Below are 461,373 nucleotides of genomic sequence, written 5' to 3' on the forward strand. Positions count from 1 at the left end.
GCCAGGTCGGTCGCTTTTACGCGGCTTAGCTCCGCCCAGCCCTCGGTCGCTACGAGCCCGTCTTTTGCGTCTATGCCCACGACGATACGGTAAAGCTTCGTCATTCTCCTTACGAAATCTCTATTTTTAAGCGCCGCCGAGCCCAGGATAAATCTATCGACGCCTAAGTTCAAATACTCCTTTATGCGCGCTTCGTCGCGAATGCCGCCGCCCACTTCGACGCGCAGGCGAGTGCTTTTTACGATCCGCTCGATCGCTTTAAAATTTACCGCCTCGCCCGCAAATGCGCCGTCGAGATCAACCAGATGCAGCCATTTAGCGCCGAGATCTTCAAATTTTTTGGCTAGCTCGCAGGGGTCTTTGGAATAAATTTTTGCGCTTTGCATCTCGCCCTTGCTAAGGCGCACGGCGCATCCTTGTTTCAGATCGATCGCAGGGAAAATCTCCATCACAGCTCCGTAAAATTTTTAATGATTTTTATGCCCGCATCGTGGCTTTTTTCAGGATGCGGCTGAAAGGCAAATACGTTTTCGCGCCAAATCGCGCTTGCAAACTCATAGCCGTAAAACGTGCTCGCAAGCGTGATCTCGCGCTCGCAAAGGACGTGGTAGGAGTGCACGAAATACAGATACTCAAACTCGCCTAGACCCACATTTATCGGCGAGTGCTTGATAAAATGCGCGCTGTTCCAGCCGACATGCGGGATCTTTAGGCTTTCGACGCAGGTAAAATTTTGCCCGCCATGCTCGCTAGGCTCTACCCCGTCCGATCTAAATTTCATATCCTCGGACCCAGATTCCGCCTCCCGATTATTAAATTTCGTTTTGTCAAATTTTACGACGCGACCGGGTAAAATTCCAAGCCCGCTGCGCGCGCCGAACTCCTCGCTTTGCTCAAACAGAAGCTGCATCCCCAGACAGATACCTAAAAAATATCTGCCGCTTGCGACGAACTCTTTAATCGCGGCGTCCATACCGCTTGCGCGAAGCCTGTCCATCGCTTCGCCGAATGCGCCAACGCCTGGAAGCAGGGCTTTATCGCAGCTCAAAAGCTCCTCCCCGCTGCGCGCGAGAGTAAATTTAGCGCCGCAGAAGCTAAGCGCGTTCATCACGCTTTGGATATTGCCCGCGCCGTAATCCACGATACCGATCAAGCCGTGCCCTTCATATCGTTCAATCGGTGCGAAAACTCGGGCACGATACGCTTTAGCTTATCCGCGACCTGCGCGTCTTCGCACTCCGAAAGCTCCTCGATCTGCGAGCTTAGCTCTTGCAGGTCGTATTTTGCAGAGTGGGTTACGAAGATGGATTGATACTTCGTGCTCTTGTCGTTTTCGTCGATCAAAAGCTCCTCGTAAAGCTTCTCTCCGGGGCGCAGACCTACAAATTTAATGCCAAGCTCCTCCTTGCCGGCAAGCTGCAGCATTCGCTTGGCAAGATCGGCGATCTTTACGGGCTCGCCCATATCCAGCACGAAAAGCTCGCCGCCCTGCGCGATGGAAGCCGCTTGAAGCACCAGCTGACACGCCTCGCTGACGAGCATAAAATATCTCGTAATCTCGGGGTGCGTAACGGTAAGCGGCTCGTTCGCTTCGATCTGGCGTTTAAATTTAGGAATGACACTACCGCTTGAGCCGAGCACGTTTCCGAAGCGCACCGCGACGATCTGCGTATCACTTGCCGCGTCGTTGGAATTTAGCGCGTAAAGCTCGCAGATACGCTTCGTCGTACCCATAATGTTCGTCGGTCGCACTGCCTTATCGGTCGAGATCAAAACAACCTTTTTCGCGCCGTATTTTTTAGACAGATCAATTACGTTTTTTGTGCCGATGACATTATTTTTGACCGCTAGATGCGGATTAAACTCGCATAGCGGCACATGCTTATACGCCGCTGCGTGCACGACCACCTCGGGATGAAATTCTGCAAAAACTTCCTCCAGCTCATGGCGATAAACGACGTTTATCATCTTTAACTCGTTGCGCGCGTCCGCGCCCGTAGCTTCATTAATCGAGTAGAGGTTAAGCTCGCTGTGCTCGACCATGATAAGACGCTTTGCGCCGAATTTTAAGCATTGCTTACAAATTTCGCTTCCTATCGTGCCGCCAGCGCCCGTTACCAGCACGATCTTGTCTTTGATAAAATTTTCAATCGCCTTGGTGTCGAGATCTTTAGGCTTGCGCGCGAGCAGATCCTCGATTGATACGTCGCGGATCTTTTTGCTCTCATCCTCCAAAAGCGAAAAGAGCTTGATATCCTTTAGCCCGTACGCAAACAGCTCGTCGTAGAGCTGCTTTAGCTCGTCCGGATACAGCGCCAGCGCGATGATCGCAGTTTTGGCGCCGCTATCTTTGATCATCTGCGGAATTTCGCTCTTGGCTCTGACGACGTAGTTTTCGCAATACGTCCCCACAAGCTCAGGCCGTCCGTCCACGACACCCACCGGATAGTAGTTGATATATTTTTGCCGCATCCCTTTTAGGACGTGAAAGGTCTTGCTCGTAGCGCCTACGACGATGCAGGGCTCGTTATTCGTGATATTTTTCTTCTCACTTAAAAACATCCGCTTTGAAATTCTAATCCCACCGATTAAAATAAACGAGATCGCCGCATCGATGATGATGACCGAACGCGGGAATGGGTTAAAAATTTTACTCGCTAGAAAGAATAGGATTAAAAAGGTAAGCGCTGCCATAACGTGCGCATAAAAGAGCTTTCTTGCTTCGTATAGCCCGAAAAATCTCCACGGAACTAAATAGATCCGCAAAAACCAAAAGTAGAAAATTTTAATCGCCGTAAGACTCGAGGCACTAAGCAGCGCGCCTTTATAGAATTCGTTCGGTATATCTCCGCTAAATCGCAGCAAAAACGCAATGTAAACGGAGAGGATCGAGATAAAAATATCTCCTAGCAAAAAAAACGCGAAGCGGCTAAATTTAGTGGGTTTTAACAGCATTAGATGTTTTCTTTTACGATTTTTACGACGCGCTCGATCGTCTCGTCGCTCATATCGGTACCGCTAGGAAGGCAGATGCCGCGACTGAACATATCCTCGCTCGTGCCGTCAACTACGCTAAGTGCGCCTGCGAAGATGCTTTGCAGATGCATCGGCTTCCAAAGCGGGCGAGATTCGATGTCGGCTTTATTTAGAGCGTCGACAACCTTTAGATGAGCGCCTTTTTGCTTAAACAGCAGAGTCGTAAGCCATCTATTGCCCTCGCCGCCTTCTACTTCGGGCATAAACTCCACGTCAGTGCCTCTAAACAGATCCTCGTAAATTTTAAAAATTTCGCGTTTTCTCTTTACGCGCTGCGGCAAGACCTCCATCTGACCTACGCCGATAGCGCCCAAGACGTTGCTTAAGCGGTAGTTGTAGCCGTAGTCCTTGTGCTCATAGTGAAGCAGCGGCTCGCGCGCCTGGGTGCTTAAAAATCTGGCCTTAGCCACTAGCTCCTCATCGTTTGAGATCAGCATTCCACCGCCAGAAGTAGTGATAATTTTATTGCCGTTGAAGCTTAGTGCGCCGCATTTTCCGATGCCGCCAAGTGTTTTACCCTTATAAAATCCGCCCAGCGCCTCTGCGGCATCCTCGATAACATCAATGCCTTCGTTCGCGCAAATTTCGCATATCTCGTCCATCTTCGCAGCCTGTCCATAAAGATGCGTAACGACGAGCACTTTTGGCTTTTTTGGAGATTTTTTGATCGCTTCTTTAAGCAGCTTCGGGCTTAAATTCCAACTCTCGTCGCTGTCTATCAGCACCGGCACGCAGCGCTCGTAAAATATCGGATTTAGCGATGCCATGAAGGTAAACGTAGAGCCCAACACCACGTCGCCGTCCTTTGCGTCGCTGCAGCGAAGCGCTAGATGAAGCGCCGCCGTGCCTGCGTTTAACGCCAGCGCGCCGCGCGTTTTGGTATAAGCTTTGATGCTGTTTTCAAACCTATCGACATATTCGCCCAAAGGCGCGATATAGTTGCTTTCAAATACCTTTTTTATATACTCAAGCTCATTGCCGCCCATATTCGGTGGGCTTAAAAATACTCTTGCCATCTTCATCCTTCCTTGATCTTTAAATTTAACCTCGCGCGTCGCAAGGCTAAATTTAGCTTTCGGCATAAAATTTAAATGCTCGGATTTTATCACTTTTAATGCTATAAATTTTAAATTCAGCTATTTTTTTTGATCACGCGAGCAGGCACGCCTACGGCTACGCTGTCGCTAGCTATGTCGCGCACCACCGCAGCGCCCGCGCCGATGATGCAGCGCTGCCCGATACTTAGCCTCTGAATGACGCTGGCACCGATTCCAATGTGCGAAAACGCCCCCACCTTCACACCGCCCGCAAGCGCCGCGTTTGGGCTAATGTGCGCGAACTCGCCGATCTCGCACTCATGCTCGATTACGACGCCAGAGTTGATTATCGCGCCGCGACCGATTTTAGCTCGCGCGTTTATCACGGCGCCGGGCATTACGACCGCGCCCTCGCCGATAGCGGCGCTTGGGCTAACGATGGCGCTTTGATGAATTAACGTCGCTATCTCAAAACCTGCGCGCGATACTCTCTCTTGGATCTTTGCACGAGTTTTATTATCGCCGATTGCGATTATTACGGGGTGCTTAGGCAGATCCTCGCTAAATTTCAGCCCCGCCGCGTCGTCTAAAAAAACGACCTCGTTAAATTTAGCCCCGCGCGCGGCTAGCGCGACGTCCGCGACTACCAGCCCGTGTCCGCTCGCGCCGTAAACGTAAATTTTAGTTGTGTCCATTAAATTTCTCCGTCGTCGCCATGCCCTCTTTATTCACGCCCTCTTTTGCAAGCACCTTTTTAATCGTTAAAAGCGCAATCTTAAGATCGAGCGCGAAGCTTAAATTTTGCGCGTAATACGTGTCGAACTCAAATTTTTTCTCCCAGCTGATCGCGTTGCGACCGTTTACCTGCGCAAGCCCCGTGATACCCGGACGCACGCTGTGCCGCAGACGCTGCTGCGGCGAATAAAGCGGCAAGTATTCGATCAGTAAAGGGCGCGGTCCGATGAAGCTCATATCGCCCTTTAGTACGTTGAAAAGCTGCGGCAGCTCATCCAGGCTTAGCGCGCGGATCTTTTTGCCGTAATCGTTCAGCCGCTCTTCGTCGGGCAGAAGCTCGCCGTCTGCGCCGCGCTCGTCGCTCATCGTTTTAAATTTGTAAATTTTAAAAATTTGCTCATCAAATCCAGGGCGAGATTGCGTAAAAATCGTGCTTTTGCTAATGTGCTTGCGGATCAAGAACCACGTAAGCGCCATCACGGGCGAAACCAAAATAATCAAAATCAAAGCCGCCGTAAAATCAAGCGCGCGTTTTAAAAAACCTCTATACATCGATAAATTTCCTATAAACCTCTAAATATTTTTCCGTGACGATCTTTTCGTCGTAATTTGCAAGCACCATCTCGCGCCCGTTTCGTCCAAGCCTTTCGCAAAGCGCGGTATCGTCTAATAAAATTTCGATCTTTCGCGCAAGACCCTCTGCGTCGCGAGTGCGGCAGATTAAGCCGTTTACCCCTTCTTGCACAGCTTCCACGCAGCCGCTGCAGTCGCTCACCACGCAGGCTCGCGCCATGCTCATCGCCTCTAAAACCGTGCGCGGAAAGCCCTCCTTGTAGCTAGGCAGTGCCAGCAAGTAACTAGCCTTCAAAAGCTCAGGCACATCGTTTCTGGCGCCTAGATAATACACCGCGCCGCTTCGCAAAAACGCAGGATCGGCGGTACTTTTATTGCCCGCAAAACCCTCGCCTACGAAGACAAATTTCGCATCCGATCGATCTTTTAAAATTTCTGCTGCTTCGTAGAATTCTCTCACGCCCTTATGCCACATCGCGCGAGCTATCATCAGTACGATCTTTTTGCCGTGCAAATCCTCGCCCAGATCCGCTGCACTAACGATTTCGGGGTTGAATCTTTCAGCATTTACGCCTACGCTTTTAATTCTTATGACCTTTTGCTTCGCAATAAGCCCGCGAGATAGCATATAATCAGGATCGGCATCGTTTACAAATACGCAAGCATCCGCCTGCGAAAATGAAAATTTATAAAGCTTCTCCAATACCGCTCGCACGAGCCTTGTTTTAATATCATCGTCGATATAAAAGCTGCCCAGCCCCTCGACTAAGTTTATCACATATTTTATACCTGCCTCTCGAGCCGCCAGTGTACCAAACACGTTTGATTTGTGCGCAGCTGTTTGCAGCAGGTCCAAATTTAACCTCTTTAGCTCACGCGCAAGGGCTTTGGTGTTACTAAATACGGTAAACGGATTTAAGCTCGCCCGATCAAGATCGTAGGTTACGGCATTAAAATCGCGTGCCAAATCCTGCGTATAAGCGCCGCGAGGAGCGATTGCGAAAACCTCGTGCCCGCGCTCTTTTAAAGCCTGCATTATCGGGCGGCGAAAGAAATGTAAGCTCATATCGGCATGGCTTAAAAATCCTATGCGAGCCATATGCTGCATTCCTTGCTTGTCGTTGCGAGATTAAATTTCATAAATTTCTCCTTGGCTTGCGGCAAAATTTTATCTAGCGCTTTAATTTATAAACTTTCACAGCAGGGCTTAAGATTACAGGCTCGAATAGCTCGGGCCTATATCTTTCAAATACAAAAAGCTGAATGTAGCTTGAGTTTAGCATCGTCTTATCTAGTAGCAAAAATCGCCCGTAATCGCGCATGAAAACCACGTAAAATTGCGCGCTGCTGTCCATATTAAGCTCCTTGACCGCCAACCTGCCGCTCGCGTCGTAGCTCGTTTCGTAAAAGGTATTGATCGCAAATTTTCTGCCGCTAAATTCCAGACTAAGCAAATTCGGCGAGATCGAAAAGCCGTTGTCCATATGCACGCCGCTTTGATCCTGAACAAACCTATCGCTCGTTATGAAAAACAGCTCGCCCAGCTGCTTGCCGTCGGTGATGTCGATGTTTGAAAACTGCGTGACGACGGGGAAGATATTCATCATGCGATCGGGCAGGATGTAGTAGATGTCGCGCGTAGGCTTCGGCGGCTTAAAATCGGCCAGTCCCAAGCCTAAGATAAAATCATTTACATCGGTCGCGTTGTAGTCTTTTAAAATTTGCTTTAGCTTGTTTGGAATTTTTTCGCTATATCCGCGCTCGGTGTATTCGACATCCAGGCGCGCCATATTTGCGGAGCTCATCTGATCTCTAAAAAGCGCGAAGCTAACGGGAAAATTATCGTTGCCGAGGTGTTTGCCGCCGTCGATGAGGGTCTTTACGTCGCTGTAATAGCGTATGCCGTAACCGTAGTCCCACCACGAAAGCGCGTAATCCTCGCGCTGCGCTTTATCTTTAAGCTCGTCAAACACCCGCACCTCGCTTTGATAAAAGACCGTATCGACCTTGTACGAGACGATGTGCTGCCACGCGGGATAGATCGCAAGCGCCGTCAAAATAAGCAGTATCGCGCGTCCCGCGATCTTTGGCAGATCCAAGCGCTTTACGCAAAAATATAAAATATATCCGAAACTTAACCCCATCACACCCACGGCATAGATCGTAAATCTAAGGCCCGCTTTGTTTGCCGCAAAGCCTAAAAGCAGAAGCGGGATCGAGAGTAAAAATTCTTTATGTCTAAAGCAAAGCACCAAATATCCGATTGCCGCGATCACGAAAACCGCGACGTGCGAGCTGATGCGCTCCATAAAGATCTTAGGTGGCACGATGCCAGATTCTTGGATCGTTTGATTGACGTTGAAAAAATGAAATGCCGTATCGGCGTTGTCCGCAAAGGAACGGAAGATATAAAATTTCGCCTGAAAGATTATCGGACTAAGACCTCCGTTTGCGACGAAAAAGACTACGGCAAGTGCGCCGATAATCGCTAAAATTTTAAAATTTAATAGCTTTCCTCTAAACGCAAAGAGCCAAAATAGCGCAAGCGAGATTAAAATTTTAGCTACCAAAGGCGTAGAGCAAAGCGCGATCAAAAAGATAATCATCGCTTCGTAATTTACCGCACTTTTTCGTTTAAAAATCAGCGTGTAGGCGAAAAATACGGCGAGCATCATGGAATTTAGCGAGAAGCTGGACGGATACCACCACATATAAAATATCACAAACACGCCCAGCCAAAACAGCGTGCTGCGCGAGCCGCGTGTGCAAATGCGGATGAGCGCCCACAAAATACACATCGCAAGCACGATATTTAGCATATCGGTGTCGTAATACCCAGCCATCGTGCGGTTGTAGTAGCTATTCGCCACGCTCGCGACAAGCGCACCGATGAAGCCTGCGCGCATGCAGCGAAACTCGCTTGAGATAAGCAAAATCGGCACTACGATGAGCGAGCTAAACAAAGCCGGCAGATAAACGAATATCGTCTCGATTTTAAAGGGCAAAATTTCAGCCAAAAACGCCGTTACGATCGAAAGCGGTGCACTAAAGTAGCTAAGATCGTTGGGCTGATGAAAGCCGGCGAGTCGGTCGCGCGCGCCCTCTGCAAAGGCGTAGCCGTCGTTTGTGTTTATCATCAGCTCGCCGTCCCAAAAGAAGTAATTCGGAAAGCCGCTCGCCCAGTGCACCCACCACATACGAAACGCCACGCTAAAGGCAAACGCGAGCAAAATCATCAGCAAAATATGCTTGGAGAACTCATAATTTTTTATGAAGCCAAAAATTCTGCGCCTAGCAGGAAGCGCGCCAGCTGACTGATTTTTAGAATTTTGGGAATTTTCTGCTGTGGAGTTTTTAGAATTATCAGAATTTATACCGTTTGTAGAATTTAAAGCACTTGCAGAATTCGCATTTTTAAATTTAGTCAAATTAGCGGCTTTTGCGGAATTTTTATTTGTAGAGTTCGCAGTGCCAGCGGAATTTTTATTTGTAGAATTTTTGCTCGTGGAATTTGCAGCGCCCTTTAAATTTGAGTTTGTAGAATTTGCGCCTGCGGAATTTTCAGAATTTACCGAGGCAGAATTTCGTCCGCTTGATTTTTTAGCCTTTTTGGATTTTTTTTGTGCTCGCATTTTTGCAGAAACAGCGCGCGCTTGATCGTCGCTTAAATTTTTAACGCCGACTTGCGCGGAATTTTTGCTCGCAGAATTTTTTGCATCAAGCGCAGAATTTTTATCGCTCTGAGGCACGGCGTCCTCGCCACCCTCAAGCTCGGCATTTTCGCCGCTAAAATTCTCTCCGCCGCCTGCGGAATGCCCTGCGTCAAAATTTCCCTCACTAGCGAAATTTTCGCTTAAGGCAGCTTTGTCGGCACCCATTGATTGCGCGTCTTTTTGATCGTCCGATCCTTCGTCGATCTCTCTGACGCTAAAAGCCTTTTTTTCTTCACCCACGCCTATTTTCCTTCGTCGATTTGTTCTATTTTTGCGATCAGCTCGCTTGCTATCCGTTTTTTATCGAAAAACGAGGCTCTAATTTTAGCCTTTTTCTCATAAAATTTTACATAATTTTCATCATCCAGCGCTTTTTGCATCGCCGCTTGGGTGCTTTCTAGATCGTTTACGCCTACTAGCACGCCCCATTCGCTCTGCCCCAAAAGCTCGCGCGCGCCGCTTTGATGATCGCTTGAAATCACGAGCTTGCCGCATGCAAGAGCTTCGATGAGCGCGTTTGAAAACCCCTCAAAAAGACTTACGAAGACAAACGCGTAGCATCTGGCCATATATTTATACGGGTTTGCGTCAAAGCCCAAAAGCTTCACGCGACCGCCCAAGCCTAGCTCCTCTATCAAGGCCTCAAGCTCGGCTCGCAGCACGCCGTCACCTAAGATCAGCAGGTCTTTGTCGTTATTTTTTAAATTTGCATACGCGCGGATCAAAAGCGCGTGATTTTTGCCCGCATCGAGCCTGCCGACGCTTAGGAAAAACGGCCGTTCCTGCGCGACCTGCTCGCTTGCCTTGCGACTGATCTCATCAAGATCGATCGCGTTGTATAGCACGCTCATCTTGCGCTCGTCAATCCCGAAATTATCCGCTAGATCGCGCAAATTTCCAAGCGAGTTCGGAAAGATAAAATCGGCCTTCGGATAGAGCTTGCGCAGCAGAAGCTTTGAAATTTTGGATTTGAAGCTCGGCTCTTTATACAGCACCGACGGCGTCGAGCATTCGTTAAAAATCATCGTTCCGCCCAATCCGTAAACTCGCGCCAGCGCCGCCACGTAACAAGGGCGGTTCATCCAAACGAAGTGGATGTCGATACCTAGGCGCTCGCATAACTTTTTGTACCTAAGCGCCAAAAACGGCAGCTTTGCGAGCTTCAGCAGTCCATTTTCAAAAGGGGCTGATTTTTCGATGAAATGTATCTGCACGCCGCTTGGAATTTCATAAAAAATCCTTTCGTTCATCAGCACCAGATGCACTTCGTAGCGTGCCGTAAGCTCTCCTAAGAGGTTGCTTACGACGCGCTCGGCGCCTCCTCCTGCCATCGAATATATAAAAACGCTTAATTTCTTCATCCCTTTACCTTTTAAATATCGCTGCTGCGCCCTAAATTTAAGCTTTGCTCACGCCTTTTTACGCGAGCATACGTCGCGCACTCCGTTTTAAATTTAGCGCATTTTGCGCTGCCCCAAGCGGCTAAATTTCATCGCGCGATGCGGCAAATTTAAACACGCCGTTTTGCTCGAGCACAAGACGCTATCTTAGCACATCGAAGTTTAAATTTATCTCCGCGCGCCGCTAGGGCATCGATAAACGGCTGCTATTTGCGCGCAAACCGATCAATCAAGCCCTGCCAGAGCTTAATGATGCGCTCTTGCGAAAACTCGTCTAAATTTTCATTTGCATTTTGCACGAGAGCGTCTCGCAGCTCCTCATCACGCATTAAATTTTCAAGCTTGCTCGTAAGTTCATTCGCATCGCCGCGTTTAAACAAAATGCCGCTAAAGCCGTCCTTTATGAGCTCTTTTGCGCCCGCTGTGTCGCTGCTAAGCCGTGCGCAACCGTAAAACGCAGACTCGATCAGCACGTTTGAAAGCCCTTCATTAAGCGAGCTTAGCACAAAAATTTTGGCTTCTTTATACAGCTCGCTCACGTCCTGCTTGTGCCCTAAAAATCGCACTTCAAGCCCGAGACGCGCCACAAGCTCGTGCAAGCTTTCGCGCAGCGAGCCATCGCCCGCGATTAAAATTTCCCACTTCGCAAGCAGGCTTTTATCTATCCTGCTTAGCGCGTCAAAGTAAATTTCATACCCCTTTACGGGCTCGAGCCTGCCGACGCTTAAGATCACGTTTCGCTTGGCGCCTTTGGCATCGCAGATCTCGCCGAAAAAGGGGTTGTACACGACGAAGCAGTTTTTGACAAATCGCGAATAGTACTCAAAGTCCGAGCGCGTAAGCACCGTAAGCGCATCTGCCTTTTTGTAGCACAGATCGCGCACGCGGCTAAAAAACCCGCTTCGCAGATAATCGTGCGCGTTGTGTTCGGTCGCGATGAGCGGGATGCCTAGCCCGAAGCTTGCGATCACGCACGCTACGTTCGTCCAGTCCATAAAGCTGATGATGACGCTTGGGCGCTCGCGCTTGAAACACTCGCGCAAAATTCTGTATTTATCGAACCTGCCGCCGTTTTTATAAACATCCAGATGCAAAAATTTTATCTTTTCGCTAAATTTATACCTACCCTCGTCGTTTTCCAAAATCGCGATCGTAACGTCGTTTGCGCGCGCAAAATGGTTTGCTAAAACCTGCAACACGCGCTCGGCGCCGCCGTTTCTAAGAGCCGCGATGACGAATAAAATTTTCATTTTAGCTTCCGATAAATTTTATAAAATAGCTGCAAAAGCGCGGGGCTAGCGTAAAACAAGACCATCATCAGCGTCTGCGTGCGGCTTGCATGCGTCGCGAAAAATCCAAAATCCAGCCGCTCGCGCACCAAAGCGTGCAGTGAGCGGATCTGATCCGCAGCTTCTGCAGCGCTTAAAGGAGAGCGGGGATCTGCGGTCTTTCTTTGCGACGCAGAATTTTGCTTAGAATTTCGCATATAATTTTGCCCGACGGAATTTTTAACTACGGAATTTTTACTGCATGCGCAAAATAAACTATCAGCACCGCGCAAATCCGCCTCGTTTGCCAAGCTGCACGTATTAGCCTCGGAAGGAGAAGTCGCATCCCCATCCGAGCCTGCGGCATCAAAGCTTGATTTAATGATTAAAAACGCCGTATTCAGCGCGGATTCGCAGCGAGTGAAATTAGCCTCGCGCGCCAAGCTCGGATAATTCGCAGCGATCGCCTCAGTATAGCGGCGCACCGCAGCGATTACCGCTAGATGCCTGCGCGCGAATGAGTTTACGGTCGAGCCCGCCCTTACGCGATAAAAATATAAAATTTCATCCGTGTACGCCGCAATAGAAGCGTTAAAAATATCAAAAAATATCGCTACATCCTCATAGATCTGCCCCGCAGGAAAGCGCAAAGCAGTGAAAATTTCGCGAGCAAACAGCGCGCGCCAAACCGCGGTGCTAAAATACGGATCCTGCGTGCAGCTGCGTCTAAAAAGCTCTTGCGGCGATATTTTATATTCGCCTGCATTGGCATTTGAATTTGCAACCCCTCCTGGATTGCTAATCTCTTTAGAATTTTGATTTTCTTTAGAATTCAAAGCCGCCTTGAAATTATTTATTTCGCTCTCGTCGCTAAATGCCGCGTAGCCGCACATAGCGATCTTGGTGCAAAATTTCTGCGTCAGGCGAAAAAGCGTCTCAATCAAATCAAGGCTTATCAAATCGTCGCTATCTACGAAACTGATAAACTCTCCGCGAGCGACATCTAAAGCGGCGTTTCGTGCGCTAGCCTGCCCGCCGTTTGATTTATGCAGCACTCGTACACGGAGATCGCGCGCGGCATATTCGTCGCAAATCGCCTCGCTGCCATCATTTGATCCATCATCTACGAGCAAAATTTCTAAGTTCGCATAGGTCTGTGCCGTGATACGCTCCACGCAAGCGCGCAGGAATTCTTTAACATTATAAACGGGGATGATGACCGAGATTAGGGGACCCACGCTCATTATTCCTCCCTGTGTATCGTAGCGGCTATGAAATCCAACCAGCGTCGCCCGATCGTTTCAATTTTAAAGCTCTCCTCGCGCTTGGAGGCGTTTTGCACGAGCCGCTCGCGCAGCTTTTCGTCGCTCATTAGAATTTCAAGCTTTTTAGCGATACTTGCGCTATCGCCTACAGGACACAAAAACCCATCTACGCCGTCGCTTATAAGCTCGCTAGGACCTGCGATGCAATCTGTAGAAATTCTAGCGGTACCAAAAAATATACTCTCCATCAAAATATTGCAAAAGCCCTCCATCTTGGAGGTTACGACTACGATTTTAGCGCGTTCATATAAGCTTTCGATATCGCGCACAAAACCGATGAACTGCACATTTAAGCGCAGCTTCGCAGCTAGGCTTTCAAGGCTCTTTCGCTCCTCTCCGTCGCCTGCGATCACCACCTTCCACTCTTTTAAAAGATTGAAATCTATAAGCGCAAGCGCCTTAAGAAGGACGTCAAAGCCCTTATAGACATTGAGCCGGCCAGCTGCTAGGATGATATTTTCTTTAGGCGGGCGGGCGTCTTTAGCATGGCTGATCTCAAACATCGGATTAGGCATAATCACGCGATTTTGTACATATGTGTAATGATCCAGATCGAATTTACTAAGCACGCTAAGACCTGCAGCTTGCGGATAAAAGATCCGCTTTAGCGCTCGCCAGATCGGACTTTTTAAAAAGCGATGATTGGTGTGTTCGGAGACGATGATTTTCTGCCCGACTCCTAGATTTGCGATCAGCGTAAGGACATTAGTATTATCTAAAAACGAGATTACGATGTCAAATTTACGACTTTTTAGAAGCCTGTGCAAGGCTAAAATTTTATCATAGCGCTTTTTTATATTTCCAAAAACTCCTAAATCGCCTACGCCCAAATCCAAGCTAATAAGCTCGATCTTAGGATCCAGCGCGTAAAACGGCTCATCTGCGTCAAATTTTATCACGCAGACTTCATTCTCGCGGCAGAAAAAATTTGCCAGCACGCTTAGCACGCGCTCGGCACCGCCCTTGCCTAAAGCAGAAATTACCATAGCTATTTTCATTTTATGAGCCTAAACTTATTTTTAAAAATTTCATCGAGTCCTCTCTTTTACGGTGCAACGCCTCATTTACGCCATCCCAATCGATAGTCGCGTCCAATCGTGCGTCTTTGGGATCTTGCAAAGCTCTATCTTCAAGCCCGAACGAGTCCAAAAGCGAACTAAAGCGCGACGCGCCGCGACTAGCGTTAACAAGCACAAAAAACGGCTTATTAAAGATTATAGAAAATACACAGCCGTGAAATGAGTCGGTTAACACGAACTCCGCGCCCGCAATAGCGCTTAGCCACGCTTTTATGCCGATGCGGTTGCCGCGGTCGTTTACCTCATCTATCTCTAGTCCGCTTTGCTTCTTTAATAGCTCTATCGCCGCTTCTGAGCGAGGCGATGGATCTAAGATATAGGCAAAGCCTTTGCGCTTTGGCGCATGGCTTAAAAATTTATCGTAAATCTCTTTGTTAGCCAAAAGCGTAGGATCTAGCACCCAGCTCGCATCTACGCCAAAGCATTCGCGCGCAAGCTTTACACCATCGCGCTCGCGCACAGAAATAGCTTTAAATTTAGCCAAATTTGCAGCGTGAGCTTTTAAATCCGCGGGATTTTTAAGCCCACAGAGCCTATCTCCGCCGAAGCTTGCAGCATAGGCGATCCGCGTGCAGTTAGGCGGCAAAAATCCAAGGCTAAAGCAATCTGCAAAATCCGCAAAATAGCTAGGGCGAAAAACCTGATCGCTTCCTAAAATCACCGCTTCAAAGCGTTCTTTCTCGCACAGCGCCTTTAAATCCGTAGGCGTGCAAACAGGCGCGGTTAAAGGGATATTTTCCGCCACAAACTCGCTAGTATCGCGCTCGTAAGAGGGATTAAATTTCGCTCCGCTAAGCTCCTTTTTTAGCGTGCGCGCCACTAAAAATTTAATATACGCAATCGATAGTTTACTTCTTTGCAGACGCAAGTTTATGAGACGTGGCTCATGCCCAAGCTCCACTAGCACGCGGCTTAGCGCGTAAGCTTGTAAAATTCCGCCGTAATTATTCACTAGCGGCAGGGTAAAAATCCCGATCTTCATGCAAACTTCCTATAAATTTTATATGCCGCAATCTTTGGTAGCGCCAAAAGCGCTAGCACTTTATTTGCCGCGGCAATTTTTTTAAGCCTAGCAGCGATGAAATCATCACAATCAAAATGCGTAGCGCTATATCGCTGGATCTGAAGCTTCTGGCGCAAGATGTAACGCTTAAGCGGGTTTTTCGCGCCGTAGAAAATTTCGTTTTTGCACTCCACCTGGCTTTTCTGCGAGCGATGCACCTCTGCTGCGGATATCCGCTCGCAAAAAATCGCCTCGCGCGCCTGCTTCGTAGGCTGCGAAAACAGTGCGTCGATCTGAGCTGCGCGCGTAATTACGAGCGATGTGCCGCGCCACTCGCTCATTTCGCTTTGCAGCCACGCATCCATCAGCACGACGTCGGCGCATTTGGCAAAAACGTCAGTGCAGGCGTTGCACGCAAGTGGCGTAAAAGCGCGCGAACTCCAGTACGCAAAGGCGCTACTGCTGCGATCGTCTATCGCCTCGCTACCATCTGTAGCGCGGAATTTAAAACCAAAGCTCATCGCACTTTTGCCCGCGATTTTATATCTGTAATTAACCGCCGCGAGCTGCTTACGCTCTTTAAACGCAAGATCTGCCAGCTTATGCGTAAAACCAGCACCCTTGCCCTGTCCGCAAACCAGCCCGATAATAAAGCTTATGCGGGATTTAAGGCGCGGATTTTTGCTCGCAGCAAGCCTTAAAGCTTTTGCAAAGCACGGCAGCGCGCTGATCGCATATCTGCCCTCGCGGCGCGACATCTCATTTAACACCGCTTCAAGCGTGAGCGGATAGTAAGCGGACGAGCGTGCGCGAGTAAGCTCACCAGCATTTTTTATCACGCTAAATTTAAATAGCGGCACGAAATTTTCGCCCGCATAATTTCGCGCGTTTTTGGAATTCTCGCAAGCAAAATCCTGCGTTGATACGGAATTTTCACAAGAAGCTTTAGACTTCTGCGCGGAATTTTCATTTGTAAAATTCTGCGCGGAATTCTGCGTAAAATTTTCGCAAAAAGAATTTTGTACACTCGTAAAATTTATATAATCATCGTCCGCCAAATTCTGCGTTAAATTCGGTATTACGGAATTCTGCTCGGAATTTTTAGTTGCGGAATTTTGTAAATTCTGAGCCACCACTAAATTTTCGCGGGCGGAAAAATCCCGCTTGGAATTTTGGGCTATGAAATCCCCTTCGTCCGCAGGCACGGCGCAAATCGCGTAATCAATGAGCCCGCGCGCAAAAAGCTCGCGAAAAATATAATCTCCCGCACCGCCGCTTGCACTGCTTAAGCGCTGCGCTTCATCTTTTTTGTAGAATTTGTAAGTGGCTAAAAACCTGCCAAAATCTGGGCTAAAGCTTTCCAACTCTGCGTATGATTTAGAATTTAGCTCGTTTTCAAGCGTGTCTTTTTTGTAAAACGGGCAGACTTTTAGGCAGATATCGCATTTGTCGCGACACCCTTCGCCCTCCTCGGGCGCGTAAAATCCATTGCCTCCAAGCCGCATTTTTAGCACGCCAAAAGGGCAGCTACTCGCGCAGACGCCGCAGCCGATACAGCGGTCTTTCGTAACCACTTCGCTAATTACATTGAAGCTCAAGCCCGCCTCCTTATCTTAGCCGCAATGCCGCCAAAAATCGCGCGTTCGTAGTCATTCATCGCCCAAAAATATGCGCTTAGCACAAACATAGCCGAATAAAGCCCGCCGCAAATTAGCAAAAAGCTCACTCCGCGCAAGTCTAGTGCGTAATTTATCGCTAGGCTTACTGCTATTGCGGGAGCAAATTTTACTACCATCGCGCCGATATTTCGCCAAAATTTAGCGATGTCAAGTCCGATTACACGAGAATAGTAGATGTTCATCACGCAGATATTTAGCAAGGTGATCGCAAAAGCCGTACCGCACGCAGCGCCCACGCCACCGTAAGCCTTAGCTAGCGGGATAGAAATAGCGATATTTACGAGCGTGACGCAAAACGCGGCGATTGAGCGAAATTTGACTTTGTTTTTTGCCTGAAGCACAGCTAGGCCTAAATTTTGAATCAACGGCACGCTTACTGGAAGCACCAAAATAAGCGCGATTGCGTATGAGATCTCGTAATTCGCGCCCGCCCATAGCACGATAAACTCTCGCCCAAAAATCACCAAAAGCGACGCGATAAAAAATATCACGTAAAATTGCAGCCTGCCTATTTTGATAAATTCCGCGCTAAGCTCGGAATCGGTGGAGTTTGCAGAGACCATTTTAGCGATTTTAGGAAGCATCACGCCGCTAATGGTGAGCGAAAGCGTGACGAAAGTGGCATTTATCGTGCTTGCTACGGCATACGTGGAGACCGCTGTAGCGCCTGCTACTGCGCCTAAGATAAAATTATCAACATTCCAGTTTACTTGATCGACTACGATGCCTAAAAATATAAAAAATGAGTAGCCAAAAATTTGCTTAAGCGTGGGGGCGTCGAAATTTCGCACGCTTATCACGGGCGAGACTTTGCGCTTGCAGTAGATGAAGTCCGCCGCGACGCAGATTAAATTTACCGCCGTAGCGATGATTACGATCGCGATAGCCTTATAGCCCAAAAGTAGCGCAGGTACCGCAGCTAGCGGCAGAGCGATCGTGCGAAAGATCCCAATTAGCTTGATAAATACGAAATTCTCATGCGCCGTAAGGATCGACGAATAGATGCTAAAAGGAAAGCTAATCGCCAAATTTGCAGTTAGCAGCATTAGCATAATGCGAATTTCGCCCATCTCGCTAGTGCTTAGCTTAGCGCCAAAAATCGCGTGCAGATTGGCTAGCAGCGCAGCTCCTGCAAGCACGATCACCGCGCTCATTACCAGATACACACTAAAGATCGTACCGTGCAGCTTATGCATGCGCTCCACTTCGCCGCTTGAAGCGTATTTGGCGGTATAGACCGTCACGGCGTTACCAAAGCCTAAATCCAAAATCGCCAAATAGCCGATAACGCTACTAGCCAAAGAATATAGCCCAAACTCGCTCTGCCCTAGCGCCCGCAGGAAAAACGGCGTATAAACCAAAGTAAGTATCGTAGAAACAAAGATATTCACATACGATAGCACGACGCCGAGCTTGCGCTGCGCGGCTTCGGGGGCGTTTAGAATTTTAAGCAAACAAGGCTTCCTTTTGCTCGCCGCTATTAAACGCGGCGGAGTAAAATTTTAAAATTTCAAATCGCACTTTCACGCTAGAACCTAGAGCTTCTTTTCCCAATTTAGCGCGCTTAGGATGATCTCATCCAAGCTCTCATGCTCAGGCTGCCAAGAGGTTTTGGTGCGAATTTTATCTGCATTTGAGATGAGGCAGGCAGGATCGCCCGCTCTGCGCGGAGCGATCTGCACTTTAAAATCCACGCCGCTTACTTTTTTAGCTTCATTAACGACCTCTTTTACGCTAAAGCCCGTGCCATATCCTACGTTAAAGACCGCGCTGTCGTTAGTCTGCAGATAATCAAGTACCGCCAGATGCGCGCTTGCGAGGTCCTCTACGTGGATGTAGTCGCGTATGCAGGTGCCGTCCTTGGTGTCGTAATCATCGCCGAAAATGCTCATCTTATCACGCTTGCCGACGATCGTTTGAGTCGCTACCTTAATTAGATGCGTCGCGTTCGGATAGTTCTGCCCGATCGTGCCGTCGCTAGCCGCACCCGCAACGTTGAAGTAGCGCAAAATTCCATATTTAAAATTCGGATTTGCCGCTGCCGCGTCTTTTAGCACCCACTCGACCATCAGCTTGCTTCTGCCGTACGGATTGATCGGATTTTGCGGAGTGTCCTCGCTTACTTGCGGGATGTCCGGCTCGCCATAGGTCGCCGCAGTGGAGCTAAATATGAAGTCTTTCACGCCGTATTTGTTCGCAAGCGCGATCAAATTCATCGCGTTGGCGGTGTTGTTTAGGTAGTATTTTAGCGGATTTTGCGTGCTTTCAAAAACCTCAATAAACGCCGCAAAATGAATAATCGCATCAAATTTCTCGCGTTTAAAAAGCTTCTCGATTGCGGGGGTATTTTCTAGGCTCTCTTGCACGAACTCAAACTCGCCTATTTTGCGAAGCGCCTCGATCGCTCGCATCGAGCCTTTGCAAAGATTATCCAGTATGACGACGTCGTGGCGGTTCGCTTCTAAAAGCGCCTTTGCGACGTGGCTACCGATGTATCCCGCGCCGCCTGTAATTAAAATTTTCATCTATTCTCCTTCGGATCAAATTTATCAAAATACACGATTATAGCCCCTTAGATTAAATCGCTGGTCGCACGCGCAAAAATACGGGGAAGCGCGGCTTTTTCTCGCGGGTTAGGTTTTGGTATTGATAGGTGATGATCGTGCCTACTTTAGGCGGATTTGCCCGCATCTCGTCGCTAAAGCCCGTGCCTACTTTAAATTTCACTCCGCTACGTAGATCCACGCAGCTTAAAGAGCCCATCTTGCCCTCGTTTTTGCTGTAACCCGGGTTGATTTTTACGACCTTGCAATCGCTATCATGCGTCTTTTTGTATTTTAAAATTTTATCGCTGCGGCCGCTTTCATAAAGCGCGTTTGGATCGCGCAGCACGACCCCCTCGCCGCCAGATGCGATGACGCGATCGAAATACACCTGCACGTCGGCGTGCGTGCTTACTGGGGTTTGCTGCACGATGAGTAAATTTTGCGCGCCACTTGAAGCGATAAAATTTCTTAAAATTTCCATCTTCGCGCTTAAATTTTTCTGCTCCTTCGGCAGGTCAAACGCGTAAAATTTCACCCTGCTCCAGCGCTCATCGGGCACGCTAGAAGAGACGATCGATACGAGCTGCTCAAACTCCCCGCGCGCCGTGTATAGCTCGCCGTCCACAAAAAACGGCGGAAAGCCCGCGCTCCAGCCCTCGGGAGCATTTATGATCTTGCCGCGTCTGGAGCGCAGATTTTTGCCGTCCCAGATCGCGCGCACGCCGTCCAGCTTCTCGCTAACGACCCAGCCCGTGATATTCATGCCCGGGACGTACTCTTTAAGCAGCATCGGTTTAAATTTAGCCTCATCCGCGATCGCGCCGCAGACCAAAAACAGCGCACCCAAAACCGCGCCTTTTAAAATTTTAAAAATTTCACTTCGCATATGCCGCTAGCTCCCTTTCTATAAAGTCGCAAAAAACGGGCGTATAGCTCATGCCCGCGCACTCTTTTTGCAAAAATTCTCCCATCACCGCGATGTAATTCAGATAGTCGTCCTTGGTGATCTTACCGCGCAAAAGCTCGTATTTCAAAAACAGCCAATAGGTGTTGAGCACGTCGGATCTGCAGTACTCGTCGATCTTGGCCTGCTCGCCGCTGTAATACAGCTGTAGGACCTGATCGCCATGCACGTCGTATTTGCCGGGAAGGCCCACGCTGGCGCAGACATGATCAAGCTTGAGCCCGCGCACAGCGCCAAAATCGCTGATGTGATCGAGCAGATCCAGATGAAACCGCCCGTCGTAGCGGCTGCGGTAGTTCTCCCATTTGCTCTTGTTATTATCGCGATCGTTCGTCTCAAAATACGCCGCGGCGCTTAGATCGTAACACATCGCGCGCGCCATAATCATCGGCAGATCGAACCCACGCCCGTTGAAGCTTACGAGCCGCGGATTAAAATCCTCGATGAAGGCTAGGAATTTTGCGATTTTATCGCGCTCGTTCTCGCCATCAAGCGTCGAGACGCGCAAAAATCTGCCGAATCCGTCCGCCATCACAGCGCTAATGCTAACGACGCGGTGGAAGCAAACGGGCAGGAATTCGCTACCGGTTTTTTCTTTGAAAATCTCCATCGCCCTAAGCGAGAGCAATTTGTGGTTTAAAATTTTGCTTTTATCCGCGTTAAAGATCGGCTGCTCGCCGTAAATTTTAAAATTTAGCGCGTTTGACGCGGGATCTTGCGCGGAATTTAAAGCGAGATTTTCGCTCTTTGAGCTTTGGGATGCGGAGCTTCGGGACGCAAAACTTTCCGCCGCGAAATTCTGAGGCGCAGAGCTTCGGAGCGTAGAATTTTCTACCGCAGCGCCCTGTGCCGCGGAGCTTTGAGGCGAGGTATCGTCGTAGGTTAAATTTAGCAACGCGGAATTTTTGGGCGCTGTATTTTGCGACATGGAATTTTCGCTCGTAAAATTTCCATGCGTTGGATTTTCAGCGGAATTTTCACTCGCGAAGCTTTGAAGCGCAACGTCTTGCTGCGTAAAGCTTTGCAGTGCGGAATTTTGCTCGGAATTTTCTATTTTAAAATTCTGCTCCGCCGAATTTACAGCAAAATTTAAAGACGCGTTTTGTTTCTCGCCGCCGATCTTTTGCGAGAGCTGCGCGTCAAGAAGCTTTGCGAAGCTTTTTTTATCGAAAGGCTCGAAGCAGTCCGCGATCGCATCCTCATCCAGTACCCGCACCAGCGCCGCTACGTCGGGGATCGTCTCGCAGTCGAATACGCAGATATAATCCTTTTTCATTAAGCTCCTTCCTGGCGGCTTTTACCGCTTTTTTCAAAAACGGCTCTGAAATAATCCTCTATCTTCATGCCGTTTTTATGTACGCACCTAATCGATCTCCTCGCTCATCCAAGGTTCTCATCGCCGCTTTCAATCTTAAAATTTTACGCTGCCGCATTTTCGCAACAAAAAGGGGCCTGCGCGGAGGCGCGGCAAATTTCACTATCGCTCGCCGCGGCGCAATTACCGCGCGCAAAAGCGTGCCGATCGTTAAATTTATCTTTCGATCAAGCGCTTAATACCCGGCAAAAGCTCGCCGGACGCCTTGCAAATCCTGCTTCGCAGCACGCTAAAATCGCCGCAGTAATCGCCCAGAAGCTGCAAAATGTCGTCTCTGATAGCTTGCGAGCGCTCGGTTAAAAGCAGCTCCTGCAAAAGGGCGAAAATTTCGCTCTCATGCGCCAGCGTGCAGCCGTAGTAGGGATCAAGGTAATAATCCAGGCAAAATAGAAGCGAGGCTTTTTCGACCTCGTCATCACCTCGCAAAACGGTAGCAATGCCCTCTACACCGCCCTCCGCTATGGCTTTGTGCCTAGCCTCGTAATACACCGTGCGCGTCAAATTTTCCCTTTTGCACGCCGCTTATTCGGCCTTAGCCGCATCCCACGCGAGAATCGTCTTACCCTCAGTGTCGGTAGCCACGTCGCCCATGCCCATGATGTTGTAGCCGCAGTCGACGTAGTGTACCTCGCCGGTCACGCCACTAGCAAGGTCGCTGAGCAGATACATCGCGCTTTTGCCGACGTCTTGCGTCGTGACGTTGCGTTTTAGCGGCGCGTTGATCTCGTTGTAGCGCAAAATCATCCTAAAGTCGCCGATTCCGCTTGCGGCAAGCGTTTTGATCGGGCCTGCGCTGATAGCATTTACGCGGATACCGCGCGCGCCAAGATCGTGAGCGAGATAGCGCACGGAACTTTCAAGAGCCGCTTTTGCAACACCCATAACGTTGTAGTGAGGCACGAATTTCGGCCCTCCGAGGTAGGTTAGCGTGAGCACCGAGCCACCCTCTTTTAGCACCGGTAGCACCGCGCGCGTGAGGCTTAGTAGCGAATACACGCTCGTGCCCATCGCGATATCAAAGGCTTCTTTTGTAGTATTCACAAACTCGCCCTCTAGCGCTTCTTTTGGCGCGTAGGCTACCGCGTGCACGACGAAATCAATCTCGCCAAGGTCTGCTTTGATACGATCCGCAAGACCGTCAAGGTGAGCTTGGTTATTTACGTCGAGCTCATAGACGAATTTGCTCCCAAACTCCTCAGCGATCGGCTCTACGCGTTTTTTCAGCGCGTCGTTTAGGTAGGTAAACGCCATCTGTGCACCCTGGGCGTGACAAGCTTCGGCGATGCCGTAAGCGATAGATTTGGCGTTAGCGACGCCGACGATGAGGCCTTTTTTGCCTTTTAAAATCATTATTTCTCCTTTAAAATTTGCTTGACTTTTGAGTGCTTTTTGGCGATTTTGTTAAAATTTTGCTCGGCAGACCATCCGTCTAGCCTACGCAAAATTTTAACTGCAAAACCCCAAAAATCATCTCAAAATCCTTCGCAATTTGACTTAAAATTCTATAAAATTAAAATTCGCAAAAGCTTGCGAAACGCCAAATTTTAAACGCAATTCGATAGCGGCAGTATCGCGAAGCTAGACTAGGCGACTTAAAATTTTGCGACGGGAGTTACCCTATTAGGTAATGACCGAGCAAAATTTTAAGGCAACGAAGTATAGCGATGCGAGACAACGCGTATAAGCTCCAAAAACTTCGACGCATCCCAGCTCGCCGTCCCCACTAATACTCCGGCACAGCTTGCTATGCCCGCTATCCCGCCGATATTTGCGACGTTTACGCTGCCTCCGTAAAGTAGCGGCGCAGAGCTTTTAGCGCGCAAGAAATTTAGCATCCTTTCGATCTGCTGGCACTGCGCGCTTCTGCCCGTGCCGATCGCCCAGACGGGCTCGTAGGCCAGTACTAAGCTCGGATATTTTAGATCGATACCCTCAAGCTGTGCCGCCACAAACTCCTCGCTACGATCTTGCGCAAATGCCGCCTCGTCTTCGCCGATACAAAAGACGATGCGCCAGCCACGTGCCGCAGCAAAACCGAATTTCTCTCTTATCAGCTCCGCGCTCTCGCCCAAAATAGCGCGCCGCTCGCTGTGTCCGATAAGAACGGTTTTGATGTCGAATTCCGCAAGCATATCGCCGCCGACCTCGCCCGTAAAGCTGCCGTGCGCGGCGGGATAGAAATTTTGTGCGCCTTGGGTGAAATTTTTCACCTTCGCGCAAAATGCGCTAGCAGGAGGAAAAACCAAAATTTCATCCTCGCGCGAAATTCCGCCCGCTAAGCCTTCATCTAAAGCTTTAGCATACCGCTCAAAGCTAGCGCGAGTATGGTTGCATTTAAGATTTGCTGCCAGTATCATCGCAGCTCCGTTTTAGCAGTAAGCACTCGCACGCCCGGCAGCTCCTTGCCTTCGATGAGTTCTAAGCTCGCGCCGCCTCCGGTAGAAATAAAAGTCATATCATCAGCGTTGCCCGCGCGTTCGACGACATCTGCAGTATCACCGCCGCCCACTACGGTTGTGGCGTCGCTATCTGCGATCGTGTGCGATATATGCAGACTACCGCGAGCGAATTTATCGATCTCAAAAACTCCCATCGGTCCGTTCCACCAGATCGTTTGCGCATCGTCTAGGGCTTCTTTAAAAAGCGCTACGGTTGCAGGTCCGATATCTAGCCCCATCCAATCGCTTGGAATTTCTTGGACGGTAACCTTTTTTGTAACGGCATCTTGCGAGCATTGCGGAGCTGCGACGGCATCGACGGGGATGTAAATTTTAACCCCAAGCTCGCGAGCATTGCGGAGAATATTTTTTGCTTCCTCGATTAGATCCTCTTCGAGCAAAGATTTGCCGATGTCATATCCGACGGCTTTTAAAAAGGTAAATGCCATGCCGCCTCCGATGATGAGCTTATCGACTTTAGGAAGTAAATTTTTAAGCGCCTGAAGCTTGCCGCTTACTTTGCTGCCGCCCGTTACGGCTACAAAAGGACGCGCAGGATCTTTAATAAGGTCTTTGGCAAATTTTATCTCTTTTAGCAGCAAAAATCCCGCCGCCTTGTGCGCCTCATCGTAGAATTTCGTAATCGCCTCTACCGAAGCATGCGCGCGGTGGCATACGCCAAAAGCGTCGTTGATATAAAATTCCGCGTAGCTTGCGAGCCTCTTAGCTAATGCTTCGTCGTTTTTGCTCTCGCCCTTTTCAAAGCGCAGATTATCTAGCAAAAGCACTTCGCCCTTTTTAAGCGAATTTACCGCAGCTCCTGCCTCCTCGCCCGCGACGTCGGAGACAAATTTTATCTCGCGCTCCAAAAGCCTAGATAGCCTCTTTACCACAGGCTTTAGGCTAAGTCTTTCTTCGTATCCGTTTTTCGGGCGTCCTAAGTGGCTGGCTAAAATTACCGCGCAGCCCTCGTCTAAGCAATATTTGATAGTAGGGATAGACGAACGGATGCGACGATCGTCCGTAATATTGCAAAACTCATCCATCGGCACGTTAAAATCACACCTGATAAAAACGCGCGCGCCGTCTTTAAATTTCAAATCTTTAATCGAAAGAATTTCGCCCATCTTATTTCCTTCTTTTTGCCGCATATAGGGCTAAATCGATGAGGCGCTCGCTATATCCCCACTCGTTGTCGTACCAGCTCATCACTTTTATCAGATTGCCGTCAATTACCTGCGTGCAGTCGCTAGCTACGATGCTGGAGTATTCTGAAGTACAAAAATCGCTGCTAACGCGACTATCGTCGTCTACGAGCAAAATTCCTTTCATCTCTTTAGAGGCATAGCGGCGGAAAATTTCATTTAGCTCCTCAGCACTCGTCTGTTTACGCGTTAGCACCGTTAGATCAACCATCGAAACGTTAGCCACCGGCACGCGCACCGATTGTCCGTGCATCTTACCGCTTAGCTGCGGAAGTACCTTACTAATCGCTTTTGCCGCACCCGTCGTGGTCGGAGCGATATTAAGAGCCGCGGCGCGTGAACGGCGAAAATCCTTGGCTTTTACATCGACTAGACTCTGTCCATGTGTATAGGCGTGAATCGTCGTCATCAGACCCTTTTCGATACCAAGCTCATCGTCTAAAATTTTTGCAATCGGAGCCAGGCCGTTAGTGGTGCAGCTAGCGTTTGAGATGACGCGCTGTCCTGCATAAGCGCCCTCATTAACGCCGATTACGAAAGTAGGCGTATCATCCTTGGCAGGCGCGCTCATTACGACTACGCCGATACCGTTATCTATGAACGGCTTACATTTTTCGCTCGTTAAAAACGCACCAGTACATTCAAGCACAGCTTCTGCACCATCGCCTGCAAAATCAAGCTCCGCAGGCTCTCTGGTGGAATAGACGCGGATCTTTTTGCCGTCTACGGCTATGCATTCGTCGCTTAGAATTTCTACTTTTTTACGAAATTCGCCGTGAACCGTGTCGTATTGAAGCAGGTATCTCGTAAGCTCGCGCTTAGCGGTATCGTTGATCGCCACAAGCTCCACATCGTCCCTGCTTAGCGCAATTCTAGCCGCGCACCTACCGATCCTTCCAAAGCCGTTAATTGCGATTTTTACTGCCATAAGGTTCTCCTTATTTGGGATGTTTTCAGCTGGAATTTTACTAAATTTGGGTTAATCTTTGATTAAATAAAAAGTCGCGAAATCTAGGATTTACTTTTTGGCTATATAATTCGCGAACTTTTTTTAAAGGAGAAAAAATGAGACGAATTGTATTATCGTCATTAGCGGCAATCGCGATTTTAAGCGGATGCAACCAACCTAAGGCCGATACGGCTCCGCAGCAAAAGCAAGAGTCCGTAGCGCACACGATCGTATTTCTACTCGGAGATACCGGAGATAAGCGCATCAGCCTTAGCTCGAACGATATGTTCGCAACGGGCGTGTTAACCGATGAAAAGGGTAAAAAGCATAATCTCAAACGCGCGGCTTCCGCAAGCGGTATAATGCTTACGAACGCCGAAGGCATCGAGCTTCTTTTCAAACGCGGAGAGGGAGTGTATACACCGGGAAAAGGCAAGAAGGATATTCCGGTAACCTATACCGAGCACGAGCACAAAAGCGGCGAAATGATGTAGCCGCGGCGGGGTTAAATTTAAGCGCCCGCAAAAGCGAATTAAATTTAACCCCTCGTTTCTAATTTCGACTTCTTTATCCATAGCAAAAATTTAGCCCTCGTTTCGACCTCTTTGATCTGCGCTTTACCAGCGATTTTTTGATCTTCAACCGAATTTCACTTCAAATTCGCTAAACTGCGACGAAATTTTAGCAGACCGGTGCAAATACGGTGTAAAACAGATTATTTAGCGAGATTGCCGCATGGATAGCATTAAATTTTACCTAAACGATTACGAAATTGAGGGCGAAAGCTTTACCGAAGTCGTCGTTGCGATAAACGGCGAGCCCCTGCTTGAACTGATTAAGAGGCGCGAGCAAAGCTTTGCGGCGAAAGAGGGGCAAGCTAGCATCGCGGGAGGCTACGCCTACTTAAGTTTGATCGATTTTGAGGAGTTATTTTTACGTGCGGCACTTGAGGCCGATCTGGCGCAAGATGAGCGGGATGTCGTGCTACTAGGCTGTCCGTGCGGGATCTGGGACTGCTGGTATCTCGCGCTTAAGATTAAATTTGAAACAGAGACGGTTAAGCTTTACGAGTTTAAAAACCTGCGCCGCAAAGATTGGCAGTATGGGCTTGAGTTTAAATTTGACCGCGTGAGCTTTGTGAGCGAAATTTCCAAAATCGCCTCTTTTAATAAGCTCTAAAATTCAGTAAATTTTAACGGCGCGCTCGAAACTGTGCCGAAACAAACCTATCTTTGCCTCGGCAAAATTTAGCTTTGAAACGACATGGCTGTCGCGCGAGCTCATAAGATTAAAATTTTCGCCTCGCCGCTGCGCAAAACATCCAGCAAAATATCATAAAATTTGCCCAGCCTTAGCTTTAAAATTCCGCCCCTTTTAATGACGACTAAGATCCGTCCGCCTCGCTCGCCCAGCGCGTCGTAGAGCGCGTCTAAATTTGCGACGTATTCGGGCTTAAAATCTAGCGCTACGGCAAACAGTGCGAAAATTTGATCTTTGCGCCTAATCTTTGCGCCGTCGATGATGATCTTTGCGGTGCTGCGCGTTTTAAAATTTAAACTCATTGCACGCGCTCGAAGCTTTCGTAATGATCGGCGGTGTAGAAGATCAGCCCGTCGTTTGAAAATATCAGCCGCTTTGCGCCGCGCGGGCCGCCGCGATACTCGATGTCGCATTCGCGCCAAATCCGCCCCTTTTTATCAGGTAGCCTGCGCTCGAAATTGCCGAAGCGATCGCCGCCGATGCTCTTGCCGCGCGCGTATCGCCACAGATCACCGCCCTGCCAGCCAAGCTCACCGGCCTGCTTTTTCGTGATAAAATTTTGCGGCAAAGTGCCAGTACGGCGGATATGAGCGCTCACGCACTCCCTGCTTATGCAGGGCTCATCCGCGAGCTGATTTTTAGAATTTGCGGCGGGATTTTGCGAGTTTGAAGCTTCATAATCTGCGCTGCGCCGCCTGTGAGCGTCCGCCTCATTTTTAGGATTTGTCACGGTAGGCTCGTTTTCTCGCGGATGAGATTTTAAATCTCCTAGGTCTACCCCGCCGTCTGCGCTTCCTGCGCCGCGCTCATCTTTTGCGTCGGCGCCGCTTGCAGGATTTTGTGAGCTTGAAATTTTACGATCGGTGCCGCTTTTTGAATTTTGCGCGCCGCTTTTACGAGAAGCGGTATCCAGGGTTTTGGAGGTAAAAACCCGCTCATCTTTAGACGCGGGGCTGCGCGAATTGGAGATAAAATTTAACGCCAAAAGAAGTGCTGCAAAAATTGCGAGCGGGATCAGCTTTTTTGCCACCGCTAGCCTCTTTTGCGGGTCGCGAAGCGAAAATAGAGCACGATCGCCGCTACTATCGCGCCTAAAGCCAGCGGAGCAATCCACGGCGCGTCCTTGACATGCGCATAGAGCTCACGCACGAAATCGCCCGCGTAGTAGCTCAGTAGCCCCACCACAAGCGCCCAAATGAGCGAGCTTACGGCATTGATGAGGCTAAATTTTAAAAACGAATATTTTGTAATGCCGATCGCGATCGGCACGAGGGTTTTGAGGCCATAGATAAATTTTTTGATTAAAATTATGCGGTCGCCGTATTTACGAAACAAAATCTGCGCCAGAGCGAGGTTGCGGCGCTGTTTGCGCAGATAGGGCATGATCTCTTTTTTATTGTAGCGGCTTACTAAAAATAGCCCCGAATCGCCTATAAAGTTCGATATGCAGGCGATTACGATGCATAAGACGATATTGAGCTCGCCGGCCGAGCTTAGCACGCCCGCTGCCGCAAGCGCCAAAAATCCTCCGCCCAGAGAATACAAAAACAGTATCAAATACCCCCACGTATGGAGGTTTGCAAACATCGATTCCATCGAATCCTTTCATTAGATCGTATAAAATTCTATAAATTTTAACTAAAGCAGCTTTAAAATTCGGCGCGAAAATTTCACTATAACGTCCCACGACGCTACTTGATTTTGCTGCGACATTAAATTTAAAATTCCCCGCAGCCGTCGCGAAATATAAAATTTTGCCGCAAAATATTAAGCAAAATTCTAAAATAAAATTTCTAGACATCAAGTAAAATCACCGCAAAATTTAGCGGTAAAATTTTGCAATTCTAAATTTAATTACAAAATTTCGACTTCTTTAGAATTCAAAGTAACTTGCGAATTACGAAGGATTTACGCGATATCCTCAAATGCCTCCCACCCCGCGAATTGCAATAAAATTACGCACCCAGGTCTATTATTCTGCAGAAATTACGCGAGCAAAATTCCAAGCCGCTAATAAAACGCTCATAAAGCAGGAATTTTTCGCTAATCTATGCGCCTTAGCATTTCTAGCTAAATTTTACTCATCTGCGCCGATTACTCGCATCAAAAGTGCATAGCCCTCGGTATTTGGATCAAAAGCACGGTCATTTTTGGTCTCCAGCACCGAGCCGCCCAGGCTCACGCCCGCAAACAGCCCGCCCTTGTTCGTAAAGACGTACATATCCTGATTTAACACGTCTATGGCGCCCGAGTCCGCGCTGTAATTGCCGGCGACCGCCGTCGCATCGCCCGAGAGCGTGATTTGGGAATTTCGCATTTTTTGGATCACATCATCATGCATTACGAAAATAACTAGATAATTATCCTCGTAGCCAATCTGAAGCCCCACGCTGGCGCTGCTGATCTCAGCGCCGCTTACGCTATGCGCGCCGTCGTTATTGTAGATGATGATCCCCTCGCCATACATTCCGCCTATGATGAAGCCTAGCTTCTTGACGCTCGGAAATATCACTATCGCGCGGGCTTGCTGCGCTAGGTATTTGTATTGCGCATTCGTGCGCATCACCGACGAATAAGCGCTCGCACTATCAATGATGAGCTCATCCTCGGCAAACGCCGCGCTAAAAAGCAAAAATAAAGCGATTATAAATTTTTTCATTTCATACTCCTTATTTGGCTATCTCGACCGCGCGAAGCTCGCGTATGACGTTAACCTTGATCTCGCCCGGGAATTGGACCTTATCTTGGATCTCCGAGGCGATCTCTTTAGCGACCAAAACCGCCTCATCGTCGTTCATAAGCTTAGCGTTTGCTATGACGCGGATCTCGCGGCCTGCGTTGATCGCATAGGCTTGTTTGACGCCCGTTTTACTCATCGCAATCGCTTCGATGTCGCTAACGCGCTTTAGATAGCTCTCTAGCACCTCTCGTCTAGCGCCCGGGCGCGCGGCGCTTAGCGCGTCCGCGGCACAGACTGCGGCGCTTTCTACGCTGGTAGCCTCCTCGTGGCCGTGGTGGGCGTAGATAGCGTTTATCACCACCGGATGCTCTTTGTAGCGGCGGCAAACCTCGGCGCCCAGATCCACGTGCGAACCCTCGTATTCGTGAGTTAGCGCCTTGCCGATATCGTGAAGTAGGCCCGCTCGCTTGGCTAGCTTTTGATCTCCGCCCGTTTCTGCGGCGATGATGCCCGCGAGATGTGCGACCTCAAGGCTATGCGCAAGGGCGTTCTGTCCGTAGCTGGCGCGAAATTTAAGCTTACCGATGAGTTTTAAAATTTCAGGATGAATTTTGCTAAGGCCTAGATCCATTACGATATTTTCGCCCTCTTCGGCGATGCTAGCTTCAAATTCATCACTTACTTTTTTGTAGATATCCTCGATGCGCGCAGGTTGAATTCTGCCGTCCTCGATAAGCGTTTCGATGACGCGAACGGCGATGGCACGGCGGTAGAGATTGTGAGAGCTTACGATAATCGCATTTGGGGTATCGTCGATGATGACGTCCACGCCCAGGGTCATCTCAAGCGCCTTTATGTTACGCCCCTCTTTACCGATGATGCGGCCTTTAAGCTCGTCATTTTTGATATTTACGACATTGATAAGTCGCTCTGCCGCAAATTCGCCCGCAAAGCGCGACGTAGCCTGTGCCAAAATATAATTCGCCTTTTTTCGCGCCTCTTTTTTGGCTTCCTCTTCATATTTTCGCACGATGTGAGCGATGTCGGTGCGGCTTTGCTCCTCAACCTTTTTAAGTACCTGCGCGCGCGCTTCATCCTGCGTAAAGCCCGCCACGCGCTCCAAAACTTTAAGCGCTTCGGCTAGCTTCTCTTCATAGCTTTTCTTTAAATTTGAGCCCTCTTCGTAGAGGAATTTCGCCTCTTTTTTGGCGCTTTCGAGCTCTTTTTTGCTGTCTTTTAAAATTTCTTGCTCGGTTAGAAGCGCGTGCTCCTTTTTGCCGAGCTCGTCAAATTTAACGTTAAATTCCTTCTGCAGTTTGCTTGCCTTATCTTCGTATTTTTTCTTAGCTTCAAACTCCGCTTCCTGCACCGAAATTTTAGAATTTCGCAAGATGCCCTCAGCTTCAAATTCTATCGCTTTGGCTTTAGCTTTGGCTTGTTCGACGAAGAAATCGTAATTGGCGTTATTAATCTTTCTAGCTACTAAGTATCCTATGCCAGCGCCCACCGCAAGAGCGCACAAGGCGATTAAAATCTCTATCATACTTTCCTCTTTTTAGGTAATTTTGGCTCGGAGTTATGTAAAAATCGCCCTTTACGTCGTGATCAAGCGATAAAATTTCGCTGCAAAAGCAGTCTTTTATACTCACGAACGCGATTGCGGGCTTAAGCTTCAGACCTGAAAAAAACATATCGTAAAATCCTTTCCCATGTCCTATTCTAGCCATTGCGCCATCCACTCCGATAGCTGGAACCACGGCTAGATCGACCTTTTTAAAATACCCGTTTTGCGGAAGCGTCTGTCGCAATCCAAAGCGCGAAATTTTAAAAGGCTGGCGCAATCTTACCATTTTTAAACTAATATCCACCATAAACGGAACGTAAAATTCGCAGCTTTTTGATAGCTTTTTTCTTAAAATCAAAACGTTCGGCTCGTAACTCATCGGCAAAAATATTAAAATTTTACGCGCTTTTAAAAATTTTATCAGCCGCTCAAGCCGCCATAAAAGTGCGTAATGCTCGCATCTAGCCGCTCGCGCGGTGTGAGATTTTAGACGCGATTTGCAAATTGCTCTAAATTCATTCTTTTGCATAGCTTAAGCCTTTTATAAAATTTTAACGCTTATTTTAGCTAGTTTTTGTATAATCTTGCGATTAAATTTTAAGGTTTATTATGAAATTTCGTTTTTTTCTAGCGCTTTTTACGGCTGTTTTATTTCTTACGGGTTGCGGCGATGATGAGGATAAAAAATCAAGCGATACCCCGACCGAGGCCAACACCACGCAGCCGCAGTCCGAAACCGAAGCCGTAATCCAGGTCGATTATACCGCTCCTTTTACACTTCAGCTAAGTAACGGCAAAATTTTAAATATGCAAAAGACAAAGCAGGGTTTTCGAATCGATAATAACTCCACCGTGACGCTATTTGCGTTTTTTACGCCGTGGTGCGACGCCTGCGCCGTGCAGGTAAGCGCACTAAATGCCGCCAAACAAGCCTACTCCGGCAAGCTTGACATAATCGGCGTAATGATCGGTGATGCGAGCTTAGACGATGCAAAAAATTACGCAAGCGCACACGAGGTAAATTATGCGATCGCTTACGGCGAAGGAACGGACTTTTTTACAAAGGCGCTAGGCGGCATAAACGAAGTGCCGTATATGGCGATATACGACGAAAAAGGCGAGTTTAGCGCGCAGTATTTCGGGCTGATGCCGGAAGAAATTTTAATGACCGAATTGGAGAAAATTTTCTGATGTTCGAATTTTTTAAAAAAGGGCTTAGCAAGACCATAGATGCGATGCGAGGGGCAAAGAGCGAAGATAAAATTTCAAAAGAAATTTTAGAAGAGATGCTGCTTGAAGCCGACGTAGGCTACGAGCTTGTAGAAGAGATTTTAGAAAAACTGCCCGCAAAAAAGCTAGTCGCAAAAGATGATCTCAAGGGCGTTTTGAAGAACTATTTCGATTACGAGATCGCTAAAGCCGCAGATGAGAAGCCGTTCGTAGAGCTCATCATCGGCGTAAACGGCGCAGGCAAAACTACGACGACCGCAAAGCTTGCAAATTTATATAAAAATAGCGGCCAGAGCGTGATTTTAGGCGCATGCGACACCTTTCGCGCAGGCGCGGTCGAACAATTAAAAAAATGGGCGCAAATTCTAAATTTGCCGATCGTAGCTACCGCGCAGGGGCACGATCCCGCTGCCGTGGCGTTTGACACCGTAAGCTCAGCAAGTGCAAAAAATATCGATCGCGTCCTGATCGACACCGCAGGACGCTTGCAAAACCAGAAAAATTTAGCCGCGGAGTTAGAGAAGATTGTGCGCATCTGCGACCGCGCAAAAAGCGGCGCACCGCACCGAAAGATCATCGTTCTAGACGCCACTCAGGGCAATCACAGCGTCGCGCAAGCTAGGGCATTCAACGAGATCGTAAGGCTCGATGGCATCATCATCACGAAGCTCGACGGCACGCCCAAAGGCGGCGCACTTTTCGCCATAGCGCGCGAGCTGCGGCTGCCGATACTTTTCGTCGGCGTGGGCGAGCGAATGGAGGATTTGGCGGAATTTAACTCGGATCAGTTCGTGGATACGCTAGCAGACGGAATTTACGCTTAGGGTTAGTTTTTAAGCCGTAAATTTTAAAATTTATAATTCCCGACTGCTCTACTTCGCAGCCGCTCGTAATTTCATTTATGTGATTTTAAAACGACCCTGCGCCCGCTTCCAGCGATAACCGCAGCATTTAAAGTGGCGGTTCTTCGATAGAAATTTTAAATTCTACGCGCTCTAGGTAATTTTAATAGTAGTATAAAATTTAAAACCATTCGCTTTGGCATTTTAGTGCTCGCCGTTTAGATAGAATTTTAAAGATCACGTTCATTCTTAGACAGCCTCTGAAATCGCCGTCGAATTAAAATTTTTAAATTTCGCGCCGTATTATTCTGCTACGCGCCCGCCTGAAACACCGCGTGATAAAATCTCATCTCTTAAAAATCCAATCGTATCGGATTAATCTTAAAAACCGGCAAAAATGTGTTTGCACACTAAAAAATCCCGCCTCCGAGTTACGCGCCGCACCAAACCGTAGCGTATGTAGAGACGGTCGCACGACGTATCTGCGATAAGAGACCTGCTGGCCGCGCATACGGCACAAAGCAGGTGCCTGAATTATAGAAATTCGGTAAAATTTCAAAAGCAAGGCTACGCAAACAAAGCTACATGAATAAATCGATGTAGAAAAAAAGGAAAGCAAAAGCCGAACCGCAAGGGATTCGGCAGAATTTTAAGCTGAAATTTAGAAGCTATCGTCTCGTTTTTCAAAGATCAGATGTAGCACATAGGCCACGGCGAAGGTCACGGTGCTAGGCACGATCCAGCCGAGCATCGAGTCGTAAAACGGCATTTTCTTTACGATAAACGTAACAAGCGGCGCCGAAATCCCCAAAATATCAAGCCCATTTATGACGCCCTCGACTACGCAGACATAGACGCAGGCGCGGTAAATCAGCTTGCTTGAATCGATCCACGGGTTGATCAGCGAGAGGATTATCAGCATGATCGAGATCGGATAGATGGCGACGAGGACCGGGATGGAACCTTTGATGATGGTCGTAAGGCCGAAATTTGCGACTCCAAAGCCAATCACGCACCAAGCGATCGCCCAGGTTTTGTATTTAATCTTGCCTTTCGTAAGCTCTTCAAAGTATTCGCTAGCTGAGCTTATAAGACCTAGAGTCGTGGTTAAGCACGCTAGGAAAAATGCGCTGCCTAGGATCACGACGCCAACTCTTCCGAAGTAATGATCGCTTACTCGCGACAGAAGCTCCGCTCCGTTGATATTCGGCGTATCTTTGAAAAGCTCCGCGGAGGTCGCGCCCAGATAGCCCAGCATAAAATATATCGTCATCAATATGACGCCCGACATCATTCCCGCTTTTATCGTAGAGGTGACGAGATGCTTCTCGTCGCTAACGCCGGTTGCTTTAATGGCGTTAATTACGATGATGCCGAATGCCAGCGACGCAAGCGCATCCATAGTCTGATAGCCCTCTACGAAGCCCTTTGCTGCGGCATGATCAACATACTCGCCGCTAGGAGCGACGAAACTTCCGATCGGAAACAAAAATCCCGCGCCGAAAAGCAGCAAAATAAGCGCTAAAAGTATCGGCGTAAGGTATTTTCCTAGTAGATCGACGAGCTTTGAAGGGTTCATACAGATGTAATAGTTCAGCGCAAAATATGCCGCAGAATAAACAAATAGCCAAATTTGAAGGCGCTCTTCCGCAATAAAAGGCTTAATCGCGATATCAAAAGGCATATTCGCCGCGCGCGGTATCGCAAAAAGAGGCCCGATAGTAAGATACAAAAGCGCGGTAAAAACGATCGCAAACACGGGATCTATGCGGCGTACCAGGCTCTGAAGCCCCTTGGCGCGCGCGATGGCTGCGACGCCGAGTACCGGCAGAAGCACTGCCGTAGCGCAAAAAAACATTATTGCGATATAAAAATTCTGCCCGGATTCCCTACCAAGACCCGGCGGAAAAATAAAATTTCCCGCACCGAAAAACATCGCAAATAGCGTAAGCGATATCGTCAAAAACTGGCTTCTACTAAGCTTGCCCTTCATCTTAAACCTTCTTTAAATAAAGTGAAATTTGTATTATAGTTATAAATGTTTAAAACATATTTAAATTTAGCTCAAATTTAGCTGCAAATCCTCCCTCTCGTGATTTTTGATCCCGCAAGAAGTGCACGAGGCGGCTAAAATTTTAAAAATTTTAAGTATAATTTCGCAAAGCTTGGGGCTAAATTTAAGCGAAAATGAGCGAGGATAAAAATGGCAAAAGTTAAAACCACGATTTTTGAGTGTCAGCACTGCGGTAATCAGCAAAGCAGATGGCTCGGCAGATGCCCCGACTGCGGCGCATTCGATAGCTTCGTCGAGCTCAAGCCCGCTCAGATCAAAGCGCTAAAAGAGATCGAGGGCGAGCTTGCCCGCGCCTCGTCCGCAAGCGCCAAAGCGATCAGCGAGATACAGATCGAGCAAATTTCGCGCATCGACACCAAAGATAGCGAGCTAAATTTAGTCCTCGGAGGCGGCGTCGTGGAGGGCTCGCTCGTACTAATCGGCGGCAGCCCAGGCATCGGAAAATCCACACTACTGCTTAAGATCGCGGCAAATTTAGCAAGCGGCGGCCGCGCCGTACTTTACGTAAGCGGCGAAGAGAGCGCAAGCCAGATCAAAATGCGCGCGCAGCGGCTTGGCGCGATAAGCGAGCAGCTGTTTTTGCTCACCGAGATAAATCTGGGCGCCGTGCTTGAAGAGGTGGAGCGCAGGGATTATAAGTTTATCGTCATCGACAGCATCCAGACGCTTTTTAGCGACAAGGCCCCCTCCGCGCCGGGCTCGATCACGCAGGTGCGCGAGATCACCTTCGAGCTGATGCGACTTGCCAAAGCGCGCGGGATTTCGATCTTCATCATCGGCCACATCACCAAAGAAGGCTCAATCGCAGGCCCGCGCATATTAGAGCATATGGTGGACGTGGTGCTGTATTTCGAGGGCGATGCGAGCAAGCAGCTTAGAATTTTACGCGGTTTTAAAAACCGCTTCGGGGCTACGAGCGAGGTGGGGATTTTCGAGATGGGGCCGCACGGGCTCGTCAGTGCCAAGGACGTCGCGAGTAAATTTTTCACGCGCGGCAAGGCGGTAAGCGGCTCGGCGATCACGATCACGATGGAGGGCACGCGCGCGCTCGTCGTGGAGATCCAAGCGCTCGTGTGCGAGAGTGGCTATCCGAAGCGCAGCGCCACGGGCTTTGATAAAAATCGCCTCGATATGCTTCTGGCGCTGCTTGATCGCAAGCTTGAGATCGGGCTTGGCGGATACGACGTCTTCGTAAACGTAAGCGGCGGCGTAAAGATCACTGAAACGGCGTGCGATCTCGCCGTCGTCGCAGCGATAGTAAGTAGCTTCAAAAACCGCCCGATCAGCAAAGAGAGCGTCTTCATCGGCGAGGTGAGCCTAAACGGCGAGATCAGAGAGATCTTCAACCTCGATGCGCGCCTGAAAGAAGCCGCGATGCAGAAATTTAAAAACGCGATCGTCCCGATGAAGCCGCAAAACGCGCAGGGGCTTAAAATTTTTCACGCTACCGAGATCGCGCAAATTTTAGATTGGATGTGAGGCGGCGCGCTTCTTAGCTTCGGTTTAGTAGGGGGTGCGAATGGGCGAAAATGAGTTTTGAGCGGCAAAGGGTGCGTTGCTTTTGCATGGGCGCGGCAAAGAGCGCAAGTGCGCCGCTTTTTGCATGGCTCGCAAGCAAGCGCAAATGAGCTTGATCGCTAAGGCACGATTTTTTGAATTTCACGTATCGTAGCGGCTCAAAAATTCGTTTAAGCTTTAAAACGGCTCGGCGACGGTGCGGTTAAAATTTAATCATTCGCGCCGCATCCTAGTAAGCAAAATAGGCGCTTTGCGGCGTAAATTTTAAAATTTTGCCGCAATGCGGCGCAAAGCCGAGCGCGGCAGGTCTTTGCGTCGCGCAAAATTCTATCGCGGCGCACAGGACGTATCGCATAGGGCTAAGAACCGGTAAAATTTTAGCGGCGCCAAGCTCTCATGCGCGGGCGCGACGCGGATACCGCAAGCAAAGTATCGCGCGCCGAGCCGAATGAGCGCCGCCGTAGCACGTCGCAACCCGAAAAGGCTTGCTAGCGAGACGCTATGCAAGCCAAAGCGCGCAGGTCTGCCTCACGTAGCCAAAAGACAGAGTCTGAGAGGTGCAAGATAGCAACGCAGCGAGAGCGCGATGAAATTTTAATGCAGGCCGCATAAGCCGTCGGCAAAGCCTAATTCTACGGACAGGCTCCGCGGATAAAATTTCGCAAATTTAGCGCGGATAAAATTTCATAAAATTTAAACGGAAAGGTGCGTATGAGCCCAAACGTAATCGTCAAATTCGTCATTTTGTTTTTCATCAGAGCGCAAAGCTTAAACGTCAAATTTAGCAGGCTTGATGCCGTCGTATCGCGCGCGTACGCCAAATACGGGGTGCTGTTTAAGCTCAGCGTGCCGCTACTTGCCGTAGCATCGGTATTTGCGCTGTTTAACCTATACGATTTTGCCAAATCCAACTACGCGCTGACGATCTTTTTGCTCGCTTTGGGCTCGCCTCTGCTTACGTATAGCTTTTTTAAGGCGATAAAATCAGCGATGACATTCGCGTTATTTGTGATCCCCTTTGCGGCGGTGTTTGCGATCATCGCAGTGACGGGCGCACAGAAGCTTGATAACTCGCTAAATTTTAACATCGTCTTTCCGCTGTTTTTCACCATCGTGTGGTTTGCGATGTCGGTGATCGCCGATGAGGACGTGGCGCAGATCATGAATAAGATCGTATCGAAGCTCTCCACACTTTTCGTGACGATTTTCATCCTTTACAACTACGAGGCGCTACATGGGATTTTAACCGCAAGCTCGGGAGGGTATCGAGCGAGCGAGGATGAGCTAAGCGCGCTTGATCTGGTGTTTATGACGATTAGATTTTTTACGCTGCCTTCGATTTTTACGCTGATGATTTTTGAGATCAAGGATTATCTTTTTGCCAGATACGACGCGTTCGTACAGGCTCAGCAGGAGCGCATGGAGGATTTAAAAAATTCCAAGGGCTCAGAGTAAAATTTTAAAGTTTAATTCAATCTAATTTTGCGCGCCGTAAATGGTCGCAAATACCAAAGATTGCGACCGCCGTGTGCACGCTGGCTTAGGCGCGGCGGCGGGACCAATAAAATTTGAAATGAAATTTTAGGACAAAATTTTGAGATGGAATTTTAATGACACACCGGTTATGCGTGGGTTAGGATTTAAAGCCGTAAAGCTTCAAATCCTAACCCACATCAAATTTAAATTTTAAAAGAAGCTGTATATGTCGTCTAAAAGGAAGTATTTTTTATCGACGGTGCCTTTGTAGAAAGGCTCGAAGGTATCGTTATACGCCTTTTTGAAAAAGCCCTCTTTGCTAAGCGAGATGAGCGCTTGATTGACGGCCTCTGCGAGATCTGCGTTGCCCTTTTGCATCGCGATGCCTAAAAATACGTTCTCGCCAAGGCTTTTGATGTTAACCTCGACGCTAGGATCTGCGACCGGATAGACCATCACAAATAGATTATCGTCGCACGCGCCATCGATCTCACCGCTTTTTAGCCGTTTGTAGCAATCGGAGGAATTTTTGCAATACACTAGATTGTAGCCGCCATCCTTTTGCATAAACGCTTCGCCCGTTGAGCCGCGGATGACGCCTACTTTTTTACCTCGTAGATCGCTCATTTTTTGGATATTGTCGCTTTTTCTGGTTAAAACTCCGGAATTTACCGAAAGATAGGGCATCGAAAACTCATAATTTTTCTTTCTCTCCTCAGTAACGCTTGCAGCCGCGATAAGCATATCCGCCTGATTATTTTGAATGGACGGAAAGCGCGCTTGCGCTGATACCGGTATGAGCTCGATCCTGCCGCCGGTATCGCCTAAAATTTTGCCTCCGATTGCATTAGCAAGCTCTACGTCAAAGCCCTCAAAGCCGTTATCTGTGACCCTACTAAACGGAGGTTCATTTTCATAAACGGCGATACGAATGACTTTACTCTGCTTTATTTGACTTAAAGAATTCGCAAGCGCAAAGATGCAAGATAAAAGAATTAAAAACAGTGATTTTTTCATTTTAAATTCCTTTTTTATTAAAAAAAGCTGTAAAGATCGTCGAGTAAGAAATATTTTTTATCGACAGTACCTTTATAGAAGGATTCGAAAGTATCCTCGTAAGCCTTTTTGAAAAAGCCCTCTTTGCTAAGCGCGATCAAGCCTTTATTGATCGCTTCTAGCAGCTCCGCGTTACCCTTTTGCACCGCGACGCCTAAGAATACATTATCGCCTAAATTTTTTATATTGACTTCGACTGCAGGATCTACGATCGGATAGACCATTACAAAAAGGTTGTTGTTACAATACCCGTCGATCTCGCCACTTTTTAATCTCCTATAGCAATCGACCGAATCGTTGCAATAAGAAACATTATAACCGCCGTCCTTTTTGATATACGCCTCACCGGTAGTCTTGCGGATGATACCGATCTTTTTGCCCATCAGATCGCCTATTTTGTGAATATTTGAGTCTTTTTTCGTTAAAATTCCCAAATTTACCGTAAAATACGGCATCGAAAAATCCACGCTGCCTTTACGCTCTTCAGTGATACTTGCAGCCGCGATTATCATATCGGCTTGATTATTTTGAAGCATCGGAAAGCGCACTTCGTTCGTTACCGGGATAAGCTCGATACGACCGCCGCTGTTGCCGAAAATTTTACCGGCTAGCGCATTGGCAAGCTCGACCTCAAATCCCTCAAAGCCTTTCTCGCTCGACTTACTAAAAGGCGGCTCATTTTCATAAACACCCACTCTGATAACCTTGCTTTGCTTTATTTCGCTTAAGGAATTCGCAAAAACAAAGATCGCCGACAATAGAATAAGAAAAAATGACTTTTTCATAATTTCCTCCTTGAATTTTAAATTTTTCGTAATTGTAATGTAAATTTTCTTAAAATTTCATTTTACCAAAACTGAAATTATTCCCTAAATTACGGGCTTAGCGATAAAATTTCGCAACTAAAATTTCTAAACATAATGATAGAGGCTTTTTAACTTTGCGCCAAGCTCCGCCTGCTTTCATTAAATTTTAGCGCTTCGCTATAAATTCTGTGCGTCTATTAGTGCCGCAAAAATAGCACGTCGCTGCGAAATTCTATGGAATTTTATAAATTCTGCAACGACGCGTTAGTAGAATTTTATAATCCAAACCCAAGCTCGCAAAGTCAGGCAAAATAGCAAGACTATGCGAGCCTTTTAAATTTTACCTGGCGAGAGCACACAGCTATGCTTACGAAAACAAACACAGGCGAGCTGTATCGCTATGCCCGCCTAAAATAAGCTATAGAGGTCATCTAGCAAGAAATATTTTTTCTCCGCAGTGCCCTTGTAATACGGCTCGATAGTCTCGTCGTAGGTCTTTTTCATAAAGCCGTTCTTGCTTAGCTTGACTAGCTCGCCATTTAAGAACTCAAGCAGATCCTTATTGCCCTTAGAAACCGCAATGCCTAAGAAATCCGAAACGCCTAAATTCTTGATATTTACCTCGGTGTCGCTGTCGATTACAGCATAAGCTAAAACTATCAGATTGTCTGTCGCATATCCGATGCCCTTACCGTCCTTTAGCATTTTATAGCATTCGTTTGCAGTGGCGCAATTTATGATTTCAAAACCCTCTTTTCTAAAATACGCTTCGCCCGTAGTTCCAGTTTCTGCGATAATCGGCTTGCCGTGCAGATCCGATACAGTTTTAATCCTATCGCCAGCGCGGGTTAGCACGCCGATATTTACTGCAAAATACGGCGTCGTAAAATCAACTAGCTGCTTACGCTCATTTGTGATCGTAAAGGTCGCAAGCACCATATCTACTTTATTTTCTTCCAACACTTTTAAACGCTCACTAGCCTTTACGGGTACGAATTCTACCTTGCCCGCTTTGCCACCGAATATATCTTTCGATAGCGCCTCGGCTAGGGTCACCTCAAATCCTTGAAATTTGCCGTCTTCAAATTTACTAAAAGGCGGTTGCGCCTCAAATACGCCTACGCGCACACTGCCCGATTGCCTAATCTCAGATAGGGTATTTGCCACTACACTACTTGTAAATAGCAATAAAATTCCCAAAATTATCTTTTTCATATCGTTCCTTTAATTACAATGATTAGCCTAGCCGCGCATTCGCGTCGCTTTGGCAAGCCGTTTTAAGCCGGTCGTATATTATTCGCTCACTTCTCCTTTCAATATTTTTTTAAAATTTCTTTGCCTTTGAAATTTTGCGGCGCATTTTACGCAAATTTCATTTAAAATACATTTAACCTGCGCCGTGATTTAGATCCCAATCGATCTCCCCCAGGCCGTGCGCGCGCAGATATTCGTTGCATCTGCTAAAATGCTTGCAGCCGAAAAACGCCCCTCCGGCAAGCGGGCTAGGATGCGCGGCGGTTAAAATGAGATGCTTCTGCGCGTCGATCAGCGCCGATTTTGCTTTGGCGAAATTTCCCCACAGCATAAAGACTAAGCTTTGCCGCCTCGCGCTTAAAATTTTAATCACGGCGTCGGTAAAAGCTTGCCACCCAAAGCCGCTGTGCGAGTTCGCGCGGTTCGCACCCACGCTAAGGCTCGCATTAAGTAGCAGCACGCCTTGCTTCGCCCAGTAGCTCAGATCGCCGCTTTCAGGCTCGCTGATACCCAGATCGCTCTTAATCTCTTTGTAGATATTTACGAGGCTAGGCGGAATTCGCACGCCGCGCGGTACCGAAAAGCTAAGCCCCATCGCCTGATGCGCGCCGTGGTAGGGATCCTGCCCCAAAATCACCGCGCGCACCCGCTCAAACGGAGTGAGATTGAAGGCATTAAAGATCAAATTTCCAGGCGGATAGACGATCTCGCGCTCCTTTGCGGCTAGCAGGTTTTCTTTGATCTTCACAAAATACTCGCTTAAAAATTCCTCCCTAAGCGCCTCTTTCCAGCCGCTCTCGATTCTCACGTCGTCTAAGTTTATCTGCATGCTAGCCCTTTAAGCTTTAATGAATTAACGCCCTAATTTTACAATAAATTTTAAAAATAGTATCGCTTGCACGCGCCGCTGCAATCAAAGGCGAATCTCCCGCGCCGCCAACCGATCCGCCGATTTATAGGCGCCGCTACACGATCACGATCAAAAGCGCCATAAACAGCAGCAGGGCGATCGTCTTTTTATTGTCGTTAAGCAAGCTCTGCGGATAAAAAGCAAACAAAATCGCATAGGCAAAAAGCGCGATTGCGAACTCCCACGGGTTATTATCTCTGAATTTTAACCTATAAATAATCGCCGCTACGAAAGATATATGCGAAAGCAGCGATAAAATTTGAGCCGGTTTCATTCTGTCTTTGTGATCTCCTATTTTATGTAAAACCCACTATATCGTTATTTTATCTACTTTGATAAACGTCCGTAAAACTAAAGTCTAATTTTTCAAATTTTTAAATTTTATCCCAAAGCTTTTAAATTTATTTTTCAACGACGATATCAATCGGCCGTAAATAAATTTAGCGCACACTATAATATCCTAAAGTATTTATTTGAACTATATTGAGTTCCGGATAAAAAATAACCTCGTGATCATAATCTATCGGCTGTCCCCATTCGTGCTCTTTTTTGTACCATATTCGCCTTTTATCGTTGACTATTGCCGTTATATTTAAATTTTTGATCGAACCATATATCAAATACTCCCGACTGCCGGCGTAATGATAGGACGGCATCGCCCACGATAGTTTAAATTCGTGCAAATTTGTAGTTTCAGCTATGCAATCGGACTTGGAAACAAACTCGTAGCCCTCTTGCAACATTTTTTGTTGCGTCAAAATAAAAGGCTTATCCGCCTTTATAAAATGCGCGTAACAGATGCAAGTCTGCAATTTGTCCCTACAATGATAAGGAATGGCTTTTTTGCGATAAATGAGCAAAGTTTCTCCCTTCGTATTTGTTAAGGCTTCAAATTTAGCCAAATCTCGATCTTTTACGTATGGAAATTTAGATAATGGCGAAATTTGAATAGCCAAATATATATACGCTATCAATAAGAAAAACAATATAGCAATTACAAGCATGGCGATCTTGATGACTTTCCACAATATTTTTAATATCTTTACTGCCTGCATTAAGATTTACCTCCTCTCTATTTTAAAATTTACTGCAGTATTCATAAACCGCGCCGCCGATCTTAGCGGCTTTAAAATTTCATCGTACGAGCTTGCTTCTAAGGCCGTAATAAGGATAATCCATCGCCGCAGCGGCAGCCTCTCGCGCCTGGACGCCTGCGAATTTTTCGATCACGCAAAGTCCAAGCTCGATGGAGCTGCTCACGCCGCCTGCGGTGATGATCTCGCCTCCTGCGGGCAGGCTCTCGCGAACGAGCCGCTCGTGCACCATGTCCGCGCAGTAAGGCGCCAGCAGATCGTAGCAAAGCGGATGCGTAGTCGCGCGCCTACCTCGCAAAAACCCCGCTGCGCCCAGAAGTAGCGAGCCGGTGCAAACGCTAAACTTATACTTCGCATCGCGCGCGGTCGCTAGCCACGAGATAAAGCCCGCATCGTCTTTAAGGCGGCGCGTCGCCATACCGCCTGGCACAAAAACCGCATCAAAGCCGCCCAGATCCGTCGTGATCTCGCCCGCATCGATCGTAAGGCCGCCGCTATCCGAAACCTGCCGCTCGCGCGAGCAAAACCTCATCTCAAGCTGCGGGTGGACGGCTTTGAGCCTTAGCATACAATCGTAAAATCCCACAAAATCGAGGTGCGTCTGTCCGCTAAACATCACAAGCGCTAGGTTTTTCATGATCCGTCCTTTAAATTTATCGCTCACCGTGGCAGTTTTTGGCTCGTCGCCGTTAAAATTTTCAGCGCTGTAGCCGCAACGAGCGTCTGTTTAAAACGCCCATTTAAATTTAGCGACCGAATGCCCGTTCGGCTAAAATTTTAAAATTTCATCCTGTCGGGCAGCAGAAATTTGACCGCCCGCGAATGAAATTTCAGAAGCGGTTAAAATTTTGCGCGCCTTTTATTCCGCTTTACTCAGACCTGCAAAAGCCCGCACGCCCGCATAATGCAGCCTTTTTGAAACATTCTCAAATTCCAAATTCCAAATTCCCTCGTCGTATTTCCATTCAAACGGCGTTTTGTAATTCGTCCAAATTTCATACGCGCGTTCGTTTAGCCGCTCAATCAACGCAGAAATCCCTAAATCGCCGCCCGCTATCTCCATCATCAAATGCCAGTTATCCAAATCGGCGGGGTCGTCGGTGTGGATAGATTTTTCGCGCGGCAGATAATACACAAAATCGCCCGTATCGAAGGGGAATAAAGTATGACACAGCGCAATGCCGTAAATTTTTTGAGCAAATACGGTCGGAAGCTGCTCGTCAGAATAGCCAAAAGTTGAAACATATAAAAAGCTGCGCAAAATGCTCGCTAAATTTCTACAAACGGGCGCAAAGGCATATCTGCATGCCTGCTGCGTTAAGGCGCCGTTTCTAATAAAACTTATGGCGCTATCGATCTCTTTTCTTCTTGCTTGCACGTATTTTATCTTTTTAAATCGCCAATGGGGCATCAATTCCAAAGAATTGTCGATAACTCGCAAATGCTTGTCTCTTTTTTCATCCGCCGTGCCGCTTAGCTCCGCGATCCTCGCAACAGCCTGCCTCCAAAACGGAATCAGGGTTTTTACCCATCCCAGGTAGCTAAGATAAAGCTCGTTCGGCTCCTCTTTTTCAAAAGCCGCTCTCATCTGCGTAAGTTTTATCATCGCAAGCCCCTTATATCAAAATTTTATCCCGCTCGCTACCCCTCGTCCTGCGTCTTCTCCCTGCTCGCCATGCAGCTTTGGAATATAAATTTATGCTCCTGCGGCAGCGCGTCATAAATTTTACTCGCAAGCTCGCGGATCTCCCAAAGCGCCGCCTTGCTAGAGCGCAGAGCGAGGAAGTTTTGCAAGCTGCGCGCGTTTATGCTCCAGCTAAGCTCGCTCTTGTAGCACTCGGGCAGGCAGTATTTAGCGATATCAAGGCTGATTGGAGTTTGTAAGATTACGCGCAGATTTTCAAGAGCCGCGACGCTTGCGTTATCGACCGCTTCGTTGCCGGTAAGCACGATGTATCGCGCGGCGTTTTCGAAATCGCCTTGCGCGAAGCTGTCCTCGCCGCGCAATTCTTTCAGAGTGTAGCGCGTGGATTTTACGCTAAGGCTTGCTAGGCGATGGCGCGCCAGCTCCTGAAGCAGCGCGCGCGAAATACCGCTGATGTAGAAGTTGTAGTAGAGGTGCTCCAGCGTGCTTGAGTGCTTGAGCTGGTTGCCGACGCGATCAATGAGCGCTAGGTCTTTGGCGCCGCCGCAATCGCCGCGCTCAAAGCTCTGCCAGCAGGTGCGGATGGCGTTTGAACAGACCCAAAGCGGAGTGAAATTTAGAAGCTTGACTTGCATGATTATCCTTTTGAAATTTTAAGCGCATTTTAACGCTATCGCACTTTTAAACCGATAAAATTTCGCAAAACGACGCTTTTAATAAACGAAGCTTGCGCCTAGCTTTGCGGGCAGAAGCGCCCCATTTTATCTTTTTTCACTGCCGCCGCGAGAGATTAAAATTTCATCCAGCTCGTAGCGCGTGTGCGGATATTTGCTAGGCTCACCATGTCCCAAAGCTACGACGATCGCAGGACGAAATTTCGCCTCTAAAGCGCATAATTTTTCCAAAGCTGCGGCGTCAAAGCCTGTCATTATGCACGAGCGCACGTCAAAGCCCTCGGCAATATTAGCGATATTTGCCGCTAAGATATAAAGCTGCTTGGTCGCGTAGTTCATCAGCGCTTCGTCGTCTAAGCCTGCAAATTTCGCGCGGAAATAATTCATCGCAGCTTCATATTTTTGCGGAGTATTTGCGCGGCGGCGGACGGTGCGCTCTAAATACGCTTCGCCCACGCGCAGATCGTTACGCGCGATTAAAATCACGGCGTGCGAGCACTCAGCTACTTGCGGCTGACTGTTACAGGCTACGGAAAGCTCTTTTAGCTCGCAAGGATCCGAGATTATCATCATCCTCCAAGGCTCCAATCCGCATGAGCTGGGACTTAAGCGCGCAAGATCAAGTATCTCGCGCACGAGCTCGCTATTTAGCTTGTCGCTGCAAAATTTACGGCAGCTGTGGCGAGAGAGCATCACTTCTTTTATCGATTTCATTTTATCTCCTTTAAAATTCGCGGCATTATAGCGGGTTTGCCTAAATTCCATCCGGTTAGCTTGGCGAGTTAAGCTAGATTTTGCTAATATTGCCCTTTAAAATTCTGCTACAAGGCATAATATGAATGATAAATTTAGCAAAATCGGCTTCATTCTCGCAGTCGCAGGCAGCGCCGTAGGGCTCGGTAATGCGTGGAAATTCCCCACTTTAGTAGGCACCAATGGCGGCAGCGCCTTTATCTTGCTATATCTTTTGCTGACGCTTTTGGTTAGCTTCGTGATTTTTTTGGCAGAGATCGTCATCGGCAGGCTAAGCGAAAGCGATCCGGTGCGCGCATTTGAAAAGCTCGCGCCCTCATACAAAGGCGCATGGAAATACGCAGGATTTTTTATGATTAGTGCGCTTTTGATCTATGCTTTTTACAGCGTCGTAATGGGCTGGATCCTAAAATACGTAGTCTCAAGCGCTTTGTATCTGCCAAAAAGTATAGATGAAAGCGGTGCAGCGTTTAATGCACTTTTGGGCAGCGATTTTTTAAGCGCGGCGATATGCTTTACCATAGCGTCGGCGTTTTGCTTTTTCATCGTATCTAAAGGTGTCAAAAGCGGCATCGAGCGGCTTAATGTCTGGATGATGCCCGCGCTATTTATTTTGCTGGTTTTGATGCTAATTTACGCCGCGAGTTTCGATGGATTCGGACGTAGCGCAAAATTCTTGCTAGTGCCTGATTTCTCCAAGCTTAATAAGGATAGCGTTCTTTCGGCGCTAGGACTTGCATTTTTTACGCTTTCGCTTGGCGTTACTACGATTATGACCTATGCCGCAAGCCTGCCTGCGCGCACCAATATCCTAACCTCAAGCATAAATATCGTCTGCATTAATGTCCTAATCGGCGTGATGATGGGACTTATCGTCTTTACTTTCATCTTTGAATTCGGCGGCGATCCCAAAGCGCAAGGTCCGGGGCTTGTGTTCGTCTCGCTGGTGGTGCTTTTTTCAAAGCTCGGTGCGATCGGAAATATCCTAGCCTTTTTATTTTTCACCTCGCTGTTGTTCGCGGCGATTACTTCTGCAATTTCGATGCTGGAGCCTGCGATTTATTATCTCGTAAACTCCCGCAAGCTAAGCCGCAAGTGCGCTTCACTTCTAGTTTTTGCCGTGACGTATGTTTTAGGGATATGCTGCATTTTGGGTTATTACGGGGGCACGAGCGAGTATTTTAGCCTAGGTGGCAAGAGCTTTTTTGACGTGCTTGATTACCTAACCTCAAATATCTTAATGCCTCTTAGCGGTATAATCGTGGCGATTTTCGTAGGGTTCGCGATCAAAAAACGAGCCGTCGAAATTCTACTGCGCCCATATATGGGACGAATGGGCTTTAAGCTGTGGTATTTCGTGCTACTGCGCTTCGTGGCGCCAGCCGCGATCGTAGTGATAGCGCTAAATCAGCTAAAAATTTTAAATTTTTAAATTTTGCAAAGCGGATGGATAGCATGGAAGTTAAAATTTGGCGCTGGAGCAGTCTAAAAGTAACGGGCAAAATTCTATAGCGAGCCTCGCGGCGATCCGTGAGCGGCCATGGCGGCTGTCAAAAATCGCGCTTGGAATTTTATGTCTAGATAGGAGCATACAACGACCGCAATCAGCCTTCGGCGCGACCGTGCTAACCCGCGCGGCAACCTGCGTAAGACCGCGGCAAAGACGCCGTAGCGTAGCCGCGTCTGATCACGCTGCGGAATTTTAAAATTCTAAACCTAGACGGTCGGTGCGCAGCCGCCACGATAGTTTATGACGCGGTCTATGCAATCTGCCGCAGAAGTGACGCGTAAAATTTTGTGGTGACCCGCGCGACATCGCGCTTGGAATTTTAAATTTAGCGCTAAAGCGGTCCAAAAGTAGCGCGCCAAATTTCATAGCGAACTTGCGGCGATAGTTTGGAATTTTAAAATTCCGTAGCTTTAAAATTTAAAAATCATCGGAGCGAAAATGAACGATAAATTTAGCAAAATCGGCTTCATACTTGCCGTCGCAGGCGGCGCGGTGGGGCTTGGCAACGCATGGAAATTCCCCACCCTCGTGGGTCAAAACGGCGGCAGCGCCTTCGTGCTTTTATACCTCGCGCTCACGCTGGGGGTGGGCTTTAGCATATTTTTAGCCGAGATGGCGCTAGGCAGGCTAAGCGGGCGGGATCTGCCGAGCGCATACGAGACGCTGGCGCCGCGCGGCGGACGCAAATGGCGCGCAGCAGGAGTTTTCATCGCGGGCGGCATGCTGGTGCTGTCCTTTTACCTCGTCATCCTCGGCTGGGTGATCCGCTATATCTTTTTGGGCTTTTCTCCGCTGCCCGCAACCGCCGAGGAAGCGGGCGCCGTCTTTGACGATCTCATCTCGCATTCGCTAGCCACGAGCCTAGGCTTTTACGCGCTTGCGCTCGTGCTGACGCTTTCCGTCGTCGCGCGCGGCATCAAAAGCGGTATCGAGCGGCTAAACGTCGTGATGATGCCTCTGCTTTTCGTGCTGCTGCTCGCGATGCTTGCGTATGCGTGCACGATGCAGGGCTTCGGCGCGGCGGCGAAATTTCTTTTCTACCCCGATTTCGGCAAAATCACCGTTAATTCCGTCCTATCCGCGCTCGGGCTAGCGCTCTTTACCCTGTGCGTGGGCGTCGGCTGTATCGCAGCATACGCGGCGTCGCTTAGCGAGGGGGTGCGGCTCGTGCGCAGCTCGGTAAACATCGTATTTATCAACATCGCGATCGGACTGATGATGGGACTCATCGTCTTTACCTTCATCTTCGAATTCCGCACCGATCCCGCGCAGGGTGCGGGGCTTGTGTTCGTCTCGCTCACTACGATGTTTGCAAAAATGGGGCTAGCGGGACAGGTACTTGAAGTCGCGTTTTTCGTCTCGCTCTTTTTCGCAGGGATCACGAGCGCGGTTTCGATGATCGAGCCCTTCGTCTTCTATCTCATCGGCAGGTTTAAAATTTCGCGCCTGCGCGCAGTTTGCATCTCGGGGTGCGTCATAGCGGTGCTAGGTGCATGCTCGCTGCTATCGATGCATGCGGATTATGCGAGCAGGTTTAAGCTTTTCGGCGCGAGCTTTTTTGACTGCTTGGACTTCGTAAGCTCAAACGTCATGCTGCCTCTAGGCGCGCTAACCTCGGCGATCTTCGTGGGCTTCGTGATGGATGCACAGCGCCTGCGCGGGCTTTTCGGCGCCGATATGGGCGAGCTCGGATTTAAAATTTGGTACTTTTCGCTGCGCTTCGTAGCGCCCGTCGCGATCGTGATCATAATGGCAAATCTGCTGTTTTTCAGCGGAAAATAAAAGCGAACGGAATAGATAGGAGCGAGCAAAATTTCACGCGATAAATCGCGCGGCAGATTTGCGCAGCGAAGCGGCACGCGGGGATCGCGAATTTGCGACGTTTAGGCGGCTCGGCTAAATCGCGTGCTGCGATCCGCGAAGCGCCCGAGCAAAGAGCTTTGCGCAATGAAATTTTATGCGGTAAATCTTGCGCAGTAAAATTAAAGCGTAAAATTTTACGCCGCGTTTCGTAACGAAAGAGCCCAAACGCGCCTGAATTTAAAATTTACGCGTTGAAATTTCACAATCCTCTCGGCAAAGCCTAAAAGCATTAAAATTTTACTACCCGCTAGCATAACGAGCGCCGAAATGCGCCGTAAAGCAGCGGGCTTGCTTTGCAGGAGCGATGAAGATTTTGTGGGTGCGGCCTAAACGGCTAGCGGCGCGCATTTGGGCCGAATGAACTCGTTTTAAAGCCGCACGGCTTAAACCGTCCCTAGCGCGCTAGCACTTACCTGCTTTTTTAAGCAGAGCGTTGCAGTTACCACTTTTGGAACCTCCAGTACCGCCTGCGCCAACAATTTTTGTGCAAAGCACGTCAGAATCAACTACTATAACGGATGAAAAATAGCAACGATATAAATCCCCGTTTTTGCTCCTGACCTTATAATGTACTGAGTCGATCTCACTTTTTACTGAATCGGGCACAACCGACAGATTTGATTTATCTATACCAGTTGCCATTTCAGCGCGATCTAAGAGTGTCGCCTCACTAGTCATTGGCTTTTTTATAAAACCACAACCACTTAAGACGGAAGCGACCGCAAAAGACGCAGCTAAAGCAAAAAGGCTTTTTGAAACCAGATATTTCATTGTTTTTCCTTTTAAATAAAATATAGATAAATTATAACGCCGTCCCAATTTAAATCTCCTTAAAATATAGATTAAACTGCTATTTTAAAATTTTAAAACGTGGCTAGTAAAATTTAAACGTAAATAGCAAGCTTAGATGTGAGATTCATAATGTTAATTTTGTCACAGCCGAAGTGCGCACATCTTAAAATGAGGGTTACGAGTAGGATGCGACATCCAAACAAAAAAGGCCACGACGCCACGATTGGATTGCGGACAAAATAAAATCAAAATTTCGTGAGTTATAAATTTAAAGCTAAGCTTTAGAATTTCATAGCTATTTGGAATTTTAAGTGAAAGTCTGATGCATTGCCGCGATATCAGCTCGCCACGCCTTTACGAAATTTTATACGTCGCAAATTACCCTTACCATCATAATTTGCGCTCCACTTTGAAAGCGCGAACGAAGCTACGTGGCGGTATTTGCGGCAAGCGGTGCGAACCATGCCGCTAAATTTGGAACAAAATTTCAGAATAAGGCTAAATTTAAAGAATTTAGCCGTTCATTATCGATAGCAGCTCGGTGTTGTCTTTGGTTTTTAGCATCTTGGCGTATAAAAATTTCAGCGCCTCGACGTCGTCCATCGTCGAGATAGCCGAGCGCAGCGCCCAGATCTTTTGCAGATTTTCGCTGCCTTGCAAAAGTTCCTCTTTGCGCGTGCCTGACTTGGTGATATTGATCGCGGGGTAAATTCTGCGGTCCGAGATGTTACGATCGAGGATGATCTCGCTGTTGCCGGTGCCTTTGAACTCCTCGAAGATCACGTCGTCCATTCGCGAGCCGGTCTCGATGAGCGCGGTAGCGACGATGGTAAGCGAGCCGCCGTTTTCGATATTCCGCGCCGCACCGAAGAAGCGCTTTGGCTTATGCAGGGCGTTTGCGTCCACGCCGCCGCTTAGGACTTTGCCGCTGCTAGGCGTGACGGTGTTGTAAGCACGCGCAAGGCGGGTGATGCTATCGAGCAGGATGACGACGTCCTTGCCGTTTTCAACGGCGCGTTTTGCCTTTTCGATGACGAGCTCGGCGACGCGGACGTGGTTGAACGCGGGCTGATCGAAGGTCGAGCTAAATACCTCGCCGCGCACGCTACGCTCCATATCGGTCACCTCCTCGGGGCGCTCGTCGACTAGCAGCACCAAAAGCTCGACCTCGGGGTGGTTGCGCGTAATGCCATTGGCAAGCTCCTTCATAAGCTCCGTCTTACCGCTACGCGGAGGCGCCGTGATGAGCCCACGCTGCCCCTTGCCGATCGGGGTGAAAAGATCGAGCACGCGACCGGTAAGGCGCATCGGGTCATATTCAAGCTTGAGTTTTTCGGTCGGGAAAAGCGGCGTGAGATTGTCAAATAGCGGGCGCTCTCTGGCCTCTTGGATCGATTTGTAATTGATCGCCTCGATCTTTAAAAGAGCGTAGTACTTCTCCTGATCCTTCGGCTCGCGCACTTGACCTGTGACGATGTCGCCGACGCGAAGGGCAAATTTACGGATCTGGCTGAGGCTCACGTAGGCGTCGTTGGCACTGTCGCTTAAATTTGAATCTATGCCACGCAAAAAGCCGTAACCCTCGGCGGTAACCTCCAAAATCCCCGTAAAAAGTATGAAGCCGCCCTGCTTCGTCTGCATGCGTAAAATTTCAAAAACGAGCGCTTGGCGGCGGAATTCGCGCGGGTTCTCGACGCCTAGCTCGTCTGCTATGGCGATGAGATTTTCAAGATCCATCGAGCGGAGCTCCTCGATCTGGTAGCCCTCGACGGGAACGTGCGTTTTAGCGTAAGTTTTTCTGCCGTTTTGATTAGAATTTGAAACGGCGGTCTGAGCGGAATTTTGATTTGTATTTTCCATTTATCCTCTTAGAGTGTGAAGTTATTAAATTTGGTTTTAAAAAAGTCGCGAAATTTGAAATTTAGTTTTCTTTATAAGCACCGAACCTTAAAATTTTTTGTTGCCTTCTACTGATGAGCTCGTCTATGCTAAGATCGTCTAGCTTGTGCAGCTCGGTTAAGACGTAGTTTCCAAGCGCTTTTATCGCGCCGTCTTTATCTCTGTGGGCGCCCGTTTTAGGCTCTTTGATCACGTCGTCTATCAAGCCCAGCTCTTTTAGCTCCTCGGCGGTGATCTTTAACGCTTTCGTAGCGGCCTCGCTCTTGCTTGGATCGTTCCACAAAATCGCGGCACAACCCTCGGGAGAGATAACCGAAAAAATTGAGTTTTGAAGCATCGCCAGCCGATCAGCCACGCCGATAGCCAAAGCTCCACCACTGCCGCCTTCCCCTATAACGACGGCAATCGTAGGGGTTTTAATATCACTAAACTCATATAGATTTCGCGCGATAGCCTCACTCTGACCGCGCTCCTCGGCACCAAGTCCCGGATATGCGCCCGGAGTGTCAATCAAAAATAGAATCGGAAGGTTAAATTTCTCGGCAAGTTTTGCTACGCGCAGTGCCTTGCGATAGCCCTCCGGATGCGGCATGCCGAAATTTCGCTTCAACTTATTTTTGGTGCCGCGACCCTTCTGCTCGGCGATCACGGCGATTTTGCGATTACCCATAATGCCCAGATAGCACACGATCGAAGGATCGTCCCTAAAGGCGCGGTCGCCGTGAAGCTCCCTGGCGTCTTGCAAAAGCGCGCGAATATAATCGATCGCGTAAGGGCGATCCGGGTGGCGCGCAAGCTGAAGTCTTTGGTATTCGTTTAAATTCTTATAAACTTTGGAAATTTCTTTTTCGAGGTTCTTATTTAAAATTTCGACCGCGTCCTCATCGCCGCGAATTTTTGCAGCGGTGATGTCCTCGTCGATCTGCTTTATAGACTTTTCAAAGTCCAAATAACTCGCCATTAATCTACTCTTTTGAAAATAAGCGACGCGTTTGTGCCGCCAAAACCGAAATTATTGCTCATAACGCAATCGAGTTTGGCTTTTCTAGCGACGTTTGGCACGTAATCCAAATCGCAATCGGGATCTTTTGAAATTTGATTTATCGTAGGCGGTATGATGCCGTTTTGCATCGCTAAAAGGCTGATCGCAGCCTCTACTGCTCCGGCAGCACCCAGGCAGTGCCCTAGCTGACCCTTGGTGGAGCTGACCGCAGGCACTTTGCCCTCGCCAAAAAGCTCTTTTAACGCCGCAGTTTCGTTTTTATCGTTTATCGCAGTCGATGTTCCGTGAGCGTTGATATAATCAATCTTCGGGCGTCCTGCCATTTCGTAGGCCTTTTTCATAGCGCGGATCGGGCCATCCAGGCTAGGCGAAGTGATATGATAAGCATCGCCGCTAGCGCCGAATCCTACGAGCTCGCCGTAAATTTTAGCACCGCGCGCTTTTGCGTCCTCTAGCTCCTCTAAAACTAAAGCCGCCGCGCCTTCGCCCATAACAAAGCCGTTTCGCTCCGCATCAAACGGACGTGAAGCGTGCGCAGGATCGTCATTTCTTGCACAAAGCGCCTTCATCGCAGCAAATCCACCGATACCTACGGGACAAACCGCAGCCTCGGCTCCCACTGCAAGCATCTTTTTCGCTTCACCGATCATGATAGCTCTCGCAGCGTCCATAATCGCATGCGCGGAAGCCGCACAAGCCGTAACGCTGGATAAATTCGGACCTTTTAGGTTATAGTATATTGAAACAAAGCCGCCGAGCATATTTACTAACGCAGAAGGGATAAAAAACGGCGAAATTCGCCTAGGGCCGCGCTGCAAGCAGGTATTGGCATTTATCTCGATATTCGGTAAACCGCCGATACCGCTAGCGGAGCTAACGCCGAATTCGTCGCTATCGAAACCGCTAAATTTAGCGTCATCTATGGCTTCGCCCGCGGCTTTAAGCCCGAGTTGGATAAATCTATCCATCTTTTTTATCTCTTTTCCATCCTCGATTATGCTCGAAGGATCGAAACCTTTTACTTCAGCTGCAATTTGAACCGGAAATTCGCTAGCGTCAAAGAGCGAAATTTTATCAACCCCGGTTTTTCCGTTACAGATATTTTCAAAACTGCTCTGTTTGTCAAGCCCGAGAGAGGTTATCATCCCGATGCCCGTTACTACGACTCGTTTCAAAACCGCTTCCTTAAAATTTTATTTCTTAGGCAAATTTTCTATATAATCTACTACGTCTTTAATGCTTACTAATTTTTCGGACTCGCTATCAGGGATCTCGATACCGAATTTCTCCTCTAAAGCCATTACTAGCTCAACTACGTCAAGAGAGTCCGCGCCCAAATCCTCGATAATTTTAGAGTCAAGTTTAACCTGATCCGGGCTAACGCTTAGTTGTTCTACAACTACGTCTCTTACATCTTCAAATACTGCCATTTTAGCACTCCTTTAAAAAAATACCGCGTAATTCTATAATATTTAACCTTAAATTCCGCTATTTAACGCTACATATAGAGCCCGCCGTTGATTTTAAGCGTCTCTCCGGTGATGTAGCCCGCGCCGTCGCTGAGTAAAAACGCAACTCCTTCGGCGACGTCGCTCGTGCTTCCGAGGCGCTTAAGCGGGATGCTCGCTTCGTAGCTTGCTTTTACGTCGTCGCTTAGCGCGTCCGTCATATCCGTAGCGATGAAGCCTGGAGTTATGCAGTTGAAGCGGATGCCGCGCGCTGCGCCCTCCTTTGCGAAACTCTTACTCATCGCGATCATTCCGCCCTTGCTCGCGCTGTAATTGACCTGCCCGGCGTTTCCCATTTCACCGACGATCGAGGCGATGTTTACGACCGCGCCGAAGCGCTTTTTACTCATTAGTTTTAGGGCTTCGCGGCAGCCGATGAAGGCGCTGCTTAAATTTGCTTCGATCACGCCCATGAAGTCTTCCAGCTTCATTCTAAGCGCGAGCTTGTCGTTCGTGATACCCGCGTTATTTACGAGATAGCTTAGTTCGCCGTCGCTTTGCGCGATCAAGCTTAGCGCCTCGCTAAATTCCGCCTCGTTCGTCGCGTCAAATTTTATCACCGCGCCCTCTCCGCCGTTTGCGCGGATCTCCTCTAGCAGCGCGTCGGCAGGCTCTGGTGCAGAGCGATAATTGATCCACACCTTAAGTCCGTAGCCGGCTAAAGTCCTTGCGATCTGTGCGCCGATACCGCGGCTTGCGCCCGTGATTAAAACGTTTTTCCCGCTAAATTTCATACTTATCCTTTTTGTTAAAATTTTAATCTCTAGCGTAAATTTATCCAAATTTACCTAAATTTTAGCAGTTTAAATCTACTCGCGACCCGCGCCGTTTAAATTTCAAAATAGCGCCTCGTCCATCTCCGTGGGCTTTGGCAGCCCCATTAGCTTTAGCACGGTCGCTGCGACGTTACTAAGCCCAAGTCCGCTCTTTAGTTCGCGCGCGCCGCGCCCCAGCACGAAGCAAAATACGTCAAAGGTCGTGTGGTTGGTTAAAATTTCGCCGTCGTCGCCCCGCATCGCCTCGCAGTTGCCGTGATCGCTAATCTGCACGTAGGCGTAATCGTGCGCCTTCGCCGCGCTTAAAATTTTACCGATGCACTCATCCACCGCTTCAACCGCCTTTATCGCGGCGTCGTAATTGCCCGTATGACCGACCATATCGCCGTTTGCGAAATTTACGACGATGAAATCGATCCCCGCTTCGATACCGCGGATTACCGCATCGCACACCGCAGGCGCGCTCATCTGCGGCTGCTCGTCGTAGGTTTTTACTTTGGGGCTTGGGATCAACACGCGAGTTTCGTTCGGCAGCGGCTCCTCGACGCCGCCGTTAAAGAAAAACGTCACGTGGGCGTATTTTTCGGTCTCGGCGGTGTGAAGCTGCGTAAGACCGGCTTCCGCGATCACTTCACAAAGCGTGTTTTTTAGCACGGGCTTCTCAAAAAGCAGTGGAAATTTAAAGCTCGCGTCGTATTCGCTCATCGTGATTAAATTTTGCACGACGAGCTTTCGCTTGAATTCGCTAAAGCTCTCATCGCCCAAAGCCGCGCAAAGCTCTCTAGCGCGGTCGTTTCTAAAATTTATAAAAATCACTCCATCATCCGCGCCGATACCGCTAAAGCCGTTAAAGCTCGCAGGCTCGATAAACTCGTCGCTCACGCCGTGCTCGTAGCTTTGCAGTATGTACTGGCTAGGCGAAATTTCAAGCGACGCCGTCTCACCCATAAGCACGTCGTAAGCGCGCCTTACGCGATCAAAGCGCTTGTCGCGGTCCATCGCGTAAAAGCGCCCACACACGCTCGCAACTTTAAATTTAGCCTGTAAATGCTTTAAAAATTCCGCTCCGCTGCTCGGCGAAACATCGCGTCCGTCGGTGATAGCGTGCGCCCATGTCTCGCAACCCGCATTCTGCGCTATCTCACAGATCGCGTCGAAATGGCGTAGATGCGAATGCACGCCGCCGTCGCTGTAAAGCCCTATGACGTGCACCCTGCGGCACTTTGAAAGCAGGCTTTGCAGCGCTTCGTTTTTCTCAAGCGAGCCCTCATCGATCGCGCGATCGATTTTGACTAGGTTTTGATATAAAATTCTACCACTTCCGATCGTCATGTGCCCCACTTCGCTGTTTCCCATCTGCCCCTGCGGCAAACCCACGGCAAGCCCGGAGGTGCGTAGCAGCGTATTGGGCACGTTTTTAAAAAGATAATCATAGGCGGGCTTTTTCGCATTTGCAAACGCATTAAATTTATCGCTAGCGTTAAAGCCGATGCCATCGGTGATAAGCAAAATCGTCTTTTGCCCCATTTTTGACTCCTAAATTTCGTCTAAATTTCGCCGCACAGGTCTTTTGAAGCAGGTCTGCGGCGCTGTTCTTACGAGCGGCATTATACTTTTTTTTGGCAAATGCGGCAAAATTTCATCCGCCCTAAAAGCTAAATTTTACCTCTTTTATACTAAAATGCGCGTTTTCGTATAAAATTTCATAAAATTTAAAAGGCAAACTTTGTTTTATTATCTTTACCATCTTACGAATATAAATTTCTTCCAATACATCACCGCTCGCGCAGGAATCGCGTTTTTTATCGCTTTTTGTTTTTCGGTATGGGCTATGCCGCGGTTTATCCGCTGGGCGCAAGCCAGACACGCCGCGCAGCCCATCTACGAGCTCGCGCCGCAAAACCATCAGAAAAAGAGCAAAACCCCAACGATGGGCGGACTCGTTTTCGTTACCGCCGCGGTGCTCGCAAGCCTGCTTTGCGCCAAGCTAAACAACGTCTTCGTGCTCTGCGGACTGCTTTGTTTGGTAGGCTTCGGCTACATAGGCTTTAAGGATGATATCTCTAAAATTTTAGGCCGCCAAAACCACGCAGGCCTTAGCGCGCGGGCTAAATTTGCACTGCAAAATTTCTTGGCGTTTCTGATCGGGGCGACGCTTTATGCTTTTAGCGATCTGGGCGGGGAATTTTTCGTGCCGTTTTTTAAATACCCTCTGCTAAATTTATGGATCTTCGCGCCGCTGTTTTGGACAATCGTGATAAGCGCTAGCTCAAACGCGGTAAATTTAACCGACGGCCTGGACGGATTAGCGACCATTCCGTCAGTATTTTCGCTCTGCAGCTTGGGCGTGTTCGCCTATCTTTGCGGGCACGCGATCTACTCGCAATATCTCTTGCTACCGCGCGTCGCAGGCGCAGGCGAAGTCTGCATCATCGTATCGGCGCTCATCGGCGCACTGCTTGGGTTTTTGTGGTTTAACTGCTACCCCGCCGAAGTCTTTATGGGCGATAGCGGCAGCCTCAGCGTGGGCGCGTTTTTAGGATACTGCGCGGTCATCACGAAAAATGAAATTTTACTCATAATGATCGGCTTCGTCTTCGTCATCGAGACGCTCAGCGTGATCTTACAGGTGGGCAGCTTTAAAATTTTTAAACGCAGAATTTTCCTGATGGCGCCGATACACCACCATTTCGAGCTTAAAGGCTGGGTCGAAAACAAAATCATCATCCGCTTTTGGATCATCGCGCTGATCGCAAATATCATAGCGCTGACGTCGCTGAAACTGAGATAAAATGCGAGCGCAAATTGAACCCGACTTCGAAACGACGCGCGAAAGATATGGCGAAATTTTAAAGCAAATTTTAGTTTACAAGGCTTACTGCGACGATAACGGCGATCCTGACGGCGCAAAATACCGCGAGCTAGAGGCGACGCTACACAAAATCACGGGCAAAGATATGAGTAAATTTGATCTTTGGGAGTGGTGGGAAGCGGACGGCGCGGAAAATTTGGCTTTCGATATCGCACTACCGGAGCCGCAATTGGTGCCGGATATTACGAAGGACGAACTGCGCGAGATCGTGGAGCGGATGAACACTTTTGAGCCGCGCGAGATGGGAGATGCTTTTTTAGACGCTTTTTACTACCGTCCTAATTTTGCCGCAAACGGCGGATATTTTACCGAGTTTTTAAAGTTAAATTTTAAGGATACTTACGATCCGCGGCTTTTTGAAAGATGCGAGAGAAGCGGCGAAATTGCCGGGCTTAGCGCCGATGAGATAACTCAAATTTCATGGGGCAAAAGGGGAGAAAAATGAAAAAATCGCTATTTGGCTACGGACTTACGACCAAAGCGATCGCCGAGCGCTATCGCGACGAAGGCGGCTGGGACATATACGACGATAAATTTGAAATTTCTTCTGGCGCGCCTAAGCTGGACGAGTTCGGCAACGCGCTTTTAAACCCGAGCGAGTTCGATCCCGCCGCAAGCGAGCTTGAAATCCCAAGTCCAGGCTTTCCGCCGCATCACGAGCTGGTGCGAAAGGCACGGAATTTAATCAGCGAATACGATTATTTTGACGATTACGAAGGTCTTAAAATTTGGATTAGCGGCACGAACGGCAAGACCACGACGACGAAGATGATGCAGCACCTACTCGAGCGATACGGCTCGCAAATGGGCGGCAACGTGGGCGTTCCGCTTGCAAAGCTTGATAAAAGCGCCAAAATTTGGGTGCTGGAGACGAGCTCGTTTACGCTGCACTACACCAAGCACGCGCGTCCCGACATCTACGTGCTGCTTGCGATCACGCCCGATCATCTCAGCTGGCACGGCGATTTCGCGGAATATGAGCGCGCCAAACTCTCGCCCCTGCTAGCGATGCGCGAAGGCTCAGTGGCGCTAATCCCGCGCGCCTACGAAAGCTCCGCCGCCGCGCAAAATAGCCTAGCCCGCGTGATCTGCTACGAGAACGAAGCGGATCTGGCGCAAAAATTCGGCATCGATTTAGGCGAGATAAAATTCCGCACGCCGTTTTTGATAGACGCGCTTTTGGCGCTGTGCGTGGAGAAAATTTTATTTGATAGGTGCGACGCCATGCGACTAAACGACTTCGTGATCGAGGGCAATAAACTCGAGGAGTTTACCGACGCGCATGGCAGGATCTGGGTCAATGACACGAAGGCGACCAACATCGATGCGTGCGCGCAGGCACTAAAGCGTTACGCGGGACGCAAAATACATCTGATCCTAGGAGGCGACGATAAAGGCGTGGATCTGCGCCCGCTTTTTGCGGAGTTTAAAAAATACGATCTGCAAATTTACGCGATCGGCTCAAATACCGATAAAATCGTGCTTTTGTGCGACGAATACAAACTTCCTTGCGTGCGCTGCGAAATTTTACAAACGGCGGTGAGCGAGATTTCAAAGCGCTACCGAGATGCGGACTTTAAAAAAAGCGGCGCAAGCGAATTGGAAGTACAAAATTTAAGCGCGAATAGCAGGTGTGACGGCGACAAGGCGAAAGAAAACGCAAAGATCGGCGAAAATACGCTGCAAGAAGGCGGCGGCTCATCTGCCGCAAGCGACGACGCCTTTTCGCCGAAACGCCGCACAAACGACGGTGAAACTCGGAATTCGCAGAATTCTAAAAATTTCGAAAATTTTAAAAATTCCATAAATTCTGCGAGCGAAATAGCGCTGTTAAGCCCTGCATGTGCCAGTTTGGATCAATTTAAAAGCTACGCCGAGCGCGGCGAGGAATTTAAAAAAGCGGTTTTAAATTTGTAAGTTTAGCCTCATTTGATAAAAGCATGTACCATTCTAAATTGCAATGCCCTATTATATTTTGATTAACGCCGATTCTACGGTCCATATCGGCTCAAAATCAAAATAATCTACGTTTAAAATAGCCAACTGCTCAAAGCTGCCAAGCTAGAATACGGTAAAATTTCGTGTGCCTATCATTCTTTAGTTTTGGTATTTTCGAAATATTCTTTAATTGCGCCGCTCGTTAAATTCCGGATAAGATCAAAATCGCCTTTGAAGATAAGCTCAAAATTATCGTTAAGATACGCCAAATAGGCATTCCCCATTAACTTAGTCGTGCTACTCGCAACCGCTGCACTGACGGCTCCGCCGAATACACTTCCAACAGCAGGGATTAATTTTAAAAAATTACCGACTGCGGCCCTAGCTACAAAACCGCCTGCCGCTACAGCGGCAAATGACACCGTAAGCTCGGCTATCTGTTTGCCGTCTAGATTAAAGCCGTAAATACTTGTAATGTGCGTTATCATCGCTATTTGCGTGGGTATCAGAAGCGCAATATCTGAAAACGGAATCGGAGTGACGGCTATCGCAGCGGCCATAGCCGAATATTTAGTCACGATGCCCGATGCCGCTTCAAATTTTATCTTTTTGCTTACCCTTTGCTCTCTCGCAAACGCCCTTCGTATCCCTTCGGGCAGCCCCGCATAAGTAGCCTCTACGAGCTCTTCCAGCCCCATAATCTTTTTTACGTAGCCCTCGTCATCCCGTATCGCCAAAGCCCTCACGCGAAAAACGGTATCCGCTCCTAGGCGCTCTTTTACGATGTCGGAAAATTTTTCGCCGTTTTCGTCTTTGTCCTGTTGGGCCTTAGTAATCACTGCTGCAATGGGATAACCAGAAGATTTAATAAGCTCAAAAAGTTTAATATCGCCCTCTTCCACTCTTCTACCGGATTCGCAAATGCAATACCATACGAAATTTATCTGCTCTTGCGCGCTTTTTTGCTCATTTTCCTTTAAAAAATTCTCAATATCGGCATAAGTCTGCTCAAAATCCTTCATCTCCAAGCCTTTTGAGTCATAGATGTAAAATTTATCGCTTATCTTTATTTCGTTTATCTCTTTGCTTACGGGTTCGCCCGAGCCCGTTTTTACGACGTTAGCGCCGAAAATTGCATTTATAAGCGTGCTCTTGCCGACACCCGTCTTACCGACTATTAGCACGTTAAGTCTTTGATTTATATCGCGTGAAATCTCTCCTGCGATCTCCTTGCCTTTACTTGCCAACTCTTGTATATCTAAATTTATAGCAGTGCCTTCTTGAGCTGCCTTGCTATTATTTTGCTCCATTGTAATCCCTTGTAAAATCTTTGAAAATATATGAAAATAATATCGTTTTTTTTTGCCAAGTCAAATTCATATTGATCTTAAATTTTGAGCAAGAAAAAATAGAAAAAAAGCGGTTTTTAACCGAGATTTAAGTATTGCATGGATAAAATTACTTTTCTTTTTTAGGTGGTTGGATAGCTCAGTCGGTAGAGCAGCAGACTGAAAATCTGCGTGTCGGCAGTTCGATTCTGCCTCTAACCACCATTGCCTATTTTTTACAATCTAACGCAATCCAATGAAACCCCTAAATACGGACTTTAAGAGATTCTAGCCCTCTAAAGCAGTCTAAAATAATCAGGCAAAGCTAGCAATTTAAAAACATTTTAAAAATATTTTTGGCAAAATTCCAAAAGTCAAGCGAAAAAATATTTTTAAAACTTACCAAATGCCCTATTTAACGGGCTTGCAAAGCACTTCAAAAAATGTTTTAAAACGCTTGAAACGCCTAAAATAGGGTTTTGTGAAGCTTAAAAAAACGCTGCAAAAGCAAAAAATATTTTAAACCTCATCAAATCCCCAATTTTAGGCACACACGGAGCAAAAAGGCGGCGATTTTAAAAATATTTTTGCGCGAGATTTTGAGCCAAAAACCGAAAAAATATTTTTAAATCGTCTCAAATAACGCATTTAAGGGAGTTAAAGCGCAATGGCTAGGATAGTAAAACCGCTTAGCGATAAGCAAATCAAAGAGGCAAAGCCGAAAGCCAAAGACTACAAGCTCACGGACGGCGACGGCTTAGGGCTGATAGTAAGCAAGACCGGGCGCAAGCGCTGGGTATTTGCTTTTATTAGCCCCGATACTGGCAAGCTGAATAACACGGGGCTAGGCAACTACCCCGTTTTATCGCTAGCCGAAGCGCGAGAGAAGCGAACCGAGCTTAAAAAGCTAGTGATGAGAGGTATCGACCCTATCACAGAAAAGAAGCGCGCTAGAGCTCAAAGGATAAGCGAGCATAACCGCAGTTTTGAAAAGGTCTTTAACGAGTGGCTAGAGTTTGAGGCTAAAAGCATACTGCCCCAAACGCTAAAGACCAAACGCGGGCGTATTGAAAATCACGTAATGCCGATACTAAAAGATAGAGGTATAAAGAGCATTACTCACGGCGAGATAGCGGACATCCTTAAAGAAACGTAAAGACCACGCCGCAAACCGCCGAGATAATCAACCAAATTTTAAACCGCGTATTTTTATTCGCCGTATCGAGCGGATACGCAGAGGTTAATATTATGGCGAATATCGACGCCAAAAGCCTAATCCCCAAAACCAAAGTCGAGCATTACGCTAAGCTAACCGAGCGCCAGGACTTAAAGGCATTTTTTAACGCCATTTATGATTATCCTCATTTTGAGACGATAAAAAACGCGATGAAGCTATGCCTACACCTGCCGCTAAGAGCCGCGCCGCTGTCGCGCCTAAAATGGGATTACGTAGATTTCGATAGGAGGCTTTTAACCATTCCGCGCGCCGAACAGAAAATCAAGCGCAGCGAGATAGGCGATTTCAAATTGCCGCTTAGCGATGAGGTTATGCGCATATTGCAAGATCAGGCGAAATTGAGCAGAGCATACGAATACGTCTTTATTAATTCTCACTTTACCGACCATATCCACAAAGACACCGCCACGAACGCGATTAAGGGCTTTGACTTTAGAGATAGGCAGACGGGGCGCGTCGTAACCCTGCATAGCCTGCGGGGCATATTTATGACGCAAGCATTTAACAATATGCAAAAGCACGGAGTAAGCAAAGAGGCTATCAAAAAGGCACTAGACCACCTACACGGCGACAAAGTAGATTTAAGCTATTCCGAAAAAGCCGATTTTTTGGACGAGCTTAAAATTTTGCTTGATTGGTGGAGCAGTTACATTCTCGAAATAAAAGACAACTAGGAGGCAATATGGCGAAGCTATCAGAGCCAAGAGATACGCAAAGTGCAAAAGACGAGAGAGAAAAACGAGAGACAGAGGCGATAGAACAAGTTCTAATTGATATCAGAAAAAGATTAAGAATTGCTGATAAAGCAAATCGTAATTTTGATTTGTTAATAGCCTTTAATGGGATGATGAACGAAACCATTGATGAGTCTTTTTGCATTACACACGACCCCAATTTATTCCCCGAGTTTAAAATTTTAACTCACTTTTATCAATCAGAGGAGGCAAAAGACGAAATTTTAACCGCTTTCGTAGATTTTTTTAAAAATATTATGGAGGCAAAAGCCAAGAAAAATGATATCATCATAAGATATGAAAACTACCTAGAAGCTATTGAGCTTTTAAATCACGCTTTTTATTTTAGCGAGTATTCAACTGGCGAGCCGTATATCCGTGACCCTTTTGGTCGCAATTGCGATTGTGACCCTTATCCAGAATACGAAAGATTTATGAGAGCAGCAACCGAATATTTTGCGCCGTTTAAAGAGCAAAAAGAAAGATACGATCTTTTAAACAACACTCAAAAGATAAGAGATAAATTTTCAGATACCTTGATTTTAAAAGCGAGAATGTATCAGATTGTCGGCGTGGATAAAAACAAAAAAGCTACGCTAGCAAATAAAATTTACAAATATTTTTACCCCAACGATAAAGACGCATAATCCGCCTAAAAATATTTTTAGCCACTATAAAAGTCCTATTTTTAGGGCTTTTAGGTTTTTCAAACCTCATCAAATGTCCGTAAATTTAATTCAAAACAACCACTTTTACCTACCTGGCTAAAAATATTTTTCGTTGATTAACTTTTTAACTCTCGCCATAATTCGCACAATCTTTGCAAAGATAATCTAAACAATAAAGGCTAAGCAATGAAAAAAAGCGAAGTTAAACCTAAGTATCTAAGAGCGGCGCAGATTGCTAGTATCTACGGCATAGGCTTAAGCACGGTGTGGTATTTTGCTAAACAAGGCTTTCTAAGACCGATAAAATTTAGCAAAAATATCACTTTTTTCAACCCCGCTGAGGTGGAGGCGTTTTTTATGAGAAAGGCGGCACAAGATGAAGCCGCTGTTTAAAAACGAAGCCGAGAAAAGGCGATATTTACGTTTTTACGCCCACTTATCGGCTTATCCCGATATTAAGGCGATATACGCGCAAAAACAAGATAGCCAGCTAAAAGAAGGCGTTATTAAAGCCCTAGGCGTAGCGTTTGACCTATTCGAGGAACGCGAGAACGAGATAAATCGAAAGGCTATCGCGGACTTTGCGAGTGAGTGCAAAGATTTAAAAGACGCGCCCGAGCTTTACGAAAAAATGCTAAAAGCGTGCTACCCCGATATTTATCTCAAATACTTACAGGACGAGCGAGACGGAAGCAAAACGGCGGATTTTAAGGACGTAGCCTTTGACTTATTCCTAGCGCTATCGGCTCAACGCGAGCAAATGCAGGAGCTACAAAGCGAGAACGAAAGGCTAGCCCTAACCTTTTTAACTACAGAGGGGGCGAGCAATGGGGCGAAGTAAGCTAAATTTTACCCCTAGCGCGTTTTGTTTCAGCGCGGGCGATAAGGATATGCTAAAGGCATTTAAAAGGCAGCTACATATCTACAAGGTGCAGAGCCTGGACGGAGCGTCGCAGGAGCTGTTAGACTGCGCTTATGACCTATTCCACATCACGCGGACGCAAGAGGAGAGTATTAAAGCCCTAGAGGTCAAAGCGGGCATAAGAAAGGAGCGGGAAAGATGAAATCTATCAATCATAAAAGAACGCTTTTAAAAATAATGCTCGAACAAGGGCGCGTGACGGCGGGGCGAGTATTCGGCATAAGCAACGCCAATCAGTATTTGGGCGAGCTTAAGCGCGAGGGCGCGATTAAAGACCGGTGGACGCAGGAAGACGGGCGCAGGTTTAAATGGTGGTATATCGTGGATTTCGATAAAGCCAAAAAGAAAATAGGGAATTGGGGTGACAAAGAGGCAAAAGCTAATAATACGCCCCGTGAGACGTAATCAAAATATTTAAGGGCGGCTAGTATCAAGCGAAACCGCCCTTTGGAAATTAAAACGTGGAAATATTACCTTACATTAACCAAATTTTGGCTGAAACGCCGAATATTCATATCGACACAATCCGCGCGAGCTTTTTTAAAAATAGGGTTACGAAAAAACATCACACTAAAATCGGGCTGCTTAAAAGCATAGCCAAAAATCACGGGCTGAAGTGGCGAAAAATGCAAGATACCAAAGAGATTAAAATCGCGGGGCGTTATGAGTTTCGCGGACTGAAAATAATAAATATCTACGAACTTGAGGATTTAAGCATATTCTACGCCACGACAAAAAGCCTGAATAGCTGCGATAAAAAAGCCATTATTGAGTTTTACGGGCTAAGGCAATATCATAAGCCCGCCCCGCCCCTCGATTTAATAGCGGAGTTGCTAGACGCCATAAATAACGTTTCAAGTATTGACCTTTGTTATGATAGCCACACGCCTTTTAACCTGGACGCATTTAAGATAATAAAATACGGAAGCACCGCCTACGTAAAAGCAGAGTTTGGCACGCTACAAAGGATTTATTTTTACGATAAGGCGTTAAAGAATGATTTGAGCTTTTCTTTGTATCGAGCCGAAGCGACCGCGCCGATAATCGATTTAAACAAGCCCGCCCTACTACCCAAGACCGAACGCCTAGAACTTCAACTACACCAAGCCGTAAGTGATTTCAAAGACATTTTAAAGCTAGCGACTTCATCGCCGAACAATCGATAAACTACAACCGCCCTATTCTATCCGTAACGCTATGGTAACGCCCGCCTCCATAAAAAAGGGAGCGGATTTAATCCTGCCCCTTAACGACAAAAACGCCTAAAATTTACCCCAAACCTTAAGCCAATTTTTACTTTTCTTGTTTACTTTAAGGTTTCATAAAATCGGTATAGGAAGCAAAACTAAAGCACATAGTAAACGAAAACACAAACGCCCATTTCACTTTTTTAAAAAAATGCCCGCCCACTCCTATGTTTTGGTGCTTTGCTCCGCCTCAAAATCAAAACCCAAAAATGCGATTTAAGTTTCAGACCCCTTAGTATACCCCCTTTCGTTTACTTTCCCTTTCTCACTTCCACCCCTTTTATGATAAAATAGAGCTCTCAACCTTAAACACTCTCGCGCATTTTTTCAAAAAAAAGGTGGCGCGCCTGAAAAAATAATAGGTGCATAGGATTAAAATAAAGGGGCTACAAGACAAAAAGAGGGCGCGCCTCATACCAAACATACCCAAACGGGTTAAAATCAATCAGAGGGCTTTATTTACGATAGACGCTAAGAGAAGCTAAAGGATATTAAGAAACATCACAAGAAAGCATAAAATAAAGCGAGATTTAAACAAAATACGATTAAAATCTAACTCGAAAGGATTAAAATGCAAATCGCGCTAAACATCAAAAACGCAAACCCTGCGCTATTTAAAGCGCTATCAGCGTTTTTAAAAACTCAACCGAACCTAGATTACGAGCTTACCGAAAAGACGATTAACGGCTATTCGCCTAAATATGAAGCTGAGGTTTTAAAAGACCTTGACGAGATAGAGCCAAAGACCTTTGATAGCGTTAAGGCATTTAGAAAAGCCATAGATAATGGCGAGATTTAAGCTCAATGCCCGCCCTTAGAATATCAAACCACTCAAACGCATTTTAACTCAGCTCAGCCCGTGCGCTTAATTTTCGGCTTACGTAGCAACGCCCCAAAATGCGAGCTTTATCCGACGCCTTAAAAGTAAGGAGTCGTAGAAATCCCCTAAAATAGCCTATCCGTCCGACGGCGCAATTTTGCGCTGACGCAGCAATGCCCTAAATATCGCCATTCGCTAAAAACGAATAATGCAATAGCAAAAAAGGTTATCGCTAAAAATGGGAAAACTAACGACCTTAAAATTTAGGTCGTTAAAGGTGTAGGTATCAAATACCCCCACCTTTTTAAACTCTGCATTCCTTGTTAAAGCTACCTACATTTAACGTAGGGAGCTAAGCGCGATTTACGTAAATGTCAAGGCAATTTAGATTTCTCAACGAACGCAATTTTGCGCCCGTTAAAGCTAGGTGAGTTTTATTCATAGAGCTAAACGAGATTTACGTAACTACCAAATTGTCATTTACGTAAAAGCTTTAGGCGGCGTAATACTATGTAACGGATATGTAACAGATAAAGGAGGGGATGAGGTTAGATGTCTTTAGTTAGCTCTTTGATTTTTTCAAAATTGCCTGCTTTGATGTAGTTAATAAGCCAGCTTTCAACCCAATACGGCACATTTTGAGAACCACCCCAATTATTAACAGAACTCGGTAAAACGCCAACCAATTCGGCAAACTCTTTTTTAGATAGATTGGCACGTTTAAGTAACTCATTAAAAGCTTTTTTATCCATTTAATAGCCTTTCATACTTGCTTAATTATGCAATTATATCAGAAACTATTTAAACAAGTAGTTAAAAGCTTGACAATATGTCTATTTAAGTGTATAATTTAGCTTATTAATACTTAAATAAGTAGTTTTACCATAAGGAGCCAAAATGCAACACAACCATTCAGTAAGGCAAGGATTTTCACAATTCCTAGCCACATACGAGAGCACGCAAGACTGCGCTTATGACCTATTCGCTAAGCTTACGGAGCTATCTAACGCTTATGACGCCCTAGAGGCGAAAGCGGACGAAGCCGCACAAAGCCTAGCAAGGATTGAGCGCATAGCTCACATCTACGAAAGCGGCGCGCTAGAGCAGGAGGCGCTTTACCGAGCGATAAAGCAAAGCACAAATCAGCAAGGAGCTTAAGATGATTTTAACCGGAACGGACAGACCCATAATTAAGAGCTTTCACGAGCTACTTAAACAAACGGCAGGCAGCGATGAGGTAAGCGAACAGGTGCTTTATGATGTGGGTTATTCGCTATTTTACCAGCGTAATCACATACAAAACGAGAACAAAAGAGTATTAAAAGGTAACGGCGTATTGCATAGACGCACCGCCGAAGCCGAGGAGCAAAACGCCGAGCTAAAGGAGGCTCACGAATATTTTTTAAGAATATTGGGCGAGGATAGGATTAAAATTCAGACCCTGCTAGCCGATAAGATAATCCTAGAGGATAGAAACAAGAAATTAAGCAAGCTCTACAACGAACTACATCTAAAATGGTGCGAAACCTGCGACGAGCTTTACGAAGTGCAGCAGGAGCGCGACGCACTTAAAAACAAACTAAGCGAAAGGGCGAGCAATGAATAAAAGAGACTTTAACATCGCTTTGAAGTATTTAGCTAAGGGCGCAGACGCGCCCAGCTACGAACAGCTAAAAGATTTCGCCTTTAGGCTATGGACTAGCCTGCATAAGCGCGAGCTAGAGCGAGCCGCAGACGATAAGCAAAGGGCTAAATTTAAAACCGAGATAGCTAAGCGAGCGCAGGATATGGACGAAGCGCAAGCAACATTTGAAGTAGGCTTACAAGCTTACCGCATATTCAACTACTACGCGAGCGAATGCGAAAAGCTAGAGGAGCGCATAAGCTATCTTTACGAGCAAGCGGGCGCGTTACAAGACGAAGCAGAGCCGAGAGGTAGCTACAAATGGCACACTCCGCTAAAGGGCGCGTGAGAGGGCTTAACCGCCCTTTTTACACGAAACCAAGCAATATTTAAAAACGCGTTAAAATACTTCAAAACGTCAAAAAAGGCAAACAATGGAGCTATTAACGCCAAAGCAGGTAGGCGAAATATTAAATTTATCCAGAAGCACGCTTTCTAAAATGAGAAGCGACAAATACAAAGGGCGCTTTAATATCGTTTTGCCCTTTATCAAGATAGGGCGCGCGGTAAGATACGAGCGCGAGGCGGTTAATCAAGCCATAAAAGAGTTAAAGGCGAGCAAATGAAAATATCACCCGAAATTAGAGCGCGTATCTTAGCAAAACATAAGGCGGGTACAACCCAAAGAGAGCTACAAAAGCTTTTTAACCTAAGCGCGGGCGCGGTCAATAAAATCACCAAAGGCATAACCAAAAATTTAAAAAGCACGATAGCCAAAGGCACGGAGTATCTAACGGAACTATCGGATTTAAACGAATACGAGCGCGAAGCCGTAACGCAAGCAGTAAGCGACAACGCGAGGGCGATAACCTTTTTTAAACAGACGGCGATTAAAAATCAAATAATGGCCAATAGGCTACTAAATGAAGCGAGCGACCTAAGCGATATCGAACTTCATAGCAGGATAACCGCGCGCAATAAAGAAACGATGCTCGGCAAAAACTACGAGCTACAAGAGCAAGGCTCGACGAGTGCCATAACCCAAATCGTAATAAGGCGTGATGATATTTGAAAACTTACGATATTGACCTATTTTACGAGCTATCGATATTTTTTAACGACGATTTGCGTCTAATGGCTCACGCCGTAGCATACGCGCTAAATTTAGACGCCAAAGTAATCTACAAGGATTTCACATTCGGACGCTACAAAGAGGAATATTTAAAAGCCTTGCAAGAAGCAAAGGACAACCCGCAAAAAGCTTATTTAAACCTACTGATAAAATTTAAAGACAAAAGCCCGATATTCGACCGCGACGATTTCGCTAACGCGGAAGCTTACAGTGTATTTAATCGAAGTTATGACAAAAAACGAACGCAGGCAGGGAGTGACGACGCTTAAAATTTCGCTTTTAGGCACAATTTCGCTAGCCGAGGCGAACGAAAAAACGAACGGGCTTATCAAACCCTAAGCAGTAAGAAGTTAAAATAAGGGTGGATTTTAAAACAAAGGCTAAGAAATGCAGACCCTAACCATACGAACGGACGAGACCATAATGCGCCAGCTCGTCGCCATAGGCAAGATTTTAGCTAGCAGCGCGAATGCAAGCTTTGAGACGCTTACGACCGAACTAACGGACGAATATGTTAAAGAGTTAAACGCTCGCGCGGACGAAGCCCTAAAAGGCAAAGGGCTAATAGACGAAGCGACTGCACGCGATACGATAGAGCGGATAAAAGCGGGCAAATATGCGCGTAAAATTTCATAGTCGCTTTTTTGATGAGCTTGACGCGATAAAAGACTTCATCGCTAAAGACAGCCCAAACAGAGCGGATAGTTTCGTCGATGAGGTTTTTCGAAAGTGCCTAGATTTAAAAAATATGCCCTTAGCGCATAGGCTTAGCCAAAAGGTTAAGAAAGACAACGCTAGGGATTTAATTTTAAAAGGCTACGTTATCCCGTATCTAATAGAGAGCGAGACGATTTATGTCTTAGGTATTTACGGCGCGAATGAGTGGCAAGAGTGAAACGATTAAAAACGGCTCTAGTTTCACGAAGAAACCTTAATTAAGTTTCGAGCTAAAAAAGCCGTAAAATTTTTCAATTCTTAAGAGAAATCTAGCCGTTTAAGCTAGCGAACCTTAAAAACTGAAAATTTCTAAAATGTAAAGTCCTATTTTAGGGCACTTACTCGCGTTTAATATTGAAAAGTAAACTTTTCATTATCGCATTTTTGAAGCTTAAAAACTTAATCGTCCAAAAAATATTTGAAAAATATTTTTGCCGTTTTTATCGTCGAAACAACGTATTATTGGGCCTATTAATGACATCGTCAAGTCGCCCCTAACCACCACTTAATCGATTATATCTTTTAACCTCTCCTTTTGCTTTCTTTTTGTTGATATGGCAGGACTTGTTATAAAGACCCTATAATTAAAACCTAATAAATCAAACACAAAATAAAACAAAATCAAAGCCGAAAAAAGTACAAAAGTTAAAATTTCAAAGCACACGGAATTTATAGAATTTATATAAGAGAGAAGGGGCTATAAAGTTTATAAAATTTGCAATAGAAATGATTAGAAAAGAATACAACTATAAAAAGTTTATTAAATTTCATAAACAAAGGGAGAAGCTCGATTTACGCTCCTCCCTTTATTTTATATATTCTTTCTTATTGTTCTTTCTTAGATTTTTTGACCTTCCTACCAGAAGCCTTAGACGATCCCTCTTCTTTAGCTTCGTCTTTCAACTTAGCCGTAGAGTTTTTTACTTTACCATCCTCATTCATAGCTTTATCCATGCTATCATCCATTTTCTCTTGCATCTTTTCCGATTTGGTATTTGCTTTAGCTTTAGCAGATTTGGCGGTATCTTTAGCTTTTTTACTTGCTTTTTGCTTTACGGATTTTAGATCACTTATATCAGTAGTGCCGCTTACGGCAAGATCATCTTTAATAAGCTCAAATCTCTTATCGCCTATGCCTTTAATGTTTTTGATATCCTCGATATCTTTAAATTTATTATCCTTGCGGTAATCTATAATAGCCTGAGCTTTTGCCTCTCCGATACCGGGAAGCGCCATAAGCTCCTCTTTGCTTGCGGTGTTTAAATTTACGGCTGCTAGCATAAATGCAGGAAGCGATAGAAATAATGCGGATTTAAATAGGTTTTTCATTAAAAGTCCTTTAAGATTGAGATATTTGTATTGCCAAATAAAACGTCTCTATTAGCATTGAGAGCTTTTACATACCTATCCCATGTCTATGCTTTAGAATGGATATACCGCCCATATAGCTATTACGCTATCTTGCAATACGGTAAGGATTATATTTGTAGCGGGCTTAAAGGGAGATAAAATTTAAGAGATATATTGAAATTTTATCTGCTCCGATCGTTTTATTAAATAAATACGTTAAATTTTAGCTTGATCTTAAAAAGCGGATAGGCGATAAAGCTAGATAGATTAAATTTAATACTGGGTTGCTTTTTGGCAGTCGCTCCACCGCTAACGGATAAAGCTAGATATATTAAATTTATACGACTCTATCGGTTTGAAGCATGCTTTTTATAGCTTGGATAAAGCTAGATATATTAAATTTATACTGCAAACATTGAAACGAGATTTGGATTTAAATCATGTAAAAAGCTAAGCGGCGGTATTTATGAAATTTAGTCCTACCTTACCGCACACGGAGGCTTTACGAGCGATGTTAGACGCATACGGCGAAGGGATGCTGGTGTTATGAGAGGCACGAATGCTTTACGTGCAAAGCTAGACGAACAATCTTCATAAAATTTAGCCGCATTCATAAGCTTCTTTTGTGTGGCATGCTTTTTACGGGCTTGATTTTTAATAGGGTTTTATCTGCTTATGGGACGTTTCATTATATTAATTAACAATGCTTGCCAAAGCTTTATTTGGCATCTAGTTTAAATCATACACAAAGCTTTATAAGTGCCGGCGGCTTCATAATTTAGATATAAAAGTGCAGCAATGTATTAAAAACGAACGAACGTATAAATCATAAATGAGGCTAAGAGAGGTTAGAATAAAGATCGCACCATAGAAGTTAAAAAGCAAACGCAACAGATAGTATTAAAAAACGATACGAACAAGCAAGTATTATAGAAAAATTTCAATCCGTATCATTTTTCACTCAATATAAGTCAAATTTAATGCAGAGTTTTGAGATTTTGTATTGATGGAGGGCTAGATTTAAAATTTGTATTTACAGAAGGTTCTAAAATCCTAAAGATATTATAGAATTTTAAATTTATCAAGCAATATTTATTGGCTAAAAGAAGCGATAAACTAAAGATGCCGGAATAGAATTTAAATTGAAAATTGTATGGAAAGTTATGGAATTTTAACAAAGCCTGCAGCGACCTACTTTCCCCGTCCGAGTAACGGATAGTATCATCAGCCAGGACGAGCTTAGCTTCTTGGTTCGAGATGGAGCAAGGCGTTTCCTCGTCTGTATAGCCACAGGCAGTGTTAAATAAGGGATTGTCTTATTGTTTGATAGTAAATATCTTGCGAATACGTTACGAGCTTTAGCCCTGTTGTATACGAGCCTTACTCGCTCCTGCCTGTTCGCCTCATATCAAAAATACTTCGTAATCTAACTTGGATTAATCGTAGATTACGGATATCTTTTATAATCTCTTATTTAACACTGCGTTCATCGTTAAAGTCAGATCTTGTTTTATAAAAACAAAGGTTGATAAGGCATAGTAAAAATTTACTATTTCGAATTGAGAACTAATTTTTTGCTAGGCGAGGCAAACGAGCAAAGACGAGGGAGCATACGTATGGTATGTGACCGAAGTCTGCAGCGAAGTTTAACGAAGCATAGTGAAAAATTAGGAATCAATTTTATCCTTAACAAGGAAGTAATGCTTAAAAGATAAGCAAACGAGCTATTAGTACCGGTCAGCTAAAGGACTTTCATCCATTACACATCCGGCCTATCAAACTAGTAGTCTACTAGAGCTCTTAAAAGAAGATTCATCTTGGAGTCGGCTTCGAGCTTAGATGCTTTCAGCTCTTATCGCATCCCGACTTAGCTACCCGGCGGTGCTCTTGGCAGAACAACCGGTACACCAGTGGTCGGTTCAACCCGGTCCTCTCGTACTAGGGTCAACTCTCCTCAATCTTCTTACGCCCACGGCAGATAGGGACCGAACTGTCTCACGACGTTCTGAACCCAGCTCGCGTACCGCTTTAAATGGCGAACAGCCATACCCTTGGGACCTGCTCCAGCCCCAGGATGCGATGAGCCGACATCGAGGTGCCAAACCTCCCCGTCGATGTGAGCTCTTGGGGGAGATCAGCCTGTTATCCCCGGGGTACCTTTTATCCTTTGAGCGATGGCCCTTCCACACAGAACCACCGGATCACTAAGACCGACTTTCGTCTCTGCTCGACGTGTATGTCTCGCAGTTAAGCTGGCTTTTGCCTTTATACTCTGCAAGCGATTTCCAACCGCTTTGAGCCAACCTTTGTAAGCCTCCGTTACATTTTGGGAGGCGACCGCCCCAGTCAAACTACCCACCAGACATTGTCCTACCTAAGGATAACTTAGGCTAGTTAGCTACCCGAATAAAGAAGAGTGGTATCTCAACAATGGCTCATCGTAAACCGAGATCTACGACTCAAAGCCTCCCACCTATCCTGCGCATCTTTATCCAAGTAGCAGTGTCAAGCTATAGTAAAGGTCCACGGGGTCTTTCCGTCTTGCCGCGGGTAGGAGGAATTTTCACCTCCACTACAATTTCACTGGATCCCTCTTTGAGACAGCTCCCATCTCGTTACGCCATTCATGCAGGTCGGTATTTAACCGACAAGGAATTTCGCTACCTTAGGACCGTTATAGTTACGGCCGCCGTTTACTCGGGCTTCGATCAGATGCTTTGCGTAAGCTAACATCATCAATTAACCTTCGAGCACCGGGCAGGCGTCACACCCTATACATCCTCTTACGAGTTAGCAGAGTGCTGTGTTTATGGTAAACAGTCGGGAGGGACTCTTTGTTGTAACCTTCTTCGCTTACGAAGTAAATTCTTAACGAAGCTAGGCACACCTTATACCGAAGATACGGTGCTATTTTGCAGAGTTCCTTAAAGAGAGTTCTTCCACGCGCCTTAGAATACTCATCCCACCCACCTGTGTCGGTTTACGGTACGGGCGATATCAGCTAAACTTAGAAACTTTTCTCGGCTCGATAGTATCATGGATTCTTCATCTACTCCGAAGAGCGTCAGAAGCCTTTCAGATCTCGGATAAAGAGTTACGGATTTGCCTATAACTCAACCTACTTCCTTAGACTAGCACTTCCATCCGCTAGCTCCACTAACTTTAAGCGTCCTTCCGTCGCACACTGATATCGGTATCGGAATATTAACCGATTTTCCATCGCATACCCCTTTCGGACTTTGCTTAGGACCCGACTAACCCTACGATGACGAGCATCGCGTAGGAAACCTTGGGTTTACGGCGAATACGATTCTCACGTATTTTATCGCTACTCATGCCTGCATGCTCACTTCCAACCGCTCCACCGCTCCTTACCGGTACGGCTTCGACGCTGATTGGAACGCTCTCCTACCACTTGCACTTAATGATTTATACTTTTCTTGCGGCTTTGTTCAAATTTAAAACTTAAGATATTTAAGAATTTATCCGATGTCTTAAAGTTGTGCTTATCTTTCTTCGCCTCTTGGTTGTTCAATTTTAAATATCAAAATTGGGATTTTAAAATTCTAAGAAATTTTAAAATCAACAAAGTTCGAAATCTTTAAAATTTGAATATAGAAAGCGAAGTATTTTGGACGAGAAATTAATGTTGTGAAGATTTTTTCGATTGAGATAAGGCTTTTAGCCTATCGATTGAGAAAAAATCGAACTCATTAATTTATCGCCAAAAGACGAGCTAGTATAAATGATTAAGTGCAAGTCTAAAGCTTCGGTACTCATTTTAGCCCCGTTATATTTTCCGCGCAAAATCACTAGACCAGTGAGCTATTACGCTATCTTTAAAGGATGGCTGCTTCTAAGCCAACCTCCTGGTTGTTTCAGTAACTTCACATCGTTTTCCACTTAAATGAGATTTGGGGACCTTAGCTGTTAGTCCGGGTTGTTTCCCTCTTGACGACGGATTTTATCACTCGCCGCCTGACTGCCGTGGTTACGCTATAAGTATTCGGAGTTTGATAGGGTTTGGTACATTGGTGTATGCCCTAGCCCATTCAGTGCTCTACCCCTTATAACTACTACACGACGCTATACCTCAATATATTTCGGAGAGAACCAGCTATCACGATGTTTGATTGGCCTTTCACCCCTATCCACAAGTCATCCGGAGCCTTTTCAACGGCCGTCGGTTGGGTCCTCCACCGGCTCTTACACCGGCTTCAACCTGCTCATGGATAGATCACATCGTTTCGGGTCTGCAGCATCTGACTAATCGCCCTATTAAGACTCGCTTTCGCTACGGCTCCGGGTTTCCTTAACCTCGCCAGACACCACAACTCGCAGGCTCATTATGCAAAAGGCAGTCCATCACACTGTGGATCTGTTTCAATACTAATCTTGGATCGCCTTATCTTGTTTGATTTAAATTTTAAATTTGATCTATTTAAATTTAATCTACGGTTTGAAATTTTGATTTTAAAAGTTCTATCTCTCTTTACTTTTAAAATTTCATCCGCATAGAATTTATAAAAACAAGATATACCCGCCCAAAGGCGCGGTATTTTGGATGAGAAATTAATGTTGTGAAGATTTTTTCGATTGAGATAAGGCTTTTAGCCTATCGATTGAGAAAAAATCGAACTCATTAATTTATCGCCAAAAGACAAGCCGTCTTTAATATTCAAACAGACCCACATAGTGCTCTGAATGATTGTAAGCAAACGGTTTCAGGTTCTATTTCACTCGGCTCACCGCCGTTCTTTTCACCTTTCCCTCACGGTACTTGTACGCTATCGGTCTAGTAGTAGTATTTAGGGTTGGATCGTGGTCGACCCGGCTTCAGACAGGATTTCACGTGTCCCGTCCTACTCAGGATACCGCTAAGTAAGGATGTGATTTCATATACGGGAGTATCACCCTCTATGCCCAACCTTTCCAGATTGTTCTATTATCAGATCCTAGTCTATGTTGCGGTCCTACAACCCCACTAGTAAACTAGTGGTTTGCCCTCTTACGCGTTCGCTCGCCGCTACTAGCGTAATCTCTATTGATTTCTCTTCCTGCGGGTACTTAGATGTTTCAGTTCCCCGCGTTGGCTCCATTAATGGTAACACATATCGCTATGTATTGGGTTGCCCCATTCAGAAATTCCCGGATCAAAGCCCCTTGACGGCTCCCCGAGACTTATCGCAGTCTGGCACGTCTTTCATCGCCTCTACTAGCCAAGGCATCCACCGTTCGCTCTTAGTAGCTTACCTTTTATATATTTTTTACTTCGCAGACCGGCAAAGCCGCTCTTTGCGACGGGGAGCTTCGCTCCCTCGACCCACCTAAAGCACAGCAACGCTTTCGGCGTTGCCGTAAAATTTCTATAAAAGAAATCATTTAGGATTAGATTCGTAAAAAATACTTAGACTATTTTTATTTATATATTCTAATTCGCATTACTTCCTTGCTAAAGATAAAACCGATCTAACTAGGCATTTAGTTTACGGATAAGAGCTTTTAAATATGCCCTATCTTTAAAGCCGAAGCGTTAAATTTATTCTATAGTATTTGATTAACTCGAATTAAGACGGAAAGAGATCAAACTCATAAAGTAAGTTAAGCTCTATAAGCGTGTATTGATCTTAGCTTTTAGCTTTGGATAACATAAAAAGCTAAAGGCTTGGCATCACTTCGAATAATCAAAGCTTTAACAAGTCCTGTAAAATTGTTTTATTAAAACTTGATTGTGACTTTAACAATGGTACTTTAAAGAACGTTTAGGCTAAACCTAAATAGAAAATTTTAAGTTATGGCGGCTTGATCAAATTTGTTAAATTTAACAAACCAAATCTGTTTGGATAAAACCGAGTTAAAATTCTCTATTTAGATCTAACGTCGAATTAAATATGGCGCAAATATCTTATGGTGGAGAATAGCGGGATCGAACCGCTGACCTCCTGCGTGCAAAGCAGGCGCTCTCCCAGCTGAGCTAATTCCCCATCTTCATTTATCTTTTTCCTTATACTTCGTTAGTTTTACAAAAATCGGCGTCGCGTATATCTAATACGCTGCTTGATTTTCTTAAAACTTCCTCGTCTAAGAAAAAAATCTAAACAAATCTATTTTAAAAATATAAAATAAATTGTATTAAGCAATTAATTCTTACTTCAATATATTAAGGAAAATAGCCTATAAAATACAAGACTAAAATTTTAATCTTGTCCGTCAATCTCTCAAACCTAAACAAGCTCGATTGAGCATGCTTAGAGCTAAGCATAAGCTAGCGCTAAGACTTTATGATAGATACCTTGTGAGAGGATATCTATTTGTACTCTAGAAAGGAGGTGATCCAACCGCAGGTTCTCCTACGGTTACCTTGTTACGACTTCACCCCAGTCGCTGATTCCACTGTGGAGGGTAGCGAATTTCGCATTCCCGCTTCGAGTGAAATCAACTCCCATGGTGTGACGGGCGGTGAGTACAAGACCCGGGAACGTATTCACCGTAGCATGGCTGATCTACGATTACTAGCGATTCCGGCTTCATGGAGTCGAGTTGCAGACTCCAATCCGAACTGGGACATATTTTTTAGATTTGCTCCATCTTACGATATTGCGTCTTATTGTATATGCCATTGTAGCACGTGTGTCGCCCCGGACATAAGGGCCATGATGACTTGACGTCGTCCACACCTTCCTCCTCCTTACGAAGGCAGTCTCATTAGAGTGCTCGGCCGAACCGTTAGCAACTAATGACGTGGGTTGCGCTCGTTGCGGGACTTAACCCAACATCTCACGACACGAGCTGACGACAGCCGTGCAGCACCTGTCTTAACATTTCTGCAAGCAGACACTCTTCCATCTCTGGATGATTTGTTAGATATCAAGTCCGGGTAAGGTTCTTCGCGTATCTTCGAATTAAACCACATGCTCCACCGCTTGTGCGGGTCCCCGTCTATTCCTTTGAGTTTTAATCTTGCGACCGTACTCCCCAGGCGGTATACTTAATCCGTTAGGTGGATTACTGCCGTGACTAGCACAGCAACAACCGGTATACATCGTTTAGGGCGTGGACTACCAGGGTATCTAATCCTGTTTGCTCCCCACGCTTTCACGCATTAGCGTCAGTTAAGTTCCAGCAGATCGCCTTCGCAATAGGTATTCTTCTTGATATCTACGGATTTTACCCCTACACCAAGAATTCCATCTGCCTCTCCCTTACTCTAGATTATCAGTTTCCCAAGCAGTTTAACGGTTAAGCCGTTAGATTTCACAAGAGACTTGATAATCCGCCTACGCGTCCTTTACGCCCAGTGATTCCGAGTAACGCTTGCACCCTCCGTATTACCGCGGCTGCTGGCACGGAGTTAGCCGGTGCTTATTCGTTAGGTACCGTCATTATTCTTCCCTAACAAAAGGAGTTTACGCTCCGAAAAGTGTCATCCTCCACGCGGCGTTGCTGCGTCAGGGTTTCCCCCATTGCGCAATATTCCCTACTGCTGCCTCCCGTAGGAGTTTGGACCGTGTCTCAGTTCCAATGTGACTGATCATCCTCTCAGACCAGTTACGCGTCATAGCCTCGGTAGGCCGTTACCCCACCGACTAGCTGATACGATATAGTCTCATCCCTTGCCGAAATTCTTTCCCGATTTATCTTATGGTAAAAAGGAGTATGGAGTATTAGCAGTCATTTCTAACTGTTGTCCTCCAGCAAGGGGCAGATTAGCTATATATTACTCACCCGTGCGCCACTAAATTTAAAAGAGCAAGCTCTCTTAAATTCCGTTCGACTTGCATGTATTAGGCACGCCGCCAGCGTTCACTCTGAGCCAGGATCAAACTCTCCATATTTATACTTCTCGCAACGGCAAAGCCGTTACTGCGAGCGGGAGCTTTCGCTCCCTGTACCCACCTAAAGCTACAAAGATTTGCAAAAAACAAGTTTTTCACAAATCATAAATTTCTAAGAATAGCATCAAAAACCAGAGTTTGGCTCAGGTTTTATTCTGCGTCTTAAATTTAATCTATGATTTAAACTCTTTATACTTATACAGGTAGATACGATTATGAAGTTTTTAATCTAAAAACATTATGTTTGTAACATTGTTTTTATGAACTTAAATCCTTTAATGGATCTAATCCATAGGCTCAATCGATCACTTGTTTAGATTTCAAAGATTGACTTAAAGATATTTGTTTTTAACAGTTAAAATTTTAAAAAACGCGTTCGCTAAAAGGCTAAAACTACTAGGACTTAAGAGTTAAGAAAGCAGGTTCGGCTCGGTGCGAAACAGAATTGTGATTATACAAGAGTGATGCTTAAAGGGGGCTGAATAAGCAAGAGAAATTTTAAAAAACGATTTTGGAAAATTTTATAATGAAATTTTATGCTTAACGCGCCTGGCACAAATTTCATCTCCAGCCTCCGTAAAAATTTTATAAATTTTGCAAACGACCGCATCCAAACTAAAATTTCATTATACCGCGATATGCCGTAATATCGCGACCGCCGACCGCGCCCATTTGTCCAAAAACCCACTTGCAAAACACTTAAGCGCACGATTATAAGATTTCGCTATAATCACGTCCGATTTAAAATTTATCAAAATTTAAAAGGATTTCTATGCGCGCAATTTTTTCTATCTATATCTTCATCATCGCAGCCCTTATCGGCATCGAGCTCTCGCTCGGCGCACTCGTCGCACCCGTGGTATTTTTCCCGCAGCAGATTATCGGAGAGGGCGTGCTATCGCACTTTCAAAGCGGCAAGCTAATGAGCGAGATCTTCGTAAAATACGGCGGTATCCTCATCGCAGTCTCGATCATCTGCCTCGTTTTTGAGATGATAAATTTCAACAACAACAAATCGCAATCCTTTCGCTTGCGCCTTTCTACCTTGATGCTGACGCTCGTAAATATCATACTTGCCCTGCTTTTCGTGCTTTACTTTACCGACTACGTCATAAATGCCCAAAAGATCGGTGCAGAAGCGACGATGACGCCGGAATTTGCCCAAATCCACGCGGCTAGCGAATGGTGCATGAAACTCATCATCGTATTTCAAACAGTGCTGTTTTTCGCAAAAATCCTCCCCGCCCTCGCCGCGAAAAAGGTAGCACCGGAGCAAAGCGCAGCCGATGCAGATTAAAATTTACTACGAAGATACCGACGCGCAGGGCATCGTGTATCACGCCAACTACATAAAATTTTGCGAGCGGGCGCGCAGCGAGGCGCTTATGCAGGCGGGAGTGGACTTCGCGCGCGCGGACGCACACTTCGTGGTTAGCGAGCTTTGCGCTAAATTTCTCCGCCCCGCGCGCCTCGGCGATACGCTTGAAATTAGTACGAGCCTAGCCGCGCTTAAAAACGCCAGCGCCCTTTTGCGGCAAGAAATTTATAAGATCAAAGATATTAAAAACATGGATTTCAGCGAGCTTTTATACGCGCAGGACGTAAAAATCGCCTTCGTAAAAGAGGGCAGGCCGATCAAATTTAGCGCCGAAATTTTAGAATTTTTCAAATCTTTGAGATAAATTTATTTCACGAGTTCAAATTTACCTAGTCGTGCGGTTCAAACATAGCTCAGACCGGCTTTTTGGCGTAAAATCCAAGAATACGCAGAGCTCTTAGGCAAAATAAAATTTGCAGGCTAGATAAAATTTTACGACACAAAATTTCGCTCGGCATTGAGGTTCAAATTTAACGCTACGCCACGACATTAACCCCTCACGCGCCCGAGATAGAAATCAAAATGAAATATCATAATTTTGCAATGGCGTTAAATTTTACCTTGCCCCGCTCCGCCGCTTTATGAAATTTCTCGCCTTTAAATTTAAACCCGCGCAGATCGAGTCTGTGTTTTGCCTCGCTAACCCCGCTCGTCCGTGAAATTTAAGCAGGCTAAATTCGCCCCGTCCGCTCGCACGCCGCAATGAAAATCGCGGCGTGCGCGCAAAAAGCTGCGCACAAAATCAAAATAGCACGCAAAGAAAGCGCCAAATGCGCCTCACAGCAGCCCTTTTATCTTTTGCAGATCCTCTTTGAAAAGCTCCGCCTTGCTCGGATTTTGCGCGATGAATGCGGGATCGAAGCTCGGCACGAAGCTAATGCCGCCCTCGTTAAAGACCGAGCCGTGCAGCACGTCCATGCCCGCTAGATCGCCATTTCGTAGCACGATTTTGCAGCAGAGTTCCCCTAGGCAGAGCACGATTTTGGGCTTTAAAATTTTGATTTCATCGGTCAGATAGGGCGCGCATTTTAAAATTATTTCCGAGCTTATGCGCCTATTTTGCGGCACCGCGCACCTTATCAGAAAGCTAAAATAAATTTCTTTTGGCGCGCAAATTTGATCTAGCGCCGCTGCCACTTCAGCCTCCAAACCGCAGCCAAAACCCTCGCTAGAGCTAGGCGCGAGAGCTACGATCATAAGTTTTACGTTCGCGGGAGTTTTAAAATTTTTGATAGTTTTGAAATTTTTAAAATTTTGCTCGCTAGAGCTCGTGCGCGTTTTAGCAAGCTCGCAGAGATTGCACTCGGCGGTAGCGGATTTTAGCGCGTCCAGCGCCTTGAAAAATCGCGCGCCGCCGCTTAAAATTTCGGCGCTTACGTAGCGGTAGCCGAACGCTTTGTAATAAAGCAGCCTGCGTAGTTGCGAGCTTTGCACGGCGCGCCTACGATCTGTTTAAATTTCGCGCGACGAATCCGCGATCAAACTGCGCCAAATCTTTGTAAAATTCCGCTCTAAAGCCCTGCTCGCGCAAAAACGCCGACAAGCTCTGCTTTTGATCGTAGCCCATCTCGCAGGCTAGAAATTTTGCGCGCCGTGCGGCGATCAGCACGATGCGTTTTAAAATTTCATCCCCCCTCTCGCCGCCAAATAGCGCCTGTTTCGGCTCCTGCAGCACGCGCGCGTCCAATGTGTAGGAGTTTGCGATGTAGGGCGGATTTGAGACGATGAGATCAAACTCGCCCGCTATCTCATCCGCGTAGGCGCAGTGCACAAACTCGACGTCCGCGCCTGAGCTTGCGGCATTTGCGCGCGCCACCTCAAGCGCATCCGCGCTGATATCGCTAGCCGCGATGCGGCAAGAAGGAAGGAGTTTTTTTAAGCAGATAGCGATTATGCCGCTGCCCGTGCCGATCTCGCAAATGCGCGGCTCGCCCAAGCTCTGCGCCAAAGCAAGCGTCTTTTTTACCAAAATTTCGGTCTCGCAGCGCGGTATCAGCACCCGCTCGTCGACGTAAAATTTAAAGCCCATAAACTCGCAGCTTTGCGTGATGTATTCAAGCGGGCGACCGTCTTTGAACTCGGCTATCTTGACGCGAAATTCCGCTTCATGCGCGAGCTCTTCCGAGCATCTTAGCACGAGCTGCTCGTCACTAAGTCGCTCACAGAATTTTAAAATTTCGCGCGCGACGTATTTCGAGCCGCACTGCCCCAACCCCCATCTTAGCGCCTCAGCGATCCTCATCAAGCTCTCTTATGCGCTCATACAGGCTCGGGTGCGAATGATACACCGCGGCGTAAATTTTATGAGCGATCGGAAACGCCTTATTTTCGCTGCCCAGTTTCTTTAGCGCGCCGATCATGCTCTTTTTATCCTGCATGCTCGCGCCATGTCGGTCCGCGCTAAATTCGTGCATGCGGCTAAGCTTGGAGATCACCGGCTCAAAAAACGCATGCAAAATCGGCGCAAACAAAATCATAAAAACCAGCGTCGCACCGCCGTCCGCGTTAAGTCCTAGCGCGCCGAACACGCCTGCGGGGAGGTTCCCAAATACCGCGAACGTCGCGCCCAAAAGCACGAAGCTAAGCGCTAAGCCTTTCAAAATGTCGCCGTGTTTGAAATGCCCGAGCTCATGCCCTAAAACGGCTAGAATTTCATCCTCGCTAAGCTTTTCGATGAGCGTGTCGAAAAGCACGACCTTTTTCGTCGCGCCGAAGCCGCCAAAATAGGCGTTTAGGCGCTTGTCGCGCTTGCTCGCGTCGATCGTGAAAACGCCGCTACTTTTAAAGCCGCAGCGCCGCAAAAGCTCCTCTATGCGCTCTTTTAGCTCGCCTTGCTCTAGCGGCTGCATCTTATTAAACAGCGGCGCGATAACGGTCGGATAGATCAGATTTATCAGTAAAACTATGCCGAAGCTTAGCAAAAAGCCCCAGACCCACCAGTGCGCACCCAGGCTATTTACGCAAAAAACGAGCGCAGAGGCTACCGCAAAGCCAAAAATTAGCGTGAGCGCGAGCGATTTTAGCGCGTCTTTTACGAAAACGGCGGGCGTTATCGTGGAAAAGCCTAAGCGCCTGTCTTTGACGAAGGTTTTGTAAATCTCAAGCGGAAGCGATATCGCGCCGCCGATGATTAAAAACGCCGTCACAAAGCAGCTCTGCGCAAAAATCCCGTCGCCCGTTAGATCATATATCGCGCGCTGTAACGCGCCCGCGCCCGCAAGTATCCAAATAAGCACCACCACAAAAGAGAAGCAGTGCGAAAATATATTAAATCTTAAATTTACCGCGCCGACCTCGCCCGCCTTGCGATAATCATCCTCGTTAAGCACCACCGCAGGCTCTTTTAGCTTGGCGCGGATGAAGCTTAGTTCGAGCAGATCAAGCGAAATTTTATAAATCGTGTAAAGCGCATATAAAAAGATCAAAAACCAAACCATCGCGCCTACTTTAGGCTCTCGGCAAGCGAAAGCACTTCGTAATATTCATTTTCCATACTGTTTAACGTTCCTCTTTTTTCTTCAAGTTCTTCAAAAAGCCCCTGCATACCGAGCTTTTGATAAATTTCAGGCGTCGAAAGCGCGTGATTTAGCTCCTTTATGCGCGCCTCGATAGCCTCGATTTTAGCGGGATACTCTTCTAAAATTTTATTCTGTTTGTAGCTAAGCTTCGCAGTGCTCGTTTTTTCCTTTTTGTTTTCGCGGCCGCCTTCGTCCGCGCTCGCGCTCGCGCCAGCGTCGGCTTCGATCTGATCAATCTCCGCCATCTCGTCTTCAAACTCCAGATACTGCGAATAGGGCATTTGAATTTGATCGATCGTGCCGTTTTTTTCAAAAACCCAAAGCTTATTCGTGATCTTATCGATGAAATAGCGATCGTGACTTACGATGATTACCGCGCCTTCAAAACTTAGCAGATAGTCCTCCAAAATATTGATCGTTGCGATATCAAGATCGTTCGTCGGCTCGTCCAAAATCAAGCAATCGTACTGCTCGGTAAAGAGCTTGGCAAGCGCCAGACGGTTCTTTTCGCCGCCGCTAAGAACGCCGACGGGCTTATCCAAAAACTCCTTCGGAAACAAGAAATTTTTCAAATACCCATATACGTGCATGTAGCTGCCGCGGACGCTTATGTGATCGCCGCCGTTGGGACAAAAAATTTCGATTATGCTTTTATCGTCCGTGATACCGCTTCGGGTCTGATCGAAGTAGCCGATCCTGATCTCGCCGCGTTTGATCTCGCCCGCATCGATCTTACTGCGACCGAGTAAAATTTTAAGCAGAGTGCTTTTACCCGCGCCGTTGACGCCTACGATGCCGATGCGCTCGCCCTGCAAAACCCGCGCCGAAAAGCCTTTAAAAAGCACCTTGCCGTTTAAAATTTTACCGATATTCGTGCATTCAAAAAGCATCTTTTTGCGATTGTCGCCGCCCGTGCCGTTAAAGCTCCTGCTCGCGCGCTCCAGCTCGAGCCGCACGCGACGGATCGCGCCCGGATTTTTCTTCGCATCCTGCCTCATCTGCATGATACGCGCCTTGCGCCCTTCGTTGCGCTTTAGGCGCGCCTTTACGCCGCGGTGCAGCCACTCCTCCTCGGCACGCAGCTGTTTAAGCAGCGTCTCGTGGGACTTTTCGAGCGAAGCAAGCATCTCCTGCTTGCGCCTCAGATAGTTCTCATATCCGCCGTCGAAATTTGAAATTTTACCCTCTTCGATCTCGATACTGCGCGTCGCCAAGCGGTCGATGAAGTAGCGATCGTGGCTGATAAAAACGATCGTCTGCTTCGAGCTAAGCAGCATGTCCTCTAGAAATTTCACCATATAGACGTCGAGGTGGTTCGTGGGCTCGTCCAGCAGCAGCACGTCGGGCTTTTTAAGCACCAGCGCACCCAGCGCCACGCGACGAATTTCGCCGCCGCTAAGCGTGCAGACGGAGCGGTTTTCGTAAATTTTAAGTCCGAAATTTTGCAGCACCTGCTCGATCTTATTATCGATCTGCCAGCCGTCCTTGGCCTCGATAAATTTTATCAGCTCGTCTTGGCGCGCTAAAAGCTCCTTGTTTTCGGGCTGGGCGGCGATTTCGCTCGAGATCGCGTCGTATTCGCTAAGGGCGGCGTAAATTTCAGCTAGCTCCCTTCGCAGCGCGTCTTTGACCGAGAGATTTTCGTCAAATTTAGGCGTTTGAGCGAGCATCTGGATGTTTAGCCCGTTTTGAGTGATCACGCGCCCCTCGTCGGTCTCGCACAGACCCGCAATTATCTTCATCAGCGTGGATTTGCCGCCGCCGTTTTTGCCGATCACGGCAACGCGCTCGTTAGCGTCCAGTGCGAAATTTACGCCGTCTAAAACGACATGAGAGCCGAATTTTTTCGTAACATCGATAAGCTCGATCAAAGCCAATTTTAAGTTCCTCTAGTGTTAAATTCGGTGATTTTACACAAAATTCTATTAAATTTTAATAACTTTTAAAGGTTTAGCGATGCAAAGTTTGGAATTTAACGGCCTGCGCATAGAAATTTTCGCCCCGCATGCGCCGTCTTTTGCGTCAGCTACGCGTGCGCAGCCTCTCAAATCCACGCCGGATATCCTGCTCGACGCCTCTGCATCCGCGCAATTTGTATCATCTGAGCTTCTACCGTCTCACACATCCGCACGGGATGATCCACCCGCCGTTTCGTTCGGTCTGTCCGCGCAAGCTACTTCACCTGAGCCTCCCGCGTCTGCAGTACCGAATACACCGCTCGTTACGCCCATCGCGCCCGCTTCGCCCTCCTCTCTAGCCGCGCCTAAGGCACAAGCCATTCAATCCGCTGCGTCGTCCGTGCTAGATATTAGACCAGAATTTACGGCGACTACCGACTCGATTTCGTCCGCGTCATCGATGCTGAATACAGTGTTCGCAACGTCCGCACGGGCCGCCGTGCCTGCGCCGCCCTCTGCCGAAGAGGCTACGTCCGTGCCGATCATCTACCTGCACGTCTTGGACTTTGGCGCGACCGGCACGGGCGAAATTTACGAGTTCGTCTCGCGACAAAGCGACGTGGATTTCGTGCTCACAGCGGTCTATCTAAACGAGGCGCAGTGGGGCGATAAGCTTAGCCCGTGGGCGGCAAAATCACCGTTTAAGGGGGTGTGCGATTTCGCAGGCGGCGGCGCGGAGCACTTAGAAAAATTTACGGACGAGCTGATCCCGCGTATCGAGCGGCAGGTATTCGGCGCAGGAAAGCCTGCGTGGCGAGCGTGCGCGGGATACTCGCTGGCGGGGCTTTTTAGCGCGTATGCGGCGTTTGCGAGTGATAAATTTCAAAAGATCGCCTGCGTCTCGGCATCGTTTTGGTTCAGCGGCTTTGATGCCTTCGTCGCCGCGCACTCGCCGCAAAGGGGGCTGGCGCACGTCTACGCGTCCTTAGGCGAGGCCGAGATGAACCGGAAAAATCCGCGCGGAGCACTCTGCGGCGAGACGGCGCTAAATTTCATCGCAAAATGCCGCGGCGCTGGCGCAAAAGCGGAGTTTGAGCAAAATCCGGGCGGGCATATGCAAGATGAGATCGCAAGAATTTCAAAGGCGATTTTAAGCCTCGTAAATTCCTAAAATTCGGGGGAAATTTAAAATTTCGCGGGGCGACTGTCAAGCGACAGTCGCGACAAAACAAGCGCTGCGAGAGATTGAAACAAATGAGCCGAAAGCGGCACGAAGCGTAAATTTAAAGCAAGCCGCCGCTAGAATTTCTCGCGCAACGGTTTCTCGCGCGATGCAATGAAATTTAAAACAAACCCGCATTAAAATTTTATAGCGCAAGCAGTGCAAAAAGAATGGTGTATCGCGATGCAGCGCGAATAGGACAACACGTAGTTGGTATTTTATCGGCTTTGATAAGTGAGATATCGTTTGAGCGTAAATCATACGATGCGGTATCAATGCGGCATAGGCGGCGCAGTGTATGCGGATTTCAGGCGGGATGTCGCTAAATTTTTGCAGGTTGCGCTAGCGGTTTGAAACTTAAAACGAGCCGTCGTTGTAAAATTTAAAGCAAATCGTGTCGCGGCTAGGATTTAGCGTGCCTGCAAGCTAAATTTAAACAGCAGCGCGCCGCGTATGATCTCGCCGTTTCATTTAGTGTAACTGCTAGCTAAATTAAATCACTGAAATTTCAAGATTTGCGCTGCGCCAAAGAGTGCTTTGATACTACGATACGTGCTGCTCGGTTTAAATTTTAATTTAGCGTCGGGCGGGCGGTTAAACGGCAGGCGCGATAAAAGGGGTGCTGCGAAATATTTTCAACAACCCTAAAATATTCGCAATAACAGCAAAAAATTCTCGCAAAATCTCCGTAATAAGGGTAAAAATTCCTACAAGAATTCCCGCTAAAATTTCATACGAAGCCGCTGTAAAATTTATTTGCGTTTGATGCCGTAGCCGTAACGGTCCACGCATATAAAGCCCGTAGTAGCGCCTCCGTCGCGCGCCATCACCACGCCGTCTACGGCAAATCTATCATCGCAGCCGATCTCGTAGTCTTTTTTCACCGCCTCGTCCGCTGGGTCACCAAAAATCTCGTAAAATTCCGAGACAAACCCGTCTTTGTAATAAATAGCGGTTTTGCCCTCGCCCTCCCAGATGCTTACACCCACGGCATTTGCGCTTTTTGCTTTGGCTTTGAGTTCATTAAAAGTCCCAAAATCCAAGCCTATGATTTTTAAAACAGCGCGCTCGTTCGTCTTTTCGTCTATACTATAAAAACTCGCACTTTGGTTTTTGTTTTTATTCACGGCTCTCATGCTTGAGACCTCGTCGCCATTAAAACGGATGTCAAAAGAAACTCCCTCGGGCTTTATCTCGCGCGCAAAATCGCGCAGGGCTAAAATTTGAACGCGGTTCCGTTCGTAATTTTCCGCTAAACCGGACTCCGCAAAGAATAATTTGTAAATTAAAAATCCCGCAGCTGGCACAAGCGCAATGCCTACGAGAAGCTTAAATAACCTAAAAATTTCCGAGAAAAAATATTTTATAAAATTCACGCCCGCTTCCTAAATTTCATCGAATTTCGCCGTCTACGCAAAGGGCAGAATTTTTTTGTAGTTACTCCACAGATCGCTCTGCTCGCCGAAATACGCAAGCAGTCCGCGCGCGTTGCGATCGAAAGGGTTGGGCTCTTTATGCAGCGCGATACGCTGCGACAGGCGCAGATCGTAGGTGTTGTATATCGCAGAATACGGCACCGGAAAGTCCGAAGCGTAAAGCAGGCGCGAGTGCACGTCCGTTTGGCTCGCCAGATGCGGCAGAGCCTTGGCGCGCACCGGCGTCATCAGCGCGGAAACGTCGGCGTAGAGGTTTTTGTGCGTGCGCAGAAGCGCCAGAAGCGCGAAATAATCGTGTCCGAAATTTCGCGGGCGGCGCGAGAGCGCACGAAAAATATGCGAATACTCGTAGTTAATCGCCATGTGTGCGCACACCGTCGTAACGCCCAGCTCAAGCGGCGCATAAATCATCTCCAGCGCCTCGCAGCGGCGAGTGCTCGGCACCGAGCTTTCGTTGCCGACGTGGATCACCAGTGGCAAGCCTAGCTTGGCGAGCTTTTCAAAATACGGCACGTAGCGAGGTAGCCTCGTATCCAGATCCCAATAGTTTTGTAAAAATTTCGCCCCCTTAAATCCTAGCTCGAAGCAGCGATCGATCTCATCTAGCGCGTCCGCTCGCTTTGGATTGATGCTAAAAAACGGCACGATGAGATCAGGGTTTTTTTGATAAATTTCAAACACGCTGTCGTTGTCCGCGCAGACAGTCTTATCGCGATGGATTAGCTCGCCCGCGTCGCTAAATTTAGCATCCACGCCGAAAAGCACCGCCTTTTTAACGTATTTCGAAGCTCTAAGCCCGCCTAGAAGAGCGTCCACATAGGCTTCATAGGGCTCTTTGATCGCGCGCGATACGTCTATGCCGAAGCGCCTGCCGAAAAGGCGCAGCGCGAGCCTGTCGTAAGGGCGATCGAAGCGCACCTCCTTGCTTAGCAGATGGACGTGAAAATCAAGCGTTTGCATCGGGGATCCTTGGGAAAATTTTGCCGAGTTTATATCAAATTGCGGTAAATGGTTAGAATTTTAAATTTGGGTTTAAATTTACGCACCGCGCCTTGCCTCGCCTTTAAATTTTAAAATTTAAACCTCGCCGCAAGAGCCGCTAATTGATATTTAATGCCGTTTTAAAGCTACGGCGATATACTTGCGATTTGAAAAGCTATTTCAATTAAGGAGCGAAGATGGAGTTTGAAATTTTAGAAAATTCCGCCGATTTTAAGCCTAGCGATCTGAATGAGATAATGGTATCGATCGGCTGGGATACGGAGCAAAACGCAGCCTCCGTGCCGCCGCACGAGACATACAGAGTGTGGCGCACCTATGATTACGTGGCGATCGCCAAAACGCAGGGCAAGACCGTGGGGGTGCTGGAGGCGTTTTGCGACCGCGACAACTTCGCTACGAGCTATCTTTACTGCGTGATAGTTCATAAGGATTATCAAAGGCGCGGTATCGGCACGGCGCTCGTGAATGCCTTTAATAAACGCTTTGCGCACACTACCACCTTTGTCGTTACCCCTCTGCACAAGGCTGAGGGCGCCGGAGAATTCCTACAAAAGTGCGGCTTTAAGGACGCGTCGGAGCACTTCACGGTTCATATGAGGAAGCGAAATTCGATCTAGCGGAAAGTGAAATTTACTCCAACCGGCATAAATTTAATAAAATTTCACGCGACTTTTAAATTTTAAATCGCGTGGAATTCTGCGCCGTCTTTTTACCCCTTTACTACAGATCGCTGCGCGAGATATGCGGCTACGTATGCTCTCGCTCCTCCGCGATAAATCGCCGCATATTTGCGCACGGCGCCGTAAATTCTAATTTTACGCATGTCGCGCGGCGCGCTAAAGAAACTCCGCTCGCCCCCTGCGCAAAAGCAAACCTAAAAGAATTTTCGGCTACAATTTCCCGCAAATAAAGGCAAAATATGAAAGAAATCTCGCTACTAAGGCTCTCGCTCGCAATCTACATCGATATGTTTTTGCGCCTAGTGACCACGTTTATCAACACCTACATGATCTCACGCGTGGACGTCTCGCTAGTAGGCGCGCTGGGGGCGGGCAACGAGATATTTTTGCTCTTCATCACCGTTTTTGGCTTCCTGGCCGTGGGCTGCTCGGTACTCGTAGCGCAGGCGCTCGGGGCGAAAAACAAAGTCCTAGCGATGCGCGCGATCCACACAAGCATCGCATTCAACGCGCTCGTGGGGCTTTGTAGCGGCGTTTTCGTCTTTAGCTGCGCGCCGTTTTTGCTGCACGCGCTGCAGGTGCCCGCCGAGCTTTTGAGCGAAAGCACGATCTATCTTAAAGTCATCAGCATCGTCTTTGCGATAGACGCCGTCGCGATCGTGCTTAGCGCCATCGTGCGCGTTTACGGATACGCAAATTTCATCATCGCGGTCTCCGTGGTGATGAATCTAGTAACTCTCGCGGGCAACTACGTCGTGCTATTTAGGCCGTTCGGACTGCCGTACTACGGGCTTGAGGGCATCGGCGTGAGCACGATCGCGGGGCGCATGATCGGCGTATTTTTATTCTTCCTCATCATCACGAAGGTGCTAAAGATAAAATTTTACCTAACGATGTTTTTAAAGATCAAGCTCGCCACGCTGCGTAAAATTTTATCCGTAGGGCTTCCGAGTGCGGGCGAAAACATGCTGTGGATCGTGCAGTATCTAGTCGCCTTCGCCTTCGTCGCGAGCATGGGTGAGGCGAGCCTTACCGTGCAGACGATCTATTTTCAAATTTCATCATTCATCTTCTTCGGCGGAAGCGCGATCAGTATGGCAAACGAAGTGATCGTAGGTCGCCTCGTAGGCGCCGCTAAGCCGCAGGAGGCGTACCGGCACACTTTTACCGCGCTGCGCTTTGGCCTTGGAGCGACGGCGCTTTTCGTCGCGATCGTGTTTTTAGCGCGCGAGCAGATCATGGAGCTACTGAGCCTAAGCGAGGCGCACAAGCAGGTCATGCGGCCGCTTTTTTACCTAACGCTGGGGCTTGAGTTCGGACGGACGCTTAATATCGTCTTCGTAAACGCCCTGCGTGCAAGCGGCGACGCGAGGTTTCCCTTTGCGATGGGCGTGATCTTTATGTGGGGCGTCTCGATCCCCGTGGGCTGGCTTTTGGGTATTCATCTGGGGTATGGAATTTTGGGCGTTTGGATCGGGTTTTTCTGCGACGAGTGGCTGCGCGGCAGCGCGAATACGGCGCGATGGATAAGTAAAAAATGGCAGAGCAAAAAGTTAGTCTAAATTTGCTAGGCTTACCGATCAGTCTGCGTTTTAAGCGGATGAAATACGCGCGCATCCGCATTAGCAAGGACTGCGAGATCAGCGTCAGCGTGCCGCGCTCCTACACCGCGGCGCAAGCGAAAGACTTCATCCTAAAGCACGAAAGCTGGATCCGCCAAACGCTAGAGCGGCTGCGAAGCAAGCTCTTAGCAAGCGATCAGGTTAGAATTTTAGGCAAAATTTACAAGCTAAAATTTAGCCGCGAGGTCGGGCTCGGCACAAACTGCGGCGCGAATGAAAGTTTAGGCGATAGCGGCGTGCGGGACTGCGTGGATGACGGTGCGAGTAGCGGCGCAGGCGGCGTAAATTCAGCTCATTTACAAAGCGGCGCAGGCATAAGCGGTAGCGGCGTCAATGGCGGCGATATGAGAGGCAGCGCAAATAACGGCACGGGTGGCATGAATGACGGTGCGGGCGGCGGCGCGGGAAGTGAAATTTCAAAATTTCACTCGGGTGGGCGCATCTCGCAAAGTGACACGGCAAGCGAGGATTTTAAATTTAACCTACCTGGCGATGCAGCGCAAGGGCTCGCGCAACAGAGCAAAATGCGGCAAAGCGGCGGGTTTATAGATACAGCGGCGCAAAATGGCGCAGCGGACGCAGATTTGGAATTTAATCTCGCGAGAGAGGACGCAAGCCTGGAAAGCAGCGAAAATTTAAAATTTAACCCAAATGCTTTGGGCGCGCGGGGGCAAAATTTAAATCGCGGCGGCGCACAAAATTTAGCGGGCGATGGGTTTTTCAAATCGAGCCGTATCCAGACAGAAGCGCTAGAGCAAAACGGCGACGGGCCTGTAGATACCGCGGCGCAAAATGTTTTCGAACAATCCCGCAACGAAATTCTAAAATTTCACTTGGGTGGGCGCGTTCCGCAAAGCAATGATGCGAGTAAATTTAACTCCACCTCAAGCGGCGAAATTTTAAAATTTAAACCTATCGCGGGTGAAGGAATTTCAAAATCCGCGAGCGAAAACGCGCCGCAAAATGTAGCACAAAGCGCGCAAGCGGCGGAGCGCGACGAGCCCGATTTTACGATCAAAAATTTTATCCGAAGCTCTAAATTTAAAGATAAAATTTTCATGTCACGAGACGTGATCTTGTGCGAGAGCGAGGGCGAGTTTGCGGCGTTTAAAAAGGCTTTTGCGCTTGAGATTTATCTGCGCTATATCGCGAAGCTTTCCCCGCAGATAGGCCGCAAGATCGCGCGAGTGCGGGTGCGCAAAATGCAGACGCGCTGGGGCAGCTGCAACCACGCAAAGGGCTATCTCAACTTCTCGCTAAGCCTGATAGAGCGGGATCCGCGCTTCGTCGAATACGTCGTGCTGCACGAGCTCGCGCACCTCATCCATGCAAACCACGGAGCGGATTTTTACGCGCTCATCGCGCAGATCATGCCCGATTTTAGGGCACGTATCAAGCTAGGCAAGGGCTAGTTCGCGGACGGAGCGCCTGTTTAAATTTCACGCCGCTGCGGCACAATCTTTGCAGTCGATAAATTTCAACCGATCTTTCACTCCTCTTTCGCCCCACGTCGTAGCAGGCCGCAGCCAGTCCGAACTCGCGCGGCACAGTCAGCGAAATTTCGCAAATTTTCGCGGGCCAAAACGCTAATCTAAAGCCACAAATTCCACGTATTTCTCCATCGCAACCAGCAGGAGCCAGCGCGCGGTAGAGCTGAAAAAATAGTGGTGTTCGGGGATCTGCTCCATTATAAATTTTAAAAAATCGTAAAAATATTCGGGCGCAAATTTAACCTCGGCACTCGTTAAGCTATCGCCCAGATAGCAGATTTCGCCGCCTAAAATCCTTGCTTTTACCGCAGGATTTGCGTCTATGAAGCTTCTGGCATCAGCAAAGCTCAGGCAGTCCGCGGTCGCATAATCTTTTAAATTCCGCAAGACGGGCTTGGAGCCGACGAAGGCGAAATTTTCCTCTATAAATTTCACTCCGCCCTCGCTCACCTGCCAGCGATCGCCCAAGCTCGATAAAAACGCAAACATCTCATCGTCTGCGGATCTGAAATTTGCAGGTCCGTTTTTGCGATCCATTTTCGTCCTTTTTAAATTTGTAGTCACTTGCTGTGCGCGAACCGCTCCGAGCCGTCGTTTAACGTCGCAGTAGCATTCAAAGACCGCTGCAGACGCGGATAAAATTCTACTCGCAAGCATTATCGCATAAAATCGCCGCGCAGTGTTCGCAGCGATCAAATAGACGGCGCTTAGCAAACGGCGGCTAAACGATAGGCGCCCTGCCGAACGACGGCCGACGAAGATAAAGCAAGCTACGATCAAATGAACGACGCCTAGCGAGCAAGCAAACAAGCAGCAGAGAGGCTAAACAGGCAGCGGTTAAATTTAAAATTCCTCAGCCCGCTAAACTAAAGCTTAAATAATAGCCGCGCAAGACAAATCAAGACAAATCAAGACAGTTTACTTGAAAAAATTCTTGATCTTATCGAGTATCCCCTCGTCGTCTCCGCCCTTGCTGCCGAAGTTTTCTTGAAGCTCGCGCAAAAGTGCCTCCTGCTTCTCGTTCAATTTTTTAGGCGTCTGGACGTTTACCTGCACGATCAGATCGCCGTTTTTCTTGGTGCGGATATTCGGCACGCCCTCGCCGTAGATCGTGAAGCGCTGCTTGTCCTTCGTGCCTACTTTGAGCTTCAGTTCCGCCTTGCCGCGCGGCGTCGGCACCTCGATGCTCTCGCCCAAGATCGCCTGCGTGAAAAACACTGGCACCTCGATATATAGGTCGTCTCCGTCGCGCAGGAAATGGCTGTCTTCCTTCACGCGCACTATCACGTACAGATCACCGATTTCGCCGGTTTTAGAGACGTTGCCCTTGCCGCTTAGGCGCACGCGCTGTCCGTCGTCGATACCTGCGGGGATGTCAAATTTAAGGCTAACGTCCTCTTCGGTAAAGCCCTTACCGCCGCAATCCTTGCATCTATCTTTTACGATCTCGCCCGTGCCGCCGCATTCGGAGCAGCTTTGGATGAAGCTCATATAGCCGCGTCTGACCGCGACGCGCCCCGTGCCGCCGCAAGCGGAGCAGGTATGTCTTTTTTTGTCCTTCGAGCCGGTGGCGTCGCAGGTGGAGCACGGCTTTTTGATTTTGTATTTTATCTCCTTGTGTACGCCCTCTAAGGCCTCTTTAAACTCCAGCGTTACGGCCAGCTCGGTATCTATGCCGTATGGATCGCTGGGACGAGTCGAGCGACCGCCGCCGCCGAATGCCTGCTCGAAAAAATCGCCGAAAATGGAGCCGAAGTCAAATCCTCCGCCGCCCGCGCCGCCATATGCGCCGCTGATGCCCTCTTTGCCGTAGCGATCATACATCCTGCGCTTTTGATCGTCGCTTAAAATTTGATACGCTTCGTTGATCTTTTTAAATTTCTCCTCCGACTCCTTGTCGCCCTGGTTGCGGTCGGGGTGGAATTGCAAAGCGAGCTTTCGAAACGCCTTTTTTATCGTCTCGGCGTCCGCGTCGCGCGCCACGCCTAAAATTTCATAATAATCTTCTTCCACGAAATTCTCCTTAAGCTATAACAAAAGGGGTAATTTTATCTAAATTTAATAAAACGCAAGTTAAGACTTAACTATTTTTATGTATAATGCAATATTTAAAATTTCAAATCAACGATGCAAAGGATAAAAAATGATAAATGTATTGATGATAGAAGACGACAGCGAGTTCGCACAGCTTCTAACCGAATATCTGGCTAAATTTAACATCCAAGTTACAAACTTCGAAGACCCGTATCTGGGCATTAGCGCTGGGATCAAAAACTACGATCTGCTGATTTTGGATCTTACGCTTCCTGGAATGGACGGACTTGAGGTTTGCAAAGAGATTCGCGAGAAATACGACATCCCGATCATCATCAGCTCGGCTAGAAGCGACGTGAGCGATCGCGTAGTGGGCCTTCAGATCGGAGCGGACGATTACCTACCGAAACCTTATGATCCAAAAGAGATGCACGCGCGCATCATGAGCCTCATCCGCCGCTATAAAAAAGCTAGCGAGAAGGAAGAAACCGCCACGGATAGCGTATTTCGTATCGACGACAAGCGCCATGAAATTTACTTCGGCGAGGAATCGCTCGTGCTAACGCCTGCGGAGTATGAAATTTTAGAATACCTCATCAAGCAGCACAGCTTTTCGGTATCCCGCGAGCAGCTCGTATACCATTGCAAGAGCCTAAAAGATAAGGATTCAAAGAGCTTAGATGTCATCATCGGGCGCCTACGCACCAAAATCGGCGACAGCTCCAAAGCGCCTAAGCATATCTTTTCGGTTCGCGGTATCGGCTACAAGCTCATCGGATGAAGCACTCCTTAATCACCAAAATTTCGGTTTTTTTTGTAATCGCGATCATCTTAGTCTGCGTGCTTTTCATCACGTTCGCACGGATGCAGATGAATAGAGCCCTAGGCAGCATGCAGGCTAATCAAATAAACGCGGTCAATAATCTACTTGAGCTATACAAACGTAATGCCCCTCCCAGCGATATTGAGCGCTACTTCTCCAGCTATGGCTTGGAGCTTGTAAAAGACAAAAATATCATCCAAAACATCATCACGAGCGGTAAAATTTTTTTCGTTCAAGACACTTCTATCGGCGAGTTTAGCTCGGTCGAGTATAATAATTCGCTGTTTTTAAATATAAAAAACAACTCTTTCGTCGTGGTTTTCGAAAGCCTTGGCACGAAGAATTTAAACGATCCGCTCTGGGTTGGATTTCTGCTTACGATGGCGGTTTTGATCTCGCTTTATTTATCGATCGTGCGAAGTTTTACGCCGCTAAAAAAACTAAGCAAAAATATCAAAAAATTCGCCCAGGGCAACTTGGACGTAAATTTAGCCGCCACGCATAGCGAGGACGAGATCGGGCAGGTCGCGCAGGAATTTAACAACGCAATCGCTAAAATTCAAGAGCTGATCCGCTCGCGCCAGCTATTTTTACGCACCATCATGCATGAGCTTAAAACCCCGATCGGCAAGGGCAGGCTAATCACCGAAATGCTCGATGACGAAACGCAAAAAGAGCGGCTCGTCAATGTCTTCGAACGGCTTGAAATTTTAATCAACGAGTTTGCCAAAATCGAGCAACTGCTCTCAAAAAGCTACTCGCTAAATTATCAGGATTATCATTTCAGCCTCATTTTAGAACAGGTCAAAGATATGTCGATGCTCGATAATTGGGATGAGCTCATTAGCTCGGATATCAAGTGCGATGCGGTGATAAACGTAGATTTTGGACTATTTGCGCTGGCGATTAAAAATTTAATCGACAATGCCCTAAAATACTCCAGCGATAAAAAAGTCCGCATCATCTGCGACGAAAATAAAGTAAGCGTCGCCAACCGCGGCGCAGCTCTTGCAAAATCATTCGAGCACTACAAGCAGGCCTTTATTAGAAATAAAGACGAGAAAGCCACCGGCATGGGGCTTGGGCTTTACATCATCGATAAAATTTGCGAGCTACACAAATTCCGCTTCGAGTACAATTACAGCGACGGCACGCACTACTTCTCGATCGTCTTTTCGCCGAAGGGCGCCATATGAGCGGCACAGATAGGTTTGAAGAGCTCGTCGCAAGCTTTGAAAAGCTTCCGGGCGTGGGCAAAAAATCCGCCCTGCGCTTTGCCTACTACGTAAGCGTGCAAAATTCCTTCCTAGGGCTAAATTTAGCACACAATATCGAAGAGGCGGTGCGCGGACTGCATAGATGCCGCATCTGCGGTGCGGTATGCGAGGGCGAGATCTGCGAATACTGCGCCGACGACGAGCGCGAGAGCGATAAAATTTGCATCGTCGAAAATCCAAAAGATATCTTTATTTTAGAGAGTAATAAAATTTACAACGGTCGCTACTTCGTGCTAGACGCCGCTGACGAAGATAAAATCGCGGCGCTACGCGAGATGGTGAGCCGAAACGGCGCGCGCGAGCTGATATTTGCGCTGACGCCGGGCATCAACTCAGACGGCATCATGCTTTACGTCGAGGACAAACTCGCGGATCTAAGCTTGAAATTTACCAAGCTCGCTCAGGGCGTGCCTACGGGCGTGAGTTTAGATAACGTCGATATGCTCTCGCTAATAAAGGCTATCAACGGGCGCACCGATATTTAAAATTTCGACGAAATTTTAAATTTAGCGGCTAAATTTAAAGCATAAAGCGGCAAATAGACTTTGCAGCGGAGCCCGAGCGGCAAAATTTCAGACGTTAAATTTAAATAATGGACGTGCGATGAACGCGATGAAATTTACCGAAATTTACGCGGCTTTGGTGCGCGATACGATGCGGCAGGCACGGCGGCGCCTCGCTCGCCGCAAGGCTTTAACGGCGGATTTGAGCCGTAGAATTTTAAGCGCTCCCGTTTCAAAGCGGAGTTTCGAGCGAGGAATTTAAAGCGCTCAAATTTTAAAAGGCGAAATTCTAAACGGCAAATTTCGAGCGCTAAATTTTAAAAGCGGATTTGGAAGTAGCGAGACGGGGCTGCACGACGCTGCGAGCTCGTAAAATTTAAAGGCGAATTTCAAGGCGCCGAATGGTTTAAATTTTTAAATTTCACAGACGCGAGATTTAAAAATTTAAACGTAATTTTCTATTATAATATTTAAGGACAAAGGTGAAAAAGGTTCATTTTATCGGCATCGGCGGCATAGGCATCTCCGCATTAGCGAGATTTTTACACGAGAAAAATTTTATCATTTCGGGTTCGGATATCAAAGAAAGCGAGACGACCTACAAGCTAAGAGCGGACGGCATGGAGATCATCACTCCGCACGACGCTTCGGCGATCAAGGATCAGGAGATCGTCATCTACTCCGCCGCGATCAAAGAGGACAATGTCGAGCTGCAAGCCGCGCGCAAAAAGGGTATCGTCTGTCTCTCGCGCAAGGAGGCCCTGCCCTTCGTGCTAAAAGACAAGCGCGTCTTCGCAGTCGCCGGCGCGCACGGCAAAAGTACCACGAGCGCGATAACCTCGGCGCTGATAAACGGCTCGGTCATCATCGGCGCGATCTCCAAGCAGTTCGGCTCGAACATGAAGTACGAAAACAGCGAAAATATCATCTTTGAAGCCGACGAGAGCGATTCAAGCTTTTTAAATTCCAACCCTTACGTTGCGGTCGTAACCAACGCCGAGCCCGAGCATATGGATCATTACGACAACGATTTGGATAAATTTCACGCGGCGTATCGCGGCTTTTTGGAGCGCGCCAAGATCCGCGTGATAAACGCCGAGGATGAGTTTTTAAGCTCGATAAAGCTCGGCTGTATCAAGCTCTTTCCTTCACGCGACATAACGGATCTGAAGGTGCTGCTGCGCGATCATCAGCCGTTTATGAGCTTTAATCTTAAAGAGCTCGGGCGCTTCGAGGTTTACGGGCTCGGAAGACACATCGCGATTGACGCGTCGCTAGCGATCCTAGCCGCGGCGTGCGAGACGGGACTAGAGCAGATCCGTAAAAATTTGCTAAATTACAAAGGCATAAAAAAGCGCTTCGACATCCTGTGCGCCACCCCAAACTTCGTGCTCATAGACGACTACGGCCATCACCCTACCGAGATCAGAGCGACGCTGCAAAGCGCGCGCGAATACGCTAGCCTGCTTGGGCTTAGCAAGATCACGGCGATCTTTCAGCCGCACCGCTTCAGCAGGCTTAAGGCGAATTTAAACGCTTTTAAGGAGTGCTTTGCGGGCGTGGAGGAGCTAGTTGTACTGCCCGTTTACGCTGCGGGCGAGCCGAGTAACGGCATCGATCTGAAAGAGGAGTTTAAGGGGCTCGGGGCACTTTTTACCGAGCGGGTCTTTAGAAACGGTGAGAAGATAGAATTTAGCGATATTTTCGGCGTCCGCCACATCATAAACGACGGGCTGGTGATCGGATTTGGCGCGGGCGACATCACCTATCAGCTGCGCGGAGAATTTTAAGCTTGAAAACTCTCGCCGAATTTACGAGCCAAACTCCGCCGCGGGCGGACAAGGATAAAATTTGAGATTTTTGGTGTTTATTTTCGCGTTTTTATTTATCGCGGCGATCTTTTTCGTGCGGGACGAAATTTTAAGCAAAAGAGCTAAAATCATCGCCACGGCACTGATCGTGCTGCTGTGCGCGGGGGCGTATCTTTACGAAAGCGTGAGCGAGCACTCCGCCAAGCTTGAGGAGGAGATGGTGTTTAAATTTAATGCAGGCGCCAGATTAAGATGCGGCGGCGCGATAAATTTCGCTTCTGAAGCTCGCGGCTCGGCAAATTCCTCTCCCGAAACACGCGACGCGGATGCGAAAAATTTGGGCGCGCAAGCCGGCGAAGCAAATTTAAACGCGCAGGACAAGGTCACTTCTACCGCACAAAGTTCAACCGCGCAAACGAACGAGCAGGCTTCCGCTGCACAAATAAACGGCGCCGCTTCGGGCGGACAAAATTCCGCACAAAGCCCTACTTTGCAGAATTCCGCAGAGCCTGGACAAAATTTTAAATCTCAAAATTCTACTAAAAATTTAGACGTAGCTTCGCAAAATTCTACGCAGCAGAACGATACGCAGAACCTCGCGCCGCAAAATTCCGCGAGCCAAGGAGGTATGCGAAGCTCTATCTCACAAAATTCCGCGCAACGAGACGACACGCAAATCTCCGATCCGCAAGGCTCCGCGCAGAATTTTAACGCAGCCGAGAAAAATTCTATGCAAGGCTCTACGGCGCAAAATTCTAAAGCTACGCAAAATTTTGCCGCAGACAAAGAGCAAGGCTCCGCGCAGATCGTAACGCGGGAGAGCTTCACCTACTCCTTTTCGCTAGGCGCTTTCATCGCCAAAAAAAGCGCAGGCGCGGAGTTTAGGGGCAAAACCTACAAGATAAAAGAGTGCGTTTATGATCAGTGACGAACTCTTTACGCGCCTCGATCTGAGCGAGTATCTAGCCAAATTTAAAAGCTTTTTGGCGCGCGAAAAGCCACTATTTTTAAGCGGCGATAGTAAGCTAAATTTTGAAAAAATTTCAGAGCTTACGAAATTCGATCTCGCGCAGTGCGAGAGCGTCGCAAACCTAGACGACGCGCTAATGCGTATTTCAAAGCACGGCGTGCTTCATATCAGCGAAATTTACGAGTTTAGCAAGATCGTCCGATATTTTTTGTATCTCAAAAAACAGCCTTTTGAGGGCAAACTCGCTGCTTGGCTTGCAAAGATCGAGATCCCGCAGCCCATCGCGCAACTAAAGGATTATTTCGACGATCAGGGCGGCTTTTGCGACGCGATAGACGAGCGCTTCGGCGCGCTAAACGAGGCGTTTAAGATAAAGCGTGATGAGATCGAGCAGACGCTAAAAAGGCTGATCTATTCCAAAGCCCTTTCGCCGTATCTTGCCGACACGCAGATCCACTACATAAGCGACACCGAGGCCCTGCTGGTGCGCGGCGGCTTTAATCACGTGCTAAAAGGCAGCGTCGTAGCGCGCTCAAGCGGAGGCTATTTTTACGTGCTGCCCGATGCGATCGCGGCTCTGAAGTCCGCTCAAAGCGCGATTTTGGATAAAAAAGAGCAGATCGTATTCGAGCACTGCAAGCAGATTAGCGCGGTTTTTAATAAAAACTTAGCCTTTCTGAAATTTATAAACGCCGCCTTTGATCAGATCGATGCGCTGATTGCGCGCGCCGCGATGGCAAGAGCGAGCGATTATGAGTTCATCTTGCCTGAGCCCTCGCGCGACATCGTCCTAGACAGCTTCGCCCACCCCGCGCTTAAAAATCCAAAGCGCGTGAGCGTGGAGTTTAGCGGCAAAATTCTGCTCATCACCGGCGTGAATGCGGGCGGAAAATCGATGCTTTTAAAAAGCATTCTAAGCGCGGCGCTGCTAGCTAAATACCTCCTTCCGATGCCTATTCGCGCAAGCGGCAGCCGCATCGGCACCTTTAAGGAGTTCGAGCTCATAATGGAGGATCCGCAAAACTCCAAAAACGACATCTCGACCTTTGCGGGCAGGATGGTTGCCTTTAGCAAGCTGTTCGGGCGCAAAGAAATTCTAATCGGCGTCGATGAGATCGAGCTGGGTACCGATTTTGAGGAGGCTGCGAGCCTATACGGCGCAATGATCGAGCAGCTGATAAGCGGCGACGTGAAGATGATCATCACCACGCATCACAAGCGCCTAGCGATGCTGCTGGCGAAAGATCCGCGCGTGGAGCTGCTGGCGGCGCTTTACGACGAGAAAAACAGCGCGCCGAAATATGAGTTTTTAAAGGGCACGATCGGCAAATCCTACGCCTTTGAAACCGCGCTGCGCTACGGCATAGCGCAAAATTTGATCGCTGCAGCGCGCAAAAACTACGGCGAAAACAAAGAAAACCTGAACGAAGCGATCTCAAAAGCGATAAATTTGGAGCTTGAGCTAAAACAAAAACTAGCCCAGACGCAGCAAAAAGAGGAGAAATTAGACGCGCTAAGCGAGGCTCTAAAAGATCAGCGCGAGCGCGCGCAAAGCGAGCTGAAGGCCGAGCTTTCAAGACTGCAAAACGAATACTACCGCGCGATTTCGGAGGCCAAACGTAGCGTGAGCCTAAGCGACGTGCGCGAAAAGCAGCGTGCCATAAACCGCGCAAACGAGCTCGCACGGGCCGTGCAGCAGCCTGAACTCAGCACGCCGGAGCCGCAAAGCTTTAAAGCGGGCGATCGCGTAAAATACGGCAAGATCAAGGGCGAAATTTTATCACTCAGCAAAACCCAGGCGCTGATGCTAAGCGACGGTATCAGGCTACGCGTGCCGCTTGGCGAGCTAAAGCGCAGCGGTGCGGCACCCGCGCCCGCAAAAAACATCAGCATTAAGGTGCAAAAGCCCACCTCCGCGTCGCTCGTGCTCGATCTGCATGGCTTGCGCGCCGAGGAAGCGATCAGCAGGCTTGATAAATTCATCAGCCAAAGCCTCGTGATGGGCTTTGATGAGATCATCGTAAAGCACGGCATCGGCACGGGCAAGCTCGCGTTCGCGGTAAAGGAGTTTTTAAAATCGCACCCGAGCGTCAAGGGCTTTCGCGACGGCACGCCCGCAGAAGGGGGCTTCGGCTCAAAGGTCGTATCGCTTTAGGCTTTGGCCCAAAGGCCTTTTCGCTTCAGACGCGGATGCGAGCAACGCGGAATTCGCTCATTTCATTTATGCTTTGCCGAGGTTTTGCAAAAGCACGGATGCTTTTAACGTAGAATTTCGCCGCGAGATTTTAAATTTTACGCCCGCGAAGCTATAAAGCTTTTAAATTTAAACTTAGGATTTTAAAAATTTAAAACGCAAGAGCTCAATTTGAAATTCTAAAATTTTATGCGGCGCAAGCCGCAATAAAAAGAATTTAACGCGAGCCGCGAGGCTCGCCCCTTGAGCGTGCCAGGGGTTGGGGGATTTTAAGGGGGAAGGGGAGCGCCTCGCAAGTAGCGCCCCTTCCCCCTTAAGAGAAAACGCCGCCACGCCCCAAATTCTAAAGGTAAATTCTACATAGAGAAATTTTAAATTTATTACAAAATGAAATTCCGTTTAAATTTTAGTCCGCGATATGTTTCTCTTGGGGCGGGAAGGGGGCTTGAATTGCGAGGTCACACCTCTCGCAGAGGGTGGCGCTGCCCCGCAGCACCGCATTGCTCTGCTCGCCCCCAAACCCCACCCATCCCCCTACGACGCTTTAAGCGGTGCGGACTACGTCCGCGTTAAATTAGAATTGCGACTGCGTCGCATAAAATTCCACCAATAATAAAATTCTTTCGTGCTTAAAATTTTAAAATTCCAAGCGTAAAAGAATTTTGAAATTCCAAATACGATAAAATTTAAGCGACGGCGGAATTTTAGAATTCCTATTAGCGGCGAAATTTCGGAATTCTTATAGGCAGCGGAATTCCAAAATTCCGTAAATTTGAGCGAAATTCTGAAATTCCGTAAATTTAAACAGATTGAATAAGGAGGCCTCATTGAACCCGATTACCGAAAAGCGCAGCGTTTCGGGCTACTACTACGCCGAAGATCGCGAGTATGTGTATTTCGTGACGGACGCGCCGCGCGAGCAAAACTACCGCTTTATCTTCGACGCGGGCGCGATCTATTTGCAGGAGGGTGCCGCCGAGCCGCGGCTTAGCAGCGAGGCGGAGTTTTTCGCGGTCGTCAAAAAGATCCTAGCACAGTACCGCGATAAAATTTTAGAGCACTCCGCAGAGCTTGAGAATTACGAAAAAATCTACACGCGCCACGGCGATTTTTCAAAATTTATGAAAAGGCATTCGATCCTAAAATACGAAATCCGCAAATTTCAAAACAAAATTTCGCATTTTTACGAGGCGCTGCTCATCTGCGGAAACGAGCAGCCGGCGCTTAAAAAGCGGCTGAAAAACTACGCCTACGAAGCGGGCGTTTTCAAGGGCGTGATGAGCGAATACGCCGTCAGGATCGAGGATATCTATCAATTCATCCAGGGCCTCAAAAATGACAAGATCAGCCGCAACATCTACATTCTCACGATCATCTCGTCGTTGCTGCTGCCGCTAAATTTCATCACGAGCTTTTTTGGGATGAACACGACGGGGCTGTTTTTAAGCGACTCGCAGCATGGCACGCTCATCGTGACGCTTGCGATGTGCGTGATTTTCGTAGTGATGGTCAGCTTTTTTATGCTTTACGTCAAAAAGCGAAACTAAAGCGGAGGGGTTAAATTTGAATAAAAACGAGCTAAAAAACATCCTAGGCGGATACTTCGGAAGGGAGATTGCGGGCGATTTTAGAGTGCTTAAAGAGCATGAGATCGCGCGCTGTAAGACGCGGCGAAATTTCCTTTTGAGGGCGATAGCGAGCTGCTGCGCGAGTTTTGTATCTTTGCAGATAGCGGCACCGGCGATCTGTGGCTCGTGAGCTTTAATAGCGGCAAAATCGCGTTTTACGACCATGATTTGGAGTTTTTGTCCGAGGCGAATTTGGAAAAATTCGATCTAAATCTTGAAGGCTGGCTAAAAATCGCGGAGCTTTTTTGCAAATTTGAAGCCATTAGCAACCCGAGCAGCGCGCAAAAGGCGGAATTTCGGCAAAGCGTAGCCAAAATCTGTCCGCAAATTTTAGAAATTTGGGAAATTTAGGCGCTATTTGCGGCGCCTAAATTTAATCGCAAAACAGGAGCAACGATGAAATTTATCGCATATTACGACTCGCCGCTTGGTAAAATCACGCTCGCGGGCGATGAGGCGGGGCTTTGCGGACTGTGGTTTGAGGGCGAGAAATACTACGCGCATGCTCTCGTGACAAGCAGCGCGAACGGCAAATTCTGCGCGCGCGATATTGCGGCAAAAACAGATGCCGCCGCGAGAAAGGGTTGCTACGAGAAAGGTCGTGCGCTAGAAACGAAAAGCAGCGCGGATAAAAAGCGGGGCGACGATGATCTGCTCGCAAAAGAGCAGCACGCCACGAGCAAAACACAGCGCGATTTTGCGGCGTTGAAAAAGAGCGAAAAGAGTGATATTGCTGCAAAAGCGGAGAGCAGCACGGACGTAAAATTCTACGCGCGCACACTTATAGAGAGCGAAAAATTCTTCACGCGCGATTTTGCGGCTTATGATGCGAGTAAAAAACCTCGCGCGACCAATCTTTCGGCGCAAAGCGCGAGCGAAAAATTCTGCGCAAAACGAGCAAAACGAGCAAAACGAGCAAAGCGGGTACTTTGAGGAGAAAAACCTGGCCGTTTTCGATCAAACTAGGCGCTGGCTCGATCTGTATTTTAGCGGACGCGAGCCGGGTTTTACGCCCGCTCTAAATCCCTCAGGCTCGGCGTTTAGGCGCACCGTGTGGGAAATTTTGCTTAAAATTCCATACGGCAAAACCACGACCTACGGGCAGATCGCACGCGAAATCGACGCGGCACGCGGGCTAGCGAAGATGTCCGCGCAAGCCGTGGGCGGCGCCGTAGGGCACAACGAAATCTCGATCATCATCCCCTGCCACCGCGTCATAGGCGCGCACGGCAACCTCACGGGCTATGCAGGCGGCATCGATAGAAAAATAAAGCTGCTGCAGCCAGGGGGCGTCGATATGCGAGGGCTTTTCACACCCCCAAATAGCACCGCGCCGTAAGAATGCAATTTAAGCGGCCGGTAGCGCGCGCAACGCCCAAAAATAGCTAGCCGGATAGCAAAGCTGCGCAAGATGGGGCCTGCCGCCAAAGGGACGATAAGCGTTGCGATCCGTATCGCTAAATAAGCCTAGCTACGCCGCCGAAACGGCGTCCCGTGGGAAGCTCGAATCGGCGCACCGCAAAAAGTCCCGCACCGATGCGCTCAAAGAGCGGATTGAGTAAATTTTAAAATTTCGCCGCTTTTTCTCCACCTCCCGCACAAGCCGCATCGATTTAAAATTTTAACGCGCCGAGGACGGATAGATCAGCCGCTGCAAAATTTACGATAGCCAAAATCTACAAGCGGCGCCGAAACTGGCGCAACAAAGCCCGCGGCGAAAAAACTAATAGGCGGCGTCGCGCCTGCTTCGTAAAACTGCGGCGGGCTGATTGCCGAGGAGCCTGCTTGAAGTAGCGTTTTAAACCGCCGCGCAAAAAAGATGAAATTCTATCTTTTCCGCATGATGATTTACGCCGCATCTACAAGCAAATAAAGCTCGTAGACTCTTGACAGTCGGTGGCGCTGCCGCTACGCCGCTTAAACCTGCGCGGATCTAAAATTTTATAAATTAAAATTCCATGTCGCGGACAATTTAAAATTTCGCGCTTCAAACGATCCGTAAATTCCGTGCTTCAGGCTGCGGCGATTAGACCTTAGCACTCCCAGCGGTGCTTTTTCATACGGACGCGCCTGCCTCTAAATTCCACGCCTTCGGCCTCTAGCAGTTCGCGCTGAGCCGCAAAGCTCGCCGCCAAGGCGCCCGCGTGATAAAGGGCGCGGTGGCACGGGTAGTCGCCGTAGAGCTCTGCTTGCGAGAGCACGCGCCCCACGAGCCGCGAGCAAGCGGGCAGCCCGATCAGGCGCGCGATCTGTCCGTAGCTAGCGACCCTGCCCGCGGGGATCTCCTCTACGACCGATAAAATTTCATAGATCAAATTTTGCGTCAAAACCATGGCGAGATTATACTCTTTCGCGTTTAAATTTGGGCGAAAATTCGCTAAATTTAACCTCGTGTCGGCACCATGAATTTCATTAAATTTAGCCGCGTTTTTAAATTTTACGACGCGGCGCCTCGCCGAATTTGAAATTTAGTAGTTTTAAAATTTTACCTTGCCGAGGCCTGCGTGCAAGCGAAATTTAAACCGAATATTCAGCCCCTCTTTATATGTAAAGGAATATAATTTCAAAACAGATATCAACTTTGATTTAAAGGAGAAAAGATGCAAAATCAAAGACGAAACCTACTAAAGGTAGCCGCTTTGGCGGCTGGCGCTGCGATGCTCAGCACGAGCGAACTAGCTGCGAGTGAAAAGGCGTTTAAGCTCTCTAAGCGCGATCATAGCAAGCAAAGAGCGCTGCTGCTCTCAAGCTCGGGCTACAAGGACACGAAGTATCTATCGCACGCGGTGTCGTGGATCGGTAAATTCGCGAAGGAAAACAACCTCGCGGGCAAAAAGATCGTTTTCATCCCTTACGCGAGCCTACGCAGGAGCTACGACGAATATGAAAAGCGCGTCAAAGAGGCGCTTGCGAGCTTAAACTTAAATATCGTCGGCGTTCACCACGCTAAAAACGCCGCGAAGGAAGTCGCGAGCGCGGATTGCATATTCGTAGGCGGCGGCAACACCTTCAAGCTCGTGCACGATATGTACGAAAACGAGCTCATCGCGCTAATCAGCAAAATGGTCGAGGACGGCACGCCGTATATCGGCTGGAGCGCGGGCTCGAATGTCGCGGGCGCTACAATGATGACGACGAACGATATGCCGATCATCGAGCCTGAGTCGTTTAATACCTTCAATATTTCCCCGCATCAGATCAATCCGCACTTCATCTCGGGCAAGCCTGCGGGGCACAACGGCGAGAGCAGAGAGGAGAGACTGGAGGAATTTTTGATCGCTAATCAAAAATCGACCGTTTATGCGATGCCGGAGGGTACGGCGTTTTGACTTGAAGGCGATAAGGCGACCGTGCTTGGACCTGCTGCGGTGCTAAAGATGAATTATAAACAAAAGGTTAAGTTGATCGAGCCGGGCAGCTCGTTTAAGTATTGATCGCACCCGCTCAAATTTAACCGAAAGGTGCGCCCTATGGCACTGCTCGTTTGAATGCGCGAATCGGCTAAATTTTAATTACGGCGCTCGGCTAAATTCGGGCGCCGCTTTTAAATTTACGCGGCAAAGCGCGCTTTGCTTATGCGGACGCGCGATCAAAATATAAGTATCTTTAAAGCGGCGCGCGATCACCCAAGCCATAAAGAGTAAAATTTAAAACGCAGATAAAATGCCCCACGTCCACCTTCTTATGCCGCTCGGCGATTTTATTCCGTATATCGCAGACATCCTTGCAGGCTGCGGCGGGACGGTATATTTGCAAAAAAGAAGCGGTAGCGCTTATGGCGCCGCCAAAATCTATTCGAGTAACCGCCGAAACTTAACCAATCAAGGCAAAGCTTAAAATTTTTTATCTCGCTGGAATCGCCGCAAGAGTCCGAACTGCCCGTAAGGATATTTTACGACGATATGTATCGAAGCATCATCGAAGGCGCGGGCGAGCAGAGACGCAAGAAGCTATAGAGATGACCGCGCTGCGGCTCGTCGCAAAAAATCCGGGCGCGGCTACTTGGGAAAATTTTCTACGCGATCAAAAATAAACTCAAAACGACGAAGCGATCGGTCGCGGGCTTAGCTGCGGCGCTTCTTTTTACAAAGATTATTTTTACGCGAAGCGCTGCGTGGACGGTAAAATTTTGAAATTTGATCTAAACAACGACAAACTGCCGAATATTACGACGCCGTAAACGGGCGACATCGCTAGCGCGAGCAAAAAGCGGCGTCTACGCAAAAACACTACATTCGAATCACGCGCGCTTTTAGAATTTAATCGTTTTCCCGTTTAAACGGCTTGATTATGCAAGAAAAGGTGGCATCGCTCGCACAAGGGCGTCCATATAAGCAAAAAATCACTCCGCCGCATCGTAAGCCGCACGATCTCAAAGCCGCCTTCGCCGCCGCTAGTTTGCGCCGCTTGCCGCAGACGGCTCGCAAAGGGCTATAAATTTCAAACGCCTGCAAATTTAAGCGTTTAGCCGCTATGAACGTATCCACTCAGACGCCACATTAGGCTTCATTGCAGGCATGGACAAGCCCACGCGCGCTGCATAAATTCGTAGCGCAGCGTGAAATTTCCGTCCGATTTGCAAAGCTCCGCTTGAACTTAAATTTAAAAATCCGCGTCGTCGTCGTAAGCTGAAATTTTGCGCGATTGTTTTAAAATGCGTTTAAAATTTTAAGGAGAGCTCGTGACGTTTTCAGATTTTTTCAAAAAAGGCGGTAAAAATAGCGCAAATGCCGCAAAGATCGGCAAGACCGCGCAAGAGCGCAAGGATATAAGCATCGAAATTTTAAAATCGCAGGGCGTGCCGTATACCCTCCATCTACCGCTGCGGTACGAGACGGACGAGGTCACTCCGCGCGAAAAGGACGAAGTCATCGCCCGCGCGATCTGCTCGTACGCGGCGATAATGTGCGCCTGCTCGATCAGAGACGAGGGCAAACTCGCGGATGAGGATAGGCAGGGCGTGCAGGGCTTTCTTACGAACCGCTACGGCTGCATAGACAAGCTCACGCGCATAGAGCGCCGCGTCACGCAGGGCGAGGCAAGCCGCGACGAGGCTGGAAATATGGGCTGGAAATACGAGTCGCTATGGGCGCTGATGTGGGCCATGGGGCTCGTGGAGAAGCTAAGATTTCCGAGCGAGATCTGCGACTGCGCCTTTGTGATGGACACCTTTAGCGGCGGCGATTTTTCGGCGCGCGTAAAGCTGCGGGGCACGGATGAAATCCTGCAGGCGCTCGATCTCATCTACCGCTACCACTGGGCGTGCGTCAATGCTCGCGTGCACGGCTCAGACAGCGCGGGGCTAGACGAAGAGGTCGTGATGGAGAGGCGCGGCGGGCTGGAGTGGCTGTGCTGCAAGGGGGCGGAGAACGATAATCTGACGGATGAATATAATGCGTGGGATTATCCGGACTTGAATACTTAGCAACCCCTTTTTCCTTTATACATCGTTAGAAATTTCGCCGAATTTTAATTGCGTATTAAACACTAGACTTATGACAAGCGGAGTTTTGCGACTTCATAAAATGAAAAAATTTTATGGTTCGGCGCCACTAATCTTTGTGTTTTTCTTGTGTTGACGGAACACAAAGGCGCAGGAGGGGGCAGATAAAAACTATGGCATTTCTAATTCTTGCCCAGAGCGCAGTTTTAAATCAAATAAATTTTTAATGATAATGGTGTAGAATTTGCAAACGGCAAAATAACGAGAAAAGACGATACGTATACAAAAAAATTTCCTAAACTCAGCAATTTAATTTGGTAAAAAAATTAGCTATAATATGCAAATAAAGGATATATAATGAAAATAAGCTTAAAAAATGTTGGGATGCTAGATGAAGCAAATTTTGAGGTAGGCGGACTAACTATAATATGCGGTGAAAATAATACCGGCAAAACTTATGCCACATATAGTCTGTATGGGTATTTGGATTTCATAAGAAATAATAGATATTTTTGGAATTTTTATAGAAATTTAGCTGAAAAGTATGTAAATGATATAGAAGTCGACGGTTTAGATATAAAAATATTTACTGATAAATTTATAGAGATTTTAACCGACTTCTCAAATTTTATATTTAAGCTTTACAGAGATGCATTGGTGGAAATTTTAGCTGGCAAAGATGGCGACTTTGATAAAGTAATTTTTGAAGATGATATTATAAGAAACCTTATAAACTTTCTAAAAAGCGAGAATTTTGAATATATAAAAGAATATTTTTCTTTATCTAATATATTTAGTCTATCGCAAATAGATGACGACATACTTTTATTTACACTAAAAAGAGATATTGGACATGATATAGAAATGGGTATTATATCCGCAATATTTAACTATATTTGCATATTATCTTATCCTAATTCTTTTATAATAAGTGCCGAAAGAACTGGCGCTTCCATGTTTCAAAAAGAGTTAGATGTAAATAAAAATGAGATTGTAGAACAAATTTCTATGGCAGATACTAAAGATATGACACATGCCGTAATAGAACTATTACAAAAAAGGTATTCGCGCTATCCAAAACCAGTTAAAGATAATATATATTTTATTAGAGATTTGGGGGAGGTTGCAAAAAAGAAAAGCTTTATTGTAGAAGATAAGAATGAATTGAACGCTGAAATTTTAGGACTTCTTTTTAAAATAGTAGGCGGAAAATATATAGTAAGTGATGAGGGAATAGAATTTGCACCAGGCGCTAAGCAAAGAATAACAAAAGGTAAATTTGCTATACAAAGGGCTTCAAGTTCTGTTAGATCACTTTTAATGCTTAATTATTATATTTTACACCGGGTGTCTAAAAATGATATTTTGATGATAGACGAACCAGAGCTAAATTTACATCCAAATAATCAAATTTTAATTGGACGCTTAATAGCCTTACTAGTAAATGCTGGAATAAAGGTATTTATTACAACTCATAGTGATTATATAGTGCGAGAGATAAGTAATTGTATAATATTAAATAATTTAGAAAATGAGAAAATTATAAAATTTAAGAAAAACGGCTACTCAAAGGAGTATAAATTAGATAGTAAAAAAGTAAGAGCATATTTGGCAAAAAATACAAAAGGTAAAAATACGCTAAATCCAGTAAAAATAAACGAACGCGGAATTTTTATGGAAACATTTGATGATCCAATAGATATACAAAATGAAAATCAGGAGTTGATTTTTACAGAGTTTTTAAATAGTAGTAAAAAATGACAAATAAAATTTTAAAAAATCTTAGAAATTCTATTGATAGTGATTTAAGAATTTTGCCTAGTAGAACTTTATTTTCTATCATTGAAGATAGAAGAGAGAGTCTTATTAAAAGGATTAATTTTAAATTTACCAATCAAGACGATATTTTAATAATAAGACAAAAGGAAAATATCCATACGATTAAGTTTTTTGAAGATAAAAATTTTGCCACCAATAAACATTGTGATTTTATAGTTTTAATTGTCGTAAGCAACGAACTAAAAATATATTTTTGTGAAATTAAATCAAGCGATAAAAAAATTGACGAAGCCAATATGCAAATAAAATCATCGAAATTATTTCTAAAATATCTTTTTAGCTGCTATGGAGAATATTTTAACAACGAGTATTTTGTCACTATAAATATAGATAATATTTCAAAAAAATACTATATCTACCCTAAAATAAATATATCAAGCAAGAAAAGAGTATGTGCTGATTTTTTGGATATGCTACCAAAACAAATTAAAATAGATAGTAACGGAACTACAGATACTATAGATGGCTATCAATTCTTTGAAGACTAACTGCGAAAAAGTTAATCAATAAACTATCCTAAATAAATTTAAGCAACTATTGCAAAAGAGCATACCGAATGTGATATAAATTTATAAATTGATTGGGGATGAAATTTTAAAATTCTATTGCGAACTGCGCAAGAAATATCGCAAACGCGATCCGCCGAAATTTCAGACGCTACCTGCTAAATTTCAAGGCGCCGTGGAATTTCAAAATTTAAAGTTGCGGGCGAGCAAGACGCCCGTCTGCGATCAGCACGCCGTATGCGCGCGCAAACTCCTTATCGCGAAAATCGCTTAGGGCGCGTAAATTTTTGATCCCCTCGGTCGAGCAAAATCTGCCCGCGGCAAACGGCAAGTCCATCGAGACCACGAAAACCTCGGTATTTTTTATACTCGCGGCGCGCTCGTTAAATTTGTGCGTCTCGGTCGCGCACACGTCCGTATCCAGGGACGGCACGGCGATGATGACCCGCGCCTTGCCCGTGCCGCCGCTGACTTTGACCTCGCTAAGATCGGCTGCGACCAGACTAACCTCTGGCGCCTTATTTCCAAGCTTAAGCTCGCCGCCAGACAGGCCGACGCTTACGCCTTGCAATTTGGTTTGTTGCATGATTTTCCTTTGTTTTAAAATGTCTGAAACGGGCGCATCATAGCCCGCGAAAGCAAACGCCTGCTAAATCCGAAAATGGGCAAGCTCGAGCGTTAGCTCGGCCGATATGAGTGGCGCGTAGATCGCTCTGCGAAGATGAAATTTTACGGCACAAAGCGGCGGCGCAATTAAAGTACCCGAGAATACCGCGACTTAGCATAAAGCACTGATGATCGCGACCCGATATAGGTCTATGATAGTTGCGCTCCGCCTTAAGGCTGTGCCGAAGATAAAATTTCGCCCCGTTTGCGGCGATTTTGTCCATGAATATAAATCAAAGCGATAACGCTGTATGCACGCTTTCTCTGTGAAAGAATAGATCTCTAGCAAAACGATAGGCGCGGCATCATGAGCGCATTTTAAGTTATGTTTTGAATTTTTAAATTTAATTGAAATTTTTTGATCTAAATTTACGATCGGCAAGAGTTAAACTTATTGGGTTGAAATTTTATTTGAAGCTAGAGTGTGAGTTAAAATTTCGGCTCGTGAAGTAGGTTAAATTTAAGTGCTGTTTTAAAATTTAAAAAAGCGCCGGGGTTGGCGATAAAGTTATCGCCGCACCCTAGCGCTCGTTAAGCTTAGCCGTTGCGCTTTTTGATGATCTCTTCGCCGACATTCTTAGGAACCTCGTCGTAGTGATCAAATTCCATCGAATAGGTCGCGCGACCCTGCGTCTGAGAGCGTAGATCGGTCGAGTAACCAAACATCTCCGAAAGTGGGCAAAATGCGTCGATGATCTTATTGCCGCCACGTTCGCTCATATTATTGACCTGTCCGCGGCGCTTGTTTAGATCGCCGATGACGTCGCCCATATACTCCTCGGGAGTTTCTACCTCGACTTTCATCATAGGCTCCAAGATCACGGCACCCGCTTTTCTAGCACCCTCTTTAAAGCCCATAGAAGCGGCGAGTTTGAACGCCATTTCGGAGCTATCGACTTCGTGGTAGCTTCCGTCATAGACCGTTACGCGCACATCCTCGACCGGATAGCCCGCCAAAACGCCATTTTGCATCGCCTCTTGGCAGCCTTTGTCGACTGCGGGGATGTATTCTTTCGGAATCGCGCCGCCTTTGATATCGTTTACGAACTCATATCCGGTGCCAGGCTCCAAAGGCTCTAGGCGCAAAAATACGTGACCGTATTGACCGCGACCGCCCGATTGTTTGGCGTATTTGTACTCTTGCTCGACCGTTTTGCGGATAGTCTCGCGATATGCGACCTGCGGCTGTCCAACCTCGGCCTCGACTTTAAATTCTCTAAGCATTCTATCTACGATGATCTCTAGGTGCAATTCGCCCATTCCCGAAATGATCGTCTGTCCGCTCTCTTCGTCGGTCGCAACCCTAAAGCTCGGATCTTCTTGCGCCAATTTTTGAAGCGCGATACCCATTTTTTCTTGATCGGCTTTGGTTTTAGGCTCCACTGCTACGCTAATAACCGGATCAGGAAATTCCATACGCTCTAAAATTACTTTATCTTTTTCGCTAGCTAGAGTATCGCCCGTAAGAGTGTCTTTAAGACCCACAACGGCGCCGATCTCGCCCGCATATAGCTCTTTGATCTCTTCGCGTTTATTCGAGTGCATCCTTAGCAAGCGTCCGATGCGCTCTTTCTTACCCTTGCCGGTATTTACGACGTAGCTGCCGCTTTCCAAAACACCGCGATATACGCGCACGAAGGTAAGCTGTCCTACGAACGGATCGGTCATAATCTTAAATCCAAGACCCGCGAACTCGCCCTCGTCGGTAGAGCTTACGTGAACCTCGCTACCGTCCTCATACTGGCCCTTAATCGCAGGCACTTCATCAGGCGCAGGTAGATAATCTACGACCGCATCTAGCAAAGGCTGCACGCCTTTATTTTTAAACGCGGTGCCGCATAGCATAGGAAAAAAGCTTAGGCTTAAGCAGCCTTTCTTGATGCCCTTTTTAATCTCTTCTACGCTTAGCTCTTCACCGTTAAAATATTTCTCCATCAAAGCTTCATCAGTCTCTGCTACCGCCTCAATCATCTTGTCGCGATACTCCTGCGCTTTTTCTCGTAATTCAGCAGGAATTTCAACGATCTCGGGAGCAGAAGGACCCTTGCTATCATCCCAAACGAGCGCTTTCATAGTGACTAAATCGATAACGCCTTTAAAATCGTCCTCAGCGCCAATCGGAATTTGAATCGGAACCGGATGAGCTTTGAGCCTATCTTTGACCTGCTGTTCGACATTATAAAAATTTGCGCCTACGCGGTCCATCTTATTTACGAAAATGATACGCGGAACATGGTATTTATTCGCTTGACGCCAAACGGTCTCGCTTTGAGGCTGAACGCCGCCTACAGAGCAAAATACTGCTACCGCACCATCTAAAACGCGCATCGAGCGCTCGACTTCGATAGTAAAGTCAACGTGGCCCGGGGTGTCGATCAAATTTATCTGATGATTATTCCAAAAGCATGTGGTAGCGGCAGATGTGATCGTGATGCCGCGCTCGCGCTCTTGCTCCATCCAGTCCATAGTAGCGGCGCCCTCGTGAACCTCGCCAATCTTATGGCTCATACCGGTAAAAAATAGAATTCTTTCGCTTGTAGTCGTCTTTCCGGCGTCGATGTGAGCGGCAATTCCGATATTTCTAACCATATGTAAAGGGGTTTTTCTTGCCATGACGCCCTCCTACCAACGATAATGCGCAAAAGCTTTGTTGGCTTCTGCCATCTTGTAGGTATCTTCTTTCTTTTTAAATGAAGAGCCTTTAGAATTTGCGGCGTCCATAAGCTCGTAAGCCAGGCGCTCTATCATCGTGCGCTCGCTTCTTTTTCTTGCAAAAGAGATGATCCAGCGAATAGCCAAAGCCTGCTGTCGAGCTGGCCTGACCTCGATCGGAACCTGATAAGTTGCACCGCCTACACGACGAGATTTTACCTCCATCAAGGGTTTAACATTATCGATGGCATCGTTAAAAACCTCGATACCTTTCTTCTCGCCGCCTTTATTGTCGATGAAATTTAAGGCGCCGTACATAATCTCGGTAGCGACGCTCTTTTTGCCGTCGAACATAAGCGAATTAATAAATTTTGTGATTACTTTGCTGTCATAAATCGGATCAGGCATAACTTCCCTAACGGGAGCTTTTCTTCTTCTCATTTTATTCCTTCAAATTTTAAAATTTTACTCAAACTCGGCAAAATCTAGTGCCGGTCTGTTTAGGCCAAACTATTTTTTAGGTCGTTTAGCACCGTATTTTGATCTTGCAACGGTTCGTTTCGCAACGCCTGCAGTATCGAGCGCACCGCGGACGATGTGATATTTAACGCCCGGTAGGTCCTTTACGCGACCGCCGCGAACTAGCACGATGGAGTGCTCTTGTAGATTGTGACCTTCACCGCCGATATAGCTGATGACTTCAAATCCACTAGTAAGCCTTACTTTGGCAACTTTACGAAGCGCAGAGTTTGGCTTTTTAGGGGTCGTGGTGTAGACCTTAGTGCAAACTCCTCTTCGTTGAGGGCAATTCTTTAGCGCCGGAGACTTCGATTTCTCGGTAATCTTCTTGCGCTCTTTTCTGACCAATTGATTTATGGTTGGCACATCTTTCCTTTCACAAAAATTTATTCAAAAAGATTTGGATTATACTTTGTTTAAACTTACAGAAACGTAAATTTAACTAAATTTTAATCTCTAATCAGTACAAACTCTCCGCCGCCGCAGATCACTAAGCAGATCGCAGCAGAAAGATACAGATATACGATTTCCAGCTCAAATCCGCCCACGCCGGTAAGCGCGCTCAACGGAGTGTGTAGGACATATATTATCATGAGCACATTTGCGATCACAAGCAGAGCGCCTATGCGGCAAAATACGCCTATGATTATCATCGCTGGCGCCAGCACCTCGCCTACGTATGCGCCGTAAGCCACTAAATCCGGAATTCCTCTGGCTACCAGCATCGATTTTACGCCGTCTATGCCGTGAGTAAGTTTAAAAATTCCGTGCATTAAAAGACAAACTCCAAGCCCCAACCTGATAAACAACAGACCGAAATTTATGTTGATCATATTCATGTTTCATCCTTTAAATTTAGGGCTTTTTGCCCTAAATTATTTTTTAAGTTTAACTTCCTTATCTTTATACAGACCGGTTCCGACCGGAATTATGCGACCTAGGATGACGTTTTCTTTTAAGTCCTCCAATCGGTCAAATTTACCCGCAATGCTAGCCTCCGTTAAAACCTTCGTAGTCTCTTGGAAAGACGCTGCCGAAATGACGCTATCGCTTCCTACTGCGGCGCGAGTTACGCCCAGCAGTACGGACTCAGCGATCGCAGGTTCACCACCAATTTTCATAATGCGCTCGTTTTCTTCTCTAAATCTGCGGCGGCTAATGAGATCACCGACGATTAGCTGAGTATCGCCGCTATCGACAATTCGGACCTGGCGGAGCATCTGAGATACGATAATCTCGATATGTTTGTCGCTAATGACGACGCCTTGAGAGCGATAAACCTGTTGAATTTCGCTTATCAGATAATAATGCAGCGCCTTTTCGCCTAAAATTCTAAGCACGTCGTGCGAGCTGATAACTCCGTCGGTAAGCTTCTCTCCCGCGTGGACGAACTCGCCGTTTCGCACCTGGATCTGGCGACTCTTATCGATTAGATACTCGGCACTCGTTCCGTCTTCGCCCTCGATTACAATGCGCTCTTTTGCACGTAGCGCCTTATCAAAGCGGACGGTTCCGTCGATGTCTGCGATAATCGCAGTATTTTTTGGACGGCGCGCCTCAAATAGCTCCGATACGCGCGGCAAACCGCCAGTGATATCTTTTGATTTCGCAGCAGCTTTCGGCGTCCTAGCCAAAATATCTGCAATCGCTACCTGATCGCCCTTGTCCGTAAAAATCGCAGTCTTCGGCCCTAGATTATATTTGATAGGCTCTCCCTTGCTAGGAGTTACGATGATAGCCGGTTTGACGCCCTGAGGTAGATACTCGTTGATAACTAAACGGCTTTGACCTGTAGTCTCGTCATATTGCTCCGTAGCGGTATATCCAGGCTCGATATCCTCAAAGCTGATCTTACCCTCACACTCTGCAGCTACCGGGATGGAATACGGATCCCACTCCGCAATGATCAATCGATCGTCTTTTTTAGGCTTAGCTATAAGATCATCGCTTTTTACGACGCTATTATCATCATAGGTAATGACAGATTCGCGCGGTATATAGTGGCGGATCGCCTCTCTGCCGTTTTCATCGGAGATGACTACGTACATACCTTTCTCACTTACGACGTGACCTTTTTTGATATCTCTTAACCTCTCTAAATAATCGCCCTTTAGGATGAAATACTTAAGCGTACCATTTGCTCCCGCTTTGATCTTTTGGGTTACCGGCTCGCCGTCTTTAACGCGAAGTTCGCTGGCAAACGGAATTCGAGTAGGGATATTCCAGTCTTCTTTTATAACTTCTACTAAACTATCATTTTCTCCAACGGTTTCGCCGTCTTTAAATACGATGTAGAATTTCCCCTCAACTTTACCACTTACGCCCGCAAGCTCGGTAGGCTTGGCTAGATCATGGCGGCGGATGGTATATTTAAATTCTTCCTTCTTGCCCTTTAGCGTGATATTCACATCATCGTGGGTTATATCGATGCTTACTTTGCCGGTAATTGGGGCTTTGATCTTAGGCTCGACCAAAAGCACCGCGGCATTTCTGCGGTTCATCACGATATTTTTGCCGCCGTTTTCGTAGGTCTTTACGTTGTAATATCTGATAAAGCCCTCTTTATCGGCGATTACTTGGCGATCTTGCTGCTCGGTAGATGCGGTACCGCCGGCGTGGAAGGTTCGTAGCGTAAGCTGCGTGCCCGGCTCGCCGATTGATTGCGCCGATATGATACCGACCGCTTCACCCGGTTTTACCAGCTTGCCCTCGCCTAAATTTACACCGTAGCACTTTGCACAAACCCCTTTTTCAGCCTTACACGTAATAGGCGTACGGATGCTTACGGATTTGATGCCGGCATCGACTATGGTGCGTACCTCATTAACGCCTAGAAGCATACCTTCGGTGAATAAAATTTCATTCGACACCGGATCAATTACATCCGAGCTTAGCACCCTACCCATAATCCTATCGGCTAGGCTTTCGATCTGAGTTCCGTTTTCTACGATCTCGGTAACCTCGATACCCTCGTGCGTACCGCAGTCATGCATCGTAATCCTGACATTTTGCGCAACATCGATCAGCTTTCGCGTTAGATATCCCGCATTTGCGGTCTTAAGCGCCGTATCGGCAAGACCTTTACGAGCGCCGTGGGTCGAGATGAAGTACTCGTTTACATTCAGACCCTCTCTAAAATTTGAAGTAATCGGCGTCTCGATGATCGAGCCGTCCGGCTTACTCATCAGGCCTCTCATACCCGCTAGCTGTTTGATCTGCTCCGCGCTACCTCGCGCGCCGCTATCCGCCATCATATAGATCGAGTTAAAGCCGTCCTTATCCTTCTCCATCATCTTCATCATCTCATCGGCTAGCTTCTTGCTGGTGCTGGTCCAGATGTCGATCGTTTTGTTATAGCGCTCGCCGTCGGTTAGCAAGCCTGCGCCGTATTGATTCTGAACCTCTCGCACCTGCTTTTTAGCCTCTTCGACAAGACCAGGCTTGGACTTTGGCACGATGATATCCGAAACGGAGATCGAAACGCCCGCTTTAGTCGCGGATTCAAAGCCTAAATTTTTAAGATTATCCAAAAATTCCGCGCTTATCTCAAGGCCGCCGTTTTTATAGACGTAATCGACAAGCTCGGCAATATCCTTCTTCTTCATGATCTTATTCCAAAGATGATCCGGAATAAAGCTAGGCAGGATCGATTTGATGATCAAGCGCCCCGCGGTCGTAAAGATAATGCGGCGATCGATCATCGTTTTGATTTTGGCGTGGATATCTAGCGCGTTTGCCTCTACGGCGAGCATTACTTCATCAACGTTTGCAAAAATTTTATTTGTTCCTTTTGCGCCCGGCTTTTCGAGGCTTAGATAATAAATTCCTAAAACCATATCCTGGCTAGGCACCGCGACTGGCTTTCCGCTCGCAGGAAGCAAGATGTTCATCGAGCTAAGCATTAAAATTTTACATTCCGCGATCGCCTCTTGGCTAAGCGGCACGTGCACCGCCATCTGATCGCCGTCGAAGTCCGCGTTAAACGCGGCGCAGACTAGCGGATGCAGTCTGATCGCCTTGCCCTCGACGAGCACCGGATGAAACGCTTGAATAGACATCTTATGAAGCGTCGGCGCGCGGTTTAGCATGACCGGGTGATCTTTAACGACCTCCTCCAAGCACTCCCAAACTTCATTGATCCTATTTTCAATCATCTTTTTAGCCTGCTTAACGGTCGTTGCATAGCCCTTCTCTTGCAGGCGAGCGATTAGATGCGGCTTGAATAACTCAAGCGCCATCGTCTTAGGCAGACCGCACTGATCCATGCGTAAATTTGGACCTACGACGATGACGGAGCGGCCCGAAAAATCCACGCGCTTGCCAAGTAAATTTTGACGGAAGCGACCTTGTTTACCCTTAATGATCTCGCTTAGGGATTTAAGCGGTCGCTTATTGGCGCCCTTTACGGCATTGGCACGACGTCCGTTGTCAAAAAGCGCATCCACCGCCTCTTGAAGCATTCGTTTTTCATTGCGGATGATGATCTCGGGCGCGTCGAGCTCCATCAGCCTTTTAAGTCTAGAATTTCGATTTATGACGCGGCGATATAGATCATTTACGTCAGAAACTGCGAATTTTCCGCCCTCAAGGCTTACAAGCGGACGCAGATCTGCAGGTAGCACGGGCAGATTTGTAATCATCATCCACTCGGGCTTATTGCCGGAATTTAAAAAGCTCTCGACAACCTTTAGGCGCTTGACGATAGTTTTTTTCTTCGCTTCGGAGTTTGTATTAGCCATCTCCTCTTTCAAAGAATTTAAAATTTCAACTAAATCAAGCTCGGCTAGCATATCGCGGATCACCTGACCGCCCATTTTGGCGACGAAGCCCGTCTGCGAAAAACGCTCTTTTAGGCTCTGATACTGCTCCTCATTTAAAACATCGTATTTCTCGACCTTTTTAGAATTTTCGTTATCGTAAAACGCCTCGCCTGCACTTTCTACGATATACGCCTCATAGTAAAGCACGCGCTCAAGATCTTTCATCTTGATATTTAGCAGCGTACCGATGCGGCTAGGCAAGGAATTTACGTACCAAATATGTGCTACCGGCGTTACTAGCTCAATATGCCCCATTCTAGTACGGCGAACCTTCGAGCTCGTGATCTCGACGCCGCACTTTTCGCATTTCCAGCCCTTATAACGCATCTTTTTATATTTACCGCAGATGCACTCATAATCTCTTACGGGGCCGAAAATTTTAGCGCAAAAAAGTCCGTCGCGCTCCGGCTTAAGCGTGCGGTAATTGATGGTTTCGGGCTTTTTGACCTCGCCGTGGCTCCAAGCCTTGATCTGCTCGGGACTAGCAAGCCTGATAGCAAACGCGTCGAAGTCGTGAACTCTGGCGTCCTCTTTTATTTCTATTCTTTCTAAATTTGAATTATCGCTCATTTATTCTCTCCATTCTCGTAAATTTCAACGTCTAGAGCAAGCGATTTAAGCTCGTTTGTTAAAACAAAAAATGTCTCAGGAATCCCTGTAGACGGAACGTTCTCGCCTTTTGTCAGCGCCTTATACGCAGCCAAGCGTCCGTCGACGTCGTCGGATTTGATCGTTAGCATTTCGCGAAGCGTGTATGCCGCGCCGTATGCCTCCAGAGCCCAAACTTCCATCTCTCCAAATCTTTGACCGCCGAATAGCGCCTTGCCGCCGACCGGCTGCTGCGTGACTAGGCTGTAAGGACCGGTACTTCTTGCGTGAACCTTCTCGTCGACTAGGTGGTGCAGCTTAAGATAATACATGCAGCCCACGTTTACGCGCTCTTTGATCTTTTCGCCGGTACGGCCGTCGTAAAGCTCGGTCTTGCCGTCCTGATCAATGCCCGCCATTTCAAATAGCTTTTTGAAATCCTCCGGCACGATGCCTTCAAATATCGGAGCGGAAAATCTCACTCCTTTCGCCCAATCTCTAGCGTATTTTAAAAGATCTTCGTCGCTGATCTTTTCAAGAGTTTTTTTAGCTTGCATTAGTTTGGAAACGCCTGCGATCTCAATCATTTTGGCGCGAAGGGTTTTTATCCATTCGCCCGTTTTCTCCTCTAAAATTTTAGCGATCTGCTCGCCCAAACGCCAGCCCACAAGACCTAAGTGGCTCTCCATTATCTGACCGATATTCATACGGCTTGGAACGCCGAGAGGATTTAGCACGATATCTACGCGCTGTCCGCTAGGTAGATACGGCATATCGACTTCAGGAACTATGTTTGAGACGATACCCTTGTTTCCGTGGCGACCCGCCATCTTATCGCCCACTTTTAGCTTGCGCTTGGTCGCGATATAGACCTTTACGAGCTTAACGACGCCGCTTGGCAAGATATCGTCTTTTTCTAAAATTTCTATCTTTTCGTCGTGCTCCTCTTTGAGCTTGCGCTTTTCGTTTTGGAAGTGGTTTTTTAGCTCTTCGTATTCCTTCTGAACAGCTTTAGAATAAGCCTTGACAAAGGAATTTAACGTAAAGCGGTTGGAGCTTTCAAGCTCCTCTTTTTTAACCTTATCGCCCTTTTTATAATCTTTTTTATTTAGGCTTTGATCGCTTTGCAAAGCGCTTTTTGAAAGAAGCGCCACTACCTTTAACATCTCTTCTCGATCGAGCATCAAAAGCCTATCGTGATGCTCCCTTTCGAGCTCGGTTTTTTCATCTTCATAGGCTTTGTTCGTGCGTGGATCCTTCTCGTAGCCCTTTTTGGTAAAAATTTTAACGTCGATCACCACGCCTTCCATAGAGGCGGTCGCGTAGAGAGATTTATTTACCACATGCCCCGCCTTCTCGCCAAAGATAGCGCGCAAAAGCCTCTCTTCGGGCGTCGGTTTGACCTCGCCCTTCGGAGTTACCTTGCCTACCAAGATCATGCCGGGCTTTACGTGAGTACCGATCTTTACGATACCGCTATCATCGAGGTGGGTAAGCTCCTCCTCTTTGATGTTAGGGATGTCGCGAGTGATCTCCTCCACGCCGTCTTTTAGCTCTCTGGCCTCGATCTCTTTTTCATAAACATGCACGCTGGTGTATTCGTCGGCACGAATCATCTTTTCGCTCATGACGACGGCATCCTCGTAATTGTAACCATGCCACGGCATGAAAGCTATGAGGGCATTTTTACCGATCGCAAGCTCGCCGCCGTCCATGCTAGGGCCGTCGGCTATGATTTGACCTGCCTTTATCACGTCGCCTTTTCGCACGATAGGGCGCTGTGAAAAGGTAGTGTTTTGGTTGGTGCGTAAATTTTTCTCCATCGAGTAGTGATCGATAAACGGTCCCTTCTCGTCCTCGCCCAAAATAAAGATATTTTTATTATCGACCTTTTCTACGACGCCGTCGCGATTAGCTTTGATCGCTTCCCACGAATCTCGTGCGATTATCGCTTCCATGCCCGTTCCAACGATAGGGGCGGTGGAGTGTAGAAGCGGCACGGCTTGGCGCTGCATGTTCGAGCCCATAAGCGCGCGGTTAGCATCGTCGTGTTCCAAAAACGGAATCAGCGATGCCGCTACGCCCGCGACCATACCAGAGCAAAGATCAATCAGCGAAATATCCTCGCGCTTAGCCATGATATTTTCGCCGTCTTTTCTAACCTCCAAAAGCTCTTCTACGATATTGCCCTCTTCGTCCAATTTAGCGGATGCTGGAGCGATTACGAGTCCCTCTTCCTGCGTAGCGGTAAGATAGACGATCTCGTCGGTGACCTTGCCGTTTACGACTTTTTTATAGGGAGCCTCGACGAAGCCCAGATCATTTACTTTCGCATAGGTCGCCAGAGTGTTGATCAGACCGATATTTTGGCCCTCCGGCGTCTCGATAGGGCAAATTCTACCGTAGTGCGTAGGATGGACATCGCGCACCTCAAAGCCGGCGCGCTCTTTAACTAAACCGCCCTCGCCCAGCGCAGATAGACGACGCTTATGCGTAACCTCGCTAAGCGGGTTGGTCTGATCCATAAACTGGCTTAGCTGACCGCCGGTGAAAAATTCCATAAGCGTAGTGGTGATGATTTTAGGGTTTACAAAATCATACGGCATAAGTTCGTCTAAATTTCCGCTAATGCCGGTAAATTTATCCTTGATCGCCTTTTGAACCTTGATAAAGCCAAGGTGCATCTCGTTTGCCAAAAGCTCGCCGATCGAGCGGATGCGGCGGTTACCGAGATTATCGCGATCGTCGATGAAACCGTCGCCGTTTTTGACCCTGATTAGGTATTTTGCGGTTTTGATAATATCCTCGCTGCTTAGTACGGTTACGTACTCCGGCGCCTCGATACCTAGCTTGTGGTTCATCTTCATACGACCCACTTTGGTTAGATCGTAGCGCTCTGGATTGAAAAACAGATCGTTTACGAAGCTCTTTGCCGCCTCTTTTACCACCGGCTCGCCTGGGCGCATTACTTTGTAAATTCTAATCGCAGCCAGATCGTTCTCGTCGTCTATGCCTTCGCTTTGCTGCAAGAGCTTAAGCGCGTCGGCGTCCTGGATGAAAGAATTTATGATCGAAGTATCTACGCCGCTAGCTAGGTCGTTGGCGATCGTAAATTTTTTCTCGGTGTTAGCGATCTTGGCTAACTTGCCCTCATCAAGCGCGGTTAGTGAATCAAAAAGCACTTCGCCGCTGTTTTTATCGACGATGGCGTCGGCTAGGTAGCGCTCGGCTAAAATTTCAGCCGGATACTCGATGAGTTTTAGTCCGTCCTCTGCTAGCTTCTCCGCTTTTTTGACTGTTAGGCGCTTGCTTGCTTGATGAAGCACTTCGCCCTTTTCGCTTATAATGTCGTAATCGAGCCTGCCCGCGTATTCTTTCGGATCAAAATCGGTTAGGAATTTTCCTTTTTTAATATAGATCGTCTTAATAGGATAAAATAATTTTATTATGTCTTGTTTTTTGTAACCGAGTGCGCGAAATAGGATCGTAATCGGAACCTTGCGCCTTTTATTTATGCGTACGTATAGTACGTCTTTTACGTCGTATTCGAAGTATAGCCAGCTGCCGCGATCAGGTATTATTTGAGCGGTGTAGATAAGTTTATTTAGCACGGTCGGGCTCTCTTCCTCTTTGAAGATTACGCCCGGGCTTCTGTGCAGCTGATTTACGACGACGCGCTCGACGCCGTTAATGATAAATGAAATTCTATCGGTCATTAGAGGAATGTCGCGAATGAATATATCTTGCTCTTTGATCTCTTTTACGCCGATTTTTTTGCCCGTCTTTTCATCGCGCTCATGCACTAGCAAGCGGAGCTTCATCTTTAAATTTACCGAATAAGTAAGACCTCTCTCCATGCATTCTCTAATCGAATACTTTGGCTTTGAAATTTCGCTACTTACGTATTCAATACTTAATCTATTCTGTGCGTCGTGGATAGGAAAAATGGCTTTGAAAACCTTCTCTATGCCGCTTTCTCCACCCGAGTTATCAAGATTTAAAAAATGATCAAAACTTTTCTTTTGTAGTTGTAATAAATTCGGAATTTCGATGTCTTTGGGAACCTTTGAAAAATCCACCCTAAGACGATTTCCTGAATATAGGCTGTTTAACATTCCACTACCTCGTAGTTGTATTTTAAAGAAAGAAGTGCCGATACGACGCACCGGCACACATTTGTATGCGAAATTTTAAAATTCCGCGATTTATTTGAGTTCGACTTTAGCGCCTGCTTCTTCAAGCTCTTTTTTAGCCTTCTCGGCGTCTTCTTTGTTAAGTCCTTCTTTAAGAACGGACGGAGTAGCTTCGGTAGCGTCTTTGGCTTCTTTTAGACCAAGACCTGTTAGGGCGCGAACAACTTTAATTACGTTGATTTTCTTATCGCCCGCATCAAGCAATACGACGTCGAATTCTGTTTTCTCTTCAGCCGCTGCCGCGCCTGCGCCGCCAGCGGCTGCGCCGCCGGCTACCATAACCGGAGCTGCGCTTACGCCGAATTTTTCTTCGAATTCTTTAACTAACTCGCTAAGCTCTAGCACCGAAAGATTAGAGATATACTCTAAAACATCTTCTTTTGAAATTGCCATTTTATTCTCCTAAATTTTAATTAAGCGCTAGCTTCTTTTTTCTGCTTAAGCGCATTGAGGCCGATCGTAAAATTTTGAATCGGCGCATTCCATACTTGAAGTAACATCGCGATAAGCTCGTCTCTCGAAGGCATCTTCGAAAGCGCTCTAACCTTATCTACGCCGGCTACTTCCCCATCGATATGAGCGATCTTAAGCTTAAAAATTTCATTTTTCTCTTCAAATTTAGCCGCTACTTTACATACAGAAAGCTGCTCGCCCCATAAGAAGATATTGGTATCTTTAAAGCTAAGTCCGTTTTTTTCGGCATTTTTTAAAGCGATATTGGCTAGGGTATTTTTGATAACCCGAACCTTTACGCCCGCTTCGCGCGCGCTATTTCTAAGATCTTCAAGCTGCTTAACGCTAAGGCCTTTAAAATCGGAAATTACTATAGCTTCGCTAGCTTTGAAAGCCTCGCCAAGCTCCGCTACTATCTTTGATTTTTCGTCTCTCGTCATTAGGTCTCCTTTCCGATCGGTGATTTCAAGCCAAGCGATCGAAATTTTAAAATTTCGATCAATTAAGTTAAAAACCTTGAGCTATCTCCAATCTAAGATAAAAATTTAAAATTTTATTTTAAATCGATTATTTCTTGATTATCCAGTGTAACTGCAGGGCTCATAGTAAGTGAAAGCGATGCATGAGTTACGTATCTGCCCTTCGCAGTCGCTGGCTTATGCTTATTTATGGTTTTAATAAACGTCGTAAGATTGTCTAAAAGCTGCTCTTTGCTAAAGCTAGCCTTGCCAAGGCCTGCGTGGATATTTCCCTGCTTATCGACGCGGAAGTTTACCTGTCCGCCCTTAGCATTTTTAACGGCTTGAGCGACATCCATAGTAACGGTACCGGTTTTAGGGTTCGGCATAACGCCTTTTGGACCGAGAATACGACCTACCTTACCGACTAGTCCCATTAAATTTGGAGTGGCGATAAGAACATCGAAATTTATATTTCCTTTTTGAATCTCTTCAATCAGATCATCGGCACCCACGATATCGGCACCCGCTTCGCTAGCCTCGCTAGCCTTTGCGTCTTTTGCAATCACGGCTACTCGAACGCTTTTGCCCGTACCGGCAGGTAAAACGACCGAGCCGCGCACCATCTGATCGGCATGTCTTGGATCTACGTTTAGTTTAAGAGCGATCTCCACCGTCTCATCAAATTTAGCAGAAGCTAGAGCTTTTACCGTGCTTACCGCTTCGTCTACGCTATAAATTTTATTTACGTCAACTTTTTTTAAAAGTTCGTTGAATCTTTTTGAATTTTTTGGCATATATTTCTCCGCAATTAAAGTGCTACCGCTTTTTTAAACCTTAGCGGTCAAAAGGTCTAGTCAGTGACCGTAATACCCATAGAACGAGCCGAACCCGCTATAATCCTAGCCGCCTGCTCTCTATCTTTGGTATTCAGATCGGCGATCTTTTTCTCGACGATCTCTAAAACTTGAGCCTTAGTTAAGGACGCTACCTTCTTTTTAAGAGGGTTATCCGAACCTTTATCTATCTTCGCCGCTTTTTTAATCAAATCCGTCGCAGGCGGTTGCTTAGTGATGAAAGTAAAGCTTTTATCGGCATAAACCGTGATGATAACAGGAATGTTAAAGCCCGCCATATCTTTAGTTCGCTCGTTAAACGCTTTGCAAAATTCCATAATGTTAACGCCCTTTTGACCTAGCGCAGGACCTACTGGCGGGCTTGGATTTGCTTTTGCGGCCGCTATTTGCAGCTTGATTTCGCCAACAACTTTCTTAGCCATAAATTTACTCCTTATAAAATTTAAATAATCTTTTCAACTTGCGAGTATGAAATTTCAATCGGCGTGCTTCGTCCAAAGATCGAAACATTGAGGCGAAGTTTGCCGTGGATCATATCATACTCTTCTACGATGCCGTTGAAATTAGCAAAAGGCCCGTCGATGATCCTAACCGTCTCGCCCTCATCGAAATTAATCTTGGGCTTAGGAGCCTCGCGATTATTGATCTTTTCTAGAATTATTTCGATATCTTTTTCCGGTAACGCAGAGGGCTTTTTCGCCTCGCCGATAAAGCGACTGACCTTCGGCAACATCTGAATTCTATGCCATAAAGTAGTATCCAGATCTAAATTTGCAAAACAATACCCTGGATATAAGCTACGCTCTTTAATGGTTTGCTTTGTATTTTTGACCTCTATAACATCTTCGGTAGGCACTAGCACTTCGCCGATCTTAGCCTCAAGCGCTTCATCTTGCTTTAGCGCTTCTATCGCACGCTTTACCGCCATCTCGCTGCCAGCGTAAGTTTGTATCGCATACCATTTATTTGCCATATTGCGATCCTTACTTAGGCCGTTATCAAAGCGGACATAATAAGATCCACTAACGCTAAAAACAGTGCGATAACTACGACTACGACCACCACAGAGATATATGCTGTTTTAGTCTGATCTTTAGTCGGGAAAATTACCTTATCTAACTCTACTTTTGCTTGTTTATAATACTCTTTTACTTTTTCCATACCCAATCCTCGTGGCAGGGCAAGAGGGATTCGAACCCCCAACCATCGGATTTGGAATCCGGCGCTCTACCGTTGGAGCTATTGCCCTATAACAATTAGCCTTTTAACTTGACTTCTTTATGAAGCGTGTGCTTTTTTAATCTAGGGCAATATTTTTTAAGTTCTAGTTTTTCGGTCGTAGTTTTGCTATTTTTATAAGTAGTATAGTTAATATCGCCACTTTCGGAGCATTTTAATCCGACCTTTACTCTACTTGAATTCTTTGCCATTTGGTTTCCTTGAATAAAAAAAGCAAGTGGAATTTTAAAATTCCACTTGCAAAAAATTAAGCGATGATTTTCGAAACGACGCCTGAACCTACGGTATGACCGCCTTCGCGAATCGCGAAGCGAGTACCTTGCTCAAGAGCGATCGGAGCGATTAGCTCAACGGTGATTTTAACGTTGTCGCCCGGCATAACCATCTCGGTTCCTTCAGGAAGAGTAATCGAACCGGTAACATCTGTCGTACGAACGTAAAACTGCGGTCTATAATTATTAAAGAATGGAGTATGGCGTCCGCCTTCTTCTTTAGTTAGGATATAAACCTCGCCCTCAAATTTAGTATGAGGAGTGATCGATTTTGGTTTGCATAAAACCATACCGCGCTCTACTTCCTCTTTCTTAGTACCGCGCAATAAAACACCTACATTATCGCCGGCTTCACCTTGATCCATCTCTTTTCTAAACATCTCAACGCCAGTGACGGTAGTAGTCTGAGTAGGTTTAATACCTACGATCTCGATAGTATCACCAACTTTAACGATACCTTTTTCGATTCTACCGGTTACAACGGTACCGCGACCGGAAATCGAGAAAATATCTTCGATCGGAAGAAGGAAATCTTTATCAGTATCGCGAACAGGAGTTGGAATATAGCTATCAACCGCGTCCATAAGCTCCATAATCTTTGCAGACCATTCGCCGTCTTGTCCGGCCTTAGCTTCCTCAAGAGCCTTAAGAGCAGAACCCTTAATGATTGGGGTTTCGTCGCCAGGGAATTTATACTCTTTTAAAAGATCTCTAACTTCCTCTTCAACTAACTCTAAAAGATCCGGATCATCGACCATATCGGTTTTGTTTAGGAAAACTACGATGTATGGAACGCCTACTTGACGAGAAAGCAAGATATGCTCGCGAGTTTGAGGCATAGGACCATCCGCAGCAGAAACAACTAAAATAGCGCCGTCCATCTGAGCCGCACCGGTAATCATATTTTTTACGTAGTCGGCGTGACCAGGGCAGTCAACGTGAGCATAGTGACGTTTCTCGGTCTCATATTCGATGTGAGACGTAGCGATAGTAATACCGCGCTCTTTTTCCTCTGGAGCGTTATCGATATTGTCGTAGTCTTTTAGCTCAGCTAGACCCTTTCTGGAAAGAACAGCAGAAATAGCAGCTGTCAAAGTAGTCTTACCATGGTCAACGTGACCGATGGTACCAATGTTTACGTGTGGCTTGTTACGATTAAATTTTTCTTTAGCCATCATATCCTCCGTTATTGATTTGTGGATTACACAACAAACTAAGCGACTCTATTTTATGGAGCTCATAGCGGGACTTGAACCCGCGACCTCTTCCTTACCAAGGAAGTGCTCTACCTCTGAGCCATATGAGCCTAAACTCAGGCAAAGAGAAATCGCTACCAATACCCAACAATGCAACCAAAATTTAGATTATGTAAGCATATAAAAGCAGTTAAGTTTTACAGCTCCCAGTAAACCTAAATGGTGGAGCGGGAAACGGGGCTCGAACCCGCGACCCTCAGCTTGGAAGGCTGATGCTCTAGCCAACTGAGCTAATCCCGCATCAAAAATTCATGGTGGTGAGACGTGGATTCGAACCACGGAAGGCAAAGCCAGCAGATTTACAGTCTGCCCTCGTTGGCCACTTGAGTATCTCACCCTTTGATGAAATCTGGTCAAACACTGTTACAAAAAATGGAGCTGGTGGACGGGATCGAACCGCCGACCCACTGCTTACAAGGCAGTAGCTCTACCAGCTGAGCTACACCAGCATTTTGAAATCGAAGTGGCAATTATAACCGAAAAATCCCCAATTGTCAAGGCTAAAACAGCCTATTTTAAAATTTCATAAAATTTCTGCTATAATGCGCCCGATTTTAAATTTTAAGGAATTTTATATGAAAATCGTACCTTGGATCATAATAGTTTTTATGATTTATTTGATTTATTATTTTATCTCCCGCTCCGAAAAGCGTCTAAATACCCTTGAAAAGCGCCTAAATAAGATAGAAGAAAACTTAAGCGAGCTAAAAAAGGCTACCGAAGCCAACAGACTCTTGATCGAAGAAGCAAAGCTGGACTCTGAAGATGACGCAAAAGAGCAAGAATAAAATTAAATTTAAATCCATGATCTTGCTAGCTTAGCCTTTTTGCCAAATATCTCGTGCTGAAAATTACGAATATATTTTATACGCACTTTGGCATTTTGAAAGAAATTTTGCCGCAATGTCGGAACCGAAAAGCACAAAAAACCCACGCGTAGCTAATCCTTAAATTTTGCGAAATTTAAAATTCGCGCTTTAAGCCTGCTGCGCCAAGCAAATCCACGTGAATTAATAAATCAAAATTCCAGCCATTAGCCGCAAATTCCATAGAATTTCAAATAATGCCACATAAAATTAAAATTTTGCCAAAATCCATCCCTCAATTCAACTTCTTAAAATTTTGCGCAAATCCCTCAGCTAAAATTATAAACTACAAAATTTTAGTATTTAAAATCATATTAATCAACCCCACCGCAGCAGCAAAGCTTATGGGTTCCACCGCACGCCACTTCAGGCTGATATATCAGAAAGCTCAAAAGTGTAGACCATAACCTCTGCAAGCTAATGATAAAATTTCATCATAATTTTTAAAAACCAAAATTTAAAAAGCACGGAATTTTGTCCCAGGATTTGAATTGAGTAAAAAGCCGGCGAAATGCAGGAATTTCACAAATGTTAAATTTTATCCATTGGAATTTTTCTCACTCATAAGCGCCTCAGCGATGAGCTCCAGCGGATTTACGCACCTAATCTGCGAGCCGCTTAAAGAAAGCGAATTATTTAGCTGCATCCTACACGCACTGCACTCGGCAGAAACTACGCGCACAGGCAGATCTGCCATTGCACGCGCCTTAGCTAATCCCACTGCGCGCGCGAGCTCGTAGCGCTCGGTTTGCATCGTTACGCCGCCAAATCCGCAGCATTTATTAGGCTCATCCATCTCGGTTATTTCGTAGTTTTGAGCGAGCAAGCCGCGCGGTTCTTTCCAAATACCCTGCATTTTGCGGGCATGGCACGGATCGTGATAAGTAATCGCTAAAGCCCTTTTGCCGCGGCGCATCAAAAGATCACTTAAGTTTGTAAATTTATAAAAGTATTCGCTGGCCATAAAAATTTTACTCGCAAGCTTTTGCGCACGGGCTTTCCATTGCGGCTCGTTTTCAAAAAAATGCGCGTAATCCACCCGCAGCATTGCAGAGCACGTAGCCTCGGGCACTATAATCGCATCAAGAGCAGGCAGAGCTTTTTCGAAATATGCTATATTAAATTTTGCCACGCGTTCAACCGCCGCAAAATCTCCCGTAAAATACGCAGGAGCGCCGCAACAGGCTTGTTCCTTCATCAAATTTACGTTTAGCTTTAGCGCTCGCGCGATATGTAAAACCGCCTCGCCTACGCCCGTGTAAGCGTAGTTTGCCATGCAGCCTATAAAAATTCCGATAGTTTTTTCGCCGCCGTTGTCGATAAATTCTGCGTGCGAGTTCATAAAGCTCTTTTTCGCAGGAGCAGGCAACAAGCGCTCTTTTTTAAGTATTGGTAAGCCAAATCTAGGCGACATAGAGCTTTGCGTATCTTTTCGCATCTTAAAGCCACAGCTAAAAAACACGTATCCAAGCGCTGCTGCTAGATCCAGCGCTTTGCGGTGCCCGAGCAGCCAAAACGCAGCTTTTTTGTACCACGCGATACCAAATTTCTCCGCAATGTGCGCGCGAATATTCTCGATTGCCGTATCTATGGGCAAAGATTCGCCGCAAATATCTACGCAGATGGTGCATAAAAAGCAGCTTTCAAAAATTTTCTTAGCGTTTTTATCAAGCTTTAGCTCATTCCTGCCGTAAGCGCCCAAAAGATCCACAAATCCGCGCGGGCTCGTTACTTCATCGCCGTTAATGCCATGAATCGTGCAGATTTGGATACATTTACCACATTTTACGCAACGCTCGCTAAGTGCCGCAAAATCGAACGCTCCAAGCTTTGCCCTACTCATAGCCGCGCCGCTTAAACGGTTTTAGAAAAGCGCTTCTCGCCCAAATTTTTAACCATATACTCATCAAAACACATCGCGATATTGCGAATCAAAAGCGTGCCGGTAGGCGTTACCGAAATTCTATGCGGCGAGACTTGCACGAAATCCTTTAGCGCCTCAAGCTGCTTTAAGCTCACATCAAAGTGCTCGAAAAATTTTATCTTAAATTTCTCCTCGATCGCCTCTATATCGACGCAAAAATTACTCATCAGCCCCATAATCACCTCTTTGCGCAGTAGATCCTCTTCATTTAGCAAAACGCCCCTGCAATACGGCAGCCTGCCTGCATCTATCGCGGCTTCATACGCGTCCATATCTTTGAAATTTTGCGCGTAGTGGCGCGCACCTTCGCCGATGCTAGTTAGCCCGATGCCGATCAGATCGGCGCCGCCCTTGGTCGTATAGCCCTGGAAATTGCGGTGTAGTGAGCCGTTTTTAAGCGCGGCATGAAGCTCGTCCGCGGGCTTTGAGTAGTGATCCATGCCAATCATCTCATATCCGTTTGCACTCAAAAAATCATGGGTAAATTTTAAAATTTCAAGCTTTACTTTGGGTTCTGGCAGTGTCGTCTCGTCAAATTTACGCATAGATTTTTTGATCCACGGCACGTGCGCGTAATTAAATATCGCAAAGCGGTCCGGATCAAGCGAAAGCGCAAGTTCCAGTGTGCGCTTAAAGCTAGCTAGGCTCTGATACGGAAGGCCGTAGATCAGATCCATATTTATCGATTTTATCCCCCTCTCTCGCGCCATGGCTATGACGTCCCTCGTAAGCTCGAAAGGCTGGATGCGATGGATCTCCTTTTGCACGCGCTCGTCGAAGTCCTGCACGCCGTAGCTTATGCGGTTAAAGCCGTTTGAAACGAGCACGTCAAGCTGCTCGGCGTTTAAAAACCGCGGATCGATCTCGCAGCTGATTTCGGCTTCAGAGCTAAAATTTGTAAAATATTTTTTGATATTTTTTATGTGGCGCGCGAGCTGTTCGGCGCTAAAATATGTAGGCGTGCCGCCGCCGAAGTGCATCTGCACGACCTGGCGCGAGCCGTCCACGACGCCGCTTAAAATTTGCATTTCGCGCTCGATATAGTCCAAATACCGATCCATCTTGTCGCGCTTGCCCGTGTAGATTACGTTGCAGCCGCAAAAATAACAGGCGGAGCGGCAAAACGGCATGTGAAAGTAAAGCGACAGCGGCGTGGAGCTTTTCTGATTTTTCAGCTCATTTAAATACCCGTCGTAGCTAAAGCTTTCGCTAAATTCCAAAGCAGTCGGATAGCTAGTATAGCGAGGCCCCGGGCGCGAAAATTTCGCGTAAGCGTCGAAGTCTATGCTATTCACGGCCGCCCGCCTTGGTTTTGATAAGCTCTTCGATATCAATGAAAAGGTTTGGATGCAAACTTTTTACGCGCGAGACGACGGCATCGACGTCTAAGCTTAATCTTTTCGCACTCGGATTTGCGCCCGTAAGCCTTCTGATCTCGTCCATACACACGATCCACGCGTCGCCGAAATCCACCGGCGTATGCTGCAAAATCGAGCGCTCAAGCTTGAGATTAAAATTTTCCTGCATCGCGTTTTTGGTCGCGGCAATGAGATTTGCAAGCGATTTTATCGAGATCATCGTGTGCACTTCGTTATTTTCGTCGATGCCGAACCACGGCTCCTCGTCGCTCCACGAGCCGCTTTTCAGAGTGAGTTTTTTCTCATTATCCTCGCCCTGCGAAATTTCAAAAACCGTCCTTTTCGAGCTATCCAGCCCGAAAAATTCGCTCGCTTTGTCGATCTTTTTTAGCGCCTTATCTTTTTCTTCCATGCGTTCTCCTAAATTTATCTTTTTCGATCCAGCCAGACCATAACGCCCTTTTGCGCGTGCAGGCGATTTTCCGCCTCTGCAAAAATTTCATCCGCGTGCGCTTCAAACACGGCCTCGCTCACCTCGTATCCGCGGTACGCCGGCAGGCAGTGCAAAAAGATCGCGCCGCTACCGGCTAGAGCCATTAAGCTTTCGTCCACGCAAAAACCCGCAAAGTCGCGAATTCTTTGCTCTTTTTCGGCTTCTTGCCCCATCGAAACCCAAGTATCGGTCGTCACGACGTTTGCGCCCGCTACGGCTTCTTTTATATCGTTCGTTATTAAAATTTTAGCGCCTGAAATTTTAGCATTTTCTTGCGCCTGCGCTAGTATTTGCGGATCAGCCTCGTAGCCTTTCGGCGTCGCTATTCGCAGCTCAAAGCCAAGCTTAGAGGCAAGCATCAGCCACGAGTGAGCCATATTGTTGCCGTCGCCCACGTACGCGGCTTTTATTTTTGGAGTTTCAATACCGCGCTCCACGATCGTCATCAGATCCGCCATTAGCTGCACGGGATGAAATTTATCGCTTAGCCCGTTTATCACCGGCACGCAGCTAAATTCCGCGAGCTGCATTAGCGTCTCGTGGCGATTTACGCGCGCCATGATTAGATCGCACATTCGCGAAATCACGCGCGCGGTGTCTTTGATCGGCTCGCCTCGCCCGAGCTGGATGTCGCGACTGCTCAAAAACAGCGCGTGTCCACCCAGCTCGTTCATCCCTACGTCAAAGCTAACGCGCGTCCTGGTCGAGCTTTTTTCAAATATCATCGCTAATTTTTGATCTTTTAAATACGGCTTGAAATTTCGCGCTTTGGCTTCTTTTTTAATCTCAAAGGCTAAATTTAAAATTTCGATTATCTCGTCTTTGCTAAAATCGTTTAACGTAAGAAAGTGCCTCATATCGCTCCTTTATCTTTTATAAATTTACTAAAAAATTCTTTTAAATCACCTTTCGTCATATCGCCCGCAGCCACCTTTACGACTATGTCCTCCATCGCCGCATAAAATTCCTCGTCGTCCAAAATTATAGAATTTGCCGACAAAAACATATCAGCTAGCAAAATCGCCGTCCTTTTATTGCCGTCGGTAAAAGGATGAAATTTTATGCACGAATGCGTCAAATGCGCGAGTTTATCCGCCATAGTAGGATAATACAGATCGTTTTTTATATTCTGCAACGCAGACGATAAATAGCTAAGCGAAGTTTTATTATAACCCTTGCTTCCGCCTATTTTTTCTAGCATTTTATCGTGGATAAAAATAGCCTGATGCAGCGTTAAATATTTCATTTGTCTTTTTTCATTTATCTTTTAAGCGCTCAAAAACGGCCCTATTGCTCGGCTTATCTAATTTCGCAATAATGGCGCTCGAAAGCTCGCCAAAATTCTCTATACACTCATCTTTATTTTCAGATAAAATTTTAGCTTCAAATTTCATCTTTTTTGCCAGCTTCATTACGGCATCCAAGACGGCCTCCATTTCATTGCTTTTAATTTCGAGTGCTATTTTATTCATCGCTAGCCCCTGTTTAAAATTTCCGCGATCTCTTTGGCGTGATAGGTGATGATCATATCGGCACCCGCGCGCCTTATGCCTATCATCGTCTCCATCATCACGCGTTCATAATCGATCACGCCCGCCTTCTTGCCCGCCTGCAAAAGCGAGTATTCGCCGCTTACGTTATACGCGCAAATCGGCAGCAGCGTGCGCTCTCGCAGATCTCTGATTAGATCCAGATACGCAAGCGCGGGCTTCATCATCAAGATATCCGCTCCCTGCGCCTCATCTTGCAGGCTTTCGTTGATCGCCTCAAATCTATTTGCGGGATCCATCTGGTAGCTGCTGCGATCGCCAAAACTCGGTGCGCTCTCCGCCACGTCGCGAAACGGCCCGTAGTAGCCGCTGGCAAACTTGCTCGAATACGCCATAATCGGTAAATTTTCAAATCCGCCGCGATCAAGCGTCTCTCGCAGAGTTGAGATAATACCGTCCATCATGCCGCTAGGCGCGATCATGTCTGCGCCCGCTTTGGCGTGGATGAGCGCTTGCTGCGCGGAAATTTCAAGCGTCGCGTCGTTATCCACCGTCTGATGCACATGATCGATGATGCCGCAGTGCCCGTGGTCGGTGTATTCGCAAAAGCACAGATCGGTGATTACTAATAAATTTGGAAATTTAGCCTTTATCGCGCGCAGAGAAGTCGCGATGATACCGTCCTCGCTTAGCGCGTCCGAGCCGATGCTGTCCTTTAGCGACGGAATTCCGAAAAGCAAAATTTTATCCAAACCGAGCGATATGAGGGCTTCGCACTCTTTTAAAATTTCATCCAAGCTCATCTGAAATACGCCGGGCATCGAGGCGATCTCCTTTTTGATGCCGCTCCCTTCTACTACAAAAAGCGGATAGATTAGAAAGCGGGTTTGCAGATCGGTTTGTCGCACCAGATCCCTGAGCACGGGGTTTATTCGTAGGCGTCTAAATCGTTTAAACATTATTTTTCCTTTTTTAGCTAGAATTGTGAGATTTATAATATCACAATCGGAGTAAATTTAAGCATGGATATAAAAATTTCAGAGGTCGCAAATCTCCCCTCTCGCTTCGGAAGCTTCCGCGTTCAGTCGTTTAAGCAAGGCGAGAAAGAGCATTTAGTGATATTTAAGCAACCTTTGGAGGGCATTGTAAACGTGAGGATCCACTCGGAGTGCCTTACCGGCGATGCGATCGGCAGCCTAAAGTGCGACTGCGGCGAACAGCTCGAAGCAAGCCTAAAATATATCGAAGCACGCGGCGGCATGGTGATCTATCTGCGTCAAGAGGGGCGCAATATCGGGCTTTTTAATAAAATCAACGCCTACGCACTGCAAGATCAGGGCCTCGATACGATCGAAGCAAATCATCAGCTCGGCTTCAAAGCAGACGAGCGTACCTACGAGATCGTGGATTTCATACTCGCTCATTTTGGAATTTCACGCATAAATCTGCTTACGAACAACCCGCAAAAGCTACACGATCTAAAAGTCGAAGTGGTCGCGCGCGTGCCGATAATCATCACGCCTAATAAATTTAACGAAAACTATCTGCGCGTCAAAAAAGAGCAGATGGGGCATCTGCTGTGAAGCTTGCGCCGGGCGAACATTTTAACGAGCAGGTAGCTAAATTTAAAGCCTGCCTGCAAAAATTTAACCGCGTCCATAGCCTAACGAATTACGACGATTTGGACGCGGTGGTGTGCGACAGCCTAAGCGGAGTGAATTTCATACCGCGCTATCCGCGCATCGCGTGCGACATCGGCTCGGGAGCCGGCTTTCCCGGGATATTTTTGGCGCTTGCGATGCCGCTGTGCGAGTGGCATCTGTTTGAGCCAAATCAAAAAAAAGCGGCGTTTCTAACCTATGCAAAGGTTAGCCTTGCTCTAACTAACGTAAAAATCCACGCCGAGCGCGTGCAAGACGGCGCAAAGCTACGCGCCGATCTGATAAGCTCGCGAGCGCTAATGAGCGCGCAAAGCTTAATTGAAATTTGCCGCGGCTTTTACAATCAAAACACTACGTTTTTGCTCTACAAAGGCTCGGGCGCAGAGGCGGAAGCGGCAGAATTCCGCAAGGAATTTACGAGCGCGCGCTGCGAAATTTTTAGCGGCGAAAACGCTTTGAAAAATAGAAAATTTTTAGTAATCAAAGGGGTGAAATAATGGGAAAAATTCTAGCCGTCGCCGTTATCGCGGCGCTCATATATTTTTTGATAGTGCCTAGATTTCGCATAAAGAAAAAGGACGATGCGACCGAGCTTTTGGCGTGCGACGAGTGCGGGACGTACTTTAGCAGCGACGAGCTTGCTCTGCGCGACAAAAAGCGCCTTTGCAAATCCTGCGAAGCCAAACTAAGGGGCGGCAAATGATCATCCTAGGCCACGCGCTCGTGCCCTACGAGCCGCTGTATCTCATCAAAAACGGCGACGAAGTTTTCAAATACGACAATCTGCTCTTTAAATTTAACGACAGGCTCATCGCCGCGGCGCAAAAGGCGCAGAAAAAATTTAGCGTTATTACGAACGATATAAATGAAATTTTGCTCGCAAATGGCGCAGGCGCGCGCTTCATCGTCGTGGATAAAAAATCTGCCGCGGTCGCACAAAAGCTAGCAAACGATTATCTTTTTGACGCCAAGATCGCGATGTTTATCGGTTCTGCGCGGGCGTTAAAAGCTCTAGCCGAGCTCGGAATCGATGCGGCGATCTTTAAAGACGCGATCGCAAACGCGCCTAAATCGCTACTTGCAAGCATCGGTGACAGCGTGGGTTCGAAATTTCACTTCGGGCTTCCGAAAAAAGATGAAATTTTCGGCGGCGCGCAAAAGCTCGCGGATAAAATTTCGGCTCTGGATAAAAAGCTAAGCGCGCCCGCAGCCGGCAAAAATGACGATATCTGGAAAAAATAGCAAAATCCTAAGCGAATTTATTCGCGGGCGTAAAATCCCTATGACTCACACAAATTAAAATTTCGCGTAAAATTTTGCCCAGTCACGCAACTTAGAATTTCACGCGAAATTTCGCCTCTTACGCAGATCGGAATTCTACGCGGAATTTTGCCCTCTTTCGTAAATTAGAATTCTGCGCGAAATCCCACGCGTCCTCTGCAAAATTTTCTCGCTTACTCAATTTAAAATTTTACCCGCTCGGATAGATTTAAATTTTACGTAGAATTTCGCCTGTCCTCGCGGCAAGAAATTTCAAATAAAATTTTATCCTCCCGCGCGATGCGAAATTTTACTAAATTTTCTACGCGCGATATAAAATCTACGTAAATTTTACTCGCGTAATTAGCGTAAATAAAATTCTGCCTCTGCCTACGCTTCATAGAATTTCGCGTAAAATTTACCCGCAGAGATGATATAAATTCTTAGCCATTATTTTAAAATTTACTCGCGTTTTAGCTACTTTTATATGCACGGTAAGGATTTTTTAAAGCTAAAATTTTATATAATTATGCGTTTCAAAAAGGCATATTTTGAGTACTAAATTCTTTCTAGCGATCCTTGCGATAGGCGTTATAATGGGGCTTTGCGCGGGGCTTTTAAACTTCGGTATCAACGAAATTGAAACTTTTGCTTTCGGACATAATGATGAGGAATTTCACATTGTCACGGAGCAAACAACCGAGCTTAGGCGCTTTCTTAGCGTCCTCGCAGCCGGCGCAATCGTAACTTTAATTAGAATTCTGCTAATAAGACTAAAACCTTTTTTAAACGTATCTTCAATGATGGAGGGGCGAAATCCGCCGTTTTGGCAAAATTTAATCCACTCGGTTTTGCAGCTTGCAGCCATCGCCATGGGCGCACCGGTAGGCAGTGAGGCTGCTCCGCGCGAGTTAGGTGGCTTGTTTGCGGCTAAAATTTGCCGCGCCTTAAATATCAGCGGAGATGAGCTTCGGCTATTTGTCGCATGCGGCGCGGGAGCGGGACTAGGTGCTGTATATAACGTCCCGCTAGCGGGCGCGCTTTTTAGCCTAGAAATTTTGCTTAAAAGCTTCGATACTCGAGCGATTTTGTGCGCCTTTGCCACAAGCGCGGTGGCTACAGCTACAGCGGAATTCGGAGCTTCAAAAGAAATTTATTACGCAGTTTCGAACTTCGCTCCTACCCCACAGAATTTAATCGCAGCGGCGATAATCGGGCTTGTCACGGGGGTCGCAGCAAAATACTTTCAAGACGGAGTGCGCCTGTGCGAAAAGTGGCGCATAAAAAGCCTCAAAATCGCGCTTACACTGCCATTTGCATTCTTGCTTACCGCAGCGATCGGCGCATACGTACCTGAAATTTTAGGTAACGGGCGCTCTGCAGCGCAGTTTGCTTTCAACTCCGCATCCTTTAGTCCATATTTGCTTGCGATCTTGCTTTGCAAAGCGTTTTGCATTCTGATGATCTTTCGCTGCGGCGGATACGGCGGCACGCTCACACCGAGTTTCGCGCTGGGCGCAGTTTTGGGGCTATGCGTGGGGTTTGCGATCGGCGAAATTCTGCCTATTAACCTAAGCGCAGCGGGCGTTTGCGGAGGGGCTGCCTTTTTAGCGATCAACTTAAACGCGCCGCTTTGTGCCTTTGCCCTAAGCGCAGGATTTTGCGGGCTAAATCTCAACTCATATTCGGTCGTCGTTTTTAGCATCGTATGCGCCGTGATCGCTAGAAATCTACTGACAAAAAATTTAGCGTAGTCTCGGCGCTGATAATTCATACGCTGCAAACATAAATCGATGGGCGCGACGATGATGGTCTGAGAACCTATCGTCGCGCATAGACTGAGCGCAGTAGGTTGCATCATTGGGCTAGGGCGGAGCCGTAAGGATATGCGTCTAAGCTGATCGTTGGTAAATTTAAGATAAAATTTCGCCACTTTAACCAAAGGAGAAAACATGGGTTTACTTTCATTCGTAGCCGAAGCAGGCAAGAAACTATTAGGTCTAGGCGATGACGCCAAATCCGTAAAAGACGAGATCGCCACCAATCTCAGCTCAACGCCGGTAGAGGGGCTAGAGGTCGAGGTGCAGGGCGACACCGTCAAAATCAGCGGCAACGCCAATAAGGAAACTCTCGAAAAAGCAGCCCTCATCGCGGGCAACACCGCAGGCATCAAAAACGTGCAGATCGAGGGCATTAGAGAGGATAGCGCCGAGAACTACTACACCATCGTAAAGGGCGATAACCTATCTAAAATCGCGAAGAAATTCTACGGCGACGCGAATAAATACAAGGTTATTTTCGACGCCAACCGCGAGGTTATCAAGGACGCGAACCTAATCTATCCGGGGCAGAAGATCAGAATTCCAAAAATTTAAAGCTTACCGCTTTTGAATGCTGCGGCTTGATTTTGCAAGCCGCGGATTTTACGTTTGCGCGTATTGCGCTGCGTTTTGTGCGAGCCGCGATTTATCAGCCCGCGGCGCAGCGCGATTTTATGAGACAGCCTACGGCGGATAACAGATTATCCGCCGCACTTGCGCGCTGTCATCCTATTTGGGAATATATAAAACGCTTTGAAATTCTATTTATAAAGAGCTAAATTTGGATAAATTTAAAATCAGCACTACGCTAGAAAAGGCCAATCCTAGGGATTACGACAAATATCCGATAATCATCAAAGATAACGCGATAGAAATGATAAAACTATATCTGCCGTTTCTATTTCTTTTAGATATCATTTCATACCTCTCTCCATATAGGCATCCCGGAGAGCTAACTAGGCGTCCAAAAGAGCTAGGAAGCTGCTATATTAAATTTAAAAATTCCGCCATAGAGTATTTTTCTACGAAGAAGAATTTGATCTTATTTAAGATAGAACTATCAAATATAGTGGAGATTAAACGAACCTTCGGACCTTCCGAATTTCAATCACCGATCGCTACAAAAAAGTTTGGGTTCTGTGTCGTTATGATCTACTTCGTTTTAATGTCCGCCGTTTTTTACTTTAAGGGCTATGCGATAGCCCCATTTATAGTGCCGATAGCATTTGGGCTCGGCATGTTTCCATTGCTGATTTTTAGGATAATAAACGGGCTAGGACTTGGACTAGATATGCTAAGCGGCGATAGTTTGATCATTTTTGATAAGCATTTTATTATCGACGCCTCGATTTTAACAAGCAGGGAATACCAGGAATTAAAGACCTATTTTTTTACTAAAAACGGGTAAAAATTTAGACAAAATTAGACCACAAATTTTTATATAAGCTAGGAGTAAAGAGCGGAATTTTAGACGTAAAGCAAAAATTTGATAAGCAGCTAAGCGATAAACATTTAGAAAATAGCCTCGTATGAAATCAAAATTTAATAAAGAGTTAGACGGACTAAATTATCTTTTAAGAGTTAAAAATTTTTAGCAGAAATACCGCTTAAATTTTATTAAATCCAAATCCTCACATTCAGTTTTAAAATTTTAACGATACTCAAAAAGCTTAGAATTTCGCTCTTTATCTCGCTTGCGGGATCGCGGCGCAGCACGCTTTCATAGACGCTAGGCTCGAAATTATCGCGCCCGGTGTGCACGAAAATATGGATCCGCCGCTCTCTGATGCTCGCCCAGATCTGCGCTCCGAGCGCATCGCCCACCGCCAAAAACCGCTCCATAAATGCAGGAGTTAGCACGTACATCGCGTTTTGCGGCTCATCGCTAAGCACTTTGTATCGCGCGGCGAACTCCACGTTATCCATCGCAACGGGCTTTAGACCTACGTGCTGTTTGTTTTGTATCTCGCGCGGATAGATGAAAACGGGCGCGATGATGTGTTTGTTAAATTCCGCTACGAAAAACGCCCCCACGAGCTCGTGCTGCAAATTTTGATGGAAAAAACTCACATCGCTAAACTCGAAGCTCACTCCCTGCCACGCGCCGCCCACGCGGTCGTTGCCGCGTAGATTTTCGATAAACTCGAACAGATCGCTCTGTACCACGCGCCAAAACGGCACGCTGCCGTAGGAGACGTATTCGTAGCCGAGCTCGCGCACGAAAGGCGCCAGATAGTGCTGCTTGTAGCTTTGACGGTACCGCCCCGTAAAAATCTCTTGCATGCTTTTTACGCCGAGCGCGTAAAGCTCCCTCGCCAGCCACGCCCCAAGCGTGAGCGCGGCTAAGCCTATCAACGCCTGCGGCAAGGCCGCGGAGTATTTGAAGATCAAAAACGAGATCGCGACCGCGCCGAACTTTAAGATATTTTCCGTGCCGATGAGATCCTTTTGCCAGCCGTTTAAGTGCACCTCTTTAAGGCTTACGGCGAGCGAGGCGACCGCCAGCAGCATAAGCATCGTCGCGCTAAGGCTCTGCGCGCCCCGCCTATCTGCAAAATACGCGATGACGCCGAATACCGCAAACAGGGCGATCGTACTTATGACGGCTACGAGCTTTAGCTGCTCCACGTGCTTTTTCGCGTCCAGTCTCAAGCGCTCCAAATCGTAAATAGTCAAAATTTCGCCCTTCTTTAAATTTGCTCGCAATTTTAGCAAAATTCCGGGAATTTTGGAATTTTAAAGCTCACTCGTCCGCCAATAAGTCGGATTTTTTATATAAATTTCGCACAGCGCCCCAAATTTAAGGATAAATTCAAAACTCTAAGCTTAAAATTCCGTTCGTAGCGGGGGCGGCGCGCGGAAGAGGATTTTCGCATAAAAGCGGCGCCGAATTTCGGCGCGCGGAAGTTAAATTTCAAGGTATAAATTTGCTACGTAGAGTTTTCAAGGCTCGATGCAAAGCGTTATTGGCGCGAGGCTTGAGATCGGTATAAACTTGCTACGTAAAATTTAAAAGCGGGATTTTCTAGCTAAATTTTTAAAAGCAAATTTCAGCAAAATTTCACGATGCAGAATTTCAAATTAAAATTTTGCAAATTAAATTCCGCAAAGTAAATTTCAAAGCGAAATCTCGCGCCAAAAACGCCGCTGCACATAAATCAAATCATGGAGCAAAAATGAGATATATTTTCGGACCCGTCGCCTCGCGTAGGTTCGGGCGCAGCCTCGGCATCGATCTGAGCCCGCAGCGCAAGCAGTGCAACTTCAACTGCGTCTATTGCGAGCTGGGCGCGGGCAAGCCGGTAAGCGCGATGAGCGAGCCCTGTGAGATCGGCCCAGTCATCGCCGAGCTGAAAACCGCGCTGCAAAGCCATGCGGGCATTGACGTCATCACGATCACGGCAAACGGCGAACCTACGCTACATCCGCGCTTTGCAGAACTCGTAGACGCGCTAAAGGCGCTAAATCTGCCGCAGAAGCTGCTCGTTTTGTCAAACGGTTCGCTCGTGCGCGAAAACAGCGCGGCGTTAGCGAAGATTGATATTTGCAAATTTTCGCTAGATAGCGTGCTTGCGAAAAGCTTTCGCAAGGTGGACGGCCCGCATGCAGGCATTAGCGCCGAGGATATCGTAAGCGCGATCGCGGATTTTGCGCGCGAGTTTCGCGGCGAGCTTGATATCGAAATCCTAGTCGTGCGCGGGCTAAACGACACGCAAGAGGATTTCGCAGCGCTGAATGTGGCTTTAGCTCGCATCAACCCGCACCGCGTCGATCTCGGTACTATCGATCGCCCGCCTGCATACCGCGCAGAGGGGGTGAGCGAGGCACAGCTACGCTATCTGGCCACTTTCATCGAAAATCAAAACGTAAATATCATCGCCGCGCCACATTATGCAAGTGAGCGGCTGAGTTTTAGCGAGGATGAGATATTGCATACTTTGGCACGTCGTCCTCAGCGCACGAGCGACGTGGAGGCGATGTTTGACGAAGCGAGCGCACAGCTTTTAAAGCGTCTTGCGGGTGCGGGTAAGGTTGTTTTTAAAGACGGCTACTATAAAATAGCTAAGAAATAGCGGTAGAATTGCGAGGTAGAATTTCGTTTCGTAATTTAATGGCAAAATTTTATCGAGATTTCGCAGGTGGAATTTTCGTCCAAATTTTTAATAGGTTAAATTTTATGTAAATAACTCGTGATGATGTGATGAAATAATAGGGCGCGTAATTTGGATTTAAAATTCTCCAAAAAATAAATTTAATTGGCGAAAATTCTAATGGCAAAAATGCGGGCGTAAATGCTTCGGCTACAGAAAATTCCGATATCAAAAAATATAATTCTAAAAATCCCGCCTCGCAAAGCTCTCGCGGCGAAGATCGGGGCGCTAAAAATTTAAGCGACGAAAATTCCGATGCCGAAAATTCGGACGCGCAGAATTCCGATGTGTAAAATTTAACTCGCATGACGAAAAATAAAGCTACGTCAAAATTTAAAAATTTCACCGCCCGCCCGCGCTTTTTTTGGGTTCGCTTGCAGTTTGCGCAAGCAGGTGCGCTCTTTGCTGCACGCGTCCCGCCGAAACCATTTGTCTCAAAAGATCAAGCGCCGATGCGACGCCGAGCGGAGTGGGTAAAAATTTAAAAAATCAAAATTTTAAAAGCCTAAATTTTAAAAACCAAAACGCTACGAGTACAAATTGCGAGGCAAGTCGTTACATAGACTTTAGCGCGGATTACGACACGGATCGCGACATACGCTTTATAGCATATTGCTGCAGCACATGCCAAAGCATAAACTTTAACGCAGATCAAGACTTAAATTTAAATATATGCCACGATATAAATTCTAGTGCGGAGTATGACATAAATCTCGTCAAGGGTCACGGCATTAACCTAAGTATGACTTGCTACGACATACGCCCTAGTGCAGATCGCGACATAATTTCTAACGCAGATTATGATATAAATTCCAATAGGCATTGCGCCGTGAATTTTAAAATTTCAAACGCAAATTTAAAAGCGAATTTAGCAGTTTTAAAAACAGATTTAAGGACGGATTTTAGATTATGAAATTTTTAAATTTAAAAGTTGCCGCCGCCGTGTTCGCGCTACTGCTCGTAGGCTGCGACGAATGGAAGCACCATCTAAGCAGCGACGGCACCTCGCTCGCCTCCAAGTTCGACCCCTCCGAGCGTACACTAAAGATCGAGGGCAACGACAAGCCGCTCGTACTGTTTTTTCTATACTAGCAGCCGAATTTAGAAATTCTGAAATTTTAAAATTTAGATAAAATTCTACGATTTGGAATTTTTATGAAATTTCCGTAGCTACCAGCTTCCGCTAGCACCGCCTCCGCCGAAGCTTCCGCCGCCCCCACTGAAACCGCCTCCGCTAAAACCGCCACTTCCTTTAAATCCGCCAAAATCCCCAGATGGGCTGCCTCTCATGCGCGATGAGCGCGCGATTTCGCTTATGATGTCCGCACTCGAGATTATATCCTCGTCGCTTACTCTGCGGCGCGTCACGCGGCGGCTTAGTATCGCAAAAAGCAAAACCGCAAAAAGCACCATGAAGATCGCAAAGTCCTTGTTGCTCGGATCCTGCTGCGCGTTGGCGTTAAGTGGATCAAATTTGATATCGCCGCCTTCGATCGTGCTAATGATCGCTGAAATCCCGCTAATGACGCCACTTTCGTAATCCCCCTGCCTAAAATAGGGCAGAATTTTATTGTTTATGATACGCTTGGCGCGCATATCGGTTAGCACGCCCTCTAGCCCATATCCGACCTCGATACGCACTTTATGCTCGTGTGGAGCGACAAGCAGTAATACGCCGTTGTCGCGCTCTTTTTGCCCGATACCAAGAGCGCGCGCCTGCTCTACGCCGATTTCCTCGATAGAGTAGCCGCCGAGCGATTTTAGGCTTATGAACATGATCTGGTTTGTGGAATTTTTATCGAAAGTCGTTAAAATTTCATTCAGACTCTCTCTCGCGGCTGGGCGTAAAATGCCAGCCTCATCGATTACGGCGGTGCCGTTTGGATGGGCTAGATACTCGCTAGGTGCGGCGACGCTTATTACAAATAGCGCCATTAGGGCAAAAGCAAATCTCCAAGCCACTCTCATCGCAGTTCTACCAAGGTCTCTTCTATCTCGTTATTTTCGCTATCTTTAGGCACTCGCATGGCTAGCTCGCACAGCGCGTCCATCGCCTTTAAAACGGCAGGCTCAAGGCCTTGCGTGCTGGGGTTAAATTCCGTCGTGATACGTTCAAACTCGCTCTTAGAGATAAACTCCGCCGCTCGCTCGCCGCAGATGATATGAGCGCAGCGCTCGCGGACGCAGACACAAAACATTATCGCTTCTTTTACGCTGCCGTAGCGCTCGTAAAATTTTAGCATCGCAAACTCGCCCGAGAGCCGAAGTCTGCGAGATTTAGGTGTGATTAGAGTTAAAAGCGCGGGGCATTTAGCTAGCAGGGCTTTAATCGTAATGAAGCTAAGCGCTACGATTTGCAGTAGCTCAGATTTGCTTATTTGCGGCACGAAGCACATAACGATGCCGATCGCAAACGCCGTCACTGCCGCTGCGCTATAGCTAGCTTCGCAGTCCTCGCTTGCTTCGCGCGCGACCACGCAGACGATCTGCGCACCGCTTGCGGCTTCGGCTTTCGTGATTAGCTCGTGGATTTCTTGCTTGCACTGCTCGCTTAGCATTTGCTGCCTTTAGCGTTATTTAAACGAGACGCTAGGGGCTTTTTGGCTTGAGCTATCAGCGCTAAAGCTAGGTTTGGCACCGCCTAGTCCTACAATGCGCGCGATGATGTTTGTAGGAAAGGTTCTAATTAGCTTGTTGTATTCCTGCACCGAAGCGATGTAGTCCTTTCGCGCTACAGCGATGCGGTTTTCCGTGCCTTCGAGCTGATTTTGCAAGTCGGCGAAATTCTGATTTGCCTTAAGATCCGGATAGCGCTCGACTACCAGCATCAAGCGCGATAGGGCCGAGCTAAGCTCGCCTTGAGCGCCGTTAAATTTCGCAAACGCTTCCGGATCTTGTGCTAAACTTTCTGCATTGATATTGACAGCAGTTGCCTTAGCTCGGGCATTTATAACGCCTTCTAAGGTATCTTTTTCATGGCTAGCGTAGCCCTTGACGGTTTCTACAAAATTTGGAATCAAATCGGCGCGGCGCTGATATTGGTTTTGCACCTGGCTCCACGCGGCCTTAACTTCTTCATCTTTGCTTACGAGTTTATTATAAACCGGCACTGCAAATATCGCAAACGCAATCGCCGCAATCACTAAGACGATTAGAGCTTTGATTAAGATATGAAGCCCTCCTTTTTGGCGCGGATACTCTCTTCCGCCAAAGTTCTCGCCTCGCGTGGATAAGCCTTTATCGTCGTAACCTATACGCTCGTTATTTTCTCCTTGCAGCTCTTTCATTGAAATCTCCTTGGGATGTTGGAATTTAATTTGACTAAAATTTCATATTCGATCGTGCCGAAGTGTTTTGCCCAGGCTCGCGCGTCGTCCAGCACGCAAACCTGCTCGCCACCGAATTCCGCGCAGAAACTATCCATCGACATTTTTCCGAGCATTTTTTGTCCGCTTGCAAGCGCTAGCTCGCCCTCGCCGTCGTAGCGAAATAGCCCGTCGGCATAGCCCAGATCATAGGTGCCGATCCTCATATCGTGCGGCGCTTCAAATTTCGCGCCATAGCCTACGCGCTCGCCTTTTTTCAGCACGCGCGAGCTGATCAGATCGGCATATAGCTTTAGCACGGGACGTAAATTTAGGCTCTCGTCAAATTGCGGATATCCAAATTGCGCCATGCCTACGCGCACATATTCGTCCTCAAAGCCCGCACTTCGTTCGATAGCTGCGGAGTTGCTCGAATGAAATTTTAAATTTCCAAAGCCCGCGGCGGCGGCTTTTTGCCTCGCAAGACGCTTAAATTCTATAAAATTTTGCCTCTGCGCGAAAAAATCGCCGCTTAGCTCGTCGCTTGCGCGAAAGTGTGTGAAAAAGCCACAAAGCTTAAATCCGCCCTGCTTGCATAGCCTAAGCGCCTCATCTAGCTCGCTCGCAGCGATGCCGTTTCTGTGCATAGCAGTATCTGCAGCGATATAAATTTTAAGCCCTCGTTTAAGACGCGCGAAGTAGCTCAGATCATTTACCGCGTAGCAAAACCGCTCATCCTCGTCCCCGCCCGGAATGTGCGAGAGCACTAAAATTTCATCAAATAAATCCGCTATCTGCGCAGCTTCCGTAGCACTTCGCGTTACGGCGCGTACGAAGCCTAGCTTTGCCGCTTCCTCACAGCAAAGCCTGCAGCCATGGCCGTATGAATTATCCTTGGCTACTAAAAATACTCGCTCCGCTCCACCTACTTTGGCGGCGATTTGCGCTAGATTGTGCGCATAAGCGGCGCGATCTAAGATGATCTCAGACATCGAAGTCTAGCCCGTAAGTGCGGTATAGGTATGGCAGCAGCTTGCGCGCGGCGTAGTCGTAGCCGTAGAATTTCGCATAAACTTCTTTCAAGCTAGCCGCGCCTGCACGCTCGAAATCAAATACGTCGGTATCCTCGATTTTTGGCACGCGCTCATCTAAGAATTTAAAAAATTCCGCTCTCGCAGCCAAAAGCTCTTTTATATTTTTCTCAACCTCTTGCTTTTCAGATTCGTTCATCTCTGGTCCTTTAAATTTTCTAGTTTGCCTAAAAATACGCGCTGCATCTCGTCGCGAAACTCGGGGCTAGAGGCCTCGAAGCGAGTTACGATCACAGGCGTGGTGTTGCTTGCCCGTACGAGCGCCCAGCCGTCATCAAACCGCACTCTGATGCCGTCGATCTCGATAATATCGCGGATGGGCGGCAGCTCCGCGATACCCGTGTGGATTTGAGCTTTAAGAGCCTCGATGATCTTAAATTTCGCCTCCTCGCTTGTATTAAATTTAATCTCGTCGGTGCTAAAAACTCGCGGCAGTTTGTCTAGCTCGGCGTCTAAATCATATCCTTTAGCTACGAGCTCAAGCACGCGCATCATCGCATATACGCCGTCATCGAAGCCGAAATATCGCTCTTTAAAGTAAATATGCCCGCTAACCTCGGCGGCAAGATCGATGCCAAGCTCCTTCATCGCCTTTTTAATATTGCTGTGGCCGGTCTTGCCCATGAAGCTTTTGCCGATCTTATCGATGGTATCATACATCGCCTGCGAGCATTTGACCTCGCCTAGGATGCGCGGGCGGTGCATGTTTAGAGCAAGCAAGCAGGCTAGCTCGTCGCCTTTGATATTGCGGCGCGGCGTAAGCACGGCGATCCTATCGGCATCCCCGTCAAAGCCGAACCCTAAAGCCACGCCGTCTTGCTTCATCGCAGCTTTAAGATCGGCTAAATTTTTCTCCTCGCTGGGGTCTGGGTGGTGGTTTGGGAAGTTGCCGTCCGGTTGCGGAAATAAAATTTTAGCGTTTAGCTCGAGCCTTTCGACAATTTTAGTAGTCGTAACGCCTGCCGCACCGTTTGCGCAGTCAATAATAAAAGGCGCGGCAAAGCCTTTAAGAGCCGCAAATTCCTTCTCAAAATATGCTAGATACTCGCTTAAGATGTCGTACCTCTGGGTGCTTGTATCGGTTGGAATTTCAAAATTTGAACTCATTAGCTCTCGCACCTGCGCGCCGAGGCGTTTCAAATCCGCGCCGAAGAAGCTGTCCGTGCCGATCGTTATTTTAAAGCCGTTGTAATTTTTGGGATTGTGCGAGCCGGTGATCATTACGTTTGCGTCAAATTTATGCGTAAATACGCTAAAATAACCCACCGGTGTCGGTAGCAAGCCGATATTATAAACCCGCAGAGCCGCAAAATTTAGCCCGCTTACGAAATAGCCGAAAAGCTCATCTGCGCTAAGACGGGCGTCGTATCCCACGCTAACGCGCTCAAGCCCGAGATTTGCTATATGTTTGCCAAGCGCGAAGCCAATGGCTTTTACGCTGCGCTCGTTTAGCTCCTCGCCCACGATACCGCGAATATCGTATTCTCTAAAGATATCTTCGATCATAAAATTCCTTTAAATTTAAATCGCGGTATTTTATAAAAACTTGCTTAATATTTATATTATAAATGATAAAATCGCCGCTAAAATTCCAAAGGATTATTATGAAAAAATTTATTCTAGCAGCGATTCTAGTGGCTTTTGCTTGCGCGGGCGATTACGAGCTAGTAGGTAGCGTAAATACTTCGTTTAGAATTTTTGGCAAAGACGATCGCATCGAAGTTATCGCGGTTAAAGATCCTAAGGTTGATGGAGTGACCTGCTACGTCTCTTACGCCAAAAAAGGCGGTGCCAAAGAGATCATTGGCGTGGAGGAGGATCGCTCCGAAGCCTCTGTTTCGTGCGTGCAGACAGCGCCTAAAATCATCATCAAAGAGGAGCTGAAAAAAGAGGATATTTTTGAAAAACGCAGCTCGTTGATCTTTAAAAAGACCCACGTAGTTAGGCTTTACGACGCGGTGCAGGGCTCGCTAATCTATTTGGTTTATTCGGATAAAGTGATCGACGGCTCGCCTAATAACTCGATCTCGGCGATCCCGTGCCACCAAGCCGTGGGCGACGTGTGCGAGCTCGCATATACTCAAGGCAAAAAACAATAAGAAGCAATTTCACAAAGATAGAATTTTATCGCAGCGGAATTCTAAATTAGAAATTATACGATGAGATGGCGCACGAAATTTAATAGAATTTCGCTAAATTCCGCAGCATTTTATAAAATTTATCCGCGCCGTTAAATTCCTGCGCGAATGCCTAAGATGAGAATTTTGCCGCTTTATCAAAGTATCTTAACGCATATTCGCGCTACGCTAGCAGGCGTGCGCTTGCAGGTCGTAAAATGAAAAATTAAGCAATTTTTGCTAAAATCTCGCGATTTTGAAAACCCTCGTAAATCTAAAGGAAATCAATGAAGACATTTTTTAGTATGGAGTGCGCGTCAGTGATGCTACTGATTTTGGCGCTAGCCTGTGCGATCGCCACTTTCGTAGAGACCGCTTACGGCACGGAAGTAGCTTGGGCGATGGTTTATTCGACTGCGTGGTTTGGCGCGCTGATGGTGCTTTTGGGAATAAATTTAACCTACAATATTTATCGCTACCGCATGATTAAGCTTCGCACTCTGCCTGCGCTAATCTTTCACGCGAGCTTTTTGTTTATGCTTGTTGGAGCGATTTTGACGAGATATTTCGGCTTTGAGGGCAATATACATATAAGAGAGGGCGGCGAGAGCTCGATCGTAACGACTAAAGACGAGGTTGTTCAGCTTCTTACTTTAGGCAGTGACGGCGAGTTTATATCTGCTGACGAGAGCAAATTTTTAAACGGCGCAGGACGGATGAACTTCGATCTCAATCTAGACGTAGAGGGCAGGATCGCAAATTTAAAATTTAAAGAGCTCGTAGAACACGGCGAGCTAAAATGGGTGCAAGATCCGACCGGACAGGCTCCTGCGCGCGTGGAGCTATTATTTTCAAATAACGTTGGTAGCCAAAACGTCTCCTTGCAATCAGGCGAGAGCATGGATATAGGCGAGCTTAGTATCACTTTTAATGCAGAGCCTAAAAGTAAGAATTTCATCTACATAAAATCCAAAGACGGCAAATTTTATCTAAACTCAAGCCTTGATATAAACGCCACTAAAATGGCTGATATGAGCACTTCGCCGCTTAAGAGAAACGAGGATAATCCTCTAGGCAATCTCTTGCTTTACAGCTTCGACGGGATAAATTTCGCCCCCGTTAGCCTACTTAGCTCTGCGGTCGAGAAATTCGTCCCGGTCGATGCGAATTTACCGGGTGAGCCCGGCGTAGTAGCTACGCTAAGCTTTGCGGGGCAGAATCGCGAAATCTACGTGCCTAGGGATTCGCATGGTGCTAGCTACAAGGTGGGCGATAAGAATTTCATCGTAGCCTTGGCGCCAAAGATGCTTCATCTGCCTTTTAAAATCGCGCTTCGCGACTTTGTGATGGATCGCTATCCAGGTACCAATTCGCCCTCCGGATATAAAAGCGAAATCACGCTAAAAGACGGCAATACGAGCTTTGATTATGATATTTTTATGAATCACGTGCTCGATTACGGCGGATACCGATTTTTCCAAAGCTCATACGATACGGATGAGCGCGGCACCGTGCTTTCGGTCAATAAAGACCCCGGCAAAGTTCCAACTTACATCGGCTATTTTTTGCTTTGCGTGGGGATGTTTTTTAACTTTTTTAACCGAGGCTCGCGCTTTTTCAAGCTCTCGCGCTTAATCAGCGAAAATACGCATCTTGCTCAAGAAAAAGATGTAAATTCTAAAAATTCCGCATCTAGCTTGGCGCCTGCGAGCCCAGTAGAAAGCTCTGCATCAAAACGCATCAAAAAATCGCGACGCGGTACCAAAGGTGCGGCATTGGCATTAGTAGGCGCGTTGGCTTTGAGTTTGGCCGCATTGTATCCTAGCACAGCAAATGCCGAACAAAACTCTACGACTCAAAATTCTACTTCGCAAAGTTCTGCCTCAAATACAGCCGCAGAAAATTCCGCGTCGCAAAACCCGGCTAGCGTGCAAGATCCGGCTTCGCAAAATTCTGCGCAAAATTCCGCGCAGAATTCCGCCGTTGAAAATTCCAAGCAGGGCTCCGCTTCGCAAGAATCTGCGGCGGAGCAAGACTCCATCCCGCCGCATAATTTTTCTACTATGGGAGGCGAGCTAGCTGTGCCGAAATTTGATCCTAAATTTAGTGAGGATCTAGCAAGCCTCGTAATTCAGGGATTTGATGGGCGAATGGAGCCTTTCGATACCGTTTCTAGGGAGCTTTTAAATAAAATTTACCGCGCCGACAACTACAAGGCGCCAAATGGCGAAATTTTAAATCATAACGCCGCTGCGCTTTCGTTTATGCTAAATCAAAGCTACTGGAGACGTGCGCCAATCATCAAGGTTAGCGAGCCGGAGCTTAAGAAAATTCTAGGTATGGATGAGAAGCAAAGCCACGCCAGTATGATGGATTTTTTTGAATTTAAAGGCGGCGAGAGCTACTACAAACTCGATAAAATGGTCGAGGAGATCAACCGCAAGCCTTTGGGCAATCGCGGCGTGCTAGATAAAGAGATCATCAAGGTAAATGAGCGCGTAAACGTCTTTTACTCGGCGTTTATGGGGGATTATTTTAGAATTATTCCGGTTAAGAACGCTAAAAATAACGAGTGGCTTTCGCCGCTATATCTAGGCGATACGCTGGATCAAAACGAATCTGCTGAAGTTAAAAAGATGATGGGAATATTCGTTTCGTCCGTAGTTTATGCTCAAGAAAGCGGGGATTGGAGCGGCGCAGAAAAGATGCTAAGCTACGTCAAAAAATACCAATCGCAAAACGGCGCAAACCTAATGCCTAGCGAGAGCGCGATAAAATATGAAATTTTATTTAATAAGGCTAAAATTTTTTCTCGCCTCTTTCCGATCTACACTATCTCGGGATTTTTGCTTCTGATCTTTATCTTTTTGCGAATGATGAAGCCCGCGCTCCGCTTAGGCGGCGCGTTTAAGCTCGTTTATATCGTAAATATCGTCGCTTTCATCGCGCATACCGCGGGCCTTGCGCTACGCGGCTACGTCTCGGGGCACGCACCGTGGAGCAACTCGTATGAATCGCTCATCTACATCGCGTGGGCGCTGTCGCTAAGCGGAATATTTTTCTCGCGCAAATCCGCTATTTCGCTGGCGCTTACTTCGATAATGGCGGGCATAACGCTGATGGTGGCGCATCTTAGCGACATCGATCCGCAGATCACCAACCTCCAGCCCGTATTGAAGTCGCACTGGCTTACGATCCACGTCTCGGTAATCACCGCGAGCTATGGATTTTTAGGCCTTTGCATGCTGCTTGGAATTTTCACTCTCGTGATGTTTTTATTTGATAAGAAAAGCCCCGAGATCGCGCGCAATATCACGGAAGCCACACATATCAACGAAATGTCGATGATCCTAGGTCTTTGTTTGCTGACGGTGGGTAACTTCCTAGGCGGCGTGTGGGCTAACGAAAGCTGGGGGCGCTACTGGGGCTGGGATCCAAAGGAGACCTGGGCGCTCATTACGATTTTCATCTACGCGGTGGTCGTGCATTTTAGATTCATGCCTAAGCTCAATAATCAGTTCGCCTTTGCCGTAGCCTCGATGTTTGCGTATTTTAGCGTCATAATGACCTATTTTGGTGTAAATTTCTACCTAAGCGGCATGCACTCATATGCTAGCGGCGAGCGCATTCCAGTGCCCGGCTGGGCGTACGTGATGATCGCTTCGATGGTGGCTCTTGCGATCGCGGCGTATTTTCGCTCGGGCAAATCGGCTAGGCTTTAGATAGGTGGGGCCCAAATTTCAGAATAATAATTTTGAAATTTCGCCCGGATTTCGCAGCTTGCCGAAGCTTTAGGGATTTATGGAATTTATCTTTAAATTTCAGCTAGACTTTAAAATCCCGCAGAATTTTATAGAATTTTACGGTTCGCGATTGCGCTAAATTTTAAAATTTTGCATCGCGACAGGGCTTTGATGCTTGAAATTTTAAGGCGTCGTAAAATTTTAATGATTTAGAATTTGCGTCGCTATGGGGTTTTAATGTTTTAAATTTTACTTCTAGTGGAATTTTTTCATGCGACGGAAGCGCGACGTAATTTAGAATTTTAAAATTTCAGCTAGCGCGCTAGTGTAAAATCCGCCCCGCCGCTGCCATAACCAAGCAGTGAAATTTTAAAATTTGATTTTATAAATTCTATGCTCTTCTTTAAATTTAAAATCTCGCGCTTTATAAAATTTTATTATGATGTCGAAATTTTAAAATTTCGCACGCCATTGTCGCAGCAACTTTTGCGCGATAAAATTTTAAATTCCGCGCCATGATGAAACATGACAGAATTTGAAAATTTATAAAATTTTAAGCCACGAAAACGCCTCGCTAGGCATTAAAATTATCTTAAAATATAATTTAGCTTGCAAGGTTAAGCTAAATTTCTGCTTATAATCATATTGATTTAATCTTTATTTGGCTAAAATTGACGCTTATCAATTTCTTAATTTGAAAGGATAAAGATGTCTGATCTAAAACAGGATAGACGAGGCTTTATCGGGCTTACTTTCGGCGCAGTTGCCGCTGTGGGTGGCGTTTTCGCACTCGTGGGGATGAAGAAATCGTGGGATCCGTTACCTAGCGTGCGCGCTGCCGGCGTCACTACGGTAGATCTAAGTCCGATCAAAGAGGGCGAGCTGTATCAAACACAGTGGCGCAAAAAGCCGATTTTCGTGCTTAAAAAGACTGCCGATATGCCTAAAAACGATGCCCGCGACGTCGTCGTGGGAGATGCTAGATATACGCTTTGCATCGGGCTTTGTACGCATTTGGGCTGTATTCCCAGCTACAAGCCATCGACGCAACAATTCATTTGTGCATGTCACGGCGGGATTTTCGATGCAAGCGGGCTTAACGTATTCGGTCCGCCGCCGCGTCCTATGGATATACCGCCCTTTAAAATCGACGGAACGAAACTCGTTTTAGGCGAAGAGGGCCCAGAATACCAAGCCCTAAAGCAGAAAGCATAGGAGGCACAGATGGCACATATAAGAAAAGCTACGGGAGTTTGGGATTGGTTCGACCAAAGGCTTGCCGTAACGAAATTTTTCAAGGTGATGGTAAGCGAGTATTGGATTCCTAAAAATATCAGCTTCCTTTGGGCGATGGGCGTTATTTTGATGACGCTATTTATAGTTTTATTCGTAAGCGGACTAATGCTCGTGATGTATTACAAACCGGATGTAAATCTCGCATTTGATAGCGTAAATTTCACGATTATGAAGGAGGTCGAATACGGCTGGCTATGGCGACATATCCACGCAGTATCGGCATCGGTCGTATTTTTGATCCTATACATTCATACTTTAGTAGCTATATATTACCGCTCGTATAAGCAAGGGCGAGAGATGATTTGGGTAAGCGGGATGCTGCTTTTCATCATCTTTTCGGCGGAGGCTTTTAGCGGCTATATGCTTCCGTGGGGGCAGATGAGCTACTGGGCGGCTATGGTTATTACTAATCTTTTTGGAGGAATTCCAGTAGTTGGCGATGCAATAGTCGAATGGATTCGCGGCGATTACGCTGTTAGTGATCCGACGCTGACGCGATTTTTTATGCTTCACGTCTGTTTGCTGCCTCTTGTAGTGGTTGCGGTGCTGGCGGTGCATTTTTATTCGCTTAGATTTCCGCATGTAAATAACCTAGATGGCGAGGAGATTGACTTTGAGCTCGAGGGTGAGAAGTATCTGCAGGGCAAAACTAGCGAAAGCAAGGTAATTCCGTTTTGGCCGGGCTTTTTGGCGAAGGATTTTTTCTACGTCAGTATCTTTATGATATTTTTCTTTTATCTAGTGGGCTTTCATTTCGATTTTGCGATGGATCCGATAAATTTCGAGCCGGCAAACAGCCTCAAAACCCCGACGCATATCTATCCGGAGTGGTACTTCCTTTGGGAGTATGAAATTTTGCGCGGATTTTACTTCGACGTAGGGCCGCTTAAGGCTGCCGACATCGGGCTTATCGCCTTTGCCTTCGCCGGGATTTCGCTATTTTTTATCCCACTATTTGATCGCAGCAGCGTAGTAGCGCCTGCGTACAAAAACAAAGCGTTTTTCATTTGGTTTTGGGTTTTGGTAATCGACATGATCCTGCTTAGCCTTTTCGGCAAGCTCCCTGCAGACGGCGCGGAGCTTGGTATCGAAAATAAATACTGGGGCTTTGCCTTATCGATCATTTATATCGGATTGCTCGTCGTAGTGCTTCCGCTAATTACAATTGCAGAAAGAAAGAGGGTCTAGCCATGAAAGAGATAAGAACCCTAATCTTAGTGCTTTTTTGTGTGGGAATTTTATACTGGTTTATCGAGCCTTATGCTCATACTAAGCTTAGTCCGCACACTGATCCGGTAAATTACGACTTTGCAGCAGGCGATACGGCTTTAGCTGCGCATAACGTAGCCGCAGCAGAAAGCGCTTTGGCCGCAGCTGAAAAAGGCGGAGATGAGACGATGATAAAAAATTCTAAAAAAGCCCTTGTCGGCGCGAAAGAGCAACAAGACAAAACGGTGCTTTTTTGGGACGAGATAAATAAAATCGATCTTAGTAAAGGCGATGCCGTACGAGGCGCCGAGACCTTTACAAATGCAGGCTGCACCGCATGTCATGGAGTAAAAAGTGCAAATATCCCCGCTCCTATGGACGCGGCAAGCGCTAGTGCCGCATACGGCGTCAATCCTCCGGATCTTAGCAGCGCAGGCTATCTATACACCGATCAATTCTTAGCTGCACTCATCAAAGATCCGATCATGGCTCTTAAGCTAGATCAGAAATTTGGCGACGAAAAGCCTTTTCCGATGCCTGGATTTTTCGGTGCGGGCGGTGATCTAAATCAAGAGATCGCCGATATCGTAGCCTATCTAAAATCGCTCGCTCCTAGCGAGGATAAACTAATCGCCTCTGAGGTTGCTGCTAGTGGCATCAAACAAGGCACTGAACTAAATGAAGCGCAGAAAAAATTCCTTTTAAGCAAGGCGGTTTTTGAGGATGCTTGTCTAAGATGTCACGATGTCAAATATGATAAGCTCTTTGCATCCAGCGACAAGGCTAGCTTGGCTGCGTATATGGGCTCGACGCCTCCTGATCTTTCGATGATGATCCGTTCTAAGGGCGCCAACTATCTGCACGAGTTTATCAATGATACGCAAAAGAAGCTTCCAGGCACTTCGATGCCGCGCGTAGGCTTGAACGAAAACGCTGAAGCCAAGGTCGTGGAGTATCTAGCTGACGTAGGCGATAGCAAAAAAGCCGAGCGTGAAGCTACAACCATAAATATTATGATTTATTTCTTGATCCTTTCTGTTTTTGCAGGTCTTTGGAAAAGCAAAATTTGGTCGAAACTTCATTAAAATTTTAGCAGTCGGATTAAAATCCGACTGCCGTTTAAAATTCCGTCATATCCTAAATTCTATTAAATTCCATCTATCAAAAAGCTCTTGCAATTGAGAATTTAGCCGCTTTCGTGCTTTATGATAACCGCTTTTTTTATTACTTTTTAAGATTTTTCTACATATAATTGCCGCTCGATTTTGAAATTTAATGTATGAATTCAACTCAAGAAGGTTCAGATGAAATTTTTTAAATTTGCGGTTTTAGCTCTAGTTTTTCCGCTTGCTATGCTTTTTGCGGATACGGATTATCGCGCCGAAGCAGCGACGATAAAAGAGAAATTTGCTCAAGCGATCAAGCTTTATGTTGATGGTAACAATTCTGAAGCTAGAAAAATAACCCAAGAGGCGTATTTTGGGCATTTTGAAAATCTAGAAGCTGGCATCCGCATAAATTTGGGACAGAAAAAATCCTACGATATGGAGAAGCAATTCGGCGATATCCGTAAAGCGATCAAGGCGGAAAAGCCGCTAAATGAGATCCAAGCGATGATCGATAATCTAAATCGTGAGATTGATGAGGTTCTGCCTGCGATCGAATCTGGTCATCGTCTCGTAGCCGAGTATCAAGACGGAGGCGACGGCAGCACTTCTGCGCCAGCCTCAGGCGGGAATTCTGCAGCATCCAGTACAACTTCGCCTTGGATGAGCGTCTATACGGAATTTAAAACTGAGCTGGATAACGCTAAAGCTGCGTTTGATAAAAAAGACACTGCTGCACTAAAAGCTGCGCTAAATCGCGCGAAATTCGATATCTACCGCAACGAACGCCTAGAAGAGGCGGTACGAAAATATGTCTCGTCTCAGACCGATCAATCAATCCAGCAGATCATCGGAAATCTATTGCGCGAGGATTCAGATACGGACAAATCAAAATTTGACGAAGCGATAAACGCCCTAGATAATCTAGCATTAAAAGCCGTAAATGATTTACCGCAAGAAAGCTACTCCATAGCGCCGCAGACTGCGTTAGCACAAAGCGATACTAGTGAGGATGAGGGCAAGGATTTTACGCCGATTGTGCAAAATATCAAAGACAAAATGGCTAAGGTTTTGCAGCTTTACGAGAGCGGCAAGGTTGATGATGCGATCGACGAGAGCGGCAATATCTACTTCGACGAATACGAAGAGAGCGGTATGGAAAATATCGTCGGTGCTAAAAATACTCAGCTCAAGCTAGATACCGAAGCAAGCTTTAATAAAATTTCGGCTCTTATGCGCGCGGGCGCTTCCAAAGAGCAGATCGTAGCGGCGCAAAATATTTTATTTGATCAGCTCACCCAAAGCCTAGAGCTAACGAAGAAATCAAGCAATTGGGATCTATTCTTATACGCGTTTATCATTATCTTGCGTGAAGGATTTGAAGCGCTCATCATCGTAGCCGCAGTCATCGCTCTACTTATAAAATCCGGCAACTCAAAGCACCTAAATATCGTTTACAGCGCTCTTGGCGTCGCGGTTGTGCTAAGTATCGCTACAGCTTACGGGCTAAATTATATCTTTGGTAGCGAAAATGCAGGACAAACGCGCGAAGTGATGGAGGGCGCGGTGATGTTAATCGCCGTAGTTCTGCTATTTTACGTGGGCTTTTGGCTTCTTTCAAATGCAAGCTCCAAAAAGTGGAGCGCCTATATCCAAGGTCAAATTTCAAACAGCCTAAGCTCAGGCGATAGCAAGATGCTTTGGTGGACGGTATTTTTAGCGGTTTATCGCGAGGGCGCAGAGACGGTGCTATTTTATCTGGCACTACTTTTCGATGCTAAAAGTCCGGCAGCTACTAGCATGGTAGCAGCAGGCTTTGTAGCTGGTCTAGCGGCTCTTATTATAGTTTATATCGTCATCAAAAAATTCTCGCTTAAAATCGCTATCAAGCCATTTTTCATCGCTACATCAGTCATCATATTTTATATGTCCGTCGTATTCGTGGGCAAGGGCGTGATGGAGCTAGTCGAGGGCAAGGTATTCGTGCCTACCGTAATAGACGGGCTTCCAACGATTACGTGGATCGGATTTTATCCTTACGTCCAGAGCCTCGTGCCGCAGGCGGTGATGATCGTGCTTTTGATCGTAGGAATTTTAATCTTAAAAAATAAGCAAAAAAACAAATCTTAATAAGGAGAGAAAAGATGAAAAAGATTTTTTCAGGTATGTTGGCGCTAAGCCTAGCCTCTGTTATAGCAATGGCGGGAGAGCATCCGATCGGCGAGCCGATTGAGCAAAATGGAATGGAGATCGCTGCTGTGTATCTTCAGCCTATCGATATGGAGCCTAAAGGCATTGATCTAGCTCCTAGCAAGGCGGACATCCACCTTGAGGCGGATATCCACGCTATCAAAGGCAACGCAAACGGATTTGGCGAGGGCGAGTGGATCCCTTACCTAAAGATCGCTTACGTGCTTAAAAACCTAGACACAGGTAAGATTCAAAAGGGAAATTTCATGCCGATGGTAGCTAGCGACGGCCCTCACTACGGCGCCAATATCAAGATGGTAAACGGCGTAGGCAACTACGAGTTAACCTACAACATCGAAAATCCAAGCGCCAACGGATTCGGCCGCCACGCGGACAAAGCGACCGGCGTAGGCAAATGGTGGGAGCCGTTCTCGGTTAAATACACCTTCCAATACACAGGCGCTCCTAAAGAGTAATCATAGCTGGCTCCGCCGAGTCCGTTTTCGGCGGAGCTCTAGCGGTATTGGGTTTAGCCGCACGCTTTAAATTTAAGGCGGTTAAATTTAGCCCATTTAAAATTTAATCGCTACGCCGCAGCCAAAGCGCATCGTTTTTGCTTTAATGCGTTTAAGCTTACGAATGTTTTAAGCACAAAGTGGCAAAATTTTAAAATTTCAAGAGGCTTGGAATTTTAAAATTTTAAATTTAGCTCGCCGCAAGGGTGAGACAAAACCAAAGCAAGAGCGAGGCGAAATTTTTCTTTGCGGGCGGCTCTTATTGCTGCGAACTTTTTGCAAGCGGATTTGAAATTTTAAAATTTACAAAACGGCGTAGGTTTTAAAATTTTAAAATTTAAGCAATTATAGGCGATTTACGCGCATTAGGCTCAATGAGGATTTTTGATGACGATATTTTTTTATCACGTTAGCTTGGCTCTATTTCCGCTCGCGTTTTTAAGCGCGTATCTGGGCGGCAGGCGCTTTATCAGCGTATCATTTTTGCCCGCGCTTTTGGGGGCTACGTTCGGGGTGCTGTGCTTTAGCGCGTTTGCGCGCTCGGCAAGCACCGATACGGGCAAGATTATATTTGACGCGCTCGCGCTTTTAGCGATGCTCGCGCTACTGCTTGCATTTAAGCTTAAGCGTTTTTATCTCACCGCCGCAGTTATTTTTGCTCTTGGTTGCGCGTATGGATTTGAATACCGCTTCATAGGGATGAATTTTAAAATTTTCTCCGGCGAGCTGCTGGACAGCTTCAGCCTAACCAACCTCTTCATGGCGGTTTTAGGTGCGCTGGCGCTAATTTTATTCTATTTTATTTATCGCTCAGCTCTAGCGCGCGCGAGCAGAGGCGCAAGGCTGGCGTCATTCGTCATCGTGTGGGCGTTTGCCTTTATCGCTAAAATCGGCTTTTTAGGCCTTGATCTGCGCCAGGCGGATGCACCGAAAGCGCTAGCTGCGAAGGGTTTTGAAGGGCTTTCAAACGCGATCGGCTCGTCCGAATTTCTAAGCGTCATCGCTAAAATCATCCACTACAATAACTCCTATCTGACGCTAGCTCTTTGCCTTATAGCCGCGTTAATTGCGCTGCTTACGGCATTTCGTGCGCCAAGCCGAGTACCTCGCGAAGCGGGCATTATAAAATTTAGAGAGGTTAAGGCGGGCAGATTCGCTATTTTTAGAGATTTTAGCCTGATCTTATCGCTTGGGATTTTAATCAGCTTTTTGGGGCTTTATTATATCTTGGTTGCTTCAAAACCGCCTACGATCGATGAGCCTAAGATTATCGAGCCGCAAGGCGCGGAATTCGTAATCGATGCAAACATCGTAAAGGACGGCAAGCTGCACCGCTTTGCCTACGTTACCGACGACGGGCATAAGGTCAGGTTTTTTATATTAAACCGCTTCACGGACAAATTTGCCCCGGTCGCGGTTTTTGACGCGTGCTCGATCTGCGGCGATATGGGCTACATTAAAAAAGGCGACGAGCTCATCTGCATCGCTTGCAACGTGCGGATATTTTTGCCGAGCGTCGGCAAGCTGGGCGGCTGCAACCCGATCCCGCTGGATTATAAGCTAGAGGGGCAAAATATCGTTATCGCGCTTAAGACGATTGAGGATGGCGCGTCCTATTTCTCGGAGATCGTGGATAAAAAGGTGATCGATCCGGTCAGTAGAAAAGAAATTTTAAACACCTCTAAATTTAGCTATCTTTACTACGGACGCACATACTTTTTCGAAAGTGAAGCGAATGCAAACGCCTTCACCGCGCACCCCGAGCGTTATGTAGATGAAAACGGCACGCTAAAGGAGCTTAAATAATGTTTTTACGCATCATCAAATCCTCCATTTTAAACTCCAGGGATAGCAAAATTTTAGCGTTTTTGACCATATTTTTATCGGTCTCGCTAATCGCTTGCATGCTAAATATCACGCTAAAAATCGGCGATCAGGTCGCTAAGGAGCTACGCAGCTACGGCTCGAATATCGTCGTGCTGCCGCGCTCGCAAAGCCTAAGTATCGAGATCGGCGGGCGCGAATACTCTCCGCTTAAAAACGACGATTTCTTAAAAGAGAGCGATCTGCATAAGATCAAAGAAATTTTTTGGCGCAACAATATCACCGCCTTTGCGCCCTTTTTGACTACCCGCACGGGAGATTACGACGTCGTGGGAACCTACTTCGAAAAGGACGTAGGCGTTAGCGATGAGCCTGATTTCAGATCGGGCGTGCGCTCGCTCTATCCGTTTTGGAGCGTAGAGGGGCAGTGGGTAAAAGACGGCGCCGAGAATGAGGTGCTTGCAGGCGACGGGCTTGGGCTAAAGATCGGCGATACGGTTAAGCTTGGAGATTATGAGGTTAAAGTCGTTGGGATTTTGCACGGCGCGGAGGATGAAGCTAAAAAGCTAATCGCAAATTTATCGCTAGTGCAAAAGCTAACGCACAAAGAGGGTCTCATCGCCAAGGCAGAAGTTAGCGCCATGACGATCCCCGAAGACGATCTGTCCGTAAAGGCAAGAAGGAGCCTCGATAATCTAGACGCCACAGAATACGACACCTGGTATTGCTCGGCATACGTAAGCTCCATCGCATATCAGATCACCGAGGAGTATCCAAACGCAAGCGCCAAGGCGGTGCTTAGCGTCAGCGAAGCTCAAAGCGGCATCACGAAGAAGATTCAAAATTTAATGGGCGTCGTAAGCATTCTGTCGCTGCTAATCTCAAGCATCTGCATCACGAGCCTGCTAAGCAGCGAAATTTACAAGCGTAAAAAGGAGATCGGCTTGCTTAAGGCGCTGGGAGCGAGCAATTTTATGATCTATATCCAGTTCGCCGCTGAAATTTTCGTCATCTGTATAGCAAGCTCACTCGTGGGTGCAGTCGTGGGCTACGCGCTTAGCTGGGCGATCGCGTATCAAATTTTTGGCTCATTCATCGGCGTGTCGCTGATGGTCTTTCCGCTTAGCATCGTCTTTGGACTTCTTATTTGCATTATCGGCTCGATCTTACCGCTACGCGGAGTGATCAAGCTACTGCCTGCGGAGGTGCTTTATGGTAGGAAATAACGGAGCGTTTTTCAGAGGCGCGATCTTTAAAAGTATCATCAACAGCGGTATCCGCAGCTTCGTGATTTTCGTCGCGATAATGCTAGGCAGCGCAGTTTGCGCGGCGTTCGTAAATATCTACGCCGACATCGATAAAAAGGTCGCCAGCGAGTTAAACAGCTATGGCGCAAATTTAATCGTAAGCCCTGCGAATTTAGAAAATTCCCATATGGACGAAGCGGCACTCGATGCAAAATTTGCCAAAATTCCAGCTCTAAAAAGCGCGAATAAATACCTTTTCGGCAGCGCAAATTTAGGCGTAAACTCAGGCATCATCATGGGGGTAAATTTCTCCTCTCTGCGTGATACGATGCCGTTTTTGGATCTCAAAGAGGGCTCGTTTATAGGCGTGGATTTCGACGATAAAAACGCGCTCATCGGGCAGGATCTCGCCAAACTTTTGGGCGCGAAGCTCGGCGATAGTATCGAGATCACGCCGATCGGCTCAAACGAAACGAGCAAGGTAAAGATAAAAGGCATCGTCTATGACGGGCAGAAAGAGGACGGCATGCTGCTAATCTCGCTGCCGCTGGCGCAAAAAATTTTAAATCAGCCTGCGCAGGTAAATTACGCCGAAGCGATCGTAAGCGGCGATTTTAAGCAGCTTAGCGAAATTTCAAAAAGCCTGAGCGATGCGCAGATGAGCTTTGCGCCGATCGGCAAGGTATCCAAGACCCAAGGCATCATCTTAAATAAAATCAAGCTTTTGATGCTTCTTATCGGCATTACGATCCTTCTGATCACTTCGGTCTGCATCAACACGAGCCTTAGCTCGATCTTGCTTTCGCGGATCAAAGAGTTCGCGCTCATCCGCGCAATCGGCGCGAGCAAGCAAAATTTGCTTCACCTGATCCTGAGTGAAATTTTAACCGTCTGCGTTGCAGGCTCGCTAGCTGGAGTATTCGTGGGATACCTGCTCGCGATCTTGCTCGGGCATCTGATATTTTCAAGCAGCGTGGATTTTAGGCTAATCAGCCTCTTTGCGGCGGTCGCGCTGAGCCTGATTTTTGCGCTCGCGGCAAGCTATTATCCGATCAAAAAGGCGCTGAATCCAAATTTAGCGAATCTATTAAGGGAATGACATGGAAATTTTAAAATTTGAAGGTATCTGCAAATACTTCGGCGAGGTCAAGGCTCTCGATAATATCAGCTTCGACGTTTTAAGCGGCGAGTGGGTCAGCATAATGGGCCCAAGCGGCAGCGGCAAAAGCACGCTCGTAAATATCCTAAGCCTGATGGACACCCCCACTGCGGGCAGATATATCCTAGGCGGAGCCGACGCGAGCGCGCTAAACGACGAGCAAATTTTAGAATTTCGCCGCAAAAAGATCGGCCTCGTGTTTCAGCAGTTTCACCTAATCCCTTACCTAACGGCCGTTGAAAACGTCATGTTAAATCAATACTACCACAGCTGCGTGGACGAGGGCAGTGCCAAGGCAGCACTTGAGAAAGTAGGGCTCGGACACCGCATCACGCACCGCCCTAGCGAGCTTAGTGGCGGCGAGCAGCAGCGTGTCTGCATCGCGCGCGCACTCATCAATGATCCCGACATCATCATCGCGGATGAACCTACGGGCAACCTCGACGAGGCCAACGAGCGCGTGGTTTTGCAGCTCTTTCAGACGCTTCGTAGCGAGGGCAAGACGCTGCTTTTGGTCACGCACAACGAAGAGCTCGGCAAATTTGCCGACAAAGTGGTGCGCCTAAGACACGGCAAGCTCGATCGAATAGAACTTTTGGATCAAAGCACGATGAAGCACAATCTCGGCTCGCAGGATAAAATTTCAGATCGCAATCCAAACGAAAGCGCTTCGCAAAGCTCTAGCGCCGAAAATTTAAAAGCGAAGAACGGCGATAAAAATTCGAGCACGAATGAGAAAAATTCCGCTTCGCAAAATTTAGGTGGCGAAGATCAGAGTGCCGAAAATTCTAACGGCGAAAATCAAGGTGCTAAAAATTCAGACGCGCAGAATTCCGGTGCGTAAAATTTAACTCGCATGATGAAAAATAAAGCTACGTTAAAATTTAAAAATTTCACCGCCCGCTCGCGCTTTTTTTGGGTTCGCACAAAGCTCGCGCGAGCAGGTGAGATTCTTTGCTGCGCATGTCCCGCCGAAGCTGTTTGTCTCGAAAGATCAAACGCCGTCGCAAAACCGAGCGGAGTGGGTAAAAATTTAAAAAGTCAAAATTTTAAAAACCGAAACGCTGCGAGTACGAATTGCGAGGCAGGTCGCTACATAGATTTTAGCGCGGATTGCTACACGGATCGAGACATAAATTTCAACGCATACCGCGATATAAATTCTAGCGCAGATCGCGGCATGTGTCACGGCATAAATTCTAATACGGATCGCGATATAAATTCCGGCAGAGATCGCGCCGTAAATTTTAAAATTTCAAACGCAAATTTAAAGGCCGATTTAGCGCGCCCGAAGGCGAGTTTTAGATGATAAAATTTTTAAATCTAAAAGTTACTGCCGCTGTGCTCGCGCTGCTACTCGCAGGCTGCGACGGATGGAAGCACCATCTAAGCAGCGACGGTACCTCGCTCGCCTCCAAGTTCGACCCCTCCGAGCGCACACTAAAGATCGAGGGCAACGACAAGCCGTTTGTGCTGTTTTTCTATACTAGCGGCTGCGGCGCGTGCAAAGCCCAAGTGCCCGCGCTAAACGAGCTGCAAGCTAACGGCGACGCGCTGATTATCGGCATTCTAGGCGATGGTAAAGGCTTAGAAGCCGACGCCGCGATCGCTCGTGAAAAGGGGATAAAATTCCCAAGCGTCAGCGGCGCAAACTCCGTAAAATACTTTGAAACCATCGTAGGCGGCATTTTCGGCACCCCCACGTCGGTGATCTACGATAAGAACGGCAAAGCGGTCAAAAAACTCATCGGCCTCTACCCCAAATCCGCCTTCGAAACGCAGCTCAAGCTTATGAATTAACGAGCAGAATTTGATGCAGCCAGCTTTTGCGGCGGCGGATTGCAAATACCCACTAAAATTAACACTTCGAGTTTAAAATTTCTTTCAACTTGCAGATGCCTTTGCATTTAAATTTCAAAATTTAGGCGCGTAGAGGTTTTAAGTATTCGCCGAGTTTTGCTAAAATTAGCTTTGTCATTAAGCTGCTTAAAGGACTAAAAAGCGGCAATATTAAAACAGAAAGGATACTTCAGTGAGTAAAAAATCCCTTGCTTTAGGCGCTGCCGCGATACTTTGCGGCGCGCTAAGCCTAAACGCCGAGGTTGCGGCGACGCAGGACGCACAAGCGAGTTTGAAATTTAACGCCGCAAATTTTACGCAAGAAAGCGTGATCGTAGGCGGCAAAAAGATAAAATTTCGCGCCTATAAAAACATAATCTACGTCGCAAAACCCGTAAGCGCGCACTATCAGAGCATGAATATCTTCATCCCGCAGCAGTATTTTGATGGTGGCAAGAGCGGCAAATTTGACGCCGCGAGCGCTCCGATATTTTTGCCAAACGGCGTGGGCGGCTACATGCCCGGCGAAGCGGGCGAGGTCAAAATAGACGAAAGCGGCAAACCAAACGCGATCGCTACGGCGCTTTCGCGCGGTTACGTCGTAGCCGCTCCCGCAGCGCGCGGACGCACGCTAAAGGGCGCAAACGGCGATTATATCGGTAAGGCGCCCGCAGCGATCGTCGATCTAAAGGCAGCCGTGCGGTATCTAAAATTTAACGACGCGGCGATGCCCGGGGACGCGAACAAGATCGTCTCAAACGGCACGAGCGCGGGCGGAGCGCTCTCGGCACTTTTGGGCACGAGCGGAGACGAGGCCGCGTACGAGCCGTATCTGCAAGAGCTGGGCGCTGCGAAGGCTAGCGATAAAATTTACGCGGCGTCCGCATACTGCCCGATCGCAAATCTGAAGCACGCGGACGCGGCGTATGAGTGGATGTTCGGCGCGCAGAGCGAATATGAAAAGATGGATTTTAGCGGCCTTGATGCGGCGGGATTTAACGAGCGTGACGAAAATTCTAGCGGCGCTGAAAAAAATTCCAAAAAAGGCGCGGATCAAAGCGCCGCAAAGCCCGCGCGCAAGATGCTAAGCGGCAAACTAAGCGCAGCGCAGATTAAAATTTCAGACGAGCTAAAGGCGCAATTCCCTGCCTATCTGAACTCGCTAAGCTTAAAGGATGGGGGCGGCCGCGCGCTAAGCCTGGATAAAAACGGCGACGGCAGCTTCAAAGATTACATAAACGGGCTCATATCGGCCTCGTTTGCTAATTTTACGGCGAAAAATCCGCGCGCGAAGGCGCCCCTATACCTAGCCGCCAAGATCAAGGACGACGCATCGCAATCGCATATGCTTTTTTGGGGCTACGCGACTGCCAAGCCGCGCGCCAAGACTCCGCCCGCATTCGACGGCTTTGCGCTTGAAAATCCCGAAAACGAGCTGTTCGGCGGCGCCAAATTTAACGCGGCGCATTTTACGGATTTTGGCGCGATGAATGACCCCGCCAAAGGGGTGCTGATCGCAGATGCGCGGATCGTAGAGATGATGGATGCGATGAGCTTCGTGCATAGCGGAAACGGCGCGAAATTTTACCGTATCCGACACGGCGCGAGCGATCGCGATACTGCGCTTGCGATCCCCGCTATTTTGGCGCTTAGCTTGCAAAATGCGGGCAAAAACGTCGATTTCGCGGTGCCTTGGGGGCAAGGACACGGCGGCGATTACGATCTGGATGAGCTTTTTAACTGGATCGACGAAATAGTCGCGCGCTAGACTTAACGGGCAAAATTTCATCTTAGAATTTAAAATTTTGCCCGCAGCTCTGCCCTAAAATTTTATCGCCTAAAGCTCGCTCTAGCGGATACGCCGAGCGGCGTAAAATTCCGCCGCGAAATTCTATCGCGGCAGAATTTTAGCATCGCCGCAAGGCGCACAACGGCTTGAAATTTTGCAGCCACTATTCAAAAAATTCCATAGAATTTTCTCGCGGCAAAACGACGCGAATTAAATTTTATCGGCCGCGACGATTTGTGGCGCGGGCTTTTAGCGCGATCCGCGCCAAAATTTCAGCGCAATCAAATTCTGCGAGCTAAATTTTAAATTTAAAAACCGAAGTATGCGATAAAATTTCACGGCGTTTATGCGCTAGCCGATCGCAGGTATTGAAGCACGCAGGTATCGTGCATGAGCGCGCATTCGACACGCGGACGATTAAAATCCGCCAAAATGAATGCAAAAAAACCCAAGCAAGCACGGTAAGCAGACTAAATTTAAAGGCGCACATTTCACGATTTCCAGCAAGTCCAAACCCGCTTTTGCTATCCATTAGGCCTACTTCAATAATCTATCGGTACCCAAAAGCGCCGTTTGGGGTCTGTATCTTTGCTCCGTGTGTATAAATTTCATAATTTAACGGCGCTTTTAAGCACCGCTTAGCCTATTAAAGACCAACGCACGCCGCGGCAGCATCGTTTCCTAAAACCGGGCGTGCTAGCATCTTTGCGGCAGCGGCGCAACTAGGCGCTAAATTTAACGCTAGCCTTCTTGCACCGCCTCCCTAGCTCGGCGCGCGGCGGGCACCGCCTGCAACGACGCCTTCATGCAAGCCGCTTTTTACCTCGCCGCGCCGTAAAAAAGCTTTTAAAATTTAATGCCTTAGCCTTTTGCAATCTCGTAAAAACCGTCTTTAAAAACAACCTTACCCGCACCCGCAAGACGCTTTAAAAGCTGTGCGCTCGCTTCGTCAAACATCGCCTCCACGTCGCTCGTGCGCTGAGGACGACGTGCCAAAGTATGCAATATCTCATCCTCGCTAAAACTCAGCCGCTCACTTGCATAATGTGGCGCGGCGATGATATTTACGTTTTGATTTTCGATGAAAGTGGCCAGATAGCGTAGCTGTGCCTCGCTCACCCCCTCTGCGCGGTATGCAGGCGGGCGATCGATAGTACCGAGATCGACGCGGTGCGGGTTGATGCGAGCTAAAGCCACATTCAGCGCTGCGAAATCCTCTTGCGTGTCGTTTAGCCCGCGCACGACTAGGATTTCGATATCAAGCTCGCCGCGAAACTCGCGCGCAAAATCCGCGATCGCGCTTACGATATCCTCGGCGCTAATGCCTGCATGCGGGCCGTCCACCTTGCGAAAGCTTTTCGCAAGCACGCTATCTAGCGAAAATTTGCAAATATCAATCTTCGCTAACGCCGCGCTGTTTTCGCGCACGAGCGAACCGTTTGACAAAACGAGCAGCTTCTGCGGCAGATTTAGCGCCTTTAGCGCGTCTACGAGTTCTGCAAAGCGCGGATGTAGCGTAGGTTCGCCGTTTGCCGTGATCGTGATGACGTCAATGCCCGCATGGCTTTGCAGCGCGGTTTTCAGCTCGGCGATGACTGGGCCGATCTCACAGGGCTCGCTCATCGCGCTTACCGGCTTGCCCGCGCCCAGCTCGCAATAGACGCAGTTGAAGTTGCACTGCTTGCGCTGCGGGCTCAGATCGATGCCGAGGCTGCGCCCGAACCTACGCGAGGCGACGGGTCCGAAAATATATCTCATTTTTGCTCCATGATTTGATTTATGTGCAGCGGCGTTTTTGGCGCGAGATTTCGCTTTGAAATTTACTTTGCGGAATTTAATTTGCAAAATTTTAATTTGAAATTCTGCATCGTGAAATTTTGCTGAAATTTGCTTTTAAAAATTTAGCTAGAAAATCCCGCTTTTAAATTTTACGTAGCAAGTTTATACCGATCTCAAGCCTCGCGCCAATAACGCTTTGCATCGAGCCTTGAAAACTCTACGTAGCAAATTTATACCTTGAAATTTAACTTCCGCGCGCCGAAATTCGGCGCCGCTTTTATGCGAAAATCCTCTTCCGCGCGCCGCCCCCGCTACGAACGGAATTTTAAGCTTAGAGTTTTGAATTTATCCTTAAATTTGGGGCGCGAGAGCTATAAATTTAAAGCGCGGGCTAAATTTAAAATCGCAAGCTCGCGGTATTTTTACGCCGCCGCATACATAGCGCGTAAAATTTTAAGCCTCGCTCGGCGTAAAAGCAGCATAAAATTTCAAATTTAGACTAAATTTTAAAATTTAGCGATACCGCCGCGCAAAACGGCGCAGAATTTTAAAATTTAAAGCTTTGCGTTCCGCAGCTGTTTTGGCAGCGTGAAAGCGGTGCAAAATTTAAAATTTATGGGTAGCAGAAAAGATCGCGCGGAAGCAAAGCAAGCGACACAAGCGAGCAAAATTTTAAACTACGCTCTATGAAATTTCACAGCGGTGCGCTGCAAGCGAGTTCTCGCAAAGTCCATTTTTAGCGCGCGCTTAGCTCGTGCACCAGATCCACCAGATATTTGGCGTTTTGCACGCTTACGTCGGGCAAAATTCCATGGCCTAGATTAAAGATATGCGCAGCACCCTTCATCGCTACTAAAATCTCGCGCACGCCCGATTCTATCGCGCCGCGGTCGTATAGCCGCATCGGTTCCAGGTTGCCCTGAAGCGCAAATTTGCCCCCGAGCTGCTCGCGCGCAAGCTCAATCGGAGTACTCCAATCCACGCCCCATACGTCAAAGCTCGCCTCGCCTCGCCGCGCCGCAATACTGCTCAGCCGCGACATCTGCGCGCCCGTACCCTTGGCAAAGACGATGAGCGGGATATGCGGGAATTTCGCCTTTAAAAATTCCGTGATTTCTAGGATGTATCGCCAGCCGAACTCCTCGTACGCGCTCGGCTCCAGCGCGCCCGCCCAGCTGTCGAAAATCTGCACCGCATCGACGCCCGAGCCGATCTGGTGCGCCAGATAAAGCTTCGTCGCCTCCGTAACGAGGCGCAAAATTTCATGCAGAAGCTGCGGATTTTCGTAGAGCATCCTTTTGCAAACGGCGTAATTTTTACTGCCGCCGCCCTCGATCATATAGGTAGCGATCGTCCACGGCGCGCCGCAAAAGCCGATGAGAGCTTTGTCCGCGGCAAGGCGAGAGCGAGTAAGCGAGATCGTATCATAAACGTATCCGAGCTCTGCCGCGGCCTTTTGCGGATCTAGGCGCGCCAGATCGCTCTGAGAGCGGATCGGATCACTAAAGCGCGGCCCCTCGCCCGCTTCGAAGCGCAGATCCATCCCCATCTGCATCGGCACGACCAAAATATCGCTAAATAAAATCGCCGCATCGACGCCTAAAATCTCCACGGGCTGGATCGTTACCTCGCTAGCAGCGCGATAGTCGCGGCACAGGCTCAAAAAATCGCCCGCCCTTTCGCGAACCACCATGTATTGCGGCAGGTAGCGCCCCGCCTGGCGCATCATCCAAATGGGCGTGTATGGGGTCTCTTTGCCGAAGCATGCGTCGATGAAAACCATTTTTATCCTTTAAATTTACTCAAAATATACAAAGCCAAACAAACCGCGAAGATAGCCCCTGCGAGCAAAAGCATATCCAAAGGGGTAGTAAAATCGGTGCGCAAAATTCGCTTGAAAAAATCCACTACAAGCACCATTATGATGACGCTACCGAGTTTGTGCTTCAGCTCCTCGAGAGAGGCGATCTTTAAAACTTGCAAATTTAGATCCACAAACTCGTCGATAAACAGCTCGTAAATTCCAAATACGAAGATTAGCAGCACTATAGCGACCAGATACAGATCGATCGCCGTTATTATCTCGCTTAAAATATCGACGTAAAGCGCTCCCTCGCTCTGCGGGGCTAGGAAAAATTCTACGATTTTATAGAGCGCCGAGCAGATTTCGTAGCTTGCCATCACAAATATCGCCGCGCCTGCCGCGATGCAAAAAAGCACGGGCAGGAGGGTTAAAAATTTGCTGCAAAGCAAAAATTTTTCAAATATAGCTTTCATTTTTTCCTTAAATTTTAATTCGAGTAGCGCGCTCCGCAAACGAACGTATAAATTTAAAAACCGCTCCATGCCGAAGTGTTCGTTTAAATTTACGCTCGTTTACAACCGCATAAATTTATCTCTTTTGATCGCGTCCATTTGAGTCTATTTAAATTTTGCGCCTTTAATCGGGCGCAAAATTTCAGCTCGCGGTCTTAAATTTTAACTAAGTTGATTTGCAAATTTTATTCGCCAGACCTCGGCGCCGAAATCACGCGCGCGACTGTATCTGCGTGCAAAAACTCGGCAGCCTTGCTAAATTATCCTACTTGTCTTGCTGCATATCGATCCAGCGAAGCGCGATGCGCACGGCGTTTGTAGCCGCTCCGACGCGGATCTGATCGGCGCTGCACCAAAGGTGCAAAATTTTATCGTCGAAATTGTCCCTGCGAAGCCTGCCGACGTAGGTTTCGTTCGTATCGCTAGAAAGCAACGGCATCGGGTACTCGTTTTTGCTCGGATCGTCTGCAAGCACGATGCTAGGCGCGTTTCTTAAAATTTCGCGCACGTGGCTAATCTCAAAATCTTTTTTAAATTTTATCGTGATCGCCTCGCTGTGGCTGCGAAGCACCGGCACGCGCACGCAGGTAGCCGAAACGGCGAAGTTTTTATGCAAAATTTTCTGCGTTTCGTTCACCATCTTCATCTCTTCTTTGGTGTAGTCGTTGTCCAAAAAGACGTCGATGTGCGGAATGACGTTAAATGCTAGCTGGTGCGCGAAAACTTTAGGTTTGCACTCATCAAGCTTAAATTCAAAAAATTTCTGCAGCTGAAACACGAGCTCTTCCATGCCCTCTTTGCCTGCGCCGCTGGCGGCTTGGTAGGTGCTTACGTCCACGCGCTCGATATCAAACGCATCATCAAGCGGCTTAAGAATTTGAACCATCTGGATAGTTGAGCAGTTCGGATTAGCGATGATACCTGTCTCTTCCCATAGCTTTATATCCTGCGGGTTGCACTCGGGCACTACGAGCGGGACGTTTTCTTGCATGCGAAAGTGGCTCGTGTTGTCGATCACCACCGCGCCGCTTGCCGCCGCAAATGGCACGTAATGCGCCGAAATGGAGCCGCCCGCGCTAAAAAACGCGATGTCGATCTCGTTTTCGTCGAAGGTGCTGTCGGTAAGCTCCCTCACGACGTATTCTTTGCCGCGGAATTCCACCTTCTCGCCCGCGCTCTTTGCGCTTGCAAGCGGCAGTATGTCCTTTACGGGGAAGTTCATCTCGTCTAAGACGCGCAAAATCTCCTCGCCTACGGCGCCGGTAGCGCCTACGATGGCGATATTATAACTACTCATCCTCTCCTCCTTTTAAAATTTCATCGCTAGGGCCGTCGCTCTGCGAATCTTTGCTATCCAAATTTGAATTTAATAAATTTTCATCCTGCGCAAGCTCGTCCGCTTCGCCCTCGTCGCCCTCCTCGGCCTTCGGGCAAGTCGCGATGCTCACGACGTCGTCGCCCTCGACATTTACGACGATGACGCCGCTGGTATTGCGGCCTGCTTTGCGGATGCTTTGCATATCGACGCGGATCATCTTGCCGCTGGTGGTTAGCGCCATGAGATCCATCTCCTCATCGACCATCACGACGCCGATGAGCTCGCCCGTGCGGTTGGTGAGCTTCATGCAGATGACGCCCTTGCCGCCGCGGTTTGTGAGGCGATACTCGCTCGCAGTGGTGCGCTTGCCGATACCCTTTTGGCTCACGCTTAAAATTTCTTGCATGTCGCTTAGAATAAACGCGGCACCGATGACTTCATCGCCTTTTTCTTTAAATTTAATCCCCTTTACGCCGCGAGCGATGCGCCCCATCTGGCGAATTTTATTTAGATTAAATTTAAGGCACATTCCCTTTTTCGTAGCGATGAATAGCATATTTTCGTTAGTGCTTTGCGGCTCGCCATCTTGAGCGCCCTCGTCTTGCGAAATTTCATCTGAAATTTCATCCTCGCTGCCCTCTAAAATATCCTGCTCGGTCTGCTCTAGAATTTCCTCAGCCTCGCCGCCGTCCAGATCGTCGCCGCTTAGGGCGCCTCCTTTGTAGTTTTGCATCTCCTCGGCGCTGTTTGGAGCGATGAGAGCGGTTACTAGCGTATCGTCCTCATCTAGGCTGATAGCGCGAATGCCGAGCGAACGGATATTTTTAAACTCGCTTAAATTCGTGCGTTTTACGATGCCGTTGCGAGTGAAAAATACGAGCGACTTACTCGGATCAAAATCGGTCGTAGGGATGATCGCCATGATCTTTTCGTCCGCGCCCAGCTGGATTAAATTTACTACCGCCTTGCCCTTTGCGGTGCGCGAGCCCTCCGGGATTTTATAGACCTTGAGCCAGTAAAGCTGCCCGCGGTCGGTAATAAACATAAGCGTATCGTGGGTGTTACTCGTAAAAAAGCTCTCGATGAAATCATCGTCATACGTCGTAACCGCCACGCGCCCTTTGCCACCGCGCTTTTGCTTCTCGTAAGTCTTGCTAGGCACGCGCTTGATGTAGCCGCGATGAGTGATCGTAACGACCATATTTTCATTCGCGATTAAATCTTCAATGTCGATATCCTCGTAGTCATCGACGATTTCGGTGATGCGCGGACATTTAAATTTATCCTTGATCTCCAAAAGCTCATCTTTGATGATACCTTCAATTAGCTCCTCGCTCTTTAGGATCGCGTCAAGCCGCTTTATCTCGGCTAAAATTTCTTTTAGCTCCTCCTCGATCTTTTCGCGCTCAAGTCCCGTTAGGCGGCTTAGCCTCATATCTAAAATCGCGCCCGATTGCGCCTCGCTAAGGTCGAATCTGCTCATTAAATTTTCACGCGCGACGTTGGTGTCGGCGGAATTTCTAATCACGTCAATCACTTCGTCAATATTATCTAACGCGATCTTTAAGCCCTCTAAGATATGCGCTCTAGCGCGCGCTTTTTGAAGCTCAAAAATTGTGCGGCGGATGATGACGGTTTTTCTGTGGTTCAAAAACAGCTTCAAAAGTTCTATCAGCGTGAAAATCTTCGGCTCCTTGCCGTCGATTGCGAGCATTATCACGCCGAAGGTCGCCTCCATCGTGGTTTGCTTAAATAGATTATTCAGCACGATCTCGCTCATCGCGTCGCGCTTAAGCTCGATTACTACGCGAATTCCGTCGCGATCGCTCTCGTCGCGCACCTCGGAGATTCCTTCGATCTGCTTTTCCTTTACGAGATCCGCGATCTGCTCAATGAGGCGCGCCTTATTGGTCTGATACGGCAGCTCATCGATTACGATGACGTCTTTACTAGCTTTTTTTTCGATATGGGTTTTAGCACGAATTTTAACGCGCCCTCTGCCCGTTTTATACGCCTCGATGATCCCTTTTTTGCCGTAAATTATGCCGCCGGTCGGAAAATCCGGACCCTTGATCTCGCCCATGATCTCCTCTAGGCTTGCGTTTTTATTCTCAAGCAGTATCAAAAGACCGCCCACAAGCTCATCTAAGCTATGCGGCGGGATATTCGTCGCCATTCCAACGGCGATTCCGCTCGAGCCGTTAAGCAGCAAATTCGGCACGCGCGCAGGCAATACGTCGGGCTCGTTTAGGCTCTCATCGTAGTTCGGCACGAAATCGACCGTCTCTTTATCCAGGTCTTTTAGCAGCTCCTCGGCTAGCGGCGTCATACGCGCTTCGGTGTACCTCATCGCCGCCGCTCCGTCGCCGTCGATCGATCCGAAGTTACCTTGACCGTCCACGGAAGGAATTCTCATCGAAAAGCTCTGCGCCATTCGCACGAGCGCATCGTAAACGGCGGTATCGCCGTGCGGATGGTATTTACCGATGACGTCGCCTACGATACGGGCGGATTTTTTGTATGGCTGGCGAGAACCCACGCCAAGATCGTTCATCGCATATAAAATTCGCCTATGCACGGGCTTTAGGCCGTCTCTGGCGTCGGGTAGCGCGCGACCGATGATAACGCTCATCGAGTAATCAAGATAACTCGTCTTGATCGATTCCTCGACGTCGATATCAATGATCTCCTGATTTTCAAACATATTTGATTGCATAAATATCCTTTTAAATTTTAAAGCGCGATTATAGCGAATTATTCTTTTGCATTAGCTAAAACCAAGCCGCACACGGGCATAAAGCCGCCATCGATCAAAGTCTCGCGCGCTTGCAGCATGCTAAGGCCCGAGGTAATGATGTCGTCTACTAGGATCACGGGGAATTGCGGCGGGGTTAAAATTTTAAAATTCCGCTTGTGTTTTAGGCGAAATTCTAAACTCTGCCCGGTGTATTTGACGCGGTTTTGCGCGCGCAGGCAGCGAAATTTTGGCTCAATTAGCTCGCTTTTTAGCGCGCGGGCTAGGATCGCCGTGTGCGAATATCCGCTGCGAGCGTCATCATCCAGCGGCACGGCATTAAATTTAAAAATCCCTCCTGTTTTAAACGCTTCGTAATTTTGCGGATTTGCAGAAATTTCGCGCTGCAGATGAAGCGGGAATTTCGCTAGGCTTAAAGAGGCTATGCGCGCAAGCACCGCAGCGCCGTATTCGTGATGTTTAGAAAGTATAAGCTCTCGAATTTCGGAGTAGCCGTAGTAATAAAACACGCTAAAGCCCTCCACCTGCCGCATACTTAGGCGGCATTCGGCTAAATTTGCGGCGCAGGCGGCGCAGATCGTGCGCAGGCTAAACGCGCCGCAATTTACGCAGCGCATCTAAAGCGTCAAGATGATTTGATCGGCGGATTTTTTGACGATGTCGCCAAGCAAGCTTTGCACAAAAGGATTAAGCGATCTAGCCGTACGAAGCGCGGTAAATTGGCTCTGATCCTGCGAAACGCGCTTAGTAGTGGTTTTGTTGCCCTGCACGATAGAGATCGCGATCTCGCCTCTTGCGCTCATATTTTCCTTCGAGTAGCCGTTGATCGCCGCCGAGATACTTCTAATATTTACGGTTACGATATTCGGGCTTGCTGGATCGATCCTTACGCCGCGAGCCTCAAGCTCCGCGCGCAAAGCCTTATCGAACCACGCCGAGAGATTGTTTTTTAAAAGCACTTCATCGACGAGTTTGCCGTCGTTGTCATTTATAACGGCGATTACCATCTGATTTTCGCGCTGATCGTTGATCGCGTTGATATTTACCGACTTGCCGCTTACGGTCTGATCGGCCTTAGAAAGATACGGATTTAGGCTGATGACGCTGCTAGTTTGCGAGCAGGCGACAAAAAATAGCGCAAAGACGCCGAGTAAAAATTTTTTCATTTCGATCCTTTTTCTGAAATTCGGGCGCATTGTAGCACTAAATTTAAAATTTATAGATTTTTTTGTATCATTGTAAGATCAAAGGAGAAATTTTGCAAGCACTCGCTTTAAAATACAGACCCAAAAGCTTCGAGCAGCTCATCGGTCAAGATGCCGTCGCCAAAAGCCTCGCGCACGCGCTGGATTCGGGTAGGCTGAGCCACGCATATCTTTTCAGCGGACTTCGCGGCAGCGGTAAAACCTCGACGGCTAGGATTTTTGCCAAAGCGCTTTTATGCGATAAAGGCCCTACCGGCAAGCCGTGCGAGGTCTGCGATAACTGCGTAATGGCAAACGAGGGGCGCCACATCGACATCATCGAGATGGATGCCGCCAGCCACCGCAAGATCGACGATATCCGCGAGCTCATCGAGCAGACGAAGTATCATCCCGCAAGCGCGCGCTTTAAAATTTTCATCATCGACGAGGTGCATATGCTCACCAAAGAGGCCTCCAACGCGCTTTTAAAGACGCTTGAGGAGCCGCCTGCTTACGTAAAATTTATCCTTGCGACTACCGATCCGCTCAAGCTTCCCGTCACGGTTCTATCGCGCACGCAGCACTTTCGCTTTAAACCTATCGCCAAAAGCGCCGTCGTAGCGCACCTTGCGCAAATTTTAAAAACCGAAAACATCGCTTACGAAGATGGCGCGCTTGAAATTTTAGCTCGCAGCGGCTCGGGCTCGCTACGAGACACGCTCACGCTCCTCGATCAGGCGATCATCTTTAGCCGTGAAGGAATCACGCAGCGCGCGATCGCCGATATGCTGGGCTTGCTCGATCCTGCCAAAATTGGCGAAATTTTAGACATCGTGCTGCGCCAGGATCGCGCGGGCGCGATCGAGATCATCAAAGAGGTCGAAAACTACAATGCCGAGACGATAATCGACGAGATGATCGCAAATTTAAAGGATAAATTTCTGCGCCGAGACGCGAAATTTAGCCTGCTGATGTACGAGAGGTTTTTCCGCATTTTAGCGGGCGCCAAGAGCATGCTCGCCATCAGCCCGGACAATACCTACGCGATTTCTATGATGATTTTTATGATGATGGAGGCGGTAAATCTGCGCGAGATCGACGAGCTCATAGAGGTCGGAAGATCGCTGGATCAAGGCGAGGACTATGCTTCCGCTTCGGCGCCTAATTTAAACGCGCAAAGCTCCGCACCGAATTTCAGGTCAAATTCCAATCAAAGTGCGGCTTTTACATCAAATAACGAGCCGGGCGGCGCGGCTTTTGCGTCAAGCGACCGGGGTAGCGCGATAAGCGGCGTGCCGAGCTTTACTGCGAGCGCAAAACGTCCCGTAAACACGGCGCAAAACTCCGGTGCGGGCGGTGCAGCAAAACAGAGCCATGACGCAAACGGCGAGATCAAACCGGGCGCGGCGGCGCAGGCGCAAAATTCTAGCTCTTCCGTCAAAACGGGCGCTCAAAATGAAATTTACGAGAATTTTTTAGCCAAAATTTACGACCGCGATTACGATATGGGCGAGAAATTTAGCAAGTGCGTGGAATTTTTAAAGTTCGAGCGCGGCACGCTGTATCTGCTCTCGCGCGCGCAGGGGCAGGACAGAGAGTACCTGCGCAAGGGTTCGCGAGCGATAAATAGCGTGCTAAAATCGCTTTTCGGCGAGGGCGCAAAAATCAAAATCGAGCAAAGCGCGCCGCAAAACGGCGATGTTCCCGCCCAAAGCGAGCGCGATCAGAATTCCGCACGCGGCGCAACCGCTACGCAAAGCAAAAATTCTACGCAAGACGCGGCTTCCGAATCCGGCGTCGATACTACACGCCCTGCAAATTCGGCCTCGCAAAGCCCTGTAAATTCCGCGGCACAAAATTTTACTGAAAGCCCCACTTCTAGCAGCGTGCAAGAAAATCACGCAGCTACGCAAGCAGGCAAGCAATATCATAAGAATTTAACCGGCGAGCAAGAGAGCGAGCAGAGCTGTGCGCCGCAAATAAATTCCACCGCAAATGAAGCGCAAGCCGCAAAATTGCAAACGGATGCGGCAAGAAATTCCGAGCAACAAAATTTGAAAAATTCTGCGACGCAAAATTCTGCGCAGCGAAATTCCACGACGAATTCCAATTCGCAAAATTCCGCTTCAAATTCCAAGCTGCAAAATTCCGAAATTTCTGTAGGAGATGACGACGGGGAGAAGGACGATCTGTTAAGATCCACCGATCCGCAAAACTACGCCGCAAAACCCCGCGATACGAGCAAGAGCGTGCGCGCCGCCAAGGCAGGTCTTGCCGAGCTCGCAAACGGCGCGCAGGACGGCAAGGAAATTTTGATCTCCGAGATAAATAGGCTATTCGGCGAGCCCACCAAAATCACAGAATAGCGCTTTATGCGGATTAAATTTACCTCCGTGCGATTTTAAAATTTAAACGTGCAAAAGCAATTCCGAAATTTACACGGCGAAGCAAGCCTGCACGATTTTAAAATTTAAGCGGTAAAGGCAATATATAAATTTACGCGACGAATGGAGCTTGCACGATAAATTTTAAAATTTCGCGGCACACGATCAAGCTCTAGATAGCGAGCTTTAAATTTTCGCCAAAGCAAAACGCATTTTAAATTTAACCGCCCAAGAAATATAAAATTTATGCGCCGCGGTAGTCGAAATTTAACATATCGCAAAGTATTCGCGCAGTCGTCCCGCACAGGCTTAAATCTAAATTTATGCACAATCTCCGCAGCTTTAAAGATAAATTCTACCCGTCTGTATCGCAAATATAAAATTTCGCACTCATCGGCACCATGCCCTCCGCGATACGATTTTGACCGCACCACTTGTTTGATGCGCTCCATCAGACTTTCATAAAACTTTTCAATACGGTTTTAGTCGCATCCGCGCAGATACTAGCGAGAAAACGCGGGCTCCGATGACCTGCGCGCGTATCGGTTACAATCCAAAGCCAAATTTCACCCTAGTAAGACCGCGGCAAGCCGAGCCGCCCTGAAATTTTAAAGAATTTATCTCGCAAACGGGCAGCGGTCCGCGATGCTTGCTTATGAATTTTACGCAAGCGCGGCGGGCGAATTAGCTAAAATTTAGCGCTTTTGATGTAGAATTCGAGCAAATTTCAATCCAAAGGTCATCAAAATGCGCGGATATAAAATTTTCTCCGGCACCGCAAATCCCGAATTTGCCAAAAAAATCTCCAAATATCTCTCGCTACCTCTTAGCGAATGCGCGATCAAAACCTTCAGCGACGGCGAAATCAGCGTCCAGATCGGCGAGAGCGTGCGCGGTAAGGATGTCTTCGTCATCCAGCCGACCTGCGCGCCCGCAAACTCCAATCTGATGGAGCTTTTGATTCTAACCGACGCGCTGAAGCGCTCCAGCGCGAACTCAATCACGGCGGTCGTGCCCTACTTCGGCTACGCTCGCCAAGACCGCAAGGCAGCCCCGCGCGTACCGATCAGCGCAAAGCTCGTGGCGAATATGATGCAGACGGCAGGGATCGACCGCGTCGTCACGATGGATCTGCACGCGGGGCAGATACAGGGCTTTTTCGACGTGCCCGTCGATAACCTCTACGGCTCGCTGATATTTTTGGACTACCTGAAAGAGAAAAATTTAAAAAATCCGATCATCGCTAGCCCCGACGTGGGCGGCGTCGCGCGCGCCAGAAGCTTCGCCAAAAAGCTCTCACTCGATCTCGTCATCGTCGATAAGCGCCGCGAGGAGGCGAACAAAAGCGAGGTGATGAACATCATCGGCGACGTCGCGGGCAAGGACGTGATCCTAATCGACGATATGATCGATACCGCGGGCACCATCGTCAAGGCTGCGGGCGCGTTTAAGGAACAGGGCGCGAAGAGCGTCAGCGCGTTTTGTACGCACGCCGTGCTAAGCGGCCCGGCATATGAGCGCATCGAAAGCGGCGCGCTGGACGGCCTAGTCGTGACCGACACGATCCCGCTAAAACAGGAAAGCGACCGCATCAAGGTAATCAGCGTCGCTCCGCTTTTCGGCGAGGTCATCAGACGCGTATATCACGACGAGAGCGTAAATAGCTTATTCAAATAAAATTTCAAAATTTAAAGCGCGGCGCGGTTTGTTTTAGACAGCCGCAGGAATGCGAACAATAGGCATCTTATAATAAAAGATCGCGGCTCAGCCTAAGTCAAGCGCTTACGGCGGTGGGCTCTAAATTTATAGCATTTGAGCTTGCCGCGATTTAAACTATTGTCGATTTAACTGCAACGCAAAATTTAGCTTCTACGCGGCGAATTCAATTTATGCGCGGCATTTACTCCGCGCGGCGGAAAATTTAACTGCAACCACAGAGCAAATTTACCGCATTAGCCGCTGCAAGCCGCATTTTAATCCGCCATGTTAACTCCAAAAAACTGCGTTTTAAATTTGCCGTAAAATTTTCTGCATATTTGATGAGATCGCGCAGCGCCGCTACGCTTTAAATTTATGATAATTTGCCGCACATTCGCATCGTCCGTGCAGCTGCGCTTCTGTAAAACTCGCACCTGCTAAATCGTGCAAACCGCGTTTTTAAATTTCGCCGCAAAATCCGCAGCACACGCCGACAAGCATACACCAGCCAGTGCGTTTAATTTTAGCGCCGAAATTCTTTATACTTTAGAGCATTGCAAGGATTTAAATGCCGTATTTCCCAAGCGTTTGCTGCTTCATTGGCGAGAAGCTATCGATATGTCGATAGCCCTCAAGTAATCCGCTTCTTTAAATTTTACCGCTCAAGCTCGCAGCGATTTTTTAAAATCCCGCGATTTAAAAGCCAGCAAGGCGTCAAAATCATTTATGATTTAGTCAAATGTGGCATCGGGCACGTGCGTTGTGCCCAAGCTGGCCGCTAAAATTTCTTTATGATCTCCATTAAATGCTTAACCATGGCCGCGATCGCGGCATTTTCATAGCTATCGTCTGTATTTTGCAACGCTATGGTTTTCATATTGCCGAAAAATCCCGGATCGTAATGCTCGATGTCATTTTGCACGTAGCTTCTTAAAATTTGGCCGTTTCTTACTAGTTTAACCTCATAGATAAACTCTATGCCACCGATTCTATCGCTAGGAAACGGAGTAGCTTCACCCGTAAAGCCCCTGTGGTGCTTTATTGTAATTTTAAGCTCGTCGGTAGAGTTTTGATCCAGCAGGTTCGCTTCTTTTAGCGCCGCTAAAAGCTGCTCATTGTACTTTTTCTCGACCGCCTCCGGCGATTGATAGATAAATTTTTTCGGATTATGGTTTTGGAAGTGTTGGTAGGTAATGCCTTTGAATTTATACGCGCTTGCGATCGGCACTTTCGGTTGAGACTGTCCGCAACCGACAAAGAATAGCGCCGCAAAAAGCAAAGCAAAAAATTTTTTCATTTTTTCTCCTTTAAAATTTTGTGCAATTATATAAAAACGGGGTTTAGCCCGGGCTAAATTTACGATCTTTCGGCGCCTATGCATGTCGAATTTTTTATAAATTTGAGCGAAAGCGCAAATTTTAAGCGCAGCTAGACGGCTAAATTTCAAATCCTTTAAATTTGAAACTCGCTTAAATTTCAAAGCCTCTTCAAATTTAAAATTTAATCCGAATTTGATCTGAAATTTTATAAAATTACGCCGTTTTAAACGGGCTTTAAAAGCGCGCGCAAGCTGTTTCGCAAGCCCGAAAGAAAGGGAGCTTTATGCCTACTTTTACTACCAAAGACTACAAAGCCGCCCTTCGCAGCCGCAGCGCACGAACCACGAGCGCAGGCGGATTTAGCATCAAAAACGACAACTCTTTCATCGTGATCTTCGTCATTGCGATGATGGCTTTTATATTTTTTTACGGCATGTCGGCAGGGCTAGATTTAGATAATTTTTTTTTAGGAAACGGTCACGGACGCGGTGGAGGCGGGATTTTAGGACTTTTGATCGCCGGCGTAGCTTGGTATCAAGGGCGCGATGGCGGCGGGCTGTTTAAATTTAACGACCACGCGATCACCTTCGTCTCAAACGAGCGCAAGAGCGAAATCCTGCTCTTTAATATCGATTACGTTAGGCTCACTCCGGGCTTTTTGCGCACCTGCACCGGCTACACGGCGCTTAGCCACTCCCGCTACGTAAAACACGAGCAGTTCTTCACATTTGGAATCGGATCGATCATCGTGCTGTGGCTAGTCGGTATCGCCATGAGCGAGCGCGTGGGGATGGCATTCGTGATAATGGTCGTGGGCGTCGTGATCTTTATCTTCGCCAAGGCGCTCTCGTCGTGGCGGCTAAACGGCGACTTTCACGATATCTTGCTGCGCGACACCGTGCTGATCCGCGGCAAGGATCTAAACGACCGCGTGCTGTGGTTTGCGATCACGCCCGGTCGCAACGACCGCCGCAGGTTGCGCGCCTATTTCAAAGAGCATCTTGATTTCGACATCGACGGCGGCTGATTTTGGTTTAAAATTTAAAGGCTTGGGCGCAGACCCTGTAGCGGAATTTTACGGCGTAAAATTTTAAGGCAGAATTTCGCACGGCGGAATTTTGCGATCTAAATTTTACCGAGCAAAATTCTAAGGCTAAAAATTTTAAGATATAAAATTTACGAAGCAGAATTTCACGGCGTAAATTTCAAAGCCGCAGATGCATGCCGCAATATTTGCGGCTCTATACGGCGAACTCTACCTCGCTTAGCCGCCCCAAATTATCAAACGAAAAGAGCGCATCATTTTTAAAATTTGCTACGATCTTGCCCGCCGCTTCGCTAAATTTCGTGCCGTTTCTCATCAAAAGCGCCCCCGATAAAACGGCGTGATTTAGCTGAAATGCGCCTATGTAATCGCACGCCAAAGAGATAAGCTCGCTTGCGTCCATACCGGCCTTGATCGTACTATCTGGCGCCACGCACTCGCCTGCCACGAACGCCACAAACACCGCTCCGCCGGCGTGCGGGCAGCGGTAGTAGATTGCGGGCTCCTGCGATAGCCCGCACGCGATCGCGCTTAGAGCATGCCCGTTTATCTCCTCGCTTAGTGCAAGCTTGGACGTGCTAAGCTCTGCTAGCCCGTGCTGCAAGCCGAAGTCGCGCACATCTCGCGCAAGGGTAAATAGCCGCTTATCGAGACGGTTTATGTTCTCGTACCCCACGGCCACGTGCGGCTGCCGCTTGCTTCGCTACCGATATACCAAATAGTGCGCGGCGCATCGTCGCCCAAGAGGGTCTCACCGCGCTCAAAATCCACAGAGCGGCACCTGCCCTTCATGATTAGCTTCGAGCCCATCTCTTGCACCCTTGCGCCGCAGCCTAAACATGCCGAAAACAGATCAGTAAAGCTGCTCCTATCCACGCCCAAGCGGTCTAAAAATTTCATCGTTTCTCCCTTGATCTTGCACCGATAAATTTAACGCTTTTGCTGAATTTATCGGCGCTCTCTTATACACCGCGCACGCCGTTTTGCTATAAAACACTCGCACTATGGAAATTTCATGCGGCGCGCAGTAAAATTTAATCAAATTTTATAAATCCGCAGCGGATAAAATTTCATAACAGAACGCCACCCGGATAGAATTTTGCAGAAGGCGACGGGCACAGCGAGTGCAACTGTAGGAGATGACGGGCGCGACCGCAATGATCGGCGGGCGGCAAAAATTTAAACCGCTCGGAGATCGTCAAAATTTAAAGGCAAAATTATTTTAGCCTAACGGCGAGCGGCGTAATTCTACGACCGAGTAGTGAGCAATAGAGCTTAAAGCGGCGCAAAACGGGCACGTAGAAGCGAATGTATCAGATCGGGCAGCGAGCGAGAGTTTAAACGCCGTGCAGTCATAAAATCTAAATCGTCTCTTAGGATCGTTAAATTTAAAGACGAAATTTCATACCGAACGGCGAGCCGCTAAATTTAAACCGCCCAAACGATCGTCAAAATTTAAAATCAAATTTTACGGCCGCGCGGCAAAAGATGAAATTTAGATCACCCGCGCGCTAAATTTAATCGATCTTCAGTACGCTCAAAAACGCCTCGCTCGGCAGATTTACCTTGCCGATTGCTTTCATGCGCTTCTTGCCCTCTTTTTGCTTCTCGAGCAGTTTGCGCTTGCGCGTGATGTCGCCGCCGTAGCATTTGGCGGTCACGTTTTTGCCCATGGCGCGGACGTTTTCGCGCGCGATGATCTTGTTGCCGATGCTAGCCTGGATAGCGACCTCAAAAAGCTGCCGCGGCACGATCTCCTTCATCGCTTTGACGAGGTCGCGCCCCTTGGATTCGGCCTTTGAGGCGGGCACGATGATCGAGAGCGCATCGACCGCTTCGCCAGCGACGCGGATGTCGAGCTTTACGAGATCGCCGCGCCTGTAATCGATCGGCTCGTAATCAAAGCTCGCATAGCCCTTGGTGCAGGACTTGAGCTTGTCGTAAAAGTCCATTATGATCTCGTTTGTAGGCACGTCGTACTCGAGCAGGACGCGCTCAGGCGTAATATAGTCCATCTTGGTTTGGATGCCGCGGCGCAAATTTAAAAGGCTGATGAGATTGCCCAAAAACTCGCTCGGGGTAATGATGGTCGCCCTGACGTAGGGCTCCTCGATGCGCTCGATGAAATTCGGCGCGGGAAGCTCGCTGGGGCTGTGTATCCGCACGCACGAGCCGTCCGTGAGATACACGGCGTATGTGACGGTCGGCGCCGTGGCGATGAGATCGAGATCAAACTCGCGCTCGAGCCGCTCTTTTACGACCTCCATATGAAGTAGCCCCAAAAACCCGACGCGAAAGCCAAATCCTAGCGCGAGCGACGTCTCGGGCTCATAGCTAAGCGAACTGTCGTTTAGGCTGAGCTTATCCAAAGCGTCGCGCAGATCTTCAAATTTATCGGTTTGCACGGGATAGATGCCCGCGAACACGAAGGGCTTGGCCTTCTCAAAGCCGCCCACGGGCGCGGCGGCACGTTTTTTAAAAAGCGTGATCGTATCGCCCACCTGCACATCGGCAACGTTTTTTAGCCCCATTACTACGATACCCACTTCGCCGCTGCTAAGCTCGCGGGTTTTTGTGGGCGCGAGCGGGTTGGGATACATCAGATCGAGCACCTCGTGGCGGTTCTCGCTACCCATGATATAGACCTCGTCGCCCTTTTTCAGCACGCCGTCGTAGAGCCTCGCGAGCGCGAGCGCGCCTAGGTAGTTATCGAACCAGCTGTCGTAGATGAGCGCTTTAAGCGGCGCGTCGTCGTCCGTTTTGGGTGCGGGGATGCGAATGATTATCGCCTCTAAAAGCTCCTTGATGCCCACGCCCGTTTTGGCGCTGACCTCGATCGCGCTGCTGCAATCAAGCCCGATGACGTGCTCGATCTCATCTTTTACGCGCTGCGGATCGGCGGCGGGCAGATCGATTTTGTTAAGCACGGGGATGATCTCGAGGTTGTGCTGCAGCGCGATATAGACGTTTGCGATGGTCTGCGCCTGCACGCCCTGGCTCGCATCCACGACGAGGATCGCTCCCTCACAGCTAGCCAGCGAGCGCGAGACCTCGTAGCTAAAATCCACATGGCCCGGGGTGTCGATCAAATTTAAAACGTATTTCTCGCCGCCAAGCTCGTACTCGAGCCGCACGGACTGCGCCTTGATCGTGATGCCCCGCTCCTTTTCGATATCCATCGTATCCATGATCTGGCTGCTCATCTGGCGCGCCTCGACGGCGTTGCACTCGCTAATCAGGCGGTCTGCGAGCGTGGATTTGCCGTGGTCGATATGCGCGATGATGCTGAAATTTCTGATATTTTTTGTTTTCAAGTGGCTTTCCCTGATGAAATTTTAAGCCACATTGTGCCGAAATTTCATTTAAAAACGGGTAAATGAACAAATGGAATTTATGAAGCGGTTTTATACAACAGATCTAGGCGGATTGGAATTTTACGAAACGAAATTTTAAAGGATAAGGCGGAATACGAGCGGCTTTGAGTGATAGAATTTTAGTTTTATCGGCGGTGCGTTTTGCCGCGATAGAATTTTAGGATGAGAGTTGGAAGCAGATTTTACTAATTGAATTTTGGGGCTGCATTGAAATGTAGGATTTTAAAAGATCCGCTACTAATAAAACCAAAATTCCGCCCATAAAAAAGGCTAGCCGAGAGGCTAGCCTTTGTGCTACGAGCTTACGCAGATACTACCAATCGGTCTTTTGGTTGTAGATATCGCGGACATCTCCCGTATCTAGCTTCCTCGTAGAAGTATCACTGGTACTGTTATCTGACGAGCTACCACCGGCGAATGATCCTACGTCATCCGCTATGCCCGATTTAACCTGACCTTCACCGCCCCAGACCGTAGGTTGAGCGGCTCTTATGCTTACATTAAGAGGATTGAAGTACTGCCGCACACCCGGATACTGCCTAGAATAAGCTCCCCCACCAGCTACCATAAACATAGTATTTTCATTTCCAGCAGGCGTATGGATAAACCATGGGCTAGTTATGATACGTACCCTAGCCTGGCCCGCTGTGGAACCGCTGACGATTATATCCTCTTTGCCTGCACTTATTACATTACCTCTCGTAACATTTACTCCTACCTCGCCAACTTTAGTTAAGCTATCATAGGCGCTTACGAACTCTGCATCTATATTATTTAAAGTAGCCCTAGTATTTACTACAAACTTTGTAAAATCAGTTAGGCTATGATCTTGAGCCGCTAGCACGGTAAATATATTCGAGGCTATGACATTACCCGAGGCATTAACCACACCCGGAACCTCATAGGCGAGATTTTCATTAGGCGCAGGCATATTAGAGCATCCATCAGTTCTGCCGCAATAGATCTGTGCATAAATAGGTATAGTTACTGAAGATCTAGTAGTGGTATTATATACCCTAGATCCTAAGCTTTTATCATACGATGCACCGTAAACAAATAGTGCATAAGTGCCTATATTATCGCTAAAATCTGTAATAGTAGTGCCGGTTTTATAAGTTTTGCTATTAGTATTAGCAGTATTTATATAAGCAGCTTTATTTGCTACGCTCATATCTGCTTTTTTAACCCCTGTTGTCTCTTCTACTTTCCTAGTAACAAAGTCATCGAAGCTCTCATGAGATAGTTTTATACCATCTTTATTATATTGCTCCGAAGTTGTATCCGAGATAGCATTATATAGCTTATCAAATTTTGACGGCCAAAAATTTTCGGAGGTACTAACACCATCTCTAATATCGAAGTCACTAGCATAGATAAGCACCGGTGTGCTAGGGCTTTTTTGCATCCTAGCGAAGTTGAAATACACGGTTGAGCCAGGAGTTTGTCCCTCTTTAAATCCTTGAGCCAAAATTCTAAATAAACTCGACTTAGAGTCGTAATTAATTCCTGTGCCACCCTGTGGTCTATTGATAAGCCCGCCCACTAAATTAGCATCAGAGTAGTAATTAAGAGCCGTTCTAAGTGGTATAGGCAATCCATAGCCACCACCAGATGCAGCCTCCTCCCAATCAGGAATTCCATCAGTGGTAGAAGCATTATTTTGACTTCTTATATTATATTTATAGCATCTGCTATCATATCCCGTAGAACCTAAGCACTCGTTAGAATTTGCAGCAAAAAACTGTGTATCTTTATCAATCTGATAGATAACGGTAGATCTATCAGGATATGGTGCATAGTTTATATTTGCGCTAGTCTTACTAGCATTAGTAGCCTTAGAGCAGCGTCCGTCAGCATTATTGTGTTCGCAATCAAAGCCGAAATCTAGCGCAAAATCAAGATCGCTCGAAAATCCGCACACAGCCTGAGGGTTACCGCCGATATCTCGCTTATATCCGTCATAAAGCGTAGCGATGACATCCTTATAAACCTTATCGGATAGATACGCTACGGCATTAACCCTAAGCATAGCTAGCTGGCTTATTTGACGCGTTACGGCTAAATTTTGCCTAGGATCTTCACCAGGATATATCACGACGTTATTCTCAATGTCTGGAGAATTGAAGTATGTATACGCAGATATCCCACCTGTTATATTATTGTCCGTTACTGGCACGTTTCTAGATCCTATAATGCTACCCACGCCGCTTGTCACGCCGTTATCAAGACTTACGAGAGATACCCTGATGCGATCTGGTCGGTATCGCAATACTAAATTAGTATTAGTAGCTGAAATTTTAGGATCACTGCTTTCGACGATACTCTTATTTTTCATTCCGACGTCGCAACCTACCATGCCTTTATTATTAGGCACGTTGCTAGAAGAGTTAATTACACATTTAGCGCTCTTCCACTTCGTAGAATATGTCTGATCTGCGTAAGCATCGGTCCATGAGTTATCATACACATTGACTAAAACATCACCTACATTATAATAATTAAAGTAATGCTTAGCAATTTTAGGCTCTGTAGTAGTATATGCCATCTCGGTATATAAAACACCATTAACTTTATCTTTTTGTTCAGGACTCATTCTAGACTGAGTTAATAGATACGAACCTTCCGCATTACCTTTTGACTTATATGTAGCCACTGCATCCGTCACACTTACATTTCTTGCATTAAAATCAGCCCACAAACTAATGGCATTTTTATCCCAGATTCTTCTGTATGTTTCGTCAAAATTTATCTCACCAGACGTCGTTTTGCACTGCGTATTGCCTTTACCAAAAGTATTCTTTTTAATATCAGCATCACTAATGCCTTTTTTAACGGAATATGATCCGGTTTTGCTATCATATTCTATGCCGTTATATTCTGTCTGGGTACCACCATAGCAACCGTCTAGTTTATGACCGGTTTGTAAGGTGGCGTTGCCTCCAGCTCTTTTTATATAATATGACTGAGTAGAGAGCTCGGCCGCACATTGATTAGATATAAATGGACGCAAATAGGTCTGGATACCGCGAACTTTAGTTGAAATATCTTGAGCGCTATCGGCATCGGAGTATTTGTAGCTATCGCGTATATGATATCTTTCATTTCCTAAATCGCCACCTATTACGGCATTATAGTTAGGCACCCCGTTACCCTTATAACTTCTAGCCGAAATTACCTTAGCCAAGATATCCACATTCTCAGTATAATCACCACCTACGCGTAAGTCTTTAGGATGGCTTACAACGCTTGCATCACTACTTCCTTTATTAGTTATATCACCATCAGCGCTAGTATCTACTAACTTGCCGTATTTCGTTAGCTCAGCAGTATCTACATTAAAATATGCCGGACGAATTACAAAGTTATCACTACCACAAACGTGGAATGAACCGTCACTGGACATAGTGATGCCGAATGTATTGGATGCCTTGCTGATCTCATTTGCAAACTTTGCTAGCTCTTTTTTTATCAGCTCTTCTTTTTCAGCTTTTTCCGCATCGCTTAAAGGCTTGCACCATCCATATGTATCACCCGTATAGCAGACTCCATACTTCTCGCGAAGCTCCATCTTCTTAAGCGCCAAATAATACTTAACCGGATCGTCTTCGTCCACGGCATAGTCGTTTTTAGTAGTTTTATTCGCCTGCCCGTCCGGACGATAGCTAAGCATAAATGTTACGCCTTGATACGCATCTCCTATCTCTATATCTTCGAGATCCAAAATAGATTTATTTTTAAAATCCAGCTCATGGTCTAAAGCATAACTTGAAGCGCCGCCGCCTTTTTGCTTTAACTTGAACGGAATTTTTAAATTATCGGTTATCGCTCGGCACGAGTATGCAGTACTATTTCGATCCTTTACGGCTTTAGCTGCAGTCATCGCGGCATTTTTTGCCCTTACGACAGATAGATAGAGCTTTCCATCCAAATTAAATTTTTCTAGTTGTTTCTTGCCACCTATATACTTAAGTTCACCAGTAGCAGGGTCTTTAACAAAAAGGTCGGTTCTAGACGCAGCTTCGGCAGTATATTGCTCGCATTCACCTGTAGAGTTATATTTCTTGCAAAAATGACTTTCGTAATCCGGTCTGAATATCAACTTACCATCAAAAGGCATTTCGGATACTTGAGTATAAAGCCTATCATCGTCGTCGCTATTTTTAAAATTCTTATTTACGACCTGCAAGCCTTCCAAAGGCTGGATATTTACGCTATCGGATAGTAATTTATCATCGCATATCTCTAGCTCAGAAGCGCCTTCCAAACTAATCTCTACCGGAGTTCCAGTACCTACATCCAAGCTAATCTTATAGCTTAGTAGCATCTCCGGGGCTTGTAAAATTTTTGCTCCGGTATTGACGGTAGCGTTAAATTCTGCATATGCCGCTTTCCCAGGCTTCATCCTACCGCCTATAAGCGTAGGTTGTTCATCAGGCTTCGAAGGAGGAACCCACCTACCCGCGTCCTCGCCTATATAAACTTTCAAAAGACCATTCTCTAAAGTAGTAAATTGCCTATTCTTATATATTGCATCAGTAACATTTGGAGCTTTACCATCCGTAATAACATCTTTCATAGTTTGATATGCGCCCAATTGTCCATCGCGCAAATAAACTAAATTTTGACTAGCTTTCATAGGTATAGCGTTTATTTTGGTAGTAACGCCACTATATTCGCTATCGTCAAGACGGTTGTTGATAGTAGCACTATTTGGAGTATAAGTGGCACCTGCTCTATTGAAATTTACGCTTACTATAGAGCCTACCGCATCTTCGCTATTACCTCCATTATATCTATTTTCAAATCTTATTCTGTAATAGATATTTTCGCCAGCTACAACGCCATTTTTTATCTGCTCAGGAGGTTCATGTAGTTTTTTTACATCCTCTTCGCTTCTTCGGTTACCATCTTTATCAAAGAATTTAACCCAGTTAGAGGCATTATAGACTTCATACTGATAGCACATATTAGGCACATACATATCTACAGATACGGCTAGCATACTGATGAAGTTTTGATCTGCAGATTCTCCACCTCCCGGTCTTTGCGTAGAAGCACCACCTAATTGAACATCTAAACTGGATTGTTTATTTCCCATCTTTGAACTTATGTCAAATTCATCTAGATCCATACCCCATTTATAATCAGTTCCTTTAGGATAGGTAAGTTTATAGTTGCCGTCGCTATCTAGCTCCAAAATGGAAGTCGAGCCATCATATATATTTGCAAAGCCATTACCCAAATTAGCATTTACTACACTTCCGCTTAGAGTATCCATCGTATTTTTATTCTTATTTTCTACCTTGAAAAACTCTTGCTCCCGCATCTCTCTTTCGCCCGCAAAACCTAGGAATCCTAATTTTGCATTAACCTTACCTTGCCTTGGCGTATAAAAGCCGCTTAGCTTTAAATTTACATTAATAGGCGAATAGCCGGGTTCCGGGGTAGACCATGGCGTAATGGTAATGAAATCACCGTAGATAGTTACGTTCTTGGGCTTAAAATATGTATCTCGAATTTTTTTCGCCTCGGCGAGGCTCGCTTTTGCACCCGTTACCTCAGTAGAATTTTGAAGATCGTCCATTAGCTTCCTACGAGACGCAAGCGTTTTATCATACACTATTACGACACCCCATCCGCCATAAGCACCTACTCTTGCCGTCTCAAAACCGCCATTTAAAAATGAAGCTCCGTAAGCATCCCATCCAGCGCTAGTTTTAATATTGCCCACGGTAAAATCTATACTATCGGAATAATCCTTGAAATTTGCTCTTACGATGTTGGTTATATCTTTAGAGCAACCGTATTGAAGGCGCATTTCGTTTAATACGTCAGTCCATTCATATCTCCAGAATAGATGGTTTTCTGTACCCGGAATCGGACCGCGATTTTTCCATCTATAATAAAGATCACTATGTTTTACCCCGTTGCGATCTGTGTAATTATAAGTAAAAGTATCAGGTATATTGCGATCGGTTTCGCTACGATAATACCAACCCCTATTTCTCGGATAATTAACCGCTAATCTTTTTGTTGCAAGAACCTGCCCTTTGGCATTAGTCGCACAACCATGAGGTCCACTACCAGACTTACATTCTTTATAAACGCCCGCCTCTTTTGCGTCATATTGCCCGCCGTCTCTAGTATTTGCATTATAATTCCATGCAGCGTATCCGTCGCATCTATCTCGCTCTATCTCCTCTATATCGGTTGCTTTAGAGCTTTTCGAACTTCTCATTCTAAACTGAACTTTATGATAATCCTTCGTAGCTTTAAAACCATCCAGTGCCTCGGTATTAAATACATTTCCTTGCCAATAAAGCCTAGCGTATACGATATCATCTGCAGTAACGCCTTTTGGTAACTTTAAAGTAGATGTAGAGCTATTTAAAGTAAAACCACCATCGTTGATATATGTACCCTTCGAGTCAAACATATAATGGGTGCCACTATTAGGCCAACTGGAGGTTATAACTGATCCGCTAGTTACAGCATAATCACCGAATACGTAAGAGCCCGCACCACCAAATCTTACAGCAGGCTTTTGATCTCGCATATCCTCAGGAAATTTTTTGATATTGCTGAAATTATACACGCCAAAAAAACAATCAGAATCACCACATCCAGCGCTTTTAGAGTCTTTCATATTTTTTCTGAAAATCCAGCCTTGTCTCCAGTCTGCTCCGCCGTCAGTACGATATTCGTTACCCAACTGAGTCGCAGGTACGATTTTTACATTTGATCTGTCATCATCCGCAAATGCACCCGTTGAGAAACAAAACAACAGCGCCAAAAGAGGCGCAAAGCCAAAATTCTTAACTTTCATGATACTACCCTCCGGTCAATAACATAATTTTTAACTACTATTTTACATTTTTTTTGCTTAAATTTTATATGGATATGGAACAAATATAAATAAATTTTAAAGATTTCCTAAAAGAAAGATTTTATAAAATGCGATTTTGTTTATCTTGGGCTACATTAAAAATAATATAATAACAAATAAACAACAACTCTCAAACAGTTAAAGTAAAGGCGCGAGAATTCCGCGCCTTAAAAATTCTAAAATTCTAAAATTCTAAAATTCTAAAATTCTAAAATTCTAAAATTCTAAAATTCTAAAATTCTAAAATTCTAAAATTCTAAAATTCTAAAATTCTAAAATAAGCCGAATTTACCGTCCTTGCGCTTGTAAAGTACACGCATTTTAGCGTCCATATCATTAAAAACCAAAAACTGATCGGTGCTTTCTTTTAGCTTATTTAGTGCTTCATCAATCTCTAGCGGTTTATAAAGCTCTAGCTCAGTAGGGACAATCTCATCGACCTCATCGTTTAAATTTGGCTCCTTAGAGCTGATTGCATTATCTACCGCGTTTTGTTTCATTTCGTCACGATTTTTGTGAGAATTTACCTTATCGTGGTATCTGCGAAGCACTTTTGAGGCGCGCTCGACGATGAGATCGACGGCAGCGTAGAGATCTTTATCTTTTTGGCGCACGACGATAGTATCTTGATGCGCTAAATTTAATGAGAAATCCACCACGAAGCCCTTTTTGCCTTGCTTCTCGTCGGCAGAAATTACACAACGCCCCGAGATAATGTCGAGATTATATTTTTCTAGCGTCTCAAATGCGTTTTCGACATAATTTTTGATAGCTTCCGTTAGCTCAAACTGCTTACCTACGATATTTAAATTCATCGCCTCTCCTTTACATTATGGTTTTTGAATAGTGCGCCTATGATATGTAATCTGTGGCCTTCCCATAACTTCTACGTTAGATCTCACTACTACGTCTATAAGCGCGGCATGACTTAGAATTTTACCCACACCCTTACCGCTTGGAAGCGCCTCGGATGAGCCTTGCCCAAAATTACTATAAGCGACGGTATGATCGGCATCTGCACCTAACTGTCTATCAAAATATCCAAATGTCACGGTGATATCAAACATTTTTTCGCCTGCATTATTTGACGGGTACGCGAGCCTAATCCTATTTAACGTAGGATTAGTCGCAGCAGTAGCACCTCCATTTTTAAGCTCGGTAGTTAGATACTGATGCTTTTGCATAGCAAGGACTGCTAACTCCGTAGCACTCTGAGCTAGCAGTAGCGCCTGCTCTCTGCCTTGGATATTATTGACGTCACGAGCCGTCATAGACGCGATAGATAGTGCCGTAATAGCCGTTGTTGATACAATGATGATAAAAAATATGGCTGCTACTAGAGCAAAGCCTTTTTGCATAGTTTTCATTAGTACACCACCTGTGCTTTACAAACGTTTAGATCCAGCTCCGAAGGATCGAAATTTCTGCCGTCGTCTCTCATACATAGCTTAAGCGCAACGGCACCATTATCATCCTTAAACCTAAATAAGCTCACATCCTCTGCTAGTAACGAGCTGCTAGCCTTATCATATGAGTGTGCATCTTTTTCAACGGTGCTCCAAGGACGATAGTTATATTTCAATACTAGATCAAAATTCTTACTTAATACATTGCCGTCATTATCTCTCGTATATACAATACTATCCCTACCCCCTAAATCCGGAACAATCGCGTAGGCACTATGAGCTATATAATACTGCTCAGAAAATTCCTGCGAATTATCATTATTCGGATTAAGCGGATACTGATTTATCCTGATGGTTTCGCCTTGTATATTACCACTACCTGCATTGCTAGGTGTGCCTACAGCGATCAGAACACGATTGCTACCGTTTTCATCAATTCGCCTATCGTAACCAAAGCCTATACCTACGCTAGTAGGTGAAGCATCATTCGTGACGACTTTAAATATAACAGCAACCTGAGTATTATTAGACGGAGTGTTATACGCAGTAGCCCTTAAATTTCCAACTATATTAGCCACTTGGGGGAAATCGCTACCTAAAGATACCATATTAAATTCAGCCCTAGTATTTGCGATATAGCCGGCATCTTGTGTACCTGCCGTCCATGTGCTATCTTTTAGCTGAGACATCGACATAAAGCCGCTCCAGCCAGGAGTTCTCTGATTTATATTTCTCGTCTCTACGCTTTGTCCGATCCACTCCAGTATGTCGTATCTCGGATCGGTAAGATCGCTAATCGGCACAAACTCGTTTGAGCTAAGCTCTCTGCCTATAGTAGAGCTTTTTATTCTATCCTCTAAGCGATTTGTGATTAGCATCATCGCATTTTGTGTTCTGGCTTCCAGCTGATTTACTGCACGTACATGCACGTAGGATTTGTAGATCTTGGTGTATAGATCAGCACCGAACATCGAGATGATACCTAGCACTACGATAACAAACACAAGCTCTATAAGGGTGAAACCTCTTTTCATCTCGTGCTCCTATCAGTTATATCGTCTAGTGGCGGTTGTCTGAACGCCGACGCCGATATTAGATAAAAATGCTTTTAAAACTACTGATTTGGCAGTACCATCTTTAGCTACGGCATCGTTTAGATCCGTGGCGGCGACCCTAACCATCTTTATATTAGTAGGGGCAGCAGACTCGTCGTTAGGCAGATCGCTAAGAACGCCTCTTATATCAGTACCAGTAGCGTACTGCGCCGCGCTAAAAGGCTCTACTACATAATCTACATCGACATTAATCCTAGTATTGAGGATAAAATCACCCTTGCTACTAGAGCCCACCAAATCACCGACTGTTATATCGGTAGTAAATCGGTCGTAGTCGTCGATATCGTTATAACGAGCGCCACCAAAAGAAATTCCTTTTCTACCGAACTGCTTTTTTGTGGCCGGAGCTTGAGCACTGACCTCGCGCCTGCTAGCTTCATTTAAAATCCCTGGTCTGACCTCGGGAGCACCATCAGCAGGCGGATTTACCGTTAGAATTCTCTTCATGCAGCTTGAATCGCCTCCGCAGCTAGCATCTCCTGCGTATGCGCTATCCCACTGCGCTTTAGATATACGAGACATAAAAGCTTTAGCGTTATATACAAGCTCCTCTTTGATCGCAAGGGCATTTAGCTCGGTCGTCTGCGCGACGATACGCGGGATCGCCATCGTCGTAATCGCCAAAATCACGATAGTAAAGATCAGCTCGATTAGAGTAAAACCTTTTTTCATCTTACATCCTTTCTTTAAAATTTTGAAATTACGGAAACGCAAACTTACTCTGCGTTATCGGTGCTAATTATACTATTGTTAAACTTAAATTTAGAATTTATCGCGTAAATTTTTTTCGGTTTTCAAAGATTTTTAAGCCCGAACGCACAAAAATTTTAAAGAAATTCCATTTTTAAATTTGAACGCAGAATTTAAGCTTGCATTTACTCAAAGACTATAAAATTACGAGCTAAATAAATTCCAAGGATTTTTTATGACAAATCTAAGTAAAATTCTATCCGCTCTCCTATTTATCGCGTTTATCGGCGGCTGCAGCGGCAAGGGCGACGGCGAGCTTTTTAATCTAAGCCCCGAGGCATGGTATTCTAAAATTTTAGAAGACATCAATAACGCCAGTATGGAGGATGCCGAGAAGCATTATACTAGCTTTTCTAGCGAGCATATCGCCTCTCCGCTGCTTGAGGAGATGACGCTCATTATGGCGTGGGCTTTTGTGGAGGATGAAAACTACGAGAAAGCAAACAAATACCTAGACGAATATATCCGCCTCTACGGCACGACGCAGAAGATCGAATACGCAAGATTTCTAAAAATTAGAGCAAATTTCGATTCCTTTAGCCGCCCAAATCGTAACCAAAAGCTAATGCTAAACAGCATCGACGAAATTCGAAAATTTATAGCTGAATACCCGCAGAGCGAGTATCGTCCGCTACTTGAGACGATGCTAACAAAGCTACGCCTTGCCGAGCATCAGCTAAATATCGACATCAAAGACCTTTACCAGCGCACCGATCGCGAAAGTTCTGCCAAAATTTACGAGCAGCGCATCGAAGAATCCCCGCTAAACGGCACTGACGTCATTAAACCGCACTCGCCTTGGTATCGCGCGATTTTTGAGTAGGAGGAGCGATGCAACTGATGCAAAATACAACCTTCCCGAGCGATCTGCCTATCATCGTCGAGGACGAGCTATTTTTATATCCCTTTATGATAGCGCCCCTTTTCATCGGCGACGAACATAACAAAAAAGCTCTCGATCTAGCCGCCAAAAACGAATCTATGATAATGGTCGTAAGCTCAAAGTCAGAATTTAGCGGCGATAGAAGCTTCGGCGGTATCTATAACGCAGGCGTCGTGGGCTCCGTGATGAGAACCGTGCCACTTCCTGACGGTCGGGTTAAAATTTTATTCCAAGGCGCACTAAAAGGCAAAATCGTAAAAGAAATTTCGCAAGATCCGCTGGTCGCTACCGTCGATATCATCCACGACGAGCGCGGCAACGACCAGAAATTAGACGCGCTGGTAAGCGTGCTGAAAGAAAAAACCAAGACGCTTAGCACTCTTACGCATTTTTTCCCGAACGATCTGCTAAAGACGATCGACGACGGCACCGACGCCGCGCGCGTTTGCGACCTAATTTTAAGCGCACTGCGTCTAAAAAAGCAGGTAGCCTACTCGTTTTTTACCGAGAGTAATTTGCAAAAGCGCCTTTTCAACCTCATCAACTACATCTCCGACGAAATCGAAGCCAATCGCCTAGAAAAGGAGATCAAAAGCAAAGTTCATTCTAAGATCGATAAGACGAATAAAGAGTATTTTTTAAAAGAGCAGCTCAAGCAGATCCAAAAGGAGCTCGGCGGCGACGCCGATCGCGATGTCGAGATTGAGGAGTACCGCAAAAAGCTAGAGGCCAAAAAGCCTTATTTGGGCGAAGATGCCTACAAAGAGATCAAAAAGCAGATCGATAAATTTGCCCGCCTCCATCCCGACAGCGCCGATGCGGGGCTCGTGCAAAGCTATCTGGACTGGGTTTTGGAGGTGCCTTTTGAAAAGACCGCCAAACACAAAATGTCCATCGAGGGAGTTACGGCGCAGCTAAACAAAGACCACCACTCCCTGAAAAAGCCCAAGGCGCGTATCGAGGAGTATTTCGCGCTAAAGCAGCTTTTAGAGCTTCGTGGCACAAGCGGCAAGAAGAGCAAAGAGGACGGCAAAAACGGCGGCGCGATTTTATGCTTCTATGGCCCTCCCGGCGTAGGTAAGACGAGCCTTGCAAACTCCATTGCAACTGCGCTTAAGCGCAAACTTATCCGTATCGCTTTGGGCGGGCTTGAGGACGTAAACGAGCTGCGCGGACACCGCCGCACCTACATCGGTGCGATGCCTGGGCGTATCGTGCAAGGCCTCATCGAGGCAAATCAGATGAACCCTGTCATCGTCCTTGATGAGATCGATAAAATTTCAAGCTCATACAAGGGTGATCCGACCGCAGTTCTGCTTGAAATTTTAGACCCCGAGCAAAACTCGAGTTTTAGGGATTACTATCTAAATTTCAACATCGATCTTAGCAAGATCATCTTTATCGCCACGGCAAACGACGTATCTCTCATACCTGCGCCGCTGCGCGACAGAATGGAGTTTATCGAGCTTAGCTCATACACGCCGCAGGAGAAATTTCAGATCGCCAAGGACTATCTGATCCCCCAAGAGCTACAACGCCACGGCTTAAAATCCGCCGACGTAGCGATCAACCCGGCAGCCCTTGCTGAGATCATCGAAGAATACACGCGCGAAAGCGGCGTGCGAAACCTGCGTCGCCAGATCGCAGCGATCTTCCGCAAGGTCGCAGTTAAAATTTTAAAAGACAAAGAGTTTAAAAAAATCGTCGTTACGACGAAAAATTTAAGCGAATTTCTAAATAAAAAGGTTTTCGAGATCGACGAGGTTGAAAAGCGCGATCAAATCGGCATCGTAAACGGGCTTGCGTGGACTGCGGTAGGCGGCGACGTGCTCAAGATCGAGGCGGTCAAGATCAAAGGCAAGGGCGCGATGACGATCACGGGCCAGCTCGGCGACGTGATGAAAGAATCCGCGCAGATCGCCTTTAGCGTCGTGAAGGTGCTGATCGACGAGGGCAAGCTCAAAGCGGCTCAAGACGCGAAAGGGGGCACAGAAAAAGCCTCACGCGCCAGCAAAAACTCCGCATTGCGCGCAAATGGCGGCGCATCTAAGAGCTCGGCGGCGGCACAAAATTTAGGCGTGGAGGAGAATTCCGAGGGTCAAAATTCCGAGCAGATTTATAATAAATTCGACCTTCACATCCACGTACCCGAGGGCGCGACGCCGAAGGACGGACCGAGCGCGGGCATCACGATGAGCACGGCGATCGCGTCGATTTTAAGCGAGCGCGAGGTGCGCGCCGATCTAGCGATGACGGGCGAGATCACGCTAAGCGGCAAAGTGCTGCCGATCGGCGGGCTTAAGGAGAAGCTCATCGCCGCGCACAAAGCCAAAATCGCCGAGGTTTTGATCCCGCGCAAAAACTACGAGCGCGACCTGGCGGAGATCCCGGACGAGGTCAAAAATGATCTGAAAATAACGCTGGTAGATCGGATCGAAGAGGTGCTGAAGCTGGCGCTGGTCTAAATAAAACGCCGCTTTAAATTTAGCCGCTTTAAATTTAGCCGCTTTAAATTTAGCCGCTTTAAATTTAGCCGCTTTAGCCGCACGCTTCGGCGGAATTTTAAAATATTTGTAGCAGTGCGAAATTTTACCCGTGCGAATTTCACCTGCACAAAATCTATCCGCACACGTTAAATTTATAAAATCATTGCGGTAAATTTCATACCCGTTTGAGGCAGCGTGAAATTTTATTGCGTAGCGACGCATTGACGCGCTTGCGGTAAAATTTCTTGCAATATTGCAAAAGCGTAAAATTTCGTAGAATTTCGCATACGCGCGATCGCGTAATGCTGTAAAATTTTATGACCGTTTAAAATTCAGCTCCGCTTCTAGCGCAAAATTTTATGAAATTTACCTCGCAAAAGGAATAAAATGTTTGATTTTAAAAAAGAGTTTAGACAGCTTTACGCGCCAAAGCAGGTGCCGCAAATTTTAACCGTCCCGCCTGCAAATTTCGTCTGCGTCCGAGGCGAAGGCTTGTTTAATATGAAGTTAAATTTTATCCGAGCGCTAGCGACAACAAAAACGGACGAGCAAAGATGAAACAAAAAGATTTCGTGATAGCGGCGATGATAGAGCTTGGCGGTGCAGCGACTCTATCGCAACTTTATTCTGCGACCGACGTTAGTTCGTGGTCGGCGAAAACGCCATTTGCTTCTATACGGCGTATCGTCCAAGAAAATGCAGAGTTTTTTAAGATTCGCCCGGGTCTTTGGGGCTTAAAGTCGCTTGAGACGCAAATTTTAAAAGAGTTTGAAAGTGGCGCGAATCCGCGAGATAGCTTCACTCACTCCTATTTTCAAGGCCTTATCGTAGAGATCGGCAACCTGCGCAAATTTCAAACCTATGTGCCGCCACAGGATAAAAATAAAAGCTTCGTCGCAAGCAAAAAGCTGGACGACCTCACTTCGCTAAAGGCGATTTACGAATTTGCCTACCCGAGCATACTAAACAAGGCGCGCAGCGTCGATGCGATCTGGTTTAACGAGCGAAATCTACCTTACGCGTTTTTCGAGGTTGAGCACTCGACGGACTTTAAAAATTCTCTCAATAAATTTTACGAACTTCAGGACTTTAACGCCAAAATGTTTATCGTCGCGGATGAGGGCAGGTTGAGGCAGTTTCAAAGCGTGATAAGCGCGTCGATATACAAAGATATTGCCGGTAACGTGAAATTTGCGAGCTACGAAAGTATCGCTAAACAATACGACTTAGAAAGCGAGAGCACGAAAGTAAAAATGGGGGTTTGATGAAAGAATTTGAAGTAGAGATCACCGAAACTTTGGCGAAAAAGGTCGTGATTAAAGCGAAAAATAAAGAAGAAGCGTGTAAGATCGCGCGGACGGCTTACGAAAATTGCGAGATCGTTTTGAGTGCAGAGAACTTCGTCTGCGCGGACTTTAAAGCGACGATCGCGGACGAGCCGAAAACTGAAATTTAGGAAATTTATGGAACCAAATTTAACGAAATTCGATGACTTTTTACGCTCACTTAGAAAAACAAATGCAAGCCTTGACTACTTTACCGACTTTGAAAAATGCGGCAAAAATCTAAAAGCCGTTTCTATTAAGCTCCACACGCTTGATTTTTTACTCGGTTCAAAGGATTTGAAAACAGATATTTTCACTCTTTTCGGGCAAAACAAATGGTGTTTCGATGTGTTAAATTTACTCATTGCCGTTCGCGATAAAAACACGGACGTGATAGCGACTAGCGGTGAGCTAACGAAACTCGGAACGTATTTTAAAAGTCCCGAAAAAATTTATGAGTTTTGCCAAGAAAGCGGACTAGATAAAATTTTTACGGACGGAAAGGTTAAAAATTTGCACGATTACGTATTTGGCGTGGAAGTTGGACTCGATACAAATGCGCGAAAAAATCGCGGAGGCGTAAATTTCGCACGAACGATTTCAGAGTATCTTAAAAGTGAAAATATCTGCTTTCAAACCGAGGTCAGCAGTAGGAATTTTGCTCTAAATTTAGGAAGCGATCAAAAGATTTTCGATTTCGTCATTAGCATAGGCGGCGTAACATATCTGATCGAGGCGAATTTTTACGGCACGGGCGGCTCGAAGCTAAATGAAGTCGCAAGGTCTTATATCGAAATAGCACAAAAGATCGCGCTTTGTGGCGGATTTAAATTTATCTGGATAACCGACGGACAGGGGTGGCTGGCGGCTAAAAACAAACTGGAAGAAGCCTACAAAAGCGTTAAAATTTATAATCTCGCCACGCTTTATTACTTTATAAAAGAGCTTAAAAATGTTTAAGTTAGCCGATGATTTTAAGCTTTTTAAAGGCGATTGCTTCAATATTTTGCCTAAATTTAAAGGCGAGTTTGACCTCATTTTTGCCGATCCGCCCTATTTTCTCTCAAACGATGGACTCAGTATTCAAAACGGGCAAATCGTAAGCGTAAACAAGGGCGAGTGGGACAAAAGCTACGGTATCGACGAGATAGATAAATTTAATCTCGAATGGCTCGCGCTCGCCAAAGATGCACTCGCAAACAACGGCAGCGTAATGATAAGCGGGACGTATCATAATATATTTTCAATCGGTCGGGCGCTGCAAAAGCTGGACTATAAAATTCTAAACGTCATCACGTGGGCGAAGACCAATCCGCCGCCGAATTTTAGCTGCCGCTATCTCACGCACGGCTCGGAGCAGATCATCTGGGCAAGAAAAAGTGAGAAATTTAAGCATATTTTCAACTACGAGCTAATGAAAAAGCTAAACGGCAACAAGCAGATGCGCGACGTATGGAGCTTGCCCGCGATCGCACCGTGGGAGAAGGCGTGCGGCAAACATCCGACGCAAAAACCGCTGCCGCTTTTGGTGCGGTTAATCTTAATGGCGAGCACTCAAAATAGCGTCGTTTGTGATCCTTTTGCAGGCTCTGCGACGACCGGCGTAGCTGCGAATTTACTAGGACGAAAATTTGTAGGTATCGAAAAAGAGGACGAGTTTATAGATATCGCCGTAAAACGCAAACGCGATCTGGACGCGAATTTCGCCAAATTTAGGCGAAAGATTGTGGATTTGCGACTATTAGAACAAGAGAGTTTGAAGTTTTAAAATTTAAGCATTGAATTTTAGTGCGCTTTTTGCTTCGCAAATTTGCAACCGCAAAAGAAATATACGTTGCTAGTTTTAAAATTTTAAGCTTCGCAGGCTATTTGTTATTCGCCGCGTTTGCTACCCGTCTTTTTCACTCCGCTAAAGCAGCTTGCGAGCAAGAGGAAACTCCAAGCTGTGGCTTGAGCCGATTCTTAAAAAGCTGCGAATGTAAGGCATGAAGTAAGGACGGGAGTTTGCGTGCGATTAAATTTAAAACCGCCTCATATAGCTGCGCGATATTTTCACTCATCTTGTCGCGTTCAAAATTTACAATACAACTTCGAAGATTATTTTGCAATGCCCTCCTTATCCATCCGCTCAAATTTAAAATTCTCGCCGATTTCGTCAAAATTTAGTCGTCGCGTATTGCGTTCGGACGCACACAAATTTAAATCTTTGCCTATTTTTGCTACATTTGTCTAAATTTAATTCCGCCTACCTTGCTCATCGCGCCGCGCCAAATCCCCAAATTTAACCCCAGCTTAAGCATAAAGCTTGTATACTTTGGCTTTAAATTTAAGGCGGCAAATGAGATCACAGAACGAATTTTTCGGCGTTTTCATCACGCTTCTTGGCGGCGTATTATGGGGATTTAGCAGTGTTTGCGGGCAGTATCTGTTCACGCAAAAAGGCGTCAGCGCCGACTGGCTCGTGCCCTACCGCCTGAGCCTTGCGGGGCTTGCGATGGTAGCGTATTATGTCGCTCGCTCGCCGCGCCTAGCCTTTGCGCCGCTAAAAGATCGCGTGCTTTTGCCGCAGCTGCTCATCTACGCGTTTTTTGGGCTTATGATGACGCAGTATTCGTACTTTTGCGGTGTCGAGCTCTCAAACGCCGCCGTCGCGACCGCGATCCAGTACTCCGCGCCCGCGCTCATCCTTGCCGTCGTTTGCTTTTTAGAACGACGCGTGCCTAAAAAGGTCGAGCTCATCGCGCTCATTTTCGCGGTGCTGGGCGTCGTGCTGCTCGCCACCCACGGCGATCTTGGCTCGCTGGTTATCAGCGCGGAGGCGCTGGTTTGGTGCCTGATTAGCGCGCTTGGCGTCGTGATTTATAGTCTCATCCCAACGAAGCTAAATCAAAAATACCCCGTCCCGTTAAATTTAGGCTGGGGTATGGTTATCGGCGGCGGTGCGCTTGCGCTTTACACGCGGGTTTGGCAGCTAGGCGGCGTGAGCGATGCGGACGGCTTTGCGGTGCTTGTCGCGGTGGTGATTTTAGGCACGATATGCGCGTCTAGCTTTTACATGACGGGGCTAAAGATAATAGGCGCGAGCAGGGCGAGCATGATCGCGTGCATCGAGCCGGTGAGCGCCGCGGCGTTTGCCTATTTTTGGCTGGGGACGGAGTTCGTGTTTCTTGATTTTGCCGGCTTTACGCTCATCATCTCGTGCATATTTTTGCTGGCTAAAGATAGGAAAAAGGCGTAAATTTGGAGAAGAGATGATCTATTTGGCGCAGACCGATACGACGGCGGGATTTTTGAGCAAGGATTTTCGCGAGATAAACGCGCTAAAACGCCGAGCCGCGGATAAACCCTGCCTCATAACAACGGCTAAGCTTAGCGAGCTAAAAAATCTCGCTCGCGTGCCCGCTAAATTTAAAAATTTAGTGCGCCGCGCGAGAAAAACGACCTTTTTATATCCGAACGGCACCGCCGTGCGCGTCGTAAAAGAGTGCGCTCATGAGGAGTTTTTGAGGCAATTTGACTGGCTCTACTCCAGTAGCGCAAATTTAAACGGGCAAAACTTCGACGAAGCCTGGGCGAAAGCTGCGGCGGACGAGGTCGTGGATCAAAATTTCAGCCAAAACGCAAGCTCGAAAATCTATAAAATTTCAAAAACTAAAATTTTGCGGATTAGATAGAGCTGTCGATTAAAATTTACACGCGCAAAGAGCGCTCAAAAAGAGGCGCTAGTTTATAAATTTAGGCGACTGTGTAAATTTAAATTGCTCTATAAATTTCACGAACCGGAAAATTTCGTCACATATAAACTGCACAAATACCGTCTGGAATTTTAAAAAATCGCGAAAGGATCATGGCAAACTCGCGGAAAAATCATATAAAAAGCTGTAAATCCCCCCCCCTCCCTCCCGTTGCCTTCAAATAGTAAAATTCCTGCCGTTTTCGAAGCAGTAAAATTTCACTATTGCTAGCTTTGAATGAAATTCTATCGCCAGATACTCTCGATCAAAATTTTAACTCGAGTGAGCTAAGATTGTCGCTAGAAATTCTAGCATCCCGAGCATTTTCGATTAAAATTTTAAAGATCGGGCATTGCCGCCGGTTTTTATCCGAGCCGCTATGCGCCGTTTTGATCGAAGCTCCACCGACGCCGCTTTTGCCTTTGATTAAAATTTGATCTTTTAAAAAAGCTCCTCTGGCGCCGCTAAAATCAAAATTTCGCTGCTGCGCCAATAGTTTTAAAAAAATTCAGACGCCGCTTCTGCCGACACCTATTCAATTAAAATTTTATCGCCGCTGCAAGTATTACGATCAAAAATTCTATCATCGCTGATTGTATATCAAAAGTCCCGCCACCGCTGCCTCATCGCTGCCGCCGCCGATACTACGCCTTTGGTCGCCGCTGCCGCAGCAGCAAGCGCCGCAAAGCCGTCCGCGTAGCTCACGCCCTTTAGCTGCCAAACTTACGTGTAAGACGCAAGTGCAGCGCCCCATTGCTGTGCTACGACGGCAGATAAAATTTCCACCGTCGCGGAGCGTATCAAAGCAAACGCTGAAAATTTTAAAATTTAAACCGCCTCTCGCCGTGCGGCACCGATAAATTCCAACTGATAAACTCCGCTAGCCAGTCCATCATTTTCGCATAAATCATAAATTTCCATAAATTTAACGCCGCCTTTCTTGCTTTATATTAAAATTTCGCTAAAATTACCGCATTAAATTTGAGGCGCAAACGGAGCTTAAGCTTAAACCGCTTGCGGGCAAATTAAATCCATTCAAGGAGCTTTTATGAGCGGTGTTGCGTTAATCATCTGCTTCGCCATAGCGGTCGTCGTGATGATTTTTTTGATCTCCAAAGCAGGCGTTCACCCGTTTTTGGCGCTAATGCTTATCTCCCTGGCGCTCGCGATCGTCGCGGGCATACCGCTAGCCAAGATCCCCGCGATTATCGGCGACGGATTCAGCGGCACGTTTAAGAGTATCGGTATCGTCATAATCTTCGGCGCGCTCATCGGCACCGTGCTCGAAAAGACGGGCGCGGCGCTCAAACTCGCCGATATGGTCGTAAACGTAGTCGGACAAAAGCGCCCCGAGCTTGCGATGCTCATAATGGGCTGGATCGTGGGTATCCCCGTATTTTGCGACAGCGGCTTCGTCGTATTAAATCCGATCCGAGAAGCTATCAGCAAAAAAATCGGCGAAAATCCGGTCGCTCTTGCAGTAGCGCTCTCGGGCGGACTCTACGCCTCGCACGTATTCATCCCGCCGACTCCCGGACCGATCGCCGCAGCAGGCGCCGTAGGTCTAGGCGGCAATCTACTGCTCGTAATCGCAATGGGCGCGGTAGTGTCCTTGCCGGTGCTGATCGCTACATACTTTTTTTCTAAAAAAGTCGCCAAGAGCGTGCATATAAGCGAGGCCGAAGCGAATGAAGTCATCGCAAAAAGCTACGACGATCTGCTTAAACAATACGGCAAATTGCCAGGCGGATTTTTGAGCTTAGCCCCTATTTTGGTGCCGATCCTATTTATGGCGCTGGGCTCCGTCGCCAAGATCTTAAAAGTAGGCGGATTTGCGGGCGAAATTTCGCAATTTTTAGGAAATCCTATCATCGCGCTAGCCTTGGGCGTAGTTTTTGCGGTATTTCTGCTCGCACAAACCGGCAAACTAGGCGAATTTAGCGAGATCACCAACGAATCCTTAAAGATAGTAGGCCCGATCCTCTTCATCACCGCAGCGGGCGGAGTGCTAGGCAAGGTAATCACCGACGCCGGCTTCGTAACCTACATCAAGGACAATGCGACCGCGATTAAAGCCGCGGGGATTTTCTTCCCGTTCTTAATCTCGGCAGTCCTAAAAACAGCGCAAGGAAGCTCCACCGTGGCGATCATCACTACAGCTTCGATTATGGGCGCATTTAACGCAGACGGCTCGCTGATGCAGGTGCTGGGCTTCACCTCCGAAATGTCCGGCGCACTCGTCGTAATGGCGATCGCAGCGGGCGCGATGACCGTTTCGCACGCTAACGATAGCTACTTCTGGGTCGTTACGAATTTCAGCAAGATGAACCCGCAGCAAGGCTACCGCACACAGACCATGCTAACCCTAATTATGGGCATTACGGGCATGATCAGCGTGTGGGTTTTGTCGCTGTTTTTGATCTAGGTTAGCTTATTCTAGCCGCTACCGCGCTAAATCAGTGCAGAGTGCAATACGGTATCTACCAGTGGCTAGCTACATAAAATTCTTTAAATTTACGTAGCTAGCCGTACCGCGCAAATGCCCTAGTATTAAAATTTCGTATAGCGAAGTTTTAAATTTACACACAAAGCCTCAAGGAGCAAAATTTTAAAATTCCACGACATGAAATTTAAAATTTGCCCCATAAATTCGGCAACGAGATTTTAAAATTCTACTCTTGCTTCAGTCTTGTCATCGTAAATTTAGCCTACGCACTGTAAAATTCCAAAATTTTAAAATACCAGCTAAAGGAAAAATATGAAAGTTTTAGTCGCGATCGACTCGTTTAAGGGCTCGCTTAGTTCGCTTGAGGCGGGCAACGCCGTAAAATCAGGCATCGAAAAGCTAGGTTGCGAAGTGCTCGTCAAACCTATCGCAGATGGCGGCGAAGGAAGCGTTGAAGCCCTTGCCGACGCGCTAAAAGCTAGGTTCATGGACGTCATCGTAGCAAACCCGTTAGGCGAAAAAACGCCCGCGCGCTACGCCTTAAAAGGCGAGCTAGGCATCTTAGAAATGGCGTCCGCATCGGGTCTGCCGCTCATCGAAAAATCGCGCCGCAACCCGCTAAAAACGAGCACTTATGGCTTTGGCGAGATGATAGCGCATGCGATTGCGCACGGTGCGCGAAAGTTTATCATCGGCATCGGCGGAAGTGCTACGAATGACGCGGGTATGGGTATGCTGCGCGCGCTTGGTTTTAAATTTAAAGATGCGAATGGCGCAGAGCTTGCGGGAGCAGGCGAGGATCTGATTAAACTCGCCACGATAGATTACACTTCGGTGCTGCCGCATCTTAAAGAATGCGAGTTTCTCATCGCCTGCGACGTGGATAATCCGCTCTTCGGCGAAAACGGCGCAGCATATATTTACGCTCCGCAAAAGGGCGCGGATGCGGCGATGGTAAAGCAGCTCGATGCAGGGCTTATAAATTTCGCAAGCGTCGTAAGCAAGCACCTCGGACGCGAGCTTTGGAATAGTCCCGGAGCAGGAGCCGCCGGCGGGCTGGGCTTTGGCTTCGTGAGCTTTCTAAACGCGACGCTTAAGCCGGGCATCGACATCATTACCGAAGAGATCGGACTGGATCGCGATATGAAAGGCGCCGAGCTCGTCATCACAGGCGAAGGAAGGCTAGATTTTCAAAGCTCGATGGGCAAAACCCCCTGCGGCGTCGCGAAGATCGCCGCTTCCTACGGCGTGCCCGTAATCGCGCTGGCAGGCGGTATCTCGCCCTGTGCCGGCAGCTGTAATGAGCGAGGCATAGGCGCATTTTTTTGCATCCTAAACGAACCTATGAGCCTTGAGCGCGCGATGGAAAAAGAGACCGCAACACAAAATTTAGCCCGCGTCGCCGAACAAGCGGTGAGATTGTTTCTGCTAGGGCACGGCGCTAAATAAGGCTTTTTGGGCTGAAATTTTAAGGCGCGTCCGCTAAAGCTTACATCGAGCGCGGTATACATGCGTGGCAGGTGCGGTTGCGAAATAAGGCGGCGACGGCTTGCAGCAGACAAACACGACAAAGTGCGGCAGGAGGCGAGAACAGCGAAGAAACGAAATTATTTGCGTGCTTTAAAGGCACGGCGTGATATTGACGCAGATGCGGTGACGCGCAGCTTACAAGGCGCAAAAATATACGCGAAGAAGCAGGCGAGAGCCTACAACGATGGACGTTAGTAAAGCGGCGGCTTGCGGCAAGAGGAGGATACGGGCTATGACGTACATGCGCGGCAAGTAAATACTATACGCGGCTTGATACGGGCGGCAAAATTTCATCCACCATAGACCACGGGTAAGCAGATAATTTTGTATTAAAGCGGAGCTTTGCCGAAATTCTAGCGCGTTTGAAAATACGGAGCAATAGGACAGGAGGTAAGACGGCGAGTGGCTCAGCAGTAACGCAGCGGCGCGAAATTTTACGGCGCAAAAATTTATTTTACCGCGCGATACATACGCAAGGCGCGATCTAAAACTCATTTTTCAATCAAGCGGCTCGCGGACCCTCGCAATACATACCTCAAGGCATGATTAAGACAGACAGAATTTTAAAATTTAACCGCTGTATTCGCAGTCTATGAGATTTGCAACATAAATTTAAAAGTAGCGATCCGTCTTATGAAATTCCGTTTCGAATTTTAGCCCGCGATATGTCCGTCTTGAGGTGAAAAAGGCCGCTCAATCGCAAGATCGCGCTTCTTGCAAAGATGACGGCGGCCGACGGCGGCGCATTATTTCGCCTGCTCGCAAAGCCCGTCAGCCTTCCGATGACGCTTTGATGAGAGGCGGGCTGCGTCTGCGCAAATTCGTATTATTAAGATCGCGGATTTGCTTATCGCTAAATTTAGTGCGGATGCAACCGCCCTGCGCCGCTACGACAGAGCTGGGCTTGCGTTAAATTTGCTCCGATCGCGCTGTATTTTGCGATAAAAATTTATAAAATTTTATTTTTGGTCGGCGCCGCAAAATTTTATAAAGCTCCATTTTAAAATTTTCAGCACGGGCACGTACCGATCAGGTCGTCAAGCTAAAATCAAATATCAAAATTCCAAGCGACAAATGCAGAAAACCCTCGCGCCTAGCGTATCTGCCGTGGCGGTGCGGACACGCTAAATTTATCGCTTTTAGGACGCAAAGACGCGCAGGCGCGGGCAAAATTTATTGATTTTAGAGTTTCAAGCATCGAATTCGCGCGCCTAGGCTAAATTTAAAATTTAAAGCGCGCGACGCTTCGGACGCATCCACGCGACTGCAAGTGCTCATAAAATTCGCCCGAAGCAAGGTTTGTAAAACTGCGGACGGGCACAAAATTTATCGTCGCAAAAATCAAATTCGCGAAAGCAAAAAGGCTCCGCGAGCGCTCGCTGCCGCACCCGCCCGAGCAAATTAAAATCGCATGATCCGCCTAGCCGGCATACGTGGAGGGCGCCGCTGCGGGCATTTGCACTTAAATCCGGTGTAATCGCAATGCGATTTAAAACCACGCCTGCTTAAATTCGCGCCGTTTCGGTTCGCTCGCAATCACATCTCGCCGCAGTAGCGCTATAAATTTGCGCCGCCGCGATTTGTGCGCATTCAATCGCTACGGCAAGGGTAAAATTTCAAAATCCAGGTCCATACGCGCCGATTTGCACCGCCCAAAATCGCTCGGATCGAATTTACGCTACCGCAATCCGCGTAGATTAAAGCGCCGCCGCTTAAAAGCGCAAATTTTACCTCTCAAACGGCGGCGAGAAATTTCGCTAAAATTTCATCTCTCAATTCGGCGCGCGGTTTATAAAATTTCGCCCTCGCCGCGCTCCGAAATCTGCGGCTTAGGCAAAGCCAGGCTTTTTGCGGTTTTGCTAAAAAGTATCAGATCCTCGGTACTTTGCACGCTCCACGGCAGCCGCGAGAGCGCGAATTTGAAAATTTCAAAGCAGGAAACAGCGTCGCTAAGTGCGCGGTGGTGGACGTTTTGCACACCTAAAAGCTCTTTTAGCGAGCCCAGCCCATATCTTTGTGCCTCGATCGTGCGGCGCGCGAGCTCGACGGTGCAGAGCCTGCGATTTAAAAGCATCCCAAAGCCGCATTTTTGCAGGCTTGCGTCGATGAAGCCGTAGTCAAATTTGACGTTGTGCGCCACAAAAACGCTATCGCCTAAAAACAGCCTAAACCGCTCCAGCACGCTAGCTAGCGGCGGCGCGCCCACAAGGTCGTCCGCGCAGATCCCCGTAAGCTCCGTGATATTTTCGGGCACGACGGGCGCGTAAACGAAGCTTTCGAAGCGATCGAGCTCCTGCGTGCCGCGCGTTTTTATCGCGCCGATTTCGATGATCTGGCCGTTTGAGAGCCCGCCGTTCGTCTCGATGTCTACGAAGCAAAAAATTTCATCCAAAATGTCCGTCTCGCGGGTCTTGAGCGTGATTTTGCCGCTATCTAGCTTTATTATCTCTATACCCAGCGCCCGCCACATCGAGAGGTCTTTGGGCTCAAAAAGCTCGGTAATTTCGGCAATATCGCTTGCTTTTGAGATAAAATCGTAATAATTTATGCTCTTTTGAGCCAGTAAATTTATGAGATTTTCGATTCTATGCGTCAAAATTTTACCCCTATGCCGCGCCTAAATTTTAAGCGCACGGATTGCCTCCGCGTAGTCGTTTGAAGAAAATATGTAGTTGCCCGCCACCACGACGTCGGCGCCCGCTTCGTCGATATCTGCGATATTCAGCCCGTTTACGCCGCCGTCGACCTCGATGAGGCATTTTGCGCCTTTGCGATCGATCAGATCGCGCAGCTGCTTAATTTTCTCAAGCGCCGAGGGGATAAATTTCTGCCCTCCAAAGCCCGGATTGACGCTCATTAAAAGCACCATATCGACCTCGCCCAAAATAAACTCCAGCGCGCTAAGCGGAGTGTGCGGATTTAGCACAACCGCGGGCGAGACGCCGCTGCGGCGTATATGATCTATGAGTCGCAGAGGATGCTGCTCCTCCTCGATGTGGAAGCTAAGAAATTTCGGCTTTAGCGGCAAAAAAAGATCGACGAAAAACGGCACGTTTTTAACCATCAGATGGATGTCTAAAGGCTTACTGCTTGCCTTTGCCACGGCGCTTGCTACGAGCGGTCCGATCGTGAGATTGGGTACGAAATGCCCATCCATCACATCTACGTGAATGAGATCGGCGCCCGCTTCGCAGACTGCGCGAATTTCCTCCGCAAGCCTTCCGAAATCCGCCGATAAAATGCTGGGTGCGACATACATTAAGATTCCTTTAAAATTTCAAAATGCGGAATTTTACTTAGTTTTGTCATAAATTTCGCTAAATTTAAACCGCGGCGGATTTTAAGCATAATTTGAAATTTTTTCGATATAATCGCCATTTATTTTAATCATCAAGGATTTATTATGGCAAGAAGATGCGCAATCACCGGCAAAGGTGCGATGGTAGGGAACAACGTCAGCCACGCAAATAACAGGACCAAAAAGAAATTCCAGGTCAATCTACGCACCATCCGCGTTCAACTAGAAGACGGCTCAACCAGACGAATCAAAGTAGCCGCCTCAACTCTACGAACTATGAAAAAACAATCAAAATAACCTCTTAAAGAGGAATTTATGTCTGTTTTGGACAAGATCAAGCGATTCCTCGACTGGTCCGGCTCGACTAAGCCGGACATCAACCTCTATACAGAAATTTACGACCAGCTACGCCCTTTTCGCTTACCGCTGATAACCATCGTGCTGATGATGCTAATCGGCACATTAGGCTATGTCTTTATAGCGGGCTTTTCGCTCGTAGACGCCTTTTATCAAGCAGGCATGACCTTCACGACGGTAGGTTTTACCGAAGTAGCGCCCATATCGCCGGCGGGTAGAATTTTTACCGTCTTATTCATCCTCATGGGCTTTGGAACCTTTTCGTTTTGCCTGGGCGTCGTCGTCGAGGTCATAAAAAACGGCAAACTTCAAAATTTACTTAGGGAGCAACGAATGATCAATAACATCGCAAGGCTCAAAAACCACTACATTATCTGTTACAACAACATCTACTGCGCCGAGCTTGCCAAGCAGTTTCGCGAAAATCATCTGCCTTTCGTGGTAATAGACCCCGATCCCGCTCTAGCCAAAATCGCCGAGGAAAACCGCTATCCATATTTCATCGTAGGCGAGCCGCACGTAGAAACCACGATGCTAAAAGCGCATCTGTCATCTGCAAAATCCGTCATCACGCTAAGTCCAAATTTAGCCGATAATATCGCAATAATCTCGCTAGTGCGCCTATACGAAAAGGAGCTTGGTCGCATAACCCCCTACTTCATCATGGCAAATAGCGATGATGACAGCGACACCGAGAGGCTAAAAAAACTCGGCGCAAATTCTATCGTCTCACCATCCAAACTCGCTGCACAAAGGCTCTCTGCGATCAGCGTGCGTCCTGATATGGAAAACATTTTGGAGCGATTTTTGTATAAAAAAGACTCGCTTATCGATATCGAGGAGATCACGGTGCCCGATTTTTCGTGGATCCGCTTCAAGCGCCTAAAAGAAACTCGCTTGCGCGATCTTACAAACGCCGACGTCGTGGGAATCAAAGAGCCCAACAGCCGTTTCATCCCGATGCCAGATGGCGACTACCTCATCGGTACTGGAGTAAAATTTTTAGTCATCGGCACGGCAGAGGGCATCCGCAACACTAAAAAACTCATCCGCAGCAAATACAAGCCACAGGAGATGAGATATGTTTAAAATCACTAAGCTCGAGGGCGGCTTGCAGAATGTCGAGGGCTTTTATTTTGACGGCGTAAATTCGGGTTTTAAAAAACAGGGGAACGATCTGGGATTTATCCGCGCAGATGAGCCCTTTGCCATAAGCGCGATCTTTACGAGCAATAAATTTCAAGCCGCGCCGATTAGGCATTTCAAAAGGGCACAGGAGCGCGCGGGCGGGGAGCTTAAAACAAATTTTATCCTCGTAAATTCTAAAAACGCAAACTCGATGACCGGGGAGCAAGGCATCGCCGATATCGATGAAATTTTTAGCGAACTTGGCAAAAAGACCGCTCTGATAAACCCCGTTATGAGCTCCACCGGCGTCATCGGCTACCGCCTCAAAAAGGAAAAAATTATCGCCGCCGCGCAAAATTTTAACCTCTCGGCGCGAAACTCAGACGCCCTAGCCACCGCCATCATGACGACAGATACGATAAAAAAAGAGCTTGCGTATGAAATTTCTTTAGAAAACGGCGAGAAATTTCACATCGCGGCCGTTTGCAAGGGCGCGGGTATGATCAATCCCACGCTTGCGACCATGCTCTGCTTCGTTCTAACCGATGCAAAAATCCCGCGCGCTGATATGGACGAGCTGCTAAAAAAGGCAGCGGAGCAGAGTTTCAACACCATAAGCGTCGACGGCGACACCTCCACAAATGATACGATTATGCTCTGCAGCAGCGCTAAATGCGCTTACGAAAAGGATGCCTTCGCGTCCGCACTAAACGCCCTGACGCGCGAGCTTGCGCTAATGCTTGTAAAAGACGGCGAAGGCGCAACCAAGCTGGTGCGATTTAGGGTAAGCGGCGCCGCAAATGCCGAAGACGCTCGCAGGGCGGCGAAGGCGCTAAGCAATTCGCCGCTTGTTAAAACGGCGATCTTCGGCGAAGATCCGAATTGGGGTCGCATAGCCTCGACCATAGGCGCCTGCGGCATCGAATGCGATGAAGAAAAGCTGCGTATAAAATACGACGACGTACTGCTTTATGACGCGCAAAATCGCGAGCTGGACGCCGCGCGCGAGGCCGCGGCCCACGCCGTAATGCAGCAAAAAAGCTTTACGATCTGGTGCGATTTGGGGCTCGGAGAGGGCGATTTTAGCGCGTACGGCTGCGATCTTAGCTACGACTACGTAAAAATCAACGCCGATTATAGATCATAAAGATTCACAGCTCGCTTCATAACCTAAAAATCTCGTCTCGAAAATAGCGAATAGCAGCAGGGCTTTAAAGCTCTGCTCTTAAAATTTTATCATTTAAATTTGCCTGTTTTAAATTTTTAAAGGCTAAAAATTCTACCTCTTAAAATCTGGAATCTCATGCGTGAAATTCAGTCTAAATTTGATAGCTGAAATTAGGTTTTAAGCGCTTTATTGATATACTTGAATAAATTTTTCAAAGGAGTAAAGCATGTTTCATGAGTACAGAGATTTAATCACTGAGTTAAAAGGCAAAAACGCGCGATTTGATTCGCTTTTTGAGAAGCACGACGAGCTGGATCACAAGATCGCCGACGCACAAGCCGGCAGAGTGCATATGAGCGATCTGGAGATCGATGCGATGAAGAAAGAAAAGCTTCGCATAAAAGATGAGCTAGGCAGCTTGCTAGCGCAATATAAAGCCGAAAAGGCAGATAAATAAAGTTGCTTGCGGCGAAATTAAGATGCAGCAGAGTGCTAGCAAGGCTAATTTCGCCGCCAAGCTTTAATCCGTGTTTAGAATTTTCTAATCGCAATAAGTTTAACCGCCTAAATTTGCCTCGCATGATAGAGATATTAAAACAGCGCGCCAAAACGAGTTAAAATTTACATCGCACGCTTCACCATATTGACACCACTAAATAATTTTTACGCATCGACTCATCACTGCATATACCGACTGCGGTATTAGCGCAATCAAATATAATTCGTCTCGGCTCTCTATCGCCCCCCCTTCCGCTTCCAAAGATATCTCTTGCTGAATTCGTTTTGCGCTACAGAGCAAATTAAAATTTATGCTGCATCGCCTTGCAGCCTGGCTCTTAAATTTTACTTCGCAGCGAACATTTTTTAGAAAATTTCAAATCTTGTGCTTTGCTTATTGCGGGCGCAATACCCACTTTAAAATTCCGTATTTTGAAGGAATCTGAAATAGCGCTAGAATTTTAAATTCCCGTTCACGCTAGCCACGAAATTTTAAATTCATACCTCCAACTAAGCGCTAGTTTATGTTAGAGCTTGCTTTTTAGTCGCTCCACGGAATTTAGCCAAGCTTGCTTATTTTAACCCGCTTCGTCGAGCTTTAAAAATTTATATTATTTCTTTGATCGTATCGGATAATGCCTGCCGGCACGGAATTGCTCAAGCCACCCTATTTGCTATATACGCAATTAAAAGCGGCGCTAACGCGGAATTAAATAATATAAGTGGATCTGTAAAAGGTGTGAAATTTAATCATAGAATTTTAAGCGCTAAGGATTTGCGATAGAATTTCGCCGCGCAAATCAAATCCCAAAGCTAGCCTAGCCTACTCGAAAACCTTCGCTTCTAAGCCATGTAGCCTTTGCAAGCCGATATCGATATATTCGTTAAGCTTCTCATTATTTTCCAGCAATTTGTCGTAATAGCTCTTGGCTCTTTCTCTCGCGGTCGCATCAGGCTCGATATACTTTAGCCCACTTTTGAAAAATCCTTTAGATTCCACAAAATAGATCGAGTGGATCTTCTCGCAATGCGATAGCCCTGCTTCAGTGTAGTTTAAAATCGATTCGTACGCGATGTTGCCTAACAGCTCCTGCAGCCTATTTGCGGGATTTTTGAAAAACTCGGCAAACTCCTTATACGGCGTAAAAACCTGATCAAGATTTTTCATCGCATCGCCGTAGATACCCTTTTTCAGGCGGAACATCGTCATTTCTTGAGAACTTACAAACTTCTCTATTGCTTTTATCGTATCGTTTTTATTCACTGAATTTTCCCTTTTAAAATATGAAACGCTCGGATTATATCGTTTGTTTTATAAAAATCCGTTAAAAATCGGTTAAATTTTGCCCTGGCGTTTTAGCCAAATTTCCTTGAGCGCTTTTGATTAAATTTCCCGCCTCAGCCGCCACACTTCTCGCACAATCCTCGCACAAGCACGCTTTTGACATTTTTTTGTGACAAAGCTGGCATCGAAATCTCCTCCATTTTATGGCAGCTTTCGCAGACAAAATACGCTTTTGCGCCGTCGGTGAGCTCATAAAAGCTTTTATGATTGTTTTCGCTGGTAATTATCAAATTTTTCTCTTCCAAAAGCGCTATATTGCGATATATTGTGGTTTTATTAGCACCCGTTTGTTCTACTAGTTCATCGTAGCTTACCGGACATTTTTTCTCGCTTAGGATCTGCACGATCTGCACTCTAAGCGCCGTAGGAGCGATATCGTGACTCGCTAAAAAATCTTTGGGATCCATTTTACGCCTTTTTTAAAATTTAAGCGATGATAGCGAAATTTAGATAAATTTATATTAAGTTGCAACTAAGTTGCTTTTGATATACTTCCGCAATTTTTTTGGAAAGGAATTTTATGAAAAAGCTTATTTTCACGCTTTTAGCAGCTAGTTGCGTAGTATTCGCCAAACCTACGGTCACCACGACCATACTTCCTACGAAGTATTTTGTTGAACAGATCGCAGGCGATACTTTGCAGGTAAATACGATGGTCGGCAAAGGCGCTGATCCGCACACATACGAGCCTAAGCCTTCGGAGATGAAAATGCTAGAAAATAGCGATCTGTATTTTGCAGTCGGTATAGAATTTGATGAAGTCTGGTTGCCAAAGCTTGCCGCATCGTATCCAAAGATGAAGATAATCCGCACAGAAGATGGCATCACCAAAATGGCTATGGCAGAGCACCACCATCACGACGAACACGATCATAGCGCACATCACGATGACCACGATCATGACGCGCATCATGAGCATGGCGACAAAGATCACGAGGCGCACGAGCACCATCATCATCACGGCGGCCTAGACCCACATATATGGCTAGATCCGCAGCTTGTAAAAATTCAAGCTAAAAATATTAAAGACGCATTAACCAAACAGTATCCTAAGGATGCTAAAATTTACGAAGCAAATTTCGATAAATTTGCCAAAAAGCTTGACGAGCTGGACGCTTACGCAAAGCAAAAATTAGCGGGCGTCAAGGGAAAGAAATTTATGGTTTATCATCCGTCTTGGGGCTATTTCGCGCATCGATACGATTTAAAGCAGATCGCAGTCGAAGTGGAGGGCAAAGAGCCTAAGCCTGCGGATTTAGCCGAGCTGATCGAGGAAGCCAAAGAGGAGAAGATCAAGGTGATTTTCGTCGCACCGCAGTTTTCCAAAAAGGCAGCGCAAACCATCGCCGCACAAACAGGCGCAAAGGTGATGGAGATCGATCAGCTGCCGCTAGATTGGTACGAGACGATGAAAAAGACGATCGACGTTTTCGGAGAAAATTTGTAGTTGATGAAATTTATTAAAATTTTACTTTTATCCGCGATCTTTAGCTCGCGGATATTTGCGTGCGCTCTGTGCGCCCTATACACGCCCACTGCGCACGTTAGCATTACCCCTGTCGCACAAGACGGCAAGATCGTGAGTCTGCATTTTTCGTGGCTTTTCTCTCAAAATTTTACCGACGTCATAATGCAGACCTACGATATAAATTCCAACGGCAAGCTTGAAAATAGCGAGCTTGCCGAGATAACTAAGGCGATGACCGATTACCTGACCCCCAAAAACTACCTTTGCGAGGCGGAATTCTACGATCAAGCGCCAAAAAACGCAAAGCCTGCGCTTAGCAACCTCGTAGGCACGCAAATTAAGGGAAATTTTAAAAATGCAATAAGCCTCGTCAAAAAGGGCAGACTCGTGTTCGAGTTCGATCAAAAGGTCGGCTTCGAGCTGCAAAATAACCGCGTTCTTAAAATTTCCATTAACGACGATCAGGGATTTTTCAATTTCAAAATGCTTGACGATAAGCCCATTAATCTGGGCGAGGGCTTTGTAGCGAAGCCTAATTCAAATTTAGCCACCACCTTTATAGAATTTAGCGGCGAAAAGCCAAAGATCGCAGATAAAAAACCGCCAATTTCAGGCGCGCCGAACTCCGATTTAGCGCAGGATGATCTTGCATCTAGCCAGCAGAGTCTTGCGGGCTCAGAGGATAAACTTGCGCAAAGCAGGCAAACAAAACCTAATGCCAGCTCGGCGCGCAGATCGAACCAAAGATCCGTCGGCGATATCGTTTCGGAAGCTGCAGCAGAGGCGCAAAAAAATATCGCCGCTTCGGATGCTCTCGCGCAGATTAATAAAACAGCCAAAAAGGACGCGCAGGCAAAAGATGGTCCCGCAAATTCTGCGGCGTCTGTAGATAAAGACGCGGGCGAAAATTTTGCGGCGAGACGAGATAATTCTTTAAATTCTACGCAAAATTTTGCGACTCCGCCCGAGGAGAGTTCCTTAAATTTAGTGCAAAATAGCGCGAGCAAAAACGGCGCTGCATCCGGTAGCAGCGATATTTCAAGCGAGCAGCACAAAGAGACTGCGCTGGGATTTGTCGCGCAAAAGACGATGGATTTTATGAAAAGTCTCAAAACGGCGTTTCGTGCAAGCAGCGAGCATGCAAGCGCAAGCACCATCCTATGGGTCTTGGCGCTTTCTTTTATATACGGCTTTTTCCACGCGGCAGGCCCTGGGCACGCGAAGCTGCTAACGGCGAGCTATTTCTTAGCCCATGGCGGCAGCTACGTCAAAGCCTTTGGATTTGCCCTTAAAATCGGGCTTCTGCACGTCTTAGGAGCGCTCGTTTTGGTAAGTGCGAGCATGTTCGTGCTGCAAAACGTCGCAGGCATAGTTTCTGCAAACTCTGCCTCGATCACCACGAAAATTTCGGCGCTTCTGATCATCATTATAACGGCGCTCATCATCTACGACAAAGCTCGCCGCGTAAGATCGGGCGCCGGCCACGATGCGGGCTGCTCCTGCGCCGCTTGCGCTTCCGCCGCAAACACCGCAGAGACGGACGCGCACTTAAAAAATACAGCGTTTGCAAACGCCGGGAATTCCGCTGGCGCAGCGTCAAAGAGCTATAAATTTTCTAAATTTAATATTCAAAGCGGCGAATCCGCGCAGTATTTAGATACTCAAAATTTAGACGCCGCAACGGCAGAGCTAAATTCAGATTCAAATTTAGCCGCAAATTTAGAGGAAAACTCGTCTAGCCAAAACAAGCAAAAACAGACTTTGAATTCTACAAATTCCAAAAACCAAACCTCGTCTCGCTCGCTGCAAAATGGCGCGACTGGCGGCGGCGAGAGAGGGCGAGAGTGGCTTATCGCGCTTGCGGCGGCGCTCGTACCCTGCCCAGGTACGATCCTGATTTTTGTACTTGCCTTCAGCCTCGGAAGCTTCGCGCTTAGCGTCGCAAGTGCGCTTTTCATCGGTTTTGGAATGAGCGTCGTGATATTTTTAGCCGCACTTTTCGGCGCGAAGGCAAACGAGCTAAGCTCGAAGCGGCTCGTAAGCTTGAAGCTTTACATCGAATTTGCGGGGCTTTTCGTGATGTTCGGGCTCGGGATTTTTATGTATTTCATCTCAGACACCCTCAGGATACTGTAATCGCAAGGTTTTAATGCAAATTTTAAAAAGCGGCTCGCGTGAAATATAAGTTTATGCAATGCGTTAAATTTTAAATCCAGTGCAGATCTAATTTCAAAGAGTAAGATTTTAAAATTTTACGCCGCACGGACTGCGTAAATTAAATTTCGATCTCGGCTATTCATTATGCGGCGGAATTCACTCTTTATAAATCACGTTAAATTTTGCTACAATACTGGCGAAATTTTTATCAAGGATAGATATGTCGCCTGCTCTGCAAGATGTCGTTTCGCAGACTTTAACCGAACAAAAAGCGTGCGCTAGAGCTTTTAATAGATACCGCTACCTCAGTATAGCCGCCTTTTTTACAGTCCTATTCGCAATAATGTCTCTAGACGGCGTTAAAGCAGACACTCCTCTGATAAAAATTGCCGAATTTTTGGGCGCCCTGATCTTTTTTCCGATCTTTTGGATATTTTTTCTGCATTGCGCCGGTCAAAAAACCGAAGCGGAAATTCGCTACTACAAATTTTACAAAGAGATATTCGTCCACGCCGTAATAAACGATATGAACGCGGATTTAAACTATTATCCCTATACCGGTATGCAAGAAGAGGAATTTCAAAAATTTAGAATTGGTAGGAAATCTGGGATCGAAAGCGAGGATCGGATTACGGGCGTGCACTGCGGGATTCAATTTAGCCTCAGCGAGGTACATAGTAATAGTAGGTTTTACATGGGAACGGATAATCCGCTCATAGCGGCGATTGCGTTGATCAAAATATTCTACGATAACTATATGGACTTTAACGGCAATGTATTGATCTGCGAACTCGCGAAAAAAACCTCGGGTAAAACGATAGTGGTAAGTAGGGAGCTAAACGCCAAGATCTTCGGCGAAAAAGAGATGATGGACGATGTGGATTTTATGCGCGATTTTCGCGTGTTTGCGGATGACAAAGTAGAAGCGCGCTATTTGCTAACGCCCGCGTTTATGGAGCGTCTGCGCGAAATAAATCGCGAAACGAACGGCGAGTTCAGCTTGAGCGCGGTATTTATGGATAAGCGTTTATATCTATTTTTAAAAGGCGCGCCGGATCTTTTCGAAACTACGCTTTTTGATAGGCCCGCTAGCATAGAGCTCGCGCTCGAATACCAAACGCAGATCCGCAAAATTTTAAGCCTAATCGAAACACTTAAACTCACAAATTAGCAGGGCGCATTGCGGCTGAAATTTTGCATCGACTAAATTTAGGCCGGGCGGAATTTTTCGGCGAAGCATAATTTCGGCAAAACGTAAAATTTAATCAGCGGCGCAATCGCTCGGTAGTTGCCCGAAATTTAAACGGGCGATACGATTAGAGATATGAAGCACCCGCTAATAAATTTAAAGCAAAAGCACCCTCCGTGTCTAAAAATTTATAAAATTTGACCGCGTTTCGCATCGCAGCCTCTAGCTTTTAGTGCCAAACCTGCATAGCGGCAAAATTTAATCGGCAGCGCCCGCGATGATGAAATTTAAAAACAGATCCACAAGGACGAAATTTAAATTTAAAAACAAGTCCGCGACTAGAGTTAAATTTGACACGCAAACGGCGCTTACAAAAGCCGCACGCTAAAAGGTATCTGCCCGGACACATGCCGCAACGTACCTCAAGCGCCGGCTCTGCACGTACTCAAGTTCCGCCAAAATCCTTGCCGCGCGTTCCCGCGTCGCCTCATCAAACGCCGTCGTAGGCTGGATTGTAAATTTAAATTATAAAGAATTGTATGAGGCGAAATTTAAAATTCCGCCTCCTAAGCGGAAAAGGATTAAAGCGCCGCGTAGCGCACCATTAGGCAGGTTTGAAGCGCCGCCAGTTTATCGAGCGTGCTTTTTTGCACTTCGGAATCGACCAAAATGACCGCCAAAGCGTCCCCCTCCTCGCCTCTGCCTAAGCGGAAATCCGCTATATTGATATTTTCGTCGGCTAGGATCGTGCTTACGGATTTGATAACGCCCGGCACGTCGGTGTTTTTAAAGATTATCATCTTGCCTTTCGGCTTAAAATCGGTCTTAAATCCGCCGATATTTACGATGCGCTCCTCGCTTCCGTCAAAGACCGTACCCGCGACGTTTGAGATCGCTTCGTCGGTCATGATTTTTACCGCGATCTCGCTTTTATAGACGCTGTTTGTAAGCTCGCCGAAGCTCGTTTCAATCCCCTTTTCATCCGCAAGAAATTTAGCGTTGACGTAATTTAGCGAATCGCCCAAAGAATCGTGCAGCGCGCCTACGATGGCAAAAACGAGCATCGATTTTAGATACTGAACCACCTCGCCGCTGCCCTCGATGCGAATCGATTTGATCGGGCCTTTGTTGATCTGCGCCGCAAGATAGGCCATTTTGGAGACCAAATTTATATACGGCTCGATACCGCGCGGCAGATCCTCGAGCTTAAGCGGCAAATTTAAAGCGTTTGGATAGTTTAAGCCGCGCGCGGCGCTGATCGCCTGCTCTGCGGCTTCTCGGGCGATATTGCTTTGCGATTCGAGCGTATTTGCTCCAAGATGCGGAGTCGCGCTTAAATTTTCGATATCCAAAAGCTCGTGATCGGTCGCAGGCTCTTTGTCGAAAACGTCAATGCCGAGATACGCGATCTTGCCGCTGCGTAGATTGTTTGCGAGCGCTTTTTCATTATACAGCCCGCCTCTGGCGCAGTTTATTAGGCGTACGCCGTCTTTCATCTTCGCTATTTGCGGCTCGCCTACCATATTTATCGTCTCTTGATTTTTCGGCGTATGGATCGTGATGAAGTCGCAAGATAAAATTTCGTCGAAATTTTTCGTATATTTTACTCCGAGCTTCGTGGCCTTTTCGGGCTCGATATACGGATCGTAGGCGATGACGTTCATCCCAAACGCAAGCGCGCGAACCCCCACGCGCGAACCGATATTTCCAAAGCCGATGATGCCGAGACTCTTTTTATAAAGCTCGGTGCCGTACCATTTCTCGCGCTTCCAAATTCTATTAATTTTCAGATCGTTGCAGGAATTTACATATTTGCGCGCCGCATTTAGCAGATGGCACATAGTCATTTCGACCGCGGCGATGGTGTTTGCCGTAGGTACATTCATCAAAATAATGCCGCGTTTGGAGCAGCCGTCGATGTCGCAATTATCGACGCCCACGCCCGCGCGCACGATCGCTTTTAGCTTGGTGCCGGCGCCAAGGAATTTCTCATCCACCGCCGTAGAGCTTCTGGTGATCGCAACATCCGCATCGCCTAAAATTCCGTAAAGCTCGCTCTTGGGCACGCTCGTAGCGTCGATTACTTTAACGTCCGATTCTTGCTTAAGCAGATCAAAACCAATTTTGTGGATTGCGTCGCAGACTATGATAGTTTTCATTAAATTTAACCTTTTGAAGTAGGTCCGCAAGGCGGGGGTGCCTTGCGGGAGGAATTATTTATTTAGTTGATCTTTGATTAGATCCCCTAGGCTTTGCTTCTCGTCGTCGTTGCTATTGATCTCGTTTAGCGCCTCGCGCTCCTTCTGATGAGCCAGTCTGCGCACGCTTAGGCGGATTCTATTTTTCTTCTCGTCGATGAAAGCGATCGCAGCCTCGATCTCGTCGCCTACTTTTAGGCTATCTACGCTTACGTTGCCAAGATCTTCCTTGCGGATAAGCGCGTCGATACCGCCTCCAAGCTCGACAAAAATTCCGAACTCTTTAATATCGCGGATCTTGCCTTTTACGACATCGCCTTGATTGTGACTCTTGGCGTAATCGCTAATAGGACTATCGCCGAGCTCTTTGTGGTTTAGAGAAATTTTTTGAGTATCTTTGTCGATCTTAATGATCTTAACCTCGATCTCATCGCCCACTTTGAATAAATTTTTGCACTTCTCGCCGCGATCCCATGAAGCGTCTTCATTATGCAAAAGTCCCTCTACACCGTCGATCCTCACAAACGCGCCGAAGTTTGTAATCGTAGTGACGCTACCTTTGAGCACGTCGCCCACTTTATGCTTAGCAACGAACTCGTCAAACGGCTTTGTAAGTAAATTTTTAAGGCTTACGCGCAATCTGCGCTCGCTAGGGTTGATCTCTACGACCTCAACGTCAAGCTCCTCGCCCTCGCTGATAAAATCTTTCGGATTTTTGATATTTTTATCCCACGAAATTTCACTGATATGCAAAAAGCCCTCGATGTCGTTGCCAAGATCGACGAACGCGCCGTAAGGCTCGATATTGCTTACTTTTACGCGGATAGTATCGCCCACTTCCAGGCTATCTTTGATCTCGTTCCAAGGATCGGGCATCGCCTCTTTTATCGAAAGAGAGAGATGTTTTTTATCGTTGTCGTATTTGATAACTTTAACCGGAACCTTATCGCCCTCTTTGTAGAGCGAGCTTGGATTTACAGGACCTTTGTATGAAATTTCGCTGTAGTGCACGAGTCCGTCCACGCCGCCTACGTCTACGAACATACCGTAGGTGGTGATTTTTTTTACGACGCCTTCGATAATGCCCTCAGTAGCGATTACTTTCTCGATCGCCTCTTTGCTTGCTTTGCGGTCCTCATCAAGTAGCTTCTTGCGCGATACTACAATGCTTTGTTCGTCTCTATCAACTTTAATGATCTTTACCTTGAAATTTTTACCGACGGCGCCATTTGGATTTTTAAGCGCGCTTTGCGAGCGAGGCATAAAAAATTCCACATCATCTGCATTAGCACAAACGAAACCGCCCTTATTAAACGATAGAATTTTAACGTCATAGACATTCTCTGCGTTTTCGTCATAGGAGTCGATGAACGCCTTTACTTTTTCCTTCTTTAGAGCCTTTTTATACGATACGACCGGGCGACCGCCTCTGCTTCCGATAATAGCGACTTTGATGTCATCTCCTACATTAACCTGCGGGTTTCCTTGCTCGTCGCTCACTTCGGCGGCGTCCAAAATGCCCTCCGACTTCCTGCCTACGTCTATGAAAACCTCGCCGTCCTTAAGGGCGATAACCTTACCTGTGACAACCTCGTCGCGAGACTTCCCGGTGTCATACTCCTCTAACAATGTCGCAAAATCTTCCTCTGCGTGGTTTTGAACCTTCTCGTTCACCTCAGCCATATGCTTCCTTTAAATTTATTTGTGCTTTTTTGAAAAGAACTAAAATGCGCGATTCTAGCTAAAATTTGCTTTCGATTTGATAAATTTCTAAGAGTAAATTTGATAAGAGGGCTTATAAATTCTGTGTTAAATTTTCGATTCGCGCCACTACCTTTTTGATGATCCAATCAGGCGTGCTAGCTCCTGCGGAGATGCCGCAGAGGCTTTTGTTTTCAAACCAAGAGCGTTCAAGCTCGCTTTCGTTTTCTATGAGATAGCTGTCTTTGCAAAAATTTTGCGAAATTAAAAAAAGCTGTTTGGTGTTGGAGGAATTTTTCCCGCCTACGATTATCATCACGTCGGCCTTTTGTGACAGGCTTTTTACGGCCTCTTGATTCTCCAGCGTCGCATTGCAAATCGTATTAAAAATTCTCAGCTCCCTAGCGCGCTGCATCAAAAAATCCGCGATTTTAGTAAAGCTTTCTATCTTTTTCGTAGTCTGCGAAACGAGCGCGACGCGAGGTCCAAGCTTGACGTCTTGCAGTTCTTTCGTATCCATAATCACGAATACGCGCGATTTTGCGTAGGATTTTACACCCTTTACTTCGGGGTGATTTTTATCGCCGAAGATCACGATGTCATAGCCTTCCGCGCTCATCTTTTCTACGATCTGCTGCGGCTTAGTCACGAAGGGGCAGGTAGCGTCGATGAGCTCTTTATTTTGCGCCTTTAATCTTTGCAGATCGTCCTTTTGGATCCCGTGCGTGCGGATGATGAGCTTTTGCTCGTCCTTGATCTCACTAACGCCCTCTAAGGTTTTGACGCCGAAATTTTGCCTTAGCCTATTGATCTCTTCGGAGTTATGTATGAGCTCGCCGATCGTAGCGGCCTCGCCGGCGCTTTCTGCGATCTTGATCGCGCGCTTGACGCCAAAGCAAAAGCCGTAGCTTTTAGCCATCTCAATCTTCAACGCCGGCTCCGATCTGTCTTAAAATCGCGGCGAAGTTCGGAAACGACGTCGCGATACAATCGCTATCCTCGATGATCATCCCCGATCTTAAACCCAAAATCGCAAAGCTCATCGCGATACGATGGTCGCCGCACGGCGTGATGATCGCCGCGTTCGCCTCGCCGCCTTCGATCTGCCAGCCGTCCTGTAGCTCGCGCGCCTTAATACCGCAGGCGCGAAGCCCTTCGCAGGTTACTTTTATGCGGTCGCACTCCTTCACGCGCAGCTCGGCGGCATTTCTAAGCACGCTACTTCCCTGTGCACAGGCAAAGGCGATCGCAAGCGCAGGCGCCTCGTCTATAAGCCACGAGATATTTTCGCTCACCTCCACGGCGTGAAGCGGCGCGTAAGCGACCTCTATATCGCCGATCTGCTCGTAAATTTCGCTCGTTTTATGAAATTTTACTTCAGCGCCCATGCGTTTTAAAATTTCATACGCCTCTATGCGGGTTTTATTTAGCAGCATATTTTTTAGCACGATACACGAGCCGGGAGTTATCGCTGCGGCGACGGCGAAAAAAAACGCCGAGCTGGGGTCGTTTGGGATAAAAATTTCAAACGGTTTAAGCGGAGAGCTAAGCGGCGCGACTTCGATCTCAAGACCGTTTTGCGAAATTTGCGCGCCCATCGCTTTTAGCATCCGCTCGCTATGATCGCGGCTAAGCTCGGGCTCACTAAATTTACACCCGCTGCCGCGCAAGGCCGCTAAAATAAGAGCGGTCTTGACCTGTGCGGACGCGATTTTGCTCGCGTATTCAAAATATCCGAGCTTTTGCCCGAGCACCGCAATCGGCGCCTTTTCGCCGCCTGCTCGTCCGTAAATTTTAGCGCCCACCTTGCAAAGCGGATCCGCAACGCGCCTCATCGGACGCTCGCTTAGATACCGATCGCCGCACAGCACGAAAAAGCCCTCGCATCCCGCCAAAAATCCCATAAATAGCCGCATCGCCGTACCCGAGTTGCCGCAATCAAGCGGAACGTTAGGCTCTTTGATAATCTCCGGCGGAGTGATCAGAATTTCGCCCTCTACGCGCTGTACGCTAGCGCCCAAAAGCTCCACGATCTTTAGCGTATTTAGCGTATCCTCGGCGGCTAGATAGTTTGAAATTTTACTCGTCTCCTCCGCTAGCAGCGAAAAGATCGCCGCACGGTGCGAGATCGATTTGTCCGCGGCGATATTTGAAATCTCCGCCCGCAAAGGGCTTGCTTGCGCAAAAATCCTCATCGCAGCCCAAGCCCCAGTTCGCTGCTAAGTGCAGCTAAAATTTTATCGGTAAAGCCCGCTACTTGCTCGTCGCACAGCGTTTTTTGAAGGTCTTGAAATACAAGTCTGATCGTCAGGCTCTTTGAATCGCCCAGGCTTTCGTCACTGTAAAGATCGCTTGGGATAAGCTCCTTTAGCGCCTCGATTTTAAGGGCGTCTATACACTGCTTAATCTGCTCGAAGCGCATTCCGCTCGGCACCAAAATGCTTAGATCGCGCGATACGCTAGGGAACTTCGAATAAGCGTCCGCTACGATATTTTCAAATTTAAGCTTGGAAAAATCGATCTCGCACAGATAGCTTTTATCCAGATCGCGCCCCGCTTCTACGGCGTAATCCACGCGCCCGATAAAGCCCACTATCTCGCCGCCCTGCTCGATCTGCGCCTGCTCGAATTCGCTTAAAAATTTCAAATTTTCGCCGGGCAGCCTGACCTTAAATTTACCGATGACGCTTTGGATTAAATTTGCAAAATACAAAAAATCCACCGCAGCGGGTTTTGCGCCGACCGCGATAGAGGGCTCCGCCTTTAGTCCGCTAGCGATAAAGCCCAGTCTTAGGCACTGCGAACCGTCCGCATCAAATACCTCGCCTAGCTCAAAAAGCTTGACGCTTCTGCGAGAATTCTTTAAATTTCGCTCAGCAGACTCCAACAGATGATTAATCAGCGTCGGTCTTAGCGCGTCCAGCTCGCCGTTGATCGGATTTAAAATTTTAACCTTGCACGGCGCAAAGCCTAAGCTTTGCAGCGCCTTGCTATCGTCAAATACATAATGCACGCACTCGAAAAATCCCACTGCTGCCGCCTTGCTGCGAAGCTTGCGCCCATTACATAAGCTTACGTAGGTATCGTTTAGGCGGTTTTTTTCGTAGAAGCTTAGCGGCGCGGCGGCGATATTGTCGATGCCCACGATACGCACTATCTCCTCGCACACGTCGTGAGAATTTACGATATCGTGGCGGAAAGGCGGCACCTTGGCGGTGATGAGATCGGCCTCGACGCCTACATCAAAGCCCAGCCTTTTTAAAATTTTTACGATCTTATCGCGCGGAATTTGTGCGCCGATCATTGAGTTTATCTCTTTTTCGCTAAAGCCCACGATAAGCGGCTCCAAAGCGTTTGAAATCTTTTGTGTGCCCGCATATAGGCTAACGGCTTTATTTTTAAGTAGCAATCTAAATAGCAGATCTAGCCCTAGCCTAAGCTTTGGCTCGCTGCCTCTACTTGAGCGGTACACGTGCTCATCGCCCTTTAGGCTTTTGTTTTCGTTTACTGCTTTGGCGATAATTAGTGGCGCGGTGTAGTTTGCCTCTAATAGCACTACTTTGCTACTGCAACACGCCTTTAGCTCTGCGTCTTGGCAAATCCCTGCTACGCTAAGCAGTCTCTTGCCCGCATAAACGCCGAACTCACCGTTTGGCATAGGCTTTATGTCAAGTGCCACCTTGCCATCTACGGAAGCGATCTTTTCAAAATCATAAGCGCGCAGTAACACTCCGGTAGAATGAGTAGCGTAGTTGATGAAATTTTGCACCGCGCAGCTTTGCAAAATACCAACGCTTGCAAGACGCAAGGTCTGCTTTAAATTTAACTTCAGCTCGCCTTTGATCTCGTAAGCCCGAAAGGCAAATTTAGCGCTTACCTCATCGCTTGCACGCACGCTTAAAATTCTACCGATACCAGGCGCTCCGTCGGCATCTTCAAACTCGTGTTTTTCCTTTAGCGGCAGATCAAGCGCTGCGCCTAGATCGCGCGCTATGCCTAAGATGCTAAGGCAGTCGCCGCGATTAGCGGTAAGCTCGATCTCGATAAGATCGTCGTTAAAAATTTCATACTCGCGCAGTTCCTTGCCGAGCACGAGCTCGCCGATGCTGCTATCAAGCACCATAATGCCGTCATTCGTCTTAGCAAGCCCAAGCTCGGTTGCCGAGCAGATCATGCCAAAGCTCTCCACGCCGCGAAGTTTGGCAGGCTTTATCTCAAGGCCACTAGGCAGCACGGCGCCGATTAGGCTAACCGCTACGTATTGCCCCGCCTCAACATTTTTCGCGCCACAGACGATCTGCAAGCTCTGCTTACCGACATCAACCTCGCAAACGTTTAGATGATCGGAATTTTCGTGACGACGCTTGCTTTTTACGAGCCCTACTACGACGCCTTTAGGAAGCGAAATTTTATCGTGAGCGTCAACCTCAAGACCGATGGAATTTAGCGTAGAAAGCAGCCTTTCGCTTGGAATTTCGCTTATGTCGATCCACTCTTGCAACCAATTTCTCGTTATTATCATTTAAACTGCTCCAATAATCTAATATCGCCTTCAAATAGTGAGCGCAGATCGGGGATACCATGCAGCAGCATCGCAAATCTCTCCACGCCGAGCCCGAATGCGTATCCGCTGACATTTTTCCAGCCTACTGCTTTAAAGACGTTGGGATCGACCACGCCGCTGCCTAGCACCTCGAGCCAGCCCGTCTGCTTACAGACGCGGCATCCCTCGCCGTGGCAGAAAATGCAGCTGATATCGACCTCAGTGCTTGGCTCCGTAAACGGAAAGAAGCTCGGACGGAAGCGCACCTTTACGTCGCCGAACATATAGCGCAAAAATTCCTCCAAAACGTATTTTAAATTTGCAAAACTCACCCGATCGCCCTGCTCGACTACGAGGCCTTCTACCTGATGAAACATCGGCGTGTGGGTTAGATCCATATCGCGACGAAAGACCGCGCCCGGGGCGATCATGCGCACCGGCGGAGCTTTAAATTTCTCCATCGTGCGGATCTGAACGCCGCTAGTGTGCGTGCGTAACAGCCGCCCATCATTTAGATAAAACGTATCTTGCATATCGCGCGCGGGATGGTATTTGGGTAAATTTAACGCTTCGAAATTATGAAAGTCGTCCTCGATGAGCGGGCCGCTTTCGACGCTAAAATTTTGCGCGATGAAGTAGTCAATGATCTTATCCATCGTCTCCATCACGGGATGCAGCGCGCCGCAGCTTACGTTTTCGTTAAAAAGCGTGACGTCGATTGCTTCATTTTTCATCGCCTCTTTTTGCTCCGCCGCTTCCAGGCTCGCCTTTTTTGTGGCGATGAGCTCGCTGAAATAATCGCGCTTTTCATTCGCGCTTACGGCAAGCTCTTTTTTCTGCTCGGGGGCGGCAGATTTAAGCTCGGCAAAAAGCTGCGTTATGATGCCTTTTTTGCCGAAAAGCTCCAAGCGCACGGCTTCTAGCTCGCCAAGGCTTGCCGCAGCGTCGATTTTTGCTTTAATCTCTTGCAAATTCTATCCTTGTAGTTAAATTTAATGGCGCGATTGTAGTTAAAATTTGATAAAAGCTAGGTAAATTTGCGTGTTTGGATTTTTTGGCTATAATCGCGGCTAAATTTCAACCTCATAAAAGGATCTAAAATGAACGTATTCGAAAAGATTGTAAACGGCGAAATCCCGTGCAACAAAGTGTTAGAGAACGAAGAATTTTTGGCTTTCCACGACATCAACCCAAAAGCGCCGATCCACATCCTGGCGATCCCTAAAAAATGCTACGAAAACTTCCAAGTAACGCCTCCCGAAGTGATGAGCAAAATGAGCGCTTTTATCCAAGAAGTAACCCGAAAAATGGGGCTTGATAAGAGCGGATACCGTCTCGTTTGCAACTGCGGCGAAAACGGCGGACAGGAGGTGATGCACCTGCACTTTCATATCCTCGGCGGAATGAAGCTACCGTGGGACCGCGTCAGCGACCGCAATACCGAAGAGAATTTTTAAGGCTAGAGCTTAAAGTCTACTTAAAATCAGAATTCCGTGAAATTGCAAAATTTTGCGGAATTTGCAAAATTCTTTGAAATTTTTAAAATTCCGCTTCATTTATAAACACCGAGGTTTTAAAAATAATCAAAATAGTAAAACTACAAGCTAAAATTTATCATCAGACGGCTAAAGAGCAATATAAATTATCACAAACGAACTCTTAGCAAATGCTGTTCTTTGGCTATAAAGCCTTGGCTTTTAGAATTTTTACGGCTACGAAATTTGAAATCGTCAAGGAATTTTAACGACGCGGCAAAATTTTAAAAGAAACTGAGCTTTACAAAAAGAGTCATGTTTGTACATGACAAAAGAGTTAAATTTCAACGATATGAAATTTAAAACCTACATAAATTTTACTTTGAATGAGTGATTCTACTTCAGTTTTCAAGCAGGATTTAAAATTTTAGTGTGAAATCATAATCTTAGAATTTTAAAAATTTAAATAGTAAATTTAAGTTTAGGGGCATATGCCCCTAAAAATTTTGAAAGGATTTGCGAGGATTATTTGCTTAGCATTGAGCTTAGCATCCATAGGCGTTTTTCATAATCGCCGTAGTGATCCTGCGCGATATTTGAAGTCGTATCGTCGCCCTCTTCTTCGGCTACTTCTTGAAGCTTTTTAAATTCTTTTACCAAATACTCGTAAGCTTTTTTAACATCCTCAAGTACCTCAGATACACTATAGCTATCTTTTACGCTAATCGGAGCGTCTTTTGAAAGCTCAATTAGATCCTTGGCCTTAGTTACGGCCTTGCCACCTATTTGAAGTGCGCGCTCAGCCATATCATCAAAGAGCTCGCCCATCTCGTCGTATGCTTTCTCGGTGTAAGCGTGAACCTGCGCGAATTGTAAGCCCTTAACATTCCAGTGATAATCGTGGAATGCAACAAAGAACGCATGAGCGTCCGCCTGAAGTTTGTTTAGTTGTTTTACTGTTTTTGACATTGTGTCTCCTTTATTTAAAATTGCTGTAATTATAGCAAGATTTTCTTAAATTATAATTATACTAAGTAATAAATTTTATCTTTTAGTGGAATTTTGAAATTATATAGCTTTTAAATTTATCTACAATTTTTTGAAATTTCAGCTATGCTGCATTATAATGCCGCATTATGAAAAACAAATTTATGATAACCATAACCGACCTTAACGGCTCTAGGAATTTTTTGCTCTCGCAAATCATCAAAAAGATCGCGTTATATTTGGTACTATTTGTTTTTACCGTTTTCGTCACGGGTGCGCTATATATCAGGTATCTGGGCTCAAAAATCGACAGCCTTTCGCGAACCAAAACCGAGCTTAACGAGCTAAATCAAAAACTTCGCGACGGTATCGCGGCAAGTCAGATGGAATTTGAAGCCATCGAGGGTAAAATTTCGGATTTGGAGCATCAGTTTGGGCTCGATCCTGAGGAGGATGAGCGCGCGATCGACCGCCTATCTCACATCAAGACTACTTCCGAACAAGAGATCAAAGAGCGCGCGCAAAAGATCATCAACGAAAAATTCTCCGACGCGCTGATAAAAGAAATTTTTATGCAGATCCCAAACGGCAGGGTCATGCGCACTCATCAGCTCAGCGAGAAATTCGGCTGGCGCAACCATCCCATCTTAAAGCGCAAGCAGTTTCACCCAGGCGTTGATCTACGTACGCCGCCTAAAACGCCTATCTACGCGCCTGCAGACGGCATCATCCAATACAGCGGAGCGGGCGCTACGGGCTATGGCAATCTAGTCGAGATCCGCCATAATTACGGCTTTACGACACGATATGCGCATTTGGATTCAAATTTAACTCGCAAAGTAGGCGAGTTTGTAAACAAAGGCGATCTTATCGCTTTCAGCGGTAACACCGGGCTTAGCACCGGGCCCCATCTGCACTACGAGATTAGATTTTTGCAGCTGCCGCTAGATCCGTTAAATTTCATCAACTGGAACGAAAAAAATTACAAAGAAATTTTTACTAAGGAGGAAGATGTCCCATGGCAATCTTTAATAAAGGCGATGCAAACACCGCTCAAACAACAATAATCTCGTCAGGCACGCTCATCAAAGGAGAGCTGCACCTGTCGTGCATTTTGCATATCGACGGCAATGTCGAAGGCGACGTGATCTCCGATAATACCGTCGTCATTGGTAAAAATGGTACCGCGCGCGGCTCGATCAGGGCCAAGCATATCGTAATCAGCGGCAAATTTTTCGGCAATATCGAAGCCGAGCTCGTCGAGCTGCTAGGCGGCGGTGTGCTCGTAGGCGACGTGCTATCGCAAAGCTTCGGCATCGAAGTGGGCGCGAAATTTAACGGAAAAAGCGCGGTAAGTGGCGGCGATCAAGCCTTAGTCATCGACGGCAGCGCAAGCGAAGACGTCAAGCTCATCGACAAAGCTCTAGGCGAATAATCGCGCATATTTGGAATTCTTGGGATTTTAAAGGCTTTGAAACTCGCAGAATTTCGGAATTTAAAAGCCTAAAAAATTCCTATACTTCGAAATTTTTGAATTTGAAATTTTAAGAATTCTGAATATTTTAAAATTTTCTAAATATGGAATTTATACAAAATTTACTGCAAAAAACGCAGATTTTAAAATTAAATTTAAAAACGTAACGAGATCGTTTACAATTTTAACCTCATCGTCGCGCCTGCTTTAAAAATTTGGCGACGTTATTTTTTAGAATCTTTCGAGTTAATCATAAATTTATCAATCAAAATAGCTAGCACTACAAATATAATCACGAATGCGATTACATAGGTAACTTTAAGTTGATCTACTCCTTTCTCAAAAGCGAGAAAATCTACAACAAAAGATGGATTATAAAAATTTCCAAACAGGGAGGCTAGCGTATCGATGCTATTCATATAAAAACCAGCTCCCAAAAAAGCAGCCACAAGTGCAATAATAATACCCATCAACCTTTTAGCGTTAGACGACACGGTAAATCCTTTTAAAAAATATATTTGAAGAGTATACCCCCCATTAATCTTAGCTTAAATTTCTTGCGATGACGAAGGTAGAAAATTTAAGGATCGGAATTTATATGCAGAATTTACGCCAGATTTTACTGGACCACTATAAATTTAAAGGGGATTTTAACGTAAAGTTATAGTAAATTTTGGAATTAAGCTTCAAAAATTTTTGAATTTGCAAGGCAAGCGAATTTATACTTAAAATTTTACTATAATAAATATGAATTCTTTTGATAGCCTCTTTTGACTCATTATAGCTCTTTGTGCCGCTAGCTCAAAATATCCGCGAGCTGAGCTAATTTAAGCCCATTATTAGATTAGTTATGTATAATGCGATTTCTTTTTGTGGACAGATGGGTGAGTGGCCGAAACCACACCCCTGCTAAGGGTGCAGCTTCTAACCGGGGCTCGAGGGTTCAAATCCCTCTCTGTCCGCCACTACTTTAGAATCTAAATCAATAAAATTTCACTTCCGTGGTTCAGTCGATTCTAGCCGCCTAGGATACTGCCTAAAAGCAGCACCGGCATCATTAGCGGCATTACGATGAGTCCTTGTATGTCGGTATCCATTTTCGCATCGCGCTCGCTTTTGATCCCGCTATCGACCGCTATACGCGCGGGGTACTCGATCGGCACGCTTAGACGGTGCGATCTGCGCAGCTCGTCGTGATCTTTTAGGCGCTTAAAATATTTGCCTTCGATCAGATAAGAGTAGCGAAACGTAGAGCTATACGCGGGCTCCAGCTGCTCTGGGTCGTCCATCAGCTTAGCCTGCACGGATAGTGGCAGATCGTATTTTACGAGCTCGATTTCGTGCTGGATATATGCGGCATCGCTGCCCTCGTTATATCTGTCGATCGTAAGCATGCTTACGTTGCGCCTTATCGCGTCTTTATTCAGCGACGCCAGACTCGCAACCTTGGCGCGCACAGCGCTAAGATTCGCATCAAATACGTAATCGTAAATCTCACCACTCATTCGCAGCTGACCGCCGGACGCCGCGCTCATCGCGACGATGTGCTCGCGCCCTTGCATGTAGCCCGGCAAATTCTTACTCGCACATCCGCTAAAAACTCCACAGCATAGCGCCAAAACCACGCCGTAAATCCAAAATTTCATAAACTTCCTTTGTAAAATTTAAAGACGGATTGTATTAAATTTTACCTTAACGAGAATGGAATTTTACGGTGTGGCAGAATAGAATTCTGCGGCGGAACTCCATGACGGCGACGCGTAGAATTTCGCGCGGATTTGCATTAAATTTCGATGAAATTTAGCAAGACGGGGTTGGAATGCGCGGAAGAGGCAAAAGAAGCGCAATGGCGCTGCCAAGATTTTAAAATTTTAAAATCTCAAGGAAATTTCGCGGAAAGAGACGAGCCATTTATGCGTCAAAATTTAACCTTCATCGCGAGCTTGCTTTTAAATTTTAAAATTTTACAGCAGGCTTTAGAATTTAAAATTCCAAAGCCCTTTTTGATATGCGGCGCGCTACTTTCTATTTGCGTTAGCAAGCATCAACTTTATGCGGTTTTCTTGATTTACCGCGCTTGCGCCCGGGTCGTAGTCGATAGCGGCGATGTTTGCTTGCGGGTAGTTCTGTTTGATCTTTCGGATCATTCCGCGCGCGATGATGTGGTTTGGCAGACAGCCAAAGGGCTGCGCGCACACGACGTTTTGTATGCCGTGACGCATAAACTCGACCATCTCCGCCGTCAGCAGCCAGCCCTCGCCCATCTTCACGCCGTGACCGATGTAGCCGTCGGCGGCGGCGCGAACCTCGCTAAATGGGCTTGGCGCACGAAAGCCAAAGCGCTTCATCTGCTTAATCATCATGCGCTGAAAAAATTCCACTATCTTAGCGACCGCAAGCGAGCCGTAATACGCCGCGCCGCCCTTGCCGTAGAGCTGCTTGTCGTAGACCGCATCGTAGATGCAGGTAAGCACAAAGTCCATCAGCCCCGTATTTACGGGCTCGGCGTTTTCGCGGATGAGGTAGGCGTTTAGACCGTTGTTGCCGATGGGCGAGTATTTGAGATAAATTTCACCCACGATGCCTACTTTTACTCGCGGCTTATCGTCGCGCTCGATTTTAGCGAACTGCGAGAGGATAAATTTGAAATTTTTCTTGAGATTGAAAAACGATCTTTGATCGGTCAAATTTTTGATCCGCTCGGCGCATAGTTCGTAAATTTCATTTGTTTGATTTTTGATCTTTTCGTAGGGCTTGCACTGATTATACAGCCCCATCATCAAATCGCCGTAAAATATCGCGGCAAAGAGCTTTAGAAGCGATTTTTTGCCGAGACTAAATTCATTCTCATCTAGCGATCCAAAATTTAACGAGATCGCGGGGACGTAGCTAAAGCCGCTGTCCTCAAGCGCTTTACGAAGCAAATTTATGTAGTTGCTCGCTCTGCAGCCGCCGCCCGTTTGGCTGATGAGAAGCGCTACTTTGTGCGTATCAAACTCGCCACTTTTGAGCGCGTCGATAAACTGCCCGATGACGAGCAACGCGGGGTAGCACATGTCGTTATGCACGCTGCGAAGCCCCTCCTCGACGATATTTTGACGATTTTCGCCGAGCAAGACGCTCTTATAGCCCTCGTCGCGCAGCACACCTTGCATAAAGCGAAAATGCGGATCGATCATCGTGGGGATCAATATCGTGTGGGTGGCTTTCATATCTTTCGTAAATTTAGCAAACATTAGCGCGCATCCTTTCTTGCTTCTTGTTGCGCGCCTTGCCTTTCGCGCTCTATCATAGTCGCTTTTAGGCTACGCAGACGAATTTTAACGGCGCCTAGGTTCGTAACCTCGTCGATTTTAAGTTGAGTGTAAATTTTACCGTTTTGACGCAGTATGTCGCGCACCTCGTCGCCCGTAATCGCATCTATCCCGCAGCCGAAGCTCACTAACTGCACCAGCTGCATGCGCGGGTATTTACAGACGAACCGCGCCGCGCTATAAAGCCTGGCGTGGTAGGTCCATTGATTAAGGCTTTTCGTCTGCACCCTGCTAAGCGGCAGCGCGTCCTCGCTAAGCACTATAAAGCCCAAGGAATTTAGATAGCGATCGATGCCGTGGTTGATCGTCTTGTCGATATGATACGGACGACCCGCTAGCACGACGGCGCTGGCACCGCTGCTTTGTATCTCTTTTAGGGTCTCCTCGCCTTTTATTAAAACGGTATTTTTATAGTTTTGCAGCTCCTTAAGGCCTTGCAAGACGGCGTTTTTCACAGCGTCGGAATGAAATTTATACCCGGCGTCCGCGAGCTCAGCTTGCATCGTTTTGCAAAACGAATCTTGCATATTAAGATCCACGTGCGGATAGAGGAATTTTTTCTCCTCCAGCGCGCCTACGTTCGCGCGTATCAGCTCGGGATAGTATGCGACTACGGGGCAGTTGTAGCAGTTCTCGCTGATATTTTCATCTAGGCTGTAGCTCATACACGGATAGAAGATAAAATCGACGCTCTTGTTTAGCAGATCGTAGATGTGGCCGTGCACGCTTTTAGCCGGGTAGCAGACGGTATCGCTCGGTATGCTTTGGCTTGCTAAAAACAGCGTCTCTTTTCGCGGCTTTTGCGACAGCACGACGCTCATGCCTAAATTTTCAAAAAACGCACTCCAAAACGGGATCATCTCAAACATATTCAAAACAAACGGAATTCCGACCCGCGGCGCATCCTGCTTCGGCGGCTTGCGATATTTTCGCAAAAGCTCGTTTTTAAACTCAAACAAATTCGTAATGTCGTGGCGGATCTCCTTGCCCGCGCCGCGCTCGCATTTATTTCCCGAGACGAATTTAGTATCGCCGAAGTAGCTGATCGTAAGCGGGCATTTGTTCGTACAGAGCTTGCAGACGCTAAATTCGCTGCGATGAGTGAAATTTTCAAGCTCTGCACGACTGATCATATCAGTGTGCTCGTTTGCGTTATTTTTGGCAAAAAGCGCCGCGCCGTATGCACCCATAAGCTCGCTGATATCTAGACGGATCACATCCTTGCCGAGCTCTTTTTCAAAAGCCCGCAGCACGGCGTTGTTTAAAAATGTCCCGCCTTGCACTACGATGTTTTGACCCAAATCGTCGGCGTTTCGCACGCGGATGACCTTGTAAATCGCATTTTTTATGACGCTAATAGCAAGTCCAGCGCTGATATCCTCGATCGTAGCGCCGTCCTTTTGAGCCTGCTTAACCGAAGAGTTCATAAAAACCGTGCAGCGGCTACCGAGCTTGGCAGGATGGGTCGCAAAAAGGGCTAAGCTTGCAAAATCTTTAATGTCGTAACCCAAAGAATTTGAAAAAGTCTGCAAAAACGAGCCGCAGCCCGAGCTGCACGCCTCGTTTAACACGATAGAATCGATATTGCCATCTTTAATGGAGAAACACTTAATGTCCTGCCCGCCAATGTCTATGATGAAATCGACCTTTGGATTGAAGTGGCGCGCGGCGCTGTAATGCGCGATTGTCTCGACGATACCGTAATCGAAGCGAAAGGCGGTCTTAATGAGATCCTCGCCATATCCGGTAACGCCGCTGCCCTTGATCTTGATGCGACCCTCGCAAAGATCGTATAGCTCCTTAAGACGCGGCAGCAGGATATCGACCGGATCGCCTTTATTGGAGGAGTAAAATTTATACAGCAGCTCGTAGTTTGCACCCATAAGCACGACTTTGATCGTAGTGCTACCGCAATCCACGCCCAAATACGCGTCTCCGCTGTAGGTGTGGATATCCACCTTAGGCACGCTTGCGCGGGCGTGGCGAGCGGTGAACTCGTCAAATTCCGCTCTGTCTTTGAAAAGCGGCGGCTCGGCTTCCAGCGCGGTCCTGTCGGGCTCTTTTTTTAAAAGCGCGATCGTCTCATCTAAATTTAACGTCTCGCCCGTATCTTTTGCGTACAGCGCGCTGCCGTAAGCCACGAAGTAAGGCGCGATGTCGGGGAAGGTCGCGGTTTCGTCGGTGAGCTTTAGTACCTCTTTAAAGCGCACCTGAAGGCCTTTTAGGAAAAACAACGGACCGCCCAGAAACAGGATATTGCCCTTAACTTCGCGACCTTGCGCGAGTCCAGAAATCGTCTGCTCGACGACCGCAGCGTAGATACTAGCGCAAATATCCTCTTTTCTAACGCCCTGATTTAATAGCGGCTGAATGTCGCTTTTGGCGAACACACCGCAGCGTGAAGCGATCGGGTAAATTTTATTTGCCGCAAAGCTTAGGCGATCAAGCTCCGTGATATCTAGATGCAAAAGATTGGTCATCTGATCAATAAATGCGCCGGTACCACCCGCACACGAGCCATTCATCCGCTCCTCAAGTCCGCCCGTGAGAAATAAAATTTTAGCATCCTCGCCGCCCAGCTCGATTACGACGTCGGTCTTCGGAAACATCCGCTTGACGCCGAGCGAGGTAGCGAAAACCTCCTGGACGAACGGAATTTTACAATTTTTGGCGATACCCATACCCGCCGAACCCGCTATGGCGACGCTGAATTGCTCGCCTGCGTAGGTTTTTTGGATTTGCAAAATTTTATCCAGCACCAGCTCTTTTGGCTTTGCTAAATGCCGCTCGTAGCTCTTGCTTAAAATTTCATATTTTTCGTTTAAAACTACCGTTTTAACAGTGGTTGATCCTACGTCAATGCCTAAAAAAATCACATCTCGCTCTTTATTGAATAAATTTTTACTCGGCCGAATCCTCAAATTTAGCGCGAGCCTTCTAAATTAAAATTTGCATTTTATAGTAATATTTTTAAACGCAAATAAAATCAGGATATATTTTATCTTTTTCTATAGAAAAAGACGATTTTTAGGCGTTTAAAATTAAAAATTTTAATGGAAAAGTTACAAAATTTTAGATTTAATGTGAGTAGATTTTGCGCGAAATTTTTTAAAATCTCGCGCATTATAAAAAGAACTTCCTTTTGAATTGGGAAGCATAAATTTAAAGGATTATTTTCGAAGCTCTTTGATTTTAGCCGCTTTACCGCGTCTGTCGCGTAGGTAAAATAGCTTCGCGCGGCGAACGCGTCCTTTTCTTAGAACCTCGATGCTTTCGATACTCTCGCTGTAGATCGGGAAAATTCTCTCTACGCCTACGCTATTTGCGCCGATCTTGCGGATGATAAAAGTCTCGCTGACGCCGTTTCCGCGACGCGCAATGCAGGTGCCTTCAAAATTTTGAATTCTGCTCTTATCGCCCTCTTTGATCCTGATGGCTACCTTTAAGGTGTCGCCGGCACGGAAATCAGGCACACTTTTGCTTGTGATCTGAGCGTCCTCAAACGCTTGGATATATTTGTTTTTCATAAATTTCCTTTATTTCTGGCGATTTTTCGGTACATATCCGGGCGGAAGAACCTCGTTTTACATAGCGCCATTTGATTTTTTAAACTGCGCATTTTAGCGTGATTACCCTTTAAAAACTCTGAAACTATAGGTAAATTTTCAAAAACATCAGGCTTTGTAAATGCGGGCGCCTCTAAAATTCCGCCTTCAAAGCTTTCTTCGACGAGCGAGCTTTCGTTGCCTAAAACGCCCCTTATATTGCGGCTTATCGCATCGCACATACAAAGCGCGCCGAGCTCTCCGCCGGTAAGGACGAAATCGCCGATGCAAAAAATTTCATCTACATATCTTTCGACTATGCGCTCATCGATCCCTTCGTAGCGCCCGCAAATAAAACATAGGCTCTCTTTGTCGCTTAGACGCTTGGCGTCGTTTTGGTTAAATTTTTTACCGGCGGGCGAGAGGTAGATAAACTTGGCGTTTTTAAATTTAGCTCTTACCTGCTCGATCGTCCCAGCAAGCGGCTCCGTGCCTATCAAAAGCCCCGCACCGCCGCCGATCATATAATCATCTACCTTTTTATACCGATTTGTCGTGAAATTTCGCGGGTTAAAAAAATGCGTCGAGATTATTTTCTTATCGACCGCACGCTTTAAAATCGAGTCCTCAAAATACGGCGCGATGAGATTTTCAAATAGCGAAACGAAGATAAAATTCATGAGTTTTCCAAAATCGCGCGCGCATTTTGCGTAAAAATTTTACGCTCGCTAAGCGAAATTTCTTTCACATAGGCGTCCACGTAGGGGATGAAAAATTCTTTCGGCAAAGTCTGCGAGATTAAGCTTTCATCCGTTTCTACCTCAAAAAGATAGCCGCTTCCGATCTGCGATATGTCCCTTACGCGCCCCAAAACCGCGCCGTCTTCATAAATTTCAAGCCCGATAATATCGAAGTAAAAGAACTCGCCCTTTTGCAATTTGCAAAATTTCCGCGTGTCCTCTTTGCTTCGGTAAAGGATTTGGTTGGTTAAATTTGCCGCCGCTTCTACGCTTTCGTAATTTTTAAAAATAGCGCTAAAGTTTGCGCCGCTAAAGGATAGAATTTCTAAAATTTCGCCGTTTCGCAGATAAAATTTGGCGCCTTTTTTAAACTGAGAGGGGAAGTCGCTGCGATCGAAAATTTTAACCGCGCCCTTTAGGCCGATAGTCCGACCGAGCTTCGCGACCTCTAAAAGATCATCAGGCATCTTTGGCTTTGACGGTAATTTTATAATTGATCGGATCTTTTGCTTTATAGCCGATGATGACGGTTTTTATGGCGTTTATCATTTTGCCGTCCTTGCCGATGAGTTTGCCTGTATCGGCCTTGTCGGCATAGACGATGATCTCGGTAAAGTTTTCACCGACCCGCTTTTGCGTAGAAACGGACTGCGGATAGTCGGCGATCAACTTTGCGTATTCTTTTATAAAATTTTCTACCATTTTATTTGCTTGTGATTTGAGCGACCCTATCGCTTAACTTCGCGCCTACGCTCTTCCAGTATGCCAAACGCTCCGCGTCGAATTTAATATTATCGCTATCTTTTAGCGGGTTATAAAAGCCGATCGTCTCGATAAAGCCGCCGTCGCGTCTTTTCCTGCTATCCGTTACCACGATGCGGTAAAAAGGCTGCTTCTTTCTTCCGATTCTTGTAAGCCTAACAACTGTTGCCATTTTTTCTCCTTAAATTTTTGTAAGTTTTAGAACTTGCAGATGGCTAAAACTTAAACATCTGCAAACTCTACCGAGAGGCTATCTCGGTAAATTTTGCCTTTGAGCGATTGAGGCAAGCCCCTGCATGCCGCCCTTGCCCGAAAATTTTTTCGCAAGCTTCGAAGCGCCCGCGAACTGCTTCAAAAAGCGGTTCACCTCCACCTGCGAAAGCCCTGCGCCGACAGCAAGTCTGCGCTTACGCGAATTATTTAGCAGATCGGGATTTTCGCGCTCTTTCGGCGTCATAGAGTTAATCATCGCTTTGATATGAAGTATCTCTTTTGAGTTTTCCAAATCGATATCTTTTATCTTATTCGCCATGCCGGAAAGCCCGGGGATCATGCCGATTAAATTTTTCATATTGCCGAGCTTTTTCACGCTTTCGAGCTGATTTACGAAATCGTTGAAATTAAACTCGCCCTTTTTGATCTTTTTGTTTAGAGCCTTGGCTTCTCTTTCGTCGAAAACGGCGCTTGTTTTCTCGGCTAACGTCGCCAAATCGCCCTCGCCCATAATGCGACCAGTGATTCTATCGGGTATAAAGCCCTCCAGATCGGCCACCTTCTCGCCGGTTCCGATAAAGCGAAGCGGGATGCCAAGCTGCTGAGCGATACCAAGAGCTACGCCGCCTTTGGTATCTGCGTCGAATTTGCTTAAGATCACGCCCGTAAGGCCTAAAATTTCATCAAATTTAGCGGCCGTTTTAATGCCGTCTTGACCGCTCATAGCATCCGCTACGTAAAAAATTTCATGCGGATTTAGAGCTTTTTTCATCTCCGCAAGCTGCGCCATTAGCGCCTCATCGATCGCAAGACGTCCCGCCGTATCTACGAGCAGTACGTCATAGAGCCCGCTTTTAGCCTTGCTTAGCGCCTTCTGCGCAACCTTTAGCGGATCGCTCTCGCCCTCGATGAAAAATAGCTCGATCTCGTTTGCTTCGCAAAGCTGGCGGAGCTGCTCGACCGCGGCTAGGCGCTGCAAGTCGCACGCTGCGACCAAGACCTTTTTTTTACGAAGTTTCAGATAGTTCGCGAGTTTTATCGTGCTTGTGGATTTTCCGCTTCCTTGAAGTCCCGTCATCAAAGCTACCGTAGGAGGCGTGCTAGCGAATACAAACCCCTGGCTGCTGCCTCTAGGCGCCGTTAAAATTTTAGTCAAATTTGTCTTGATGGACTGCAAAAACGGCTTCTGTCCTATCGTACCGATACGAAGATCGGCTTCGACGAGCGCCAAAAAATCCTTTACGACTTTGTGGTGCACGTCGGCCTTTAAAAGCGCTTTTTTTAGCGTCTCCAAGGCGTTTTTTAAAGCTTTTTCGTCATCGATTGTTTTTAATTTATTGACCGCGTTTTTAAACGACTCGCTTATGATCTCAAACACTTTGATCCCTTATAAAATTTTTAAACTTGCGATGTTACCTAAAATTAACTTAAAAGCCATTGAATATCAGAGATCCTTAGGAATTTCAAAGCCGAATTCGTTGAAGCTTTTATCTAGCGGAGCTTTAAATTTAAGCCCTAAAATTTCAGTCTCGTATGAGTGCAGAAACATCCGCTTCGCGCGGCTTTTGGCGTATTTTTCATCGCCTATTACGCCGAATCCCGCATTTGCCAGATGCACGCGGATCTGATGCGTCCTGCCCGTCTCGATCCGCACTTTTACGAGCGATTTTTTACCGCTTACCATAAGCGGATAAACCTCGCTAAATGCGCTCTTGCCGTTTGGCGAAATTTTAGAAAAGGCGCCGCTTCTAGTTTTTATCGTCAAAATCGGCTCGCCAAATTTCATCTCTTCGCTCACGATCCCCTTCACAATCGCGATATAGCTTTTTTTCACGCGCAAATTTTTAAACTCCGCAATCGCCGCTTCGCGAAATTCCTCGTTCTTATATAGCAGCACGACGCCGCTAGTCTCCTTATCCAGGCGGTTTAGAAGGCCGAATTTATAGATTTTTTCCAAATTTTCGCTGCTCATAAAGGGCGGCTTATTGACCGCCAAAACGTTCTCATCCTCGTAAATGATAGCTGGTTTTGCGGGCTTCATCACGCTAAATTTAGTATTTTCGCCGAGCATCTCGCGCGCTAGAGCGATCTTTGCGCCGCGCGCGCTCACAAGCCCCGCATCGATGAGCGCTTTGGCTTCGTTGTGCGAGATGTTTTCCTGCGCCGCCAGCAGCTTATAGGCTTTTTCTTGCATTAAATTCTTTCCTTGATTAAATTTTCTATCTCTTTCAAATCGCAAATTTTATCTATCCGCGTGCCCTTTAGTGGCTCTTTTAAAGCGTTGGAAATTTCGTTCGCCTCGCACAGAGCGATATTTTGTACGAGCGCGTACAGCGCCTTTTGGTTATGAAAAAATCGCCCGCTGATGATCGGCACGCCGAAGCTCGCCGCCTCGATCGGGCTATGTCCGCCGATATTTCGCAAAAAGCTGCCGCCCAAAATCACGACGTTTGAAATTTTATAAAAGTTCGCTAGCTCCCCGAAGGCATCGAGCAAGATGAAATCGCTCCCAAGCCCCGCGCCGTCGCTAAACCGCTCAAAGCTAAGCCCATGCTCGCGCGCCCAAATCTCACAAATTTCACGCACCTTTTCAAAGCGCTCCGGATGTCTCGGCGCCAGGATGATTTTTAGTTTTTGCGGCGCGGCAGTCGAAGTCGCCGTATTCGGTGCGGTAAAATTTAAAGACGCGCCGTTTAAAGGCGCCGTATTCGGCACGGCGGACGAAGCGTTGCTTGAGCTCGCCGTATCCAAAGAAGCTGCGTTTAAATTTACCGGCTCAAGCGAGCCCGTCTCGCCGTGAAGCTCAGCCGCAGGCAAGCTTTTATCGCTGCGGGTACTCGCTGCGCGCGGGTCTTTTTCGGGCGCATTCTGCGAGCTGCGAAATTTTATAAAATCGTTTAAATTCGATAAAATGAGCTCCTCTTCGCCCTCATGAGTATTTGAGATCGTAAGCACGAAGCTACTTGCGGCCGCGGCGGAATAGTCTTTCGTCGCAACGGCGATATTTGCGCTTTTCACGTTGCCCGCGACCTTTATATTTTTTGCGCCGAGCTCCCGCAGCCGCGCCGCATCAAGCTCGCTTTGCGCAAGCACCAGATCGATATTTTCAAACGCTTTTCGATAATAAAACTTAAAGCGCAGATAGCTCGCGTAAGAGCGGTCGCTAATGCGCGCGTTTAGCAGGATCACGTAGCTTCCACGCGCCTTGGCGGAACGGATCAAATTTAGCCACAGCTCGGCTTCAAAGATCACCAGCACGCGGCTGCCCGTAAGCCAAAACGGAAGCCAGTTTTCAAACGGCAGGTAGCGAGAGTTCGGCGTGAGCGCACGCGCCGCACCGAAGCCCGTCTGCGTGGTCGTGCTAAGCGCGACGCTCTCAAATTTAGAAATTAGCGGCGCAAGAGCGTTTACCTCGCCCAAGCTGCAAGCGTGAAAATGTACCGCAGCGGGGCTAAATTTAGGGTTTTTGTATAGAAAAAATCGCGCCTTCAGGCTCGTGCGGTATTTTTTTTTAAAGCTTAGGATAAAAATAAAAGGCGCAGCTGCAAGCCACGCCAAAAACGCCAAGGCGGTGTAGATCACTCGGCTTCTTTATATAAAATTCTGCCGCAATACGGGCAGGTTACGATGTCGTCGCTTTTGATGACCGCAGAATAGGTCTTATCGCTTATGCGCATAAAGCAGCCGTAGCAGGCCTGTTTGCGCACCGGCGAGACCGCCGTATTGCCCGCCCACTTGCGGATCTTTTCGTAGAATGAAACGGTTTTTGGATTCATCGCCTGCATTAGCTTATCGCGCTTGGCGTAGATCGCGCCGCGAGCGACCTCAACCTCGCCCATCTCGGCGCTTACCTGCTCCTGCAAGCTTTTTAGCTCGGCTTCAAACGCCTCTTGCTTTTCGCTCTGCTCTTTTACGAGCGTTTCCTTTGCGGCTACGATCTTTTCCAGCCTTTCGATCTCCTCGTTTGTGGCTTCGAGCTGTTCTTTTGCGATGTCCTCTTCGACGCTAAGGGCTTTGATCTCCTTTTCGGTCTTTGCCGCGCCGCTTTTTTTGCCCGTGCTTTTTAGCTTGGACGAAAAGGCGCTAAGCTGCGCGTTTGCTTGTAAAATTTGAGATTTTAGCTCGGCGATCTCCGCATTTAGAGTTTCGATCTGTTCTTTTGCGCCGTTTATTTCAGTGCTTTTTTTACTCAGCTTCTCCTGTGCGGCCTCGATTTTAGGCTTAAATCCGTCCAGCTGCTTATCGAATTCGCAAAGCTCTACCAATTGGCTTAAATATTTGTTCATCTTCTTCCTTTAATAATACGTAAATGGATTTTTTTGCTCACTTATTATAACTTCAATTTCGCTTTTTTGCAAGAAAGGTGCGAGCGCGCGCCCAAAATAGCGCTCACTTTCAAAATGATTTATATCGATCAAACTCACGCCGTTTTCTAAATTTTGAAGCGCCGCGTGATATTTTATATCGCCCGTGATGAAGCAATCCACGCCCAAGCTTTGGTTCAGTTCGCTTCCGCTGCCGGTGCAAAGCGCGATATTTCGGATGAAATTTTTCGTCTTTACCGCGCGCAGATGCTCGATACCAAGCTTGCGCTTTATCTGTGCGCACAGAGCTTCAAAGCTCAAATCCGCGCGCATGAAAACCAAAAATTCCCGCTCATCCGTAATTTCAAATTTTAAAATTTCGCGCGCTACGAACCCGTTTAAAACGTGCTTGTCAAAGTTCGTATGCATCGCGATGAGAGAGATGTTTTTGCGGATCATATCATAGATCAAATTTGCAGGATATAGCCGCGGATCAAGCGATTTTAGCGGGCTGAAAATCAGCGGGTGGTGCACCACGAAAAGCGAGTCCGCCTCCGCCTCGCGCACCAGCTCGCTAGTAACGTCGAGGCTTAGATAGATTTTTGAAATTTCATCATCCAAGTTTCCAAGCATTAGCCCGCTATTATCCCACGCCTCCGCGTCGCAAAATGGCGCGGTGGCGTTTAAAATTTCATAAATTTCGCCCGTTTTCATAAATTTTACTTTTCGCTTTTATCCGCTTTGTCTGCGGCGTTTTTCTTGCCGTGGGCGTTCTTTAAATTTGCGCCCGTGGAATTTGCGTCCACTGCGCCGCCGTCTTTGCCGCTTTTTTTATCACTGCACGTTGCGGCGTCCAGCTCTGCGACATATTTTTGCGGATCTGCGTAGCAAAGCGCGCAGTTTTTGGCAAGATCGCGGATCTTTAAAATATAATCCTGCCTCTGCGTGACCGAGATCGCTCCGCGCGCGTCAAGGACGTTGAACGTGTGCGCCGCGAGCATGCAGTAATCATACGCAGGAAGCGCCAGGCCGTGCTTTAGGATGCTTTTGCACTCGCCGAAGCAGTTTTCAAACTGACTAAAAAGCATCGCGGTGTCCGCAAGCTCAAAGTTGTATTTGCTAAACTCGAACTCGCCCCTTTTATGCACGTCGCCGTAGCTCACGAGCCCCGCCTTGTCGTCCCAGACGATGTCGTAAACGTCGTCTTTGTTTTGCAGATACATCGCCAAACGCTCAAGTCCGTAGGTGATCTCGCCGCTTATGAGCTCGCACGTGATGCCGCCCACCTGCTGAAAATATGTAAACTGCGTCACCTCCATGCCGTCCAGCCAAACCTCCCAGCCAAGCCCCCATGCTCCCAGCGTCGGGCTCTCCCAGTTGTCTTCTACGAAGCGGATATCGTGACTTTTAAGATCTAACCCCAGCTTCTCTAAGCTTTTTAGATAGAGCTCTTGGATATTATCGGGGCTCGGTTTTAAGATCACCTGAAACTGATAATACGCGCCCAAACGGTTTGGGTTTTCGCCGTAGCGCCCGTCTGTGGGGCGACGCGAGGGTGCTACGTATGCCGCGCGCCAAGGTTTGCTTCCTAGGCTACGCAAAAAGGTAGCCTGATGATATGTGCCTGCGCCCGCGGGCATATCGTAGGGCTGAACGAGCAAGCAGCCCTGCTCGTGCCAGTAGTTTTGAAGCGTCAAAATAATCTGTGAAAACGTCATTTTTATCCTTTTATCGATATGTAAATTTAAATTTTATCTTCCAAAGCGCCTTTCAAAGCCTGCTTCAAAAGCTCTTCGTGGCTCTTAAATTTTTCAAATTTCAGCCGAGCATTCGCCCGCTTCCGTAGGCTCGTTCGCAAAATCAAAAACCGCGTAATCGCCCGCTTCGATATGTAATTTTTCGCCGGTTTCATCGCGATCATTTTTGCGGCACTGCTTCGCGGATTTGCAAGCTTCGTCGTGGCTTTCTTTATGGTGCTGTTCCTTCTAGCAAGTGCCTATTAGCACGGAGTATTCGCCCTGCGCGCCGTTTTCATAGTCGTAATACGCAGCATAAATTTCGTTTTTCGCGGCGCTGCTTCTGCTAGCGTTAAATTTTAAAAACTCGCCCCACAAATTTGCGATCACCCCTCGCCCGCTCATCTCATCTGCGTTATTCGTGCGAGTCTTTAGCCCACAAATTTCAAAGCCTTCGCTCAATTTTAAAATTTTCATAGATTAATCTTCAAGCAGCACTTCGATCTGCTCGGAGTCCTTTTTCAGAGCCTCCGCTTTTGCGGCGCGATCTACCTTTAGTTTCGAGCTTAGCACCTCGTCGCTTAGAGCTAAAATTTGCACCGCCAGATACGCCGCGTTTTTCGCGCCTGCCTTGCCGATCGCAAGTGTCGCGACGGGGATACCCGCAGGCATCTGCACAGTCGAATACAGCGCATCTACACCGCTAAGCGCGCTACCGCCGAGCGGAACGCCTAGCACCGGCTTGGTCGTATTTGCAGCGACCGCCCCGGCAAGATGCGCCGCCATGCCCGCCGCGCAGATGAAAACCTGCGCACCCTTTTTCTCGGCGTCCGCGACGTATTTAGCCGTACGGGCGGGACTTCGGTGCGCCGAAGATACGATCATCTCGTATGGCGCGCCGAATTCGTTTAAAATTTTAGCCGCCTCGTAAACGACCTCGTAATCGCTCTTTGAGCCCATTATTATAGAAACAAATTTCATTCTATCTCCTTTCTTAAAAAGCAAAACTCCGCAAGCTTCGCGGGTAGCTTAATCTCATTTAGATTGCCGCTGTGAATCTCGCTAAATTCCTTACCGCTGCGGCTTTGCAGCTTCTTAAATTTTAAATATGGCTTGCCGTCAAGCTCGTAAATTTCGCCGATTTCATTATCGCAAGCGCAAATTTCAAAACCGCGCGGAGCAAAAATTTCATAGCTCTCACCAGGCAAAATTTTATCCTTGACGTTTATAAACTCGCCGTCCTGCGAGATAGCGCAGACCTGATGCGTGCCAAGCTCGATGCTGCGGTCTAAATTTTGCGTATCCTCTCGCTCGTACGGGCGCTTTATCAAATATCCGTCGCTAAAGCCGCGGTTTTTAAGCGTCGCGATCTCGCGCTCGTAAACACGGGCCTCAAATTTATCGCTCGCGGCATCGTCGATCGCCGCGCGGTAGGCGTTCGTGGCGCACGCGACGTAGTATTCGCTCTTGGTGCGCCCTTCGATTTTGAAGCTGTCGATCGCGCCCGTTTGCATGATCTTTTGCACGTGCGAAATGAGGCTAAGATCCTTCGCGTTCATTACGAAAGTGCCCTCCCCTTCACGCTCTTGCAAGCGGAAAAGCGCGCTGGTTTCGGGATTTTTCGCATAAATCTCATAGTTAAATCTACAGTCGTTCGCGCAGCTTCCGCGGTTGCTGAAGCGTCCGCTTTGCACCGCGCTAACAAGACAGCGCCCGCTGTATGCGAAACACATCGAGCCGTGCACGAAAATTTCGATTTCTAAGTTTGGAATTTTATCTTTGATCTGCACGGCGTCTTTGAGCGTCATTTCGCGCGCCGCGACAATGCGAACGGCGCCCAGCTCCGCCCAAACCTGCGCATCCAGATAATTTAGCACGTTGGCCTGGGTAGAGACGTGGATCGGGATTTGCGGCGCTACGGCTCGCGCGAGACTTGCGACGCCTAAAGTGGCGATTAAAATTCCATCCACGCGCAGATCGCGAAGAAATTCCAAATGCCTTTCGATGTTTCCTAGCTGGCCGTTGGTCGCAAAGCCGTTTACGGTCGCATATAGCTTCTTGCCGCGCTCGTGCGCGTACGCGACGCCCTGCGCGAAGCTTTCCTTGCTAAATTCCTTCGCGCTTCGCTGGCGCAGCGAAAATGAGCCCGTGCTTGCATACACGGCGTCCGCGCCGTAAGCCAGGGCGATTTTTAGTTTCGTTAAATTCCCAGCAGGAGCTAAGAGTTCGGGTTTTTTCAAATACATTCCTAGTGATTTTTTAAGCGCGATTTTACTACAATTTAGCCAAAATTTTATTTAAGGAGCAGTTGATGCGAGCCGATCTACACAACCACACCTATCTTTGCAACCACGCTAGCGGCGAGCCGCGGCAGTATTTGGAAGCGGCGATCGCACGAGGCATAGAAATTTTCGGCTTTGCGGATCATGCGCCGATGAACTTCGATCAAAAATACCGAATGAGCTTCGAACAGATGGAACTTTACGAGCGGATGATTAGGGGTCTGCGAGATGAGTTTAGCGGGCGGATCGACGTGCGGCTGGGATATGAGGTCGATTTTATGACGAAAAAAGAGCTAATGGATGAGCGGATTTTCGCGCGCGAGGTCGATTATCTCATCGGCTCGGTGCATTTTTTAAACAACTGGGGCTTTGATAACGAGGAATTTTTAGATCAGTGGAGTGGGCGCGAAATAGACGACGTTTATCGCGAATACTTTGCGCTGATCTGCGCGCTGTGCAAAAGCGGTAAATTCGACATTTTAGGGCATATGGATCTGATTAAAATTTTTAAATTTACTCCGAAAAAAGATATTAGAGTTTTGGCAGGCGGCGCGATAAACGCGATCAAAAAAAGCGGCATCGTCGTGGAGCTAAACTCCGCGGGGCTTCGCAAGCCCGCAAATGAAATTTATCCAAGCGACGCGCTTTTGGAGGTGCTTGCGGATGCGGACGTGCCGATCACGCTTAGCTCGGACGCGCACTCGGTAGCTCAAGTAGCACTAAACTACGATAAAATTTACGCCAAAGCGCGCGAGTTCGGCTACGAGCGGATCGCAGTTTTCAAAAACCGCGAGCGACAGTTCGTAAATCTGGCGTAAATTTTAACGCCAGCCGCCTTTAAATTTAAAAAGGCGTGGCGGCGAGAAATTTTAAAATTTTAAAATTTTCGGCGGCGAGAAATTTTAAAAATCGTGGCGCGCAAAACGGCGCAGATAAAGTCGAATTTCAACTAAATAATGTTAAAATCCGCCGTTAAATTTAGCCCGAATACGGGCGGAAAAAAGGAAAAATATGGGAAAATTTGTTAATGACGTGAAGGAATTTTTTAAATTTTGCGATGAAAACGAGGTCGAGTTCGTGGATTTTAGATTTACCGATCTAAAAGGCACCTGGCACCATGTCGCTTACAACTACAAGCGCCTGCCGAAGGACTTCGCCGACGGAATTCCGTTCGACGCAAGCTCAGTAGCGGCATGGCAGCCAATCGATAAATCCGATATGATGCTAAAGCCCGATGTAGCAACGGCGTTTTTGGATCCGTTCACCGCGGACGTTACGATCATCGTCATCTGCGACGTTTACGACATCTACAAAAACGAGCTTTACGAAAAATGCCCGCGCTCTATCGCTAAAAAAGCCGAGCAGTTTCTACAAACCACGGGTCTTGGAGATACCTGCTATTTCGGGCCGGAGAATGAATTTTTCATTTTCGACGACGTAAAGATCATCGACGATATGAACTGCGCGATGTTTAAGGTAGATACCGAAGAGGGGCATTGGAACAGCGGCAAAAACTACAAAGACGGCTTTAATAGCGGTCACCGCCCGGGCGTAAAGGGCGGCTACTTCCCCGTCCAGCCCGTCGATTCGATGGTCGATCTGCGCGCCGAGATGCTAAAGGTACTTGAGCAGATCGGGCTTGAGACCTTCATCTGCCACCACGAAGTAGCGCAAGGACAGGGCGAGATCGGCGTTAAATACGGCACTCTCGTCGAGGCCGCCGACAACGTGCAAAAATACAAATACGTAGTAAAGATGGTCGCGCACCTAAACGGCAAGACCGCGACCTTTATGCCAAAGCCACTCTACGGCGATAACGGCAGCGGAATGCACGTGCACCAATCGATCTGGAAAAAGGGCAAAAACACCTTTTACAAAAAGGGCAACTACGCAAATTTAAGCGACGCGGCGAGGTGGTATATCGGCGGCGTGCTAAAGCATGCGCGCAGCGTCGCGGCGTTTACGAACCCGAGCACCAACAGCTACAAGCGCCTGATCCCGGGCTTTGAGGCGCCGTCCATTCTAACTTATTCGAGCCAAAACCGCTCCGCTTCGATCCGCATCCCTTACGGCAGCGGCGAGCACTCGGTGCGCGCGGAGATGCGCTTCCCAGATAGCACCGCGTGCCCGTATTTGGCATTTGCGGCGATGCTGATGGCGGGAATCGACGGTATCAAAAACAAAACCGAGCCGGTGGGGCCGATGGATGAGAATTTATTCAAACTACACCTAGATGAAATTCGCGAGCGTGGTATCGAGCAGCTTCCGCACACGCTTCGCGGCAGTCTAGAAGCGGTGATCCGCGATAATGAGTATCTGCGCCCGATAATGAGCGAGCTTTTTATCGAGACCTATCAGCATTTTAAATTTGAAACTCAGGTTTGGCCTTACGAGGCGCGCCCTACGCCGTTTGAGTTTGCGACGAATTATTCGTGCTAAAACGGGCTTATTTTATGCCGCACTGCCCGGTTTTTACGAGGCGGTGCGGCATAAGGTCTTGGAATTTTAAAATTTCGCCGCACGCGAACTTTTAAAGCTCTACCGCATGCGCGAACTTAAATACCGCCCGTGAAGCTTCAACTCTTTTACTCTAAACGCGAAATTTTATACTTTCTGCTTATTTTACTTGGAATTTTATCGATAAATTTAGGCTTGAAATTTTATGAATTTAAAGAATTTCGCGCGAAAAACTACGCTTTTTACGACGCGCAAATTTTAAACGCCTATACCAAAACGAACGAGCGCGGCCGCACCTACACGGTGCTAAAGCTCAAAACGGCGGATTTCACCCTCTACACGACTGCCGGGCTCGGGCGGGAATTTCACCGCTTCGCGCGCGTAAATATCGGCATCGTAACGAAAAACGTAAAATTTTTAGATTTTTTAAAGCAGCGCTTTTACGCGCCAAATTTTAAAATTTCAGCTGAGACCGCACCTTCTGGGGCAAAATGGCGCGCGATAAGCTTCGTTCGCGCCCAACACGAAGATGAGATGACGGCGGATCTTTACTCCGCGCTGTATTTTGCGACCGAAATTTCAAAACCGCTGCGCGCTAGCGTGACGAACTGGGGCATAGCGCACATCATCTCGATCAGCGGCTTTCATCTGGGCATTATCTTTAGCACGGTCTTTCTCTTGGCGATGCCGATCTACCGCTATTTTCAGGATCGCTACTTTCCGTACCGCAGCGCTAAGCGCGATCTTAGCGTCTTTGTGATCGTGCTGATGAGCGGATATCTCTTCGTGCTTGATTTTACGCCGAGCTTTCTGCGCTCGCTTGCGATGTGCTGCGTGGGGTTTTACCTTGCGATGCGAAATTTCTACGTCGTGAAATTTACGAACCTCTTTCTAACGATCGCGCTTCTGCTCGCGTTTTTCCCGCACCTGGCCTTTTCGATCGGATTTTATTTCTCCTGCCTCGGCGTGCTGTATATTTTCCTCTACCTGCACCATTTCGCGCCTAAATTTAAGCTCTGGCAGAACGTCATACTTTTTAATCTCTACGTTTGGCTCAGCATGAACGTGGCGGTCTATTATTTCTTCCCGACCGCTTCGTTGCAGCAGCTTAGCGTCATGCCGCTAGGATACGTGTTTGTAATCTTTTATCCGCTGAGTATCTTTTTGCATCTATTCGGGCTCGGCGGCGCGCTCGATACGCCGCTGCTTGCGTTTTTAAACTTTGCTCTACCGAGCTTTCAGGCGCAAATTCCGCCGCTTCTTTTCGCGCTTGCAAACATCTGCGCGCTTGCTGCGATTAAGCTTCGCTACGCAGCACTCGGTTGCGCGATAATCGGAATTTCGCCGATATTTTTTATAACGTAGCGCGCGAAAATTCCAGCGGAAATTTTATCCGTTGGAATTTTATGCTAAAATCGCGCTTCAAATCTCATAAAGGATCAAAATGTTTATTGCAAACCTCACTTACGTTAAAGAAATTAGCGAAGTCGATCGCTTTATCAACGAGCACAACGCGTTTTTAGACCGATTTTATGCGGCGGATAAATTTATCTGCTCAGGGCGCAAAGTCCCTCGCACGGGCGGTATCATCTTAATCAACGCCAAAGACCGCACGGAGCTTGATGAGATCATCGCGCAAGATCCGTTCTTCCAAAACGGCGTCGCAAAATACGAGATCATAGAATTTGCGCCGACGAAATTTGCGCCCGAGTTTTGGAGGCTTTTCGGCGAATAGAGGGCTTGCGCGGGTCAAATTTTAAAATTTACGCACTCAAACACGCCTCCGAAATTTAGCCGTTTTGCGTGCGAAATGAAATTTTAACCTGAATTCAAAGCCGAAACGCAGTGGCAAATTTAGACAAGTTTAAAACTGAAATTATGCAAAAACGACCAAATTTAAAGGAGATCGAGTGTTGATAAAACTGCGGCTAGCGAAGCCGCAAGATGCGGACGCGCTGCTTGAAATTTACGCGCCTTACGTAAAGCAAACGGCGATCAGCTTCGAATACGACGTGCCCAGCACCGCGGAATTTGCGGAGCGCATCGAGCAAACGCTGCAAAGATACCCCTATCTGCTCGCTTACGCAAGCGATGAGGCGGCATGCGCGAACGACGAACGAAATGAAAATTTTAAAATTTCTGCGAGTGCGGCGGGCGCAGGGAGTGAAATTTTGCCCGCAGACGAGGCGCGAAATCGCGCAAGCGCTGCGGCGAAACAAAATAGTGCAAATTTAATCGCCTCGGCAAAACAAAGCGGCGTAAATTTAAAACACAGACAAATCCTCGGCTACGCCTACGCTTCGGCTTTCAAAGAGCGCGCGGCATACGATTGGTCGGCGGAGAGCTCTGTTTATGTATCGCAAAACGTGCGCGCTCTTGGTATCGGCAGGCTACTCTACGAAGCGCTACAGCGCGCGCTCAAGGCTCAAAACATCGCAGATATGAACGCTTGCATCGCTTGCGGTGATGACGAATATCTAAACGACGCGAGCGTGCGCTTTCACGAGCGCATGGGCTTTCGCTTCGTCGGCAAATTCGAGCGCTGCGCCTATAAATTTGGCCGCTGGTACGATATGGCGTGGATGCAAAAGCCGATCGGCGAGCATCTGCAAAACCAGCCTACGATGAGGCCTTTCGCGCGCTTTAGAGATGAAATTTGCGCGAGCGCGGACATTGAAATTTAATTTAAAGGAAAAACTTTGACCCATTTTATCATAGATGACGAAAATATCGACGTCGATAATATCTTTGACGTTGTAAATCTCAAAGAGGGCGACGAGCTAAATATCGTCTCCAACACCGCCAAAAAGATCGGCGCCTTGACCCTTGCGCGCCTATCGAAGATGGGCGTTAGCATAGGCGAGGTCTTTACGATCGGCAAGCAAAGAAAGGATTTCGCCGATAAAATCATCGTGTTTTTGATGGGCAAACTCTGCGGAGCTGAGGGCAAGATCGGCATCGTCAGCAACGATAAATTTTACGACGACGTGATAGAATTTTTTAACAATCTAAACTACCGCAAAAATCCTAAATTTGAAAAGATCAGTCTAACCTCGCATGCCGTAGGAGCGAGCGCAAAACAAAGCAAAACAAACGGCGCGGCGGAGAAAAAAGCCGAAAAACCGGAGCCGAAAACTGCAAAGCGGGAGCCAAAGGCCCAAAAGCAAGGGACAAAAGCCGCGAAGCGGGAGCCAAAGGCTGCAAATTCTAAAATCTCCAAAATAGAGCTTGCGGCGGCGGAGGCGCTGATCCCGCAGTGCGTGAGTCTGCAAGCCCTCTATGCCGCGTGCGTCGCAAAGCTCGGCAGAGCCAAAGGCTGCGAAGCCTACCGCGAGATCAAGGACGGCGCGCGGGCGCGATACGCGAGCATCGCCTACGATAGCGACCTAAAAGACGGCGCCGTAAGGCGAAACGCGATCAAGCTCTACCGCGAAAGCGGCGGCGATATGGCGGAATTTCACAACAAACTGACGAGCGAATACAAACACGCGGGCCCTGAAATTTATAAAGAATTTAAAGAAAAACTCGTCGGAAAGATGATCTAGGCATTTCGGCACAAGGGTTTGAGGCGCAGGAATAGAGCATATCGCGACGTAGCGGCTAGAGCACGACCTGGCGACGTTAAGATGCGTCGTTGCGGCGTGCTATGATGTAGCGCAACTAGACGCAACCAAAATGAAAATATTCGTTTGCGTGGCATCGGTTTTATTTTGCCGTATATGACGAAGCAGAGCCCGGGCACTTAGGCATAGCAGCATAGTAAAGATATATACGACAAATTTCATTCTGCTAGGTCTAATCCGGGTTTAATCATAGTCGAAGTCGCCTAAATCATATCCGAAAATATGTAAAGTTTTTAAAGCTAATTCTCTGACCTCTATCCAAGATTTGTTCTGATAGACTAGATAATCGTAGGTATCTCCTTCTAGCAGGCTTTGATCTTTAAAGTATTTATAAATAAGCTCTGCAAGCTCTTTTAAGATCTCTCTTTCATAAGGTAAGAAGCAGAATTCAAATTTTTCGTCAAGGGCTCGCCAGCATTCATCACATAGTAGTTCTGCCATTTCTGACGGGTCTTCGTAGTATTCAGCCGTAGCATGCACTAAATATTTGACTTGATATTCCAAAGAAGCCATTCGACTTAGGCGGCACATGAGCGCGCCTTTCTCAAATATCTCTTTTCCGTTAATTTGCATTTGGGTTTCCTTTTATTGGGATGTGGGTTTGCCCGCATTATATCGTAATATATTTTTAAAATTCTCGCAGAAATTATTATTTTATAAAACTACTATTTTAGAAGTGCAATTTGTTTTAAAGCCCTTTTCGCGCACTCCCTTAAATCCTCTTCGCTTAATGAATCACCTACCGTATCATCACCCCTCAACTCTTCGTCCGGTTCGAATTCATCGATATCGGTAAGAAGCCTGTTTAGCGGCTCATAATATTCATCGGGGAAATTTTTATCATTCATAAATTTATCCCAATATATCTTTTCGAATTCAAATACATCGATTCTATTTTGCAAAAAATCCTCTATTATTTTTATATATTCCTCTATCATTGACCCTCTTTCGGTATATTTTTAATCGCCCGCCGCTTTAATACTTAGAACCAACCATAAATTACTATCAACATTCACGCCTTCGCATAAATTTTTTATAATTGTTAAGTCGTTAGAAGAAATTTTTATATCATATTCATACATTTGAACCAAAAAATCTTCCAGCGCTATACCATATTCTCCAGCCCTAAGCAGCTCTTCCAAATAAATTACAAAGTCGCGCCGACCGACTCCGGCAAATTCATCTTCGTAATTACGGAATAAATTTAAAAATATCGGATCGTTATATCTCATTCGCTTCTTTCCTCGAATTTATTTCTCATCGCCGCTTCATAATCTTCTAGCTTCGAATTTCTATTTGAATATCAAGCAAGTCATCGTTATCTGGGTATTTGGCGGTCTCCGAGAGCGTAAATTTTATCACATCTAGCAGCTGTTTAGTCAAATCACTGTATTTTTTCTTAAATGCATTAAAATTTAAGAAAATTAACTTTAAATCGTCTCGAACGCCTTGCTTACTTTTTAAACCGTATCGTGAGTTTTCTTCTTTTTCCTGGATATATTCGCTATAGCTTTCCCACTCGTCTTTATCTTTATATTGCTCCCACTCTTCCTCGCTATAGTCTTTCCATTCTTTAAATCGCAGAAACCAAAAGAAATCTGCGAATGCATCAGGGCCGATACGTAGCGGTAAAGACAACTTTTCAGATAAATATGAGTATAACTTATGCTCTATTTCTTTGGGGCAATAATCATGCCGCTCATCAATATATCTTCTGTCTTTTTGCAACTCATCAAAGTCAATCACTACTTCTATCATTTTTCCCCGCCTTAACTATACTAACGTATATTTTCTTTAAATTCTAAAAATCAAATAAGCGTAGATTAACGCAAACTTGCCTTTATTAAATTTTAGTATAAATCAGACCAAAAAGGCACATACGGGCATTTTCCAATCGGCTCAAGAGGATTTTTACTAAATTCTCTCAAAAAGTAGTCATATAAATTTTTCCCATAATAAATGACGTCGGTATAGTGTATAGATAAGACCGGCGGATCCGGTAATTTAAGACACGGCATATATCTATGAGAATATATAGGTATAATCTTAGGCGCGATTTTGGCTGCTTCTAGTATAATGGCTCGCTTGCGAGATCAGTCTTCGGGCATCGGACCCCATTTTTGCGTATTCCAATAGTTCTCATTTGGAAAAATTTCATCAATAGGATCGTTTTTTAAGTACTCAAAGACGTAGTTCATAGCCTGCTTTATCTCCTTTATATTTTCATCGCTAAAGTCTCTCCAATTATAAAATTCTACCGAAATAGGCAATGTATATGACAAAAAATCTCTTAGGCTTTTTGGAAATTTAAACTCATAAATTTGCTCTATTTTATCTATTTCGCTCTCTTTCAAACCCTCGCTCAATTCTATACCACTCTTTTCTAGCAGCTCTTTTATTTGCTTATACATATTCTATTTTATCCTTATAAGGCTTTTAGTCGTAGTTGAGGTCACCTAAATCGTATCCGAAAATATGGATTGTTTCTAGAGCTAGCTCGCGTAGTTCGCAAAAGGTACTATTGTGGTATATAAAGTCTTCGTAGTCTGCCATAGAAGCCCTTTCCTCTTCTTCCCAAAATTTTGAATCACACTCCGTAAATTTATCTAGCATTTTGGCTATCGCTTTACGTTCCTCTATACTGAAATAAATTTTGTTTGATTCCGCTAGGGCTATTTTACAAGCGCTCTCACAATCTTCTATTAAATCTATGCACAACAAATACTTATCCTTTGTGGGGTTGAGCATATATTTTTCTTAGCATTTTAATGAAGCAAGGCTGCATAATTCTCTCAATAACCTTTCTTTTATTGACATTTTATTCTCCTAAATTTTATTACTTTTATATCCCGTACCACTTCGTTGCATTTCCTTCTTTGTCGGTATCAACCTCTATGTGTTTGTATTTATTGTAAAGGCTAGGAATTAAAATTTCATCATAATATTTTTTGCCGCATTCTGTGATAAATATATACATATTATGATGGCACCACCGATTCGGCTCCTCCCAAAAAGCGCCGTCTGCGTGAGTATAATTTTTTAGAGGTTCGTATGGGCGAGCTATAAATTTATCTAAATTATAAAAGAAATTTTCTCTTAAAATTTTCCATTCTTCAAATTTTCTTATATTTAAATTTATATTAGCGCTAGTTTTATATTTTATATCGGTATCTATGAAATTATTTAGATAAAACTGCCCAAAAAGCATTATTAAAATATCTCTTACATTCTCATCGCATAAACTAAAATTATGAATTAATGTGCTGGCGATAGAGTCGGTCTCATAGACTTCGGTGCTTTTCATTAGGCTAAACGCCTCAAGCTCATAAAAATCCAGCGATCTTTTCCCGCTTGCGGCTTGAAAATCTTTAAAAATCTTAAATCTAAAATCTTCCGCTTCGCTAAAGAAATATACGTATGGACTTAAATTTAAATCAAGCGCTTTTATTCTCATTTTATACCGTCCAAACTATTGTTTTTATATTTTAGCCCTGTTTTGCATAATAAGCTCTTCCTTGCTGCGTTTCGGTCACACAAAAGTATTTGCTATTTACGCCGACCGGCTCATAATTTTTATCATCCCTTAAAATATTTAAAATTTCAGATTTATTACATATCTCCTTCGTTTCTGTATCATAACCCCAATTTGAACTAAACAATCTTATATACCCTTGCTCACATAAGAACAATAAAATTTCTTTCGCCACTTTAAGCGAATTGACAACGTTAATAGAATTTAATTCCCAAACGATCTCCCATAAAGAGACATAATCGCCATCTTCGATTATTACCGATAAAATAATTAAAAACGCCTTTTTATTCATTTAAAACCGCATTTCCAAATCAAGTCTAATTGAAGTCATAGCTAAAGTCATCTAAATCGTATCCGAAAATATGGATTGTTTTTAGAGCCAACTCCCTGACCTCTATCCAGGACTTATTGTGATAGACCAAATATTCATAATCATCTACGTATAACGATCTATCGTCCTTAAAGTTTTTAAGAATAAAAGACTTAAGCTCTCTTAGCGCATCCCTTTCGTATGGCAAGAAACAAAATTCAAATTTCTCCAATAGGGCATTAGCGCAGGAATCACATAAAAAATATACCATCTCCTTAGGATTTTCGCAATCTTCATCTGTAGCGTGCACAAGATATTTATCTTGATATTCTAAAGAAGCCATTACGCATAGTTTGTACAGAAGCACGCCCTTGCGAAATATATGTTTTCCATCAATTTGCATTTGGGTTTCCTTTTATTGGGATGTGGGTTTCATCTAGCATTCTAAACTCGCATATTTTAATAAAATTTTCGGTCTTATATACAACTCCATCTGCACCATTCTATCTATAGCAAAATTCAGTCCTATTTCTATAAATTCGCCATCTTTATTTCTTCTGATTTTTAAGGACTCGATGCATTCGGCGGTAAATTCCGCAGCTGTCTCCTCGCCTATTTTTATAGTAATTTCTACCCATCCCTCGACTATACAATATGTAAATATTAACCCGTCTATTTCGAACGTATATTTTCCAATATCACTATCTATTTCATCCGGGTAAAAACCAAAAAATCGCTCATCTCCATCACGTCGGGATACGTTTTTATATATGTCATTTTATGCCTTCCTTTAGGATGGTAGTTATAAATTTTATACTTTAATCATGTCTAGAAAATAAATTTCATACAATTACATACACCGAGCTTTGATTAAATTTAGTCTCTGAAAAATCTACGATCTTTTCATTATCTCTTAAAGTATAAAGCTCGAAATCCGCGCTCAGCTCATCGATATTATAGAAATCCAAACATAAAGCAAATCTGCTGTTCTCAATATTCATATTTTCGATCTTTTCCTTTACCAATTTCAAAAATAAAAGGCACTCTTTAATAAAATCATCTTCTTTTAAATTTGGATTTTTGATCTCCACTTCATTGATCGACCACTCAAAATCGCTTAAGCCTTGATATATTGAAGAATTAATTAAAATGTTCTCTGTTGTGGCTATTCTTTCCCTTTTAAGATTCTTGATAAAAAATATTCCTGTGTCAAGATAGATCAAGCCTTCGCGCAATAGCTGCTTTAATTGCGATATTTTCAGATCTTTGATTGAGCCGCTAAGGGCAATAAATTTAATTAAATTTGGATCGGCATACAAAGTTCCTCTTTTTATCTCTCTTACTTCTTGCACTCTGGAAAATAGCTCTTCATTATTTTTAGGCAGAAGGAAAACCGCTTTGTTCAAATTAACCTCTTTTTTATCTATCGTCACTTTTGCCTTGCTGTTTTTCTCGCAAAATTTTAAAAAGTTGATTCCATATTTAATCTCGTCGTTTAGCCCTATACAGCCAAAACCCTTGCTATCATGCGGATAGACGGCTAAATTTAAACTCGGAAAAACTATAAAACACCATTCGTTTATAGAATAATCATAGCACATTAAAAATTTAGCCAGCTCTTTTATGTCGTTCCATTTTAGAATGTCCATTCTTACGCACATAGCGGGCAACGGATATTCTTTATCTCTAGTCAGAGAAAAATACTCATTTTGTTCTTGCAAAATTCCAAGATCTTTAAATTTATCGTATAACGGCTTTACCTGCGAGATTGCTTTATATTTTTTGTATACTTTATCATCACACATTAGAGCGCTTACGATAAATACTTCATCGCTATATTTTCTAAAAAAGTTATCGAATAATTTTATCGCTAAGCTTACTCCGCTTAGCCAGCCCCTGCTTTCGATCTCAAAGAAACCGATCCAGTTTTTAGAGGCGCTAAAACTACTGAAATTTATATCGCTCAGCTTTAAACTATTATTTGTCAAATTTAATAACTTTTTCATTTTTATCCACCGTAATTTTTGCTTTTGCTAAATTATACACCTTATTTGCAAAGCAAAGATCATTCATATTAATTTTAATAGAAAAATTTGATTTTATAGAAATTTTCATCCCCTGAGGCAACCGCCAATAATAAGCTTTTTATGCGACGAAATCTATCGAAAATATTTGGCTTTGTATCTTCTTGATATTCATACGTTTTAAAACATTCGCTTTTTGCGTCTATATCTACGTCGCGCCAACTTCCGTTTAGAAATATATCATTAGAGATAGAAATAATGCCTTGCATTATTTCTGGGTCCAACTCTTTGTTTTTATAATGCTGCAAAATCTTTTTTAAATCGGCTTCTAGTTTCCAATATTCATCATCGGACCATAAATTATAATCCAAAATCATACCTATGAACGAATTTGCATCATATCTATCATCAAATGCGGTATTTCTATAAAAATTTACAAGATTCATTGCATTAATCCTTTGGAACATACCAAAAACCGCTATTGCTAAATTCTTCTTTGAATACGATGCTATTGCACAGAACATTTAATCTTTCAAATCTATCATATATTCTAGGTACTACGCCGTCGCTGTTTTTCGCACACAATATATTGCTTACATAAATTTCCGATTTGTCCTCCACGCCGATAACATCATTAAATATTGCTATTATTGCGACGAAAATTTCTCTTGGAAGCGTTTTGTTATGATAAAAGCTCAAAATCTGCATTAAAGTTTTATCTAACTTCCAATAGTCGCAATCCGACCAAGTTTTTTGATAGATAAATTTTCCGACAAACGAATTAATGCTGAATTTATCAGAATTTGTTGAATTTCGGTATAAAAGCTCTAAGTCCATCAATCACCGTCCTTTTTCATTTCTTTATTAATTTTAGCCATCTTTATGGCAAATTTGCGTTTATAAAAATCGATTATTTTCTGCTTGGCAACTCTTTAGATAAAATTTCTGAATCAGGATACAATTTTTTTAAAAATTCTATCTCTTCTTGATCTAGCTCATCTAAAACCTCCTCTGTCGGTCTTTCGCTTAAAATTTTTCCATAAACCAAACTCAACCTTTTATATGCGCGAGGGTTACCATTCTTGTCAAATTGCCTTATTATAGCAATTCGCACTCTTTTGTTATTTCAGTATCGCCCATAAAAAGATCTTTTATATCGCAAGAGGCGCTTTGCTCTTTATATAGATAAAATATCCACGCAAATAATATTATAGCAGCGGCAATAAAGTAAATTTTATTTTTCATGAAAGCTCTTATTCTTTTGGTTTTTTATCCGTGTAATATAGATGTATGACTTCATCCATGTTAATCTCTTTTTCCTTTCCGATCCGCTTGGTACACAATGTAAAATTTCCCTCTTTCAAAACGCACTTTTTTAATAAACCAACTATAAAACCGTTATTTGTGCATAGATCTAAATTTCCAGAATGAAATTTTTTAATAAAATTTAGTTCCTCTTTGTCTAATTCTTGCTGCGCCTTTTTATCTACACAATATCTATCTAAAAAATAAGATTCATAAAAATAGAAAAGTCGCCTATGCGCCCCGCTGTTGCCATTATTAGCCCGTCGTATCAATTTTAATCTGCATTTTTGCTCCATACGATTGTAGTTTCGCCTCAACATATCGTTAATATCACAAGGTGAAAAACTTAGCACCGAAAGAACAATATAAATATAAAGAAATATACTAATTATGATGAGAAAAAATTTCATTTTATATCCTTACTTATTTTGGGCTTTTTAGATATAAAAAATAAATCATAGAATTTGCCGATTTAATTAGTAATAAAAGTGGTGTCCTGCGTTGGATTCGAACCAACGACCCCCTCATTAAAAGTGAGATGCTCTACCTACTGAGCTAGCAAGACATCCTAAGAAGTGGCGCGACGAATGGGGCTCGAACCCACGACCTCCGCCGTGACAGGGCGGCATTCTAACCAGCTGAACTACCGTCGCACCAAAAATCACACTTGCGGTGCAAGTGCTAAAGAAGTATGAAATCCAAGGATTTCAAAATGGTGGTCGCTGTAGGGATCGAACCTGCGACATCCACCTTGTAAGGGTGGCGCTCTACCAGCTGAGCTAAGCGACCGTTTGGGCTCAAAAAAGAAATGTGATTATATATACAATATGATTAATTTTCACTTAAACAATGGCTAAAAAACCCAAATTGTGCTATACTTGCGACATAAAATTTTATCAAAGGCTCGGTAAATTTAGATGAAAAAGTTGGTTTTCGCCCTGTTTTTAGCGCTTCAAGCCCCCGCTTACTCGCCGAACGAGATCGTAAACGCCATCACAGCAGTAGCGCAAAACGAAGGAGTAAAGCCCGAAATTTTATACACCATCGTCAAAATCGAAAGCGACTTCGAGCCCTACACGATCTCCTTTTTGACGAACAAAGCAAATGCCGATTATTTCGCCGGCCTGCGCAATCAAAATATCCGTATCAGGACGAGCAACTACAGCCTAAATTCCAGCAAATGGGTCGTTACGATAATACCGGCAAACGAAATTTACGCCGTGCAGATCGCCAAGTACCTGTATGAGGACGGATTTAGCATTGACGTAGGACTCGGGCAGCTAAACGCCGTAAATTTCAGCCAAAATGAGATCGATTATATATTCAACCCAATGTATAACCTCACCAAATGCGCCAAGATCCTGCGCAAATGCTGGAACGCCAAAAATAAAAATATCAAAGACACGATTGAGTGCTACAACTACGGCATGCGCAAGCGCTACTCAAACCCCTACTACAAGCGCTTTTACGAGCATTACGAGAAATTTTTCGGCAAGCCCTATTAAGAGTTAGTAAAATTTCGCTAAAATCGCGCAAATTTTAAAAAAGGATATTTCATGATACTGATCGCAGGACCCTGCGTGATCGAAAGTCGCGAGCTAATAATGCAAGTCGCGGAAAGTTTGCGCAAATTTAACGAAATAAGCGGGGTGGAATTTTACTTCAAAAGCAGCTTCGATAAAGCCAACCGCACCAGCATCTCAAGCTTCCGCGGCCCGGGGCTACAGCGCGGCTGCGAAATTTTAGCCGAAGTAAAGGAAAAGTTCGGCTATAAAATTTTAACCGACATCCACGAAAGCTACCAGGCAGAGCCCGCCGCGCGCGTCGCCGACGTGCTGCAAATACCTGCGTTTTTGTGCCGCCAAACCGACCTTCTCGTCGCCGCAGCCAGCACGCAAGCGGTAGTAAATATCAAAAAAGGTCAGTTTTTATCGCCGCAGGCGATGAAACACAGCGTCGAAAAGGTGCTGCAAACCCGCAGCGCGCGGGCTTATACTCCGCAAAGCGGCGCGGCATCTGGCAATACAAACGCCGCTCAAAACAGCGCCTGCTCCGACGATGCCGAAATTTGCGGCACGCAAAACGGCGCCCGAGGCGGTGCGAATGACGGATCTTTGGTGCTAGGCGCGCAAAATTCTTGCGGTACCGGCCAGGACGCACAAAATTTTATTCATACTTGCAGCGCTAAAAGCGGTGCCGAAAGTACCGCTAAAAATACGGCGACGCCTTGTGCCGCACGAAGCAATAATGAAGCGCAAAACACGCCGCAGCCAAACCTCTCTCATACTTGCAGCGCGCAAGACGGCTCGATAAGTGCTGCACAAAATGCCCCACAGCCGAGCGGCGAAGGGATGCACGATCTGGCGCGCCGCCACGGCGTTTGGCTCACCGAGCGTGGCAGTACCTTCGGCTACGGAAATTTGATCGTCGATATGCGCTCGCTGCCGATTATGCGCGAGTTTGCGCCGGTCATTTTCGACGCGACGCACAGCGTGCAGATGCCTAGTATCGGCGCTACGAGCGGCGGCGACTCGCGCTTCGTGCCGTACCTCGCGCGGGCGGCGGCGGCCGTAGGCGTGGACGGCTTTTTTTACGAAACGCACCCTGATCCCGCCCACGCGCTTTCAGATGGACCGAATATGCTAAATTTGCAGCAGCTAGAACGCGTCGTAGCCCAGACGCTCGCGATTCAAAAAGCACTCGGATTTTAGCTCGCGATACCTCGATTAAATTTAAACCTCACGCCAATGTTCACGAATTTTGCGCTTAAAATTCGTGAACATTGCTCTATCTCGCAAAATTTCCCTATCTTTAATTTCATATTTTTAGACTAAATTTAAGTAAAAATCCAGGGGGCGTATAATGTACTTCTATTTTATTTCAAAGGGTACGAAACGGATTGTCAAATCAATCTCGCAAAGGGCAGAGAGACAGTCGCTAAGACTATTAAAAACACTAGATCACTTCTATCATTCACTTTATATTATCAACAAAGGCGCAGAAATTTTAGGCAGGGTGCTGAAATAGAGCTCGCGGCGAGCCTTCACGCAAATATTTTAGAATTTCGCAATTAGCCATTTTGTAACTACAAAAGCACGCAAAATTCTAAAATCACTAGATAAATTTATAAATTTTATAGTCGTAAATTCAGCTCGATGCTTTAGCGGCTATCTAAGATTTTTTATAGTAACATCTGCGTTTACGTCTATTGTATCGCTATAGCCTATTCGGTTTATATAATCAATACCTATCGGCGCTCTTATGCTCTCAATACTTATCGTGCTCGGAACATAAAGATCTGTCTCTAAATAAAAGCCCACTCCCTTGTAATAATGCACGCAGACCCCAAACAATATAATAGCTATCGTTAATAACGATATCGCGGTTATGCCGCTAAAAATTAGTTTTAATCTTTCGATATCCTCTCCGTTAAAAGAAACTTTCTCTTTTATTGTAGCTTTCTTTTCAGGGATAAATTCTTTGCTATTTGCAGATTTACTTTTGAGTACAAGTAGCGTAAGGACTATGAATAGTAATATCAATGCGGTTATACTGCCAAAAATTGCCGTTGATTTCTCCATATTTTCTCCTTTAAAATAGACTTTCTCTTTTAAAATTTTTACAGTAAAAATCAAAAAATGTATCCTTATCTGCAAAAATTTCTTTAAAAATTCCGTTTCGGCTTAATCCTACAAAGAGTGCGGCAGCACGAGATTGAGCGGAAAATGACTTTTTAGGATTAAATTCTATATCGCTGAAATAATCATATCTTAAAACTTCATCCGCTAAATTTGGATTTTGTTTTAGAGCGCTTAGATATAAAAAATCATAAAAATACGTTTTTGGCTCGGTACTAAAACGTTCGCCGAAAAGCTCAAATCCACAAAAATTTCCGCTATTTTTTAACGGCGGATATTTTTTAGGATGAACTTTAGCACTAAAAATAATCTCTTCAAACGGACCGCCTCGCTCAAAAAATTTTGAGCCTTGAAAAAACCGTTCAACGCTAGCTTCTATTAAATTTTGCTCTTCATCTTTTAAACGAAGCTTTAGATTAAAAGCGCTTAATGCTTTGCCGAGAGGATTTGGCGATGCCTTACTGATTTCTAGAATTTTTTCGCTTTTAAGCTCGGCTCTAGCGTTGCTTAAAAGGCTATCTATTGATTTTATCTTTTGAGATAACGCAAAGCCGCTAAAAAATTCAAATTTTATATCTACACTTTTTACAAAAGGACTTTTATCTATCGCATAAAAAATCGGTCTAATAGCCTGCATCTTTTAATTCCTAACTAGCGGTATTATTTCGCTTACAAATTTTAGTGGAATCTTTTCGTAAATCATAACTTCAGCTTGCGAAATCTTGTATAAACTATTTTGAGCTACGTCGTATGATGGAAATTCTTGTATAGAATAAAGACTTACAAAATTTAAATAGTTTTTGATAGTGCTATACCTTCCAATATGCGCTGCATTTGCCGTGGCGTTTTGATCACTCATAATAAAGGCATGATAAAATAACACGATCGGAGATATTAAAATAATAGCAAGGTTTTCATTTTTATGCCTATCGATAAAAGTGTTAAGCATACAATTATCGCCTATGACAGATAAATGCACATAATCCCCTAAATTGCGTCTATTATCTAGCTCATTGGATAGCTCGTTAGTTAATAAATTTGGTCCTATGCCATTATTTTTTAAATAGTTCATACAAAAAATTCCACCCATTTTTATAATGGAGCTTAAATTTGAAAGTTTTGTTAAATGGATAAAATCGTAATATTTGCTCTTGCCTGTAAAATTATCATTAATGAAAGCTAGGGCTTCTTGATAGTTTTCGTCTTTGGTTAAATTAAACTTCGGCTCCGGTTTGAAATCCGCAATATCACCGACTTGAGGAATATTTGGGTAATGAAAATTCTTGCAGCGAGAAAATTTCTTTATATTCGCAATAGCGGCGTCTAGACTGGAATACATAACAAATCCTTAAAATTAAATTTAAGGTGAATGATACTCTCTCTCTCTCTTAAATTTTGACTTAAAATTATGATGGTTTTTTAATAGAAATTTATAAGTAATTTACTTAATATATAAAATTTTTGCTGCATAGGCTTAGTGATTTTTTACTCATCACAGATATCTAAATTTAATCGCAAGGATATCAAACCGCTATTCTGCGCTTTATTTTGTATCTTTATCTAAAATTTTGTTTTTGTCGCTATAATGCGACTTCTTGACCTTTTCGTCTAGTGGCTCAGGACGTTGCATTCTCAGTGCGAAAACGCGTGGTTCAAATCCCGCAAGGGTCGCCATTATGGACTTATACAAGCTCCCTGATTTTAAACGATAAATTTATCTATGATTTTATCATGGGCTTTCATACAGCCCATCTGATTTCAAATAATAGATTTTATCCGCGATTTTATCGATGAAGTTTTTATCGTGCGAGACGATGATCTCGCTTACGTCAAGCCCCGCCAAGATCCCCGCCACACGCTCCTGCATCGCCTCATCAAGCGCCGTCGTAGGCTCGTCCAGTAGCAGTATCCTAGGCTCACACACCAGCGCGCCTGCAAGCGCCACCAGCTTTTTCTCGCCGCCGCTTAGATGAAAGGGTACTCGCTCGCGCAGATGCTCGATTCCCAGACATCGCAGCGTCTCCAGCGCCTTGCGCTCGATCTGCTCTTCGCTTAAAATTTCAAGCTTTTTTAGATGGTCGTTTTCGCTGCCCTGCCTTAAAATTTGCGCATTACGACCAAAAAATTTAGAAAAAATTCCACGTCTTTTCTCCGCATTTTGCGCTCGTTTTAACCGCTCGTTTTGCGCACGCAGGCTAAATGCGACGTCCTCAAACACGCTCGCGCACAAAAATTGATCGTCGCTGTTTTGAAATAAAAACCCGATCTCGTGGCGAAATTTTGCAAAATCCTCCACACACTCAAGCTTCTCGCCGAAAAGCTCGATCTCACCCTCGCCCCATTGCCTTAGGCCGCCTAAAATTTGAAGCAGGCTCGTCTTGCCCTGCCCATTTGCGCCCAAGATCGCCACTTTTTCCTTATGCCCTACGCTCAAATTTACGCCGCGAAAAATTTCTCGCTCGCCGTTTTTAGCGCTTAAACCCAGCGCCTTAAGCGAGCAGCTCATAAGATAGCTCCGATTTTAATAGATACGCACGCCAGCACGAATGCCAAAAACGAGGCTTCCGAGACGCTTAAAGCCTCGCGACGTTCGTAAAATAGCCTACCGCAAAATCCTCGCGCGCTCATCACCAGGCTTAAATTTCTTGCTTGCTCAAGCGCCGAAATCGCTAAAATTCCAACTAAATTTGCATAAATTTTATAGGTGAAAATTCCGCTCGTCCCTACAAATCCGCGCATCCGCAAAAGCGCTTGCAGCCTCGTCAAATCCGAGCGTAAAAAATTTACGAATCGCCCGCAGCAATACACCAAAGAGCTTAGCTTTTCGCCGAGTCCCAGCCCGTAAAATCCGCGCGCGAAAAAATATTCATCCTTGCCGTAAAATAGCAAAATCGCAAACGCCATTATCAAATTCGCGCGCAAAAATATCACGCCTGTAAGCTCGTAGTTGCCGACTATGGCGGGGCTTAATGCACTTAAAATAGCAAAGATATTTAATACCGCAAGCCTTGTGCAGACCGCGCGCGCAATCGAAATTTTAAGCGCAAAAAGAAGTAGCGGCGGGGCAAAAAACGCCGCGTAAAGCTGCCCGCTAAGTCCGACGCCGAAGCTGAAGATGAAAAACGCTAGCAGTGATACGGCGGGGCTCATTTGCGCGCTCTTTTCGCTAGCCACATTAAGCCAAAAAAGCCGAAAATCAAGGCCAAACAAAGCGCGATTTTAGGCACCTCGGCGGACTGGCTTTGAAACGCCATGCTTTGAATATCATTTTTGGAGTTTTCTTTCGGCGCGATATTTTCGGGCGCGCTATCTTTGGACGCGAAATTTTTAGTGGCGTTCAAATTTTGCGGCACAGGATTTTCAGAAACGTCAGAATTTTGCGGCGTGGAATTTTCAGGATCGCCGGAATCCTGCGGCGTAAAGTTCTCGGCGCTAAATTCCATCTGCGCGCCGTGCCCTGCACCTCCGTAAATTTGAATAGTAAAATTTTTAGCGGGTATTCGTATGCTCGCAAGCCCCTCTTTATCGGTCCTAGTGCGCAAAATTTCGCGCCCATCCGTACTGATTAAAACTTCGCACTCCATGCAGGGAGAATTTTTATAAAAATAGCTATAAATCGCCACTCTATCACCCTCTTGAGTCGCAAAAAGATGTAGCGCGTGCGAAAATGCAAAGGAGGTCAAAACCGTTAATAACAATAGCGCTCTCATCGCCTCTGTCCGCCGTAAAATTTCGCAATAAAGCTAAGCGCAAAAAGAGTGATGATACCTTCCAAAACAGCCAGGATCGCGCCTTCGAGCGAGATGAGCGTCGCGATAGCAAAAAACTCCCGTCCGCTGATGAAAAGCACGAGATCAAGAAACAGCATCGAGCAGACGATCGGCACGAAACCCGCCAAAAATAGATAAATTTTTTGCGTGCGCACTTTTAGCTCTTGCGCTTTTGCGGCGGCGGCAAGGAGCCCGCCCAAAACCGCCGGAAAGCCGATGACTGCGGTATTTACGCCGAGCACGCTAAGCCCTCCGAAGCCGAAAAACACCCCTTGCAAAAATAGCGCAACGAAAATCGCCAAGATCGCGCGCGAGCCCAAAAACGCGCCCACGAGCCCGCTTAGCATCAGGTGCATGGAGCTGACCCCCACGGGCAGGTGCACGAAAGAGGCGACGAAAAACAGCGCGCTAAAACATGCGATCCTCGGGATTTCAGACTGCCTTACGCGCCATAAAATCGCCGCTACCGCAGGCGCCGTAACCGCCCAGCCTGCGAGCAGCACGGGCGCGCTCAAAACTCCTTCGCTAATGTGCACGGCTCGCCTCCTTTAAATCGCTCCCGTTTTTTAGACGCGCAAAAACGCGGGAGCTAGCTAAATTTAAGGCATTTACGACCTTTGCGATAATCGCTTTGATTGCTACAGGTCTTGTTTTTACGGTTTTAATCGCGGCAAAATTTGCGGCTGTAAAACTCGCGGCTTGCGTCCTATCTGCGGCGGCTGTCAGCGCAAGACTCGAAGCGGCCTCGGAACTGCTTTCGGAACCGGTAAATTTGATAAATTTTACGGCTTGCATGGCGCAAGAATTTTCGCTTGCTACATTTGTAAGAGCGACAAGCGGATTTTGCGACGCAAAATTTAAGGCTCCGAACAATCTCGGCGCGGTGCTCTCGCGGTAAAACAGAGCCTGTGAAATTTTAAAAGGCAGGGTTTGCAAAATTTCAAAAAACGAAATTTTGCGTGCTGATATTTTACGCTCGTAAATCCACGGATGTAAAATTTTACGGCTAGAAGCTACTAAGAGCGAATTTCTACCGAGCAAAATTTTACGCGGCAGAGCTTCGCTACTTAAAATTCTACTCAGCAAAATTTTGCTCTGTAAAGTTTTAACCAAACCCCGAAACGCAGACTGCGCGCAGATGCGAAACGACAAAATTCTGCCCCATAAAATTTTAGCCGCAAAATTCGCTGAAAATTCTACGCCCAAAAGTAAAACGCGCGAAAATAAAATTTTAAAGCTCCGCTCAAACGCAAATTTAAATTTATCCGCAGCGACGCAAATTTCGCCCGAAAAAAGAGATCTCACCGAGCCGCTCCGTTATTTTTTCAGCTCGTCTGCTTTGATCCAAAGCACAGCGCCCAGCTCATTTACGGGCTGCTCGCTTCCTTTGGCGGCCTCCTCCTCGCTAAGAGCCGCAAAGCCCCACCAGCCGGCAACCGGCATCACGAAGCTAAACTCGCCCGCGCCGTTGGTTTTAACGACCTGCGTGACATGCGCCTCGCTAGGGGCTTTGTAGCCCTTATCGTTATATAGCTCGATCTCCACGTCCGCGCCCGGGACGGGCTTTCCGTGCAGTAAAAAAACTCCGCTAAATATCTCGCCCGCATACAGCGCATAAGGCCGCACTAGCGGCACGATCTCCGCCTCTAGCCCGAGCGGCTTATCCCAGCCTTCGCCCGCGCCGTAAGCATCGACGTAGGTTTTGGTGATATGGCGGATCATCTTGCGCTCGGCCGGCTCGGCATAGGGTTTCGGATCGAAATAAAACGCTAAAAGCGATGGCTTGTCAACTTTAAATTCCGCCGCGAAATAGGAATTTTCACCCTTTTTCTGCTCTTTTAGGCTACCTAGGAGCGATTTTTTCTCACCATCAATAAAAACGCCAAATTCTGCGGGCTTTTGTAGATTCATAGACTCCTGTAAAAACGGATGGGAGAATTCCAAATTTAGCTTTAAAGTAGCGTCTTTTTGATCCTCTACTACATTTTTATCCGTCGTAAGAACGCCGAAATGTGCGAACGCAAGGCTCGCTGCGAAAATTCCTAAAAAAGCAAATTTTGCCTTCATGTAATACCTTTCATAATAAAATATTACGGAATTGTATCACTTTTTTTCATCCGTATTGCTTAAATGTGGGTTTATTTTGAGTATTTAAAGCAAACTTTGGTTAAAATGTCGCAATTTAAATTACCAAAAAGAGGCAGAAAATGATAAATTTAAAACTTATCGAGACAAATTTCGACGAATTTAATAAAAAACTCATCGCCAAAAAAGTCCCGCCGCAAACCCTGCAAACGCTACTAGATGCCTACAACGAGCTAAAATCTAAAAAGACGGAGTTAGAGAATCTTCAAGCTGTGCAAAACGCAAAGAGCAAGGAGCTCGGCCTCGCCGCACGCGAGGGCAAGGACGTAGGCGCGCTAAAATCGCAGCTTGAGGAAAACAAGCAAAAGATCCAAAGCCTAAGCGAGCTCGTAAATGAGCGCGAGCAGAGCCTAGAAGCGATCGCCGCGTGCGTACCGAATATCATCGACGACGACGTGCCGATCGGCGCGAACGAGAACGAAAACGTCTGTATCAAAAAGGTGCTTGATCCGCGCACATTCGACTTCGCGCCCAAGCAGCACTTCGATCTCGGCGAGGCGCTGGGATGGCTTGATTTCGAGCGCGGCGTCAAACTCAGCGGCAGCCGCTTTACCGCGATCCGAGGTCTTGGCGCAAAGCTGAATATGGCTCTCATCAACTACATGATCGAATTTAACAACTCGCGCGGCTTCGAGCTCGTAAATATGCCGTTTTTGGTGCGCGATCAGATCCTCTACGGTACGGGCCAGCTGCCTAAATTTAAAGACGACCTCTACCACGTGGACGACGAGGAGCAAAACCTCTACCTGATCCCTACTAGCGAGGTTACGGCGACGAATCTCTTTAGCGATGAAATTTTACGTAGCGAGGAGCTGCCGATCAAGCTCACCAGCTACAGCCACTGCTTTCGCAAGGAGGCGGGTTCGGCGGGGCGCGATACGCGCGGCATGATCCGCCAGCATCAGTTCGAAAAGGTCGAGCTCGTCGCCATCACGCGCCCAGAGGATAGCGCAAAGATGCTTGAGGAGATGATTTCGTGCGCGAGCGATCTGCTAGCTAGCCTTGGCCTTCCGCACAGACACATGCTGCTTTGCAGCGGCGATCTGGGCTTTAGCGCCGCAAAGACCGTGGATTTGGAGGTTTGGCTACCGGGACAGAACCAATACAGAGAGATCAGCTCGATCAGCAACTGTCGCGATTTTCAGGCGCGTAGAGCCAAGATCCGCTTCAAAGACGGCAAGAAAAACAGCCTCGTTCACACGCTAAACGGCTCCTCGCTCGCGGTCGGCCGCACGCTGATCGCGGTGATGGAAAATTACCAGCGCAAGGACGGCAGCATCGAAATCCCGCACGTTTTAGAAAAATATATGTAGGCGGCCCGTGCGAAAGCCTTACAAAAACCCCAATTCTAACGTCCGCTTCGCATTCGTTGGATTTTGCGCGGAAAAATTTAGAAAGCGCGGCGTTGAATTTTTTGCGCTGCAAAACACAGGATTTTTTGCAACAAAATTTGGTAGCACGAAATTTTGCAGCGCAGAGCCCGGGGCACGCGATGCCAAGCTTCGCGATTTTAAATTTTGCAATGAAACGCTTCGTCATACGCGACAAATTCGGCAATCACGGCACTCACATTTTAAATTTCACGACGAGAAATTTGATGGCGCGAAATTTACAACCTACGGAACGGAATTTTTAGGAGCAAACTTTCGTGGCGCGGAATTCTGCAAATCAAAATTTAGGACACGCGGCGTCAAATTTTACAAAGCAGAATTGCGCGAGACGGGTTTTTTAGCTTGCACTGCGAAATTTTATGCGGCTAAATTTCACGGCGTGAAATTTCAGGAGATGAAGTTCCAGACGCTAAATTTAGAGCTTAAAATAAAATTTAACGCAGCGAAATTCGGCGGGGTAAAATTCCGCGATGGCGCGCTTTTAAAATTTGCCGCCGCAAAAGGGCTGCGACGCGGTCCTAGTCTTTGCGCCGCTGCGCCTTTTAAATTTACTGCGCTGCAAAACGCGGGATTTTTTGCAAGAAAATTTGACGAAACGGAATTTTGCGACGTAAAATTTCATAAAGTAAGATTGCGCCACGCAAGATTTTGCGGCGCAGAATTTGCGGCGAAGGGCGAGAAATTTTGCGGCATGAAACGGCGCGGAGCGGGCGCGTGAAGATCGCGCTTTTCGGCGGCAGTTTCGATCCGCCGCACGCAGGACACGACGTCGCGGTAAAGGCGATTTTATCGAGCTTAAAGCCCGATTTGCTGGTCATAATGCCGTCGTTTCTAAACCCGTTTAAAAAGAGCTTTTCAGCGCCGCCGCAGCTGCGGCTTAGATGGTGCCGCGCGCTGTGGAGCGACGCCTCGCATGTGGAGGTGAGCGATTATGAAATTTCGCAAAACGTGCCGGTACCCACGATACAAAGCGTGAAATTTCTGCTAGAAAAATACGGCATACACGACAAAATCACGGCGGAGACGGCAGCCACGGCGAGCAAAACCCCGACGGCCGTAACGGATAGGGCTCTACCTGACGGCGTAAATATCGCGGGAGAAATTTGCGCCGATGCTCATATTTCGGGCAGCGCAGGCGAAATTTTGCCCAGCAAGGCGGATAGGACTTTGCCGTACGGCATAGCTAAAATTTCAAGCGACAATGCCTGCACCGCCATTAATACGGATAGAGTAAGTATCTCCGCTAACGCAAAAAACAAAATTCTGCAAGGCAGCGTGGCAGATGAAATTTTGATCTGCAATGGAAGTAAAACAAAGGGGATTTCGCAAAGCACGGCGAGTGGAATTTCGGGCGGCTGCAAAAGTAATGCGGGCGGTGCAAACGACGTAAGCAAAATTTTAAGTGCAGATAAAATTTCAAGCGTCGTCGCAAGCAAAGTGTCCGATATCGCCATGAGAGAAATTTCAAACTCCGTCGGGGGCGAAATTTCGAGTATTAGCAAAATTCCGAGCACTGTCCGGAACGAAATTTTAAGCGCAGACGCGAGCGAAATCACAAATGCAAGCGTAATTTCAAGCCCCGTTGCAAGCGAAATTCCAAGCGACAATGCGAATTGTATGGCCGACATAGGCGACGCAAATTGCGTGGGTAGCGCAAATAGCGCAGGTGACACAGGCGGCGTAAATTGCATGAATGGCGCAAATGACATGCATGACGCGAGCGATGTGAGCAGTGCAGATGAAGCAAGCAAAGCAAATAGTGCAAGCGGCACGGATACAATATCAAAGCTCTACATCGTCGTGGGTGCCGACAACCTAGCCGAGCTTCATAAATGGCGCGATTTTAGCGAGCTGCAAAAATTAGCGGAGTTTGTAGTGCTTACGAGACCCGGCTACGAGATCCCGCGGCAATGGGCGGCTCTAAGGCGCATCGAGATTGCCGTAGATACAAGCTCAAGCGGTTTTAGGCGAGATTTCAAAGGCGAAATCCCACCCAAGATCGCAGCAGAGGTCATAAAATTTTATAAAAGGAAAGATATGCAAGATCCAAAGCAAAGGGCGGAGCGGATCGCCGAAATTTTAAACGAAAAGAAAGCCGAAGATATCCAGATCATCGATATGAGTGAGCGCGAATACATCGCAAAGCTCGTAGTAATCGCTACTACGCTAACCTCTCGCCACGCAGCCTCGCTTATCGAGGAGCTAAAAAGCGTGCTAAAGCCGCTCGGCGAGGAGTTTTTGGCTATTGAAAGCGGCGATGAGTGGAGCGTCGTCGATCTCGGCGACATCATAGTCCATCTCATCAGCGAGGCTTACCGCGCCAAATACAATATCGAGGACTTCCTCGACAAGCTCAAAAAAGAGCAATTTTAAGGAGGGAGCGTGCCGAGACAGACCTGGAGCAGCAAGCTCACATATATTTTAACCGTCGCGGGCGCCACGATCGGCTTTGGTTGCACGTGGCGGTTTCCGTATTTAGTCGGCGAAAACGGCGGCGGCGCCTACGTGCTCGTATTTTGCATCGCGATGATCGTGCTTGGCATCCCGATGATCTTGGTAGAAAACGTCATCGGACGTCGCGCGCTAAGGAACTGCGTCGATGCCTTCACAGCGCCTAAAAAGGACGGCTCGCGCATAAAGCCCGCTTGGAAGATCGTAGGTATCATGGGCGTAATCGGCGCGTTTGGAATTTTGGCCTACTATATGGTTCTTGGCGGCTGGGTGCTAACCTACATCGTAAACATCGTAAGCGGCAACTTCGACCTCTCCGCGCGGATCACAGATCCCACATTTACGCAGAAATTCTACGCAGATCACATCGAAAATAGCCCGCTTGGCGTCGGAGGCTACACGATCGTTTTCATAGCGATCAACTGGTATATTTTGAAAAACGGCATCATCGAAGGGATCGAAAAATTCGTAAAATTTCTAATGCCCGCGCTATTTTTGTGCTTCATCGCAGTAATCCTTACAAATTTAACGCTCGAAGGCGCAAAGGAAGGCGTGAAATTTTACCTCGGCGTCGATTTTGCAAAGATCACGCCTAAGCTTTTGATCGACGTTTTGGGACAGGTCTTTTTCGCGCTCTCGCTCGGATTCGGCGTGATGATCACGCTGTCTAGCTTTTTAAACAAAGACGAGAAGCTAATGCAAACAGCCACCATCACCGCAGTCGTAAACACCCTCATCGCCGTGCTTGCGGGCTTTATGATCTTCCCGTCGCTCTTTAGCGCGGGGCTTGAGCCGAGCAGCGGCTCGTCACTGGTTTTTAAAAGCCTTCCGATCGCGTTTTCGCACATGCCGTTCGGCAACGCCGTCGCGGTGGTCTTTCTCTCGATCCTGCTCATCGCCGCGCTTACGACGTCAATCACGATCTATCAGGTCATCATAAATTTCGTCGAGGAGCGCTTCTCATTTTCAACGCTAAAGGCGGTAAATTTAACGCTCGGTGGCGTCTTCGTGCTCGGCAACCTGCCCTGCATACTCTCAAGCAGCGTACTTGCGGACTTTAAAATTCTGGGGCGCTCGGTTTTCGACGCCTTCGACTTCGTAAGCGCGAACGTATTTTTCGTGCTAACGGCGCTTCTATGCTGCATCTACGTAGGCTGGGTGCTAAAAAAGGATGCGATCTACGAGGTCACCAACGAAGGCGATCTCGGCGCGAGGCTCGCGGGAGTTTGGTTTTTATACGTCAAATTTATCCTGCCGCTCATCATCGCGGTGATCTTCGGATACGGGATTTTCGGCTAAATTTAAAGCCGCAAGAGTTTTAAATTTTTAAATTTGCCTGCGGCGGCGCGACGGAATTTTAAAATTCCATTCGCTCTGTTACGTACGCTGTGGCGTAAGTTTTTACTCGGTGCGACACATTGTATTGAAACTTGCGGCACGGCGGTCTTGCGACTAGGTGCGAGACACTGCACCGCAGTTATAATATAAATTCAGCGCAGGCGTAGCCTGCCCCTTGTAAAGCGTCGTCGGGGGTTAGGTGGGGTTTGGGGCGAGTAGAGCAATACGGTGCTGCAGAAGCGGCGCCGTCTCTGCGAGAAGTGTGCCCTCGCAACCGGGGCTCCTTCCCGCCCCATAGAAAGCTTTAACGCGTCTAGCGAAGTGGGCGTCAGAATTTTAAATTTTATCTGCACGCGCCGTGCAAGCGTGATGACAAGCGCAAAAAGGCGCGGCTAAATTTTAAAATTTCATTTGCCGCCGCACTTTAAAATTTCCGCGACAAGCGCGCGATAAAATTTAAAATTTAGCCGCAATTTAGGGGTTTGCAATGCTTCTGTTTTTCCTTACGATCTTTCCGATATCGCTGATGCCGGGCATCAACATGACCTACGCGCTAAATCTCGGCATCGCGCGCGGCTATCTTAGGGCGCTGCCTGCGTTGCTGGCGCAGGTGCTAGGCGTCGCAGCCGTGGCGCTTGCGTGCATATTCGGCGTCGCGGGCATTCTGCTTGCGCACCCTGCGGCACTTAGCGCGATTAAAATTCTAGGCGGCGCGTATATTTTTTATCTGGGCGTTGCGACCTTTTTGGCGCGCGGAAATTTCAAGCCGCAAAAACAAAAGCGCAGCGAAAATATCTTCTTCCAAGGCCTCGTAGTCGCGGTCTCAAACCCCAAGGCGTGGATATTTTTCACCGCGCTCTTTCCGCCGTTTTTGGACGCGGATAATCTTTTCGGTGCGCGCACCTTCGCCCTCGTGGCGATCTTGTGCGCCAGCGAAAGCATCTGCCTCAGCATCTACGCGCTGGGCGGAGCGGTGCTAAAAAATCTGCTAAAAACTCATCTGAAATACCTCGAAATTTTCTGCTCGGTGCTGATGTGTGCGATCGGGCTGTGGATGATTTTGGGCTAAAATTTTGATTAAATTTAGCGCCCGAGCTTTGATAGAATTTTTAAATTTAAAGATAGATTGAAAAGTGGTATTGCTGCGGCTAAATTCCGAGAAAAATCCCGAAATTTAGCCGCTAGCTTTGAATTAAAATTTTAAGCGATCGACCGCGTACGCTAAACGCCGCGGCAATTATCGTCCGTAGCGAACCGGCGGCGCGTTTAGGCGGTTTTGGCTTTGTGTAGTATCGCCGTACCGCGTGCGCTTAAATTTAATCTCTGCCGTGAAGCTCGTCGATGTAAAATTTCACAGAGCCGAGACCCTCTTTTTTAGCCCATTCGTAGGCGCTTGAGACGAACTCCCAGTTGATGCCTGCGTAGAATTTTTCCAAATATTTCGGGCGCGCATTGTGCTCATCGATGTAATACGCGTGCTCCCAAACGTCCACGACTAGAAGCGGCACGAGCCCCTCGGTCACCGGCGTAGCGGCGTTTTGGGTCGCTTTAATGCAAAGCTTGCCCGATTTCGGATCGTAAGCGAGCCACACCCAGCCCGAGCCGAAATGCGCCGTAGCAGCAGCCAAAAACTCGCTTTTAAAATCCGCAAAATTTTCCGCTAGCGCCGATTTTAGCTCCACAGACGGCTCGCTAGGCTTTGCGATGCAATCCCAGTAAAAATCGTGGTTGTAAACCTGCGCTGCGTTATTGAAAAGCCCGCCGCTAGAAGCCGTTACGATCTCGTAAAGCCCCTTGCCTGCAAACTCGCCCGATTCGGTAAGTTTATTTAAATTTGCCACATAGGTCGCGTGGTGCTTACCATGGTGATAATCACAGGTTTGCTTGCTTACGACCGCGTTGTGCGCCGCATCGAACGGCAACTCTCTAAGTTTAAGCATCTTTCTCTCCTTGAAATGAATTTTGAAGCGATTATAGCCTAAAATTTCTAAACGAATAATAAAATTTATTATTTAGGATTAATTTTAAGGCGAATTTCAATCTAAGCCATCGTAATCGCGCTTTAAATTTAAAATTTAGGCGGCTTATTAACGCCAGAGCTTTCTTTTATCCTCATCGGAGCGCTTTTTATGTGCGACCGGGCGTACGGCTTAAGCGCGCTGCCGGTGTGCACGAGCGGTTATTTACCGTCATCTGCGCGGTTGGGAGCTTTTTTATGTTTATGCTTGCTTTTAAATACATAGCGCGGTACTCGCATACGTCCTATACACGGGGCTCGGCGTGCTTTTTATCGTCTTTCTTGAAACTGCTATCGCGCTAAAAGAGGACTTGGAGATTAACCTACTTCGCATATTTTTCATATTCACGCTAAGCTTATGCACAGGTATCGGCACGATCGGCGCCGTAATCCTAGGTGTATTCATCCACCGCGAAAAAATTTCTGCGCGCAAAGCACCTCTTATTTCTCATAATTTCAAGCGCCGTGATGCTGAAATTAATTTAGAATTTTGGCGAATTTAGCTAAGCTTAGCGCTAAATTTAACGCAAAGGAAAACCATGAAAATCATCGAAGGCTTGCTTGCTCTTAAGGGCAGCGAAAAAATTCTAATCATCAACGCCCGCTTCAACCACATCATCACCGATCGCCTAGTCGAAGGGGCGCATGATGCGTTTTTGCGCCACGGCGGCAAGGAGGAAAATTTAAGCCTGATGCTTGTTCCTGGCGCTTTTGAGATCCCGCTCGCGCTTGAAAAGGCGCTAAGCTCCAAGCTCTACGACGCCGTCGTCTGCCTAGGCGCGGTGATCCGCGGCTCTACACCGCATTTTGACTACGTAAGCGCCGAGGTAAGTAAGGGGATCGCAAACACCATGCTAAAATACGGCGCACCCGTGACTTTCGGCGTGCTGACTACCGATAATATCGAGCAAGCGATCGAGCGTGCAGGCTCAAAGGCCGGCAACAAGGGCTTTGAGGCGATGAGCGGCGCGATCGAGCTTCTAAGCCTATTTCGCAACATAAAGGCGTAAAATGGCCACCAGACACCAAGCCAGGCTCGCTGCGATCTCGCTGCTCTACTCCCGCGATATGAACGGCGGCGGCGAGGACTTTGCGGACGAGTATCTGGAAGAAAAGCGCATTCGCAACGAGCAGCGCAACTGGACGCTGGCGCTTCTGCGCGGCGCTAGCGAAAATCTCGCCGCAGTCGATGCGCTGATAGACGAAAATTTAAAGGAATTTAAACTCGCCGAAATTTCGGCTCTGGAGCGCGCGATACTGCGGCTCGGGGCGTATGAACTGCGCTTTACGGACACCGACGCAGGCATCGTCATCAACGAAGCGATCAACTCCGCCAAGGAGCTTGGCATCTCGCCAAGATTTATAAACGGCGTGCTGGATGCGCTAAAAGACAGCCCCGTAAACATCGCGGCGGATAAAATTTCCAAGCCGACTGCGACGGCAAGTGAAAATCTCGAGACAACCACGGAGGCAGTCAAAAATTTTAAGCCTGCTACGGAGAAAAACTCCGCCGTTTCGGACAGCAACGATACGGCGAAAAATTTCATTCCCGCAGGCGCGGACGGCAAGACGAAAAATTTTACTAAGACAAAGAGGGACGGCACGCCGAAAAATTCTACGGCGAGAAGAAGCAGACCGTCTAAAAAGCCCGCTAATTTGAAAACTCGCAGCGCGCCCGCAAAAAAATCCGAAGCCGCCGCGAGCAAAAAATTTAAAACGGAAAGAAATTTCAAGACTGGAGATAAATTTAAGACGGAGAAAACGGGCAAAAATTTCAAAACGGGCGAGCGAGGTAAAAATTTTAAGGCAGGCGAACGAGGCAAAGACGCCGCGCCGAAAAAAGAGAGCGCGGATAGAAATTTCAGAGTCGGCAAAAGCGCGGCACCGAAAAAGGGCACTGCTGGTAAAAATACTGCGCCCAAAAGTAGCGCGGGGCGCAAAATCTCTACCGCGCCGAAAAAATCTGCTGGCGGCAGAGGCGCACTCTCAAAAAGACCTGCGGGCAACAAAGGCACGGTACGCGGCAAGGATAAACGGTGAAGCTCTGCATCGCGCTTGATATGAGCTCGAAGCAGGAGTGTTTACAGCTGGCGGAGCGGCTGGCGGACTTTTCGGATAAAATTTGGCTCAAAATTGGACTGCGAACTTATTTGCGCGACGGTGCGGGATTTATAGAGGAACTAAAAAAGCTTGGAAATTTTAAAATTTTCCTCGATCTAAAGCTCTACGACATCCCAAACACGATGGCTGATGCCGCCGAGGAGATTGCAAAGCTTAGCATAGATATGATAAACGTGCACGCAAGCAGCGGCAAGCGCGCGATGGCTACGGTGATGCAGCGACTGGACAAGCTCGGTTCGCGCCCGCTGGTGCTCGCAGTTTCGGCGCTAACGAGCTTTGATCAGGCTGAATTTAGTGCGGTTTACGAGCAAAATTTAAACGACGCCGTGCGTAAATTTAGCGTGATGAGCTATGAAGCGGGGCTTGACGGTATGGTCTGCTCGGCATACGAAAGCCGCCTGATAAAGGACGCAACGAGCGCAAAATTTATCACGCTTTGCCCGGGCGTAAGGCCGTTTGGCGAGAGCGCGGCAGATCAAAAGCGAGTAGCGGATCTAGGCGTCGCGCGCGAGGCGAGGGCTGATTTTATCGTGGTAGGTCGTCCGATTTATCAAAGCGCCGATCCGCACGAAATTTGCGAGCGGATTTTGGGTCAAATTTAGCGCCAAAACTTGCATAAAATTTGACGCAAGCTCGTTTTAAGCGCCGTTTCCGTGCGAAAGAAATTTTAATTAAAATGCGCACAAAGGCGGCTCGGATGACGCCGAAGCACCGTCGTCATCTTTTTACAAAATCTGTTGGAGTTTGAAACTCGCGGTAAAGTATAGCGCTTTCGACTACAACCGGTTCAAATTTCCCGTTGGAGTTTAAAACAAACGTATCGGATTTTTGCATTTGGCGCAAGGCGGAAGCGTAAATTTGCTCCGTCGGGGGATTAAAAACGTTTAAACTTTGCCGCGCCCAAGCTCCCTGCTAGCTTGCGGATAAAATTTCCGATAACGAGCGCGGGCGGACGTCTTAGCACTAAAAAGTGGCGCGCATAAGCGCAGCGGCAGCCCGGCGGCGAGATAAAATTTTAAAAATTTTTCGCACCGCGTGGATAAAATTTTAAAACTTGCCTCGCACGAGTGAGATTTTAAAATTCCGCACTCTCAAGGGGTTTTAAAATTTATATCCAAATGGCGAGCCAAGCGAAATTTGAATAAAGATTGGAGTAAAATTTGAGCAAAGGCGCGAGCGATTTTAAGAAAATACCCTATGTCGGTGAGGCGACCGAGGCCGATCTGCTGGCACTCGGCTACGAGGACATCGCTTCGCTAAAGGGCGCGGATCCGGACGAGACGAAAGAACGCACAAAGGCGCTCGGACGCGGCAGATGCATCATCTATGTTTACCGAGGCCAGCTACTACGCAAACACTCCGCGCCCAGACAAAGCCAAGCTAAAGTGGTGGCTTTGGAAGGATTAAATTTACGAATTTGACCCGCGCCGTTTATAAATTTAAGCGGATTTGCTAACGACCGAAGCGGCTGTATTTGCGGCACGAAACGGCGCCTCACGGAAGTGCAAGCTAGCAAGCGCAACGAACGGCGCAAATTTTATGCGCGAGCTTTGCGAATACAATGCGATAAAGCGACGCGAAGGGCGTAAATTTAACGGGCGCCGTATAATTGGGGCGCCGCAAAGTGGAAGGACGGTAGGGATGAAATTTTTTGCTATTTTGATTTTATGCGCGAGTGCGCTTTTTGGCGAGACGATCAGCGCGAAATATGAGATTTCGTTCGGCGTTTTCGGCGCGGTCGGCAGTGCAAATACGCGGCTCGTGCGCGAAGACGATCGCTACGAGATCGTCATGGACGCCGTTGCGCAGGGCGTCGCGGGCAGCCTAAGCGGACAAAGGCGCGAGAGCTTCCGCTCAAAGGGGCGCGTCGTGGCGGGGCTTTTGATGCCCGATCTCTACGTCCACGAGGTCTCGCGCAAAAAGGGTAAAACGACGAAAAACGAGCGCAAAACCTACGCATTCGACTATGCGCGCAAAACGATAAAATTTCAAAAGTTCAAGGGCACGGGCGGCGAGCTACAGCTCGTAAGCGACGAAATTTTGCCCTACTTCGCGACGAACGACCTGCTGAGTTTGTTTTTCAATTTCTCTAAAATCCCGCACTCAGGCGATAAATTTTTCGTCCGAGCCGCGGGCGCAAAGAGCGCTGACGGAAGGATCGACATCGAAAGACCGCGCGGAAGCGCCGCCGCAAATATCGCGAGCGAGCTTGGCGTCGCGCCGCCTAGCGATGCGGATACAAACTCCGGCGCAGCGGCAAGCGCAAGCTCTAGCGGAGCAGATACGAAAACCGGCGCAACGGACGCAAATTTTAAAGGGCGCGGCGCGGGCACAGATAAACAGGCTACGGCGATCTACGTGGTTTTCATCAACCAGCCGATATTTTCGAGCAGCCGAGGCGAACTGCACCTGAGCCTAAACGAGCGCGGCTACGCCGATCGCGCCGTTTTGAAGGACGTGTTGCTCTTCGGCGACATCCGCGCGCGGCTCGTGGAATGAGACTTCGTAAATTCGAAAAATGCCTGAATTAAAAATTTTTAACTCTTAAAAGATAATTTGGCGCGTCTAGGTCTTTATTAAATTTTAGTTTCATATATTTTTTAAGCTCGTTATATTCTTTATTAGTGGGTATAAATATAAAAAATTTATTGTAAAGCGCGTCTATAATTAAAGCATCGACAAACCTACATGAAAATAATCCGCCCTTAAACAGATGAAAAATCATTTGCGGTATAAAAAGAAAGATAATCGCTCCCATGCAGCAAAATAACATTATAAAGACTATCATAGAGTCATCAAATATCGCGCCATAAATATAAGCGATTACGTATATAGCGAGGCAGATTTTTCCTATGATTCTTTCCGTTTCCGTATATTTTCGTGTCTCGCTTTCATAAACAAGTGCGAAAGTTTTTTTAAAATATAAAATATCATCAAATTTCATTACGAGCTGCTCGCCTGATTTTATACATTTTATGCTTGAGTTTAAAAATATAAATTTCCTTCCGTAATGCTGCGAAAAACCCTTAAGAGCCCTAGCAACCAAAGGTGCGGTAAGCAGAATATTCGCAACTTTTCTATCATAAGGGATGTTGGACACTAAATTTATAAACATAGCAAAACAAAGCAACGCTACTATAGCTATAATATTTACGATCGGCATATAGTCTTTGATGACCAACGGCTCTTTGTCGTAATCACGAGTTTTAGCGCCCCGCGATGAAATACAGCCCGAGTTTAAATTTTGAAATTTTACCTCATCTTTTGAGTTTAAATTCGTGCCGTTTAAATTTCTATCTCGGAAATTTGCGGCGCAAAGATAATTGGCTTGCAATTTGAGGTCTGTTTGATTAAAATTCGCATTTTTAAAGCTTTTACTACTCAAATTTGTATCGTTTAAATTTAATGAGCTGCGATCCGTTGCATCGCTTAAATCCGCATCGTCAAAAATTTCGGCGCTAGCGCCCTTTCGAAGCTTTTGCTTTAAGTTCTGGCGCCCCTCGTTTAGAAGCTTTTTAGATTCCTCAAACCGCACTTTATCCAAAAAATATCCTTAAGCTTAAATCGCTCGTATTTTATAACTTCGGGCTTAAATTGCAATAAATCGCGCCCGTTTCGCGCGTTTTTGATTTTATTTAAAATGTGTTTTGCATCGCGCCGCATGCGCGAAATGACGGCAGCAAGGGCGCGACAAAAGAAACGGACCACATTTTCGGATCGATTCATTTCTTAAATTTTCTTATGAAATCGCTCGCGTCCCGCGCTGCCATCGCTGAGCTCATAACGGCGATCCTGTCGGCTCCCGCGCGTAGGACGGAGGCAAAATTGCGCGGCGTTATGCCGCCCAGCGCGTAAATTTCGCCGCCGTAAAACCCACGCACGGCGCGGATCAAATTTAGCCCCTTCGGCATGAGCCCCGCCTTGCAATCGGTCGCGAATATGTGGCTCAAGCAGATCGCGCTCGCGCCCAGCTCCAGCGCCTCGCGCGCCTCCGCCTCGCTGTGGCAGGAAGCGACCAGTTTTTTGAAATTTGCGCGCAAAAACTCTGCCCCTCGCGCCGCACTAAAGCTCCGCAAAACCCCGAGCGGCAGCCATAAATTTCTCTCGCCCGCCCGCAGCGCAAAATCTGCAAAATTATGCACAAAGATCGCGGGCGGGCGCCTTGCACTCTCTGCGCTCCGCGCGCCCTCCACACTCTGCGAGTTCTCCGCCTCTTTCACGCTCTGTAAATTTTCTACGCCCTCTATACTTTCCGAGCTTTCCGTGTACTGCGTGCTCTGCGAGCTCCCCGCATTTTTTGCACTATGCACATCATTCACATTTTCTGTACTTTGCGCACCCTGCATACTTTCCGCATTTGCTGCACTCCGTGCGATCTCAACCGCGGGTTTTGTTTCGCATACGACGCCGCGAAGCGAAATTTCACCCGGCGCGCTATCATTCTCGCAGTTTGCAGCGCTAGTAAAATTTTCAGACAAAATTTCATCTAAAACGCAAGCGGAATTTTTAGACCGTATCTCATCTGTAGCGGCACCGTGCTTGCGGGCTGTATCCGCGCAAAGCTCGCTCTTGCCGTCGCCCAAATCGAGCTTTTTTTGCAAAACTTCGTCCTCGTCGCGCTCGTAGAGCGAAATTTTATCCGCGCAGACCGCGCTCGCGTTCAATCCGCCTACGAGGGTTTGGACGACGCAGGCTCGATCGTCGTAAATTTTATGCGGAATCGTGCGCGCGCAAACTTCCTCTGCGAAAATTCCGTCCGAGCGAGCCGCATCCGTGCCAAACCCCTCTTCGTGCGCTTCTGCCGCATCAAATTTGGCGGCGCGGATTTCATTCGGCGAAATTTCATGCGGGCAAGCTCGATCCGCGTCAAAGCTGAGCCGGTCTGCGCGATCGTAGAACTCGCAAGCGCGCAGTATATTCTCAAATAGCGCCGCATAGGCCGCTTCGTCTAAATCCTTTTCGCGCACGACGATCTCGCCTACGCCCGCCGCGGCAAAATCCGCTATACGCGCGAGCAGCGCCGCCTCACCGCCGCAGAGCACGCGGTTAGTGATGATCGTAATGCGCGAAGCAAGCTCCAAATCTAGCATCCGCCCACTCCTTTAAGCTCAAAATCCGCGCCCGTACACGGCGCGACATTCAAACTTAAAATTTTGCCCGCAGCGTTGGGGTTTAAAATTTTATTCGCCAGGATTGAAGCCAAAACCCATGCCGCCGCGCTAAAACTTAACATTCCGGCCGCCTTTGTAGAAGCTGAAATTTCTGCGGCGTCTTTAGGGTTTGAAATTTTTGTCGCGCCGCATCGCAAAAATTTCACCCTTTCATCAAGAGCTAAAAATTTCATCGTCTCCGCGGCGCACAAAATTCCTATCGCATCGTTTGGGATCAAATCCTGCGCCGCCTCATCGGAAGCAGGATCCTTCGCCGAGGTATCGAAGCTTAAAATTTTGCCCGGCCATACGGAGGCTAAAATTTCGTCCGCCTTAACAAGAGCTGAAATTTCCGCCGCAGCGCTAAAACTCAAAGCGTTCGCCCAACTCCTCGATTTTAGCGACCTCGCGTTGCCGCTGCATAAAAACCCGAAGCTCGCGCCGTTTTTAAATTTAAAATTTGCGTTGCCCGCGGGCTTGGAATTTGCGTCGCCTTTAAATTTTAAATCCGCATATGTGTTACGAGGTCTTAAATTTACACGCGTATTTTTGAACCCAGAATTCCTAACGCTCGCTAGCGCGGCGCCCAAGCCTTTCTTATCCGCCATAGCGCCATAAATTTTATCACCGTGTGCGGCGCTGCAAAATTCCGCGCCGTATTTTACGCTACAAATTTTACTTCTGCGCTGGGCGACACTAAATCCGCCCTCAAGCCCGACGCCGCAAATCTTATCTACGGCGTCGCAAATTCCATCCACGCATGCGGTAAAATTTCGCGCCTCACACATAGATATACTCGCTCATCAGCGGCTGCAGCCCGCCGCCGCGGATCGCCTCGCAGACCTCGCTTACGCTGCGCGCGTCGCTGATTTCGAACTGCTCGTCGCCCCTCTGCTCGCTGTGCCCGCCGATACCCACGCTCACGCCCGCCGAAATTTTGCTCGCCGCGATCCTGATCGCGTTGTCGCGGAAGCCCGCCCTCTCGCGCGTAGAGATCGTGATCTGCGCACTTGGCAGCAGCAGCCGATACGCGCACATGACCTGCAGCAGCTCACGCTCGCCGACGTCCTTCGGGTTTATTTTGTCGTTGTTGATGATCGGGCGCAGGCGCGGCACCGAAAAGGAGATCTCGGCGCGCGGGTACTTGCGCTGAAGTAGCCACGCGTGCACGCCCGTGGCAAAGGCATCGCGGCGGAAATCCCCGAGCCCCAAAAGCGCCGCAAAGCCCACGCCGCGCATACCGCCTCTAATCGCGCGCTCTTGAGCTGCGAAGCGATACGCAAAAACGCGCTTGTTGCCCGCAAGATGCAGCTGCGCGTAGCGCGCGGGATCGTAGGTTTCTTGAAAAACGGTGACGAAATCGACGCCGCAAGCGTGCAAATAGGCGTAATCAGCGGAGTTTAGCGGATAAATTTCGACGCCGATTACCTTAAAATACTGCCGCGCGAGCTCGCAGGCGCGCCCGATGTAGCGCACGGGGCTGTTTTTCTCGCTCTCGCCGGTGAGGATCAAAATTTCCTCTAGCCCGCTTGCCGCGATCGCCTCAAACTCCGCCTTTAGCTGCGCCTCATCGAGCCTTGCGCGCGCGATTTTGTTTTTGCAGTTAAAGCCGCAGTAAACGCACAGATTGTCGCAGTAGTTTGAGATGTAAATCGGCGTAAAAACGGCGATGTTGCTGCCAAAATGCGCCGCCTTTTCGCGCGCCGCAGTGCGGGCGATCTGCTCCAAATGCTCGCCCGCGCGCACGCTTAGTAGAGCGGCAAAATCGCGCAGAGTTCTGTTTTTCGCGCCGATCGCCCTTTGCACGTCAGCCTCGCTCGCCTCCTCGCAAAAACTCTCGCGCAGAGCGAGCGTACGCTCCATCATCTCGCTTCCGATATCCTCCATGCCCGCTAGATAGCCGGTTTTCATCATCTTTAAAATTTTCCTTTTAAATTTTCATTTAAATTCTATGCGACACATTTGCGCGTGCAAATTTACGCGCCGCAAAGTTTATTTTCGTTTGGTTTAGAAGCGCATTTTAGCAGGATTTCGGTAAAAAATTTTAAAACGGAGCACCCCGTTCGCATTTTAAATTTTAGTGATTATTAAAAGATGAAAGAATATACTTTCGTAAAATTTTAAGGAGAAGTAATGAAAAAAATCATCTTAGGTTTAGCCCTGTTGGGCTCTTTGGCTTTTGGCATAACTTTTAGCAAAGAGCAAGTTAAACAATTTGAGCAAAATTGCGAAGCAGGTGATTTTGAGGCTTGCAGTTACGCCGGCGCTCTTTATAAAAATCCGACCTTGTTCGGGGGAAACGCATCCGATAGGGATTATAAAAAAGCACTTTACTACTTTAAAAAGGCTTGCGACGGAAACGATTATGTAGCTTGCTCGGATTTGGGAGCAATGTATCATGGTGGCAAAGGGGTGAAAAAAGATTATAAAAAGGCTGTCGAACTATTCGATAAAGCTTGCGACGGCGGATATGCAGACGGCTGCAACAATTTAGGTTATATGTATGCAAATGGTAAAGGGATTAAAATGGATATGACGCGGGCTATGGGATATGCCAGAAGAGCCTGCGATGCGGGAAGTTGGATGGCGTGCGGGAATTTTGCTTCAGTTCTTGAAGCAGGTGGCGACAGAACAAGGGCGACACAATACTATCAAAAGGCCTGCGAAATGGGCAAAAAACACCCAGGGTTATTCGGCTACGATAAAGACTCTTTACGAGAATACTGCGATAAATACGACATGCTAAAATAGCCCGCCGATCAATCGGGTTTCTCTCGATCGGGCTGCTTTCAGCCCGATTAAATTTTAAAATTTGATCGCCGAGCCTGCTGCGTGCTACACCGCTGCCAAATTATACTTTTCGCCACTACACTTTAAGATGCCTAGCGAAGTGCGGAATTTAGGTCGTTTGGCGAGGCTTAACAAAGCGCGTCAGGATTTAACTCACATGGCGCAAAACCCTTGCACGATATGTATCTATAGCCCAAGAAATGCAAATTCGGCGCAAAAAACATGGCTCGCGTAACCAAGCGCGTTTAAAATTTTAACCGCTATCTCAAAAATCCCGTTAGCGGCGAGCTTGCGCAGGCTGTTTTGCAAACGGCGCCGAGCCCCGCCAGATAGGCATCGCGCCCCGCCTGCACGCCGAGCGCAAATGCCCGCGCCATCAGCGCTAGATCCCCGCTCGTGGCGATCGCCGTATTTACCATCACCGCAGCGCAGCCCATCTGCATCGCCTCGCAGGCCTCGCTAGGTGCGCCGAGCCCCGCATCTACGATGATAGGCACGTCGATTTCGTCTAGTAAAATTTCGATCATTCCCCGCATCATCAGCCCGCGGTTGGAGCCGATCGGCGCGGCCAGAGGCATCACGGCGGCGGCCCCTGCGCTTACCAGATCGCGCGCGACGCACAGATCGGCGTGCATGTAGGCAAGCGGCACGAAACCCTCGCGCGCTAGGGCCTCGCAGGCCTTGATCGTCTCGGCGTTGTCGGGCAGAAGGTATTTGCTGTCGCCTATGATCTCGATCTTTACGAAGTCGCCGCAGCCCAGTTCGCGCGCGAGCCGCGCGATCCGTAGCGCCTCCTCGGCGTTTCGCGCGCCGCTGGTGTTCGGTAGCAGCGTGACGCCGCGAGGAATGAAATTCAAGATATTGCGACTCTTGCTTTCGTTCACGCGGCGCAGCGCAAGCGTGACGATCTCGCAGCCCGCGTGCCGCACGCAGGCGTCGATCATCGCGTGATCGAACTTGCCAGAGCCCATTATCAGGCGCGAGCTAAACTCCTTGCCGCCTAAGATCAGTTTATCATTCATTCTATCCTCTTTAGTTTAAATTTCGTTTTCACATACGGCGCAGATAGCGCAATATCAGTACTCGCGCGGCGCATTATACACAGCGCTAGATTGCGGCACAGATCCTTACTTGCTTATGTCGCTATTTTAACGCGCCGCACGACGCCGCATCGAAGCTTTAAAATTTCTCGTCAAATTTTAGCCACGACACAAAAATTTTAAAATTTAACGCGCAGACTGCGGCTCGCTTTGCTGCACGAAATTTTAAATCCTACATTCAAAAGTAGCTTGCTCGCGCCGAATAAATTTTAAAATTTTACTTATCCGCGAGCTGCGCACGGCAAATGGTTTAAATTTCGTCGTTTAAATTTGCATATCGCGGCTAAATTTGCTCGGCGCGCGGTAAATTTCATACCGTTTTTAAATGCGCTGTATGCCGCCGAAACGCTCGCCTGCTTCTCAAAAACGATCGCGCGAGGCTTAAATTTAGTGACAATGCACAAAGGCGCGTAAATTTAAAAACGCCAAAACGCGCGATGAGCGGCCAGACCTAGCCCTCCTCGCCCAAAATCAGCCTAAGCGCGATGTTTGCCTGATGAGCGGCACAGATCGCCACGCGCGGAGCGAGCAGTCCCACACCCTGAGCTGCGGCGCTTTTACGGTCGCCGCAGACGAAGACGTTTTTGCCGAGCCGCGTCGTGCGGATCTCGTTGGCGTCGCCGCTGCCCGCCATGCCGCTAGCGCAGATCAAAAAGCGATCAGTGCCGCCGAATGCGCCAAAAATCATCGCTTTCGCCGCCGCGTCGTCGAAGCACTCGCAAATTATACGCTCGTTTTTTAAAATTTCGGCTACGTTTTGCGCGGTAAGTCGCTCGTTTAGGGTTCGCACGCGCACGAACGGGTTTATGCGCGCGATTTTTTCGCGCAGAGCGGCCGTCTTAGGCTTGTAAAGATCGCCGATCTCGTACTGCTGGCGGTTTAGGTTGGTCGGCTCGACGACGTCGAAGTCGATCAAAAAGAGCTCGCCCACGCCCGCGCGCGCAAGTAGGATCGCGACGTTGGAGCCGAGCCCGCCGAGCCCGCAGATCGCCACGCGCGAGCCTTGCAGCGCCTCGTTTACGGCGGGGGCATTGCGAGCAAGCATCAACTCGCGAAGCTCCTGCGACGATAGTTCCGCGCCGCGCGCGAGCAAAAAGAGCTCATCTCCCGCCTTCAGCTCGCAGTTTTGTGTGCTCGCATAGCCATTTATCACGGCGATCTCGCCGCTAAATTTAACTTCGCGCTTAAGCCCCTCAAGATCGCTCGCGCCCGTTTCGTAAGCTTTGCCGTTTAATTTTATCTGCATTTTAATCCTAAATTTTATCTTTTTGCCGTCTAAATTTATCGCGCAAATTTAAGTGTACGGCGCCTCATATCTGCGCGAAAATAGCGTGCATTTATACGGTATTGCGGCGCGATCGCGACAGATACTACACAGCTGCGGCGCACCGTACAAACGCTTGGCACGAGCTGCGGCGCAAGCGGAGCGTACCAAGCGCATCGCACGCGATTTTAATCCGCAAATTTCATCCTGCTTTTAACGCGTAATTTTTAGCCTCGCGCATTGCATTCGGCTAATACCGCGGCGCGTCGTAGAAGCCCGTACGGCAGCGCAACGCAAGCCAAATCCGTTAAATTTTAACGCATTAATCCCCGCCTGTCGGTTAAATTAAAGTTGCACAAAGCGCTAGAACGATCCGCCGAACTTAAAAGCCGCTAAACGCCCAAACAAATTCGCGCTGCGGCTAAATTTAAAATTTCAAGCCCAACCGACGAAAAAGCGGCACGCCGCAGCATACGCCTCAGCGTGCATAGCGGCAGAGATCTTGGGATAAATTTTAAAAACTCTGCACCCAAATCCCGCAACTTCGGCGTAAATTTTAATTCCCGTGCTCAAGCTTTTAGCGCCGACGCAGTTTTAAAGCCCACATCTGCCGCGGCGGTTGGCGACGCAAATTAACGCTCGCCGCAATAAAATTTAAACTCTATCGCCGCGGAGCGAATTTTAAAACTCCTGCGTTCTGCCGCCACGGCTTAGTTCGCTTACAAAATTTAAAAGCTCGCCGCAGGCGCCGGGCCACCGCAGCTTCCTCATAAATTTAAAAACCCAAACGCCGCTATATCTCCGCGCCGCCGTACCGCTTAAAATTTTAACGACGCGCATGCAAATTTTAAGCCCCAGCTGCTGTGTCGCCATGCCGCTTAAAATTTAGCGGCTTCCGCGCGGATTTAAACTTCGGGGCTGCCGTAATTTTTAACATAATTCCAAGCTCCGATCTCAGCCGCCGCCTACAAACTCGACGATCTCATATTTTTTGCCGCTTGAGATCTGCGTGCGCTCCCACGCCTCTTTTTTTAAAATTTCGCCGTCGCGCTCAAGCGCCACGAAGCGCAGATCATGTCCGCGCGAGCGCAAAAACTCGCTCACGCTCATATCCTGCGCCAGCTGCAGAGGCTCGCCGTTTACGCAGATCTCAATCATCGCTCGCTCCCAAGCTCTCGCGATACTCCTCGTAAGTTCCCCTAAAATCGACGATTTCGCCGTCTCCTTTGAGGTGCAAAATTCTATTTGCGAACGCGTCGATAAGCTCGCGGTCGTGGCTCACGCAGATCGCGCATCCCGCGAAGTTATACAGCGCTTCGCCAAGCGCGATGATCGCCTCAAGATCGAGGTGGTTATTGGGCTCATCTAGTACTAGCAGGTTGGGGCGTTGCAGCATTAGCTTACTTAGCATCACGCGGTGCTTCTCGCCGCCGCTTAGGCTGCCCACGCTTTTCTCCTGCTCCGCGCCGCTAAAAAGCATGCGCCCAAGGCATTTGCGAATTTCATCCAAATCCCTATTTTGCGGGCTTTGTAGATATTCGTAGAGCTTGAGCTCGCCTGAAATTTTATTATTCGTATCCTGCGCGAAGTACCCGGGCTCGATCGTGGCGCCCATGTGAACCTTGCCGCGCTGCGGCGCGAGCTCGCCCATGATGATCTTGCAAAGCGTGCTTTTGCCCACGCCGTTTCGACCGATGATGCCGATCTTATCGCCGTGAGCGAGCTTGAGGTTAAAATTTTTCAAAATCTGAATATCGCCGAAGCTCATATCCACGCCGCTTAGCTCTAAAATTTCATTACCGATCTCGCGCGCGGGCTTGAATAAAATGCTAGGCTCTCTGCGCGAAGAGGTCGCAAGCTCGCTAAGATCGAGCTTGTCGAGCTGTTTTTGACGGCTCGTTGCCTGCTTTGCTTTGCTTGCGTTGGCGCTGAAGCGAGCGATAAATTTTTCAAGCTCCGCCTTTTCTTTGAGCTTTTTTTCGCGCTCAAACTGCGCCTGTTTGGCGATTAGATTGGACGCGATGAACCAGTCGTCATAATTGCCGCTAAATTCGCGTACCCGCCTAAAATCGACGTCGAGGATGTCCGTGCAGACGCGGTTTAAGAAGTGGCGGTCGTGGCTGATGACTACGAGCGTGCCCGTGTGGCGATTTAGCTCAAACTCGAGCCACGAAATGGCGTCGATATCGAGGTTGTTCGTAGGCTCGTCCAAAAACAGCACGTCGGGACGCGGGAAGAGCACCTGCGCGAGCAGAACCTTAAATTTATCGCTCGTCTCGATCTCGCTCATCTTTTTATCGAAGTCGTTTAGCCCCAGCGAACTTAAAATTTTCTCGATCCGCGTTTCGTATTCATAAGCAGGATCCTCCTCGGCGCAGATCATCTCAAGCTCGCCTAGGCGCTCATTTATCTCGTCGTTAAACTCGCCCGCTTCGTAAAGCTGCGTCTTTTCGCGCACGGCGTCATAGAGGCGCTTGTTGCCGTAGAGTACGGCGTCTTTGACGCTGAAGCTTTCAAAGGCGAATTGATCCTGCCCTAAAACGCCTATTTTAAGCCCGCTTTGTATTAAAATTTCGCCGCTACTTGCTTCGATCTGCCCGCTTAAAATTTTAAGTAGCGTCGATTTGCCCGCGCCGTTTGCACCGATGAGACCGTAGCGCCTGCCCTTATCGAGGCTTAAATTTACGTTTTCAAAAAGTAGCTGTTTGCCAAAGCGCATCGTTAGATCTTTGATTTCAACCATATTTTTCCTTTTAAATTTCTCTTTGCATTGCCTTGCGCGCGGGCTTCTACCGGATTCTACGCGCAAATTTCATCTCGCAGTTTTATTGCGACTTTTGTGCCGCTTCACATTTATCGATGCCGCGATGAAATTTCTCCTATTGTAGCTTAAAATTCTGAAATTTCGCCGAAAGGGTGCAAGCCGGCGCGGTTAAAATTTAAACCGCTAGAGCAATTTAAATTTTAGCCGCTGTAATCGCTATCGCGAGTGATGATGAGCGTGTAGTTCGGATACGCCGCGCGCACCTGCTTACAGACCGCGCGAAATGTCGCCTCCATATCGGGCGCTGCGAAATCGACGATAACGTCGAAGCTGATCGAGCGCTTCGGCTCATCGAGATAAAATCCATGTATCTGCGAGACGAACTCATGCGAAAATGCCATCTGCTTAATATGCTCGTAGATCTCGGCGGCGCGCGGATCGTTCCTGTTAAACGCGTAAATTCCTACGGTGTCTAGGATGATATTAAATTTCGCAAAAACGGCGTTTTGGATGCGGCGCGTAAGAGCATCGATCTGCGCCGCGGTCGTATCACTTGCGACCTCTATATGCACTGAACCTACCATTTTATCGGGTCCGTAGTCATGAAACATCAGATCGTATGCGCCGATGACGCCCTCAAAGCCCCGCACGACGTCGTAAATTTCATTTGTAAGCTCCAGGCTCGGGCGCGAACCCAAAAGCTTGCTGATCGTATCGCGTAGAATTTCATACGCCGTTTTGATCAGAAGAGCCGAAATTATCGCGCCCAGATACGCTTCCAAGCTCAGTCCGAAAATAAGCGAAATCAAAGCCGCTACGAGGGTGGCTAGCGATACGAGCGCATCGTATTTGGCGTCCACGCCGCTAGCGACGAGCGAGTCAGAGTTTACACGCTCGCCCGTCTTTTGCGTATAAAGCCCTAGGCTAAATTTTGCCGCGACGGCTACGGCGATGATGACGAGCGAAACCGCATTATAATTTGCCGCTTGCGGATGAATGATCTTTTTGATCGATTCAACGAGCGAGACGCCGCCGGTGTAGAGGATGATGACGGCGATTACGATCGCGCTTAGATACTCGATCCTGCCGTGTCCGAAGGGGTGCGCGCGATCGGGCTGCTTGCTAGCAAGATGCACGCCCACGATCGTAATGACGGATGAAAGCGCGTCGCTTAGGTTATTTACGGCATCAAGCACGACCGCGATCGAGCCCGAAATCAGCCCCACGACGCCCTTAAATGCCGCTAAAATTACATTTGAAATGATACCGATCGCGCCGGTGCGAATGATGATTTTATCCCTGCTATACGCAGCCTGAGGCACTTCCATTATCTCTCCTTTGAAATTTTACTCTAAGCCGCAATCGCTGCGCGTGTAGGTCAGATCGGCGATTTTTTCGCCGCTTTGCAGAAATTGTCGCACGCCTATGTGCTTTAGACCGCCCGCTTTCATCGTCGCGCATACGTCCTTTTGCCTATCAGCGCGCAAAACTCTCTCAAAATTTTGCTTGATCTTAGGATCTACTTTATCCCAAATTATGTTTTTTAGGGTCATGGAAACTATAAATTTATCGCCTTCGTACGTAGCCGCACCCAACTTTATATCTTCAGTCTCTGGGTGACTGTGCCCATTTACGGCGTCCGCCAAAGCCTTGCAGCGCTCGGCATCGGCATCTCCCGCAAACGCCGCGCTGCAGATAAATACGCCGAACAGGGTGAGTATAAATTTTTTCATTTTCATCTCCTTATTTTTATTTGAAATCTATCATATTAAAATTTTAAATTCAATCTATTTTTTGAAATTTAAAGACCTATTTGCGCGGCGCAAATCCGCGAGCCGCCAAAATTACTTACGTTAAAATAGCGGCGTAAATTCCATAAATCACCGCTAGAAATTTTCTAAATCGCGGCAAAAATTCTTTAAATTCCGCGTGAAATTCTATGAGCGGAAATTTTTGCGACGTATCACATGCGCTCGCTCAAAGCGGCGTGCGGCGAGATCGTCCGTATCTTTTTTAACTCGCCTTTAAGTTATAGATTTAACGCAGCTTAAAAAAAGCTCCAGCCAATCCGCCTCGCGTTTAAATTTATAAATTTAATGCAGTTCCGCGTTGAGTTTGATCGCGCGCTTGCTAACGCTTGCCGTAATCTGCCCGCTTTGACTGTTTTGTCGGAAGTGCAGTCCGCTAAGCCCGGCAAGCTCAAGCCCTTTATAAATTTCGCGATCAAATGCAAAGCCCGCATTTAGCGCCGCTAGCACCTCGCGATCCTTTTGCGCGATAAAAACCTTCGTGCCCTCAAGTACCGCGATACCGGCATCCACGATGCAGCGATCGCCTAGCGGAATGCCCGTGACGGAGTTTGCGCCCAGCAAGCAGTGCTTACCGATGCTCACGGCATTGCCGTTGGTGCCGCTTAACACACCCAAAATCGACGCGCCGCCGCCTATATCGCTGCCCTCGCCCACGACGACCGAGCTGCTGACGCGCCCCTCGATCATAACGCTACCGGTCGTACCTGCGTTGAAATTCACATACGCAGCACCCGGCATCACGGTCGTACCTGCGGCGATATGCGCACCCAAACGCACCTTTGCGTCATCTAAAATCCGAACGTTTTGCGGCGGTACGACGTGGCTTAGGTAGCGCGGAAATTTATCGACGCTGATTATGCGTGGATAGCGACCTTGCATTTTTAAAGAGATTTCGTTTTCACGCAGCCACCAAAGCTCGATTGGGCGGGCATTTTCGTCCCATGCGACGTTCGGAAGCACGCTAAATGCGCCGTCTAGATTGAGCGTGCGCGGCTCGCAGAGATTTAGCGAAAGCGCGTAAAGCTTGAGATAGACGCTCTCGACGCTTTTCGGCGCGGCATCCTCGAAGATGAAGCTAGTGCAAAAGCTCGCGTGCTCGTCCGATTTCATCGCCTCTTTAACCGCAAGCAGCACCTGCAGATTTTTGTGCGCGCCCTCTTTGGCGTCTGGCTGTAGAAATTTTAAAGCCTCGATCGCCTTTTTTAGGGCTTTGTGCGTCAGCGGAAGGACGCACTCACTACCGCTAAAATCCACGACCTCGCCGCACTCGGCTAGAGCATGGATTAGCACTGCTGCGCTTACTAGCCCATCTTTAAAATTTACGTACGCATAATTCACACTTAGGCTTTTATGCCCCTCCGCACGCCCCTTAAATACGCGACCGATCGCCCACATGATCGGATCGCGATAGCCTTTGGCTGCTCGCACGCCCTGTATAAGCTCATTCAACTCCTCTATCGTTTTAAATTCTTTAGACATTCTTACTCCTAAAATTAATTAAAAATATCGTTTATTTTACCGCTTTTTAGGCACTTTTCGCGATCAGCTTCGATTTGTTTTTTAGTCTCAGCGTCCTTGGCAAACACGTTTTCATCTATCAAAATACTTGGTAAATTTATTACAGCCGAGCTATACGAACCGCCAAAGCCGCTTAAATTTTGTCCAAACTCTTTTTTGATGCGCTCATTTTTGCTACTTATATAACCGCCCTCGCAATGAAAATCCGATCCGCCGCCAACACAATAGCACTTCATCTCCGTATCTCCACTATATCCGCGATCATCCATAAAATAGATATTTTCTTTCAAATTTATACTGCTTATCGGATTAAAAACGAGTACGGCTAGAATTTTATTATTATGCGGATTTGACACCTCCCAGCGTACGGCACGATATGAACTTAGCATCACTACAAGCGGCTTTTTCGATTTTTCTAGCGCGACGACTACTTTATTATCATTCGCATCACTTTCGTAAATGGCAGCTAGCCATATATCGAAATTTTGACCTTTTAGCTTAGCAGCTACCTCGCTTTGCTTATAAAAATTTGGCTCATCCTTAAAATCCACCAAAAGGCTAGTGGTATGCCAATTGTTGGCGAACCAAACCTCGATCTTGTGGCGCCCTTTGCTAAATTTATGGGTGACGGCTTTGTTTCTAGCATTTTCGGAGTCGTATATCTGCTTGCCGTCTATCGCAATACGTAAATTCGCCCAACTAAAATCCGCCAAAATCATCTTTTGCACATCCTGCTTGAAGTCGAAAATCCCGACCCAGTAGGCAATAAATTTTTCGGAAGGTATCTTGTGAAAGTTATCGTAAGCGAAATTTAAATTTATATTTTCGACCGTTTCCGAGAAAACGACGGTTTTCGGATCGTCTTTATTTAAGTAAAAAGCCAAAAACTTATCCGCCGGAATCTGCTTGCCCGCTGTGATCTCACTCGCCCATTTTTGTGTGTCGTTAGCGTTTGCACAAGCAAGAAATACGTAAAAAGCCAGTAAAAATACTCTTAAAATTTTCATTTTTTCCTCCAAATTTTAAATTTTATCCTACCTAAACACATCATCCATCTGTGTGCTTTCGCATTTCTTGCGGTCCGCTTCTACCGAGAGTAGGCGAGCTTTGCTTTCGTCTAAAATTTTTGGAGTAATAACAAGCCCCGGCAAATCTAAGGAATTTACGGCGTGCTTGCCGGCAAATGCCCCCAGGCCTCTGCCAAATATCCCGTTTACGCGCCCGTTCATATCATAAATCTCGCTGCCGTCGCAGTGAAAGACATTGCCCGAGATGCACTCGCATTTAAGCCCATCTGCAGCCTCTGTGTATCTGTAATCCTCGACGTAAAGCGCACCGCTTACACCACGGACGCTACTAATGGGGTTGTAAATTAACACGGCTAGAATTTCGTTATTTTGCGGATTTGAGATCTCCCACTCCACGGCGCGATATGAGCTAAGCAGTAGCACGATGGGCTTAGCGGATTTGGCTAAATTTAGCTTGACGCGATTATTCATCTGCGCGCTTTCGTAGATCGCGCCAAGCCACAGATCGTAGTCTTTATCCGCAGGGATCTTAGCCACGGCGTCCTTTTGACGATAAAAGGGCTCTACATCTTTAAAATCCACGAAAAGCTCGCTGGAATGTGCATCATTTAAAAACCACGCTTCGATCTTGTGCTTGCCCTTGCTAAATTTATACGTAAGCGGGCGCTTTTGATTGCTCGACGTCCCGCCCAGCACGTCCGTGCCGTCCACGGCGATTACCAGCGTGGACCAGCCGTAATCTCCTAGCACCATCTTTTCGACATCTGCGTCGAAGTTAAACTCGCCGACCCAATACGCCATAAGATTTGGAGACGGGATTTCATGAAAGGAATTTCCTTCGTAATTGACGCTGATGCGATCGACGTTTTCAGAGAAAACCACTTTCTTAGGCTCATCTTTATTCAAATAAAACGCCAAAAACTTATCCTGCGGGATCTGCGCGTCCGCGGTAATCTCTTTCGCCCATTTTTGCATATTGCTCTCTTGCGAGAACGCCGCAAATGCAAGCACCAAAATAATCAAAAACCTCATTACCGACCTTTCTTATTTCGTATAAAAGTAAAATCCCTAAACCTAAAAGCCCTAGGCTTAGGGATTTTGCCGCCTTGGCTCCACAGCCTATACGAATGAAATTCTAGCTGCTTAAATTTCAGCTGCGCGAGAAATTTCCTTGCCGCGACGCTACGGATAAAATTCCACTCCAAATAAGCTTTACAGAGGCTTTCGCAGATAAATTACACTGCCATGCAACCCGGCGAAATAAAATTTTAAACTAGCGCAATGCTGTGGCTACCACTAAAAAGCTAGGCGCGATAAATTTCAAGCCTAAAATTCATATTAAAGCCCCATCTTAAAATTTTAAAACAGAGCTTTAGCGCTAAAATTTCACATTTTAAAATTCCTCGGCAAAGCTTTATGCTTAAAATTCTGCATTTAAAACTCCAAAGCGAAGTTCTACGGCAAATTTTACCTCATTGAATTGCGCGTTTGGAATTTAATTTTCGCCGTTAAATTCTGCGCTTAGAATTTTATCCAAAACCTCATGCAACGGAGCTTGGACAAAATTTAGCTCGAAATTTCAAACTACGAAATTTCATAGCGGAATTTTTACCAGAAATTTCGAGCTTCAAAATTCAGCGTGAAATTCCGAGCCACAAAACCCGCGTGAAATTTTACCCGCTAAATTTACGGGCAAAATTCTATGACGGATTTGTATACCGAAATTTTGCGAGCATTATAAAATTTGCAGCGAAATTAAGCGTGAAATTTCAAACTATGAAATTCCGCGCCAAATTCTAATCTGCAAAATTCACGAGAAATTCCACGCAAAATTTGACGCTGCGCCCGCCGAAGCCCTAATTCGAGCAGGCGCTCTTGCCGTCCATCACCGGCTGGATCGCGGAGTTATCCGCCAGCTCCTCGCGGTCGATCTTCTCGATCTTTTCCCACAGCTTGCGCGCGGCATCTTCGTAGCGCTTTGCGCTTAAAGAATCGGGCGCATAGAAGCTTACCGGCTTGCCGCTGTCGCCGCCCTCGCGGATAGCTATCTCGATCGGGATCTCGCCGATTACTTCGGTGTTGTATCGCTGCGCCAGCTTTTGCGCGCCGCCGCGACCGAAGATATCGTACTCCTTGCCGTTATCGGGGCAGATGAAGCCGCTCATATTCTCGATAAGGCCTGCAATCGGGATGTGGAGCTTTTCGAACATATCAAGCCCGCGCGCGCTGTCGTCCAGCGCGACTGTCTGCGGCGTCGTAACGCACACGCCCGCCGTCACCGGCACGCTCTGAGCCAAGGTAAGCTGCGCGTCGCCCGTACCCGGAGGCATGTCCAAAAATAGAACGTCCAGATCGCTCCACGCCACGTCTTTTAGCAGCTGCTCGATCGCCTTCATTATCATCGAGCCGCGCCAGATTAGGCTCGCGCCCTCCTCCATCAGCACGCCCATGCTCATCATCTCCACGCCGTGGCTTAAAATCGGCTTTAGCTTCTGCCCTACGACGCTTGCTTGCGTCTTATCCTCTCCTAGCATTCGCGGCAAATTCGGTCCGTAAATATCGGCATCCAAAATTCCCACCCTCTTGCCGAGCTTTGCCGTGCTGATGGCTAAATTTAGCGTCGTCGTGCTCTTGCCTACGCCGCCCTTGCCGCTGCTGATCATCACGAAATGCTTGATCTGCGGCGCGATATTTTTGCCGCTGCGAGAGTTGCTCTTTTCCTCGGCGATCTTGGGCTGTTTGATTAAAATTTCCACGTCCGCACCGAGCACCTTTTGCACCGCCGATCTGAGCTCTGCGGCGATCTCCGGCTTGGCGCTGGGGATTTCGATCTCTACGAAAATTCTATCGCCGATCTCGACCTCTTTTACAAATCCAAAATCCACGATGCTTTTAGAAAAGCCCGGATAGATCACGCTTTTAAGCAAATTTAAGACTTCGTCTTTACTCATTCTTTCTCCTTATTTTCGGTTAAATTTCTACTGATTTTATATGCGCAAAATTTCGGCCCGCACATCGAGCAAAACTCCGCGCCCTTGTAAATTTCATCGCCCAGGCTCTCGTCGTGCAGCTCGCGCGCATGCGCAGGATCGAAGCTAAGCTCAAACTGCCTGTTCCAATCAAAATTATACCTCGCATCGCTCATCTCGTGATCGCGCTCTATCGCGCCCACTTTGCCTAGCGCGACGTCTGCGGCGTGAGCGGCGATCTTATGCGCGATAATGCCCTCTCTGACGTCTTTTGCATTGGGAAGCCCCAGATGCTCCTTGGGCGTTACGTAGCAGAGCATGCTGGCGCCGCAATACGCAGCCATCGTCCCGCCGATAGCCGAGCTGATGTGATCGTAGCCCGCACCGATGTCGGTCGGAAGCGGCCCCAGCACGTAAAATGGCGCGTCGCGGCAGAGCTTGCGCTCTAGCTGCATATTAAGCTCGATCTCGTTAAACGGGATATGCCCCGGACCCTCGATCATCACCTGCACGTTTTTTTCATTCGCGCGCAGGGCCAGCTCGCCTAAAATTTCAAGCTCGCTAAGCTGCGCCCTATCGGTCGCATCGTATAAGCAACCTGGGCGCAAGCCGTCACCTAGAGATAGCGATACGTCGTAGGCGGCGCAGATATCGCAAATTTCATCAAACGCTTCGTAGAAGGGGTTTTGCTTATGAAATTTCATCATCCACGACGCTATCAGCGAGCCGCCCCTGCTTACGATGCCCATCTTGCGGCGAGACAGCAGCGGCATAAACTCGAGCTTAAAGCCCGCGTGGATCGTGAAATAATCCACTCCCTGCCGCGCCTGCTTCTCGATTGTACTAAGAATAGCGCTCGTTTTTAAATTTTTAATATCGCCCAGCTCATGGATCATCTGATAGATCGGCACCGTGCCTATGGGTACGGGCGAGCGCTCGATTATCGCGGAGCGGATCTCGTCCAAATCGCCGCCCGTGCTTAGATCCATCACCGTATCGGCGCCGTACTTTAAGCAGACCTCAAGCTTCTCCAGCTCGCCCTCAATATCGCTCGTCGTGCCCGAGGAGCCGATGTTGGCGTTGATCTTGCACCGTAGCGCACGCCCGATACCGATGGGTTTTAGACTTTTGTGATTAACGTTTGCGGGGATAATCGCTCTTCCTTGCGCGAGCAGATCGCACAAGGCCCGCACGTCCATGCGCTCGCTTTGTGCAACCTCTCTCATCTGCGGCGTCAGCTCGCCCTTTTTTGCAAAATAGATCTGTGATACGCAGCTTTCGGTCATTTTCGCCTCGTTTCTTAAAAATGCGCGTATAATATAACAAATTTCATTAATCCTTACTTTTCTTTTGCCGTTTATTTTCGTAACGTAGGATGAAATTTTACCGCCGCGCCGCGTAAATTTACGCCTAAGATTAAGATATTTTAGCCCGCGAGTCGCGATTAATTTTGCTTTCATTTTTAATACGTATAATTTCGTAACAAAATTTCAAGGATAAAATTTGAAAGATATATCGCTGATTTTGCTCGCCGCGGGCGATTCGAGCAGGTTTGAGCTCCCCGTCAAAAAGCAGTGGCTGCGCGTGGGCGAGCTACCGCTTTGGCAATATGTTGCGCAAAATATCGCACGGGCGCACCCATTTAAAAAAATCGTAATCGCCGTAAACGAGGAGGACGTGAGCTATTGCGAGCGCCTCTATGCGTGCAGCCTGGCCTCGGCGCGCGGCAAAAGCGCAGAGTGCGGCACGAGCGAGTATAAATTTCAAAGCGAGCAGGGCGGGATCGGATGCGGCGCAGATGATCTAAACGACGCAAGCAAGCCGCGGGGCGCGGAAAATTTTAAAGCTCAAGTCGAATGCGGCGCAGATGAATGCGGCTCTGTAAATTTAAAATTTCACTTCGCCCCCGGCGGCGCAAATCGCCAAAGCTCGCTAAAAAACGCTCTGAAACTCGTAGATAGCGAGCTCGTGCTCGTAAGCGACGTGGCGCGCGCGCAAATTTCGCCAGGGCTGATCTCCTCGCTGATACGAAATTTAGGCAGTGCGGACTGTATCAGCCCCTATCTTGGCGTAAACGACACGACCTATCTTGGCGAGAACGTAGTGAAGAGAGAGGAGCTGCGCCTCATCCAAACGCCGCAGCTTTCGCGCACGGCGCTGCTTAAAAAGGCGCTTGATGGAAACGAAATTTTTACCGACGACAGCGCGGCAGTCGGCAGCGCGGGCGGACGGTTAGAGTTTATAAAAGGCGAAGCGGGCGCGCTTAAGATCACGCGCGCAAGCGATCTGGCGGCGCTAAATTTAAAACCATGCTCGCGCGATATTTTTTATGGTACGGGTTACGACGTGCACGCGCTTGAAAAAGGCGCGGGCATCATGCTCGGCGGCGTGCAGATCCCGTGCGAGTTCGCGCTGATCGCACACAGCGACGGCGACGTAGCGATCCACGCTCTAATCGACGCTATTTGCGGCGCGGCGATGTTGGGCGACATCGGCGAGCTTTTTCCAGATAGCGACGCCAAGCTTAAAGGCGCGGATAGCAAGGAGCTGTTACGAAAGGTAATGCGGCGCGTCAGAGGCTACGGCTACGAGCTCGTAAACGCCGATATTACGATCATCGCGCAGCGCCCGAAGATCGGCGCTTACAAAGCGCAGATGCAAAAGGTCTTGAGCGAAATTTTAAACTGCGCGCGCGTCAATGTCAAAGCAACCACGACCGAAGGGCTGGGATTTACGGGCAGAAGCGAAGGCATCGCCGCGCAGGCTGCGGTAAGCTTGAAATTTTACGACTGGCAAAAGCACGTAGCAAAGGTGCAGGGCACATGAAAATTTTGATAATCGAGAGCGAAAGCTATCTTGCGCAAAGTATCGCAAACAAGCTGGGCGCGCTGGGGCATGAATGCACTAACGCGGCGAGTTTGGCAGCCGCGGCGAGCCTTGCGGAGGAGTTTGAGGCGGTGCTGCTCTCTACGAGCTGGAGCGGCGCGAGCTTTTATCCGCTGATCGAAAAATTTAGGCGCTCGATCATAATTTTGATGGTCGCCTACGTCGATAGCGAAACGGTGCTAAACCCCGTAAAAGCGGGCGCCACTGATTATATCCAAAAGCCATTTATGATAGAGGAGCTCATAAAAAAGATCGAGCATTACGCGCAGTTTCGCTCGCTAAAATCGCAAAATGAAGCCTATGAAGCGCTGCTTAAAGAGGCCTCCCTTTCGTGCGAAATACTGCACACGCGTTTAACGCAGATAAAATTTCCACTTCTTTTACGCGGCGATGCGGCAGCGCGAGCTGCGGCGGTATTTAAGATCGCGCTTGCGCTAAAATCGCGCCTTAAAATTCTATCCGCGCAAAGCCTTGAGCCGCTAGAACGCGGCGCGGAGATTTTTTACGTACCAGATTTTGACAGCCTAAGCGGCGCGCAGAAGGAAAAATTTATAAGCAAAACCAAATCCATGCGCGTAATCGCCGGATCTATCAGCGCGCAAAAGGGCTTTAGCGACGAAATTACGCTTGGCAGCAGCAAAGAACGCAGTGAAATTTTAAGCATTGAAGAATACGTAAAGCTCACGATCGTAGCGCACCAAGACGAGTATTTCGACTCCGATCTGGCGGCCGCCTTAGGGATTTCGCGAAAATCGCTTTGGGAGAAAAGGAAAAAATATGGCATCGCAAGAAAAAAATAGTCGCGCGCATCCGGTACGGATCGCAGACGAGATAGAAATTTCGAGTGATACCGGCAATTTGCACGAAATAAAACCGCTTGAAAGCGAAGGAATTTTAAGCGGCACAAAAACTCTAAACGTCGCAAGAGCTTCGAGTGACGCGGCGCAGAATTTAGAAGCGAAGCAAAATTTAAAAGCATCGCAGAGCTCAAAAGCAAGACAAAATTCAAAAGCAAAGCGCGATTTAAAAACGATGCGAAATTTAAAAATGTCAAGGACGAGTAATGCCAGAAAAGATGAGGCGCTAGCTAAGGGAGCGACAAGGAATTTAAAAGCAGAGCAAGCCAGAAGCGAGAGCAAAGGTGCAAATAATAGCGCAACGCAAATCCGCAAGATAGAGATCTCGCGCTCCGACCTAAACGTCCTGAGCCTACTCGCAAACGGCGCTTTCGGCAAGAGCTGCGAACTACTGCGCCCAAGCAAGCTTAGCATCTGCGGCATAAATTTCGTTTTTTCCTACGCGGGCGCAAAAAAAGGCGATATTTTGGAGCTTTACCTCAACAAGGACGGCATAGCTGAACGCACCAAAAATTCGCTTAGCGGCGATAGCGGCGCGTATTTGCTAGCTAAAGAATTGCGCAACTTGCAGGATGAAGTTTCTGCCGCGGCGCAAAATGAGCAGAGCTTTGCGAAAAGCGGCGCAGGTTTCGCGCGCACTGCAAGTGCGCAAAGCGCTATAAACGCCACAAGCGAGGGCTTAGACCATATAGAAAGTCTTGCCGCGAGCTATGATCAAACTTTTACTTGCAGCACAGATGCAAAATCCGTAGCAAATTTGGCGAGAAATTTTATCTCAGATTCCACCGAAAATTTCATCAAAAATTCCGCTGCAAATCCAGTCTCTTACGAGCTTGTCGCGCGCATAGACGTTAGCGATGTTTATGCCCCAAGCGCAAGCGAGATCGCAGGCTCGGTATTTCAAAACGCGTACGCAGAGCAAACTGCGGTGCAAGGGCGCATCACGCTGCTAAAAAATGAGCTTGCAGAGCAAATCGCGCGCATAAAAAAAGTCGCAAGCTCGCTTGCCGCGCCTAAAATTTCAGCGTTTTTTACCTGCGCCGATCCGATCCACCGCGTGCATGAGCGGCTGATTAGGCATATGATCGATAAGGCGGATTTCGTGGTGATTTTTTTAACCGGCACGAGCAGCGCGGATGCCCTGCCCTACGAACTACGCAAAAAAACGCTAAGCTATTTGCTGCAGAATTTTTTGGTCGCGCAACGCGCCATGATGATCGATCTAGGCTCGCTTGCGATTTTTGACGATAAGCCCGCCTTGCAATGCGCGATTGCGAAAAATTTAGGTATAAACAAAATAATTTTCGGGCAAAATCACGCGAATATGGAGCTATTTTTCGAAGGCGGCGGCGTGCATTCGGTGCTAGACGAGTATCAAAAGCGCGGCGAAATCGAGATTTTGCTGATGCCGGAATACGTCTATTGCGAGAAGTGCAAGGTGCTCGTAAGCACCAAAAACTGCCCTCATGGCGCTCATCATCACGTGCATTACCGTACGCAAAATCTCAAGGCACTGCTGCGCGCGGGGATTTTGCCGCCCGCGATTTTTATGCGTAAAGAGATCTCGGCGATGATTTTAAGCGAGCTTTTCCCCGCGCGATTTTCAGATCTGCAAAAGCTCTACGACGAGCTTTTTCCAAACAGCGGGATCTTGCAGAGCCACGGCGAGAGCGAGTTTTACGAGCAGCTTATGCAGCTGTACCAAACCAGCGCGCTAAAGACGTAGCGTTTGAGGGCGCAACGCAAAAATGACGTGGAATTTGCGGAAGCTAAGCAGAGGGTAAAATTTCGCGACGTTAGAATTTACGGCGGCTAGACGTAAAGTAAAATTTCATAGTGCAGAAAGAAAGGACTGCGCGGAATTTTATAGCATAAAGAGCGGCGGACGCAGATTTGGCGTAAAATTTTGTGGTGCGACGAAGCTAAATTTTTAGAGCATTAGCAGCGGTACGATAAAACGAGCTTTAAATTTTAAAGTCTTGGCTTCGTAGCAAATTATAACGGCACAGTAAATTTTGCGGCGAAGCGGATTTAAATTTTTAAGGCGCGATGGATATGTAAATTAGCAGTACGGCGGATCTAAAATTTAAGCTTTCGGCAAGCGAGTTTAAATTTAGCCAGATGCTCGCAGTAAATCGCGGCGCATAAATTTGGGCGAGGCACAACGACTGCCGCTCGCGCAAAATGCCGTGCGTTTGCTGACGGGTTTGAAATCTCCGCGCAGTCGAGCAAAATTTTAAAATTTTTACGCAAATGAGTAGAATTTTAAAATTCCTACATTAGCGAGCGAAATTTTGTGGCGAGCGAGTAGAACTGATTTCGTGCGGGCGGGCGAATTTAAATTCTACATGCACGAACGAAATTTAAAATCCTGCGCGTAGGCGAATTTAAAATTTTCGTGCGAGCAGATGCTCTAATTAAAATAAGCGGTAAAATTTTAAAAAGCAAAATTTAAAAGGATAGTTATGGATAAAATTTTCGTTACATTTTTCGGCGCGGGGCTACTAAAACCCGCGCCCGGCACCTGGGGCAGCATCGCCGGCTGGATAGTGGGGCTTGCGATATTGATGCTGGCGGGCGAAGTGACGCTGTTTTTATGCGCCGGTCTCGTCTTTTTCGTCTCGCTTAAGATCGTAGGCGATTACGAAAGGCGGGTAGGCGCGCACGATAACAGCGAGATCGTCATCGACGAGGTCGTGGGGGTGTGGATCGCGATGTGCGTCGCCGCGCCCGCGGGCGAGATCTTTTCGCTGCCGCTGCGGGAGCTGATCGCGGGCTTTGAGAGCAGCAGGATATCGATCGTCGCGATGATTTTGGCGCTGCTGTTTTTCAGGGCGTTTGACATCCGCAAACCCTCGATCATCGGGCGCGTGGATCGCGACGTAAAGGGCGGGCTCGGCGTGATGCTAGATGACATGCTGGCAGGCTTTTTCGCGGGGCTTGGGGTTTTGATAGTTATCTCTTTGGGGGTCAAGCTCGGCGCCGCGGGATTGATTTTTTAAGCTTTTTTGGGCGGATTGCTGAGAATACAGCGCGATTGTAGGCGCTATCAAGCACCGAAATTTTAAAACCGCATCTTGAGCGCAGCTTATGAATTAGCGCAAATTTTAACTTCTGAGACGCGAGCTCGCTTGGAATTTAAAATTTAAGCGGTATTTATCCGTGCAGCCTGCAAATAAAGCAAACGTAAAATTTAAAATTGTGCACGAGTCGCGATAAAATTTGCGTGGCCTTAAATTTTAAATTTCGCAGCCTGCAGAATTCTACGATATAAAAATTTAATTGCGCTGCAAAAATCAAAATTATGCCGCCTGAAATTTCGTGCGGCCAAATTTTAAAACAAAGCGGCAGGCGCAGCTCGCACGTAAAATTTTAAAATTTATCGCTAATCGTAGGCAGTCTAGCAGGGCGTGCTATTAAATTCCAGCAATATTTATGGTTTTGCTTGTAACATTGCCGCCACATGCGGGTAAGCGGCGCAAAAATTTAAAGGAACGAAAAATGCAAAAGAGCGCGATTGAGATACGTGGCATTCCCGCCGCCGTTTGGGGGAACCGCTCGGAAAAGGTTTATATCTACGCTCACGGGCAGGACGGAAGTAAGGAGGATGCGGAGCTTTTGGCTTCCGTCGTTTGCGAGCAAGGCCGGCAGGTTATTAGCTTTGATCTGCCCGGGCACGGACAGAGGCGGCGCGAGCCCACTTCTTGCGATCCGCAGCGCGCTATTTTGGAATTTCGTGAAATTTTATCGTATGCAAAGAAGCGCTGGGGCGAGGTCGCGCTGTTTGCCGTTAGCCTAGGGGCATGGCTCGGCCTACAAAGCTTTCGCGACGAAAAGCTTAGCGACTGCCTCTTCGTCTCGCCGATACTTGATATGAAATACGTTATTTCAAATATTATGCGTAGGGCTGGAGTTAGCGAGGAGCGATTGAAGCAAGAGCGGATGATTTTGACACCTGCCGGGCAACCGCTTTTTTGGGAATATTGGAGTTTTGTTTTGAATAATCCGATCACTAAGTGGAAAACGCCCAGTAGAATTCTATATGCAGAAAACGACGATATGACGCCTCTTTGTATCGTTAGAAATTTCGCGCAGAAGTTCGACTGCGACTTAAGCGTTATGAAAAACGGCGAGCATTGGTTCCATACGCCGCAGCAGTTAGATTATTTACGCAAATGGATCAAATCAGTGGTGAGAATCGGCGATAAAATTCTATGAGAGATTTTTAAAACTCATATCCAAGCCCGCACCGATAAAATTCTGCGCGCTTGTGGAGTGCGAATTTCATAAATTTAAGATAATCTTGATATTTTGCCTTAATACGCTTGTTTTATAAGGCGTTTTTTGTAAATCCCAGCTCACATCGCCCCGTCGTGCTAGGAATCTAGCTTCAAAGCCCCATCTCATAAATTTAACCGCAATGGCATAAATCACGACCGATATGAATTGCAAACTAAAATATGATTAGAATTTAACCGATAGGCTGTCAATACAAATACAAAAATGCCGATTTTAAAGCTAAATTTTAAAAAATGTCTATAAAGATGAATTCTTGAGATCTTATGTTTTTGGCAAGAGGTGCGAGCCGACGTACGGCTACGCACTTCAACTAGCACTATCGCGCTCATGCTATACGGACGCTTTACGAATCCATAGCAGTCGCGCGATTAAATTTTAAAAATTATTTGCCTATTCTAAAGCCATTTAGCTTCATATAAGTCGTATCTTTATGAAATGCTTCGCAGCGCTCCCTGTTGCGGTTAATGTTCTCAGTTGTGAAGAAATAGCCATCACTATCTTGACGCAAGGTGATCGTCGCGCAAAAGATCATATCGTTTTTCAGTTTCGGTCCTACGCCATAGGTAAAGCTTTGATTGACTGCTAAGCTACGTGCCAGATCGCTATCGCTAAACTGTCTGGAACCCGTCATGCTCTTTAGCTCGCGAAAATTTCCTTGATTTAAGTAATCGCGCTGTATATCTTTAAATACGCCTTCAAGCTCGACTGCGTAAGCTTTTACTAAAACCTCATCCTTAGCACCGCTTAATTTTGGATATATTATTTTTACTATCACGAAGATTATAATAGCTAAAAATATTATCCCGCTTACGCCGCCGCCTACTGCCGCACCTTTTCTCATTTTCATCATTTTACTCCTTCGTCGATGTCCTTTACCAAGGCATCTATTTTTTTATTAAGCATGAAATTTTCATAGCTTTTTTGGATATAGGCTTCAAGCAGTTCGCCCGCATCCAGATGATCGCTGCCGCGAGTTAAAATCCGCCAGTCCCTGCCGAAGACCTTCGCAAAGTCATCATCCAGGCTTATCGCGTATTTTTTCGTCAAAGACTTACTCGTCAGCTGAACCGAAATTTCTTTCATTTCTCGCCTAAATTGTCGCCTGCCAAGATATCGTCGATCTGCTTGCTTAGATCCTCATCGCTCATCTTGCGATATGCCAGATCGTTTTCAAGCGTGCCAAGCTGCATTCCCAAAGCCTCGTTTTGCGCCTTGACCGTCGCTAGCTCGGTACGTAGCTTCTCGTTTTCGTCTCTAGCCTCGGTGTATCGTCTAATCAGCTCAGCTACTTTATTACTTAAGCCCTCGACCTTTTTCTCTTCGTCAAAGATTGATTCCATTATTTCGCCTTTTCTGATATAATTTAAATAAAAATATTACCCAATTTTGGCTTTAAAAAAGGAAAAATTTTGCAAAATTTTAAAATCGAGAGCAAATTCTCCCCAAGCGAGGATCAAGAAAAAGCGATCGAAGGCATCGTCGCAGGCTTTCAAAGCGGCAATAAATACCAAACTCTTCTCGGAGTTACCGGCTCAGGCAAAACATTTACCATGGCAAATATCATCAAGCGCCTCGGAATTCCCGCGCTCGTAATGACGCATAATAAATCCCTCGCGGCACAGCTTTATAGCGAATTCAAGGGCTTTTTCCCGCAAAATCACGTCGAGTATTTCATCAGCTACTACGATTATTATCAGCCCGAAGCCTACATCCCCAGGCAGGATCTTTTCATCGAAAAGGATAGCGACGTAAACCAAGAGCTCGAGCGCTTGCGGCTAAGCGCCACGGCGAGTTTGCTGAGCTTTGATGATGTCATCACCGTGGCGTCGGTTTCGGCAAACTACGGCCTGGGCGATCCCGCCGAATATAAAGGCATGGTGCTGTTTTTTGAGATCGGATCAAAATTTAGCACTAAATTTTTGCTTCGCAAGCTCGTCGATATGGGCTACAAGCGCAACGACGATTTTTTTGATCGCGGGAATTTTCGCGTAAACGGCGACGTGATCGACATCTACCCCGCGTATTTTAACGACGAAGCATTTAGGATCGAGTTTTTCGGCGATGAGATAGAGGCGATGTATCATCTGGACGTGCTCGAAAATAAAAAGACGCAGAGCGTCAAAAAATTTATTCTCTATCCGACGAGCCAGTTCATCGTGGGCGAGCAGCGCCTGAAATCAACGATCAAAGGGATCGAAGAGGAGCTTGAGCAGAGACTAAAATTTTTCGAGGATGCGGGCAAGCTCGTAGAGGCGCAGCGGCTGAAAGGGCGAGTGGAGTTTGATCTTGAGATGCTGGGCGCTACGGGGATGTGCAAGGGGATCGAAAACTACGCGCGCTATCTGACCGGTCAAAAGCCGGGCGAGACGCCCTATTCGCTCTTTGATTACTACGAGAGCAAGGGCAAGGACTATCTCGTCATCGTCGATGAAAGCCACGTGAGCTTGCCGCAGTTTCGCGGGATGTTCGCAGGAGATCGCAGCCGCAAAGAAACGCTCGTAGAGTACGGCTTCCGTCTGCCGTCAGCACTTGATAACCGCCCGCTGATGTTTGATGAGTTTATCAACAAAAAAGCTAAATTTCTATTCGTCTCCGCAACGCCCAATGATTACGAGCTACAGCTTAGCCGCGGAGCCGTATATGAGCAGATACTGCGCCCGACGGGACTACTCGATCCGCAGATTATCTTAAAAGACAGCGACAATCAGGTTGAAATTTTACACGATATGGCAAAGGAGGTCATCGCGCGCGGAGAGCGGATCTTAGTGACCGTGCTAACCAAAAAGATGGCGGAGGAGCTGAGCAAATACTATCTGGAGCTTGGGCTTAAGGTCAAATATATGCACTCGGACATCGATGCGATCGAGCGCAACGAGCTCATCCGCGGTCTACGCAGCGGCGAATACGATATGCTAATCGGTATAAATTTGCTCCGCGAGGGGCTCGATCTGCCCGAAGTAAGCCTTATCGCGATCATGGATGCCGATAAGGAGGGCTTTTTGCGTTCGCGCACGAGCCTCATTCAGACGATGGGGCGAGCCGCGCGAAACGTGCACGGACAGGTCGTGATGTTTTGCAAAAAGATCACCGCTTCGATGCAAGAGGCGATCGACATCACCCAAAAACGTCGCAAATTTCAAGATGAATACAACCGCGCTCACGGCATAACCCCGCATTCTGCGAGCCGCAATATCGAGGAGAGCCTAAAGATCGAGGACGGCACCGAAATTTTAAGAAAGGGTGCCAATCTCGAAAAAATGCCTGCCGCCGAGCGCGCCAAGATCGTAAAGGAGCTTCGCAAGCAGATGCTCGAAGCCGCGGCCGCTCTGGAGTTTGAAAAGGCCGCAGCGCTACGCGACGAGATCGCAAAACTCAGGAAGCTGTAAATCGCAAGGCCCGAAACGTCGTAAAATTTTGTCGTGAAGTAAGGCGTGAAATTTACACGTTAAATTCCGTCGAACAGAGTGTGAAATTTACACGATTTAAGGGCGAAATTTATGCGCTAGATTTGCGCAAGCCCTTACCATAAATCCGTCAATGAATTAAAGCTTGTCACAATTTTCTCTTTTAAATTTTGATATGGTATCCAAAACAATAAAAATTAAAACCATATGAGACATTGCTAGCATAAACCATTTCTTCGGTGTAATATAATATCCTCTATCCGCAAATCTCATAAAATATCTATGCCCTTTTATGCTTTCTCGTTCGCCTAAATTATCGTCTAAAATAAGAATTTGATAAGCCGTTTTCGTTTTAAACGGAAAGGGGAATTTGGAATACCAAATCCTAACTTTGCGATCTTGCAAAAGATCAAAACGTAGTATATCTCTTTGTTTGTCATATATATAAAATTCATCTATCCCTTTATAATTTAGTCCCAAGGAAACCTTCTCTACGGCTTTTCTTTCGCTATCATAAAATTGCAATAACCACCAGCTTCCTCCCCTTAACGCGGAATCGCTAGTAAAACCTGTTATTATGCCATCTGTGATTTTGAGATCACTTAAATCTTTTGGATTAGACAAAGCGACTATATAATACCATGCGTAAGCGACCAATATTAAGCAAAAGCAGATCTTTATCTTATCCCAAATGCTTAGCCATTCATAAAAATTCCTAATTGCTTTCACACCGACCTTTTAATTTAAATATTCTTATTTTAGCGCCGATCCCTTAAGTAAGTATATAAAAATTTGGCTCAACAGAACTTTAATGCAAATACAAGGGGTACTAAGTTACAATAAGCCAAATTTAAACATTCGTCCAAACCCGCCGCTTAACGCCATCTTTGCAGCTCTTTTATAAGGTTTCGCAGCTTTCACCTCATCGAAATTTAGCAGAATTTATCGTCTTTTGGAATATAGGTGCCTCGGTTGAAAAAATAGCATAAAAGAAAAACTAATATGCAAATCGGAGCTATAAAGACTCCGTATAAAGTGCCGGCGCCGCTTAACTCATCTCGCGAACCTCCCATTGCCGAAGATAGAAATAGCAAAGTGGGAAATAAAACCAATACTAAGCTAGCCGTATTCTCAAAAGTAAAAATCGTCAAACTGACATCTTGATTTTTTATGAAAAAGCTGCTGTATTTTTTTGTCTTGTAGCACTTTAAACAAAATGCCGTCAAGCAAATGGATAAAACGACCGCCACACAAAACAAAAGAGGCTCGGGCATTTGAATATCCACGTAGGAAATAAGTCGCGAAACTACCGATGCAATGCCGAACAAAAACGCTAAAAATACCATACTAGAGCACCTAATTAGCCTGTGTTTGTCGTATCGCTTCTTTAAATTCTCCGGTATTGCGGCGAATTTTTCGTCTAGCTCTTTCATCTCGGCTTGAAATTTTTCGCTCACAGCTCGCTCCTTTTAAGCGTTTAAATTTTAGAGATTATATTGAATTCGGCGTCGCGTCTTTTTGATGCCGCACCTTGCGGTTAAATTTTAAAATTTACCGCGTTATATTCGCGAAGAGCCGAAAAATTTCAAACTCGGCAAAGCATTAAAATTCCCGTCCGCCTTTAAATTTAGCATTTTACCGCAGCTAGCAAAACTCTAAATTTTCCACGCGCAGCGGTCTTTCGCCCTCGAAAATCACCCCGATGCCGAAAGGCTCGCAAATATCAAGCGCGCCGGGCCCCAGCAGCCACTGTGTATCGCGCGCGTAAAACGTGCATTGCGGCAGCCCAAACGGCAGATCGCAAACGGGCGCGTCAAGCAGCCTAAGCTCATCCTCGCTCAAACGATACTCGCGTCTAAGCTCGTCTCGCAGGAAGATAAGAGCGTCTTTTACATACCGATCGATGTCCCAGGCGTCGCTGCGCGAGCAAGACCCCGCATCGTCCACATCCGCCGTATCTGCAGACACGAGACAAAACGGCACCTCGCCGAAGCTTTTGCTTTTTGGCTCCGCATACCAAATAAAGCCCTCATCCGTCGCGACTTTTTCAAGCTCGCCAAATTTCCAAGCCATTTTTTGCATTTTATTTTTGCCCCATATTTTCGCTCATCTTTTAAAATTTTAATGCCGCGCTCGTTTTTGCGCGCCGTGTTTAAATCCGCACCGAAGTAGAATTTTGCCCGCTTCTTAAGCGGACGAACAATGATAACGAAGTAGATTGCTTTTAAATTTTAAAATTTTAATGCAAGCCGCTTTAAATTTAAAATTTCAAAAGACCCGCCTTTGTCCGTCTCGCGCGGCGATGAAATTTTAACGCCGCGTCTTACGGCGAAATTTTAAAATTTTACCTCGCCGTAAAATTTCACGCCGAAATTTCAAAACGAAATTTTAAGCCGAAACCAACTCAAAATTCCACGCCCGTAGCACAGAATTTAAAGCCTGAAAAATTCCATCGCGGCGACTTAGAATTTTACTCGTTAAATTTTATAAATTTTGCACGCTTTTAAATCCGCAAATTTAATACGCCTTTACGAGCCGTAAATTTTCTAGATATATGACGCCGTCAAAAATGCCGCCCCCATTCGGCGCAGGCCAAGAAATGGCAATTCTTTTCGGCTCCTCGTCGTATTTAGGCTCGCAATAATTCTTTGAGCAGTCTATTTTAAATACCTCTTTATCGTTGCTATCAAAATCCGTCTGGGTAGAATTTTTAGGAATTTCCAGCGTGTGGATTATACGATACGGCTCGCCCTCTTTTGTGCGGGCGGACATTATTTTTATTAGCGTGTCTGTGCTGCCGTCCGAGGTCCTATAGACCCCGTCTTGCCCCAAGCCCGCCAGCTCGAATTTTTTCTCCTTGCTATAAAACGCAGAGATTATGGAACAGCCGCTAAAAAGCAAAGCTGCCGCAAATAACGCAAACGCCCTCATTTTTCCTCCTTAAGCGGGTTAAGCTTTAATTCTTAAAACTATGAATAGGAGCCGGGATCTGGCCGCCGCGGGCGATGAAGTCAGCCGAGGAGTTTTTATTTACGCTCATCACGGGCGCGCTGCCGAGCAGGCCGCCGAATTCCAGCGTGTCACCCTCTTTGCCTTTTGGGATTATGCGTACGGCGGTCGTTTTTTGATTTATGACGCCGATCGCGGCCTCGTCGGCTATGATCGCGGCGATCGTCTGCTCGGGCGTATCTTCCGGGATCGCGATCATATCAAGCCCCACCGAGCAAATCGCGGTCATCGCTTCGAGCTTTTCTAGGCTTAGCGAGCCTGCGCGCACTGCGGCGATCATGCCCTCGTCTTCGGAGACGGGGATAAACGCGCCGCTAAGCCCGCCTACTTGGTTGCAGGCCATCACTCCACCCTTTTTGACCGCGTCGTTTAGCAGCGCTAGAGCTGCCGTCGTGCCGTGCGTGCCGACGCGCTCTAGCCCCATCTCCTCAAGCACGCGCGCGACCGAATCGCCCACGGCAGGAGTCGGAGCTAGCGAGAGATCGACGATGCCAAATTTTACGCCAAGGCACTCGGAGGCCATTTGACCTACGAGCTGTCCGATACGCGTGATCTTAAACGCCGTCTTTTTCACGGTCTCGGCGACCACGTCAAAACTCGCTCCGCGCACCTTCTCAAGCGCGCGCTTAACGACGCCGGGGCCGCTGACGCCCACGTTTATGACGACCTCGGCCTCGCCCACGCCGTGAAACGCGCCCGCCATAAAGGGATTATCCTCGACGGCGTTGGCAAATACGACGAGTTTGGCGGCGCCCAAATCAGAAAGTCGCGCCGTCTCTTTGATCACGCGCCCCATATCGGCGACCGCGCTCATATTTATGCCCGTTTTGGTCGAGCCGATATTTACCGACGAGCAGACCTTTTGCGTCGCGGCAAGCGCGGCCGGGATGGAGTCGATCAAAATTTTATCGCCCTTTGCGTAGCCCTTTTGTACTAGCGCCGAAAAGCCGCCGATAAAGTCGATACCGACCTTTTGCGCCGCCTCGTCCATCGCTTTTGCTAGCGGGACATAGTCTGCGGCATTCGTCGCAGCGCCGATGATGGCGATAGGCGTTACGCAGACGCGTTTATTTACGATCGGGATGCCGAGCTCTGCTGAAATTTCATTACCGACCTTTACCAGATCGCGCGCCTTGTCGGTGATTTTTGCATAAATTTTCTCCGCCGCTTTGCCCATATCGGGATCGATGCAGTCAAGTAGGCTAATGCCCATCGTGATCGTGCGGATGTCGAAATTTTGCTCCTCGATCATCGTGATCGTTTCGGTTACGTTTTTGATGTCCATCTGTGCGCCTTAGATGTTGTGCATGGCGTCAAATATCGCCGAGCTTTGGATGTTGATTTTTACTTTTAGCTTTTCGCCTAGCTCGTTTAGCTCCTCGCGTAGGGCCGTGAAGTCCTGCTTTTCCTCGCTGGAAACCACCGCCATCATCGTAAAAAACTCATCCAAAACCGTCTGGCTGATGTCGTCTATGTTTAGCCCAAGCTGCGCGAGCTTGGCCGAAACGCCCGCCACAATGCCAACCTTGTCCTTACCGATCACCGTTACGATCGCTTTCATTTTTACTCCTTTTTAAAATTTAACGTTTTTGAGCGCGGAAGCCGTTAAAACTACTGAATTTTGCCGCCGTTTGAAATTATCAGCGCAAACACGATTGCGACCAAAGCGTAAAATACTACCGCGAGCCATATCGCCCATCTATTCACGCCGCCGCCCCGCCTTAGGGCTTCGTCGTCCTGTTTATCCAATAGCGCGACAAATCTATAGCAAACAAAATATTTCGCCATAGTTCCACTACTGACACTAACCGCCATTCCTATACTTCTATCATATTCATCCAAAAACGGAATAAAGCAAGAAATTACCACAAAGGCAAATAGGGCTGCGGCAATTTTGTACTCCTTGCGGTACAGAAAAAAGAACAGCGTGCCGAAAAAGGCCCACCAACTCCACGTGCTTACGTAATTTAACTCACGCTGCTTGCCGGCGGCAAAAAATTTCTCGCAGGCGCGCGCGTAAATTTCAACCTTACTCGGGGTTTGCAAGAAAATTTCCAACTTCTGTCGAAGCAACTTGCCGTCAGATAAAATTTCTCTAGCGTAATCCGTCATCTCACCCTCCTTAGCGATAAATCCCTACGGCGGCGCGAACCTTTTGCATCAATGAAGCAGCCGTCGCAGCCGCTCTTTGCGCGCCCTGTCTTAGCATCTCATCTAAAATTTCGCGGTGACTTTGATAGTATTCGAATTTATCTCGCGCGTCTTTGAAATAGCCCTGCACGAGCTCGTTTAGATACGCCTTAAAATGCCCGTGCCCCTCGCCTCCGCGCTCGTAGCGAGCCTGCAGCTCCGCTTGCTCCGCCTCGCTTAAAAACAGCTTCGCGATATTATAGACATTACACCCGCGCCACTGCTTAGGTGCTTCTAGCGGCTCAGAGGTCGTTACGATACTTGAAATTTGCTTCTTTAGCGTTGCGGCATCTGCAAAAATATCGATCGTATTGCCGTAGCTCTTACTCATCTTGGCACCATCTGTGCCCGGCACGATCGCCACTTCATCATTTACTCGCGCTTGCGGAATAGTTAAAATTTCGCCGTGGGCGTTGTTAAATTTAAGCGCGATGTCGCGGGCGATCTCGACGTGCTGGATCTGATCCTTGCCCACGGGCACGACCTCCGCGCTGTATAGCAGGATGTCCGCCGCCATCAGAACAGGGTAGCTAAACAGATCATGCTTGCTCTCAAAGCCCTTGGCGATCTTGTCTTTGTATGCATGCGCTCGCTCGAGCAGCCCCATCGGCGTATATCCGCTTAAAATCCAGTAAAGCTCCAGCACCTCTTTTACGTCGCTTTGCACCCAAAACACCGTCTTTTTCGGATCGATCCCGAGAGACAAAAACGCCGCGGCGGCCTCGTAGGTTGAGCTTTTTAGCTTTGCGCCGTCGCTTACGGACGTGAGCGCATGGTAGTTTGCGATAAACATAAACATCTGCTCGCCCGCGTTTTGTGCATCCACCATCTGCTTGATGCTCGCGAAGTAGTTGCCCAAATGCAGCTTGCCGCTGGGCTGAAGACCCGTTAAAATTCTCATCGTTGCTCCTTTAAATCAAAATCAGATCGCCGTCTACGAAGCCCGCAGCGACGTGCTTGCACTCAAAAATTTTAGCGCTAGGCATCTGCTCTCGCAGCTCGCGCAGAGCCTGCACGAGCATTTTTAAAACCTGTCGCCACGAAAGCTCGCTTAAAAATTCGAGCTGCAAGCGCGAGCTTTGCGGATAAAACTCATCCTCGTCCTCGCACGCCCAGTCGTTGTCATCCGCATCAAAGCTGCTCGATCCCGCGAGCTCAAGCGCATAAGGCTCGTAAAGATCGAAGTGCCACGCGATCACCCGCTTTGGAATTTCCTCGCGCTCTAAGCCTTCGATCAATTCGCGCAGCTTTTGCTTTAGCGCCTCTTTCTTTTCAAGCTTATCGTCTTTGCCCTCTTTGCCGTGCGGCTCGGAATTTTTGCCGCCGCCGGAACGCTTCTGCTTAGACATCTTTTTCCCCTTTAAATTTAGCCCGTCGCAGGCGGAGCAAATTTCTTTTACGATCTTTTTTACGCTTTTATTTTCGACGTCGATTACGATGTCGGCCTTTTTTTCATACGCCCCGTTTCTTTGAGCGTGCAGCGCCGCGGCCTTTTGCAGATCCGCTAACAGCGGGCGCTTGGCAAATTTTTTCTCCGCATTTTCGCTATTTTTTAAGCGATTAATAATCCCTTCAAAGCTTGATTTCAGATACACGACGGTGCCGATTTTGTTTAAATTTTTCACGGCGTAAAAGCCGCCGCCCGTAGATATCACGGCGCAGCGGACGGACTTTTCTAAAAATTTCGCAAGGCTCTCTTCCATCTTTCTAAAGCTCTGCTCGCCCTGCTCTTTAAAAATTTGCCCGATCTTTTTATTGGCGTAGCTTTCGATCATATCGTCGCAATCAAGCGCAAACATCCCGCTTTGCGCAGCCAGCGCCCGCGCTACCGTGCCCTTGCCGACCCCCATAAAGCCGATAAGCACGATGTTACTGCTCTTCATCGCTCTCCCCTTTTTTACGCGGCAGCAGTACTAGCGGACTTCCCGAAAGAGCAAAGCTCGCGCGCAACCTGTTCATCAAATAGCGCTTGTAGCTAAAATGTAGCGCTTGCGGGCGGTTCATCACAAGGGCGATCTTCGGCGGCGCAAAGCCGATCTGCGCGGCGTAGTAAATTTTAACCGATTTGCCCCGCTCGCGAGGTATCGGATGCGCCTTTATCGCGGCCTCTACCGCTTCATTGATCCTTGCGGTGCCGAGCTTGCGCGTGAAATTTGAATAAACCTCCAAAATGAGCGGGTAAATTTTATGTATCCGCTTCTTATCTGTCGCGCTGACGCTGATGATCGGCGCGTAGGAAAGAAATTTAAACCTATCTCTCAAATCGCGGCAAAACTCGTCGTAATCGCGCTCGCAAAGATCCCATTTGTTTAAAATTATAATTAGACCTAGTTCAAATTTAGCCGCAAGCCCCGCGATGCGCTCGTCCAGCTCGTTTAGCGGCTCGCTTGCATCAAGTACCAAAAGCGTGATGTCGGAGTTTTGCAGGATTTTTTCGGTGCGATTTAGCGCGAAACGCTCGATGCCTTCGATCTTACCGCGACGGCGAATGCCCGCCGTGTCGATAAACTCTAGCGTGCGTCCCCCAAATTCCGTGCTTTCGTTCACCGGATCGATCGTCGTGCCCGCATAATCGCTCACGACCGAGCGCTGCGAGCCTACAAGCGCGTTTAGAAGGCTTGATTTACCGACGTTTACCCGCCCGATGATACCCACGCCGATGGTTTTACTAGCGTAAAATTCCTCGTCGCGCCCCTCTTTCGGCTCGCCCTCGTCGTTAAAGCCCTCTATAAAATCATCAAAAATTTCATCCTCGTCCTGCCTCGCAGGCGCAGGGTCCAAGAAGCCATAGATCCACTCTTTCAGCTCGTCAATGCCGCTGTTGTGAGAAACGGAGATCGGGAAAAATTTGACGCCGAATTCGTTAAACTCCCAGCTGCGCTCCTCGTCGCGCTTGCCGTCGATCTTATTGACCGCCAGGGCGATGGGCTTGCCGAGCCTTTGCAGCGAGAAAAATATCCGCCGCTCATCATCGCTCGGAAGCAGCTTGCCGTCCGTCATAAAGATTATCAAATCCGCGCTCTTGGCTTCGCTTAGCGTCTTAGCTTGCACGCGCGCAAACAGCTCGGAAGTGTCGTCCAAGCCGCCAGAATCGATCACGCGCACGCGGCGATCGAAAATTTCGGCTTCGGCTCTATTGGTATCGCGCGTCGTACCCGCAACGTCGCTCGTGATGGCGATACGAGCGCCCGCTAGGCGGTTAAAAAGGCTCGATTTGCCGACGTTGGGGCGCCCGATGATGATCAAACTTTTCACGTTCGTCCTTCTGATTTTTGGCGCGATTATAACCAAAAATAGATTAAAGCCAAATTCTACGCGCTCGCTCGCGCAAGTCGGGCGGCAAAATTTTATAAAATTTAAGCGCTAAATTTAGAGAAATTTTATCGCGACACTAGCGGAACGCCGCACGGACGCAAGACGTCAAAACGCGCGATCCATCGCCGAACATATCGCAGAATGCGGAGCTGTGCGTAAATTTCATAAAATTTAAATACCGAAGCCTGGGCGCGAAGTACAAAACCGAGCCGTCGTACGGGGTGCGCAAAAACAGGCGGCACAACGAAATATTAAAACGGCGGAATATTAAAATTTAATCATTATGCGTGTATAATTCCGCAAATTTAAAGGGTCGCGATGAAATACAACAACTTCTTGCTGCACCATCTAAGCGTGTATTATATGCTGGTGGCGTGCTTTTACTACTCTCTTACGGGCGTTTTTGCCAAGCTTTTGGGCGCGCAAATTTCATCGCTTGAGGTCGTGCTCTTTCGCAATCTGCCCGGACTTTTGATCCTACTTTATAAAATTAAGGCTCGTCCTCGCACGGCGCGCTTCGCAAACAAGGGCGGTCATCCTTTTACGCTCGCGTTTCGCGGCATTATCGGGATTTTGGGGCTGATGGTATTTTTTTATAACGTCGCTAACATCAGCCTCGGCGAGGCATTTACCTTTCAAAAAACGGCGTCCATTTGGACGGCGATCATCGCATACTTTACCCTCGGCGAAAAATTCGGCGCGATGGGCTGGTTCTCGGTCTGCCTAGGCTTTGTGGGCATCGTTTTAGTAATTCAGCCGCAGTTTGGCTTGCAGCCGAGCGATATTTTTGGAATTTTAAGCGGATTATTCGCCGCGATGGCGTTTACCTCCGTGCGCGGGCTGCGCAAATACTATAGCTCCGATACGATCATCCTCTCTGCGCTTCTTGCCGGCACGCTGATGCCCGTAGCGCTTATGATCGCGGCAGAATTTATAGACGCGCCCGCGCTGAGCTTTATGCTTTGCAAATTTAAAATTCCAAACGCGCAGGGTTGGCTCTTTGCCGTGCTTTTGGGGCTGCTGGGGCTGTTTTATCAAACCTACGTCACCAAGGCCTACGCCGCGACGCGCAAAGCGGGCATAGTAGCTACGATCAGCTACGCCGACATCATCTTTTCGACGCTATTTGGGCTGCTGCTAGGCGACGCCTTGCCCGGTTTCATGGCGCTTGGAGGTATGGCGCTCATCATCGCCGCGGGCGCGCTCGTGGCGAACCGAAAGTAGGGCGGCGTGAAGCAGAAATTTTACTCCGCGTTTTGGCTGAAACATCTGGGCGTTTATTATATGCTCGTAGCGAGCTTTTATTTCGCGCTAAACGGCGCGCTAGCCAAGGTCATGGCGGAGCATATGAGTAGCGCAGAGATCGTGTTTTTCCGCAACGTCGTAGGCATCGGCATCGTGCTGTTTTCGCTAAGGCGGGTAAAAAATCTGGGGCCAGGCGGCAAGCCGTGGCTGCTCGCGTTTCGCGGCTTTATCGGCAGCTGCGGTATCTTAGCGACTTTTTACAACATCGCCCACATCGATCTTGGCACCGCTTTTACCTTCCAAAAGACGGCGCCCATTTTCACCGCGCTATTTTCGGCGTTTTTCTTAGGCGAGAAGCTAAGCTCGCGCGGCTGGTTTGCGATACTGCTCGGTTTTGGCGGAATTTTACTCGTCGTGCGCCCGCACATCGGCATCAGCGTAACCGACGCAGTGGGAATTTTCGGCGGCATGTGCGCTGGGCTTGCATATACGAGCGTGCGCGAGCTCCGCAAACACTACGCCACAAACCTCATCGTGCTGGTTTTCGTCTCATCCGCTACCTTTCTAAGCGCGATGATGATGGCTGCAGGCTGGGCGCTCGGTGATAGCGAGGTTAAAATTTTAGGGCTTTTCAGCGGAGCGGATTTGGCCAGGCTTGCTTACTTTAATCTACCGAGCCTGCTCGGTTGGGTGCTCGTGGCGCTTCTGGGCGTCAGCGGTATCTACTTTCAAATTTACATGACGCGCGCCTACGCCGCTTCTCGCAAAGCGGGCATCGTCGCCGCGATCAGCTACAGCGACATCCTATTTAGCATGGCGCTAGGAATTATGCTAGGCGATCATCTGCCCGGTCCGATCGTGCTAGCAGGCATCGCGGTAGTAATTTTAAGCGGAATTCTAATCGCCCGCGAGCGCTAAATTTAAAACCAATTCAAACGCGGCGCAAAGCTAAATTTTATCCGTGCCGCCCGCCTGCGCTAAATTTCAGCAGTCTAAAAGCTTAAAAAGACTAACATTCAAATCAAAGTTCTACGGCGTAGAAATATTTTTCGACGGATTTAAAATTTTATGCATTTTATCGGTATCGACATCGGCTCAACCTCGTCAAAGGTCGCCGTTATGGACGAACGCGGCGAATTTTGCGAGCTATTTTTGCTGCCAAGCGGCTTTAGCGCGGTCAAGGTCGCGCGCCAGATCAAGCAAGCCTTAGAGCAAAAAGGCTACGGCGAGGGCTTCGTGACGGCTACGGGCTACGGACGCGTTAGCGTAGAGTACGCGCAGCTTAGCATGAGCGAAATTTTATGCCACGGCCTTGGGGCACACTTTTTATTTGAGCAAGACTGCACCGTCATCGATGTGGGCGGGCAAGACACCAAAGCGATCAAAATAGAAAACGGCAAACCAGCGGATTTTATCATGAACGACAAATGCTCGGCAGGCACGGGTAAATTTTTAGAGATCAGTGCGGGCCGCTTGGGGCTTGAGCTTAGCGAAATTTACAAAACCGCCCGCAAAAATCCCGCGATTAAAATTAGCTCAACGTGCACTGTTTTTGCAGAAAGCGAGATCGTCTCGCTAAGCGCAAACGGAGCCGAAACTAGCGAGATCGCCTACGCCATCGTGGATTCCTCCGCGCACAAGGTCGCCTCTCTCATCAAACGGCTGGAAAATCAAATTTATTTTTTAAGCGGCGGACTTAGCAACGTGCCGCTCTTTAAGCAGCTTCTAGGCGAGCATCTGGGGGCTAAAATTTTTACTTGCGAAAACGCAATCTACTGCGGTGCGATGGGCGCTGCGCTTATCGGAGCACGCAAAGCAAACGAAATTTTAAAGGAGACGAGATGAAGATGGATTTTGACACGCTTAAAAAGCGCAACGCAATGGCCCTACACGATCTAAAAGAGCAAGGCAAACACGTAGTGGGGATGTTTTGCACCTACTCTCCCAAGGAGCTCATTTACGCTGCGGGTGCCGTGCCAGTTGGGCTTTGCGCCTATGACGAGAGTCCGATAGATGCCGCTCATGCCGAGCTTCCGCGCAATCTTTGCCCACTAATCAAAGCAAGCTACAGCTACGCGGTTACGAAAAAATGCCCCTACATGAACGCCAGCGACCTCGTCATAGGCGAAACGACCTGTGACGGCAAGAAAAAGATGTATGAGCTGCTGGCAAAGCATAAGGACGTCCACGTGCTACAACTACCGAATATGGCTGGCGGCAAGAGCTTGGAGCTTTTTACCGACGAGCTTAGGAAATTTCGCAAAGTTTTGGAGCAAAAATTTAATACGAAAATCACGGATGAAGCGCTACTTGATGCGGTGCAAATTTACAACGAAGAGCGCAAGGTGATGATGGAGCTTTTAGAGCTTGGCAAACTAAATCCGATGCCGGTAGCGGGCAGCGAAATCCATCAAATTTCATTTGCGAGCGACTTCATATACGACAAACGCGAAAAGCTCAAAATGATACGCGCCTACATAGCCGCCGCAAAGAAGATATCGCCGCCGAAAACTCGCAAAAAGCGAATCATCATCACGGGCTGTCCCAGCGGCGGCGTGTATGAGAAGGTCATCAAGCAGATAGAAGATCTTGGCGCCGACGTCGTGGCGTTTGAAAACTGCACCGGCACGAAAAATTTTAAAAATAACGTAGAAACTCAGGGCGATTTGGTCGCAAATATCGCCGAGCGCTACCTTAAAATTCCGTGTTCGGTAATGTATCAAAATAACGCGCGCTCCGAGGTCATTAAAAATTTCGTGCGCGATTACGCCGCAGACGGCGTCATCGACGTCGTGCTAAGCGGCTGCCACACCTACGCGATCGAGACGAACAAGATCAAAGAGGCGAGCCGTGAAGCTGGAGCAAACTATATGTCGCTAGAGACTGATTATTCAAAACAAGACGTCGGGCAAATTCGCACGCGCTTGGAAGCGTTTATCGAGCTACTTTAATCGATGCTGTTTGAAATTTTAAAATGAAGAATTTTCTAAATTTAAAAACAAACCAAAGAAAGGAGAGGTTGCATGAAATTTAAGGAGATAGACGAATCTCGTCGCGGCTTTTTAAAAGGAGCTTTGGCGGCAGCCGCCATCGCCAGACCGGAAGCGATGCTTGCTGGCTATACGCCGTTTAAGCCAGGTTCCCTGCAGGTTTGGTCGTGCGGAGGGCTGTCCGAAGCATTTAACGAGCTAAACGCCATTTATGAGTCAAGGACGGGGCATAATATCCAATACACCGGCGCCTTTGCGGGTGCGCTCGGAAAGTCGCTGCTAGCCTTGCAAGGCAAGACGGAGGTTTTCGGCGCTCGCGTTTTGGAGCTGTCTCAAAAACTGCGTAAGGCTGGCCTTAGCCTCCGCTTTAGACCGCTATGTTTTACCGACTACGTTTTAGTAGTGCCGAAGGGAAATCCCGCGGGCATTCGCGATCTGAAGGATCTAGCAGAGCCCGGCGTGCGAGTGATGCTGCCGCTAAGGGCATCACCTCCTGGTAGCGGGCCGGTAAAGGGAATTTTGAAAAATTCCGGTCTCACAGGGTCTGTTATGAAAAATATGGTCGCCAACGGCTCATGCGTCATCCAGATGATGTGCGATCTCGTAGATGGCAAGGGCGATGCGTCCATCATCGAAAAGCGCCTAACGACGCACGATAGGTTTAAAGACAAGATCGAATATATGCCTATCGACGAAAAACTCATCCCGCCCGGACCGCTTACCTTTACGCTAAATATCATGAAGTACGTAAAGGACGAGAAGCTAGCCGACGACTTCTCGGACTTCGTCTGTTCCGTGGAGGGGCAGGAAATTTTCGAGCGACACGGCTTTACCTCCATCCATTCGGCGCGCGGGCTCGAACTCATAGAAAGGTTTGGTGTAAAAGATGTTTAGTATAGTAAATATGGCAAAGATGAAAAAAGTCTCTAGGCTAACTAAAATTCGTCGATTGGTGCAGCTGATTTTTATCGGCGCGATCGGGCAGTGGGCATACTACGGAATTTTTAGATGCCCTTTTATCGTGCCTTTCGTAAACTGCCAATCCTGTCCGATAGTTACGTGCTGGGGGCGGATCGCGACCGTGTTTTTCGGCTTTTGGCTATTTATCCCCGTGCTTGTTATTTTCCTCGGGCGCGCGTTTTGCGGCTGGCTTTGCCCGGGCGGATTCGTAAATCAAATGCTGGGCAAATTTGCCGCTTTTAAGCTTAAGCTAAAAAATAACAGGAAGCTACGATATGCGCAGATAGGCATGGTTCTAGCCGTTTTACTTTGCCTCGGCGTGTATTTTATCTACGGCAATCCTCGCGTTATGATCCCTATCCGCACCAGCGACGAGTATCTAAACGCCGTTATCATGTCCTTTAAATTTTCCGACTGGTACTGGGCGGTTCGCACTGCCGTCGTAGTGGCCCTCATCGCCGCATCCTTGATCGTCGCAAATTTATGGTGCCGCTTCGCCTGTCCTAGCGGCGGCATAATGGAGCTGCTGCGTAAAATTTCAATATTTCGCGTTTATAAAACAGATGCCTGCGATAACTGCAACGCCTGTTTGCGCAAATGCGAAATGGGCACGAGACCGGACGAGATGAACTGCACGAACTGCGGCGATTGTATGGATGTTTGCCACGCGGACGCCATCAAATTCGGAAGGAAAAAAGATTAATGAATTTTTTCGCCAAACCCTCCTTCGACAACCACCCGTGCTTTAGCAAAAAAGCGTCCGCTAGCTACGGGCGCGTGCACCTTCCCGTAGCGCCGAATTGCAATATCCAATGCAATTTTTGCAACCGCATCTACGACTGCGCCAACGAAAACCGCCCCGGCGTAACGGGGAGAGTGCAAAGCCCTGATGAAGCAGCGCTATACGTGGAAAATCTATTTAAATTTAGACAGGATATCTCAGTCATAGGTATCGCAGGACCCGGAGATCCTATGTGCGATGCCGACAAGACCCTAGCGACTTTTGAAAAATGCAAAGCCCGCTTCCCTCACGCCCTACTTTGCCTATCCACAAACGGCCTGTCCCTGCCCGAGCACGTGGATGATATCGTGCGAATCGGCGTGAGCCACGTGACGGTGACCGTTAATGCCGTAACGCCTGACGTGGGCGGCAAAATTTATGCGTGGGTGCGCCACAAAAACAAAATTTATCACGGCGAAGAGGGTGCTAGAATTCTTGGGGAGCGCCAAGAGGAGGGGATCCGCAAGCTAAAAGAAGCCCGTATGATCGTTAAAATCAATACGGTCGTAATCCCGGGCGTCAATATGGATCACGTCCCACGTATCGCGAAAAAGGCCAAAGAGTGGCAGGCCGATATCATGAACTGCATGGCGATGATCCCCGTGCAGGGCACCCCTTTTGCAAATATCAAATCGCCCTCAAACGAAGAAATTCGCAGCATGCGAAAGCTCATCGGCGGCTCAATGGCGCAGATGACTCACTGCAGCAGGTGTCGCGCCGACGCGTGCGGCAAGCTTTGCGAGAAATGAAGACCTGCTTTTAGCGGGTCTTTTATCCGGCGCAGGATACACACTCTCATAGCGCACAAAATTTTATGTAGAGATTTAAATTTAAAATTTGTCTAAATTTAGAACTAGCAAGTGGCCGATAAGCGGCTTTTTAGCGGCGGCGGTTTTTTAAAATTTAAAAACAATTTTTAAATAATATTATTTTGCTTTTATTTAACTTTAGGTATAATTTTCCCAAAATTAGGCATTAGAAAAACCGTATAACGGTAAAATAAAGGAGACATCATGGAAAACGTTTCAAGACGTGATCTGCTCAAAATGAGCCTAGTTGGCGCGGGTGCTTTAGCGCTCGGCTCCGTAAATGCAAACGCTGCGGTTAACGCTAAAGACGTCAAATTCGACGAAGAGTGGGACGTAGTAATCGTTGGTTCCGGTTTTGCAGGACTTGCAGCCGGTATCACCGCAGCCGAAAAGGGCAATAAAGTCCTAATCCTAGAAAAGATGGGACGCGTAGGCGGTAACTCCGTAATTAACGGCGGAATATTTGCCGTTCCAAACAGCGACAAACAAAAAGCCGAAGGCATCAAAGATAGCAACGAGCTATTTATCAAAGACTGCCTAAAAGCCGGCCGCGGACTAAACCACGTAGATCTCATCGACACCATCGCTACTCGCGCGCAAGACGCATATAAACTAACTCTAAAATGCGGCGCTAAATACATAGATAAAGTTACTCACGCAGGCGGACACAGCGTACCTAGATCGCTTCAAACCGCTAACGGTTCAGGCTCAGGTATCGTTCAGCCGATGGTAGAATACTTTAAAAATCTACAAGGCTGCGAGCTAAGACAAAGAGCTAAATTTGACGAATTCGTCCTAGGCGAAGATGGCGGCGTAGACGGCGTGATCATCAGAGAGGATTATAAATTTGATCCAAAGAGCCAAAAAGACGACGCCGAAAACACTACCGGAACTAAAAAGACTATAAAAGCTAAAAAAGGCGTAGTACTAGCTGCGGGCGGATTTTGCCGCGACGTATTCTTTAGACAAGTCCAAGATCCATCTATCCTGCCTACTACGGATAGCACCAACCACCCGGGCGCAACAGCAGGCGCTATGAAAGAGGCATTTAGAATCGGCGCTACTCCAGTGCAGCTAAGCTGGATACAGTTTGGTCCATGGGCATGCCCTGACGAAAAAGGCTTTGGCGTAGGCTCTATGTTTAACGTAAACGGAAGCTTCCGCTACGGAATTTCAGTAGATCCAAGAACCGGCAAACGCTATATGAACGAGCTAGCAGACCGCCGCACCCGCTCTCAAGCGATGTTTAAAGTAATCGATGCGAAAGCCGATATCTATCCTATCAACTTCTGCGACTCTGAGGGCGTAAAAAATATGGTCATACCTGAGCACTACACCAAACCGCTAGAATCAGGCGTACTAAAGAAATTTGAAACTCTAGACGAACTAGCCGCAGCTTATAAAATCCCTGCCGCAGAGCTAAAAAAGACCGTAGAGAGATATAATAGCTTCGTTAAATCAGGCAAAGACGAAGATTTTGGCAAACCTATGGATAAAACCACTACAAACGGCGTAGATATCTCTAAACCGCCGTTCTACGCTATGCGCGGCACGCCAAAACTTCACCACACTATGGGTGGTATCGATATCAATACCAAAGCTCAGGTCATCTCTCTGCAAACAGAGATGCCTATCCCAAGATTATTTGCCGCAGGCGAGATCACCGGCGGCGTACACGGAGCTAGCCGCTTAGGTAGCGTGGCGATAGCTGACTGCTTAACGTTTGGTATGATAGCGGGTGAGAATATAGGCTAATTTGCGGCGTCTTTCGGACGCTTTTTGCGGGTTTCGTTAAAATTTGACTTGATAGGCTATATGCCTTATCTTCGTCAAATTTTAACTTTAAAACTCCAAAAATCGCCTCGAAACACTTGCAAATTTTATTTTAATCGCAGGCTGAATTTAAAGTTAAATTTGAAAATTCGGCTTGCGGTACTTCATTAAATTTTATCGCTTGATGAACGAAATGTTCTATCTGCGCTATAAAATTTAGATCCGCCTCGCCTAAAGCTCGCGATAATTCGTTTTAAATTTGCATTTTTTGAGCGCTTTTACGGAGTTTGCTAAAATTTTGCCCGACAGGCTATTTTTGCTTCGTTTCACTCACAACTGCAAGCAGAAGTCTAGCTTCGCAAAATTTTAGCTTCTAACTCAAAAAATCGCCTCGAAATACTTGCAAATTTTATTTTGTATCGCAGGCAGAATTTGGTTTGCGATACTTTTACCTAATAAACTTGAAATTTTATAAATCACCTCTGTCAAAATTTTAAAAATATATGACGCTAAAGCTTTGCCATACAGGCGAAATTTTGTATCACGTCTTACTAAAATTTAGAATTTTTAATAAAAATTATATATTCCGCACGATATAATCGCGCATCTGCTCGCAGCGCGAGCGATAGCTAAATTTCAAGGAGATGTAATGAAAATATTTAAAGCCCTGCTCGCAACAGCGCTAATCACCGCCACCCTAAGCGCTAAGACGCTTAAAGAGGGCACGCTCGTAATAGCCACGGAGGGGACTTACTCGCCGTATTCTTTCTATGACGAGAAAAATAATCTTACCGGCTTTGATGTCGATATCGCTCGCGCGCTGGCAAAAGAGCTAGGGCTAAAGGCGGAATTTTTAACCGCGCCGTGGGATGCGATGCTTGCAGCATTTGATGCAGGCAAAGCAGACATAGCGATGAATCAAGTAAGTATCACGCAGGAGCGCAAGAAAAAATATAATTTCAGCGAGCCTTATACCGTAGCTTATGCTGCACTGGTAGTGCGAGCTGATAACGAGGAGATTAAGAGTTTTGCGGATCTTAAAGGCAAAAAAAGCGTCCACTCCGCTACCAGTAACTGGGCGGACATGGCGCGCAGCTATGGCGCCGAGATCGTTACGGCAGACGGATTTAGCAAGGGCGTGGAGCTTATCATAGCTCGTCGCGCAGACGCTACGATCAACGACAACATCACATTTTTCGACTATATGAAGCAGCGCCCGAACGCACCGCTAAAGATCGCAGCTCAAGGCAATGAGCCGATCTATTCCGCCGTGCTGCTTAAAAAGGATGATGAGTTGACGGCACAGATAAATTCCGCGCTAAAATCGCTAAAGCAAAAAGGCGTTCTGAAAGAAATTTCACTTAAATATTTTGGCAAAGACATTACGGAATAAATTCTACGACCGCTTAGTTGAAGCGTGGAATTTTAAACTTAGCTGAGCGGAATTTTGCATTTTAAATTTCGCTCATAAAATTTTGGAGGAATTATGAAAAATTTAATAAAAACTTTGCTTGCGTGCGCGCTTTTAATATGCGGCGCAAACTCTAAAACACTACGCGAAGGCGTGCTTAAAGTAGCTACGGAAGGCACCTTTTCGCCATTTTCGTATTATAACGACAAAAATGAGCTCGTGGGATACGACGTAGATGTCGCGCGCGCAGTTGCCGAAAAGCTTGGTCTAAAAATAGAATTTCTAACCGCGCCTTGGGATGCGATGCTTGCAGCATTTGATGCAGGCAAGGCAGACGCTGTGTTTAATCAAGTAAGCATTACTGATGAGCGCAAGAAAAAATATGAGTATTCTGTGCCCTACACCGTCGTTTACGGAGCTATTATCGTGCATAAAGATAACAACGACATTAAAAGCTTCGAGGATTTAAAAGGCAAGAAAAATGCGGACTCCGCTACCAGCAACTGGGCGCAAGTCGCTAAAAAATACGGCGCGCAAAACGTAACCGTCGATAGTTTTGCTAAAAGTATGGAGCTGCTGATCGCTCGCCGCGTAGATACCGTCGTGCGCGATAATACCGTATTTTACGACTTTTTAAAGCAGCGCCCGGACGCTCCGATTAAAATCGCCGCAAAGCTAAAAGATGTCGATTATAGCGCTGCAATCGTGCAAAAGGGCAATAAAGAGCTCGCAGATCAAATCAACAAAGCCCTAAACGAACTCAAAGCCGAGGGCAAGCTAAAAGAAATTTCGCTTAAATATTTCGGCAAAGATGTGAGTGAATGAACGAAACAAGCAGAATCCTAGAGCTTGTTAGCAGCTCGCTAGAGCCGATGGCGCTAGCTCTGCTGCAAGTTACGATCCCGCTTACGATAATCTCATTTCTGCTCGGGCTCGTGCTTGCGGTGCTGACGGCGGTCGCACGCATCGCAAATTTTAAAATTTTAAAGCAGCTAAGCGAAATTTATATTTGGATTTTTCGCGGCACTCCGCTTTTGGTGCAGCTTTTTATCGTCTATTTCGGACTTCCAATCGTTGGGATCACACTTGATGTTTGGGCTGCTGCGATCATTACCTTTAGCCTCAATATCGGTGCTTACGCTTCAGAGGCGGTGCGAGCTGCGATCCTATCAGTGCCAAAGGGGCAATGGGAGGCAGCTACCTCTTTAGGCATGAGCTACGCTCAAATTCTGCGCCGCATTATCGCTCCGCAAGCAGCACGCATATCACTGCCGCCGCTATCAAATATATTTATCTCTACGCTTAAAGACACTTCGCTCGTAGCCTCGATTACGATGGTCGATATGTTTATGGTCGCTCAACGTATTGCTGCGCGGGCATTCGATCCGCTCACGTTATACGTGCTGGCGGCGCTATTTTATCTAGCAGTCTGCACCCTTCTTACGTTCTTGCAATCCAAGTTAGAGCGACGATTTTCAAGGTTCGTGTGATGATAAAATTTACGAACTTAACTAAGCGCTTTGGCGATCACGTCGTGCTAAATGGGATAAGCTTAGAATTTCGCGATGGGCAAACGACAGTGATTTTAGGAAGCTCCGGCTCTGGCAAATCCACGATGCTGCGCTGCATAAATCTGCTCGAAATTCCAAGCGGCGGCGAGCTACAGCTAGGCGAGTTTAAGATAAATTTCGACGCTCCGCATAAAACAAGCGAGTATCATCCATTCCGCGCGCATACGGGCATGGTTTTTCAAAGCTTCAATCTCTTTCCGCACCTCAACGTCTTACAAAACGTCATCGAAGCGCCCGTACACGTGCTAAAGCAGCCACGCGAGCTTGCCGAGGCAAATGCAATGGCGCTGCTAAAAAAGGTCGGCATGGTGGATAAAGCTGGCGCGTATCCGGCTCGCCTCTCCGGCGGTCAGAGCCAGCGCGTGGCGATCGCGCGAGCACTTGCTATGCAGCCTGAGTTTTTGCTGCTGGATGAGCCTACGAGCGCGCTTGATCCCGAGCTTGAGGCACAGGTGCTAAAGACTATCGCAGAGCTTGCCGCAGAGGATCGCTCGCTTATCATCGTCACGCACAATATGGGCTTTGCACGCAAGATCGCAGATAGAATTTTATTCTTAGACGGCGGAGTTATCGCATTCGACGGCGACGCAGAGGAATTCTTCGGTAGCAACGACGAGCGCATAGCTAAATTTATCGGCGCTATGAGCTTTTAAATCCATTAAATTTCAAGGAGAAAAGATGAAAATAGATACCCTAATCGTAAAGGGCATAGAGGCCAAGTCCAACCCCCACAACGCGGTCATTCCGCCGATATATCTAGCCAGCACCTTCGTGCAAGAAAGTCTGGATGATTTCGGCAAATACGCCTACTCGCGTGGCGCAAATCCTACGCGCAACGCCTTTGAGGAGCTTTTTGCAAAATTTGAAGGCAGCAAATACGCCTTCGCGCTAGCCTCGGGCATGGCGGCTACGAGCGCTGCGTTTGCGCTACTTAAAAGCGGCGATCGCGTGCTGCTAAATAATAACGTCTACGGCGGCACCTATCGCTACGTAAGCGGGATTTTTAAAAATCAAGGGATCAATTACGACTTGGTGGACGATCTAAATTTGATCACCGAAATTCCAAGCGATGTTAAAATGGTCTTCATCGAAACGCCCTCAAATCCGCTTTTGCGCGTAACCGACATTGAGCGCATCAGCGAGCTCGCGCATAAAAGCGGTGCGCTTGTGGTGATGGATAATACCTTTTTGACCCCATATTATCAGCGCCCACTAGAGCACGGCGCAGACATCGTGGTTTATAGCGCGACCAAATACATAGGCGGGCATGCCGATCTGATCGCCGGCATCGTTACGACGAACGATGATGAGCTTGCCGCAAGAATTCAGTTTATGAAAAATACTCTGGGCGCTACGCTCTCGCCTACCGACGCGTATTCGCTAATACGCGGACTTAAAACGCTAAGCGTGCGCTTCGACCGCCAGAGCGAAAATACGCTAAAGATAATAGAATTTTTACGCAGCAATCCTGCGGTAGAGGCGGTAAATTTTGCAGGCTCGCATTCTGCGAGCGAAAAAAAGATACAAGATCGCCAAGCTAGCGGCATCGGAGCGGTCATCTCGCTGGTGCTTAAGCCACAATACGACTATAAAACCTTTGCACGCAGCCTTGAGCTATTCGATCTAGCCGTGAGCCTGGGCGGCGTAGAGAGCTTGATCTGCCACCCCGCGTCGATGACGCACGAGAGCTATCCGCGCGAGCTGCAAGAACGCATCGGCATCAGTCAAAATTTGCTGCGCCTAGCCATAGGCATCGAAAACGCGGACGATCTCATAGCGGACCTTACCGCCGCGCTAGAAAAATCTAAAAAATAGGCGGCACGGAATTTCCAAGCTCGTGGAATTTCTATGCAGGCTTGTAAAAATTTGCGCGGGCGCGCAGAATTCATGTCAAAATTTCGTCCAAAATCCTTATAGCTTCGCTCGTGAGGCTATAAGGGCGCGGTCTTTACGAACCGGCGCGCATGGCGGGTTTAAAAAGACCCGCCGTCGATCATTTCATTTTTCTAAAAATTCCTTTTTTGCAAAACCTATGCCTATTTCTCGCGGGCTAAATTTTGCATGAATTTTCACTCGTTAAATTTTACGAAGCGCGCGGCTTTGCGTAAAATTTAAATTTAAAAATTCCGCCACTACGCCGTTGAAATGAAATTTTAATTTATACGCACGGCAAGATTTATCCAGACCTCCTGCCAAAACACATCGTTTAAATTTAATTCGAATAAATCTATCTAACCGCCGTTTGATATTGCCGAGCGGAGAGCTTAAATTTAATCAAAATTTTAAAGGCGTCGGCGATCTGTGCCGCACCACGCCAACCGCTCGATCTAAATTTAGAGCAATTAAATTTATCAAACGAACGAATTTAGGCCCCGTCCTGCTCAAAATTTAAAATTCTACGCGCCGTTTAAATTCCGCTTAAAATTTTAGCCGCACTTTAAATTTAGCGGAGTTACTTCAGCTCGCCCCAGCGCTTGGCGATGTTTAGGCTCGTCTTTAAGGGTACGTTCAGGCTCGCCGCACTTTGCATTATCTCCTGCGCGCGCGCGCCGAAGCCCTGCGCCAAATCGTCCCGCACCTCGAAGATCAGCTCATCGTGGATCTGCAAAATCAGCCGCGCCTCGCCATTTAGCAGCGGCGAAATATCAACCATCGCCTTTTTGATGATGTCGGCGGCGGAGCCTTGAAATTTCGTATTCACCGCCTCGCGCTCGTAGCTCGCATAGACCATATTGTTGCGCGCATTTGCGAAGTCGAAGTACCGCCTGCGCCCAAAAAGCGTGCTTACGTAGCCATCCGCTTTCGCGTCCGATTTTATGCTTTGCAAAAACTCCTTGATCGTAGAAAACGCCGCGAAATAGCGCTCGATATAGCCCTTCGCCTCGGCGCGCGCGATGCCTAGGCTATCGCTTAGCTTACCCGCGCCCATGCCGTAGATAAGGCCGAAATTTATGCTCTTTGCGATCGTGCGGTGCGCGGGCTGCGCGTCGCCGAAAATACTGATCGCCGTGCGCGCGTGAATGTCCTCATCCGCCCTAAACGCCGCCAAAAGCGCAGGATCGCGCGAAAAGTGCGCGAGCAGGCGCAGCTCGATCTGCGAGTAATCAAGCGAGATCAGCGAGTAACCCCCCTCTGCTAGGAAGCAGTCTCGCACGTTCTTTGCAAACGTGCCGCGCGCGGGGATATTTTGAAGGTTCGGATTTTTGCTCGCTAGCCGCCCGGTAGCCGTGCCGGTCTGCAAGAAATTCGATCTGACGCGATTTTGCGCATCGGCCAACGCAAGCTGCAGCAGCGGCTCGCAGTAGGTGCTTTGCAGCTTAAACAGCTCGCGGTAGTCTAAAATTTTACCCACCGCGGGATGCAGCGCCGTAAGATCCTTCAGCACGCTTTCATCGGTGCTATAACCCGTCTTGGTGCGCTTCGCCGCAGGAAGCCCAAGCCGCTCGAAAAGCACGGCGCCGAGCTGAGCGGGAGAGTTGATGTTAAACTGCTCGCCGCAAAGCTCATAAATTTCATCCGTGAGCGCTCGCAGGGACTTTTCGTTGCGCCCGATTAGGCGCTTTATCATCTCCACGTCTATCTTGATGCCGCATCTTTGCATCTGCCAAAGCACCCGCACGAACGGAAACTCAAGCTCCTGCGCGAGCTTAAAAAGCGCGGGCTCTAACAGCCCCTTTAGCTTAAAATACAGCCTCAGCGTCACCCACGCATCCTCGCTCGCATAGATCGTAGCGGCGTCCAGCTCCACGGAAGCGAAGGTCTCGCCCTTTTTGACGACGTCGCCGAAATGCACGGTCTCGTACCCAAGATACCGAGGCGAGATAGAGTCCATTCCTACGGCGTTTGCGGGATCGAGCAGCCACGCTAGCACCATCGTATCGGCAAAGCGCGCAGGCGGCTCAATGTTAAAATTATTTTTCACGATCTCAAAATCGTATTTTAAATTTTGCCCCACTACATATCCGCGAAACAGCGAGTCGATCGCGGCCTTTGCCGCGTCCGAAGAAATTTGAGCAGGAGCGCCCAAATAGCTATGCGCGAGCGGGACGTAATAGGCGCGCTCCTCATTAAACGCAAACGAAAAGCCCACGATCTTGGCGCTTTTGCTGTCGATGCTTGTCGTCTCGGTATCAAAGCTCACCAAGGTCTCTGCATCGATACTCTCGCACAGCCTGGCAAGCTCCACGGCATCGGTGATACAAATAGGCTCAAAGGGTGTTTTAAAAGCGCTCTCGGAATTTTTCTCGCTGCAAGCGGAGCCGCCCGGGATAGAATTTTGCCCGTCTAGCCCTCCTACGGCAGCGCCCAAGATAGATCCGCCGCGAGACGACTCTGCGCCCGCACCCTTCCCGCCTGCGCCCAAAACTGAGCTTTTTGCGCCTGCGCCTTTGCCCTCGCCCCAAAGATCAAGTCCGTTCTGCTCCTGCAAGCTTAACGCCGAAAGAAGCCTATTTAGCGCGTAATCTTTTAAAATTTCGCGGATTTTAAAAAGCGGATTTTGCTGCGGAAATTTCGCGTCCTCTAAAGGCGGGATTTCCAGCTCGTCGTAAAGCGTGGCCAGGCGCTTGCTTATGTAGGCGCTCTGCTTCCCTTCTATCAGATACTCGCGCTGTTTGTTCTGCGGCAGGCGGTCTAAATTTGAATAGATCTCATCGAGCGAGCCCCATTCGTCTAAAAGCTTCTTCGCCCCCTTATCGCCGATGCCGCGCACGCCCGGGATATTATCGGCGCTGTCGCCGCAGATCGCCAAAAAATCCACGATCTGCTCTGGATAGACGCCGTAGCGCTGCAAGCACTCCTCCCTTCCGTAAAGCATCTTTTTGCCGTGGCTGTAAATTTTAACGTTTTCGCCGATGAGCTGATACAGGTCCTTATCAGAGGTAACGATGTTGATTTTATGCGTGGCGCCGTACTTTTTAACGACGCTTGCGATGAGATCGTCCGCTTCGTAGCCCTCGCGTCCGAGCGAGTAAAGCCCCATCTTTTCGATCATCTCGATGCAGACGGGCAGCTGCTGCAAAAGTGCGGGCGGCGGGGCTTGGCGGTTGGTTTTGTAGTTGGGGTCGATATCTGAGCGAAAGGTCTTGCCCTTGCTATCCAGAGCGAAAATTATATAATCGCTCTTAAATTCCTTCGAAAGATTTGCGATGAAGCTCGCAAACCCGCTCACCATGCCGCTGGGTTTGCCGTCTTTGGTCTTTAGCCCGCTCATAGCGTAGTAGAGCCTGAAAAAAAAGCCGAACGTATCGATGATCGTGATGGTCTGCATAATGTCCTCGGATTTAGAATTTTAACGCGTAGTGTATTAAAATTCGGCTAAATTTACAAATTCCGAATAGGACTTGACCTGCCTCATTTCAAAATTTTAAAATTTGCTATATAATCGCGCGAAATTTTAAAAAAGGATCAAGTATGGATTTTTTCACAGACTGGCAGGAGTTCGACGCGGCGGGCGCTACGGTGAAATTTTATAAAAAATCGCAAGGCGGCGTGGAGTACATCGGCTTTGATTCGCGCAAATGCGTCCCGCCCGAGCCGATGGTAAATGCGCTGGTGGCGCTAAATTTCGTAAAAGACGAAACCAAAAAGGTCGTCATGGTCAATCATAAATTTCCGATGGGGCTGATCCCGAAGATCGAGTCTAAATTTGACATTGCCCGCGAGGATCTGGACGGCGACGCGGTCAAGCTCACCATCAGCCTAAAACCCGGCGCGGTCAATGAGGGCTTTGATACCGACGCGAAGTGCCACGGCTAAAGGGCTTTAAAATTTAGATGAATATCACGACTTTTTCGCCGCCGTTTCGCATCGTAGGCGGCTATTTCATCTGCGGCTTTATCTTTTTGCTGCTAAGCGCGGCGAGCTTTTTAAAGGCCGATTTCGGCGCGATCCAAGCGCCGCAGACGGCGAGCTTTTTTCACGTATTTTTGCTCGGATTCGTAATCAGCATAATCATCGGAGCGCTCTATCAGCTCACCTCCGTCATCATCCAAAAGGAATTTTTTACAGTCAAATTTGCGTTTTTAAATCTCCTCGCTTACGGTGCGGGCGTGGCACTGCTGAGCGCGGGATTGCTGTTTTCAAGCATCCCTTTGATGCACGCAGGCGGCAGCGCTTTGCTGCTTAGTCTATTTTATTTTACGATCTGCTACGCGCTAAGCTTCATCGGCACGCCCAAATGGAGCTTCCCCGCCGTAGCGCTTGCGATCTCGGCTGCGTTTTTGGCGGTAGGGATCAGCCTTGGCTTTGCCCTCGTGCTAGCGCTTAGCGGCGTGGAGATTTTCGGAGTATATTTTTCAGAAATTTTATCCTATCACATATACTTCGTGCTAGGCTTCGTATTTTTCGTCATCGTAGGCGCTGCGTGCGTGCTACTGCCGATGTTTAGCCTGGCACACGATCTAAGCTTCGCACTAGCAAAAGCTTCGCTGGCGCTGTATCTGCTCGCTGGGCTGTTTTTGCTAAAAGACTTTGGAATTTTCATCGCATTTGCGGCGCTTGCGAGCTTTGCGGCTCAGGCGATCTACATCCTAGCCAGGCGCGTGCGAAAAGCGATAGATTATTGGAATTTAAACGTCTACATCTCGCTAGCGGCTTTGGTATTTAGCGCGGCGTTTTGGCTCGCGGATCGCGCAGATGCGGCAGCATTTGGGCTGCTATACGGCTTTTTGTTCGCCTTCATCGTCGCGCACCTTTATAAAATCGCGCCTTTTCTCATCTGGTACCACTACGTCTCGCCCTTCGTCGGCAAGCGCAAAATCCCTATGCTAGACGATATGATAATCAAAAAGATCGCCTACGCAGCCTGCGTGCCCAACGTCTTAGCGCTTGCGTGCGCGGGCCTTGGAGCGCTAACGCCTGCGGTTATCTTGCAAGCGGCAAGCATAATTTTGGTGCTAATCAACATCGTAAATATCTTTAACTACATAAAATTCGGAGAGGAAAAATGAAAGTAACGAAGGAGCAAATTTACGACGCACTTCGCGCCGTGGTGGACCCTGAGGTGGGCTTTGACGTCGTGTCGCTGGGGCTCATCTACGACGTAGCGGTAGATGAGGCGAACAACGCCAAAGTCACGATGACGCTATCGACTCAGTCGTGCCCGCTGCATGAGATGATGGTAGAATGGGTGCGCGCGGGTGCCGAGAGCGTGGAGGGCGTCGGCGAGGTAGAGATCGATCTCGTCTTTGAGCCGATGTGGAATATCGATATGGCGGAGGATCACGTCAAAGAAGCGCTCGGTAGATTTTAAACAGCTTTGCCGCACCCCGCAGTTTAAGCTTTGAAATTCTAAAATTAGACTTCAAATTTATACCTAGGGGCTGCTATGAAAAAATTTACCAACGGCAAGAAAGAAATTCTGCTTCAAACGCAAGGGCTTAGTTTGATTTCAAAGACGCTACAAAACGGCAAAGAAAGGCTGAGCTCTAAAGAATTCGCAAATTGCGATGCCTTGCAAAAAGCTTTTGTAAAAAAGCAAGTTGATGCCCTAAAAAAGGGCTTCATCTACGAAAACAAAAAAGCAAAATTCGGCGAAGCAATAGCGCATGCCTATATCGGTGGCGGATACAGCGGAGCGCTTGGATTTGCCGAGTTTGAGGATAAATTCTACGTCTATAAATGTAATTTTGACAAGCACGGCTGCGATTATTTAATCGTGCTGGACGGCGAGCTAAGAACTCTTGCGCAAATTAAGCTACCAAAAATTTTAACGTGGAAAATGACCGCTACCAAAAAAGCTTTAGTGCTTGATTTGGACCACGAATTCTTTCTTTTTGACGGAGAAAAATTCAGCAGGCTTTTTGAAGCCTGGGGTATCACAGGAGGAGGCTTTAGCTCTGCTCTAAGCGGCAATGGCGAAATTCTAGCCTGCGGCACAGATGGAATTTTAGCTTTCGGAAGCGACAAGAAGCTAAATTTTAAAACGGAATTTTCGGCAAAGGCCATAGGCTTCGGCAATAAAATTTGCGTAGCCTGTGGGGATGAAGGCGGCAAAAATGTCGCTATGCTCTACCGTCTAAAAGACTTCGCCGAGCTTTGCCGTATCGAATGCGACGTGGGCTATATCCACTCCCTAAACGTGGGGCTTATCAAAAATGACGCGATTTTAGTGGTAAATAACGACTTTGATGAGCTGCATTTTTGGAACGTAGCAAGCAAAAAGCGTCTAAGCGTACCAAAAAGCTTGCCAAGAAGCGTGATGAGGTTTGCCGCAAACGATCAAATTTTTCTTACGTACTTTTACGGTGGATTTAAAGCATTCAGCTTGGAGGATTTTCGCCTCTTAGGCGAGTTTGAGTGCGAGCACTGCGTTAAAACCGCTGCTATTGAAATCGCAGGCGAGCGCCTTTACGTCCGCACCGACTACGGATTTTTTAGCGTCTATTCTTTAGCCAAGAATGGAATTAAAATTTAAAAAGCGCTATTGATACAGATTTATCGCCCGCTTCAAGCTCCTAAAATTAAACGAACTCCGCCCGCCTTAAACTTACGCGACAAGCAGGGGTGGCTATTTAAAGGAATTTTATCGCAAAAATCGCAGGTTTTGAGAGCTTTTTAAGGCTTCCTTTAAGCATTATCAAATTATCCGCGCCGGAGATTTTAAGAGTGGAGTTTTCAAAGCTAAATTCTAAATTTTTTAGCGCGTTTTCGCTTAGAAGGCGCGCAAGCTCCAAAATATAGCTCAGCCAGGCGAGCTTGCCGGCATCGGGCAAAATCGCGCTCAAAGGCGCAAACGTAGCGCCCAACTCGCGCTTTCCGTGCATCGAGATGATCGCGGCTATGAGCGCCTTTTCTTTGTGCGTCGTGCGGTAGTTCAGCCCGCCGAGCACCATATCCGCGCTGGTTTCGTGCTTGGCATAAAAGCCGATCGCCCGCCCGATCTCGCAAAGCGATGCTGCGGTCTGCAGGATTTTAATATATTTTTCGCCCAAGCCGTGTAGAGGCGATAGCGCGCAAAACAGCGCCTTTGCGAACTTTGGAGCTTCGCTCGGCTCAGAAGCGAAGCGGTCTTTAAGGCTTCTTAGGCTCGGATTAAAGCCTCTAGGCAGGTTTGCGCCGCGCAGAATCGAGCTTAAAAACGCCCCCTCGCGCACTCCCACGCCGCTGGTGATAATCTTTTTCGCCCCTAGGCGCCTTACGATCTTATCAAAGATAATGGCGCCCTCTCTTATCGTGTCGTAGCGGTCCTTTTTGATCGGGAATTTCGCCAGATCAAGCGTCTTTGCGCTCATTAGTTTGGCAAAAAACGGCGCGTATTTTTCGTAATCGTAGCTGAAATTATGCACGATCTTTAGCGGATGGTTTTGCAGGCTCATCACGGCGCCGGAGAGCGCTCGCGCGGAGCCGCCCATTACGATTAAATTTTGCGTGCGAAACTCGGCGCCGACCTGAGATATTGCGCTGTTTATGTATTTCTCCAGCCCCTTTGTGTCGCCGCGGTCGAAAAACAGCTCCTTTAGCCGCACCGTGCCTAAATTTAGAGAAATTTTATTTTCTATCCTGCCATTTTTTATGTAAGCAAGCTCGGTCGAGCCGCCGCCGATATCCAGCGTAACGCCCTCGGAAAAGTCGCTAAGTAAATTCTGCGCCGCATAGGCGCCCAGATACGCCTCCATCTGCCCGTCTATCTTGCGGATCGCAATGCCAGTTTGCTTGCGGACGAGATTTATAAACTCGCTCCCGTTCGGCGCATCGCGAAGCGCGGATGTGCCGATACAAAGCACGCGCTTGGCCTTGTAATTGCATACCAGGGTTTTAAATTTTTTAAACGCCAGCAGGCATTTTTGCATCGCTTCGGAAGTTAAAATTCCGCCGTTTTCGTAAGCACCCTCGCCTAGGCGGATCTTGATCTTATGCTCGGCCAAAATGAAAAATCCGAGCCTGCTCGTGCGCTCGAAAATCACGGCTCTGGCGGAATTTGAGCCCAGATCTATGACTGCGACGCGCTTGGGCATTTAAATTTCCATATGGACGTGTTTGTATTTCAGCTCGTCCGCCGTCTCGATATTATCGGGATCGGTGATGATACACTCGACCGGGCAGACCACGATGCAAGCAGGCTCAGAGTAATCATCTACGCACTCGCAACATCGATCGGCGTCTATGATGTATATCGGCTCATCCTCAAAAATAGCTTCATTAGGGCATTCCTCGCGGCAAGCGTCGCAACTGATGCATTCTTTTGTAATCAACAATGACATATAATTTTACCTTACGAAAAAATTTATGGCGTTTATACCATAAAAAGCTTCATTTTGTTTTAAAATAGCGGAATTTCGGGCTATTTCTTAAATTTTTTAGTGGAAGTTTGAAAATCGCGACAATTAGCGAGCGCGCTTTGTCGTTTTTAAGATCCACTTGCGCGCCCATCGCTTGAGCAGCATTTTTGGCTAAAAATAGCCCGAGCCCGGCTCCCGGTTTGCCGCCGTAGCGCTTAAAAGGGGCGAAATAATCTATCTCTTCGTTAAGCGGCTCGCCTTTGTTTGCGACCCGCACGATGAAATTTCCCTCCGAAATTCCGCTCTCGATCAGCACCTTTTCGCCGTCCGGAGAAAATTTTATAGCGTTTTGGATAAAATTTTGAATCACGTGCATAAAGAGGCTTTTCTGCACCGAAATTTCAAGCTGTTCAGGCTTAAGATCCATCGTCAAGTCCTTGCCCGCCGTACGCGCTAAAATTTTAAAGCCTACGCATAGCTCCCGCAGATACGCGATCATATCGGTCTGCTCGGGCGCCTCAAACTGCGCACCCTCCTGCCGACCAATCTCTAGGATCGAACTGATCATTTTATTCATACTATCGATCGAGTCGTTATTGTTTTTAAGCGCCTCGATATATTTATCGCTCTCGCGCGGCTTGATGAGCGTAACTTCGTTTTTGGTTTTCATCACCGCAAGAGGCGTCTTGAGCTCGTGCGCGATGCCGATAAAAAGCTCTTTTTGATACAAAATGAAAGTCTCAATGCGCTCAAGTAGGCGGTTGATGCTGTTTGAAAGCGGGCTAAATTCGCTTGGAATTTCCGCTGCGTCGATTGGCTTTAGAAATTTTTCATCCACCGAGGCGAGCCTTTGGCTGATCAGCTTAATTGGCATCAGCAGCATGCGCGAGAGAAACATCGCGTAAAATACCACCAAAAATATCATAGTCAAATTTACTAAAATTATGTCGATGAGTATTTGATTTACGATGTTTGCATAGACGCTCACGTCTGCTTTGATACTTAAAATTTTATCCTTACCATAAGGGTAGTGCAGCTGTAAATAGCTCCTGCCATCCTCGGAGCTTTCGATAAATTTAGGTTTATTGATACTTTCGTTTTCGATGATTTTGCTTTCGTATTCGCCCGGCGTGTTTTGCAAAAAAGATGAAATTTTCTCAGGCGGCATGGAGGCTTCTACGATTTTTTGCGCTCTTTGGATTAAATTTTGAACTGGAGTTTCGAAGATGGTAATTCTCATATAATTATAGAGCATTACCGAAAAAATGACAATTAGCATCAACGAAGCGGATGCTAATTGTATTACAAAGCGGACTCTTAGGCTTTTTGTGGAAAGCAAAATCTATATCCGCGTCTGCGAACGGTCTCGATCGTAGAGATATTTAGAGGCTTATCCATTTTCTGGCGAATTTGATTGATCGCGACTTCGATGACGTTCGGCGTAACGAGCTCAGGCTCCTCCCAGATAGCGTCTAGCAGCTGCTCTTTGCTTACGATCTGATCGCTGTGGCGCGCTAGGTGAGTTAGCACCTCAAACGGCTTACCCTTAAGCTCGATCTCTTGACCCAAGTAAGTAATTTTTTCCTCGTCCGGATCGATGATAAGATCGTCGATTTTGATGATATTTGAGCCGCCGAAGCGAAGTCTAGCCTCGAGACGCGCTACTAAAACATCAAAATCGAAAGGTTTTTTAATAAAATCGTCCGCGCCCGCGCGAAGTGCTTTGATCTCGCTTTCTTTATCGTCTTTTGCAGATAGCACGACGACAGAGGTGCGCGCGGATTTTTGCTTAACTAATGCGATGAGATCGATGCCGTTGCCGTCAGCTAGCATCCAATCGGTTAGCACCAAATCATAATTTCTAATGCCGATATAATACTCTGCGTCCTTAAAACTCTCGGAAGTATCCGTCTGATAGCCGAACTCCATCAAGCCCTCCGCTATCGTCTTGTTTAAAGTCACCTCGTCCTCGACTATTAAAATTCTCATTTAATTTCCTTACCTTAAAATTTTGCGGCGATTTTAACATATTTTAAGCAAAATTTCAAGATTTTTTAAAGAAATTTTAAAATTTTATCTCTATTTCTGCGCCGACGCTCGCGTCTTGTAAAATTTCGGGTTTTAAAATTTTCATATAAAAATAATCCATCGATCGAAATTTTGAGTGAAACTCCTGCGCGAAGTATCTTAGCGCGTCCTCCACGAGGCGAAATTTTTTCTCGCGGAATTCTGCTTTGATATATTCGCAAACCCGCGCGTAGTCAATAAATTCCTCCGCCCCGAGCTTCGCCCACACCCACACGCGCTGCTCGCGCTTGCGCTCAAAATCCAGCGTTCCGATTATAGCGCCAAATTCCAGCTTTTCGATTAAAATTTTAATCATACTACGCGCTTTTCCTCGCCCTTAAGCAGCCTGGCGATATTCGGCGCGTGCTTGTAAAATACGATGAAAACTATCAGAAAGATCGGCGCATGAGTGTTGATCGATGGCATCTGCGGATGGATCACGTAGCTTGCGATCACTAGAGCAAGCGCCGCTGCAAGCGATGCTACGGATGAAATTTTAACCGTCTTGCCGACTACAAACCAAACTGCAAGCGCGATGATAAGCTCGATAGGGATGAAGCAAGCAAGCACGCCCGCGCCCGTCGCAATGCCCTTACCGCCGTTAAATTTCAGATACGGGCTAAAGCAATGCCCAAGCACCGCAAAGACCGCCATACCCCACAGCACGTTTTCATCAAAGCCTAAAGCCCGCGCGATCAGTATCGGCAGGACACCCTTTAGCGCGTCGCAGGCGACGGTGAGGATCGCGAGCTTTTTTGCTTTTTGCGGATCGCGAGTTTTTAAGACGCGAAGGACGTTGGTGGCGCCTATGGAGCCGCTGCCCTCGCTTTTGATATCCACGCCGCCGAGGTATTTGCCGATCAAAAGCCCAAAGGGGATCGCAGCGATCAGATATGCAGCAAAGTAGCACCAAAAATTCGGCGCCGTAAATGTCCTATATAAAATTCCAAGAATTCCGCTTCCTAGAATTCCATGCTCATCTCCTAGAAAATATTTTGAGCTAGGATCGCAGAGAGCGGCGTATATGATATTTAAAATTTCACTAAGTTTATCCATAAAATTCTTCCTTTAACTCTTCCAAAGTAGCGAAATTTTCTCGTCGTAGATGTCGGTTTTCTTCGGCGAAATTTCTTTCGTTTCGAGTTTAATATTTTTTAGATCCAGGCTCTGTTTTAGCGCGTCCACTTCAGCCTCAAATTTCTGCGTAAGGACCTCCAGCTCATCTTGCAGCGCGTTTAGGCTGTTTTGTGCGTTTTTGGCTTCGCTTCGTTCGTTTAAAATTTTATGCGCGCTTTTAGCTCCGCTGATCGCTTTAGAGATATTGCCGGCGCTGCGCGAGCGACCTAAAAACGCGCCTAAGATCGCTCCGCCTATGTTTAGCGCCGCATCCACCCCGCGACTTAGCACGTCGCCCTTTTCCTTTTCATACTTTTCGCTAGCGCGAGAAATTTTATCCTCAAGGCGCGCCTTTTCCTTTTCAAATTTAGCCGTGATCTCGTCGGTTTTGGCCTCTAGAGCTTCATTCGCCCTATCGCCTAAGCGCACGAAAAACTCTTCCCTGCTCTCGCCCGGTTTTGAGAGCAGATCAAGCGCGCTAAAAAGTTCTAACCTTTCGTTGCGGTAGAGCCACTCCTTAAAGCTTTTAAGCTGAGCGTTTAAATTTTTTGCTCCCGCGATGAAGCTAGGAAGCGCGCCGTAGAGCGAGCCCGCCTGCTCCTGTCCGCTTAAATTTGCAACTTCTCGCGTGCTTGCTTCGCTCCAATCTATTTCGCTTACGTCCGAAAGCGCGAGCAGATAGGTGCGCTGCTGCGTAAAATCGACCCCTTTGTCGCAAAATCGCATCTTTGCGCTTGCGTACAGATATGGGCTTAGCTCAAGACTCGCGCCATAGCTGTAAAGCTGCGAAATTTCAGCAGAAACTACGGGTTTGGCGGCGCCGGCGGATTTAACGCCTTGCGCGGCGCCCGACACGGACGAAATTTCAGCCTTTTTGTCTTTCATTAAATTTGAAATTTGCTCGTTGCTTAGGGGGCCTTTTAAATAGCTTAGCGCGAAGCGCGTCTCGATTACCCGCAGCACGTCCTCGTTGATGTTTTTTACCAAAAAGCTTCGCTTTTTGAGGTTTGAAATTTTCTCCATAAGCACGCTTTTGTCGATCGGATTTGAGCCGATACCGCTTAGACCACTAATGACGCGCTCCTTATCCTGCGCGGTCTGCAAGCGCCCGATAAACCACGTACCGATATTGCTAAGCCCCTTATAATCGAGATCGACTGGGTTTTGCGTCGATAATACGCAACCAAGACCAAATGCGCGAGCCTGCTTTAGCAGCGTAAGCATCGGGGTTTTGCTCGGCGGATTGCCGTTTGGAGGGAAGAAGCCGTAAATTTCATCCATATAAAGTACTGCGCGTAGCGAGCTAGTGCCGCTGGTGGTGCGCATCCATTTGATCATCTCGCCCAAAAGCAGCGTGACGAAAAACATCCTCTCATCGTCGTTTAGATGCGCGATGGAAAATATATTCGCCCTCGCCCTGCCGTTTTCATCAAAGAGCATCTTGGCGATATTTAGCCGCTCGCCCTCGCACCAAAGCTTAAAACTCGGGCTTGCGATGAGTGCGTTAATCTTCATCGCAAGCGCCATTCGCTTATCGCTCGGAAAAAAAGTATTAACGTCGAAAACGCCGATCTTATCGAAAGGCGGGTTGCCGATTTGCGCGATGAGATCCACCACACTCACCCCCTCGCCTTTGTTAAAATGATAGGTTAAAATTTGGCTGATTAGTAAAAATTCCGGCGAGCTGAGATTATCGCTGCTAATCCCTGCAAGGCTTAGCACGCTAGTGGCGATACCGCCGACGTAGTTGTTCAGATCCTCTTCGTTTAAGCCCTTCGGCGCTTCAAAATCGCTTAGCAGGCTGATTCCAAGGCCTGCGCTTGATTTGGGCGTATAAATTCTAAAATCGGCGCTGTTTTTCAAAAGCTCCACCCGCGCCAGGTCTTGATATGAGCCCTCGATCCCCTCGCGCCAGGTATTTGCAGTCTGTTCGGCGTACTCGCGCACACTAAGACCTTTGTTTTGCGCCTCGGTCTCGTCGATATAGGGCTCAAAATCCTCAGCCCTCATCTGCGGAAAGGTAAGAGCTAAATTCGTTAGATCGCCTTTCGGGTCGATGATGATGGATGGGATATTATCGATCGCGGCTTCCTCTAGCAGCGTGATGCCAAGCCCCGTTTTGCCGCTGCCAGTCATTCCTATGATAAGCGCGTGCGTCGTTAGATCCTTGTTTTTATACAAAAACGGCTCGCCGTTTTCAAGCCCCAGATAAAAAAGCTTTAAATTTTCTTGAAGCGTTTTCATTGCGTTCCTTAAATTTGCAATTTGTGCGGCATTATATCATTTAAATTTTTAAATTTAAATTTGCTAAAATGCGCGAAAAATCAAGGAATGGCAAGTGTTAAAAGAAAAAATTAGAAACGGAAAAAGCGGAATTTTGCTCTATGGCATCGTCCCGCCTAAAATCACGTCCTCTCAAGACGAGCTCGAACGCCTAGGTACGGCGTGGTCGCAGCGCCTAGGCGAATGCGAATGCGACGGCATCGTCATCTACGATCTACAAGATGAAAGCGCGCGCACAAAAGATGAGCGGACCTTTCCTTTTGTGCATACGATCGATCCTGCGCGCTACTACACGCAGTATCTACACACCGATAAAGAAGCGATCATCTACCGCGCGGTAGGCAAATACGACGAGGCGGAATTTTGCGAAATTCTAAGGCATGCCGCAAGCGGGCTGGGCGTTTTCGTGGGGGCAAGCTCTAAAAACGAAGAATGCAAACTGCATCTAAGCCGCGCCTATGAGATCAAGCGACTCGTGGCGCCGCATCTTTGCCTAGGCGGCATCTGCATTCCTGAACGCCATGAAAAGAGCCGCGACGAGCACCTAAAAATCGCGGAGAAGACTGCGGACGGGTGCGAATTTTTTATCACTCAGGCGGTTTATAATGTGCAAAATGCCAAAGATTTCATCGACGATTACGCCGCTTTGGAGTGCAAAAAGGTGCCGATAATCTTTACTTTTACGCCGTGCGGTAGCCTAAAGACGCTTGAGTTTATGAAATGGCTTGGCATCTCGGTGCCAGATTTTTTGCAGCAGCGGCTACAAAGCAGCGTCGATATCTTGCAAAGTTCAACAGCACTGTGCGCAGAGATGTTTGATTTCATCTATAAATACGCCCTCGCAAAAGGGGTGAGCGTGGGCGCAAACGTCGAGAGTGTCAGCACCCGCCGCGTCGAAATCGAAGCCTCGCTCAGCTTACTAAAAGAGATCAGAAAAATTATCCTTAAGCACGAGAATTTGGGATTTTACGTTATTTAAAATTTTAAACCGAGCGCACGAGCAAAACGCTAGATAGTCCAAGCTAGCGGAGGAATTTTAGATAATTTCGGATCGCTTTCTAAAAAATAAATCTAAATTTTATCCGAACGAAATTTGAACTTAAAATTTATAAAAAATTGCCCCAATAATATGCTTTAATAACTGGCATCCATAACTGCAAGATGATATTTCGTGCAAAATTTTCCAATGCTTACAATGGCATTGAGCTAGACCTACCATCAAAACCTATAAACCGCTGTAGCTTTCGCACTAAAACTAAACGCATTGACCGCTTTAGTATGCAGCTGACGTGAACGCGCCCTCCGTCATCCACTATCTACACAGAGATAATGTATATTGTATAACGGGAGATACCTGGAGGCTTTACACCATATAGATATTTAGAGATACGACGCCTCTGCACTCATGGCATGGCATCCTTTATCGCCTCGTTTGCGGTATTTGATTAAATTTACCGGCGTTTATGCCAAATTTCAAATCTAAGGCAACTTGATACTTGCTGTTGTGGGCGTTTTGGTATTTAAATTTTATTCTAAAGCCTATGTGTAGGTCGCTCAAAAGATCCATCATACGCCGCCGTAAAATACTTACCGAGCTTTGCAGCTAATTAAAAGCCGTTAATGCAGAATCGGCTGAAATTAACACCCATTTAGGCTATCATATTTGATTTCTTTTATATTAGAAAAGCCCATTGTAAAAAGCGATAGGCGCTCAAACTAATGTCGTTTTATCATCTCACGCAGAAGCCGATATGCAAACTACACAAGATTATAATATGCTTTTAATCACAAACACTTCGTATTTTAAAATTTTGAAACTCGACTCGGAATAAATATAAATTTGAAATTAGTTTTGTAAATAAGCTTGGAATTTTAACTCTTAAATATGGCGAAATTCAAAGATTAATGAAATTTAAAAAATGCTAGTTTACGCTCTTGCCGCCGAATTTCAAAAGCGCGCTGCCCCACGTAAAGCCGCCGCCGAACGCATCCAAAAGCATAAGCGAGCCGTTTTTTAGCCTGCCGCTCTCGTAAGCGTCGTTAATCGCCATCGGGATCGACGCCGAGCTCGTGTTGCCGTATTTGCCGATCGTAAGCACGCATTGTTCATCGCTAAATTCTAATCTCGCCTTGACCGCCTCGATGATGCGTAAATTAGCCTGATGCGGGATAAAAAGATCAACCTGCTCGGGCGAAATTTTATTTTTCGCCAAAATCTCCACGACGTCATTACTAAGCGTCGGTACCGCAATTTTAAAGACCTCGCGTCCCGCCATCTGCATGAAGCCCAGCTTTTCGTCGATGATTTTTTGGCTGAGTGGATTGACGCTACCAGGGGCTGCGGTGATGAGAAGATCGCCCTTGCTGCCGTCGCTAGCGGTATGTATGTCGATGATTTCGTTATCGTCACGCGCCGCGATAACCGCAGCGCCTGCGCCGTCGCCGAAAAGTATGCACGTAGCGCGGTCGCTCCAATCGACTATCGAACTTAACTTTTCCGTGCCGATTATCAGCACGTGTTTTTTAGCACCGCTTTCGATGAGGGATTTTGCAAGCTCTAAAAGATAGATGAAGCCCGTACAGGCGGCATTTATATCAAACGCCGTGATGCCGAAGTTCAAACCCAACTTATCCGCGATGACGCACGCGGTCGAGGGCATACAGAAATAATCGGGCGAGATCGTGGCGCAGATTATCGCATCGATCTCGTTTTTTTGCAACCCGCTACGCTCGATCGCAAGCGCTGCAGCCTTCATGCCCAAATCGCTAGTACTCTCGCCCTTCGCGATACGGCGCTCATGAATGCCTGTTCGCTTGACGATCCATTCATCAGTCGTTTCAACCATTTTTTCAAGATCGAAATTAGTTAAAATTTGACTCGGCGCGTATGCTGCGATCGAGATCATTGAGGCTTTTTTCATTTTTGCTCGTTTGAAGAAATTTCGCTTTCTATCGCGGAGTTGATTTTGGAATCTGCAAATTTAAGCGCTTGAAAGATCGCGTTTTTAACGGCTTTCGGAGTGCTTTTACCGTGGCTTATGATGACGCATTCTTTGACGCCTAAAAGCGGCGCACCGCCGTATTCATCATAATCTGTGCTTTTCTTGATAATTTTAAAGACGCGCTTCATCAAGATGGAGCCAGCGATAGCAATCGGAGATTTTTTCGTTTCGTTTTTGATAAGTTTGCCGATAGCGCTTGCGACGCCTTCGCTGGATTTTAGCATAATGTTACCGATAAATCCATCGCAAACTACGACATCCACGGAGCCGTCAAAAATTTGATTGCCTTCGACATTACCGATAAAATTTTGCATCTTCTTAAGCATATGAAAGGTTTCTTTTGTTACCTCGTTGCCTTTGCTATCCTCCTCGCCGTTGGATAATAAACCGATGCGTGGCGCGTTTAAACCCATAATCTCCTTGGCGTATGCTTCGCCCATAATCGCGAATTGAAACAAATTCTCAGGCTTACAATCCACATAAGCGCCCACATCCAGCACAAGCGTGCGACCGCCTATGGAATTTGGCATCAGCGTAGCAATTGCCGGGCGCAAGATACCTTTGAGCCTTCCTATGCGAAGCGTAGCAAGACTCATCGTAGCGCCGCTGTGTCCTGCGGATACCACGGCTTTGCAAGTGCCGTCTTTTACTAGATCGACCGCTTTAAAGATGCTGCTCTCTTTGCGCTTGAGAGCGTCTGTTGCGCCCTCTTTCATCTCGAAAACTTCGCTTGCAGCTACGTAAGTGATATATTTCTCAAAGCCTTGATCTTGTGGAATAAAAGACTTAATTTGCGCTTCATCGCCTACCAAAAACGCATTAAATTTACGCTCTTGCAGCGCATCTACGACTCCGTTTATTATCGGTTCACAGCCGAAATCACCGCCCATCGCGTCTATAGCAACGGAAATCATCGGATTAATATTCGCCCGTAGTTTTGTTTATTCTATGCGGAATTTTCCAGCTTCCGTCTTTATCTTTGACGGGAATCGGAAGGGTCACTTTGTAGTGAGTGCGTCTTTTCGCCGCACGAGTTTTACTAACTCTTCGCTTTGGAACTGCCATTTTTTCTCCTTTATAAATTTAGTTCTTACATTCTTCGCAATAAAAATAGTCGCTTTTGAAAGCTTCCGTTTCGCTTCTTAAAATTTCATCCAGATCAACTTCGGCGCCGAAAAACTCCATAACGTCCAAGCTCTCGTGCCTTTCGTCATTAAAAACGCCTTCGCTTAAAAGCAAATTTACGCTCTCGTTTATGTCAAGATCAAATTCTTTACCGCAGCGGTCGCAAATGTATGGAATTTTGCCCTTAATTTCGCCCTTACACTCGATAAATTTAGAGTCTTTTCGTTTTAAATTTCCGCTAAGCTTAAGCCCGTCCCTCGAAATTTCAAACGGCACGGGCGATGCGGAAATTTTAGCAAAAGCGATCTTCACGCGGCACTCTTAGCAAATTTCTCTTTTTGCAAAGAAAAATGCGATCTCGGTTTTTGCGTTTTCTAGGCTGTCGCTACCGTGAACGGCGTTAGCGTCGATACTGTCTGCAAAGTCCGCTCTGATAGTGCCTTTATCGGCTTTTTTCGGATCGGTAGCGCCCATTAGCGCGCGATTTTTAGCTACGGCATCATCGCCTTCTAGCACCATTACGACCACCGGACCGCTAGTCATAAACTCAATCAGATCCTTATAAAAAGGGCGATCCTTGTGAATTTCATAAAATTTACCCGCATCTTCGGCGCTTAGGCATACTTTTTTAGCCGCTGCGATTCTTAGTCCGTGGCTTTCGAAACGATCGATAATTTTGCCGATAACGTCCTTTTTAACGGCATCAGGCTTAATAATAGAAAGCGTTTGCTGCATATAATCTCCTTAAAGTGAAAGGCGGATTGTATCGAAAAATAGGTTAAAATTTATTTAAGGATTGAATGAATTAAAATTCCGCGCATTTGATCGCGGAATTTTATCTGCTAAGCAAATACCGGGGTATCTCCGCTGCGTAGATCCGCACCTATACTATCCCTGCTAGGTTGGCCCGCTACGATGTCGCTCCAGACGATACAGCCGTCGGTCGGACAGGCGCTAGCGCAAGCCGGCTCGTCGTTGTAACCTACGCACTCTACACATTTATCGGCATACACGTAGTAGCTATCCTCGCCGCTTGGGTTATCGCTATCGTCCACGATCGCATTTACCGGGCATTCGTCGATGCATGAGCCGCAGCTAATGCAAATATCGGTGATTTTTACAGCCATTGTTTCTCCTTTATCAAAAAATGAAGCGTGATGATAACATACTAAATTTAAAAAATGATAAAATTTAATATTATCAAGCAAATAAAATTTATTATATAAAAATTTTCATCAAATTTCAGCAAATCTAAAGTTTTAAAATGTATAATCGCCATCATAAATTTTATTAACAAGGAGAAACAAATGATAGTAACCAACAAAGCCGTTGATTTTACGGCAACTGCGGTTTTAGGCAACAACGAAATAGTCGAGGATTTCAACCTCTATAAAAATATCGGCGAAAAAGGCGCGGTCGTATTCTTTTATCCAAAAGATTTTACCTTCGTCTGCCCGAGCGAGATCATCGCATTCGATCACAGATATCAAGATTTCAAATCCAAGGGCATCGAAGTTATCGGCGTTAGCTGCGATAGCGAATTTACGCATCTTGCATGGAAAAATACTCCAGTAAACGCAGGCGGTATCGGCAAAGTGCAGTTCCCACTCGTCTCAGATATCACGAAAGACATCGCGCGCAGCTTCGACGTGCTGTTCGGCAACGCCGTAGCGCTTCGCGGCAGCTTCCTACTTGACAAAGACGGCACCGTCCGCCACGCCGTCATCAACGACCTACCGCTTGGTCGCAATATCGACGAGATGCTTCGCATGGTCGATACGATGCTATTTACAAACGAGCACGGCGAGGTTTGCCCGGCAGGCTGGCACAAAGGCGACGCAGGGATGAAAGCAGACCCTAAAGGCGTCGCGGATTATCTAGGCAAAAATGCGAGCAAACTATAAGTTGTAAAATTCTTCGCGCTGGCGTACAAATTCTAATGCTAACCGTGTAAAGTTTAAATTTAGCCTTGCACAGGCTATTAAAGCTCGCGAAGCTTTCTAAATTCCGCTGCTAAAATTTTAAGTCGCGGCGGCGGAATTCCAAAAATTCCAAAAATTCCAAAAATTCCAAAAATTCCAAAAATTCCAAAAATTCCAAAAATTCCGTTTCTTGAAATTCTACAAGTAAAATTTCAAAACCGCAAGTAAAATCCCAAATCCTTGGCAAAATTCCATCCATAACAAAGCTCGCGAAATCATACTTTAAACTAGCTTTTGCTACAATCGCGCGTTTTTAAAATCCAAGGACAATTATGAAAAAGCTTATATTTTTTATCTCCGCCCTGCTTTGCTCTTTGAGCCTTTACTCCGCAGATACCAACCCGGACGCGCCACTTAAGCTCGATCCTAGTGTAGTGCACGGCGAGCTGGCAAACGGCGTGAAATTTTATATCCTCAAAAATGACGTGCCAAAAAATAGCGCGCTTTTTTACCTCAACGTAGCCGCAGGTAGTGTTGATGAAAATGACGACGAGCAGGGCTTGGCGCATTTCGTCGAGCATATGGCATTCAACGGCAGTGAGCACTTCGATAAAAACGAGCTAGTCCACACTCTGCAGCGCCTTGGAGTGAAATTCGGCGCCGATCTCAATGCACAGACTGGCTTTGAAAACACCACCTACAACATCCAAGCCCAAGTAAGCGACGATACACTAAAGGACGTATTTTTGGTGCTACGCGATTATGCAGGCGGCGTAAAATTTGACGAGAACGAAACGCAAAAGGAAAAAGGCGTCATCTTAGAGGAAGCAAAAAAAGGCTTTGAGAGGCGCTTTTATGAAAAGCGCGCCACATATTTATACCCTAATTCCATATTTTCAAGACGCTTTCCGATCGGACAAAATGAAATCATCAAAGGCGCCACCGGCGAGCAACTAAAAAAATTCTACGTGCGTAACTACCTTCCTAGCGCCATTAGTATCATAGTCGTGGGCGACGTAAACGTTGAGCAGATTAAAAACTTAATCAAGCAAAATTTTAGCTCTCTTTCTGCGTACGGCGAAAAAATCCCGCGCGATCTTAGCCTACGCCCATTTGAAGGCGGGCTAGCAAGCACCGTAGAACCTGAGCTCGGCACTAATGTCGCTAGCGTGCTTTACGCAGGCAAATATGAGCCGCTAAGAAGCTACGATGCGCTTAAAAATGAGTGGCTGCAAGCCTACGTATCGAGGCTGATGGAGCTTGGATACGACGCGATGAATGTGAATGCTAAAATTCCGCTTAAAGCCTATTTCGGCTCGGACGATCTGTTTAAAAACCGCAGACTATACAGCATAAGCGCAAATATTTTTAATTTCGACGCCAACGCCACATTAAATAGTCTTTTTAGCGCGATCAAAGGGGTGCGCGAACATGGATTTAACAATGACGATTTTGATAGCGTTAAGGCGGAATTTAAACATCAAGTGCAAGCCGATCTGCTTAAGAACGATACACAAAGTGCGCAAATAGGGGCATTACTTGATTTCGTACAAAACGGCAATGTAAAGCTTAGCAAGCAAGACGAGCACGATCTAAGCCTCAAGGCGTTAGAAGAAATAACGCTAGCGGATGTTAATAAATTTTTCTCTCAGATAACGGATGGAGCGAGATTTACGGAGATTATCTCGGCAAAGGATTTGGGCATTAGCCAAAAAGATGCGGAGCTGCTCTACGAAAAAGCGGTGCCGTTTAATTTCGCTGCTTCGAAGCTTACTTCCAAGCAGCTTGCGGGAGCAGATTTAAAAGAGGCGGAATTTAAAGCACAAAAAGGCGCTAGCGGCACTGAAATTTTGGAGTTTAAAAACGGCGCGAAGGTAATTTTAAAGCCTCTTAAAAGCGAGAAAAATAAAATTGCCCTCGCAGCCGTTAAAAAAGGTGGCTACGCGCATTTCGGCAAAGCTCGTGGCGAAATTCTAACCGCGCTGCTAAACTCAGGCACCATAGGCGAGCTAAACGAATATGAGGCGGGACGCTTGACCTCAAAATTTGATTATAAGCTAAGATTTAGGATGGATGACGCAGACTGCGGTTTTAGAGGCGCAGGAGTGGATCTGGAGGCGATGGCACACGAGCTTTACGCGAGATTTAGCGAGCCGCTAATTCATGCAAGCTCGCTTACAAAATACAAAACCGACGCGCTTTCGGCGATTGCGCTACGAGACGAGACGGCGGAATTTAAATTCGGCGAGCAAATTTTAAAATCTCTATATTCGGGAGATACGGCTCGCAAGCAGCCGCTTAGTGCAGATGACGTAAAGAGCGCAAATCTTGCCGATTTGCAGCGCGATGCGGATGAAATTTTTGCAGGTGCTGGAAATTTTATCTTTGTGCTTAGCGGCGATTTTGAGCCTGCGCGCGCAAAACAAATTCTAGCCAAATATATCGGCAATCTAAAGCCAGGCGTAAACAGCGCTACGCCTAAAACTTTGATGCTAAATACTTCTAGCGGCGAGATTGTGCAAGATTACGGCGATAGTGATAAAAGCGAAGTTCGGATGATTTTTTCAAACTATGAGCTACAAAATTTCGACTTTGCAGACACTTATAAATTTCAAGCGTTAAAAAGTGTGCTAAGCAATCGTATCGTCGAGCAGATCCGCGAGGCGCGCGGACAAATTTACTCGGCGATGGTGCATAGCGCCTATGTGCGTGAGCCACAAATCGCAGCGAGCTTGAATGTATCGTTTTCTACCGAACCGAAAGATACCCGTGCGGTTGCAGCAAGCGTGAGTGAAATTTTAAAGCAGATCGAAAGCTCGGGCGCAAAAGATAGCGAGCTGGCAAATTTTAAAAAAGCTCAAATTCTATCGACCAAAAGAGCTGCGCAGACGAATGATTTTTGGCTTGGAAATATCACTGCGCACGAGCTTTACGGCTATCCGCTCTATGACGAAAAAAGCTACGCAGCAAGCATAAACGCAGTAAAAAGCACAGATGTGCAAAAAGCCGCACAAATGCTAAGCGACAGGCTATTTACGGCGATTTTAAATCCAAAGGAGCGTTGATGTTTGTTTCATTTTTTAAAAACAAAAAATGGGCATTTTGGGCATATTCGGGAATATTTTTTCTAATTGCGATTAATTGGTATCAAACTACCTTAAATGTGAGAATAAACGAATGGTACCGCGCGTTTTATGATATGTGCCAAAACATAGATCGTCATACGCTAGGTGATTTCTATACACAGATGAAAGTTTTTTTATGGATAGCGATGCCCTACGTAGTCTCTGCGATTTCAGAACGATATGCAGCTCGTATTTGGACATTTAAATGGCGGGAAGCGATGACCTTTTCTTATTTTTCATACTGGAAAAAGGTAAGTAAAGATATCGAAGGAAGCTCGCAACGTATCCAAGAAGATATCTTTCGCTTCTCAAGAACTATCGAGGAAATGGGTACGAGAGTGCTTTCGGCAGCTATGACACTGTTTGCATTCATACCTGTGCTATGGGGGCTTAGTAGCAATGTTCCTTTTGAATTTCTAAAAAAAATTCCGGGCTCACTTGTTTGGATTGCACTTGCAATCAGCATCGGTGGACTAATAATTTCTTGGCTGGTTGGCTGGTATCTACCGAGACTTGAATACAACAATCAAAAGGTCGAGGCGGCCTTTAGAAAAGAACTTGTTTTTGCGGAGGAGGATAAGATAAATTACGCAAGCGAGGAAAAAATTCTTTCGTTATTTGATAAGATCAAATATAACTATTTTAAACTATATCTGCATTACTGCTATTTTGATATGTGGTTCAACTCATTTTCGCAGTTTCTAATGATCGTACCTTACTTGATAATGGGTCCTGGGTTATTTACTAAGGTAATTACGCTTGGAGTTATGGTTCAGGTAAGCAATGCTTTTAATCAGGTGCGCGGTAGTTTTAGTATTTTTATGAATAACTGGACGACGATCACGGAGCTGCGCTCAATCCATATGCGACTTAAAGAGTTTGAAAAAAATATCGATTACAAGGGCTAGATAAAATTTCGCCCGCACTTTGCGACCCAAAATTTCACTTTCTAAATTTAAAGTGAAATCCCAGGTCGCAAGCTTTTAAAATTTCTACGCTTTTACTGCTCTCTTTTTTCGTGATGAGTAATGTTTAGTTTTATAAATTTATAACTCGCAACGAGTAAGATTATCCAAATCGCGATGAAAACTAAAGATTTGACCATTTTTAATCCTTAAAATTTTTATAATGCGGCGCGCAAAAAGCGCCGCCGATATGAAATTTAATCAAGCGCAAAGGCGAACATAAACGCCGCGCTAGAGCAGCCTCACGATCGCGTCCGAAAGCTTCTAATCGCGCCGAGACGGCATCTATGCCACTATGCGGTTAAATTTAAAGCGAAACTCGTGCAATTTTAGCGCCTTCGAAGCTCGGCTTTCGCGCCGTTTAGCACGGCTACGCTCTACTTGACGCTCATTAAATTTCAAGCAGCGTGCGCCTTGCGCCGCCGACTTCCGTTTGGCGCCGCGATAACCTTACGGCAAGCGGCATTTGCGTTGCCCGAGCAGCTTATTTGGCGCTTGCTAGGCACGCAAATAAAATTTTACGCGGCGTACTCATCCGCGCGAGCGGGCGCGCCTAATAATGCTCGTTTGAAAGCCCCTCTTTATCAAGCTTTTTTGCATCCATCGCGCGCCAAACATAGCTGATGTAACCCAGCACGAAAGGCACTAAAAACGACACGTAAAACATCGTCTTAAGCGTATAGAGGCTCGAGCTTGCGTTGCTTATCGAAAGCGAGCTTTGCAGGTCGAAATTTGACGGATAAAACGTCGTGTTGTTTAGACCCAGAATCAAAAATACGCTCGTTACCGCGCATACGACGCCCACGCCGTAGGAAAATATCCCGCGCACGCTGCTTGTAAATGCGCCTTTGACGATGCCCACCAGCACCAGCACGACGCCCAGCAGCAGCAAGACTAGCGCCACAGGCAGGCTTAGGTAGTTATGCAGATACTTAAAGCTCTCAAGGCTTACGATGCCGTCGGCGCCGACTGCGTAGCCCTGCTTTAGCAAGACCCACGCCAAAAACGCGATAAAAAATACCAAAAACGCGCTAGCGTTAAATTTAAGCGAGGCTTTGAGCTTGGCGATCATTTCAGGCTCGGCGATATTGTTCATCAAATATAAGCTCGCTCCCGTTCTAGCGCAGAAAAATAGCGCAAACCCCAAGATGTAGTTAAACGGATTTGCTAGCGCCTCAAGTCCGCGAGCGGGGTTTTTCCACTGCACAAAATTATTATCGCCCAGCGCAAACTCGCTACCGCTAAAAAGCGTTGAGACGATGATACCAAGCAGGATCGTGCCCAGCGAGCCGTTTATAAAAAGAAAGGCTTCATAAGTTTTAGCGCCCAAGAAATTATCGGGCTTTTTTCTGTACTCGTAGGCGACGGCTTGGATTATAAAGCAAAAAAGCAGAGCCATCCACGCCCAATACGCCCCGCCGAAGCTGGTCGCATAAAACAGCGGAAACGCCGCAAAGCACGCTCCGCCGAACATAACTAGCGTAGTAAACGTAAGCTCCCATTTCTTGCCGATGGAATTTATTATAAAATCCTTCTCGGTCTCACTCTTTGCCAGCGTAAAAAGCAGCGTCTGACCGCCCTGCACGAAGAGCATAAAAACCAAAATTCCGCCCAGAAGCGAAACCACGCACCACCAATAAATTTGAAAAATTTCGTGCATCTTAAAATCCTATCTTTATCTGTTTTAGCATGATCTTTATCTCGGCTATGAATAAAACCGTAAATAAAACCGCAAAGAGCATAAACGAGATCATTATGTTCGTCCCCGCCAGGCTCGTAGCCGCGACGCCCACCGGCATGAGATCTTGTATCGCCCACGGCTGGCGCCCTACTTCGGCTACGATCCAGCCCGCCTCGCACGCGACGTATCCCAGAGGGATGCTAAATACGCAAAGCCATAAAATTTTCTTGTATTCGGCGAGATTCTTTCGCATCGCCAAAAATAGCGTTACGAAAAATAGCAAGATAAAATAGCTTCCCAAAGCCACCATAACGTGGAAGCTGTAAAAGGTAAGCGCCACGGGAGGGACGATCTGCTTCGCGTCGTCAAGGTAGCCGTAGCCTAAATTTTGCATACTTTGGTTGCCAAATAAAATTTCGCGCGCCTGCTGCATCGCCGCGGTGTCATTCGCGTCTTTGGCGAGCTTGTAATCCTTTAGCGCTTGCAGGGCGATTTTGCCTTTTTCGATCTTTTTATCCGCGCCTTCGATGCCGAATTTTTCGTTTCCGAATACCAGATCATCGATGCCCGGCGTGAAATTATCAAGCCCTCTCGTAGCCATCAGCCCTAGCGCATAAGGTGCTTTAATCTCAAACAAAAACGGCTTCTTATCGTCTCCCGCAGTTTTGCTCGGATTTAAAACTCCCGCTGCGACGATGCCCGCGTTTACTTCGCCTTTATATAGTCCCTCCATCGCCGCAAGCTTCATCGGCTGCTTTTGCGCGACCTGATAGGCGCTCTCGTCGCCGCTAAATAACACGAAAAGCGAGCTTAGCATACCGAAGCTTGCCGCCACGATGAAGCTTTTTTTAGCAAGCGCGAAGTCTTTGTTTTTTAGCATATAAAACGCCGAAATTCCAAGTACGAAAAGCGCCCCGGTAATGTAGCCGCCGCCAACGGTATGTAAAAATTTAGCCACTCCGAAGTGAGATAGCGCGATATCTAAAAAATTACTCATCTCGTTGCGCATCGTATCTGGATTAAAGCTCGTACCAACAGGGTTTTGCATCCAAGCATTCGCAATTAGAATCCAATACGCGCTTAAATTTGATCCGATCGCCACGAGCCAGGTTGAAAGAAGATGAAATTTCTTGCTTACGCGATCCCAGCCGAAGAACATTACCGCAAAGAAGGTAGCTTCTAAGAAAAACGCGAGCAAGCCCTCGATCGCAAGCGGCGCGCCGAAGATGTCGCCCACGAACCAGCTGTAATTCGCCCAGTTGGTGCCGAACTCAAACTCCATTATGATGCCGGTCGCGACGCCGATGGCAAAATTTATACCGAAAAGGCGCAGCCAAAATTTAGTGATCTTGAGCCACTCCTGCTTACCGGTCGCGACATATAGGCTCTCCATAAACGCCACGATAAAGCTAAGCCCCAGCGTTAGGGGCACGAAAAGAAAGTGATAAAGCGCCGTGAGCGCAAACTGCGCCCTCGACCAATCCACGCTAGCAAGCTCTTGCATTCCTACTCCTTAGTCAAATTTTTATAGATGAAATCGATTTTTTCTTGATCGGTTTTAAATTTAGAATCCAAGTTTTCGTCGAAAATGAAAAATTTCAGTAGCACGAAAATTATAAATAGCTTGATCAAAATCACCGCCCACAGCGTTTTACCAAGCTTCATCGAAGCAAATCCGTGCGCGTAAAATTTTAAAATTTTGCCGAAAAACATCAAATTTTAACCTTTAGCAATTATTAGTTTATATTTTTTATTGTATAACAATTAATTAAAATTTAGCTTTAAATTTTGAAATTTTGGTAGCAATTTTATCTTTTTAATAAACACCTCGGTCTTGCGTCATCTCGCTCAAGTAAAGTTTTATTGTATAATTCACAAACAATCACATTTTACTTAAACTGCACAAAATTTTAGTTTAGATTCGTCATATAAAATTTTAGAATATATCAAGAAGCGAGCAGAAAAATATGTGGGGCTTTACTATAAGCATCTTTGTGCCTAATTCGTAGCAATTTTAAATAGAATTTTTTGTAGACAAATTAATACGGCTCGGCTGAAAGCAGACGTAAGAATTTTAAAATTAAACGCCCAAAGCTACACGATATAAAATTTAAGAACGTATAATTACTCGACGCAAAATTTAAAGCATTTCATTAGACTGGGCGGATAATTGAAAAGCCTAAGAGCCGATTTAGCGTAAATTCGCAGCATGGCTCATCAGCGATACAATCTCTGCTAGGTCGAATTTACCGCCGAAAAAGAGATTGAAAGCAAGCGCGCCCTGATTTATCAGCATCTCTTTACCGTCTTTTGCAGGCAAATTTTTTGCGCATGCGGCTTGCAAAAACGGAGTCTGCTTGCCATAGATCGCATCAAAAGCAAATTTTGCGCGGGATAAAATTTCATCTATTACCCCCTCGGGCGCAGGCAGCGCGTCATCTTTGAGCCCCGCGCCGGTAGCATTGACGATAAGATCGTAGTCTTTGGACTTGAAATTTTCATAGCTAAAAAATTCCTCGCAGCCGAAGTCAAAATCCTTTGCGCTGCGGTTTAGGATGTCAAATTTCACGCCGTTTTTGCTTAGCGCGTAGCCAATTGCCCGCGTCGTGCCGCCCGCGCCTAAAATAAGCGCATTGCGAATCTCGCCAAAGCCTAAGATTGCGCAGAAAAAGCCTTGCGCATCGGTGTTAAAGCCTTGCAGCGCGTCGCCTTTTAGCACCAGCGTGTTTACCGAGCCGATCTTCTGCGCCGCTTCACTTAGGATGTCGCATGCTTTAAATGCGTCGAGCTTAAAAGGCACGGTTATGTTCGCACCCGCAAGCTTTAAAGCTTCAAATTTAGCTCGCAGCTCCTCGCCATGCTGCAACAAAACTCGCCCATAGTAAGCGTCTAGGGCTAGAAATTTTATGGCGTAATTATGAAGTAGCGGTGAGAGAGAGTGCGCGATCGGGTTGCCGAAAACCGCGAATCTGTCCACTATTTCACTCGGTAGATATACGCTCCGCTATTGATGCTACGCATATCGCTAAGCGCCTTTTGTAGTGCCTCGCCCTCAAAAGGTCCGACTAAAATTTTAGTCACGCTCTTGCTGCCGACGTGAGTTTGCAGAGCGATCGGGCTGTAGCCTTTTTTAGTGATTTTTTTAGTGTCAGACCCGTTTGGATCGTAGGCATTGGATGCGAAAACCTGCACATAGCTGCCGTTTGCCACGCTGGTGCTGGTGCTCTTTGCTGCAACGCCAGCCTTTACGCTCTCGCTTTTAGACTCCGGCTTGCTAGCTTCTTTTTTAGACTCAGGTTTTGCTGGCTCTTTTTTGACTTCAGCTTTCGCATGTTCCTTTTTAGCTTCCGTTTTTGAAGGCTCTTTTTTAACTTCTGTTTTTGCTTGTTTTTCAGGTTCTTTTTTAGGCTCTACTTTCTGCTCGACTTTTCTAATTTCGGTTTTAGAAGGTTCTTTTTTTATCTCGTCTTTTGCAGACTCTTTTTTAGGCTCAGGTTTTTTTACGTCAGTTTTTTCAGGTTTTTTAGCTTCGTCTTTAGGCTCAATCTTTTTACTTTCTATTTTAACTTCGGATTTTTTTGGCTCTTCTTTGATTTCGGGCTTTTGGATTTCTACTTTCTGTGCTTCAGGCTGAGCGCTTGCGACGACCTTGCTTTCGGAATTAGGCTCTTGGGTTTTTATCTCTACTTTGGTTGGAGCTGCAGATGCTGCATTGGGTTCTGATTTCACTTCTACAGGCTCAGACTGCGAAGGCTCAGGTTTTTGAACTTGTACGGTAGGCTTTTGCTCCGCTTTGGCAAGCTCTTCTTCACTAGGCATAGTAAGACCTGCGTTAGTATCAATATCGTCTTTATTAATAGCCTTCATTATGATTAAAATGATTAAGAATAAAACTACAACGCCGGCTGCGACGGTAAGACCTTTTTTTAAATTCGCGTTCTTATCGACATTGCCGCTATTAATCACTATGTCGTCTATGCTGCTCATATCGAAATTTTTGTCGTTCATACTCTCTCCTAAGATTATTTTATTATTTACTTTGTAAATTCTACCACGCAAAATTTACGAAATAAATAATTCGGGTAAGCTTACCCGAATTTATTAAATTTAATACATCGCGCGGTCGTAGATGATAAAGCGGTGCGCCAAATCCCGCACCTCCTCTTTGACCTGCGCCTGAAGCTTAGAATTTGAGATGTCGCTTAGCACGTCGGCGATTTTATTTCCGATAAACTCAAATTCTTTCTCTTTCATGCCGCGCGCCGTAAGTGCGGGGCTACCGACGCGGATACCGCTGGTGACGAACGGGCTGCGCGTCTCGCCCGGTACTGTGTTTTTATTCGTCGTGATGCCTGCGTTTTCAAGCGCGGCGCTAGCGTCCTTGCCGCTAAAATCCCTATTTAAAAAGCTCATTAAAATCAGATGGTTATCGGTACCGCCGCTAACAAGATCAAAGCCGCGCCCAACCAGCGTTTCGCCCAAAACTCTAGCGTTTGCTTTGACCTGCTTGGCATAGACCTTCCACTCGGGGCTTAGATTGTGTTTAAAGCCCACCGCCTTTGCAGCGATGACGTGCATTAGTGGGCCGCCCTGGATACCCGGGAAGATCGCCGAGTTGATCTTTTTAGCAAATTCCTCGTCGTTGGTCATTATGATGCCGCCGCGCGGACCGCGAAGCGTTTTATGCGTGGTCGAGCTTACGACGTGGCAATGCGGAAACGGATTAGCGTGTTCGCCTGCGACGACGAGCCCAGCGACGTGCGCTACGTCGGCGAAAAGAAACGCGCCCACGCTATCAGCGATCTGTCTAAATTTAGCAAAATCTATCTCGCGCGTATAGGCGCTCGCACCGCAAACGATCATCTTCGGCTTTACGATCTGAGCGATCTCAAGCACCTTATCGTAGTTTATGCGGCCATCGAGCTCCACGCCGTACTCGAAGCTCTCATACATCTTTCCGCTACTTGAAACCTTCGCGCCGTGCGTCAAATGCCCGCCGTGGCTAAGCGCCATGCCTAAAATTTTCTCGCCCGGTTTCAAAAACGCGGCATATACGCCTTGGTTAGCTTGGCTGCCACTGTTTGGCTGGACGTTTGCAAACTCACAGCCGAAGAGCTTTTTACAGCGATCGATCGCGATCTGCTCGATCTCGTCTACGAACTCGCAGCCGCCGTAGTAGCGCTTGCCGGGATAGCCTTCGGCGTATTTATTCGTTAACACCGAGCCCATCGCCTCCATCACCTCGGGATAGGTGAAATTTTCGCTCGCGATCATCTCCAAATAATCGCACTGGCGGGCAAGCTCTTTATTGGTTAGACTAAAAATTTCATTATCGAATTTTTCTAAATTTGACACGTTCACTCCTTCTCTAAATTTAGCGGCCTCATCGCGGGGAACAAAATCACGTCGCGGATCGATTTTTTATTCAGCAAAATCATCGCCAAGCGATCGATTCCAAGCCCCCAGCCGGTAGTCGGCGGCATCGCATAGCTAAGCGCACGGACGTAATCCTCATCCATCTCGTGAGCTTCGTCGTCGCCAGCGTTTTTAGCGTCGATTTGAGCCTTAAATCTGGCGTATTGATCGAGCGGATCGTTCAGCTCGTTAAAGGCGTTGGCTAGCTCTTTGCCCGCGATGTAGAGCTCAAATCTCTCGGCTATTTGCGGATTTTCGTCGCTTCTGCGCGAAAGTGGGCTGATCGAGATCGGAAAATCCACGATGAATGTCGGATTTATGAGCTTAGCTTCTACGTAATTATCAAAAAGTTCGCTCTGCAAGTGGCCTAGATCGAGCTTTTCATTGACTTCAAATTTATCCTCTTTGAGCTTTGCGATGATCTTTTCGCGATCATTTACGATCTGCGGCTCTATGCCGCCTATCTGCGTAAGCGCGTCGAGATACTTTATGCGCGCAAAAGGCTTTGAAAAATCGATCTCGCGCTCATCGTAGGTTAAAATTTCGCCTAGCCTGAGCCTCTTAAATAGCGCTTTAAATAACTCCTCGGTTAGGTTCATCGCGTCGTTATAATCATGCCACGCCCAGTAGAATTCTATGCTGGTAAACTCTGGATTGTGCGTCAGATCCATGCCCTCGTTGCGGAAGTTTCGATTGATCTCAAAGACCGCCTCCATGCCGCCTACGACGAGGCGCTTAAGATACAGCTCCGGCGCGATACGCAGGTAGCGATCGACGTCGAGAGCATTGTGGTGCGTGATGAAAGGCTTAGCGTTCGCGCCGCCTGCGATTGGGTGCATCATCGGCGTTTCGACCTCTAAAAATCCATGCTTTTCAAAAAAGCTGCGGATCTCGCTAACGATGATCGAGCGCTTAATAAAATCCTCGCGGACCTCGGGGTTCATTATCATATCGAGGTATCTTTGGCGGTAGCGCATCTCGATATCGACAAGGCCGTGAAATTTCTCCGGAAGCGGGCAGATCGCTTTGGATGCGAGCGTTATTTTGCTGGCATGGATCGAAAACTCGCCCGTTTGGGTGACGAAGGCGTATCCGCGCACTAAAATTATATCGCCCACTTCGAGATTTTTCTTAAATTTAGCGTAATCCTCCTCGCCTATGCTGTCGCGAGAGTAATAAATTTGAATATTACCGCTTTGATCTTCTATGTTTGCGAAGGTGGATTTGCCCGCGACGCGCTTTAGCTTTAACCTTCCGGCAAGGCTTACCTCCTCGCTCGCTTTTTTATCCTCGGTATCTTTGATGTAGCCGAATTTCTCTTTAAACTCGGCTATGCTCATATCTTTTTTTAGAAAGTGCGGATAGGGATTAGCCCCCAAATTCCGAAGTTCCGACGCCTTGTCTATCCTTTGGATCTCTAACTGGCTATCAAACAATCTACTTCCTTTTTGCCGCGCATTCAGGGCAAATTCCATACAGCTGCATCATATGTCCCGTAAGCGTAAATCCGTGCTCTTTGGCGACGGCAAGCTGTTTTCGCTCAATAGTGGCGTCTTGAAATTCTATGATCTTATTGCAGCTTTTGCAGATTAGATGGTCGTGGTGAGGCTTGTTGGCAAGCTCAAATTTCTTACCCTGCGCGCCAAATGAGATCGACGTCGCCATACCTGAATCCTCAAGCAAATTTAAGGTACGATACACCGTCGCTATGCCTACGTTTAACTCCGGAAATTTCGCTTTGATCTCGTTATGAAGCGCCTCGGGCGTAAAGTGTTTGTTGTTGTTATAAAGCGTGCGGAGTAAAACCTCGCGCTGCTTGGTATATTTTAGACCGCTAGCGGCAAGCGCCTTTTTAAACTCAACAATTAGAGCGTCAAACTCTAAATTTTCGATTTTTGCATTCATAATTTTGTCCTTTCTGTAGAATTTACTTCTGAACTGGCGTTAAAATCGCTAGGTTCAGTGCTTTGATTTTGATCCGAGTTCATACGGGCGGTAGAATTCTGATCTTTTAAGAGCTTGTCATCCATCTTAGAACCGATAGAATCCAAGCTTTGTTTGATCTTCGGATCATCTTTGAGATTTAAAATCCAATTTCCGATTTTTAAGAAAATCGGCGCAGTTTTGCTGCTTTCAAAATACTTTTTAGTCTGTTCGTTCATCGACATAGGACCGCTTGCAAGTGTAACAATAACGGCAAAAATTAAGAAAATTTTACTTACGCTAAACACAAAACCGCCGATCTTATCGACAAAGCCCAGTCCACTCCATTTAAAGAATTTTGAAATGATTTCGCCTATAATCAGACATGAGATCCATACGCCAAAAAGCACAGCGATAAAGCCGATGAGAACCTGCGTCGTATCACCTGAAAGCACGCCGTTTGCATTCTGTAAAGCGGGAATTTTGGCTGCAATCCACTCGCCCGCCATAGTTTTATAACGCATTGCGGCAAAAAGACCGCCGATGAGACCCAAAATTCCAAAAATTTCTTTTACAATGCCGTTGGTGATACCGCGTAGTCCGAAGAGCACTACGAGTACCAAACAGCCGACGTCAAACCAATTAATACCTTCCATCAAGCACCCACCACGCCTATTAGCTCTTGTAGGTTAGTCGAGTACCTAAACGCCGTGTCTTTTGAAATTTGATTTGCACGGATCGCTTTAACCATCGCTTGAGTTTGAGTTATCATACCGGTAGATTGCTGATTTAGCTGCATTTGAGAGTAAATTTGATGCACCTTGTTTTCGCGGATTAGATTCGCTACGGCATTGTTATTGAGCAAAATTTCATGGATCGCGATACGTCCGCCGCCAAGCTTTGGCAAAAGCGATTGCGAAATGACCGCGGTAAGTGATACAGAGAGCATATTTCGTACTTGGAGCTGCTCGCCGCCATCAAAGCTATCGATAATACGGTTGATCGTTTGCATCGCGGAGTTGGTGTGTAGCGTACCAAATACCAAGTGACCGGTCTCAGCCGCGGTAATGGCGATCGAGATAGTCTCTCTATCGCGCATCTCACCAACTAGAATAATATCCGGGTCCTCACGCAAGGCAAATTTTAACGCATTAGCGTAGGAATGGGTATCAGTGCCGATATTTCTGTGAGAAAAAAGCGCTTTTTTATTGGTATGGACGAACTCGACCGGATCTTCAACGGTGATGATGTGCTTGCGTTCTTTTTCGTTGATCTCGTTTAGCATCGCGGCAAGAGTAGTTGATTTACCGCTACCAGTAGGCCCGGTAACCAAAATCATGCCTTTTTCGTGCTTGACCACCTCTTTAAAAATCGTAGGGGCTTTTAAATCGTCCAGGCTAGGAATATCGATAGGAATAATACGAAATGCAGCAGCCAAATCGCCATTCATAGTATAGTAGTAATTACCACGGAAGCGTCCGATATTAGGAAGCTCGATCGCAAAGTCAAGCTCTTTATTTTCCTCGAGCGCACTTTTTTGAGCATCGGTAATGAGCGCGTAGCAGATATACTCGATATCTGTACCCTTAAGCGGGTCCATGGCAAGTGGGCGCAATGTTCCGTCGATACGTATTTGAGGCGCCGAGCGCGAAACTAAGTGAAGATCGCTCGCTTTGTTAAAAACGACGGTTTTTAGTAGGGTTTCGATATCTACTAAATTTCTTTGAACTTCTTCCATAAAATTCCTTTCAATCTATGATTTTCGGTACTACGAAGTAGCCGCCTTCGGACTGCGGAGCATGCTTTAAAACGCTTTCTGCGACGTCGCTTTTGCGTGGGATATCTTTGCGAAACGGAGTACCGCCTTTCAGCGTAGTGATAGCCGCCTCGCCGCTTTGTAAATCCAGCTCATTTAGAATTTCTACAAAATCTACGATATTATTCAATTGCCCCTTGAATTCCTCCCGTTTTTCATCTGGAATTTTAAGAGCAGATAGCCTTTCCAGCTTGCTTAGCAAGGCATCGTCTATTATCATAACTTTCCTTTTTCTGATAAATGCGACATTATATCATAAAAATTCTTTATCTTAGGCGGTATTTAAAATTTTTTATGCTACAATTACGCCGATTTTCTCAAATAAAGGACTGAATTTTGGCTTTAAAAGACGACATCGAAGGCGTGAAAAAAGAGATTGGCACAGAAGAGCAGTTTCTAGAAAGCGTCATAAAAAGTGAAATTTTCGTAAAAAAATACAAAAAGCCGCTGATATTTTTGGCTGCGGTTTTGATCGTAGCATTTATCGGATATTACGCAAATGAATTTCTAAGTGATCGCCGCATAGCAAGTGCTAATGCGATCTATGACGAGCTGCTTAACAATCGCGACGACACTAAGCTAGCCGAGCTTAAGCAAAAAGATATAAATCTATACGCTCTTTATATTTTGCAAAACGGCTCTGCAGACGAGCGAGCGGCGTTAGAAAATACCCAAGGCATCGATGTTATGCTAAAAGAGATAATAAATCTACAAAACGGCAAGCAAGGCGGAGTGCTACTCACCGATTATGATTCTTTGCTTAAGGGCTACGACCTGCTAAAAGAAGGCAAAATCGAGCAAGCTCACGCAGAACTAGATAAAATTCCACTCAACTCGCCAGTTCGTCAAATCGCACTTGCTTTGAAACACTATGGAGGCAATAAATAATGAAAAAAACGCTGATATTTACGCTTTTACTATCGTTTTTATTTTTAGGCTGCTCGACGAAGCGCCAGTATTTCGAACCTAGCGACGAAAACATCACAGGTGATATGAAATTTAACGGCTCGCTGCCATCGGAAATCGTAGCGGTTAGTAAAGATGGTGCTACGCTAAAAGACGGCGAAGTCATCTCTAAAAACGGCTTGGTAAAAAATTTCAAAGTCCTAAAAAGTGAGAAATTTTTAGGCGAATATGATGGAAATTTCGTCGTAACTGACATCAATGGCACGCTTAAAGTAGTTAGTGGCACAGGCGCCGTAAAATTTGAAAAAGCCCTCGGCAGACAAGCGCTCAGTGCAAATATACACGGCGATGATTTGGCTTTAGTCATGAGCGATGATTCGATCATGCTTATCAAGCTAAGCTCGGGCGCAGTGGTACTCGATCATAAAGTAGGCGATGCATTCGCAATTGATTCGCGCGTAGCGTCACCGCTATTTATCAACCAACTTATCGCTTATCCTGCGCTAGACGGACTAGTCAGCATCGCAGAAAACGTAGGTGGGCGCTCGGCACGCGATTTCGTCGTAAGCAACCAGCCATTTTTTAACAACATTATCGCCTTAGAAAATAAGGGCGATAACCTTTATGCTGTGACCGCCACTAGGCTAATGCTGGTAAGTCCTGCGGGCAATAAAAACCATAACGTAGACATCAAAGACGTGATTTTTAGCGGCGATAGAATTTATCTTTTCTTAAAAGACGGCAGAGTCGAGCTACTCGATTGCGGGCTAAATTTGATCAAATCGCGCAAATTCACCTTCGCGCAGTTTAGCGGCGCGCTGCTTAGCGGCGGCTATCTGTATATCATCGAGCGCAACGGCTACGTCATCCGCACCGATGAAAATTTAGAAGGCCAGGCGATCTACGAGCTAAATGACGAAGTCGAGGACAAGTCCTTTATCGCGGGTACGTCCTTTTACTACGACGATAAAATTTTAAATTTTGATGCTAGATAAAATTTCAAAACTCTGCGTTCGTGAAGGGCTTCTGCTTCAAAAATTTCAAACGCTAGATATCGCTAGCTTCACGCGCTCGCGCTCATACGGCGCGTATTTCGGCGTGGATCTGAAAAGTTACAACGTTCTTTTATTTATGCGCGACGCAAAATCCCGCTTTGTGATGCGCGACGCGGAATTTCTACTCTCGCTAGCAAACGACATTAGCGCAAGTCTCGGCAAGGTCGTCAAGAAGCGCGTGCTGTTTTACAACTCGCAAATGTGCTCCAAAAGCGCGAAATTTTTAAAAGAAAACGGATTTAGCCTCTATGCTTTTGTGTGACATAGGAAATTCCAGAGTTAAATTTTATAAAGGCGGCGTAACGCAAAGTATGCCCGTAGCGGAGTTTATGCGGTACGAGCCGAAGGAGCGAATTTTTTTCATTAGCGTCAATGATAGCGTGAAAAAAAAGCTGAAAAACCCTCTGTTTGTCGATCTGGCGTCGCACTTTGAGCTAAAAACCGCCTACCGCGGGCTCGGGATCGACCGCATAGCGGCGTGCTCCGCAGTAGCGACGGGCATCGTCGTCGATGCGGGCAGCGCGATCACCGTGGATTTGATGTTTAGAGGCTCGCATTTAGGCGGATTTATAATGCCCGGCATTAGTACGCTTTTAAAGTCATTTGCGAGCATCGCGCCGGTGCTGGATGTGACGCTTTCAACCAATATCGATCTGGATCCGCTGCCGCAAAAGACCGTAAGTGCCGTAAACTACGGGATTTTAAAGCCGATAGTGCTTACGATCGAAAACATCGCGGGCAATAATAAAATTTACTTCACGGGCGGCGACGGAGCCTATCTAATGCGGTATTTTCGCAACTCAATCTACGAAAAGGATCTGATCTTTAAATCGATGGTAAGCTTGATCGCAAAAAAGGGGCTCGCATGATAACCATAGCGCTACCGAAAGGCCGCATAGCCGACGATACGCTTAAAATTTTTAAAACCATTTTCGGGCTTGATTTTGCTTTCGAGGATCGCAAACTCATAATGCAAGAGGGCGATTTTAAATTTCTCTACGTCCGCAACCAAGATATCCCTACTTACGTTATGGGCGGTGCGGCGGATATCGGCGTAGTGGGGCTTGACGTGCTTGAGGAGCATCGCCCCGACGTGCTTACGCTGCTTGATCTTAAAATCGGAAAATGCCGCGTCTGCGTGGGCGTGCATGCGGGCACCAGGCTAAACTACGGCGCTCCGAGCCTAAAAATCGCTACGAAAATGCCCAACATCACTCGCGAATACTTCGCCTCCAAGGCCGTCGCCGTAAATATCATCAAACTCTATGGCTCGATCGAGCTAGCCCCGCTCATAGGGCTTGCCGACGCTATCGTCGATGTCGTGGAAACCGGCGCTACGATGAAGCAAAACGGGCTGCAGCCCGCAGAAACCATAATGCAAAGCTCCGCGCACCTCATCGCCAGCAAAAACAGCTTCGTGTTAAAACGCGATGAAATTTTAAATTTAAGAGATAAACTAGCCCACACGATCGCTTAACGCTTGCTTAGCCAGCCACGCAGTGCTTGCGGCCGGCGCGGCGTATTTTGCGTAAATGATCATCGCCGCCTTGGCGCGCTGTCGTTTAAAAAACCTCTGCTGCATATAGAATTTTACGACAGCAACCGTACCGCTTAAATTTAGAAATCCCGCGAATTTGATTTATCAAGAAGCGGAATCACTGTCAAGCCGTGCAGCGTAAAATTTTAAATTTCTATCGCTACAAATTTTAAAATTTAGCCTAAATTTGCAGCTCGCGAAATTCTAAACCTCCACGGCGCAGAATTTCAGAATTCTAAAATTCTGCTTCATAATTTCACGCCGTAAAATTTAAAATTTTCGCAACTATAAATTTGAGCTCAAATTCCCGCGGCTTGGAAACGGCAGAATTTCGGAATTTCAACTCGCGAAATTTCGCCGCTCAAAATCGTGCAAAATTTAATCGGCGCTACTTTTTAAGCATAGAAAGTAGCCTGCGCCAAAACAAGATGCTAGCCGCCCACATCGCAGCTAAGTAAAGCTCCGCAAATCCTGCGCATAAGCCAATCCCTGCCATGGCGACATTTGAAAAACTGCTTCATAAGGCTTACAAAGCCCGCACAGGCGGCATTATCGCCTATGTTTTCGGGCAGGACAAACGCGCTTAGCGCGATCAATATATATAGCGCGAAAAATTCCAAATATAATCGTTTAATAATTTTGATAAATTTTGGATTTAGGATGAGCTGTAAGCAGGTTTCAGGCTCGAGCCCAGTCCGCGCTAGCTTGATTTTTTCGGACACCGTTGCTCGCCAGCTTTGTTTCGGATTTTTTCTGCGCGTCTTGGGTCTGTTTTTGCGTGCTTTACTAAATTTGCTCGGCGAAATTTTACTGCGATAAAATTTTACGTAGTAAAGCTATGCCTAAAATTTCAAATCCGCTAAAGTTTAAAATTTTAAAGCTGCGCGGGGATTCGCCAAAGTAAGGCTTCGTTCGCAAAAATTTAGCTCGAAATTTAAACGATCATGCCGTTTGTCGTGCCGCAGGTAGGCTAGCGCGGCAATATAATTCAACTCTGCTGAGGCACGGCGAGCTGTTATTGCGGTAACTCAAACGGCGCGCTACAAGCCTTGCCGACGCAATAAAGCAGAAGCAGTCTATGTGCCTGTAAATTTGTGGCAGATAAAATTCCACCGCGATGAACGCAATAAATTTAGATATCACGGACTATCTGCGTAATTACAATTCTTATGCGTCGCACAGTAAATTTTGCACGCGACAAATTTTGGAACAAACAGCTTGCCTCTTATCGCAACCGCGTCAAAGTCTAGGCTTTCTGCGCGCTCAAATACCGCTTGCGTGCGGCGCAATAAGCAAAAATAAAAATTTTACCGACCTAGCGCGGCGAGAGAGCCGCACCTACGCCGCGATGATTTCGCGCACCTTTTCGGTGAAATTATCGCTCACAATGTATTCGGTCGGATAAACGAGCACTTCGCTGCCGTTGCGGATCCGCAGAATCAGCCGCTTGGTGTTTTTCAGCGCCGTGTCGCAAAAGGCGAGGTGGTAAATTTTATAAATTTTCTCGCGGCTAAGTTCGCCTAAGCTTAGCTCAAACTCGAAATCCTGCGCGTTTTTGCGCTGTGCCTCGCGCTCTTTGCGCGCCTTAAGAGCGGGATCCTCCGCAGCAACACTGCCCCTTCGCTCCGTGAAATTCCCGCTGCCGTAGCCGCCGCCTCGTTCACCACCGAAGTTTCTGCCGGAGCCGAAATTGCTGCCGCTAAAGCCCTCACGCTCCCTACCGCCGAAGCCTCGCATCTTACTAGGCACGTAGCCGTCGATATTTTGCGCGGCATCTAGAGTTAAAATTTCATCCAGATAAATTTGAAATTTCCCGCCGTAAGGGGATGTATTTTTGCTAAGCCGTGCCCAAAACGCCATCGGGCGCTCCAGCTCCGCATCCGTTAGCGCAGTGACCGCATCACAAATATCGCCGAACGCACTCATCTCGAAGCTGCCCGCAAGATCGAGCACCGTGAGATTTGCCATCTGCTTGCCCGATTTGGTCGTGCGGGTGTGGACGTTTTCGATCTTGCCGACGCATAAAATTTTAACGCTCGCGTCCTCGTCGCCCGCCAGTTCGTCAAATTCGTTCGATTTGGTATGCGCGATCGCGCCAAGCTGCGCGGCGTAGGCTTTGAGTGGATTCTCGCTCAAAAATACTCCCGCGTGCGGACGGAAGCTCGCATCTCGAGCGTTTTGCAAGCTCATCATCGAAAGAAACGACAGCTGATACGCCGCGCCGCCGACCGCACTTTTTGAAATTTTAATCATAAAAGCGTACGGGCGCTCCCTCTCCTGCGGGCTTAAGTTTTCGATCGCCTTTAGCGCGTTATCGAACACCGCAAGCTCGAAGCTGCCGTGCAGATCAAGCACATTTAAAATCCCCATTTTTTTGCCCGTTTTCGTCATGCGCGTGGATAGATCCTCGATCCGCCCCACGCTAAGCACCTCGGCGCTATCGCCCTCGATCTCGCTAAACGCCGAGGATAGCGTGTAGTCGATGCCCTCTATCTCCTCTTTATAATCATCTAGCGGATGTCCCGAAAGATACACGCCCACGGTCTGCTGCTCAAATTTTAAAATTTCGCCCTGCGGAAATTCCTTATCGGTATCGACGAAACTTACGCTCATGCCGCTCGTCATATCCTCATCCTCGCCAAAAAGCGAGCTAGCGGCGTCCTTTTTAATCTCGGTGATTTTTTTCATTACCTCAAGGATATTTTCCATGTTTTGAATCATCGCCAAGCGACTCTTACCCAGGCAATCCATCGCGCCTGCATAGATCAGCGACTCGATGACCTTTTTATTGACGCGGAAATTGTCCACTCGCGAAGCAAAATCGTCGATGCTTTGAAATTTAGCCTCGCTTTGAAGCTCTAAGATATTCTCGATCGCGGCGGCGCCCACGCCCTTGATCGCGCCGAGGCCGTAGATGATCGAGGTGCCCGATTTGGAATTTTCGTCGTCCACGACGCTAAAGCCTCTTAAGCTTTGATTGATCGACGGCGGCAAAAGCCCGATGCCTAGGCGGCTAGCCTCGTCGATATATTTTGAAATTTTATCGGTATTGCCCTCCTCCGAAGTAAGCAGCGCCGCCATAAACTCCGCCGGATAGTAGGTCTTAAGATAGGCCGTTTGAAAGGTGATCATCGAATACGCCGCGGCGTGGGATTTGTTAAAGCCATAGGAGGCAAATTTCATAATCAGATCAAATAGCTCATCTGCTTTTGCTACGTCAAAGCCCAGCTCTTTAGCGCCGCTTAGATACTGCTCGCGCATGTGGGCAAGCTTCTTTTCATCCTTTTTACCCATCGCGCGGCGCACCAGATCGGCATCGCCCAAACTAAAGCCGCCCACCTTCTGCACGATCTGCATAACCTGCTCTTGATAGACGATGATGCCATATGTTGGCTCTAAAATTTCTTTTAGCTCAGGGAAGATATAGCTAGCTTTTAGCTCGCCGTGTTTGATCCTGATAAAATCGGGGATTAGATCCATCGGTCCCGGGCGGTAGAGCGAGATCATCGCGATGATATCCTCGAAGCGGTCCGGGCGCAGGTTCATCGCCAGATCCTGCATGCCCGCGCCCTCGATTTGGAAGATCCCCAGCGTGTTGCCGCTTTGAATCGTCTCGTAGGTCTTACGGTCGTTGAAATCGATCTCCTCCCAGACAATATCGCGACCGTAGCGGCGCTTGACAAGCTTAGCGGCATTATCGATCACATCGAGGTTTTTTAGACCCAGGAAGTCAAATTTTATCAGATCGACATCTTCAAGATAGTTTTTGGTGTATTGCGTGACCAGGCGCGCGTCCTCGCCCTTATCTTGCTTAAATAGCGGCGCTTTATTCCACAGCGGCTCGTTTGAAATCACAACGCCCGCGGCATGCATGCCCGCGTTGCGATTGAGCCCTTCAAGGCCCAGCGCAAACTCCCAAACCTGCTGCGCGATCGGATCTGCATCGATAAATTCCTTCAGCTTCGGCTCGGCATCGTAAGCCTGCGTAAGCGTGATGCCGAGCTTATCGGGGATCAGCTTTGCCATCTTATCGGCCTGCGAAAGCGGCATATCGCAGACGCGAGCCACGTCGCGGATGACGCCGCGCGCGAGCAGCTTACCGAAGGTCGCAACCTGCGCGACGTTAAATTTGCCGTACTGATCGATGACGTAGTCGATCACCTCGCCTCTGCGTGCCTGGCAAAAATCCACGTCGATGTCGGGCATCGAGATACGCGACGGATTTAAAAATCGCTCGAAAAGCAGATTATACGGGATCGGATCGAGGTCGGTAATGCGAAGCGCATACGCGCAGATGCTGCCCGCCGCAGAACCGCGACCGGGGCCAACCGGGATGTCGTGGTCCTTCGCCCAGTTGATGAAATCCTGCACGATGACCATATAGCCCGAAAAATGCATGTTTTTGATGATGGCAAGCTCCTTTTCCAGGCGCTCGCGATAAATTTCGTGCTTAGCAGGATCGATAAATTTAAGGCGCTCTTTAAGCCCCTCGCGACACAGATGATCGAATAAAAAATCATCGTTTGCAAAGCTATATCGCTCATCAGGCTGGGGCAGCGAAAGCCCGAGCCTAGCGGCGTATTCGATCGTAAATTTAAAATTCGGCGGCGTGGGCGCATAGTCTTTCTCGTCGAAGGCAAATTTCAGATTGCACTTTTGCACGATCTCGGCGGTATTTTCGATCACTTCGGGGATGTCCGCAAAAAGCCGCCTCATCTCCTCATCGCTTTTTACGTAAAATTCCGAAACGACGTGTTTTAGGCGGTCGCCATCGTTGATCGTCTTGCCCATCGAGATGCACTGATAGACGTCGTGAGCCTTGGCGCGGTCCTTGCGCGAGTAGTGAGCGTCGTTGGTAGCGATGATCTTGACGCCGATTTCGCGCGAAAGGCGGATGAGGTCTTTATCGACGTTTAATTGCTCGCCGATGCCGTGGCGCATGATCTCAAGATAAAAATCCTCGCCGAAAATTTCCTTATACTCAAGCGCCGCTTTTTTCGCCGCTTCGTAGCCGCCCGCACCGCGCTTTAAATTTCGCTCGCTTCTATTTAGATGAAATTCCACCTCGCCCGCTAGGCATGCCGAGGAGCAGATGAGCCCCTCGCTGTGCTCTTTTAAAATTTTTTTGTTGATCCTCGGGTAGTAGTAGAAGCCGTCCAGAAATGCGCGCGAGCTAAGATACATCAGATTTTTATAGCCCGTCTCGTTTTTGGCAAGCAGTATCAAGTGATAGCGCTGGCGGTCGCTTTTATCGCCGATATCGTCGTGGTTGTGCAGGTAGGTCTCGATGCCGATGATCGGCTTGATGCCGTGCTTTTTCATCGTTTGATAAAAGTCTATCGCGCCGAACATATTGCCGTGATCGGTGATCGCGCACGCCTTGGTGCCGCGGCTCTGCAAAAGCTCGGCGAGCTCGCTTACTTTATTCGCGCCGTCTAGCAGCGAATACTCGGTGTGAAGGTGCAGGTGGGTGTAGTCGCTCATTTTGATCCTTTTTCGATTTGAAGATTATAGTAAATTCGGGCTTTAGAAACGGTCAAATTTAATGGAATTTTAGCTTAAATTTCAGCGTGAAATTTTACGAGCAAATTTTGTTAAGTAATTTTACTTCGGAGGTTTTGCATTCTGGATCTTGTGGATTAAATTTTAGCAAAATTTTAAGCTTAAAATGCTGTGATGAAATTTTGCTATCGTAAAATTTCACCTGGATGAAATTTTGGTTCAATATAGTTCCGCAAAATTCCACGACTTAAGTCATCATAAAATTTTGCGGTTTAAAATTCTGCCTGCAAAGTCTTGCAGCTCTACGATCTTGAGAATTCCACGATCGCTTTGGCAAGCTCTCTAGTAGGATCAACGAAAATTTTATCGCTTTTGATTAAGGGCAAAAATAGCGGCAGCTCAGTGCAGGCAACGACATAAATATCAGCATCGATTTTGCCTAGCAAATTCTCAAAAGCCCCCACGTATTCGGCAGTCTTGCCCGCCTTAACGCCTTTGTAGATACAATCCATCAAAACCGCTTGATTTTCTTCACCGAGATCCACGCTGATTAGCCCCGCTTCTTTGAGCGGATCGTCGTAAATTTTAGCTTTTTTTGTACCGATAGTGGCTAGTACGGCGATTTTATGGGCGTTTGGATAATTTTTGCGGATCGCTTTTACGGTAACCTCGGCGATATGAATTAGCGGGATTTCCGCCGCAGCTTCTACATCGTCTGCGAAAAAATGCGCCGTGTTGCACGCCATCGCAAACGCCCTGCAGCCTGCATTTTTGAGCCTAACAGCGCTCTCGCTTAGGCGCGGAAGCGGATTTTCACCTTTACCTAAGATAAATGCCGTGCGATCTTCAATCTGCGGATAGCTATCAATTACAAGCGGAATATTTTCTTGATCGCCGCCCGCAGCAGTCTCTTCTATAATCTTCATATACAGATCCGCACTTGCCAAAGGTCCCATTCCGCCGATAATCCCAACTCTTTTCATAGCTCGTCCTTTCTAAATTTTATTTTGGGTTAATCCTCCCACTTACTCATATCCATTTCGTTTTCGCTCTTTGCGACGTAGATCGACGCCACAACATCGCCCGTTACGTTCATCGAAGTTCGCCCCATATCCAAAATCGCGTCAATGCCTAAAATCATTCCGTAAGCGATCGCTACATTACCGCTTACCTTGACGCCGATAGATTCTAGCACTAAAAGCAGCATCAGCGCACCAGCTCCCGGAACTCCGGCAGTTCCGATCGCCGCAAGCATCGAAGTGATGATGATCGTGAGGTAGTGGCTGCTATTTAGATCGATACCACAAGCATTAGCGATAAAAAGTGTGCACACGCCCAAATACACGGTCGTACCATTCATATTCACCGTAGCACCCACGGGTAAAACAAAGCCGTAGATCGCCTTTGGAATTCCCATATCTTCGGCGGTTTGCATCGTAATCGGAAGCGTGCCGTTGGAGCTGCGGGTAACAAAAGCCGTAAGCATCGGCGGGCGCACTTTTTTAAGGAATTTAATCGGGCTAACTCCAATAAGCATACAAATAACGCAATAAACCGCAAATACTTGAATCGCAAGTCCCACGTATAGTGTAATCGTGACGTTTAGCAGCGAGCTGAAAGCCTCGATACCGCTTTTATTAAACACTACAAACATTAGCGCAAAAACGCCGATCGGCGCGTATTGCATCACCCAGTGCACGACCTTAAACATAATCTCGCTCATTCCGTCGAAAAAATTATAAACCGTATCGGCAGAGCTTTTGATACGCGCGTCGCTACTGTCGCGGCAAAACGCAAGCCCTACGCCAAAAAATAAGCAAAATGCGATGATCGGCAAAATTTCGCCCTTGGCTATGGAATCAAAAGGATTCGTAGGAATTATATTAAGCAAAATTTTACTCATACTAGGCGCGTTCGCTGCCTTTTCGACGGCCTTGGACGCATCGCTTAGATCAAGCCCGCTACCTGGAGAAAATATAAACGCACACGCTAGACCGATGACGATCGCAAAAAGCGTAGTTATAGCGTAAAATATGATCGCCTTAACGCCTACTTTGCCAAGGTGCGCGGGCGAGATGCTGCTCGTGCCTACGATGAGCGAACAGATAATGATCGGCACCATGATCATCTTTAAAAGTCTCACAAAAAGATCTCCCAAAGGCGTTAAAATCGCCACCCACGTGGTATCGCCCACCGGCATATTTTTAGGTAGCAACATACCGATCGCAGAGCCCAACACTAAAGCGATAATGATGCGCCAAAGCAAGCTTGAGTTAAAATAAAAAGCTAAAATTCCGCCTTTTTTCGTTTGATTTTCTGACATGGACATCTCCCTGCACTAAGAATTTTAACGGAATTCTACCGCAACTTGCCATAAAATAAAATTTAATCGGCCGCCAAATGAAAGTTAAATTTGAAAATTCAATCGCGAGTTTGCCGCATTTTAAAGCGGGAATTATGCGGCAGGCTTTGTCTTTTGAAGTTATAAAACGGAATTTTATAGTAATTTCAGAGAAAAAAATAGCGCATAAAATTTTATGAAATTTTGCGGATTTTGATGCAGTGAAAAGCTGAAATTTTGTGGTGGTGGGCTCACTAGGACTTGAACCTAGGACCATCCGGTTATGAGCCGGATGCTCTAACCAACTGAGCTATGAGCCCGCCAGTGGTAAAAAAGAAATGTGATTTTACAAAAATAATCTTAAAACGGCGTTAAAATTCTAACCGCGTAATTTTATGGAACTTAGACCCACTTAAACCGTGGCTAAATTTCACACCAAAGCACACAACTTTATCTGATTTCCGATCAGATCACTTTCGTGCGCATAAGGCGGCGTAAATTTAAGACAAAATTTATATAAATTCCAGCTCTTAAATCCGCCGCGATAATCTAATCCGCTCGCAAATCGCGTAAATTAATAGCTTTTTACTTGAATAGGCTCCGATAGCATTTTAGGGACGCCCGGTAATTCATACGCTCCCCGGCAGATATTATTTTCGGCATCGGGACCCTTTGCGATAGAGATAGTTTTCTTTTCGCCGTCTACGCTGATTAGAAAGCATTTATCCCCTTTTAAGCTTTTAAGATATGCGGAATTCGCTCCGTTAGGCTCTAGCGGAACATTCGTCATAACCGAAAAATCGGATGCGAATTTACTTTGGGAGATATAGTAAGACTTTATATCTGCCTCAACAATCATTAAATTTGTCGCTAATCTAGAAATCTCAGCATCATCTCTAGTAGTTAGCCCCGGTCCCGCAATCGCTACTGCAGGCAAGGCAATCGCTACGATACAAACTGTAGCTATTATCGTCGCTACGGATACTTTTTGGGGCGTTACGTCGTATTCGCAGTTTTGTAGCGACTTTGCGGCGACGGTAAGCGAGCTTTTATTTTTGCGCGCCATGTCGTTGGTGAAGGGCAAAAATAGAAATTTGCCGTATTCCATAAGACCTAATCCCGCGGGAGCAGTCCGACTAAAACGGTTAAGGATTAAACCCGACAAATAGGTCAAGATAGCAAGGATCCAACCTCCCACAAAGAACCAAATAATGCTGCCTAAAATACGCATATTTTACCTCTTTATAAATTTATGCAAATCAAGCAAGCCGCCCGTTACAGACGTTGCACAGCCTACCATTGCTTTTGCGGCGTATTTGATGCGACCTGCACGCTATGCCGCACGAAACGAGTCTTGTGCGCGCAAAATTTCCCATGCGCAAAACAACTGCGGAATGATAGAGGGGAGGGGTTAACGTTTGGCAACGAACGCTTTTCATCGATAAAATTTTAGTATGCAAATAACTGCGGCAAGGGTGTTTAAAAAATTTAAATTTATTTTAAAAAATATTAGGAATTCTAAAATTTCGATGCCTAAATTTAAAAAATTTCATAAATTTTATAAAATTTGCAGATCAAAATTTTAAAATTTTTACGGTACGGCGAAGCGAATTCTTAAAATTTTGCTATAGCTTTTAGTGTAAAATCTTCCTAATTGGGATACAAGATAGAAATTCCAAATCAAATTTTCGCAACATGAAGCGCTTCCTTAATTATGAATTTAAAATTTTACACGCTACACAGTGCGGCATATTTCTGCCGAGATAAAATTCGCAAGCAAAATTCCAACCTCGCAAACCTAAAAACATAGAACAATTATTTCTTGAAATTTTAGCACCACTTGTCCGCGGACAAATATCGCGTTGCTTACGAAATTTCAGTCTCGTGCCGCAAGATCATCTCGCGCTCTCGCTAGAACGGCGATCTGTCCGCATGTCGCTATGGCGTCTCGTCGCCGTCTTGGTTTTGAAGCGTGTCCGCTTCGCCCTCCGTCGCAATCGCTTCGAGGCTTAAAATTTCATCGACGTCCTCCAGCTGGGCTACGCCGCTTCCTGCGATACTTCTGATGCTTGCATGCATAGCAATCGCTCCGTCTCGCGCACGCGCTATCTGTTTTTCGCGCTGTTTCCAGATGCGCTCCATCGCGTTGCGCTCCTTATTTAGGCTCTCCTGCATGCCGACAAATGCCGAAACGATCGTCTTTATCTGGTTTGCAAACTCGGGCGAGGTCAGATAGTCGTAGAGCATCGCCGTTTTGCTATCTTGATTTTGCCCCGATCTTTTGGCAAACGCAAGCGCCACGACGTGTTCGCGCAAGACGGCGCAAAGCCCCTTAAATTCCTCAAACGAACAGATCCAGATGCTAGCATCGCTCGGCGCTTGGTGCAGCCTAGGGCTGTGAGGCGGCATCTGCTCGGTTACGATAACGCCGATCTGCGCGCCCTCACCTATCATATCGTCTTTGAGTTTGTCGATCCATTTAGGCTCGAAGCTTTTCGTGCGCTTGCTCTCGTATAAAATTTTACCGCAGCCCACAAACTCCCTCGTATGCACTATCTGCACGCAGTCTGCGCCGCGCGCGCCCTTTTTGACCTCATCTATCTCGTCCAAAGGAAAGTTTAGCCGCAGATACTCCTGCAGCGCGAGCTCCTGCACCTCGCCCTGAAGCTGCTGCGAGCCCACCTCCGAGCGGCGCTTAAGCTCGTTTATTTGGCCGATTAGGCTTTGGATCTGCTCATCTTTTTGGCGGAATTTCAGCTCGTTTTCCTGCGAAATTTGTTTCGAAAGCCGCTCACGCTCTTGGTTTACGCGGTTGGTTAGCTCGATCTCGGATTTAGCTTTATTCTCGGCTTCAAGCTCGCTAAATTTACGCTTTTGCGCCTCCATTTCGGCCTTTATTAAATTTAGCTCGGAAATTCTTTGCGATTTTTCTTGCAGCTCCTTTTGTAAAATTTCAAATTTCGCCGCATTCTCGCTCTCGATCTGAGATTTTGCGAGCGCTAAAATTTTCTCCCGCTCGCTATTTAGCGCGGAATCGGTCGCCGCTTTTACGCGCTGCTCGAAGGCGTTTTCCTTCGCTTGCAACTGCGCTAGATGCTTCGCGTACTCCTCGCGCTTAGCGGCGATCTCGGCTTCAAATTTAAGCGTAGCTTCGTTTTGCTGCTGTTGCCACTTTCGCTTCTGCTGCAAAATTTCATCTTCAAATTTAGCCTTGATATCGCGTTGCAGCGCCTCGTCTATATCGATCAAAGAGCCGCAGTGCGGGCACTTTACGTTAGCCATCTTTGCCCCTTAAACTTTGCTCTTTCATCTTTTCGAATTCCTGCGAAATTTGCGCGGCATTGGGCTCATCCGCCATCTTATCGAGCACGGAGTTGTAGCGATTTACGAGCAATATCGCAAGCGCCGAAAAGCAAAAGCCCGGCAGCAGCTCGTAAACGATCGCCGAAAGCCCCGATAATATCCAGCAAATGACCGTGATACCGCCTACGAGCATACCCACCAAAGCTGAGAGCGCGCTCATTTTTTTAGAATACAGGCTGAAAAGAAGCACCGCTCCAAAGCTCGCGCCAAATCCCGCCCAAGCGTTTCCGACGACGTTTAGCACCGTATCGTTTGAGCCAAATGCCAAGATCGCAGCGACTGCGGCGATGATCACGACGGCGATGCGGCTGCTTAGCGTCTGCGTGCGCTCGCTCACCTCTTTTTTATAAAACGCGAAGATAAAATCCTTCGTAACCGCACTCGCGCTTACCAAAAGCTGGCTTGAGATGGTGCTCATAATCGCCGCCAGCACCGCAGAGATTATCACGCCCAAGATGAATGGATGAAAGAAAATTTTACCAAGCTCTAGGAAAATTTTTTCTGGATCGTCTATACTAAGGCCTTTTTGCGAAAAATAGACAAAGCCGATCAGGCCGCTAAGCATCGCGCCTACTAGCCCTAGCACCATCCACGAAATTCCGATGCGGCGTGCACTATCAAGCTCGCGCGAGCTTCTAATCGCCATAAAACGCACGATGATGTGCGGCTGCCCGAAGTATCCGAGCCCCCAAGCAAGCAGGCCCAAAACGCCCAAGAAGCTTTGGTTGTAAAATAGATCGAGGTGGCTCGCGCCGTATAGCCGTACCTGCGCGAAAAAGGAGCTGTCCGCAGGGATCTGCAGCGCGCGATAAGAAAACAGAGGGATCAAAATAAGCACCGCAAACATCAGCGCACCCTGAAATGCGTCGGTGATCGCGACGGCCTTAAATCCGCCGAAAAAGGTATAAAACACGACGATTAAGATCGTAGCGACCGCGCCGTAGGTAAAGCTTAGCCCGAAAAAGCTCTCAAAGGTCTTGCCACCGGCGATGATGCCGCTACTAACATAGAGCGTAAAAAATATGATGATCAAAAGCCCCGAGATGATGCGAAGCGTCTTGGTATGGTCTTTGAAGCGGTTTTCTAAAAAATCCGGGATCGTGACGCTGTCGCTTGCTACCTCGGTGTAAATTCTAAGCCTTTTAGCAAGAAATTTATAGTTGCACCACGCGCCCACGCAAAGCCCTAGAGCTATCCAGATATTGCAAATTCCTGTCGCAAACATCGCGCCCGGCACTCCCAAAAGCATCCAGCCGCTCATATCGCTAGCGCCCGCGCTAAGCGCCGTTACGAATGGGCCCAGGCGGCGGTTATCGAGCAGATATTCGCTTAAGCTCGCATTCTTGTCATAATAATACCTACCTATAAAAATAAGCGCGCCGAAATATATCGCGATTGCAAAATAGGTCCAAAAGCTCATCGTTGCCTCCTTTTAAAAAAGCTAATTTTACTCTATTTCAAATAAAATTTTACTTTCGGAATTTAGCCAGATTTTAACGAAATTTTAGTATTCTTGCCGTTTAAATTTTAAGAAAAAGGCGCCTTGGTTGAACGAGAAAATTTTAAAGGTCGTATTTGTTTTGACTGTAATCGCCGTGGGACTTTATTTCACCTATCCCGAACTGAGCGAAGCGCAAAAAATTTCATACGCCAAAAGCTACGGCATCACTCTTATTTTGACCTCCGGCGGCATCGTGATCGGTATCGCATTAGGATTTATGCTGGCATTTTTAAAATTTCTAAACAATAAATTTTTAAGCTTCATTATCGACGAATACGTAGACATCATCCGCGGAACTCCAATCGTTATCCAACTGATGGTGTTCGTGTTTATTATCTTTGCTACGTGGAGCAATAATATCGCAGCTGCGATCTTTGCGCTGGGGCTTAATAGCTCAGCCTACGTCGCAGAGATCGTGCGCAGCGGCATAAACAGCGTCGATCGCGGCCAGATGGAAGCTGCGCGCGCGATGGGTCTAGGCTACGGCACGGCGATGAAAGAGATCATCTTTCCGCAAGCGATAAAAAACATTTTGCCCGCGCTTGCGAATGAGTTTATAAGCCTTTTTAAAGAAACCTCGGTCGTGGGCCTCGTAGCAATTACCGATCTTACGTTTTTTTCAAAAAGCATGCAGGCTGCGCTTTATACCGTCCAGCCGATACTTTTTGCCGCAGTGCTTTACTACGCAAGCGTGAAATTTTTCTCGTTTTTAGTAAAAATGCTAGAAAGTAGGTTAAACCGCAATGATTGAAATATCAAATTTAACCAAATCCTACGGCAATTTATCGGTGTTAAAAGGAATTTCAAAGACCATAAATAAAGGCGATATCGTAGCTATTATCGGTCCAAGCGGCGGCGGTAAATCAACCTTTTTGCGCTGCTTAAATCTGCTTGAAATTCCAAGCGGCGGCACTATTAAAATAGACGGCGAGGATATTACAGATAAGCACACTGATATTAATAAAATTCGCCGCAAAGTTAGTATGGTGTTTCAGCATTTCAACCTCTTTGCAAATAAAAATGTGCTGGAAAATTTAACTCTAGCGCCCATAAAAGCGGGTATCTATACTAAAGAACAAGCCTTAGCAAAAGCGGAGGAGCTGCTGCAAAAGGTCGGTCTTAGTGATAAGGCCTATACTTATCCGCACAAGCTTAGCGGTGGGCAAAAGCAACGCATCGCAATCGCTAGAAGTTTGGCGGTAAATCCGGACGTGATTTTATTCGACGAGCCTACCTCGGCGTTAGATCCAGAGATGATCGGCGAGGTATTAGGTATAATGAAAGAGGTCGCTAAAGAGGGAATCACGATGCTTGTGGTAACGCACGAGATGGGCTTTGCACGCAATGTCGCAAATAGGATTTTTTTTATAGAGGGCGGCAAGATCGCTGTGGATGATACGCCTAAAAACGTATTTGAAAATCCGCAAAATCCGAGATTGAAAGAATTTTTAAATAAAATTTTAAACCACTAAAGGAGAGGGAAATGAAAAAATTTATGAGATTTCTAGTTGCGGGCGCTTTGCTTTGCGGCTCGCTGATCGCTAAGGACATCGCCAAAGATACGCTTATCGTAGGCACGAACGCCGAATATCCGCCGTTTGAGTTTGTGGATGAAAACTCCAAGGTTACCGGCTTTGATATGGATCTGGTAGCCGAGCTTGCAAAGCGCGCGGGCGTGAAATATGAAATTTTAAATATGAGCTTTGACGGGCTGATACCTGCGATTAAAAGCGGTAAAATCGATATGATCGCCTCGGGAATGAGCGCGACACCGGCTCGCAAAAAGGCTATCGATTTCACAGCTCCTTACTATAAAGTCGAAAATTTATATGTCAAGCGCAAGGACGATAGCTCGTTAAATTCCAAGGCGGATCTGCAGGGTAAGCGCCTTGCCGCGCAGCTAGGCACCATTCAAGAGCTTGCGATCAGAGATATCAAAGGCGCCGAGGTTAGCGCCACGGAGAACGTCTTCGTAGCCGTTATGTCGCTGAAGAACAAAAAGATCGACGCGCTTTGCGTGGATTCGTCCGTAGGCTACGAATATCTTAAGAAAAATGACGATCTAACCGCATTTTTTAAAGAATCCGACGGCAGCGAGGGCTTTTCGATCGCATTTGATAAGGGCAAGTATCCCGAGCTGCTAGCTAAGTTTAACGCAGCGCTTGAGGAGATGAAAAAGGATGGAAGCTACGAAAAGCTTTTGGAAAAGTATAATTTAAAATAATCCGCAAAATTTAGGCGCAAATTCCTCTTATAGAATTTGTGCCGCCTAAGAGGAATCCTATGAAAAAGATATTTTTAGCACTTGCGATTTTGCTCTGCACGCAGAGCTTTGCGGAGCAAAAAGACAGATACGGCATCGCTGCGTTTGCAGGTCTTGGCAATGACGGCAGAAGCTTCGTTTTTACATTTAGAAAGGCTCAAAAAGATCGTTTCTTTCCCTGCGACTTAAAAAATTTAAATATAATCGCCGCGGACGCTTCTAGGTGCATAACGGACGCTAAGGAGCTGAAAAAATTCGATAAAGAATATAAAAAAGCTCTCGAGTCCGTGATAAAACCCGGCAAGCGCTACTACGTAAATTTAATCGATCGTGGCAATGACGCCTATGTCTGCGACGCAAGCGATCCTAAAAGCAATCTGCGATTAGATCTGGTAGCGGCGGGATTTGCCGTACCGACAACCGACGATAGCGAACTTCTTTTAAAAGCTGCTGAGGAGGCCAAAGAGGCTAAACGCGGAATGTATAGCGCAAAATTTTGGGATGTTACCAACTGTATTCTAAACGGCGTGCCGATGCCGAAAAAGATAGATGAGTGAAATTTACGCGCTTAGCGACGATACCTTAACGCCGCCGCAAACTATCTTTTCGCAGATAGATGAAATTTTGCGCTGCGGCGTAAAGCTCGTGCAGTATCGTAGCAAGCTCGCCGTGAGGGATGAAGCTTTAATCCGCTCTCTCATCGGTCTTTGCGAAGATTACGGCGCCAAACTCATCATCAACGACGATGCGGCGCTTGCCAAAAAGCTTGGCGCACACGGCGTGCATATCGGAAAGGACGACGGCGAGACGGCGCAGGTGCGTGAGTTTTTAGGCGCGAATAAGATCGTCGGCGTTAGTTGCTACGCCGATCTCGCTCGCGCGCAAAAGGCCGAAGCGCAGGGCGCTAGCTACGTAGCCTTCGGCTCTCTAAGGCGCGGCAAGACAAAGCCTGATGCGCCGCTTTGCCCCGATGCGCTCGTGCAAGAGGCGCGAAAATCTTTAAATCTCCCAATCGCCGTAATCGGCGGCATAAGCTTAGAAAATTTAAATGAAATTTTAGCCCTCAAGCCCGATTATATCGCGATGGTAGAGGCGATCTACAGGCCCGCTTCGATCACTCAGAATTTAGCAAATTTAAAGGAAAAAATGGATGAATATATTTGACGCCGTGATTTTAGGCATCGTCGAGGGGCTGACGGAATTTCTGCCCGTAAGCTCGACCGGGCACATGATCCTAGCTGCGAAACTGATGGGCTTACAGCAGACCGACACGCTTAAATGCTTCGAGGTCGTTATCCAGCTAGGTTCGATCCTAGCGGTCGTCGCGATGTTTTACAAGCGGCTTTTAGTTGATTTTAAGCTCTGGTGCAAGCTCGTCGTGGGCTTCATCCCTACCGCCGCGATCGGATTTTTGCTCTATAAAAGCATCAAATCGCTATTCGCACCGCAGACCGTCGCTTACGCGCTGATCGGCTGGGGCATTATTTTTATCGCAGTCGAGCTCTTTCGCAAGGCGCGCCCTAGGGAGAATGAACTAGAACATCTGGATCAAATTTCATACGTTCAGGCTTTCATCATCGGGCTTTCGCAATGTTTTGCGATGGTGCCGGGTACTTCGCGCAGCGGTGCTACCATCATCGCAGGGCTTTTATGCGGGCTAAGCAGAAACCTAGCCGCGCGCTTTAGCTTCCTGCTCGCGATCCCTACGATGTTTGCAGCGACTTTCTACGACACCTATAAAAATTTAGACACCTTCGCGCAAAACTCCGACAATATCACGACCTTTCTCATAGGCGGCGCAGTGGCGTTCGTCGTGGCGCTTGCGGCGATCAAGCTATTTCTAAGCTTCGTCTCGAAGTTCGATTTCATTCCGTTTGGAATTTATAGAATTCTAATCGGCGTCGTATTTTTCATCTTCGTTTTTTAAACGCAATCATCAAAGGAATTTCATGAGCCTTGTAAAAAATATCGGCGCATTTTTAAAAGACAGATTCAGCCTCCTATCGGTATTTGACGGCGCGGTGCTAAACGCATACGTGCTAGTTTTGGTATTAAATTTAGCGCTCGGGTTGCTTCTTATCGCACGCGGCGGCGAGCTGCTCTCTGCGCAGGCGCTGTTTTTCGCGGTATCTGCGATCTGCGGCGTGACGATACTTTTTTTCGCGCTTTATGCGCTTAGCTTTTATAGCGCCAGGCTATATAAAATTCTCGCCTTTGCGCTTCTGGCGATAAACGTAGCCTTCGCGATCGCTCAGATTTTTTTGATCTTTAGCCTGGAGCTTACCTACTCGCACGGCACGCTGGACGCGCTAGTGCAAACGACGCCCAAGGAGGCCTTTGAGTTCGCGCATGCGTTTTTAAATTTTAAGCTTATCGCGGCTTTTTTGGCGCTTTTAATTTTCGTCATCGCCGCTCTTATGCTTAGAGTGAGCCAGCGAGCGCGAATGAAGCTATGTCGCGCGATAAAGCTAATCTTTCTGCTTAGCTTGCTTGTTTTTATCGCGCATGCGGCGTTTAAAAGCTACGTAGCCAAAAGCTCGAAAATGCGCGCCAGCATCATAATCGCGCTAAATAAAATTCCGATTTACAACTTTGCTTTCGTTACGAAGGATTATTTCGGCGCCGATTTTAAAAGCGTGCGCGAGCTGCAAGCCGGATACCAAAGCATTTACGCCTCGCATTCGCATAAAACCGCGCCAAACCGTATCTCAAACGTCGTTTTTATTATCGGAGAGAGCCTGCAGCGAAATTTTATGAGCCTATACGGCTACTATCTGCCCACCACGCCGAATCTGCAAGCGCTTGAGAAAAGCGGAAATCTAATCGCCTTTAGCGATGTCGTCTCGCCTGGAGCTAAGACCAACGACGTGTTAAAATACGTGCTAAATTTCGGAAATTACGAGAGCGAAAAGCAGCGCCCGTGGAGCGCCAACCTCGACATCGTAAATCTCGCGCGGCTCGCAAACTACGAGACCTTTTGGATCAGCAACCAGGAGCGCTACGGGCAGTGGGCGGTCGCAAGCGGCGCAAGCGCGCAGATGACGGATCACTCGGACTTTACAAACCAGATCCCGGTTTACAAATACGCCTACTCGCTCGACGAAGTTATGCTGCCTAGTATAAAAAATTTCAAATCGGGCGCGAAAAGATCGCCCCTTGCGCGCAAAGACGAAAGCTCCGCCGCAGAGGTGGGCAGCACGCAGAAAAAGGATAAATTTTTCATCCTTCATCTGATGGGCTCGCACCCGAGCTATGAGTTTCGCTATCCAAAAAGCTTTGCTAAATTTAGCGCCGCAGATATCTCGCGCGAGCCACTTGATGAGGGGCAGAAAAAAGAGCTCGCGCACTACCTAAACACCGTGGCTTACAACGATTTTATAGTAAGCGAAATTTATAAAATTTTCGCAGACGACAACACGCTGATAGTCTATTTTAGCGACCACGCCCAGAGCCTTTATCAATACCGCGGCAAGCTGATCCACGGGGGCATCAACCGCTTCACGCTCGAAATCCCGCTGATTTTCATGGCGTCGGATAAGTTCAAAGAGCAAAATGCGGATCTTTGGGCGCGCATCGCCGCAGCCAAAAATAGGCCGTTTTTGAACGACGATCTCATCCACGCGATTGCGGAAATTTTAGAGATGACCGACCTACCCGAGTACGATCCCACTCGCTCGGTGATCAATTCTGATTTTAACGCCTCGCGTCCGCGCATCATCGAGGGGGTCGATTACGATAAGGTTTATAGATTGCAGAAGGAATTCGGCGAGTAAATTCGGTGAAATTTTGCGCCTTTTAGCAGCGCAGAATTTCGCCTCTTAAAATCTGCGCTCTTATCGCAAGCGTCGCGCCTTAATTTAGCTTTCGGACGGTCGCGTCAATTTTCGCAGCCGCAGGCTCTACGATAAAATTTCTCGCCGTAAAATTTGCCGAGTAAAATTCGACTTTGTAAAATTTCAAATTTTGCGGCCAAAATTCCACGACGCAGAATTTTCCATGCGTTCACGAAATACAAAATTTGCGAAGCTCGTTCAAATAGCGAAATTTTGAAATTTAGGAATTTTAAAATTTGGCGACGTTAAAATTTATACGCACGGCACGGAATTCTACCGCTCAAATTTCACGGCGCAAAACTCCTCAGCACAAAATTTACCGCCAGAATTCAGCTCGCAATTTAAAATTTCAAAATTCTAAGCCGCGAAATTTTATGCCGAAAAATTTCACACCCCAATCGGCACGGAGTATCTGCTACCCGAGCTGCACATAAAATTCTGCGCTTTAAAATTCCAAGTCATGAAATTTTACGCTACGAAATTCCACCGACAAAATTTTATGTCGCAAAACCCCGTGTCGAGAAATTTAAAAGCGGCTCTTGTTATAAAATTTCGCGAGCTTAATTTACGCTGCCGCAGCGGTATTTGCCCGCTACGAAGGTGATTTTATCGCGGATCTGAGCGATCTGTCTTAGCGCCTCTGCTAAGAAATCCACGTCGCTTTCGTCGTGGATAAACAAGAAGCTAGCCCGCACCCAAGCGGGTTTGCGCGACATTTCGATATCGGGTTGCAAGCCGAGCAGATCAAAGCCGTAAGGTGCTGCACAGTCGCATCCTGCGCGGGTCTGAATCTCAAATTTCTGCCCGAGCACTCCGGCTAGCGCGTCTGCGCCGAGCCCTTTCATATTAAAAGCAAAGATTGGCACGCGCGGCGCAGTCAGATTGCCATAAATTTTAATCTCGTGGATTTTTGAAATTTCGCTTATGAAGCGTCTGCAGATCGCCTCTTCGCGCGACTTGATCGCCTCTAGCCCCGCACTTTTGCGAAGCTTTAGGGCAAGATAAGCTCGCACCAGCGCGATGATACCGGGCGTGCCTGCTTCCTCCAAGCGCTCCTTGTCGATTATAAAGCGCTGCGTTAGGGCATCTGCGTATTTGATCGTGCCGCCTCCAGCGAATGTCGGCTCTTCGCCACGCAAAAGCTCCTTTCGCACCGCCAAAATCCCGCTAGCGCCTACGCCGCCTAAGAGCTTGTGTGCGCCGAAAAACATACCGTCGCAAAAGCCAAGATCCACGTTTTCGTGCGCGATGAGCGCGCTAGCGTCCACAAACAGCCGCCCGCCGTGCGCCTTGAGCATCAAGTAAGCGCGCTTGTAGTCTATCTTAAGCCCCGTCGCGTTTGATGCCGCGGTAAGCACGCCGTAAATTTCGCGCCCTTTGTTTGCGGATAAAATTTCGCCCAGCCGCGCAAAGTCCATCAGACCACTTCCGTCCAGCGGCACGCGCACGACCTCGCAAAGCCCCTGTCTTAGGCTAATCTCAACGGAATGATGCTCAAAAGGCGAGATGATGAAAAGCGGCAGCTCTTTTATGCTCTCGCGCCGCAAGCCGAGCCTATCTCGCGTCGCGGGCGGCAGGTAGATGCCTAAAATTTCCCAAAGCTTCTTAATCGCCGCAGTCGCGCCAAATCCGCACGAGATCAGGTAGTAGCGCTCTTCGCAGCCTAGAAGCTCTTTGATTTTGGCTCTTGCGTTTTCGTAGTAATCGCTCGTAATCTCGGCGCTCTCTCCGCCTGCGGAGTGGACGTTGGCGTATGTTGCAAGCACGCGCTCGATTTCCGCTTCTATAGGGCGATACGCGAGCCCCGAGGCGGCGAAATCGAAGTATTTGACCCCCTCTTTTAAGATGATATTTTCTTTGATCGTTTCAAAATCCAAAGCGTGACTCCAAAATTTTTGCAAATTATATCCAAACTCGCTAAAATTACGCCCGCAAGGAGGGCGAAATTTACGAGCTAAAAGACACTGCGCGAAATTTGGGCGATGCTGGTATCGATGCGATTTTGCAGTTTCATTTTGTATTCGACGAGATAGGCTGCATAAGCGGTTACGCGGACGTTTTCGAAGCGATCGAAAATGAAATTTTGCTCTGCTTCGAACGTCTCGGCGAGCGCTTTAAATTTGGCGGCGAGTACGAAGAGCAGATCAAAAAGGCGCTGATGAAATTCGCTAGAAGCGACCGCAAAAAAATAGGAATTTCAAAAATCTTGCCGCGATTTACGGCGCAAAAAATCACCGCAGATCTCATAAACGCGAAGTTTTTAATCACCGAAAAATCAAGCGAGCAAAGGACGCAAAAGGCTCGCAAAAACGACCGCCTACCGCGCGCGCTGCGCCGCTATCATATCACCGACAAAGTCCATTTTAGCAGCAACTTTGCGAGGTTTTGGTTTAGATTTATCGAGCCGAACCTGCCCGCGCTGCGCCGCGGCGAGATAGGGCGCGTGCTAAGCCTAATCAAAGCGGATTTTAACGCCTACGCGGGGCTCGGGTTTGAAATTTTAAGCAAGGAGCTGCTCGCGAAGTATCTAAATTTAGAGATTTCGCAAATTTCAAGCTTTTGGAACAAAGAGGTCGAGATCGACATCTACGCGAAATTTGAGAACTTTTGCGTCGCAGGCGAGTGCAAATACAAGGAGCGAAAAATTTCAAAAAACGTGCTAAACGAGCTCATTCTCAAATGCGAAAAAGCTGACCTCGCGCCCGATCTGCTCGCGCTGTTTTCCAAAAGCGGCTTTAGCGGCGAACTGCAAAACCTAAAAAGCGATAAAATTTTACTTTTTTCGCTCGAGGATTTTAAAATTTTACTTTGAACTGCGCGCCAAAAAAGCCTAAATATGGCGCGAGCGAGCGGTGCCGTGCGCGTATGGTATGCCGCAAAGCAAACGAATTATGCGTTAATGACGGTACGCTATCTACGGGCGGTACGGGCAGAGCATGGGTAAGCGCAAGGCACGGCAGACGCGCTATCGATAGACGGCATGAAGGTGTGTTGAGCGGACGGCGGCGCTATGGATAGGCAGATAGCGCGCCATCAGAGGCGCACTATGGCAGCAAATTTTAAACACAATCTGCAAGCAGAAAATCCGCCAAGCGCCAAATGCGAGTTTTTAAAATTCTATCACTAAATTTTAGCACAGGCTTAGACGGCTACGTCGCCCACGCACAAATCAGCCACTTGCGAATTTCCCGCGACTATTGATAAGCAAACACTCGCTATATGTAAGCAAACGCGCGCCAGCAAAACCGCAACTATTCATAAACAAACCTCGCGCTCTAAATTCCGTAAATTCAGACTATTTTTTCACCTTGATCACGTATGGGACTGATTTGATCACGCCTTTGGAAAACAGCGTCTTGGTGTCCGCATATACAGCGTCAAGCTCGGCTTTTGAGACGTCCGCATCGCTTACCTGCACATTCTTGTCGTAGTATTTCTCGATCACGTCGATCGCGCCTTTTTGATCGCTCGGCAAGAGGGCTTTTAGCTGCTTTAAAATCAGCGCCGATTTGATAAACGCGCTCTTGCCGTGCACCGGCGCAAAGATCAATTTTACGTTGCTGTTGCGAAGATGCTTCGTGATCCTCTTCATCTCCTCGGCGCAATACGGGCACTCCGGATCGCCCACGATGTAGGTCACGTAGGGATTATTTTTATCAAAAGACTCGATATAGGCAAATCTCGCGGGATCTATGCTCTTTAGCAGCTCAAGCGCGGCGGCGTCCCTGGCGTCCGTTAAAATTTGAGTTCTCATCTTAAACAGCGCCGCATCCGCCGCGTCTGCAAGCTTAGGCTCCTCAGTCACCGCCACTAGGCTTTTGGCGTCGTCGCTAGCCAAAAACGCCTCTTTTTTATCGCCCGAGCGGACGATCAGTAAATTTAGCCCGTTTAGCGAGTTTAGCTTGTCGATCGAGATGAGCTGAGCGTTTTTATCATTTAGACTTTGCTTTAGGTTTTTTACGAACTCCACTTCGTTCGCATTCGCGCCAAGCGTAAAAGCCGCACATGCAGCCAAAACGTAGATGATTTTTTTCATAGCTTCTCTCCCCTTAAAATTTCGCTAATTATATCAATTTAAAATAAAATTTGTTATAATCGCGCCCTATCAATTTAAGGAGAAATTTATGGCTTATTCAATGGGCGATCTAAAAAAAGGGCTAAAAATCGAGGTGGACGGAATTCCGTTTAAAATCATAGAATACCAACACGTAAAACCGGGCAAAGGACCTGCTTTCGTGCGCGTTAAAATAAAATCCTTCATCGATGGCAAGGTGCTTGAAAAGACCTTCCATGCGGGCGATAAATGCGAAGCTCCGAATCTTGAGGAAAAAGAGATGCAGTATCTCTACGACGATGGCGAAGCGTGTCAGTTTATGGATACCGATAGCTACGAACAGATCGCGATTAGCGACGAGGACGTGGGCGAGGCGAAAAAATGGATGCTAGATGGCATGATGGTAAATATAATGTTTTACAACGGCAAAGCGATCGGCGTGGATGTGCCGCAGGTGGTGGAGCTTAAGATCGTAGAAACTGCGCCAAATTTCCGCGGTGATACACAGGGCAGCAATAAAAAGCCCGCCACGCTTGAGACCGGCGCCGTGGTGCAGATCCCATTTCACGTGCTCGAAGGCGAGGTCATCCGCGTAGATACCGTCCGCGGCGAGTATATCGAGCGCGCGAATAAATAATCCCCCCTGTTTTTGCGAAATTTTGATTTCGCAAAAATTCCTCTTTCTTTTAAAATTTATAAACTCCGAGCGATAAATTTAAACCGCGATCGTCGCGTAAATTTTGATTAAAATGGCTTTTTAAATTCGCCGAAATGCGGGATAATTTAGTCTAAGCTTTACGCGGCGCTGATTTTGGCAAAATTCAGAATGGTTTTACAATTAAATTTGAGCATAAAAAGCGCCCGAAAGCAAATCTTACGACCCACTTTCGGGCTTTGAGCTAGGCTGCAACTTTAATTAGATTTAAAATTTCACCTTCACTTGGGAAACGAGGCTTAGCAAAATCTTTATTAAAGAAAAGCTTTCTGCCGTCAACTTCTACTAGAAAGTCTCCGCTGCCACCAGGGACCAACTCGACAACTGCATCCTTATAGACGCCTGTTATTTCATCTCTCACACGGAGAGCTTGCGGTCTATAAGATCAAGAATTACAATAAGTAATTACAACCTTCATCTTTTATTCCTTTCTAAAAAAGTGCCACATTGTAGCCAAACTAGCTTAAATTTTAATATAAAGGCCCAATTTCACGCGCCTCAGCATTTAAAATTTACGAGCGAAATTTCGCCGTTTGCAAAGCTTTGCTGCCGCGAGCCCAAGACTAGTCCTCAAATTTTAAAATTTCATCGTAGCAGAGATAAAAATCGCAGCCGTGCGTATGGAATTTCTTATCGCCGTGAAAGTGTCCGAAATACCACCGCGCGGGCCTTACGAGCTCAAAGATCCGCTCCAAATACTCAGACGTTTTATCGGGGGTGCTTTTGCTGCACCAAAGGTATTCTTTTAAAAATTTCATGGCAAACCACGGCGCTGTGTGACTCAGTACCGCATCGATCCGCCTGCCCGCGGCGATGAAATCGCGGGCATTTTGCATCGCGCAAGCAAACTCCTCCTCGCTTGGAATCTCGCGCGCCCACCAGCTAAGCCCCGGTATCCGATGCGCCTTATCGACGCTAAGCGCGCCGCCGAAGCACAAAAATCGTCGCCCCGCAATCTCGTAAATTTCGCCACGCCGCAGCCAAAAAATATTCTCGCCGCCCACGCTCACGGTGCCGCGGAATTTCCGCTCGCGCGGCAGCTGATCCAACATATCGAAATTTTCATGGTTGCCGTCTATGAAAAGAAGCGTGGCGGGGAAATATCTTTCTATATTTTTACGCGCCATAAACTCATCTATCCGCTCGCTCCAAAACAGCCCGAAATCTCCGAGCACAATGACGAAATCATCAGCGCTAAGCCCACCCGCAAAGGCCTTGTTTGTTATTTTGCCGATCTCGTTTATTCCGTGCGTATCGCCGCAAAGATATATCATCTGCCTCTTCTTTTTTGCTTTCTTAATTTAACTCGCCGCACTTTGCCACAGCCCGTGCGAATGAAATTTAAGCGCTAAATTTTACTGCCGTTTATGTATCGCAACGCTCTGTGCTCCAGCCGCAACCGCGCAAATTTAATCCGAATTAGAAGCGTAAATTTAGGCGACGAAATTTTAAAAGCGTGGGCATCAAGCCTGTCGCCGCACAAATTTAAAGCCACGGCCTCTGATCTTAAATTTCGCGGCGCGGATCTAAGCGGCGAAATCCGAGCAAGCGTAGCTTTGCTTACTGCCACTAAATTTTAAATTTAGCGACGGACTTTCTAAATTTATAATGAACCACGTAAATTTAGCGGCGGATTGCGCAATTTCCACAAAGAGCTTTGTAAATTTTCACAACGAACTTTGTAAATTCCACAACAAGCCACCTAAATTTAAAGATTAAATTTAAAGCCTGCCGCGCAATTTCGTCGCCAGCGCTGCGCCGATTTTTTCGTAGCCCTCTTTTTGCAAGTGGATTTCGTCAGGGCGGATCAGCCCACGCTCGCGCCAGCCGCGCCAGCCGCCATCCTCATCCATAAGACCGGCTATGTCGTAAAACATCGCCCCTTCGTCTCGCGCTAGATGCGCTAGCACCTCCGCAGCGCGTGAGGCGTTTGGCACTTTAGGGCTTCGCGGCGGCGCTACAAGCAGGATTTTTGCACCGGGAGCTGCGGAGCGGACGGAGCGAAGCAGCCCACGGACGCTTTGGTAGAATTTTTGCTCGTCAAATTTCGGATCCATCGCGTCGTTTGTGCCATAAGCGATAACTACGAGATTGTATCTAAGTCCCGAAAAATCCCTACCAAAGGCATCTGCACCCCATTTTTCGTAGAGATTGCTAAACGCGCCGTTGCTCGCACAAGAGTCTGCAAAGCGCGCGTTTTTACGATAAATTTTATATCCTCCAAGCTCTGCTCCGTCACGCAGCGATCTAATTTCGATCGGAAATCTAAGTCGCAGCTTAGAATACTCCCATTTCTGCGGCACTTCTTGCGAAATATACGCGCTTAGCCCACTTGCATCGCGCACGCGAAAAATCTCGCCACTCTGATCCGATTTATGCAAAATTTCGACATAAAAATCGCCGCTAAGTTGCTTTAGCTCCAGCCGCACGTTAGCGCCTTTTTTGCCGGTAGCGATCACTCCACATAACGGGAAATCGGGGTCTTGCTCGGTGCGGGATGAGATTACATTAAAGCCGCTTTGCTTAAATTCTATATTTTCGCTTTTATGGTATTTAGGCATCATCGCAGGCACGAAGCCGACGCTGTTTTGCACGAAAAAGCCGTGTCTGAAAGCATCTATCAGCGCGTCGCTTCCTAAATGCGAATCGCCAAAAAATTTCACTCCAAAGCCCGCAGAGCTTTTTGCGTTTGCGGAATTTATGCCGCGGACGCCTGCGTTTGCCGCGCATCCGCCTAATAATGCGGCAAATAAAATCACTATAAATTTACTCAACTTCAATCCTTGATAAAATTTCTTTCGCTACCGCTTCGCAACCCTCTTTGCTCATATGAATGCCGTCGTCTTGGCGCACGCGCACGAGCTTGGAGCCGCTTTGCAGATAGGTTTTATAGACGCCTTTTTCGCACACCAGCGGGGTTGTTTGCATAAAATACCCGCCAAGCGCCATACTTGCGTCGGCATATATTTGATTTAGCAGCTGCGTTTTCTCCTCAAAATCGGGCTTTTGCATACACGGCATCGCAAGCCACAGCACTCCTGCACCGTGCGAGTGCGCCGTATCGTAGATCTCACGCACTCTTGAGGCGTAAAACTCCCGCCAGCGCGGCGTTTTAATGCCATAAGTTTTACCTCCTGCGCGATACTCCCAGACGTCATTGGCGCCCAGCAGCACGACTACGAGCTTAACGCCGCCATTCTCTCTAAGCGCAGTATCGAGCGTCTTTTGCCAGTCGAAAGATTTCTTGCTCGCAAGCCCCGTAGATTGCTTGCTAAGATCAATCACCCTCAGGCTTCGCTTCGGGAAAAATTTCTTAGCATTCATCCCCACGTATTGCATCAGACTATCACCCATAAAAAGCACCTCATCGCCTGCATTTAGGCGGATTTTGCCATCGTCGCTAAGCGAAATTTTAGCATCAACCTCCACGGAGCCTTGCGTCGTTAAATTCTGCTCCAAGGCCTGCGGAGCGGGAAGTTGAGAATCGGAATTCTCGCCGCTTTGCAAGGTTGCGCTTGCCGTGACGGGATTTTGCGGCGCAGAGGAGCTGCGCGGTACAGAGCTTGTTGTAGCCAGGCTTTGTGACACGGAATTTTGCGAAGTAGAATTTTGAGGGGCGGAATTTTGTGCGTAAGGCTCCTGCGCAGAATCGCGCGTCTTTAAATGATGCGTAGAATTATTTAAGGCAGAATTCTTTGCAGCATGGGCTTGCGGCTTGCTATCTTGCGGTTTAACGCTTTGCGAAACATCGTGATCTCGCGCCCTCGTGCTTTGCAAAGCTTGATTTTCCGCCATACGATCTTGCGTAGACTTTTTAAAATTTTCGCTTCCGCCATGCGGACTTGCGTCCTCATCCTTGCTAATATCCTCGCCTTTGATACGCTGCTCAAGCTTATCTGCGCCATTTGCAATCTTTTCGTAGATCTCTCCGCCTACGCGAAACGGCGAGCGGCGCAGCCATTCTTCCAGCCCAAAATCATCGTGAAATCGCTGCTCCAAATAATAAAGCAGCGAGCCTTGCATAAAAAATGCTGAGAAAAGCAGCGCAAAAAGCAGAGTCGAAACAAACCTAAGCATCTAAAATCCTGCGTAGATGAAATTTGGAATTCCGCTTGGCATCAGCGCGAAAATCAGCGTGAAGATCATGCCGAGCACGAGAGCTTTAGGTAAAAACGGCAGCTCGGCAAAAAGCGCGATCAAAGTATCTTTAAGAGCTGAAATTTTAGGATAAACAAAAATCCCCGCTAAAATCACCGCAAGCACCGCTAGCTCGCTAATATCTCCGAAAGCTCGTGCGCGGGCAAAAGCGCTCAAAATCGCCGCCGCATCTGGCAGGGAATTGGCAAAAAAAATCCAAGCGAAACTTACAAAAATATAGGTGCAAAATAGCGCCAAATGTGGATTTAGCGGCTTTACGCCCACTTTGGCAAGACATTTTAAAAACACAAGCGCTGCTCCGTGCAAAAGCCCCCAAATCAAAAAATTTAATCCCGCGCCGTGCCAAATGCCCGAGAGCGCAAACGCGATTAGCAAATTTACGCAGGTGCGCGCAAAGCCATTGCGCGAGCCGCCGAGCGGGATATAAATATAATCGCGTATAAACGTGGATAAGCTGATATGCCAGCGATCCCAAAACTCGCCTAAATTCTTAGCCGCATAGGGCATATTAAAATTCTGAGGCAGCTTAAAGCCCATCGCAAGCCCAAGAGCCCGCGCCATATCGATAAAGCCGCTAAAATTCGTATAAAGCACCACGCCATAAAGTAGCAGTGCAGCTAGAATTTGCGCCACGGAAGACTCTGGCTCGTCGCCGTAAACGCCTGAAATCACATCGCTATAATACGCGCCCAAATAGCCGCTAATAAGCAGCAACTTAACTAAGGCAAAAATTATAAGCACATAAATTTCATCGGCATTGCCAAAGTGCTTGAAGCGATCAAACTGCGGCAGTACTGGCTCTACGCCCTTGGCAGCGCTAGCGCGCCCGATAGGACCCATCACGACGCTAGGGAAAAATGCCAAAAAGCACGCCAAGCTCAAAAAGCCCTGCTCGCCGCATTCGCGCCTATAAACCGAGACGAAATAGGTGATCGACATAAAAACATAATATGAAATTCCAAGCGGAAACGCCACGCTATCAACGGCACCTAGGTGCAGCGCAGCAAGCGCAGCATTGAAAAACTCCCTGACGTAGCCATAATATTTAAAAAACGCAAGAAAAAATAAGCCACCAGCAACTGCCGCAAGCATCACCGCACGCGCCTTCGCAGTTGGTAGTGGAATCTGCTTCGCTAGCCCTGCTTTTTGTACCTGCTTGGCTATGCCAGCTTGTTTTGCTGCGCTCATCTGCTTGGCTGCCGCTTTACGCGAGAGCTTTTTCTTGTGCGAAGACTGCTTTGCGGGCGGTATGGCTTTCGCAACTACGCGATTAGCGCGCGCGATACACACCCCTGCAAAATATACGAAAGCACTATAGGCTGCAAGCACTAGCGCAAAGCGCGGATTTATGGAGCACATAAAGCCGTAGCTTGCCAGCAGGATCAGGATTTTTTGCGCGAAAATATGATTTTTGAGCGTCCAATAAACGATTAAAAACGCTAAAAAAGCAAGGACAAACTCAGGCGAAAAAAATGTCATTCAATCTTTCCAATTTAAATTTTTAAAGCTCTTGCGGCTTTTAAACGCTCGCGGCGCGAAATTTATACGAAGCGAAAAAGCTTTTTTAAATCGCTTACAACGCGAGATTTTATGCGCAGATACGGCGTTGCGTCGCTAAACACGCTAATAAATTTAGCGTCCAAATCCTTAGATTCACGGGCACCTTGCATGCGAGCCCTTGCCGCGTGAGCGAAATTCCGCCACAATAGTAAAATTTGAAACGCAAATGAGGGCTCGACGCACGAATAAAATTTTTAAACGCGCTGAGCGGTTTATCATCAATTCTTATGAAACCCCACAAACGCAATCTCACAGGTTCTACCCGAAGGATTTCAAAATAAGCGCCTTTTGGAATCATGCCATATAAATTAGATGCGCGATGCCGCTAAAATCCTGCGAAATAAGATGAACCACACTTCATCACAACTATGAGGGCCAAAATTCTACAAAATAAAATCTAAAAGCCTAAATTTTGTAGCGATGATAAAATTTCCGCCTGTTAAAATCTACCACGCAAAATTACTAAGCAAAATCCCACTTTAAAGCGTGATAGAAACCATCTAAAAGCTGCGCCTTATGAGCCAAAATCATGGCTTTATTTTTACTGCAAATTGCAGACCTGCGCCGCCATAAAGCCCCTTTTAATTTTGTGGCAGCGTAAATGCCCCTTGCGCTAGCCTCGCTCTTTCGAACAAAATGCAAGTTAAAATCAACGAGCTTTGCATCGTAAATTTTAGCTCTAAGCTCGAATCTAGCGCGACAACGTAACTTTAGGCTCACCAGGCAAAATTAGTCGTAAATTTCATGCGGCTGCATAGATTTCAACCCGGGCTGAAATTTAACGTAGCAGGCGGGCCTCGCTTCGTAAATTAGCCATTCTAACGCGATAGTGTAAATTTCAATTTGCGATTTAAAATTTTCTAGCATAACGATGCAAATTTAGCTCACGTTTTAAAATTCCAATTTTCGCGGTGCGAACAGTTCATAAAACGCCGCGTAAAATTGCAAATTTCAGCGTTTTTTATTCGGCTGGCGAGGTTTGTGCGCACAAGAACTGATTTGCGAAAATTTTAAAATTTATCGCTTGCCCCAGCCTGCCTTCAGGGCAATCGCAATAAAATTTACGCTCCGCGTCTCAAGCAAGCGAGCAGTTGCGATGAAATTCCGAGCTAGCAGTCGAGATGAAATTTTACGCTGCATTTTAAAAAAATCCCGCGCCCACCCAACTGCGAAATCCGTAAATCTCACGCTAAATTTCATATTGCTGCATTACTTAGCGGCTATCAAATATGCTTGCCAAGCAAACGCGTAGAAAACTCTCACCGCCCTTTAATGCTCGTTCGAAGTAAAATTTCACGCAGATGTTTTAACGGTCCATGCTCGAAATAAACGCTCCACATAATTCTATCGCAAAACGGCTGCCGGGTGGAATTTTACCCGACAGCAAAGTCCGTGTTGCCTGAAATTTACGCCTCTGTGCGGATGATCCTTACCGCCTCGACCATATTTTTTAAGCTAGGGCGGACCTCCTCCCATTTGCGGGTTTTTAGACCACAGTCCGGGTTAATCCACAGCTGCTCTTTAGGAAGCACCTCAAGTAGCGCGCGGATCTGGCTTACGAGCTCCTGCACACTAGGAATTCGCGGGCTATGGATGTCGTAAACGCCTGGACCGACCTCTTGCTTATAGCCGACCGATTTGAAAACTCGAAGCAGCTCGTTGCCGCTGCGAGCGGTCTCGATGCTGATGACGTCGGCATCCATCGCCTCTATCGTTTTGATTATGTCGTTAAACTCCGAATAGCACATATGGGTATGGATCTGCGTGTGAGCACTTGCGGCGCTGACAGCGAGCTTAAAAGCACTAACGGCAAATTTTTCGTATGCAGGGATGTTTTCGGATCTAAGCGGATAGCCCTCTTTAAACGCCGCTTCATCTACCTGAACGATCTTGATGCCCGCGTCTTGCAGATCCGAAATTTCATCAAAAATCGCAAGTGCGAGCTGTTTTACTATCTGATCGCGAGGCTTATCGTCGCGCACGAAGCTCCAGTTCATCATCGTAACAGGTCCCGTTAGCATGCCCTTCATAATCTTTTTAGTGCGGCTTTGGGCGTATTTGATCCACTCCACGGTCATTGGTCTTGGACGGCTAACGTCGCCGAAAAGTAACGGCGGCTTCACGCAGCGGCTGCCGTAGCTCTGCACCCAGCCGTTGGCGCTAAACGCGTATCCGCTCATCTGCTCGCCGAAATACTCGACCATATCGTTGCGCTCAGGCTCGCCGTGAACCAACACGTCCAGACCAATCTCATCTTGAAATTTAACGCAGTCATCGATGTAGGCTTTGATGTCGCGCTCGTAGGCTTCGCGGCCAATTAAGCCCTTTTTGTAGGCGTTGCGAACCTGGCGAAGTTCGGCAGTCTGAGGGAAGGAGCCGATCGTAGTGGTAGGTAAAATTCCATAGCCTAGCTCCTTTTTCTGCACCTTGATGCGATCCTCGTAGCGATCGGCGCGCTCGAATTTATTTAAATTTGCAGCGCGGCTTTGCACTCGCTCGTCATGAATAAGTGGCGAGCTAGCGCGGGTTTTAGCGGATTTTTGATTTTCTTCGTAAGCTTTCATGCCGTGTTCGCACATCGGAATTTCAAAGAAAAGATGGGTTAAAATCGAAATTTCGCTTAGTTTTTCGACTGCGAAACTTAGCCAGGATTTGATCTCGGTGCTTAGTTTGTCCTCATATTTTAGCGTGAAAGGCACGTGTAAAAGCGAGCAGGAGGTACCCACATAGATGCGCTCCTTAGGCACGTAGGCCTCGATAGCTTTGAGCTGGGCTAGCTTTTTGTCGATGTCGCTCTTCCAGATATTGCGCCCGTCGATCACGCCCGTAAAAAGCACGGTCTTAGCGTCTTTTAAAATTTGAAGCTCTTTTTTGATATTCTCCTCGCTTGCGTAAACAAAATCAAGCCCGATCGCCCAAACATCGGTCTTTACTATCTCGCGCACGGCCTCAGTCGCATGCTCAAAATAGGTCATAAAGATAATTTTTACGTTGCTTGCGGCCTTGCTTAGGCGATGATAAACAGGCTCGATCTTTGGCGCTAGCTCAGCCGCGCGATCCGTTACGAAGATCGGCTCGTCGATCTGAATTACGACCTCGTTATCAAGCTCGCTAAGAAGCTTTAGCAGTTCCTCGTATTTCGCGACAAGGGCATCTAAATGCGCGAGTGGATCGCTTTTGTCGCTTGATTTGCTAAGCGCCAAGTAAGTAATAGGTCCGATTAAATTTATCTTTAGCGCGCAGGAATCCTTAAAATCATTATTTTTCGCGGCCTTATACTCGCTTAAAATTTTACTAGGATTTAGGCTAAATTCCGTATACGCAGAGATTTCGGGCACGATATAGTGGTAGTTTGTGTTAAACCACTTCGTCATCTCCATCGCGACTGCGTCTTTGCTGCCGCGCGCCATCGCAAAATACTGCTCGTGCGCCGAAAGAGCCGCGAAGCGCTGCGGGATCACGCCGAAAAGTATGCTGGTATCGAGCATCAAATCGTAGTATGAAAAGTCGTTTACGCTAATTAAGCCGCTCCAAGCATCCAGCTGATATTTGATGTGGCGATCTTTTAGCTCTGCAGCAACCCGCTCTAGCGCGTCATAATCGCACTTGCCCGCCCAATAGCTCTCCAAAGCCTTCTTTAACTCGCGCTGCTCTCCGATACGCGGAAAGCCCGTAACGTAACTCTTCATCTCTATCCTTTAAGTAAAATTTTGGTATGAAAGTGTTGATTTTATCTAAAATTTCTTTTGCCGTCATTAAAATTTTAACCTAATCTCGAAAATGAACGAAATTTTATCCAAAAGCGCAAGGGTGGAATTTAGCCAATAAAATCTGAAATGGAATTTTTATCGACGAAATTCCGTAAGTTAAAATTTTAGGATTGAATTTAAAGGCGTTAAATTCATCATAATTTAAACCTCGTCGCAAGATTCTACTAAAACTTAGTAAAGCCTTGCGACGAAGCTAGCCTTACCCGACACACCGCAAAGCCACCGAGCATCAAGGCTCTATGAAAGCAGTGCAATGCCTCAAATATGAAAATTCTTAGAATTTATAATTATATCCTGCGTAAACGCCGTATTTTTTACCGTCGTTATCTTCGATATAATCGCCGTTTTTGTACCACGCTTTGCTTGCTTTAAAGCCCATTTCAATCTCGCTATTGGAGCCAAACTCATACGCGGTACCTATCTTGCCACCCAAAATGAAGCCACCCAGCGTATCGTCCGCTCTAACCCAGCCGCCATTGCTATAGTCTATTTTAACTTCAGTATCTAAAACCGAAAGCCCAGCGTAAGCGCCTAGGACGAGCTTAAATCTGCCGAAAAGCTCCGGCGTAAAATCCGCACCGGCTACGAAATCGTGCGTGCTCCATTTAACCTTTCTTTTCGAATTGGCATTCGAACTGGAATCCTCGCCCTTAAATCCATAAAAATATCCGCCGTAAGCTCTAAACGTGCCAAAGTCATATCCGGCTTTAACGCCGATTTGTGGCTGTCCGTCATCAAAACCTGCGGCTTGGTTTTTGAAATTGTATCCGCCCTCGCCGCCTATGAAAAGCCCCTCCGCCATCGCGCTTACTGCAGCTAAAGAGCCAAGAAACGCCACTTTTGCAACTAAATTTCTCATTTTTACTCCTTTCGATGAAATTTTATCTTAATGATAGCGACACGCTTCGAAACCTAGGCTAAATTTAAAGTAAATACATAACATTTACGATTTTTAATGACAAAATTTTGAAGTATTTTTATAATTTATTTATAGCCAGTATAAATTCTAAATCTAAGCATATAGCTTGCATTATAAATTTTATCGCTTAGTAACATACGCTTTGTAAAAGCACAATGCAATAAGAATTTACGCAATATTCCTCTGAATATAAATTTATCTTAATAACTTGTAAATCCGCGCAGAATTACTTAAATAAACGGGCTCAAATAGATCTTTATCATAGTTTTCCAGCACAAAAAGTTGGATGAAGGCTGACTCAAAGACCTTTTTATCTAAGATTAAAATTCTTTGGTAATCCGGTAAAAATATCACGTAAAGATTAGAATTTTTATCTATCTGCTTAGATAATTTGACGAGTTTGCCGTTTACTTCGCCCACTTGATAATATGAATTAATAGGCATTCTTTTACCATCATAGATTAGGTATTCAGGATCGATGCTAGGCAGCGTGCATTCATCATTTATTATGATACTCTCTCCATCTTTACCCATTCTAATATCATAACCCACATGAATAAATGGCGTCCAAGATTCTTTACCTGTTTCTATATCTACGGTAGAAAATTTTAAGATATTAGGCAATATATCTATCATCTGTGGTACGAAATAATAATATATATCCCTAGTTTTCTGTGGAAGCTTAAAATTTTTATCGTTTAAAGAACTTAAGAATTTATTGATATCCGCTTCGGCATAATCTTTTTGAATTTGATATAGGTTTAGTTTAAATTTATCTTCCAATTTAGGATCAAAGTTTTTACCTTGCGACTTTTGTGTATATTCGACATTAAGTCTTGCCATATTAGCAGAGCTTACCTCATCTTTATTAAAGGAAAACGCACTCATAAAAGTATATTCTCCCGCCTGTCTACCTCCGGGATCAGCTACTACTTTTACATCGGAGTAATATCTGATTAAATATCCGTAATCCCACCACGATAGCACGTAATCCTCTCTGCTGGCTTTATTTTTTAGCTCCGCAAGAGGCACTATGGAGTCTTTCGTAAGCGTAGGCGCAACTCGGAATTTATAAATAAAATCTATGCTAGGTATTAGCACCAAACAGGTTAAAATAGCCAACAAAGTACTTCTAAGCCAAGTGCGTATTTCAAAGTAATTCAGCGTGAAATATATAAAATAAGCAAATCCAAGCGCTATCATCGGTGTAGCGTACATTGTAAAGCGAGTTCCGCCGAAAAGTGCTAAAACTCCAAGCGCTATCATCGGTGAGGTTAAGATAAACGAACGGAATTTTATCAGCAGTAGAGCCAGCCCTCCTACGGCGCATATAAATATAAATAAATGCCCACTAGATTCAAGCACAAATTTCATGAAATTAGCGTTTTCTACCTCATTAACCGTATTTCTAACGCCATAGAAGTAGAAAATTTCCTCTTTGCTTACATCCTTTAAGATATAGGCTTTAAGCCGCAAAATTATAGGCGCAAGTCCGCCGAATATGATAAATATAACTGCGACGATCACACCCAAAATCCAAAGAGCCTTTTTGCTTTTATGGCTTGGAATTTTAATCATTAAAAAATATAAAAACGCAATGAGTGCAATCTTAAGCAATAAAATATAGTTTACGATTATTGTCTCGCCTTCGTAATACGCGCCAAAATTTATAACTGCAACGACCATAAGAATAATTGCTTTGTAATTTTCCTCATTGTGTCTATTAAAAATCAAAGTATAGATTAAAAATATCACTATAATCGCCATATTTAGAGAATACGAGCTAGGATACCACCAATCATAAATCACCATAAAAACGGCAGGTAAAATAAAGCTACTTTGCTCGCCTCGCTCTATGAGCCTAATCAAAGCCCATAGCGTTAGCAGCGGCATAGCAACATTTAACATATCGCTATCAAAATATCCGCCCAAAGTCCTGACATAATACCCCGGCAGCACGCAAGCAAGCAGCGCCGCGATGATGCCGGCGCCCAGGATCTTATACTCTCTTGCTATCAAAATAATCGGCACGACCACCAGCGGCGCGAAAAACACGCTCATGTAGATCGTAATGCTATTTAGGCTGACGGGCAAAATTTTGCTAAGTAAAAATGCTAGAGTTGGGATCGACGCACCATATGGGCTAAGATCGCCCGGCTGGTGAAAGCCCGCTATCATATCGCGCGCACCCTCGGCGTTTGCAAAGGCGTCGTTCGTGGTCATGATGAGCTCGCCGTCAAAAGAAAACTGCTCGATCCCGCTAGCCCAATATATCCAAAAAAACCTGCACGCCACGCCAAATATATAAACCAGCATCATGATCAGAAAAATATCCATACGTGAGCATTCGCCGTTTGTAATTCTAAATTTTTGCATCTTTTTCCTTGATTTGTCGTTTGAAGTACCGAGCGGCAGGGTTAAAATTTGCCTCTACAAATTTTACTCGCTTTATCGCGTCCACACTAAATTTTAACGACATTGTTTAATTTTCGTTTATTATAGCAGAATTTACCTGATTTACGATGCAAAATGTAGAAATTTATACGACAAATTACTGCGAATGGCGCGAGCAAACCGAAATTTAATCCATTTCGCTCGCGCTATAAAGTGTGGGATTTACGCGATTTAATACGCGTCGCACATAAATTTGCAGACGGTTTTCGTGCGCAGATTGAGCATGATCGAGCTTAGGCATCTGCCGTCCTTATTGCCACTTAGTAGGCGCACGGCATCGCCCTCTTTCCACTGCGTGCTGTCGCCCTCGATGGTCCTATAATGCGCGCCGTTAATGACAAGCGACTCGCCGCCTTTTAGCGTTTTATCGATCTTCAGGTCGCTTGCGATCTGGCTTAGATCGCCTTTTAGGGCATTTGCGATTAGTTTTTCTTCGGCCTGCTCATGCGTCTTCATCGAGCTTTTAGCAAAGTCCGGTACCTGCACAGTTTCGGTCTGAGCCGAAGCAAAAGCGGCTAGCACGCAAGCGGCGTAAATTAGTTTCATATTTTCTCCTTAATTTTTTCAAAATTGCGGCGATTATAGCAAAGTTTACTTAAAAATTTCGGTCTAAATTTAGCTAGAGTTTAAATTTAAGAAACCGCTCGTTTGTTTAAAACAGAACCAAACGCGACGACAAATTATAAAATTTCGCCGCAATTTAAAATTTACTTATTAAAATACGCCGCGAGTGCGCTTAGCCAAACAAACAGAGCTATGATCCAAGACATCGTCCACGGCGTACCCGCAGAAAACGCCGCAAGCATCGCCGATGAGAGGATGCCGCTGCCGTATTGCAACGAGCCGATGAGCGCAGCGGCCGAGCCCTTCATCTCCTGCGGCACGCTATCAAGAGCGGCGGCATTGGAGCAAGAAGCGATGATGCCGTTCATACTAAAAACGAAAAACATCGGGATTATCACGCCAAGAACGCCGCCCGTTTTGAAAAACGTAAACGTAAACAGCACGCTGGCAGCAAGCGCGGCAACGAGCGTGGAGACTATGAGCAGGTGATTTAGCGCATAGCGCTTTACCAGCTTTTTATTTACGAAACTTAGCGCCATGACGCCTACGATGTTTATGCCGAATAAAAATCCGTAGTATTTGCTAGGAATGCCGAAATAATCGATATATACAAACGATGAGCCCGTGATAAAGGCATAGGCGGCTACGTAGAAAAACGTCACGCTAAGAGTGTAGCGCATAAATTTGACGTCTTGCAATAATCTTAGATAGTTTCTAAAAGACGATACGATGGGCTTTGTGGAGCGCTTTTGCGGCGGCAAGGTCTCCGGTAGAGAAAAAATCATCGCAAACATAATCGCGCTAGCTAGCGCCATCAGCCAAAATATCCCATGCCAAGAGCCAAACTCCAGTATCGCGCCGCCCAATAACGGACCCACTATCGGCGCTATCGCCATGATAATAACTAGCGTAGAGAGCATCTGCGCGGCCTGCGAGCTACCGAAAAGATCGCTAATCATCGCCCTGCTTAGCATCGGTCCTACGCACGCGCCCACGGCCTGAAACACGCGCCAGAACACTACGCTAGCCATATTGTCCGACATCGCGCATCCTACTGATCCGATCGCAAAGAGCGCCATACCGATAAAAAGCGGGATTTTACGCCCGGTCCTATCGCTGATAGGCCCCCAGACGAGCTGCGCGATAGCAAAGCCGATCAAAAAGCCCGTTATCGTGAGCTCCGAGTCTCCGTGCAGCTGCCGCTCCATCGTAGGCATAGCGGGCAGATATACGTCCGTAGATAGCGATGTGCACGCCATAAGCGCACTTAGCACGACTAAAAAAGATAGTGAAGTTTTTGAGGAGTTCAAATTTTTCCTTTTGTTGTTATTTGAGTGGGCGCAGAGTTTGCACGACTAGAGATTGAGAGCTTTAAATTTAAACGCTTTTCGGTGCGGAAGCTTAAATTAAATTTAATGTAAAATTTGAATGCTAACGGTGCAAAATTTAAACTAGAAATTTAAATACGGTAGATCAAAGCGCGGTATTTTTTCGCTAGACGCGGCAAATTTTACCTTGCAAATGAGGCGAGCTGTATGCCCCCGTCGCAGTGAAGCAAGGTAAAATTTAACAAAGTATAGCGGAAAAAGATAAGCCTAAATTTAGACTTCATACCTCTCGCCGGGTTTCATTTCGATTATCTCCCACGGCAAGCCCTGTTTATTTAGCTCGTCCATGAAAGGCTTGGCGTCGAAATTCTCCATATTAAAGACGCCTTTTCCGCTCCAAATGCCCTTTGCGACCATCATCGAGCCGATCATCGCAGGCACGCCCGTCGTGTAGCTCACCGCCTGCGCACCCGTCTCAGCGTAGCAAGCCTCGTGGTCGCAGACGTTGTAGATATAGACTTGGCGCTCTTTACCGTCTTTTAAGCCACGTATCACGCAGCCGATGTTTGTTTTGCCCTTCGTGCGAGGGCCGAGGCTTGCAGGATCCGGCAGTAGCGTCTTTAAAAACTGTATCGGTACGATTTTCACGCCGTTATGCTCTACCTCGTCGATGCGTAGCATGCCGACGTTTTCTAGGCACTTCATATGCGTGAGATAGCTCTGCCCGAAAGTCATAAAAAAGCGGATTCGCTTCAGCCCTTTGATGTTTTTAACGAGGCTTTCTAGCTCCTCGTGGTAGAGCAGGTAGCTGTCCTTGACGCCTACTTTCGGGTAGTCCCATTTAAACATTATTTCCATCGGCCCCGTTTCTTTCCACTCGCCGCGCTCCCAGTAGCGGCCTTTTGCGCTTACTTCGCGCAGGTTGATTTCGGGGTTGAAATTCGTCGCAAACGGATAGCCGTGATCGCCTGCGTTGCAGTCTAGGATGTCGATCTCGCCGATCTCGTCAAAGAGATTTTGCTGCGCGTAGGCGCAAAATACATTTGTCACGCCAGGATCAAAGCCGCTTCCCAGCAGCGCCATCGTGTTTGCGGCTTTAAACTCGCCGTCCTTCGCCCACTGTAGCTTGTATTCAAATTTGGCGGTGTCGGGGTGCTCGTAGTTTGCGGTGTCGATGTATGGTATGCCGGCGCGAGAGCACGCGTCCATGAGGGTTAGGTCCTGATACGGCAGCGCGACGTTTAGCAGTAGCTCGGCACCCGTTTTTTTGATGAGCGCGACCACGGCATCGGTGTCGTCCGCGTCGATCTGGGCGGTGTCGATAGCGACGCCTAGGCGGTCTTTGATAAGCTTAGCGATCGCGTCGCATTTGCTTTTTGTGCGGCTTGCAAGGGTGATCTTGCTAAAAACGTCCGCGTTCATCGCGCATTTTACGGTCGCGACTTGGCTCACGCCGCCCGCGCCTATGATTAAGATATTTGACATTTAAGCTCCTTTAAATTTTAAATTTTGTTGCAATTTTAGCAAATTTAAGATGAATTTTAAGAGGTGGGGTGTGATTAATCATAAAGTTGGCTATGGCTAGCGTGGAGCGCAAGCTCGCTCTAACAAGAGCGCCGAAAGCGGCGTGTACTAAAATTTCACCCAGATAGCGGCATGCCGATTGACGGCGGCACGAGATTAAATTTCCGCCCTGCATCGCGCGATAAAATTTTAAGCTTTAAAGGGCTAGTTTAAATTTAACATTCCGCAACAAGGCGTGGAGAATTTAAAATTTAAAGCTCGCCCGCTTCGCCATAAAATTTATCGCGCCTTTTGCCCGATGTACGGCAAAACCGTATACCGCGGCTAAATTTAGCGCTTTAGCGAACAGCGGTTTAAAAAGTAGCAAGCTGGACAAAATCCCGTGACACCCACGATAAAGGGCACTAGTCCGACCAGCCCCCACCAGCTGCTAAACAACGGCTTTTGCAATCATTATCGCTAGTCCGATCAGCGCTTTTATTATCCTAGTTTTTCTGCTTAGCATTGCGTTTTCACTTCTTTGTTTTTACATTTTACACGTATTAATGCTTAAAATTTTTAAAGTAAGCAATGGCAGCAAATCGCCACATAGCGTATCATCTTTGAGCCCGCCTTCCTATATACGCGCCTTGGTTAAATTCGGCTTCGTTTAATTATCTTTTCTTTTGCGTAAAAGTGCGATCCGACAAAATTTGCGTGCCTGAGGAGTGAAATTTTATTCGAGCTCGACTTAAAAATTTCGACAAGCGTAAAACAAGGCAAACTCGAATGCAGGCGGGCAGTAGGGTAAAATTTGTGTATCAAAGGATAAAAATTTACATGTAGCTTTAAATTTGGAATTACGATAAATTTAACCGAGCGGAATTCTATCGTTGTAGAAAGTTTGCCTAAATTTAAACTTGCCTTGTGTTTTGAGCGTCTAAATTTATGCTCCTTGCAGCAAAGAGGCATAATGCGGACGTAATATTTACGATCGAAGCGACACCTGATCTCACGCCGTAGCGTTAAAATCAAATTTCGTAGCGATAAATTTTGCCGAAATTTTCATCCAGAGTGTAGCTAAACTCGCCGCCTGCGTAATAGATTGTCTCGCCGCTCTCCAGCTCGAAGCGCTGATAGACGCGCAGCACGACCTCGTTTTCGCTGATGCCTTGGACGTGGATAAAGATATCGCTCTTTCTGCCCGCGGTCATCGCCATCTGGTAGAGCTGATTAAATAGCGCGTATTCCGGATCTTTCTCGGCATCCTCTTGAGATAAAAAGCCCTCCAGCACGCCCAGCATCTCCGCGCGAAATTCCGTCCTGGCGCGCGCATAGGCGTTTTGGATATTTTCGATCTGGTTGGTATCGAGTAAATTTAAAAGCGAATGTTTGCCCACGTAAAGCGTCGCGCTCGATGTGATTTTGCCATCCTTGTCGGTCACTAGTCGCAGAGCTTTCTCTACGCGCCACAAGGCCTCTTTTAGTTCGAGCCCGCTTTCAATTTCAATTTTCATCATATATCCTTTATCAAGAGTGCGGAATTTTAGCGTGAAATTTTAAATTTTAAAGACAAACTTCGCGATCAGATACGCCATATATAGCATCAAAACTCCCACTAGCGCGTCGATTATGCGCCACGCTCTGCTACTTGCAAAAAGCTTTGAAAGCGCCCGCGAGCCGTAGCCCAAGCCGAAAAACCATGCAAACGATACGAACATAACTCCCACGTAAAACCACGGCTTTTGGGCATCTGCGATCGTAGCGCCGAGTGAGCCCACGACCACGACGGTGTCTAAATACGCGTGCGGATTTAGAAGCGTCACCGCGAGAGCCTTGGCTACGACGGGCGCCAGCGGGCTATTTGCCGAGTTTTGAATCTTGGCAAAATGCGAGCCCTTATAGGCGCTAAAAAACGAGCTTAGCGCGTAGCAGAGCAGAAATATGATCCCGCCTATGCCTAAAATTTGGGTAAGAAGCGAGCCCTGCTTAAGAGCGCCGCCGATTAAAAATATCCCTACGGCCGTAAATACGGCATCGCTTAGCGCGCAAACCATGCAAACAGCCGCGACGTGGTTTTTCGCAAGGCCTTGGGAGATGACGAAGATATTTTGCGCGCCGATAGCAACGATGAGCGAGAGCATCAGCGCGGCTCCTTGCAAGAAAATTCCGATCGGTAAGGAGTTCAAAGCCGCGCCTCTACTTATTTTTACTTTCGCAGGCGGAGTTTTGCATCGCGGTATCGACGGCATCATAGCTAGCCGCTGCCGCACTTTCAGGCGCAGCGTCAGGCTTGTTATCGTCCGCAGAAATTTTCGAGGCGGAATTCTCGGCGCCTATGAAATTTTCGCCTGCGCAGGCGCTATTTAAGGAAGCGGTACCATTCGGCGCGGCGGAGCTTTGTTCGTTTAAATTTGAAGCGCCCTTCAAATTCTGCGCGCCGTTTGAATCAGCGGCGCCATTAGAATTTTGTGCGATGGAATTCTGCACGGCGTAGGAATTCTCCGCGCCTAAATTTTGTGCGCCGTAGGAATTTTGCGTATCGGAATTTTCATCGCGGAGGTTTTTAGCTTTAAAATTTTTACCGCTACTCGCGCTTTTTTTAGAGCCCTTGGCGCCCTTGCGAGTTTTTGGAGCAGTTTGCTCTTCCTCAGGGCTTTGCGAAAGACCCGCTTTTTCGCGCAAAATTTTACTCAGCTCGTAGATCGAAATTTCAAACGAGCCCGGCAGTGTGGCCTCCGTGTCGCTGTAAAATCGCAAAAAATTAAAGCGGTCCTGCGCCTGCGGCGCTTTTTTGAATACAAAATTTAAAAGCTCCGTTTTGTTTCTGCCCGCGACGAAGGTTTTTGTGCCTAAATTTGCTATATCTTTATATTCGAAGCTCTCGGAATTTGCCCCGCGCACGATCGTAAAAGCATCCTCGCCGATCTGCAAATAATTTTTCGCGCCGAGTCTGAGCGCGCAAAAAAACGCGCAAAATGCCGCCACTACGGAAGCAAAAAGCGCCGCGCCGCCAAAGCCCGCGTGGTAGCAATATCCGCTAGCGAGCGCCAAAATCGTCGATCCCGCCAGCGTCATCGCTACGGGCTTTTTATTCTCTTTTACTATCATCTTCCCTGCTTAATCAGTTGTCTTATATATTCGTAAATTTTAAAATTTAGCGCATCCATTACCGAGTCTTTAGAGCCCGGATTTTTGATGCTTTGGTAGTTAAGGTTCGTTACGTAATCCTTCCACGCGCCCTTGTTTTTAACGCTTATGTAGAGGCTAATCTGCGAGTCGTAGAAGTAGTCTCTGTAATAATCGTCGTCGTCCCAAGGATCATAACCAAACGGCATTCCCCAGCCTACGCCCACGCCAGTATATCTATAATACCTGCCAAAGCCCATACCGAAGCTAAATCTCGGATTATCCCACGATCTGCGCGAAAAATCCGCCTTGCGAAAGTAGTTGAGATTGCCGCCGATTTGGACGTTCGCCGCGCCTTTATTTACGACTTTAAATCCGTCCGCACGCAGATGCTGGATCACTACTTGGGTTAAATTTGAATCCGTCGTAGAGGTATTGGTGAAATTTACGCTTATGAGCTTATCCTGCGGAAATTCCATAATGTGAAGCGGCTCGGAAGTGCGCACGATACCGCTATTTACGGGCACGTTTTTAGAGCAGCCCGTAAAAATCAAAAACGCCGAAATGACCAAAAAAAGTGAAATTTTATTTTTCAAGACGGATCCTTTCGCTTAAGATTTCAAATCCTAAATTTGAGTGATTGTAGCATAAATTTAAAATTTTAATGTCAGTAAGGAGTGATTTTTTGAAATAATATAACGATCGATACGCAGGAGCGGAGATTTTCAAATAAAATTTCGCGCCGAGCGACCGCTAAATTTAAAGCCGTCGCTCGGTTGAAATTTCTGCGAAAAGAGACGGAATTTTAAAACCGGAGGAGTTTAAAATTCCACAATCTTATAGGCTCACGCCGCGCGTAAGTACGCGCTTGCGATAAACCTCCGAAACTCTGCTCGCGTCGCCCACGATTAGAGCGTTCGTGCAACAGATCGCCGCGCACATCGGAACCTTGCCCTCTGCGATGCGGTTTTGACCGTATTTATGCAGTTCCTCGTGCGAAAACGTAGGCTCCGGTCCACCCGCGCACATAGTGCACTTATCCATCGCGCCTTTGATACCGAAAGCTCCGTCTCTAGGGAATTGCGGAGCACCGAACGGACACGCGTAGAGGCAGTATCCGCAGCCGATACATTTATCTTTGTCGTGTAAAACGACGCCGTCGGTTCTGATATAGAAGCATTGAACCGGACAAACCTGCGCGCAAGGCGCATCGGTGCAGTGTTGGCAAGCGATAGAGCTTGAAACCTCCTGCCCCTCTATGCCCTCGTTTAAAGTGATAACCTTGCGCCTATTGATCTGCACGGGAACCTCGTGCGCCGAGCTGCAGGCTACCTGGCAACCATAGCAAGCGATGCAACGCTCGACATCGACGTAAAATTTTAATCTTGCCGGCATTTTATCTCCTTATGCTCTTTCTAGTCTGCAAAGACCGGCGTTAAATTCCGAAATTTGCGTATTTATGTCAAAGCCGTAATTGGTAATCGTATTTGAGCTCTCGCCTCTGATATATGGCTTAGTACCCTCAGGATAGCGCTCGCTTAGATCCTCGCCCTGGAAAATTCCCGCGAAGTTATACGGCATAACAATACGATCAGGCGTAACGGCGTGCGAATAGATGCACTTGACTTTGATCTTCGTGCCTTGCGGCGAATGAATCCACATCATCTCACCATCTTTGATACCTTTATCAGCGGCAAGCTTAGGATTTACGTGCGCAAACATCTCCGGAGTAATCGCCGAAAGATACTTGCTCGTGCGCTCGATCATACCTGCACCGCTTAAATTTACGAGCCTTAGCGAGCTCACGATAGTAGGGAAATCCTTGCTCCAATCCTGCTTTTTCTGCTCGGAGATAAATCTCGTAAAGACGCGGAAATTTCGTTTTTGATCCGCAAAGGTCGGATATTTCTCCACCAAATCCCATCTAGGCGAGTGGATCGGCTCGCGATGCTTTGGAATTTGATCCGCAAACTGCCAAACCTTCGCTCTTGCTCTTGCGTTTCCGCAAGGACAAATTCCAAACTCGCGACATTTCTTAGCGATAATGCCACTATAATCTGTGCTCCACGTAGGCCCCATCTTGGTTTTTTCATCCTCGCTTAGCGTGATGCCTAAAACCTGTTCGATATTTGCCTTGGTAATCTCCGCATGACCGCCTGAAATTTTTGATCCCGGAAGAGTAATGCTCTCGTCGGCTAGCTGCGAAACGCCGTCGTGCTCTAAGCCAAAGCGGTTTCTAAATCCCATACCGCCGTCAGCATAAGGCTTAGTTACGTCGTAAAGGATCGGCGTGCCCGGGTGTTGCGTATCCCAGCAAGGCCATGGAAGTCCGTAGTATTCGCCCTCGACCTCGCCGCCTATGCCGCGCAAAGTATCGGGATCAAATAGATGCCAGTTTTTCTGCTGTCTACGAAATCTAGCTGCGGTGCGTCCGTTATTTCCAATACTTTGAGTATTGCGTGCAATCTCATCGGTAGCGTCGTCAGGCCAAACAAAATCGTCTTTAACCTGCTTAAGCTCGCCGTCAACGATGCCCATCTTCATGCCGCGAACATATTCGTCGTAAAAGCCGAATTTTTTCGCGAATAAAAACATTACTTCTTGATCCTCTTTGCTCTCAAATAGCGGCTTAACGATCTGAGTTCTCCACTGGCCGCTGCGGTTTGTAGCGCTTAGATGACCTTCGCTCTCAAACTGCGTAGCTACCGGCAAAACATAAATTCCATCCGGTCTATCGTTTAGAATCGCCACTTCGTTTAAGAACGGCTCAGCGACTACCAGCATATCGATCTTGCCTAATGCTTCTTGAGTCTCTCGAACGTGCGCCATAGAAGTAATTCCTGTGCCTTGCACCCAAAGGACGCGGACGTTGCCACTACTTAAAACGGGCTCGTTTTTCAAAACGCCCTGCCACCATTTAGATAGCGAAAAGCCCTTTTCATTGCGCCAATTTATCACATCTTGCTCGATGCTCGGATCGTAGTGAAAATACTCGGTAAAATTCGTACCAGGCACTTTTTCACCCTGCTTTTCGTGCGGCTGCTTAGTAGAGACGGCAAATCTTTTAATAAACTGTTCGTAATCTACGCCCCAGCCCTTGCAGAAGTGCTTCCAAGCGTTATCGGCTAGCCCGTAATACGCAGGCAAGCTATCGGAGAGATTGCACATATCGGTAGCGCCCTGAACATTATCATGGCCTCTAAGGATGTTGCAGCCGCCGCCCGGCTTGCCCATATTGCCTAGTATGAGCTGCAAAAGAGCCAAAATTCTAGTATTTGAACTTCCGATCGAGTGCTGCGTGATACCGAGCGCCCAGCATAAAGTAGCGGGCTTTGTGGTAGCAAACATCCTCGTAAATTCTATCAGTTCCTCTTCCTTGCAACCGGTGACATTGGCTACCTCTTTAGGATCCCACTTCTCAGCTTCCGCCTTGATCTCATCTACAGCGTAGGTTCTGGTTTTTATTAGCTCTTTGTCCTCCCAGCCGTTTTTGAAGATTAGATGCAGCATTCCGTACACAAACGCTATATCAGTTCCCGGACGAATTCTAATATACATATCGGCCTTAGCCGCAGTTCTAGTAAAATTTGGATCGACGACGACGATTTTCGCACCGTTTCTATCGCGAGCCTGAAGAGCATGCTTCATAGCTCCCACTGGATTTGCAACCGCGGAATTCGCACCTATAAAAAGGATCATTTTAGAATTTTTCGCCATATCTCCTACGTGATTTGTCATAGCTCCATAACCCCAAGTATTCGCCACACCGGCGACTGTTGCGCTATGTCAAATTCTAGCTACGTGGTCGTTGCTGTTCGTACCCCAAAAGGCTGCAAATTTTCTAAAATAATATGCCTGCTCGTTGCAAAATTTAGCCGAACCCAGAAATACCACACTATCTGGACCGTCCTCTTTGCGGACTTGAAGCATTTTATCGCCGATTTCGTTAACGGCTTGCTCCCAACTGATGCGCTCCCACTTGCCGCCAACCTTTTTGAGCGGATATTTAAGACGCATTTTAGATTTGGTTAGATCGATTTGATCGATTCCTTTACAGCAGTGACTGCCTTGCGAGATCGGGTGATCTACTGCCATATCTTGGCGAATCCAGGTATTGGTGCTCTCATCCACTTGAGCCTCGATACCGCAGCCTACGGAACAGATCGAACATATCGTTCGCTTCATAACGGAACCTGGAAATGGGTTTTTGATCTCTTGCTCAGTAGCGGCTCTTAGCGTATTATTTTCGCCAAATGCAGCTACGCTGCTCGCTCCTAAAGCGGCGAGTTTCAAAAACGATCTCCTTCCGATCGCATTCTCACTCATGAAAATTCTCCTAGTAAGCTACTTTATAGTATTTTTTCCACGCTTCACTCTCCCAGTAAAGCACCTCTTTTTTCGGTGATTTGCCACGAACGGTATCGCCATAATCCTGCTCGCTTTTTGCTAGAGCCTGAGACGCGGCAACGCCCACGGCACCTACCGCGCCGATTTTTAGAGATTTTTTAAGAAAATCCCTGCGTTTGTTCTCCATGGTTTTCCTTTGTGAAGAAATCGCTTTAAATCTTTTATTGTAGTAACGCCTGCTACAGGATTTAAATCTAATGAATTATAACGAAAAGGCAGTGAGATGGAAATTAAATTTTAAGTTACTTTTTAAATTTTATTTAAAATTCAAAATATAAAGTTCTAACTAAAAAACTACTCGCAAAACTCGAGCTTGCAAGTTTAAAATTTAACCGAAATTCTACTTTTGCGTTAAGATTTCCGTTAAAAATTTTATTTATCAATCCAGATCAAAAATATCTTCCGGATTGGTAAATTTATTTTGATAGCCGCCTTTTTTGATCGCTTCTTTAACGACGCTACGATCTTTCTTTTGCGGAGCAGCTATAGCTAAAAGCGAGCGTTCTAGCGCAAAAAAGCTTCTCATTAATGCGCCTAATGATTTGAAAAAATCCGCCCGCACATGCCCACACAAAAGCTCGCTAAACTCATCCACAAAGCTATTGGTAACATTCGTAAAAAGCTCTAACGCCAGCGCTTCACCGTCTTGCGCGCCGACGAAATTTTTAGCGTATTGCGAATTCGCAGCATTTTTGCCGTCCTGCGAGTCCGTAAAATTTTTACTATTCTGCAAACCTGCAGAATTTTTTCCGTCTTGCGCCGTCAAGCTCGCGCTATTCGTAAAATTTTGCTCGTTTATCACGGAATTTTGTCCGTTTAAAACCGCGCTGTGTTTTGCAGCCGCGTCGCGCAGCAGAGTCGAATGCAGGTAAAAAATAAATCCCACATAGTCCTCGCACTCTTTGCAAAGCTCCATATTGCGGCGAAATTTACTCTTTTTTAGCACGTCGATTACCGCGACACGCATACGTCCATCGTCGCGTCCCTCGTCGTAGAAGCTCGCACTCATCGGCACGTTGGCGTATGAAAAATCAAAAAGCACGGAGTTTTGCTCGCTTTTAAACGCTGCAAAATCGAATTTCGCCAAATTTTGAAATTCCGCCTCATCGCTAGGCACAATGGGCGAGCTGCGTAAAAACTCCAGCTGCTCCTTCCAGCGCTTAAATTTCGCATCCGTTTCATAGAAAAAAAACGGAATTGCAAAAAATTCGTAGTAGTAGCTTCTTGCTTGAAGTAGATTCGCATCCATTACATTGCCCCTTTTCTAGCATCTTCTATCTGCTTTTTTATCATTATTTTCGCCTTGCAATCGCCGCAGCAAAAAAGAGTCTTCATCTTTTCAGGCTCGTTTGCAAAATGCGCGCCCATCATCTCCGCGATCTTCATCACGGCTTTGCTCGTCGCAAATTCCTTGCCGCATTCGATGCACTTAAAAAGCTCGTCTTTGGCTAGCATTTTGTAATTAAAAAATCCAGACTCAAGCTCCACGCCACAAGGCTGAAGCTCGATCGTATCCTTTTCGGCGCAGCTTAGCACGCAGTAGTTGCACGTCGTGCAAAGCGAAGCGTTGAGCTTAATCGAATTGTCGCTGTTATCGGCATACAGCGCGCCGGTATTACAGGCACCCACGCAGCTAAGGCATAGCGTGCAGCTTGCTTCGTTTATACTTACTTTGCCAAATTTTAGTAACTCTCCGCTTTTTACGACGCCGAAGCTACCATCGCCAACCATCGCGCTTACGCGTTTGGAAAAAATTTCTTTTTTGCTAAGGCCCTGATCGTTTAAACTAAACGCCCACGGCTGAGAGCTTTGCGCCCACTTTAGCGCCTCTTGCAGCTCGGCTAAATTTCGCGCTAAAAATACCGCGTCCTTGCCGTAGATCGCGCGCGAAATTCCATTGATAAGCTCCGCCGCCTCGCGCGTACCCTCGCCCACGTCTGCGCCGTAAACGATCACACTCGAGCCGCTTTCTTGCATCGCGCTTAGCAAATTTACCTCATCTATTTGCTTGCTTCCAAAAATTCCAAACGGTAGCACGCCGCACGGAAGCTGCACTGCGGGTGCAGACTCGATTTCGCTCTCTGCGATGAGAAGCGGAATTTTGCCTGCATAGAGCTTTGCGATCTCGCCAAATACGCTTTGGGGCAGCTTGGCAAATTTCAGCGCGCCGCTAGGGCAGACGCTCACGCACGCGCCGCAACCGATGCAATCGATGTACGAAAATACTAGCTCGCGCTTTTCGTCATTTTTCAAAATCGCCACTGTGGGGCAAACCTCTACGCACGGCGCTCGCAGCTCATTTCGCCTGCCGTGATATTGACAGATCGCGGGATCGAAGATCGTGGAATTCTTATAATGATAAACCGGGCTTTTGGAATTTAAAATTTCTAAAATTTCATCGTCTTTTAGCCCCGAGATCTCGTAGCAGCCGCTTTGTCGCAGTTGATAGGGCGCTGCGCCGCTAATCAAGAAAAAATCTGCCTCGGTCTCAACCTCATCTCGCTCGCTTAAAATCGTAACCGCAAGATCGCCAATCTCGCCATAGACGAACTTAATCTCGGCCCTGCTTAACGCGATCACCTTAAATCCATGCTGCTTAAGTAGCCTCACAAGCTCCTCTCGCGGCTCATCACAGGCAAGAATCACGTTTTTGCCGACGGGCTTTTGATAGTCGCTATCTAGCGCGCCGTCGAAGGCTGCGGCGGCGGCTTCGTATAAAATATCTACGTTTTGCGCGATTAATAGCGGCTCGTCTTTGGTATTTGCGATATAAAAATTTATCTGCGGCGCGTAAATTTGAGCCTTTAATTTAGGCGAGTTGGCGACGATAAATTCCTCGTTTTTCGCCCCCTCTTCATCGCCGCAAATTTCGATATCGTCGCTTAAGACGACATCTTTTAGCCCCGCGGCGTAAAATCCATGTTCTTTCATAATCTATCCTAAATTGATAATTAGGCGGGTTTTACTCTTATTTTCTAAACAGCTTTTAAATTCTGCACTTAAAGTAAATCGAATTTAAATTAATAATTCTATAGATAAAGCAAAATCAAAGCTTTAAATGATAAAATCGCCTAAATTTTAAGGCATCGGGGTCGCAATGCAACGAATCAAACTACCCAAAATCGACAAAATCGCAAACGCGCAGGAGTTTCAAAACTGCCTCCGCCCGCAAATCATCAAAATCGCGCAAGAGCTTATTGAACAGGAGCGCCAAAAGGCGCTGCAAGGAGGCGAGCTCGCAAGCGAAAGCGAGATCATCGCGCGCATCAAATCGCGCTACGAAAAATTTCAAAATCTAAGTCTTAAGCCGCTCATCAACGCAACCGGCGTCGTGCTGCACACAAATCTCGGCCGCAGCGTCATCAGCGCCGAAATTTTAGCCCGCGCGCAAAAGATCATCACCTCGTATTCAAATTTAGAATACGACCTATCCGAGGGCGCGCGCGGCAACAGATACGACTACATAGCGCTTTTGTGCAGCGAGCTCTTCGGCGCGCAGGACGCGCTCGTGGTCAATAACAACGCTGCGGCGGTATTTTTGGTGCTAAATACCTTCGCGAGCGGACGCGAAGTCGTGGTAAGCCGCGGCGAGCTAGTCGAGATCGGAGGGAGCTTTCGAGTAAGCGAAGTGATGGCAAACTCCGGCGCAAAGCTTGTGGAGATCGGCACTACGAACAAAACCAAGCTGGACGATTACGAAGAAGCGATCAATGAAAACACGGCGATCTTGATGAAGGTACACCGCTCAAATTTTAAAATTTCGGGTTTCAGCTCGAGCGTAAGCGCTGCGGAAGTTGCGGCTTTAGCGCGAAAAGCGACGCGCAAAAAAGAGGAATTTTTAGCGCTTAGAGCGGCAAATTTTAAAAATTTAGAAAATCTTTGCGGCGGCTCGTCGGATGCGACGGGCGAAATTTTAAATTCCGCGCCGAATAGTTTAAACTTAGCGGATAGTTCTGCGAATGCTCTAAATTTAAATAGCGGCGAGCCGTCCAAAAGGAGCGAGTGCTTTCATGAAGAGGGAGAGAGCGAAATTCCCGCTAAAGCTTCTAAAATTGCTCCTACAAAATTTAGCATGAAAAAAGCGGAAAGCTTTAACGAGATCATCGATTACTACGATCTTGGAAGCGGCTACGCGAGCGAGCTGGGATTTGGGCTAGGCAAAAGCGAGCCATCTATTTTTGAGCTTTTAAAAAGCGGCGTGCGGCTGCTTAGCTTCAGCGGCGACAAGCTTTTCGGCTCCGTGCAGTGCGGCATCATCCTAGGAGATCGGCAGCTTATCGCGCGCCTGCGCAAAAACCAGCTACTGCGAATGCTGCGCGTGGATAAGATCACGCTAAGCCTGCTAGCCGAGACGATCAAGGCGTATATAAATAAAGAATTTCACCTCATCACGACGATAGATCAGATCCATCTGAGCCTGGACGAGCTGCGTGAGCGAGCGGAGCTAGTGCAATCGCGCATAAGCGTAAAATCGCAGATCGTGCCTACTACCACCTTCGTAGGCGGCGGCACGATGCCCGGCGCCTCCTACCCTAGCGTCGCGCTTGCGATACTTGACGGCGCAGACCCGCAGAGCACGCAGGCAAAATTTCGCACTGCGGGCATAATCGGGCGGATCGAGGATGATAAATTTTTGCTCGATTTCAGATCGATTTTAAAAAGCGACTTACAAGATTTAATAAAAAAGATCGGAGAAATTTATGAATAGCGTAATCATAGGCACCGCAGGCCATATCGATCACGGAAAGACCGCGTTAATCAAGGCACTAAACGGCTTTGAGGGAGACCGGATGCCAAGCGAAAAAGAGCGCGGCATCACGATCGATCTTAGCTTTTCGCATCTGCGCTCGGGGGATACCAACGTCGCCTTCATCGACGTTCCGGGGCATGAAAATCTAGTAAAGACGATGATTAGCGGCGCGTATGCCTTCGACGCTGCGATGCTAGTAGTCGCCGCGGACGACGGGCTAATGCCGCAAAGTAAAGAGCATATTCAAATTTTATCGCTGCTCGGGGTAAAAAGCGTGATCCTGTGTATCAGCAAGTGCGATCTTGCGGACGACGCGCGCAGATCCGAGGTTGCGACGCAGTGCAGGGAATACATCGGCAAATTTAAAAATTTGCAAATTTTAAACACCTTTTTTATCAGCATAAAAGATCCCGCAAGCATTGCCGAGCTGAAAAACTATCTCTTTAATATCAAGCCTGCGCAGCGTCAAGGAGGCGGCGTGGTGCACTACTACATCGACCGCGTCTTTTCGCTAAAAGGGCTTGGCACCATCGTAACGGGCAGCCTCATTAACGGCGCGATTTCAAAGGGCGAGAAGCTTTATAACTGTGATCTGGGCAAAGCTTTTAACGTCAAAAGCGTGCAGATCCACGACGAGGACACGCCGCTGGCGCAAGCTCCAAACCGCGTCGCACTGAGTTTAGATGCCAAAACGAGTGAGCTGCAAAAGGGGCAAATTTTAACCAAAAAAGGCTTTTTCCGCGGCTTTAATGAAGCCGACTGCACCTTTAGCGGCGAAATTTCACACAACCAAGACGTGCTGTTTTGTGTCGGAAGTAAGCAAAGTGCGGCAAAAGCGCTCATTTTAAAAGAACTTCCTAGCGGCGAGAAGCTCGTAAGCTTTAAATTTGACAAAACGATGTTTTTGAAATTTGACGAGCCTTTCGTCTGCCTGGCAAACTCGCGCGTAATCGGCGGCGGACGCGTGCTAAACGCCGTAGTTGAGCCGCTAAAAAAGCAGAGCAAAGCCGTGCTTCTCACCGCGCTTTTGAAGCGAAATTTCACCGAAGCGTTTAAAATTTTAAGCCTCTTTCACAAGCATGGATTCGGGCTATTTTCGGCGTATCAGCGCTTCGGAATGGAGTATGACGAAGCGGTAAAAATCGCACGCGGCATAGAAGGGACGTATTTTGACGAAGCAAATCTATGCGTTTACGATCTAAGCGCGATCGAGGATGTAAAAAGCCTCATAAAATTTATCGTCTCAAAAAACGACTACGCGATCTTTTCGCCCGCCTCGATCGCTCTAAAGCTCTCGTGGGCCAGCGAAGATCTTGCCGCGCGTGCGCTTAGCGAGCTTGAGCGAGGCGGCATCGTCTCCAAAAAGGGCGGGGTTTACGTAAAATCGGGGGTGGATTTTGATGCGCTTAAGCAGAGCCTGGAGAGTAAAATTTTTGATCTCATCAAAAAGGGCGGCATCGCGCCGCTTGCACCGTATAACATTTACGACGAGCTGGAGATTGATCGCGAAAGCGGCGATGACGCGCTAAAGAAGCTAACATACGCCAAAAAGGTCGTCCGTCTCGCGCACAATCTTTTCGTCGAGGCCGAAAATTTAGCCCTGGCGATCAAGCGCCTTTACGCAATCATCGAAAAAGAGGGCTTCGTAAACGTCACGAACGCTAAAGAGGAGCTGGGACTTAGCAGAAAATTCGTCATCTGCTACCTCGAATACCTCGATAAGATGGGAAATATCGTGACGATCGACAATAAACGCTATTTAAAAAAGTAAAAATTTAAAATTTTGCACTACAATGCGCGGGATTTTTTGCAAAGGAAAAAAATGAAAAAAGCTATTTTAACTTCAGTTGCGCTCGCAGCGAGCCTAAACGCGGCTTTAAGCGACAGCGAAATTTTATCTATCTACGGCGGCGCGCCTCAAGGCATCGAAATAAAGGTCGCCGAGCGCATCCCACTTAGCGAGCCAAAGGGCGTCGAGGCGGTCGTTTTAAAGATTTCTCAAGGCAATATGTCGCAAGAGGAGATCATCTTCACCCAAGGCGATCTGATCTTTACCGATATCATCGATCCTAAAAAACGCGTAGTCTATAAGGAGCAGATCAAACAAGACCGCATCGCAGGACAGCTAAGTAAGGTCTTCAAAGCAGAGAGTAAAGACAATATCATCAAGCTAGGAAACGATCCCAAAAAGCCTACGATTTTAATGCTAACAGATGCTTTGTGCCCATTCTGCCGCAAAGAGATGGCAAGGATCGAAGAAACGCTAAAAAATAACAATGTTGATATCGTCATGACCTCCGTTCACGGCGACGACGGCCACGCAAAATCCGCACTCATCTATAAAGAGATCAAAAATGCTAAAACCGACGAGCAAAAGATAGCGGTTTTTAGAAAATACTACGCTGAAGATAACAAAGCAGGCGCCAAAGACGTAAGCGCTGCCGAGCTAAATGCTGCAAAAGCCCTAGCTGCCAAATACTTCGGTGCGGGGGTAAACTCGGTGCCTTACATCATCGAACTAGACAAGCTAAAATAATCTCTCTTAAATTTTGCGGAGCGATCCGCAAAATTTCGCTTCTTTCACCCAATTTCGGTAGCTTTCAATCAATCTAAATTTTGCCTCGAATTATGAATACTGCCCCTTTGGAGTTCTTGCAATTCCGCTGCTTTTAAAAAATGCTCAAGTTACGCTGCGTATAGAATTTTAAAATCCTTTACGTATGAAACGCGATCCGAAAAGTCTTAAACGGGCAAAATTTTAGAATTTTAAAAAATCCTCAGCATCCGCGCAAAATTCCGCAGCAGCGATTCTATCTCGTTGCTTCGCATCCAAAACGGCGCAAAAATTGTCTTACATGGAATTTCAAAGTAGAAATTATGCGAGCAAAAATCTTACGGCCGAAATTTTAAAATTTCGCGGCAAAGCTCGGGTAAAATTTAGCCGCAAATTTCATAAAATTTTTGTTTTGCGGCAAAGAGGAATTTGTAATCGTGCTTCAAGCTGCCTATCTTAGGCTACTCCGATTAAAATCAAAACTCCACGTCAAAAGCGGCTCTTGCCAGGCTATTTTTGCTCTCGCTTAGCTCGTACGATGCGCTGAGTCCGACGCTTTGAAGGATCTTATATTTCAGCCCGATCGCACCGTTAAATACGCCGCTAGAATAATCAAGCCCCTCGACGTCGTATCTATCCGAATACTTTCTGCTTGCATGATACGAATCGCCGCTAAATCGATGCTCATACTCCGCATTTGCAAATATCTGCAGATCGCCGAAAGCCTTGATCGCGTAAATTCCCGCGGTGCCGTTCGGCGCGGTTTTTGAAGCGGAGCTAAATTTAAGCCTAGAGATAGCATCCTCGTTCACCCTAATCGCTCCAAGCCCCAAATACGGCTTTATATAGCCGTTTTCAAATAAAAATTTATACCCTGCTCTCGTGCTGAAATCCCAAATTTGCGACTTGTATTTCGCGCCGTGGATAGCGCCGAATCCGTTGTTGGTTTCAAATTTATGATCGTTCGTCGAATATGTTAAATTGACTGCCAGATCCACGTTCTCGTTAAAATCGTATTTACCCGCCAGACCTAGCTCGTAGGATTTAATGTTTTCTTTGACACCGTCGAATTTACCCTCGTACCAAGCGTCCGATTTTTGGTACCCAAAGATCACGCCCAGCGTAAGATCATCCACTTTCTTGGAGGCTCCGAGTAAAATTCCGTCGCTCTTGTGATCGTATTTGACGCCGCCCGAGCGGTCTTTGTAATCCCCGCCGTAGTTTCCTATCGCGCTTACGTTTACGTTAAACTCCTGCCCGTCAGTGTCGGTTAAATTTTTATAAGCGGAATTTCTTGCAAGCTTTGTAAGATCCAGATCGACCTTCGAGCGCGGCATCTCGATGCCTATGCGGTTGCCGCCTCTTGCGACCTGCGAAAACAGGCTGCCGTTTTTAGGCGTGAAGTTATTGATCGCCAGCATCAGCGCTTCAAAATAGGTAGGCAGATCGTCGTATCCGCTAGGATAGGCATTCGTATCGGAGGTGATGAATAGATTTGCCGCGTTGCGCTCGCGAGATAATCTTATGATCTCATCGTACTGATCTGGTCTTGCGTTATATATGACGTGCAAAATTTTAGAGGAATTTGCGGGGTCTTTTTCAAATTCCGAGGTTCTAGGGCGGTAGTGGTTTATATACTCATCCGCGCTCACCTCTTGCAGCATCCAAACGTCCGCATAGGGAGCTATGGCGTCGCGCACGCCCCAGCCGTTATTTGCCAAAACGAGCATTCCCGGATATTTGGTCTTTATATAATTGTAGATACTCTTCATATAGGCGATAGTTACGGGATTATTTTCGGTATTAACCTCGTCGATGAAGTATCCTGCGATATTTTCTCTGCCGTAGAAATTTACGAAATTATCAATATCGGCATAGACTAAATTTAAATTTCTAGTAGAATTTGTAGTATAGGTATAGCCTAAATTTGATATGCCCGCCGCGATATTTCGCTTCATCTGAACTGCGTCTTCTTCTCTTCTGACCAGATATTGCGTGGTTTGATTGCCCGGCGTCGCCGCTTCGTAAGAGCCGAAAGCCACATAAGGAACCAGCGCGCCGCCTATATTGGTAATGCCGTTCCAAAACTCGGCATTTACGCCGCTATTGCCCGTCCAGCGAAATGCAGGCATCATAACGCGCTGATTATTAAGCCTACCCGAATATGAGCCCTTTTTGGCAAAGCCCCTTGCGTACTCGAGCTTGATACGAAATGAGCTTTCATACTCGTCGCTCGCGGAGCTATCGCTAGCCGCGTCGCGCCTACTTAATTTCGCGCCCAAGCTATCCGCAGCGCTCATTACGTCGGAATGGGAAGTGTTGTTGGAAGGTGATTTTTGCGCGTTTGCATAGCTCCAGGAATTCTGCTCGCTCGCATAGCCGAACCCTGCTGCACCGACAAGCGCAAGAGATACGATTTTTTTCAAAGACTTTAGCATTCTGCACCGCCTCAAATAAAATTACCCAAATTCTTAAATTTCGACAAATTTGCAGACGCGCTTTTAAAATTAAAAGCTTTGTCGAAATTTAAAAATTTAGCCGCCTTAAGACGGCTAAATTTTAAAGCTTATTTTAATGCCGCTTTTGCCTTCTTCGCAACGGTTGCGAAAGCTTCGGCATCGTTCATAGCCATATTTGCTAAAATTTTTCTATCAAGCTCGATGCCCGCTTTTCTAAGTCCGTTTATAAATTTAGAATAGCTGATGTCGTTTAGCCTGCAAGCTGCATTGATGCGCACTATCCAAAGTCTGCGGAAATCGCGTTTTTTCGCGCGTCTGTCACGGAAGGCGTAAACGAGGCTTCTCTCCAGCTGCTCTTTGGCCTTTCTGAAATGTTTGCGTCTTGCGCTATAAAATCCGCGCGCAAGCTTTAGCACCTTGTTGTGACGGCGGCGTCTAACGATGCCTGTTTTTACTCTTGCCATATTAATCCTTTCTTAATCGGCGTCCCTCTTGGGATCTTGCCCTAAAATCCATAAATTTAGGGGAGTTTGAATGACTTTCGTCAAAAACTAACTTCGCACTCTATTTGCAAAGCATTTTTTTAACCGCAGATACGTTCGTAGAATCGACGTATTGGGCCTCGCGCAAATTCCTCTTGCGTTTTTGAGACATCTTCGTCAAAATGTGGCTGCGAAACGCCGAGCCTCTTTTGATCTTGTTTTTGCCCGCTTTAAAACGCTTGACGGCACCGCGCACGCTTTTCATCTTTGGCATGGTCGTCCTTTTTTTAAAGTGAATGGGAAGTATATAATAAAGTTTCTTTGAAAAATTTGAATTTTAGCAAAATTTATGAAAATACAAAATGCTACATCGAAATTGATATAATTATTACTCATAGCAATATTTTCAGATTTATATCGTTTTTATAAATTTAAGCAATTGGATAAAATTTTTCATTTTTAATACAATTAAAACTATAAAACTTACTATTATTAAGCAAAACGCGTAGACGCCGGGCAATATATGAGATATAGCAATAAAGCAAACACCACAAAAAAATTCTACACCAATATTGCAAAAATTTACACTTTTTATAAATTTTTTCAGACCATAACTCAATGCGATATATTTGGCAAAAAGAGATAAAAATAGGCAAAACATTATGATAAATATATCATTGCAAAAATATACAATAAATCCAATAAATACTGAAAATATAATCAAAGAAATTAAATTTATACGAAGCATTTGTCCTTCTTTGCGTAATGCCTTAAAATATGAATTAGTAAGAAGGAGCGTCTTACCTTCGCATAGCAATATCGTAAAAATTATCGGCATATAATTTAAAACGTCCGCATATTTAGGTAGCCAAGCGCCCAGTAGAATTTCTACAGGATATGCAAATAGAAATAAAAATACAAATATGATTGATAGTCCATCATCTAAAATTTTAAAGATTTCGTTTTGTTCGCAAGCTTTTTTAGTTCGTAATATCGGGAATAAGATCGCCGAGAATGCATTGATAAAAAATAGAGCAAAATTTAGTAACGACAATATAAGTGAAATTTTACCAAATAAGACGATGCTAAATTTCCATGCAATCATAGATCTTGCAATAAATACCAAAAATATATTACAAAGCGTAGAAATTGTTAATTTTATACCTATTCGCATATTTTTATATATATAAAATAAGCTATCTGTAAAAGAAGCCATCTTTACCTTAAAAAGATCCCTGCATAAAAAACAAATATAAACAAGCGATATAAATCTGGCAAAAATAAATGAAAATATTAAAAATTTAGCTTTATCGAAATCCACGAAATAAACTGCTGCTATGGATGATAAGACAAAAATTCTTTCTATAAACAAAACGAGTATTGACTTTTTTATCTCATTTACACTTTGCAAAAGATTATATAGAAATGATCTTGGCACCGTGATAGCGCCCGAAATAGCAATATATAAAAATAACCTTTTATCGAACGAAAACGCACAAACCGTAAAAAATATAATTAGGCATTCTAGAATATATAAAATCTCCATCGTACAAATTTGAGATTTTAGAGTTCTTTTAGAAATAAATTCATATCGCCTACCGCCATATCTTAGATATATACCATCAGATAGTCCAAAATGTAAAAATTCTACGTAATTGGCAAAAAATATAAATAATTGATAGTATCCAAAGCCTTCTAAAGATAAAAGCTTCGGTAGAACTAAGATCGATACTACGGATGCAAACGCAAAAAATATCTGCGCTAGCGCCATATATGAAATTTTAGATAGCAAATTCCGTCCTAAATCGTCTTTTGCATAAATTTAACTATTAAAAGACCTAGCTTTTTTGGTATCCACATCGCGCTAACCGTGAATATCCAAAAAGAAGGGAATTTCTTATAAATTTTATATAAATTACAAAAGCAGTTTTCGTTCCTAACCGCAGAAAGGCCGTTTCGTATCCTAATTATATTGGCGGGATAATAATATATTAAAAGCCTTTTTCTAAAAATTTCAAGCACGAAATCTGCGTCAAAATTCTTTTCAATAGCGCTTAGGGTATCATTTAAATTTGTACCAAATACCTCTGAAAAATTATATCTTCCACTATTAAACTGCCTTGCTGCATAAATTTTATCAAATACCACGACTTGCTTATCAGATAAAATCGCGCAGGCGATATTCCAATAAAGCTGCGGAAGATTGTTATTTGCTATCGCGTGCAAATCGATTCTATCAAATAAACTTTTATTTACTATATTAGAAGTTATAAAAGTTAAATTAGTATGGGCTTCTTTTATAAACTCGGATCTATCATCATCATAAATTTTAAAATTACTAAATTCTTTAAATTCTACTGGCTTAATTTCGTCTATGAAATTTTGTGCCTTTAAATGAATGATGCCAAATTCCGAAGAAGAATCTAGTATCTGCATTAAATATTTAATCGTATCATCAAATACCAAATCATCATCGCCGAATATCCATATATATTTTCCGCGCGACAAAGAAATCGCTTTTTTGAAATTATTATCTGGACCAGTATTTTCACTATTTTTTATATATTTTACAAATCCAAAATCAATATATTTTTTTGCAATATCTGAGGTTTTATCACTGGAAGCATTATCTAAAATTAAAATTTCAATATCTCTTCGCTCGCTTTTATACACGCTTTTGCATAGACTATTTAGACTTTTATCTAAGAATTTTGCTCTATTATAAGTCGGTACTGCAATGCTTAAAAAAATATCCTCAGTCAAAATTTATTCTTTCCTTTTCAAATACCAACGGGCGATTTAATACTTGAGTATAGATCGCACCTATGTATTCGCCTATTATACCGATAAAAAATAAAATTCCAGATGAGACAAATGAAAAAAGTATTATGAGAGGCGCGATGCCTACGTTCATCTCGTCCCAATAAATTAGCTTAAGTATAAAATACACAAGTCCTACTATTATACTTAAAACGCCCGTTATCATGCCTATAAAGGTTGCAAGCCGAAGTGGTACTTTGGAATTGCAGATTATACCGAGTATCCCCATATCATAAAGCGTGTAGAAGTTGTTTTTGGTAACTCCTTTAATTCTTACCGGCTGATCGTAAGGAATCTTAGCTACCTTATAGCCGGCTTCTGCGAGCATTCCTCGAAAGAACGGATACGGATCATGCATCTGTCTAAGAGCCGCGATGACCTTTTTATCAAAAAGTCCAAAGCCGGTAAAATTCTTAAAAATTTCGATCTCAGATAGTTTTGATAAGAGCTCGTAATAACACTCTCTGATTTTAAACATCACGCCGCGCTCCTCGCTATCTCGCTTGATAGCCAAGACCAAGTCGTTGCCCTCTTGCCATTTTTCTATAAACTGCGCAATCATCTCGGGCGGATCTTGCAAATCGGCTACGATAGAGATAACAGCATCTCCGTCTGCACCCAAAAGCGCATAGGTTGGCGATTTGATATGCCCGAAGTTTCTGGAATTTACGATGATCTTTAAATTTTTATCATCCTTTGCTAGGCGTTTTAAAATTTCAACCGTCCTATCGGTCGAAGCATTATCAATAAATATATGCTCGTAGGCGTACTCCGGAAATTCGCCCATAACTTTTTTTACGCGCGCATAGACCTCCTCTACGTTCTCCTCCTCATTAAAGCAGGCGGTAACTATACTGATCTTTTTCATATCATCTCCTAAAGACGAAAAATTTATTTAACAAAAATGACACCGCAGCTAGCGGGATCAAAAGCACAAAACCGTTTATATACATATTTTCGAAACCAAGCTTATTAAATAGCCATAAAAAGAATATATTTAAAAGATAGGTTATGACATAAACTAAGGCAAATCTAAGAATCAAACCATTATCACTGCTACCAAACACTAGCTTACCTATAGTTTTAAAATTAAACAATACGCCAAGTATCGTAGAAAACAGCACGGCGAGCGGATAATATAGACCGATATAAATAAAAAGAGCAAATAGCCCATATCCGAAGGCGGTATTTAGGATTCCGACGAGGAGGAAGGATATGAGCTGGCGTTTTATGGGCATTTAGACGCCCTTTCTCTTATACGAACTCATCGGTTTTTCTATGAAGATATATGATAGAAACCCAAAGAACAAACAATAACAAAGTCCTATAAACAAATTGAGACCTATGCCCAAATGGTACTGATCTATTATTTGATGCACTTTAAAAAGAATAGGCTCATGCCAAACATAAATTACAAATGTCATAATTCCAAAATAGTGCAATACACTTTTATTATTTTTAATATTAAACAAAATATCTTTGTATTCTATTAAGACAATTAATAAAAATGTCATTAACGCAGTAAAGGTAGGTAAAAGGTAAATAAATTTTTCTGCATAAAATTTTATATGGGTATTGAAAGTATAATATCCAAGAAAGAAATTAAAAAACAATAGTAGTGTTAATATTATTCCTATAAAGAATCCTATGCATTTAAATTTATATTTTTTGCTTATGCTATCTATATAAAGATTTGCTAATATACCGAATAGAAATAAATCTATATTACAATATAAAGGTTTATAAATGCACCTATCCCAAAATTCAAAATCAACCAAACCGTTATAGCTTATTTTAAATAAAGTAAATCTTTCTATTATACCAAATATAATGACCAAGAACAATACTTTGTTTAATCCAATTTTATCCGATAGAAAAACTATAAATAGCACCAAAAAAGGAGCTAAAATATAAAATTGAATTTCTGTGCTCAAAGACCATAGTGCACCATCAACATTTATATTTAGCAAACTATCATTTGTAAATGTAGCCACTCTAATAAGCGATTTAATATTCTCCGGTTGAAAAATCTCAGGATATGTAAAAATAGCTAGAGTAAATATGCAAAAATAATAAACAGGACATATCTGTAAAATTCGATTTATATAGAACTGTAGAATTCCGCTACTACTATAAGAATATCTTTTTGTAATAAATGCTTTACCCATAAGAAATCCCGACAAAACAAAGAATATCCATACCCCCCCCCATGCGGATGGATATTTTAAAAAGGTCAAATCGATATCGCCCAGGAATATCTTATGCAAATTCTCATTTACTTTAGAATTATAAAAAATAATATACCCATGTATAATAAATACCATAGCCCATGCTATAGTTCTCAATAGAAGTAATTTATTATATATATTTTTATTATATATATAATCTTTTGATAAATTTGGTATATTATTTTTATCTATATTCGATAATATAAACCTGATATCCGCAAATATTGCTATAATTAACAACATTATAATAAAGAAAGAAAAATCATAGCTACTTAAATTGGTTAAAATAAAATGACTGCTTAGTATATTTCCGCTTTTAAATTCTCGGCTATCGTCGAAACCCTTTCTAAATTTTATATTATTAAATTTAGGATACGCATTAGTAAAATCATTTATAATATTTTTTCCATTCAAAATTATATATATTTTATGATTAATATAAGTTACTCGTAATTTATAGATTTGATTTAATTGTATATCAGCACTTATAAGAATACCGAATAACTTACCTTCAATATCAGAAAAAAGCAAATAAACATTTTTGCCATTAAATTCTATTCGTAATCCGTCATTGTAATCCGACGTTTGAAATAAATTCTCATAGCCGTTTATCATCTTATCAAGCTTAAAACTTATATCAGTTCTAAAAAATACATTTTCATTATTATTTAAACTATCGAAAGAGGGTTGATAAAAAGTGCTAAAAAAGATATTTAATTTTTGATTAATAGTTTTGTAACCCGCAGTAATTGATGAAATAGATATTACCAAAATAAATAATAGTATAAAAAATATATTATTTCTTCTTATACACATTAAGAAGTCCTCTGCTATCAATAAGCTCATAATTTTCTTTAACTTCATTAAATAATTTACTTAAAGTCTCGAGTTTCGGTATTCTTTGCTTAACGTTTTCGTTATACCAGTAATTTTCATATATATCAAAGAATCGTCTTTCTTTCATTTCTGCCTTATAGTCTCTATCTATATCGCTATCTACATATAAAATATCAGCTTTAATTATTTATAAGATTTAAGACTTCATTATATTCTATATCTGATACTAAAAAGGAGCGCAGCTCAAAATACTTTAATCTACTATATTTTTTACTGAAAAACTGTAGTATATTGTCATACTTTGATATCATATATACTTCATTTGTATTAGAAGAGTATTTATTTATAAGATCAATCGAGTTTTGAAATTTATCAAAGGGGTATGTGGTAATTATACCTCCTGCTCTATCATGATCCCATTTATAGGTTTTATGAGTTTCAAAGATGCGATTATAATTTTTTATCTCCCATACATAATATATTGCAAATTTAATATACAGCAGCATTCCTATCAAAATGGAAATTATAGAAAATGCTTTTTTGATCTTATTCGGAAATAAATTCAAAATAATTATAAAGGGCAAGACATCTATAAAAAATACTACAGCGGAGATATTTGGCTTCCATACTAAATATGTATAAAGAAAATTTGTATAAAATAGTAAAAATATATAGGATAAAAGATGACCACTTCTCTCAAGTTTTTTATAGAATATCACAAGCATTAACCATTGAATAAATACCACTAATAATATTAAGAAAAATAAGAAAGACGGAATATTAAAAGAATAAAATCCGTCTATAAAATATTTTATTGATGGATTCTTCATCAATGGATATTTGATGAAAAATATAATACCTACGATGGTATAAATAAGTATAAAAAATATTTTTTTAATATCTATGAGTTTATTATTTCGCACCGTATCCATACCATACTCTATAATTAATGTTCCTAAAGCTGCAATAAATATATAAAGTCCAAAATCACTAGCCATAAAAATTGAAAGCAACGCTAGGAATACACATATTAATTTAAAAATCGCGCTCAAATTTTGAAATTTCGTAGCATAGAATAAGAATAAAATTATAGTTAAATCAAAAAAATGTCTTGTATCAAAAAATGTAGGTGCATAATGATAAGAATAATACATAACCGAAAAAAATCTAATACTTAGCAAAAATATAAAAATAAGTCTTAGATAATTATCCTTGAAAAATAAAAATATAAAACCTATCGCTATGGTGTAATAAACCATACATACTATATTCTTCGTCTTTTCAAAATTACTAACGTTTATGCCACCAAGTTTTTCCATTATAAATTTAATAGGATATAAGCTTAGAAAGCCATATTGAGAAAAAATTTTCGATTTGTTTCTACCTAAATCCAACTCATTTATAGGATTTAGCATAAATGGGGTTTCCTCCCAATAATATCTACTAAGAATTTGTATATTTTGCTCAAAAATATTATATGCTATAAAATCAGTTTTTTCTTTGAGCTTATTTAATGTATCAGCACCAAACATAGGATAAGAGTGTGAAAACGCATCTATACCGTATCTATTTATACTATTTGATTCTTTGGCTTCGTCATAAGTAAGATTAAAATCTCTGTTATAGCCAATATTTTCTATATGAGTAGCAAATTTTTTAAAAGTATCTGCGCTAATATGTCTATAATATGGATCAAAAACTAAAAATTTAGGATTATTTTGAAAATTGAATCCTCCTTTATTCCCAGATAAAAAAATATTATCGTATGAATTAAATTTATAATTTATATTATTAGGACTAAAGCATAAATTTTCTTTGATATATTGATTGTTTGAAACAATTTTATTATTATCTAGTATTGTTTGCTCATCTATATATCTAAACTCGTTTGCGAGTTTAAAATCTGAGAAAATCCCATAAAAATAGAATGAAATTTGTATAATTATTAAAGCTAATATAGCCAATTTAGCACAAATATGAAAATTAAAACCTTTTATTTTAAGCAAAATGCTATTCATCGATATTATCTTTATAAATTTTATACCATAAAATTAAAGAAAAGAAAGCAGAGATGATAAAAATATAGAATAGATAAAAATTGAATGTAAAAACCTTTTCTTGATTCATAAAATAGTAAACCCATTTAAAATAGTTATATTTATCTACGGTTGGATCAACATATGCAATAAAAATTTTTTTTCCTACTTTATAAATCAAAAATACAATGATACAAAATAATACAGATAGCTTTAAAACGGCTTTATTTGGCATATTTTATATTTCCTATTTTTAAAATTCTTTCAATTCATCAAATCCGACTTAGTTCTTAGTGGATATAAATTCTTTAATTGCTTTTATAATATACTCTATCTTTTCATCACTCATTCCAGGGTATACCCCCACCCAGAAACTATCGTTCATTATCTTGTCAGTATTTTTTAGCTCGCCTGAAATTTTATAATCGACTCCGAGTTTAAGGCCTGCAAATAGCGGGTGCTTGATCATATTGCCCGCAAATAAATTTCTTGTTTGCACGCCCGCCTTCTCTAGATGCTCGCTAAGCTCGTTTCTACTAAATTTTGCCCCGTCTGCAACCGTCATCATAAAGCCAAACCAGCTAGGCTCGGAATGCGGCTGAGCTTTAACTAAAATGAGCTCCTTTATATCTTTTAAGCCATCATAAAGCTTTTTAAAATTTTGCCTACGACGCTGCACGAAACTAGGAAATTTCTCTATCTGAGCGCATCCCACGGCAGCTTGCATATCGGAGGCTTTTAAATTAAATCCGAAGTGTGAATAAACGTACTTATGATCGTATCCAAGCGGCAGCTCACCAAATTTCTGCGAAAAGCGCCTCCCGCAGGTATTATCTACGCCGCTATCACACCAGCAATCGCGTCCCCAATCACGCATACTTAGCATAATTTTTTTAAGCAGCGGATTGTTTGTGTATGTGGCGCCGCCCTCGCCCATCGTCATATGGTGAGGCGGGTAGAAGCTGCTTGTGCCTATATCCCCCCATGTGCCGGTCGGCTTACCGTCATACAGAGAACCCAGCGCGTCGCAGTTATCCTCGATAAGCCACAAATCATGCTTATCGCAAAATTCCTTCACGGCTTTTATATTAAAAGGATTTCCTAAGGTGTGAGCTACCATAACGGCTTTCGTTTTTGGACTAAGCGCAAGCTCAAGTTTCGTATGGTCTATGTTAAAATACTCAAGCTCCATATCGATAAAAACGGGAACGGCACCATATTGCACGATAGGTGCAACTGTCGTAGGAAAGCCCGCCGCTACGGTTATAACTTCGTCGCCCTTTTTTATGCGGCGCTCTTTTAGAAGCGGCGAAGTGAGCGCAAAAAATGCAAGTAGATTTGCACTGCTTCCGCTATTTACTAAAAATGCCCATTTTACGCCAAGCATTTTGGCAAATTCCTTTTCAAATTTTTTAGAATATGTGCCGTATGTAAGCCAGAAATCAAGCGAGCTATCTATTAAATTTATCATTTCGTGCTCGTCAAAGACTCTGCCTGCGTAATTCACACGACTTTTACCAGGTTCAAATTTGGCGTGCTGCACCGGCTCATGAACCAGCCTATAATACTCTTTTGTCTTTTCTAAAATTTCTTGTTTTAATTCTTGAGGGGTCATTTTTTGCCTTTCCAAATTTCATTGATTTTTCCCAAATATGGATCTTCTTTTATGGTATCTAAGTCTAAGCTAGTAAAATTTTGCTTAAAATATTTATGAATTTTACCGATCGCTTCCGAATGCGGCGTAAGCTTGAATTTATCTTTCATTTCAGATTTTAATAGGCTATTGTCGGAAGTGTATTCATTATTCAGCCCTTCATTTAGCACGATTATCTCCGATTTAAAATCGCTCGCCTCATTTACTAGCGCAGCTAAACTAAGTAGATCGATTTTTGTCCCACTGCTTGCGTTGTAAATTTTATGCCGTGCATCATTTTCTATATAAAATTCCACTACGTTTAACAGGTCATCGACATACATGTAATCAAAAAATACGTTTTGATTGATCGTGATGGGTAGGTGCAGTAGGTTTTTTACTACGGCATTTGTGATAAATTTATAGCGGTAATTCTCCATCTCGCCGTAAATTCCAAACAAACGAAGCTGGATGATATTATCCGCGCAATCCTCAATGTAATGCGACGTGATAGCTTTGTAAAAACCGTATTCTTCAAGCGGAAGCGTCTCTTTATAATCATCCTCGCGAGCATTTATTATCGGCTTGTGTTTACCGTACTCTGCACCGCTTCCAAACGATATGATCTTTGCAACCTTATTTTTTTGCTTAGCAATATTGAAAAAAATCCGCAAATTATACTCGGTCACATTTGACATATCCAGCGTATTGCGACCGCCGCCACGATTGGCTAGATGAACGATAGTATCGATTTTATGCGCACGGACAAAATCGTCAACTGCGCTTTCGTCAGTCAAATTTAGCTCGCTACTTTTTGGAGCGAAAACGTTAAAATTTCCATTTAGCGCAAGACGCTTTTTTAGATGCGAACCGATAAAACCGCTACCGCCCGTGATGAAAAGATTCATCTGTTACTTAGCCTTTTTTCAAGCATTTCGATTCTTTTCTCATCCTCAGACTTGATTCTGTGATAATACCTACGCTTACTTTTAAGCCAGGCTAGTTCAAATTCCACGCCGGCTAAAATTCCAGCCTCCATATTATTTATGGCGTCTTTATGATAGACAATCTTTCGCGTTTCGTATTTATCAAGCAATCCTCTGGAAATCAGATATTTAATAAAATCGCACGACTTTGCGGATATGGCTCCGCCTAGACCGCATTTTAGTCCTTTAGCCCTTGCTTTAGTGTAAATATCTTCGCAATATTTTAACATCTCATCGCTATCTGCAAAATCCCTATTTTTGCCCATCGAAGCAGTAAAATCGACCCTGCCTATCGTTATGCCGGTTAATGTATTGATATTTTCTAAAGATAAAATATCGTCTAAATTCTCATAGCATGTTATGGTTTCTACATTAATCGCGAATTCTATATCATTACGGTTATCTTCTGCTACAAAGGTATTTATAGCGGCCACGAACTTACTAACGGCAAATTTTGTCTCCGCCATTGGTGCTATGATACCATTTACACCTAGAGTAATAGCGTTATATATATCGGTTACCGCTTCGACGCCTCCGATTTTCATAATAATAGGAAGCCCAACTTTAGAGGTAATATCTTTTAGTCTACAAAGTTCCTCCTGCCTACTACCTTCATTCTCGTACTCTGCTTTGATCTCAAAAACACCGTATTCGTCTTTAAGTCTTTTAAGAATATCGATCATCTCGTATTCTAAAACATTCATTTTAGCTCCTTAAAATTTTATTCTTAACATCCAGCAATGTAATGTCATTGCCAACTAGAATTCCTTTACAATTAAAATTCTTTGCCATAGCCATATCACTTTCCATCCTATCACCTACCACAACGATATGCTGTTTATCAAGCCCCCAATCCTTACATAAAATTTCGAGCATAAAAGGATTTGGCTTTCCTACTATATCCAGCTTAATTTCTTCATCAATACTACCAAGGATTGCACTTAGCATAGCATTGGCACCGGGTCTTAAAAGACCATTTTCTACCGGGAAATTTTTATCTGTATTTGCCACTATTATTCTACGAGATTTTTGTAATGCAATAAGAGCTCTTGATAAAATTTCATAGTTAAAATTTAAATCAAGCCCAATTACCACGGCTTCACAACTATACTCATCCTCGACATTTATATCTGCATTCGTTAATTCACTTTTAAAACCACGGCTACCAACTAAAAATATATTTCTTAGATCCTTTCTTTGCAAAAATATAGCACTAGCATAAGCTGAGGTATATATTTTATCTACAGTAGTTCTTATACCCATATGAATTAATTTATCTAAAATTTCAAATCTTGTTTTAGTTGAATTATTAGTAAAAAATAATACATTGTAACCATTAGATTCAAGCTCATCTATAGTTTGCAAAGCAAAGTCGGCAATTTTACTTCCAAAATAAATAGTTCCATCTAAGTCAAAAACTACAGCTTTATTCATCTACCGGCTTAATTATCATATTTTTATAAAATTCTTCTCGCGGCAAAAACGGAAACATATCTTCAAGCGGCTTTGAGATCATTTTGCCGTCAGGCTTTATCTCTGATGATAATTTCGGCTCCATTTTTTCAGTAGGCGAAAGCATTATTTCACAAACTACCGCACCTGGTTTGGATAGAATTTCCTCCAACTCCCCTTTTAAATTTAGCTGATTTTCTATTCTACAAGCTTCAAAACCATATGCCTGTGCTAGATTAACGGTATCCGGAAAACTTACGCCGCTATCTTTATCCGAGCCTACCTTGTGCCCTTTGAAAAAGTTGTTTTGAGTATTTCTGATAGAAATATAGCCCGCATTATTCAGCACAAAAATTTTGATTGGAAGCCTATGATGAATTATTGTCTGAAACTCTTGAATATTCATCTGTAAGCTGCCCTCTCCGGTGACGCATATAGTATTACCCTTGCCGTTTGCAAAACACGCACCGATTGCCGCAGGCAGATCGTATCCCATAGAAGCACAACCCGAATTTACTACCACCTTTTGATTCTCATATAAGCGCAAGCTCTGATAAGATGAAACACATGCCGTACCGTTACCGAATACATAAACTAAATCTCGTTTATGATTAGATAGTACATCGAAGAAATTATATGAATCAACCCACTCTTTTGCATTTTGTCTAAAAGGCTCAATCGTAGGATAATTTTTTCTGTAATTTTTGCAAATTTCAAGCCAAAATCCAAAATCCAGCTCGTCTTTCAGTGCAGATCGCAAATCCGATATAAAAACCTTCGCATCAGATTTTATCTTAATATCTGCGGCAATAGTTTTTTTGTTTAGTTCGTTTTGATCGATATCGACTAAAATTTTTTTGGCTTCTCTGCCAAAAAATTCCCAGTTATAACTAACTGCGCGGATATTTAATCTAGCGCCTATGGCAATGATGAGATCGGAATTTTGCACGACAAAATTTGCCGCTCTATTGCCGATAGTGCCATATCTACCAAAAAATAGATCATGGTCATTTCTAACGATATCGTATCTAGCGAAAGTACCGATAACGGGAACTTTTAAAATTTCGATTAGTTTTAGAAATTCTTCGTTAGCACCGGCAAGTGTTACGCCGTTACCCACAATGATAACGGGGCGTTTAGCAGCTTTTAACGCATCTAGAACCTGCGGGATTTTTGTGTCAAACTTCGGCGCTTCGGGGATTTCAAATTCTATCAGATCCGCTTCGTCCACCATCGCGCCTTGTATATCTAGCGGCACATCCAGCCATACGGGCCCTGGTCTGCCGTGCTTAGCCTCATAAACAGCTTTTTGCAGATTAAATTTTATGCTATTTTTATCCGTTATCATTACGGCGTATTTTGTGATAGGCCTTACGATGTCAACTATATTAACCTCTTGATCGCCGAGCTGACGTAAATTTAACTCGGGTTGCGAAGCAATGGTTGTTTGAAATTTCACCTGTCCCGATATGATCATCATAGGGATAGAATCCACCCAAGCACCGTAAACGCCGGTAACCGCGTTCGTCCCGCCGGGACCCGTGGTAACATACGCGATACCGATCTTATTTGAGACGCGCGCATATCCCTCTGCGGCTATCGCGCAAGCCTGTTCGTGATGGTTACAGACATACTCTAAATTTTCATTTTTACCAAGCGAATCTATCAGGTGCATATTGCCGCCACCCGAGACCATAAATATGGTCTTTGCGGTATCTTCGTGTTCGGCTATAAATTTTGCTATAAAATCGCTAACTTTTATCATCGCATCATATCTTTTACGTAGTCGTTTAAATTTTGCTCGGTATCGATTGTGCCGTTTTCATAGAAATTTTTATACCATTTTACAGTTTTTTCAAATGCCGTTTCGCTATCCCAAACGGGCTTCCAGCCAAGCAGCGCATGTGCCTTAGAGCAATCAAGCTTCAATAAATTTGCCTCATGAGGCTGGTTTATGTCGGAATTGATTTGAAATTCTATCTTATCCCAATATCGCTTGGCGCTTTTTAATACATCAAGCACCCTAATCGCGCCATCATCGCTAGGACCGAAATTCCACGCGCTGCCGAATTTCTTTCGCCCTTCAAGCAACTTTTGCCCCACGAGCAAATAGCCGCCAAGCGGCTCAAGCACGTGCTGCCAAGGGCGTGTCGCATGCGGATTGCGGATCGTTACCGCTTCATTTTTAGCTGCTGCGCGCATAACGTCGCAAATCAATCTATCTTGTGCCCAGTCTCCGCCGCCTATGACATTACCTGCGCGACACGTGGCAAGCAGCGTTTGATGCTTTGTGCCGTAATCTTTTTCATTAAAAAAGGAGTTTCGATATGAACTAGCCAGAATATCCGCGCAACCTTTCGACGAGCTATATGGATCATATCCGCCCATAGGATCGCTCTCGCGATATCCCCAAACCCACTCTTTATTTTCATAAGCCTTGTCGCTGGTGATATTTACGATCGCGAGAACGCCTGCTTTTCTGCAGGCTTCAAAGACTTTTAATGTGCCGATGACATTGGTTTCGTAGGTTGTGATAGGGTCGGCATAAGATGGGCGTACGAGTGCCTGAGCGGCAAAGTGAAATACAATGTCTGGTTTATAAGCTGCAAAGACTTCGTTTAATTTAGCAAGATCTCGTATGTCAGCAATCACCTGGACGATATTTAAATTTAAAAGTCTTATATGATTTGGCTCTGTAGGCGCCGGAAGCGAATACCCTATCACTTTCGCGCCCAAGCGCTGCAGCCATAAACTAAGCCATGAGCCCTTAAAACCGGTATGCCCGGTAAGCAAAACTGTTTTGCCCTTATAAATCCCGGAATATAAATTTTGTACTTCTTGTGTTGCTATCACACTATTCATAAGCTACCACTTTTTCCAAGGGGCATTGCCACTATCCCATAGCTTTTCTAGCACTTGCTTATCGCGCAAAGCGTCCATCGGCTTCCAAAAGCCACAGTGTTTGAAGGCGCAAAGCTCGCCATCTTTAGCTAAATTTGAAAGTGGGGCTTGCTCAAATACAGTCGTATCACCCTCAGTAATATAATCAAAAACTTTAGGCTCACATACAAAAAAGCCGGCATTTATCCAATTTCCGTCACCTTTAGGTTTTTCAAAAAAAGATGTAATTAAGCTTGAATTATTAATATCTAAAGCACCGAATCTACCTTCCGGCTGAACCGCCGTCATGGTGGCAGATTTACCATGAGACTTATGAAATTTTACTAATTCATCTATGTTTACATCACTAACGCCGTCACCGTAAGTAAGCATAAAACTCTCATCTCCCACATACTCCTGCGCGCGCTTGATTCTACCACCAGTCATAGTATCTAGCCCGGTGTCAATCAAAGTAACTTTCCAATCTTCGCTTAAAGTTTTATGAATCTTCATATTGTTATTTTTGATATCAATCGTTACATCGCTTCTATGCAGGAAATAGTTTGCAAAATACTCTTTTATATAATAGCCTTTATACCCAAGAAGCACCACAAATTCATTAAAGCCATAGTGGCTATAAATTTTCATAATATGCCATAATATCGGTCTGCCACCAATCTCAACCATTGGCTTAGGTCTGATGCTAGTTTCTTCGGCAAGCCTAGTGCCAAAGCCGCCAGCTAAAATTAAAACCTTCATATATTCATTTCCTTTGTTTACTTCCTTTATAGCAAGTCGTCGTAGAGAGAATTTATTTGTTTTTGATTTTATCAAAATAAAACTTAGATAAGAATAATGATTAGATAAATTTTAAATTCCCTCACCTTTTATTTCTAATGTAATATTATTTAACCAGGAGCAAACTTAAAATAGTGGAATTTTAAAATTCCACTATTTTATCGCTGCGATTTTTATAACATAGCTAAATTTACGCTACGCCTTTTTCGGCGTGATCAGCATATTTACGTAGCGACCCTCCAGCGCAGGCGCTTTATCGCGATCGGCAACTTCTGCGAAAAATTCGTCCCAAATTTTATTGAGCAAATTTACGCCGATTTCCGGACTTGACATCTCGCGCCCTTTTAAAAATACGCGAAGCTTGACGTGTTTGCCGCTACTAAGGAATTCTTTCGCGTGTTTTACTTTGTAATTAATGTCGTTTTGAGCGATTTTGGCGGACAGCTTGATCTCTTTGACCTCGATGATTTTTTGCTTTTTTTTCGCCTCTTTGAGCTTTTTTTCCTGCTGATAGCGAAATTTGCTGTAGTTCATGACCTTGCAAACGGGCGGCTTTGCATCGGGCGCTATCAAAACCAGATCCACGCCCTCTCGCTCGGCGATTTGCAGCGCCTGCGCCTTTGAAATTATGCCGTAAACCTCGCCGTTGTCGCCTATGCACCTGACTTCGCTAGCCGGAATGTCCTCGTTTAGAAAAACCTCTTTCTCTCTGCTCAAAAATTCACCTCGTTTAATTTAGCTTTTACGAAATTTAAAAACTCATCCAGCCCTAAATTTCGCTGTTCGCGCGCCCTGCGATCGCGCAGAGCCACGCTGCGAGCCGAAACTTCATTATCGCCTAGGACGATGATGAGCGGCACCTTCTGCTTTTCAGCCGTTCTGATTCGTTTATTTAGCGTCTCATTTCTATCTAAAATTTCGCCGTCAATGTCCGCCGCGCGCAGCAAATTTAAAATTTCTTTCGCGTAACTTGCGTGCGCCTCGCCGATCGGCACGATCGATACCTGCGTAGGACAGATCCAAAACGGAAGCTCGCCCGCGGTATGCTCGAGCAAAATCCCCACGAAGCGCTCGAAGCTTCCCAAAATCGCGCGATGCAGCATCACGGGCTGCTTTTTTTCATTATTCTCGTCGATGTAGCCTAGCTCGAAGCGCGCAGGCAGGTTAAAATCTACCTGTACCGTACCGCACTGCCACTTTCGACCGAGCGCGTCGGTGATTTTGATATCGATCTTAGGTCCGTAGAATGCGCCACCGCCCTCGTCTAGGCCGTATTTTAAGCCCTTTTCGTCAAGCGCGTCTTTTAAGGCCTTCGTCGCGATATCCCAAACCTCGTCGTCGCCGACCGCCTTTTGCGGTTTGGTCGAAATTTCAAGCTCGTATTCAAAGCCGAAAGCCTTCATCAAAAGCTCCACGAAATCTAAAATTTCATAGACGTTTTCTTTGATCTGGCTCGGCATCACAAACAGATGCGCGTCGTCCTGCGTAAACTCGCGCACGCGGAAAAGTCCGTGCAAGACGCCGCTTTTTTCGTGGCGGTGCACGACGCCGTACTCGCAAAATTTAAGCGGTAGATCGCGATATGAGCGGATCTCGCTCTGATAAACCTTGATGTGACCGACGCAGTTCATCGGCTTGATACCATATTCCTGCTCCTCGATCGTCGTAAAATACATATTTTCTTTGTAGTTGCTGTAGTGCCCGCTGATCTTCCATGCGTCTGATTTTAAAATTTCAGGGCCGCGCACCGGCTCGTAGCCTCGCTTGCGAAGCTGCCTATAAAGGCGCCCCTCGAGCTTTATGCGCATCCTCGTACCCGCAGGAAGCCAGATCGGAAGTCCCGCACCGATCTGCTCGTCGAAGGTGAAAAATTTCATCTCAGTTCCGAGCTTTCGGTGATCGCGCTTCTTGGCTTCTTCCAACATCGTAAGGTGCTTTTTAAGGCTATCTTTATCGGCAAATACGACGCCGTAGATGCGAGTTAGCATCTCGCGCTTCTCGTCGCCGCCGAGATACGCTCCCGCGATGCGCGTAAGGGCGAAATTTTTCAAAAATTTCGTATTTTGCACGTGCGGTCCGCGGCAGATATCCTCAAACTCGCCCTGTGCGTATAAGCTAACCGGGCCTTCGGGGATGCGCTTTAAAACTTCCTGCTTAAGATCGTCGTTTGCATATTTTTTCGCGACCGCCTCTTTAGTGGAGGCTATCTTTTTAATCTCTAAATTTGCCTCGGCAAGCGCGCGCATCTTTTTTTCGATCGCCTTTAAATCCTCTTCGCCAAGCTTCTCGCCGCCATTTTTGCTAACGCGCATATCATAGTAAAACCCATCCTCAATCGCCGGTCCTACGAAAAATTTTGCACTCGGATAAAGCTCGCGCACCGCTTGCGCCAAAAGATGCGCACAGGAGTGGCGAATCACCTTTAGCGCGTCCTCGGAGTTATCGAAATATATCGGCTGCGCCTCGCTTGCGCGCTCGCCGATACTTTGAGTATCGTAAATTTCACCGTTAAGTTTATATGCGATAATATCGCTCATTGGCTTGTTTCCTTTTTTACCGAATTGTCTTTCTTACGCTGAAAGAACGAGAGCTAATTTTAGCTAATCAATCCTTAACGATAAATTTAAAAAATATTAAAATTAAAATTTTTGATTCTTTTTTCGCAATAAAAAATACACGGCGTTCGCGCAAAAAGCACAAATCACCATCACACTTGCGAGCAAAAACGGCTTATTCGCTCCCACTGCACCCACGATAAACGAAATAGCCCCGGCGATGGCAAACTGCGCAGTCCCCAGTACCGCCGAAGCTGCGCCCGAGTTGCCGTCCTTATACAGCGCCATCGCAAGCGTCGTGGCGTTAGGCGCAACAAAGCCAAGGGACGAAAGTAATATGAAAAGTGAAACCTCGAAGCAGATAAAAGGAAGGTCAAGCATAGAGCATGCGAGCAAAATCAGGCTCGTCACAAGCATCGCTATTAGGCCGAAATTTAATAAAGCTGTGGGTTCGCGATTTTGCACGAGTTTGGCATTTAGTGCCGATACCAGAGTCATCCCGAGGGCGTTGATGCCAAATATTACGCCAAAGGCATGCTCACCCAACCCATAATAGCCCAAAAATATAAAGCTAGAGCCCGTGATATAAGCGAAAAGCGCGCTCATCGCAACCGCAAATCCTAGCGTATAGCGCATAAATTCTTTATTTCGCAAGATTATGCCGTATTCGCCAAGTACGCCTTTTACGCTAAGTGTAGTAGTCTCATCTATCTGCGCGCTTTCGTCGAGTCCGAAAAATATAAATGCAAAAAGCAAAATTCCAAGCGCGAACAAAATCGCAAAAATCGCTTGCCACGAGAAAAAATCTAGCACAAATCCACCTAGAGTTGGTGCTAGCATCGGTGCTAGCGAGCCTACGACCATCATTAGCGCAAACATCGCCGCGGCCTCGTGTAACTCGAATTTGTCATTAATTACAGCTCGCGCAAGTACCACTCCCGCGCACCCGCCTAAAGCTTGCAAAAACCTAAAAAATATAAACGCATAGATATTATCAAAGCTAACGCAAGCAAGCGACGCACATATAAAAAGCAAAATGCCCGCATATAGCGGCTTTTTACGACCGAATTTATCACTTAGCGGTCCATAAACGAGCTGTCCTAGCGCAAATGCGATGAAAAAGCTTGCAACCGATAGCTGAGCGTAAAACTCGCTCGTAGCAAAGCTTGCCTTTACCTTTTCCAGCGCAGGCAGATACATATCGGTAGACAAGGGCGCCAGAGCCGACATATAGGCAAGTATAATCACCAGCTTAAATTTAGCAAATTTACTTTGTTTGACCATCGTTTTCCTCAATTATTTTTAGGCAGAGCTCAAACGTGCGCACGAGCGCGTTTAGATCCTTAAATTTTTGCGGCAAAAGCCTAGCGATAAAATATATCGGACGCAGCGCAAGTACCGTAGCCCACGCACTTTGCACTACATCCTGCCCGCCGCTTGAGGCGTAGGTGCGAATGGCTGCGCGCACCAAATCTTCGCTTAGCCCTTCACGGCACAGATCATAGACGAAAAGCAAAAAATCTCGCATTTTGGCTTTTTGCAGATCACCGCGCTCGCCGCGATTTTCAAAATCTATAAATTTCATCTCGCCATTTTTTACTAAAATGTCGCGCAGCGCGGGTCTGCCGTGTATGAAGCCGCGCGAATGCAGCTGTGCTAACGCCGCAGCATAGCCCTCAATGAGCGCCACGCAAGCCGCCTCATCCGAGCTTTTTAGCACCTCGTCCACCGGCGTGCCGCCGTCTTTGAGTACAAAAAAGCTCTCGTCTTGCAGCACCGGCTGCGGCACAGGCGCGCCGGCTGCATACAGGCTCTCACATTTTAGCGCTTCGTAATCGAAAGCGGCTTTCGGATTTGCTTTGAATATTTTCGTAAGCAATCCGCCGCGGATGCGCAACTCCGGCTGCTTAAGCCAATATTTCTCACCCTCGAAACTAAAGCTCGTGACGCGCTCGCCAAGATGATTTTTTAGAATTTCATTTACGTATTCTTTAAAATTTTGCATTCGATAAATTTAGCGAATTTTTTTTAGAAAGAGCTAAATTTGCGAGTTTTATTTGTTTGCATAAAATTTATTACGTAAATTGGCGGAGCCAAATTTTAAAACTATCAAGTAGAATTTATTGCAATCTTGGAATTTTACAGCACAGGAAGCAGCAAAAGCGCATAATTTTAAAATTTAGCAGTTAGATAAAATTTCAGAATTTTAAAAATTAAAATTTGCGTCAAAAAATTTTAAGACTAGAAGTGGCGACCCCTACGAGATTCGAACTCGTTTTACCGCCGTGAAAGGGCGATGTCCTAACCGTTAGACGAAGGGGCCACTTAATCTGGTATTAAGATTAAAGGCGGTATTCTACTCAAGACGCACTTAAACCCAACTTAAATTAAGGATTATTTATGAAATGCTCTTTTCTGGCGCCACTTGCACTTTCGCTTCTGTTCGCAGGCTGCGCTACCACCGCGCTCAAGCCCGCTTCTACGCAAGCTGTAAATTTCACCGTCATTTCGCCGCTTACCCGCACCAGCGACGCGGGCTTTATGCGTAAATTTAAAAACCAAACTGAGGTTCAAATTTACGCAAGCGGCATCAGCGTGCTGAGCCTGGTTTTAAAAGGCGATAAAATTTGCATGAACGGCGCGTGCGACGACGAGCTCGTTTTCAATAAAAAATTCTTCGGCGCCGAGCACTACCGCGGGCTTCTCGGCCAAATCCTAGACGGCAAGCCGATCTTTGGCGGCAGCGACGCGGGCGAGCGCCGTTGCCTCACGCAAAGCCTGCAAGATGGCTCTATCGATTATAAGGTTTGCCGTGACAAGGACGGCGGCGGAAGATCCATAAGCTTCGCCGACGCAAAACGCGGCGTAAAGATCAAAATCCGCGAGCTGCTGTAAAATTTTACGCTAGCCGCGAGCAATGTTTGTAGCACGTGAGATGCGATTCCGCGGGCGGCGCGAGCAAATCGCGAACGAGTAAAATTTCGCGCGGCGGGTGTTTATAAACGCGCGGGAATAATGCACTCTAGCAGCCGCCTCAAAACACAGCGCGAAGATCAAAATTTCATTACTCGGCGGGGTAGCCGCCTAAGTTGTGCAAACGGCGCGGTTTTATTGGCGCTCTGCGCCGGCTCTTTGCGGCGAAATTTACCAAACAGCGCGTATGTGCGAAAGAAAAAACGCGCATTTAAAATTATAAAATTCGCGCGCAGCTAGGGTTGATGAAATTTGCCGCGGGCGGCGCAAAATAAAATTTAGGAGGTAAAATGAAGCGGATCGGAGCGCACGTGAGCGCTAGCGGCGGGGTTTCCAACGCGCCGTTAAACGCCGCAAAGATCGGGGCGGACGCGTTTGCGATGTTCGTCAAAAATCAGCGCAGATGGGATGCGCCGCCACTTAGCACAAAGGAGATCGCCGCGTTTAAGGATGCACTGAAACAAAGCGGCATCCGCGCGGAGCATGTCTTGGTGCACGACAGCTACCTCATAAATTTGGGCCATCCGCGTGAGGCGGAGCGCGAGAAGTCCCTAAACGCCTTCATAGACGAGATTCGCCGCTGCGAAGCGCTCGGGCTTAGGTTGCTAAATTTTCATCCGGGCTCGCATCTAAATGAAATTTCAGCTCAAGTGTGCCTGGATAATATCGCAGAGTCGCTAAATTTCGCCATCGCAAACACTAGTGGCGTCAAGCTCGTGCTCGAAGATACCGCCGGCCAGGGCTCCAATCTCGGCTATGATTTCGCTCAGCTTGCTTACGTGATCGATAAAATTTCAAACAAAGATCGCATCGGCGTCTGCATCGACACCTGTCACGCGTTCGCCGCAGGATACGACCTCCACAGCCGGCAGGCCTATGAGCGCACGATGAGCGAGTTTGACCGCACGATCGGCTATAAATTTTTAAGCGGCATGCACCTAAACGACACGAAAAACGAGCTTGGCGTGCGCAAAGATCGGCACGAGAGCCTCGGACGCGGATTTTTGGGGCTTGGGGCATTTGAAAACATCATGAACGACCCGAACATCGACGAGATCCCGCTGATTTTAGAAACCATCGACGATAGCCTCTGGGCGGAGGAGATCGCGCTTTTGCGCAGTATGCAAGGACGCCGTAAAGCCTAATCGGGCGCCTTTTGCGCCACGTAGAATTTATCTCATTTTGATTCAAAGTGGCGTGGAGCAACAAGAGCCTTATGCCGTGCAAATTTAATATCGTGGGATTTATCGCTTAAATTTTAACAAGCAAAAATAATGAGGAACTTCGCGCTAAAAATTCTGCGCCGTAAAAAGTCGCGAAATTCTACGACGAAAACACAGCACCAGAGCAAAAGAGCAAAATTTTTATAGAAAAACGCAGCGCAGCAGCAGAAATGAAAAATTTTACGCTGCGTAATTAAAATTTTCAAGCAAGATTTTTAAAGCGATGCGGCGGCAAATTTTAAAATTCTATCGCTACGATATTTCAAGGCTCAGCGCCAGATTCGAAGCTCTAGGAATTTTAAAATTCTAAATTCCGAATCAAAAAATCGACGCTAAGCTTTATATTTACGACTGCGTAAATTCCAACATCACAATTCTACTTTCTCTTGATCCTTGCAGAGGCGAAGCGTATAAGGTCTCCATAATCCTAACTTAAAATTTTGCTACGTACCAATCTATGCTTTTGGCGCGCCTTTGCTTGTAACAAACCTGCCTATTTATTTTAGCGCTTTGCTCGCGTCAAAATCAGTGCAGGATCCGTGTAAATTTACGCTAAATTCTGCCGCAAGATCGCCCGATCAATTTAAAATTTTATCGTTGAGTTTAGTGGTCACCGCCGCGATTTAAATTTAAACGCGACAGGATTTTAAGCCGCAGTCGACATATATTGAACCAGCTGCAGCTCGGCGCGCTATTTTAACAGCTCATACATATCGCAGGATTTTTGCCAAAGTTCTTTAAACTCTGACGGATTCATAAAAAGAGAATTTTTATTTTTGCCCAGATCGCAAGCTTTTTTATAGTATTGCGCAGCTTTACTTTTATCGTTAGAGTTGTAGTTAAATAGCGCAAAATTATAGCAACTCGCTAGCTCATCCGCTATGTCGCAACCTTTTTTATCATAAATCGCCGCTTTCATTAAATTTATTTTTACACCGTCTCCTTTACGGTACATCTCTGCCAACATACTGCATGATAGCGCTGATAGCTTTTGCCCTAGATTGCAAGCTTTGTCATGGTAGATTATCGCTTTTGATATATCTTTCTCAACCCCATCTCCGTCACTATACATTGATCCCAATAGTCCACAATAAGTAGCGTCTCCCGCATCGCATCTTTTTTCATGATATTCGATGCCTTTTTTAGGATTTTCTTGCATCATTCTGATCGACATTACAAGGCAACTTGGCTCATATCCGCCGTCGCAGGTTTTTTCAAGCAGCTTAAGTGTTTTAGTATTATCTTCGTATTGTAAAGCGGCTCTAAGGCAAGACTCCATATTGCCGTCATTACACTCTTTTTCTAGCGTCTCAAGCTCGGACGCTCCTAACGCAAAGCAAGCGGTAAATGCTAACGCAAATAGCGATTTTTTCATTTAGTATCCTTTCTGGGTAAAATTTGGCTAATTCTACCCCCCCCCCCCCCTGAGAAATTGATTAAATTTGCCGCGAATTTTAACGAGGCGGCGATAATTTAACGGCTGGGATCCGCCAAACCCGCTCAAAAATTTAGATTTTACGCAAATTTGAGCTATAATCCCTTTTTTGAAATTTAACCTCGGATAAAGATTTGAAAATAGCTTTTTTTGACTCTGGTATCGGCGGGCTTAGCGTGCTTGCCGAGGCTTTGCAGCGGTTTAGCGGAGCGGAGTTTTTATATTTTGCCGACGAGGATCACGTCCCCTACGGCACGAAAAGTAGGGCCGAGATAGTGCGGCTAAGCCTCGATGCGGTAGGATTTCTGGTCTCGCGCGGCGCGGACGGAGTCGTCGTTGCTTGCAACACCGCCACGAGCGCGGCTATCTCGGAGCTTCGCGGTGCATTTAGCGTGCCCGTCATCGGCATGGAGCCCGCCGTCAAGCTCGCCGCGGACAGCTTCGGCGCGCGCCCGACGCTGCTCATCGCCACTCCGCTAACGA

The 461,373-nt window shown here is 46.6% G+C and carries 430 protein-coding genes, 14 tRNA genes, 3 rRNA genes and 10 pseudogenes (2 of these 457 only partly in view); 172 read left to right on the forward strand and 285 right to left on the reverse strand.

Annotation, left to right across the window (positions count from 1 at the left end; translation table 11 throughout):
- The 23 genes from hisA to gap form a co-directional block, all read right to left on the reverse strand.
- A protein-coding gene (gene hisA / locus CGRAC_RS07635; RefSeq protein ID WP_005873284.1) for a 1-(5-phosphoribosyl)-5-[(5-phosphoribosylamino)methylideneamino]imidazole-4-carboxamide isomerase crosses the window boundary here: on the reverse strand, window positions 1-449 show its 5' portion. It extends 259 nt beyond the left edge of the window; the window shows 449 of its 708 coding nt (coding positions 1-449); the start codon lies at window positions 447-449; the stop codon falls past the left edge of the window.
- Window positions 449-1,153, reverse strand: coding sequence for an imidazole glycerol phosphate synthase subunit HisH (gene hisH / locus CGRAC_RS07640; RefSeq protein ID WP_005873285.1), 705 nt, complete (start codon window positions 1,151-1,153; stop codon window positions 449-451). Before hisH ends, hisA begins: the two co-directional genes overlap by 1 nt.
- Window positions 1,150-2,955 (reverse strand): polysaccharide biosynthesis protein, encoded by a 1,806-nt coding sequence (locus CGRAC_RS07645; RefSeq protein WP_005873286.1) that lies wholly within the window; start codon window positions 2,953-2,955, stop codon window positions 1,150-1,152. The genes hisH and CGRAC_RS07645 overlap by 4 nt, the downstream gene beginning before the upstream one ends.
- Entirely contained in the window at window positions 2,955-4,052 is a 1,098-nt protein-coding gene (gene pglE / locus CGRAC_RS07650; RefSeq protein ID WP_040304545.1) for a UDP-N-acetylbacillosamine transaminase, read from the reverse strand. The genes CGRAC_RS07645 and pglE overlap by 1 nt, the downstream gene beginning before the upstream one ends.
- Before the next feature lie 116 nt (window positions 4,053-4,168).
- The gene (gene pglD / locus CGRAC_RS07655; RefSeq protein WP_005873288.1) at window positions 4,169-4,768 is read right to left on the reverse strand and encodes a UDP-N-acetylbacillosamine N-acetyltransferase; all 600 of its coding nucleotides are present in this window, start codon (window positions 4,766-4,768) and stop codon (window positions 4,169-4,171) included.
- Window positions 4,755-5,360: an undecaprenyl phosphate N,N'-diacetylbacillosamine 1-phosphate transferase gene (gene pglC, locus CGRAC_RS07660; RefSeq protein ID WP_005873289.1), complete on the reverse strand. Its 606-nt coding sequence runs from the start codon at window positions 5,358-5,360 to the stop codon at window positions 4,755-4,757. Before pglC ends, pglD begins: the two co-directional genes overlap by 14 nt.
- Window positions 5,353-6,480, reverse strand: a complete 1,128-nt coding sequence (locus CGRAC_RS07665; RefSeq protein ID WP_005873290.1) for a glycosyltransferase family 4 protein — start codon at window positions 6,478-6,480, stop codon at window positions 5,353-5,355. Before CGRAC_RS07665 ends, pglC begins: the two co-directional genes overlap by 8 nt.
- Before the next feature lie 73 nt (window positions 6,481-6,553).
- On the reverse strand, window positions 6,554-9,334 hold the full coding sequence (locus tag CGRAC_RS07670) for an STT3 domain-containing protein (protein ID WP_005873291.1): 2,781 nt from the start codon (window positions 9,332-9,334) through the stop codon (window positions 6,554-6,556).
- A 2-nt stretch (window positions 9,335-9,336) separates the two neighbouring features.
- Window positions 9,337-10,455, reverse strand: coding sequence for an N-acetylgalactosamine-N,N'-diacetylbacillosaminyl-diphospho-undecaprenol 4-alpha-N-acetylgalactosaminyltransferase (gene pglJ / locus CGRAC_RS07675; protein WP_005873292.1), 1,119 nt, complete (start codon window positions 10,453-10,455; stop codon window positions 9,337-9,339).
- Between the two features lie 245 nt (window positions 10,456-10,700).
- Window positions 10,701-11,744, reverse strand: coding sequence for a glycosyltransferase (locus CGRAC_RS07680; protein ID WP_005873293.1), 1,044 nt, complete (start codon window positions 11,742-11,744; stop codon window positions 10,701-10,703).
- Window positions 11,741-13,006, reverse strand: coding sequence for a glycosyltransferase family 2 protein (locus CGRAC_RS07685; protein WP_005873294.1), 1,266 nt, complete (start codon window positions 13,004-13,006; stop codon window positions 11,741-11,743). The genes CGRAC_RS07680 and CGRAC_RS07685 overlap by 4 nt, the downstream gene beginning before the upstream one ends.
- On the reverse strand, window positions 13,006-14,085 hold the full coding sequence (locus CGRAC_RS07690; protein WP_005873295.1) for a glycosyltransferase family 4 protein: 1,080 nt from the start codon (window positions 14,083-14,085) through the stop codon (window positions 13,006-13,008). Before CGRAC_RS07690 ends, CGRAC_RS07685 begins: the two co-directional genes overlap by 1 nt.
- Window position 14,086: 1 nt before the next feature.
- Window positions 14,087-15,148, reverse strand: coding sequence for a polysaccharide pyruvyl transferase family protein (locus CGRAC_RS07695; protein WP_005873296.1), 1,062 nt, complete (start codon window positions 15,146-15,148; stop codon window positions 14,087-14,089).
- Window positions 15,145-16,767, reverse strand: coding sequence for a Coenzyme F420 hydrogenase/dehydrogenase, beta subunit C-terminal domain (locus tag CGRAC_RS07700; RefSeq protein ID WP_005873297.1), 1,623 nt, complete (start codon window positions 16,765-16,767; stop codon window positions 15,145-15,147). The genes CGRAC_RS07695 and CGRAC_RS07700 overlap by 4 nt, the downstream gene beginning before the upstream one ends.
- Window positions 16,764-18,302 carry a lipopolysaccharide biosynthesis protein gene (locus tag CGRAC_RS07705; RefSeq protein WP_005873298.1) on the reverse strand — a complete coding sequence of 513 codons (1,539 nt, stop codon included), beginning with the start codon at window positions 18,300-18,302 and terminating at the stop codon, window positions 16,764-16,766. Before CGRAC_RS07705 ends, CGRAC_RS07700 begins: the two co-directional genes overlap by 4 nt.
- A gap of 81 nt (window positions 18,303-18,383) precedes the next feature.
- A complete protein-coding gene (gene galE / locus CGRAC_RS07710) occupies window positions 18,384-19,373 on the reverse strand; it encodes a UDP-glucose 4-epimerase GalE (RefSeq protein ID WP_005873299.1) in 990 nt (329 codons plus the stop codon).
- A gap of 52 nt (window positions 19,374-19,425) precedes the next feature.
- Window positions 19,426-20,280 carry a DNA ligase gene (locus CGRAC_RS07715; protein WP_005873300.1) on the reverse strand — a complete coding sequence of 285 codons (855 nt, stop codon included), beginning with the start codon at window positions 20,278-20,280 and terminating at the stop codon, window positions 19,426-19,428.
- On the reverse strand, window positions 20,270-21,634 hold the full coding sequence (locus CGRAC_RS12540) for a 3'-5' exonuclease (RefSeq protein WP_005873301.1): 1,365 nt from the start codon (window positions 21,632-21,634) through the stop codon (window positions 20,270-20,272). The genes CGRAC_RS07715 and CGRAC_RS12540 overlap by 11 nt, the downstream gene beginning before the upstream one ends.
- A gap of 255 nt (window positions 21,635-21,889) precedes the next feature.
- A complete protein-coding gene (locus tag CGRAC_RS07730) occupies window positions 21,890-22,234 on the reverse strand; it encodes a hypothetical protein (RefSeq protein ID WP_005873303.1) in 345 nt (114 codons plus the stop codon).
- A 21-nt stretch (window positions 22,235-22,255) separates the two neighbouring features.
- Window positions 22,256-23,083: an enoyl-ACP reductase FabI gene (gene fabI, locus CGRAC_RS07735; protein ID WP_005873304.1), complete on the reverse strand. Its 828-nt coding sequence runs from the start codon at window positions 23,081-23,083 to the stop codon at window positions 22,256-22,258.
- 293 nt (window positions 23,084-23,376) lie between these two features.
- Window positions 23,377-24,090 carry a triose-phosphate isomerase gene (locus CGRAC_RS07740; protein ID WP_005873306.1) on the reverse strand — a complete coding sequence of 238 codons (714 nt, stop codon included), beginning with the start codon at window positions 24,088-24,090 and terminating at the stop codon, window positions 23,377-23,379.
- On the reverse strand, window positions 24,087-25,298 hold the full coding sequence (locus tag CGRAC_RS07745) for a phosphoglycerate kinase (RefSeq protein ID WP_005873307.1): 1,212 nt from the start codon (window positions 25,296-25,298) through the stop codon (window positions 24,087-24,089). The genes CGRAC_RS07740 and CGRAC_RS07745 overlap by 4 nt, the downstream gene beginning before the upstream one ends.
- A 1-nt stretch (window position 25,299) precedes the next feature.
- Window positions 25,300-26,304, reverse strand: coding sequence for a type I glyceraldehyde-3-phosphate dehydrogenase (gene gap, locus CGRAC_RS07750; RefSeq protein ID WP_005873308.1), 1,005 nt, complete (start codon window positions 26,302-26,304; stop codon window positions 25,300-25,302).
- A gap of 137 nt (window positions 26,305-26,441) precedes the next feature.
- Here gap and CGRAC_RS07755 point away from each other — a divergent pair, with 137 nt between their 5' ends.
- On the forward strand, window positions 26,442-26,819 hold the full coding sequence (locus CGRAC_RS07755) for a hypothetical protein (protein ID WP_005873309.1): 378 nt from the start codon (window positions 26,442-26,444) through the stop codon (window positions 26,817-26,819).
- A 241-nt stretch (window positions 26,820-27,060) separates the two neighbouring features.
- Entirely contained in the window at window positions 27,061-27,504 is a 444-nt protein-coding gene (locus CGRAC_RS07760; protein WP_005873310.1) for a hypothetical protein, read from the forward strand.
- Between the two features lie 101 nt (window positions 27,505-27,605).
- Here CGRAC_RS07760 and CGRAC_RS07765 read toward each other — a convergent pair whose 3' ends face one another.
- From CGRAC_RS07765 to CGRAC_RS07790, 6 genes are all read right to left on the reverse strand, one after another.
- On the reverse strand, window positions 27,606-27,887 hold the full coding sequence (locus CGRAC_RS07765) for a barstar family protein (protein ID WP_005873311.1): 282 nt from the start codon (window positions 27,885-27,887) through the stop codon (window positions 27,606-27,608).
- Window positions 27,884-28,699 carry a ribonuclease domain-containing protein gene (locus CGRAC_RS11575; RefSeq protein ID WP_227940492.1) on the reverse strand — a complete coding sequence of 272 codons (816 nt, stop codon included), beginning with the start codon at window positions 28,697-28,699 and terminating at the stop codon, window positions 27,884-27,886. The genes CGRAC_RS07765 and CGRAC_RS11575 overlap by 4 nt, the downstream gene beginning before the upstream one ends.
- On the reverse strand, window positions 28,618-29,181 hold the full coding sequence (locus tag CGRAC_RS07775) for a DedA family protein (RefSeq protein ID WP_005873313.1): 564 nt from the start codon (window positions 29,179-29,181) through the stop codon (window positions 28,618-28,620). Before CGRAC_RS07775 ends, CGRAC_RS11575 begins: the two co-directional genes overlap by 82 nt.
- Before the next feature lie 481 nt (window positions 29,182-29,662).
- A complete protein-coding gene (locus CGRAC_RS07780) occupies window positions 29,663-30,244 on the reverse strand; it encodes a lipid-binding SYLF domain-containing protein (RefSeq protein ID WP_005873314.1) in 582 nt (193 codons plus the stop codon).
- A gap of 10 nt (window positions 30,245-30,254) precedes the next feature.
- A complete protein-coding gene (rny, locus tag CGRAC_RS07785; protein ID WP_040304494.1) occupies window positions 30,255-31,808 on the reverse strand; it encodes a ribonuclease Y in 1,554 nt (517 codons plus the stop codon).
- Window positions 31,741-32,358, reverse strand: a complete 618-nt coding sequence (locus CGRAC_RS07790; protein ID WP_005873316.1) for a 5-formyltetrahydrofolate cyclo-ligase — start codon at window positions 32,356-32,358, stop codon at window positions 31,741-31,743. Before CGRAC_RS07790 ends, rny begins: the two co-directional genes overlap by 68 nt.
- 80 nt (window positions 32,359-32,438) lie before the next feature.
- Here CGRAC_RS07790 and CGRAC_RS07795 point away from each other — a divergent pair, with 80 nt between their 5' ends.
- Together CGRAC_RS07795 and ftsY are read left to right on the forward strand one after the other, a co-directional pair.
- Window positions 32,439-33,020, forward strand: a complete 582-nt coding sequence (locus CGRAC_RS07795) for a TlpA family protein disulfide reductase (protein WP_005873317.1) — start codon at window positions 32,439-32,441, stop codon at window positions 33,018-33,020.
- Window positions 33,020-33,883, forward strand: a complete 864-nt coding sequence (gene ftsY, locus CGRAC_RS07800) for a signal recognition particle-docking protein FtsY (RefSeq protein ID WP_005873318.1) — start codon at window positions 33,020-33,022, stop codon at window positions 33,881-33,883. Before CGRAC_RS07795 ends, ftsY begins: the two co-directional genes overlap by 1 nt.
- A gap of 679 nt (window positions 33,884-34,562) precedes the next feature.
- Here the strand turns inward: ftsY and brnQ are convergent.
- Complete coding sequence (brnQ, locus tag CGRAC_RS07805; protein ID WP_005873321.1) at window positions 34,563-35,894, reverse strand: branched-chain amino acid transport system II carrier protein; 1,332 nt, start codon at window positions 35,892-35,894, stop codon at window positions 34,563-34,565.
- A 210-nt stretch (window positions 35,895-36,104) separates the two neighbouring features.
- On the opposite strand from brnQ, the gene radA reads away from it, so the two are divergent.
- Window positions 36,105-37,454: a DNA repair protein RadA gene (radA, locus tag CGRAC_RS07810; protein WP_005873323.1), complete on the forward strand. Its 1,350-nt coding sequence runs from the start codon at window positions 36,105-36,107 to the stop codon at window positions 37,452-37,454.
- Window positions 37,455-38,204: 750 nt separating this feature from the next.
- Window positions 38,205-38,948, forward strand: a complete 744-nt coding sequence (locus CGRAC_RS07815; protein ID WP_005873329.1) for a hypothetical protein — start codon at window positions 38,205-38,207, stop codon at window positions 38,946-38,948.
- A 231-nt stretch (window positions 38,949-39,179) separates the two neighbouring features.
- Here CGRAC_RS07815 and CGRAC_RS07820 read toward each other — a convergent pair whose 3' ends face one another.
- The 10 genes from CGRAC_RS07820 to CGRAC_RS07865 all read right to left on the reverse strand — a co-directional run bounded on the left by CGRAC_RS07820 (window position 39,180) and on the right by CGRAC_RS07865 (window position 47,122).
- Window positions 39,180-39,986, reverse strand: coding sequence for a transporter substrate-binding domain-containing protein (locus tag CGRAC_RS07820; RefSeq protein WP_005873330.1), 807 nt, complete (start codon window positions 39,984-39,986; stop codon window positions 39,180-39,182).
- Between the two features lie 17 nt (window positions 39,987-40,003).
- Complete coding sequence (locus CGRAC_RS07825; protein ID WP_005873331.1) at window positions 40,004-40,810, reverse strand: transporter substrate-binding domain-containing protein; 807 nt, start codon at window positions 40,808-40,810, stop codon at window positions 40,004-40,006.
- 429 nt (window positions 40,811-41,239) lie between these two features.
- On the reverse strand, window positions 41,240-42,046 hold the full coding sequence (locus CGRAC_RS07830; protein ID WP_005873332.1) for a transporter substrate-binding domain-containing protein: 807 nt from the start codon (window positions 42,044-42,046) through the stop codon (window positions 41,240-41,242).
- Window positions 42,047-42,218: 172 nt separating this feature from the next.
- Entirely contained in the window at window positions 42,219-42,914 is a 696-nt protein-coding gene (gene ung / locus CGRAC_RS07835) for a uracil-DNA glycosylase (protein WP_005873333.1), read from the reverse strand.
- 136 nt (window positions 42,915-43,050) lie between these two features.
- The gene (locus CGRAC_RS07840; protein WP_005873334.1) at window positions 43,051-43,269 is read right to left on the reverse strand and encodes a hypothetical protein; all 219 of its coding nucleotides are present in this window, start codon (window positions 43,267-43,269) and stop codon (window positions 43,051-43,053) included.
- A gap of 166 nt (window positions 43,270-43,435) precedes the next feature.
- Complete coding sequence (locus CGRAC_RS07845) at window positions 43,436-44,050, reverse strand: hypothetical protein (protein ID WP_005873335.1); 615 nt, start codon at window positions 44,048-44,050, stop codon at window positions 43,436-43,438.
- Between the two features lie 79 nt (window positions 44,051-44,129).
- Window positions 44,130-44,726 (reverse strand): DJ-1/PfpI family protein, encoded by a 597-nt coding sequence (locus CGRAC_RS07850; RefSeq protein ID WP_040304497.1) that lies wholly within the window; start codon window positions 44,724-44,726, stop codon window positions 44,130-44,132.
- 222 nt (window positions 44,727-44,948) lie between these two features.
- On the reverse strand, window positions 44,949-45,695 hold the full coding sequence (locus tag CGRAC_RS07855) for a hypothetical protein (protein WP_005873337.1): 747 nt from the start codon (window positions 45,693-45,695) through the stop codon (window positions 44,949-44,951).
- A 35-nt stretch (window positions 45,696-45,730) separates the two neighbouring features.
- The gene (gene thyX / locus CGRAC_RS07860) at window positions 45,731-46,369 is read right to left on the reverse strand and encodes an FAD-dependent thymidylate synthase (RefSeq protein ID WP_005873338.1); all 639 of its coding nucleotides are present in this window, start codon (window positions 46,367-46,369) and stop codon (window positions 45,731-45,733) included.
- Window positions 46,370-46,495: 126 nt separating this feature from the next.
- Window positions 46,496-47,122, reverse strand: a complete 627-nt coding sequence (locus CGRAC_RS07865; RefSeq protein ID WP_050346331.1) for a nitroreductase family protein — start codon at window positions 47,120-47,122, stop codon at window positions 46,496-46,498.
- A 121-nt stretch (window positions 47,123-47,243) separates the two neighbouring features.
- On the opposite strand from CGRAC_RS07865, the gene CGRAC_RS07870 reads away from it, so the two are divergent.
- Window positions 47,244-48,593 (forward strand): sodium-dependent transporter, encoded by a 1,350-nt coding sequence (locus tag CGRAC_RS07870; RefSeq protein WP_005873340.1) that lies wholly within the window; start codon window positions 47,244-47,246, stop codon window positions 48,591-48,593.
- Window positions 48,594-49,109: 516 nt separating this feature from the next.
- Entirely contained in the window at window positions 49,110-50,453 is a 1,344-nt protein-coding gene (locus CGRAC_RS07880) for a sodium-dependent transporter (RefSeq protein ID WP_005873343.1), read from the forward strand.
- A 483-nt stretch (window positions 50,454-50,936) separates the two neighbouring features.
- On the opposite strand, the gene CGRAC_RS07890 is transcribed toward CGRAC_RS07880, so the two are convergent.
- From CGRAC_RS07890 to gpmI, 7 genes are all read right to left on the reverse strand, one after another.
- Complete coding sequence (locus CGRAC_RS07890; RefSeq protein ID WP_040304503.1) at window positions 50,937-51,305, reverse strand: hypothetical protein; 369 nt, start codon at window positions 51,303-51,305, stop codon at window positions 50,937-50,939.
- A gap of 534 nt (window positions 51,306-51,839) precedes the next feature.
- On the reverse strand, window positions 51,840-53,186 hold the full coding sequence (gene rho, locus CGRAC_RS07895; protein ID WP_005873347.1) for a transcription termination factor Rho: 1,347 nt from the start codon (window positions 53,184-53,186) through the stop codon (window positions 51,840-51,842).
- A 61-nt stretch (window positions 53,187-53,247) separates the two neighbouring features.
- Window positions 53,248-54,186 carry an acetyl-CoA carboxylase carboxyl transferase subunit alpha gene (accA, locus tag CGRAC_RS07900; RefSeq protein ID WP_005873348.1) on the reverse strand — a complete coding sequence of 313 codons (939 nt, stop codon included), beginning with the start codon at window positions 54,184-54,186 and terminating at the stop codon, window positions 53,248-53,250.
- On the reverse strand, window positions 54,186-55,403 hold the full coding sequence (locus CGRAC_RS07905; RefSeq protein ID WP_005873349.1) for a beta-ketoacyl-ACP synthase II: 1,218 nt from the start codon (window positions 55,401-55,403) through the stop codon (window positions 54,186-54,188). The genes accA and CGRAC_RS07905 overlap by 1 nt, the downstream gene beginning before the upstream one ends.
- An 18-nt stretch (window positions 55,404-55,421) precedes the next feature.
- Window positions 55,422-55,658, reverse strand: coding sequence for an acyl carrier protein (gene acpP, locus CGRAC_RS07910; RefSeq protein WP_005873350.1), 237 nt, complete (start codon window positions 55,656-55,658; stop codon window positions 55,422-55,424).
- 68 nt (window positions 55,659-55,726) lie between these two features.
- Window positions 55,727-56,470: a 3-oxoacyl-ACP reductase FabG gene (gene fabG, locus CGRAC_RS07915; RefSeq protein WP_040304505.1), complete on the reverse strand. Its 744-nt coding sequence runs from the start codon at window positions 56,468-56,470 to the stop codon at window positions 55,727-55,729.
- Between the two features lie 102 nt (window positions 56,471-56,572).
- Entirely contained in the window at window positions 56,573-58,039 is a 1,467-nt protein-coding gene (gene gpmI / locus CGRAC_RS07920; protein WP_005873352.1) for a 2,3-bisphosphoglycerate-independent phosphoglycerate mutase, read from the reverse strand.
- 199 nt (window positions 58,040-58,238) lie between these two features.
- On the opposite strand from gpmI, the gene mraY reads away from it, so the two are divergent.
- From mraY to CGRAC_RS12945, 4 genes and pseudogenes are all read left to right on the forward strand, one after another.
- Window positions 58,239-59,303: a phospho-N-acetylmuramoyl-pentapeptide-transferase gene (gene mraY / locus CGRAC_RS07925; RefSeq protein WP_005873354.1), complete on the forward strand. Its 1,065-nt coding sequence runs from the start codon at window positions 58,239-58,241 to the stop codon at window positions 59,301-59,303.
- Window position 59,304: 1 nt separating this feature from the next.
- On the forward strand, window positions 59,305-59,829 hold the full coding sequence (locus tag CGRAC_RS07930; RefSeq protein WP_005873355.1) for a hypothetical protein: 525 nt from the start codon (window positions 59,305-59,307) through the stop codon (window positions 59,827-59,829).
- Window positions 59,826-61,040, forward strand: a pseudogene (murD, locus tag CGRAC_RS07935) (UDP-N-acetylmuramoyl-L-alanine--D-glutamate ligase); the annotation flags it as partial. The gene CGRAC_RS07930 and the pseudogene murD, both read left to right, overlap by 4 nt.
- A 159-nt stretch (window positions 61,041-61,199) precedes the next feature.
- Window positions 61,200-61,301: pseudogene (locus tag CGRAC_RS12945) on the forward strand (hypothetical protein); the annotation flags it as partial.
- Window positions 61,302-61,474: 173 nt separating this feature from the next.
- On the opposite strand, the gene CGRAC_RS07940 reads toward CGRAC_RS12945, so the two are convergent.
- Complete coding sequence (locus CGRAC_RS07940; RefSeq protein ID WP_005873357.1) at window positions 61,475-62,632, reverse strand: YcjF family protein; 1,158 nt, start codon at window positions 62,630-62,632, stop codon at window positions 61,475-61,477.
- 167 nt (window positions 62,633-62,799) lie between these two features.
- On the opposite strand from CGRAC_RS07940, the gene CGRAC_RS07945 reads away from it, so the two are divergent.
- From CGRAC_RS07945 to CGRAC_RS07985, 10 genes are all read left to right on the forward strand, one after another.
- Window positions 62,800-62,875: transfer RNA gene (locus CGRAC_RS07945), tRNA-Phe, on the forward strand.
- 442 nt (window positions 62,876-63,317) lie between these two features.
- Window positions 63,318-63,806: an integrase arm-type DNA-binding domain-containing protein gene (locus CGRAC_RS12545; RefSeq protein WP_005873358.1), complete on the forward strand. Its 489-nt coding sequence runs from the start codon at window positions 63,318-63,320 to the stop codon at window positions 63,804-63,806.
- Window positions 63,807-63,898: 92 nt separating this feature from the next.
- The gene (locus CGRAC_RS12550) at window positions 63,899-64,561 is read left to right on the forward strand and encodes a tyrosine-type recombinase/integrase (protein ID WP_005873359.1); all 663 of its coding nucleotides are present in this window, start codon (window positions 63,899-63,901) and stop codon (window positions 64,559-64,561) included.
- A gap of 8 nt (window positions 64,562-64,569) precedes the next feature.
- On the forward strand, window positions 64,570-65,268 hold the full coding sequence (locus CGRAC_RS07955; protein ID WP_005873360.1) for a hypothetical protein: 699 nt from the start codon (window positions 64,570-64,572) through the stop codon (window positions 65,266-65,268).
- 207 nt (window positions 65,269-65,475) lie between these two features.
- The gene (locus tag CGRAC_RS07960) at window positions 65,476-65,682 is read left to right on the forward strand and encodes a helix-turn-helix transcriptional regulator (protein ID WP_005873361.1); all 207 of its coding nucleotides are present in this window, start codon (window positions 65,476-65,478) and stop codon (window positions 65,680-65,682) included.
- Window positions 65,666-66,130, forward strand: coding sequence for a hypothetical protein (locus CGRAC_RS07965; RefSeq protein ID WP_005873362.1), 465 nt, complete (start codon window positions 65,666-65,668; stop codon window positions 66,128-66,130). Before CGRAC_RS07960 ends, CGRAC_RS07965 begins: the two co-directional genes overlap by 17 nt.
- Complete coding sequence (locus CGRAC_RS07970; RefSeq protein WP_005873363.1) at window positions 66,117-66,353, forward strand: hypothetical protein; 237 nt, start codon at window positions 66,117-66,119, stop codon at window positions 66,351-66,353. The genes CGRAC_RS07965 and CGRAC_RS07970 overlap by 14 nt, the downstream gene beginning before the upstream one ends.
- Window positions 66,350-66,616, forward strand: a complete 267-nt coding sequence (locus CGRAC_RS07975; RefSeq protein ID WP_005873364.1) for a hypothetical protein — start codon at window positions 66,350-66,352, stop codon at window positions 66,614-66,616. Before CGRAC_RS07970 ends, CGRAC_RS07975 begins: the two co-directional genes overlap by 4 nt.
- A 56-nt stretch (window positions 66,617-66,672) precedes the next feature.
- Window positions 66,673-67,377, forward strand: coding sequence for a hypothetical protein (locus tag CGRAC_RS07980; RefSeq protein ID WP_050346332.1), 705 nt, complete (start codon window positions 66,673-66,675; stop codon window positions 67,375-67,377).
- 652 nt (window positions 67,378-68,029) lie between these two features.
- On the forward strand, window positions 68,030-68,257 hold the full coding sequence (locus tag CGRAC_RS07985; RefSeq protein WP_005873368.1) for a hypothetical protein: 228 nt from the start codon (window positions 68,030-68,032) through the stop codon (window positions 68,255-68,257).
- A gap of 569 nt (window positions 68,258-68,826) precedes the next feature.
- Here the strand turns inward: CGRAC_RS07985 and CGRAC_RS07990 are convergent.
- A complete protein-coding gene (locus CGRAC_RS07990) occupies window positions 68,827-69,030 on the reverse strand; it encodes a helix-turn-helix domain-containing protein (RefSeq protein WP_005873369.1) in 204 nt (67 codons plus the stop codon).
- A 145-nt stretch (window positions 69,031-69,175) separates the two neighbouring features.
- On the opposite strand from CGRAC_RS07990, the gene CGRAC_RS07995 reads away from it, so the two are divergent.
- From CGRAC_RS07995 to CGRAC_RS08030, 8 genes are all read left to right on the forward strand, one after another.
- Window positions 69,176-69,436 (forward strand): hypothetical protein, encoded by a 261-nt coding sequence (locus CGRAC_RS07995; protein ID WP_005873370.1) that lies wholly within the window; start codon window positions 69,176-69,178, stop codon window positions 69,434-69,436.
- Window position 69,437: 1 nt separating this feature from the next.
- The gene (locus tag CGRAC_RS08000) at window positions 69,438-69,884 is read left to right on the forward strand and encodes a hypothetical protein (protein WP_005873371.1); all 447 of its coding nucleotides are present in this window, start codon (window positions 69,438-69,440) and stop codon (window positions 69,882-69,884) included.
- Window positions 69,877-70,251 (forward strand): hypothetical protein, encoded by a 375-nt coding sequence (locus tag CGRAC_RS08005; RefSeq protein ID WP_005873372.1) that lies wholly within the window; start codon window positions 69,877-69,879, stop codon window positions 70,249-70,251. Before CGRAC_RS08000 ends, CGRAC_RS08005 begins: the two co-directional genes overlap by 8 nt.
- An 85-nt stretch (window positions 70,252-70,336) precedes the next feature.
- A complete protein-coding gene (locus CGRAC_RS08010) occupies window positions 70,337-70,528 on the forward strand; it encodes a helix-turn-helix transcriptional regulator (protein ID WP_005873374.1) in 192 nt (63 codons plus the stop codon).
- Entirely contained in the window at window positions 70,525-70,974 is a 450-nt protein-coding gene (locus CGRAC_RS08015) for a hypothetical protein (RefSeq protein ID WP_005873375.1), read from the forward strand. Before CGRAC_RS08010 ends, CGRAC_RS08015 begins: the two co-directional genes overlap by 4 nt.
- Window positions 70,971-71,303, forward strand: coding sequence for a hypothetical protein (locus CGRAC_RS08020; protein ID WP_005873376.1), 333 nt, complete (start codon window positions 70,971-70,973; stop codon window positions 71,301-71,303). Before CGRAC_RS08015 ends, CGRAC_RS08020 begins: the two co-directional genes overlap by 4 nt.
- Window positions 71,304-71,421: 118 nt before the next feature.
- Window positions 71,422-71,670: a hypothetical protein gene (locus CGRAC_RS08025; RefSeq protein ID WP_040304509.1), complete on the forward strand. Its 249-nt coding sequence runs from the start codon at window positions 71,422-71,424 to the stop codon at window positions 71,668-71,670.
- Entirely contained in the window at window positions 71,651-71,929 is a 279-nt protein-coding gene (locus tag CGRAC_RS08030) for a type II toxin-antitoxin system RelE/ParE family toxin (RefSeq protein WP_005873378.1), read from the forward strand. The genes CGRAC_RS08025 and CGRAC_RS08030 overlap by 20 nt, the downstream gene beginning before the upstream one ends.
- A 647-nt stretch (window positions 71,930-72,576) precedes the next feature.
- On the opposite strand, the gene CGRAC_RS12950 is transcribed toward CGRAC_RS08030, so the two are convergent.
- The 5 genes from CGRAC_RS12950 to CGRAC_RS08055 form a co-directional block, all read right to left on the reverse strand.
- A complete protein-coding gene (locus CGRAC_RS12950; RefSeq protein WP_069435688.1) occupies window positions 72,577-73,080 on the reverse strand; it encodes a ComEA family DNA-binding protein in 504 nt (167 codons plus the stop codon).
- A gap of 1,199 nt (window positions 73,081-74,279) precedes the next feature.
- Window positions 74,280-74,396 (reverse strand): 5S ribosomal RNA (rrf, locus tag CGRAC_RS08040).
- A gap of 412 nt (window positions 74,397-74,808) precedes the next feature.
- Window positions 74,809-78,356, reverse strand: a 23S ribosomal RNA gene (locus CGRAC_RS08045).
- 653 nt (window positions 78,357-79,009) lie between these two features.
- Window positions 79,010-79,085: transfer RNA gene (locus tag CGRAC_RS08050), tRNA-Ala, on the reverse strand.
- Between the two features lie 338 nt (window positions 79,086-79,423).
- Window positions 79,424-80,936 (reverse strand): 16S ribosomal RNA (locus tag CGRAC_RS08055).
- Together the 16S, 23S and 5S rRNA genes with 1 tRNA gene alongside form the textbook arrangement of a ribosomal RNA operon.
- 772 nt (window positions 80,937-81,708) lie before the next feature.
- Between CGRAC_RS08055 and CGRAC_RS08060 the strand changes: the two genes are divergently transcribed.
- Complete coding sequence (locus CGRAC_RS08060; protein ID WP_005870113.1) at window positions 81,709-82,233, forward strand: DUF4149 domain-containing protein; 525 nt, start codon at window positions 81,709-81,711, stop codon at window positions 82,231-82,233.
- Window positions 82,223-82,618: a YbgC/FadM family acyl-CoA thioesterase gene (locus CGRAC_RS08065; protein WP_005870115.1), complete on the forward strand. Its 396-nt coding sequence runs from the start codon at window positions 82,223-82,225 to the stop codon at window positions 82,616-82,618. The genes CGRAC_RS08060 and CGRAC_RS08065 overlap by 11 nt, the downstream gene beginning before the upstream one ends.
- 473 nt (window positions 82,619-83,091) lie before the next feature.
- Here the strand turns inward: CGRAC_RS08065 and CGRAC_RS08070 are convergent, their stop codons facing one another.
- From CGRAC_RS08070 to CGRAC_RS11985, 6 genes are all read right to left on the reverse strand, one after another.
- Window positions 83,092-83,748: a uracil-DNA glycosylase family protein gene (locus CGRAC_RS08070; protein WP_005870118.1), complete on the reverse strand. Its 657-nt coding sequence runs from the start codon at window positions 83,746-83,748 to the stop codon at window positions 83,092-83,094.
- 7 nt (window positions 83,749-83,755) lie between these two features.
- The gene (gene prmC / locus CGRAC_RS08075) at window positions 83,756-84,556 is read right to left on the reverse strand and encodes a peptide chain release factor N(5)-glutamine methyltransferase (RefSeq protein ID WP_040303606.1); all 801 of its coding nucleotides are present in this window, start codon (window positions 84,554-84,556) and stop codon (window positions 83,756-83,758) included.
- Window positions 84,543-85,751 (reverse strand): M48 family metallopeptidase, encoded by a 1,209-nt coding sequence (locus CGRAC_RS08080; protein WP_005870121.1) that lies wholly within the window; start codon window positions 85,749-85,751, stop codon window positions 84,543-84,545. The genes prmC and CGRAC_RS08080 overlap by 14 nt, the downstream gene beginning before the upstream one ends.
- A gap of 5 nt (window positions 85,752-85,756) precedes the next feature.
- Window positions 85,757-87,709 (reverse strand): ribosomal protection-like ABC-F family protein, encoded by a 1,953-nt coding sequence (gene abc-f, locus CGRAC_RS08085; protein ID WP_005870123.1) that lies wholly within the window; start codon window positions 87,707-87,709, stop codon window positions 85,757-85,759.
- Between the two features lie 240 nt (window positions 87,710-87,949).
- Window positions 87,950-88,111 (reverse strand): hypothetical protein, encoded by a 162-nt coding sequence (locus tag CGRAC_RS11980; RefSeq protein WP_005870126.1) that lies wholly within the window; start codon window positions 88,109-88,111, stop codon window positions 87,950-87,952.
- Complete coding sequence (locus CGRAC_RS11985) at window positions 88,112-88,276, reverse strand: hypothetical protein (protein ID WP_005870127.1); 165 nt, start codon at window positions 88,274-88,276, stop codon at window positions 88,112-88,114.
- Here CGRAC_RS11985 and CGRAC_RS08090 point away from each other — a divergent pair.
- On the forward strand, window positions 88,266-88,901 hold the full coding sequence (locus tag CGRAC_RS08090; protein WP_005870128.1) for an alpha/beta hydrolase-fold protein: 636 nt from the start codon (window positions 88,266-88,268) through the stop codon (window positions 88,899-88,901). The genes CGRAC_RS11985 and CGRAC_RS08090 overlap by 11 nt on opposite strands.
- Before the next feature lie 803 nt (window positions 88,902-89,704).
- Here the strand turns inward: CGRAC_RS08090 and CGRAC_RS08095 are convergent.
- Window positions 89,705-90,328 carry a hypothetical protein gene (locus CGRAC_RS08095; RefSeq protein ID WP_005870133.1) on the reverse strand — a complete coding sequence of 208 codons (624 nt, stop codon included), beginning with the start codon at window positions 90,326-90,328 and terminating at the stop codon, window positions 89,705-89,707.
- 33 nt (window positions 90,329-90,361) lie between these two features.
- The gene (locus CGRAC_RS08100) at window positions 90,362-91,348 is read right to left on the reverse strand and encodes an amidohydrolase family protein (protein WP_005870134.1); all 987 of its coding nucleotides are present in this window, start codon (window positions 91,346-91,348) and stop codon (window positions 90,362-90,364) included.
- Window positions 91,349-91,566: 218 nt separating this feature from the next.
- Between CGRAC_RS08100 and CGRAC_RS08105 the strand changes: the two genes are divergently transcribed.
- From CGRAC_RS08105 to CGRAC_RS08120, 3 genes are all read left to right on the forward strand, one after another.
- Window positions 91,567-92,007, forward strand: a complete 441-nt coding sequence (locus CGRAC_RS08105) for a GNAT family N-acetyltransferase (RefSeq protein ID WP_005870135.1) — start codon at window positions 91,567-91,569, stop codon at window positions 92,005-92,007.
- A 302-nt stretch (window positions 92,008-92,309) separates the two neighbouring features.
- Entirely contained in the window at window positions 92,310-93,632 is a 1,323-nt protein-coding gene (locus tag CGRAC_RS08115; RefSeq protein ID WP_005870137.1) for an MATE family efflux transporter, read from the forward strand.
- Window positions 93,608-95,104 carry a M48 family metallopeptidase gene (locus CGRAC_RS08120; protein WP_005870138.1) on the forward strand — a complete coding sequence of 499 codons (1,497 nt, stop codon included), beginning with the start codon at window positions 93,608-93,610 and terminating at the stop codon, window positions 95,102-95,104. The genes CGRAC_RS08115 and CGRAC_RS08120 overlap by 25 nt, the downstream gene beginning before the upstream one ends.
- 174 nt (window positions 95,105-95,278) lie before the next feature.
- Here CGRAC_RS08120 and CGRAC_RS08125 read toward each other — a convergent pair whose 3' ends face one another.
- The gene (locus CGRAC_RS08125; protein WP_040303620.1) at window positions 95,279-95,719 is read right to left on the reverse strand and encodes a hypothetical protein; all 441 of its coding nucleotides are present in this window, start codon (window positions 95,717-95,719) and stop codon (window positions 95,279-95,281) included.
- A gap of 381 nt (window positions 95,720-96,100) precedes the next feature.
- Window positions 96,101-97,195 (reverse strand): molecular chaperone DnaJ, encoded by a 1,095-nt coding sequence (gene dnaJ / locus CGRAC_RS08130; protein ID WP_050346333.1) that lies wholly within the window; start codon window positions 97,193-97,195, stop codon window positions 96,101-96,103.
- Window positions 97,196-97,325: 130 nt separating this feature from the next.
- Between dnaJ and CGRAC_RS08135 the strand changes: the two genes are divergently transcribed.
- From CGRAC_RS08135 to CGRAC_RS12795, 12 genes are all read left to right on the forward strand, one after another.
- Entirely contained in the window at window positions 97,326-97,997 is a 672-nt protein-coding gene (locus tag CGRAC_RS08135) for a response regulator transcription factor (protein ID WP_005870149.1), read from the forward strand.
- Complete coding sequence (locus CGRAC_RS08140; RefSeq protein ID WP_040303610.1) at window positions 97,994-99,235, forward strand: ArsS family sensor histidine kinase; 1,242 nt, start codon at window positions 97,994-97,996, stop codon at window positions 99,233-99,235. The genes CGRAC_RS08135 and CGRAC_RS08140 overlap by 4 nt, the downstream gene beginning before the upstream one ends.
- Complete coding sequence (recR, locus tag CGRAC_RS08145) at window positions 99,232-99,801, forward strand: recombination mediator RecR (protein ID WP_005870153.1); 570 nt, start codon at window positions 99,232-99,234, stop codon at window positions 99,799-99,801. The genes CGRAC_RS08140 and recR overlap by 4 nt, the downstream gene beginning before the upstream one ends.
- Before the next feature lie 118 nt (window positions 99,802-99,919).
- Window positions 99,920-100,081, forward strand: a complete 162-nt coding sequence (locus CGRAC_RS11990; RefSeq protein WP_005870155.1) for a hypothetical protein — start codon at window positions 99,920-99,922, stop codon at window positions 100,079-100,081.
- Window positions 100,082-100,301: 220 nt separating this feature from the next.
- A complete protein-coding gene (gene murC / locus CGRAC_RS08150; protein ID WP_005870158.1) occupies window positions 100,302-101,609 on the forward strand; it encodes a UDP-N-acetylmuramate--L-alanine ligase in 1,308 nt (435 codons plus the stop codon).
- A gap of 61 nt (window positions 101,610-101,670) precedes the next feature.
- Window positions 101,671-102,558, forward strand: coding sequence for a hypothetical protein (locus tag CGRAC_RS08155; protein WP_005870159.1), 888 nt, complete (start codon window positions 101,671-101,673; stop codon window positions 102,556-102,558).
- Window positions 102,548-104,755 (forward strand): endonuclease MutS2, encoded by a 2,208-nt coding sequence (locus CGRAC_RS08160; RefSeq protein WP_005870160.1) that lies wholly within the window; start codon window positions 102,548-102,550, stop codon window positions 104,753-104,755. Before CGRAC_RS08155 ends, CGRAC_RS08160 begins: the two co-directional genes overlap by 11 nt.
- 866 nt (window positions 104,756-105,621) lie before the next feature.
- Window positions 105,622-106,341: a CorA family divalent cation transporter gene (locus CGRAC_RS08170; RefSeq protein ID WP_005872573.1), complete on the forward strand. Its 720-nt coding sequence runs from the start codon at window positions 105,622-105,624 to the stop codon at window positions 106,339-106,341.
- Window positions 106,342-106,357: 16 nt separating this feature from the next.
- On the forward strand, window positions 106,358-106,552 hold the full coding sequence (locus CGRAC_RS12560; RefSeq protein WP_005872576.1) for a hypothetical protein: 195 nt from the start codon (window positions 106,358-106,360) through the stop codon (window positions 106,550-106,552).
- Window positions 106,549-106,773, forward strand: coding sequence for a hypothetical protein (locus tag CGRAC_RS12565; RefSeq protein ID WP_005872577.1), 225 nt, complete (start codon window positions 106,549-106,551; stop codon window positions 106,771-106,773). The genes CGRAC_RS12560 and CGRAC_RS12565 overlap by 4 nt, the downstream gene beginning before the upstream one ends.
- Window positions 106,774-106,818: 45 nt before the next feature.
- Entirely contained in the window at window positions 106,819-107,355 is a 537-nt protein-coding gene (locus tag CGRAC_RS11995) for a methylated-DNA--protein-cysteine methyltransferase 1 (protein WP_005872578.1), read from the forward strand.
- Window positions 107,249-107,761, forward strand: coding sequence for a methylated-DNA--[protein]-cysteine S-methyltransferase (locus CGRAC_RS12795; protein ID WP_269464922.1), 513 nt, complete (start codon window positions 107,249-107,251; stop codon window positions 107,759-107,761). The genes CGRAC_RS11995 and CGRAC_RS12795 overlap by 107 nt, the downstream gene beginning before the upstream one ends.
- A 694-nt stretch (window positions 107,762-108,455) precedes the next feature.
- Here CGRAC_RS12795 and CGRAC_RS08185 read toward each other — a convergent pair.
- Window positions 108,456-108,755 (reverse strand): MGMT family protein, encoded by a 300-nt coding sequence (locus tag CGRAC_RS08185; RefSeq protein WP_005872582.1) that lies wholly within the window; start codon window positions 108,753-108,755, stop codon window positions 108,456-108,458.
- A 267-nt stretch (window positions 108,756-109,022) separates the two neighbouring features.
- Here CGRAC_RS08185 and pepE point away from each other — a divergent pair, with 267 nt between their 5' ends.
- The 6 genes from pepE (at window position 109,023) to CGRAC_RS08205 (ending at window position 114,192) form a co-directional block, all read left to right on the forward strand.
- Window positions 109,023-109,751 (forward strand): dipeptidase PepE, encoded by a 729-nt coding sequence (gene pepE / locus CGRAC_RS08190; RefSeq protein ID WP_005872586.1) that lies wholly within the window; start codon window positions 109,023-109,025, stop codon window positions 109,749-109,751.
- 334 nt (window positions 109,752-110,085) lie between these two features.
- A complete protein-coding gene (locus CGRAC_RS12000) occupies window positions 110,086-110,259 on the forward strand; it encodes a hypothetical protein (protein ID WP_156187204.1) in 174 nt (57 codons plus the stop codon).
- 453 nt (window positions 110,260-110,712) lie between these two features.
- Complete coding sequence (locus CGRAC_RS12005; protein WP_005872595.1) at window positions 110,713-110,859, forward strand: hypothetical protein; 147 nt, start codon at window positions 110,713-110,715, stop codon at window positions 110,857-110,859.
- Between the two features lie 244 nt (window positions 110,860-111,103).
- Window positions 111,104-111,847, forward strand: a complete 744-nt coding sequence (locus CGRAC_RS08195; protein WP_005872599.1) for a DUF4272 domain-containing protein — start codon at window positions 111,104-111,106, stop codon at window positions 111,845-111,847.
- A gap of 375 nt (window positions 111,848-112,222) precedes the next feature.
- On the forward strand, window positions 112,223-113,626 hold the full coding sequence (locus CGRAC_RS08200) for an AAA family ATPase (protein WP_005872601.1): 1,404 nt from the start codon (window positions 112,223-112,225) through the stop codon (window positions 113,624-113,626).
- Window positions 113,623-114,192 (forward strand): hypothetical protein, encoded by a 570-nt coding sequence (locus CGRAC_RS08205; protein ID WP_005872603.1) that lies wholly within the window; start codon window positions 113,623-113,625, stop codon window positions 114,190-114,192. The genes CGRAC_RS08200 and CGRAC_RS08205 overlap by 4 nt, the downstream gene beginning before the upstream one ends.
- A gap of 223 nt (window positions 114,193-114,415) precedes the next feature.
- On the opposite strand, the pseudogene tpx reads toward CGRAC_RS08205, so the two are convergent.
- From tpx to CGRAC_RS08310, 20 genes and pseudogenes are all read right to left on the reverse strand, one after another.
- Window positions 114,416-114,796 (reverse strand): annotated as a pseudogene (gene tpx, locus CGRAC_RS08210) (thiol peroxidase); the annotation flags it as partial.
- Between the two features lie 617 nt (window positions 114,797-115,413).
- Window positions 115,414-117,489 (reverse strand): elongation factor G, encoded by a 2,076-nt coding sequence (gene fusA, locus CGRAC_RS08220; RefSeq protein ID WP_005872609.1) that lies wholly within the window; start codon window positions 117,487-117,489, stop codon window positions 115,414-115,416.
- 9 nt (window positions 117,490-117,498) lie between these two features.
- Window positions 117,499-117,969, reverse strand: coding sequence for a 30S ribosomal protein S7 (gene rpsG, locus CGRAC_RS08225; RefSeq protein WP_005872611.1), 471 nt, complete (start codon window positions 117,967-117,969; stop codon window positions 117,499-117,501).
- A 69-nt stretch (window positions 117,970-118,038) separates the two neighbouring features.
- Window positions 118,039-118,413, reverse strand: coding sequence for a 30S ribosomal protein S12 (gene rpsL / locus CGRAC_RS08230; RefSeq protein ID WP_005872613.1), 375 nt, complete (start codon window positions 118,411-118,413; stop codon window positions 118,039-118,041).
- Window positions 118,414-118,496: 83 nt separating this feature from the next.
- On the reverse strand, window positions 118,497-118,886 hold the full coding sequence (locus CGRAC_RS08235; protein ID WP_005872615.1) for a DoxX family protein: 390 nt from the start codon (window positions 118,884-118,886) through the stop codon (window positions 118,497-118,499).
- A gap of 36 nt (window positions 118,887-118,922) precedes the next feature.
- Window positions 118,923-123,437 (reverse strand): DNA-directed RNA polymerase subunit beta', encoded by a 4,515-nt coding sequence (gene rpoC, locus CGRAC_RS08240; RefSeq protein WP_005872617.1) that lies wholly within the window; start codon window positions 123,435-123,437, stop codon window positions 118,923-118,925.
- Window positions 123,434-127,570 carry a DNA-directed RNA polymerase subunit beta gene (gene rpoB / locus CGRAC_RS08245; RefSeq protein WP_040304276.1) on the reverse strand — a complete coding sequence of 1,379 codons (4,137 nt, stop codon included), beginning with the start codon at window positions 127,568-127,570 and terminating at the stop codon, window positions 123,434-123,436. Before rpoB ends, rpoC begins: the two co-directional genes overlap by 4 nt.
- Before the next feature lie 90 nt (window positions 127,571-127,660).
- Window positions 127,661-128,041 carry a 50S ribosomal protein L7/L12 gene (gene rplL / locus CGRAC_RS08250; protein WP_005872623.1) on the reverse strand — a complete coding sequence of 127 codons (381 nt, stop codon included), beginning with the start codon at window positions 128,039-128,041 and terminating at the stop codon, window positions 127,661-127,663.
- Window positions 128,042-128,061: 20 nt separating this feature from the next.
- The gene (gene rplJ, locus CGRAC_RS08255; protein WP_005872625.1) at window positions 128,062-128,541 is read right to left on the reverse strand and encodes a 50S ribosomal protein L10; all 480 of its coding nucleotides are present in this window, start codon (window positions 128,539-128,541) and stop codon (window positions 128,062-128,064) included.
- Window positions 128,542-128,654: 113 nt separating this feature from the next.
- Window positions 128,655-129,356, reverse strand: coding sequence for a 50S ribosomal protein L1 (gene rplA, locus CGRAC_RS08260; protein ID WP_005872627.1), 702 nt, complete (start codon window positions 129,354-129,356; stop codon window positions 128,655-128,657).
- A gap of 56 nt (window positions 129,357-129,412) precedes the next feature.
- Entirely contained in the window at window positions 129,413-129,838 is a 426-nt protein-coding gene (gene rplK / locus CGRAC_RS08265; RefSeq protein ID WP_005872629.1) for a 50S ribosomal protein L11, read from the reverse strand.
- A gap of 20 nt (window positions 129,839-129,858) precedes the next feature.
- The gene (nusG, locus tag CGRAC_RS08270) at window positions 129,859-130,389 is read right to left on the reverse strand and encodes a transcription termination/antitermination protein NusG (protein ID WP_005872631.1); all 531 of its coding nucleotides are present in this window, start codon (window positions 130,387-130,389) and stop codon (window positions 129,859-129,861) included.
- 14 nt (window positions 130,390-130,403) lie between these two features.
- Window positions 130,404-130,577: a preprotein translocase subunit SecE gene (secE, locus tag CGRAC_RS08275; protein ID WP_005872632.1), complete on the reverse strand. Its 174-nt coding sequence runs from the start codon at window positions 130,575-130,577 to the stop codon at window positions 130,404-130,406.
- A 12-nt stretch (window positions 130,578-130,589) separates the two neighbouring features.
- Window positions 130,590-130,665 (reverse strand) — tRNA-Trp (locus CGRAC_RS08280).
- A gap of 7 nt (window positions 130,666-130,672) precedes the next feature.
- Window positions 130,673-130,846, reverse strand: coding sequence for a 50S ribosomal protein L33 (rpmG, locus tag CGRAC_RS08285; RefSeq protein ID WP_005872634.1), 174 nt, complete (start codon window positions 130,844-130,846; stop codon window positions 130,673-130,675).
- A gap of 56 nt (window positions 130,847-130,902) precedes the next feature.
- Window positions 130,903-132,102 carry an elongation factor Tu gene (tuf, locus tag CGRAC_RS08290; RefSeq protein WP_040304280.1) on the reverse strand — a complete coding sequence of 400 codons (1,200 nt, stop codon included), beginning with the start codon at window positions 132,100-132,102 and terminating at the stop codon, window positions 130,903-130,905.
- Between the two features lie 56 nt (window positions 132,103-132,158).
- Window positions 132,159-132,233: transfer RNA gene (locus CGRAC_RS08295), tRNA-Thr, on the reverse strand.
- 113 nt (window positions 132,234-132,346) lie between these two features.
- Window positions 132,347-132,423: transfer RNA gene (locus tag CGRAC_RS08300), tRNA-Gly, on the reverse strand.
- Between the two features lie 12 nt (window positions 132,424-132,435).
- Window positions 132,436-132,520 (reverse strand) — tRNA-Tyr (locus CGRAC_RS08305).
- Between the two features lie 36 nt (window positions 132,521-132,556).
- Window positions 132,557-132,632 (reverse strand) — tRNA-Thr (locus tag CGRAC_RS08310).
- A 126-nt stretch (window positions 132,633-132,758) separates the two neighbouring features.
- Here CGRAC_RS08310 and CGRAC_RS08315 point away from each other — a divergent pair.
- Window positions 132,759-132,971 (forward strand): hypothetical protein, encoded by a 213-nt coding sequence (locus tag CGRAC_RS08315; RefSeq protein WP_040304281.1) that lies wholly within the window; start codon window positions 132,759-132,761, stop codon window positions 132,969-132,971.
- A gap of 616 nt (window positions 132,972-133,587) precedes the next feature.
- On the opposite strand, the gene CGRAC_RS08320 is transcribed toward CGRAC_RS08315, so the two are convergent.
- The 7 genes from CGRAC_RS08320 to hemB are packed head-to-tail and all read right to left on the reverse strand — an operon-like array spanning window position 133,588 to window position 139,273.
- On the reverse strand, window positions 133,588-134,892 hold the full coding sequence (locus CGRAC_RS08320; RefSeq protein WP_005872644.1) for a (Fe-S)-binding protein: 1,305 nt from the start codon (window positions 134,890-134,892) through the stop codon (window positions 133,588-133,590).
- A gap of 11 nt (window positions 134,893-134,903) precedes the next feature.
- The gene (hemN, locus tag CGRAC_RS08325; protein WP_050346334.1) at window positions 134,904-136,268 is read right to left on the reverse strand and encodes an oxygen-independent coproporphyrinogen III oxidase; all 1,365 of its coding nucleotides are present in this window, start codon (window positions 136,266-136,268) and stop codon (window positions 134,904-134,906) included.
- Complete coding sequence (locus tag CGRAC_RS08330) at window positions 136,261-136,743, reverse strand: DUF2603 domain-containing protein (RefSeq protein WP_005872648.1); 483 nt, start codon at window positions 136,741-136,743, stop codon at window positions 136,261-136,263. Before CGRAC_RS08330 ends, hemN begins: the two co-directional genes overlap by 8 nt.
- 14 nt (window positions 136,744-136,757) lie before the next feature.
- Entirely contained in the window at window positions 136,758-137,681 is a 924-nt protein-coding gene (gene argF, locus CGRAC_RS08335) for an ornithine carbamoyltransferase (RefSeq protein ID WP_005872650.1), read from the reverse strand.
- A complete protein-coding gene (locus CGRAC_RS08340) occupies window positions 137,678-138,070 on the reverse strand; it encodes a type II toxin-antitoxin system death-on-curing family toxin (RefSeq protein ID WP_005872652.1) in 393 nt (130 codons plus the stop codon). Before CGRAC_RS08340 ends, argF begins: the two co-directional genes overlap by 4 nt.
- A gap of 10 nt (window positions 138,071-138,080) precedes the next feature.
- The gene (locus CGRAC_RS08345; RefSeq protein ID WP_005872654.1) at window positions 138,081-138,296 is read right to left on the reverse strand and encodes a hypothetical protein; all 216 of its coding nucleotides are present in this window, start codon (window positions 138,294-138,296) and stop codon (window positions 138,081-138,083) included.
- 2 nt (window positions 138,297-138,298) lie between these two features.
- Window positions 138,299-139,273, reverse strand: coding sequence for a porphobilinogen synthase (gene hemB / locus CGRAC_RS08350; protein WP_005872656.1), 975 nt, complete (start codon window positions 139,271-139,273; stop codon window positions 138,299-138,301).
- A 63-nt stretch (window positions 139,274-139,336) separates the two neighbouring features.
- Between hemB and ribA the strand changes: the two genes are divergently transcribed.
- Genes ribA through CGRAC_RS08370 form a run of 4 tightly spaced genes read left to right on the forward strand, consistent with a single transcriptional unit; the run spans window position 139,337 to window position 141,217 of the window.
- Entirely contained in the window at window positions 139,337-139,897 is a 561-nt protein-coding gene (gene ribA, locus CGRAC_RS08355) for a GTP cyclohydrolase II (RefSeq protein WP_005872658.1), read from the forward strand.
- Complete coding sequence (gene rsmG / locus CGRAC_RS08360) at window positions 139,894-140,472, forward strand: 16S rRNA (guanine(527)-N(7))-methyltransferase RsmG (protein ID WP_005872659.1); 579 nt, start codon at window positions 139,894-139,896, stop codon at window positions 140,470-140,472. The genes ribA and rsmG overlap by 4 nt, the downstream gene beginning before the upstream one ends.
- A complete protein-coding gene (locus CGRAC_RS08365; RefSeq protein ID WP_005872661.1) occupies window positions 140,472-140,678 on the forward strand; it encodes a hypothetical protein in 207 nt (68 codons plus the stop codon). The genes rsmG and CGRAC_RS08365 overlap by 1 nt, the downstream gene beginning before the upstream one ends.
- Entirely contained in the window at window positions 140,675-141,217 is a 543-nt protein-coding gene (locus CGRAC_RS08370; RefSeq protein ID WP_005872664.1) for a hypothetical protein, read from the forward strand. The genes CGRAC_RS08365 and CGRAC_RS08370 overlap by 4 nt, the downstream gene beginning before the upstream one ends.
- Window positions 141,218-141,471: 254 nt before the next feature.
- Here CGRAC_RS08370 and CGRAC_RS12010 read toward each other — a convergent pair whose 3' ends face one another.
- Window positions 141,472-141,636 (reverse strand): hypothetical protein, encoded by a 165-nt coding sequence (locus tag CGRAC_RS12010; RefSeq protein ID WP_005872666.1) that lies wholly within the window; start codon window positions 141,634-141,636, stop codon window positions 141,472-141,474.
- A gap of 150 nt (window positions 141,637-141,786) precedes the next feature.
- On the opposite strand from CGRAC_RS12010, the gene CGRAC_RS08375 reads away from it, so the two are divergent.
- The 3 genes from CGRAC_RS08375 to CGRAC_RS08390 all read left to right on the forward strand — a co-directional run bounded on the left by CGRAC_RS08375 (window position 141,787) and on the right by CGRAC_RS08390 (window position 144,463).
- Complete coding sequence (locus tag CGRAC_RS08375) at window positions 141,787-142,989, forward strand: chloride channel protein (RefSeq protein ID WP_005872669.1); 1,203 nt, start codon at window positions 141,787-141,789, stop codon at window positions 142,987-142,989.
- 198 nt (window positions 142,990-143,187) lie between these two features.
- Complete coding sequence (gene lysM, locus CGRAC_RS08380; protein ID WP_005872671.1) at window positions 143,188-143,610, forward strand: peptidoglycan-binding protein LysM; 423 nt, start codon at window positions 143,188-143,190, stop codon at window positions 143,608-143,610.
- Between the two features lie 226 nt (window positions 143,611-143,836).
- Window positions 143,837-144,463 (forward strand): hypothetical protein, encoded by a 627-nt coding sequence (locus CGRAC_RS08390; RefSeq protein WP_005872675.1) that lies wholly within the window; start codon window positions 143,837-143,839, stop codon window positions 144,461-144,463.
- Window positions 144,464-144,672: 209 nt separating this feature from the next.
- Here CGRAC_RS08390 and CGRAC_RS08395 read toward each other — a convergent pair whose 3' ends face one another.
- Window positions 144,673-145,731, reverse strand: a complete 1,059-nt coding sequence (locus CGRAC_RS08395; protein WP_143297837.1) for a DUF3137 domain-containing protein — start codon at window positions 145,729-145,731, stop codon at window positions 144,673-144,675.
- A gap of 500 nt (window positions 145,732-146,231) precedes the next feature.
- Here CGRAC_RS08395 and CGRAC_RS08400 point away from each other — a divergent pair, with 500 nt between their 5' ends.
- The 3 genes from CGRAC_RS08400 (at window position 146,232) to CGRAC_RS08415 (ending at window position 148,298) form a co-directional block, all read left to right on the forward strand.
- Window positions 146,232-147,128, forward strand: a complete 897-nt coding sequence (locus CGRAC_RS08400; RefSeq protein WP_050346335.1) for a radical SAM protein — start codon at window positions 146,232-146,234, stop codon at window positions 147,126-147,128.
- 547 nt (window positions 147,129-147,675) lie between these two features.
- Window positions 147,676-148,119: a hypothetical protein gene (locus tag CGRAC_RS08410; protein WP_040303272.1), complete on the forward strand. Its 444-nt coding sequence runs from the start codon at window positions 147,676-147,678 to the stop codon at window positions 148,117-148,119.
- Window positions 148,116-148,298: a hypothetical protein gene (locus CGRAC_RS08415; protein WP_005869357.1), complete on the forward strand. Its 183-nt coding sequence runs from the start codon at window positions 148,116-148,118 to the stop codon at window positions 148,296-148,298. The genes CGRAC_RS08410 and CGRAC_RS08415 overlap by 4 nt, the downstream gene beginning before the upstream one ends.
- A gap of 78 nt (window positions 148,299-148,376) precedes the next feature.
- Here the strand turns inward: CGRAC_RS08415 and CGRAC_RS08420 are convergent, their stop codons facing one another.
- From CGRAC_RS08420 to CGRAC_RS08445, 6 genes are read right to left on the reverse strand one after another with little or no spacing between them, the layout of a single operon-like run.
- The gene (locus CGRAC_RS08420) at window positions 148,377-149,174 is read right to left on the reverse strand and encodes a TPM domain-containing protein (RefSeq protein ID WP_040303270.1); all 798 of its coding nucleotides are present in this window, start codon (window positions 149,172-149,174) and stop codon (window positions 148,377-148,379) included.
- Window positions 149,171-149,764 carry a hypothetical protein gene (locus CGRAC_RS08425; RefSeq protein WP_005869355.1) on the reverse strand — a complete coding sequence of 198 codons (594 nt, stop codon included), beginning with the start codon at window positions 149,762-149,764 and terminating at the stop codon, window positions 149,171-149,173. Before CGRAC_RS08425 ends, CGRAC_RS08420 begins: the two co-directional genes overlap by 4 nt.
- 15 nt (window positions 149,765-149,779) lie before the next feature.
- On the reverse strand, window positions 149,780-150,493 hold the full coding sequence (locus tag CGRAC_RS08430; protein ID WP_005869352.1) for a LemA family protein: 714 nt from the start codon (window positions 150,491-150,493) through the stop codon (window positions 149,780-149,782).
- A complete protein-coding gene (locus CGRAC_RS08435; protein ID WP_005869350.1) occupies window positions 150,490-151,503 on the reverse strand; it encodes an alanine racemase in 1,014 nt (337 codons plus the stop codon). Before CGRAC_RS08435 ends, CGRAC_RS08430 begins: the two co-directional genes overlap by 4 nt.
- A complete protein-coding gene (gene cmeU, locus CGRAC_RS08440) occupies window positions 151,496-151,741 on the reverse strand; it encodes a CmeU family protein (protein WP_005869348.1) in 246 nt (81 codons plus the stop codon). The genes CGRAC_RS08435 and cmeU overlap by 8 nt, the downstream gene beginning before the upstream one ends.
- Complete coding sequence (locus CGRAC_RS08445; protein WP_005869346.1) at window positions 151,738-153,108, reverse strand: phosphomannomutase/phosphoglucomutase; 1,371 nt, start codon at window positions 153,106-153,108, stop codon at window positions 151,738-151,740. Before CGRAC_RS08445 ends, cmeU begins: the two co-directional genes overlap by 4 nt.
- Before the next feature lie 98 nt (window positions 153,109-153,206).
- Between CGRAC_RS08445 and CGRAC_RS08450 the strand changes: the two genes are divergently transcribed.
- The 14 genes and pseudogenes from CGRAC_RS08450 (at window position 153,207) to CGRAC_RS08515 (ending at window position 171,615) form a co-directional block, all read left to right on the forward strand.
- Window positions 153,207-153,701 (forward strand): CreA family protein, encoded by a 495-nt coding sequence (locus tag CGRAC_RS08450; RefSeq protein WP_040303266.1) that lies wholly within the window; start codon window positions 153,207-153,209, stop codon window positions 153,699-153,701.
- A 305-nt stretch (window positions 153,702-154,006) separates the two neighbouring features.
- Window positions 154,007-157,441 (forward strand): cytochrome c biogenesis protein CcsA, encoded by a 3,435-nt coding sequence (gene ccsA / locus CGRAC_RS12575; protein ID WP_005869342.1) that lies wholly within the window; start codon window positions 154,007-154,009, stop codon window positions 157,439-157,441.
- A gap of 729 nt (window positions 157,442-158,170) precedes the next feature.
- A complete protein-coding gene (gene petA / locus CGRAC_RS08460; protein WP_005869338.1) occupies window positions 158,171-158,677 on the forward strand; it encodes a ubiquinol-cytochrome c reductase iron-sulfur subunit in 507 nt (168 codons plus the stop codon).
- Window positions 158,678-158,686: 9 nt separating this feature from the next.
- Window positions 158,687-159,946 carry a cytochrome b gene (locus CGRAC_RS08465; protein WP_005869337.1) on the forward strand — a complete coding sequence of 420 codons (1,260 nt, stop codon included), beginning with the start codon at window positions 158,687-158,689 and terminating at the stop codon, window positions 159,944-159,946.
- Window positions 159,947-159,948: 2 nt separating this feature from the next.
- Window positions 159,949-161,052, forward strand: coding sequence for a c-type cytochrome (locus CGRAC_RS08470; protein ID WP_005869336.1), 1,104 nt, complete (start codon window positions 159,949-159,951; stop codon window positions 161,050-161,052).
- A gap of 219 nt (window positions 161,053-161,271) precedes the next feature.
- Window positions 161,272-163,203 (forward strand): FTR1 family iron permease, encoded by a 1,932-nt coding sequence (locus CGRAC_RS08475; RefSeq protein WP_005869333.1) that lies wholly within the window; start codon window positions 161,272-161,274, stop codon window positions 163,201-163,203.
- 14 nt (window positions 163,204-163,217) lie between these two features.
- Window positions 163,218-163,739: an iron transporter gene (locus CGRAC_RS08480; RefSeq protein WP_005869331.1), complete on the forward strand. Its 522-nt coding sequence runs from the start codon at window positions 163,218-163,220 to the stop codon at window positions 163,737-163,739.
- Window positions 163,740-164,165: 426 nt separating this feature from the next.
- Window positions 164,166-165,584, forward strand: coding sequence for a Fe-S-containing protein (locus CGRAC_RS08485; protein ID WP_005869327.1), 1,419 nt, complete (start codon window positions 164,166-164,168; stop codon window positions 165,582-165,584).
- A complete protein-coding gene (locus tag CGRAC_RS08490) occupies window positions 165,584-166,828 on the forward strand; it encodes an ABC transporter permease (protein WP_005869325.1) in 1,245 nt (414 codons plus the stop codon). The genes CGRAC_RS08485 and CGRAC_RS08490 overlap by 1 nt, the downstream gene beginning before the upstream one ends.
- Window positions 166,815-167,948, forward strand: coding sequence for an ABC transporter permease (locus CGRAC_RS08495; RefSeq protein ID WP_005869323.1), 1,134 nt, complete (start codon window positions 166,815-166,817; stop codon window positions 167,946-167,948). Before CGRAC_RS08490 ends, CGRAC_RS08495 begins: the two co-directional genes overlap by 14 nt.
- Window position 167,949: 1 nt before the next feature.
- Window positions 167,950-168,588, forward strand: a pseudogene (locus CGRAC_RS08500) (ABC transporter ATP-binding protein); the annotation flags it as partial.
- 279 nt (window positions 168,589-168,867) lie between these two features.
- On the forward strand, window positions 168,868-169,317 hold the full coding sequence (locus CGRAC_RS08505; RefSeq protein ID WP_040303261.1) for a hypothetical protein: 450 nt from the start codon (window positions 168,868-168,870) through the stop codon (window positions 169,315-169,317).
- Window positions 169,314-169,808, forward strand: a complete 495-nt coding sequence (locus CGRAC_RS08510; RefSeq protein WP_005869317.1) for a TlpA family protein disulfide reductase — start codon at window positions 169,314-169,316, stop codon at window positions 169,806-169,808. Before CGRAC_RS08505 ends, CGRAC_RS08510 begins: the two co-directional genes overlap by 4 nt.
- A gap of 232 nt (window positions 169,809-170,040) precedes the next feature.
- Window positions 170,041-171,615, forward strand: a complete 1,575-nt coding sequence (locus tag CGRAC_RS08515; protein ID WP_005869315.1) for a subtype B tannase — start codon at window positions 170,041-170,043, stop codon at window positions 171,613-171,615.
- 316 nt (window positions 171,616-171,931) lie between these two features.
- Here the strand turns inward: CGRAC_RS08515 and CGRAC_RS08520 are convergent, their stop codons facing one another.
- From CGRAC_RS08520 to CGRAC_RS08560, 8 genes are all read right to left on the reverse strand, one after another.
- Window positions 171,932-172,168, reverse strand: a complete 237-nt coding sequence (locus tag CGRAC_RS08520) for a hypothetical protein (protein WP_040303259.1) — start codon at window positions 172,166-172,168, stop codon at window positions 171,932-171,934.
- 329 nt (window positions 172,169-172,497) lie between these two features.
- Window positions 172,498-173,394 (reverse strand): radical SAM protein, encoded by an 897-nt coding sequence (locus CGRAC_RS08525; protein ID WP_050346336.1) that lies wholly within the window; start codon window positions 173,392-173,394, stop codon window positions 172,498-172,500.
- A gap of 757 nt (window positions 173,395-174,151) precedes the next feature.
- Complete coding sequence (gene hemE / locus CGRAC_RS08535; protein ID WP_005873076.1) at window positions 174,152-175,198, reverse strand: uroporphyrinogen decarboxylase; 1,047 nt, start codon at window positions 175,196-175,198, stop codon at window positions 174,152-174,154.
- Window positions 175,199-175,200: 2 nt separating this feature from the next.
- Window positions 175,201-175,692 (reverse strand): YqhA family protein, encoded by a 492-nt coding sequence (locus tag CGRAC_RS08540; protein WP_005873077.1) that lies wholly within the window; start codon window positions 175,690-175,692, stop codon window positions 175,201-175,203.
- A 304-nt stretch (window positions 175,693-175,996) separates the two neighbouring features.
- Window positions 175,997-177,028, reverse strand: coding sequence for an aspartate-semialdehyde dehydrogenase (locus CGRAC_RS08545; RefSeq protein ID WP_005873079.1), 1,032 nt, complete (start codon window positions 177,026-177,028; stop codon window positions 175,997-175,999).
- Window positions 177,021-179,765, reverse strand: coding sequence for a DNA gyrase subunit A (gene gyrA, locus CGRAC_RS08550; RefSeq protein ID WP_005873080.1), 2,745 nt, complete (start codon window positions 179,763-179,765; stop codon window positions 177,021-177,023). Before gyrA ends, CGRAC_RS08545 begins: the two co-directional genes overlap by 8 nt.
- Window positions 179,766-179,803: 38 nt before the next feature.
- Window positions 179,804-180,421 carry a ComF family protein gene (locus CGRAC_RS08555; protein ID WP_005873081.1) on the reverse strand — a complete coding sequence of 206 codons (618 nt, stop codon included), beginning with the start codon at window positions 180,419-180,421 and terminating at the stop codon, window positions 179,804-179,806.
- The gene (locus CGRAC_RS08560) at window positions 180,422-180,970 is read right to left on the reverse strand and encodes a YajG family lipoprotein (RefSeq protein WP_005873082.1); all 549 of its coding nucleotides are present in this window, start codon (window positions 180,968-180,970) and stop codon (window positions 180,422-180,424) included. It abuts the gene before it with no gap.
- Window positions 180,971-181,062: 92 nt separating this feature from the next.
- Here CGRAC_RS08560 and CGRAC_RS11585 point away from each other — a divergent pair, with 92 nt between their 5' ends.
- Together CGRAC_RS11585 and CGRAC_RS08575 are read left to right on the forward strand one after the other, a co-directional pair.
- Entirely contained in the window at window positions 181,063-183,354 is a 2,292-nt protein-coding gene (locus tag CGRAC_RS11585) for a DNA polymerase III subunit gamma/tau (protein WP_005873083.1), read from the forward strand.
- A 765-nt stretch (window positions 183,355-184,119) separates the two neighbouring features.
- Window positions 184,120-185,049, forward strand: coding sequence for a ribose-phosphate pyrophosphokinase (locus CGRAC_RS08575; RefSeq protein ID WP_005873085.1), 930 nt, complete (start codon window positions 184,120-184,122; stop codon window positions 185,047-185,049).
- 799 nt (window positions 185,050-185,848) lie between these two features.
- Here CGRAC_RS08575 and CGRAC_RS08585 read toward each other — a convergent pair.
- Complete coding sequence (locus CGRAC_RS08585; protein WP_040304442.1) at window positions 185,849-186,367, reverse strand: hypothetical protein; 519 nt, start codon at window positions 186,365-186,367, stop codon at window positions 185,849-185,851.
- Window positions 186,368-186,672: 305 nt separating this feature from the next.
- Between CGRAC_RS08585 and CGRAC_RS08590 the strand changes: the two genes are divergently transcribed.
- Window positions 186,673-187,416 (forward strand): hypothetical protein, encoded by a 744-nt coding sequence (locus CGRAC_RS08590; RefSeq protein WP_005873090.1) that lies wholly within the window; start codon window positions 186,673-186,675, stop codon window positions 187,414-187,416.
- A 214-nt stretch (window positions 187,417-187,630) separates the two neighbouring features.
- Here CGRAC_RS08590 and CGRAC_RS08595 read toward each other — a convergent pair whose 3' ends face one another.
- From CGRAC_RS08595 to CGRAC_RS08630, 8 genes are all read right to left on the reverse strand, one after another.
- Window positions 187,631-188,110 carry a DUF6882 domain-containing protein gene (locus tag CGRAC_RS08595; RefSeq protein ID WP_143297836.1) on the reverse strand — a complete coding sequence of 160 codons (480 nt, stop codon included), beginning with the start codon at window positions 188,108-188,110 and terminating at the stop codon, window positions 187,631-187,633.
- Complete coding sequence (locus tag CGRAC_RS08600; RefSeq protein ID WP_005873092.1) at window positions 188,092-188,334, reverse strand: hypothetical protein; 243 nt, start codon at window positions 188,332-188,334, stop codon at window positions 188,092-188,094. The genes CGRAC_RS08595 and CGRAC_RS08600 overlap by 19 nt, the downstream gene beginning before the upstream one ends.
- A 617-nt stretch (window positions 188,335-188,951) precedes the next feature.
- A complete protein-coding gene (gene lepA, locus CGRAC_RS08605; RefSeq protein WP_005873094.1) occupies window positions 188,952-190,748 on the reverse strand; it encodes a translation elongation factor 4 in 1,797 nt (598 codons plus the stop codon).
- A 373-nt stretch (window positions 190,749-191,121) separates the two neighbouring features.
- Window positions 191,122-197,634 (reverse strand): hypothetical protein, encoded by a 6,513-nt coding sequence (locus CGRAC_RS08610; RefSeq protein WP_005873095.1) that lies wholly within the window; start codon window positions 197,632-197,634, stop codon window positions 191,122-191,124.
- Window positions 197,635-197,966: 332 nt separating this feature from the next.
- Complete coding sequence (hpf, locus tag CGRAC_RS08615) at window positions 197,967-198,509, reverse strand: ribosome hibernation-promoting factor, HPF/YfiA family (RefSeq protein WP_005873096.1); 543 nt, start codon at window positions 198,507-198,509, stop codon at window positions 197,967-197,969.
- A gap of 15 nt (window positions 198,510-198,524) precedes the next feature.
- Window positions 198,525-199,061, reverse strand: a complete 537-nt coding sequence (locus CGRAC_RS08620) for a hypothetical protein (protein WP_005873097.1) — start codon at window positions 199,059-199,061, stop codon at window positions 198,525-198,527.
- On the reverse strand, window positions 199,061-200,134 hold the full coding sequence (locus CGRAC_RS08625; RefSeq protein ID WP_005873098.1) for a type II secretion system protein: 1,074 nt from the start codon (window positions 200,132-200,134) through the stop codon (window positions 199,061-199,063). The genes CGRAC_RS08620 and CGRAC_RS08625 overlap by 1 nt, the downstream gene beginning before the upstream one ends.
- A 12-nt stretch (window positions 200,135-200,146) precedes the next feature.
- Window positions 200,147-200,887, reverse strand: coding sequence for a type II secretion system protein (locus CGRAC_RS08630; protein ID WP_005873099.1), 741 nt, complete (start codon window positions 200,885-200,887; stop codon window positions 200,147-200,149).
- A 253-nt stretch (window positions 200,888-201,140) separates the two neighbouring features.
- On the opposite strand from CGRAC_RS08630, the gene CGRAC_RS08635 reads away from it, so the two are divergent.
- The 7 genes from CGRAC_RS08635 (at window position 201,141) to CGRAC_RS08660 (ending at window position 207,427) form a co-directional block, all read left to right on the forward strand.
- Window positions 201,141-201,788, forward strand: a complete 648-nt coding sequence (locus CGRAC_RS08635; protein WP_005873100.1) for an outer membrane protein assembly factor BamD — start codon at window positions 201,141-201,143, stop codon at window positions 201,786-201,788.
- Between the two features lie 8 nt (window positions 201,789-201,796).
- Window positions 201,797-204,313, forward strand: coding sequence for an endopeptidase La (lon, locus tag CGRAC_RS08640; RefSeq protein WP_040304412.1), 2,517 nt, complete (start codon window positions 201,797-201,799; stop codon window positions 204,311-204,313).
- A gap of 408 nt (window positions 204,314-204,721) precedes the next feature.
- Window positions 204,722-204,892, forward strand: coding sequence for a hypothetical protein (locus CGRAC_RS12320; RefSeq protein WP_005873102.1), 171 nt, complete (start codon window positions 204,722-204,724; stop codon window positions 204,890-204,892).
- Window positions 204,889-205,599 carry a hypothetical protein gene (locus CGRAC_RS08645; protein ID WP_005873103.1) on the forward strand — a complete coding sequence of 237 codons (711 nt, stop codon included), beginning with the start codon at window positions 204,889-204,891 and terminating at the stop codon, window positions 205,597-205,599. The genes CGRAC_RS12320 and CGRAC_RS08645 overlap by 4 nt, the downstream gene beginning before the upstream one ends.
- Window positions 205,599-205,790 carry a DpnD/PcfM family protein gene (locus CGRAC_RS08650; protein ID WP_040304414.1) on the forward strand — a complete coding sequence of 64 codons (192 nt, stop codon included), beginning with the start codon at window positions 205,599-205,601 and terminating at the stop codon, window positions 205,788-205,790. Before CGRAC_RS08645 ends, CGRAC_RS08650 begins: the two co-directional genes overlap by 1 nt.
- A gap of 7 nt (window positions 205,791-205,797) precedes the next feature.
- Window positions 205,798-206,619 (forward strand): type II restriction endonuclease, encoded by an 822-nt coding sequence (locus CGRAC_RS08655; RefSeq protein ID WP_005873105.1) that lies wholly within the window; start codon window positions 205,798-205,800, stop codon window positions 206,617-206,619.
- Window positions 206,612-207,427: a DNA-methyltransferase gene (locus tag CGRAC_RS08660; RefSeq protein WP_005873106.1), complete on the forward strand. Its 816-nt coding sequence runs from the start codon at window positions 206,612-206,614 to the stop codon at window positions 207,425-207,427. Before CGRAC_RS08655 ends, CGRAC_RS08660 begins: the two co-directional genes overlap by 8 nt.
- Before the next feature lie 133 nt (window positions 207,428-207,560).
- On the opposite strand, the gene CGRAC_RS12020 is transcribed toward CGRAC_RS08660, so the two are convergent.
- Window positions 207,561-207,767 (reverse strand): hypothetical protein, encoded by a 207-nt coding sequence (locus tag CGRAC_RS12020; RefSeq protein ID WP_143297835.1) that lies wholly within the window; start codon window positions 207,765-207,767, stop codon window positions 207,561-207,563.
- Between the two features lie 230 nt (window positions 207,768-207,997).
- On the opposite strand from CGRAC_RS12020, the gene CGRAC_RS08670 reads away from it, so the two are divergent.
- From CGRAC_RS08670 to CGRAC_RS08690, 4 genes are all read left to right on the forward strand, one after another.
- Entirely contained in the window at window positions 207,998-208,897 is a 900-nt protein-coding gene (locus tag CGRAC_RS08670) for a DMT family transporter (protein ID WP_005873110.1), read from the forward strand.
- A 13-nt stretch (window positions 208,898-208,910) separates the two neighbouring features.
- The gene (locus CGRAC_RS08675) at window positions 208,911-209,333 is read left to right on the forward strand and encodes a Sua5/YciO/YrdC/YwlC family protein (protein WP_005873111.1); all 423 of its coding nucleotides are present in this window, start codon (window positions 208,911-208,913) and stop codon (window positions 209,331-209,333) included.
- Between the two features lie 1,108 nt (window positions 209,334-210,441).
- Window positions 210,442-211,818 carry a GntP family permease gene (locus CGRAC_RS08685; protein WP_005873114.1) on the forward strand — a complete coding sequence of 459 codons (1,377 nt, stop codon included), beginning with the start codon at window positions 210,442-210,444 and terminating at the stop codon, window positions 211,816-211,818.
- A gap of 333 nt (window positions 211,819-212,151) precedes the next feature.
- A complete protein-coding gene (locus CGRAC_RS08690) occupies window positions 212,152-213,288 on the forward strand; it encodes a glycerate kinase family protein (RefSeq protein ID WP_005873115.1) in 1,137 nt (378 codons plus the stop codon).
- Between the two features lie 1,870 nt (window positions 213,289-215,158).
- Here CGRAC_RS08690 and CGRAC_RS08705 read toward each other — a convergent pair.
- Together CGRAC_RS08705 and rpe are read right to left on the reverse strand one after the other, a co-directional pair.
- Window positions 215,159-215,965: a 3'-5' exonuclease gene (locus CGRAC_RS08705; protein ID WP_005873122.1), complete on the reverse strand. Its 807-nt coding sequence runs from the start codon at window positions 215,963-215,965 to the stop codon at window positions 215,159-215,161.
- A gap of 21 nt (window positions 215,966-215,986) precedes the next feature.
- Window positions 215,987-216,628 carry a ribulose-phosphate 3-epimerase gene (gene rpe / locus CGRAC_RS08710; RefSeq protein ID WP_005873123.1) on the reverse strand — a complete coding sequence of 214 codons (642 nt, stop codon included), beginning with the start codon at window positions 216,626-216,628 and terminating at the stop codon, window positions 215,987-215,989.
- 144 nt (window positions 216,629-216,772) lie between these two features.
- On the opposite strand from rpe, the gene rpmB reads away from it, so the two are divergent.
- The 4 genes from rpmB (at window position 216,773) to CGRAC_RS08730 (ending at window position 219,777) form a co-directional block, all read left to right on the forward strand.
- Window positions 216,773-216,964 carry a 50S ribosomal protein L28 gene (gene rpmB / locus CGRAC_RS08715; protein WP_040304421.1) on the forward strand — a complete coding sequence of 64 codons (192 nt, stop codon included), beginning with the start codon at window positions 216,773-216,775 and terminating at the stop codon, window positions 216,962-216,964.
- A gap of 18 nt (window positions 216,965-216,982) precedes the next feature.
- Window positions 216,983-218,113 (forward strand): potassium channel family protein, encoded by a 1,131-nt coding sequence (locus CGRAC_RS08720; protein WP_005873125.1) that lies wholly within the window; start codon window positions 216,983-216,985, stop codon window positions 218,111-218,113.
- The gene (gene argJ / locus CGRAC_RS08725; RefSeq protein ID WP_005873126.1) at window positions 218,106-219,299 is read left to right on the forward strand and encodes a bifunctional glutamate N-acetyltransferase/amino-acid acetyltransferase ArgJ; all 1,194 of its coding nucleotides are present in this window, start codon (window positions 218,106-218,108) and stop codon (window positions 219,297-219,299) included. Before CGRAC_RS08720 ends, argJ begins: the two co-directional genes overlap by 8 nt.
- 247 nt (window positions 219,300-219,546) lie before the next feature.
- Entirely contained in the window at window positions 219,547-219,777 is a 231-nt protein-coding gene (locus tag CGRAC_RS08730) for a YdcH family protein (RefSeq protein ID WP_005873127.1), read from the forward strand.
- A gap of 864 nt (window positions 219,778-220,641) precedes the next feature.
- On the opposite strand, the gene CGRAC_RS08735 is transcribed toward CGRAC_RS08730, so the two are convergent.
- Both CGRAC_RS08735 and CGRAC_RS08740 read right to left on the reverse strand, forming a co-directional pair.
- Window positions 220,642-221,082, reverse strand: coding sequence for a hypothetical protein (locus CGRAC_RS08735; protein WP_005873131.1), 441 nt, complete (start codon window positions 221,080-221,082; stop codon window positions 220,642-220,644).
- Between the two features lie 134 nt (window positions 221,083-221,216).
- Window positions 221,217-221,570 carry a Fur family transcriptional regulator gene (locus CGRAC_RS08740; RefSeq protein ID WP_005873133.1) on the reverse strand — a complete coding sequence of 118 codons (354 nt, stop codon included), beginning with the start codon at window positions 221,568-221,570 and terminating at the stop codon, window positions 221,217-221,219.
- 113 nt (window positions 221,571-221,683) lie between these two features.
- Between CGRAC_RS08740 and CGRAC_RS08745 the strand changes: the two genes are divergently transcribed.
- From CGRAC_RS08745 to CGRAC_RS12580, 3 genes are all read left to right on the forward strand, one after another.
- Window positions 221,684-222,610, forward strand: a complete 927-nt coding sequence (locus CGRAC_RS08745) for a metal ABC transporter solute-binding protein, Zn/Mn family (RefSeq protein ID WP_005873134.1) — start codon at window positions 221,684-221,686, stop codon at window positions 222,608-222,610.
- A 3-nt stretch (window positions 222,611-222,613) separates the two neighbouring features.
- Complete coding sequence (locus CGRAC_RS08750) at window positions 222,614-224,767, forward strand: HoxN/HupN/NixA family nickel/cobalt transporter (RefSeq protein WP_050346340.1); 2,154 nt, start codon at window positions 222,614-222,616, stop codon at window positions 224,765-224,767.
- A gap of 241 nt (window positions 224,768-225,008) precedes the next feature.
- A complete protein-coding gene (locus tag CGRAC_RS12580; protein ID WP_005873136.1) occupies window positions 225,009-225,959 on the forward strand; it encodes a DUF3137 domain-containing protein in 951 nt (316 codons plus the stop codon).
- A gap of 599 nt (window positions 225,960-226,558) precedes the next feature.
- Here CGRAC_RS12580 and serA read toward each other — a convergent pair.
- The 6 genes from serA to pheS form a co-directional block, all read right to left on the reverse strand.
- A complete protein-coding gene (serA, locus tag CGRAC_RS08760; protein WP_040304423.1) occupies window positions 226,559-228,136 on the reverse strand; it encodes a phosphoglycerate dehydrogenase in 1,578 nt (525 codons plus the stop codon).
- A 54-nt stretch (window positions 228,137-228,190) separates the two neighbouring features.
- Window positions 228,191-229,858, reverse strand: coding sequence for a 30S ribosomal protein S1 (locus tag CGRAC_RS08765; protein WP_005873139.1), 1,668 nt, complete (start codon window positions 229,856-229,858; stop codon window positions 228,191-228,193).
- 112 nt (window positions 229,859-229,970) lie between these two features.
- Window positions 229,971-230,807, reverse strand: coding sequence for a 4-hydroxy-3-methylbut-2-enyl diphosphate reductase (locus tag CGRAC_RS08770; RefSeq protein ID WP_005873140.1), 837 nt, complete (start codon window positions 230,805-230,807; stop codon window positions 229,971-229,973).
- On the reverse strand, window positions 230,797-232,071 hold the full coding sequence (gene aroA / locus CGRAC_RS08775) for a 3-phosphoshikimate 1-carboxyvinyltransferase (RefSeq protein ID WP_005873141.1): 1,275 nt from the start codon (window positions 232,069-232,071) through the stop codon (window positions 230,797-230,799). The genes CGRAC_RS08770 and aroA overlap by 11 nt, the downstream gene beginning before the upstream one ends.
- On the reverse strand, window positions 232,068-234,398 hold the full coding sequence (pheT, locus tag CGRAC_RS08780) for a phenylalanine--tRNA ligase subunit beta (protein WP_005873142.1): 2,331 nt from the start codon (window positions 234,396-234,398) through the stop codon (window positions 232,068-232,070). The genes aroA and pheT overlap by 4 nt, the downstream gene beginning before the upstream one ends.
- Window positions 234,395-235,390, reverse strand: coding sequence for a phenylalanine--tRNA ligase subunit alpha (gene pheS, locus CGRAC_RS08785; protein ID WP_005873143.1), 996 nt, complete (start codon window positions 235,388-235,390; stop codon window positions 234,395-234,397). Before pheS ends, pheT begins: the two co-directional genes overlap by 4 nt.
- Window positions 235,391-235,519: 129 nt before the next feature.
- Here pheS and CGRAC_RS08790 point away from each other — a divergent pair, with 129 nt between their 5' ends.
- Window positions 235,520-235,876: a histidine triad nucleotide-binding protein gene (locus CGRAC_RS08790; protein WP_005873144.1), complete on the forward strand. Its 357-nt coding sequence runs from the start codon at window positions 235,520-235,522 to the stop codon at window positions 235,874-235,876.
- A gap of 543 nt (window positions 235,877-236,419) precedes the next feature.
- Here the strand turns inward: CGRAC_RS08790 and CGRAC_RS08795 are convergent.
- Complete coding sequence (locus tag CGRAC_RS08795; RefSeq protein ID WP_005873145.1) at window positions 236,420-236,863, reverse strand: Dps family protein; 444 nt, start codon at window positions 236,861-236,863, stop codon at window positions 236,420-236,422.
- A gap of 167 nt (window positions 236,864-237,030) precedes the next feature.
- Here CGRAC_RS08795 and CGRAC_RS08800 point away from each other — a divergent pair, with 167 nt between their 5' ends.
- Both CGRAC_RS08800 and CGRAC_RS08805 read left to right on the forward strand, forming a co-directional pair.
- Entirely contained in the window at window positions 237,031-237,948 is a 918-nt protein-coding gene (locus CGRAC_RS08800) for a M23 family metallopeptidase (RefSeq protein ID WP_005873146.1), read from the forward strand.
- Window positions 237,900-238,316, forward strand: a complete 417-nt coding sequence (locus CGRAC_RS08805; protein WP_005873147.1) for a bactofilin family protein — start codon at window positions 237,900-237,902, stop codon at window positions 238,314-238,316. The genes CGRAC_RS08800 and CGRAC_RS08805 overlap by 49 nt, the downstream gene beginning before the upstream one ends.
- Before the next feature lie 263 nt (window positions 238,317-238,579).
- On the opposite strand, the gene CGRAC_RS08810 is transcribed toward CGRAC_RS08805, so the two are convergent.
- The gene (locus tag CGRAC_RS08810; protein WP_040304426.1) at window positions 238,580-238,849 is read right to left on the reverse strand and encodes a hypothetical protein; all 270 of its coding nucleotides are present in this window, start codon (window positions 238,847-238,849) and stop codon (window positions 238,580-238,582) included.
- Between the two features lie 380 nt (window positions 238,850-239,229).
- On the opposite strand from CGRAC_RS08810, the gene CGRAC_RS08815 reads away from it, so the two are divergent.
- Window positions 239,230-239,320, forward strand: a tRNA-Ser gene (locus CGRAC_RS08815).
- 51 nt (window positions 239,321-239,371) lie between these two features.
- Here CGRAC_RS08815 and CGRAC_RS08820 read toward each other — a convergent pair.
- The 18 genes and pseudogenes from CGRAC_RS08820 to CGRAC_RS08900 all read right to left on the reverse strand — a co-directional run bounded on the left by CGRAC_RS08820 (window position 239,372) and on the right by CGRAC_RS08900 (window position 255,209).
- Window positions 239,372-240,001, reverse strand: coding sequence for a hypothetical protein (locus CGRAC_RS08820; RefSeq protein ID WP_005873149.1), 630 nt, complete (start codon window positions 239,999-240,001; stop codon window positions 239,372-239,374).
- 272 nt (window positions 240,002-240,273) lie between these two features.
- Window positions 240,274-240,396, reverse strand: a complete 123-nt coding sequence (locus tag CGRAC_RS12765) for a hypothetical protein (RefSeq protein WP_005873151.1) — start codon at window positions 240,394-240,396, stop codon at window positions 240,274-240,276.
- Complete coding sequence (locus tag CGRAC_RS08825; RefSeq protein ID WP_005873152.1) at window positions 240,374-241,591, reverse strand: 2-hydroxyacyl-CoA dehydratase; 1,218 nt, start codon at window positions 241,589-241,591, stop codon at window positions 240,374-240,376. The genes CGRAC_RS12765 and CGRAC_RS08825 overlap by 23 nt, the downstream gene beginning before the upstream one ends.
- On the reverse strand, window positions 241,591-244,545 hold the full coding sequence (locus CGRAC_RS08830) for an acyl-CoA dehydratase activase (RefSeq protein WP_050346341.1): 2,955 nt from the start codon (window positions 244,543-244,545) through the stop codon (window positions 241,591-241,593). The genes CGRAC_RS08825 and CGRAC_RS08830 overlap by 1 nt, the downstream gene beginning before the upstream one ends.
- 294 nt (window positions 244,546-244,839) lie before the next feature.
- Window positions 244,840-245,196, reverse strand: coding sequence for a 50S ribosomal protein L19 (rplS, locus tag CGRAC_RS08835; RefSeq protein WP_005873155.1), 357 nt, complete (start codon window positions 245,194-245,196; stop codon window positions 244,840-244,842).
- Window positions 245,193-245,894 carry a tRNA (guanosine(37)-N1)-methyltransferase TrmD gene (trmD, locus tag CGRAC_RS08840; protein WP_005873156.1) on the reverse strand — a complete coding sequence of 234 codons (702 nt, stop codon included), beginning with the start codon at window positions 245,892-245,894 and terminating at the stop codon, window positions 245,193-245,195. The genes rplS and trmD overlap by 4 nt, the downstream gene beginning before the upstream one ends.
- Window positions 245,891-246,421, reverse strand: coding sequence for a ribosome maturation factor RimM (gene rimM, locus CGRAC_RS08845; RefSeq protein WP_005873157.1), 531 nt, complete (start codon window positions 246,419-246,421; stop codon window positions 245,891-245,893). The genes trmD and rimM overlap by 4 nt, the downstream gene beginning before the upstream one ends.
- A complete protein-coding gene (locus CGRAC_RS08850; protein ID WP_005873158.1) occupies window positions 246,414-246,656 on the reverse strand; it encodes a KH domain-containing protein in 243 nt (80 codons plus the stop codon). Before CGRAC_RS08850 ends, rimM begins: the two co-directional genes overlap by 8 nt.
- Before the next feature lies 1 nt (window position 246,657).
- The gene (rpsP, locus tag CGRAC_RS08855; protein WP_005873159.1) at window positions 246,658-246,888 is read right to left on the reverse strand and encodes a 30S ribosomal protein S16; all 231 of its coding nucleotides are present in this window, start codon (window positions 246,886-246,888) and stop codon (window positions 246,658-246,660) included.
- A 78-nt stretch (window positions 246,889-246,966) separates the two neighbouring features.
- Window positions 246,967-248,307, reverse strand: a complete 1,341-nt coding sequence (gene ffh / locus CGRAC_RS08860; RefSeq protein ID WP_005873160.1) for a signal recognition particle protein — start codon at window positions 248,305-248,307, stop codon at window positions 246,967-246,969.
- A 66-nt stretch (window positions 248,308-248,373) separates the two neighbouring features.
- Window positions 248,374-249,123, reverse strand: a complete 750-nt coding sequence (locus CGRAC_RS08865) for a pseudouridine synthase family protein (protein WP_005873161.1) — start codon at window positions 249,121-249,123, stop codon at window positions 248,374-248,376.
- On the reverse strand, window positions 249,123-250,511 hold the full coding sequence (locus CGRAC_RS12585; protein WP_005873162.1) for a glycosyltransferase N-terminal domain-containing protein: 1,389 nt from the start codon (window positions 250,509-250,511) through the stop codon (window positions 249,123-249,125). The genes CGRAC_RS08865 and CGRAC_RS12585 overlap by 1 nt, the downstream gene beginning before the upstream one ends.
- Window positions 250,508-251,215: a zinc ribbon domain-containing protein gene (locus tag CGRAC_RS08875; RefSeq protein WP_005873163.1), complete on the reverse strand. Its 708-nt coding sequence runs from the start codon at window positions 251,213-251,215 to the stop codon at window positions 250,508-250,510. The genes CGRAC_RS12585 and CGRAC_RS08875 overlap by 4 nt, the downstream gene beginning before the upstream one ends.
- A 9-nt stretch (window positions 251,216-251,224) precedes the next feature.
- Window positions 251,225-251,947 carry a Nif3-like dinuclear metal center hexameric protein gene (locus CGRAC_RS08880; RefSeq protein WP_005873164.1) on the reverse strand — a complete coding sequence of 241 codons (723 nt, stop codon included), beginning with the start codon at window positions 251,945-251,947 and terminating at the stop codon, window positions 251,225-251,227.
- A 170-nt stretch (window positions 251,948-252,117) separates the two neighbouring features.
- A pseudogene (gene glyQ / locus CGRAC_RS08885) lies at window positions 252,118-252,951 on the reverse strand (glycine--tRNA ligase subunit alpha); the annotation flags it as partial.
- Between the two features lie 267 nt (window positions 252,952-253,218).
- Window positions 253,219-253,446, reverse strand: a complete 228-nt coding sequence (locus CGRAC_RS08890) for a hypothetical protein (protein ID WP_005873167.1) — start codon at window positions 253,444-253,446, stop codon at window positions 253,219-253,221.
- Window positions 253,447-253,449: 3 nt separating this feature from the next.
- The gene (gene purE / locus CGRAC_RS08895; RefSeq protein ID WP_005873168.1) at window positions 253,450-253,950 is read right to left on the reverse strand and encodes a 5-(carboxyamino)imidazole ribonucleotide mutase; all 501 of its coding nucleotides are present in this window, start codon (window positions 253,948-253,950) and stop codon (window positions 253,450-253,452) included.
- Window positions 253,947-255,209, reverse strand: coding sequence for a peptidase U32 family protein (locus CGRAC_RS08900; RefSeq protein WP_005873169.1), 1,263 nt, complete (start codon window positions 255,207-255,209; stop codon window positions 253,947-253,949). Before CGRAC_RS08900 ends, purE begins: the two co-directional genes overlap by 4 nt.
- A gap of 71 nt (window positions 255,210-255,280) precedes the next feature.
- Here CGRAC_RS08900 and CGRAC_RS08905 point away from each other — a divergent pair, with 71 nt between their 5' ends.
- The 6 genes from CGRAC_RS08905 to CGRAC_RS08930 all read left to right on the forward strand — a co-directional run bounded on the left by CGRAC_RS08905 (window position 255,281) and on the right by CGRAC_RS08930 (window position 261,253).
- Window positions 255,281-256,069: a histidinol-phosphatase gene (locus CGRAC_RS08905; RefSeq protein ID WP_005873170.1), complete on the forward strand. Its 789-nt coding sequence runs from the start codon at window positions 255,281-255,283 to the stop codon at window positions 256,067-256,069.
- 193 nt (window positions 256,070-256,262) lie between these two features.
- Window positions 256,263-257,690, forward strand: coding sequence for a type I glutamate--ammonia ligase (gene glnA, locus CGRAC_RS08910; RefSeq protein ID WP_005873172.1), 1,428 nt, complete (start codon window positions 256,263-256,265; stop codon window positions 257,688-257,690).
- A gap of 129 nt (window positions 257,691-257,819) precedes the next feature.
- The gene (locus CGRAC_RS08915) at window positions 257,820-259,073 is read left to right on the forward strand and encodes a ComEC/Rec2 family competence protein (RefSeq protein WP_005873173.1); all 1,254 of its coding nucleotides are present in this window, start codon (window positions 257,820-257,822) and stop codon (window positions 259,071-259,073) included.
- Window positions 259,074-259,152: 79 nt separating this feature from the next.
- On the forward strand, window positions 259,153-259,443 hold the full coding sequence (locus CGRAC_RS08920; RefSeq protein ID WP_005873174.1) for a YciI family protein: 291 nt from the start codon (window positions 259,153-259,155) through the stop codon (window positions 259,441-259,443).
- Window positions 259,444-259,618: 175 nt separating this feature from the next.
- Entirely contained in the window at window positions 259,619-260,392 is a 774-nt protein-coding gene (locus CGRAC_RS08925; RefSeq protein WP_050346342.1) for a GNAT family N-acetyltransferase, read from the forward strand.
- Between the two features lie 15 nt (window positions 260,393-260,407).
- Complete coding sequence (locus CGRAC_RS08930) at window positions 260,408-261,253, forward strand: hypothetical protein (RefSeq protein WP_005873176.1); 846 nt, start codon at window positions 260,408-260,410, stop codon at window positions 261,251-261,253.
- A 261-nt stretch (window positions 261,254-261,514) separates the two neighbouring features.
- On the opposite strand, the gene CGRAC_RS08935 is transcribed toward CGRAC_RS08930, so the two are convergent.
- The 17 genes from CGRAC_RS08935 to CGRAC_RS09010 form a co-directional block, all read right to left on the reverse strand.
- Entirely contained in the window at window positions 261,515-261,904 is a 390-nt protein-coding gene (locus tag CGRAC_RS08935) for a hypothetical protein (RefSeq protein ID WP_040304431.1), read from the reverse strand.
- A gap of 92 nt (window positions 261,905-261,996) precedes the next feature.
- A complete protein-coding gene (locus CGRAC_RS08940) occupies window positions 261,997-262,269 on the reverse strand; it encodes a colicin immunity domain-containing protein (RefSeq protein ID WP_005873178.1) in 273 nt (90 codons plus the stop codon).
- A gap of 21 nt (window positions 262,270-262,290) precedes the next feature.
- Window positions 262,291-262,563 (reverse strand): hypothetical protein, encoded by a 273-nt coding sequence (locus CGRAC_RS08945; RefSeq protein ID WP_005873179.1) that lies wholly within the window; start codon window positions 262,561-262,563, stop codon window positions 262,291-262,293.
- 46 nt (window positions 262,564-262,609) lie between these two features.
- The gene (locus CGRAC_RS08950) at window positions 262,610-263,089 is read right to left on the reverse strand and encodes a hypothetical protein (protein WP_005873180.1); all 480 of its coding nucleotides are present in this window, start codon (window positions 263,087-263,089) and stop codon (window positions 262,610-262,612) included.
- Window positions 263,090-263,424: 335 nt separating this feature from the next.
- Window positions 263,425-263,742 (reverse strand): hypothetical protein, encoded by a 318-nt coding sequence (locus CGRAC_RS08955; RefSeq protein ID WP_005873181.1) that lies wholly within the window; start codon window positions 263,740-263,742, stop codon window positions 263,425-263,427.
- A 431-nt stretch (window positions 263,743-264,173) separates the two neighbouring features.
- Window positions 264,174-264,785, reverse strand: coding sequence for a hypothetical protein (locus tag CGRAC_RS08965; RefSeq protein ID WP_005873183.1), 612 nt, complete (start codon window positions 264,783-264,785; stop codon window positions 264,174-264,176).
- Between the two features lie 31 nt (window positions 264,786-264,816).
- The gene (locus CGRAC_RS08970) at window positions 264,817-265,155 is read right to left on the reverse strand and encodes a hypothetical protein (RefSeq protein WP_005873184.1); all 339 of its coding nucleotides are present in this window, start codon (window positions 265,153-265,155) and stop codon (window positions 264,817-264,819) included.
- A 25-nt stretch (window positions 265,156-265,180) separates the two neighbouring features.
- Window positions 265,181-265,576, reverse strand: coding sequence for a hypothetical protein (locus tag CGRAC_RS08975; RefSeq protein ID WP_005873185.1), 396 nt, complete (start codon window positions 265,574-265,576; stop codon window positions 265,181-265,183).
- Between the two features lie 439 nt (window positions 265,577-266,015).
- Complete coding sequence (locus tag CGRAC_RS08980; protein ID WP_040304437.1) at window positions 266,016-267,179, reverse strand: hypothetical protein; 1,164 nt, start codon at window positions 267,177-267,179, stop codon at window positions 266,016-266,018.
- A 74-nt stretch (window positions 267,180-267,253) separates the two neighbouring features.
- Complete coding sequence (locus tag CGRAC_RS08985) at window positions 267,254-267,643, reverse strand: Imm41 family immunity protein (RefSeq protein ID WP_005873188.1); 390 nt, start codon at window positions 267,641-267,643, stop codon at window positions 267,254-267,256.
- 4 nt (window positions 267,644-267,647) lie between these two features.
- Window positions 267,648-268,034, reverse strand: a complete 387-nt coding sequence (locus tag CGRAC_RS08990) for an Imm41 family immunity protein (RefSeq protein WP_005873189.1) — start codon at window positions 268,032-268,034, stop codon at window positions 267,648-267,650.
- A gap of 73 nt (window positions 268,035-268,107) precedes the next feature.
- On the reverse strand, window positions 268,108-268,245 hold the full coding sequence (locus tag CGRAC_RS12035; RefSeq protein ID WP_156187205.1) for a hypothetical protein: 138 nt from the start codon (window positions 268,243-268,245) through the stop codon (window positions 268,108-268,110).
- 50 nt (window positions 268,246-268,295) lie between these two features.
- Window positions 268,296-268,442, reverse strand: a complete 147-nt coding sequence (locus CGRAC_RS12040) for a hypothetical protein (RefSeq protein ID WP_005869946.1) — start codon at window positions 268,440-268,442, stop codon at window positions 268,296-268,298.
- 8 nt (window positions 268,443-268,450) lie between these two features.
- The gene (locus CGRAC_RS08995) at window positions 268,451-268,912 is read right to left on the reverse strand and encodes a hypothetical protein (RefSeq protein ID WP_005869945.1); all 462 of its coding nucleotides are present in this window, start codon (window positions 268,910-268,912) and stop codon (window positions 268,451-268,453) included.
- 79 nt (window positions 268,913-268,991) lie between these two features.
- A tRNA-Lys gene (locus tag CGRAC_RS09000) sits at window positions 268,992-269,067 on the reverse strand.
- An 11-nt stretch (window positions 269,068-269,078) separates the two neighbouring features.
- Window positions 269,079-269,155 (reverse strand) — tRNA-Asp (locus CGRAC_RS09005).
- Between the two features lie 60 nt (window positions 269,156-269,215).
- Window positions 269,216-269,291 (reverse strand) — tRNA-Val (locus tag CGRAC_RS09010).
- Window positions 269,292-269,419: 128 nt separating this feature from the next.
- On the opposite strand from CGRAC_RS09010, the gene CGRAC_RS09015 reads away from it, so the two are divergent.
- The 3 genes and pseudogenes from CGRAC_RS09015 to CGRAC_RS12770 all read left to right on the forward strand — a co-directional run.
- Window positions 269,420-270,007, forward strand: coding sequence for a transglycosylase SLT domain-containing protein (locus CGRAC_RS09015; protein ID WP_005871408.1), 588 nt, complete (start codon window positions 269,420-269,422; stop codon window positions 270,005-270,007).
- 51 nt (window positions 270,008-270,058) lie between these two features.
- Window positions 270,059-270,540: pseudogene (locus CGRAC_RS12590) on the forward strand (3-deoxy-8-phosphooctulonate synthase); the annotation flags it as partial.
- Between the two features lie 253 nt (window positions 270,541-270,793).
- A pseudogene (locus CGRAC_RS12770) lies at window positions 270,794-271,213 on the forward strand (3-deoxy-8-phosphooctulonate synthase); the annotation flags it as partial.
- Window positions 271,214-271,669: 456 nt separating this feature from the next.
- Here the strand turns inward: CGRAC_RS12770 and CGRAC_RS09030 are convergent.
- From CGRAC_RS09030 to CGRAC_RS09040, 3 genes are read right to left on the reverse strand one after another with little or no spacing between them, the layout of a single operon-like run.
- Window positions 271,670-272,083 carry a hypothetical protein gene (locus CGRAC_RS09030; RefSeq protein ID WP_143297834.1) on the reverse strand — a complete coding sequence of 138 codons (414 nt, stop codon included), beginning with the start codon at window positions 272,081-272,083 and terminating at the stop codon, window positions 271,670-271,672.
- 10 nt (window positions 272,084-272,093) lie between these two features.
- The gene (locus CGRAC_RS09035) at window positions 272,094-272,777 is read right to left on the reverse strand and encodes a DarT1-associated NADAR antitoxin family protein (RefSeq protein ID WP_005871404.1); all 684 of its coding nucleotides are present in this window, start codon (window positions 272,775-272,777) and stop codon (window positions 272,094-272,096) included.
- A 3-nt stretch (window positions 272,778-272,780) separates the two neighbouring features.
- A complete protein-coding gene (locus CGRAC_RS09040; protein ID WP_005871402.1) occupies window positions 272,781-273,479 on the reverse strand; it encodes a DarT ssDNA thymidine ADP-ribosyltransferase family protein in 699 nt (232 codons plus the stop codon).
- A 258-nt stretch (window positions 273,480-273,737) separates the two neighbouring features.
- Here CGRAC_RS09040 and CGRAC_RS09045 point away from each other — a divergent pair.
- Window positions 273,738-273,814, forward strand: a tRNA-Glu gene (locus CGRAC_RS09045).
- Between the two features lie 55 nt (window positions 273,815-273,869).
- Here the strand turns inward: CGRAC_RS09045 and CGRAC_RS09050 are convergent.
- Genes CGRAC_RS09050 through CGRAC_RS09075 form a run of 6 tightly spaced genes read right to left on the reverse strand, consistent with a single transcriptional unit; the run spans window position 273,870 to window position 277,977 of the window.
- Complete coding sequence (locus CGRAC_RS09050; RefSeq protein WP_005871400.1) at window positions 273,870-274,646, reverse strand: energy-coupling factor ABC transporter ATP-binding protein; 777 nt, start codon at window positions 274,644-274,646, stop codon at window positions 273,870-273,872.
- On the reverse strand, window positions 274,643-275,290 hold the full coding sequence (locus tag CGRAC_RS09055; protein WP_005871398.1) for an energy-coupling factor transporter transmembrane component T: 648 nt from the start codon (window positions 275,288-275,290) through the stop codon (window positions 274,643-274,645). The genes CGRAC_RS09050 and CGRAC_RS09055 overlap by 4 nt, the downstream gene beginning before the upstream one ends.
- On the reverse strand, window positions 275,287-275,850 hold the full coding sequence (locus CGRAC_RS09060; RefSeq protein ID WP_050346343.1) for a hypothetical protein: 564 nt from the start codon (window positions 275,848-275,850) through the stop codon (window positions 275,287-275,289). Before CGRAC_RS09060 ends, CGRAC_RS09055 begins: the two co-directional genes overlap by 4 nt.
- The gene (gene cbiM, locus CGRAC_RS09065; protein ID WP_005871394.1) at window positions 275,847-276,446 is read right to left on the reverse strand and encodes a cobalt transporter CbiM; all 600 of its coding nucleotides are present in this window, start codon (window positions 276,444-276,446) and stop codon (window positions 275,847-275,849) included. The genes CGRAC_RS09060 and cbiM overlap by 4 nt, the downstream gene beginning before the upstream one ends.
- Entirely contained in the window at window positions 276,436-277,215 is a 780-nt protein-coding gene (locus tag CGRAC_RS09070; RefSeq protein ID WP_005871391.1) for a hypothetical protein, read from the reverse strand. Before CGRAC_RS09070 ends, cbiM begins: the two co-directional genes overlap by 11 nt.
- Before the next feature lie 12 nt (window positions 277,216-277,227).
- On the reverse strand, window positions 277,228-277,977 hold the full coding sequence (locus CGRAC_RS09075) for a DUF4198 domain-containing protein (RefSeq protein WP_005871389.1): 750 nt from the start codon (window positions 277,975-277,977) through the stop codon (window positions 277,228-277,230).
- A gap of 140 nt (window positions 277,978-278,117) precedes the next feature.
- Here CGRAC_RS09075 and serS point away from each other — a divergent pair, with 140 nt between their 5' ends.
- The 5 genes from serS (at window position 278,118) to CGRAC_RS09100 (ending at window position 284,304) form a co-directional block, all read left to right on the forward strand.
- Window positions 278,118-279,368: a serine--tRNA ligase gene (gene serS / locus CGRAC_RS09080; RefSeq protein ID WP_005871388.1), complete on the forward strand. Its 1,251-nt coding sequence runs from the start codon at window positions 278,118-278,120 to the stop codon at window positions 279,366-279,368.
- A gap of 7 nt (window positions 279,369-279,375) precedes the next feature.
- Window positions 279,376-280,164 carry a pentapeptide repeat-containing protein gene (locus CGRAC_RS09085; RefSeq protein WP_040303967.1) on the forward strand — a complete coding sequence of 263 codons (789 nt, stop codon included), beginning with the start codon at window positions 279,376-279,378 and terminating at the stop codon, window positions 280,162-280,164.
- On the forward strand, window positions 280,161-281,819 hold the full coding sequence (gene rsfS / locus CGRAC_RS12600; RefSeq protein WP_005871385.1) for a ribosome silencing factor: 1,659 nt from the start codon (window positions 280,161-280,163) through the stop codon (window positions 281,817-281,819). Before CGRAC_RS09085 ends, rsfS begins: the two co-directional genes overlap by 4 nt.
- A 9-nt stretch (window positions 281,820-281,828) precedes the next feature.
- On the forward strand, window positions 281,829-283,196 hold the full coding sequence (locus CGRAC_RS09095) for a sodium-dependent transporter (protein WP_005871384.1): 1,368 nt from the start codon (window positions 281,829-281,831) through the stop codon (window positions 283,194-283,196).
- 526 nt (window positions 283,197-283,722) lie between these two features.
- A complete protein-coding gene (locus CGRAC_RS09100; RefSeq protein ID WP_005871382.1) occupies window positions 283,723-284,304 on the forward strand; it encodes a LysE family translocator in 582 nt (193 codons plus the stop codon).
- Window positions 284,305-284,551: 247 nt separating this feature from the next.
- Here the strand turns inward: CGRAC_RS09100 and sodB are convergent, their stop codons facing one another.
- Both sodB and CGRAC_RS12055 read right to left on the reverse strand, forming a co-directional pair.
- Window positions 284,552-285,175, reverse strand: a complete 624-nt coding sequence (gene sodB, locus CGRAC_RS09105) for a superoxide dismutase [Fe] (protein ID WP_005871381.1) — start codon at window positions 285,173-285,175, stop codon at window positions 284,552-284,554.
- 291 nt (window positions 285,176-285,466) lie between these two features.
- Window positions 285,467-285,658: a hypothetical protein gene (locus tag CGRAC_RS12055; RefSeq protein WP_156187206.1), complete on the reverse strand. Its 192-nt coding sequence runs from the start codon at window positions 285,656-285,658 to the stop codon at window positions 285,467-285,469.
- 133 nt (window positions 285,659-285,791) lie between these two features.
- Between CGRAC_RS12055 and ribH the strand changes: the two genes are divergently transcribed.
- From ribH to CGRAC_RS12610, 5 genes and pseudogenes are all read left to right on the forward strand, one after another.
- Window positions 285,792-286,262, forward strand: a complete 471-nt coding sequence (ribH, locus tag CGRAC_RS09115; protein WP_005871379.1) for a 6,7-dimethyl-8-ribityllumazine synthase — start codon at window positions 285,792-285,794, stop codon at window positions 286,260-286,262.
- Window position 286,263: 1 nt separating this feature from the next.
- A pseudogene (gene nusB / locus CGRAC_RS12605) lies at window positions 286,264-286,638 on the forward strand (transcription antitermination factor NusB); the annotation flags it as partial.
- 650 nt (window positions 286,639-287,288) lie between these two features.
- Complete coding sequence (gene pyrF, locus CGRAC_RS09125; protein WP_005871375.1) at window positions 287,289-287,975, forward strand: orotidine-5'-phosphate decarboxylase; 687 nt, start codon at window positions 287,289-287,291, stop codon at window positions 287,973-287,975.
- Between the two features lie 558 nt (window positions 287,976-288,533).
- Window positions 288,534-288,780: pseudogene (locus CGRAC_RS09130) on the forward strand (helix-hairpin-helix domain-containing protein).
- 234 nt (window positions 288,781-289,014) lie between these two features.
- On the forward strand, window positions 289,015-289,872 hold the full coding sequence (locus CGRAC_RS12610) for a DUF3108 domain-containing protein (RefSeq protein ID WP_050346376.1): 858 nt from the start codon (window positions 289,015-289,017) through the stop codon (window positions 289,870-289,872).
- A 28-nt stretch (window positions 289,873-289,900) separates the two neighbouring features.
- Here the strand turns inward: CGRAC_RS12610 and CGRAC_RS09140 are convergent, their stop codons facing one another.
- The 4 genes from CGRAC_RS09140 to thiH form a co-directional block, all read right to left on the reverse strand.
- A complete protein-coding gene (locus tag CGRAC_RS09140; protein WP_005871366.1) occupies window positions 289,901-290,917 on the reverse strand; it encodes a pentapeptide repeat-containing protein in 1,017 nt (338 codons plus the stop codon).
- Between the two features lie 178 nt (window positions 290,918-291,095).
- Window positions 291,096-292,463 (reverse strand): thiamine phosphate synthase, encoded by a 1,368-nt coding sequence (locus CGRAC_RS12615; RefSeq protein ID WP_005871363.1) that lies wholly within the window; start codon window positions 292,461-292,463, stop codon window positions 291,096-291,098.
- Entirely contained in the window at window positions 292,457-293,311 is an 855-nt protein-coding gene (locus tag CGRAC_RS09155; protein WP_005871361.1) for a hypothetical protein, read from the reverse strand. Before CGRAC_RS09155 ends, CGRAC_RS12615 begins: the two co-directional genes overlap by 7 nt.
- Window positions 293,304-294,437: a 2-iminoacetate synthase ThiH gene (thiH, locus tag CGRAC_RS09160; protein ID WP_050346344.1), complete on the reverse strand. Its 1,134-nt coding sequence runs from the start codon at window positions 294,435-294,437 to the stop codon at window positions 293,304-293,306. Before thiH ends, CGRAC_RS09155 begins: the two co-directional genes overlap by 8 nt.
- 219 nt (window positions 294,438-294,656) lie before the next feature.
- On the opposite strand from thiH, the gene CGRAC_RS09165 reads away from it, so the two are divergent.
- Window positions 294,657-295,274 carry a tetratricopeptide repeat protein gene (locus tag CGRAC_RS09165; protein WP_005871356.1) on the forward strand — a complete coding sequence of 206 codons (618 nt, stop codon included), beginning with the start codon at window positions 294,657-294,659 and terminating at the stop codon, window positions 295,272-295,274.
- A gap of 299 nt (window positions 295,275-295,573) precedes the next feature.
- Here the strand turns inward: CGRAC_RS09165 and CGRAC_RS09170 are convergent, their stop codons facing one another.
- The 12 genes from CGRAC_RS09170 to thiC form a co-directional block, all read right to left on the reverse strand.
- A complete protein-coding gene (locus tag CGRAC_RS09170; RefSeq protein WP_005871354.1) occupies window positions 295,574-296,335 on the reverse strand; it encodes a thiazole synthase in 762 nt (253 codons plus the stop codon).
- 529 nt (window positions 296,336-296,864) lie between these two features.
- On the reverse strand, window positions 296,865-297,659 hold the full coding sequence (gene thiF / locus CGRAC_RS09175) for a sulfur carrier protein ThiS adenylyltransferase ThiF (protein ID WP_005871352.1): 795 nt from the start codon (window positions 297,657-297,659) through the stop codon (window positions 296,865-296,867).
- Window positions 297,660-298,358: 699 nt separating this feature from the next.
- Window positions 298,359-298,550 (reverse strand): hypothetical protein, encoded by a 192-nt coding sequence (locus CGRAC_RS09185; protein ID WP_005871347.1) that lies wholly within the window; start codon window positions 298,548-298,550, stop codon window positions 298,359-298,361.
- A gap of 81 nt (window positions 298,551-298,631) precedes the next feature.
- A complete protein-coding gene (gene thiS / locus CGRAC_RS09190; protein WP_005871344.1) occupies window positions 298,632-298,835 on the reverse strand; it encodes a sulfur carrier protein ThiS in 204 nt (67 codons plus the stop codon).
- Entirely contained in the window at window positions 298,828-300,420 is a 1,593-nt protein-coding gene (locus tag CGRAC_RS09195; protein ID WP_005871342.1) for an ABC-F family ATP-binding cassette domain-containing protein, read from the reverse strand. Before CGRAC_RS09195 ends, thiS begins: the two co-directional genes overlap by 8 nt.
- 221 nt (window positions 300,421-300,641) lie before the next feature.
- Window positions 300,642-301,769, reverse strand: coding sequence for a cation diffusion facilitator family transporter (locus tag CGRAC_RS09200; RefSeq protein WP_005871339.1), 1,128 nt, complete (start codon window positions 301,767-301,769; stop codon window positions 300,642-300,644).
- An 18-nt stretch (window positions 301,770-301,787) separates the two neighbouring features.
- Window positions 301,788-302,174: a hypothetical protein gene (locus tag CGRAC_RS09205; protein ID WP_005871338.1), complete on the reverse strand. Its 387-nt coding sequence runs from the start codon at window positions 302,172-302,174 to the stop codon at window positions 301,788-301,790.
- Between the two features lie 360 nt (window positions 302,175-302,534).
- Complete coding sequence (locus CGRAC_RS09210; protein ID WP_005871336.1) at window positions 302,535-303,731, reverse strand: tetrahydrodipicolinate N-succinyltransferase N-terminal domain-containing protein; 1,197 nt, start codon at window positions 303,729-303,731, stop codon at window positions 302,535-302,537.
- 14 nt (window positions 303,732-303,745) lie between these two features.
- Window positions 303,746-304,777 carry a hypothetical protein gene (locus CGRAC_RS09215; protein WP_040303961.1) on the reverse strand — a complete coding sequence of 344 codons (1,032 nt, stop codon included), beginning with the start codon at window positions 304,775-304,777 and terminating at the stop codon, window positions 303,746-303,748.
- A gap of 27 nt (window positions 304,778-304,804) precedes the next feature.
- Window positions 304,805-305,830 (reverse strand): hypothetical protein, encoded by a 1,026-nt coding sequence (locus CGRAC_RS09220; RefSeq protein ID WP_005871334.1) that lies wholly within the window; start codon window positions 305,828-305,830, stop codon window positions 304,805-304,807.
- Window positions 305,831-306,654: 824 nt separating this feature from the next.
- The gene (locus tag CGRAC_RS09225; RefSeq protein WP_005871331.1) at window positions 306,655-307,749 is read right to left on the reverse strand and encodes an Mrp/NBP35 family ATP-binding protein; all 1,095 of its coding nucleotides are present in this window, start codon (window positions 307,747-307,749) and stop codon (window positions 306,655-306,657) included.
- Window positions 307,746-309,053: a phosphomethylpyrimidine synthase ThiC gene (gene thiC, locus CGRAC_RS09230; protein ID WP_040304013.1), complete on the reverse strand. Its 1,308-nt coding sequence runs from the start codon at window positions 309,051-309,053 to the stop codon at window positions 307,746-307,748. Before thiC ends, CGRAC_RS09225 begins: the two co-directional genes overlap by 4 nt.
- A gap of 217 nt (window positions 309,054-309,270) precedes the next feature.
- On the opposite strand from thiC, the gene ispF reads away from it, so the two are divergent.
- The 5 genes from ispF to CGRAC_RS09255 all read left to right on the forward strand — a co-directional run bounded on the left by ispF (window position 309,271) and on the right by CGRAC_RS09255 (window position 315,728).
- A complete protein-coding gene (ispF, locus tag CGRAC_RS09235) occupies window positions 309,271-310,593 on the forward strand; it encodes a 2-C-methyl-D-erythritol 2,4-cyclodiphosphate synthase (protein WP_005871329.1) in 1,323 nt (440 codons plus the stop codon).
- Complete coding sequence (locus CGRAC_RS09240) at window positions 310,590-311,453, forward strand: response regulator (protein WP_005871327.1); 864 nt, start codon at window positions 310,590-310,592, stop codon at window positions 311,451-311,453. The genes ispF and CGRAC_RS09240 overlap by 4 nt, the downstream gene beginning before the upstream one ends.
- Window positions 311,431-313,236, forward strand: a complete 1,806-nt coding sequence (locus CGRAC_RS09245; protein ID WP_005871326.1) for an ATP-sulfurylase family protein — start codon at window positions 311,431-311,433, stop codon at window positions 313,234-313,236. The genes CGRAC_RS09240 and CGRAC_RS09245 overlap by 23 nt, the downstream gene beginning before the upstream one ends.
- A gap of 739 nt (window positions 313,237-313,975) precedes the next feature.
- Complete coding sequence (locus tag CGRAC_RS09250) at window positions 313,976-314,512, forward strand: phosphatidylglycerophosphatase A family protein (protein WP_005871322.1); 537 nt, start codon at window positions 313,976-313,978, stop codon at window positions 314,510-314,512.
- 499 nt (window positions 314,513-315,011) lie between these two features.
- Window positions 315,012-315,728 (forward strand): alpha/beta hydrolase, encoded by a 717-nt coding sequence (locus CGRAC_RS09255; protein WP_040303959.1) that lies wholly within the window; start codon window positions 315,012-315,014, stop codon window positions 315,726-315,728.
- A gap of 463 nt (window positions 315,729-316,191) precedes the next feature.
- Here the strand turns inward: CGRAC_RS09255 and CGRAC_RS09260 are convergent, their stop codons facing one another.
- Genes CGRAC_RS09260 through CGRAC_RS09270 form a run of 3 tightly spaced genes read right to left on the reverse strand, consistent with a single transcriptional unit; the run spans window position 316,192 to window position 317,149 of the window.
- Window positions 316,192-316,659, reverse strand: coding sequence for a hypothetical protein (locus tag CGRAC_RS09260; protein WP_005871318.1), 468 nt, complete (start codon window positions 316,657-316,659; stop codon window positions 316,192-316,194).
- The gene (locus CGRAC_RS09265) at window positions 316,656-316,892 is read right to left on the reverse strand and encodes a hypothetical protein (RefSeq protein ID WP_005871317.1); all 237 of its coding nucleotides are present in this window, start codon (window positions 316,890-316,892) and stop codon (window positions 316,656-316,658) included. Before CGRAC_RS09265 ends, CGRAC_RS09260 begins: the two co-directional genes overlap by 4 nt.
- Window positions 316,889-317,149 carry a hypothetical protein gene (locus CGRAC_RS09270; RefSeq protein ID WP_005871316.1) on the reverse strand — a complete coding sequence of 87 codons (261 nt, stop codon included), beginning with the start codon at window positions 317,147-317,149 and terminating at the stop codon, window positions 316,889-316,891. The genes CGRAC_RS09265 and CGRAC_RS09270 overlap by 4 nt, the downstream gene beginning before the upstream one ends.
- A 69-nt stretch (window positions 317,150-317,218) precedes the next feature.
- Between CGRAC_RS09270 and uvrB the strand changes: the two genes are divergently transcribed.
- Entirely contained in the window at window positions 317,219-319,195 is a 1,977-nt protein-coding gene (gene uvrB / locus CGRAC_RS09275) for an excinuclease ABC subunit UvrB (RefSeq protein ID WP_005871314.1), read from the forward strand.
- 156 nt (window positions 319,196-319,351) lie between these two features.
- On the opposite strand, the gene CGRAC_RS09280 is transcribed toward uvrB, so the two are convergent.
- The 10 genes and pseudogenes from CGRAC_RS09280 to der all read right to left on the reverse strand — a co-directional run bounded on the left by CGRAC_RS09280 (window position 319,352) and on the right by der (window position 327,667).
- Window positions 319,352-319,942, reverse strand: a complete 591-nt coding sequence (locus CGRAC_RS09280) for a hypothetical protein (RefSeq protein ID WP_040303957.1) — start codon at window positions 319,940-319,942, stop codon at window positions 319,352-319,354.
- A 203-nt stretch (window positions 319,943-320,145) separates the two neighbouring features.
- Window positions 320,146-320,670 carry a hypothetical protein gene (locus tag CGRAC_RS09285; protein ID WP_005871312.1) on the reverse strand — a complete coding sequence of 175 codons (525 nt, stop codon included), beginning with the start codon at window positions 320,668-320,670 and terminating at the stop codon, window positions 320,146-320,148.
- Window positions 320,671-320,857: 187 nt separating this feature from the next.
- The gene (locus tag CGRAC_RS09290) at window positions 320,858-321,295 is read right to left on the reverse strand and encodes a hypothetical protein (protein ID WP_005871311.1); all 438 of its coding nucleotides are present in this window, start codon (window positions 321,293-321,295) and stop codon (window positions 320,858-320,860) included.
- A gap of 435 nt (window positions 321,296-321,730) precedes the next feature.
- Window positions 321,731-322,144, reverse strand: coding sequence for a hypothetical protein (locus tag CGRAC_RS09295; protein WP_005871310.1), 414 nt, complete (start codon window positions 322,142-322,144; stop codon window positions 321,731-321,733).
- A 25-nt stretch (window positions 322,145-322,169) separates the two neighbouring features.
- Entirely contained in the window at window positions 322,170-323,507 is a 1,338-nt protein-coding gene (locus CGRAC_RS09300) for a PFL family protein (protein WP_005871309.1), read from the reverse strand.
- A gap of 9 nt (window positions 323,508-323,516) precedes the next feature.
- Complete coding sequence (locus CGRAC_RS09305; RefSeq protein WP_005871308.1) at window positions 323,517-323,783, reverse strand: ACT domain-containing protein; 267 nt, start codon at window positions 323,781-323,783, stop codon at window positions 323,517-323,519.
- Window positions 323,784-323,833: 50 nt separating this feature from the next.
- Window positions 323,834-324,334, reverse strand: a complete 501-nt coding sequence (locus CGRAC_RS09310) for a DUF2628 domain-containing protein (RefSeq protein ID WP_005871307.1) — start codon at window positions 324,332-324,334, stop codon at window positions 323,834-323,836.
- 10 nt (window positions 324,335-324,344) lie between these two features.
- Window positions 324,345-325,313: a tryptophan--tRNA ligase gene (gene trpS, locus CGRAC_RS09315; RefSeq protein ID WP_005871306.1), complete on the reverse strand. Its 969-nt coding sequence runs from the start codon at window positions 325,311-325,313 to the stop codon at window positions 324,345-324,347.
- A gap of 487 nt (window positions 325,314-325,800) precedes the next feature.
- Window positions 325,801-326,295 (reverse strand): annotated as a pseudogene (locus CGRAC_RS12620) (shikimate kinase); the annotation flags it as partial.
- Window positions 326,282-327,667 carry a ribosome biogenesis GTPase Der gene (gene der / locus CGRAC_RS09325; RefSeq protein ID WP_005871303.1) on the reverse strand — a complete coding sequence of 462 codons (1,386 nt, stop codon included), beginning with the start codon at window positions 327,665-327,667 and terminating at the stop codon, window positions 326,282-326,284. The gene der and the pseudogene CGRAC_RS12620, both read right to left, overlap by 14 nt.
- 378 nt (window positions 327,668-328,045) lie before the next feature.
- Here der and CGRAC_RS09330 point away from each other — a divergent pair, with 378 nt between their 5' ends.
- The 13 genes from CGRAC_RS09330 (at window position 328,046) to CGRAC_RS09390 (ending at window position 341,082) form a co-directional block, all read left to right on the forward strand.
- Window positions 328,046-328,951: a DMT family transporter gene (locus CGRAC_RS09330; protein WP_005871301.1), complete on the forward strand. Its 906-nt coding sequence runs from the start codon at window positions 328,046-328,048 to the stop codon at window positions 328,949-328,951.
- A 6-nt stretch (window positions 328,952-328,957) separates the two neighbouring features.
- Window positions 328,958-329,890, forward strand: a complete 933-nt coding sequence (locus tag CGRAC_RS09335; RefSeq protein ID WP_005871299.1) for a DMT family transporter — start codon at window positions 328,958-328,960, stop codon at window positions 329,888-329,890.
- A 150-nt stretch (window positions 329,891-330,040) separates the two neighbouring features.
- Window positions 330,041-330,817, forward strand: a complete 777-nt coding sequence (locus CGRAC_RS09340; protein ID WP_005871298.1) for an acyl-CoA dehydratase activase — start codon at window positions 330,041-330,043, stop codon at window positions 330,815-330,817.
- On the forward strand, window positions 330,814-331,923 hold the full coding sequence (locus CGRAC_RS09345; RefSeq protein WP_005871296.1) for a double-cubane-cluster-containing anaerobic reductase: 1,110 nt from the start codon (window positions 330,814-330,816) through the stop codon (window positions 331,921-331,923). The genes CGRAC_RS09340 and CGRAC_RS09345 overlap by 4 nt, the downstream gene beginning before the upstream one ends.
- 72 nt (window positions 331,924-331,995) lie before the next feature.
- On the forward strand, window positions 331,996-332,856 hold the full coding sequence (locus CGRAC_RS09350) for a substrate-binding domain-containing protein (protein WP_005871294.1): 861 nt from the start codon (window positions 331,996-331,998) through the stop codon (window positions 332,854-332,856).
- Complete coding sequence (locus CGRAC_RS09355; protein WP_005871293.1) at window positions 332,849-333,625, forward strand: 4Fe-4S binding protein; 777 nt, start codon at window positions 332,849-332,851, stop codon at window positions 333,623-333,625. Before CGRAC_RS09350 ends, CGRAC_RS09355 begins: the two co-directional genes overlap by 8 nt.
- Window positions 333,625-334,452 (forward strand): radical SAM protein, encoded by an 828-nt coding sequence (locus tag CGRAC_RS09360; RefSeq protein ID WP_005871292.1) that lies wholly within the window; start codon window positions 333,625-333,627, stop codon window positions 334,450-334,452. Before CGRAC_RS09355 ends, CGRAC_RS09360 begins: the two co-directional genes overlap by 1 nt.
- A 264-nt stretch (window positions 334,453-334,716) precedes the next feature.
- A complete protein-coding gene (locus tag CGRAC_RS09365) occupies window positions 334,717-336,267 on the forward strand; it encodes a flavocytochrome c (protein WP_005871291.1) in 1,551 nt (516 codons plus the stop codon).
- Window positions 336,268-336,934: 667 nt separating this feature from the next.
- Window positions 336,935-337,678 carry an amino acid ABC transporter substrate-binding protein gene (locus CGRAC_RS09370; RefSeq protein WP_005871289.1) on the forward strand — a complete coding sequence of 248 codons (744 nt, stop codon included), beginning with the start codon at window positions 336,935-336,937 and terminating at the stop codon, window positions 337,676-337,678.
- Between the two features lie 93 nt (window positions 337,679-337,771).
- Window positions 337,772-338,521: an amino acid ABC transporter substrate-binding protein gene (locus CGRAC_RS09375; protein ID WP_005871288.1), complete on the forward strand. Its 750-nt coding sequence runs from the start codon at window positions 337,772-337,774 to the stop codon at window positions 338,519-338,521.
- Complete coding sequence (locus CGRAC_RS09380; protein ID WP_005871287.1) at window positions 338,518-339,186, forward strand: amino acid ABC transporter permease; 669 nt, start codon at window positions 338,518-338,520, stop codon at window positions 339,184-339,186. Before CGRAC_RS09375 ends, CGRAC_RS09380 begins: the two co-directional genes overlap by 4 nt.
- A complete protein-coding gene (locus CGRAC_RS09385) occupies window positions 339,186-339,920 on the forward strand; it encodes an amino acid ABC transporter ATP-binding protein (RefSeq protein WP_005871286.1) in 735 nt (244 codons plus the stop codon). Before CGRAC_RS09380 ends, CGRAC_RS09385 begins: the two co-directional genes overlap by 1 nt.
- A gap of 25 nt (window positions 339,921-339,945) precedes the next feature.
- Window positions 339,946-341,082 (forward strand): trans-sulfuration enzyme family protein, encoded by a 1,137-nt coding sequence (locus CGRAC_RS09390; RefSeq protein WP_005871284.1) that lies wholly within the window; start codon window positions 339,946-339,948, stop codon window positions 341,080-341,082.
- A 637-nt stretch (window positions 341,083-341,719) separates the two neighbouring features.
- On the opposite strand, the gene polA is transcribed toward CGRAC_RS09390, so the two are convergent.
- Complete coding sequence (polA, locus tag CGRAC_RS09400; RefSeq protein ID WP_005871275.1) at window positions 341,720-344,536, reverse strand: DNA polymerase I; 2,817 nt, start codon at window positions 344,534-344,536, stop codon at window positions 341,720-341,722.
- Window positions 344,537-344,679: 143 nt separating this feature from the next.
- On the opposite strand from polA, the gene CGRAC_RS09405 reads away from it, so the two are divergent.
- The 4 genes from CGRAC_RS09405 (at window position 344,680) to CGRAC_RS09420 (ending at window position 347,683) form a co-directional block, all read left to right on the forward strand.
- Window positions 344,680-345,024 carry a hypothetical protein gene (locus tag CGRAC_RS09405; protein WP_005871273.1) on the forward strand — a complete coding sequence of 115 codons (345 nt, stop codon included), beginning with the start codon at window positions 344,680-344,682 and terminating at the stop codon, window positions 345,022-345,024.
- A gap of 17 nt (window positions 345,025-345,041) precedes the next feature.
- Window positions 345,042-346,217, forward strand: coding sequence for a hypothetical protein (locus CGRAC_RS09410; RefSeq protein ID WP_005871271.1), 1,176 nt, complete (start codon window positions 345,042-345,044; stop codon window positions 346,215-346,217).
- On the forward strand, window positions 346,214-346,519 hold the full coding sequence (locus CGRAC_RS09415; RefSeq protein WP_005871269.1) for a metal-sulfur cluster assembly factor: 306 nt from the start codon (window positions 346,214-346,216) through the stop codon (window positions 346,517-346,519). Before CGRAC_RS09410 ends, CGRAC_RS09415 begins: the two co-directional genes overlap by 4 nt.
- Before the next feature lie 75 nt (window positions 346,520-346,594).
- Entirely contained in the window at window positions 346,595-347,683 is a 1,089-nt protein-coding gene (locus tag CGRAC_RS09420; protein ID WP_005871267.1) for a hypothetical protein, read from the forward strand.
- A 97-nt stretch (window positions 347,684-347,780) separates the two neighbouring features.
- Here CGRAC_RS09420 and CGRAC_RS09425 read toward each other — a convergent pair whose 3' ends face one another.
- The 7 genes from CGRAC_RS09425 to CGRAC_RS09455 form a co-directional block, all read right to left on the reverse strand.
- Window positions 347,781-349,223, reverse strand: a complete 1,443-nt coding sequence (locus CGRAC_RS09425) for a Ppx/GppA phosphatase family protein (protein ID WP_005871265.1) — start codon at window positions 349,221-349,223, stop codon at window positions 347,781-347,783.
- Window positions 349,224-349,469 (reverse strand): YfhL family 4Fe-4S dicluster ferredoxin, encoded by a 246-nt coding sequence (locus CGRAC_RS09430; RefSeq protein ID WP_005871264.1) that lies wholly within the window; start codon window positions 349,467-349,469, stop codon window positions 349,224-349,226.
- Between the two features lie 49 nt (window positions 349,470-349,518).
- Complete coding sequence (locus tag CGRAC_RS09435) at window positions 349,519-350,766, reverse strand: sensor histidine kinase (RefSeq protein ID WP_005871262.1); 1,248 nt, start codon at window positions 350,764-350,766, stop codon at window positions 349,519-349,521.
- Between the two features lie 38 nt (window positions 350,767-350,804).
- Complete coding sequence (gene hsrA, locus CGRAC_RS09440; RefSeq protein WP_005871260.1) at window positions 350,805-351,476, reverse strand: homeostatic response regulator transcription factor HsrA; 672 nt, start codon at window positions 351,474-351,476, stop codon at window positions 350,805-350,807.
- Between the two features lie 76 nt (window positions 351,477-351,552).
- Window positions 351,553-351,870 carry a dihydroneopterin aldolase gene (locus tag CGRAC_RS09445; protein WP_005871258.1) on the reverse strand — a complete coding sequence of 106 codons (318 nt, stop codon included), beginning with the start codon at window positions 351,868-351,870 and terminating at the stop codon, window positions 351,553-351,555.
- Window positions 351,867-352,610, reverse strand: coding sequence for a glycerol-3-phosphate 1-O-acyltransferase PlsY (gene plsY / locus CGRAC_RS09450; RefSeq protein ID WP_005871256.1), 744 nt, complete (start codon window positions 352,608-352,610; stop codon window positions 351,867-351,869). The genes CGRAC_RS09445 and plsY overlap by 4 nt, the downstream gene beginning before the upstream one ends.
- 12 nt (window positions 352,611-352,622) lie before the next feature.
- A complete protein-coding gene (locus tag CGRAC_RS09455; RefSeq protein ID WP_005871255.1) occupies window positions 352,623-354,914 on the reverse strand; it encodes an ATP-binding protein in 2,292 nt (763 codons plus the stop codon).
- 94 nt (window positions 354,915-355,008) lie between these two features.
- Between CGRAC_RS09455 and CGRAC_RS09460 the strand changes: the two genes are divergently transcribed.
- On the forward strand, window positions 355,009-355,932 hold the full coding sequence (locus CGRAC_RS09460) for a methylenetetrahydrofolate reductase (protein ID WP_005871254.1): 924 nt from the start codon (window positions 355,009-355,011) through the stop codon (window positions 355,930-355,932).
- 441 nt (window positions 355,933-356,373) lie between these two features.
- Here the strand turns inward: CGRAC_RS09460 and CGRAC_RS12060 are convergent, their stop codons facing one another.
- From CGRAC_RS12060 to CGRAC_RS09490, 7 genes are all read right to left on the reverse strand, one after another.
- The gene (locus CGRAC_RS12060; protein WP_156187207.1) at window positions 356,374-356,523 is read right to left on the reverse strand and encodes a hypothetical protein; all 150 of its coding nucleotides are present in this window, start codon (window positions 356,521-356,523) and stop codon (window positions 356,374-356,376) included.
- 352 nt (window positions 356,524-356,875) lie between these two features.
- Window positions 356,876-357,874: a beta-ketoacyl-ACP synthase III gene (locus CGRAC_RS09465; RefSeq protein ID WP_005871252.1), complete on the reverse strand. Its 999-nt coding sequence runs from the start codon at window positions 357,872-357,874 to the stop codon at window positions 356,876-356,878.
- Window positions 357,871-358,869: a phosphate acyltransferase PlsX gene (gene plsX / locus CGRAC_RS09470; RefSeq protein WP_005871251.1), complete on the reverse strand. Its 999-nt coding sequence runs from the start codon at window positions 358,867-358,869 to the stop codon at window positions 357,871-357,873. Before plsX ends, CGRAC_RS09465 begins: the two co-directional genes overlap by 4 nt.
- 4 nt (window positions 358,870-358,873) lie before the next feature.
- Window positions 358,874-359,020 carry a 50S ribosomal protein L32 gene (rpmF, locus tag CGRAC_RS09475; RefSeq protein ID WP_005871250.1) on the reverse strand — a complete coding sequence of 49 codons (147 nt, stop codon included), beginning with the start codon at window positions 359,018-359,020 and terminating at the stop codon, window positions 358,874-358,876.
- An 18-nt stretch (window positions 359,021-359,038) separates the two neighbouring features.
- The gene (locus CGRAC_RS09480) at window positions 359,039-359,392 is read right to left on the reverse strand and encodes a YceD family protein (RefSeq protein WP_005871249.1); all 354 of its coding nucleotides are present in this window, start codon (window positions 359,390-359,392) and stop codon (window positions 359,039-359,041) included.
- 9 nt (window positions 359,393-359,401) lie between these two features.
- Window positions 359,402-359,815, reverse strand: coding sequence for a nucleoside-diphosphate kinase (ndk, locus tag CGRAC_RS09485; protein WP_005871247.1), 414 nt, complete (start codon window positions 359,813-359,815; stop codon window positions 359,402-359,404).
- A 107-nt stretch (window positions 359,816-359,922) separates the two neighbouring features.
- Entirely contained in the window at window positions 359,923-360,207 is a 285-nt protein-coding gene (locus CGRAC_RS09490; RefSeq protein WP_005871245.1) for a DUF362 domain-containing protein, read from the reverse strand.
- Between the two features lie 180 nt (window positions 360,208-360,387).
- On the opposite strand from CGRAC_RS09490, the gene CGRAC_RS09495 reads away from it, so the two are divergent.
- Window positions 360,388-360,984: a peroxiredoxin gene (locus tag CGRAC_RS09495; RefSeq protein ID WP_005871241.1), complete on the forward strand. Its 597-nt coding sequence runs from the start codon at window positions 360,388-360,390 to the stop codon at window positions 360,982-360,984.
- Between the two features lie 109 nt (window positions 360,985-361,093).
- Here the strand turns inward: CGRAC_RS09495 and CGRAC_RS12245 are convergent, their stop codons facing one another.
- Window positions 361,094-361,261 carry a hypothetical protein gene (locus CGRAC_RS12245; RefSeq protein WP_005871239.1) on the reverse strand — a complete coding sequence of 56 codons (168 nt, stop codon included), beginning with the start codon at window positions 361,259-361,261 and terminating at the stop codon, window positions 361,094-361,096.
- A gap of 73 nt (window positions 361,262-361,334) precedes the next feature.
- Between CGRAC_RS12245 and CGRAC_RS09500 the strand changes: the two genes are divergently transcribed.
- On the forward strand, window positions 361,335-364,067 hold the full coding sequence (locus CGRAC_RS09500; RefSeq protein ID WP_005871236.1) for a M16 family metallopeptidase: 2,733 nt from the start codon (window positions 361,335-361,337) through the stop codon (window positions 364,065-364,067).
- Complete coding sequence (locus CGRAC_RS09505) at window positions 364,067-365,035, forward strand: putative transporter (RefSeq protein WP_005871234.1); 969 nt, start codon at window positions 364,067-364,069, stop codon at window positions 365,033-365,035. The genes CGRAC_RS09500 and CGRAC_RS09505 overlap by 1 nt, the downstream gene beginning before the upstream one ends.
- A 610-nt stretch (window positions 365,036-365,645) precedes the next feature.
- Here CGRAC_RS09505 and CGRAC_RS09510 read toward each other — a convergent pair.
- From CGRAC_RS09510 to gatC, 11 genes are all read right to left on the reverse strand, one after another.
- Window positions 365,646-366,752: a cytochrome d ubiquinol oxidase subunit II gene (locus CGRAC_RS09510; protein WP_005871231.1), complete on the reverse strand. Its 1,107-nt coding sequence runs from the start codon at window positions 366,750-366,752 to the stop codon at window positions 365,646-365,648.
- Between the two features lies 1 nt (window position 366,753).
- Window positions 366,754-368,277: a cytochrome ubiquinol oxidase subunit I gene (locus tag CGRAC_RS09515; RefSeq protein WP_005871230.1), complete on the reverse strand. Its 1,524-nt coding sequence runs from the start codon at window positions 368,275-368,277 to the stop codon at window positions 366,754-366,756.
- A gap of 2 nt (window positions 368,278-368,279) precedes the next feature.
- Window positions 368,280-368,486 (reverse strand): DUF4492 domain-containing protein, encoded by a 207-nt coding sequence (locus CGRAC_RS09520; RefSeq protein ID WP_005871229.1) that lies wholly within the window; start codon window positions 368,484-368,486, stop codon window positions 368,280-368,282.
- Between the two features lie 478 nt (window positions 368,487-368,964).
- Entirely contained in the window at window positions 368,965-369,750 is a 786-nt protein-coding gene (locus CGRAC_RS09525) for a shikimate dehydrogenase (RefSeq protein ID WP_005871228.1), read from the reverse strand.
- Entirely contained in the window at window positions 369,750-370,781 is a 1,032-nt protein-coding gene (locus CGRAC_RS09530; RefSeq protein WP_050346345.1) for a hypothetical protein, read from the reverse strand. The genes CGRAC_RS09525 and CGRAC_RS09530 overlap by 1 nt, the downstream gene beginning before the upstream one ends.
- Before the next feature lie 99 nt (window positions 370,782-370,880).
- Window positions 370,881-372,128, reverse strand: a complete 1,248-nt coding sequence (locus CGRAC_RS09535; RefSeq protein ID WP_005871225.1) for a serine hydroxymethyltransferase — start codon at window positions 372,126-372,128, stop codon at window positions 370,881-370,883.
- Between the two features lie 2 nt (window positions 372,129-372,130).
- Window positions 372,131-373,624, reverse strand: coding sequence for a lysine--tRNA ligase (gene lysS / locus CGRAC_RS09540; protein ID WP_005871223.1), 1,494 nt, complete (start codon window positions 373,622-373,624; stop codon window positions 372,131-372,133).
- 1 nt (window position 373,625) lies between these two features.
- The gene (locus CGRAC_RS09545; protein ID WP_005871221.1) at window positions 373,626-374,093 is read right to left on the reverse strand and encodes a Fur family transcriptional regulator; all 468 of its coding nucleotides are present in this window, start codon (window positions 374,091-374,093) and stop codon (window positions 373,626-373,628) included.
- A complete protein-coding gene (locus CGRAC_RS09550) occupies window positions 374,090-374,767 on the reverse strand; it encodes a CvpA family protein (protein WP_100067315.1) in 678 nt (225 codons plus the stop codon). The genes CGRAC_RS09545 and CGRAC_RS09550 overlap by 4 nt, the downstream gene beginning before the upstream one ends.
- Window positions 374,767-375,849: a type IV pilus twitching motility protein PilT gene (locus CGRAC_RS09555; RefSeq protein ID WP_005871218.1), complete on the reverse strand. Its 1,083-nt coding sequence runs from the start codon at window positions 375,847-375,849 to the stop codon at window positions 374,767-374,769. The genes CGRAC_RS09550 and CGRAC_RS09555 overlap by 1 nt, the downstream gene beginning before the upstream one ends.
- A gap of 10 nt (window positions 375,850-375,859) precedes the next feature.
- On the reverse strand, window positions 375,860-376,147 hold the full coding sequence (gatC, locus tag CGRAC_RS09560; RefSeq protein ID WP_005871217.1) for an Asp-tRNA(Asn)/Glu-tRNA(Gln) amidotransferase subunit GatC: 288 nt from the start codon (window positions 376,145-376,147) through the stop codon (window positions 375,860-375,862).
- A gap of 116 nt (window positions 376,148-376,263) precedes the next feature.
- Between gatC and CGRAC_RS09565 the strand changes: the two genes are divergently transcribed.
- The 5 genes from CGRAC_RS09565 to hisG are packed head-to-tail and all read left to right on the forward strand — an operon-like array spanning window position 376,264 to window position 379,365.
- The gene (locus CGRAC_RS09565; protein WP_005871216.1) at window positions 376,264-376,815 is read left to right on the forward strand and encodes a hypothetical protein; all 552 of its coding nucleotides are present in this window, start codon (window positions 376,264-376,266) and stop codon (window positions 376,813-376,815) included.
- The gene (locus CGRAC_RS09570; RefSeq protein WP_005871215.1) at window positions 376,815-377,828 is read left to right on the forward strand and encodes a hypothetical protein; all 1,014 of its coding nucleotides are present in this window, start codon (window positions 376,815-376,817) and stop codon (window positions 377,826-377,828) included. Before CGRAC_RS09565 ends, CGRAC_RS09570 begins: the two co-directional genes overlap by 1 nt.
- Window positions 377,815-378,150 (forward strand): hypothetical protein, encoded by a 336-nt coding sequence (locus tag CGRAC_RS09575; protein ID WP_143297833.1) that lies wholly within the window; start codon window positions 377,815-377,817, stop codon window positions 378,148-378,150. Before CGRAC_RS09570 ends, CGRAC_RS09575 begins: the two co-directional genes overlap by 14 nt.
- Window positions 378,137-378,757, forward strand: coding sequence for a type III pantothenate kinase (locus CGRAC_RS09580; RefSeq protein WP_005871213.1), 621 nt, complete (start codon window positions 378,137-378,139; stop codon window positions 378,755-378,757). Before CGRAC_RS09575 ends, CGRAC_RS09580 begins: the two co-directional genes overlap by 14 nt.
- Window positions 378,754-379,365 (forward strand): ATP phosphoribosyltransferase, encoded by a 612-nt coding sequence (gene hisG / locus CGRAC_RS09585; RefSeq protein WP_005871212.1) that lies wholly within the window; start codon window positions 378,754-378,756, stop codon window positions 379,363-379,365. Before CGRAC_RS09580 ends, hisG begins: the two co-directional genes overlap by 4 nt.
- Window positions 379,366-379,856: 491 nt before the next feature.
- Here hisG and CGRAC_RS12065 read toward each other — a convergent pair whose 3' ends face one another.
- The 8 genes from CGRAC_RS12065 to putP all read right to left on the reverse strand — a co-directional run bounded on the left by CGRAC_RS12065 (window position 379,857) and on the right by putP (window position 392,051).
- A complete protein-coding gene (locus CGRAC_RS12065) occupies window positions 379,857-380,045 on the reverse strand; it encodes a hypothetical protein (protein ID WP_143297832.1) in 189 nt (62 codons plus the stop codon).
- A 718-nt stretch (window positions 380,046-380,763) separates the two neighbouring features.
- The gene (gene dnaE / locus CGRAC_RS09595) at window positions 380,764-384,909 is read right to left on the reverse strand and encodes a DNA polymerase III subunit alpha (RefSeq protein WP_005871198.1); all 4,146 of its coding nucleotides are present in this window, start codon (window positions 384,907-384,909) and stop codon (window positions 380,764-380,766) included.
- A 320-nt stretch (window positions 384,910-385,229) separates the two neighbouring features.
- Entirely contained in the window at window positions 385,230-385,910 is a 681-nt protein-coding gene (cuyB, locus tag CGRAC_RS09600) for a cysteate racemase (protein ID WP_005871194.1), read from the reverse strand.
- Window positions 385,911-385,939: 29 nt separating this feature from the next.
- A complete protein-coding gene (locus CGRAC_RS09605) occupies window positions 385,940-387,250 on the reverse strand; it encodes a dicarboxylate/amino acid:cation symporter (RefSeq protein ID WP_005871192.1) in 1,311 nt (436 codons plus the stop codon).
- 261 nt (window positions 387,251-387,511) lie between these two features.
- A tRNA-Ile gene (locus CGRAC_RS09610) sits at window positions 387,512-387,588 on the reverse strand.
- 254 nt (window positions 387,589-387,842) lie between these two features.
- Window positions 387,843-388,499: a YccF domain-containing protein gene (locus CGRAC_RS09615; protein ID WP_081451724.1), complete on the reverse strand. Its 657-nt coding sequence runs from the start codon at window positions 388,497-388,499 to the stop codon at window positions 387,843-387,845.
- A gap of 707 nt (window positions 388,500-389,206) precedes the next feature.
- Entirely contained in the window at window positions 389,207-390,550 is a 1,344-nt protein-coding gene (locus CGRAC_RS09620) for a DUF2130 domain-containing protein (protein ID WP_005871181.1), read from the reverse strand.
- A complete protein-coding gene (gene putP / locus CGRAC_RS09625) occupies window positions 390,543-392,051 on the reverse strand; it encodes a sodium/proline symporter PutP (RefSeq protein WP_005871178.1) in 1,509 nt (502 codons plus the stop codon). The genes CGRAC_RS09620 and putP overlap by 8 nt, the downstream gene beginning before the upstream one ends.
- 127 nt (window positions 392,052-392,178) lie before the next feature.
- On the opposite strand from putP, the gene CGRAC_RS09630 reads away from it, so the two are divergent.
- From CGRAC_RS09630 to CGRAC_RS09660, 7 genes are read left to right on the forward strand one after another with little or no spacing between them, the layout of a single operon-like run.
- The gene (locus CGRAC_RS09630) at window positions 392,179-392,883 is read left to right on the forward strand and encodes an amino acid ABC transporter permease (RefSeq protein ID WP_005871176.1); all 705 of its coding nucleotides are present in this window, start codon (window positions 392,179-392,181) and stop codon (window positions 392,881-392,883) included.
- A complete protein-coding gene (locus CGRAC_RS09635) occupies window positions 392,876-393,604 on the forward strand; it encodes an amino acid ABC transporter ATP-binding protein (protein ID WP_005871174.1) in 729 nt (242 codons plus the stop codon). Before CGRAC_RS09630 ends, CGRAC_RS09635 begins: the two co-directional genes overlap by 8 nt.
- 11 nt (window positions 393,605-393,615) lie before the next feature.
- On the forward strand, window positions 393,616-394,356 hold the full coding sequence (locus CGRAC_RS09640) for a basic amino acid ABC transporter substrate-binding protein (RefSeq protein ID WP_005871172.1): 741 nt from the start codon (window positions 393,616-393,618) through the stop codon (window positions 394,354-394,356).
- Window positions 394,357-394,415: 59 nt separating this feature from the next.
- Window positions 394,416-394,952, forward strand: coding sequence for a hypothetical protein (locus tag CGRAC_RS09645; RefSeq protein WP_005871170.1), 537 nt, complete (start codon window positions 394,416-394,418; stop codon window positions 394,950-394,952).
- Entirely contained in the window at window positions 394,945-395,559 is a 615-nt protein-coding gene (gene thiE, locus CGRAC_RS09650; RefSeq protein WP_005871168.1) for a thiamine phosphate synthase, read from the forward strand. Before CGRAC_RS09645 ends, thiE begins: the two co-directional genes overlap by 8 nt.
- The gene (locus CGRAC_RS09655; RefSeq protein WP_005871166.1) at window positions 395,546-396,322 is read left to right on the forward strand and encodes an undecaprenyl-diphosphate phosphatase; all 777 of its coding nucleotides are present in this window, start codon (window positions 395,546-395,548) and stop codon (window positions 396,320-396,322) included. Before thiE ends, CGRAC_RS09655 begins: the two co-directional genes overlap by 14 nt.
- A 22-nt stretch (window positions 396,323-396,344) precedes the next feature.
- Window positions 396,345-398,168, forward strand: coding sequence for a phosphoethanolamine transferase (locus CGRAC_RS09660; RefSeq protein WP_005871164.1), 1,824 nt, complete (start codon window positions 396,345-396,347; stop codon window positions 398,166-398,168).
- Between the two features lie 620 nt (window positions 398,169-398,788).
- Here CGRAC_RS09660 and CGRAC_RS09665 read toward each other — a convergent pair.
- Window positions 398,789-400,129: an aminotransferase class V-fold PLP-dependent enzyme gene (locus CGRAC_RS09665; protein WP_005871156.1), complete on the reverse strand. Its 1,341-nt coding sequence runs from the start codon at window positions 400,127-400,129 to the stop codon at window positions 398,789-398,791.
- A 74-nt stretch (window positions 400,130-400,203) separates the two neighbouring features.
- Between CGRAC_RS09665 and CGRAC_RS09670 the strand changes: the two genes are divergently transcribed.
- Window positions 400,204-401,040: a DUF234 domain-containing protein gene (locus CGRAC_RS09670; protein WP_005871153.1), complete on the forward strand. Its 837-nt coding sequence runs from the start codon at window positions 400,204-400,206 to the stop codon at window positions 401,038-401,040.
- 483 nt (window positions 401,041-401,523) lie between these two features.
- Here CGRAC_RS09670 and CGRAC_RS09680 read toward each other — a convergent pair whose 3' ends face one another.
- Window positions 401,524-402,264 carry a hypothetical protein gene (locus CGRAC_RS09680; protein WP_005871148.1) on the reverse strand — a complete coding sequence of 247 codons (741 nt, stop codon included), beginning with the start codon at window positions 402,262-402,264 and terminating at the stop codon, window positions 401,524-401,526.
- 88 nt (window positions 402,265-402,352) lie between these two features.
- Here CGRAC_RS09680 and efp point away from each other — a divergent pair, with 88 nt between their 5' ends.
- Window positions 402,353-402,919 (forward strand): elongation factor P, encoded by a 567-nt coding sequence (gene efp, locus CGRAC_RS09685; protein WP_005871146.1) that lies wholly within the window; start codon window positions 402,353-402,355, stop codon window positions 402,917-402,919.
- 262 nt (window positions 402,920-403,181) lie between these two features.
- Here efp and CGRAC_RS12070 read toward each other — a convergent pair whose 3' ends face one another.
- The 22 genes from CGRAC_RS12070 to CGRAC_RS09805 all read right to left on the reverse strand — a co-directional run bounded on the left by CGRAC_RS12070 (window position 403,182) and on the right by CGRAC_RS09805 (window position 429,720).
- Window positions 403,182-403,415, reverse strand: a complete 234-nt coding sequence (locus tag CGRAC_RS12070; protein ID WP_255349569.1) for a SelT/SelW/SelH family (seleno)protein — start codon at window positions 403,413-403,415, stop codon at window positions 403,182-403,184.
- 145 nt (window positions 403,416-403,560) lie between these two features.
- A complete protein-coding gene (locus CGRAC_RS09690) occupies window positions 403,561-404,271 on the reverse strand; it encodes a metallophosphoesterase (protein ID WP_005871144.1) in 711 nt (236 codons plus the stop codon).
- Between the two features lie 252 nt (window positions 404,272-404,523).
- Window positions 404,524-404,646 carry a hypothetical protein gene (locus tag CGRAC_RS12775; RefSeq protein ID WP_256640512.1) on the reverse strand — a complete coding sequence of 41 codons (123 nt, stop codon included), beginning with the start codon at window positions 404,644-404,646 and terminating at the stop codon, window positions 404,524-404,526.
- A 72-nt stretch (window positions 404,647-404,718) separates the two neighbouring features.
- The gene (locus tag CGRAC_RS09700; protein WP_005871142.1) at window positions 404,719-405,771 is read right to left on the reverse strand and encodes a GDSL-type esterase/lipase family protein; all 1,053 of its coding nucleotides are present in this window, start codon (window positions 405,769-405,771) and stop codon (window positions 404,719-404,721) included.
- Window positions 405,764-407,074: a DUF459 domain-containing protein gene (locus CGRAC_RS09705; RefSeq protein ID WP_005871141.1), complete on the reverse strand. Its 1,311-nt coding sequence runs from the start codon at window positions 407,072-407,074 to the stop codon at window positions 405,764-405,766. Before CGRAC_RS09705 ends, CGRAC_RS09700 begins: the two co-directional genes overlap by 8 nt.
- Window positions 407,075-408,634, reverse strand: coding sequence for an MBOAT family O-acyltransferase (locus CGRAC_RS09710; RefSeq protein WP_005871140.1), 1,560 nt, complete (start codon window positions 408,632-408,634; stop codon window positions 407,075-407,077). It lies immediately after the preceding gene.
- A gap of 1,487 nt (window positions 408,635-410,121) precedes the next feature.
- Window positions 410,122-412,404 (reverse strand): 5-methyltetrahydropteroyltriglutamate--homocysteine S-methyltransferase, encoded by a 2,283-nt coding sequence (metE, locus tag CGRAC_RS09725; protein ID WP_005871129.1) that lies wholly within the window; start codon window positions 412,402-412,404, stop codon window positions 410,122-410,124.
- Window positions 412,405-412,759: 355 nt separating this feature from the next.
- Window positions 412,760-413,344 (reverse strand): hypothetical protein, encoded by a 585-nt coding sequence (locus tag CGRAC_RS09730; protein WP_005871126.1) that lies wholly within the window; start codon window positions 413,342-413,344, stop codon window positions 412,760-412,762.
- Between the two features lie 255 nt (window positions 413,345-413,599).
- A complete protein-coding gene (locus CGRAC_RS09735) occupies window positions 413,600-415,780 on the reverse strand; it encodes an STT3 domain-containing protein (RefSeq protein WP_005871125.1) in 2,181 nt (726 codons plus the stop codon).
- A gap of 249 nt (window positions 415,781-416,029) precedes the next feature.
- Window positions 416,030-416,404, reverse strand: coding sequence for a hypothetical protein (locus CGRAC_RS09740; RefSeq protein ID WP_005871123.1), 375 nt, complete (start codon window positions 416,402-416,404; stop codon window positions 416,030-416,032).
- Between the two features lie 161 nt (window positions 416,405-416,565).
- The gene (locus CGRAC_RS09745) at window positions 416,566-417,732 is read right to left on the reverse strand and encodes a multidrug effflux MFS transporter (RefSeq protein ID WP_005871122.1); all 1,167 of its coding nucleotides are present in this window, start codon (window positions 417,730-417,732) and stop codon (window positions 416,566-416,568) included.
- A gap of 291 nt (window positions 417,733-418,023) precedes the next feature.
- Complete coding sequence (locus tag CGRAC_RS09750; RefSeq protein WP_005871121.1) at window positions 418,024-419,235, reverse strand: saccharopine dehydrogenase family protein; 1,212 nt, start codon at window positions 419,233-419,235, stop codon at window positions 418,024-418,026.
- A 369-nt stretch (window positions 419,236-419,604) separates the two neighbouring features.
- A complete protein-coding gene (locus CGRAC_RS12955; RefSeq protein WP_198400800.1) occupies window positions 419,605-419,724 on the reverse strand; it encodes a YgaP family membrane protein in 120 nt (39 codons plus the stop codon).
- A gap of 560 nt (window positions 419,725-420,284) precedes the next feature.
- Complete coding sequence (locus tag CGRAC_RS09760) at window positions 420,285-420,770, reverse strand: hypothetical protein (RefSeq protein ID WP_005871117.1); 486 nt, start codon at window positions 420,768-420,770, stop codon at window positions 420,285-420,287.
- A gap of 42 nt (window positions 420,771-420,812) precedes the next feature.
- Entirely contained in the window at window positions 420,813-421,442 is a 630-nt protein-coding gene (locus CGRAC_RS09765) for a LysE/ArgO family amino acid transporter (protein ID WP_005871115.1), read from the reverse strand.
- A 10-nt stretch (window positions 421,443-421,452) separates the two neighbouring features.
- Window positions 421,453-422,364, reverse strand: a complete 912-nt coding sequence (locus CGRAC_RS09770) for a hypothetical protein (RefSeq protein ID WP_005871113.1) — start codon at window positions 422,362-422,364, stop codon at window positions 421,453-421,455.
- On the reverse strand, window positions 422,361-422,978 hold the full coding sequence (locus tag CGRAC_RS09775) for a hypothetical protein (RefSeq protein ID WP_005871112.1): 618 nt from the start codon (window positions 422,976-422,978) through the stop codon (window positions 422,361-422,363). The genes CGRAC_RS09770 and CGRAC_RS09775 overlap by 4 nt, the downstream gene beginning before the upstream one ends.
- Window positions 422,979-423,219: 241 nt before the next feature.
- Window positions 423,220-423,777 (reverse strand): formate dehydrogenase FDH3 subunit beta, encoded by a 558-nt coding sequence (gene fdh3B / locus CGRAC_RS09780; protein ID WP_005871109.1) that lies wholly within the window; start codon window positions 423,775-423,777, stop codon window positions 423,220-423,222.
- A gap of 9 nt (window positions 423,778-423,786) precedes the next feature.
- On the reverse strand, window positions 423,787-426,708 hold the full coding sequence (locus CGRAC_RS09785) for a formate dehydrogenase subunit alpha (protein ID WP_082170450.1): 2,922 nt from the start codon (window positions 426,706-426,708) through the stop codon (window positions 423,787-423,789).
- A 10-nt stretch (window positions 426,709-426,718) separates the two neighbouring features.
- Window positions 426,719-426,916, reverse strand: a complete 198-nt coding sequence (locus CGRAC_RS09795; protein ID WP_005871103.1) for a twin-arginine translocation signal domain-containing protein — start codon at window positions 426,914-426,916, stop codon at window positions 426,719-426,721.
- A 252-nt stretch (window positions 426,917-427,168) separates the two neighbouring features.
- The gene (locus CGRAC_RS09800) at window positions 427,169-428,038 is read right to left on the reverse strand and encodes a molecular chaperone TorD family protein (protein ID WP_005871100.1); all 870 of its coding nucleotides are present in this window, start codon (window positions 428,036-428,038) and stop codon (window positions 427,169-427,171) included.
- Window positions 428,038-429,720: a 4Fe-4S binding protein gene (locus CGRAC_RS09805; protein WP_050346348.1), complete on the reverse strand. Its 1,683-nt coding sequence runs from the start codon at window positions 429,718-429,720 to the stop codon at window positions 428,038-428,040. Before CGRAC_RS09805 ends, CGRAC_RS09800 begins: the two co-directional genes overlap by 1 nt.
- Before the next feature lie 166 nt (window positions 429,721-429,886).
- Between CGRAC_RS09805 and selA the strand changes: the two genes are divergently transcribed.
- From selA to CGRAC_RS09820, 3 genes are read left to right on the forward strand one after another with little or no spacing between them, the layout of a single operon-like run.
- Window positions 429,887-431,497: an L-seryl-tRNA(Sec) selenium transferase gene (gene selA, locus CGRAC_RS12625; RefSeq protein ID WP_005871097.1), complete on the forward strand. Its 1,611-nt coding sequence runs from the start codon at window positions 429,887-429,889 to the stop codon at window positions 431,495-431,497.
- Window positions 431,490-433,310 carry a selenocysteine-specific translation elongation factor gene (gene selB / locus CGRAC_RS09815; RefSeq protein ID WP_005871096.1) on the forward strand — a complete coding sequence of 607 codons (1,821 nt, stop codon included), beginning with the start codon at window positions 431,490-431,492 and terminating at the stop codon, window positions 433,308-433,310. Before selA ends, selB begins: the two co-directional genes overlap by 8 nt.
- A 51-nt stretch (window positions 433,311-433,361) precedes the next feature.
- A complete protein-coding gene (locus CGRAC_RS09820; protein ID WP_005871095.1) occupies window positions 433,362-434,075 on the forward strand; it encodes a thioredoxin domain-containing protein in 714 nt (237 codons plus the stop codon).
- Between the two features lie 494 nt (window positions 434,076-434,569).
- Here CGRAC_RS09820 and CGRAC_RS09825 read toward each other — a convergent pair whose 3' ends face one another.
- From CGRAC_RS09825 to CGRAC_RS09930, 20 genes are all read right to left on the reverse strand, one after another.
- Window positions 434,570-436,531: an autotransporter domain-containing protein gene (locus tag CGRAC_RS09825; protein ID WP_005871093.1), complete on the reverse strand. Its 1,962-nt coding sequence runs from the start codon at window positions 436,529-436,531 to the stop codon at window positions 434,570-434,572.
- Between the two features lie 128 nt (window positions 436,532-436,659).
- Window positions 436,660-437,016 carry a 50S ribosomal protein L20 gene (rplT, locus tag CGRAC_RS09830; protein WP_005871091.1) on the reverse strand — a complete coding sequence of 119 codons (357 nt, stop codon included), beginning with the start codon at window positions 437,014-437,016 and terminating at the stop codon, window positions 436,660-436,662.
- A gap of 100 nt (window positions 437,017-437,116) precedes the next feature.
- Window positions 437,117-437,308: a 50S ribosomal protein L35 gene (gene rpmI, locus CGRAC_RS09835; protein ID WP_005871089.1), complete on the reverse strand. Its 192-nt coding sequence runs from the start codon at window positions 437,306-437,308 to the stop codon at window positions 437,117-437,119.
- Window positions 437,309-438,834: 1,526 nt separating this feature from the next.
- Window positions 438,835-439,797: a glycosyltransferase family 2 protein gene (locus tag CGRAC_RS09845; protein ID WP_005871086.1), complete on the reverse strand. Its 963-nt coding sequence runs from the start codon at window positions 439,795-439,797 to the stop codon at window positions 438,835-438,837.
- Entirely contained in the window at window positions 439,790-440,722 is a 933-nt protein-coding gene (locus CGRAC_RS09850) for a glycosyltransferase family 2 protein (protein ID WP_005871083.1), read from the reverse strand. Before CGRAC_RS09850 ends, CGRAC_RS09845 begins: the two co-directional genes overlap by 8 nt.
- Before the next feature lies 1 nt (window position 440,723).
- The gene (locus tag CGRAC_RS09855) at window positions 440,724-441,092 is read right to left on the reverse strand and encodes a GtrA family protein (protein WP_005871081.1); all 369 of its coding nucleotides are present in this window, start codon (window positions 441,090-441,092) and stop codon (window positions 440,724-440,726) included.
- Window positions 441,093-442,928, reverse strand: coding sequence for an acyltransferase family protein (locus CGRAC_RS09860; RefSeq protein WP_005871079.1), 1,836 nt, complete (start codon window positions 442,926-442,928; stop codon window positions 441,093-441,095). It abuts the gene before it with no gap.
- A 170-nt stretch (window positions 442,929-443,098) separates the two neighbouring features.
- Entirely contained in the window at window positions 443,099-444,937 is a 1,839-nt protein-coding gene (locus tag CGRAC_RS09865) for a hypothetical protein (RefSeq protein ID WP_005871074.1), read from the reverse strand.
- A 301-nt stretch (window positions 444,938-445,238) separates the two neighbouring features.
- Entirely contained in the window at window positions 445,239-446,570 is a 1,332-nt protein-coding gene (gene rfbH / locus CGRAC_RS09875; protein WP_005871072.1) for a lipopolysaccharide biosynthesis protein RfbH, read from the reverse strand.
- Window positions 446,567-447,496, reverse strand: coding sequence for an NAD-dependent epimerase/dehydratase family protein (locus CGRAC_RS09880; protein ID WP_005871071.1), 930 nt, complete (start codon window positions 447,494-447,496; stop codon window positions 446,567-446,569). Before CGRAC_RS09880 ends, rfbH begins: the two co-directional genes overlap by 4 nt.
- Complete coding sequence (locus CGRAC_RS09885) at window positions 447,493-448,278, reverse strand: aldolase/citrate lyase family protein (RefSeq protein ID WP_005871070.1); 786 nt, start codon at window positions 448,276-448,278, stop codon at window positions 447,493-447,495. Before CGRAC_RS09885 ends, CGRAC_RS09880 begins: the two co-directional genes overlap by 4 nt.
- 1 nt (window position 448,279) lies before the next feature.
- The gene (locus CGRAC_RS09890; RefSeq protein WP_005871069.1) at window positions 448,280-449,008 is read right to left on the reverse strand and encodes an HAD-IIA family hydrolase; all 729 of its coding nucleotides are present in this window, start codon (window positions 449,006-449,008) and stop codon (window positions 448,280-448,282) included.
- Window positions 449,001-450,791 (reverse strand): thiamine pyrophosphate-binding protein, encoded by a 1,791-nt coding sequence (locus CGRAC_RS09895; RefSeq protein ID WP_005871068.1) that lies wholly within the window; start codon window positions 450,789-450,791, stop codon window positions 449,001-449,003. Before CGRAC_RS09895 ends, CGRAC_RS09890 begins: the two co-directional genes overlap by 8 nt.
- Window positions 450,788-451,888, reverse strand: a complete 1,101-nt coding sequence (gene rfbG / locus CGRAC_RS09900; protein WP_005871066.1) for a CDP-glucose 4,6-dehydratase — start codon at window positions 451,886-451,888, stop codon at window positions 450,788-450,790. The genes CGRAC_RS09895 and rfbG overlap by 4 nt, the downstream gene beginning before the upstream one ends.
- A 3-nt stretch (window positions 451,889-451,891) precedes the next feature.
- A complete protein-coding gene (gene rfbF / locus CGRAC_RS09905) occupies window positions 451,892-452,665 on the reverse strand; it encodes a glucose-1-phosphate cytidylyltransferase (protein ID WP_005871064.1) in 774 nt (257 codons plus the stop codon).
- 234 nt (window positions 452,666-452,899) lie between these two features.
- Window positions 452,900-453,421, reverse strand: coding sequence for a translation initiation factor IF-3 (gene infC, locus CGRAC_RS09910; protein ID WP_005871062.1), 522 nt, complete (start codon window positions 453,419-453,421; stop codon window positions 452,900-452,902).
- Window positions 453,418-455,241 carry a threonine--tRNA ligase gene (thrS, locus tag CGRAC_RS09915; RefSeq protein ID WP_005871061.1) on the reverse strand — a complete coding sequence of 608 codons (1,824 nt, stop codon included), beginning with the start codon at window positions 455,239-455,241 and terminating at the stop codon, window positions 453,418-453,420. The genes infC and thrS overlap by 4 nt, the downstream gene beginning before the upstream one ends.
- Before the next feature lie 102 nt (window positions 455,242-455,343).
- Window positions 455,344-456,543, reverse strand: a complete 1,200-nt coding sequence (locus CGRAC_RS09920) for a multidrug effflux MFS transporter (protein ID WP_005871059.1) — start codon at window positions 456,541-456,543, stop codon at window positions 455,344-455,346.
- Window positions 456,527-457,264: a BUD32 family EKC/KEOPS complex subunit gene (locus CGRAC_RS09925; RefSeq protein ID WP_005871057.1), complete on the reverse strand. Its 738-nt coding sequence runs from the start codon at window positions 457,262-457,264 to the stop codon at window positions 456,527-456,529. The genes CGRAC_RS09920 and CGRAC_RS09925 overlap by 17 nt, the downstream gene beginning before the upstream one ends.
- A 243-nt stretch (window positions 457,265-457,507) precedes the next feature.
- Window positions 457,508-457,582 (reverse strand) — tRNA-Glu (locus CGRAC_RS09930).
- Between the two features lie 77 nt (window positions 457,583-457,659).
- Here CGRAC_RS09930 and CGRAC_RS09935 point away from each other — a divergent pair.
- Both CGRAC_RS09935 and nfo read left to right on the forward strand, forming a co-directional pair.
- A complete protein-coding gene (locus CGRAC_RS09935) occupies window positions 457,660-458,154 on the forward strand; it encodes a hypothetical protein (protein ID WP_005871053.1) in 495 nt (164 codons plus the stop codon).
- Window positions 458,155-458,522: 368 nt separating this feature from the next.
- Window positions 458,523-459,377, forward strand: a complete 855-nt coding sequence (gene nfo / locus CGRAC_RS09945; RefSeq protein ID WP_005871045.1) for a deoxyribonuclease IV — start codon at window positions 458,523-458,525, stop codon at window positions 459,375-459,377.
- Window positions 459,378-460,146: 769 nt separating this feature from the next.
- Here nfo and CGRAC_RS09950 read toward each other — a convergent pair.
- Window positions 460,147-460,830 carry a tetratricopeptide repeat protein gene (locus CGRAC_RS09950; protein WP_005871039.1) on the reverse strand — a complete coding sequence of 228 codons (684 nt, stop codon included), beginning with the start codon at window positions 460,828-460,830 and terminating at the stop codon, window positions 460,147-460,149.
- Window positions 460,831-461,024: 194 nt separating this feature from the next.
- On the opposite strand from CGRAC_RS09950, the gene murI reads away from it, so the two are divergent.
- Window positions 461,025-461,373: the beginning of a glutamate racemase gene (murI, locus tag CGRAC_RS12630; RefSeq protein ID WP_005871037.1), read on the forward strand. It continues 854 nt past the right edge of the window; only the first 349 of its 1,203 coding nucleotides appear in the window; it begins with the start codon at window positions 461,025-461,027; the stop codon falls past the right edge of the window.

Source organism: Campylobacter gracilis, from assembly GCF_001190745.1.
Taxonomy (GTDB): domain Bacteria; phylum Campylobacterota; class Campylobacteria; order Campylobacterales; family Campylobacteraceae; genus Campylobacter_B; species Campylobacter_B gracilis.

What these genes read in the sequence shown, in the direction of transcription:
- CGRAC_RS09225 (WP_005871331.1), bottom strand. Translation starts at nt 307,749, where the DNA reads ATGAGTAAAGACGAAGTCTTAAATTTGCTTAAAAGCGTGATCTATCCG.
- CGRAC_RS08935 (WP_040304431.1), bottom strand. Translation starts at nt 261,904, where the DNA reads ATGCAAATTAACGGAAAAGAGATATTTGAGAAAGGCGCGCTCATGTGC.
- thiH (WP_050346344.1), bottom strand. Translation starts at nt 294,437, where the DNA reads ATGATGAAAACCGGCTATCTAGCGGGCATGGAGGATATCGGAAGCGAG.
- CGRAC_RS07890 (WP_040304503.1), bottom strand. Translation starts at nt 51,305, where the DNA reads ATGAAATATCTGGTTTCAAAAAGCCTTTTTGCTTTAGCTGCGTCTTTT.
- CGRAC_RS08585 (WP_040304442.1), bottom strand. Translation starts at nt 186,367, where the DNA reads ATGAAAAAATTTTTTGCTTTGCTTTTTGCGGCGCTATTCTTTGTCGGT.
- CGRAC_RS09050 (WP_005871400.1), bottom strand. Translation starts at nt 274,646, where the DNA reads ATGAGCTGCTCGCTTAAGGCGCTGGGTTTAAGCGCTAAAAACGGCGAG.
- CGRAC_RS12550 (WP_005873359.1), top strand. Translation starts at nt 63,899, where the DNA reads ATGGCGAATATCGACGCCAAAAGCCTAATCCCCAAAACCAAAGTCGAG.
- CGRAC_RS12610 (WP_050346376.1), top strand. Translation starts at nt 289,015, where the DNA reads ATGAAATTTTTTGCTATTTTGATTTTATGCGCGAGTGCGCTTTTTGGC.
- rplL (WP_005872623.1), bottom strand. Translation starts at nt 128,041, where the DNA reads ATGGCAATTTCAAAAGAAGATGTTTTAGAGTATATCTCTAATCTTTCG.
- gpmI (WP_005873352.1), bottom strand. Translation starts at nt 58,039, where the DNA reads ATGGGGCAAAAGACGATTTTGCTTATCACCGATGGCATCGGCTTTAAC.
- tuf (WP_040304280.1), bottom strand. Translation starts at nt 132,102, where the DNA reads ATGGCTAAAGAAAAATTTAATCGTAACAAGCCACACGTAAACATTGGT.
- CGRAC_RS09885 (WP_005871070.1), bottom strand. Translation starts at nt 448,278, where the DNA reads ATGAATGTTTTAGAATACGAGATGATCGATATTCTTAAAAGACTTAAA.
- CGRAC_RS07760 (WP_005873310.1), top strand. Translation starts at nt 27,061, where the DNA reads ATGGATAGCATTAAATTTTACCTAAACGATTACGAAATTGAGGGCGAA.
- CGRAC_RS09165 (WP_005871356.1), top strand. Translation starts at nt 294,657, where the DNA reads ATGAAAAAAATCATCTTAGGTTTAGCCCTGTTGGGCTCTTTGGCTTTT.
- CGRAC_RS11990 (WP_005870155.1), top strand. Translation starts at nt 99,920, where the DNA reads ATGAACGCGATGAAATTTACCGAAATTTACGCGGCTTTGGTGCGCGAT.
- CGRAC_RS08655 (WP_005873105.1), top strand. Translation starts at nt 205,798, where the DNA reads ATGGAACCAAATTTAACGAAATTCGATGACTTTTTACGCTCACTTAGA.
- CGRAC_RS07880 (WP_005873343.1), top strand. Translation starts at nt 49,110, where the DNA reads ATGAACGATAAATTTAGCAAAATCGGCTTCATACTTGCCGTCGCAGGC.
- CGRAC_RS08450 (WP_040303266.1), top strand. Translation starts at nt 153,207, where the DNA reads ATGAAAAAATTTATTCTAGCAGCGATTCTAGTGGCTTTTGCTTGCGCG.
- CGRAC_RS09620 (WP_005871181.1), bottom strand. Translation starts at nt 390,550, where the DNA reads ATGGCTAACGTAAAGTGCCCGCACTGCGGCTCTTTGATCGATATAGAC.
- CGRAC_RS09340 (WP_005871298.1), top strand. Translation starts at nt 330,041, where the DNA reads ATGCATTTTATCGGTATCGACATCGGCTCAACCTCGTCAAAGGTCGCC.
- CGRAC_RS08000 (WP_005873371.1), top strand. Translation starts at nt 69,438, where the DNA reads ATGATTTTAACCGGAACGGACAGACCCATAATTAAGAGCTTTCACGAG.
- CGRAC_RS08825 (WP_005873152.1), bottom strand. Translation starts at nt 241,591, where the DNA reads ATGTTTGCTAAATTTACGAAAGATATGAAAGCCACCCACACGATATTG.
- CGRAC_RS09920 (WP_005871059.1), bottom strand. Translation starts at nt 456,543, where the DNA reads ATGGTCAAACAAAGTAAATTTGCTAAATTTAAGCTGGTGATTATACTT.
- brnQ (WP_005873321.1), bottom strand. Translation starts at nt 35,894, where the DNA reads ATGAAGGGCAAGCTTAGTAGAAGCCAGTTTTTGACGATATCGCTTACG.
- CGRAC_RS07680 (WP_005873293.1), bottom strand. Translation starts at nt 11,744, where the DNA reads ATGAAAATTTTATTCGTCATCGCGGCTCTTAGAAACGGCGGCGCCGAG.
- CGRAC_RS09660 (WP_005871164.1), top strand. Translation starts at nt 396,345, where the DNA reads ATGAGCCTTGTAAAAAATATCGGCGCATTTTTAAAAGACAGATTCAGC.
- CGRAC_RS08120 (WP_005870138.1), top strand. Translation starts at nt 93,608, where the DNA reads ATGGCAGAGCAAAAAGTTAGTCTAAATTTGCTAGGCTTACCGATCAGT.
- thyX (WP_005873338.1), bottom strand. Translation starts at nt 46,369, where the DNA reads ATGCAAGTCAAGCTTCTAAATTTCACTCCGCTTTGGGTCTGTTCAAAC.
- CGRAC_RS07930 (WP_005873355.1), top strand. Translation starts at nt 59,305, where the DNA reads ATGCGAGCGCAAATTGAACCCGACTTCGAAACGACGCGCGAAAGATAT.
- CGRAC_RS09950 (WP_005871039.1), bottom strand. Translation starts at nt 460,830, where the DNA reads ATGAAAAAATCGCTATTTGCGTTAGCATTTACCGCTTGCTTTGCGTTA.
- CGRAC_RS08670 (WP_005873110.1), top strand. Translation starts at nt 207,998, where the DNA reads ATGAGATCACAGAACGAATTTTTCGGCGTTTTCATCACGCTTCTTGGC.
- acpP (WP_005873350.1), bottom strand. Translation starts at nt 55,658, where the DNA reads ATGGCAGTATTTGAAGATGTAAGAGACGTAGTTGTAGAACAACTAAGC.
- ung (WP_005873333.1), bottom strand. Translation starts at nt 42,914, where the DNA reads ATGCAGATAAACTTAGACGACGTGAGAATCGAGAGCGGCTGGAAAGAG.
- rpe (WP_005873123.1), bottom strand. Translation starts at nt 216,628, where the DNA reads ATGTATGTCGCACCCAGCATTTTATCGGCGGATTTCGGAAGGCTTGCG.
- CGRAC_RS09490 (WP_005871245.1), bottom strand. Translation starts at nt 360,207, where the DNA reads ATGGCTGTAAAAATCACCGATATTTGCATTAGCTGCGGCTCATGCATC.
- CGRAC_RS08100 (WP_005870134.1), bottom strand. Translation starts at nt 91,348, where the DNA reads ATGCAAACGCTTGATTTTCACGTCCATCTGCTAAGCAAGGAGGTGCGC.
- CGRAC_RS09035 (WP_005871404.1), bottom strand. Translation starts at nt 272,777, where the DNA reads ATGCAGGCTATTAGACCGATTTTTTATGCGATAGATAAAAGTCCTTTT.
- CGRAC_RS09825 (WP_005871093.1), bottom strand. Translation starts at nt 436,531, where the DNA reads ATGCTAAAGTCTTTGAAAAAAATCGTATCTCTTGCGCTTGTCGGTGCA.
- CGRAC_RS08415 (WP_005869357.1), top strand. Translation starts at nt 148,116, where the DNA reads ATGAAATTTTTAAATTTAAAAGTTGCCGCCGCCGTGTTCGCGCTACTG.
- CGRAC_RS09645 (WP_005871170.1), top strand. Translation starts at nt 394,416, where the DNA reads ATGAAAAAGATATTTTTAGCACTTGCGATTTTGCTCTGCACGCAGAGC.
- CGRAC_RS08990 (WP_005873189.1), bottom strand. Translation starts at nt 268,034, where the DNA reads ATGGACTTAGAGCTTTTATACCGAAATTCAACAAATTCTGATAAATTC.
- nusG (WP_005872631.1), bottom strand. Translation starts at nt 130,389, where the DNA reads ATGGCAAATAAATGGTATGCGATACAAACTTACGCTGGCAGCGAGATG.
- CGRAC_RS08140 (WP_040303610.1), top strand. Translation starts at nt 97,994, where the DNA reads ATGAAGCACTCCTTAATCACCAAAATTTCGGTTTTTTTTGTAATCGCG.
- CGRAC_RS09365 (WP_005871291.1), top strand. Translation starts at nt 334,717, where the DNA reads ATGGAAAACGTTTCAAGACGTGATCTGCTCAAAATGAGCCTAGTTGGC.
- CGRAC_RS08600 (WP_005873092.1), bottom strand. Translation starts at nt 188,334, where the DNA reads ATGAAATTTTTAGACCGCTTGGGCGTGGATAGGAGCAGCTTTACTGAT.
- rplT (WP_005871091.1), bottom strand. Translation starts at nt 437,016, where the DNA reads ATGGCAAGAGTAAAAACAGGCATCGTTAGACGCCGCCGTCACAACAAG.
- argF (WP_005872650.1), bottom strand. Translation starts at nt 137,681, where the DNA reads ATGAGGCACTTTCTTACGTTAAACGATTTTAGCAAAGACGAGATAATC.
- CGRAC_RS09195 (WP_005871342.1), bottom strand. Translation starts at nt 300,420, where the DNA reads ATGGTTGAAATCAAAGATCTAACGATGCGCTTTGGCAAACAGCTACTT.
- CGRAC_RS09800 (WP_005871100.1), bottom strand. Translation starts at nt 428,038, where the DNA reads ATGGATGCGAATCTACTTCAAGCAAGAAGCTACTACTACGAATTTTTT.
- CGRAC_RS08340 (WP_005872652.1), bottom strand. Translation starts at nt 138,070, where the DNA reads ATGAAATATTTAACGCTGCATCAGGCTATTTTTATCCACGATAAAATG.
- CGRAC_RS09210 (WP_005871336.1), bottom strand. Translation starts at nt 303,731, where the DNA reads ATGTCTAAAGAATTTAAAACGATAGAGGAGTTGAATGAGCTTATACAG.
- CGRAC_RS09220 (WP_005871334.1), bottom strand. Translation starts at nt 305,830, where the DNA reads ATGAGGTTTTTGATTATTTTGGTGCTTGCATTTGCGGCGTTCTCGCAA.
- rplK (WP_005872629.1), bottom strand. Translation starts at nt 129,838, where the DNA reads ATGGCTAAGAAAGTTGTTGGCGAAATCAAGCTGCAAATAGCGGCCGCA.
- CGRAC_RS09605 (WP_005871192.1), bottom strand. Translation starts at nt 387,250, where the DNA reads ATGTCAGAAAATCAAACGAAAAAAGGCGGAATTTTAGCTTTTTATTTT.
- CGRAC_RS08425 (WP_005869355.1), bottom strand. Translation starts at nt 149,764, where the DNA reads ATGCTAAGCGAGCAGTGCAAGCAAGAAATCCACGAGCTAATCACGAAA.
- CGRAC_RS07870 (WP_005873340.1), top strand. Translation starts at nt 47,244, where the DNA reads ATGAATGATAAATTTAGCAAAATCGGCTTCATTCTCGCAGTCGCAGGC.
- CGRAC_RS09640 (WP_005871172.1), top strand. Translation starts at nt 393,616, where the DNA reads ATGAAAAAATTTATGAGATTTCTAGTTGCGGGCGCTTTGCTTTGCGGC.
- CGRAC_RS09360 (WP_005871292.1), top strand. Translation starts at nt 333,625, where the DNA reads ATGAATTTTTTCGCCAAACCCTCCTTCGACAACCACCCGTGCTTTAGC.
- rplA (WP_005872627.1), bottom strand. Translation starts at nt 129,356, where the DNA reads ATGCCAAAAAATTCAAAAAGATTCAACGAACTTTTAAAAAAAGTTGAC.
- CGRAC_RS09500 (WP_005871236.1), top strand. Translation starts at nt 361,335, where the DNA reads ATGAAAAAGCTTATATTTTTTATCTCCGCCCTGCTTTGCTCTTTGAGC.
- CGRAC_RS09515 (WP_005871230.1), bottom strand. Translation starts at nt 368,277, where the DNA reads ATGCAAGAGCTTGCTAGCGTGGATTGGTCGAGGGCGCAGTTTGCGCTC.
- CGRAC_RS09200 (WP_005871339.1), bottom strand. Translation starts at nt 301,769, where the DNA reads ATGGAAGTGCCTCAGGCTGCGTATAGCAGGGATAAAATCATCATTCGC.
- CGRAC_RS12320 (WP_005873102.1), top strand. Translation starts at nt 204,722, where the DNA reads ATGTTTGATTTTAAAAAAGAGTTTAGACAGCTTTACGCGCCAAAGCAG.
- hisG (WP_005871212.1), top strand. Translation starts at nt 378,754, where the DNA reads ATGATAACCATAGCGCTACCGAAAGGCCGCATAGCCGACGATACGCTT.
- CGRAC_RS08660 (WP_005873106.1), top strand. Translation starts at nt 206,612, where the DNA reads ATGTTTAAGTTAGCCGATGATTTTAAGCTTTTTAAAGGCGATTGCTTC.
- CGRAC_RS09300 (WP_005871309.1), bottom strand. Translation starts at nt 323,507, where the DNA reads ATGGACATCAAAAACGTAACCGAAACGATCACGATGATCGAGGAGCAA.
- CGRAC_RS08470 (WP_005869336.1), top strand. Translation starts at nt 159,949, where the DNA reads ATGAAAGAGATAAGAACCCTAATCTTAGTGCTTTTTTGTGTGGGAATT.
- CGRAC_RS08365 (WP_005872661.1), top strand. Translation starts at nt 140,472, where the DNA reads ATGGGAAAAATTCTAGCCGTCGCCGTTATCGCGGCGCTCATATATTTT.
- nfo (WP_005871045.1), top strand. Translation starts at nt 458,523, where the DNA reads ATGAAGCGGATCGGAGCGCACGTGAGCGCTAGCGGCGGGGTTTCCAAC.
- CGRAC_RS07695 (WP_005873296.1), bottom strand. Translation starts at nt 15,148, where the DNA reads ATGAAGATCGGGATTTTTACCCTGCCGCTAGTGAATAATTACGGCGGA.
- CGRAC_RS08880 (WP_005873164.1), bottom strand. Translation starts at nt 251,947, where the DNA reads ATGAAAACGGGCGAAATTTATGAAATTTTAAACGCCACCGCGCCATTT.
- pepE (WP_005872586.1), top strand. Translation starts at nt 109,023, where the DNA reads ATGCAAAATCAAAGACGAAACCTACTAAAGGTAGCCGCTTTGGCGGCT.
- CGRAC_RS09740 (WP_005871123.1), bottom strand. Translation starts at nt 416,404, where the DNA reads ATGAAACTAATTTACGCCGCTTGCGTGCTAGCCGCTTTTGCTTCGGCT.
- CGRAC_RS09550 (WP_100067315.1), bottom strand. Translation starts at nt 374,767, where the DNA reads ATGGAAGGTATTAATTGGTTTGACGTCGGCTGTTTGGTACTCGTAGTG.
- CGRAC_RS08475 (WP_005869333.1), top strand. Translation starts at nt 161,272, where the DNA reads ATGAAATTTTTTAAATTTGCGGTTTTAGCTCTAGTTTTTCCGCTTGCT.
- putP (WP_005871178.1), bottom strand. Translation starts at nt 392,051, where the DNA reads ATGAGCTTTTGGACCTATTTTGCAATCGCGATATATTTCGGCGCGCTT.
- ribA (WP_005872658.1), top strand. Translation starts at nt 139,337, where the DNA reads ATGGATATAAAAATTTCAGAGGTCGCAAATCTCCCCTCTCGCTTCGGA.
- secE (WP_005872632.1), bottom strand. Translation starts at nt 130,577, where the DNA reads ATGGAAAAAGTAAAAGAGTATTATAAACAAGCAAAAGTAGAGTTAGAT.
- CGRAC_RS08575 (WP_005873085.1), top strand. Translation starts at nt 184,120, where the DNA reads ATGCGCGGATATAAAATTTTCTCCGGCACCGCAAATCCCGAATTTGCC.
- CGRAC_RS08540 (WP_005873077.1), bottom strand. Translation starts at nt 175,692, where the DNA reads ATGAAAGCTATATTTGAAAAATTTTTGCTTTGCAGCAAATTTTTAACC.
- CGRAC_RS07645 (WP_005873286.1), bottom strand. Translation starts at nt 2,955, where the DNA reads ATGCTGTTAAAACCCACTAAATTTAGCCGCTTCGCGTTTTTTTTGCTA.
- thiE (WP_005871168.1), top strand. Translation starts at nt 394,945, where the DNA reads ATGAGTGAAATTTACGCGCTTAGCGACGATACCTTAACGCCGCCGCAA.
- CGRAC_RS07665 (WP_005873290.1), bottom strand. Translation starts at nt 6,480, where the DNA reads ATGGCTCGCATAGGATTTTTAAGCCATGCCGATATGAGCTTACATTTC.
- CGRAC_RS07975 (WP_005873364.1), top strand. Translation starts at nt 66,350, where the DNA reads ATGAAATCTATCAATCATAAAAGAACGCTTTTAAAAATAATGCTCGAA.
- CGRAC_RS09680 (WP_005871148.1), bottom strand. Translation starts at nt 402,264, where the DNA reads ATGAAAAAAATCATCTACGTTTTGGCTGCATGTGCGGCTTTTACGCTT.
- CGRAC_RS09770 (WP_005871113.1), bottom strand. Translation starts at nt 422,364, where the DNA reads ATGATAGTAAAAGAGAATAAAAAGCCCGTAGCGATGACGCTGGCGGGA.
- CGRAC_RS08510 (WP_005869317.1), top strand. Translation starts at nt 169,314, where the DNA reads ATGATAAAATTTTTAAATCTAAAAGTTACTGCCGCTGTGCTCGCGCTG.
- CGRAC_RS09495 (WP_005871241.1), top strand. Translation starts at nt 360,388, where the DNA reads ATGATAGTAACCAACAAAGCCGTTGATTTTACGGCAACTGCGGTTTTA.
- CGRAC_RS09390 (WP_005871284.1), top strand. Translation starts at nt 339,946, where the DNA reads ATGAAAATAGATACCCTAATCGTAAAGGGCATAGAGGCCAAGTCCAAC.
- CGRAC_RS09205 (WP_005871338.1), bottom strand. Translation starts at nt 302,174, where the DNA reads ATGAAAAAATTTATACTCACCCTGTTCGGCGTATTTATCTGCAGCGCG.
- plsY (WP_005871256.1), bottom strand. Translation starts at nt 352,610, where the DNA reads ATGGATAAACTTAGTGAAATTTTAAATATCATATACGCCGCTCTCTGC.
- CGRAC_RS09690 (WP_005871144.1), bottom strand. Translation starts at nt 404,271, where the DNA reads ATGATATATCTTTGCGGCGATACGCACGGAATAAACGAGATCGGCAAA.
- CGRAC_RS12795 (WP_269464922.1), top strand. Translation starts at nt 107,249, where the DNA reads ATGCGAGTAAAAAACCTCGCGCGACCAATCTTTCGGCGCAAAGCGCGA.
- CGRAC_RS09510 (WP_005871231.1), bottom strand. Translation starts at nt 366,752, where the DNA reads ATGCACGAAATTTTTCAAATTTATTGGTGGTGCGTGGTTTCGCTTCTG.
- sodB (WP_005871381.1), bottom strand. Translation starts at nt 285,175, where the DNA reads ATGCTTAAACTTAGAGAGTTGCCGTTCGATGCGGCGCACAACGCGGTC.
- CGRAC_RS08235 (WP_005872615.1), bottom strand. Translation starts at nt 118,886, where the DNA reads ATGAATATGATCAACATAAATTTCGGTCTGTTGTTTATCAGGTTGGGG.
- CGRAC_RS12055 (WP_156187206.1), bottom strand. Translation starts at nt 285,658, where the DNA reads ATGAATACACCTAGGATTACGGCGCCGATCGTGCCGATACCTGTGCAT.
- CGRAC_RS09240 (WP_005871327.1), top strand. Translation starts at nt 310,590, where the DNA reads ATGAAAATTTTGATAATCGAGAGCGAAAGCTATCTTGCGCAAAGTATC.
- CGRAC_RS12540 (WP_005873301.1), bottom strand. Translation starts at nt 21,634, where the DNA reads ATGAAAAAGGATTATATCTGCGTATTCGACTGCGAGACGATCCCCGAC.
- CGRAC_RS09295 (WP_005871310.1), bottom strand. Translation starts at nt 322,144, where the DNA reads ATGAGGGCGTTTGCGTTATTTGCGGCAGCTTTGCTTTTTAGCGGCTGT.
- petA (WP_005869338.1), top strand. Translation starts at nt 158,171, where the DNA reads ATGTCTGATCTAAAACAGGATAGACGAGGCTTTATCGGGCTTACTTTC.
- CGRAC_RS07865 (WP_050346331.1), bottom strand. Translation starts at nt 47,122, where the DNA reads ATGAAATCGATAAAAGAAGTGATGCTCTCTCGCCACAGCTGCCGTAAA.
- CGRAC_RS09290 (WP_005871311.1), bottom strand. Translation starts at nt 321,295, where the DNA reads ATGCAAAAAATGGCTTGGAAATTTGGCGAGCTTGAAAAAGTCGCGACG.
- CGRAC_RS08025 (WP_040304509.1), top strand. Translation starts at nt 71,422, where the DNA reads ATGCAGACCCTAACCATACGAACGGACGAGACCATAATGCGCCAGCTC.
- CGRAC_RS09170 (WP_005871354.1), bottom strand. Translation starts at nt 296,335, where the DNA reads ATGAATGATAAACTGATCTTAGGCGGCAAGGAGTTTAGCTCGCGCCTG.
- CGRAC_RS08610 (WP_005873095.1), bottom strand. Translation starts at nt 197,634, where the DNA reads ATGAAAGTTAAGAATTTTGGCTTTGCGCCTCTTTTGGCGCTGTTGTTT.
- CGRAC_RS09040 (WP_005871402.1), bottom strand. Translation starts at nt 273,479, where the DNA reads ATGTATTCCAGTCTAGACGCCGCTATTGCGAATATAAAGAAATTTTCT.
- CGRAC_RS09155 (WP_005871361.1), bottom strand. Translation starts at nt 293,311, where the DNA reads ATGTGTGAGGCGCGAAATTTTACCGCATGCGTGGATGGAATTTGCGAC.
- CGRAC_RS07960 (WP_005873361.1), top strand. Translation starts at nt 65,476, where the DNA reads ATGAAAAAAAGCGAAGTTAAACCTAAGTATCTAAGAGCGGCGCAGATT.
- CGRAC_RS08080 (WP_005870121.1), bottom strand. Translation starts at nt 85,751, where the DNA reads ATGGTTTGGTTTTTGATCTTTTTATATGCGCTTTACACGATTTATAAA.
- thiF (WP_005871352.1), bottom strand. Translation starts at nt 297,659, where the DNA reads ATGCAGATAAAATTAAACGGCAAAGCTTACGAAACGGGCGCGAGCGAT.
- CGRAC_RS08740 (WP_005873133.1), bottom strand. Translation starts at nt 221,570, where the DNA reads ATGGATCCCAAAGATTTTTTAGCGAGTCACGATATCGCTCCTACGGCG.
- CGRAC_RS09820 (WP_005871095.1), top strand. Translation starts at nt 433,362, where the DNA reads ATGAAAAAAGCTATTTTAACTTCAGTTGCGCTCGCAGCGAGCCTAAAC.
- hpf (WP_005873096.1), bottom strand. Translation starts at nt 198,509, where the DNA reads ATGAATTTAAATATCGTAGGTAAGCAGTTTGAGCTAACGGAAGCTATC.
- fabI (WP_005873304.1), bottom strand. Translation starts at nt 23,083, where the DNA reads ATGATTTTAAAAGGCAAAAAAGGCCTCATCGTCGGCGTCGCTAACGCC.
- CGRAC_RS12615 (WP_005871363.1), bottom strand. Translation starts at nt 292,463, where the DNA reads ATGCTAGATTTGGAGCTTGCTTCGCGCATTACGATCATCACTAACCGC.
- CGRAC_RS08135 (WP_005870149.1), top strand. Translation starts at nt 97,326, where the DNA reads ATGATAAATGTATTGATGATAGAAGACGACAGCGAGTTCGCACAGCTT.
- CGRAC_RS07765 (WP_005873311.1), bottom strand. Translation starts at nt 27,887, where the DNA reads ATGAGTTTAAATTTTAAAACGCGCAGCACCGCAAAGATCATCATCGAC.
- rpmB (WP_040304421.1), top strand. Translation starts at nt 216,773, where the DNA reads ATGGCAAGAAGATGCGCAATCACCGGCAAAGGTGCGATGGTAGGGAAC.
- CGRAC_RS07825 (WP_005873331.1), bottom strand. Translation starts at nt 40,810, where the DNA reads ATGAAAAAGTCATTTTTTCTTATTCTATTGTCGGCGATCTTTGTTTTT.
- CGRAC_RS09555 (WP_005871218.1), bottom strand. Translation starts at nt 375,849, where the DNA reads ATGGAAGAAGTTCAAAGAAATTTAGTAGATATCGAAACCCTACTAAAA.
- fusA (WP_005872609.1), bottom strand. Translation starts at nt 117,489, where the DNA reads ATGGCAAGAAAAACCCCTTTACATATGGTTAGAAATATCGGAATTGCC.
- CGRAC_RS12580 (WP_005873136.1), top strand. Translation starts at nt 225,009, where the DNA reads ATGTCGCCTGCTCTGCAAGATGTCGTTTCGCAGACTTTAACCGAACAA.
- CGRAC_RS08480 (WP_005869331.1), top strand. Translation starts at nt 163,218, where the DNA reads ATGAAAAAGATTTTTTCAGGTATGTTGGCGCTAAGCCTAGCCTCTGTT.
- CGRAC_RS09075 (WP_005871389.1), bottom strand. Translation starts at nt 277,977, where the DNA reads ATGAAGGCAAAATTTGCTTTTTTAGGAATTTTCGCAGCGAGCCTTGCG.
- CGRAC_RS09730 (WP_005871126.1), bottom strand. Translation starts at nt 413,344, where the DNA reads ATGAGAAATTTAGTTGCAAAAGTGGCGTTTCTTGGCTCTTTAGCTGCA.
- CGRAC_RS08030 (WP_005873378.1), top strand. Translation starts at nt 71,651, where the DNA reads ATGCGCGTAAAATTTCATAGTCGCTTTTTTGATGAGCTTGACGCGATA.
- CGRAC_RS09245 (WP_005871326.1), top strand. Translation starts at nt 311,431, where the DNA reads ATGGCATCGCAAGAAAAAAATAGTCGCGCGCATCCGGTACGGATCGCA.
- CGRAC_RS08590 (WP_005873090.1), top strand. Translation starts at nt 186,673, where the DNA reads ATGCCTACTTTTACTACCAAAGACTACAAAGCCGCCCTTCGCAGCCGC.
- CGRAC_RS08545 (WP_005873079.1), bottom strand. Translation starts at nt 177,028, where the DNA reads ATGAGTAGTTATAATATCGCCATCGTAGGCGCTACCGGCGCCGTAGGC.
- CGRAC_RS09370 (WP_005871289.1), top strand. Translation starts at nt 336,935, where the DNA reads ATGAAAATATTTAAAGCCCTGCTCGCAACAGCGCTAATCACCGCCACC.
- CGRAC_RS07790 (WP_005873316.1), bottom strand. Translation starts at nt 32,358, where the DNA reads ATGCAAAAGAATGAATTTAGAGCAATTTGCAAATCGCGTCTAAAATCT.
- CGRAC_RS09385 (WP_005871286.1), top strand. Translation starts at nt 339,186, where the DNA reads ATGATAAAATTTACGAACTTAACTAAGCGCTTTGGCGATCACGTCGTG.
- CGRAC_RS08965 (WP_005873183.1), bottom strand. Translation starts at nt 264,785, where the DNA reads ATGAGAATAAAAGCGCTTGATTTAAATTTAAGTCCATACGTATATTTC.
- CGRAC_RS09850 (WP_005871083.1), bottom strand. Translation starts at nt 440,722, where the DNA reads ATGAAAAAGATCAGTATAGTTACCGCCTGCTTTAATGAGGAGGAGAAC.
- CGRAC_RS12005 (WP_005872595.1), top strand. Translation starts at nt 110,713, where the DNA reads ATGCAAGAAAAGGTGGCATCGCTCGCACAAGGGCGTCCATATAAGCAA.
- CGRAC_RS09735 (WP_005871125.1), bottom strand. Translation starts at nt 415,780, where the DNA reads ATGCAAAAATTTAGAATTACAAACGGCGAATGCTCACGTATGGATATT.
- CGRAC_RS09350 (WP_005871294.1), top strand. Translation starts at nt 331,996, where the DNA reads ATGAAATTTAAGGAGATAGACGAATCTCGTCGCGGCTTTTTAAAAGGA.
- lysM (WP_005872671.1), top strand. Translation starts at nt 143,188, where the DNA reads ATGGGTTTACTTTCATTCGTAGCCGAAGCAGGCAAGAAACTATTAGGT.
- fdh3B (WP_005871109.1), bottom strand. Translation starts at nt 423,777, where the DNA reads ATGCCGGCAAGATTAAAATTTTACGTCGATGTCGAGCGTTGCATCGCT.
- CGRAC_RS07990 (WP_005873369.1), bottom strand. Translation starts at nt 69,030, where the DNA reads ATGGATAAAAAAGCTTTTAATGAGTTACTTAAACGTGCCAATCTATCT.
- ccsA (WP_005869342.1), top strand. Translation starts at nt 154,007, where the DNA reads ATGAAGACATTTTTTAGTATGGAGTGCGCGTCAGTGATGCTACTGATT.
- rfbH (WP_005871072.1), bottom strand. Translation starts at nt 446,570, where the DNA reads ATGACCCCTCAAGAATTAAAACAAGAAATTTTAGAAAAGACAAAAGAG.
- CGRAC_RS09425 (WP_005871265.1), bottom strand. Translation starts at nt 349,223, where the DNA reads ATGCCCAAGCGCGTCGCAGTCATAGATCTGGGCTCAAATTCCGCCAGA.
- rho (WP_005873347.1), bottom strand. Translation starts at nt 53,186, where the DNA reads ATGGAAAATACAAATCAAAATTCCGCTCAGACCGCCGTTTCAAATTCT.
- CGRAC_RS08015 (WP_005873375.1), top strand. Translation starts at nt 70,525, where the DNA reads ATGAAAATATCACCCGAAATTAGAGCGCGTATCTTAGCAAAACATAAG.
- CGRAC_RS08205 (WP_005872603.1), top strand. Translation starts at nt 113,623, where the DNA reads ATGACAAATAAAATTTTAAAAAATCTTAGAAATTCTATTGATAGTGAT.
- CGRAC_RS08620 (WP_005873097.1), bottom strand. Translation starts at nt 199,061, where the DNA reads ATGAAAACTATGCAAAAAGGCTTTGCTCTAGTAGCAGCCATATTTTTT.
- pglD (WP_005873288.1), bottom strand. Translation starts at nt 4,768, where the DNA reads ATGGACACAACTAAAATTTACGTTTACGGCGCGAGCGGACACGGGCTG.
- CGRAC_RS08650 (WP_040304414.1), top strand. Translation starts at nt 205,599, where the DNA reads ATGAAAGAATTTGAAGTAGAGATCACCGAAACTTTGGCGAAAAAGGTC.
- serA (WP_040304423.1), bottom strand. Translation starts at nt 228,136, where the DNA reads ATGAAAACTATCATAGTCTGCGACGCAATCCACAAAATTGGTTTTGAT.
- CGRAC_RS09895 (WP_005871068.1), bottom strand. Translation starts at nt 450,791, where the DNA reads ATGATAAAAGTTAGCGATTTTATAGCAAAATTTATAGCCGAACACGAA.
- CGRAC_RS07715 (WP_005873300.1), bottom strand. Translation starts at nt 20,280, where the DNA reads ATGCGAAGTGAAATTTTTAAAATTTTAAAAGGCGCGGTTTTGGGTGCG.
- CGRAC_RS08160 (WP_005870160.1), top strand. Translation starts at nt 102,548, where the DNA reads ATGATCAGTGACGAACTCTTTACGCGCCTCGATCTGAGCGAGTATCTA.
- CGRAC_RS09215 (WP_040303961.1), bottom strand. Translation starts at nt 304,777, where the DNA reads ATGAAAATTTTAAGAGTATTTTTACTGGCTTTTTACGTATTTCTTGCT.
- CGRAC_RS08995 (WP_005869945.1), bottom strand. Translation starts at nt 268,912, where the DNA reads ATGAAATTTTTTCTCATCATAATTAGTATATTTCTTTATATTTATATT.
- metE (WP_005871129.1), bottom strand. Translation starts at nt 412,404, where the DNA reads ATGAAGAGTTACGTTACGGGCTTTCCGCGTATCGGAGAGCAGCGCGAG.
- CGRAC_RS08635 (WP_005873100.1), top strand. Translation starts at nt 201,141, where the DNA reads ATGACAAATCTAAGTAAAATTCTATCCGCTCTCCTATTTATCGCGTTT.
- accA (WP_005873348.1), bottom strand. Translation starts at nt 54,186, where the DNA reads ATGGCGAGTTATTTGGACTTTGAAAAGTCTATAAAGCAGATCGACGAG.
- purE (WP_005873168.1), bottom strand. Translation starts at nt 253,950, where the DNA reads ATGAAATTTGTTTCTATAATAATGGGCTCAAAGAGCGATTACGAGGTC.
- CGRAC_RS07955 (WP_005873360.1), top strand. Translation starts at nt 64,570, where the DNA reads ATGGCGAAGCTATCAGAGCCAAGAGATACGCAAAGTGCAAAAGACGAG.
- rpmF (WP_005871250.1), bottom strand. Translation starts at nt 359,020, where the DNA reads ATGGCAGTTCCAAAGCGAAGAGTTAGTAAAACTCGTGCGGCGAAAAGA.
- CGRAC_RS09255 (WP_040303959.1), top strand. Translation starts at nt 315,012, where the DNA reads ATGCAAAAGAGCGCGATTGAGATACGTGGCATTCCCGCCGCCGTTTGG.
- CGRAC_RS08800 (WP_005873146.1), top strand. Translation starts at nt 237,031, where the DNA reads ATGAAAAACAAATTTATGATAACCATAACCGACCTTAACGGCTCTAGG.
- CGRAC_RS08520 (WP_040303259.1), bottom strand. Translation starts at nt 172,168, where the DNA reads ATGGATAGCAAAAGCGGGTTTGGACTTGCTGGAAATCGTGAAATGTGC.
- ftsY (WP_005873318.1), top strand. Translation starts at nt 33,020, where the DNA reads ATGTTCGAATTTTTTAAAAAAGGGCTTAGCAAGACCATAGATGCGATG.
- CGRAC_RS08955 (WP_005873181.1), bottom strand. Translation starts at nt 263,742, where the DNA reads ATGTATAAGCAAATAAAAGAGCTGCTAGAAAAGAGTGGTATAGAATTG.
- CGRAC_RS08945 (WP_005873179.1), bottom strand. Translation starts at nt 262,563, where the DNA reads ATGAGATATAACGATCCGATATTTTTAAATTTATTCCGTAATTACGAA.
- CGRAC_RS08795 (WP_005873145.1), bottom strand. Translation starts at nt 236,863, where the DNA reads ATGTCAAAAACAGTAAAACAACTAAACAAACTTCAGGCGGACGCTCAT.
- CGRAC_RS08060 (WP_005870113.1), top strand. Translation starts at nt 81,709, where the DNA reads ATGCGCGCAATTTTTTCTATCTATATCTTCATCATCGCAGCCCTTATC.
- CGRAC_RS09855 (WP_005871081.1), bottom strand. Translation starts at nt 441,092, where the DNA reads ATGCCCATAAAACGCCAGCTCATATCCTTCCTCCTCGTCGGAATCCTA.
- CGRAC_RS08010 (WP_005873374.1), top strand. Translation starts at nt 70,337, where the DNA reads ATGGAGCTATTAACGCCAAAGCAGGTAGGCGAAATATTAAATTTATCC.
- CGRAC_RS07940 (WP_005873357.1), bottom strand. Translation starts at nt 62,632, where the DNA reads ATGGAGCAAAATAATAGCAAGGCAGCTCAAGAAGGCACTGCTATAAAT.
- CGRAC_RS11985 (WP_005870127.1), bottom strand. Translation starts at nt 88,276, where the DNA reads ATGATCGGCACGGACGTAGCCTCTTCGGCAGAGGGCGGCGCAGGCACG.
- CGRAC_RS08490 (WP_005869325.1), top strand. Translation starts at nt 165,584, where the DNA reads ATGTTTTTACGCATCATCAAATCCTCCATTTTAAACTCCAGGGATAGC.
- CGRAC_RS11980 (WP_005870126.1), bottom strand. Translation starts at nt 88,111, where the DNA reads ATGGCTTGTGCCTTAGGCGCGGCTAGAGAGGAGGGCGAAGCGGGCGCG.
- pglE (WP_040304545.1), bottom strand. Translation starts at nt 4,052, where the DNA reads ATGGCAAGAGTATTTTTAAGCCCACCGAATATGGGCGGCAATGAGCTT.
- CGRAC_RS09880 (WP_005871071.1), bottom strand. Translation starts at nt 447,496, where the DNA reads ATGAATCTTTTCATCACGGGCGGTAGCGGTTTTATCGGTTCGCATCTA.
- CGRAC_RS08370 (WP_005872664.1), top strand. Translation starts at nt 140,675, where the DNA reads ATGATCATCCTAGGCCACGCGCTCGTGCCCTACGAGCCGCTGTATCTC.
- CGRAC_RS12040 (WP_005869946.1), bottom strand. Translation starts at nt 268,442, where the DNA reads ATGAAAAATAAAATTTACTTTATTGCCGCTGCTATAATATTATTTGCG.
- CGRAC_RS08730 (WP_005873127.1), top strand. Translation starts at nt 219,547, where the DNA reads ATGTTTCATGAGTACAGAGATTTAATCACTGAGTTAAAAGGCAAAAAC.
- glnA (WP_005873172.1), top strand. Translation starts at nt 256,263, where the DNA reads ATGGGAAAATTTGTTAATGACGTGAAGGAATTTTTTAAATTTTGCGAT.
- CGRAC_RS08920 (WP_005873174.1), top strand. Translation starts at nt 259,153, where the DNA reads ATGTTTATTGCAAACCTCACTTACGTTAAAGAAATTAGCGAAGTCGAT.
- rny (WP_040304494.1), bottom strand. Translation starts at nt 31,808, where the DNA reads ATGATAGAGATTTTAATCGCCTTGTGCGCTCTTGCGGTGGGCGCTGGC.
- CGRAC_RS08675 (WP_005873111.1), top strand. Translation starts at nt 208,911, where the DNA reads ATGATCTATTTGGCGCAGACCGATACGACGGCGGGATTTTTGAGCAAG.
- CGRAC_RS07775 (WP_005873313.1), bottom strand. Translation starts at nt 29,181, where the DNA reads ATGGAATCGATGTTTGCAAACCTCCATACGTGGGGGTATTTGATACTG.
- rpsP (WP_005873159.1), bottom strand. Translation starts at nt 246,888, where the DNA reads ATGGCAACAGTTGTTAGGCTTACAAGAATCGGAAGAAAGAAGCAGCCT.
- ndk (WP_005871247.1), bottom strand. Translation starts at nt 359,815, where the DNA reads ATGCAGCAAACGCTTTCTATTATTAAGCCTGATGCCGTTAAAAAGGAC.
- CGRAC_RS07985 (WP_005873368.1), top strand. Translation starts at nt 68,030, where the DNA reads ATGCAAATCGCGCTAAACATCAAAAACGCAAACCCTGCGCTATTTAAA.
- rplS (WP_005873155.1), bottom strand. Translation starts at nt 245,196, where the DNA reads ATGAAAAACAAATATATCCAAGCGTTTGAGGACGCTCAGATCACAAGC.
- CGRAC_RS07685 (WP_005873294.1), bottom strand. Translation starts at nt 13,006, where the DNA reads ATGAGCGTGGGTCCCCTAATCTCGGTCATCATCCCCGTTTATAATGTT.
- rpmG (WP_005872634.1), bottom strand. Translation starts at nt 130,846, where the DNA reads ATGGCAAAGAATTCAAGTAGAGTAAAGGTCGGATTAAAATGCTCCGAA.
- CGRAC_RS09330 (WP_005871301.1), top strand. Translation starts at nt 328,046, where the DNA reads ATGAAATACAACAACTTCTTGCTGCACCATCTAAGCGTGTATTATATG.
- CGRAC_RS07815 (WP_005873329.1), top strand. Translation starts at nt 38,205, where the DNA reads ATGAGCCCAAACGTAATCGTCAAATTCGTCATTTTGTTTTTCATCAGA.
- rpmI (WP_005871089.1), bottom strand. Translation starts at nt 437,308, where the DNA reads ATGCCAAAGATGAAAAGCGTGCGCGGTGCCGTCAAGCGTTTTAAAGCG.
- rpoC (WP_005872617.1), bottom strand. Translation starts at nt 123,437, where the DNA reads ATGAGCGATAATTCAAATTTAGAAAGAATAGAAATAAAAGAGGACGCC.
- CGRAC_RS09760 (WP_005871117.1), bottom strand. Translation starts at nt 420,770, where the DNA reads ATGAAAATTGAAATTGAAAGCGGGCTCGAACTAAAAGAGGCCTTGTGG.
- recR (WP_005870153.1), top strand. Translation starts at nt 99,232, where the DNA reads ATGAGCGGCACAGATAGGTTTGAAGAGCTCGTCGCAAGCTTTGAAAAG.
- CGRAC_RS09030 (WP_143297834.1), bottom strand. Translation starts at nt 272,083, where the DNA reads ATGGAGAAATCAACGGCAATTTTTGGCAGTATAACCGCATTGATATTA.
- CGRAC_RS09435 (WP_005871262.1), bottom strand. Translation starts at nt 350,766, where the DNA reads ATGCTAATTGTCATTTTTTCGGTAATGCTCTATAATTATATGAGAATT.
- trmD (WP_005873156.1), bottom strand. Translation starts at nt 245,894, where the DNA reads ATGAATTTTATCTTCGTTTCGCTATTTGAAAATCTCATCGCGCCGTAT.
- hsrA (WP_005871260.1), bottom strand. Translation starts at nt 351,476, where the DNA reads ATGAGAATTTTAATAGTCGAGGACGAGGTGACTTTAAACAAGACGATA.
- aroA (WP_005873141.1), bottom strand. Translation starts at nt 232,071, where the DNA reads ATGAGGATTTTTGCGCAAGCAAGCCCTTTGCGGGCGGAGATTTCAAAT.
- CGRAC_RS09380 (WP_005871287.1), top strand. Translation starts at nt 338,518, where the DNA reads ATGAACGAAACAAGCAGAATCCTAGAGCTTGTTAGCAGCTCGCTAGAG.
- CGRAC_RS09580 (WP_005871213.1), top strand. Translation starts at nt 378,137, where the DNA reads ATGCTTTTGTGTGACATAGGAAATTCCAGAGTTAAATTTTATAAAGGC.
- selA (WP_005871097.1), top strand. Translation starts at nt 429,887, where the DNA reads ATGCAACGAATCAAACTACCCAAAATCGACAAAATCGCAAACGCGCAG.
- trpS (WP_005871306.1), bottom strand. Translation starts at nt 325,313, where the DNA reads ATGAGAATTTTAACGGGTCTTCAGCCCAGCGGCAAGCTGCATTTGGGC.
- CGRAC_RS08625 (WP_005873098.1), bottom strand. Translation starts at nt 200,134, where the DNA reads ATGAAAAGAGGTTTCACCCTTATAGAGCTTGTGTTTGTTATCGTAGTG.
- rpsG (WP_005872611.1), bottom strand. Translation starts at nt 117,969, where the DNA reads ATGAGAAGAAGAAAAGCTCCCGTTAGGGAAGTTATGCCTGATCCGATT.
- CGRAC_RS07845 (WP_005873335.1), bottom strand. Translation starts at nt 44,050, where the DNA reads ATGCAGGCAGTAAAGATATTAAAAATATTGTGGAAAGTCATCAAGATC.
- CGRAC_RS07795 (WP_005873317.1), top strand. Translation starts at nt 32,439, where the DNA reads ATGAAATTTCGTTTTTTTCTAGCGCTTTTTACGGCTGTTTTATTTCTT.
- CGRAC_RS07840 (WP_005873334.1), bottom strand. Translation starts at nt 43,269, where the DNA reads ATGAAACCGGCTCAAATTTTATCGCTGCTTTCGCATATATCTTTCGTA.
- rplJ (WP_005872625.1), bottom strand. Translation starts at nt 128,541, where the DNA reads ATGACGAGAGACGAAAAATCAAAGATAGTAGCGGAGCTTGGCGAGGCT.
- CGRAC_RS07970 (WP_005873363.1), top strand. Translation starts at nt 66,117, where the DNA reads ATGGGGCGAAGTAAGCTAAATTTTACCCCTAGCGCGTTTTGTTTCAGC.
- cuyB (WP_005871194.1), bottom strand. Translation starts at nt 385,910, where the DNA reads ATGAAAAGAGTTGGGATTATCGGCGGAATGGGACCTTTGGCAAGTGCG.
- CGRAC_RS08985 (WP_005873188.1), bottom strand. Translation starts at nt 267,643, where the DNA reads ATGAATCTTGTAAATTTTTATAGAAATACCGCATTTGATGATAGATAT.
- CGRAC_RS09935 (WP_005871053.1), top strand. Translation starts at nt 457,660, where the DNA reads ATGAAATGCTCTTTTCTGGCGCCACTTGCACTTTCGCTTCTGTTCGCA.
- CGRAC_RS09270 (WP_005871316.1), bottom strand. Translation starts at nt 317,149, where the DNA reads ATGGAATCAATCTTTGACGAAGAGAAAAAGGTCGAGGGCTTAAGTAAT.
- CGRAC_RS07755 (WP_005873309.1), top strand. Translation starts at nt 26,442, where the DNA reads ATGAGACGAATTGTATTATCGTCATTAGCGGCAATCGCGATTTTAAGC.
- CGRAC_RS08750 (WP_050346340.1), top strand. Translation starts at nt 222,614, where the DNA reads ATGAAATTTATTAAAATTTTACTTTTATCCGCGATCTTTAGCTCGCGG.
- CGRAC_RS08875 (WP_005873163.1), bottom strand. Translation starts at nt 251,215, where the DNA reads ATGAACAAATATTTAAGCCAATTGGTAGAGCTTTGCGAATTCGATAAG.
- thiS (WP_005871344.1), bottom strand. Translation starts at nt 298,835, where the DNA reads ATGATTGAGATCTGCGTAAACGGCGAGCCTCTGCAGCTGGCGCAGGAT.
- CGRAC_RS12245 (WP_005871239.1), bottom strand. Translation starts at nt 361,261, where the DNA reads ATGGATGGAATTTTGCCAAGGATTTGGGATTTTACTTGCGGTTTTGAA.
- CGRAC_RS07740 (WP_005873306.1), bottom strand. Translation starts at nt 24,090, where the DNA reads ATGATACTGGCAGCAAATCTTAAATGCAACCATACTCGCGCTAGCTTT.
- cmeU (WP_005869348.1), bottom strand. Translation starts at nt 151,741, where the DNA reads ATGAACGAATCTGAAAAGCAAGAGGTTGAGAAAAATATAAAAGAGCTT.
- CGRAC_RS09345 (WP_005871296.1), top strand. Translation starts at nt 330,814, where the DNA reads ATGAAGATGGATTTTGACACGCTTAAAAAGCGCAACGCAATGGCCCTA.
- CGRAC_RS09265 (WP_005871317.1), bottom strand. Translation starts at nt 316,892, where the DNA reads ATGAAAGAAATTTCGGTTCAGCTGACGAGTAAGTCTTTGACGAAAAAA.
- CGRAC_RS07830 (WP_005873332.1), bottom strand. Translation starts at nt 42,046, where the DNA reads ATGAAAAAGATAATTTTGGGAATTTTATTGCTATTTACAAGTAGTGTA.
- rfbF (WP_005871064.1), bottom strand. Translation starts at nt 452,665, where the DNA reads ATGAAGGTTTTAATTTTAGCTGGCGGCTTTGGCACTAGGCTTGCCGAA.
- CGRAC_RS08690 (WP_005873115.1), top strand. Translation starts at nt 212,152, where the DNA reads ATGAAAGTTTTAGTCGCGATCGACTCGTTTAAGGGCTCGCTTAGTTCG.
- CGRAC_RS09455 (WP_005871255.1), bottom strand. Translation starts at nt 354,914, where the DNA reads ATGAAAACGCTTCAAGAAAATTTAAAGCTTTTTTATCTGGGGCTTGAA.
- CGRAC_RS09410 (WP_005871271.1), top strand. Translation starts at nt 345,042, where the DNA reads ATGAATATCACGACTTTTTCGCCGCCGTTTCGCATCGTAGGCGGCTAT.
- CGRAC_RS09430 (WP_005871264.1), bottom strand. Translation starts at nt 349,469, where the DNA reads ATGTCATTGTTGATTACAAAAGAATGCATCAGTTGCGACGCTTGCCGC.
- CGRAC_RS09865 (WP_005871074.1), bottom strand. Translation starts at nt 444,937, where the DNA reads ATGAATAGCATTTTGCTTAAAATAAAAGGTTTTAATTTTCATATTTGT.
- CGRAC_RS08560 (WP_005873082.1), bottom strand. Translation starts at nt 180,970, where the DNA reads ATGAAAAAATTTTTACTCGGCGTCTTTGCGCTATTTTTTGTCGCCTGC.
- thiC (WP_040304013.1), bottom strand. Translation starts at nt 309,053, where the DNA reads ATGACCGAAAGCTGCGTATCACAGATCTATTTTGCAAAAAAGGGCGAG.
- CGRAC_RS09805 (WP_050346348.1), bottom strand. Translation starts at nt 429,720, where the DNA reads ATGAAAGAACATGGATTTTACGCCGCGGGGCTAAAAGATGTCGTCTTA.
- CGRAC_RS08820 (WP_005873149.1), bottom strand. Translation starts at nt 240,001, where the DNA reads ATGAAATTTTGGATTTACGGCGTGGTTTTGGCGCTATGCTGTGGAGTT.
- polA (WP_005871275.1), bottom strand. Translation starts at nt 344,536, where the DNA reads ATGCAGACCATCACGATCATCGATACGTTCGGCTTTTTTTTCAGGCTC.
- fabG (WP_040304505.1), bottom strand. Translation starts at nt 56,470, where the DNA reads ATGAAATTTAGCGGGAAAAACGTTTTAATCACGGGCGCAAGCCGCGGT.
- radA (WP_005873323.1), top strand. Translation starts at nt 36,105, where the DNA reads ATGGCAAAAGTTAAAACCACGATTTTTGAGTGTCAGCACTGCGGTAAT.
- prmC (WP_040303606.1), bottom strand. Translation starts at nt 84,556, where the DNA reads ATGAGGATCGCTGAGGCGCTAAGATGGGGGTTGGGGCAGTGCGGCTCG.
- CGRAC_RS09055 (WP_005871398.1), bottom strand. Translation starts at nt 275,290, where the DNA reads ATGAGCCCCGCCGTATCACTGCTAGCGTTTTTCATCTTCAGCTTCGGC.
- pheT (WP_005873142.1), bottom strand. Translation starts at nt 234,398, where the DNA reads ATGATAATAACGAGAAATTGGTTGCAAGAGTGGATCGACATAAGCGAA.
- CGRAC_RS09185 (WP_005871347.1), bottom strand. Translation starts at nt 298,550, where the DNA reads ATGGCGACACAGCAGCTGGGGCTTAAAATTTGCATGCGCGTCGTTAAA.
- CGRAC_RS12950 (WP_069435688.1), bottom strand. Translation starts at nt 73,080, where the DNA reads ATGAAAAACCTATTTAAATCCGCATTATTTCTATCGCTTCCTGCATTT.
- hemB (WP_005872656.1), bottom strand. Translation starts at nt 139,273, where the DNA reads ATGTTTAAACGATTTAGACGCCTACGAATAAACCCCGTGCTCAGGGAT.
- rfbG (WP_005871066.1), bottom strand. Translation starts at nt 451,888, where the DNA reads ATGAATAGTGTGATAGCAACACAAGAAGTACAAAATTTATATTCCGGG.
- CGRAC_RS08185 (WP_005872582.1), bottom strand. Translation starts at nt 108,755, where the DNA reads ATGGTTTTGACGCAAAATTTGATCTATGAAATTTTATCGGTCGTAGAG.
- CGRAC_RS08430 (WP_005869352.1), bottom strand. Translation starts at nt 150,493, where the DNA reads ATGAAAGAGCTGCAAGGAGAAAATAACGAGCGTATAGGTTACGACGAT.
- CGRAC_RS08505 (WP_040303261.1), top strand. Translation starts at nt 168,868, where the DNA reads ATGAAAAATAAAGCTACGTTAAAATTTAAAAATTTCACCGCCCGCTCG.
- CGRAC_RS09415 (WP_005871269.1), top strand. Translation starts at nt 346,214, where the DNA reads ATGAAAGTAACGAAGGAGCAAATTTACGACGCACTTCGCGCCGTGGTG.
- CGRAC_RS09465 (WP_005871252.1), bottom strand. Translation starts at nt 357,874, where the DNA reads ATGAAAAAAGCCTCAATGATCTCGATCGCAGCATACGCGCCGAGTCAA.
- CGRAC_RS08940 (WP_005873178.1), bottom strand. Translation starts at nt 262,269, where the DNA reads ATGATAGAGGAATATATAAAAATAATAGAGGATTTTTTGCAAAATAGA.
- CGRAC_RS07690 (WP_005873295.1), bottom strand. Translation starts at nt 14,085, where the DNA reads ATGAAAATAGCTATGGTAATTTCTGCTTTAGGCAAGGGCGGTGCCGAG.
- CGRAC_RS08645 (WP_005873103.1), top strand. Translation starts at nt 204,889, where the DNA reads ATGAAACAAAAAGATTTCGTGATAGCGGCGATGATAGAGCTTGGCGGT.
- rpoB (WP_040304276.1), bottom strand. Translation starts at nt 127,570, where the DNA reads ATGTTAAACAGCCTATATTCAGGAAATCGTCTTAGGGTGGATTTTTCA.
- CGRAC_RS08065 (WP_005870115.1), top strand. Translation starts at nt 82,223, where the DNA reads ATGCAGATTAAAATTTACTACGAAGATACCGACGCGCAGGGCATCGTG.
- CGRAC_RS08890 (WP_005873167.1), bottom strand. Translation starts at nt 253,446, where the DNA reads ATGAAAATTTTAAAATTGAGCGAAGGCTTTGAAATTTGTGGGCTAAAG.
- CGRAC_RS08865 (WP_005873161.1), bottom strand. Translation starts at nt 249,123, where the DNA reads ATGCAAGAAAAAGCCTATAAGCTGCTGGCGGCGCAGGAAAACATCTCG.
- CGRAC_RS08465 (WP_005869337.1), top strand. Translation starts at nt 158,687, where the DNA reads ATGGCACATATAAGAAAAGCTACGGGAGTTTGGGATTGGTTCGACCAA.
- CGRAC_RS08420 (WP_040303270.1), bottom strand. Translation starts at nt 149,174, where the DNA reads ATGAGAGTGGCTTGGAGATTTGCTTTTGCCCTAATGGCGCTATTTGTA.
- CGRAC_RS08320 (WP_005872644.1), bottom strand. Translation starts at nt 134,892, where the DNA reads ATGAGTAGGGCAAAGCTTGGAGCGTTCGATTTTGCGGCACTTAGCGAG.
- CGRAC_RS08125 (WP_040303620.1), bottom strand. Translation starts at nt 95,719, where the DNA reads ATGGATCGCAAAAACGGACCTGCAAATTTCAGATCCGCAGACGATGAG.
- CGRAC_RS07820 (WP_005873330.1), bottom strand. Translation starts at nt 39,986, where the DNA reads ATGAAAAAATCACTGTTTTTAATTCTTTTATCTTGCATCTTTGCGCTT.
- CGRAC_RS09750 (WP_005871121.1), bottom strand. Translation starts at nt 419,235, where the DNA reads ATGTCAAATATCTTAATCATAGGCGCGGGCGGCGTGAGCCAAGTCGCG.
- CGRAC_RS08765 (WP_005873139.1), bottom strand. Translation starts at nt 229,858, where the DNA reads ATGGCTGAGGTGAACGAGAAGGTTCAAAACCACGCAGAGGAAGATTTT.
- rimM (WP_005873157.1), bottom strand. Translation starts at nt 246,421, where the DNA reads ATGCCTGATGATCTTTTAGAGGTCGCGAAGCTCGGTCGGACTATCGGC.
- CGRAC_RS09060 (WP_050346343.1), bottom strand. Translation starts at nt 275,850, where the DNA reads ATGAGAGCGCTATTGTTATTAACGGTTTTGACCTCCTTTGCATTTTCG.
- gatC (WP_005871217.1), bottom strand. Translation starts at nt 376,147, where the DNA reads ATGATAATAGACGATGCCTTGCTAAGCAAGCTGGAAAGGCTATCTGCT.
- CGRAC_RS09570 (WP_005871215.1), top strand. Translation starts at nt 376,815, where the DNA reads ATGAAAAAAACGCTGATATTTACGCTTTTACTATCGTTTTTATTTTTA.
- CGRAC_RS08315 (WP_040304281.1), top strand. Translation starts at nt 132,759, where the DNA reads ATGAAAATCGTACCTTGGATCATAATAGTTTTTATGATTTATTTGATT.
- CGRAC_RS08975 (WP_005873185.1), bottom strand. Translation starts at nt 265,576, where the DNA reads ATGCAAATTGATGGAAAACATATATTTCGCAAGGGCGTGCTTCTGTAC.
- CGRAC_RS09310 (WP_005871307.1), bottom strand. Translation starts at nt 324,334, where the DNA reads ATGACGGATTACGCTAGAGAAATTTTATCTGACGGCAAGTTGCTTCGA.
- CGRAC_RS08115 (WP_005870137.1), top strand. Translation starts at nt 92,310, where the DNA reads ATGAAAGAAATCTCGCTACTAAGGCTCTCGCTCGCAATCTACATCGAT.
- CGRAC_RS07780 (WP_005873314.1), bottom strand. Translation starts at nt 30,244, where the DNA reads ATGAAAAAATTTATAATCGCTTTATTTTTGCTTTTTAGCGCGGCGTTT.
- CGRAC_RS09615 (WP_081451724.1), bottom strand. Translation starts at nt 388,499, where the DNA reads ATGCGTATTTTAGGCAGCATTATTTGGTTCTTTGTGGGAGGTTGGATC.
- gyrA (WP_005873080.1), bottom strand. Translation starts at nt 179,765, where the DNA reads ATGCAATCAAATATGTTTGAAAATCAGGAGATCATTGATATCGACGTC.
- argJ (WP_005873126.1), top strand. Translation starts at nt 218,106, where the DNA reads ATGTTTAAAATCACTAAGCTCGAGGGCGGCTTGCAGAATGTCGAGGGC.
- CGRAC_RS07855 (WP_005873337.1), bottom strand. Translation starts at nt 45,695, where the DNA reads ATGATAAAACTTACGCAGATGAGAGCGGCTTTTGAAAAAGAGGAGCCG.
- CGRAC_RS07745 (WP_005873307.1), bottom strand. Translation starts at nt 25,298, where the DNA reads ATGGGCGAAATTCTTTCGATTAAAGATTTGAAATTTAAAGACGGCGCG.
- CGRAC_RS08950 (WP_005873180.1), bottom strand. Translation starts at nt 263,089, where the DNA reads ATGATAGAAGTAGTGATTGACTTTGATGAGTTGCAAAAAGACAGAAGA.
- CGRAC_RS09705 (WP_005871141.1), bottom strand. Translation starts at nt 407,074, where the DNA reads ATGCTTAGGTTTGTTTCGACTCTGCTTTTTGCGCTGCTTTTCTCAGCA.
- CGRAC_RS08720 (WP_005873125.1), top strand. Translation starts at nt 216,983, where the DNA reads ATGTCTGTTTTGGACAAGATCAAGCGATTCCTCGACTGGTCCGGCTCG.
- CGRAC_RS08495 (WP_005869323.1), top strand. Translation starts at nt 166,815, where the DNA reads ATGGTAGGAAATAACGGAGCGTTTTTCAGAGGCGCGATCTTTAAAAGT.
- CGRAC_RS12000 (WP_156187204.1), top strand. Translation starts at nt 110,086, where the DNA reads ATGCCCCACGTCCACCTTCTTATGCCGCTCGGCGATTTTATTCCGTAT.
- CGRAC_RS08330 (WP_005872648.1), bottom strand. Translation starts at nt 136,743, where the DNA reads ATGGAAGAAAAAGATAAGGCGCTAAAAAAGATCGACAAAGCGAGCGAA.
- gap (WP_005873308.1), bottom strand. Translation starts at nt 26,304, where the DNA reads ATGGCAGTAAAAATCGCAATTAACGGCTTTGGAAGGATCGGTAGGTGC.
- CGRAC_RS09100 (WP_005871382.1), top strand. Translation starts at nt 283,723, where the DNA reads ATGCTTCTGTTTTTCCTTACGATCTTTCCGATATCGCTGATGCCGGGC.
- CGRAC_RS12545 (WP_005873358.1), top strand. Translation starts at nt 63,318, where the DNA reads ATGGCTAGGATAGTAAAACCGCTTAGCGATAAGCAAATCAAAGAGGCA.
- CGRAC_RS09925 (WP_005871057.1), bottom strand. Translation starts at nt 457,264, where the DNA reads ATGCAAAATTTTAAAGAATACGTAAATGAAATTCTAAAAAATCATCTT.
- CGRAC_RS08485 (WP_005869327.1), top strand. Translation starts at nt 164,166, where the DNA reads ATGACGATATTTTTTTATCACGTTAGCTTGGCTCTATTTCCGCTCGCG.
- CGRAC_RS09530 (WP_050346345.1), bottom strand. Translation starts at nt 370,781, where the DNA reads ATGAACGACAAAAATTTCGATATGAGCAGCATAGACGACATAGTGATT.
- CGRAC_RS08905 (WP_005873170.1), top strand. Translation starts at nt 255,281, where the DNA reads ATGCGAGCCGATCTACACAACCACACCTATCTTTGCAACCACGCTAGC.
- CGRAC_RS08005 (WP_005873372.1), top strand. Translation starts at nt 69,877, where the DNA reads ATGAATAAAAGAGACTTTAACATCGCTTTGAAGTATTTAGCTAAGGGC.
- CGRAC_RS09860 (WP_005871079.1), bottom strand. Translation starts at nt 442,928, where the DNA reads ATGAGCTTATTGATAGCAGAGGACTTCTTAATGTGTATAAGAAGAAAT.
- CGRAC_RS07850 (WP_040304497.1), bottom strand. Translation starts at nt 44,726, where the DNA reads ATGAAAAACCTAGCGCTTGTGATGTTTAGCGGACAGACGCACCTCGAT.
- CGRAC_RS09520 (WP_005871229.1), bottom strand. Translation starts at nt 368,486, where the DNA reads ATGTTTTTCGGCAAAATTTTAAAATTTTACGCGCACGGATTTGCTTCG.
- CGRAC_RS09260 (WP_005871318.1), bottom strand. Translation starts at nt 316,659, where the DNA reads ATGATGAAAATGAGAAAAGGTGCGGCAGTAGGCGGCGGCGTAAGCGGG.
- pglJ (WP_005873292.1), bottom strand. Translation starts at nt 10,455, where the DNA reads ATGAAGAAATTAAGCGTTTTTATATATTCGATGGCAGGAGGAGGCGCC.
- CGRAC_RS08105 (WP_005870135.1), top strand. Translation starts at nt 91,567, where the DNA reads ATGGAGTTTGAAATTTTAGAAAATTCCGCCGATTTTAAGCCTAGCGAT.
- CGRAC_RS08970 (WP_005873184.1), bottom strand. Translation starts at nt 265,155, where the DNA reads ATGAATAAAAAGGCGTTTTTAATTATTTTATCGGTAATAATCGAAGAT.
- CGRAC_RS08200 (WP_005872601.1), top strand. Translation starts at nt 112,223, where the DNA reads ATGAAAATAAGCTTAAAAAATGTTGGGATGCTAGATGAAGCAAATTTT.
- CGRAC_RS09655 (WP_005871166.1), top strand. Translation starts at nt 395,546, where the DNA reads ATGAATATATTTGACGCCGTGATTTTAGGCATCGTCGAGGGGCTGACG.
- CGRAC_RS09305 (WP_005871308.1), bottom strand. Translation starts at nt 323,783, where the DNA reads ATGAAAGCGATCGTAACGGTGATCGGTAAGGACAAGGTTGGCATTGTG.
- selB (WP_005871096.1), top strand. Translation starts at nt 431,490, where the DNA reads ATGAATAGCGTAATCATAGGCACCGCAGGCCATATCGATCACGGAAAG.
- plsX (WP_005871251.1), bottom strand. Translation starts at nt 358,869, where the DNA reads ATGATTTCCGTTGCTATAGACGCGATGGGCGGTGATTTCGGCTGTGAA.
- CGRAC_RS08445 (WP_005869346.1), bottom strand. Translation starts at nt 153,108, where the DNA reads ATGATCGAAGATATCTTTAGAGAATACGATATTCGCGGTATCGTGGGC.
- dnaE (WP_005871198.1), bottom strand. Translation starts at nt 384,909, where the DNA reads ATGAGCGACTACACCCACCTGCACCTTCACACCGAGTATTCGCTGCTA.
- CGRAC_RS09375 (WP_005871288.1), top strand. Translation starts at nt 337,772, where the DNA reads ATGAAAAATTTAATAAAAACTTTGCTTGCGTGCGCGCTTTTAATATGC.
- CGRAC_RS09635 (WP_005871174.1), top strand. Translation starts at nt 392,876, where the DNA reads ATGATTGAAATATCAAATTTAACCAAATCCTACGGCAATTTATCGGTG.
- CGRAC_RS09445 (WP_005871258.1), bottom strand. Translation starts at nt 351,870, where the DNA reads ATGATTAAAATTTTAATCGAAAAGCTGGAATTTGGCGCTATAATCGGA.
- CGRAC_RS09405 (WP_005871273.1), top strand. Translation starts at nt 344,680, where the DNA reads ATGGATTTTTTCACAGACTGGCAGGAGTTCGACGCGGCGGGCGCTACG.
- thrS (WP_005871061.1), bottom strand. Translation starts at nt 455,241, where the DNA reads ATGAGCGATATTATCGCATATAAACTTAACGGTGAAATTTACGATACT.
- CGRAC_RS08980 (WP_040304437.1), bottom strand. Translation starts at nt 267,179, where the DNA reads ATGAAAAAGTTATTAAATTTGACAAATAATAGTTTAAAGCTGAGCGAT.
- pglC (WP_005873289.1), bottom strand. Translation starts at nt 5,360, where the DNA reads ATGTATAGAGGTTTTTTAAAACGCGCGCTTGATTTTACGGCGGCTTTG.
- CGRAC_RS11995 (WP_005872578.1), top strand. Translation starts at nt 106,819, where the DNA reads ATGAAATTTATCGCATATTACGACTCGCCGCTTGGTAAAATCACGCTC.
- CGRAC_RS08805 (WP_005873147.1), top strand. Translation starts at nt 237,900, where the DNA reads ATGGCAATCTTTAATAAAGGCGATGCAAACACCGCTCAAACAACAATA.
- CGRAC_RS09015 (WP_005871408.1), top strand. Translation starts at nt 269,420, where the DNA reads ATGAAAAAGTTGGTTTTCGCCCTGTTTTTAGCGCTTCAAGCCCCCGCT.
- CGRAC_RS08850 (WP_005873158.1), bottom strand. Translation starts at nt 246,656, where the DNA reads ATGGTAGAAAATTTTATAAAAGAATACGCAAAGTTGATCGCCGACTAT.
- efp (WP_005871146.1), top strand. Translation starts at nt 402,353, where the DNA reads ATGGCTTATTCAATGGGCGATCTAAAAAAAGGGCTAAAAATCGAGGTG.
- lon (WP_040304412.1), top strand. Translation starts at nt 201,797, where the DNA reads ATGCAACTGATGCAAAATACAACCTTCCCGAGCGATCTGCCTATCATC.
- hemE (WP_005873076.1), bottom strand. Translation starts at nt 175,198, where the DNA reads ATGGTTTTCATCGACGCATGCTTCGGCAAAGAGACCCCATACACGCCC.
- CGRAC_RS08555 (WP_005873081.1), bottom strand. Translation starts at nt 180,421, where the DNA reads ATGCGCTGCGTAAATTGCGGCGCGTTTAGCCTGCGCACGATCTGCGCC.
- ribH (WP_005871379.1), top strand. Translation starts at nt 285,792, where the DNA reads ATGAAAATCATCGAAGGCTTGCTTGCTCTTAAGGGCAGCGAAAAAATT.
- CGRAC_RS08630 (WP_005873099.1), bottom strand. Translation starts at nt 200,887, where the DNA reads ATGAAAAAAGGTTTTACTCTAATCGAGCTGATCTTTACTATCGTGATT.
- CGRAC_RS08685 (WP_005873114.1), top strand. Translation starts at nt 210,442, where the DNA reads ATGAGCGGTGTTGCGTTAATCATCTGCTTCGCCATAGCGGTCGTCGTG.
- CGRAC_RS08525 (WP_050346336.1), bottom strand. Translation starts at nt 173,394, where the DNA reads ATGAGATATATTTTCGGACCCGTCGCCTCGCGTAGGTTCGGGCGCAGC.
- CGRAC_RS07965 (WP_005873362.1), top strand. Translation starts at nt 65,666, where the DNA reads ATGAAGCCGCTGTTTAAAAACGAAGCCGAGAAAAGGCGATATTTACGT.
- CGRAC_RS08345 (WP_005872654.1), bottom strand. Translation starts at nt 138,296, where the DNA reads ATGAATAAAATAGCACTCGAAATTAAAAGCAATGAAATGGAGGCCGTC.
- CGRAC_RS09420 (WP_005871267.1), top strand. Translation starts at nt 346,595, where the DNA reads ATGAAAAAATTTACCAACGGCAAGAAAGAAATTCTGCTTCAAACGCAA.
- CGRAC_RS09710 (WP_005871140.1), bottom strand. Translation starts at nt 408,634, where the DNA reads ATGACATTTTTTTCGCCTGAGTTTGTCCTTGCTTTTTTAGCGTTTTTA.
- CGRAC_RS08435 (WP_005869350.1), bottom strand. Translation starts at nt 151,503, where the DNA reads ATGTCTGAGATCATCTTAGATCGCGCCGCTTATGCGCACAATCTAGCG.
- galE (WP_005873299.1), bottom strand. Translation starts at nt 19,373, where the DNA reads ATGAAAATTTTAATTACAGGCGGCGCGGGATACATCGGTAGCCACGTC.
- CGRAC_RS07995 (WP_005873370.1), top strand. Translation starts at nt 69,176, where the DNA reads ATGCAACACAACCATTCAGTAAGGCAAGGATTTTCACAATTCCTAGCC.
- CGRAC_RS09795 (WP_005871103.1), bottom strand. Translation starts at nt 426,916, where the DNA reads ATGGAGAACAAACGCAGGGATTTTCTTAAAAAATCTCTAAAAATCGGC.
- CGRAC_RS09355 (WP_005871293.1), top strand. Translation starts at nt 332,849, where the DNA reads ATGTTTAGTATAGTAAATATGGCAAAGATGAAAAAAGTCTCTAGGCTA.
- CGRAC_RS12010 (WP_005872666.1), bottom strand. Translation starts at nt 141,636, where the DNA reads ATGAAGCGTAGGCAGAGGCAGAATTTTATTTACGCTAATTACGCGAGT.
- CGRAC_RS12060 (WP_156187207.1), bottom strand. Translation starts at nt 356,523, where the DNA reads ATGATGGATCTTTTGAGCGACCTACACATAGGCTTTAGAATAAAATTT.
- CGRAC_RS08745 (WP_005873134.1), top strand. Translation starts at nt 221,684, where the DNA reads ATGAAAAAGCTTATTTTCACGCTTTTAGCAGCTAGTTGCGTAGTATTC.
- CGRAC_RS08400 (WP_050346335.1), top strand. Translation starts at nt 146,232, where the DNA reads ATGAGATATATTTTCGGACCCGTCGCCTCGCGTAGGTTCGGGCGCAGC.
- CGRAC_RS08790 (WP_005873144.1), top strand. Translation starts at nt 235,520, where the DNA reads ATGAACGTATTCGAAAAGATTGTAAACGGCGAAATCCCGTGCAACAAA.
- CGRAC_RS09545 (WP_005871221.1), bottom strand. Translation starts at nt 374,093, where the DNA reads ATGAATGCAAAAATCGAAAATTTAGAGTTTGACGCTCTAATTGTTGAG.
- CGRAC_RS09505 (WP_005871234.1), top strand. Translation starts at nt 364,067, where the DNA reads ATGTTTGTTTCATTTTTTAAAAACAAAAAATGGGCATTTTGGGCATAT.
- CGRAC_RS09890 (WP_005871069.1), bottom strand. Translation starts at nt 449,008, where the DNA reads ATGAATAAAGCTGTAGTTTTTGACTTAGATGGAACTATTTATTTTGGA.
- CGRAC_RS09250 (WP_005871322.1), top strand. Translation starts at nt 313,976, where the DNA reads ATGGATAAAATTTTCGTTACATTTTTCGGCGCGGGGCTACTAAAACCC.
- serS (WP_005871388.1), top strand. Translation starts at nt 278,118, where the DNA reads ATGATAAATTTAAAACTTATCGAGACAAATTTCGACGAATTTAATAAA.